This is a genomic window from Enterobacter sp. E14S (assembly GCF_055666685.1).
Genome location: NZ_JBVODQ010000002.1, coordinates 114,055 through 575,427, shown reverse-complemented (window position 1 = coordinate 575,427; position 461,373 = coordinate 114,055). Strand labels below are relative to the sequence as shown.

At 55.7% G+C, this 461,373-nt stretch carries 386 protein-coding genes, 11 tRNA genes, 17 pseudogenes, 1 riboswitch and 1 other annotated feature (2 of these 416 cut by a window edge); of the genes and pseudogenes, 156 read left to right on the top strand and 258 right to left on the bottom strand.

The window, feature by feature from the left end; all coding sequences use genetic code 11:
• Positions 1-582: the 3' portion of a two-component system response regulator DcuR gene (gene dcuR / locus ACZ6J2_RS07815; protein ID WP_045887823.1), read on the top strand. It extends 138 nt beyond the left edge of the window; the window shows 582 of its 720 coding nt (coding positions 139-720); its start codon lies beyond the left edge, outside the window; it ends in the stop codon at positions 580-582.
• Here dcuR and ACZ6J2_RS07810 read toward each other — a convergent pair.
• On the bottom strand, positions 563-1,525 hold the full coding sequence (locus ACZ6J2_RS07810) for an FAD:protein FMN transferase (RefSeq protein WP_471725335.1): 963 nt from the start codon (positions 1,523-1,525) through the stop codon (positions 563-565). The two genes, dcuR and ACZ6J2_RS07810, sit on opposite strands and share 20 nt — an antisense overlap.
• Before the next feature lie 94 nt (positions 1,526-1,619).
• Positions 1,620-4,400 carry a flavocytochrome c gene (locus ACZ6J2_RS07805; RefSeq protein ID WP_471725334.1) on the bottom strand — a complete coding sequence of 927 codons (2,781 nt, stop codon included), beginning with the start codon at positions 4,398-4,400 and terminating at the stop codon, positions 1,620-1,622.
• 603 nt (positions 4,401-5,003) lie between these two features.
• On the opposite strand from ACZ6J2_RS07805, the gene ACZ6J2_RS07800 reads away from it, so the two are divergent.
• The 4 genes and pseudogenes from ACZ6J2_RS07800 (at position 5,004) to ACZ6J2_RS07785 (ending at position 10,596) form a co-directional block, all read left to right on the top strand.
• On the top strand, positions 5,004-6,512 hold the full coding sequence (locus ACZ6J2_RS07800) for an anion permease (RefSeq protein WP_072210827.1): 1,509 nt from the start codon (positions 5,004-5,006) through the stop codon (positions 6,510-6,512).
• A 55-nt stretch (positions 6,513-6,567) separates the two neighbouring features.
• Positions 6,568-8,217 carry a class I fumarate hydratase FumA gene (fumA, locus tag ACZ6J2_RS07795; RefSeq protein ID WP_471725333.1) on the top strand — a complete coding sequence of 550 codons (1,650 nt, stop codon included), beginning with the start codon at positions 6,568-6,570 and terminating at the stop codon, positions 8,215-8,217.
• 282 nt (positions 8,218-8,499) lie between these two features.
• Positions 8,500-9,811 (top strand): annotated as a pseudogene (tcuC, locus tag ACZ6J2_RS07790) (tricarballylate/proton symporter TcuC).
• A complete protein-coding gene (locus ACZ6J2_RS07785) occupies positions 9,808-10,596 on the top strand; it encodes a substrate-binding domain-containing protein (protein WP_471725332.1) in 789 nt (262 codons plus the stop codon). Before tcuC ends, ACZ6J2_RS07785 begins: the two are co-directional and overlap by 4 nt.
• Here ACZ6J2_RS07785 and psrA read toward each other — a convergent pair.
• The 3 genes from psrA to ACZ6J2_RS07770 form a co-directional block, all read right to left on the bottom strand.
• A complete protein-coding gene (gene psrA, locus ACZ6J2_RS07780) occupies positions 10,571-11,470 on the bottom strand; it encodes an L-proline-binding transcription factor PsrA (RefSeq protein ID WP_023312331.1) in 900 nt (299 codons plus the stop codon). The two genes, ACZ6J2_RS07785 and psrA, sit on opposite strands and share 26 nt — an antisense overlap.
• A gap of 92 nt (positions 11,471-11,562) precedes the next feature.
• Positions 11,563-13,092 (bottom strand): cryptochrome/photolyase family protein, encoded by a 1,530-nt coding sequence (locus tag ACZ6J2_RS07775; protein ID WP_471725331.1) that lies wholly within the window; start codon positions 13,090-13,092, stop codon positions 11,563-11,565.
• Entirely contained in the window at positions 13,089-13,235 is a 147-nt protein-coding gene (locus ACZ6J2_RS07770; protein WP_471725330.1) for a DUF2256 domain-containing protein, read from the bottom strand. Before ACZ6J2_RS07770 ends, ACZ6J2_RS07775 begins: the two co-directional genes overlap by 4 nt.
• 215 nt (positions 13,236-13,450) lie before the next feature.
• Between ACZ6J2_RS07770 and mtfA the strand changes: the two genes are divergently transcribed.
• Positions 13,451-14,248, top strand: coding sequence for a DgsA anti-repressor MtfA (mtfA, locus tag ACZ6J2_RS07765; protein ID WP_033145920.1), 798 nt, complete (start codon positions 13,451-13,453; stop codon positions 14,246-14,248).
• Here the strand turns inward: mtfA and ACZ6J2_RS07760 are convergent.
• Positions 14,245-15,456, bottom strand: a complete 1,212-nt coding sequence (locus ACZ6J2_RS07760; RefSeq protein ID WP_471725329.1) for an MFS transporter — start codon at positions 15,454-15,456, stop codon at positions 14,245-14,247. The genes mtfA and ACZ6J2_RS07760 overlap by 4 nt on opposite strands.
• Positions 15,457-15,594: 138 nt before the next feature.
• Between ACZ6J2_RS07760 and ACZ6J2_RS07755 the strand changes: the two genes are divergently transcribed.
• From ACZ6J2_RS07755 to ACZ6J2_RS07730, 6 genes are all read left to right on the top strand, one after another.
• A complete protein-coding gene (locus tag ACZ6J2_RS07755) occupies positions 15,595-17,337 on the top strand; it encodes an IucA/IucC family protein (protein WP_471725328.1) in 1,743 nt (580 codons plus the stop codon).
• Complete coding sequence (locus tag ACZ6J2_RS07750; RefSeq protein WP_471725327.1) at positions 17,337-18,284, top strand: GNAT family N-acetyltransferase; 948 nt, start codon at positions 17,337-17,339, stop codon at positions 18,282-18,284. The genes ACZ6J2_RS07755 and ACZ6J2_RS07750 overlap by 1 nt, the downstream gene beginning before the upstream one ends.
• Positions 18,281-20,023 (top strand): aerobactin synthase IucC, encoded by a 1,743-nt coding sequence (iucC, locus tag ACZ6J2_RS07745; protein ID WP_471725326.1) that lies wholly within the window; start codon positions 18,281-18,283, stop codon positions 20,021-20,023. Before ACZ6J2_RS07750 ends, iucC begins: the two co-directional genes overlap by 4 nt.
• Positions 20,020-21,345, top strand: coding sequence for a lysine N(6)-hydroxylase/L-ornithine N(5)-oxygenase family protein (locus ACZ6J2_RS07740; protein ID WP_471725325.1), 1,326 nt, complete (start codon positions 20,020-20,022; stop codon positions 21,343-21,345). Before iucC ends, ACZ6J2_RS07740 begins: the two co-directional genes overlap by 4 nt.
• Positions 21,346-21,371: 26 nt before the next feature.
• Positions 21,372-23,561 carry a TonB-dependent siderophore receptor gene (locus tag ACZ6J2_RS07735; RefSeq protein ID WP_471725324.1) on the top strand — a complete coding sequence of 730 codons (2,190 nt, stop codon included), beginning with the start codon at positions 21,372-21,374 and terminating at the stop codon, positions 23,559-23,561.
• Between the two features lie 164 nt (positions 23,562-23,725).
• Positions 23,726-23,801 (top strand) — tRNA-Asn (locus ACZ6J2_RS07730).
• 46 nt (positions 23,802-23,847) lie between these two features.
• Here ACZ6J2_RS07730 and ACZ6J2_RS07725 read toward each other — a convergent pair.
• The 3 genes from ACZ6J2_RS07725 to ACZ6J2_RS07715 all read right to left on the bottom strand — a co-directional run bounded on the left by ACZ6J2_RS07725 (position 23,848) and on the right by ACZ6J2_RS07715 (position 25,118).
• Positions 23,848-24,180, bottom strand: a complete 333-nt coding sequence (locus ACZ6J2_RS07725) for a type II toxin-antitoxin system PemK/MazF family toxin (RefSeq protein ID WP_471725323.1) — start codon at positions 24,178-24,180, stop codon at positions 23,848-23,850.
• Positions 24,181-24,438, bottom strand: coding sequence for an AbrB/MazE/SpoVT family DNA-binding domain-containing protein (locus ACZ6J2_RS07720; protein WP_045286302.1), 258 nt, complete (start codon positions 24,436-24,438; stop codon positions 24,181-24,183).
• Between the two features lie 290 nt (positions 24,439-24,728).
• Complete coding sequence (locus ACZ6J2_RS07715) at positions 24,729-25,118, bottom strand: RidA family protein (protein ID WP_471725322.1); 390 nt, start codon at positions 25,116-25,118, stop codon at positions 24,729-24,731.
• 141 nt (positions 25,119-25,259) lie between these two features.
• Between ACZ6J2_RS07715 and ACZ6J2_RS07710 the strand changes: the two genes are divergently transcribed.
• Positions 25,260-26,180 carry a LysR family transcriptional regulator gene (locus tag ACZ6J2_RS07710; RefSeq protein WP_471725321.1) on the top strand — a complete coding sequence of 307 codons (921 nt, stop codon included), beginning with the start codon at positions 25,260-25,262 and terminating at the stop codon, positions 26,178-26,180.
• A 75-nt stretch (positions 26,181-26,255) separates the two neighbouring features.
• Here the strand turns inward: ACZ6J2_RS07710 and ACZ6J2_RS07705 are convergent, their stop codons facing one another.
• From ACZ6J2_RS07705 to ACZ6J2_RS07695, 3 genes are all read right to left on the bottom strand, one after another.
• Positions 26,256-26,558 (bottom strand): helix-turn-helix domain-containing protein, encoded by a 303-nt coding sequence (locus ACZ6J2_RS07705; protein ID WP_029741460.1) that lies wholly within the window; start codon positions 26,556-26,558, stop codon positions 26,256-26,258.
• Positions 26,559-26,562: 4 nt separating this feature from the next.
• Entirely contained in the window at positions 26,563-26,916 is a 354-nt protein-coding gene (locus tag ACZ6J2_RS07700; protein WP_471725320.1) for a type II toxin-antitoxin system RelE/ParE family toxin, read from the bottom strand.
• 177 nt (positions 26,917-27,093) lie between these two features.
• Positions 27,094-27,987 (bottom strand): LysR substrate-binding domain-containing protein, encoded by an 894-nt coding sequence (locus tag ACZ6J2_RS07695; protein ID WP_471725319.1) that lies wholly within the window; start codon positions 27,985-27,987, stop codon positions 27,094-27,096.
• Positions 27,988-28,157: 170 nt separating this feature from the next.
• Between ACZ6J2_RS07695 and ACZ6J2_RS07690 the strand changes: the two genes are divergently transcribed.
• A complete protein-coding gene (locus ACZ6J2_RS07690; RefSeq protein ID WP_471725318.1) occupies positions 28,158-28,766 on the top strand; it encodes a glutathione S-transferase family protein in 609 nt (202 codons plus the stop codon).
• A 43-nt stretch (positions 28,767-28,809) separates the two neighbouring features.
• On the opposite strand, the gene cbl is transcribed toward ACZ6J2_RS07690, so the two are convergent.
• Entirely contained in the window at positions 28,810-29,760 is a 951-nt protein-coding gene (cbl, locus tag ACZ6J2_RS07685; RefSeq protein ID WP_471725317.1) for an HTH-type transcriptional regulator Cbl, read from the bottom strand.
• A 96-nt stretch (positions 29,761-29,856) separates the two neighbouring features.
• Entirely contained in the window at positions 29,857-30,774 is a 918-nt protein-coding gene (gene nac / locus ACZ6J2_RS07680; RefSeq protein ID WP_033145933.1) for a nitrogen assimilation transcriptional regulator NAC, read from the bottom strand.
• A gap of 320 nt (positions 30,775-31,094) precedes the next feature.
• Between nac and ACZ6J2_RS07675 the strand changes: the two genes are divergently transcribed.
• Positions 31,095-31,170: transfer RNA gene (locus tag ACZ6J2_RS07675), tRNA-Asn, on the top strand.
• Between the two features lie 145 nt (positions 31,171-31,315).
• Here the strand turns inward: ACZ6J2_RS07675 and ldtA are convergent.
• The 3 genes from ldtA to ACZ6J2_RS07660 form a co-directional block, all read right to left on the bottom strand.
• On the bottom strand, positions 31,316-32,212 hold the full coding sequence (gene ldtA / locus ACZ6J2_RS07670; protein ID WP_471725316.1) for a L,D-transpeptidase: 897 nt from the start codon (positions 32,210-32,212) through the stop codon (positions 31,316-31,318).
• A 61-nt stretch (positions 32,213-32,273) separates the two neighbouring features.
• Positions 32,274-34,967 carry a cation-transporting P-type ATPase gene (locus ACZ6J2_RS07665; RefSeq protein ID WP_033145935.1) on the bottom strand — a complete coding sequence of 898 codons (2,694 nt, stop codon included), beginning with the start codon at positions 34,965-34,967 and terminating at the stop codon, positions 32,274-32,276.
• Between the two features lie 47 nt (positions 34,968-35,014).
• Complete coding sequence (locus ACZ6J2_RS07660) at positions 35,015-35,446, bottom strand: universal stress protein (RefSeq protein WP_471725315.1); 432 nt, start codon at positions 35,444-35,446, stop codon at positions 35,015-35,017.
• 396 nt (positions 35,447-35,842) lie between these two features.
• Between ACZ6J2_RS07660 and ACZ6J2_RS07655 the strand changes: the two genes are divergently transcribed.
• Genes ACZ6J2_RS07655 through ACZ6J2_RS07645 form a run of 3 tightly spaced genes read left to right on the top strand, consistent with a single transcriptional unit; the run spans position 35,843 to position 40,952 of the window.
• Positions 35,843-36,928, top strand: coding sequence for an efflux RND transporter periplasmic adaptor subunit (locus tag ACZ6J2_RS07655; RefSeq protein WP_064672772.1), 1,086 nt, complete (start codon positions 35,843-35,845; stop codon positions 36,926-36,928).
• Positions 36,928-39,990, top strand: coding sequence for an efflux RND transporter permease subunit (locus ACZ6J2_RS07650; protein ID WP_471725314.1), 3,063 nt, complete (start codon positions 36,928-36,930; stop codon positions 39,988-39,990). The genes ACZ6J2_RS07655 and ACZ6J2_RS07650 overlap by 1 nt, the downstream gene beginning before the upstream one ends.
• The gene (locus ACZ6J2_RS07645; protein ID WP_471725313.1) at positions 39,987-40,952 is read left to right on the top strand and encodes an acyltransferase; all 966 of its coding nucleotides are present in this window, start codon (positions 39,987-39,989) and stop codon (positions 40,950-40,952) included. The genes ACZ6J2_RS07650 and ACZ6J2_RS07645 overlap by 4 nt, the downstream gene beginning before the upstream one ends.
• On the opposite strand, the gene pagP is transcribed toward ACZ6J2_RS07645, so the two are convergent.
• Entirely contained in the window at positions 40,949-41,524 is a 576-nt protein-coding gene (gene pagP, locus ACZ6J2_RS07640) for a lipid IV(A) palmitoyltransferase PagP (RefSeq protein ID WP_319876287.1), read from the bottom strand. The genes ACZ6J2_RS07645 and pagP overlap by 4 nt on opposite strands.
• Positions 41,525-41,780: 256 nt before the next feature.
• Between pagP and shiA the strand changes: the two genes are divergently transcribed.
• The 3 genes from shiA to ACZ6J2_RS07625 all read left to right on the top strand — a co-directional run bounded on the left by shiA (position 41,781) and on the right by ACZ6J2_RS07625 (position 46,410).
• On the top strand, positions 41,781-43,097 hold the full coding sequence (gene shiA, locus ACZ6J2_RS07635) for a shikimate transporter (RefSeq protein WP_471725312.1): 1,317 nt from the start codon (positions 41,781-41,783) through the stop codon (positions 43,095-43,097).
• A gap of 73 nt (positions 43,098-43,170) precedes the next feature.
• Positions 43,171-44,625, top strand: a complete 1,455-nt coding sequence (locus ACZ6J2_RS07630) for an AMP nucleosidase (RefSeq protein ID WP_471725311.1) — start codon at positions 43,171-43,173, stop codon at positions 44,623-44,625.
• A gap of 18 nt (positions 44,626-44,643) precedes the next feature.
• Positions 44,644-46,410 (top strand): aminopeptidase P family protein, encoded by a 1,767-nt coding sequence (locus tag ACZ6J2_RS07625; protein ID WP_471725310.1) that lies wholly within the window; start codon positions 44,644-44,646, stop codon positions 46,408-46,410.
• Between the two features lie 142 nt (positions 46,411-46,552).
• Here the strand turns inward: ACZ6J2_RS07625 and ACZ6J2_RS07620 are convergent.
• Both ACZ6J2_RS07620 and emmdR read right to left on the bottom strand, forming a co-directional pair.
• Positions 46,553-46,628 (bottom strand) — tRNA-Asn (locus ACZ6J2_RS07620).
• Positions 46,629-46,731: 103 nt separating this feature from the next.
• The gene (emmdR, locus tag ACZ6J2_RS07615) at positions 46,732-48,186 is read right to left on the bottom strand and encodes a multidrug efflux MATE transporter EmmdR (protein ID WP_123244567.1); all 1,455 of its coding nucleotides are present in this window, start codon (positions 48,184-48,186) and stop codon (positions 46,732-46,734) included.
• Between the two features lie 162 nt (positions 48,187-48,348).
• Here emmdR and ACZ6J2_RS07610 point away from each other — a divergent pair.
• Both ACZ6J2_RS07610 and ACZ6J2_RS07605 read left to right on the top strand, forming a co-directional pair.
• Positions 48,349-48,424, top strand: a tRNA-Asn gene (locus tag ACZ6J2_RS07610).
• Positions 48,425-48,477: 53 nt separating this feature from the next.
• On the top strand, positions 48,478-48,813 hold the full coding sequence (locus ACZ6J2_RS07605; RefSeq protein WP_045142990.1) for a gamma-glutamylcyclotransferase family protein: 336 nt from the start codon (positions 48,478-48,480) through the stop codon (positions 48,811-48,813).
• 47 nt (positions 48,814-48,860) lie between these two features.
• Here the strand turns inward: ACZ6J2_RS07605 and ACZ6J2_RS07600 are convergent, their stop codons facing one another.
• From ACZ6J2_RS07600 to dacD, 4 genes are all read right to left on the bottom strand, one after another.
• The gene (locus ACZ6J2_RS07600; RefSeq protein WP_008499467.1) at positions 48,861-49,196 is read right to left on the bottom strand and encodes a DUF496 family protein; all 336 of its coding nucleotides are present in this window, start codon (positions 49,194-49,196) and stop codon (positions 48,861-48,863) included.
• A 158-nt stretch (positions 49,197-49,354) separates the two neighbouring features.
• Complete coding sequence (locus ACZ6J2_RS07595) at positions 49,355-50,413, bottom strand: FUSC family protein (RefSeq protein WP_039263821.1); 1,059 nt, start codon at positions 50,411-50,413, stop codon at positions 49,355-49,357.
• Between the two features lie 92 nt (positions 50,414-50,505).
• Positions 50,506-50,979 carry a DNA gyrase inhibitor SbmC gene (gene sbmC, locus ACZ6J2_RS07590; protein ID WP_032646437.1) on the bottom strand — a complete coding sequence of 158 codons (474 nt, stop codon included), beginning with the start codon at positions 50,977-50,979 and terminating at the stop codon, positions 50,506-50,508.
• Positions 50,980-51,098: 119 nt separating this feature from the next.
• Positions 51,099-52,265 (bottom strand): serine-type D-Ala-D-Ala carboxypeptidase DacD, encoded by a 1,167-nt coding sequence (gene dacD / locus ACZ6J2_RS07585; protein ID WP_471725309.1) that lies wholly within the window; start codon positions 52,263-52,265, stop codon positions 51,099-51,101.
• A 198-nt stretch (positions 52,266-52,463) separates the two neighbouring features.
• Here dacD and sbcB point away from each other — a divergent pair, with 198 nt between their 5' ends.
• Positions 52,464-53,900 (top strand): exodeoxyribonuclease I, encoded by a 1,437-nt coding sequence (sbcB, locus tag ACZ6J2_RS07580; RefSeq protein ID WP_370650855.1) that lies wholly within the window; start codon positions 52,464-52,466, stop codon positions 53,898-53,900.
• Positions 53,901-54,017: 117 nt separating this feature from the next.
• Here the strand turns inward: sbcB and ACZ6J2_RS07575 are convergent, their stop codons facing one another.
• The 4 genes and pseudogenes from ACZ6J2_RS07575 to ACZ6J2_RS07560 all read right to left on the bottom strand — a co-directional run bounded on the left by ACZ6J2_RS07575 (position 54,018) and on the right by ACZ6J2_RS07560 (position 57,442).
• Positions 54,018-55,376: an APC family permease gene (locus ACZ6J2_RS07575; protein WP_023336236.1), complete on the bottom strand. Its 1,359-nt coding sequence runs from the start codon at positions 55,374-55,376 to the stop codon at positions 54,018-54,020.
• Positions 55,366-55,428, bottom strand: a complete 63-nt coding sequence (gene yoeI, locus ACZ6J2_RS07570; RefSeq protein WP_099458931.1) for a membrane protein YoeI — start codon at positions 55,426-55,428, stop codon at positions 55,366-55,368. Before yoeI ends, ACZ6J2_RS07575 begins: the two co-directional genes overlap by 11 nt.
• Before the next feature lie 219 nt (positions 55,429-55,647).
• Positions 55,648-56,576, bottom strand: a pseudogene (locus tag ACZ6J2_RS07565) (LysR substrate-binding domain-containing protein).
• Between the two features lie 41 nt (positions 56,577-56,617).
• The gene (locus ACZ6J2_RS07560) at positions 56,618-57,442 is read right to left on the bottom strand and encodes an SDR family oxidoreductase (protein WP_024908072.1); all 825 of its coding nucleotides are present in this window, start codon (positions 57,440-57,442) and stop codon (positions 56,618-56,620) included.
• Positions 57,443-57,617: 175 nt separating this feature from the next.
• Between ACZ6J2_RS07560 and hisL the strand changes: the two genes are divergently transcribed.
• The 9 genes and pseudogenes from hisL (at position 57,618) to hisIE (ending at position 64,833) form a co-directional block, all read left to right on the top strand.
• Positions 57,618-57,668, top strand: coding sequence for a his operon leader peptide (gene hisL / locus ACZ6J2_RS07555; protein WP_001364200.1), 51 nt, complete (start codon positions 57,618-57,620; stop codon positions 57,666-57,668).
• Positions 57,644-57,767: a sequence feature (His leader region), on the top strand. Its footprint overlaps the gene before it by 25 nt.
• Positions 57,768-57,812: 45 nt before the next feature.
• The gene (hisG, locus tag ACZ6J2_RS07550) at positions 57,813-58,712 is read left to right on the top strand and encodes an ATP phosphoribosyltransferase (protein WP_028018500.1); all 900 of its coding nucleotides are present in this window, start codon (positions 57,813-57,815) and stop codon (positions 58,710-58,712) included.
• A gap of 5 nt (positions 58,713-58,717) precedes the next feature.
• Positions 58,718-60,022 (top strand): histidinol dehydrogenase, encoded by a 1,305-nt coding sequence (hisD, locus tag ACZ6J2_RS07545; RefSeq protein ID WP_471725308.1) that lies wholly within the window; start codon positions 58,718-58,720, stop codon positions 60,020-60,022.
• Positions 60,019-61,080 (top strand): histidinol-phosphate transaminase, encoded by a 1,062-nt coding sequence (hisC, locus tag ACZ6J2_RS07540; protein ID WP_471725307.1) that lies wholly within the window; start codon positions 60,019-60,021, stop codon positions 61,078-61,080. Before hisD ends, hisC begins: the two co-directional genes overlap by 4 nt.
• Complete coding sequence (hisB, locus tag ACZ6J2_RS07535) at positions 61,077-62,144, top strand: bifunctional histidinol-phosphatase/imidazoleglycerol-phosphate dehydratase HisB (RefSeq protein ID WP_032636078.1); 1,068 nt, start codon at positions 61,077-61,079, stop codon at positions 62,142-62,144. Before hisC ends, hisB begins: the two co-directional genes overlap by 4 nt.
• Entirely contained in the window at positions 62,144-62,734 is a 591-nt protein-coding gene (gene hisH, locus ACZ6J2_RS07530) for an imidazole glycerol phosphate synthase subunit HisH (RefSeq protein ID WP_047741623.1), read from the top strand. Before hisB ends, hisH begins: the two co-directional genes overlap by 1 nt.
• A pseudogene (gene hisA / locus ACZ6J2_RS07525) lies at positions 62,734-63,470 on the top strand (1-(5-phosphoribosyl)-5-[(5-phosphoribosylamino)methylideneamino]imidazole-4-carboxamide isomerase). The gene hisH and the pseudogene hisA overlap by 1 nt, the downstream one beginning before the upstream one ends.
• On the top strand, positions 63,452-64,228 hold the full coding sequence (hisF, locus tag ACZ6J2_RS07520; RefSeq protein ID WP_116338849.1) for an imidazole glycerol phosphate synthase subunit HisF: 777 nt from the start codon (positions 63,452-63,454) through the stop codon (positions 64,226-64,228). The pseudogene hisA and the gene hisF overlap by 19 nt, the downstream one beginning before the upstream one ends.
• Positions 64,222-64,833 (top strand): bifunctional phosphoribosyl-AMP cyclohydrolase/phosphoribosyl-ATP diphosphatase HisIE, encoded by a 612-nt coding sequence (hisIE, locus tag ACZ6J2_RS07515; protein ID WP_471725306.1) that lies wholly within the window; start codon positions 64,222-64,224, stop codon positions 64,831-64,833. The genes hisF and hisIE overlap by 7 nt, the downstream gene beginning before the upstream one ends.
• A gap of 37 nt (positions 64,834-64,870) precedes the next feature.
• Here hisIE and wzzB read toward each other — a convergent pair whose 3' ends face one another.
• The gene (wzzB, locus tag ACZ6J2_RS07510) at positions 64,871-65,851 is read right to left on the bottom strand and encodes an LPS O-antigen chain length determinant protein WzzB (protein ID WP_471725305.1); all 981 of its coding nucleotides are present in this window, start codon (positions 65,849-65,851) and stop codon (positions 64,871-64,873) included.
• 193 nt (positions 65,852-66,044) lie between these two features.
• On the opposite strand from wzzB, the gene ACZ6J2_RS07505 reads away from it, so the two are divergent.
• On the top strand, positions 66,045-67,049 hold the full coding sequence (locus ACZ6J2_RS07505; protein WP_471725304.1) for an NAD-dependent epimerase: 1,005 nt from the start codon (positions 66,045-66,047) through the stop codon (positions 67,047-67,049).
• A gap of 35 nt (positions 67,050-67,084) precedes the next feature.
• Positions 67,085-67,639, top strand: a complete 555-nt coding sequence (locus tag ACZ6J2_RS07500) for a GNAT family N-acetyltransferase (RefSeq protein ID WP_048980194.1) — start codon at positions 67,085-67,087, stop codon at positions 67,637-67,639.
• Between the two features lie 80 nt (positions 67,640-67,719).
• Here ACZ6J2_RS07500 and ugd read toward each other — a convergent pair whose 3' ends face one another.
• From ugd to ACZ6J2_RS07325, 35 genes are all read right to left on the bottom strand, one after another.
• On the bottom strand, positions 67,720-68,886 hold the full coding sequence (ugd, locus tag ACZ6J2_RS07495) for a UDP-glucose 6-dehydrogenase (protein WP_033145958.1): 1,167 nt from the start codon (positions 68,884-68,886) through the stop codon (positions 67,720-67,722).
• 226 nt (positions 68,887-69,112) lie between these two features.
• Positions 69,113-70,519, bottom strand: coding sequence for an NADP-dependent phosphogluconate dehydrogenase (gndA, locus tag ACZ6J2_RS07490; protein WP_028013772.1), 1,407 nt, complete (start codon positions 70,517-70,519; stop codon positions 69,113-69,115).
• A gap of 306 nt (positions 70,520-70,825) precedes the next feature.
• A complete protein-coding gene (locus ACZ6J2_RS07485; RefSeq protein WP_471725303.1) occupies positions 70,826-71,941 on the bottom strand; it encodes a hypothetical protein in 1,116 nt (371 codons plus the stop codon).
• An 18-nt stretch (positions 71,942-71,959) separates the two neighbouring features.
• On the bottom strand, positions 71,960-72,940 hold the full coding sequence (locus tag ACZ6J2_RS07480) for a WaaS/CpsH family glycosyltransferase (protein ID WP_421141644.1): 981 nt from the start codon (positions 72,938-72,940) through the stop codon (positions 71,960-71,962).
• On the bottom strand, positions 72,937-73,473 hold the full coding sequence (locus ACZ6J2_RS07475) for a serine O-acetyltransferase (RefSeq protein ID WP_471725302.1): 537 nt from the start codon (positions 73,471-73,473) through the stop codon (positions 72,937-72,939). The genes ACZ6J2_RS07480 and ACZ6J2_RS07475 overlap by 4 nt, the downstream gene beginning before the upstream one ends.
• Before the next feature lie 11 nt (positions 73,474-73,484).
• A complete protein-coding gene (locus tag ACZ6J2_RS07470) occupies positions 73,485-74,459 on the bottom strand; it encodes a glycosyltransferase family 2 protein (protein WP_421141646.1) in 975 nt (324 codons plus the stop codon).
• Positions 74,460-74,714: 255 nt separating this feature from the next.
• Positions 74,715-75,698 (bottom strand): MATE family efflux transporter, encoded by a 984-nt coding sequence (locus tag ACZ6J2_RS07465; protein WP_471725301.1) that lies wholly within the window; start codon positions 75,696-75,698, stop codon positions 74,715-74,717.
• A complete protein-coding gene (locus ACZ6J2_RS07460) occupies positions 75,695-76,525 on the bottom strand; it encodes an NAD-dependent epimerase/dehydratase family protein (protein ID WP_471725300.1) in 831 nt (276 codons plus the stop codon). Before ACZ6J2_RS07460 ends, ACZ6J2_RS07465 begins: the two co-directional genes overlap by 4 nt.
• Positions 76,522-77,067: a dTDP-4-dehydrorhamnose 3,5-epimerase gene (rfbC, locus tag ACZ6J2_RS07455; protein ID WP_094934028.1), complete on the bottom strand. Its 546-nt coding sequence runs from the start codon at positions 77,065-77,067 to the stop codon at positions 76,522-76,524. Before rfbC ends, ACZ6J2_RS07460 begins: the two co-directional genes overlap by 4 nt.
• 30 nt (positions 77,068-77,097) lie before the next feature.
• Positions 77,098-78,195 (bottom strand): DegT/DnrJ/EryC1/StrS family aminotransferase, encoded by a 1,098-nt coding sequence (locus tag ACZ6J2_RS07450; RefSeq protein ID WP_421141649.1) that lies wholly within the window; start codon positions 78,193-78,195, stop codon positions 77,098-77,100.
• 37 nt (positions 78,196-78,232) lie between these two features.
• Positions 78,233-78,649: a sugar 3,4-ketoisomerase gene (locus tag ACZ6J2_RS07445; RefSeq protein WP_094934304.1), complete on the bottom strand. Its 417-nt coding sequence runs from the start codon at positions 78,647-78,649 to the stop codon at positions 78,233-78,235.
• A gap of 4 nt (positions 78,650-78,653) precedes the next feature.
• Positions 78,654-79,526 carry a glucose-1-phosphate thymidylyltransferase RfbA gene (gene rfbA, locus ACZ6J2_RS07440; protein ID WP_471725299.1) on the bottom strand — a complete coding sequence of 291 codons (873 nt, stop codon included), beginning with the start codon at positions 79,524-79,526 and terminating at the stop codon, positions 78,654-78,656.
• Positions 79,527-79,588: 62 nt separating this feature from the next.
• Positions 79,589-80,674 (bottom strand): dTDP-glucose 4,6-dehydratase, encoded by a 1,086-nt coding sequence (gene rfbB / locus ACZ6J2_RS07435; protein WP_421141651.1) that lies wholly within the window; start codon positions 80,672-80,674, stop codon positions 79,589-79,591.
• A gap of 351 nt (positions 80,675-81,025) precedes the next feature.
• Positions 81,026-81,922 carry a GalU regulator GalF gene (gene galF / locus ACZ6J2_RS07430; protein ID WP_032641615.1) on the bottom strand — a complete coding sequence of 299 codons (897 nt, stop codon included), beginning with the start codon at positions 81,920-81,922 and terminating at the stop codon, positions 81,026-81,028.
• A gap of 215 nt (positions 81,923-82,137) precedes the next feature.
• Positions 82,138-83,133 (bottom strand): NAD-dependent epimerase/dehydratase family protein, encoded by a 996-nt coding sequence (locus tag ACZ6J2_RS07425; RefSeq protein WP_421141652.1) that lies wholly within the window; start codon positions 83,131-83,133, stop codon positions 82,138-82,140.
• A 182-nt stretch (positions 83,134-83,315) separates the two neighbouring features.
• Positions 83,316-84,713 (bottom strand): colanic acid biosynthesis protein WcaM, encoded by a 1,398-nt coding sequence (gene wcaM, locus ACZ6J2_RS07420; protein ID WP_421141653.1) that lies wholly within the window; start codon positions 84,711-84,713, stop codon positions 83,316-83,318.
• 12 nt (positions 84,714-84,725) lie between these two features.
• Positions 84,726-85,946 (bottom strand): colanic acid biosynthesis glycosyltransferase WcaL, encoded by a 1,221-nt coding sequence (gene wcaL, locus ACZ6J2_RS07415; protein WP_471725298.1) that lies wholly within the window; start codon positions 85,944-85,946, stop codon positions 84,726-84,728.
• Positions 85,943-87,223 (bottom strand): colanic acid biosynthesis pyruvyl transferase WcaK, encoded by a 1,281-nt coding sequence (gene wcaK / locus ACZ6J2_RS07410; RefSeq protein WP_471725297.1) that lies wholly within the window; start codon positions 87,221-87,223, stop codon positions 85,943-85,945. The genes wcaL and wcaK overlap by 4 nt, the downstream gene beginning before the upstream one ends.
• 17 nt (positions 87,224-87,240) lie before the next feature.
• Complete coding sequence (gene wzxC / locus ACZ6J2_RS07405; RefSeq protein WP_039262643.1) at positions 87,241-88,719, bottom strand: colanic acid undecaprenyl disphosphate flippase WzxC; 1,479 nt, start codon at positions 88,717-88,719, stop codon at positions 87,241-87,243.
• 1 nt (position 88,720) lies between these two features.
• Positions 88,721-90,115, bottom strand: coding sequence for an undecaprenyl-phosphate glucose phosphotransferase (gene wcaJ, locus ACZ6J2_RS07400; RefSeq protein WP_033145973.1), 1,395 nt, complete (start codon positions 90,113-90,115; stop codon positions 88,721-88,723).
• A gap of 46 nt (positions 90,116-90,161) precedes the next feature.
• Positions 90,162-91,532 (bottom strand): colanic acid biosynthesis phosphomannomutase CpsG, encoded by a 1,371-nt coding sequence (gene cpsG / locus ACZ6J2_RS07395; protein WP_023312395.1) that lies wholly within the window; start codon positions 91,530-91,532, stop codon positions 90,162-90,164.
• A 111-nt stretch (positions 91,533-91,643) separates the two neighbouring features.
• Entirely contained in the window at positions 91,644-93,080 is a 1,437-nt protein-coding gene (cpsB, locus tag ACZ6J2_RS07390) for a mannose-1-phosphate guanyltransferase (RefSeq protein ID WP_421141657.1), read from the bottom strand.
• 3 nt (positions 93,081-93,083) lie between these two features.
• Complete coding sequence (wcaI, locus tag ACZ6J2_RS07385) at positions 93,084-94,307, bottom strand: colanic acid biosynthesis fucosyltransferase WcaI (protein WP_471725296.1); 1,224 nt, start codon at positions 94,305-94,307, stop codon at positions 93,084-93,086.
• Positions 94,304-94,783: a GDP-mannose mannosyl hydrolase gene (locus ACZ6J2_RS07380; RefSeq protein ID WP_471725295.1), complete on the bottom strand. Its 480-nt coding sequence runs from the start codon at positions 94,781-94,783 to the stop codon at positions 94,304-94,306. The genes wcaI and ACZ6J2_RS07380 overlap by 4 nt, the downstream gene beginning before the upstream one ends.
• A 2-nt stretch (positions 94,784-94,785) precedes the next feature.
• Positions 94,786-95,751 carry a GDP-L-fucose synthase gene (fcl, locus tag ACZ6J2_RS07375; protein WP_013097874.1) on the bottom strand — a complete coding sequence of 322 codons (966 nt, stop codon included), beginning with the start codon at positions 95,749-95,751 and terminating at the stop codon, positions 94,786-94,788.
• A gap of 2 nt (positions 95,752-95,753) precedes the next feature.
• The gene (gmd, locus tag ACZ6J2_RS07370) at positions 95,754-96,875 is read right to left on the bottom strand and encodes a GDP-mannose 4,6-dehydratase (RefSeq protein WP_014884502.1); all 1,122 of its coding nucleotides are present in this window, start codon (positions 96,873-96,875) and stop codon (positions 95,754-95,756) included.
• A gap of 24 nt (positions 96,876-96,899) precedes the next feature.
• Positions 96,900-97,448, bottom strand: a complete 549-nt coding sequence (wcaF, locus tag ACZ6J2_RS07365) for a colanic acid biosynthesis acetyltransferase WcaF (protein ID WP_126330698.1) — start codon at positions 97,446-97,448, stop codon at positions 96,900-96,902.
• Positions 97,449-97,463: 15 nt separating this feature from the next.
• Positions 97,464-98,210 (bottom strand): colanic acid biosynthesis glycosyltransferase WcaE, encoded by a 747-nt coding sequence (gene wcaE, locus ACZ6J2_RS07360; RefSeq protein ID WP_033145980.1) that lies wholly within the window; start codon positions 98,208-98,210, stop codon positions 97,464-97,466.
• A 16-nt stretch (positions 98,211-98,226) separates the two neighbouring features.
• Complete coding sequence (gene wcaD, locus ACZ6J2_RS07355) at positions 98,227-99,447, bottom strand: colanic acid polymerase WcaD (RefSeq protein WP_471725364.1); 1,221 nt, start codon at positions 99,445-99,447, stop codon at positions 98,227-98,229.
• Positions 99,422-100,639 carry a colanic acid biosynthesis glycosyltransferase WcaC gene (gene wcaC / locus ACZ6J2_RS07350; RefSeq protein ID WP_471725294.1) on the bottom strand — a complete coding sequence of 406 codons (1,218 nt, stop codon included), beginning with the start codon at positions 100,637-100,639 and terminating at the stop codon, positions 99,422-99,424. The genes wcaD and wcaC overlap by 26 nt, the downstream gene beginning before the upstream one ends.
• Entirely contained in the window at positions 100,636-101,127 is a 492-nt protein-coding gene (gene wcaB / locus ACZ6J2_RS07345; protein ID WP_471725293.1) for a colanic acid biosynthesis acetyltransferase WcaB, read from the bottom strand. The genes wcaC and wcaB overlap by 4 nt, the downstream gene beginning before the upstream one ends.
• Positions 101,127-101,969 carry a colanic acid biosynthesis glycosyltransferase WcaA gene (gene wcaA / locus ACZ6J2_RS07340; RefSeq protein WP_023312403.1) on the bottom strand — a complete coding sequence of 281 codons (843 nt, stop codon included), beginning with the start codon at positions 101,967-101,969 and terminating at the stop codon, positions 101,127-101,129. Before wcaA ends, wcaB begins: the two co-directional genes overlap by 1 nt.
• A gap of 89 nt (positions 101,970-102,058) precedes the next feature.
• Positions 102,059-104,221 (bottom strand): tyrosine-protein kinase Wzc, encoded by a 2,163-nt coding sequence (wzc, locus tag ACZ6J2_RS07335; RefSeq protein WP_331395196.1) that lies wholly within the window; start codon positions 104,219-104,221, stop codon positions 102,059-102,061.
• A 2-nt stretch (positions 104,222-104,223) separates the two neighbouring features.
• Positions 104,224-104,667 carry a low molecular weight protein-tyrosine-phosphatase Wzb gene (wzb, locus tag ACZ6J2_RS07330; RefSeq protein WP_023312405.1) on the bottom strand — a complete coding sequence of 148 codons (444 nt, stop codon included), beginning with the start codon at positions 104,665-104,667 and terminating at the stop codon, positions 104,224-104,226.
• A gap of 6 nt (positions 104,668-104,673) precedes the next feature.
• Positions 104,674-105,813 (bottom strand): polysaccharide export protein, encoded by a 1,140-nt coding sequence (locus ACZ6J2_RS07325; RefSeq protein WP_014170829.1) that lies wholly within the window; start codon positions 105,811-105,813, stop codon positions 104,674-104,676.
• 692 nt (positions 105,814-106,505) lie between these two features.
• On the opposite strand from ACZ6J2_RS07325, the gene ACZ6J2_RS07320 reads away from it, so the two are divergent.
• Entirely contained in the window at positions 106,506-108,089 is a 1,584-nt protein-coding gene (locus ACZ6J2_RS07320; RefSeq protein ID WP_471725292.1) for a TerC family protein, read from the top strand.
• A gap of 130 nt (positions 108,090-108,219) precedes the next feature.
• Here ACZ6J2_RS07320 and asmA read toward each other — a convergent pair whose 3' ends face one another.
• The 3 genes from asmA to udk form a co-directional block, all read right to left on the bottom strand.
• Complete coding sequence (asmA, locus tag ACZ6J2_RS07315; RefSeq protein ID WP_471725291.1) at positions 108,220-110,070, bottom strand: outer membrane assembly protein AsmA; 1,851 nt, start codon at positions 110,068-110,070, stop codon at positions 108,220-108,222.
• Positions 110,071-110,092: 22 nt separating this feature from the next.
• Positions 110,093-110,674, bottom strand: a complete 582-nt coding sequence (gene dcd, locus ACZ6J2_RS07310; protein ID WP_023312408.1) for a dCTP deaminase — start codon at positions 110,672-110,674, stop codon at positions 110,093-110,095.
• Positions 110,675-110,765: 91 nt separating this feature from the next.
• Entirely contained in the window at positions 110,766-111,407 is a 642-nt protein-coding gene (gene udk / locus ACZ6J2_RS07305) for a uridine kinase (protein WP_471725363.1), read from the bottom strand.
• A 344-nt stretch (positions 111,408-111,751) separates the two neighbouring features.
• On the opposite strand from udk, the gene ACZ6J2_RS07300 reads away from it, so the two are divergent.
• The gene (locus ACZ6J2_RS07300; RefSeq protein WP_471725290.1) at positions 111,752-115,081 is read left to right on the top strand and encodes a diguanylate cyclase; all 3,330 of its coding nucleotides are present in this window, start codon (positions 111,752-111,754) and stop codon (positions 115,079-115,081) included.
• Here ACZ6J2_RS07300 and alkA read toward each other — a convergent pair.
• Positions 115,046-115,918 carry a DNA-3-methyladenine glycosylase 2 gene (gene alkA / locus ACZ6J2_RS07295; protein WP_471725289.1) on the bottom strand — a complete coding sequence of 291 codons (873 nt, stop codon included), beginning with the start codon at positions 115,916-115,918 and terminating at the stop codon, positions 115,046-115,048. The two genes, ACZ6J2_RS07300 and alkA, sit on opposite strands and share 36 nt — an antisense overlap.
• 130 nt (positions 115,919-116,048) lie before the next feature.
• Here alkA and yegD point away from each other — a divergent pair, with 130 nt between their 5' ends.
• Complete coding sequence (yegD, locus tag ACZ6J2_RS07290) at positions 116,049-117,401, top strand: molecular chaperone (protein WP_471725288.1); 1,353 nt, start codon at positions 116,049-116,051, stop codon at positions 117,399-117,401.
• 1,321 nt (positions 117,402-118,722) lie between these two features.
• Here yegD and ACZ6J2_RS07285 read toward each other — a convergent pair.
• Positions 118,723-119,658 carry a fimbrial protein gene (locus ACZ6J2_RS07285; protein WP_471725287.1) on the bottom strand — a complete coding sequence of 312 codons (936 nt, stop codon included), beginning with the start codon at positions 119,656-119,658 and terminating at the stop codon, positions 118,723-118,725.
• A 1,122-nt stretch (positions 119,659-120,780) separates the two neighbouring features.
• Here ACZ6J2_RS07285 and ACZ6J2_RS07280 point away from each other — a divergent pair.
• The 10 genes and pseudogenes from ACZ6J2_RS07280 to trhP all read left to right on the top strand — a co-directional run bounded on the left by ACZ6J2_RS07280 (position 120,781) and on the right by trhP (position 134,527).
• On the top strand, positions 120,781-121,983 hold the full coding sequence (locus tag ACZ6J2_RS07280; RefSeq protein WP_471725286.1) for an MdtA/MuxA family multidrug efflux RND transporter periplasmic adaptor subunit: 1,203 nt from the start codon (positions 120,781-120,783) through the stop codon (positions 121,981-121,983).
• Positions 121,983-125,105 carry an MdtB/MuxB family multidrug efflux RND transporter permease subunit gene (locus ACZ6J2_RS07275; RefSeq protein ID WP_448160061.1) on the top strand — a complete coding sequence of 1,041 codons (3,123 nt, stop codon included), beginning with the start codon at positions 121,983-121,985 and terminating at the stop codon, positions 125,103-125,105. The genes ACZ6J2_RS07280 and ACZ6J2_RS07275 overlap by 1 nt, the downstream gene beginning before the upstream one ends.
• Positions 125,106-128,182: pseudogene (gene mdtC / locus ACZ6J2_RS07270) on the top strand (multidrug efflux RND transporter permease subunit MdtC).
• Entirely contained in the window at positions 128,183-129,598 is a 1,416-nt protein-coding gene (gene mdtD / locus ACZ6J2_RS07265) for a multidrug transporter subunit MdtD (RefSeq protein ID WP_471725285.1), read from the top strand.
• The gene (baeS, locus tag ACZ6J2_RS07260) at positions 129,595-130,998 is read left to right on the top strand and encodes an envelope stress sensor histidine kinase BaeS (protein WP_023312417.1); all 1,404 of its coding nucleotides are present in this window, start codon (positions 129,595-129,597) and stop codon (positions 130,996-130,998) included. Before mdtD ends, baeS begins: the two co-directional genes overlap by 4 nt.
• Positions 130,995-131,717, top strand: a complete 723-nt coding sequence (baeR, locus tag ACZ6J2_RS07255; RefSeq protein ID WP_471725284.1) for an envelope stress response regulator BaeR — start codon at positions 130,995-130,997, stop codon at positions 131,715-131,717. Before baeS ends, baeR begins: the two co-directional genes overlap by 4 nt.
• 95 nt (positions 131,718-131,812) lie before the next feature.
• Positions 131,813-132,253 carry a RusA family crossover junction endodeoxyribonuclease gene (locus ACZ6J2_RS07250; protein ID WP_471725283.1) on the top strand — a complete coding sequence of 147 codons (441 nt, stop codon included), beginning with the start codon at positions 131,813-131,815 and terminating at the stop codon, positions 132,251-132,253.
• Positions 132,247-132,582: a hypothetical protein gene (locus ACZ6J2_RS07245; protein ID WP_471725282.1), complete on the top strand. Its 336-nt coding sequence runs from the start codon at positions 132,247-132,249 to the stop codon at positions 132,580-132,582. The genes ACZ6J2_RS07250 and ACZ6J2_RS07245 overlap by 7 nt, the downstream gene beginning before the upstream one ends.
• Positions 132,531-132,998, top strand: coding sequence for a hypothetical protein (locus tag ACZ6J2_RS07240; RefSeq protein WP_471725281.1), 468 nt, complete (start codon positions 132,531-132,533; stop codon positions 132,996-132,998). The genes ACZ6J2_RS07245 and ACZ6J2_RS07240 overlap by 52 nt, the downstream gene beginning before the upstream one ends.
• 167 nt (positions 132,999-133,165) lie before the next feature.
• Complete coding sequence (gene trhP, locus ACZ6J2_RS07235; protein ID WP_023312421.1) at positions 133,166-134,527, top strand: prephenate-dependent tRNA uridine(34) hydroxylase TrhP; 1,362 nt, start codon at positions 133,166-133,168, stop codon at positions 134,525-134,527.
• A 161-nt stretch (positions 134,528-134,688) separates the two neighbouring features.
• Here trhP and ACZ6J2_RS07230 read toward each other — a convergent pair whose 3' ends face one another.
• A complete protein-coding gene (locus tag ACZ6J2_RS07230; RefSeq protein WP_471725280.1) occupies positions 134,689-135,189 on the bottom strand; it encodes a 2-thiouracil desulfurase family protein in 501 nt (166 codons plus the stop codon).
• A 141-nt stretch (positions 135,190-135,330) separates the two neighbouring features.
• On the opposite strand from ACZ6J2_RS07230, the gene yegS reads away from it, so the two are divergent.
• Complete coding sequence (gene yegS / locus ACZ6J2_RS07225; RefSeq protein WP_033145995.1) at positions 135,331-136,230, top strand: lipid kinase YegS; 900 nt, start codon at positions 135,331-135,333, stop codon at positions 136,228-136,230.
• 68 nt (positions 136,231-136,298) lie between these two features.
• On the opposite strand, the gene fbaB is transcribed toward yegS, so the two are convergent.
• Positions 136,299-137,351, bottom strand: a complete 1,053-nt coding sequence (gene fbaB, locus ACZ6J2_RS07220) for a class I fructose-bisphosphate aldolase (protein ID WP_223561014.1) — start codon at positions 137,349-137,351, stop codon at positions 136,299-136,301.
• 250 nt (positions 137,352-137,601) lie between these two features.
• Between fbaB and ACZ6J2_RS07215 the strand changes: the two genes are divergently transcribed.
• The 3 genes and pseudogenes from ACZ6J2_RS07215 (at position 137,602) to ACZ6J2_RS07205 (ending at position 140,829) form a co-directional block, all read left to right on the top strand.
• On the top strand, positions 137,602-138,879 hold the full coding sequence (locus tag ACZ6J2_RS07215; RefSeq protein ID WP_471725279.1) for a nucleoside permease: 1,278 nt from the start codon (positions 137,602-137,604) through the stop codon (positions 138,877-138,879).
• Positions 138,876-139,720 (top strand): annotated as a pseudogene (locus ACZ6J2_RS07210) (ADP-ribosylglycohydrolase family protein); the annotation flags it as partial. The gene ACZ6J2_RS07215 and the pseudogene ACZ6J2_RS07210, both read left to right, overlap by 4 nt.
• Positions 139,721-139,875: 155 nt before the next feature.
• A complete protein-coding gene (locus ACZ6J2_RS07205) occupies positions 139,876-140,829 on the top strand; it encodes a PfkB family carbohydrate kinase (RefSeq protein ID WP_471725278.1) in 954 nt (317 codons plus the stop codon).
• On the opposite strand, the gene ACZ6J2_RS07200 is transcribed toward ACZ6J2_RS07205, so the two are convergent.
• The 3 genes from ACZ6J2_RS07200 to thiM are packed head-to-tail and all read right to left on the bottom strand — an operon-like array spanning position 140,803 to position 143,159.
• Positions 140,803-141,549: a GntR family transcriptional regulator gene (locus tag ACZ6J2_RS07200; protein WP_023312428.1), complete on the bottom strand. Its 747-nt coding sequence runs from the start codon at positions 141,547-141,549 to the stop codon at positions 140,803-140,805. The genes ACZ6J2_RS07205 and ACZ6J2_RS07200 overlap by 27 nt on opposite strands.
• A gap of 42 nt (positions 141,550-141,591) precedes the next feature.
• A complete protein-coding gene (gene thiD, locus ACZ6J2_RS07195; RefSeq protein ID WP_471725277.1) occupies positions 141,592-142,392 on the bottom strand; it encodes a bifunctional hydroxymethylpyrimidine kinase/phosphomethylpyrimidine kinase in 801 nt (266 codons plus the stop codon).
• Complete coding sequence (thiM, locus tag ACZ6J2_RS07190) at positions 142,389-143,159, bottom strand: hydroxyethylthiazole kinase (RefSeq protein WP_471725276.1); 771 nt, start codon at positions 143,157-143,159, stop codon at positions 142,389-142,391. The genes thiD and thiM overlap by 4 nt, the downstream gene beginning before the upstream one ends.
• Before the next feature lie 35 nt (positions 143,160-143,194).
• Positions 143,195-143,291: riboswitch (TPP riboswitch) on the bottom strand.
• Between the two features lie 633 nt (positions 143,292-143,924).
• Between thiM and ACZ6J2_RS07185 the strand changes: the two genes are divergently transcribed.
• From ACZ6J2_RS07185 to ACZ6J2_RS07170, 4 genes are all read left to right on the top strand, one after another.
• Entirely contained in the window at positions 143,925-144,800 is an 876-nt protein-coding gene (locus ACZ6J2_RS07185; protein ID WP_471725275.1) for a YadA C-terminal domain-containing protein, read from the top strand.
• Between the two features lie 210 nt (positions 144,801-145,010).
• Entirely contained in the window at positions 145,011-145,445 is a 435-nt protein-coding gene (locus tag ACZ6J2_RS07180) for a hypothetical protein (protein WP_471725274.1), read from the top strand.
• A gap of 313 nt (positions 145,446-145,758) precedes the next feature.
• Positions 145,759-147,135 carry a diaminobutyrate--2-oxoglutarate transaminase gene (locus ACZ6J2_RS07175; protein ID WP_014884533.1) on the top strand — a complete coding sequence of 459 codons (1,377 nt, stop codon included), beginning with the start codon at positions 145,759-145,761 and terminating at the stop codon, positions 147,133-147,135.
• 18 nt (positions 147,136-147,153) lie between these two features.
• The gene (locus ACZ6J2_RS07170) at positions 147,154-148,620 is read left to right on the top strand and encodes a pyridoxal phosphate-dependent decarboxylase family protein (RefSeq protein ID WP_471725273.1); all 1,467 of its coding nucleotides are present in this window, start codon (positions 147,154-147,156) and stop codon (positions 148,618-148,620) included.
• A 36-nt stretch (positions 148,621-148,656) separates the two neighbouring features.
• On the opposite strand, the gene ACZ6J2_RS07165 is transcribed toward ACZ6J2_RS07170, so the two are convergent.
• From ACZ6J2_RS07165 to ACZ6J2_RS07150, 4 genes are all read right to left on the bottom strand, one after another.
• On the bottom strand, positions 148,657-149,172 hold the full coding sequence (locus ACZ6J2_RS07165; RefSeq protein WP_471725272.1) for a protein disulfide oxidoreductase: 516 nt from the start codon (positions 149,170-149,172) through the stop codon (positions 148,657-148,659).
• 76 nt (positions 149,173-149,248) lie between these two features.
• A complete protein-coding gene (locus ACZ6J2_RS07160; protein WP_471725271.1) occupies positions 149,249-151,429 on the bottom strand; it encodes a polysaccharide biosynthesis tyrosine autokinase in 2,181 nt (726 codons plus the stop codon).
• Positions 151,429-151,878, bottom strand: coding sequence for an arsenate reductase/protein-tyrosine-phosphatase family protein (locus tag ACZ6J2_RS07155; protein ID WP_471725270.1), 450 nt, complete (start codon positions 151,876-151,878; stop codon positions 151,429-151,431). The genes ACZ6J2_RS07160 and ACZ6J2_RS07155 overlap by 1 nt, the downstream gene beginning before the upstream one ends.
• Complete coding sequence (locus ACZ6J2_RS07150; RefSeq protein WP_471725269.1) at positions 151,878-153,017, bottom strand: polysaccharide export protein; 1,140 nt, start codon at positions 153,015-153,017, stop codon at positions 151,878-151,880. Before ACZ6J2_RS07150 ends, ACZ6J2_RS07155 begins: the two co-directional genes overlap by 1 nt.
• 489 nt (positions 153,018-153,506) lie before the next feature.
• Between ACZ6J2_RS07150 and ACZ6J2_RS07145 the strand changes: the two genes are divergently transcribed.
• A complete protein-coding gene (locus tag ACZ6J2_RS07145; RefSeq protein ID WP_023336316.1) occupies positions 153,507-153,839 on the top strand; it encodes an RcnB family protein in 333 nt (110 codons plus the stop codon).
• Positions 153,814-154,269, top strand: a complete 456-nt coding sequence (locus ACZ6J2_RS07140) for a GNAT family N-acetyltransferase (RefSeq protein WP_471725268.1) — start codon at positions 153,814-153,816, stop codon at positions 154,267-154,269. Before ACZ6J2_RS07145 ends, ACZ6J2_RS07140 begins: the two co-directional genes overlap by 26 nt.
• A gap of 95 nt (positions 154,270-154,364) precedes the next feature.
• On the opposite strand, the gene apbC is transcribed toward ACZ6J2_RS07140, so the two are convergent.
• Positions 154,365-155,474, bottom strand: a complete 1,110-nt coding sequence (gene apbC / locus ACZ6J2_RS07135; protein WP_029740176.1) for an iron-sulfur cluster carrier protein ApbC — start codon at positions 155,472-155,474, stop codon at positions 154,365-154,367.
• A 137-nt stretch (positions 155,475-155,611) separates the two neighbouring features.
• Here apbC and metG point away from each other — a divergent pair, with 137 nt between their 5' ends.
• Positions 155,612-157,645 (top strand): methionine--tRNA ligase, encoded by a 2,034-nt coding sequence (metG, locus tag ACZ6J2_RS07130; protein WP_471725267.1) that lies wholly within the window; start codon positions 155,612-155,614, stop codon positions 157,643-157,645.
• Between the two features lie 31 nt (positions 157,646-157,676).
• On the opposite strand, the gene ACZ6J2_RS07125 is transcribed toward metG, so the two are convergent.
• From ACZ6J2_RS07125 to ACZ6J2_RS07115, 3 genes are read right to left on the bottom strand one after another with little or no spacing between them, the layout of a single operon-like run.
• The gene (locus tag ACZ6J2_RS07125) at positions 157,677-158,147 is read right to left on the bottom strand and encodes a YehS family protein (protein ID WP_421510756.1); all 471 of its coding nucleotides are present in this window, start codon (positions 158,145-158,147) and stop codon (positions 157,677-157,679) included.
• Positions 158,148-158,194: 47 nt separating this feature from the next.
• The gene (gene btsR, locus ACZ6J2_RS07120) at positions 158,195-158,914 is read right to left on the bottom strand and encodes a two-component system response regulator BtsR (RefSeq protein ID WP_471725266.1); all 720 of its coding nucleotides are present in this window, start codon (positions 158,912-158,914) and stop codon (positions 158,195-158,197) included.
• A complete protein-coding gene (locus ACZ6J2_RS07115; protein ID WP_471725265.1) occupies positions 158,908-160,593 on the bottom strand; it encodes a LytS/YhcK type 5TM receptor domain-containing protein in 1,686 nt (561 codons plus the stop codon). Before ACZ6J2_RS07115 ends, btsR begins: the two co-directional genes overlap by 7 nt.
• 217 nt (positions 160,594-160,810) lie before the next feature.
• Here ACZ6J2_RS07115 and mlrA point away from each other — a divergent pair, with 217 nt between their 5' ends.
• Both mlrA and ACZ6J2_RS07105 read left to right on the top strand, forming a co-directional pair.
• Complete coding sequence (gene mlrA, locus ACZ6J2_RS07110) at positions 160,811-161,551, top strand: HTH-type transcriptional regulator MlrA (RefSeq protein WP_033146010.1); 741 nt, start codon at positions 160,811-160,813, stop codon at positions 161,549-161,551.
• A 69-nt stretch (positions 161,552-161,620) separates the two neighbouring features.
• Positions 161,621-161,734 (top strand): protein YohO, encoded by a 114-nt coding sequence (locus ACZ6J2_RS07105; RefSeq protein WP_008500895.1) that lies wholly within the window; start codon positions 161,621-161,623, stop codon positions 161,732-161,734.
• Here the strand turns inward: ACZ6J2_RS07105 and ACZ6J2_RS07100 are convergent.
• The 5 genes and pseudogenes from ACZ6J2_RS07100 to bglX all read right to left on the bottom strand — a co-directional run bounded on the left by ACZ6J2_RS07100 (position 161,709) and on the right by bglX (position 167,901).
• The gene (locus tag ACZ6J2_RS07100; protein WP_471725264.1) at positions 161,709-162,446 is read right to left on the bottom strand and encodes an ABC transporter permease; all 738 of its coding nucleotides are present in this window, start codon (positions 162,444-162,446) and stop codon (positions 161,709-161,711) included. The genes ACZ6J2_RS07105 and ACZ6J2_RS07100 overlap by 26 nt on opposite strands.
• A pseudogene (locus tag ACZ6J2_RS07095) lies at positions 162,430-163,379 on the bottom strand (ABC transporter ATP-binding protein). Before ACZ6J2_RS07095 ends, ACZ6J2_RS07100 begins: the two are co-directional and overlap by 17 nt.
• Positions 163,372-164,529: an ABC transporter permease gene (locus ACZ6J2_RS07090; RefSeq protein ID WP_126786737.1), complete on the bottom strand. Its 1,158-nt coding sequence runs from the start codon at positions 164,527-164,529 to the stop codon at positions 163,372-163,374. The pseudogene ACZ6J2_RS07095 and the gene ACZ6J2_RS07090 overlap by 8 nt, the downstream one beginning before the upstream one ends.
• A gap of 12 nt (positions 164,530-164,541) precedes the next feature.
• The gene (gene osmF / locus ACZ6J2_RS07085) at positions 164,542-165,459 is read right to left on the bottom strand and encodes a glycine betaine ABC transporter substrate-binding protein OsmF (protein ID WP_471725263.1); all 918 of its coding nucleotides are present in this window, start codon (positions 165,457-165,459) and stop codon (positions 164,542-164,544) included.
• A gap of 144 nt (positions 165,460-165,603) precedes the next feature.
• Positions 165,604-167,901: a beta-glucosidase BglX gene (bglX, locus tag ACZ6J2_RS07080; protein ID WP_045355465.1), complete on the bottom strand. Its 2,298-nt coding sequence runs from the start codon at positions 167,899-167,901 to the stop codon at positions 165,604-165,606.
• Between the two features lie 189 nt (positions 167,902-168,090).
• Between bglX and dld the strand changes: the two genes are divergently transcribed.
• Both dld and ACZ6J2_RS07070 read left to right on the top strand, forming a co-directional pair.
• Positions 168,091-169,839: a D-lactate dehydrogenase gene (gene dld / locus ACZ6J2_RS07075; RefSeq protein ID WP_320711128.1), complete on the top strand. Its 1,749-nt coding sequence runs from the start codon at positions 168,091-168,093 to the stop codon at positions 169,837-169,839.
• A 112-nt stretch (positions 169,840-169,951) separates the two neighbouring features.
• On the top strand, positions 169,952-170,506 hold the full coding sequence (locus ACZ6J2_RS07070; RefSeq protein ID WP_167819169.1) for a GNAT family N-acetyltransferase: 555 nt from the start codon (positions 169,952-169,954) through the stop codon (positions 170,504-170,506).
• 85 nt (positions 170,507-170,591) lie between these two features.
• Here ACZ6J2_RS07070 and pbpG read toward each other — a convergent pair whose 3' ends face one another.
• Positions 170,592-171,515, bottom strand: a complete 924-nt coding sequence (gene pbpG, locus ACZ6J2_RS07065; RefSeq protein WP_023312453.1) for a D-alanyl-D-alanine endopeptidase — start codon at positions 171,513-171,515, stop codon at positions 170,592-170,594.
• 167 nt (positions 171,516-171,682) lie between these two features.
• Complete coding sequence (locus tag ACZ6J2_RS07060; RefSeq protein WP_033146018.1) at positions 171,683-172,270, bottom strand: Yip1 family protein; 588 nt, start codon at positions 172,268-172,270, stop codon at positions 171,683-171,685.
• Positions 172,271-172,427: 157 nt separating this feature from the next.
• Here ACZ6J2_RS07060 and ACZ6J2_RS07055 point away from each other — a divergent pair, with 157 nt between their 5' ends.
• The gene (locus tag ACZ6J2_RS07055) at positions 172,428-173,000 is read left to right on the top strand and encodes a DedA family protein (RefSeq protein ID WP_039263154.1); all 573 of its coding nucleotides are present in this window, start codon (positions 172,428-172,430) and stop codon (positions 172,998-173,000) included.
• A gap of 87 nt (positions 173,001-173,087) precedes the next feature.
• Here the strand turns inward: ACZ6J2_RS07055 and ACZ6J2_RS07050 are convergent, their stop codons facing one another.
• Positions 173,088-173,852 (bottom strand): SDR family oxidoreductase, encoded by a 765-nt coding sequence (locus ACZ6J2_RS07050; protein WP_320717260.1) that lies wholly within the window; start codon positions 173,850-173,852, stop codon positions 173,088-173,090.
• A gap of 50 nt (positions 173,853-173,902) precedes the next feature.
• Positions 173,903-175,321 (bottom strand): multidrug resistance outer membrane protein MdtQ, encoded by a 1,419-nt coding sequence (gene mdtQ, locus ACZ6J2_RS07045; RefSeq protein WP_471725262.1) that lies wholly within the window; start codon positions 175,319-175,321, stop codon positions 173,903-173,905.
• A 203-nt stretch (positions 175,322-175,524) separates the two neighbouring features.
• On the opposite strand from mdtQ, the gene yohP reads away from it, so the two are divergent.
• On the top strand, positions 175,525-175,608 hold the full coding sequence (gene yohP, locus ACZ6J2_RS07040; protein WP_015572324.1) for a small membrane protein YohP: 84 nt from the start codon (positions 175,525-175,527) through the stop codon (positions 175,606-175,608).
• A 39-nt stretch (positions 175,609-175,647) separates the two neighbouring features.
• On the opposite strand, the gene ACZ6J2_RS07035 is transcribed toward yohP, so the two are convergent.
• The 6 genes and pseudogenes from ACZ6J2_RS07035 to ACZ6J2_RS07010 all read right to left on the bottom strand — a co-directional run bounded on the left by ACZ6J2_RS07035 (position 175,648) and on the right by ACZ6J2_RS07010 (position 183,463).
• Entirely contained in the window at positions 175,648-177,042 is a 1,395-nt protein-coding gene (locus ACZ6J2_RS07035; protein WP_471725261.1) for a glycoside hydrolase family 1 protein, read from the bottom strand.
• Positions 177,043-177,054: 12 nt separating this feature from the next.
• Positions 177,055-179,021: pseudogene (gene bglF, locus ACZ6J2_RS07030) on the bottom strand (PTS beta-glucoside transporter subunit IIABC).
• Between the two features lie 24 nt (positions 179,022-179,045).
• Positions 179,046-179,879 carry a BglG family transcription antiterminator LicT gene (gene licT, locus ACZ6J2_RS07025; protein WP_471725260.1) on the bottom strand — a complete coding sequence of 278 codons (834 nt, stop codon included), beginning with the start codon at positions 179,877-179,879 and terminating at the stop codon, positions 179,046-179,048.
• Between the two features lie 166 nt (positions 179,880-180,045).
• Positions 180,046-181,335, bottom strand: coding sequence for a carbohydrate porin (locus ACZ6J2_RS07020; RefSeq protein WP_471725362.1), 1,290 nt, complete (start codon positions 181,333-181,335; stop codon positions 180,046-180,048).
• Between the two features lie 357 nt (positions 181,336-181,692).
• The gene (dusC, locus tag ACZ6J2_RS07015; protein ID WP_045888710.1) at positions 181,693-182,625 is read right to left on the bottom strand and encodes a tRNA dihydrouridine(16) synthase DusC; all 933 of its coding nucleotides are present in this window, start codon (positions 182,623-182,625) and stop codon (positions 181,693-181,695) included.
• Positions 182,626-182,666: 41 nt separating this feature from the next.
• Positions 182,667-183,463, bottom strand: a pseudogene (locus ACZ6J2_RS07010) (AraC family transcriptional regulator).
• 59 nt (positions 183,464-183,522) lie between these two features.
• Here ACZ6J2_RS07010 and ACZ6J2_RS07005 point away from each other — a divergent pair.
• The 6 genes from ACZ6J2_RS07005 (at position 183,523) to ACZ6J2_RS06980 (ending at position 188,888) form a co-directional block, all read left to right on the top strand.
• Positions 183,523-184,239 (top strand): type 1 glutamine amidotransferase, encoded by a 717-nt coding sequence (locus ACZ6J2_RS07005; protein WP_471725259.1) that lies wholly within the window; start codon positions 183,523-183,525, stop codon positions 184,237-184,239.
• A 191-nt stretch (positions 184,240-184,430) separates the two neighbouring features.
• The gene (locus ACZ6J2_RS07000) at positions 184,431-184,826 is read left to right on the top strand and encodes a CidA/LrgA family protein (protein WP_023312463.1); all 396 of its coding nucleotides are present in this window, start codon (positions 184,431-184,433) and stop codon (positions 184,824-184,826) included.
• The gene (locus tag ACZ6J2_RS06995; RefSeq protein WP_471725258.1) at positions 184,823-185,518 is read left to right on the top strand and encodes a CidB/LrgB family autolysis modulator; all 696 of its coding nucleotides are present in this window, start codon (positions 184,823-184,825) and stop codon (positions 185,516-185,518) included. Before ACZ6J2_RS07000 ends, ACZ6J2_RS06995 begins: the two co-directional genes overlap by 4 nt.
• 129 nt (positions 185,519-185,647) lie before the next feature.
• Positions 185,648-186,532 (top strand): cytidine deaminase, encoded by an 885-nt coding sequence (gene cdd, locus ACZ6J2_RS06990; RefSeq protein ID WP_471725257.1) that lies wholly within the window; start codon positions 185,648-185,650, stop codon positions 186,530-186,532.
• 126 nt (positions 186,533-186,658) lie between these two features.
• Positions 186,659-187,375: an outer membrane permeability protein SanA gene (gene sanA, locus ACZ6J2_RS06985; protein ID WP_008500918.1), complete on the top strand. Its 717-nt coding sequence runs from the start codon at positions 186,659-186,661 to the stop codon at positions 187,373-187,375.
• A 124-nt stretch (positions 187,376-187,499) separates the two neighbouring features.
• Positions 187,500-188,888, top strand: a complete 1,389-nt coding sequence (locus ACZ6J2_RS06980) for a glutamine synthetase family protein (RefSeq protein WP_471725361.1) — start codon at positions 187,500-187,502, stop codon at positions 188,886-188,888.
• Positions 188,889-188,938: 50 nt separating this feature from the next.
• Here ACZ6J2_RS06980 and mglC read toward each other — a convergent pair whose 3' ends face one another.
• From mglC to ACZ6J2_RS06945, 7 genes are all read right to left on the bottom strand, one after another.
• Positions 188,939-189,949, bottom strand: a complete 1,011-nt coding sequence (gene mglC / locus ACZ6J2_RS06975; protein ID WP_029740401.1) for a galactose/methyl galactoside ABC transporter permease MglC — start codon at positions 189,947-189,949, stop codon at positions 188,939-188,941.
• 15 nt (positions 189,950-189,964) lie between these two features.
• Positions 189,965-191,485 carry a galactose/methyl galactoside ABC transporter ATP-binding protein MglA gene (gene mglA / locus ACZ6J2_RS06970; RefSeq protein ID WP_023312467.1) on the bottom strand — a complete coding sequence of 507 codons (1,521 nt, stop codon included), beginning with the start codon at positions 191,483-191,485 and terminating at the stop codon, positions 189,965-189,967.
• A gap of 79 nt (positions 191,486-191,564) precedes the next feature.
• Complete coding sequence (mglB, locus tag ACZ6J2_RS06965; protein WP_024908164.1) at positions 191,565-192,563, bottom strand: galactose/glucose ABC transporter substrate-binding protein MglB; 999 nt, start codon at positions 192,561-192,563, stop codon at positions 191,565-191,567.
• A 295-nt stretch (positions 192,564-192,858) separates the two neighbouring features.
• The gene (gene galS / locus ACZ6J2_RS06960; RefSeq protein ID WP_029740403.1) at positions 192,859-193,881 is read right to left on the bottom strand and encodes an HTH-type transcriptional regulator GalS; all 1,023 of its coding nucleotides are present in this window, start codon (positions 193,879-193,881) and stop codon (positions 192,859-192,861) included.
• Positions 193,882-194,036: 155 nt separating this feature from the next.
• Positions 194,037-195,194, bottom strand: a complete 1,158-nt coding sequence (yeiB, locus tag ACZ6J2_RS06955) for a DUF418 domain-containing protein YeiB (RefSeq protein WP_471725256.1) — start codon at positions 195,192-195,194, stop codon at positions 194,037-194,039.
• Positions 195,195-195,213: 19 nt separating this feature from the next.
• Positions 195,214-195,882: a GTP cyclohydrolase I FolE gene (folE, locus tag ACZ6J2_RS06950; RefSeq protein WP_023312471.1), complete on the bottom strand. Its 669-nt coding sequence runs from the start codon at positions 195,880-195,882 to the stop codon at positions 195,214-195,216.
• A 102-nt stretch (positions 195,883-195,984) separates the two neighbouring features.
• Positions 195,985-197,133 carry a YbfB/YjiJ family MFS transporter gene (locus ACZ6J2_RS06945; protein WP_471725255.1) on the bottom strand — a complete coding sequence of 383 codons (1,149 nt, stop codon included), beginning with the start codon at positions 197,131-197,133 and terminating at the stop codon, positions 195,985-195,987.
• A 138-nt stretch (positions 197,134-197,271) separates the two neighbouring features.
• On the opposite strand from ACZ6J2_RS06945, the gene fghA reads away from it, so the two are divergent.
• Positions 197,272-198,099 (top strand): S-formylglutathione hydrolase, encoded by an 828-nt coding sequence (gene fghA / locus ACZ6J2_RS06940; protein ID WP_471725254.1) that lies wholly within the window; start codon positions 197,272-197,274, stop codon positions 198,097-198,099.
• 111 nt (positions 198,100-198,210) lie between these two features.
• Here the strand turns inward: fghA and cirA are convergent, their stop codons facing one another.
• The 3 genes from cirA to yieE form a co-directional block, all read right to left on the bottom strand.
• Positions 198,211-200,181, bottom strand: a complete 1,971-nt coding sequence (cirA, locus tag ACZ6J2_RS06935) for a catecholate siderophore receptor CirA (RefSeq protein ID WP_471725253.1) — start codon at positions 200,179-200,181, stop codon at positions 198,211-198,213.
• Between the two features lie 224 nt (positions 200,182-200,405).
• Positions 200,406-201,875, bottom strand: a complete 1,470-nt coding sequence (locus ACZ6J2_RS06930) for an amino acid permease (protein ID WP_023312475.1) — start codon at positions 201,873-201,875, stop codon at positions 200,406-200,408.
• A 180-nt stretch (positions 201,876-202,055) separates the two neighbouring features.
• Positions 202,056-202,922 (bottom strand): DNA-binding transcriptional regulator YeiE, encoded by an 867-nt coding sequence (yieE, locus tag ACZ6J2_RS06925; RefSeq protein ID WP_023312476.1) that lies wholly within the window; start codon positions 202,920-202,922, stop codon positions 202,056-202,058.
• Positions 202,923-203,019: 97 nt separating this feature from the next.
• Here yieE and ACZ6J2_RS06920 point away from each other — a divergent pair, with 97 nt between their 5' ends.
• The gene (locus ACZ6J2_RS06920; protein ID WP_471725252.1) at positions 203,020-204,066 is read left to right on the top strand and encodes a YeiH family protein; all 1,047 of its coding nucleotides are present in this window, start codon (positions 203,020-203,022) and stop codon (positions 204,064-204,066) included.
• A 64-nt stretch (positions 204,067-204,130) separates the two neighbouring features.
• Entirely contained in the window at positions 204,131-204,988 is an 858-nt protein-coding gene (nfo, locus tag ACZ6J2_RS06915) for a deoxyribonuclease IV (protein ID WP_045354228.1), read from the top strand.
• A 47-nt stretch (positions 204,989-205,035) separates the two neighbouring features.
• Here the strand turns inward: nfo and fruA are convergent, their stop codons facing one another.
• From fruA to fruB, 3 genes and pseudogenes are all read right to left on the bottom strand, one after another.
• On the bottom strand, positions 205,036-206,721 hold the full coding sequence (fruA, locus tag ACZ6J2_RS06910; RefSeq protein WP_471725251.1) for a PTS fructose transporter subunit IIBC: 1,686 nt from the start codon (positions 206,719-206,721) through the stop codon (positions 205,036-205,038).
• 16 nt (positions 206,722-206,737) lie between these two features.
• Positions 206,738-207,675 (bottom strand): annotated as a pseudogene (gene fruK / locus ACZ6J2_RS06905) (1-phosphofructokinase).
• A complete protein-coding gene (gene fruB, locus ACZ6J2_RS06900) occupies positions 207,675-208,805 on the bottom strand; it encodes a fused PTS fructose transporter subunit IIA/HPr protein (RefSeq protein WP_471725250.1) in 1,131 nt (376 codons plus the stop codon). Before fruB ends, fruK begins: the two are co-directional and overlap by 1 nt.
• 361 nt (positions 208,806-209,166) lie before the next feature.
• Here fruB and setB point away from each other — a divergent pair, with 361 nt between their 5' ends.
• The gene (gene setB, locus ACZ6J2_RS06895) at positions 209,167-210,348 is read left to right on the top strand and encodes a sugar efflux transporter SetB (RefSeq protein ID WP_471725249.1); all 1,182 of its coding nucleotides are present in this window, start codon (positions 209,167-209,169) and stop codon (positions 210,346-210,348) included.
• Here setB and ACZ6J2_RS06890 read toward each other — a convergent pair.
• Complete coding sequence (locus ACZ6J2_RS06890) at positions 210,345-210,599, bottom strand: YkgJ family cysteine cluster protein (RefSeq protein ID WP_033146563.1); 255 nt, start codon at positions 210,597-210,599, stop codon at positions 210,345-210,347. The genes setB and ACZ6J2_RS06890 overlap by 4 nt on opposite strands.
• A gap of 164 nt (positions 210,600-210,763) precedes the next feature.
• Here ACZ6J2_RS06890 and yeiP point away from each other — a divergent pair, with 164 nt between their 5' ends.
• Positions 210,764-211,336, top strand: coding sequence for an elongation factor P-like protein YeiP (gene yeiP / locus ACZ6J2_RS06885; protein WP_008500940.1), 573 nt, complete (start codon positions 210,764-210,766; stop codon positions 211,334-211,336).
• A 118-nt stretch (positions 211,337-211,454) separates the two neighbouring features.
• Here yeiP and uxuA read toward each other — a convergent pair whose 3' ends face one another.
• Complete coding sequence (uxuA, locus tag ACZ6J2_RS06880) at positions 211,455-212,645, bottom strand: mannonate dehydratase (RefSeq protein WP_471725248.1); 1,191 nt, start codon at positions 212,643-212,645, stop codon at positions 211,455-211,457.
• A 205-nt stretch (positions 212,646-212,850) separates the two neighbouring features.
• On the opposite strand from uxuA, the gene ACZ6J2_RS06875 reads away from it, so the two are divergent.
• The 9 genes from ACZ6J2_RS06875 (at position 212,851) to yejF (ending at position 224,444) form a co-directional block, all read left to right on the top strand.
• Positions 212,851-214,317: a mannitol dehydrogenase family protein gene (locus ACZ6J2_RS06875; RefSeq protein WP_471725247.1), complete on the top strand. Its 1,467-nt coding sequence runs from the start codon at positions 212,851-212,853 to the stop codon at positions 214,315-214,317.
• A 124-nt stretch (positions 214,318-214,441) separates the two neighbouring features.
• Positions 214,442-215,428, top strand: coding sequence for a CobW family GTP-binding protein (locus ACZ6J2_RS06870; RefSeq protein ID WP_069303091.1), 987 nt, complete (start codon positions 214,442-214,444; stop codon positions 215,426-215,428).
• 33 nt (positions 215,429-215,461) lie between these two features.
• The gene (locus ACZ6J2_RS06865) at positions 215,462-216,175 is read left to right on the top strand and encodes a phosphatase PAP2 family protein (protein ID WP_471725246.1); all 714 of its coding nucleotides are present in this window, start codon (positions 215,462-215,464) and stop codon (positions 216,173-216,175) included.
• A 415-nt stretch (positions 216,176-216,590) separates the two neighbouring features.
• Positions 216,591-217,160, top strand: coding sequence for a bifunctional murein DD-endopeptidase/murein LD-carboxypeptidase (mepS, locus tag ACZ6J2_RS06860; RefSeq protein ID WP_008500946.1), 570 nt, complete (start codon positions 216,591-216,593; stop codon positions 217,158-217,160).
• A 127-nt stretch (positions 217,161-217,287) separates the two neighbouring features.
• Positions 217,288-218,844, top strand: coding sequence for a cyclic di-GMP phosphodiesterase (locus ACZ6J2_RS06855; protein ID WP_471725245.1), 1,557 nt, complete (start codon positions 217,288-217,290; stop codon positions 218,842-218,844).
• 74 nt (positions 218,845-218,918) lie between these two features.
• Positions 218,919-220,724, top strand: a complete 1,806-nt coding sequence (locus tag ACZ6J2_RS06850; RefSeq protein ID WP_202773443.1) for an extracellular solute-binding protein — start codon at positions 218,919-218,921, stop codon at positions 220,722-220,724.
• Positions 220,725-220,733: 9 nt separating this feature from the next.
• The gene (locus ACZ6J2_RS06845; RefSeq protein WP_213729950.1) at positions 220,734-221,828 is read left to right on the top strand and encodes a microcin C ABC transporter permease YejB; all 1,095 of its coding nucleotides are present in this window, start codon (positions 220,734-220,736) and stop codon (positions 221,826-221,828) included.
• A complete protein-coding gene (locus ACZ6J2_RS06840) occupies positions 221,828-222,853 on the top strand; it encodes an ABC transporter permease (RefSeq protein ID WP_471725244.1) in 1,026 nt (341 codons plus the stop codon). Before ACZ6J2_RS06845 ends, ACZ6J2_RS06840 begins: the two co-directional genes overlap by 1 nt.
• A 1-nt stretch (position 222,854) precedes the next feature.
• A complete protein-coding gene (gene yejF / locus ACZ6J2_RS06835) occupies positions 222,855-224,444 on the top strand; it encodes a microcin C ABC transporter ATP-binding protein YejF (protein WP_471725243.1) in 1,590 nt (529 codons plus the stop codon).
• A 3-nt stretch (positions 224,445-224,447) separates the two neighbouring features.
• Here yejF and ACZ6J2_RS06830 read toward each other — a convergent pair whose 3' ends face one another.
• The 3 genes from ACZ6J2_RS06830 to rsuA form a co-directional block, all read right to left on the bottom strand.
• Positions 224,448-224,792, bottom strand: coding sequence for a YejG family protein (locus tag ACZ6J2_RS06830; RefSeq protein ID WP_028013883.1), 345 nt, complete (start codon positions 224,790-224,792; stop codon positions 224,448-224,450).
• Positions 224,793-225,071: 279 nt separating this feature from the next.
• Positions 225,072-226,268: a Bcr/CflA family multidrug efflux MFS transporter gene (locus ACZ6J2_RS06825; RefSeq protein WP_008500953.1), complete on the bottom strand. Its 1,197-nt coding sequence runs from the start codon at positions 226,266-226,268 to the stop codon at positions 225,072-225,074.
• A 15-nt stretch (positions 226,269-226,283) separates the two neighbouring features.
• On the bottom strand, positions 226,284-226,991 hold the full coding sequence (gene rsuA, locus ACZ6J2_RS06820) for a 16S rRNA pseudouridine(516) synthase RsuA (protein WP_023312495.1): 708 nt from the start codon (positions 226,989-226,991) through the stop codon (positions 226,284-226,286).
• 349 nt (positions 226,992-227,340) lie between these two features.
• On the opposite strand from rsuA, the gene radD reads away from it, so the two are divergent.
• Together radD and rplY are read left to right on the top strand one after the other, a co-directional pair.
• Positions 227,341-229,101: a DNA repair helicase RadD gene (gene radD, locus ACZ6J2_RS06815; RefSeq protein ID WP_471725242.1), complete on the top strand. Its 1,761-nt coding sequence runs from the start codon at positions 227,341-227,343 to the stop codon at positions 229,099-229,101.
• A gap of 125 nt (positions 229,102-229,226) precedes the next feature.
• The gene (rplY, locus tag ACZ6J2_RS06810; RefSeq protein WP_023312497.1) at positions 229,227-229,511 is read left to right on the top strand and encodes a 50S ribosomal protein L25; all 285 of its coding nucleotides are present in this window, start codon (positions 229,227-229,229) and stop codon (positions 229,509-229,511) included.
• Between the two features lie 52 nt (positions 229,512-229,563).
• Here rplY and yejK read toward each other — a convergent pair whose 3' ends face one another.
• On the bottom strand, positions 229,564-230,571 hold the full coding sequence (gene yejK / locus ACZ6J2_RS06805; protein WP_008500957.1) for a nucleoid-associated protein YejK: 1,008 nt from the start codon (positions 230,569-230,571) through the stop codon (positions 229,564-229,566).
• A 134-nt stretch (positions 230,572-230,705) separates the two neighbouring features.
• On the opposite strand from yejK, the gene ACZ6J2_RS06800 reads away from it, so the two are divergent.
• The 3 genes from ACZ6J2_RS06800 to ACZ6J2_RS06790 all read left to right on the top strand — a co-directional run bounded on the left by ACZ6J2_RS06800 (position 230,706) and on the right by ACZ6J2_RS06790 (position 232,862).
• Positions 230,706-230,933, top strand: coding sequence for a YejL family protein (locus tag ACZ6J2_RS06800; protein ID WP_008500958.1), 228 nt, complete (start codon positions 230,706-230,708; stop codon positions 230,931-230,933).
• 19 nt (positions 230,934-230,952) lie between these two features.
• Positions 230,953-232,713, top strand: coding sequence for an LPS biosynthesis-modulating metalloenzyme YejM (yejM, locus tag ACZ6J2_RS06795; RefSeq protein WP_471725241.1), 1,761 nt, complete (start codon positions 230,953-230,955; stop codon positions 232,711-232,713).
• A gap of 72 nt (positions 232,714-232,785) precedes the next feature.
• A tRNA-Pro gene (locus ACZ6J2_RS06790) sits at positions 232,786-232,862 on the top strand.
• A 37-nt stretch (positions 232,863-232,899) separates the two neighbouring features.
• Here ACZ6J2_RS06790 and ACZ6J2_RS06785 read toward each other — a convergent pair.
• Both ACZ6J2_RS06785 and ACZ6J2_RS06780 read right to left on the bottom strand, forming a co-directional pair.
• Entirely contained in the window at positions 232,900-234,087 is a 1,188-nt protein-coding gene (locus ACZ6J2_RS06785) for an MFS transporter (protein ID WP_471725240.1), read from the bottom strand.
• 125 nt (positions 234,088-234,212) lie between these two features.
• A complete protein-coding gene (locus ACZ6J2_RS06780; protein WP_008500962.1) occupies positions 234,213-234,473 on the bottom strand; it encodes a DUF2534 family protein in 261 nt (86 codons plus the stop codon).
• 209 nt (positions 234,474-234,682) lie between these two features.
• Here ACZ6J2_RS06780 and eco point away from each other — a divergent pair, with 209 nt between their 5' ends.
• A complete protein-coding gene (eco, locus tag ACZ6J2_RS06775) occupies positions 234,683-235,186 on the top strand; it encodes a serine protease inhibitor ecotin (RefSeq protein WP_471725239.1) in 504 nt (167 codons plus the stop codon).
• Between the two features lie 135 nt (positions 235,187-235,321).
• Here eco and mqo read toward each other — a convergent pair whose 3' ends face one another.
• Entirely contained in the window at positions 235,322-236,971 is a 1,650-nt protein-coding gene (gene mqo / locus ACZ6J2_RS06770; RefSeq protein ID WP_032646585.1) for a malate dehydrogenase (quinone), read from the bottom strand.
• A gap of 187 nt (positions 236,972-237,158) precedes the next feature.
• On the opposite strand from mqo, the pseudogene ACZ6J2_RS06765 reads away from it, so the two are divergent.
• Positions 237,159-238,447, top strand: a pseudogene (locus ACZ6J2_RS06765) (SulP family inorganic anion transporter).
• Here ACZ6J2_RS06765 and mgtE read toward each other — a convergent pair.
• The 6 genes from mgtE to ACZ6J2_RS06735 form a co-directional block, all read right to left on the bottom strand.
• Positions 238,410-239,846 carry a magnesium transporter gene (gene mgtE / locus ACZ6J2_RS06760; protein WP_471725238.1) on the bottom strand — a complete coding sequence of 479 codons (1,437 nt, stop codon included), beginning with the start codon at positions 239,844-239,846 and terminating at the stop codon, positions 238,410-238,412. The pseudogene ACZ6J2_RS06765 and the gene mgtE overlap by 38 nt on opposite strands.
• 148 nt (positions 239,847-239,994) lie before the next feature.
• The gene (locus ACZ6J2_RS06755; protein ID WP_471725237.1) at positions 239,995-241,638 is read right to left on the bottom strand and encodes a multidrug ABC transporter permease/ATP-binding protein; all 1,644 of its coding nucleotides are present in this window, start codon (positions 241,636-241,638) and stop codon (positions 239,995-239,997) included.
• 69 nt (positions 241,639-241,707) lie between these two features.
• Positions 241,708-242,364: a DNA oxidative demethylase AlkB gene (gene alkB, locus ACZ6J2_RS06750; protein WP_471725236.1), complete on the bottom strand. Its 657-nt coding sequence runs from the start codon at positions 242,362-242,364 to the stop codon at positions 241,708-241,710.
• Positions 242,364-243,422, bottom strand: coding sequence for a bifunctional DNA-binding transcriptional regulator/O6-methylguanine-DNA methyltransferase Ada (ada, locus tag ACZ6J2_RS06745; RefSeq protein WP_471725235.1), 1,059 nt, complete (start codon positions 243,420-243,422; stop codon positions 242,364-242,366). The genes alkB and ada overlap by 1 nt, the downstream gene beginning before the upstream one ends.
• Before the next feature lie 72 nt (positions 243,423-243,494).
• On the bottom strand, positions 243,495-244,550 hold the full coding sequence (gene apbE, locus ACZ6J2_RS06740; protein WP_471725234.1) for an FAD:protein FMN transferase ApbE: 1,056 nt from the start codon (positions 244,548-244,550) through the stop codon (positions 243,495-243,497).
• A 115-nt stretch (positions 244,551-244,665) separates the two neighbouring features.
• A complete protein-coding gene (locus ACZ6J2_RS06735; RefSeq protein WP_047060579.1) occupies positions 244,666-245,778 on the bottom strand; it encodes a porin OmpC in 1,113 nt (370 codons plus the stop codon).
• Between the two features lie 743 nt (positions 245,779-246,521).
• Here ACZ6J2_RS06735 and rcsD point away from each other — a divergent pair.
• Positions 246,522-249,194, top strand: coding sequence for a phosphotransferase RcsD (gene rcsD, locus ACZ6J2_RS06730; protein WP_471725233.1), 2,673 nt, complete (start codon positions 246,522-246,524; stop codon positions 249,192-249,194).
• A gap of 16 nt (positions 249,195-249,210) precedes the next feature.
• The gene (rcsB, locus tag ACZ6J2_RS06725) at positions 249,211-249,861 is read left to right on the top strand and encodes a response regulator transcription factor RcsB (RefSeq protein WP_003859405.1); all 651 of its coding nucleotides are present in this window, start codon (positions 249,211-249,213) and stop codon (positions 249,859-249,861) included.
• A gap of 88 nt (positions 249,862-249,949) precedes the next feature.
• Here the strand turns inward: rcsB and rcsC are convergent, their stop codons facing one another.
• Entirely contained in the window at positions 249,950-252,796 is a 2,847-nt protein-coding gene (gene rcsC, locus ACZ6J2_RS06720; protein WP_471725232.1) for a two-component system sensor histidine kinase RcsC, read from the bottom strand.
• A gap of 135 nt (positions 252,797-252,931) precedes the next feature.
• A complete protein-coding gene (gene gyrA, locus ACZ6J2_RS06715) occupies positions 252,932-255,568 on the bottom strand; it encodes a DNA topoisomerase (ATP-hydrolyzing) subunit A (protein ID WP_039263204.1) in 2,637 nt (878 codons plus the stop codon).
• A gap of 146 nt (positions 255,569-255,714) precedes the next feature.
• Between gyrA and ubiG the strand changes: the two genes are divergently transcribed.
• The 4 genes from ubiG (at position 255,715) to yfaE (ending at position 260,510) form a co-directional block, all read left to right on the top strand.
• On the top strand, positions 255,715-256,443 hold the full coding sequence (ubiG, locus tag ACZ6J2_RS06710; RefSeq protein WP_471725231.1) for a bifunctional 2-polyprenyl-6-hydroxyphenol methylase/3-demethylubiquinol 3-O-methyltransferase UbiG: 729 nt from the start codon (positions 255,715-255,717) through the stop codon (positions 256,441-256,443).
• A gap of 347 nt (positions 256,444-256,790) precedes the next feature.
• A complete protein-coding gene (gene nrdA, locus ACZ6J2_RS06705; RefSeq protein ID WP_023312513.1) occupies positions 256,791-259,076 on the top strand; it encodes a class 1a ribonucleoside-diphosphate reductase subunit alpha in 2,286 nt (761 codons plus the stop codon).
• Between the two features lie 49 nt (positions 259,077-259,125).
• Complete coding sequence (nrdB, locus tag ACZ6J2_RS06700; RefSeq protein WP_471725230.1) at positions 259,126-260,256, top strand: class Ia ribonucleoside-diphosphate reductase subunit beta; 1,131 nt, start codon at positions 259,126-259,128, stop codon at positions 260,254-260,256.
• Positions 260,256-260,510 (top strand): class I ribonucleotide reductase maintenance protein YfaE, encoded by a 255-nt coding sequence (gene yfaE, locus ACZ6J2_RS06695; protein ID WP_023294104.1) that lies wholly within the window; start codon positions 260,256-260,258, stop codon positions 260,508-260,510. The genes nrdB and yfaE overlap by 1 nt, the downstream gene beginning before the upstream one ends.
• Positions 260,511-260,615: 105 nt before the next feature.
• Here the strand turns inward: yfaE and glpQ are convergent, their stop codons facing one another.
• Entirely contained in the window at positions 260,616-261,674 is a 1,059-nt protein-coding gene (gene glpQ, locus ACZ6J2_RS06690; RefSeq protein WP_471725229.1) for a glycerophosphodiester phosphodiesterase, read from the bottom strand.
• A gap of 11 nt (positions 261,675-261,685) precedes the next feature.
• Positions 261,686-262,884: pseudogene (glpT, locus tag ACZ6J2_RS06685) on the bottom strand (glycerol-3-phosphate transporter).
• Positions 262,885-263,289: 405 nt separating this feature from the next.
• Between glpT and glpA the strand changes: the two are divergent.
• The 3 genes from glpA to glpC are packed head-to-tail and all read left to right on the top strand — an operon-like array spanning position 263,290 to position 267,312.
• Positions 263,290-264,918, top strand: coding sequence for an anaerobic glycerol-3-phosphate dehydrogenase subunit A (gene glpA, locus ACZ6J2_RS06680; protein WP_471725228.1), 1,629 nt, complete (start codon positions 263,290-263,292; stop codon positions 264,916-264,918).
• Positions 264,908-266,125, top strand: coding sequence for a glycerol-3-phosphate dehydrogenase subunit GlpB (gene glpB, locus ACZ6J2_RS06675; RefSeq protein ID WP_219939961.1), 1,218 nt, complete (start codon positions 264,908-264,910; stop codon positions 266,123-266,125). The genes glpA and glpB overlap by 11 nt, the downstream gene beginning before the upstream one ends.
• Positions 266,122-267,312 (top strand): anaerobic glycerol-3-phosphate dehydrogenase subunit GlpC, encoded by a 1,191-nt coding sequence (glpC, locus tag ACZ6J2_RS06670; protein ID WP_069303107.1) that lies wholly within the window; start codon positions 266,122-266,124, stop codon positions 267,310-267,312. Before glpB ends, glpC begins: the two co-directional genes overlap by 4 nt.
• Before the next feature lie 33 nt (positions 267,313-267,345).
• Here glpC and ACZ6J2_RS06665 read toward each other — a convergent pair whose 3' ends face one another.
• From ACZ6J2_RS06665 to ACZ6J2_RS06620, 10 genes and pseudogenes are all read right to left on the bottom strand, one after another.
• The gene (locus ACZ6J2_RS06665; RefSeq protein ID WP_471725227.1) at positions 267,346-268,545 is read right to left on the bottom strand and encodes a nicotinamide mononucleotide deamidase-related protein YfaY; all 1,200 of its coding nucleotides are present in this window, start codon (positions 268,543-268,545) and stop codon (positions 267,346-267,348) included.
• A 93-nt stretch (positions 268,546-268,638) separates the two neighbouring features.
• Positions 268,639-269,178 (bottom strand): YfaZ family outer membrane protein, encoded by a 540-nt coding sequence (locus tag ACZ6J2_RS06660; RefSeq protein ID WP_045354282.1) that lies wholly within the window; start codon positions 269,176-269,178, stop codon positions 268,639-268,641.
• A gap of 124 nt (positions 269,179-269,302) precedes the next feature.
• Positions 269,303-270,664, bottom strand: coding sequence for an o-succinylbenzoate--CoA ligase (menE, locus tag ACZ6J2_RS06655; RefSeq protein ID WP_471725226.1), 1,362 nt, complete (start codon positions 270,662-270,664; stop codon positions 269,303-269,305).
• Positions 270,661-271,626 (bottom strand): o-succinylbenzoate synthase, encoded by a 966-nt coding sequence (gene menC / locus ACZ6J2_RS06650; protein WP_471725225.1) that lies wholly within the window; start codon positions 271,624-271,626, stop codon positions 270,661-270,663. The genes menE and menC overlap by 4 nt, the downstream gene beginning before the upstream one ends.
• Entirely contained in the window at positions 271,626-272,483 is an 858-nt protein-coding gene (gene menB, locus ACZ6J2_RS06645; RefSeq protein ID WP_023312524.1) for a 1,4-dihydroxy-2-naphthoyl-CoA synthase, read from the bottom strand. Before menB ends, menC begins: the two co-directional genes overlap by 1 nt.
• Positions 272,480-273,256, bottom strand: a complete 777-nt coding sequence (gene menH, locus ACZ6J2_RS06640) for a 2-succinyl-6-hydroxy-2,4-cyclohexadiene-1-carboxylate synthase (protein WP_471725224.1) — start codon at positions 273,254-273,256, stop codon at positions 272,480-272,482. Before menH ends, menB begins: the two co-directional genes overlap by 4 nt.
• Positions 273,253-274,923, bottom strand: coding sequence for a 2-succinyl-5-enolpyruvyl-6-hydroxy-3-cyclohexene-1-carboxylic-acid synthase (gene menD, locus ACZ6J2_RS06635; RefSeq protein WP_048975386.1), 1,671 nt, complete (start codon positions 274,921-274,923; stop codon positions 273,253-273,255). Before menD ends, menH begins: the two co-directional genes overlap by 4 nt.
• A 108-nt stretch (positions 274,924-275,031) precedes the next feature.
• A pseudogene (gene menF / locus ACZ6J2_RS06630) lies at positions 275,032-276,306 on the bottom strand (isochorismate synthase MenF); the annotation flags it as partial.
• 86 nt (positions 276,307-276,392) lie between these two features.
• Positions 276,393-276,698, bottom strand: a complete 306-nt coding sequence (gene elaB, locus ACZ6J2_RS06625) for a stress response protein ElaB (RefSeq protein ID WP_471725223.1) — start codon at positions 276,696-276,698, stop codon at positions 276,393-276,395.
• A 53-nt stretch (positions 276,699-276,751) separates the two neighbouring features.
• Positions 276,752-277,213: a GNAT family N-acetyltransferase gene (locus ACZ6J2_RS06620; protein WP_471725222.1), complete on the bottom strand. Its 462-nt coding sequence runs from the start codon at positions 277,211-277,213 to the stop codon at positions 276,752-276,754.
• 71 nt (positions 277,214-277,284) lie between these two features.
• Between ACZ6J2_RS06620 and rbn the strand changes: the two genes are divergently transcribed.
• Both rbn and ACZ6J2_RS06610 read left to right on the top strand, forming a co-directional pair.
• Positions 277,285-278,202 (top strand): ribonuclease BN, encoded by a 918-nt coding sequence (gene rbn / locus ACZ6J2_RS06615; RefSeq protein WP_045888613.1) that lies wholly within the window; start codon positions 277,285-277,287, stop codon positions 278,200-278,202.
• 64 nt (positions 278,203-278,266) lie between these two features.
• Positions 278,267-279,271, top strand: coding sequence for a chemotaxis protein (locus ACZ6J2_RS06610; RefSeq protein WP_471725221.1), 1,005 nt, complete (start codon positions 278,267-278,269; stop codon positions 279,269-279,271).
• Positions 279,272-279,363: 92 nt separating this feature from the next.
• Here the strand turns inward: ACZ6J2_RS06610 and nuoN are convergent, their stop codons facing one another.
• From nuoN to lrhA, 14 genes are all read right to left on the bottom strand, one after another.
• On the bottom strand, positions 279,364-280,821 hold the full coding sequence (gene nuoN, locus ACZ6J2_RS06605) for an NADH-quinone oxidoreductase subunit NuoN (protein WP_471725220.1): 1,458 nt from the start codon (positions 280,819-280,821) through the stop codon (positions 279,364-279,366).
• 6 nt (positions 280,822-280,827) lie between these two features.
• Complete coding sequence (nuoM, locus tag ACZ6J2_RS06600) at positions 280,828-282,357, bottom strand: NADH-quinone oxidoreductase subunit M (RefSeq protein WP_023312532.1); 1,530 nt, start codon at positions 282,355-282,357, stop codon at positions 280,828-280,830.
• A gap of 76 nt (positions 282,358-282,433) precedes the next feature.
• A complete protein-coding gene (nuoL, locus tag ACZ6J2_RS06595) occupies positions 282,434-284,275 on the bottom strand; it encodes an NADH-quinone oxidoreductase subunit L (protein ID WP_014884634.1) in 1,842 nt (613 codons plus the stop codon).
• Positions 284,272-284,574, bottom strand: a complete 303-nt coding sequence (gene nuoK, locus ACZ6J2_RS06590) for an NADH-quinone oxidoreductase subunit NuoK (protein ID WP_003861496.1) — start codon at positions 284,572-284,574, stop codon at positions 284,272-284,274. The genes nuoL and nuoK overlap by 4 nt, the downstream gene beginning before the upstream one ends.
• Positions 284,571-285,125 carry an NADH-quinone oxidoreductase subunit J gene (gene nuoJ, locus ACZ6J2_RS06585; RefSeq protein ID WP_023312534.1) on the bottom strand — a complete coding sequence of 185 codons (555 nt, stop codon included), beginning with the start codon at positions 285,123-285,125 and terminating at the stop codon, positions 284,571-284,573. Before nuoJ ends, nuoK begins: the two co-directional genes overlap by 4 nt.
• A 10-nt stretch (positions 285,126-285,135) precedes the next feature.
• Entirely contained in the window at positions 285,136-285,678 is a 543-nt protein-coding gene (nuoI, locus tag ACZ6J2_RS06580; protein ID WP_003861491.1) for an NADH-quinone oxidoreductase subunit NuoI, read from the bottom strand.
• Between the two features lie 13 nt (positions 285,679-285,691).
• A complete protein-coding gene (nuoH, locus tag ACZ6J2_RS06575; RefSeq protein WP_008500211.1) occupies positions 285,692-286,669 on the bottom strand; it encodes an NADH-quinone oxidoreductase subunit NuoH in 978 nt (325 codons plus the stop codon).
• Entirely contained in the window at positions 286,666-289,389 is a 2,724-nt protein-coding gene (nuoG, locus tag ACZ6J2_RS06570; RefSeq protein WP_471725219.1) for an NADH-quinone oxidoreductase subunit NuoG, read from the bottom strand. The genes nuoH and nuoG overlap by 4 nt, the downstream gene beginning before the upstream one ends.
• A 55-nt stretch (positions 289,390-289,444) precedes the next feature.
• On the bottom strand, positions 289,445-290,782 hold the full coding sequence (gene nuoF / locus ACZ6J2_RS06565; protein WP_023312536.1) for an NADH-quinone oxidoreductase subunit NuoF: 1,338 nt from the start codon (positions 290,780-290,782) through the stop codon (positions 289,445-289,447).
• A complete protein-coding gene (nuoE, locus tag ACZ6J2_RS06560; protein WP_006176513.1) occupies positions 290,779-291,279 on the bottom strand; it encodes an NADH-quinone oxidoreductase subunit NuoE in 501 nt (166 codons plus the stop codon). Before nuoE ends, nuoF begins: the two co-directional genes overlap by 4 nt.
• Positions 291,280-291,281: 2 nt before the next feature.
• Positions 291,282-293,084: an NADH-quinone oxidoreductase subunit C/D gene (gene nuoC, locus ACZ6J2_RS06555; protein ID WP_023312537.1), complete on the bottom strand. Its 1,803-nt coding sequence runs from the start codon at positions 293,082-293,084 to the stop codon at positions 291,282-291,284.
• Positions 293,085-293,173: 89 nt separating this feature from the next.
• Positions 293,174-293,848: an NADH-quinone oxidoreductase subunit NuoB gene (nuoB, locus tag ACZ6J2_RS06550; RefSeq protein WP_003861482.1), complete on the bottom strand. Its 675-nt coding sequence runs from the start codon at positions 293,846-293,848 to the stop codon at positions 293,174-293,176.
• 15 nt (positions 293,849-293,863) lie between these two features.
• Entirely contained in the window at positions 293,864-294,304 is a 441-nt protein-coding gene (gene nuoA, locus ACZ6J2_RS06545; protein ID WP_014171000.1) for an NADH-quinone oxidoreductase subunit NuoA, read from the bottom strand.
• A 630-nt stretch (positions 294,305-294,934) separates the two neighbouring features.
• Positions 294,935-295,873, bottom strand: coding sequence for a transcriptional regulator LrhA (lrhA, locus tag ACZ6J2_RS06540; protein ID WP_029741933.1), 939 nt, complete (start codon positions 295,871-295,873; stop codon positions 294,935-294,937).
• Positions 295,874-296,810: 937 nt separating this feature from the next.
• Between lrhA and alaA the strand changes: the two genes are divergently transcribed.
• Positions 296,811-298,025 (top strand): alanine transaminase AlaA, encoded by a 1,215-nt coding sequence (gene alaA, locus ACZ6J2_RS06535; protein WP_008500204.1) that lies wholly within the window; start codon positions 296,811-296,813, stop codon positions 298,023-298,025.
• Between the two features lie 94 nt (positions 298,026-298,119).
• Positions 298,120-298,719, top strand: a complete 600-nt coding sequence (gene yfbR, locus ACZ6J2_RS06530) for a 5'-deoxynucleotidase (protein ID WP_023312539.1) — start codon at positions 298,120-298,122, stop codon at positions 298,717-298,719.
• Between the two features lie 81 nt (positions 298,720-298,800).
• Here the strand turns inward: yfbR and ACZ6J2_RS06525 are convergent, their stop codons facing one another.
• From ACZ6J2_RS06525 to yfbV, 4 genes are all read right to left on the bottom strand, one after another.
• A complete protein-coding gene (locus ACZ6J2_RS06525; protein ID WP_033146079.1) occupies positions 298,801-300,633 on the bottom strand; it encodes an SLC13 family permease in 1,833 nt (610 codons plus the stop codon).
• Positions 300,634-300,708: 75 nt separating this feature from the next.
• Positions 300,709-301,368 (bottom strand): sugar phosphatase, encoded by a 660-nt coding sequence (locus ACZ6J2_RS06520; protein ID WP_045402709.1) that lies wholly within the window; start codon positions 301,366-301,368, stop codon positions 300,709-300,711.
• Between the two features lie 11 nt (positions 301,369-301,379).
• The gene (locus ACZ6J2_RS06515; RefSeq protein WP_023312542.1) at positions 301,380-301,874 is read right to left on the bottom strand and encodes a YfbU family protein; all 495 of its coding nucleotides are present in this window, start codon (positions 301,872-301,874) and stop codon (positions 301,380-301,382) included.
• A 91-nt stretch (positions 301,875-301,965) separates the two neighbouring features.
• Positions 301,966-302,421, bottom strand: coding sequence for a terminus macrodomain insulation protein YfbV (gene yfbV / locus ACZ6J2_RS06510; RefSeq protein WP_023312543.1), 456 nt, complete (start codon positions 302,419-302,421; stop codon positions 301,966-301,968).
• 337 nt (positions 302,422-302,758) lie between these two features.
• On the opposite strand from yfbV, the gene ackA reads away from it, so the two are divergent.
• Together ackA and pta are read left to right on the top strand one after the other, a co-directional pair.
• Positions 302,759-303,961, top strand: a complete 1,203-nt coding sequence (ackA, locus tag ACZ6J2_RS06505) for an acetate kinase (RefSeq protein WP_033146081.1) — start codon at positions 302,759-302,761, stop codon at positions 303,959-303,961.
• Positions 303,962-304,037: 76 nt separating this feature from the next.
• Entirely contained in the window at positions 304,038-306,179 is a 2,142-nt protein-coding gene (gene pta / locus ACZ6J2_RS06500; RefSeq protein WP_023312545.1) for a phosphate acetyltransferase, read from the top strand.
• A 73-nt stretch (positions 306,180-306,252) separates the two neighbouring features.
• Here the strand turns inward: pta and ACZ6J2_RS06495 are convergent, their stop codons facing one another.
• The 5 genes from ACZ6J2_RS06495 to ACZ6J2_RS06475 all read right to left on the bottom strand — a co-directional run bounded on the left by ACZ6J2_RS06495 (position 306,253) and on the right by ACZ6J2_RS06475 (position 310,235).
• On the bottom strand, positions 306,253-307,206 hold the full coding sequence (locus ACZ6J2_RS06495) for a transketolase family protein (RefSeq protein WP_023312546.1): 954 nt from the start codon (positions 307,204-307,206) through the stop codon (positions 306,253-306,255).
• Positions 307,199-308,029 carry a transketolase gene (locus ACZ6J2_RS06490; protein WP_471725218.1) on the bottom strand — a complete coding sequence of 277 codons (831 nt, stop codon included), beginning with the start codon at positions 308,027-308,029 and terminating at the stop codon, positions 307,199-307,201. The genes ACZ6J2_RS06495 and ACZ6J2_RS06490 overlap by 8 nt, the downstream gene beginning before the upstream one ends.
• Positions 308,026-309,417, bottom strand: a complete 1,392-nt coding sequence (locus tag ACZ6J2_RS06485; RefSeq protein WP_471725217.1) for a PTS ascorbate transporter subunit IIC — start codon at positions 309,415-309,417, stop codon at positions 308,026-308,028. The genes ACZ6J2_RS06490 and ACZ6J2_RS06485 overlap by 4 nt, the downstream gene beginning before the upstream one ends.
• Positions 309,418-309,438: 21 nt before the next feature.
• Positions 309,439-309,711 (bottom strand): PTS sugar transporter subunit IIB, encoded by a 273-nt coding sequence (locus ACZ6J2_RS06480; protein WP_003861447.1) that lies wholly within the window; start codon positions 309,709-309,711, stop codon positions 309,439-309,441.
• A gap of 80 nt (positions 309,712-309,791) precedes the next feature.
• Complete coding sequence (locus tag ACZ6J2_RS06475; protein WP_471725216.1) at positions 309,792-310,235, bottom strand: PTS sugar transporter subunit IIA; 444 nt, start codon at positions 310,233-310,235, stop codon at positions 309,792-309,794.
• A gap of 234 nt (positions 310,236-310,469) precedes the next feature.
• Here ACZ6J2_RS06475 and ACZ6J2_RS06470 point away from each other — a divergent pair, with 234 nt between their 5' ends.
• Positions 310,470-311,489, top strand: a complete 1,020-nt coding sequence (locus ACZ6J2_RS06470; RefSeq protein WP_471725215.1) for a LacI family DNA-binding transcriptional regulator — start codon at positions 310,470-310,472, stop codon at positions 311,487-311,489.
• A 3-nt stretch (positions 311,490-311,492) separates the two neighbouring features.
• On the opposite strand, the gene yfcD is transcribed toward ACZ6J2_RS06470, so the two are convergent.
• From yfcD to yfcF, 3 genes are read right to left on the bottom strand one after another with little or no spacing between them, the layout of a single operon-like run.
• Positions 311,493-312,041, bottom strand: coding sequence for an NUDIX hydrolase YfcD (yfcD, locus tag ACZ6J2_RS06465; protein ID WP_471725214.1), 549 nt, complete (start codon positions 312,039-312,041; stop codon positions 311,493-311,495).
• A gap of 55 nt (positions 312,042-312,096) precedes the next feature.
• Positions 312,097-312,648, bottom strand: coding sequence for a phosphodiesterase (gene yfcE / locus ACZ6J2_RS06460; RefSeq protein WP_320735634.1), 552 nt, complete (start codon positions 312,646-312,648; stop codon positions 312,097-312,099).
• A 56-nt stretch (positions 312,649-312,704) separates the two neighbouring features.
• Complete coding sequence (yfcF, locus tag ACZ6J2_RS06455) at positions 312,705-313,349, bottom strand: glutathione transferase (protein WP_032643441.1); 645 nt, start codon at positions 313,347-313,349, stop codon at positions 312,705-312,707.
• A 141-nt stretch (positions 313,350-313,490) separates the two neighbouring features.
• Between yfcF and yfcG the strand changes: the two genes are divergently transcribed.
• From yfcG to ACZ6J2_RS06435, 4 genes are all read left to right on the top strand, one after another.
• Entirely contained in the window at positions 313,491-314,120 is a 630-nt protein-coding gene (gene yfcG, locus ACZ6J2_RS06450) for a GSH-dependent disulfide bond oxidoreductase (RefSeq protein ID WP_471725213.1), read from the top strand.
• A 75-nt stretch (positions 314,121-314,195) separates the two neighbouring features.
• Complete coding sequence (gene folX, locus ACZ6J2_RS06445; protein WP_023312555.1) at positions 314,196-314,564, top strand: dihydroneopterin triphosphate 2'-epimerase; 369 nt, start codon at positions 314,196-314,198, stop codon at positions 314,562-314,564.
• Between the two features lie 13 nt (positions 314,565-314,577).
• Positions 314,578-315,471: a TIGR01777 family oxidoreductase gene (locus ACZ6J2_RS06440; protein ID WP_033146089.1), complete on the top strand. Its 894-nt coding sequence runs from the start codon at positions 314,578-314,580 to the stop codon at positions 315,469-315,471.
• A gap of 44 nt (positions 315,472-315,515) precedes the next feature.
• The gene (locus ACZ6J2_RS06435) at positions 315,516-316,025 is read left to right on the top strand and encodes a GNAT family N-acetyltransferase (RefSeq protein WP_471725212.1); all 510 of its coding nucleotides are present in this window, start codon (positions 315,516-315,518) and stop codon (positions 316,023-316,025) included.
• Positions 316,026-316,060: 35 nt separating this feature from the next.
• Here the strand turns inward: ACZ6J2_RS06435 and hisP are convergent, their stop codons facing one another.
• From hisP to pdxB, 15 genes are all read right to left on the bottom strand, one after another.
• The gene (gene hisP, locus ACZ6J2_RS06430) at positions 316,061-316,834 is read right to left on the bottom strand and encodes a histidine ABC transporter ATP-binding protein HisP (RefSeq protein WP_023312558.1); all 774 of its coding nucleotides are present in this window, start codon (positions 316,832-316,834) and stop codon (positions 316,061-316,063) included.
• Between the two features lie 8 nt (positions 316,835-316,842).
• The gene (locus ACZ6J2_RS06425; protein ID WP_008502590.1) at positions 316,843-317,559 is read right to left on the bottom strand and encodes an ABC transporter permease; all 717 of its coding nucleotides are present in this window, start codon (positions 317,557-317,559) and stop codon (positions 316,843-316,845) included.
• Positions 317,556-318,242, bottom strand: coding sequence for a histidine ABC transporter permease HisQ (locus ACZ6J2_RS06420; RefSeq protein WP_023336422.1), 687 nt, complete (start codon positions 318,240-318,242; stop codon positions 317,556-317,558). Before ACZ6J2_RS06420 ends, ACZ6J2_RS06425 begins: the two co-directional genes overlap by 4 nt.
• An 88-nt stretch (positions 318,243-318,330) precedes the next feature.
• Positions 318,331-319,113 (bottom strand): histidine ABC transporter substrate-binding protein HisJ, encoded by a 783-nt coding sequence (hisJ, locus tag ACZ6J2_RS06415; RefSeq protein WP_023336423.1) that lies wholly within the window; start codon positions 319,111-319,113, stop codon positions 318,331-318,333.
• Between the two features lie 226 nt (positions 319,114-319,339).
• Positions 319,340-320,122 carry a lysine/arginine/ornithine ABC transporter substrate-binding protein ArgT gene (argT, locus tag ACZ6J2_RS06410; protein ID WP_023312560.1) on the bottom strand — a complete coding sequence of 261 codons (783 nt, stop codon included), beginning with the start codon at positions 320,120-320,122 and terminating at the stop codon, positions 319,340-319,342.
• Positions 320,123-320,413: 291 nt separating this feature from the next.
• The gene (locus tag ACZ6J2_RS06405) at positions 320,414-320,983 is read right to left on the bottom strand and encodes a UbiX family flavin prenyltransferase (RefSeq protein ID WP_047346638.1); all 570 of its coding nucleotides are present in this window, start codon (positions 320,981-320,983) and stop codon (positions 320,414-320,416) included.
• Positions 320,984-321,072: 89 nt separating this feature from the next.
• Complete coding sequence (gene purF / locus ACZ6J2_RS06400; RefSeq protein WP_024908947.1) at positions 321,073-322,590, bottom strand: amidophosphoribosyltransferase; 1,518 nt, start codon at positions 322,588-322,590, stop codon at positions 321,073-321,075.
• A gap of 33 nt (positions 322,591-322,623) precedes the next feature.
• Positions 322,624-323,112 carry a colicin V production protein gene (cvpA, locus tag ACZ6J2_RS06395; RefSeq protein ID WP_000262116.1) on the bottom strand — a complete coding sequence of 163 codons (489 nt, stop codon included), beginning with the start codon at positions 323,110-323,112 and terminating at the stop codon, positions 322,624-322,626.
• A gap of 229 nt (positions 323,113-323,341) precedes the next feature.
• Entirely contained in the window at positions 323,342-324,028 is a 687-nt protein-coding gene (dedD, locus tag ACZ6J2_RS06390; RefSeq protein WP_471725211.1) for a cell division protein DedD, read from the bottom strand.
• A complete protein-coding gene (folC, locus tag ACZ6J2_RS06385; RefSeq protein ID WP_471725210.1) occupies positions 324,018-325,286 on the bottom strand; it encodes a bifunctional tetrahydrofolate synthase/dihydrofolate synthase in 1,269 nt (422 codons plus the stop codon). The genes dedD and folC overlap by 11 nt, the downstream gene beginning before the upstream one ends.
• Before the next feature lie 70 nt (positions 325,287-325,356).
• Positions 325,357-326,262, bottom strand: coding sequence for an acetyl-CoA carboxylase, carboxyltransferase subunit beta (gene accD, locus ACZ6J2_RS06380; RefSeq protein ID WP_003861408.1), 906 nt, complete (start codon positions 326,260-326,262; stop codon positions 325,357-325,359).
• A 154-nt stretch (positions 326,263-326,416) separates the two neighbouring features.
• Positions 326,417-327,076, bottom strand: a complete 660-nt coding sequence (locus ACZ6J2_RS06375; RefSeq protein WP_471725209.1) for a DedA family protein — start codon at positions 327,074-327,076, stop codon at positions 326,417-326,419.
• A 28-nt stretch (positions 327,077-327,104) separates the two neighbouring features.
• Complete coding sequence (truA, locus tag ACZ6J2_RS06370; RefSeq protein ID WP_023312566.1) at positions 327,105-327,917, bottom strand: tRNA pseudouridine(38-40) synthase TruA; 813 nt, start codon at positions 327,915-327,917, stop codon at positions 327,105-327,107.
• Positions 327,917-328,930 carry an aspartate-semialdehyde dehydrogenase gene (locus ACZ6J2_RS06365; RefSeq protein WP_471725208.1) on the bottom strand — a complete coding sequence of 338 codons (1,014 nt, stop codon included), beginning with the start codon at positions 328,928-328,930 and terminating at the stop codon, positions 327,917-327,919. The genes truA and ACZ6J2_RS06365 overlap by 1 nt, the downstream gene beginning before the upstream one ends.
• A gap of 67 nt (positions 328,931-328,997) precedes the next feature.
• A complete protein-coding gene (gene pdxB, locus ACZ6J2_RS06360; protein ID WP_471725207.1) occupies positions 328,998-330,134 on the bottom strand; it encodes a 4-phosphoerythronate dehydrogenase PdxB in 1,137 nt (378 codons plus the stop codon).
• A 113-nt stretch (positions 330,135-330,247) separates the two neighbouring features.
• Between pdxB and flk the strand changes: the two genes are divergently transcribed.
• A complete protein-coding gene (flk, locus tag ACZ6J2_RS06355; protein WP_471725206.1) occupies positions 330,248-331,252 on the top strand; it encodes a flagella biosynthesis regulator Flk in 1,005 nt (334 codons plus the stop codon).
• A gap of 84 nt (positions 331,253-331,336) precedes the next feature.
• On the opposite strand, the gene ACZ6J2_RS06350 is transcribed toward flk, so the two are convergent.
• Positions 331,337-332,515, bottom strand: coding sequence for an arabinose transporter (locus ACZ6J2_RS06350; protein WP_471725205.1), 1,179 nt, complete (start codon positions 332,513-332,515; stop codon positions 331,337-331,339).
• A 208-nt stretch (positions 332,516-332,723) separates the two neighbouring features.
• The gene (gene fabB, locus ACZ6J2_RS06345) at positions 332,724-333,941 is read right to left on the bottom strand and encodes a beta-ketoacyl-ACP synthase I (RefSeq protein WP_023312571.1); all 1,218 of its coding nucleotides are present in this window, start codon (positions 333,939-333,941) and stop codon (positions 332,724-332,726) included.
• A 158-nt stretch (positions 333,942-334,099) separates the two neighbouring features.
• Between fabB and mnmC the strand changes: the two are divergent.
• A pseudogene (gene mnmC / locus ACZ6J2_RS06340) lies at positions 334,100-336,096 on the top strand (bifunctional tRNA (5-methylaminomethyl-2-thiouridine)(34)-methyltransferase MnmC2/FAD-dependent 5-carboxymethylaminomethyl-2-thiouridine(34) oxidoreductase MnmC1).
• 58 nt (positions 336,097-336,154) lie between these two features.
• On the opposite strand, the gene ACZ6J2_RS06335 reads toward mnmC, so the two are convergent.
• The 6 genes from ACZ6J2_RS06335 to prmB are packed head-to-tail and all read right to left on the bottom strand — an operon-like array spanning position 336,155 to position 340,706.
• The gene (locus ACZ6J2_RS06335) at positions 336,155-336,433 is read right to left on the bottom strand and encodes a YfcL family protein (protein WP_029740204.1); all 279 of its coding nucleotides are present in this window, start codon (positions 336,431-336,433) and stop codon (positions 336,155-336,157) included.
• A gap of 13 nt (positions 336,434-336,446) precedes the next feature.
• A complete protein-coding gene (locus tag ACZ6J2_RS06330) occupies positions 336,447-336,992 on the bottom strand; it encodes an elongation factor P hydroxylase (protein WP_033146101.1) in 546 nt (181 codons plus the stop codon).
• Positions 336,992-337,801: a sulfite exporter TauE/SafE family protein gene (locus ACZ6J2_RS06325; RefSeq protein ID WP_038417370.1), complete on the bottom strand. Its 810-nt coding sequence runs from the start codon at positions 337,799-337,801 to the stop codon at positions 336,992-336,994. The genes ACZ6J2_RS06330 and ACZ6J2_RS06325 overlap by 1 nt, the downstream gene beginning before the upstream one ends.
• Complete coding sequence (mepA, locus tag ACZ6J2_RS06320; RefSeq protein ID WP_471725204.1) at positions 337,801-338,625, bottom strand: penicillin-insensitive murein endopeptidase; 825 nt, start codon at positions 338,623-338,625, stop codon at positions 337,801-337,803. Before mepA ends, ACZ6J2_RS06325 begins: the two co-directional genes overlap by 1 nt.
• A gap of 2 nt (positions 338,626-338,627) precedes the next feature.
• On the bottom strand, positions 338,628-339,713 hold the full coding sequence (aroC, locus tag ACZ6J2_RS06315; protein WP_029742149.1) for a chorismate synthase: 1,086 nt from the start codon (positions 339,711-339,713) through the stop codon (positions 338,628-338,630).
• A 60-nt stretch (positions 339,714-339,773) separates the two neighbouring features.
• Entirely contained in the window at positions 339,774-340,706 is a 933-nt protein-coding gene (gene prmB / locus ACZ6J2_RS06310; RefSeq protein WP_008502612.1) for a 50S ribosomal protein L3 N(5)-glutamine methyltransferase, read from the bottom strand.
• A 145-nt stretch (positions 340,707-340,851) separates the two neighbouring features.
• Here prmB and smrB point away from each other — a divergent pair, with 145 nt between their 5' ends.
• Positions 340,852-341,403, top strand: a complete 552-nt coding sequence (smrB, locus tag ACZ6J2_RS06305) for an endonuclease SmrB (RefSeq protein ID WP_033146105.1) — start codon at positions 340,852-340,854, stop codon at positions 341,401-341,403.
• 46 nt (positions 341,404-341,449) lie between these two features.
• On the opposite strand, the gene sixA is transcribed toward smrB, so the two are convergent.
• The 4 genes from sixA to ACZ6J2_RS06285 form a co-directional block, all read right to left on the bottom strand.
• Positions 341,450-341,935 carry a phosphohistidine phosphatase SixA gene (gene sixA / locus ACZ6J2_RS06300; protein WP_032659231.1) on the bottom strand — a complete coding sequence of 162 codons (486 nt, stop codon included), beginning with the start codon at positions 341,933-341,935 and terminating at the stop codon, positions 341,450-341,452.
• A 209-nt stretch (positions 341,936-342,144) separates the two neighbouring features.
• Positions 342,145-344,292 carry a fatty acid oxidation complex subunit alpha FadJ gene (gene fadJ / locus ACZ6J2_RS06295; protein WP_471725203.1) on the bottom strand — a complete coding sequence of 716 codons (2,148 nt, stop codon included), beginning with the start codon at positions 344,290-344,292 and terminating at the stop codon, positions 342,145-342,147.
• Positions 344,292-345,602, bottom strand: a complete 1,311-nt coding sequence (gene fadI / locus ACZ6J2_RS06290; protein ID WP_032666638.1) for an acetyl-CoA C-acyltransferase FadI — start codon at positions 345,600-345,602, stop codon at positions 344,292-344,294. Before fadI ends, fadJ begins: the two co-directional genes overlap by 1 nt.
• Positions 345,603-345,879: 277 nt before the next feature.
• Positions 345,880-346,164 carry a YfcZ/YiiS family protein gene (locus ACZ6J2_RS06285; protein ID WP_023336445.1) on the bottom strand — a complete coding sequence of 95 codons (285 nt, stop codon included), beginning with the start codon at positions 346,162-346,164 and terminating at the stop codon, positions 345,880-345,882.
• A gap of 372 nt (positions 346,165-346,536) precedes the next feature.
• On the opposite strand from ACZ6J2_RS06285, the gene fadL reads away from it, so the two are divergent.
• Entirely contained in the window at positions 346,537-347,820 is a 1,284-nt protein-coding gene (gene fadL, locus ACZ6J2_RS06280; RefSeq protein WP_064672903.1) for a long-chain fatty acid transporter FadL, read from the top strand.
• Between the two features lie 44 nt (positions 347,821-347,864).
• Here the strand turns inward: fadL and mlaA are convergent, their stop codons facing one another.
• Positions 347,865-348,617, bottom strand: a complete 753-nt coding sequence (gene mlaA, locus ACZ6J2_RS06275; RefSeq protein ID WP_471725202.1) for a phospholipid-binding lipoprotein MlaA — start codon at positions 348,615-348,617, stop codon at positions 347,865-347,867.
• Between the two features lie 315 nt (positions 348,618-348,932).
• Between mlaA and ACZ6J2_RS06270 the strand changes: the two genes are divergently transcribed.
• Entirely contained in the window at positions 348,933-349,862 is a 930-nt protein-coding gene (locus tag ACZ6J2_RS06270) for a formate/nitrite transporter family protein (protein ID WP_471725201.1), read from the top strand.
• Between the two features lie 75 nt (positions 349,863-349,937).
• Positions 349,938-350,009 (top strand) — tRNA-Arg (locus tag ACZ6J2_RS06265).
• A 49-nt stretch (positions 350,010-350,058) separates the two neighbouring features.
• On the opposite strand, the gene ACZ6J2_RS06260 is transcribed toward ACZ6J2_RS06265, so the two are convergent.
• The 25 genes and pseudogenes from ACZ6J2_RS06260 to ACZ6J2_RS06140 all read right to left on the bottom strand — a co-directional run bounded on the left by ACZ6J2_RS06260 (position 350,059) and on the right by ACZ6J2_RS06140 (position 382,166).
• Positions 350,059-351,390 (bottom strand): VasL domain-containing protein, encoded by a 1,332-nt coding sequence (locus tag ACZ6J2_RS06260; protein WP_471725200.1) that lies wholly within the window; start codon positions 351,388-351,390, stop codon positions 350,059-350,061.
• A gap of 97 nt (positions 351,391-351,487) precedes the next feature.
• Positions 351,488-351,964 (bottom strand): hypothetical protein, encoded by a 477-nt coding sequence (locus ACZ6J2_RS06255; RefSeq protein WP_471725199.1) that lies wholly within the window; start codon positions 351,962-351,964, stop codon positions 351,488-351,490.
• A 14-nt stretch (positions 351,965-351,978) separates the two neighbouring features.
• The gene (gene tssE, locus ACZ6J2_RS06250; protein WP_439204863.1) at positions 351,979-352,434 is read right to left on the bottom strand and encodes a type VI secretion system baseplate subunit TssE; all 456 of its coding nucleotides are present in this window, start codon (positions 352,432-352,434) and stop codon (positions 351,979-351,981) included.
• Complete coding sequence (gene tssJ / locus ACZ6J2_RS06245; protein ID WP_262771652.1) at positions 352,434-352,979, bottom strand: type VI secretion system lipoprotein TssJ; 546 nt, start codon at positions 352,977-352,979, stop codon at positions 352,434-352,436. Before tssJ ends, tssE begins: the two co-directional genes overlap by 1 nt.
• On the bottom strand, positions 352,957-354,042 hold the full coding sequence (tssG, locus tag ACZ6J2_RS06240; protein ID WP_047060654.1) for a type VI secretion system baseplate subunit TssG: 1,086 nt from the start codon (positions 354,040-354,042) through the stop codon (positions 352,957-352,959). Before tssG ends, tssJ begins: the two co-directional genes overlap by 23 nt.
• The gene (tssF, locus tag ACZ6J2_RS06235; RefSeq protein ID WP_471725198.1) at positions 354,006-355,760 is read right to left on the bottom strand and encodes a type VI secretion system baseplate subunit TssF; all 1,755 of its coding nucleotides are present in this window, start codon (positions 355,758-355,760) and stop codon (positions 354,006-354,008) included. The genes tssG and tssF overlap by 37 nt, the downstream gene beginning before the upstream one ends.
• 63 nt (positions 355,761-355,823) lie before the next feature.
• Positions 355,824-356,096 (bottom strand): annotated as a pseudogene (locus tag ACZ6J2_RS06230) (PAAR domain-containing protein); the annotation flags it as partial.
• Positions 356,097-356,127: 31 nt separating this feature from the next.
• Entirely contained in the window at positions 356,128-357,732 is a 1,605-nt protein-coding gene (gene tssA, locus ACZ6J2_RS06225) for a type VI secretion system protein TssA (RefSeq protein WP_471725197.1), read from the bottom strand.
• Complete coding sequence (locus ACZ6J2_RS06220) at positions 357,732-361,202, bottom strand: ImcF-related family protein (protein ID WP_471725196.1); 3,471 nt, start codon at positions 361,200-361,202, stop codon at positions 357,732-357,734. The genes tssA and ACZ6J2_RS06220 overlap by 1 nt, the downstream gene beginning before the upstream one ends.
• Positions 361,199-362,422, bottom strand: coding sequence for a hypothetical protein (locus ACZ6J2_RS06215; protein WP_471725195.1), 1,224 nt, complete (start codon positions 362,420-362,422; stop codon positions 361,199-361,201). Before ACZ6J2_RS06215 ends, ACZ6J2_RS06220 begins: the two co-directional genes overlap by 4 nt.
• Positions 362,423-362,656: 234 nt before the next feature.
• Positions 362,657-363,412, bottom strand: coding sequence for a DUF6708 domain-containing protein (locus ACZ6J2_RS06210; protein ID WP_096150706.1), 756 nt, complete (start codon positions 363,410-363,412; stop codon positions 362,657-362,659).
• A gap of 44 nt (positions 363,413-363,456) precedes the next feature.
• Positions 363,457-364,245 (bottom strand): DUF6708 domain-containing protein, encoded by a 789-nt coding sequence (locus tag ACZ6J2_RS06205; RefSeq protein WP_471725194.1) that lies wholly within the window; start codon positions 364,243-364,245, stop codon positions 363,457-363,459.
• Between the two features lie 44 nt (positions 364,246-364,289).
• Positions 364,290-365,099, bottom strand: coding sequence for a DUF6708 domain-containing protein (locus ACZ6J2_RS06200; protein WP_471725193.1), 810 nt, complete (start codon positions 365,097-365,099; stop codon positions 364,290-364,292).
• Positions 365,100-365,143: 44 nt separating this feature from the next.
• Positions 365,144-365,935, bottom strand: a complete 792-nt coding sequence (locus ACZ6J2_RS06195; protein WP_471725192.1) for a DUF6708 domain-containing protein — start codon at positions 365,933-365,935, stop codon at positions 365,144-365,146.
• A gap of 20 nt (positions 365,936-365,955) precedes the next feature.
• Positions 365,956-369,030, bottom strand: coding sequence for a T6SS effector BTH_I2691 family protein (locus ACZ6J2_RS06190; protein WP_471725191.1), 3,075 nt, complete (start codon positions 369,028-369,030; stop codon positions 365,956-365,958).
• Entirely contained in the window at positions 369,030-369,926 is an 897-nt protein-coding gene (locus ACZ6J2_RS06185) for a hypothetical protein (protein ID WP_471725190.1), read from the bottom strand. The genes ACZ6J2_RS06190 and ACZ6J2_RS06185 overlap by 1 nt, the downstream gene beginning before the upstream one ends.
• Entirely contained in the window at positions 369,926-372,268 is a 2,343-nt protein-coding gene (locus ACZ6J2_RS06180) for a type VI secretion system Vgr family protein (RefSeq protein ID WP_471725189.1), read from the bottom strand. Before ACZ6J2_RS06180 ends, ACZ6J2_RS06185 begins: the two co-directional genes overlap by 1 nt.
• Positions 372,258-374,918 (bottom strand): type VI secretion system ATPase TssH, encoded by a 2,661-nt coding sequence (gene tssH / locus ACZ6J2_RS06175; RefSeq protein ID WP_471725188.1) that lies wholly within the window; start codon positions 374,916-374,918, stop codon positions 372,258-372,260. The genes ACZ6J2_RS06180 and tssH overlap by 11 nt, the downstream gene beginning before the upstream one ends.
• Before the next feature lie 158 nt (positions 374,919-375,076).
• Positions 375,077-375,568: a type VI secretion system effector Hcp gene (gene hcp / locus ACZ6J2_RS06170; protein ID WP_023325816.1), complete on the bottom strand. Its 492-nt coding sequence runs from the start codon at positions 375,566-375,568 to the stop codon at positions 375,077-375,079.
• Positions 375,569-375,573: 5 nt separating this feature from the next.
• On the bottom strand, positions 375,574-377,280 hold the full coding sequence (locus tag ACZ6J2_RS06165) for an OmpA family protein (protein ID WP_471725187.1): 1,707 nt from the start codon (positions 377,278-377,280) through the stop codon (positions 375,574-375,576).
• Positions 377,277-377,966, bottom strand: coding sequence for a type VI secretion system protein TssL, short form (gene tssL, locus ACZ6J2_RS06160; protein WP_471725186.1), 690 nt, complete (start codon positions 377,964-377,966; stop codon positions 377,277-377,279). Before tssL ends, ACZ6J2_RS06165 begins: the two co-directional genes overlap by 4 nt.
• Complete coding sequence (tssK, locus tag ACZ6J2_RS06155; protein WP_471725185.1) at positions 377,963-379,303, bottom strand: type VI secretion system baseplate subunit TssK; 1,341 nt, start codon at positions 379,301-379,303, stop codon at positions 377,963-377,965. The genes tssL and tssK overlap by 4 nt, the downstream gene beginning before the upstream one ends.
• Positions 379,304-379,320: 17 nt before the next feature.
• Positions 379,321-380,865, bottom strand: coding sequence for a type VI secretion system contractile sheath large subunit (gene tssC / locus ACZ6J2_RS06150; protein WP_033146134.1), 1,545 nt, complete (start codon positions 380,863-380,865; stop codon positions 379,321-379,323).
• 32 nt (positions 380,866-380,897) lie between these two features.
• Entirely contained in the window at positions 380,898-381,395 is a 498-nt protein-coding gene (gene tssB / locus ACZ6J2_RS06145; RefSeq protein WP_471725184.1) for a type VI secretion system contractile sheath small subunit, read from the bottom strand.
• A 630-nt stretch (positions 381,396-382,025) separates the two neighbouring features.
• A complete protein-coding gene (locus ACZ6J2_RS06140; RefSeq protein ID WP_162531704.1) occupies positions 382,026-382,166 on the bottom strand; it encodes a hypothetical protein in 141 nt (46 codons plus the stop codon).
• Between the two features lie 12 nt (positions 382,167-382,178).
• Between ACZ6J2_RS06140 and lpxP the strand changes: the two genes are divergently transcribed.
• Both lpxP and ypdK read left to right on the top strand, forming a co-directional pair.
• Entirely contained in the window at positions 382,179-383,099 is a 921-nt protein-coding gene (gene lpxP / locus ACZ6J2_RS06135; RefSeq protein ID WP_471725360.1) for a kdo(2)-lipid IV(A) palmitoleoyltransferase, read from the top strand.
• 357 nt (positions 383,100-383,456) lie between these two features.
• On the top strand, positions 383,457-383,528 hold the full coding sequence (gene ypdK, locus ACZ6J2_RS06130) for a membrane protein YpdK (RefSeq protein WP_099458937.1): 72 nt from the start codon (positions 383,457-383,459) through the stop codon (positions 383,526-383,528).
• 52 nt (positions 383,529-383,580) lie between these two features.
• Here ypdK and alaC read toward each other — a convergent pair whose 3' ends face one another.
• Together alaC and ACZ6J2_RS06120 are read right to left on the bottom strand one after the other, a co-directional pair.
• Complete coding sequence (gene alaC / locus ACZ6J2_RS06125) at positions 383,581-384,819, bottom strand: alanine transaminase (protein WP_023308710.1); 1,239 nt, start codon at positions 384,817-384,819, stop codon at positions 383,581-383,583.
• A gap of 18 nt (positions 384,820-384,837) precedes the next feature.
• Positions 384,838-385,107 (bottom strand): hypothetical protein, encoded by a 270-nt coding sequence (locus ACZ6J2_RS06120; RefSeq protein ID WP_219940052.1) that lies wholly within the window; start codon positions 385,105-385,107, stop codon positions 384,838-384,840.
• 98 nt (positions 385,108-385,205) lie between these two features.
• On the opposite strand from ACZ6J2_RS06120, the gene ACZ6J2_RS06115 reads away from it, so the two are divergent.
• Positions 385,206-386,912 carry a LytS/YhcK type 5TM receptor domain-containing protein gene (locus ACZ6J2_RS06115; RefSeq protein WP_471725183.1) on the top strand — a complete coding sequence of 569 codons (1,707 nt, stop codon included), beginning with the start codon at positions 385,206-385,208 and terminating at the stop codon, positions 386,910-386,912.
• A 3-nt stretch (positions 386,913-386,915) separates the two neighbouring features.
• Positions 386,916-387,641, top strand: coding sequence for a LytR/AlgR family response regulator transcription factor (locus tag ACZ6J2_RS06110; RefSeq protein ID WP_471725181.1), 726 nt, complete (start codon positions 386,916-386,918; stop codon positions 387,639-387,641).
• Between the two features lie 35 nt (positions 387,642-387,676).
• Here the strand turns inward: ACZ6J2_RS06110 and glk are convergent, their stop codons facing one another.
• Positions 387,677-388,642 (bottom strand): glucokinase, encoded by a 966-nt coding sequence (gene glk, locus ACZ6J2_RS06105; RefSeq protein ID WP_023308713.1) that lies wholly within the window; start codon positions 388,640-388,642, stop codon positions 387,677-387,679.
• A gap of 205 nt (positions 388,643-388,847) precedes the next feature.
• Here glk and ACZ6J2_RS06100 point away from each other — a divergent pair, with 205 nt between their 5' ends.
• Positions 388,848-390,083, top strand: a complete 1,236-nt coding sequence (locus tag ACZ6J2_RS06100; protein WP_471725179.1) for an ion channel protein — start codon at positions 388,848-388,850, stop codon at positions 390,081-390,083.
• Here ACZ6J2_RS06100 and ipdC read toward each other — a convergent pair whose 3' ends face one another.
• Positions 390,084-391,742, bottom strand: a complete 1,659-nt coding sequence (ipdC, locus tag ACZ6J2_RS06095) for an indolepyruvate decarboxylase (RefSeq protein ID WP_471725177.1) — start codon at positions 391,740-391,742, stop codon at positions 390,084-390,086. It abuts the gene before it with no gap.
• Between the two features lie 185 nt (positions 391,743-391,927).
• Between ipdC and mgrA the strand changes: the two genes are divergently transcribed.
• The gene (gene mgrA, locus ACZ6J2_RS06090) at positions 391,928-392,926 is read left to right on the top strand and encodes an L-glyceraldehyde 3-phosphate reductase (protein WP_471725175.1); all 999 of its coding nucleotides are present in this window, start codon (positions 391,928-391,930) and stop codon (positions 392,924-392,926) included.
• Positions 392,927-393,053: 127 nt separating this feature from the next.
• Entirely contained in the window at positions 393,054-393,407 is a 354-nt protein-coding gene (locus tag ACZ6J2_RS06085; protein ID WP_023308717.1) for a DUF2502 domain-containing protein, read from the top strand.
• Positions 393,408-393,439: 32 nt separating this feature from the next.
• Here the strand turns inward: ACZ6J2_RS06085 and ACZ6J2_RS06080 are convergent, their stop codons facing one another.
• Entirely contained in the window at positions 393,440-394,678 is a 1,239-nt protein-coding gene (locus ACZ6J2_RS06080; RefSeq protein ID WP_023308718.1) for an Nramp family divalent metal transporter, read from the bottom strand.
• A 348-nt stretch (positions 394,679-395,026) separates the two neighbouring features.
• Here ACZ6J2_RS06080 and ACZ6J2_RS06075 point away from each other — a divergent pair, with 348 nt between their 5' ends.
• On the top strand, positions 395,027-396,214 hold the full coding sequence (locus ACZ6J2_RS06075) for a NupC/NupG family nucleoside CNT transporter (RefSeq protein WP_008501591.1): 1,188 nt from the start codon (positions 395,027-395,029) through the stop codon (positions 396,212-396,214).
• Positions 396,215-396,258: 44 nt separating this feature from the next.
• Here ACZ6J2_RS06075 and ACZ6J2_RS06070 read toward each other — a convergent pair whose 3' ends face one another.
• The 3 genes from ACZ6J2_RS06070 to ACZ6J2_RS06060 all read right to left on the bottom strand — a co-directional run bounded on the left by ACZ6J2_RS06070 (position 396,259) and on the right by ACZ6J2_RS06060 (position 398,857).
• Positions 396,259-398,451 (bottom strand): sensor domain-containing phosphodiesterase, encoded by a 2,193-nt coding sequence (locus ACZ6J2_RS06070; RefSeq protein ID WP_471725173.1) that lies wholly within the window; start codon positions 398,449-398,451, stop codon positions 396,259-396,261.
• 213 nt (positions 398,452-398,664) lie between these two features.
• A tRNA-Ala gene (locus tag ACZ6J2_RS06065) sits at positions 398,665-398,740 on the bottom strand.
• A gap of 41 nt (positions 398,741-398,781) precedes the next feature.
• Positions 398,782-398,857, bottom strand: a tRNA-Ala gene (locus ACZ6J2_RS06060).
• Positions 398,858-399,074: 217 nt separating this feature from the next.
• On the opposite strand from ACZ6J2_RS06060, the gene ACZ6J2_RS06055 reads away from it, so the two are divergent.
• Both ACZ6J2_RS06055 and ACZ6J2_RS06050 read left to right on the top strand, forming a co-directional pair.
• A complete protein-coding gene (locus tag ACZ6J2_RS06055; protein WP_029742102.1) occupies positions 399,075-399,437 on the top strand; it encodes a YfeC-like transcriptional regulator in 363 nt (120 codons plus the stop codon).
• A gap of 1 nt (position 399,438) precedes the next feature.
• The gene (locus ACZ6J2_RS06050) at positions 399,439-399,822 is read left to right on the top strand and encodes a YfeC-like transcriptional regulator (protein ID WP_471725172.1); all 384 of its coding nucleotides are present in this window, start codon (positions 399,439-399,441) and stop codon (positions 399,820-399,822) included.
• 52 nt (positions 399,823-399,874) lie between these two features.
• On the opposite strand, the gene gltX is transcribed toward ACZ6J2_RS06050, so the two are convergent.
• Positions 399,875-401,290 (bottom strand): glutamate--tRNA ligase, encoded by a 1,416-nt coding sequence (gene gltX, locus ACZ6J2_RS06045; RefSeq protein ID WP_033146145.1) that lies wholly within the window; start codon positions 401,288-401,290, stop codon positions 399,875-399,877.
• A 258-nt stretch (positions 401,291-401,548) separates the two neighbouring features.
• On the opposite strand from gltX, the gene ACZ6J2_RS06040 reads away from it, so the two are divergent.
• The 4 genes from ACZ6J2_RS06040 (at position 401,549) to ACZ6J2_RS06025 (ending at position 402,348) form a co-directional block, all read left to right on the top strand.
• Positions 401,549-401,624: transfer RNA gene (locus ACZ6J2_RS06040), tRNA-Val, on the top strand.
• A gap of 41 nt (positions 401,625-401,665) precedes the next feature.
• Positions 401,666-401,741, top strand: a tRNA-Val gene (locus tag ACZ6J2_RS06035).
• Between the two features lie 4 nt (positions 401,742-401,745).
• Positions 401,746-401,821: transfer RNA gene (locus ACZ6J2_RS06030), tRNA-Lys, on the top strand.
• A 188-nt stretch (positions 401,822-402,009) separates the two neighbouring features.
• Entirely contained in the window at positions 402,010-402,348 is a 339-nt protein-coding gene (locus ACZ6J2_RS06025; RefSeq protein ID WP_471725170.1) for a FlxA-like family protein, read from the top strand.
• Here the strand turns inward: ACZ6J2_RS06025 and ACZ6J2_RS06020 are convergent.
• Positions 402,345-403,280, bottom strand: a complete 936-nt coding sequence (locus tag ACZ6J2_RS06020) for a LysR family transcriptional regulator (RefSeq protein ID WP_471725169.1) — start codon at positions 403,278-403,280, stop codon at positions 402,345-402,347. The genes ACZ6J2_RS06025 and ACZ6J2_RS06020 overlap by 4 nt on opposite strands.
• An 89-nt stretch (positions 403,281-403,369) precedes the next feature.
• Here ACZ6J2_RS06020 and ACZ6J2_RS06015 point away from each other — a divergent pair, with 89 nt between their 5' ends.
• Positions 403,370-404,365 carry a bile acid:sodium symporter family protein gene (locus tag ACZ6J2_RS06015; RefSeq protein WP_047647131.1) on the top strand — a complete coding sequence of 332 codons (996 nt, stop codon included), beginning with the start codon at positions 403,370-403,372 and terminating at the stop codon, positions 404,363-404,365.
• Here the strand turns inward: ACZ6J2_RS06015 and ACZ6J2_RS06010 are convergent.
• The 3 genes from ACZ6J2_RS06010 to zipA all read right to left on the bottom strand — a co-directional run bounded on the left by ACZ6J2_RS06010 (position 404,362) and on the right by zipA (position 407,641).
• A complete protein-coding gene (locus ACZ6J2_RS06010) occupies positions 404,362-404,577 on the bottom strand; it encodes a DUF3820 family protein (protein WP_003861328.1) in 216 nt (71 codons plus the stop codon). The two genes, ACZ6J2_RS06015 and ACZ6J2_RS06010, sit on opposite strands and share 4 nt — an antisense overlap.
• 1 nt (position 404,578) lies before the next feature.
• On the bottom strand, positions 404,579-406,594 hold the full coding sequence (gene ligA / locus ACZ6J2_RS06005) for an NAD-dependent DNA ligase LigA (protein WP_471725168.1): 2,016 nt from the start codon (positions 406,592-406,594) through the stop codon (positions 404,579-404,581).
• A 69-nt stretch (positions 406,595-406,663) separates the two neighbouring features.
• Complete coding sequence (gene zipA / locus ACZ6J2_RS06000) at positions 406,664-407,641, bottom strand: cell division protein ZipA (protein WP_471725166.1); 978 nt, start codon at positions 407,639-407,641, stop codon at positions 406,664-406,666.
• 230 nt (positions 407,642-407,871) lie between these two features.
• On the opposite strand from zipA, the gene cysZ reads away from it, so the two are divergent.
• From cysZ to crr, 5 genes are all read left to right on the top strand, one after another.
• Positions 407,872-408,633, top strand: coding sequence for a sulfate transporter CysZ (cysZ, locus tag ACZ6J2_RS05995; protein WP_039263698.1), 762 nt, complete (start codon positions 407,872-407,874; stop codon positions 408,631-408,633).
• Positions 408,634-408,796: 163 nt separating this feature from the next.
• Positions 408,797-409,768: a cysteine synthase A gene (gene cysK / locus ACZ6J2_RS05990; protein ID WP_014884739.1), complete on the top strand. Its 972-nt coding sequence runs from the start codon at positions 408,797-408,799 to the stop codon at positions 409,766-409,768.
• Positions 409,769-410,085: 317 nt separating this feature from the next.
• Positions 410,086-410,343: a phosphocarrier protein Hpr gene (ptsH, locus tag ACZ6J2_RS05985; protein WP_000487600.1), complete on the top strand. Its 258-nt coding sequence runs from the start codon at positions 410,086-410,088 to the stop codon at positions 410,341-410,343.
• A 44-nt stretch (positions 410,344-410,387) separates the two neighbouring features.
• On the top strand, positions 410,388-412,115 hold the full coding sequence (ptsI, locus tag ACZ6J2_RS05980) for a phosphoenolpyruvate-protein phosphotransferase PtsI (RefSeq protein ID WP_023332954.1): 1,728 nt from the start codon (positions 410,388-410,390) through the stop codon (positions 412,113-412,115).
• Between the two features lie 40 nt (positions 412,116-412,155).
• Positions 412,156-412,665: a PTS glucose transporter subunit IIA gene (gene crr / locus ACZ6J2_RS05975; RefSeq protein ID WP_003861316.1), complete on the top strand. Its 510-nt coding sequence runs from the start codon at positions 412,156-412,158 to the stop codon at positions 412,663-412,665.
• 44 nt (positions 412,666-412,709) lie between these two features.
• Here the strand turns inward: crr and pdxK are convergent, their stop codons facing one another.
• From pdxK to ACZ6J2_RS05925, 10 genes are all read right to left on the bottom strand, one after another.
• Positions 412,710-413,546, bottom strand: a complete 837-nt coding sequence (gene pdxK / locus ACZ6J2_RS05970; protein WP_023332955.1) for a pyridoxine/pyridoxal/pyridoxamine kinase — start codon at positions 413,544-413,546, stop codon at positions 412,710-412,712.
• A gap of 5 nt (positions 413,547-413,551) precedes the next feature.
• A complete protein-coding gene (gene cysM, locus ACZ6J2_RS05965; RefSeq protein ID WP_063440621.1) occupies positions 413,552-414,463 on the bottom strand; it encodes a cysteine synthase CysM in 912 nt (303 codons plus the stop codon).
• A gap of 113 nt (positions 414,464-414,576) precedes the next feature.
• Positions 414,577-415,671, bottom strand: coding sequence for a sulfate/thiosulfate ABC transporter ATP-binding protein CysA (gene cysA, locus ACZ6J2_RS05960; RefSeq protein WP_004853015.1), 1,095 nt, complete (start codon positions 415,669-415,671; stop codon positions 414,577-414,579).
• Positions 415,661-416,536 (bottom strand): sulfate/thiosulfate ABC transporter permease CysW, encoded by an 876-nt coding sequence (gene cysW / locus ACZ6J2_RS05955; RefSeq protein WP_023308733.1) that lies wholly within the window; start codon positions 416,534-416,536, stop codon positions 415,661-415,663. Before cysW ends, cysA begins: the two co-directional genes overlap by 11 nt.
• On the bottom strand, positions 416,536-417,369 hold the full coding sequence (cysT, locus tag ACZ6J2_RS05950; protein WP_061097449.1) for a sulfate/thiosulfate ABC transporter permease CysT: 834 nt from the start codon (positions 417,367-417,369) through the stop codon (positions 416,536-416,538). Before cysT ends, cysW begins: the two co-directional genes overlap by 1 nt.
• Positions 417,369-418,382: a sulfate ABC transporter substrate-binding protein gene (locus ACZ6J2_RS05945; RefSeq protein WP_047652632.1), complete on the bottom strand. Its 1,014-nt coding sequence runs from the start codon at positions 418,380-418,382 to the stop codon at positions 417,369-417,371. The genes cysT and ACZ6J2_RS05945 overlap by 1 nt, the downstream gene beginning before the upstream one ends.
• Before the next feature lie 172 nt (positions 418,383-418,554).
• The gene (locus ACZ6J2_RS05940) at positions 418,555-419,454 is read right to left on the bottom strand and encodes a Dyp-type peroxidase (RefSeq protein WP_471725165.1); all 900 of its coding nucleotides are present in this window, start codon (positions 419,452-419,454) and stop codon (positions 418,555-418,557) included.
• 92 nt (positions 419,455-419,546) lie between these two features.
• Positions 419,547-420,122 (bottom strand): RpoE-regulated lipoprotein, encoded by a 576-nt coding sequence (locus ACZ6J2_RS05935; protein WP_448159588.1) that lies wholly within the window; start codon positions 420,120-420,122, stop codon positions 419,547-419,549.
• A gap of 63 nt (positions 420,123-420,185) precedes the next feature.
• Complete coding sequence (locus ACZ6J2_RS05930; RefSeq protein ID WP_471725163.1) at positions 420,186-420,635, bottom strand: DUF2919 domain-containing protein; 450 nt, start codon at positions 420,633-420,635, stop codon at positions 420,186-420,188.
• On the bottom strand, positions 420,622-421,047 hold the full coding sequence (locus ACZ6J2_RS05925) for a GNAT family acetyltransferase (protein ID WP_024907604.1): 426 nt from the start codon (positions 421,045-421,047) through the stop codon (positions 420,622-420,624). The genes ACZ6J2_RS05930 and ACZ6J2_RS05925 overlap by 14 nt, the downstream gene beginning before the upstream one ends.
• A 212-nt stretch (positions 421,048-421,259) precedes the next feature.
• On the opposite strand from ACZ6J2_RS05925, the gene amiA reads away from it, so the two are divergent.
• Complete coding sequence (gene amiA, locus ACZ6J2_RS05920; RefSeq protein ID WP_024907603.1) at positions 421,260-422,135, top strand: N-acetylmuramoyl-L-alanine amidase AmiA; 876 nt, start codon at positions 421,260-421,262, stop codon at positions 422,133-422,135.
• Positions 422,135-423,033: pseudogene (gene hemF, locus ACZ6J2_RS05915) on the top strand (oxygen-dependent coproporphyrinogen oxidase). The gene amiA and the pseudogene hemF overlap by 1 nt, the downstream one beginning before the upstream one ends.
• Before the next feature lie 86 nt (positions 423,034-423,119).
• Here the strand turns inward: hemF and maeB are convergent.
• Complete coding sequence (gene maeB / locus ACZ6J2_RS05910) at positions 423,120-425,399, bottom strand: NADP-dependent oxaloacetate-decarboxylating malate dehydrogenase (RefSeq protein ID WP_023308741.1); 2,280 nt, start codon at positions 425,397-425,399, stop codon at positions 423,120-423,122.
• 289 nt (positions 425,400-425,688) lie between these two features.
• Here maeB and tal point away from each other — a divergent pair, with 289 nt between their 5' ends.
• Both tal and tkt read left to right on the top strand, forming a co-directional pair.
• The gene (tal, locus tag ACZ6J2_RS05905; protein ID WP_471725161.1) at positions 425,689-426,639 is read left to right on the top strand and encodes a transaldolase; all 951 of its coding nucleotides are present in this window, start codon (positions 425,689-425,691) and stop codon (positions 426,637-426,639) included.
• Positions 426,640-426,658: 19 nt separating this feature from the next.
• A complete protein-coding gene (tkt, locus tag ACZ6J2_RS05900; protein ID WP_471725159.1) occupies positions 426,659-428,647 on the top strand; it encodes a transketolase in 1,989 nt (662 codons plus the stop codon).
• A 4-nt stretch (positions 428,648-428,651) separates the two neighbouring features.
• Here tkt and ACZ6J2_RS05895 read toward each other — a convergent pair whose 3' ends face one another.
• The 3 genes from ACZ6J2_RS05895 to aegA all read right to left on the bottom strand — a co-directional run bounded on the left by ACZ6J2_RS05895 (position 428,652) and on the right by aegA (position 432,433).
• The gene (locus tag ACZ6J2_RS05895) at positions 428,652-429,695 is read right to left on the bottom strand and encodes a DUF1176 domain-containing protein (RefSeq protein ID WP_471725157.1); all 1,044 of its coding nucleotides are present in this window, start codon (positions 429,693-429,695) and stop codon (positions 428,652-428,654) included.
• 101 nt (positions 429,696-429,796) lie between these two features.
• Entirely contained in the window at positions 429,797-430,390 is a 594-nt protein-coding gene (gene nudK, locus ACZ6J2_RS05890) for a GDP-mannose pyrophosphatase NudK (RefSeq protein ID WP_471725155.1), read from the bottom strand.
• A 66-nt stretch (positions 430,391-430,456) separates the two neighbouring features.
• On the bottom strand, positions 430,457-432,433 hold the full coding sequence (gene aegA / locus ACZ6J2_RS05885; protein ID WP_471725154.1) for a formate-dependent uric acid utilization protein AegA: 1,977 nt from the start codon (positions 432,431-432,433) through the stop codon (positions 430,457-430,459).
• A 152-nt stretch (positions 432,434-432,585) separates the two neighbouring features.
• Here aegA and narQ point away from each other — a divergent pair.
• Positions 432,586-434,276 (top strand): annotated as a pseudogene (gene narQ, locus ACZ6J2_RS05880) (nitrate/nitrite two-component system sensor histidine kinase NarQ).
• 142 nt (positions 434,277-434,418) lie between these two features.
• Positions 434,419-437,531 (top strand): annotated as a pseudogene (gene acrD / locus ACZ6J2_RS05875) (multidrug efflux RND transporter permease AcrD).
• Positions 437,532-437,630: 99 nt separating this feature from the next.
• Here acrD and ypfM read toward each other — a convergent pair.
• The gene (ypfM, locus tag ACZ6J2_RS05870) at positions 437,631-437,699 is read right to left on the bottom strand and encodes a protein YpfM (RefSeq protein WP_436713925.1); all 69 of its coding nucleotides are present in this window, start codon (positions 437,697-437,699) and stop codon (positions 437,631-437,633) included.
• A 387-nt stretch (positions 437,700-438,086) separates the two neighbouring features.
• Here ypfM and ACZ6J2_RS05865 point away from each other — a divergent pair, with 387 nt between their 5' ends.
• The 3 genes from ACZ6J2_RS05865 to ACZ6J2_RS05855 are packed head-to-tail and all read left to right on the top strand — an operon-like array spanning position 438,087 to position 439,797.
• The gene (locus tag ACZ6J2_RS05865; protein WP_471725152.1) at positions 438,087-438,437 is read left to right on the top strand and encodes an ArsC family reductase; all 351 of its coding nucleotides are present in this window, start codon (positions 438,087-438,089) and stop codon (positions 438,435-438,437) included.
• A gap of 10 nt (positions 438,438-438,447) precedes the next feature.
• On the top strand, positions 438,448-439,575 hold the full coding sequence (dapE, locus tag ACZ6J2_RS05860) for a succinyl-diaminopimelate desuccinylase (protein WP_047060712.1): 1,128 nt from the start codon (positions 438,448-438,450) through the stop codon (positions 439,573-439,575).
• A gap of 24 nt (positions 439,576-439,599) precedes the next feature.
• On the top strand, positions 439,600-439,797 hold the full coding sequence (locus ACZ6J2_RS05855) for a YpfN family protein (protein WP_014171111.1): 198 nt from the start codon (positions 439,600-439,602) through the stop codon (positions 439,795-439,797).
• 38 nt (positions 439,798-439,835) lie between these two features.
• Here ACZ6J2_RS05855 and ypfH read toward each other — a convergent pair whose 3' ends face one another.
• The 6 genes from ypfH to dapA all read right to left on the bottom strand — a co-directional run bounded on the left by ypfH (position 439,836) and on the right by dapA (position 446,293).
• Positions 439,836-440,531: an esterase gene (gene ypfH, locus ACZ6J2_RS05850; RefSeq protein ID WP_471725150.1), complete on the bottom strand. Its 696-nt coding sequence runs from the start codon at positions 440,529-440,531 to the stop codon at positions 439,836-439,838.
• Between the two features lie 73 nt (positions 440,532-440,604).
• Positions 440,605-442,551 (bottom strand): tRNA(Met) cytidine acetyltransferase TmcA, encoded by a 1,947-nt coding sequence (locus ACZ6J2_RS05845; RefSeq protein ID WP_471725148.1) that lies wholly within the window; start codon positions 442,549-442,551, stop codon positions 440,605-440,607.
• Complete coding sequence (gene ypfJ, locus ACZ6J2_RS05840) at positions 442,551-443,420, bottom strand: KPN_02809 family neutral zinc metallopeptidase (protein ID WP_023308754.1); 870 nt, start codon at positions 443,418-443,420, stop codon at positions 442,551-442,553. The genes ACZ6J2_RS05845 and ypfJ overlap by 1 nt, the downstream gene beginning before the upstream one ends.
• Positions 443,421-443,540: 120 nt before the next feature.
• Positions 443,541-444,254 carry a phosphoribosylaminoimidazolesuccinocarboxamide synthase gene (purC, locus tag ACZ6J2_RS05835; RefSeq protein ID WP_023332985.1) on the bottom strand — a complete coding sequence of 238 codons (714 nt, stop codon included), beginning with the start codon at positions 444,252-444,254 and terminating at the stop codon, positions 443,541-443,543.
• Between the two features lie 109 nt (positions 444,255-444,363).
• Positions 444,364-445,398, bottom strand: a complete 1,035-nt coding sequence (gene bamC / locus ACZ6J2_RS05830; protein ID WP_471725147.1) for an outer membrane protein assembly factor BamC — start codon at positions 445,396-445,398, stop codon at positions 444,364-444,366.
• A 16-nt stretch (positions 445,399-445,414) separates the two neighbouring features.
• Complete coding sequence (gene dapA / locus ACZ6J2_RS05825) at positions 445,415-446,293, bottom strand: 4-hydroxy-tetrahydrodipicolinate synthase (protein ID WP_033146170.1); 879 nt, start codon at positions 446,291-446,293, stop codon at positions 445,415-445,417.
• 145 nt (positions 446,294-446,438) lie between these two features.
• Between dapA and ACZ6J2_RS05820 the strand changes: the two genes are divergently transcribed.
• Positions 446,439-447,008: a glycine cleavage system transcriptional repressor gene (locus ACZ6J2_RS05820; RefSeq protein WP_471725146.1), complete on the top strand. Its 570-nt coding sequence runs from the start codon at positions 446,439-446,441 to the stop codon at positions 447,006-447,008.
• Positions 447,008-447,478: a thioredoxin-dependent thiol peroxidase gene (bcp, locus tag ACZ6J2_RS05815; protein WP_032659360.1), complete on the top strand. Its 471-nt coding sequence runs from the start codon at positions 447,008-447,010 to the stop codon at positions 447,476-447,478. The genes ACZ6J2_RS05820 and bcp overlap by 1 nt, the downstream gene beginning before the upstream one ends.
• Positions 447,479-447,573: 95 nt before the next feature.
• Here the strand turns inward: bcp and ACZ6J2_RS05810 are convergent, their stop codons facing one another.
• Positions 447,574-448,638 carry an AI-2E family transporter gene (locus tag ACZ6J2_RS05810; RefSeq protein ID WP_033146172.1) on the bottom strand — a complete coding sequence of 355 codons (1,065 nt, stop codon included), beginning with the start codon at positions 448,636-448,638 and terminating at the stop codon, positions 447,574-447,576.
• A gap of 221 nt (positions 448,639-448,859) precedes the next feature.
• On the opposite strand from ACZ6J2_RS05810, the gene bepA reads away from it, so the two are divergent.
• The gene (gene bepA, locus ACZ6J2_RS05805) at positions 448,860-450,323 is read left to right on the top strand and encodes a beta-barrel assembly-enhancing protease (protein WP_471725144.1); all 1,464 of its coding nucleotides are present in this window, start codon (positions 448,860-448,862) and stop codon (positions 450,321-450,323) included.
• Between the two features lie 18 nt (positions 450,324-450,341).
• Positions 450,342-450,698 (top strand): arsenate reductase (glutaredoxin), encoded by a 357-nt coding sequence (gene arsC / locus ACZ6J2_RS05800; protein ID WP_023308762.1) that lies wholly within the window; start codon positions 450,342-450,344, stop codon positions 450,696-450,698.
• On the opposite strand, the gene ACZ6J2_RS05795 is transcribed toward arsC, so the two are convergent.
• A complete protein-coding gene (locus ACZ6J2_RS05795) occupies positions 450,695-451,519 on the bottom strand; it encodes a transposase family protein (RefSeq protein ID WP_471725142.1) in 825 nt (274 codons plus the stop codon). The genes arsC and ACZ6J2_RS05795 overlap by 4 nt on opposite strands.
• 146 nt (positions 451,520-451,665) lie before the next feature.
• Here ACZ6J2_RS05795 and celB point away from each other — a divergent pair, with 146 nt between their 5' ends.
• The 3 genes from celB to ACZ6J2_RS05780 are packed head-to-tail and all read left to right on the top strand — an operon-like array spanning position 451,666 to position 455,363.
• Positions 451,666-452,985 carry a PTS cellobiose transporter subunit IIC gene (gene celB, locus ACZ6J2_RS05790; protein ID WP_471725140.1) on the top strand — a complete coding sequence of 440 codons (1,320 nt, stop codon included), beginning with the start codon at positions 451,666-451,668 and terminating at the stop codon, positions 452,983-452,985.
• 3 nt (positions 452,986-452,988) lie between these two features.
• Entirely contained in the window at positions 452,989-453,945 is a 957-nt protein-coding gene (locus ACZ6J2_RS05785; RefSeq protein ID WP_471725138.1) for a N(4)-(beta-N-acetylglucosaminyl)-L-asparaginase, read from the top strand.
• Positions 453,945-455,363 carry a leucyl aminopeptidase family protein gene (locus ACZ6J2_RS05780; protein ID WP_471725359.1) on the top strand — a complete coding sequence of 473 codons (1,419 nt, stop codon included), beginning with the start codon at positions 453,945-453,947 and terminating at the stop codon, positions 455,361-455,363. Before ACZ6J2_RS05785 ends, ACZ6J2_RS05780 begins: the two co-directional genes overlap by 1 nt.
• A gap of 41 nt (positions 455,364-455,404) precedes the next feature.
• Here ACZ6J2_RS05780 and ACZ6J2_RS05775 read toward each other — a convergent pair whose 3' ends face one another.
• The 4 genes from ACZ6J2_RS05775 to ACZ6J2_RS05760 all read right to left on the bottom strand — a co-directional run bounded on the left by ACZ6J2_RS05775 (position 455,405) and on the right by ACZ6J2_RS05760 (position 459,861).
• Entirely contained in the window at positions 455,405-456,106 is a 702-nt protein-coding gene (locus ACZ6J2_RS05775) for a DnaA inactivator Hda (RefSeq protein WP_471725358.1), read from the bottom strand.
• 97 nt (positions 456,107-456,203) lie between these two features.
• Positions 456,204-457,493, bottom strand: a complete 1,290-nt coding sequence (gene uraA, locus ACZ6J2_RS05770) for a uracil permease (RefSeq protein ID WP_029739962.1) — start codon at positions 457,491-457,493, stop codon at positions 456,204-456,206.
• Between the two features lie 83 nt (positions 457,494-457,576).
• Positions 457,577-458,203, bottom strand: coding sequence for a uracil phosphoribosyltransferase (gene upp / locus ACZ6J2_RS05765; protein ID WP_023308769.1), 627 nt, complete (start codon positions 458,201-458,203; stop codon positions 457,577-457,579).
• Between the two features lie 227 nt (positions 458,204-458,430).
• Positions 458,431-459,861, bottom strand: coding sequence for a 6-phospho-beta-glucosidase (locus ACZ6J2_RS05760; RefSeq protein ID WP_126787069.1), 1,431 nt, complete (start codon positions 459,859-459,861; stop codon positions 458,431-458,433).
• A gap of 266 nt (positions 459,862-460,127) precedes the next feature.
• Between ACZ6J2_RS05760 and purM the strand changes: the two genes are divergently transcribed.
• Both purM and purN read left to right on the top strand, forming a co-directional pair.
• Positions 460,128-461,165, top strand: coding sequence for a phosphoribosylformylglycinamidine cyclo-ligase (gene purM / locus ACZ6J2_RS05755; protein ID WP_032643593.1), 1,038 nt, complete (start codon positions 460,128-460,130; stop codon positions 461,163-461,165).
• A protein-coding gene (purN, locus tag ACZ6J2_RS05750; RefSeq protein WP_471725136.1) for a phosphoribosylglycinamide formyltransferase crosses the window boundary here: on the top strand, positions 461,162-461,373 show its beginning. It continues 430 nt past the right edge of the window; 212 of the gene's 642 nt are visible here — the first part of the coding sequence; it begins with the start codon at positions 461,162-461,164; the stop codon falls past the right edge of the window. Before purM ends, purN begins: the two co-directional genes overlap by 4 nt.

The following is a 461,373-nucleotide window of genomic DNA, read 5'->3' as shown; positions in this document are numbered from 1 at the left end:
GGTCAGCCTGTCGACCTGGTGCTGCTGGATGTCTATATGCAGCAGGATAACGGGCTGGATCTGCTGCCCGTTATTCGCGCATCCGGTCGCCCAATCGATGTGATTATGATCTCGTCGGCTGCCGACGCCGCCACGATCCAGACTTCCATCCACTACGGCGTGGTGGATTATCTGATCAAGCCGTTCCAGTTCCCGCGCTTTGAAGAGGCGCTGAACGGCTGGAAGGCAAAGCATAGCCTGATGGGTTCGCACCAGTATTATGAGCAGGCCGACGTCGACCGGCTGATCCACGGCGGGGCGCCGGAACTGGCGGACAGTAAAAAGCTGCCGAAGGGGTTAACGCCGCAAACGCTGCGCACGATTTGCCAGTGGATTGACGCTCACCCGGAGACGGAATTTTCTACCGATGACCTGGCAAGCGCGGTCAATATCTCGCGCGTGTCCTGCCGCAAGTACCTGATTTGGCTCGCGCAAATCAACATTCTGTTCACCAGTATTCACTACGGCGCCACCGGCCGTCCGGTGTATCGCTACCGTCTCCAGCCGGAGCAGACCGGCCTGCTCAAGCAATACTGTCAGTAACGCGGTAGTCGTTATCCAGCAGGGTAAAGCGGAAGTGGTGTGCTGAAGAGAACACCACTTCTTTTGTTTTGGTCACAAAGATAGCTTCAATATCGGGGCGCGCGCGCAGGGCGGCACAGCCCTTCTCTACGCCCATGCCGTACATCAGCGTGGTCCAGATATCGCCGTCGATGGAGTCCTTCGAAACAATCGTTACGCTGTCCAGCTCGTTGTCCAGCGGATACCCGGTGCGCGGATCGAGAATATGGTGATAGCGCTTGCCGTTTTGCTCAAAGTAGCGCTCGTACGTTCCCGACGTCACGACGGAGAGGTTCTCTACGGTCATCGTGCCGATCAGCGCATCACCGGCGAACGGTTTTTTCAGCCCCACGCTCCAGCCCCCTTCCGGCGAGCCTAACGTCTGAATGTTTCCGCCGAGGTTGATCAGCCCCAGCTCAGCGCCCTCTTTATGCAGGTAATCACGCACCCTGTCGGCGATATAGCCTTTGGCAATGGCCCCCAGATCGATCTCCATCCCCGCTCTGGTCAAGAACACGCTGCTGCTGGCCTCATCAAGAAGGACATCTTCAGGACGGGTTATCGCCAGCAGCGACGCGATTTCATCGGCAGGCGGAACGCTGTCCCCCTGAAAGCCTATTTTCCAGCGCTTCACCAGCGGACCTATCGCCAGGTTAAAGGCGCTGTCCCTGAACAGGCTTGCCGCTTTGGCACAGCGGATCAGCTCAAACACCGGCCGGCTGACGGTGACCGGATGCTGGCCAGCCGCATGGTTGATGTTCATCACCTGCGAGTGCGCGCGGTTAACGGTGAGCAGATCTTCGTACTGTTTGATCAGGCGAAACACGCGGGACGCGAGGGCTTCGTCGTGGGAGAAGAGTTTCAGGAGAATGGGTGAGCCCATCAGGACGGCGGAGTAGCTGTAAACGCGATGGCTATCAGGCATGGCTGTATTCCTCAGATGTAGCCCCGGCAGGCACCGCGCCGCCGGGGAAAATGCCGGATAGCGCTGGGCGTATCCGGCCTACAACACAGGGGTCTTACTGCTTTTTCGAACGCATAGCCGCCTGATGTCCTGCAAGCGTACCAAAAATAATGATATCTGCCACTGCGTTACCGCCGATACGGTTACCGCCGTGGATCCCGCCTACCACTTCACCGGCCGCAAACGCCCCTGGCAGCACGTTGTGGTTGCTGTCCAGCACGCAGGTTTCGGTGTTGATGGTCACGCCGCCCATGGTGTGGTGCACGCCCGGTGCAATCTGAATGGCGTAGAACGGCCCTTCGTTGATAGGCGCACGCAGCGCGGTGGTACGGCCAAAATCATCATCGTGCTGTTTTTCAACGAAGCCGTTGTAACGTTCCAGCGTCGCGAGAAAAGCGTGGTGATCCATACCCAGCGCCTCAGCCAGGGCTTTTGGCGAGCTGGCGCTGGTCACGAAACCTTTCGCGATGTACTCATCAGCGGCTTTGTTTTTGGCACGTACGTGCTCGTCAAATACGATGTATGCGTATTTCTCCGGCAACGCGATGATTGACGCCGAGACTTTATCGCGGGTCGACATTTCGTTGTAGAAGCGCTCCCCTTTCTGATTGACCAGAATCGCCCCGCCGCCGCGAATGGATTCGGAAATCAGGTACGAGGTTTTCTGCTCTACGGTTGGGTGAATCTGAATTTCGCCCATATCCACGGTACCCGCCCCGATGCGCTCCAGCAGTGCGATGCCGCCGCCGGTTGCCCCTTTGTGGTTGGTGGTAACGAACCCTTCCAGATCAGGACGGTATTTCACCACCATCTGGCTGTTGGCGCTGAAGCCGCCAGTGGCGACAATCACGCTTTTGGTTGCCACGGTGACGGTTTCGTTCTCTTCGGTAGTCAGGCGTACGCCGGTCACTTCACCGTTCTCGAAGATGATGTCGCTGACGGAGGTATCCAGCATCACCTCGATGTTGCGTTTGTTAACGTTACGCACCAGGCCGCTGATGAGATAGCCGCCCACCGCCGAACCGTCTTTTGGACGGTGAGTACGGTCGATGCTCATCCCGCCGGTGGTGGTGATGTCGTTCAGCATGATGCCGCGCGTGGCCAGCCACTCAATTGCCTGCGGCGCGTTCTCGACGAAGCGACGCAGCAGTTCCGGGTTGTTCTTGTTGCCGCCGCCTTTCAGGCTTTCCTGATAGAACAGCTCTTTGCTGTCCTGAATGCCCTTCACGCGCTGGAAGCGGGTTTCGGCGGCGTTCATACCGGCAGAGGCTTTAATGGTGTTCCCGCCGATGGTCGGCATTTTCTCGACAATCAGCACGCTCGCGCCTTCGTCGTGAGCCTGGATCGCCGCCGCCAGACCGGCGCCGCCGCTGCCGACAACGACCACGTCCACGCTGCGGGTTTCGTTCGGGTCAACGCCCTCTTCCGCGGCCAGCGCTTTGCTGGATTTCAGCATCGCTTTAGAGACCGCTTTCTTCACCGCTTCACTCTGGCTGGTTGCGCCGGTGATGGCATCCACGTGCGGGGTATTGGCGTCCAGAATGCGGGTACGGATCTCTTCAAAGCTGGTCACAAACTCAACGTCTTCGCTCGGGCCGGAGGCCAGCTCGATGTCCGCAATGCGGTCGGTTTCCAGACTGACGTTAATCACCAGTTCGTTAGCGTCATCCTGCACCTTCTCAGCAAAGGTACCCGGTTTGAATTTGGATTCGCCCATGCTCATGTCGCGGATCATCGCTTCCACCAGCGAGAAGCGCCACAGCGGTTCAGGAATACTCAACGCCTCGCGCTGGGTACTGTCCATAAACAGCTCCAGGCTTTCCCCGGCCGCAATGCGGTCTGTCCAGTCCGGATAAGCGATGGTGGCGCGGCCAACGGCAATCAGGTCGTAACCGTGGTCCAGCGCTTCATTCACATCAGAAGCATTCACCACGCCGCCCACGCCCATGACCGGAACCTGCGCCAGCATTTCAGAACGCATCGCGCAGTATTTTTCGATAAGCGGGGTGGGATCCTGGATGTCGACGATGGAAGGACGCAGGGTAGCGCCGACGGAGAAGTGCAGATAGTCCACGCCGCGCGCCGCCAGTTTTTCCAGCAGATACATGGTGTCGTCAAAGCGGATGCCCGGGACTTCCATCTCTTCAGGGGAGAAGCGGTAGCCAATAATAAACGCGTCGTCCGCGTACTGGCGCACCATTTTGTGGGTAATGTCCAGCACCGCCAGCGGGAACTTCGCGCGGTTATCGCGGCTGCCGCCCCACTCGTCGTCGCGCTGGTTTGAATTCGGGGAGTAGAACTGCTGAATCAGATAGGTATTCGCCCCGTGGATTTCCACGCCGTCGAAACCGGCCTGGATGGCGCGACGCACCGCCTCACCAAACTTGCCGATCATGCCTTCCACTTCTTCTGCGGTCAGGGCGACAGGCGTTGCGGCACCTTCACGCGGCGCGGCTACGGCGCTCGGGCCAACCGGGGTACGGCCACCAATCAGTTTTGGATCGACCATGCGGCCGCCGTGGTAGATCTGCAGCAGCGCCTTAGATCCTTTGGATTTAATGGCCTCTGCGATTTTCGCCAGCCCGGCAATTTTCTCGTCATTATCAATACCGATGGCACCCGGGAAGGCGAGACCGAGATCGTCGACGAAGCAACACTCCACAATGATGGTGCCAATGCTGCCGGAACGGGCCCGATAGTACTCCACCAGCTCGCTGGTGACGGTGCCGTCAAAATAGCCGGTACAGGTTGTCATAGGGGCCATTAACAAACGGTTTTTCAGTTCAGTGCCATTCGGTAATGTGAAGGGGCTAAGAATGCGTTCGTTAGTGCTCATAATAGAAACTCCAAACTTTTAAAAATTAAGAATTCGTTATCGGATTGATTTTTTATTTCGTCGTTATTTGCCGATGTCATGATATTAATATAATGATTTTTTTAGTTTCTAAAGTTATTACGTTAGTTAAAAAACTATTTAATCCCTGCGATAACACAAATAATACATTGGTGTTAGAGATTGTAATTCAGCCATTCACAATAATTTAAAAACCGTTAAAATATAAATGGTAAAACCAATTCACCGTAACACATATAAAATCAATAAAAACAATATATTAAAATCACACCAAAATCTATATTGTTAAAGAAATGATAAAAAATACGCAAAAACAGGCAATACCCACATACGCCAGAGTGGTTATTAATAAAAGCATAAAAATAACGCTGCAATTCTATTTTTTTGATCGCGATCAATAGTTATGGCATTCAAAAGCGCAATATAAAAACATCATCATTTTTTAATTTAGCGAACATGAAAACGCGTTAAATCGCTATTACTGGAAATACAAGAAAGCACCTTTAATAACTAAAAAAAGCAAAGAAACTAAATAAAGTGCTTTTTCTTTGTGACCGAATTTTTGACAACTTAAGACGTGAAACTATGAATACAAAAACTGCTGTAACGCCCCCTGTGGCGAACCAGGCATCAAATGGAAATGCAAAACGATTGCTGATGATGGCGCTACCCGTCATCGTCGCCGTACTGCTGCTGTTTGTTCCCGTTCCTGAAGGCTTGCCGCCTTACGCATGGCACTACTTCGCCATCTTTGTCGGCGTGATCGTCGGTCTGATCTTCGAACCGCTGCCGGGTGCGGTGATCGGCCTGACCGGCGTGGTCGCCATCGCCCTGTGCAGCCAGTGGGTGCTGTTCAGCCCCGATCAGCTGGCTGACCCGAAATTCAAGCTGGCGGGTGCCTCCTTTAAATGGGCGGTGAGCGGGTTTGGTAACTCTACCGTCTGGCTGATTTTCGGTGCCTTTATGTTCGCCGCAGGCTATGACAAAACCCGCTTCGGTCGCCGTCTGGCGCTGATTCTGGTGAAGTACCTCGGCCGTCGCAGCCTGACGCTCGGTTACGCCATCACGTTTGCGGACCTGCTGCTGGCACCGTTCACCCCGTCCAACACCGCGCGCAGCGGCGGGACCATCTACCCGATTATCGCTAACCTGCCGCCGCTGTACGGTTCAAAACCTAATGACCCAAGCGCGCGTAAGATTGGTTCATACCTGATGTGGGTAGCGATCACCGCGGCCTGTATCACCAGCTCAATGTTCCTCTCCGCCCTCGCGCCAAACCTGCTGGCCCTGGCGCTGGTGAAAAGTACGGTTGGGATTGATATCTCCTGGGGCACCTGGTTCCTCGCCTTCCTGCCGCTGGGTATCCTGCTGATTCTGGCCATGCCGCTGCTGGCCTATTGGTTCTACCCACCTGAAGTCAAAGTGAATAACGAAGTGCCGCTGTGGGCGACCCGCGAGCTGGAAAAACTCGGCAAACTGTCCCGCAATGAAATTCTGCTGCTGGTGTTCGTGTGCTGTGCTCTGCTGATGTGGATCTTCGCCGCCGCGTGGATTGAGCCTGCCATGGCAGCCCTGCTCATCGTCGGTCTGATGCTGTGGACCGGCGTGCTGGAGTGGAACGATATCACCGGTAACAAGGCCGCATGGAACACCTTCGTCTGGTTCGCCACCCTGGTGGCACTGGCGGATGGCCTCTCCTCTACCGGCTTTATCAGCTGGTTAGGTAAAGAAGGCGGTCTGTTGATGAGCGGTATCTCTCCGGGCGTGGCGACCGTCGTCCTGCTGCTGGCGTTCTACCTGCTGCACTACCTGTTTGCCAGCACCACCGCGCACACAACGGCGCTGCTGCCTGCGATGCTGACTATCGCCTCCACCATCCCGGGCATGAATATGGAAGTGTTCGTTCTGCTGATGGTAACTTCGCTGGGCGTCATGGGGATCATCACCCCGTACGGTACTGGCCCAAGCCCGATTTACTACGGTAGCGGCTACCTGCCAACCAAAGACTACTGGCGCCTCGGCACCATCTTCGGTGCCATCTTCCTGGCGGCACTGCTGCTGATTGGCTATCCGTGGATGTCCATGATGTTCTGATTCCTGACCGCCGGACTTCTCCTCCGGCGGTTTTATTTTTGTGGAGCAATACGCTATGTCAAACAAACCATTTATCTACCAGAACCCCTTCCCTCTTTCCCATGACGACACCGAATACTATCTGCTGACCAAAGAGCACGTTTCCGTTGCCGAATTCGACGGTCAGGAAGTGCTGAAAGTGGAGCCGGAAGCCCTGACCCTGCTGGCGCAGCAGGCCTTCCACGATGCCGCATTTATGCTGCGTCCTTCCCACCAGAAGCAGGTTGCCGCCATTCTCAACGACCCGGAAGCCAGCCAGAACGACAAATACGTTGCCCTGCAGTTCCTGCGTAACTCTGAAATTGCCGCAAAAGGCGTGCTGCCAACCTGTCAGGATACCGGCACCGCGATCATCATGGGTAAAAAAGGCCAGCGCGTCTGGACCGGCGGCGGTGACGAAGCGGCGCTGAGCCAGGGCGTGTATAACACCTACATTGAAGATAACCTGCGCTACTCGCAGAATGCGGCGCTGGACATGTATAAAGAGGTGAATACCGGCACCAACCTGCCCGCGCAGATCGATCTCTACAGCGTGGACGGGGACGAATACAAATTCCTGTGCATGGCAAAAGGCGGCGGTTCTGCCAACAAAACCTACCTCTATCAGGAAACCAAAGCGCTGATCACCCCGGCGAAGCTGAAAAACTACCTGGTTGAGAAGATGCGCACCCTGGGCACTGCGGCCTGCCCGCCTTACCATATCGCGTTTGTGATTGGCGGTACGTCAGCGGAAGCCACGCTGAAAACCGTGAAGCTCGCTTCCACGCGCTACTACGACGCGCTGCCGACGGAAGGTAACGAACACGGCCAGGCTTTCCGCGACGTTCAGCTCGAACAGGAACTGCTCCAGGAAGCGCAGAACCTCGGCCTCGGCGCGCAGTTCGGCGGTAAATACTTCGCCCACGATATCCGCGTGATCCGCCTGCCGCGCCACGGCGCCTCCTGCCCAATCGGCATGGGAGTCTCCTGCTCCGCAGACCGCAACATTAAAGCGAAGATCAACCGCGACGGGATCTGGATTGAGAAGCTGGAACACAACCCGGGTCAGTATATTCCTGAATCACTGCGTCAGCAGGGCGAAGGCGACGTGGTGAGCATCAATCTGGACAAGCCGATGGATGAGATCCTGGCGCAGCTTTCCGCGCATCAGGTCTCTACCCGCCTGTCGCTGAACGGTACCATCATCGTGGCGCGCGATATCGCCCACGCGAAGCTGAAAGAGCTGCTCGACAACGGTGAAGAACTGCCGCAGTACGTTAAAGATCATCCGATTTACTACGCGGGCCCGGCCAAAACGCCAGAAGGCTACGCGTCTGGCTCGCTCGGCCCGACTACGGCTGGCCGTATGGACTCGTATGTGGACTTACTGCAATCCCACGGCGCGAGCATGATCATGCTGGCGAAAGGCAACCGCAGCCAGCAGGTAACCGACGCCTGCCATAAACACGGCGGCTTCTACCTGGGCAGCATTGGCGGCCCGGCAGCGGTGCTGGCGCAAAACAGCATTAAGAGCCTGGAATGCGTCGCGTATCCGGAGCTGGGAATGGAAGCCATCTGGAAAATTGAGGTCGAGAACTTCCCGGCGTTTATCCTGGTGGATGACAAAGGCAACGATTTCTTCCAGCAGATCCAGAACAAACAGTGCGCGGGTTGTTCACAGCCCTAGGTTGAGACAGGCCGGGTGGCGCAACGCTGCCCGGCAGTCGCAGACGGACATGCGCCTGCGTCATGTCACAAAACCGTGATATCAGCCACTTAGCAAAAAGTGGTGAATAAAAAATCAATTAATTGTTAAGTTATTGTTGTCATTAATTGTATTTATCCCGCGAAGGCTATTCATGCAAAACGTGCATCAGCCGATGCGGCATTTGCGCTTATCTATTTCCTCATCCTGATCCAGTTTTCAAAAACAGACGCGTAAAACGTCAACAATAAACTGGAGATAACCATGTTTTCCTCAACCTCACCTGCAACCGTACGCTCGAAAGCGGGCGCCATACTTCGCGTGACGTCCGGCAACTTTCTTGAGCAGTTCGATTTCTTTCTGTTCGGCTTCTATGCCACCTACATCGCCCACACGTTCTTCCCCGCGAGCAGTGAATTTGCGTCGCTGATGATGACCTTCGCCGTCTTCGGCGCGGGCTTTTTGATGCGCCCCATCGGGGCCATTGTGCTAGGCGCGTATATCGACAAGGTAGGTCGCAGAAAGGGGCTGATCGTTACCCTTTCCATCATGGCGGCGGGGACGTTCCTGATCGTGCTTATCCCCTCTTATCAAAGCATCGGTCTGTGGGCGCCGCTGCTGGTGCTGACGGGCCGTCTGCTGCAGGGCTTTTCCGCCGGTGCGGAGCTTGGAGGCGTCTCGGTTTATCTGGCTGAAATCGCCACTCCGGGGCGCAAAGGGTTTTACACCAGCTGGCAGTCCGGCAGCCAGCAGGTCGCTATTATGGTCGCGCGCGATGGGCTTTGCCCTGAACGCCCTGATGGAGGAGAGCGCCATTCGCGAATGGGGCTGGCGCATCCCGTTCCTGTTCGGCTGCTTAATCGTGCCGTTTATCTTTTTCCTGCGCCGCAAACTGGAGGAGACGGAAGAGTTCAGCGCGCGCCGCCATCATCTGGAGATGCGTCAGGTCTTTAAAACGCTCCTTGGCAACTGGCAGGTGGTGGTCGCGGGCATGCTGATGGTGGCGATGACCACCACCGCGTTCTACCTGATCACCGTCTACGCCCCCACCTTTGGCAAAAAGGTGCTGATGCTCAGCGCCTCGGACAGCCTGCTGGTCACGCTGCTGGTGGCTATTTCTAACTTCATCTGGCTGCCGGTGGGCGGCGCGCTGTCGGATCGCTTCGGGCGCAAGCCGGTGCTGATTGCCATGGCCCTGCTGGCGCTGGCGACCAGCTACCCCGCCCTGACGCTGCTGGCGAGCGCCCCCAGCTTCTCCATGATGCTGATCGTGCTGCTGTGGCTCTCCTTCCTCTACGGCCTGTACAACGGCGCGATGATCCCGGCCCTGACGGAGATTATGCCTGCTGAAGTGCGCGTGGCGGGGTTCTCTCTGGCTTACAGCCTGGCAACGGCGGTCTTTGGCGGCTTTACCCCGGTCATGTCCACCGCGCTGATCGAATACACCGGTGACAAAGCCTCGCCTGGCTACTGGATGAGTTTCGCCGCCGTGTGTGCCCTGCTGGCCACGCTCTACCTCTACCGCCGCCGCGCGGTATCGCTGCAAAATACCGTCAAGTCACAGGGGGCAGTATGAAACGCACCTATCGCTTTACCGCCAGCGCGCTGGTGCTGACGCTCCTGAGCGTTAATGCCTGTGCCCAGGACGTAAAGGTCATGATTTCAGGCGGCTTCAAGGCCGCCCTGGAAAAGCTGGCCCCGGACTATGAACGCCGGACCGGGGATAAAATCGTGATCATCCCCGGCCCCTCAATGGGCGCTACGCCGCAGGCGATCCCAAACCGACTGGCGCGCGGCGAGAAAGCCGACGTGGTGATTATGGTGGGCGATGCGCTGGAGAAGCTCGAAAAAGCCGGCCAGACGCAGCCGGGTTCGCGAACGGAACTCGCGGATTCCCCCGTTGGCATGGTGGTAAAAAAAGGGGCGGATGTTCCTGATATCAGCAGCGAGGCGAGCCTGCGTAACACGCTGCTGCAGGCCAGCTCCATCGCCTACTCTGATAGCGCCAGCGGCAGGTACGTCAGCCAGACGTTGTTCAAAAAAATGGGGATCGAAAAAGAAGTGGCGGGTAAAGCGACAATGGTTGAGCGCATTCCGGTTGCCTCAGAAGTGGCGAAAGGAAAATACGCCGTCGGTTTCCAGCAGGTGAGCGAGCTGCTGCCGGTTCAGGGCGTCACTTTTATCGGGAAAATCCCGGATAATCTGCAGTACATCACGCGGTTCGCGGGTGCGGTCACCCGCCATGCAGAACATCCCGCGGAGGGGAAAGCGCTGTTGACCTATCTCGCCTCACCGCCCTTCAGGGCCGTCATCCAGAAGACGGGGATGATCCCCGTTACGTCCGGCGATACTGCTCGGTGATCTGTTTTTCCAGTTCAGCCGCAATGTAGGACTGGATACGCCCCCGGCGCCGGATAAGCCCCACGGTGCGTTTCACTTCCGGCGCCACCAGCGGCAGATGCGTCAGCAGCGTGTGCTCTGACGTCGGCATCGACATGGCGGGAACGGCAGCAATGCCGATCCCCGCCTCTACCATACCGAGCATCGTGGTAACGTGGCGCGTTTCGCATACGCTCGGGCGTTCGGGAACGATATCCCCCAGCATCCGATCGAGCAGGTTACGGTTACCTGACGTTTTATCGAGGGAGATATAATCCTGCTGATAAAAGGCCTGCCACGTCAGATGACTCTTCTGCGCCAGCGGGTGATCCTTTCGGCACGCCGCAACATAGACATCCTCCACCAGCGGGAAAAATTCGATGTCAGACGGTAGGTTTCCTGCGAAGCTGATACCAAAATCCGCCTGGCTTCGGGCCACGGCGTCAATCACATTCCCCGCGCTGCTGTCGATGAGCTTAATGCGAACGCGCGGATAGCGAGACTGAAAACGACGGATCACATCGGGCATAAAGTAACAGGCCGCGGAAGGGACCGTGGCAACCGTGATCAGCCCCGTCCGCTCTTCGCTGACCTTATCGACATCCGCCAGCATTGACTCAACGTTATCGAGCAGCTGCGCGGAGCGTTCAGCAAAGTTTTGCCCGTATAACGTTAAGGCCACGCGGCGGGTGGTACGGTCAAACAGCCGGTTTCCCAGCGCGGCTTCCAGCTTTTCAATCCTGCGGCTCAGCGCCGACTGGGATAAGCAGATAGATTCAGCAGCGACACGGAAGTTACCGTATTCCACTAACGCTCTGAAAGCATAAAGATCGTTAAGGTCAAAATTCACGGGCATGGCGTCTGGATGTCCTGTCGGGGAATACGCAGCAAAGTCAAAAATAATAGCGTCTTATTGACCCACCGCAACCGGCGCGGTGTTGAAATACGTCAGAGCTCGTTGAGATGCAGGCGAACATACCCGGCGCGATCGGCAATGGCCTGCCGCTCCTCTTCCTTCATGTCCGCAAGCTGTTTAAAGACAATGCCCAGGCGGGGATTGTTACCCAGACGCGCCTGGTTGCGCGCAAAGAAATCCCAGTAAAGGGCATTGAAGGGGCACGCCAGCTCTCCGGTACGCTGGGTGTGCTGATACCGGCACCCCTGACAGTAATTACTCATCTTGTGAATGTACGACGCGCTCGAGACGTAGGGCTTACTGGCCAGCAATCCGCCATCGCCAAACTGGCTCATGCCGAGAGTATTGGGCAGCTCCACCCATTCAAAGGCATCAATGTAGACACCCAGATACCATTCATGAACCGCCTGCGGCGACAGGCCGCTGAGCAGGCTAAAGTTCCCGATGACCATCAGGCGCTGGATATGGTGGGCGTAAGCCTCGGTGAGCGACTGCCCAATCGCATGCGCCAGGCAGCGCATCTGCGTCCTGCCGGTCCAGAACCAGTCCGGCAGCGGGGCGTGCTGGTCTAAGGCATTCAGCTCCCGATAGCCCGGCATCTGCGACCAGTAGATCCCACGCACGTACTCCCGCCAGCCGAGAATTTGTCGGATAAACCCTTCGACGGCTGGCAGCGGCGCATGGCCCGAACGCCATGCCTGCTGGGCGGCAGCCACCACTTCCCGCGGACTAAGCATTTTGGTGTTCAGCGCGAATGAAATTAACGAGTGGAACAGAAAAAGCTCCTCAGCTTGCATCGCGTCCTGCCAGGCGCCGAACTGCGGGAGCACGTGAGCGATAAATTCATCCAGCCTGGCTTTGGCTTCCGAACGATTGAGCGGCCAGCGAAAATACCCGGCCTGCGGTTCGCCGAAGGTGTTTACGCCGCAGCGCTGGATCTCCGCCCATAAGGCTGAATAATCGTGGCGCGGACGCGAATCCTCCGGCGCGGGCGGCTCGCCGGACCAGCGCTTGCGATTTTCAGCATCATAATTCCATTTTCCCCCTTCCGGCTCGCCTTCTGAGGTCAACAGTACGCCGTGCTGACGACGCATTTCCCGGTAAAAGTACTCCATTCGCCAGCTTTTGCGTGGCGCAAAGAACGCGCTCACCTGTTCACGGGTGGTGAAGAAATGCTCGCTGCTGACGCAGGCCGTTTCGACGGACGCCGCTTTCGCCCACGCCTGCAGCTGCGTATCCAGGCGCCATTCGTCGGGCTCCTGCCATATCACCCTGTTGGCGCCGTAATGCGCGACAAGCGCGTTGAGATTGTCTTCCAGCGCGCCGCGGTTTGAGTCGTCAGAGAGCCGGACATACCTCACCCGATGCCCCTTCTCCTTTAACGCAGAGGCAAACGCGCGCATGGCCGCAAAAATGGCGATCACTTTCTGAGCGTGGTGAAGCACGTACGCGGTTTCGGCCCGCAGCTCCAGCATCACGTAAATAACATTTGGATTGCAGGCATCAAACCAGCTGTGGTGCGGATTAAGCTGATCGCCCAGGATCAGGCGCAGTTCGGTCAACGGTGGCTCCTGCGACAACGCTCGGAACAGTATTTGACCTCATCCCAGCATTTCGACCATTTTTTGCGCCACGTCATGGGCCGCTGGCAGTGCGCGCACGCCCGGCTGGGCAGGCTCTGCTTGTTACCTTTGAAATCGCTCATCTTTTCAATACCGTACTGATTTCTTCACTGAACCTGTGGATTCAGGCTACGACAGACTTCACAAAATGAAGGTGATGCCCGTAAACCGCTACCCACCGCTACGTACGAATGATAGTTTATTCAGGCTGGAATTGTCGCAGTGAGCGATTTTCTGGCATCTTAACCAAACCTGACTTTCCCATTTTTGTTCAAGTGACGAGTTTGCGAGCAAAGCGATGATAAAGTGGCCCTGGAAAACGAATGAAGCTGGCCGGGATATGGCGCTGCCATGGGATGACGCGCTGACGATCCCTGTTCTGGCTAATCTTAAGCCGGATGAACAAGCGAAACTGGTTCAGCTGGCGGATCGTTTTTTACAGCAAAAACGCCTGGTTCCACTGCAGGGTTTCGAACTCGATCCCCTGAAAAACGCGCGCATCGCCCTGCTTTTCTGTCTGCCGGTGCTGGAATTGGGTATCGAGTGGCTGGATGGTTTCCACGAAGTGCTGATCTATCCGGCCCCCTTTATCGTCGATGACGAGTGGGAAGATGACATCGGGCTGGTGCACAACCAGCGCGTGGTGCAGTCCGGACAAAGCTGGCAGCAGGGGCCGATTATCCTCAACTGGCTCGACATTCAGGACTCGTTCGATGCGTCCGGTTTTAATCTGGTTATCCATGAAGTGGCGCATAAGCTCGATACCCGCAACGGCGATCGCGCCAGCGGCGTTCCGCTGATCCCGCTTCGCGAGGTGGCGGGCTGGGAGCACGATCTGCACGCGGCGATGGATAACATCCAGGATGAAATAGACCTGGTGGGCGAAAGCGCGGCCAGCATTGACGCCTATGCGGCAACCGACCCGGCCGAGTGCTTTGCGGTGCTCTCGGAGTATTTCTTCAGCGCGCCCGAACTCTTCGCGCCCCGCTTCCCGGCGCTGTGGCAGCGTTTCTGCCAGTTTTATCAGCAGGATCCGCTCCAGCGTCTGCGGCAAAATGAGGAGTCTGGCGGCCATTCCTCCCGCCAGATCCATTAAGGCTTTTCGGAAGGGGTCCGCTCGGTTGACCGTACCCCTATGCTCAACGCTAAAAACAGCACTGCCATTCCCCATGCGGCCACCGTCAAAGACTGCTCGCCGTAAAAGCGCGTCACCACAGGCACCAGCAGCGCGCTGACGCCGTAGCCTAACGTGTGGCTGGTGGCGATGACGCCCGCCCCTTTCCCGGTAGTCAGCCTGTCGTTCAGCAGCAGCTGGTAGCCCGGCGTGGCCATCGCCGCCCCGAGTGAAGTGATAACAATCCCCACGTAGAACAGCGTTAAACCCACGACTGTCATCAGCCCAAGCCCTGCAACCATTAACACCGCCGCGATGCAGAGCAACGTCACCGGAGTGAAATGCTGCGGGCGGACCACCAGAAACTGCGCCGCGAGCGTCGCCAGCGCGGCCAGGCTCAGCAGAAGCGCAACATGATGGCTGATCTCCCGGGCGTTGCCCCCCAGCAGAGGGCTAAGATGCGGTGACAGGCCAAGCTGCATCAGGCTGACCAGCGCCGCCAGCAGCAGCGCCAGGAGCAGGAACGGCAGCATCGAGGCCTGCAGGCGGGTCGCCTGGTGCGCCACCGGCGGCAGCGGCGGGTCTGCGGCTTCGCGAAGCACCAGCAGCAGCGCGATTAACGGCGCGATCGCCATCAGCCAGAGCGGCGCTACCGGGCTGACGCTGAGCATCAGCGCCGCCAGCGGCGGGCCGAGCAAACGTCCGCAGCTGAGGCCGGAGCTTATCGTCGCCAGCGCCGCCATTCTCTTCTCCAGCCCCGCACGCTGAATAGCCCACGTCTGGGCCGCAGGCACCAGCCCCGAGACCGTCAGTCCGTAAAGCAGACGTGAAAGAATCAGTCCCGCCAGTCCCCAGACGGTATCCAGCCTTCCGGCCGCCATCGCCCAGACCACAAGCGCCATGACGACGAAACTGGCCAGATAGCCGCTCAGCGAGGCCACCATCACGGCCTTACATCCCCGCCGCTCGCTCTGGCGTCCCCACCAGGGCGAGGCCGGTAAAAAGAGCATGGATCCAAACATCAACAGCCCGGCCCAGACCGAGAGCGACAGCCCGGTCAGGGTCACCAGCTGCGGGAGCATCACCAGCAGGCCGTTTTGCCCGATACCTAATAAACCCGCACATAGCGCCAGGGGCCAGTTGGCTTTTGAGGCGACCTTTTCGGTCAATGTTTCTGAGTCAGCGCGCATGAGAATGTGAACATAGTGTCAATAAATGTGTGGAAATCATGAAGTTTATGAAAACAAATATTGCAAAAATGGTTGCGACTGTAAACAGAATGAATATCATAACGAGAATTATTATCAATCATGGAATGAGGTACATCTATGCGTGCTCTGCCCCGCTCTGCCGGTACAGACGTTGCAGCCCAGTGTTTTTTGAACGCCCTGTTGCGCGAAACGAAGGACTGGCGCTATCTCCCCGCTACCGCTGCGGATGCGTTACCGAACATTCATATCCCGCTGTCCCAAACGCAGGCGCTTCGGGTTCCGGTACGCTATTTCTCTCCCACCCAGCATCATCAGTACCGTTTCCCGGCCACGCTTCTTCAGAGCAACAGTGATGACGGTGACGCCGTCACATTTGACCAACTGGTTGATTTAATTCTTGAAAAACCGTCAGTAAAAGGCTCGCTGGATGCCGATACGCTGGCGCGTTTTAAGCAGCGCGTTATTGAAAGCCATGCCCACACCTGGCAGGCGATCGATCTCCGCCACGGCTGGGTAAACCTGCGCGATAAGCCGCTGACGTTTGCTGAAGCGGAACAGGCGCTGCTGGTCGGCCACGCGTTTCACCCGGCGCCGAAGTCGCACGAGCCGTTCAACGAAACAGAGGCGCGTCGCTATCTTCCTGATTTCGCCTCCCGCTTCCCGCTGCGCTGGTTTGCCGTTGAGAGCACGCTCGTTGCTGGCGACAGCCTGAACGTCTCCCTGCGCGAGCGTCTGCTGCGCTTCGCGGCCCAGAGCGCGCCTGAGCTGCTCGGCCACTTCAGCGACACCCGCTGGCTGCTGCCGATGCATCCATGGCAGGCCGACTATCTGCTGGAGCAGGACTGGTGCCAGCGTCTGGCGGAAAACGGTTCATTGCAGGATCTGGGCGAAGCGGGCGCGCAGTGGCTGCCTACCAGCTCGTCCCGCTCGCTGTACAGCGAAACCAACAGCGACATGATTAAGTTCTCCCTCAGCGTGCGCCTGACCAACTCCGTGCGCACGCTGTCGGTCAAAGAAGTTAAGCGCGGAATGCGCCTGGCGCGCCTGGCGAAAACGGAACGCTGGCAAGAATTGCAGTCACGCTACCCGACCATGCGCGTGATGCAGGAGGACGGCTGGGCGGGGCTGCGTGACGAAAGCGGCGTTATTCAGGAAGAGAGCCTGATGGCCCTGCGCGTCAATCTGCTGTTCGATACTCCCAAGACGCAAACCAACGTGCTGGTGAGCCTGACCCAGGCCGCGCCGGACGGCGGTGATAGCCTGCTGGCCTCCGCGGTGCGCCGTCTGAGCCAGCGTCTGGATTTACCGCTCGCCCAGGCCGCCCGCTGCTGGCTGGACGCCTATTGCGACCGCGTGTTGCTCCCGCTGTTCAGCGCCGAGGCGGACTACGGTCTGGTCCTGCTGGCGCACCAGCAGAATATCCTCGTTGAGATGCAGCAGGATTTCCCCGTCGGGCTGATTTACCGCGACTGCCAGGGCAGCGCGTGGACCGAAGGGGCCGACGCGTGGCTGAATTCAGCGGGCGAAACGGAGGTGGAAAACCGCTTCGGTGAGAGCCAGCTGCTGCGCTACTTCCCTTATTACCTGCTGCTAAACTCTACCCTTGCCGTCACCGCCGCCCTCGCCGCCGCCGGTTTCGACAGCGAGGAGAGCCTGATGTCCCGCGTGCGCGACGCGCTGGCGGAACTGCGCCGCACGGCGAAGCAGACCCGCTGCCTCGACTACGTCCTCGACAGCCCGACCTGGAACTGCAAAGGCAACTTCTTCTGCTACCTGCACGATCGCAATGAAAACACCATCGCCGATCCGGCGGTGATCTATTTCGACTTTAGCAACCCGTTTTACAAGGAGAAGGCGTAATGGCCATCGCGAATATCGTCCATTCCGGCTACGGCTTCCGCTGCACCGCCACGGATCGCGCGCTGCCGCTGGCGTTGGGTCTTGACGGCAGCGCGGTGCTGGAGCGTCTGAGTGGGTTCCCGGACGGCTGGCTGGTCGAAGCCCTGGATCAGCTGTTTGTTGCCGCACCCGCGCTGACCGGCATTACCCTTCCCTGGGCAACCTGGCAGGATGAACCCCAGGCGCAGGCGCTGTTTAGCCTCGCCCACGGGGACTATCTGGCACGCGACACCTTCTGGCAGCTGCCGCTGTGGCTGAAAGGAGAACAATCACGGGCCAGGGGCGGGATGCAGTTTGACGAGAGCCGTCAGCTGTATTTCCCGCTGCGCCCTCGCCGCCCGCAGGGCGAAGTGTACCGTCGTTACGATCCGCAGATTAAGCGCACCCTCAGCTTCCGCGTGGCCGACGTGGCGCTGGACGGCGAGCGCTTTACCCAATGGATGAACAACCCGCGCGTGAACGCCTTCTGGGAGATGGCGGGCCCGCAGGCCGAGCAGGAAAGCTACCTGCGCCGTCAGCTTGACTCGACCTACTGTTACCCGGTTATCGGCTGCTTCGACGACCAGCCGTTCGGCTATTTTGAGCTCTACTGGGCGGCGGAAGACCGCATTGGCCGCCACTATCGCTGGCAGCCGTTCGACCGCGGACTGCACATGCTGGTGGGAGAAGAGAACTGGCGCGGCGCGCAGTACATCCGCAGCTGGCTGCGCGGCCTGAGCCACTATCTGTATCTCGATGAACCGCGCACCGCGCGGATTGTCGCCGAGCCGCGCTTCGACAACCAGCGCCTGTTCCGCCATCTGGCCTCCGCCGGTTTTGAGACGATGAAAGAGTTCGATTTCCCGCACAAGCGCTCGCGCCTGATCGTGAGCCAGCGTCACCGCTTCTTCAGCGAGGTGGGCCTGTGAACGCGCTCTGGCAGAAAGTGAACCGCGAGATGGTGGCGAAGATCCTCGCCGAGCTGGAATACGAACGCACCCTGCGCGCTGAGCCGGTTTCGTCGGACGGCTGGCGAATCACCATGGGCACCGAGTCCTGGCAGTTTCGCGCCACGCGCGGGATCTGGGGCTGGCTGCATATCGACCCGGACAGCCTGATCGCCGCCAGCGGCGATGCCGTCGAAGCGGAAAGCGCGCTGCTGCAGCTGGCGACGGTGCTGGAGATGAGCGACGCGCAAACGGCAGAGCACATGGAAGATCTCTACGCCACGCTGCGCGGCGACATGCAGCTGCTGCAGGCGCGTGAAGCGCTGGACGCGGACGCGCTGATCCACCTCGATCCGGACGAATTACAGTGTCTGTTGAGCGGTCACCCGAAGTTTATTTTCAACAAAGGTCGCCGCGGCTGGGGTCTGGACGCGCTGCGTCAGTACGCGCCCGAGTATCGCGGACGTTTTCGTCTGCACTGGATTGCCGTCCAGCGGGAGCATCTGGTCTGGAGCAGCGACGCCGATTGCGACATTCACCGTCTATTGGCAAGCGCCATGGACAGCGCCGAGCGCGCCCGCTTTGACGCCCGCTGGCAGGCGCTGGGTCTCGACGACGGCTGGCTGCCGGTGCCGCTGCACCCGTGGCAGTGGCAGCAGAAAATTGCCATTCATTTCCTGGCGCAGCTGGCGCGCGGACAGATGGTTGAGCTGGGGGAATTCGGCGATGAGTATCTGGCGCAGCAGTCCCTGCGCACGCTCACCAACGCCAGCCGTCGCGCGCCGTATGACATCAAGCTTCCGCTGACTATCTATAATACCTCCTGCTATCGCGGCATTCCGGGCAAATACATTGCCGCCGGGCCGCTGGCCTCGCGCTGGCTGCAGCAGCAGTTTGCCACCGACGCCACGCTGATCCGCTCAGGCGCGCAGGTGCTTGGCGAACCCGCCGCCGGATACCTGTCGCATCCGGGCTATGCTGCTCTGCCGAAAGCGCCCTACCGCTATCAGGAGATGCTGGGGGTGATCTGGCGCGAAAACCCGTCCTGCTATCTGCAGGACGGCGAACAGGCGGTGCTGATGGCGGCGCTGATGGAAACCGACAATGCCGGGCGACCGCTGATCGACGCGTGGATTAAACGCTCGGGGCTAAGCGCAGAGGCATGGCTGGAAACGCTGTTTGAGGCAACGGTGATCCCGTTCTATCACCTGCTCTGCCGCTACGGCGTGGCGCTGATCGCCCACGGCCAGAACGTGACGCTGGTGATGAAGGACTACGTTCCGCAGCGCATCCTGCTGAAGGATTTCCAGGGCGATATGCGCCTGGTGGATGAGGATTTCCCGCAGGCCCGGAGCCTGCCGGAGCAGGTGAAGGCCGTCACGGCGCGCCTGAGCGCGGATTACATTATTCACGACCTGCAAACCGGTAACTTTGTGACGGTGCTGCGTTTTATCTCGCGCCTCACGCTGCAATGCGGCGTGAGCGAAACGCGTTTCTACCAGATTCTGGCCGGGGTATTACGGGGTTATATGGCGGCGCACCCGGATCTGGCAGAGCGCTTCGCCAAATTCGATCTCTTCAAGCCGCAGATTATTCGCGTGATCCTCAACCCGGTCAAACTGACCTTCTCCGAACACGACGGCGGCAGCCGCATGCTGCCGAACTACGTCACCGACCTTGATAACCCTCTTTTTCTCGCCTCCCGGGAGTCAGCGCAATGAAAACCTATGATTTCATCGGCATTGGTATTGGCCCGTTTAACCTCAGCATCGCCGCTCTGGCCGAAGGGCTGAACGGCTTTAGCTCGCTGTTCCTTGAGCGTAAACCGCACTTCTCCTGGCACCCGGGAATGATGGTGCCGGACTGCCACATGCAGACCAGTTTCCTGAAGGATCTGGTCAGCGCCGTGGAGCCAACCAACCGCCACAGCTTCCTGAACTACCTGGTGCAGCGCAAAAAGTTCTACCGCTTCCTGACCACCGAGCAGCGCACCGTCTCCCGTGAGGAGTTTGCGGACTACCTGTGCTGGGCGGCGGAAAACCTCACCAACCTCGCCTTCAGCCAGCAGGTGCAGCAGGTGAGCTTTGACGAGAAAAGCGGCCTGTTTGAGGTGGTGACCCAGCGCGACCGCTTCCTGGCGCGCCACGTCTGCGTGGGAATTGGCAAACAGATCAACCTGCCTGACTGCGTTACCGTGCAGGACGATACCTGCTTCCACGCCAGCGAGATGATGCTGCGCACGCCGGATCTCGCGGGCAAGCGCGTCACCGTCGTCGGCGGCGGCCAGAGCGGGGCAGATCTGTTTTTGAATATCTTCCGCGGCGAATGGGGCCAGCCGCTGAGCCTGAACTGGGTATCGCGCCGCAATAACTACAACGCGCTGGATGAAGCCGCCTTTGCCAACGAGTATTTCACGCCGGAGTACGTGGACAGCTTCTCCACCCTCGGCGAAGAGGCCCGTCGTCAGATGCTGCACGAGCAGAAGATGACCTCCGACGGCATCACCACCGAGTCCCTGCTGGCGATTTACCGCGCCATGTACCACCGCTTCGAAGTGCTGCGTGAAAAACCCTGGGCGCACCTGATGCCGTCCCGCTCGGTGACGTCCCTGACGCGCCAGGAAAACGGCCATCGCCTGAGCATTCAGCATCACCTCGACGGCGGCCGCGAGCAGCTTGAGAGCGACGTGGTGATTTTCGCCACCGGCTACCGCACCGTGCAGCCCGCGTTCCTCGCGCCGCTGTCTCACCGCCTGCATCTGGACACGGACGAAGCCTTCTGCATTAACAACGATTTCACCCTCGAATGGGACGGCCCGCAGAGCAACCGCCTGTTCGCCGTGAATGCCGGGATGCACCGTCTCGGCATTGCCGAACCCCAGCTCAGCCTGATGGCCTGGCGCGCGGCGCGAATTCTTAATCGCGCGCACGCCGACGAGCCGTTTGAGCTGGCCACCACACCCGGCGTTATCCACTGGCGCACCACCGCCAGCCCGGACAGCAGCCCGGTTTTTAAATCATTAGCAAAAACCACCGAGTACTGACACACACAATCAGGATCAACATAACAATGAAACGTTCTCATCTTTGGGTTTTAAATCCTTGCTTGCTTGCAATGCTTTCTACCTCTGCGTGGGCGGAAGAACAAAAGGAAGAAAATATCGTTGTCTCCGCCAGCCGCGCGCACCGCAGCGTGGCCGAGATGGCGCAGACCACCTGGGTCATTGAGCGGGCTGAAATTGAGCAGCAGGTTCAGGGCGGGAAAGAGATTAAAGAGGTGCTGGCGCAGCTGATCCCGGGCATGGACGTCAGCAGCCAGGGCCGTACCAACTACGGCATGAACCTGCGCGGCCGCTCCATGATGGTGATGGTGGACGGCGTTCGCCTGAACTCGTCCCGCAGCGACAGCCGCCAGCTGGACTCTATCGATCCGTTCAACATTGACCGTATCGAGGTTATCTCCGGCGCCACCTCGCTCTACGGCGGCGGCAGCACCGGCGGCCTGGTGAACATCGTCACCAAAAAGGGCCAGCCGGATACCGAAGTTGAGTTCCAGACCGGGACAAAGAGCGGGTTTAACAGCCACAACGATCACGATGAGAACGTGTCGGCAGCCGTAAGCGGCGGTAACGACAAAGCCTCCGGTCGTCTGTCGGTGTCGTACCAGCGCTACGGCGGCTGGTATGATGGCAAAGGCAACGAGGTGATTATCGATAACACCCAGACCGGCCTCCAGTATTCCGACCGTATTGATGTGATGGGCACAGGCACCATCAACATTGACGATCGCCAGCAGCTGCAGCTGACGACGCAGTACTACAAGAGCGAGTCCGACGGCAAGCATGGGCTGTATCTCGGGAAGAACTTCTCGGCGGTAACGGGCGATGCGACCGCGTACAACAAAGATAATCTCGATTCTGACCGCGTACCGGGCACCGAGCGCCATCTGATTAACCTGCAGTACTCCAATACCGATTTTTGGGGCCAGGATCTGGTCGCGCAGATTTACTATCGCGACGAGAGCCTGACCTATTATCCGTTCCCGACCCTGACCAAAGGCGTGGTGAGCAGCATCGGCGCGTCGCAGCAGAAAACCGATTTTTACGGCGGCAAGCTGACGCTGAACAGCAAGCCGGTGGACGATTTAACGCTGACCTGGGGTGTGGATGCCGACCACGAAACCTTCGATGCCAACCAGCAGTTCTTCAACCTGAGCAAGGCCGCAGCGAGCGGCGGTATGGAGCTGGATAACGCCTACAACGTGGGCCGTTACCCTGGCTACAGCATCACCAACCTCGCCCCGTTCCTGCAGGCCAGCTACGACATCGACGCCATCACCCTGAGCGGCGGCGTGCGCTATCAGTACACCGAAAACAAGGTGGACGACTTTGTTGGCTATACCCAGCAGCAGGCCATCGCCACCGGGAAAGCCACCTCCGCCGACGCGGTGCCGGGCGGGAAAACCGATTACAACAACTTCCTGTTTAACGCCGGGATCCTCGGTCGCCTGACCGAACAGCAGCAGCTGTGGTTTAACTTCTCCCAGGGCTTCGAAATTCCGGACCTGGCGAAGTACTACGGCTCCGGTACCTATCAGCTCAGCAACGGTCACTATCGTCTGCTGAACAGCGTCAACGTGAACGACTCGACGCTGGACGGTATCAAGGTCAACGCTTATGAGCTGGGCTGGCGCTACACTGGCGATAACCTGCGCACGCAGGTCGCGGCGTATTACTCGCTCTCGGATAAAACCATCACCATCAACAAGACGGATATGACCATCAACCTGGAAGACGACAAGCGTCGTATCTACGGGGTTGAAGGTCAGGTGGACTATTTCTTCACCGACAGCGACTGGAGCACCGGAGCGAACTTTAACGCCATCAAGTCTGAAACGCGCGAAAACGGCAAATGGGAGAAGCTGACGGTTGACAGCGCCAGCCCGTCGAAAGCCAGCGCTTGGGTCAACTGGGCGCCGGGCGACTGGACCCTGCGCGTGCAGAGCACGCAGACCTTTGACGTGTCAGACTCCGACGGCAAGAAGATCGATGGCTATAACACGGTCGACTTCCTGGGCAGCTACGCCCTGCCGGTGGGTAAGGTCAGCTTCAGCGTGGAAAACCTGCTGGACAAAGACTACACCACCGCCTGGGGCCAGCGCGCACCGGGGCTGTATAGCCCAACCTACGGCGCACCGGGGCTGTATACCTATAAAGGCCGCGGACGTACGTTTGGTCTGAACTACTCCGTACTGTTCTGATCCTGCGCGCCGCCTGCGGGCGGCGCTTTTTGCTGTGTAATTTCAACGCGAATTTGCTATAAAATCAGCGATTTGCTGAAATTGTCGGCAAACAAACGAAAAGTGCGTTTTCACCCTTTGACAAGGCGTACCGAGGCCGCTACTATTCGCCTCGTTCACACGATTCCTCTGTAGTTCAGTCGGTAGAACGGCGGACTGTTAATCCGTATGTCACTGGTTCGAGTCCAGTCAGAGGAGCCAGATTTGAAAAGCCTGCTTTTGAAGCAGGCTTTTTGCTTTTTTGAAGTTAACTCAGAATCGCATCCAGCCTGGCAAGCACTTCATATACAACCGCGTCAGGTATGCGTTCCAGCCGCATGCCGTTCCGGGCAGACATATCAATGGTTCTGGGCTGGTCGCAGCGAATAACGCCCGTTGTTGTTGTCCCCGCCCCTTCCAGTGAAACGGTGAATCCTGCTGTACGTGCAAAGTTTCCGCCGCTGGTGACGGGAACCACTACCGGTAACCGGGTCAGCTTGTTAAACGATGCCTTCGATACGATAAGAACCGGACGTTTTCCACTTTGCTCGTGGCCAGCAATCGGATCCAGTGAAACAAGCCAGATTTCCCCTCTTTCCATTTACAGGATCTCCTTGCCCACCGCAGGCGCATCGATCCATTCCCGCTCTTCTTCGCTCATTTCAGCGTGCGGATCGCACTGCGCCAGCAGCTCCTCAAGCGAATAGTGAGGCCGCTTCTGGGGTTCAATAATCAGGCAGCCATTATTAATAGTCATGCCGACTTCGCTGTCCGTCGACAGCTCGAGCGTTTTCAGCACGGCGGGTGGAACTGCCAGCATGATGGATCCACCGACCTTTTTCAGACGAGTTGTATACATAGCGCACCTCCGAATATTATATTTTAATATAACATTCATGGCTGGAGGTGCACAATTATTCATCAGATTCATGGTGATTTCCTTTTCGTATTTAAGTGTCCATAAAGCCGTTATCCATCGAAGGACAGTGCAGGTGGGAACGAAGCGCGGAACTAAGAAGGCTGATAATAGAAAACTGTTTTTGCGGTTCAAAGGATTATGGCGTATCGGATAAACGAAATGCGAGGCGGCTTCCGGATCGAAGCTGCGCCCGCTGTATTGTCTTTGACCGTCGGAAAGACCCGTAACGCTTAGGGCAGCCTGGCAATCACCTTAATCTCAAACTGGAATCCGTACAGCCACGTCACGCCGATCCCGGTTAACGTCGGGTAAGGCGCGTCCCCCCAGTATTCTGGCAGGATACTCCAGATTGCGTCGAGGTTTGACTCGGGATCGACGACAAAGAGGGTAACGTCAACCACGTCATCGAACGTGCAGCCCGCAGCCGTAAGAACAGCATTAAGGTTATCGAATGCAAACCGGATCTGCGCGTTGAGATCCTCTTCAGGCGAACCATCCTCCCGGCTACCAACCTGCCCCGAAACAAACAGGAAGCCGTTAGATTTGATGGCGGGTGAATAGCGATTGCGCTCATAGAGCGCCTGCCGACCGTAGGGAAAAACGGCTTCGCGCGTTGTCATGTTTGTACCTCTGTAATGGGGCGAAATCTGCCCGGTGAGCATAAAGACACTTTACAGGCGCCGGAGCGGGCGGATAAACAAGCGACTTTGTCCATCATTGTTTGTAATATCCAAACAATCGATGAAAAAAGAGGACAAGGGATGGATCGTTTCGATGCGATGCGCGCCTTTGCTCGCGTGGTGGAGGCAGGCAGTTTCACCAGGGCTGCCCAAACGCTTCATATGAGCAAAACCACGGTGACGCAGCTTATTCAGCAGCTGGAAGCGCGACTGCGCGTCAGGCTGCTCCATCGTACTACCCGCAGGCTCGGTGTGACTCCTGATGGCGCGGTCTACTACGAGCGCGTCATCCGCCTGCTGGCGGACATGGAAGATGCTGAAAATAGCCTCTCCAGTTCGGCGATGACGCCCAGGGGACGGCTACGGATAGATGTGCCCACTCCTCTCGCCCGCCTGGTGCTGGTGCCCGCGCTACCGGCTTTTCACGCGCGCTACCCGGATATCCAGTTCGACATGGGCGTGAGTGACCGGGTGGTGGATCTGATCGGCGACAACGTGGATTGCGTCGTGCGCGGCGGTGCAATCAACGACCAGTCCCTGATCGCACGCCATGTCGGCGATTTACAAATCGGTGTTTACGTCGCACCGAGCTATGTGGAACGCCTCGGTGCCCCTGCGCATCCGCGAGAGCTGGAAAACACGGACCATCGCATAGTGGGATTCTTGTCCTCACGCACCGGTAAGGTTGATCCTCTGGTACTGCACGGTGAGAGCGAACATATTGAAATCACGGGCAGCTACGTGCTTGCAGTGGATGATGGCAATGCCTACCTCGAAGCCGGGCTCGCGGGATTAGGCGTGATTGCGCTACCCGTCTATATGGCGGCAGCACATCAGGCTTGTGGCGCCTTGATTCCGCTATTTGAAGACTGGCGTATTAACCCAATGCCCATTTACCTGGCCTTTCCGCCGAACCGCCACGTTAACGCCAAACTGCGCGTTTTTATTGATTGGATCGTTGAATTGATGCAGCAGCATGTCCCCACTTCTACCCATAAGTAACTGCATCTATTCGCTCATCACCGCCGAGTGACGGTCATGCTGGCGGTTTTGAAGCAGGCTTTATGCTTTTCTGCCCTACAGCACAAACTCATAGTGCGAGCCATCCGGCAGCTCCACATCAAGCCGCAGCTTTCCGCCCGCCGCCTCAACGTAGCGCTTGAGAGAAGAGAGTTTCAAATCGCGCCCGGGCTTTTCCATTACCGCAACGGTAGGTTGCCTGATACCTAACGCCTGCGCCATTTCTACCTGCGTTTTTTGTACTTTCTCGCGTAACTCAGCAAGATGAATGTTGAGCAAAATATCCGTTGCTATCGCCTGAGCGCTGGCGACAACCTCCGGCTTTTCATCCGCTATAAGCTGCTCAAGGGTTCTTCCCATCGCGCTATTCCCTCTCTTTTAATCTATTCAGCCAGTGAGTGAATTCCCGGTCAGCAACGAGAAGCATCTCATCGTAGAATCGCCTTTCATTGCCGATCTTATTGCCCGCACAAAGCACGATACCCGTGCGGTTTGGATCAAAGGCGAAAAACGCCCGCAAGGGATCGCCCTTACTCTGAATACGTAGCTCTTTCATGTTGCTGTGACGAGAGCCTTTAAGCGTATCAACGTAAGGTCTCGATAAACCCGGCCCCTTCTCTCGCAAAACAAGCAATGCTGCAAGTACGCTGGCGCGATCGGTATCGTCAAGCGAAGTGAACCAGCGATCAAACCTGTCCGTCGTGTTAATTGCCCACACAAGACCTCCCATCCAATATAGATCAAAAGCTATATACATGCAAAGCTATAGCAATGATTATGCAGAGATGGAAAAGCAGAATCTTGTGGAGTTACGGAAATACTGAATGCGTGCCGGAGTAATTCTATGTATCCCTTGTTGGATATTCATTTTGTTACGAGCAGCATCGGAAAAAGTTCAGCAGCCCAGCAACTGCCGCCAGGCCGCCACTTCTTCGTTCAGCCACGCGACAAAAAGAGCCACCTCCGGCTTCATCTCCGTTGACCGCGCCGTCACCAGCCAGTAAGGCCAGGGATACGGCGCGGTAATGGAGGTTAACTGGACCAGATCGCCCCGGGTGATGGCATCCTGAACCAGAGAGCGACGCTCCAGCACGATCCCTTTCCCGAGCCGAACGGCTTCGATAATTAAATTCGAGTCGTTAATGCATAAACCGCCAGGCACGATCTCCTTCTCCAGCCCCGCATTCACGCACCACGTTTTCCACGACTCCATGGAAAAAATAATATGACTCTTTGCAATCTCAGCTGGCGTAGCGGGCAGCTCGCCGCCGTTATAGCCGGGTGCGGCCACCACAATAAGCTCATCGGAAAAAAGGTAATGGCTTTCGCTCCCTTCCCAGTTTCCCTTCCCCATCCGTATCGCGATGTCTATCCCCTCCTGCTGCAGGCTGGTGACCGTCAGGCTGGCCTGGATCCGAAGGGTGATAAGCGGATATTTCGCCCGAAAGCGTTCCAGACGCGGCAACAGCCAGTGGCATCCAAAAGACGGCACCATCGCCAGCGTCAGCTCCTGCTTTCTCGGCTTCACCTGTACGAGCCGGGTGGCATCCGCAATATGGTTCAGCGCCTCGCGTACCTGTAAGGCATAGAGCCGCCCTTCTTCGTTGATCTGCACCCCGCGTCCCTGGCGGATAAAGAGCTTAACGCCCACCATCTCCTCCAGCACTTTGATCTGCTGGCTGATAGCGGAATGGGTAACGTGGAGCTCTTTCGCCGCCAGCGTCACGCTGCCAAGACGGGCGACGGCTTCAAAGCTTCGCAAACTGGCAATGGGTGGAAAATCCGACATGAAAGCACTCCCTTATCCGCGCTGGATGTATAACGGCAACTTGCCCACATGTCAGTAATACTAACCTTTACGTTAAGATACTGAAGATATTCGCCAGGAAGTTTGTATTGTACTGTTTGTTCATTCTCTTCAATGACGCGTTATTTCACAGAGACAGGAAAACGGCAACGATGATTAAGCTTGTTGGCATGATGGATTCACCTTATGTACGGCGCGTGGCGATCTCCCTTGAAATTTATGGCGTTGAGTTTGAAAGCCAGCCGCTGTCGGTCTTTAGCACTTTCGAAGCGTTCTCCCGAATCAACCCCGCGGTAAAAGCGCCCACGCTGATTCTGGATAACGGAATACGTTTGATGGATTCGTCGCTGATACTGAATTATTTCGAGGCTCAGGCCGCACCCGAGCGGAGGCTCCTTCCCGTCGCGCCGGATGCGCTGGCAAACGATCTTCAGACGCTGGGCTTTATCCTCGCCGCCGCGGAGAAAGCCGTGCAAAATGTGTATGAACACCACCAGCGCCCGGTGGAAAAGCAGCACGCTTTATGGGTCGAACGCGTTACCACCCAGCTGCTGGCGGCCTGCAGGGAATGGAATGCCTTGCTGAAGACGCGTCCGGCCTCCGCAACTCCCGATCAGGTTGCCGTCACGAGCACGGTTGTCTGGACGTTTATTCAGTCGATGATCCCGCACGTCGTTAACGCTGCGGATTTTAGAGAGATTCAGGCGGTTGCCGAATCATTCGAATCACAGGCGGTCTTTAAAAAATATCCGTTCAACTAAGCGATGAGCCCGGTCAGCGCAGCGCTACCGGGCATATCAGCACCTAAATCTGATAATCAATCGCCACTTCTTCCGGCTCCATCACCTGGCGTTTAATCTCATCCACCGACAGCCCGGCGTTGCAGAGTTCGATAAAGCGCCACACGTAGTTGCGCTGCAGCTGCCCGCGCTTCAGGCCAAGCCATACGGTGTTGGCGTCAAACAGGTGACGCGTATCGAGACGTACCAGGTTTCCGTCCTCGCGTTCTCCGCTGGACTGTTCCGCCACCAGGCCAATGCCGAGACCCAGCTCGACGTAGGTTTTGATCACGTCAGAATCCTGCGCGCTCAGCACCACGTCCGGCGTTAGCCCTTTGCGGTTGAACGCCTCGTCTATGCGCGAACGTCCGGTGATCCCCTGGCGGTAGGTGATCAGCGGCCATTTCGCAACGTCTTCCAGCGTCAGAGGGGAAACCTGATTCAGCGGGTGATCGACCGGGAGTAATAGGCTGTGGTACCAGCGGAACCAGGGAAAGGCCACCAGCAGCGGGTCGTTGCTCAGGCGTTCGCTGGCAATGCCGATATCCGCCCCACCGTTTTGCAGCAGCACTTCAATTTCCTGCGGCGTGCCCTGGATGAGCTCCAGACGGACGTCGGGGAAAAGTTCGCGGAACGCTTTAATCACCGGCGGCAGGCTGTAGCGCGCCTGGGTGTGGGTGGTGGCGATGATGAGTACGCCCGAGGCGTCATTGGTAAAGAGATCCGCCAGACGACGCACGTTGCTGGCCTCGTTGAGGATCCGCTCTGCGATGGTGAGCAGAGCCTTACCCGGCTCCGTCATGCCGAGCAGCCGCTTGCCGCGACGGATAAAGATCTCTATGCCCAGCTCCTCTTCCAGCTCGCGAATGTGGCGGCTGACGCCGGACTGAGAGGTATAAAGCATATTGGCGACCTCGGTCAGGTTGTAGTCCCGCCTGGCCGCCTCACGGATAATTTTAAGTTGCTGGAAATTCACGATTCACTCCGGCGCATCTGACATAGCTCTATTGTTAGAGTCAGCCGCGCTGCAGAACAAATAATAAAAACCAGCATCTTATGCTTTTATGGAATATCAGCTCACGAGCTGAAGTTCACGGTTCTCAAGCGACGGCTTGCTGACCAGCGACATCAAAATCTCTTTTACCGCCTGCGCCTGCGGCGTCAGCGAACCGCGTGCAGACATGTTCAGCGACAGCGGCAGGCTCATCGATGGCGTGGTGATGCGCGCCATCCAGCCGTTCGCCGCGCTGCACAGCGAGCGTGCGGCGGACTCCGGCAGAACCGTCACGCCCATTCCGCTGGCAATGGCCGCGGTGAGCGTGGAGATCGAGTCAATTTCGCCGATGATTTTGGCCGTCAGGCGGCGCAGGGAGAACGCTTCATCCACGCGCACGCGCACAGCGCTGTAGTCGCGCGGCAGATAGAGGTTCATCTCTGCCACGGCGGTAAGGTCGACGCTCTGGCCCGGACAGTCGCGGGTGCCCACGAGGTAGAGATCTTCTTTCAGCAGCGGCTGGCTGGTGATGCCGGCGACCGGGGAGCGATCGTAAAGGACCGCCATATCCAGCTGGCCGTTGAGCAGTTTGTCATTCAGCACGGAGCCGCTGTTTTCGTGCAGGTACACCAGCACTTCAGGCAGCTCGGCGCGGACGGCCTGCAGCAGCGGCATGGTAATAGAGGACGCGGCCGTTCCCGGCGCCAGTCCGATAGACACGTGCCCGCTCAGGGTCTGGCCCACGTTATTTACCGCCAGCTGCGCCTGCTCACACTGGCGAAGGATGGTGCGCGCATGGGTGTACAGGATCTTGCCTGCTTCCGTTGGCGTGACGCCGCGTTTGGTGCGGATCAACAGCTGCTGATCCATCTCGCCTTCCAGAGTAGCCACCTGCTGGCTCAGCGCAGGCTGCGCGATATGCAGCACTTCTGCCGCTTGAGTCAGGCTGCCGATATCGACGATTTTTACGAAGTATTTCAGTCGTCTTAAGTTCATTTTGCCCCCTGTTCGAAATGCTGTGCCGGAACCGGCTGTCGTTGTTGAACAGGTTTTGCAATATGAATGCCACTTTTACCAGGCGGTCCAAATTGTTCGCTAAGCGCCTGAAAATAAGGAAACCTAATCATGGAGGGGGGTTTTATTACCGAAACAGCAGTTTATGATCTGCCCCATTAGGGGTATACCCGCACCATGACGGTGCATTCCGCTGCCAAAAACATCACTTTGCCGATTTTGTCAGCAAACGATCAAAAGGCGTTGATCCACCCTTTGACAAGGCGAACGCAGGTCGATAATATGCGCCCCGTTCACACGATTCCTCTGTAGTTCAGTCGGTAGAACGGCGGACTGTTAATCCGTATGTCACTGGTTCGAGTCCAGTCAGAGGAGCCAAATTTGAAAAGCCTGCTTTTAAAGCAGGCTTTTTGCTTTTCTGCGCAAGGTAAATGCAAAACGGCAACCGGGTTGCCGTTTTTAGTGTTTGCACCCTCTCCCGCGTCAGAGGGCTGGGGTGAGGGCACCAGCCCGCGCTATCCCTTCACATGCCAATCTTAACCGGTATCCCCGACCGCCGTTCCAGCTCAGCGCCCGCGCCCTCGTTTATCAGCTGCGTCCGCTGCGCGGCTGAAATAGGCAGCGGCACTTTCCGGGTTGACTCAAATTCCGCACGGTTACGTGATAATGGCTCGTGAACTTCCACCCAGCGGCTGCCGTCCGGCTCCGTGGTCATCTTTACAGGCCGATCGATAAGCTGCACGCGGGTTCCCACGGGAACGTTTTCGAAAAGATATTTGATGTCGTTATTACGCAGACGGATACAGCCCTGGCTCACCCGCAGCCCGATGCCGAAATTCGAGTTTGTGCCGTGAATGGCATACAGCCTGCCGATATAAATCGCATACAGCCCCATCGGGTTATCCGGCCCGGCGGGCACGAATGCCGGCAGCGTTTTCCCTTCTGCCGCATAGGCGCGACGCGTATTCGGCGTCGGAGACCAGGTTGGCCCCTCCTGCTTACGCTCAACGGCCGTCACCCAGTTACGCGGGGTTTCGCGCCCGGCCTGACCGATGCCGATGGGCAGCACTTCAACGGTGTTACCGCCTGGCGGGTAGTAGTAGAGGCGCATCTCCGCCGCATTGACGATAATGCCCTCGCGGACGGTGTCAGGCAAAATCAGCTGCTGGGGTATCACCAGCCGGGTGCCGGATTTGGGCAAAAAAGGATCCACGCCCGGGTTTGCTTCCAGCAGGTTGCTCAGCCCCTGCCCGTGCTGCGCGGCAAAGGCTTCCAGAGGCAGCGTATTGCCTTCGGGAACGGTGATGATAATCGGGGTGCCCACCAGACGACTGCCTTCCGGCGGGAGCGTATAGGTTACGGCAAACGCACCGGGTACAGCGGCACACAGCGTAAGGACGAACCAGGTAAGTCGAATCATAGTTTTCTGCGCTCAAAAAAGAGAAAGCCCGGACTCAGGCAGGCTTTCTCAGTTTACGCTATCACGCCTCGGTTTTGCGCCACCTGCGCGTCAGCACTTTCTCCGCCTCGACAATAAGGAACATCACAAAACCAATCAGGAAGGTGATGACCCAGTAGCGGAACGGCAGCGCTTCGGTGCCAAACAGCATCTGCATGAACGGTGCGTAAATGATAAGAAGCTGTAGCGCCAGCAGTACGCCGCTCACGATCCAAATCCCTTTGTTCGCCAGCAGGCCTTTGCTCAGCGAGAAGCCGTCATTAACGCGGCAGTTGAGCATGTAGAACCACTGCGCAGTGACCAGGGTTTGCAGCAGCACGGTGCGGATAAATTCTGCCGAGTAGCCGCGCGGCTGTAGCCAGGCTTCCAGCACGAAGGCGCTAATGGCAATCATCAGACCGACAAATACCACGCGCCAGATGGCATAGCCGTCCATCACATGGAGATTCGCCTTGCGCGGTGGCCGGTTCATGATGTCCTTCTCACCCGCTTCAAACGCCAGGCCAAACGACAGCGTTGCCGACGTCGCCATGTTCATCCACAGGATCAGGACCGGCGTCAGCGGGATCAGGTTCCCCGCCAGCAGCGCGATGATAATCAGCAGGGCCTGCGCGATGTTGCTGGGGATAACGAACAGAATGGTCTTTTTCAGGTTGTCGTAAACCCGGCGTCCCTCGTGCACCGCGCTGGCAATGGTGGCAAAGTTGTCATCCGTTAACACCATGTCGGCGGCTTCCTTGGTGACTTCAGTCCCCTTAATCCCCATGGCGATACCCACATCCGCACGCTTGAGCGCTGGGGCATCATTTACGCCATCCCCGGTCATTCCCACGACTTCCTGTTTACTTTGCAGAGCCTGCACAAGGCGGAATTTATCCTCCGGGCTGGTTCGGGCGAAAATATCGTACTGCTGTGCGGCGTCGCTCAGCTGACGATCGTCCATCGCTTCCAGCTCACGTCCGGTGATAGCGCTTGCGGCGTTACCAATCCCCAACATTTGCCCAATGCTCATGGCCGTTTGCGGGTGGTCGCCGGTGATCATTTTCACGCGGATCCCGGCCTGCAGACAGTCGGCAATGGCGGTAATGGCCTCCGGACGCGGCGGATCCATCATTCCTGCGATACCCAGCAGGATCACGCCGTCATGCAGGTCCGGATGATCCAGCTCGCGTTGTCCCTCGTGGGCAGGTTTCCAGGCCGCGGCCACCATGCGCAGCCCTTCACGGGCATACTCTTCAATCTTCCCTTCCCAATAAGGCTGATCGAACGGCTGCAGTCCGTCATTCGTCTGCTGGTACTGGCAGAGGCGGAACAGGACGTCCGGCGCGCCGGTGATTAAAATCACCTCTTCATCGCCCAGCCGGTACAGGGTGGACATGTATTTATACTGCGAATCAAACGGGATTTTACTGCGCATTTCGGTATCGACCGGTGGGAGCGGGATTTTCGCCGCCAGCACCTTCAGCGCGCCCTCGGTTGGCCCCCCGGTGATTTTCCACAGCCCCTGCTCGTCTTTGATCAGCTGGCTGTCATTACAGAGGTCGATGGTGCGCAGGTAGCGTTCCAGCAGGGAACCCTGCGTCACGCTGACGGGCGTTGGGTCATCTACGGGGTGAATATTCCCCACCGGTTCGTAGCTGTCGCCCTCTACGCGATAGGTCGTGTCAGCGGTAATCACCGCTTTGACCGTCATTTCATTCATCGTCAGGGTGCCGGTTTTATCCGAGCAGATGACCGTCATCGCCCCCAGCGTTTCAACCGTAGGCAGCTTGCGAATGATGGCCTTGCGACGCGCCATGGCCTGTACGCCAAGCGAAAGGATGATGGAGATGATGGCCGGCAGGCCTTCCGGCACGGCGGCAACGGCGAGGCTGATAAGCGACAGCACCAGTTCAGAAACCGGCATATCCCGGAACAGGAGGCTAAAGACAAACAGCGCCACCATCATCACCAGGATAGTGATGAAGATAGTCTTACCGAGCTTATCCATCTGCACCATCAGCGGCGTGCGGTGCTTTTCAATGTCGGACATCATCTGATTGATGTGGCCCAGCTCGGTCTCGCCCCCGGTTGCCACCACCACGCCTTTACCGCCGCCGGAGCTAACGGTAGTACCTGAGTAGAGCAGATTATACCGGTCACCTAAGGGCAGTTCCCCGCTTAACGCATCGCTGTTTTTCTCAACAACGGTGGATTCGCCCGTCAGGATTGCCTCCTCCACGCGAAGGTTATGCGCTTCAATCACGCGCAGGTCCGCAGGGATACGATCCCCGGCGCGGATCACCACGATATCTCCCGGGACCAGCGCCGTGGTGGGGATCGTTTCATGATTCCCCTGTCGTACCACCACGGCTTCGCTGGAGAGCATATTGCGAATGCTCTGCAACGACTTTTCAGCATTGCTCTCCTGAATATGGCCAATCAGCGCGTTAATGATGGCAACCCCAAGGATCACAAACATGTCTACCCAGTGGCCCATAAAGAGCTTAAGCAACGCGGCCACCAGCAGCACGTAAATCAATACGTCGTTAAAATGCGCCAGGAAGCGCAGCCAGGCGGGTTTGCCCTTTTTTTGCGGTAACGCATTCTCACCGTGCTGCTGTAGTCGGGCTGATGCCTCTGTGCCGCTAAGGCCTTCCAGGGTGGAGTGAATATTCGACAGGGTTTCGTCAACGGTTTGTTGATAATACGGACGTTCAGGTTTTCCTGTTTTCATCGTTCCTTCCTCAGGTTCTATTCAGAAATCACCTTGCTTCTCTGTAATTAACGAATAACGAAAACAGGAACATGTGCGTAACGAACAATACTTGCCGCCTCCGATCCTAACAAATGGGTTTGAATATTTGGATTTCGCGAGCCGACAATAATCGCGCCGACGGTAAGTTCATCCGCCAGCTTAATAACCTCATCACGAACATTCCCGCTACGGACGTGGAGATGAACACGCTCTTCTGGCAGATTCAATTTTTTGACCAGGTCAGACAGCTTTTCTTTCGCATTATTAATCATATATTCATCCATTTTGCGCGCATCTGAAATAAAACCACGCGTCAGCTCGGCTGAAAATTTGGGCATGACGTGCAGCAAATGAATGTCACCCGATGCGCTTTGCGCCAGAAACTGTGCATGCTGCAACGCTTTATCCGCCAGGCTTGTCTCGTAGACATCCACCGGAACGAGAATGTTTTTATACATATCGAGCATCCTTTTTATAACCAACACGAGAGTGAATGAAGCAAAAAAACGCATTAAATGCAGGGGGTTGCCCTTAATGCCAGTTACGGTAAAAAAAGATGATTAACATTAAACGTAGCACAGGAATATCAGGTTTAGCGCTTCCCCACTGATAATGGTTATTTAACATTTATCTTTTCGCCGACTATGCTCATAGTCAGCTACCGCTTCCGGCTCATGGAGGAATGTATGTATGGTTTAAGCCTGATCCGTCTGGGTATGTTTATTGCGCTTGCCATTATCGCCAGCACGGCGATTGGTTTATTTACCTATATGGTCGTCACTGTTCTGGCAGAATAGTGTCACCCCTATCCAGGTTATGGAATAAATAAAACAGTTATTTATTAGGGGAATACAGTGAACCGCTACCTCTCTCTTTTACCGTTCGTTTTGTTAACGCTCACGGCGTGCGACCCGAAACCGAAGCAAGACTCTCCCCTTCCCAGGATGGTAAAAGTGGCGGAGGTGACGGTTCCCGGTCACGCCCAGCAGCGCGTTTTCCCCGCCCGCATTGAATCGGGCGATGCCACAGACCTTTCCTTCAAGCGCGCAGGTCAAATTGAAGCGCTGGATGTGCGTCAGGGCGCAGCCATCAAGCAGGGGCAACAGCTTGCCAGACTGAACGCCCGTGAAGCCCAGCAGCGGGTTAACGACAGACAAACGGCGGCGACGCTGGCCCAGAGGCAGTTCGATCGCTTCCAGACGCTGGCGGGCCGGCAGGCGATTTCGAAAGCGGAAATGGACGTGCAGCGTGCGAACCGCGATTCGGCGAATGCGGCGCTGCAGATTGCCCGGGAAGAGCTGAATCAGATGACGCTCGTCGCCCCCTTCAGCGGGACGGCGGCCAGCGTACATGTCCGAAATCATCAGGTGGTGTCCCCCGGTCAGCCCATTGCCACGTTAACCCGCACCGACCTGCTTGACGTGGTGTTCAGCATCCCTGAAAACCTGTTTAAGACCTTTGATATCCGCAACGCGCAGTATCGGCCCGTGGTGAGAATTAACGCCATTCCGGATCGGGAATTTACCGCCGTCTACAAAGAGCATTCGGGCAGCAGCGACAGCAATACCCTGACCTGGCAGGTGATACTGACCATGCCGCGGCCAGATGATTTTCCCGCCGTCGGTGGCGTAAGCGGTACGGTGACCATCAATTTAACCAACCTCCCGGCGGGCGCGGGCGCTCAGGCGCTGGTCGTACCGGTTGAGGCAGTCTTTAACCCGGACAACAGCCCGCGCAACGAGCCGCACGTCTGGGTCGTAACGGGCGAAGGCGACGCGCTGCATCTGGAAGACCGCAAGGTCAGCGTGGGGCAAGTAAGTACCGAAGGCGTGGTAATCACCAGCGGGCTTAAGGCAGGCGAGCGCGTGGTGGCCGCAGGCGTTGGGGAACTCCATGCTAACCAGCCGGTGCGTATCTGGACGCGTGAACGGGGACTGTAATGGATATCTCTCGTCAATTTATTAATAACCCTGTTCGCGTCTGGCTAACGATCCTGCTGCTGGGCATCGGGGGGATTTTCGCCCTGTTGAATATCGGCAGGCTGGAAGATCCCGCCTTTACCATCAAAACCGCAGTGGTGGTCACCCACTACCCCGGCGCATCCGCTCAGCAGGTTGAAGAAGAGGTGACGCTTCCGCTGGAGAATGCCCTTCAGCAGTTGCCTTATCTGGATAACGTCAGCTCTATCTCGTCAAACGGTCTGTCGCAAATCACCGTTAACATCGCGTCACGCTATCACTCGAACGAGCTGCCGCAGATTTGGGATGAACTGCGCCGCCGCGTGGGCGATGCCTCGCGTCAGTTCCCGCCCGGCGTGGTCACGCCCTTTGTGAATGACGATTTCGGCGACGTGTTCGGCTTCTTCTTCGCCATTTCCGGAGATGAATTCAGTAATCCTGAACTGGTGCGATACGCGGAGCAGCTTCGCCGGGAGTTGATTCTGGTCCCCGGGGTTGCGAAGGTCGCCATCGGTGGGGCGATTAGCCAGCAGGTCAACATTGATATCTCCCTGAGCAAAATGACCGCGCGCGGCATTACTCTGAACCAGCTTTCCGCCCTGCTCAGCAGACTTAACGTTGTTTCCAGCGCAGGAGAAATCACCTCCGGCACCGAATCCATTCGCCTGCACCCGACCGGTGAGTTCGGAAATCTTGATGAACTGGCGGATCTCATCATCACGCCTTCCGGCACCGGGGCGGCGACGCGTCTGCGGGATATCGCCACGCTGTCGCGCGGGCTGAACGAATCGCCAGCGAGTATCTACCATGCCAACGGCAAAAAAGCCGTCACCATGGGCGTCTCGTTTATTCCCGGGGTGAACGTGATCGACGTGGGCCACGCGCTGGAGGCGAAGCTAAACCAGATGTCGGCGGAAAAACCGGCAGGCATACGGATAGACCTGTTTTACGATCAGGCCGCTGAAGTGGGCCATTCCGTTAACGGTTTTATTATTAACTTCCTGATGGCGCTGGCGATTGTCATCGGCGTGCTGCTGATCTTTATGGGCGTACGCAGCGGGATCATCATTGCGGTTTCTCTCGCCCTTAACGTGCTGGGCACGCTGCTGATTATGTATCTGTGTGGCATTGAGCTACAGCGCATCTCGCTTGGGGCGCTGATTATCGCCCTCAGCATGCTGGTGGATAACGCCATCGTGATTGTCGAAGGGGTATTGATTGCCCGACAGCAGGGCTCGCCTCTGCTGACCGCCGTGAACTACATCATCCGCCGCTCCGCCCTGCCGCTGCTGGGGGCGACGGTGATTGCCATCCTGGCGTTTGCTCCTATCGGGCTGTCGCAGGATTCCACCGGGGAATACTGTAAATCCCTGTTCCAGGTGCTGCTGATTTCCCTGATGCTGAGCTGGTTCTCGGCGCTCACCCTCACCCCGGTGCTGATTAAGTGGTGGTTGTTTAAAAACGACAGCGCGCCCGATAAAACCGACGAGTCAGACCCTTACGATAAACGACTCTACCGCGCCTACCAGCGCCTGCTTAACACGCTGCTGCGCCATAAGGCACCGACGCTCATTGTGATGGCTGCGCTGCTGGCAGCGTCTGTCTGGGGCTTCGGCGCCGTACGGCAAAATTTTTTCCCGTCGTCTAATACGCCGATTTTCTTTGTCGACCTGTGGTTACCCTACGGTACCGATATCAAGTGGACTGAGAAAATGACCAGCGATATTGAAAAGACGATCAATGGCCAGCCAGGCGTGGAGACCACCGTCTCAACCATTGGTCAGGGAAGTATGCGCTTTATTCTGACCTACAGCGGACAGCGCCAGTACAGCAACTATGCGCAGATCATGGTGCGCATGGACGACCAGCGCAACATCTCCGCCCTGACGCGCCACGTGGACGAGTACATCGCGCGAAACTATCCGCAGGTCAACGCCAGCACCAAACGCGTGATGTTTGGCCCCTCCGGCGACAGCGCCATTGAGGTGCGCATTAAAGGCCCCGACCCTGACCGGCTGCGCCTGATTGCCAGCCAGGTGGACGATATTCTCACGCGCGACCCGGCCACGGGCAGCGTCAGGAACGACTGGCAAAACCGCAGCAAGGTGATCCGCCCACAGTACGTTGCCGCCCTGGGCCGCGAGCTTGGCGTAGATAAGCAGGACGTCGACAACGCGCTGGAGATGAACTTCTCCGGCAGCCGGGCGGGGTTGTACCGGGAAGGCAGTGACCTGCTCCCGGTCGTGGTGCGCCCGCCTGAGAGCGAACGGCTGGACGCCAGTCACCTGAACAACGTGCTGGTCTGGAGCCAGACGCGGCAGCAGTATATCCCGCTGAGTAACGTCGTCAGCCGCTTCTCGCTGGAGTGGGAAGATCCGCTCATCCTTCGCCGCGACCGCTCGCGGGTGCTGACGGTTCAGACGGACCCGGACCCGCTGAGCCAGCAAACCTCCGGGGACATTCTCGCCCGGGTGAAGCCGCAAGTAGATGCCCTTCCCCTGCCACACGGCTACAGCATCGAGTGGGGGGGCGACGCGGAAAACTCCAGCGAAGCGCAGCAGGGGCTATTCACTACGCTACCTCTCGGGTATCTGGTGATGTTTGTCATTACGGTGCTGATGTTCAGCTCGGTAAAAAATGCCGTCGCTATCTGGCTGACCGTACCGCTGGCGCTGATTGGCGTGACGCCGGGATTTTTACTTACCGGCATTCCCTTTGGCTTTATGGCGCTGATTGGCCTGCTGAGCCTGAGCGGCATGCTTATCCGCAACGGCATCGTGCTGGTGGAAGAGATCGAACAGCAGAAAACGCAAAAGGATCAGCACGAGGCGATCGTTTATGCCGCGACCTCGCGCCTGCGCCCTATCCTGCTTACCGCGTTTACGACCGTACTCGGCCTGGCTCCGCTGCTGCTGGACGTTTTCTTCCAGAGCATGGCCGTTGTGATTATGTTTGGACTGGGGTTTGCTACAATCCTGACGCTGCTGGTACTCCCCGTGATCTATGCGTGTTTCCATCGTAAGGACGAAGCCAAACAACAATGAATGCGACAGGGCTGAACATTATCAAGACGCTGGGCTGTATGACGGCGGTGACCTTCTTTACCATCTACAACACCTGGGATCGTTATGATTATGACTATCACTGGATCCTGGGGTTTTTAACCTTTATTTCGACGATTGCCACGCCGCTGTTTTTTGTCGTTGCGGGCTATCTTGACGGACAATCACGGCACGGCACCCGCTGGCAGCTGGGTAAAATTAAAAGTCTGGTGATTGTTTTTCTGTTCTGGATAACGATCTACTACCTGTGGGAGCCCTATCAGCGCGGGTATTTAATCCAGCCCTGGTTCGTGTTCGCCTTTGTGGTGATTTACACCTTCCACCCGGCGGTGGAGTGGCTCAGCCAGCGACGAGGGCTGTTCTGCGGCGCGATTGCCGCCCTGCTGCTCTTTTCCTACGGATACGATCTGCTGTCAGCGCTCTATCCTGGAACGCACGTCCTTTCTCTTTCACCGCAGTATCGGCTATGGACATGGCTGCTGTTTTATCTGACGGGGCAACTCTTTTGCGACCCGAAAATTGCCGAGTGGATTAGCCGCAAAAATGTCGTCAGGGCGGCGGTTGTCGCCATCCCGTTTATCTACCTCTTCACCTGGTTTTACGAGCGTTACTTCTTCTTCGCACTGTTCAAGGCGGACAGAAACGCCTTTATTCTCACCGGCTCTCAAATTTACATTTTGATCATCGCGCTGGTGATTGCGGCGAACGGCGTGCGCTTTCGCCGCAATGCTGAATTTAAGGAGTCCATTCTGGCCGCCATCAGCAAAACGATGACCGGCGTGTACATTGTGCACTACTCGGTGTTTCATCTGCTGACGGCGCTGATGCCGGTGACCTCTCTCGGTATGAAGCTGGCGTTGATTGTGCTCACCTTCGTCACCTCAGTTCTGTTCTCCATGCTGGTGTTGTCTAACGCCGTGGCAAAAAAGGTGATCACCCTTTAGAAGCCCAAGCGCAGCCAGGCAAAGAGCACGTTGCCGTTGTTATAGGTTCCGGGAATATAGGTGAACTGGACGGTAACGCGCTTATACCCGGCGGAAAACAGCGGGAAGATAAACGGTAGCGGGACATAGTTTGCAAAATCATCTCGCGCCGTGATGCCCGCCGCGGCACCGAGTCCAAGGCGGAAATCTTTGGCATCATCCAGATACCAGCCCTTCTCCCAGCCATAGCCCATCGCGGGCTGCCATTCGTTGTGCGAGTCCTTGAACATCATTGCGAACAGCGCGCTCCAGTTGCCCTCTTCGTTATAGCGGGAAACGCCCAGCCCGCCGCCCCACGGCATTTCATTGTAATTGTCGGTTTTTTCTTTGTCGTACATAAAGCGAGCGTGCCAGCTCAGAAACGGCAGGTACAGGTCGTAACGTTGGGGCTCTTCCCAGGTTTGCGAAATATCATCCGTCAGCGCATTCCACCAGCCGCTGATACGCTGTTCACCATAGACGCTGGGCTCCGCATGAAGCGGTGCGACGAATAAAAACAGGACCATCCAGAATGCCGAAAAGGTGCGTTGCATCGTTATTCCCTCAGCTTAACTTACGCAGCGGTCACTATTACTGTAAACCATTCAGCCTTTAACGGAGCCAGAAGACGCAATTATCTCGCTGCAGGTGGGGATGAAATTTATTTATTCAGCACCATCCGGAAAGATAAAAACGTTTTCTCAGGCGTTCTGTCGCGGTAGTCTCATAGGTTCCGTTTATATGACGGCCGCTATGTGAGTGACCTTTTCTTATACCAATAATTAAAAAATCAGTACGGACAGGACAACTATGGACTCCACCCTCATCTCCGATCGTCCCAGCGAGGAGACACCTTCGCTCAATCGTGCCCGCCGCGCAGCCTTAGGCAGCTTCGCGGGTGCCGTCGTCGACTGGTATGATTTTCTGCTCTACGGCATCACTGCCGCCCTGGTGTTTAACCGCGAGTTTTTTCCTCAGGTCAGCCCCGCGATGGGCACGCTCGCCGCGTTTGCCACCTTCGGCGTCGGCTTTCTGTTTCGCCCGCTGGGCGGGGTGATCTTCGGCCACTTCGGCGACCGCCTGGGCCGCAAGCGCATGCTGATGCTCACCGTCTGGATGATGGGGATCGCCACCGCACTTATCGGTATTCTCCCCTCGTTTGCCTCTATCGGCTGGTGGGCACCGGTACTGCTGGTCACCCTGCGCGCCATCCAGGGCTTCGCCGTAGGCGGCGAATGGGGCGGTGCGGCGCTGCTGTCCGTTGAGAGCGCGCCGAAGCACAGAAAAGCGTTTTACAGCAGCGGCGTACAGGTCGGGTACGGCGTAGGCCTTCTGCTTTCCACCGGGCTGGTATCGTTAATCAGCCAGCTCACCACCGACGAGCAGTTCCTGAGCTGGGGCTGGCGCATTCCGTTCATCTTCAGCATCGTGCTGGTCATCGCCGCGCTGTGGATCCGTAACGGGATGGAGGAGTCGGCTGAGTTTGAAAAACAACAGCTGGAAAAACCGCTCGCCAAAAAGCGTCTGCCTGTGATGGAAGCGCTGGTTCAGCACCCTGGCGCTTTTCTGAAAATTATCGCCCTGCGCCTGTGCGAACTGCTGACGATGTATATCGTCACCGCGTTTGCGCTGAACTACTCGACGCAAAACCTTGGTCTGCCGCGCGAACTGTTCCTCAATATCGGCCTGCTGGTCGGCGGGATCAGCTGTCTGACTATCCCCTGCTTCGCCTGGCTGGCGGACCGGTTTGGCCGCCGTCGCGTTTACATCACCGGGGCGCTGATTGGCACCCTCAGCGCCTGGCCATTCTTTATGGCACTCGAGGCGCAGTCGACCTTCTGGATTGTCTTCTTCGCCATCATGCTCGCCAACATCGCTCACGATATGGTGGTCTGCGTCCAGCAGCCGATGTTTACCGAACTGTTCGGCGCAAGCTACCGCTACAGCGGCGCGGGCGTGGGCTACCAGGTCGCCAGCGTGGTCGGCGGCGGATTTACGCCGTTTATTGCCGCCGCGCTGGTGACCTTCTCCGGCGGCAACTGGCACAGCGTGGCGATCTATCTGCTGGCCGGCTGCCTGCTGTCGGCGGCGACAGCGCTGCTGATGAAAGAGACGAGCCACGCCTGATCTCCCTTTTGTTTCACAGGCGTGTGACATACTATCGGGTAGAGTCGCACACCTGTGGAACAAGGAGACAGAGATGAATAATAAGGGCTCCAGCCTGACCCCGGCTCAGGCGCTGGAAAAACTCGACGCGCTGTATGAACAGTCCGTCAACGCGCTGCGCGGCGCCATCAGCGAATATATCGAAACAGGGAAACTTCCCGACCAAAAGGCCAGAACCGAGGGCCTTTTTGTTTATCCATCGCTCTCTGTGACCTGGGACGGCAGCGCCAGCAGTAATCCCAAAACCCGCGCCTACGCGCGCTTTACCCACTCCGGCTGCTACAGCACCACCGTCACCCGCCCTGCGCTGTTCCGACCATATCTTGAAGAACAACTCACGCTGCTGTACCAGGATTACGGCGCGCACATTGCCGTTGAGCCCTCGCAGCATGAGATCCCGTATCCGTACGTGATTGACGGTTCGGCGTTAACCCTTGACCGCTCCATGAGCGCGGGATTGACCCGCCACTTCCCAACGACGGAACTTTCGCAGATTGGCGATGAGACGGCAGACGGGATTTATCACCCGGCAGAATTTTCTCCCCTGTCGCATTTTGACGCTCGCCGCGTGGACTTCTCGCTGGCGCGCCTGCGCCACTACACCGGTACGCCAGCCGAGCATTTCCAGCCGTTCGTGCTCTTTACCAACTACACCCGCTACGTTGACGAGTTCGTCCGCTGGGGCTGCAGCCAGATCCTCGACCCGGAAAGCCCGTACATCGCGCTGTCCTGCGCGGGCGGGATCTGGATCACCGCCGAGACCGAAGCGCCCGAGCAGGCCATCTCCGATCTGGCGTGGAAAAAGCACCAGATGCCGGCCTGGCACCTCATCACCGCCGACGGTCAGGGCATCACCTTGATCAACATCGGCGTGGGTCCGTCAAATGCCAAGACCATTTGCGACCATCTGGCGGTCCTGCGCCCTGACGTGTGGCTGATGATTGGCCACTGCGGCGGCCTGCGTGAAAGCCAGCTGATTGGCGACTACGTGCTGGCCCACGCCTATCTGCGTGATGACCACGTGCTGGATGCGGTGCTGCCGCCGGATATTCCTATCCCGAGCATCGCCGAAGTGCAGCGCGCGCTGTATGACGCCACTAAAGAGGTCAGCGGCATGCCGGGTGAAGAGGTTAAACAGCGCCTGCGCACCGGTACGGTCGTCACAACGGATGACCGCAACTGGGAGCTGCGCTACTCCGCCTCCGCGCTGCGGTTCAACCTGAGCCGGGCGGTGGCGATTGATATGGAGAGCGCCACCATTGCCGCCCAGGGGTATCGCTTCCGCGTTCCTTACGGCACGCTGCTGTGCGTCTCCGATAAGCCGCTGCACGGTGAGATTAAGCTGCCGGGCCAGGCCAACCGTTTCTATGAAGGGGCTATCTCAGAGCATCTGCAGATTGGTATTCGTGCGATTGATTTGCTGCGGGCAGAAGGTGACAGGCTCCATTCCCGCAAGCTGCGCACCTTCAACGAGCCGCCGTTCCGCTAATCACGATAAGGAAAAACAATGTCCAGCACATCACCGCTCTCTGCCCTGCGCCACTGGCTTGAGGCCAGCCAACTCGACGGGATAATCGTCCCGCGGGCGGATGCCTGGCAGAGCGAATACTGCGCGCCTTACGACGAAAAGCTGGCCTGGCTGACGGGCTTTGACGGTTCGGCCGGCGTGGCGCTGGTGCTGAAAAACAAAGCGCTGCTGTTCGTCGACGGGCGCTATCAGGTTCAGGCGCGCGTTCAGGTCAATACGGATGAGGTTGAGATCCACCATCTACACAACGAGCCGCTGGCGGAATGGCTGGCAGAAAACGTTGAGTCAGGAACGCGCATCGGTTTTGACGCGCTGCTGATGACCAACGCGGAGTTTGAGCAACTGTCTGCCACGCCGTGCGAGCTGGTGCCGCTGAAGGCCTCGCCGTTTGACACGCTATGGACCGATCGCCCTGCCGCACCGGCGGGGCTTATCCGTGAGATGCCGGTTGAACACAGCGGCGAACGCAGCGCGGACAAACGTCAGCGCGTCGCCGCCGTGCTGGCCGCAAACAATGCCGATTATCTCGCCGTCACCCTGCCGGATAACATCGCCTGGCTGTTAAACGTCCGCGGTGCGGATATTCCTTACAGTCCGGTACCGCTCTCCTTTGCCCTTCTCGGTCGTGACGGTCACGTTGAGTGGTTTGTTAACGACAATAAGCTCAGTGCCCTGCCTGGTAATGTGCGCAATGCGTTTACCGTTGCCCCGCAGGATACCTTTATTGAACGCTGCCAGCAGATTGCTGTAGGCAAACGGGTGATGGTTGATGCCGATTCCGCGCCGGTGGCCCTGCGCTTCGCCATTGAACCACGGGGAGAAATTGTCTGGCGGACCGATCCCATAACCCTGATGAAAGCGACTAAAAACCCGGTCGAGCTGGCAGGCTATCGCGAGTGCCATCACCGGGACGGGGCCGCGTGGGTCAACTTCCTCGCCTGGCTGAGCCGTGAAGTGCCGCGGCGCGAGGCGGCAGGACAACCGCTCACCGAGCTGGACGCACAGGCGCAGCAGCTTGCGTTCCGTCAACAGCAGCCTGGGTTCATCGAGCAAAGTTTTGCGACCATCTCCGCCTCTTCGAGCAATGCGGCGATGTGCCACTACCATTCGAGCGAGGCCAGCAATAAGCCCATCGGTCATGACCATTTTTACCTGAACGATTCCGGCGGTCAGTATGCTAACGGCACCACCGACGCCACGCGCACGCTGGCGTGGGGTAACGTCGATCCGCAGCAGCGCCTGCACTACACTGCCGTGCTGAGAGGCTTCCTGTCGCTCATTACCCTGCAGTTCCCTTCCGGGACTCAGGGGCATCAGCTGGATGCGTTTGCGCGTCGCCCGCTGTGGGAGATGGGGCTGGATTACGATCATGGCACGGGGCACGGCGTGGGGCACCAGCTGCTTATCCACGAGAACCCGCATCGCATCGCCAAAAAGGTTAACCCGTGGCCGCTGGTGGCGGGCAATATCATGACTATCGAGCCGGGCTACTATCTGGGCGATAGCCACGGTATTCGTATTGAAAACCAGGTGGAGATTGTGGAGAGCCGTCCGGGTTTCTGCAGGTTTGCCTCGCTGACGCTGATCCCGATCGACTTAAGTCAGGTTGAGCTGCATCTGCTGAGCGAGCAGGAAAAGCAGTGGCTGGATGCGTATCACTGGCAGGTACGCGAGGCGCTTTCACCTCTGGTGAATAGCGATGCGCGTCCGTGGCTGGTTGAGGCGACGGCGCCGATTAGTTTGTAATTTCGTGCGGTCTGGTGCCCTCACCCCAACCCTCTCCCACGGGAGAGGGTGCACACACTAAAAACGGCAACAAGGTTGCCGTTTTGCATTTACCTTGCGCAGAAAAGCAAAAAGCCTGCTTTAAAAGCAGGCTTTTTAAATTTGGCTCCTCTGACTGGACTCGAACCAGTGACATACGGATTAACAGTCCGCCGTTCTACCGACTGAACTACAGAGGAATCGTGTGAACGGGGCGCATATTATCGATGCTCCCCCGGGATGTCAAAGGCAGAATGCACATTTCCGATCGTTTGCCGAATTATTCTCCACTTCGCGCAATTGTCAGGCATTTTTTCGCGGATATTTCCACAGCCAGCGTCCGCTGACCATCCGCCAGTAGAACAGAGCGCCCCGCACGGCCCAGTCGAGGAACATCCCCAGCCAGACGCCGACCACACCCCATCCGAGCATCACCCCGAGCGTATACCCCGCGACAACGCGACATCCCCACATGCCGAGCATCGATACCCACATCGCAAAGCGGGCATCGCGCGCCCCTTTCAGCCCGGCGGGTAATACCCATGAGGCCGCCCAGATGGGCATAAAGGCCGCGTTGAGCCAGATGAGGATCTTTACGACCTCTTTAACGTCATCTTCGTGGGTATAGAACGAGGCCATCAGCCCGGCAAACGGCGCGGTTCCCCAGGCGATCAGCGTCAGCCCAATGGTTGACAGCCAGAACACGTGCCGCAGCTGCCGCTCCGCCTGGCCTATCTGCCCTTTCCCGAGCCGTTTACCCGTAATAATGGTGGATGCTGAACCCAGCGCGTTACCCGGCAGGTTAATCAGCGAGGCAATAGAGAAGGCGATAAAGTTACCGGCGATAACGTCGGTCCCCATCCCGGCGACAAACATCTGCGTGAGCAGCTTCCCGCCGTTGAACAAGACCGATTCTATGCTCGCGGGAATGCCGATCCCCATCACTTCCCAGATAATGGCGAAATTAAAGGGGCGGAAATAGCTTTTTAGCGTCAGACGCAGCGAGGGGGTAATCCCTGCCATCAGCACCCCGATGATGGCTGCCGCACCGATATAGCGTGAAATGGTTAACCCCAGTCCGGCACCGACGAACCCCAGCCCCTCCCACGAGAACACGCCGTAGATCAGCACGCTGCTGATAATGATATTCAGGATATTCATCCCGCCGTTGATCAGCAGCGGAATTTTGGTGTTGCCCGCCCCGCGCAGCGCACCGCTGCCAATCAGCGCAATCGCCGCCGCCGGATAGCTTAAGACGGTCATTTCCAGGTAGGTCAGCGCCAGGTCTTTCACCTCGTTCGTCGCCTCCCCGGCGACAAAATCGATAATCTCTTTACCGAAATAGTGGATCACCGCCGCCAGAACGATCGAAAAAATGGTCATGATCATCAGCGACTGGCGGGCCGCCTCGCGTGCACGTTTGGGATCAAGCTTGCCGAGGCTAAAGGCCACCACCACCGTCGTCCCGAGATCTATGGCGGCAAAGAACGAGATCACCACCATGTTAAAGCTGTCCGCCAGCCCAACCCCAGCCATCGCCTCTTTACCCAGCCAGCTCACCAGGAAGGTGCTCAAAACCCCCATCAGCAGAACGCAGGTATTTTCCAGGAAGATAGGCACGGCAAGGGGGGTGATTTCACGCCAGAACAGGACACGATAGCTTTTACGTTTTGCATACCATGGCGTGCGCGTTATCGCCTGGCGTAAGGAGGCAGTGACGTTCAAAATGGACCTTAGCGAGAAAAGTTGAAACTCCATTTCAAATGATGGGGGACAAATGCTAATCCTGCAAAGTATTTTCCTGAAAAAAGATGTGTGGATTTACAACAAACTGACGACAGAATCAGCAATCAGTCGATTTTCCCTAAGATCAGGTTTGACAAAACTTTTTTCGCCGCTAAGATAAGCCTCCACAACGATTCCTCTGTAGTTCAGTCGGTAGAACGGCGGACTGTTAATCCGTATGTCACTGGTTCGAGTCCAGTCAGAGGAGCCAAATTTAAAAAGCCTGCTTTTAAAGCAGGCTTTTTGCTTTGCGGATGAGGGAAAATGAACGCTCTGTTTGTCTACGGCACGCTGCGCCCGGGCCACGCTAATGCGCATATTCTTGAAGACATCGGCGGCGAATGGCTGGCCGGTTCCGTATCCGGCACGTTTTACGAACGCGGCTGGGGCGCCGCGGCGGACTTCCCGGGAATTGTGCTCCACCCTGACGGCCCCCGCGTCGAAGGCTATCTATTTATCTCGGATAACCTTGCCGCGCACTGGCAAATGCTGGACGAATTTGAAGACGGCTACGATCGGGTTGAGGTCACGGTGACCACCCTTGAAGGCAAGCAGGTTCAGGCCTGGATTTATCAGCTACAGCCGCGTTCTGAATCATAAAAAAAGGCTCTCTGTCACCAGAGAGCCTTTTTCACCATCCGCTGCGATTACTCGCTTTTTGCTTCGCCGTTTTTGATTTCGCCCATCACTTTCAGCTTTTTAGAGATGTCACGGCGCTCTTTGGACAGCTCAGCATTTTTGATGATGTAATCATCAACGCGGTCTTCATAGTCGCTCTTCATGCTGGCGATGATGCCCTGAATAGCTTCAACGCTCATACCTGGCTTGATGTAGTCGCTCAGGTTGTCGAGCAGCAGAACACGTTTCTGGTTGTCACGGATCTTCTTCTCAACGTCCTGGATTTCACGCTGCAGCTTGTTTTTGCGGCGGAACAGGCGGACGAATTCCAGAACATCCTGGAACGAAGGCTTGGTAGTTTCCATTTTTACACCCCTGATAATGTGAGATTCGGATTCGTTAAGGCAACCGTTGTGACAATAACCTTACTGACAGCGGCTGCGAATGACAATGAGTATATCGTTTAAAGCTATCATAACCCCAATTGCTGCTGAATCGAAGCAGCAGGCGTCACATAAGCCTTTTATTTGCGCAGCGCCCGGCAAATAAGGTGCGATAACAGCTCAAGCTGCCGCGCCAGTTCCATGCTCAGCCAGACGTAGCCATGAATAGGCGTTTCCGCCACGTTATCGCTCTGGCGTTCATTGATTAACTGCTTCAGCTCCGCGACGATCTCATTCAGCCGCTCGCTGTTGGCCAGTATTGGCTGCGGGTTCCCTTCATAGAGCGCATGGGCAATGGTCAACAGCGTTTGCTGCGTCATCTGCTGGGTCTCTTTGAGGGTCTGCGCGTTAAGCATCAACAGATGGCTGGGACGTGAGGCCCAGTGGGCGTTGATTTGCAGTTCAAGCATGCAGACCAGATTGCGGCTTACCGTCTGGATGGCTTCGAAAATCGATTTCTGAATACGGGTTTCTTTGCTGGCGGGCGCGATCAGACCGCGCATTTTGACCACGTCGTTGAGGATCGTTTGCAGATGCTTTTCCAGCCGGGGCCGCTCGACCAGATTAGGAGAAAAACCGGCCTGATAGACGCGGTTAAAGGCGGTGACGTAGTTCGCCATCTGAATACGCCAGTGCAGAAAAGCGCGCTGCGGCCAGATACCGGTGAAGAGCATGGCCAGCAGTGACCCCAGGATGACATCCCCGCTTCGCCACAGCGCGGTGGTCATATCCCCGGCGGGCGCACCGACAACCACCGCGAGCGTAATACCAATCAGCAGCGCCTGATACGGCCTCTTACCCAGCGCCAGCCAGCCGCACAGGAACATGGCGGCACCGCACCATGCCAGCATCACGGGAAATGAGATGAGCTCCAGCTTCAGGGCGATAAGCCCAAGGGCCGAGCCTAAAACCGTCCCGCCAATTCGCTCAAAGGCGCGCGGAACAACGTTTCCCCAAAACGAGATGGGCCCCATCACCACCACCAGCGTGATCAGCGGCCACGTCCCTTCCGGAACGTCCAGCAAACGGACCAGCACAAACGTCAACACGAAAGCCAGCGCGATGCGACACCCGTGCACCACGCGGTAATGTTTGTACAAGCGAATTTCAAAAGGGGTTAATGATTTGTCGGGACGCACACCCGCTCTCCAGCTACACGGCAAATCACAATTGTACTGTGTTTTCAGCCGGGCGGATCGCTCCCGGCTGAAAAACCCTTCATTTAGCAGGCTTAAACCGTTTTATGCTCTACCGCGATATACATTTCGATATCCCAGTAGCCGTCTGCATTGCCGTCATTGAGATAGCGCTCGAAGCAGGGTTTGAGCGCCATCTGGTACTTGTTGTCCTGCAGCAGGGAATTAAAGAACTGATACCACGGCGTGGCGAAGTCGTAGTTTTCCACGCGCGCCGTCGCCACGGCATAATCCCCGGCCGCGATTTCCGTCATCATGACGCCTTCGCTGTTTTCCGGGATAACGAAATCATCCGGTACCGTAACCGCCGTATCGCAGCGCAATTTTTCTGCCGGGACCTCGTCGGGGTTATCGTAGTAGACCGCAACCCACTCCAGCGGCTCAATGTGACGCCCGTCGACCCACATCACAAGCTGTTCAAAGCCCTGTTTTACCGTTTGTTCCCACGGTCCGACCAAATGAAAACCGGCAATCTTACGTTTCTGTTGCTGCTTAATGCTGTAGTCCATGCTGCCTCCATTTATTACTGTATATACATACACTATAAAGCGAGTTCTGAGCATTCAGCAAACGTGAAGTGTTTATTATGTGAGCAGACTCGCAACCCTGCCAGCCTGCTCAGCAGCAGTTAGAGCGTGTGGTGCAGATAATCGCTCATGCGGGAGAACAGGCCGCCTTTATCAACGGCTTCCAGCGTCACCAGCGGCCAGTGCGCCACCACTTTGTCGCGATCGTAGAGCTGGATCTCCCCGACACGCTGATGCGCGGCAATCGGCGCTTCCAGCTCTTTTTTATCCAGCACGTATTTGGCTTTGATGTTCGGCACTTCCGCTTTCGGCAAGGCCAGCCAGAAGTCCTGGTCGGTGCCCAGTTTCACCTGCTCCTTATCGCCGTACCAGATACGCTCTGTCCCCACTTTTTTACCGCTATGCAGGATTTGCACCGTATCGAAGTTCTGCTGCCCCCAGTGCAGCAGTTTCCGGGCCTGGTCCTCACGCCCTTTCGGGCTGTCCGCCCCCATCACCACCGCGATTAAACGGCGCTGCCCGTCAACGGCGGACGCAATCAGGTTAAAGCCCGCCCCCGAGGTGTGCCCCGTTTTAAGCCCGTCCACGTTCATGGTTTTATCCCACAGCAGGCCGTTACGGTTTTGCTGGGTGATCCCGTTCCAGGTCAGGCTCTTTTCGCTGTACATATGATAAAACTCAGGCTCGCCGTGAATGATGGCCCGGGAGAGTACGGCCAGGTCATAGGCCGAGCTGTGCTGGCCCGGCGCGTCCAGCCCGTGGACGGTTTCAAAGTGCGTATCGCGCAGGTTCAGCTTCTGCACGTAGTCGTTCATCATCTTCACAAACTGCGGCTGACCGCCCGCCACGTGATCGGCCAGCGCCACGCAGGCGTCGTTGCCGGAATCGACAATCAGACCGCGGCTTAAATCACGCACGGAGACGCGATCGCCCTCTTTCAGGAACATCAGCGATGAGCCGTCAAAAACCGGGTTGCCTTTTGCCCACGCGTCACGCCCGACGGTGACAATGTCGTCCGGCGTAATGCGATGGCTATCAATGGCCCGATCAACCACATACCCCGTCATCAGCTTGGTCAGGCTCGCCGGATTACGATGTTGATGTTCGTTGCCCGCCGTTAAGATCTGACCAGTCGTGTAGTCCATCAGCACCCAGGAGCCAGCCTGAATGGCCGGAGGCTGCGGCGAAAAATCCAGTGGTTCGGCCGCAAAAGCAGATGAGACACTCGAAGCGAGTAAAGAAACAGCAATAAACAGACGGCGTTTCAACGGTATATCCTCAGGTCATTAAAAATCGATGACCTTTTTACGGGAGTTCTGATGTCGTTACCTGGCTTAATTGCAAAAAAATGTGACAGAGCACAGATTTTTCTCTGAAGCTGGCGCGCAAATTTGCGTCACGGCGGTGCTTTTTATTCGGTCTGAACCGCACGATCGTTTACCATAGTGACGTCATTTTTTAACAGGATGGTATTACTGGTGTCTGACTCTGCCGCTCGCCCGACTTTTTTATTTCATGACTACGAAACCTTTGGCACGCACCCGGCGCTGGACCGACCGGCGCAGTTTGCCGCCATCCGTACCGACGACGAATTCAACATTATTGGCGAGCCTGAGGTCTTTTACTGCAAACCGGCTGATGACTACCTGCCGCAGCCCGGGGCGGTCATGGTCACCGGGATCACTCCTCAGGAAGCGCGCGAGAAAGGCGTTAACGAGGCAGAATTCGCCCGACGCATCCACGATCTGTTTACCGTCCCCAATACCTGCGTGGTCGGTTACAACAACATCCGCTTCGATGACGAAGTAACGCGCAACATCTTCTATCGCAACTTCTACGATCCCTATGCCTGGAGCTGGCAGAACCGCAATTCGCGCTGGGATTTGCTCGACATCATGCGCGCCTGTTATGCCCTGCGTCCTGAGGGCATTAACTGGCCGGAAAACGAGGAAGGGCTGACCAGCTTCCGGCTGGAACACCTGACGCGCGCCAACGGCATCGAGCACAGCAATGCCCACGACGCGATGGCGGACGTCTATGCCACCATTGCCATGGCGAAGCTGGTGAAAAACGCGCAGCCCCGGCTGTTTGAGTATCTGCTGAGCCACCGCAGCAAGCAGAAGCTGATGACCCTTATCGACGTGCCGCAGATGAAACCCCTGGTGCATATTTCCGGCATGTTTGGTGCCTGGCGCGGTAATACCAGCTGGGTCGCCCCGCTGGCGTGGCATCCGGACAACCGTAATGCGGTCATCATGGTGGATTTAGCCGGCGATATTTCGCCGCTGCTGGAGCTCGACAGCGATACCCTGCGCGAACGGCTCTATACCCCGAAAAATGAACTCGGCGATCTGCCCGCGGTGCCGGTCAAACTGGTGCATATCAATAAATGTCCGGTACTCGCGCAGGCGAATACGCTGCGCCCGGAAGATGCGGACAGACTGGGCATTAACCGTCAGCGCTGCCTCGATAACCTGAAAGTGCTGCGCGATAACCCGCAGGTGCGCGAGAAAGTAGTTGCTATCTTTGCCGAGGCGGAGCCGTTCGTGCCGTCTGAAAACGTGGATGCCCAGCTCTACAACGGCTTCTTCAGCGATGCCGACCGCGCGGCGATGAATATCGTTCTGCAAACCGAGCCGCGTAACCTGCCGGCGCTGGATATCACCTTTGCCGATAAACGCATCGAAAAGCTGATGTTTAACTACCGCGCGCGTAACTTCCCCGGCACGCTGGACGAGGCTGAGCAGGATCGCTGGCTGCAGCATCGTCGCAATGTCTTTACCCCTGAGTTCCTTAATAGCTATGCCCAGGAGCTGGAAATGCTTTATGGCCAGTATGAGGGGAATGCTGAGAAACAGGCGCTGTTGAAATCCCTGTTCCAGTACGCTCAAGAGATTGTCTGAGCGAGGGGTATAAAAAAAGCCGGAGGCGATGTCTCCGGCTTTTTTTGCCCGCTGGCACAGGCCAACGGGTGTGTCGTTTTGTAGGCCGGGCAAGCGCTAGCGCCACCCGGCGAGTCATTACGCGACGTCTTCGTACTGAGGAACCGGGTTACGGAAGCTCTTCGTGACGCAGGCCAGGTAAACCAAACCGATAGCACCCCAGATCAGACCCAGAACCATAGAGCTCTCTTCCAGGTTAATCCACAGCGCGCCCACGGTCAGGGCACCACATACTGGAAGCACCAGATAGTTGAAGTGGTCTTTCAGCGTTTTGTTGCGCTTCTCACGGATCCAGAACTGTGAGATCACGGAGAGGTTAACGAAGGTAAACGCCACCAGCGCACCGAAGTTAATCAGCGCGGTCGCCGTCACCAGGTCGAATTTAATCGCCAGCAGGGCAATAGCTCCAACCAGCAGCACGTTCCACGCCGGAGTACGCCATTTCGGATGAACGTAGCCAAAGAAACGGGTTGGGAATACGCCGTCACGGCCCATCACGTACATCAGACGAGAAACGCCTGCGTGTGCCGCCATGCCGGACGCCAGTACGGTCACGCTGGAGAAGATCAGCACGCCCCACTGGAAGGTTTTACCCGCAACATACAGCATGATTTCAGGCTGTGACGCATCTGGATCTTTAAAGCGAGAGATGTCCGGGAAGTACAGCTGCAGGAAGTAGGAAGCTCCGATAAAGATCAGGCCGCCAATCAGCGCTGTCAGGAAAATCGCTTTCGGGATCACGCGCTCAGCATCTTTGGTCTCTTCGGACAGAGAAGAGATACCGTCAAAGCCCAGGAACGAGAAGCACAGAATCGTCGCACCGGTAATCATCGGCACAACGTGCGCACCTTCAGACCAGAATGGACGCGTGCTGGTCAGCGTACCTGCACCTTCACCGTGAGAAACACCGTAGATGATCAGGCCAACGATAACCGCCACAATACCCATCTGCAGTATAACAATCAGGGTGTTGAAGTTCGCCACGGTCTTGATGCTGCGCAGGTTAGAGATGGTCATAAAGGCCACCAGCGCGACAACGAAGATCCACGATGGAACAGAAGGCACCAGCGCTTCGAAGTAAATTTTTGCCAGCAGAATATTGATCATCGGCATGAACAGATAGTCCAGCAGAGATGACCAGCCCACCATGAAGCCAACCGCCGGGCTGATGGATTTTTGGGCATAGGTATAGGCAGAGCCTGCAGACGGGAAACGGCGAACCAGTTTACCGTAGCTCAGCGCAGTAAAGAGAATGGCGACCAGCGCAAAGGCGTACGCCGTTGCCACATGACCGTCTGTGAGGCCTGATACGATACCGAATGTATCGAACAGCGTCATCGGTTGCATATAGGCAAGGCCCATCATAACAACCGGAATCAACGTAAGCGTTTTACGTAATTCCACGCGAGAGGTGTTTGGAGTTGCGTTATGCGACATAGTTATTCTCCTTTACGGTGATAACCGCCACGTAAGCGAAAAATTGCCCCATTTCTTTCTTCCTCAGCGACAACAACTGTCGGATTTTAGTAAATATCTATCCGGTACGAAGCCCGGCCTCTTGGTTTTTAGTTTCGTTTCGTACATGCAAAAAAAAATAACCGACGCCTTTTATATCGTCGATTATTCATTTGGTTGCAGCGGCCGCATTTTGCCCCACATCGGATACAAAAGGCAATACTTTGCAACGCAGCGGGTAATTTTCTTTTTACTAACTGGCTGATTTCTGGACGTCGGGCTGAGAGTAAACGGCGGCGATAGCACTATTTGCTAAAATCTCGTCTCGCCACCAGGCGCTGGCCAGCCCGGCAGTTTGTTCATTCCAGCCTACCCACACCGATTCATTACTGCTTTGAGCAAGAACCTGTTTTTCAACAAGCGCGCCGCTGTCAATAAACCGCTGCGCCAGATAGCGGGGTAAATAGCCGCAGCCCAGGCCGCTTATTTGCAGTTCCAGCTTGGTTTTAAAGTCGAAAACGGTAATAGCTTCCTGTTCATCAAGCAGCTGCGAGGAGACCGAGCATTCTGGACGAGAGCTGTCCCCGACAACGATGGCTCGGTAGCCTTTAATTACGCGACGGTTAAGCGGCTCGGGTTCCTGAGCCAGCGGGTGATGGGGCGCCACGGCAAATACCTGCTCCAGCACGCCCAGCCGGGCAAAACCAAAATCACTCAGCTGGGGAGGCTCATGGAGTGCACCGACGAAAATGTCCGCCCTGCCCTGCGTTAAGGCATCCCAGGAGCCACCCAGCACGCCGTTGATAAAGATAAGCCGGGTCACGCTGTGGTGTTGATAGAAGGCTTCAATCAGCGGCGTCAGGAGAGAAAACGGAAAGGTATCATCCACGCCAATAACCAGCTCGTTTTCCCATCCCTGATGGAGTTTTACGGCCTGTTTTTCGAGTTCACGAACGGTATGGAGGACTTCACGGCCTTTTTCCAGCAGCATCTGTCCGGTACGGGTGAAACGTGCGCGGTGCCCGGAGCGATCGAGGATCTGGATATTGAGATCGCTTTCCAGTTTTTGAACGGTATAGCTCAGCGCAGATGGAGTTTTGTAGAGCTTTGCTGACGCAGCGGCAAAGCTCCCCTCTTTTCCAGAGCATCCAGAATAATAAGAACATCCAGCAGCGGTTTCATGCTCGCCCCCTTCTGGTGCGCGATCGTCTCCGCTGCGGGTCTTATTCCATGGGCATCACCAGCGGATCGGGATACTGATACTCAAACCCCAGCTCATGACAAATGCGATTGCCATCAACAATTTTGCCTTTGCTGTCATCCTTTGCCTCACCAAAAACCGGCGGAGCCAGGCCCAGCTGACGTGCCATCAGCGGGTAAAACGTGCTGCGTGCCGGATGAGAAGGTGCACATATATTATAGATGTGTCCACCTTTCGGAGCCTGTAAGAGTAGCTCAATCGCAGCAACAACATCGTCAAGATGCACAAGATTGACGACATGCTGGCCGTCTGGCGCAGACTTACCGGCAAAAAAGCGTCCCGGATGGCGGCCAGGGCCAACCAGCCCCGCCAGACGTACGATATCGACCTGCGTGCCGGGAAGATTATGCAGCCAGTCTTCCAGCTCTTTCAGAACCTGACCGCTCGCCGTAACGGGACGGCGCTCAGAACTCTCTTTCACCACGCCCTCAACTTCGCCATACACCGACGTCGAGCTGGTAAAAATGATGCGCGGAACATGGTGCGCCAGCGCGCTGTCGACGATCTCCTGCATCGCCTGCAGATAAAACGACTCGCCCGGGCCACTGCGCCGCGCGGGGAGCGTGATCACCAGCGCATCGACGTTCATCAGCGTGTCCAGATCGTCAGCATCACACACCAGCTCCGGTTCAAGGCGCAGCTCAACGCCATCAATACCGCACATGCGCGCTGCCTCTACCCCATCCGCCGTGGTTTTGCTCCCGGTCACCTGCCAGCCTTTCGCGGCTAATGACATCGCCAGCGGCATTCCCAGCCATCCTAAACCGACAATCGCGACCTTTTTCATGCGAATTCTCCTGACTCTCACTCGTCTTTTATAAGGCTACGCCAGCCCGGCAGAACACACAATTCATAGCATCAATATGAAATGAATTAATGATCAAAAAAAGCCCTTGCAATATGTCGTACAACTGGTTTAGGTTAAAAGACATCAAATGAATAAGCATTCATCGAGAATTTATATGACACGCGTTCAATTTAAACACCACCATCATCACCATCATCCTGACTAGTCTTTCAGGCGATGTGTGCTGGAAGACGTTTGGATCTTCCAGTGGTGCATGAACGCATGAAAAAGCCCCCGGAAGATCTTCTTCCGGGGGCTTTTTTTTGGACCAAATTCAGGCAGGTTAAAACAGGTTAACGAGGAATAAAGAATGTTAGATAACTCACGCTTACGCATAGCTATTCAAAAATCAGGCCGTTTGAGCGATGACTCACGCGAACTGCTGGCCCGCTGCGGGATTAAAATTAACCTGCACACCCAGCGCCTGATTGCTCTGGCTGAAAACATGCCCATCGACATTCTGCGCGTGCGTGATGACGATATTCCCGGCCTGGTCATGGATGGCGTCGTTGACCTCGGCATTATCGGGGAAAACGTGCTGGAAGAAGAGCTGCTGACCCGCCGCGCGCAGGGTGAAGATCCGCGTTACTTCACCCTCCGTCGTCTGGACTTCGGCGGCTGCCGCCTGTCCCTGGCTACGCCGGTTGACGAAGCGTGGGACGGCCCGGCCGCGCTGAACGGCAAACGTATCGCCACCTCTTACCCTCACCTGTTAAAGCGTTATCTCGACCAGAAAGGCGTGCAGTTTAAATCCTGTCTGCTGAACGGCTCCGTTGAAGTGGCGCCGCGTGCGGGTCTGGCGGACGCCATCTGTGACCTCGTCTCTACCGGCGCGACGCTGGAAGCCAACGGTCTGCGCGAAGTAGAAGTGATCTACCGCTCTAAAGCGTGCCTGATTCAGCGCGACGGCGACATGGCCGACGCCAAGCAGCAGCTGATCGACAAGCTGCTGACCCGCATTCAGGGCGTGATTCAGGCGCGTGAGTCCAAATACATCATGATGCACGCCCCAACCGAGCGTCTGGATGAAGTGATTGCCCTGCTGCCGGGCGCTGAGCGTCCAACCATCCTGCCGCTGGCGGGCGATCAGCAGCGCGTGGCGATGCACATGGTGAGCAGCGAAACCCTGTTCTGGGAAACCATGGAAAAACTGAAGGCGCTGGGCGCAAGCTCCATCCTGGTGCTGCCTATTGAGAAGATGATGGAGTAATGGCCATGAGCTTTAACACAATCATCGACTGGAATACCTGTAGCGACGCAGAGCAGCGCGAGCTGCTGATGCGCCCGGCGATTTCCGCCTCTGAGAGCATCTCACGCGCCGTGGCGGAGATCCTGGATAACGTCAAAGCCCGTGGCGATGACGCGCTGCGTGAATACAGCGCGAAGTTTGACAAGACGGAAGTCGGTGCATTACAGGTTACCGGGCAGGAAATCATTGATGCCAGCAATCGTCTGGGTGACGATATCAAACAGGCGATGGCCGTCGCGGTGAAAAACATTGATACCTTCCACACCGCGCAAAAGCTGCAGACCGTGGATGTCGAAACCCTGCCCGGCGTGCGTTGCCAGCAGGTCACGCGCCCGGTTGCGTCCGTTGGCCTCTATATTCCCGGCGGCTCTGCCCCGCTTTTCTCCACCGTACTGATGCTGGCGACACCCGCGCGCATTGCCGGGTGTCAGAAAGTGGTGCTGTGCTCACCGCCACCGATTGCCGACGAGATCCTCTATGCGGCGAAGCTCTGCGGCGTACAGGCGGTCTATAAAGTGGGCGGCGCGCAGGCGATTTCGGCCCTGGCGTTCGGCACGGAATCCATTCCGAAGGTCGACAAGATTTTTGGCCCGGGCAATGCGTATGTGACCGAAGCCAAACGCCAGGTCAGCCAGCGTCTGGACGGCGCGGCCATCGATATGCCTGCCGGCCCGTCTGAGGTGCTGGTGATTGCCGACAGCGGCGCAACGCCGGACTTCGTCGCCTCCGACCTGCTTTCTCAGGCGGAACACGGCCCGGACTCGCAGGTCATCCTGCTGACGCCGGATGCCGATATGGCGAAACGCGTGGGCGAAGCCGTGGAGCGTCAGCTTGCCGACCTGCCCCGCGCCGACACGGCACGCCAGGCGCTAGCGGCCAGCCGCCTGATTGTGGCGCGCGACCTGGACCAGTGTATTGCCATCTCCAACCAGTACGGCCCGGAGCACCTGATCATTCAGACCCGCAACGCGCGCGATCTGGTTGACAGCATTACCAGCGCGGGCTCGGTGTTCCTCGGCGACTGGTCACCGGAGTCAGCGGGGGATTACGCCTCCGGCACCAACCACGTGCTGCCCACGTATGGCTACACCTCTACCTGTTCGAGCCTGGGCCTGGCGGATTTCCAGAAACGCATGACCGTGCAGGAGCTCTCACGCGAAGGGTTTGCGTCACTGGCGTCTACTATTGAAACCCTGGCCGCCGCCGAGCGGCTGACCGCCCACAAAAATGCCGTTACGCTGCGCGTTGCAGCCCTGAAGGAGCAAGCATGAACATTGAAGAGTTAGCCCGCGAAAATGTCCGTCGCCTGACGCCTTATCAGTCGGCGCGTCGTCTGGGCGGTAAAGGGGATGTCTGGCTGAACGCCAACGAATTCCCGACGGCGGTGCAGTTCGAACTGTCGCAGCAAACGCTGAACCGCTATCCGGAATGTCAGCCAAAGGCCGTTATTGAAAACTACGCGCAGTACGCGGGCGTGAAGCCGGAGCAGGTGCTGGTCAGCCGCGGCGCGGATGAGGGCATTGAACTGCTGATCCGCGCCTTCTGCGAGCCGGGCAAAGACGCGGTGATGTACTGCCAGCCTACCTACGGCATGTACAGCGTCAGCGCGGAAACCTTCGGCGTGGCGTGCCGCAACGTGCAGGCGCTGGAGAACTGGCAGCTGGATCTTCAGGGGATCGCCGACAATCTCGATGGTGTAAAAGTGGTGTTTGTCTGTAGCCCGAACAACCCGACCGGACAGATTATCAACCCGCAGGATATCCGCACCCTGCTGGAGATGACGCGCGGTAAAGCCCTGGTGGTTGCCGACGAAGCCTACATCGAGTTCTGCCCACAGGCGACGCTGTCAGGCTGGCTGGAAGAGTATCCGCACCTGGTGGTGCTGCGCACGCTGTCGAAAGCCTTTGCCCTTGCGGGTCTGCGCTGCGGATTCACCCTGGCGAATAAAGAGGTCATCGACCTGCTGCTGAAAGTGATCGCCCCGTACCCGCTCTCAACGCCGGTTGCCGATATTGCGGCACAGGCGCTGACGCCTCAGGGGATCAACGCGATGCGCGAGCGCGTGGCGCAAATCCTGGAGGAACGTCAGTATCTGGTGACCGCCCTGAAGGATATCCCTTGCGTGGAGCAGGTATTCGACTCGGAAACTAACTACATCCTGGTGCGCTTCACCGCATCGAGTGCCGTATTTAAATCTTTATGGGATCAGGGCATTATCTTACGAGACCAGAATAAACAACCTTCTCTGAGCGGGTGCCTGCGCATTACCGTAGGCACCCGTGCAGAGAGCCAGCGCGTGATTGACGCCCTGAAAGCGGAGAAAGTATGACCCAGAAGATCCTTTTCATCGATCGTGACGGCACCCTGATTTCGGAGCCACCAGCCGATTTTCAGGTCGACCGATTCGACAAGCTGGCTTTTGAACCGGACGTGATCCCGGTGCTGCTCAAGCTGCAAAAAGCAGGCTTTAAGCTGGTGATGATCACCAACCAGGATGGTCTGGGTACCGACAGCTTCCCGCAGGCGGACTTTGACGGCCCGCATAATCTGATGATGCAGGTGCTGACCTCTCAGGGCGTGGTATTTGATGAAGTGCTGATTTGCCCGCACATGCCGGCCGACGAGTGCGACTGCCGTAAGCCAAAGGTGAAGCTGGTAGAGCGCTACCTGGCTGAAGATGCGCTGGATAAAACCAACAGCTATGTCATCGGCGATCGCATCACCGATATTACGCTGGCGGAAAACATGGGCATCGCGGGGCTGCGCTACGACCGTAACAACCTTAACTGGGCGAAGATTGGCGAGCAGCTGACAAAACGCGACCGCTATTCCCACGTTGAGCGCAACACCAAAGAGACGCAGATTGATGTGAAGGTCTGGCTGGACCGTGAAGGCGGCAGCAAGATCCACACCGGCGTCGGTTTCTTCGACCATATGCTGGATCAGATTGCCACCCACGGCGGTTTCCGCATGGAGATTACGGTAAAAGGCGATCTCTACATTGACGATCACCACACCGTGGAAGATACCGGCCTGGCCCTGGGTGAAGCCCTGAAGCTGGCGCTCGGCGACAAGCGCGGCATTAACCGTTTCGGCTTTGTCCTGCCGATGGACGAGTGTCTGGCGCGCTGCGCGATGGACATCTCCGGGCGTCCGCATCTGGAGTATAAAGCCGATTTTACCTACCAGCGCGTGGGCGATCTGAGCACCGAAATGGTGGAGCACTTCTTCCGCTCCTTGTCCTACACCATGGGCCTGACGCTGCACCTGAAGACCAAGGGCAAGAACGATCACCACCGCGTGGAGAGTCTCTTCAAAGCCTTTGGCCGTACCCTGCGCCAGGCGATCCGCGTTGAAGGTGACGCCCTTCCCTCGTCGAAAGGAGTGCTGTAATGAACGTGGTCATTCTGGATACCGGATGCGCCAACCTGAACTCCGTCAAATCGGCGATTGCGCGCCACGGCTATGAGCCGGTGGTGAGCCGTGACCCGGACGTGGTGCTGCGCGCCGACAAACTCTTTTTACCGGGCGTGGGCACCGCGCAGGCGGCGATGGATCAGATTCGCGAACGCGAGCTGGTCGACCTGATCAAAGCCTGTACCCAGCCGGTGCTGGGCATTTGTCTGGGCATGCAGATCCTGGGCCGCCGCAGCGAAGAGAGCAACGGCGTTGACCTGCTGGGCATTATTGATGAAGACGTGCCGAAAATGACCGATCGCGGCCTGCCTCTGCCGCATATGGGCTGGAACCGCGTGTACGCCAAAGCGGGCGACCGGCTGTTTCGCGGCATCGAAGACGGCGCGTATTTTTACTTCGTCCACAGCTACGCCATGCCGGTGAATGCGAATACGATCGCCCAGTGCACTTACGGCGAGGCGTTTACGGCGGCCGTACAGAAAGACAACTTCTTCGGCGTGCAGTTTCACCCGGAGCGCTCTGGCGCCGCGGGCGCGCAGCTGCTGAAAAACTTCCTGGAGATGTGATGATTATTCCCGCGTTAGATTTAATTGACGGTACGGTTGTCCGTCTGCATCAGGGCGATTACGGCCAGCAGCGCGACTACGGAAACGACCCGCTGCCGCGTCTGCAGGATTATGCCGCCCAGGGTGCGCAGGTACTGCACCTGGTGGATTTGACGGGCGCGAAAGATCCGGCGAAGCGCCAGATCCCGCTGCTTAAACAACTTGTTGCGGGCGTTGATGTGCCCGTCCAGGTCGGCGGCGGCGTGCGTACGGAAGATGACGTCGCGGCGCTGCTGGACGCTGGCGTGGCCCGCGTGGTGGTGGGCTCAACCGCCGTGAAAGACCCTGAGACGGTGAAAGGCTGGTTCCGCCGCTTTGGTGCCGATGCCCTGGTCCTGGCACTGGACGTGCGTATTGACGAACAGGGTAATAAGCAGGTTGCCGTGAGCGGCTGGCAGGAAAACTCCGGCGTGACGCTGGAAGAGCTGGTCGATATCTATCTGCCCGTTGGCCTGAAGCACGTACTGTGCACGGATATCTCCCGGGACGGAACGCTGGCGGGCTCCAACGTCTCGCTGTATGAAGAGGTCTGCGCGCGTTATCCGCAGGTAGCGTTCCAGTCTTCTGGCGGTATCGGTGATATAGACGACGTGGCCGCGCTGCGCGGTACCGGTGTGCAGGGTGTGATTGTGGGCCGGGCCTGCTGGAAGGTAAATTTACTGTGACGGAGGCGATTCAATGCTGGCAAAACGGATAATTCCTTGTCTTGACGTACGCGATGGTCAGGTCGTGAAAGGCGTGCAGTTCCGCAACCACGAGATCATTGGCGACATCGTCCCGCTGGCAAAACGCTATGCCGATGAAGGCGCCGACGAGCTGGTCTTTTATGATATCACCGCTTCCAGCGATGGCCGCGTGGTCGACAAAAGCTGGGTGGCACGCGTGGCGGAAGTGATCGACATTCCGTTCTGCGTGGCGGGCGGGATTAAGTCCGCTGACGACGCTGCCAAAATTCTCTCTTTTGGGGCCGACAAGATTTCCATCAACTCCCCTGCTCTGGCCGAGCCAGAGTTGATTACACGCCTGGCCGATCGCTTTGGCGTGCAGTGTATTGTGGTTGGAATCGACACCTGGTATGACGCCGCAACGGGCAAGTACCACGTCAACCAGTACACCGGCGATGAAAGTCGTACCCGCGTCACCCAGTGGGAAACGCTCGACTGGGTGCAGGAAGTGCAAAAGCGTGGCGCAGGCGAGATTGTTCTCAATATGATGAACCAGGACGGCGTGCGTAACGGGTATGACCTCGAGCAGCTGAAAAAAGTCCGCGCGGTCTGCCACGTTCCGCTGATTGCCTCCGGCGGCGCGGGCACCATGGAGCATTTCCTGGAAGCCTTCCGCGATGCGAACGTGGACGGTGCCCTTGCCGCCTCCGTGTTCCACAAGCAGATTATCAATATTGGTGAGTTAAAAACGTACCTGGCCGACCAGGGCGTGGAGATCAGGGTATGTTAACAGAGCAACAACAGGCGCAGCTGGACTGGGAAAAAACTGACGGATTACTACCGGTGGTTATACAGCATGCCGTCTCGGGCGAAGTGCTGATGCTGGGTTACATGAATCAGGACGCGCTGGCAAAAACGATCGACAGCGGCAAAGTGACGTTTTTCTCGCGCACGAAGCAGCGCCTGTGGACCAAAGGGGAGACCTCGGGTCATTTCCTGAATGCAGTGAGCATTACGCCAGACTGCGATTACGACACCCTGCTGGTGCTGGCAAACCCAATCGGGCCAACCTGCCATAAGGGCACCAGCAGCTGCTTCGGCGAGGCGAGCCACCAGTGGTTGTTCCTGTATCAACTGGAACAGCTGCTGGCAGAGCGTAAAACGGCGGCTCCTGAAAGTTCCTACACCGCGAAGCTTTACGCCAGCGGAACCAAGCGTATCGCACAGAAGGTAGGAGAAGAAGGCGTTGAGACCGCGCTGGCCGCAACCGTGCATGACCGTGAGGAGCTGACGAATGAAGCGTCTGATTTGATGTATCACCTGCTGGTGCTGCTGCAGGATCAGGAGCTGGATTTGACGGCGGTGATTGAGAATTTACGCAAACGTCACAAATAAAAAAACCGGGGATATTCCCCGGTTTTTTACTTGCAAATCAGGCTTTTGGTTTGTAGTTGCGCAATGCGTTGCGGCCAAGCACCACCCCAGAACCAATCATTCCGCCCAGCAGCACGGCAAGAATCAGAACAAGCGCTTTTTTCGGACTGTCACGACGCACAGGGAGTTCAGGTTTCATAACATAACGGTAAACGTGGATCGTGTCCGGGCTTACGTTCAAATTCTGGATGTCCAGCAGATTTCGCCTGGTCTGGTAATAGGCTCTTGGAAAGACCAACGGAAGAGAAGCTTCGTTGTCAATCATGGATTTCAGCCCCTCACTTCCCAGCAGGAACATCGTTTCCTGAGTCACTTCCTGGGTTTGCTGGAGGCGCGGCGAGGTAATATTCGCTGCTTCAGCGTTCTTCAGTGCCTCAGCAATCTGTTTGATACGCAGATCTTTCTGTTCCTGAGCGACCTTCTCCTGGTTTTGCAGGGAAGCATTCAAGGTCTTTATCTGCTCTTTGATGTTGTCATTAAGGTCAACGGCAAGCTCTTTCGCCGTTTGCTCATCAACCTGCTGAATGTACTGCGCCAGCTGCTTTTGAGCTGCTTCTGCGGATGTACTGGTATAGGAGACGCTTAGTGGCAACGCTTGCCCTTTAACAGCAGGCTCGATGGTGAGTTTTTCAGGCTCTGCCTGATTGTCCAGCGCCTGCGATAACGCTGAGAAAGAAGCACTAAAACGATCAATAGCGCGCGTTTGGTTGTCACTCATTGTAGGTGCGGCGGTACCATACAGGATATTCAACGCATTAGAATAGGTGGCAATCTGAGCTGCGTCAGGTTGTGCAATGATTGCACCAGAGGTCCACTTTTCTTTTGCAACGGATAAATATCCAATTGCCAGGGCGATAGAAACAACAACAAAGGCTGCTATCACCCACTTCCCACGCCACAGCTGGAACACTAAATCAAGTAAATCAATTTGCTCAGGCTCGTTACCTGGAGCGACCTGGCCATTGTTGTTTTGCGTCATACAATCCCTAACTGATAAAAAAAGGGCAAACATAATTAAGTTTGTATAGTTTATCTATTACTGGCGATTTTTCTATAAGAATCCGATGAGTAATATCGGAAAGATGGGTTATGTAACTTACACCCTTCGCGCTATCATAGAAGCCATCCGATGCGCTATGGCATCTGTATGATTTAGGTTTATGAGGGAAGCTATGAAATTTTTGGTCACGGGCGCTGCTGGTTTTATCGGTGCGAATGTCAGTAAACGCCTCCTTGAGGCCGGTCATCAGGTTGTTGGTATCGATAACCTCAATGAATACTACGATGTCAACCTGAAGCTGGCGCGCCTGGAACTGTTAAAATCTGAGAGCTTCACCTTCCACAAGCTGGAATTAGCTGACCGGGAAGGTATGGCCACGCTTTTCGCGGCTGAGAAGTTTGATCGTGTGATTCATCTGGCCGCGCAGGCGGGTGTACGTTACTCCCTGGAAAACCCTCACGCGTATGCCGATGCCAATCTTATCGGCCATCTCAACGTGCTGGAAGGCTGCCGCCATAATAAGGTTCAGCATCTGCTTTATGCCTCATCCAGCTCCGTATATGGCCTCAACCGCAAGATGCCCTTCTCGACTGACGATTCCGTGGATCACCCGGTCTCACTCTATGCCGCGACCAAAAAAGCCAATGAGCTGATGTCGCACACCTATTCGCATCTGTACAACTTGCCGACCACCGGCCTGCGCTTCTTCACCGTGTACGGCCCGTGGGGACGTCCGGACATGGCGCTATTTAAGTTTACTAAGGCGATCATTGAAGGCAAAAGCATCGATGTCTATAACTACGGTAAGATGAAGCGCGACTTCACGTACATTGATGACATCGCTGAAGCCATTATTCGTCTACAGGATGTCATTCCACAGGCCGATGCAGACTGGACCGTTGAGACCGGCTCCCCGGCAACCAGTTCAGCGCCTTACCGGGTCTACAACATCGGTAACAGCTCGCCAGTAGAACTGATGGATTACATTACCGCGCTGGAAGACGCGCTGGGTAAAAAAGCCGAGAAAAACATGCTGCCTCTCCAGCCAGGCGATGTTCTGGAAACCAGTGCCGATACCCAGGCACTTTATGAGGTGATCGGATTTAAACCGCAAACCTCGGTTAAAGATGGGGTGAAGAACTTTGTAGACTGGTACAAACGTTTCTACAAAATTTGAATGCATTCATTATGTCTACGCCAAAAGGAACTGCTATGTCTATTCCAGTAATTCACCAGACAGATCTTATCGTGGGTCGCTCTGTTAAACTTAGAAATGTAAAAACCGATGATGCAGCTTTCATTGTCGCGCTGAGAACGAATGAGAAAAAGGGGCGATTTATAAGCACCACCTCTGATGATATTAAAGCTCAAGAAAAATGGATCGAAGGTTATCTGAAAAGCGAGGGTCAAGCCTACTTCATCATTACCGACCTTGAAGATATACCTTTTGGAACGGTAAGAATTTATGATCAGCAGCAAGATTCTTTCTGCTGGGGATCATGGGTCATTCATGAGGATGCACCTCCACACTTTGCAATTGAGTCGGCACTTCTTGTCTATCACTACGCTTTGAAATTAGGGTTTACCAGTGCCCACTTCGACGTACGTAAAGGTAATCATTCTGTCATCAGATTCCATGAGCGTTTCGGTGCTGTTCGTCAAAAAGAAACTGAGGATGATGTTCTTTTCACCATTTCGAAAGATAGCATTCAGCACTCAATGAACAAATTCAAAAAATATCTTCCTGAGCGCATTTTAATCAAATAAGAAACGTTTAACTGCTCTAAGATTAGAGATTAAAAAAGGACAGCCCATAACAGGCTGTCCTTTTAAGCTAAATTTTTAGCTTAATCACTACCAAACAGATCGCGGGTATAAACCTTATCCGCCACGTCAGCCAGCTCTTCCGCCATGCGGTTTGAAATGATGACATCGGCTTCTTTCTTAAAGGCATCCAGATCGCGGATCACCCGGGAATTGAAGAACTGATCGTCCGGCATGGCAGGCTCATAGATAACAACCTCAACCCCTTTCGCCTTAATGCGCTTCATGATCCCCTGAATGGAAGAGGCGCGGAAGTTATCAGAGCCACTCTTCATGATCAGACGGTATACGCCGACCACTTTCGGTTGACGCGCAAGGATGGAATCGGAGATGAAATCTTTACGTGTACGGTTAGCGTCAACAATCGCCGAAATGAGGTTGTTCGGCACAGCCTGATAGTTTGCCAGCAATTGTTTAGTATCTTTTGGCAGGCAATAGCCACCGTAGCCAAATGATGGGTTGTTGTAGTGGTTGCCAATACGCGGGTCGAGACACACACCTTCAATAATCTGGCGGGTATTCAGGCCAAGACTCTCTGCATAGCTGTCCAGCTCATTGAAATAAGCCACTCGCATTGCCAGGTAGGTATTCGCGAAGAGCTTAATCGCCTCAGCTTCGGTGGAGTCGGTGAACAGCACCTGAATATCTTTCTTCACTGCGCCTTCCTGCAGCAGCGCAGCAAAGCGTTCAGCGCGCTCAGAACGTTCGCCAATAACGATACGAGAAGGATGCAGGTTATCGTAAAGAGCTCTCCCCTCACGCAGGAATTCAGGCGAGAAGAAGATATTATCAATACCGAACTTTTCTTTAATAGATTTGGTAAACCCAACAGGAATGGTCGATTTAATGACCATCACCGCGTCAGGGTTAATCGCGATAACGTCCTTGATCACCGCCTCTACAGTTGAAGTGTTGAAGTAGTTGGTTTTAGGATCGTAGTCAGTAGGCGTCGCAATGATGACGTAATCCGCATCGCGGTATGCATCTTCTTTATCTGTCGTGGCGCGGAAATTCAGCGATTTATTGCTGAGATAGTCCTGGATTTCTTTATCCACAATCGGCGATTTTTTCTGATTGAGCATATCCACTTTGGCCTGCACGATATCCAGCGCAACCACTTCATGATTCTGGGCAATCAGAATGCCGTTAGAAAGACCGACATACCCTGTTCCGGAGATTGTTATTTTCATTCGCTAATGACTTCTGTGAGTTAACTGTACTGATGGCCGCCAGACCATCGCGATAAACATAACTGTTGGGCTTTGTACCTCCTGGCAAACTGAACTGTCAAGGCAAACCAGGAGTAATCACTACGAGCGGGGCGAGATTCAGACTACTTCGAATAACAGGCGACATTTTTTGCATAAAAAAACCCGGAGACAGGCTCCGGGTTTTGATTACAGCGAGTAAGCTAACTTATTCCATCCATTCGGTATGGAACACGCCTTCTTTATCGGTACGTTTGTAAGTATGCGCACCAAAGTAGTCACGCTGTGCCTGAATCAGGTTAGCAGGCAGCACAGCAGCACGGTAGCTGTCGTAGTAGGCTACTGCAGCAGAGAAGGTCGGAACCGGGATACCGTTCTGGACAGCGTAGGCAACAACGTCACGCAGCGCCTGCTGATATTCGTCCGCAATCTTCTTGAAGTACGGTGCCAGCAGCAGGTTGGCGATACCGGCGTTTTCAGCATAGGCATCGGTGATTTTCTGCAGGAACTGCGCACGAATGATGCAGCCCGCGCGGAAGATCTTCGCGATCTCACCGTAGTTCAGATCCCAGTTGTTCTCGTCTGACGCTGCACGCAGCTGAGAGAAGCCCTGCGCGTAAGAAACGATTTTACCCAGGTACAGTGCACGACGCACTTTCTCAACAAATTCAGCTTTATCACCCGCTGGTTTAGCCTGAGGGCCAGACAATACTTTAGATGCCGCCACGCGCTGCTCTTTCAGAGAAGAGATGTAACGCGCGAAGACGGATTCGGTGATCAGAGACAGCGGTTCGCCCAGATCCAGAGAGCTCTGGCTGGTCCATTTACCGGTACCTTTGTTGGCAGCTTCATCCAGAATCACATCAACCAGGTATTTACCCTCTTCATCTTTTTTCGTGAAGATATCTTTGGTGATGTCGATCAGGTAGCTGTTCAGCTCGCCTTTGTTCCACTCGGTGAAAGTTTCCGCGAGTTCTTCATTGGAAAGGTTCAGACCGCCTTTCAGCAGGGAATAAGCCTCTGCAATCAGCTGCATGTCGCCATATTCGATGCCGTTGTGAACCATTTTGACATAATGACCAGCACCGTCCGGACCGATATAAGTCACACACGGCTCGCCATCTTCGGCAACGGCAGCGATTTTAGTCAGAATAGGCGCAACCAGTTCGTATGCTTCTTTCTGGCCACCAGGCATGATGGATGGGCCTTTCAGCGCGCCCTCTTCACCACCGGAAACACCGGTACCGATGAAGTTAAAGCCTTCAGCAGACAGCTCACGGTTACGACGAATGGTGTCCTGGAAGAAGGTGTTACCGCCATCAATGATGATGTCACCTTTTTCAAGGTAAGGCTTCAGGGAGTCGATAGCTGCATCGGTACCTGCGCCCGCTTTCACCATTAACAGGATACGACGAGGCGTTTCCAGAGATTCAACGAACTCTTTCACCGTATAGAAAGGAACCAGTTTCTTGCCTGGGTTCTCGGCAATCACTTCTTCGGTCTTATCACGGGAGCGGTTGAAAACGGAGACGGTATAACCACGGCTTTCGATGTTGAGCGCCAGGTTGCGCCCCATCACTGCCATACCGACGACGCCGATCTGTTGTTTGGACATTACATACTCCTGTCAGGTGTGGTCCCGCGATTTATACGCGGTTTGAATGTATTGTTAATGTTAACCTAAGTAAGGTGGAAGGGACCAGAGTTTACTTAACTGTTTCAGTTATAATTCGTACAAAAAGTGAAATAACGCAAAGTTTAAAAAGGGAAATATATTCCTAATTTAAACACAAGATGGATATACTAACTATCGACAAGTTCATTTCGTACCCGCCCAATATAAAGTGAACGATCATACAGGAATAAACTAATGAAAACCAAAATAAACAAACCACCACTAAAAATCATTGCCGAGAGAGAGTTAAATAAAAGAAAAACCAGAGCACAAATGTGCATGCTTAACAACAAATATATCACTCCGTATAGCGCACCTAATAATAAAAACTATAATCAAATTATAGATTAGCACCCCAAAAACGCCCCAGCCAATATATGAATCTACAAAATATGACGTATTTGCAGAACCTGTTCCACTCTCGTTTTGCCCCCATTGAAATTCAAAAACCTCTCTTTCAATATTTAATTTTTCCTCACCCTTCATTGAGGCTATGATAGAGATATTACGCCCCATCAATTCATTTCCATTTAATCTCGAATCTCGATACTTTAGCCAGTCAACGCTAGTAGCATAAGGTATAAAAAATATTCTATTTATTACATAAAAAAACTGACTATCAGATTTAAAAATATTATATTTATCCGGAACGGAACTTAAATCACTCGTGGTTGATTCTGATGATATACCACCACGCGCCAAAAATGATGTCGCCGCAACCAATATTATTGTTACATATAATATCCTGCGTGCCACTTTAGGTCTTATTTGGAAAAACAAAAAGAAAAGTGGAATTAAGGCAATTACACAGACGCTTTTCTCCAAAGTTAATAGCAAGGTAAATAAAAATATAATTACGGAGAAATAGCGCCAGCTATTTTTAGCATAAAATAACCAACATACTGCAAATGGCATTAAGACCGACCGATACATGGCGAAAAAATAATTCAATACTACTTCCCAACCGGTCCGCGTACGCAGAAATGTTTCACGACCATTTGAAATCACATCAATACCACTTCCTCTTAATGCATCAAGTAATGGAATTGTCGGAGCAGTCAACGCCGTATATAACATCAGCAGACTGTAACTTATAACGATCCCCTTAGATAGGGATGTAAGGTTTAAATTAAATTTAGCTGTTTTGAAGGGGAATAGTAATTTATCAAAGTTTGAAATCAGCACTAGCGTATAAAATAAAATAGACACACTAGATATTGTCATCATTTCAAAAGAATAAACATCACTATTTATAAAGTAGCTAATTATTGCTGGTATGATGTAAAAAAAAAGCGTGCCCAATGGGAGGACGCTTATTAGAAAAAATGTAGACATGGAAATTCCACGATTAACTTGAGACATATAAACTCCACAACCAATTTAAATAGTAAGCAATGTTTCCGCCCAAGAATCGATACTATAATTACTTGTAAATGAAATATCTGAATGCACAAAATCACTGGCAATAAAAAATTGCTCAATGACGGGATTATCTCGTTTAATAATACAAATATTATTGACATTATAAAACGGATAAGACGTTATCGAATCGTTTGTAGTAATAATTTTTCTTTCCAGAGGCAACAATTCTATCACCCTCATCGTCAAACCGTTTTGGTATGGATGGTGGACATCAATCACGGCAATAGAATTATTGTACTCTTTTGCGATAGTTTCACCTGAAATAGACTTAAGTGTAATCTTAATATGCTTCAGAGCAGATAATGATTTTATATTTTTGATTATAAAAGATAATAGGAGAATAATCGATGGGAAATATAGCGTGAAATTCAAATCATAAGCAGCACTGTATTTTTCACAAATTTTCTTTAACACATAAAATCTGTCACTATGATAAGAACCAATAAATGATATCTTGTTTGCTTTTGGTATTACTGACGACTTATTGTAATGGGGCGAATAAAATAAAGGTAAATGCTGTAGATGTTCATATTCTATTGCATCATTTTTATCAAATGAATAACTTTTATTAAAATGATGTAATAAATTTTCTACATGGGGGTAGTTTTTAATCGAATCCCATGCATAAAAAACAAATTTGCTTTCTTTATACTTTTCCTTTAACCACATCATAAATTCACCGGATATACATTCCGCCTTAACAATTATAATATAATCAAAAGAATCGATCTTTAAATCATTCACTTTCTTTTTCAAGCTTGCTAAAAGAAATTTTTGAACAATTTTTTTCTGCCCAAATAACCTTATAATGATTTTAGCGAGCGCCATATTCGAAGGTTTTTCATCCAAACGCACACACTGCAATCCTTGTCTCTCAATAGCTTTTTCAATCTGTACAGCATAATCAAAAAAATCAGGACAAATCAAAAGGGCATTCATGCAATAACATCCTTTATTTTCAGCACCTTAGCAGGAACCCCACCTACAACACAAGAATCTTCGCAGGTATTAATAACAACACTGTTAGCAGCTATAGTCACATTGTGGCCAACAGCAATCCCTCCCAAAACTTTGGCACCCGAGGCAATAGTCACATTATCACCAATTATAGGCCTATTGACATGCGAAAATGGCACGTCCAGGTTTTTTGCACCAATTGTAACACCTTGATAAATTATGGCATTTTTACCGATTTTTGAAGCGCCAATCACAATCCCAAAAGAGTGAGGAATAAACAGACCACCAGCAATATCCGTCTCCATACTTATCTCTACATTAAAGACAAGTGTATTTAATAATTGCAACAAACGTGATAAAAACCGCATTCTTTTCATGTGTAAATATTTACTGGCTCTATATATTGCGATGCATGAAAAGCGTGGATGAAAAGTGTACTTAACAATATTAAGTCTAGTTATTTTTTTCCCAATTTTGTAAATTTTAAAAAAATGAGATAAGTCTTCTTTAATCATGATCAGTTACCTTACGCAATATTGCGCTTAATGAATGATTTAAGTTTTGGTAACATTCTTGATAAACATAATACGACAAAATTATTCGATAATACCCAACCAAGAATCTTCGCTACATACCTGCCTTTGTTTGTAGAGGTAGACTCTAGTAGTGAAAAAAGATATTTCATGTTACTTGTCTTATTAGAAATAATCTGACGATAAACCTCTCCCAGGATGTATCGGCGCTTACCTTTAGCACAAACGTCAACAAGGTGAGCATCACTTTTTCCATATCGATCAATAACAACATCAAGCGTCAGTAAAGATTCAGACATTAGCTCTAAGGTGCGCTCACTAGCACCTTTTCCATGTTTACGATAACGCCCGAGCATTTCATCAAGAAACGCAACTTTCCCCTTCAGGGCGACCTCGATGTAGAAAATCCAATCGGAGACAACAGGGAATAGCGGATCAAAACCATGTTCAGGACACGCTGAACGCCTGACCATTACCGAGGAAGCTCCAGGAATACCCCCCTTAGAAATAATATCATAAACGTTTCCAATGAACTCATGGTGCGTAGTATTAGTCAAAAATAAAGTTTCACCAGTTTGATGCAAGAAAATGTCTACAGGATGATAAGAAAGAACGACTTCTGGATCCTCAAATTGTCTAACTTGTTTCTCAATTTTACCAGGTAAAAAAATATCATCACCTCCGAGAATAGCAACAAATTCTCCAGTACAATTGAAAAAAGCAGAGTTAGAATTTCCTGTAATGCCTAGATTTACTGGGTTGAGGACAGGTTTTATAATTCCGGGGAATCGCATTTCATATTCATGAATAATTTTAGGAGTATCGTCAGTCGAAGCATCATCAGCCACAACAATTTCCAGGTTAGGGTAATCCTGCGATAAAACACTATCTAATGTCTCCCGAATTAAATCTTCTTGATTGTAGGTAACAATCATGACTGAAACTTTAGGAGAAAAAATGTTATTCATATTTTTTATACCAATAGAAAAAAACAGATATTGCGAGAAGCAAATATAAAAAATAACTTACAGAATAAGCTATAATCGACCCTTTGAGCCCATATAACGGAACGGAAAAATATATCAAGCTTAGGTACACACAAAAATAAGCCAATTCAAGAAGTATTAATGTTTTAACTTTTCCCAATCCCAGCAGAGAAAAAGTGAAAATTAATGCAAAAATTTTAAATACGTCGCCGGGCAACTGATAGATGAAAAGTTCTTTCATCGGTAAAACTCACGACTAAAAAGGATAATTATAATATATTCTTTTAATATATAGACTAACCCAACACCAATAAAAATAACAGGCGTTAATAATAAAAACAAAGGTAGAATACAATCTTTAATATGAGCTTTAGTTTTCGCTGGTGATATCTTCGGTAGAATATAAATACTTAGAATAGAAGAGACCAGTACTAAATAAACCTCCGAAAAACGAGTCAGACCTTGCCAAATGCCTGAATCGTAAAGCCCATTATGATTTGCGATAAAATCCCTGGCGATGATTTGCGCTGAAGGCAAACAAATCGAAGAAACCAACCCGGCAAATGAATAATGAAGGAGATAATTGAGATTGCTTTCAGGTTCTATATTCTCAGTCAATACGTAATCATTATTCTTTTTAAAGTACTCATACATATATTTGAATGCTGGCCCCAGACACATACAAATCGCGAAAACTCGCCAATCAGTTGTAAATAAATAGGCGGCACAAGCAATCACAACAGTGAGCAAACTCGCATAAATACTTTCCCTTGCTAATAAATTAACTTTCTTTAATCCGTTTAATATTGCCAGATAAAAATTAAATCTAGTCTGTAATAATACAAATGGCAAAGATATTAAAAGAAGGATAATTATCTCATAGCTGTCATTTTCTACTGAAAAATAAACTACGGCAATACAGAGTGGTAATATAACTAAAACAGAAAACAGGCATAACGAGTTAAGAAATGAATTTACCCCTAAATAAAATGCTGTGAATTCGTTATCATCTTTTGTTCTTGCGATCTTAGATGTCACTCCTGCAAAAACAACACCACCACTCATCATTAATAATACAGTTACCAGATTTTGATATAAACCAAAACTAGAGAGAGCATTAGGCCCTCCTACTTTTGCAATTAATTTGATGATAATAAAACCTGCCATTAACTTAACCAAGGTTTGAGACATAGCCCAAAAAGCAGTTTTAATAATCATCATTGCCCCTCTTTATGAAAGCGCTTTATAAATTCATCAATCATAAAGGATAAACTATCGGTAACTGAGATGGGGCAGTACTGCATGATACTTTTAATCTTAGCGAGATCAATTACAGGGAAATTTTCATTCGTTGAGTTTGGGTGCCAGACAATCTCACAGTTGATTTTTGACTGTATAATTTCTGCGATCTCAATAGCTGTTGTATTTTTCCCTGATGCAATGTTGAATATTTTTTCCTCACCCTCATAGGCTAAAGCAAGGTATTTTATCGCTTCCGAAACATCAGCTACTGAAACATAATCCTTGCTATATTCCTTGTTGACATACATATTGATCTTTTTATTCAAAATTGCATGTTTAACAATCATGGGTAGAAATAACTTGCTTTCGAATGCATTACCATAAACATTACTTGGTCGTACAATCAAAACATTTTTACCAGATTTTAAGCAGCACTCTTCAGCAGTTAGTTTAGTTAAATTAAAAAGTCGCCTGTTATCATCATATTGTATCGTTATCCCAGCATTCTCTGCTGATTGTTCTGAGTTAAGATAAAGACGCGTGGATGATAGATAAATAAGTTTTTTGAAATTACAATTCGCAAGTATTTGTTGTAAATATATTATATTAGACTCTACTACCTGCTCAGGTCTGGAACAATCACCATTGCCAGCACAATAAATAATAATGTCACTTCCAGCATTAGTCGTAAATAACTCGTTGCGAGTAGGCACAATTACTTCTACTGCTGATGACTGGAAAGTTTTTACGACTTCGCTGCCAATAAAACCATTGCCGCCAACAACGAAAACTTTCATTTTATTCATTCTGAAACCTTGGACTTGAATTCAGCAAACGATATTAATTTTTCATCTTTTGGTGATACGATCGGATTTTCAATTGGCCATGCAATATTGATCTCATCATCACTCCAAATGATTCCCCCCTCATCTTTTGGATCATAAAAACTTGTACATTTGTACTGAAAATCGGCCATCTCTGATAACACACAAAAGCCATGAGCAAATCCAGGGGGAATGTAAAGCTGGTTATTCATTTCAGAGCTAAGAATTACAGAATAATATTTACCAAATGTGCTCGAATTTGGACGCAAATCAAGAGCAACATCAAATACTTCACCAGCAGTTACGGTAACAAGTTTTCCCTGTGGTTTTGTTATTTGAAAATGCAGTCCCCGCAAGACATTACGTACTGATCGCGAACGATTATCCTGAACAAACTTTTCTGTAATACCAATTTCGGCATATTTTTTTTCGTGATAAGACTCAAGGAAAAAACCACGAGCATCCTTAAATACATTTGGTTTTATGAGAAGACAACCATCAAGCCCTGTTTCAATAACGTTCATGTGAATAATACCTTTTCAAAGTACATATAATTAAAAAGAGTTAATAACGCTTACAACTTTCATTATTTCTTCGTTTGTCATTGTAGTATCAATTGGTAAGCTAAGAACTGACTCATGAATCATTTCGGTGACGGGCAAATTCAGATTGTTATATACCGAATAAGCTTGTTGCTTGTGTGGTGGAATAGGATAATGGATAAGCGTTTCAACACCATTCTCTTTTAGGTATTTTTGTAACTCATTACGATGTTCTGATTGAATAACAAAAAGATGCCAAACATGCTCACACTCATTATTGACCTTTGGGAGCTTTATTTTATTGTTATTAATGTGTGTCCTGTAATACGACGCGATATCTCTTCTAATATTATTTTCTCTATCAAGATGCGTAAGTTTGATATTCAAAACAGCAGCCTGAAGTTCATCAAGGCGACTGTTTACTCCAACATATGTATTTTCATATTTTTTGAATGAACCATAATTACGCAATGCGGTTAAAACATCAGCTAAATCAGGATCATTTGTTGTAATCATCCCAGCGTCACCTAATGCACCAAGATTTTTACCAGGATAAAAGCTGAAACCACTTGCATCACCCCAGTTGCCGGTTTTAATTCCCTTAAGTTCAGCACCATGCGCTTGTGCTGAATCCTCAAGAATCAAAATACTATGCTTATCAGCAATTTCTTTTAGTTTGTCCATAGGGCATATTTGCCCGTATAGATGGACAGCAAGAATACATTTAACATTGGCATCAAGGTGTTTTTCAACATTTTCTGCTGATAAATTAAAAGTATCAGCATCAGGTTCAACGAAAACAGGCTGTAGCTTATTTTCAGTGATAGAAAGTACTGATGCGATATAAGTATTAGCAGGCACAATTACTTTATCGCCATCCTTTAATTTACCCATCAATTTCCAGGCACGAAGTGTTAAGGTTAACGCATCTAGTCCATTAGCAACGCCAAGCGCAAATTTCACACCGCAATAGTCTGCAAACGCTTCTTCAAATTTCTTTAATTCTGCACCACCAATATACCAACCTGAATCTAATACTCGCGCAAATGCTTCTGTTATTTCTTCTTTATACTGATTATTAATTTTTGCCAAATTTAGGAAACTAATCATTTTTTTCGCCTTGCAAGTTAATCTATACGGAAATTATTTAGCTTGATAAATCACAATTGTTTTTTACTAATTCCTGGAACTGCTTGTAATCTCTTATATAATCAGTTTCTTCATAGAATGAGTCGGCAAGAACCATTAAAACGCAATCTTCCGAAAAATCATGCATTTCTCGCCACATAGTGGAGTCAATAAGTAACCCTTGGGCGGGATTGTTAAGAATAATATCAACGCGTTCTGAGCCATTATCTAAAATGAAGCGACAAGAACCTTTGACTGCTATAGCAACCTGCTTCAGTTTGATATGCGCATGATAACCACGGCTTACACCCTGCTTTGTGTCAAACATGTAATATACCCTTTTTACAGTAAAAGGGATGTTTTTTGACTCTTCGAGAGACACAAGGCAACCGCGTTCATCGCCATGAGTTTGTAATGGAATAAGTTTAATATCCATATAATTAGTGCGCCCCATCTAATAATCTTAACAAGTAGCTACCATAATCATTTTTACTTTGCTCTTTAGCCCTGTTTTCTAAAGTTTCTGTTGAGATCCATCCATTTCGCCACCCGATCTCTTCAAGACAAGCAATCATCATACCTTGACGCTTTTGTACCGTTTCAACGAAATTTCCCGCTTCGATCAAACTTTCATGTGTTCCAGTATCCAACCAAGCGAAACCACGTCCCAGGAGTTCTACTTTTAGTTTACCCTTTTTAAGGTATTTTTGGTTAATTGATGTAATCTCAAGTTCACCTCGTTCTGAAGGGGTGATACCTTTGGCGATCGAAATCACCTCATTATCGTAGAAATAAAGCCCTGTGACAGCCCAATTAGATTTTGGAACTTTCGGTTTCTCTTCAATTGAGATGACATTATTATTTGAGTCAAACTCAACCACTCCAAAGCTTTTCGGGTTCATTACTTGATAGCCAAATACAGTTGCACCATCTTTATTCTCTGCAGCTTCTCGTAATTTTTTACTAAAACTCTGACCAAAGAATATATTATCGCCTAATACAAGGCATACGCTATCATCACCAATAAAATCCTCGGCAATAATAAAAGCTTGAGCCAGCCCTTCAGGTTTAGGCTGAACCGAATAAGATAAATTCACTCCGAAATCAGAACCATCACCGAGTAAACGCTTAAAACTCTCGTTATCTTCTGGTGTTGTGATGATCATAATATCCTTAATCCCCGCAAGCATTAATACGGAAAGCGGATAATAAATCATAGGCTTATCATAAACCGGCAAAAGTTGTTTTGAAACGCCTTTAGTTATTGGATATAAGCGTGTACCAGAACCACCAGCCAATATAATTCCTTTCATACTGTCACCTCTTAAGGGTAAATTTAATATTTTTTATTTTGTTGACAATGAACGTATCTAACTCAGTTTCTGTCATTATAATTCTTAGCAATCCAAGATTGATAACTCCCTGTTTTCACATTATCAATCCATTGCTGATTACACAGATACCATTCCACCGTTTTGCGGATCCCACTTTCAAAGGTCTCGAGCGGCTTCCAACCCAACGTCTGGCTAATCTTCTCAGCATCAATGGCATAACGGCGGTCATGACCCGGACGGTCAGTCACATAGGTGATTTGATCGCGGTAAGACCCCACCTTCGGCACAATCTCATCAAGCAGGTCGCAAATCGTTTGTACCACTTCCAGGTTCTGCTTCTCGTTATGGCCACCAATGTTGTACGTTTCACCCGGTTTCCCCTGAGTGACAACGGTGTAGAGCGCGCGCGCGTGATCTTCTACATATAGCCAGTCACGGATTTGATCGCCCTTGCCGTAAATAGGCAGAGCTTTACCGTCCAGCGCATTCAAAATAACGAGCGGGATCAACTTTTCCGGGAAATGGTACGGGCCATAGTTATTCGAACAGTTGGTGACGATAGTCGGGAAACCGTAGGTACGCAGCCAGGCACGAACGAGATGGTCGCTCGAGGCTTTCGACGCTGAGTATGGGCTGCTAGGTGCATACGCAGTAGTTTCAGTGAAGAGTGGCAGCTCAGCTGATGCGGGGTGCTCATCAGGATGCGGTAAATCACCATACACTTCGTCGGTTGAGATGTGGTGAAAGCGAAACGCTTTCTTCGCCTGCTCATCCAACGTTGACCAATATGCTCGTGCGGCTTCCAGCAGCACATAAGTGCCGACGATATTGGTTTCGATAAACGCAGCCGGGCCGGTAATAGAACGATCGACGTGACTTTCAGCAGCCAGGTGCATAACCGCATCAGGCTTATGTTCTGCGAAGATACGATCCATTGCATTTTTGTCACAAATATCCGCATGCTCAAAAACATATCGATCGCTGTCGCTGACTTCACTAAGCGACTCAAGGTTGCCGGCATAGGTCAGCTTATCCACATTGACGACGTCGTCCTGGGTATTTTTAATAATATGTCGTACAACCGCTGAGCCGATAAAGCCGGCTCCGCCCGTCACAAGAATTTTCACGTTATCTGTTCCGTCTGTTGGAAATGTCTGGATATTTACGCTCTGAATCCGATCGGTTTTGACGGTTTCAGAAATTGAGCACGCTACCGCCCCTGGCTTAACAGCTACCAGTGCACTGAGCGATGTCTGATTGAATGATTTTTCTTGTCTGGATCCAGACAAAAAACTGGCGTTAATTGTCGTCCTAAACGACCTCAGAAACAAGCACAAATCGCTACAAAGCGATCCCGATTTAAACCCTATAACTCTATGTAATCATAGGATTAATAATAAAAAACGGCAGTCATCATTTTGGCTAGATTCAATACACCAAAATAATGACTGCCGCTTGTTCAAGACGTTGCAGCAATATCAGTCGTTTGCGAGCAACTTCTCAATACGGGTTCTGAACTTCGCCCCTTCCTTCAGGTTGCGCAGCCCATAGTTCACGAACGCCTGCATATACCCCATTTTCTTACCGCAGTCGTAGCTGTCGCCGGTCATCAGCATCGCGTCAACAGACTGCTTCTTCGCCAGTTCGGCAATCGCGTCGGTCAGCTGGATACGATCCCAGGCGCCTGGCTCGGTTTTTTCCAGTTCCGCCCAGATATCGGCGTTCAGAACATAACGGCCAACCGCCATCAGGTCCGAATCCAGCGTCTGTGGCTGATCCGGTTTTTCGATGAACTCAACGATGCGGCTCACCTGCCCTTCCGTCTCCAGCGCTTCTTTGGTCTGAATTACGGAGTACTCAGAAAGATCGCCCTTCATGCGTTTTGCCAGCACCTGGCTACGACCGGTTTCATTGAAACGCGCCACCATTGCCGCTAGGTTATAACGCAGCGGATCGGCAGAAGCGGTATCGATGATAATATCCGGAAGAACAACAATGAATGGGTTATCACCCACAACCGGACGAGCACACAGGATAGAATGCCCCAGACCCAGCGGCTGCGCCTGACGGACGTTCATGATGGTCACACCCGGCGGACAAATAGACTGCACTTCCGCCAGCAGCTGGCGTTTGACGCGCTGCTCAAGCAACGCTTCAAGTTCGTAAGAGGTGTCGAAGTGGTTTTCTACCGCATTCTTGGACGAGTGCGTAACCAGGACGATTTCTTTGATCCCTGCAGCAACAATCTCATCGACAATGTACTGAATCATTGGCTTGTCGACGATCGGCAGCATCTCTTTAGGAATGGCTTTTGTGGCTGGCAGCATATGCATGCCCAGGCCTGCTACCGGAATGACTGCTTTCAAATTGATCATTATCTCTTCCACCTTAATATGGTTGACGAAGTATAAACTGTGTCAGGAAAAATGCCTGAAGAAGAAAGTCTACTCCGTCGAATGCAAATCACGTTTGGCTCAGAACTCTGATTACTTAAGCTCATTACGCTATAAGTGTGACCCAGAATCGTCGGAAACCCTACCAATAAAGAAGAGGAAAAACGTGTTTCCGACAAATCCCAGATCGTCAGTTGCTACTCAGAAACAAACGTGATGTCATCTTTCTTCTCATGCACGAACTCGTACTTCAACGTACGGTCCAGTCCCTGAGATAGGGTATAAGGTGCTTTAAAACCTGAGGTGTGCACTTTAGTGGCATCAAACTGAGTGGTGGCACAGAATTTTTTTACACGTACGGAACTAATCGCATACTTCTTACCGGTCACTTTGCTAAGAATATCAAAGCAATAACCGCCAAGCATTCCTAAAGGATAAGGGAGATGAACTGAGGGGATTTTTTTGCTGAGGCTCTTTTCAACCTCCGCAACTAATTGATTCATATTCAGATCGGGTTTATCGACATAGTTGTAGACGTCGTAGCCAGGGTTAGCGTTGCTCAATCTGAATTTGATAAACTCAACAATATTACCCACATAAGCCATAGACTTATAGTTGGTTCCGGCGCCCACCATTGCGAATTTTCCACCCGAAATTTGCTTCAGAAGATTGTAGACATTGCCACGATTGCGTTCACCAAAAATGACCGTTGGACGAATAATGGTCAGAGATCGTTCTTCAGGCGCTTTGTTGAACCATTCGCGCAGTACCTCTTCCGCCTGCCACTTACTTTTACCGTAGTGGTTGAAAGGATCATGCGGGTGAGATTCGTCAGGATTGACTTTATTGAGACCATAAACAGCAACGGAACTGGTAAAAATAATATTCTTAACATTATTTTTTTCCATAGCTGCCAGTACATTGCGTGTACCCTGAACGTTTACATCATAGTAGAGCGACGTTGGGCTGACATCATCGCGATGCTCAGCGGCGAGTAATACCACTGTGTCGAAACCTGCAAGAGCGTGATCGAGTTGCTCCTGATTGCGCACATCTCCGGAAACAGTAATGTCAGGATAGAAATGACTTTGCTGCTTGTCGAAGTTGGTTACATTAAACTCAGCCTTAGAAATCTCGATCAAACGAGTCCCAACGAAACCGGACGCGCCAATAAACAAAACTTTATCGTTCATAAACCACTCAGTGCGTTATGTGTGTTTTGCAAACCTCCGGTAATCTCTGTATTCCCTGAGGTATCGCTAATGATAAGACAGAACTGACGAAAAGATGGCACGGATTATAAACCCTAAAATCGCTGAGTTCAGTAACAAATTTTAGGGATTACCGCGCACTCAATGAGATGTGACCCCACGACTTACTTTCTGGAGGAAGGAAGCGCAAAGTTAAGCCTTTCCACATTCACCACCTGCTGGTCGACCCGGTCAATATCGACCGAGCTTTGCCCCTTCTCATTCACTGCTTTTATGTTCGCCAGCGACAGCAACGTCTCATCTTTCGCCATGAATTTACCCCGCACATCCTTGCGCAGGTCGAAGTTAATCTTCAGGGCGGGCCCCACAGCGGCTTCCTGCATCACATTGATGTTGCGTAAGAAAAGATGCTGCGGCTTGTTGTGCAGTTCCAGCGTCGCCCGCTGCATCTCCACGTTGGTTATCGCCACAAACGAGGTGGCGTTACCGGATGAAATCTGTATTCCGCGCAATTTATAGGCAAGCTGGCGGTTATCGAGATGAATATTGTTGAGCTTGAAGTTCTGCGGGATGGACAAATAATCGCCTTTTATCACCCCATAGCCGATTAACATTCCGGCACTGTTCACCATATCGACATTATCAATAATGAAATTATCACAGCCATAGATGGCCACCGTGGCGTTGTCTATTCCCGCCTTTTTACTGAAGTCAGGAGTAATATTTTTGGCCTTAATATTGCGAATAACAAAATGCTTACCGTTTTCAACGTGCACCAGCTGGCGACAGTTGCTGCCGGTGATGTTTGCCACCACGAAGTTCTTGACGGTTTGCTTCTCCGGATAGTCGTTATCGTAGGTGCTGCCGGCGAGGCCAATGCCGATGCCCCAGTTGATCTTGCCGTTGGTGCAGTTGATGTTGTCGATGACATGATCGGAGATCAGGATATTGCGATCGTTGATGGCGACGTTCCACTCGATCGCATCCCCCTGGAGATGGCTAAATTTACTGTTGGTGATGCGGGCACCGTCCACCTGGTTGTGGAAACCCTGGCGCAGGATGGCGTAGTTGGCCTGGCTTACGCTGATGTTATCAATCAGCAGGTTGCGCATCACGCTCGGTTTCTTGCCGCCGATGTAGATCTGCGTCACCGGGCCAAAACCGCTCATGGCCAGCCCTTTGATAACGCAGTCAGATCCGCGAACGTCGAGCGTGATGTTCTCCGTGCGGCCAGCACCTTCGCCTATCACTTTGCTGCCTTCCTGCAGAACAAAGCGGCCGCGCCCGTTGCCGGTTAACGCCCCGCGGATCAGCAGCGTTTTACCGTCGGGAATGAAAATACCCGTATTGATGTTTTCGCAGGTGAGCCCGGCAGGGACAACGACGGTGTCGCCGTCATTAAACGCCTGCTTAAAGGCGGCGATCCAGTCGTTGTTATTGTACTGATTAACAGAGACCGTTCTTCCGGCTGCCGCCCGCGCAATGCGAGACGACAGCAGCGGCGTGGCCGCCAGAACGGAGAGAGAAGAGACAAAGGTGCGTCGGGTAATCTTTTTCAGCATACATCCTCGGCGTTACAACGTTTGCAGCAGGCTCGCTAACTGGCGGTTAATCACCTGCTGGTTAAAATCGGCTTCCACTTTTTGTCGTGCATTATGAAGCACGGGCTCCAGCGCCTGCTGGTCGATGTCGCTGAAGGCAGCTAATCGGTCCGCAAGGGCCATCGCGTTATTCTCCGGCACCAGCCAGCCGGAATGGTCGGACTTAATCAGCTCCGGGATCCCGCTGTGCAGGGTCGATACCACCGGAATACCTACGGCCATCGCCTCCATCAGCGCCACCGGAATGCCTTCCATATCGCCATCGGCGCCCGTCACTGAAGGCAGCAGAAAGACATCCGCCTCGTCGAGCATGGCCTTGACCTCGTGGCTCGGCTTGAAGCCCGGCATTTCTACGACATCCTCCAGCTGATACTGTTCGATAAGCGTGCGCAGACGACGCTCCCAGGGCCCAATGCCGAGAATGCGATAGTGGAAATCCACACCGCGCGCTTTCAGCTGGCGGCAGGCTTCGATGGCCACATGGAGGCCTTTCTTCTCGGTCAGGCGAGCAACGGAGATGATCTGCAGCGGTTTTCCCGGCACCTTGACAGGACGGCGGGTAAAGCGCGTTAAATCCACGCCCATGCGCGAAACGGCAATTTTCTCTCCCGGGCAGCCCATGTTTTTCAGGCGTCCGGCCCACAGTTCGCTGATCGGCAGCATCATGTCGCCACGCCGGAAAAGCTGCTGGTATTCCGGCGTGTAGTGGTTCAGCACTTCGCGGCTGGAGATATCGATACCGTGGAAGATGGTCGCAATTTTACCGTCAATCACGCCCAGCTCGCGCAGCTTCGCGGCGGTGACGCCCGCCGGGCCAAAGTGGGCGATAAACACGTCGGCACGATACGGCTGCGCGGTTTGCCCGCAGATGGCCGACAGGATCAGATTGCGGGATTCGGCCCCATAGCGGGAAACATTCAGCGCCCGCCAGGTCGACGCGCGGTGGATCCCACGCAAGGTCTGGCTGGCCCGGTGGCGCAGCTTATTCAGTTTCCCGGACGGCTCATCCTGCAGCCAGCGGGTTTTCGCCTCCAGGCCATACTGGGTATACGTCGCATGGGTATTTTTGGTATCGCCCTTTTGCAGGGCGATAATCTCCACGTCATATCCCATATCGATAAACGCGGTGATTTGGTTCAGGACAAACGTTTCAGACGACAGCGGAAATTTCAGTAAGAAGAAACCAACCTTCATTTCCCCTCCCGTACGCGGTCAAGTACCGATTTCACCATCCCAATGCCCTTCTCGCGCTCGGCTTTCACCGCCACAGCCAGGCGTTCATTGATCGCAGGCAGCTGGCCGAGCGTGTCGCCCACCATGGCACCCAGCGAACCATCCAGCAGATGACGGATATCCACGGCCATTTCCGGCATACCGAGCTGTTGCATGATGCCTGCTGATTTGTGTTCGTAGTTGATGGCAATGGCCGGCGTGCCAAAGTTCATGGAGATAATGGCGGAGTGCAGGCGCGTGCCGACGGTCAGGTCGCAGGCGGAGAGCAGCTTTCCCATCTCCAGGTCGTTCAGTTCGTCCATCACCACGTGGTAGCGGGACGGATCGTTCACCAGGCTGCGCAGGTTCAGCGCCACCATACGGTCGTCTTTGTTGTAGCTGTCGATGCCGGTGCAGGTTGAGAGCGCCAGCACCTGGTACCCGCTGTCCAGCACGCGGTTCACCACGTCGGCGAAGGCTTTCTCGTACGCTGCCTGGGTCGTGCCTAAACGCTTATCGAAGGGCGCCAGCTCGCGCAGGGTAATCGCGACGGTTTTCTGTTTCACCGCCACGTCGAGCCAGTGCTGCACCGCGTAGCTCGGCTGGAAGCTTTCGTCCTGGTGATCCACCAGCCACGCGGTGTCCACGCCGTGCTCAACTTTTGAGGTGTCAATTTCGCTGCGCTTCATCATGTCGAGGCTGACCGACTCGCGCAGGATCAGCGCGTCGCAGTGGCCGAACACGTAGTTTGCAAGCTGGTTAAACTGCGGATCCTGGAATGGCCCGACGCTGTGGCCAATCATAAACAGCGGCTTTTTCGCCATAAAGGTGCAGAGCGCATGCTCAAACTGCGGCACGCCGTAGAGATCGACGAAGAACGAACCGCCCACCTGGATAATGGCGTCGTAGCCGGACAGCAGACGGACAAAATCGGTAAAGCCCTGCGCGATAGCGATGTTGCGCAGCTTGCCGGTATCGGTCACACGGGAAAGCAGCACCTGGTGCTGGTAGCGACGGCGCAGCACTTTCTTCACGCGGCCCATCACGCCCGCGGCGTTGTTATGCTGTTTCATCTGGCTGTAGAGCGGGTCGCCCATCACCGGGCGGTTCAGTAACCAGGATGAGCTGACCGGATAACGGCTCATCACGTCCACTTCGGTCTCAGGCTTAAGGGTGTTAATTGCATCCAGTAAACCGCGCAGGATGGCGCTGTCGCCACGGTTGCCGCAGGTATGGTTGCCAAGAATTAATAATTTCATAATGGCCTCTTAAATAACTAGCCTGCGCGAAGCAGCGTTTTCATTTTTTCGTTACGGCAAAACTGGCGCTTCATCTCCACCACCAGCGCATTGCGTGACAGCACAATCATCACGCCAAATGCCAGCGCGCCCGCGGCAACCTGTACCGCCAGCAGCGCGGCCAGCGGCAGATGACCGCTGAGGATGATGCCCAGGCCGTAGCTCACCGCCAGGGTCGGCAACGAGAGATAGAACGGCAGCCACAGGCTCAGGATGTACTGACGGTAGCTGGAGCCCAGCACCGGCTTGATCATGATGAAGTAGCTCAGAACGGTATTGATTATCTGCACCAGCAGGAAGCCCAGCGTGACGCCGATGGCGCCCGCCATATGCCCGCCGACGATAATCGCCGGAATAAACAGGAAAGTTTTGAACACGTTGAACTTAAAGCTAATGTCGACGCGCGCTTTTGCCATCAGCAGGGAACCAATCGGATTCCCCACGGAGCGCAGGAGCCCCACCACGCACAGCAGCTGCAGGATCGGGATGATGCCGTTCCACTTCTCGCCAAACACCAGCGGCACGAAGTTGCTGGAAACCACCATCAGCCCCAGCAGCACCGGGAAGTTAATGATCCCCACCACGGAAAGCAGCTTGTAGAAGTTAACGCGCAGCTTCTCGGTGTCGTCCTGGATCTTGGCGAAGGCCGGGAACAGCACGCGGGTGATTATCGGGTTCAGCTTCATCGGCGGCACCACCGCGACGTTGTAGGCCAGGTTGTAGCCCCCCGCCACGCTCGCGCCAAGAATACGCGCCAGCACCAGCGTCGACAGGTTGGTATTCACATAGTTGATAATGCTGTCCGCCGTCAGCCACGCGCCAAAGCGCAGGTTGGACGAGACGGATGCGAGAGAGAAATGCAGCCCGGGACGGTAGATCTTGCGGCCAAAGTAGCCGAACAGCAGCGTACGCACGGCAGAGTTAACCAGGTATCCGAGGATAGCGGTCATCGCCAGCGGCCAGAAATGGGCGCTCACCACGGTGAAGGTAAAGCCCGCCAGCACCGCGCTGGTCTCGATCATGCCAATCTTGTTGAACTCCAGCTCTTTCTGCATCAGCGCGCGGAACTGCTGCCCGTGAGGGATCACCACAAAGGCAAACGACAGCGTGCGCATCAGCGGAGCCAGATCCGGGTTATGCAGCACGCTGGCGATAGTGTCGCTCAGCAGGAACACCAGCACGAACACGAAAATCCCCAGCCCCACGTTCAGCCAGTAGAGCGTGGTCAGCTCAAGATGGCTGATCTCTTTGCGCTGGATTATCGAGTTGGCGATACCAAAATCAGACAGCGTATCGGCCAGCGCGATAATCACCAGCGAGACGGTCAGCAGGCCGAACTGGTGATTATCAATAATGCGCGCCAGCACGGTCATCTGCACCAGACCGAGGCCAATGATGACGATGGTCGCCATCGCTGACCACTTCGCCCCGCTGATGGTTTTTTCACGTAAGCTCATCTTAGTACGCCGCTTTGTTCACGAAACCTTTGAAGATGGTCAGAAAAACAATCTTGATATCGAACCAGATACTCCATTCGCGGATGTATTCCAGATCGAATTCGATACGTTTTTCCATTTTTTCCAGCGTGTCGGTTTCGCCGCGCCAGCCGTTGATCTGCGCCCAGCCGGTAATGCCCGGCTTCACCTTATGGCGCAGCATGTAGCCTTCAATCAGCGAGCGGTACTGCTCGTTGTGCGCCACCGCGTGCGGACGCGGGCCAACAATCGACATGCCGCCGGTGAAGACGTTGATAAACTGCGGCAGTTCATCCAGCGAGGTGCGGCGCAGGAAGTTCCCCACGCGGGTGACGCGCGGATCGTTCTGCGTTGCCTGGGTCACCACCTTGTCGTTTTCCATCACCTTCATGGAACGGAATTTCCACACCATAATCGGCTTACCGTCCATACCGTAGCGGGTCTGGCGGAAGATAACCGGGCCGGGAGAGCTCAGCTTCACCGCGAGGGCAATGCAGCACAGCACCGGGGAGATGAGCAGTAAAATCAGCGAAGAGAGCACAATATCTTCCGCGCGCTTCAGCACGCGGTTAATGCCCGACAGCGGGGTGTCGTACAGCGGTACCACCGGCACGCCGTTAACTTCTTCAATGCGTGAATGAAGGATGTTGAAGGTAAAGACGTCCGGGATCAGGATCACCGAACAGGTGGTGTCCGCCAGCTCGCGCATCAGTTGCTTAATGCGAGATTCGTCTCTCATCTGCATGGCGATGTAGACGTTGTGAATTTTACCGGCTTTCGCGTCTTCAATAAGCTGTTCGTAATTGCCCGCCCAGTCCGACGGCACGCCGCCCGGCTTCGCGTCGTGATAAATCCCGACCACTTCAAACCCTAACCACGGCTCTTTGCGGAAGCTGTCGAGCAGGACCTTACCAACCGGCAGATCGCCCGCTACCGCAACGAAGCGACGGTTATAACCGCGGTTACGCAGCCAGCCCGCGCCGAAGCGGATCAGGGAACGGCACACCACCATGCCGACGCTGGTAATCAAATACCAGCAGAGATAGGTGACGAGGCGATTATCAAAATCATGGCTGAAGGCCACCAGGCCTGCGCTGAAGATCAGGCTCAGGGTCCAGTTCTGCAGCAACAGCATCAGTTCGGTGGTCATTTTCACGCCGCGCCACGAGCGGTAGAAATCGGTCATCCCGCCGATCATCTGAAACACGACCAGCGCAATGAGTGCCATCAGCAGATGCATATATAAGAACGGCAACCCGCCGATCCGACACACCGCCCACAATCCACCGACCATGATGGTGATATCAGAAAAACGCTGCACCATAGAGATTAACGATGCATTCGTTCTCGCTCGTTCGCGTTTTTTTAGATTCGTCATCGTTGTTCCTGTATTCGGTTCCCCCTCCCGCCGGGAGGGGCAATTGTTACTGATTCAACAGCGCCAGAATGTCCTTCGTTCGGGCTTCCATCAGCGCCGTGTCAGCACGGGACTCCACGTTCAGGCGCACCACCGGCTCGGTGTTGGACGAGCGCAGGTTAAAGCGCCACTGCGGGAACGCCATGCTGATGCCGTCCGTACGGTCAATTTCCAGCGCGTGGATCGCAAAGTGCTGCTCCACGCGGGCAATGGCCTCGGCCGGCTGCGCCAGCTTGCTGTTGATCTCCCCGCTCGCCGGGAACGCCGCCATGCGGTCGCGCACCAGCTCGCCCAGCGTCTGCCCCTTCAGGCACAGCAGCTCGGTCACCAGCAGCCACGGGATCATCCCGCTGTCGCAGTAGGCAAAATCACGGAAGTAGTGGTGGGCGCTCATCTCGCCGCCGTAAATGGCGTCTTCTTCGCGCATACGCTCTTTGATGAAGGCGTGGCCGGTTTTGGACATCACCGGCGTGCCGCCCGCCGCTGACACCACATCGACGGTGTTCCAGGAAAGGCGCGGGTCATGAATGATTTTCGCGCCCGGGTTTTTCTCGAGGAACGCTTCCGCCAGCAGGCCGACAATGTAGTAGCCCTCGATGAACTGCCCTTTCTCGTCGAACAGGAAGCAGCGGTCGAAGTCACCGTCAAAGGCGATGCCCATGTCCGCGCCGTGCTCAATCACCGCGTTGCGGGTGTCGTCGCGGCACTCCGGCAGCAGCGGGTTAGGAATACCGTTCGGGAAATTGCCGTCCGGGGTGTTGTGCACCTTGACGAAGGTCACCGGCACGTTCAGCGCCTTAAAGCGGGCTTCCAGCGCATCGACAACCGGACCGGCCGCGCCGTTACCGGAGTTGATGACCAGCTTCAGCGGCTTGAGGTTCGCCACGTTGATGTAGCCCAGCAGGTGGTCGATGTACTCTTTCTGCAGGTTGATTTTTTTGTAGCTGCCGCGCTTCGCGTCGTTCACCGGCGGGAAGTCGTTGGCTTCCGCCAGGCGCTGCACGTCGCGCAGGCCGGTGTCGCCGCTGATAGGACGGGCGCCCTTGCGCACCAGCTTCATCCCGTTGTAGTCCATCGGGTTGTGGCTGGCCGTCACTTCGATACCGCCGTCCACGCCCAGGTGGAAGGTGGCAAAGTAAATTTCCTCGGTCCCGGAAAGGCCGATATCCAGCACGTCCACGCCCGCGTCCTGCAGCCCTTTCGCCAGGGCCAGCTTGAGGGATTCGCTGGTCAGACGCACGTCGCCGCCCAGCACGATGGTCTGCGGTTTTAAATATTCGCCGTACGCGCGGCCAATGCGCCACGCGATGTCTTCATTCAGCTCTTCGCCCAGCTTGCCGCGAATATCGTAGGCTTTAAAACAGGTTAATTTTTCCATGATGACCCCTTTTTCAGGCAACAGTCGGCCCTGACCACTTAATGGCCAAATTGATTTTTTTGTCATTCGCAGGCCCGGTAAGCGCAGCGCCACCGGGCATAATGCAGAGTGCTACACCCGCCCGTAGCGGTCCTGGAAGCGCACGATATCGTCCTCTTCCAGATACGAGCCGGAGCGCACCTCAATTAAGTCGAGAGGAATTTTCCCCGGGTTCTCCAGACAGTGCGTCGCCCCCAGCGGAATATAAATGGACTCGTTTTCACCCAGCAGTTTGACTTCACCGTCGATAGTGACTTTAGCGGTACCCGCAACCACCACCCAGTGCTCGGCGCGGTGATGGTGCATCTGCACCGACAGCCCCTCGCCCGGCTTCACGGTGATGCGTTTCACCTGGTAGCGATCACCGGAGTCAATGGAGTCATATTTCCCCCACGGACGGTAGACTTCACGGTGAATATGGTGCTCGTGACGGCCATCGGCCTTAATTTGTTCAACCACTTTTTTAACGTCCTGCACGGCGTTACGGTCGGCAATCAGCACGGCGTCCTTGGTCTGGACAACCACCAGATCCTTCACCCCGACCGTGGTCACCAGGCCGGACTCGGCGTAGACGTAGCTGTTTTCCGTTTTGTGGCTAATAACATCGCCGTGGTGGACGTTACCCTCCGGGGTATGGGCGCTGATCTCCCACAGGGAGGACCAGGAGCCGACATCGCTCCAGCCCGCATCCATCGGTACCACGACGGCGTCCGCCGTACGTTCCATCACCGCATAGTCAATGGACTCTTCCGGGCAGGCGAGGAACGCCTCTTCATCCACGCGGATGAAGTCGAGATCCGGGTCCACCACCGCCATCGCTTTCTCGCAGGCGTTCAGAATATCCGGGCGGTATTTGCGCAGCTCTTCCAGGTAGCGTCCGGCACGGAACAGGAACATCCCGCTGTTCCAGTAATATTCACCGCTGGCGACATACGCCTGCGCGGTTTCCAGATTCGGTTTTTCAACAAACTGCGCCACGTCAAACGCCACGCTGTCGCCTTCACCCGGCGTCACGCTGCCGCGACGAATATAGCCATAGCCGGTTTCCGGCAGATCCGGCACGATGCCGAAGGTCACCAGCTTGCCGCTCTCGGCGTAAGGGATCGCCGCACGCACCGCGTCGCGGAAGGCGTCTTCCTGCTGAATAACGTGATCTGCCGCCAGGACCAGCATCAGCGGGTCACAGTTCGGGCTGCTGCGTTTTGCCGCCAGGGCCGCCAGGGCGATCGCGGGCGCGGTGTTGCGTCCGGCAGGCTCCAGGATGATGTTTTCGGTGAGCTTATTCAGCTGGCGCAGCTGCTCGGCAACAATAAAGCGGTGCTGTTCGTTACAAATCACCACCGGGCTTTCACACTCCACGCCGTGCAGACGGTTTACCGTCGTCTGCAGCATGGTGAGATCCCCTTTCAGGCAGAGGAACTGTTTTGGATAGAGCACGCGGGACAGCGGCCACAACCGGCTACCAGAGCCACCAGCCATCACAACCGGATACAAAGTGGTTTGACTCATGATTTATCCCCGTATATCTGCAATAAATTGGCTCAGCACGTTCTCTTTCTCGAGCGTGCGTTCGGCATATTCACGTGCCACCGTGTTCACTTTTGGCATGGCAAGTGCCTGCTCAATTCCGGTTACCAGCGCCGGGACCGATTCCGGCTCCACGCACACTGCAATTCCCGGATAGCTGTCGCACAGCTGGCCTAATTCTGTTTCGGCTTCTGCCGTGATCACCGCGTTACCGCCCACTGCCAGAATGTTGGTCAGCTTGGACGGCAGCACCGCGTCCGCGGCGCCGCGTTTTTGGACCACCAGATGGCAGTCGCCCATCTTCAGCAGCGCAGGCAATGTCTCGTAAGACTGAAGCGGGAAAAATTTCACGTTGGTCAGGCCGCGTTCCCCGGCCATTTTTTCCAGCCGCGCCTTTCCACCGCCCTGCCCGACAATCACAAACGTCCACGGATGTTCACTCAGCAGCTGGGCCGCTTCAATCACGCTCTCCAGCCCCTGCTTTTCGCCGATGTTGCCTGAGTAAAGAATGATTTTTTGATCTTCAGGCAAACCGAGCTGCGCGCGCAGGGCATGAGCGTCCTGCTCAGTCACATCGCGAAAACGCGCCACTTCGGACCAGTTCGGGAAGAAGATCACCTTCTCTGCCGGAACGCCCTTCTCCTGCGCCTTATTCATCATCGAGCGCGAGATAGTCGAGACGTAATCCACGTTGTGCAGGCCGCTGCGCTCAAACGCGCTGGCGAGCTTCGCCACCTTGCCGCCCTTGCTTTTGCCTGCCATCCCCAGGCCCAGCATGGCGTCAACTTCATAATCCTGAATGTGCAGCAGGGTGCGCGCGCCGGAGAGTTTGCCCAGCAGGCGCATGCCTGGCGTGCAAAACAGCGTTGGCACCACGCCGATAATGCGATCCGGCTTCCAGCGACGCTGCGCCATCAGCGGGAAGAAGCTGCTCAGAGCAAAGCTGCCCAGATGAAGTAACCGCTTAAGCGTTGAGGGCTGCTTAGGCACATACAGCGGGCAGCGCCAGACGGTCGCTGCGCCCTCTTCGCGACGGTAGCGCCAGCTTGAGTAGCGCTCCCCGACTTTCCACTCCGGGTAGTACGGCGGCGCGGTAATGACCCGCACGTCATGTCCCTGGCTCGCCATCCACTCGACCATCTCGCCGGTGTATTTACCAATGCCGGTTAATTCCGGCGAGTAGTTGATTCCGTATACGAGGATCTTCATATGCCCGGCACCTCGGCCTGACGTTCAGCCAGGAAATAGGCACGACTGTTGTCATGCACATTGTCGCTGGCAAGCAGCGCCTCTGGCGTCTGCCAGCGGTAATCGTCATGCTGAGAATCAGGCAGACGCAGGTCTGCCTCACTCACCTTCAGGCGGAACCCCAGCACGATGTAGTGCGTGGTGAACCCGGTGCCTGAAAAATTATCGTCATAGAAGTGCTGCCAGACCCCGTAAAACTGGCCCGCTGCCATCGGCAGCTGCAGGCCCAGTTCCGCCAGAGCGAGACGCTCAAACGCATCGCTGAGCCGCTCATCCTTCTGCACGCGCCCGCCGGGCACGAACCAGAAGCCCTGTGCAGGACGGTTGGTTCGTTTCCCCAGCAAGAACTCGCCGCGTTCGTTCTCCACGATCAAATCAATTGAGATGAGCGGAGTCGAACGCACTACCGTGGCAAAATCTTCCTGACTTAAAAACATCGTTACCCCCGGAAGCGGTGCTGGTTTTCCAGGAACCACTGGTAGGTACTGGCCAGCCCCTGCTCCAGTGACACCTCGTGATACCAGCCCAGCTGATGCAGACGGGTCACGTCCAGCAGCTTGCGCGGCGTGCCGTCCGGTTTCGTCGCGTCAAACACCACGCGGCCTTTGTAGCCCACTACCTGCGCGATGGTTTGTGCCAGCTCGCGAATGGTGCAGTCCACGCCGGTACCAACGTTGATGTGCGACAGCATCGGCTCGGTGTTCTCCTGCCACACCTCGCGATCCAGCTCCATCACGTGAATGCTGGCGGCAGCCATGTCGTCCACGTGCAGGAATTCACGCATCGGCGTACCGCTGCCCCACACCACCACGTCCGGCGCGTTCTCGGCGGTCGCCTCGTGGAAGCGGCGCAGCAGCGCCGGGATCACGTGCGAGTTGCTCGGGTGGAAGTTGTCGTGCGGTCCGTACAGGTTGGTCGGCATCACCGAACGATAGTCGCGGTTGTACTGACGGTTATAGGACTCGCACAGCTTGATCCCGGCAATCTTGGCAATCGCGTACGGCTCGTTGGTTGCTTCAAGCGTGCCCTGCAGCAGTTCGCTCTCGGCGATCGGCTGTTTCGCCATTTTCGGGTAAATACAGGACGATCCGAGGAACAGCAGCTTATTCACGTTGTGCAGATGCGCGGCGTGAATGATGTTGCTCTCGATCATCATGTTTTCGTAGATGAAATCCGCCGGGTAGGTGTTGTTAGCGACAATGCCGCCCACCTTCGCCGCCGCCAGATACACCTGGTCAATGCGTTCGTTAGCAAAGAAGTCCTGTACCGCACGGCTGTCGAGCAGGTTCAGCTCGTCGCGCGTGCGGACAACCACTTCCACGTCACCGCGCTGTTCGAGCTGGCGAACAATCGCGGAACCCACCATTCCGCGATGACCGGCGACAAAAATACGTTGTTTTGTCATTCTCAGGACTCCAGCGCGATGGCAACCTCGTAGCCATGAGACTTGAGCAGGGAGTGTTTTTTCGCTGCTTCAAGATCTTTAGCTACCATCTCGGAAACCATTTCCTGCAGAGTGATTTCTGGTTTCCAGCCCAGCTTCTCGTGCGCTTTGGTTGGGTCGCCCAGCAGGGTTTCCACTTCAGCAGGACGGAAGTAGCGCGGGTCAACCTGGACAATCACGTCGCCTGGCTTCACGCCCGGCGCGTCGTGACCGGTTACGGAAACCACGATACCTTTCTCTTCCACGCCGGTACCTTCGAAGCGCAGTTTGATGCCCAGCTGTGCCGCGGCCATTTCAACGAACTGACGTACGGAGTACTGCACGCCGGTCGCAATCACGAAGTCTTCTGGCTGTTCCTGCTGCAGCATCATCCACTGCATTTTCACGTAGTCTTTGGCATGGCCCCAGTCACGCAGGGAATCCATGTTGCCGAGGTGCAGGCAAGACTCCAGACCCTGCGCGATGTTGGCGATAGCGCGGGTGATTTTGCGGGTCACGAAGGTTTCGCCGCGACGCGGAGATTCGTGGTTGAACAGAATGCCGTTACAGGCGTACATGCCGTAGGATTCACGGTAGTTCACGGTGATCCAGTAGGCGTACAGTTTTGCTACCGCATACGGAGAGCGCGGGTAGAACGGCGTGGTCTCTTTCTGTGGGATTTCCTGCACCAGGCCGTACAGCTCGGAAGTGGATGCCTGGTAGAAGCGAGTTTTCTTCTCAAGGCCGAGGAAGCGGATTGCTTCCAGCAGACGCAGCGTACCCATGGCATCAACGTCAGCGGTGTATTCCGGGGATTCGAAGGAGACCGCTACGTGGCTCATCGCGCCCAGGTTGTAGACTTCATCCGGCTGTACTTCCTGCAGGATACGGGTCAGGTTGGAGGTATCGGTCAGGTCGCCGTAGTGCAGGTGGAATTTCGGGTTCGCCGCGTGAGGATCCTGATAAATATGATCCACACGTTCGGTGTTGAAAGAAGACGCACGACGTTTAATACCGTGCACTTCATACCCTTTTTCCAGCAGGAACTCTGCCAGGTAAGAACCATCCTGCCCGGTAACGCCGGTGATGAGAGCGACTTTAGACATGTTTATATTCCTCTACTTATGAATTTAATCAGTTTCAACGCGTTCGCGTATCACCACTGCGGGGTTGCCACGGCAAATTTTATTTGCCGGTAGCGATTTAAAAACGCTGCTGCGGGCACCGACTACCGTGCCATCGCCAACAGAAACACCCGGTGCAACAAAAACATCCGTTGCCAGCCAGCATTTTTCGCCAATCACAACAGGCGAAGCGGTAATATCAAAATGCTGACTCATAAAGTCGTGGCTGCCGGTGCACAAATAACATTTCTGTGAAACCACCGAATTTGCGCCAATCGTAATTTCGCCAAGGGTATATAACACCGCGTCATCCCCAACCCATGCGTAATCCCCCAGCGTTAATTTCCACGGATAGGTAATTTTCACAGAAGGTCGGATGACTACGTTTTTTCCGATTTTTGCGCCAAACAGGCGCAATAAAAAGGCTCGCCAGCGGTACATTATTTGCGGCGACCAGGCAAATAATGTTGCCTGAACGGCCCACCACAGCTGTACCTTAATACCGTTCCCGCCCCGAAAACCTTTCGGCACGGAGAAACCTTTTAAATCCTGCATTGCGTTTCCTTATATTCAGGCTTTGTTATATAAGGTTTTCGTTTTGCCTGTGGTACGTAGGCGTAATAAATAGGACAATTCCGCCCAGAACCCCGGCACGCGTAATATTTTACGCTGTACGTTTTTGGCGTCCTGGCACAATTCCAGATTATTAGACGTTGACACGCCGCCCATTGAGAATTCAGACACCAGCCCTTTAATTCGACGGAACGGGTAACCTGATTTATACAGGCTGGCTGCCAGCGCATAATCGGAAGACACTTTATACTGCAAATCGTAAGGCTGTTTTTTCAGACCTTTTACCGGGAAGAAAATAGCCTGATGGCTGGCCGGCAGGCTGTGGTAGATATACCAGCCTGGCTTCGCGCTGCGGCACACTTTATGTCCGTCGCCAAAATCGAGCAGCGCATCGCCAATATACATGGCGTCCTCTTTCTGGCGAGCCAGCTGACGGGCAAACAGCGCCACGTCTTCATGGAAAATATCGCCCGAGTTCAGGAAGATGGCATAACGGCCTTGCGCCATGTTGATGCCTTTATTCATCGCATCATAGATGCCTTTATCTTTCTCGCTGATGTAGCGTAAGTTGAACTCACCGTTGAGTTTTTCCAGAAACTCCGCCGTGCCATCGTTCGAGCCGCCGTCGACCACAATCCACTCAAAGGTGAGGCTTGGATCGCGCGCCAGGTTGCGCAGCGAGCGCCAGGTTTTTACCACCCCTTCGTAATTACGAAAAGCGACAGTAATGACGCTAAGAAACATAAATCACCTCATTTCGTCATACGTTCGTAATATTAAGCGCCTTGCGCAGAATAAACGGACAGACAATCAAGAAAGCATATTCCGGGCTAAATATTGACCCGGTAAAAAACAGCGACACCGGAGTAAACAGATAAAGCTGAACGCGAAAGTTCTGGTTATCACCAAACGCGTTAATCATCATTTTGAAAACTTTAAACAGATACCACAGGGTCAACAGTACGGCGAACCACGAAAAATAAATAATTAACAGATACAGACCATTGTCTATGGTTTTACCGACATCCGCACCGTTAAAGATTCCGAATGATGCAACATATTCGTAAAGTGAGCCGAATCTTACTACCCCATCAATATGGGTTAAGGAATAACCCACCATCACCAGTGGCCCAATGATGCGATAATAGGACGAAGACCCTTCCGTTCCCAAATCACCCAGACGTTCTGAGATGTACGGGAAGGCAAATATCACGCCTACCATAAATACCGTCAGAGAGATAATCGCCAGCGGCATTTTTTTCTTAATCGCATCTTTGTTCAGGTACTGGAACGCCCACTCCAGCAGGTAAAACAGGATAAATGTCATTACCCCTGAGAACGATCCAGACAGAACAATTCCTGCAAGAATCATAGCATCGGTCTTAGGCGTTTTGATACCAAACTGTTTGATGCTGAGCCAAATTGAGATTAACGCCAGAGCGAAAAACGCCGGTTCAAAATAGAGGGCCGTAGTACGCTTCCCGCCAAACTTGATGAAGTTCAATACATAGCTGTTACTGTAAATGAGATATTTCGAAATTATCTCCATCAGGCTGCTGCCGCCGGTGAGAATAATTTGCGCCATCTCCAGTGCGGCAAGCATAACAATTAACGCAACGGCAATATAAAAGAACCTAAGGATTTTCCGATAATTGTGCGGGGAAATAGTTTTAAACCGAATACTCCAGACCATTCCGATAATAATAACAATATAAACAAACAGCATGGTCGACGTGACGTATTTACTGGCATCCAGCGACTGGCCAAAGATGTAGTTAAACAGCGTCAGGCCCGTGCCCAGCCCTAAGGCAATCATCAGCTTCTTGAGGTTGATTTTATCGACATACAGCAGAAGCAGAACGGGCAAGAAGGTTACGATGGTTATCGGGAAGCTTTCGCCGAGCTGGGCAATTTTGACGTTGACCAGCAGGTAAATCAGCGGCAGCAGCAGATAACTACAGATTCTGATAGAACGAGACATATTCCTCCAGCATCTGTTGTCCACTGTAGGCCTTGCGGCTGCGGTTGCGGAACGATTCCAGGTCAGTGCCAAAAACGATCTCAGCAATCTGCGCCTTCGGCAGCTGTACCAGCGGCAGGACCTCCTGCTCCGTGAAGGTTTTCCCGCCGGACTTTTCCAGCACTTCGCGCGCCGCATCGCTGTGGGTGGCAATCACCGGCACGCCGATAGAGAGCGCCTCGCAGAGGATCAGCGGGTAGTTATCCACGCGGGAGCTGAACACCAGCGCGTCCATTTCATTCAGCGCGCTCATCAGCTTGCGCTTGTCGGTTTCAAACCCGTGGTTCACCACGTTGGTCCCTTCGAACGGCGAAAACTTGCCGAAGGTGTGAAGCTCTATCCTGTCACCCAGCGCCATCATGTCGCGCACCAGCTGCTGGTTGGTCTTACCGTCGTAACGCAGGTCATGCGCAACGATAGCGATTTTCGGTTTGTCCGCGGTTTCGGCCACCGGGGTCAGCTCGGCAAGAATGGCTTCCGTCGCCACGTCGATGCCGTTGTTGATAATCTGACAGCGCCCTGCCCCGTACAGGCTGTTGAAGGCATCGGCCACGTGCTGGCTCGGGGAGATAAACGTACAGCCGAGCGAGAGCATGTCGCGGAACAGCTGACGCTTTCCGGCCACCAGCTGATGCGCGCGATCCACCTTCACCGGCGGGTAGTTGCTTAACGTCGGGCATTTCTGGCAGTTATCTTTCCAGCCTTCGCAGCCGTCGGTAAACGCGCAGCGTCCGGTCACGCTCCAGTGATCGTGCAGCGTCCAGACAAAGCGGGTGTCGGGCTTGTGGGCCTGCACCTTCTGACAAAACGCCACCACCTCTTCAAGATTCAGCCAGTAGCTGTGCAGCACGTGAAAATGCAGCACAACCGGGCCCGCGGTGCGGGTAACCGTGCGATAAAGATTGTTCAGGTTGCCAAACAGATCGCGGTTAAACAGACGGAACAGCGCAATGTTGGCAATCGAGGTCAGACGCGGCGTATGCTTGTGCACCTGCGGGAAATTATCGTGGCTGACGCTTTTCTTGCCGCCTTTGCCGTAGCCGTAAATAAACCGAGACTGAAGTCCTTTTTGCAGCGCGCGCTGGTGCAGATCCAGGGCCACGCCTGCCGCTCCGCCTTCTGCGAGGCGTACGTTAAATTGCAGAATGTTCATTTAATCACCTTCACGCGGGCTTTTTCCCCCACCACCAGCGCGTTATCCGGAATGCTGTCCAGCACCACGCTGCCAGCACCAATCGTGACGTTATTACCAATCGTAATGTCACCGACGATCACCACGTTCGCGCCCAGCTCGACGTTATTGCCGATGACCGGGCAGGCCAGGCTGTCAGGCCCGCGGTTGCCAATGGTGACCGCATGACGAATGGTGAAATCATCGCCGACGACCACAAACTTGTTGATCACCACCGCATAGCCGTGATGGATGGTAAAGCGGCGGCCAATGGTCGCAGCGGCCTGAATTTCATAGCCAAAAAAGCATTCGGTGATGATGCGGTACAGCACCAGCACGGGCGCCGCCCAGATATTGTTCAGCACGTTTTTCTTACGCCACACCGAGCAAAAGTGCGCGATGCGGTACGCCAGAACCATGCAGCACGGACGCAGGCTCCAGCTGTTAGCGCGGCAATCTTCCAGAAACATTATTTCCCCCGAAGCCCGTCAGCCAGGCGCTTGCCGTTACGCACGGACAGCAGCGTCAGCAGCGTGCGCCAGTTCATGCGCTTATTGCGGATCTGATAGAGGGTAAAGAGCTGATATTTACGGCTGGCACGGTCAAACTTGTCCTTGTGCTTGCGGTAAAAATGGAAGTAGCCGGAGAACTTCTTCGGCGAGGAGGTGATTTGCATCTCCCCGTGGTTGATATGCAGGATCTGCGTGGCCTCTTCCACTTTCCACGGCTCGCCATACTCCACCACCATGCGCAGGAAGATGTCGTAATCCTGCGCGGCCTTAAGTTCGGTATCGAACAGGCACTCTTTGAAGCGCCACGCCCAGGTGAAGACCTGGTTACCAATAATGTTGCGCTTGTAGAACAGGCGGCGAGAATACGGCGATTTCGGGTACAGCGGCAGACTCGCGGGCTGCGAGTAAACCTCGCCCTGGCAGACATAGTCGTTGGCATACAGGAAAGCGTGCGTGACCAGCTGTTCTTTATGCGACAGGAAGATAGACAGGCGGTTCGGCGTCCATTCGTCATCGTCGTCGATCCCGGTCAGATACTGCCCTTTGGCCTGCATAATCGCCTGATTACGCACCGCACATGCGCCGGAGTTAATGGCGTTATGCGTATAGACCACCCGCGGGTCGTTGAGGTCAGTCACAAACTTTTGCAGCTGTTCATACGAGGAAGAGCAGTCATCAACGATGATCAGCTCCCAGTTATCGTAATCCTGTCGCAGGACGGATTTGATTGCGCGGATCGCCAGCTGCTGACGATTCCATGTCGGCATATAGATTGAAACTAAAGGGCGTTGTGTGGTCATGGTCTTCCCCTTATCCCTCACCCCGCTCCTCTCCCGGAGGGAGAAAGCTGCTCTCCCCTCTGGGGAGAGGGTTAGGGTGAGGGGGATTTTTATTTGCTGTCAGATTTATATTCGTACTCGTAATAGCCGTAATCCTGGTACCCGGTCGCGCGGCGGAAGATGGAGTTCAGGATCACCCCTTTCACCTCAATACCGTTCTGCTCGAAGCGGCTCAGGCTGGTTTCCACCTCTTTCAGGGTGTTGACCGCGTAACGCGCCACCATCAGGGTGGTGCCAGCGTGGCGGCCAACAACCGCTGCGTCGGTCACGGCCAGAATTGGCGGCGTATCGATCAGCACCAGGTCGTAATTTTTGCTCGCCCACTCGATCAGCTGGGTGAAGCGTTCGCTCATCAGCAGCTCGGACGGGTTAGGCGGCACCTGACCGCGCGGGATCAGGTCAAATTTCGGCACCGTTGTGGGTTTCGCGCTCTGGCTGATTTCACCTTTGCCGAGCAGGATTTCCGACAGACCGTTCACGTTGTTGGTGCCCAGCAGTTCGTGGGTGTAGCCCTTACGCATATCGCAGTCGATCAGCAGCACGCGCTTGTTGGTCTGGCTGACCACCGCCGCCAGGTTGGCGCAGACGAAGGTTTTACCGATTGACGGACTCACGCCGGTTAACATCAGGACGTTGTTTTTGGCCTGCATCATGGCGAAGTGCAGACTGGTACGCAGGCTACGGATCGCTTCGATGGCGAGGTCGGTCGGGTTACCCACCGCCAGAAGCTGGCTCTGTTTGTAACGCTTGACGCCCTTGATGGTTTTGACGCTGTCGCGGGATTTTTGCCACTCAGACAGTGGAATGCTGGCATAGACGTTGATACCGCTCTCTTCCAGCACCTGCGGGCTTTCGATACCGCGGTTGAATAGCGAACGCAGCAGCACGCCCACGATGGAGAGCATCAGGCCGAGAATAATGCTGCCGAGAATAATCAGCGCTTTCTTCGGCTTCAGCACGCCAGGCTGGGTAATGGCCGGGTCGACGATGCGCACGTCACCGACGGTACTGGCTTCGGTGATTTTCAGCTCCTGCTGCTTGTTCAGCAGCTGCATGTAAACCTGCTGTCCGGACTCCACGTCTCGGGTCAGACGCACGATCTCCTGCTGCGTTTTCGGCATCGCGGTCACGCGGTCATTGAGCTTCGCCTTCTCCTCTTCCAGCGTACGGCGCTTCTCCAGCAGCGTGCGGTAGGCCGGGTGGCGCTTGGTATAAAGCTTGGAAATCTCCGCCTCTTTGAAGGTCAGCTCGTTGAGCTGCGCATCAATGTTGACCATCGAATCGAGGACCGATTTCGCCTCCAAAGGCAGGTCAACGGAGTCTTTATCCTGACGATAGGCGTTCAGCTTGTTCTCGGCATCATCCAGATGGGCGCGCACTTCCGGGAGCTGTTTCGCGAGGAAAGCCAGGCTTTTCGCCGCTTCCGCCGACTTACGCTCAACGTTCTGCTCAAGATAGTTGCGGGTAATGCTGTTCAGGATGTCGCGGATTTGATCCTTATCTTCACCGGTAAAAGTCATGCTCAGCACGCCGGTGTCCTTACCGTTTTCGGTGACGGTCAGGTTGTTTTGCAGATTGTTGATCATCCCCAGGGTGGAGAATTTGGTGACGGTGAATTCGCCGCCCTCCTGAGCGTTAATCGCGCTGACCATCATGCTGACGCCGTCTTTGGTCAGCATCTGCCCCACTTCGCCGCGGGCGCTAAAGCCTGCGTCACTGGTTAGCTGATACTGTTTCGGGCCAAGCACCGTCAGGGTAAACGTCTGATCGGCCGCCCCTTTCGGCAGCACGAAGTCAGTGACTTTCACCGTGTCGTTGTTGCGCCCCATCAGCCGATCCCAGCCGGCACCAAAGACTGGGAAGGTATTTTTGGTGACGGAGATATCGAGCCCGAGGTCGTGAACCGTTTTACCCAGCACCAGGCGTGACTGGATGAGCTGAATTTCGGCGTCGGATGCCGGCGGCTTGTTCGCCAGCGCGGAACCAATGTCCTGCACCAGCGAGTTGCCGGTATTCTGCTCGATCTGCACCAGCGCGTCGGCGCTGTAGATAGGGGTGGCGAACAGCGTATAGACGACGGCCGCCGCGGCGAACACGGCGGTAATGCCCAGCACCCACCACTTTGCCTCTACAACAGTGCCGACCAGGCGCCCAATATCAATTTCATCACTGCCCGAAGTCGGGGCGGCAGAAGGTCTTGTTTTTTCTGTCATTGTTATCCCTGCTGAACTTTCAGTGCCTGCGCCCACTGTTGGGCAGACTGGTCAAGTAAGGTGTAAACCGCCTCAAAGGCCTCATGGCTTTTGCGATACGGATCGGGGATTTCACGTTCATTGTCCCAGTGACCAAACAGCATCACCTTGCCGCGCATCTCCGGAGCGATATCGCACAGCGCATGAATATGGCGTTTTTCCATCGTCAGGATCAGGTCATACTCCCGGCACATGCGGCCAGTGACCTGGCGGGCCACGTGGCCGTCGAGAGAGAGGTGATGATCCCGCGCCACGCTCGTTGCGCGCTCATCGGCACCTTTACCGACCAGTGCACCCAGCCCGGCCGAATCAACGGTCAGTTCGGGCTGGTAGTGTTTCAACAACCGTTCAGCCGTAGGGGAACGGCAAATGTTCCCCACGCATACCACCAGAATTTTGTTAAACATCGCGGATTACCAGGTATGAATGTCGCGCGCCGTATCCGTCATGTAGCGAACGCCACTGATGGTTGGCAGCAACTGGTTGATCAGACGGTTCCAGCGGGCAACCGGCGCGGTGGTGACATACACCACATCGTATGGCTGGAGACGGAACTCCGTTGCCATCACCAGAGAGGTCGCATCGGACATATCCAGCTGGTAGATGTTGGCAATCTTGCCTTTCGCACTGCCCTCACCTTTCAGCGGACGGATAACGAAGATACCGGTCGCGTTAGAGGTCGTCAGATCGATACCCTCAGCATTGCCCAGCGCTTCGGTCAGCGTCATACCGCTGAAGTCCATTTTGAGGGTGCTCTGTTTCTTCACTTCACCCATCACGAAGACTTTCAGATCGTCATTGCGCGGCACGTAGAGAATGTCGCCCGGATAGAGCAGGCGGTTCTGGGTCAGATCGCCGTTTTGCATCAGCGCCTGCAGCGAAATACGCTGCTCCTTCCCGTTGTGGGTGAGCACGACGTTGCGCCAGTCGGCGCCGTCGGTTAACCCGCCCGCGGCGTTGATGGCATCCAGTACGGTCAGAGGAACGTTGGTGATGGCCTGCTGGCCGGATTTGTTCACCTGGCCGGAGATATAGGCTTTTTGCGAGCGGAATGCGGCGATATTAACGTCCACCTGCGGATCGGCGATGTACTGCGCTAAGCGGCCGGTAATATCACTACGGATCTCGGCAAGCGTTTTCCCTGCAACATGGACTTTACCAATGTAGGGATAGAACATGGTGCCATCTGACTGTACCCAGTTACCGGTGTCGCTTGAGCTACGGTACTGGCCCGCTGGCGTGGTCAGTTCAGGGTGGTCCCAGACGGTCACGTTGATCACGTCACCCGGCCCCACGCGATACTGGTAGGACGCAATTTCCTGGTCCAGCGACATATTCGGCTGGGCAACATTCGGACGTGGACGTAATTGTTCGACCAGACGAGGCGTAAGTGGATAAACATTCACCATTTTGTCGAGATCAAAATCGGCATCCTGTTGCTTGATCACATCCTTACCCATTGTTGACATATTGCTGCCGGGAAAGACCGTGCAACCACTCATCAAGGTCACAGACACCAATAATGGCATCAATTTCATTTTGGATTTCATCATTGATTATTTATCACTTTGGCAGAGTAATTATCCTGTGCAATTTAAATAAGCTCGAGTCGTATTGGGTTTCAGCATGCAGTTAATCAAATAGAAATATAACTGGCATCAGTCCTAAAAAAAGCTTATTCATCCATTGGCTATTGACAGAATAATCGAGGCTGATTCACACGCTTTCAGGCACGCTACCGCCCTTGGCTTTCAGTTACCAATCCACTGACTAAACAATGTGTTATGGATAGACACCCTCTTGAGCAAGGTCTTCTGGAAATATATCAGTCGCTTGAGAAACCCGACGGATAATGAATAACCACCCCTGAAGACCGAACATTAATAGCAACACCGAGATTTAACATTTGATGCTGGGAGAATTGTTGCAGCTAACCTAATAGCAGGCAAGGAGACAACTGTCCTAATAATGGTTTTTAAGATTAATATTAAGAGCAAATTTTTGAGCTTTTAGGATTTTCTTTATATTGACAAAATAAGAGTAAAAATCATTACCTGCGATATATCCTAAAATGCATTCTTTGTAATTAAATATACGTATTTCGCTTATTTACACCCTATTGAGAATGCTCTCTTTTTTACCCGTCGTATTAAGAGAAATCTCAGCCCGGCATTGCAATTTCCCCCAGCTTTATCCATGATCGAAGTGTGACATTCGTCATATAACAGAAGGTATTGCTATTACTATGGAATGGATTGCCGATCCCTCAATCTGGGCCGGGCTGGTTACGCTGGTCGTCATCGAGCTGGTGCTCGGGATTGATAATCTGGTCTTTATCGCCATCCTCGCTGAAAAACTGCCCCCTTCCCAGCGCGACCGCGCGCGCGTGACGGGTCTGCTGCTGGCGATGGTGATGCGTTTACTGCTGCTGGCCTCTATCTCCTGGATGGTCACGCTCACACAGCCTCTGTTCTCCATTCACGGCCTGAGTTTTAGCGCCCGCGATCTGATCATGCTCTTCGGCGGGTTGTTCCTGCTGTTCAAAGCCACGGTGGAGCTCAACGAGCGGCTGGAGGGTAAAGACAGCGAGAACCCGACCCAGCGTCGCGGAGCGAAATTCTGGCCGGTGGTGGCGCAAATCGTGGTGCTGGATGCGGTCTTTTCTCTCGACTCGGTGATCACCGCCGTCGGGATGGTGGACCACCTTGCGGTGATGATGGCCGCGGTAATCATTGCCATCACGCTGATGGTCATGGCCAGCAAGGCGCTGACCCGCTTTGTGAACAGTCACCCGACCATCGTGATCCTCTGCCTGAGCTTCCTGCTGATGATTGGCTTTAGCCTGGTGGCCGACGGTTTTGGCTTCCATATTCCGAAAGGTTACCTGTACGCCGCCATCGGATTCTCCGTCATGATTGAAGCGCTCAACCAGCTGGCGATATTTAACCGCCGCCGCTTCCTGTCCGCGAATCAGACCCTGCGTCAGCGCACGGCCGACACGGTTATGCGCCTGCTAAGCGGTAAGAAAGAGGATGCGGAGCTGGATGCAGAATCCTCCGCCATGCTGGCCGATCACAGCGACGGGCTGATCTTCGACCCGCAGGAACGACGGATGATCGAGCGGGTGCTTAATCTGAATCAGCGGACGGTCAGCAGCATCATGACCTCGCGGCACGACATTGAGCATATCGACCTGACGGCACCAGAAGAGCACATTCGCGCCCTGCTGGATAAAAACCAGCACACCCGCGTGGTGGTGACCGGCGGTGAAGAGGAAGAGGAGCTGCTGGGCGTGGTGCACGTTATTGACCTGCTCCAGCAGCAGCTTCGCGGTGAGCCGCTCAACCTGCGCGCGCTGGTGCGCCAGCCGCTGGTCTTCCCGGAAGGGCTACCGCTGCTCTCTGCCCTTGAGCAATTTCGCAACGCGCGCACGCACTTTGCCTTCGTGGTGGATGAGTTTGGTTCGGTGGAAGGGCTGGTCACGCTCAGCGACGTGATGGAAACCATCGCCGGTAATCTGCCAAACGAGGTGGATGAGATTGATGCCCGCCACGACATCCAGAAAAACGCGGACGGCTCGTGGACGGCCAACGGCCACATGCCGCTGGAAGACCTTGTGCAGTACGTGCCGCTGCCGCTGGACGAAAAACGGGAATACCACACCATTGCCGGCCTGCTGATGGAGTATTTACAGCGTATCCCGCAGCCGGGAGAAGAGGTTCAGGTGGGCGACTATCTGCTCAAAACGCTGCAGATTGAAAACCATCGCGTGCAGAAGGTTCAGCTCATTCCGCTGCGGGATGAGGAAGAACTGGATTTTGAGGTGTAAATAAAACAAAACGGCAACCAGGTTGCCGTTTTAGGGTTTGGTCCCTCTCCCGTGGGAGAGGGCTGGGGTGAGGGCATCAGGCCGCACTGGCAGCCGGGTAAGGCGAAGCCGCCACCCGGCGCAACGGACATCAAAGCTTATCCAGCAGCTTCTTCACGTCCTTACCGTCCTGTGAATCTTTATTACGATCCGCCCAACCGCTAAGCCGACGTTTCGCTTCATCCTGCAGATGCTTGCGCAGGATCTGATCCACCTGCAGGCTGTAATTCAGGGCCTGCCATTTGCCGTATACGGTCAGCGGGACCGGCGTCTCTTTCAGGAAGTCGATGAGCTTGCTTTCACCCTGCCAGCCGGAAAGTACCTGCACGTTAAAGCGCGTGTCCGCCGTCTCTTTCACCAGATCCAGCTTACCTTCACCGGTCATTGATAACAGTGAAGAGGCGCCCTGCATCCCGTCGAGAGTGAGTTGTCCATTGTCCAGCGTCAGGTCCGCGGTGAAGCTGTCGAGGCGCGTTGCACTGTCGTAGTTATCCTGGGCTTTTACATCGCTGCTGCGCTCGACCGCCTGCTGCACCAGCTGCTGGAAGTTAAGCCCTTCCATACGGGAATTCTTCAGATCAAGATGCGCCTGCCCCTGCCACTCGCGGCGGAAAGCATCGGCATCAATTTTCGTGCCTGAGAAGTCACCCGCGAGCGTCAATTGCCCCGTCAGGGATATCGGATAGTTGAACGCGTTCAGGATGGTGCCTATCTCAACGTTGTCGAGACGCGGCTGGAATTCGGCGCTGGCAACGTCTTTACGGACGTCCAGCGTGCCGGGCAGCGAGAGGTTTCCTGCGCCCATCTTCCCGCTCAGTTCGGAGATCACCAGCAAACCGTTATGGTTAAACATCTGGCTGCTCACGTCGGTAAAATCAATGCCGCGCCAGCGCAGGCTATTGGCTTTCAGCAGAATATCCGCCGTGAACCCGCGCAGCGCGTTATAGTCAGGCTGATCGAGATTAGACGAGATAACCGGACGTGATGCCGGTGCCTGGCTTTGCCCCGTCTGGGTGGCATCGTTGTCCGTGGCGCTGGCCGGCAGAGGCGGCAGCAGGTTTTCCAGATTGAGCTTGTCAAACTGCAGATTCAGCACCCACTTCGGCTTCTCTTCGAGCGTGACGCTCGCCTGTCCCTTCAGGCTACTGTCATTTGCCTGCAGGTTGAGATTATCCAGCTCCAGCTGCTTTTGCTCTTCGCGCCACACGGCCTGCAGCGTTCCCTGCCCGGTTATCCCCTGGGTGGGGAGATCGGCACCCGTCAGCTGCCAGTTCAGCTGCTGGATGTCGGCCGTGAGCTGATGCGGGTAGTCCGAGGCGTTCACATTAGCATTCAGCGACAGGGTCAAATCGCGCTGATCGCGGTTCACGCGCCCGCTAAATTCCAGCGACGCAAGATGGTGAGCATCCTGTTCCATCTGCAGGTTGATGTTGCGAATGGTCACCTGCTCCTGGTGCTCATGCTGGAAAACCAACACGCTGTCGGCAACTTTCAGCTTGCCGATATCAAAGGACCAGCCGGTATCGGACGGTTCATCAGGCAGAGTATTTTCGCGCGGCGCAACCGGCGCACTGGCATCACGCACGGCTTCGGTTTGCGGGGTGAGCTGAATCACCGCGCCTTTCAGCATCACCTGCTTAACCTGCAGCTGATGGGAAATGAGCGGGATCAGCGCCACATCGAGACGCATGTTGTCTGCGGACACCAGCGGCTGGGACGCCCCCGGTGCCGTGAGCGACATGCGGCCAGAGAGAATGCTGAGCTGCGGCCAGACGTGCCAGCGCAGCGGCCCGTCAAGCTTCAGTTGATAACCACTGCGCGCCTCGACCTGCCGCACCATGTAAGCGCGGAAATCGTTGGGGTTAACCAGCAGAACCAACGCCGAAAGGCCAGCCACCAGCACCACCAGCAAAATCATCAGCGTCGTCAGAACTCTTCTCATGGCATCCTCAATGGGCTAACGATCAGTCTTTATCAATACGGCTGGCAACCGCGCCCTGCTGGTCGCGATATTTTGCGTCCTGCCGACGGTTATAAGGACGATCTGCCGGGCCTGACAGCGGTTCAAAGCTTAACGCGCCGATCATCATGCCCGGGCGCAGCGCCAGCGGCAATTTACCGGCATTGAAGAATTCCAGCACGATACGCCCCGACCAGCCTGGATCGATACGGTGCGCGGTCACGTGAACCATCAGCCCCAGTCGCGCCAGCGAAGAACGGCCATCAAGCCAGCCGACCAGGTCCGGAGGCAGGGTGACGGATTCAAACGTCACCGCCAAGGCCAGTTCACCGGGATGCAGATAAAAAGCTTCGCCTTCATCAATTACGATTTCGTCACTCATCACGCGATCGAGCGCGGCGCTGACTTCGTCCTTCGGCCCGCTGAGGTCAATGAACGGCGCAGTGTGGCCACTAAAGGTGCGGAATTTATTCCCCAGGCGGACATCAACGGTCACGCCATTGATACGCTCAACGGGTGGGCGCGGGGTAATAGACAAACGGCCTTCATCCAGCCAGGCTTCAATATCGCGATCGCAAAGACGCATGCCACTTTCTCCTTTCATGCATCGTACCCTGAGGCGGTAAGCGCTCAGGGTAAAACCAGGTTATCTCTGAACGGTACACAATTCACGCGGGTTATTCAAAAAACTGGCTGATTTTCGCTTTTAAGATATCAATAGCAATGCGGTTTTTACCCCCGCGCGGCACGATGATATCGGCGTATTGTTTGGATGGCTCAATAAACTGCAGGAACATCGGGCGGACCGTTTTCTGGTATTGCGCCATGACGGAGTCCATCGAACGGCCGCGTTCATTCACGTCACGCTTGATGCGGCGCATCAGGCAGATATCCAGCGGGGTATCAACGAAAATCGAGAAGTTCATGGATTCACGCAGGCGGGCGTCGGTCAGCAGCAGGATCCCTTCAAGGATAATGACCTTTTTCGGCTCGATGCGGATGGTTTCCCGGGTGCGGGTGTGTTCTACGTAACTGTAAACGGGCAGCTCAATCGCCTGGCCGCTCTTAAGCGCTTCTAAATGCTGGAACAGCAAGCTGTGATCCATTGCATTCGGGTGGTCATAGTTGGTTTTGACGCGTTCTTCCATCGACAGATGGGATTGATCTTTGTAATAGCTGTCTTCGGGAATGACGCCGATATGCTCATCACCTACTTGTTCATGCAGTTCGCGATAGAGCGTACTGGCAATTAGACTTTTACCTGAAGCCGATGCGCCGGCGATGCCTATAATGACGCATTGATGAGACTTATCAGTCATAAATTTAGCGACCTGATTAACCTGGATGTTAAGGAAGGACGACGCCGGAGCGTCAAACGCGGCAATTATAGGGATTTCGCGGGCGTGATACCAGTCGAAAGCACAGGTTCTGCGAGACTGGCCGAAAAGTGACATCTTATTCCCTGAGTGAAATTTAAATGAGCGTTTTTTCAGCGTTTAACCGTTTTTTTTTCACGGAGCCTCTATTTAATAAGTCTGTGGTGTCAAATTCTGAGCGGTCACCATATGAATTGTAAATTGTTTGTACTAGCATAAACCAAATTATCAAATTCACGCGTTCGGACATCTTCCCTGACGGCATGGCGTCTCTGGATAAAGCGGTAATGAATAAACAATACCAGCGGGTTTTGGTTACCACCCCACATCCTTTAATACGACTTGTCTGTCTGGGCCTGGTCACCTTTATCTTTACCTTATTTTCCCTGGAGCTTACCCGGTTCGGCACCCTGCTGGCCCCGCTCTGGTTCCCCACCGCCATTATGATGGTGGCGTTTTACCGCCATGCAGGAAAAATGTGGCCGGGAATCGCCCTGGCCTGTTCGTTCGGCAATATTCTGGCCACCTGGATGCTCTTTTCGTGGGGATCGATAAGCCTCACCTACACCTCGATTAACGTGGTTGAAGCCTTTACCGGTGCGCTATTGCTGCGCAAATTGCTCCCGTGGTACAACCCGCTGCAGAATCTGAATGACTGGATCCGCGTGGCCATCGGCAGCGCAGTGATCCCGCCGCTGGTGGGCGGCTTGCTGGTGTCCCTGCTGGCTCCCGGCCCTGAACCCCTGCGTAATTTCTTCGTCTGGGTGTTGTCCGAAGCCATCGGCGCGCTGGCGGTGGTTCCGTTGGGGCTGTTGTTTAAACCGCATTATCTGCTGCGCCACCGTAACCCGAGACTGCTGCTGGAAACCCTGACCACGCTGGCCGTAACGCTGGCCCTCAGCTGGGCAGCCATCACCTGGCTGCCGTGGCCTTTCACCTGCGTAATCGTTTTGCTTATGTGGAGCGCCGTGCGCTTGCCGCGAATGGAAGCGTTCCTGGTGTTTCTGGTCACCGTGATGGTTGTGTCGCTGATGATTGCCCAAAACCCTGTGGCGCTGACAACCCAGCACGTTGGGGCGATGCTGAACGCCCCGTGGCTGCCGTTCCTGATGCTGCTCCTGCCTGCCAACGTGATGACCATGGTGATGTACGCCTTCCGCGCCGAGCGCAAACACATCACCGAAAGCGAGGAGCGTTTCCGCAATGCGATGGAGTATTCCGCTATCGGTATGGCGCTGGTCAGCATTGAGGGCAAATGGCTGCAGGCTAACAAGGCGCTGTGCAATTTCCTCGGTTACAGCCAGACGGAGCTTCAGTCGCTGACCTTCCAGCAGCTTACCTGGCCGGAAGATCTGCACACCGACCTGGAACAGCTCGAACAGCTGGTCAACGGCGACATCAATACCTATACCCTTGAGAAGCGCTATTACGCCCGCGACGGGGAAGTGGTCTGGGCGCTCCTTGCCGTCTCCGTCGTGCGCCATGCCGACGGCTCGCCGCTCTATTTTATCGCCCAGATTGAAGACATTAACGACCTGAAGCAGACCGAGTGGGTCAACAAACGCCTGATGGAGCGCATTACGCTGGCTAACGAAGCGGGCGGTATCGGCATCTGGGAGTGGGATCTGGAGCCAGACATTATCAGCTGGGACAAGCGGATGTTTGAGCTGTATGAAATCCCGCCGCACATCAAGCCCACCTGGCAGCTCTGGCATGACACGATGCTGCCGGAAGATCGTGCCCACGCTGAGCAGGTGCTGCGGGACTCGCTGATTTCCCGTCTGCCGTTTAAGCTGGAATTCCGCATCCGCGTGAAGGAAGGCGTGCGCCACATTCGCTCCCTGGCGAACCGGGTGCTCAATAAGCAGGGTGAAGTCGAACGGCTGCTCGGTATCAACATGGACATGACCGAGGTGAAGCAGCTCAACGAGGCCCTCTTCCAGGAAAAAGAGCGTCTGCACATCACCCTCGATTCCATCGGTGAAGCGGTGCTGTGCACCGATATCAACATGAACGTCACCTTCATGAACCCGGTGGCCGAGAAAATGAGCGGCTGGCTGCAGACCGAGGCTATCGGCCAGCCGATCCTCAAGGTGCTGCACATCACCTTTGGTGAAAAAGGGCCGCTGATGGAAAATATTCACAGCGGCGATATGTCCCGTTCCGATATCGATCAGGACGTGGTGCTGAACTGCCGGACCGGCGGGAATTTTGATATTCACTACAGCATTACGCCGCTCAGCACGCTGGACGGGCAGAATATTGGCTCGGTTATCGTGATTCAGGACGTGACCGAGTCGCGCAAAATGCTGCGTCAGCTGAGCTATAGCGCCTCCCACGATGCCCTGACCCATCTGGCAAACCGGGTCAGCTTCGAAAATCATCTAAAACGCCTCCTGCAGACCGTTCGCGAAACGCGCCAGCGTCATGCTCTGGTCTTCATCGATCTCGATCGCTTTAAAGCCGTCAACGATACGGCAGGCCATGCGGCGGGGGATGCCCTGCTGCGGGAACTCTCTTCCCTGATGTTGACCATGCTCCGCTCCAGCGACGTGCTGGCGCGTCTGGGCGGAGATGAGTTCGGGTTACTGCTGCCGGACTGCAATATTGAAAGCGCGCGCTATATCGCCGGGCGCCTGATCCACACGATCAATGACTATCACTTTATGTGGGAAGGCCGCCTGCACCGGATCGGCGCCAGCGCAGGCATCACGCTGATTGATGAAAATAACCATCAGGCGTCGGAGGTGATGTCGCAGGCGGATATAGCCTGTTATGCCTCGAAAAACAGCGGGCGCGGCATGGTGACGGTTTACGAACCCCAGCAAGAGCGGGATCACAACACGCGCAGCATGATGTCGCTTGATGAACAGTGGCACATGATTAAAGACAATCACCTGATGATGATTGCCCGCAGCGTCGCTTCCCCGCGCATCCCGGAAAGCAGTAATTTCTGGCTGCTGTCGTTACGCCTGTGGACCAGCCAGGGCGAAGTCCAGGAAGAGCATGCCTTCCGCTCGGGTCTGGCCGAGCCTGAGCTTTTGCACGCCCTCGACAGACGTATTTTTAATGAGTTTTTCCGCGCCTCTGCCGCACAGGTCGCCAGTAAAGGCATGGGGGTGGCGCTGCCGCTTTCTGAGGCCGGTTTAGCCAGCGTAACGCTGGTCGATGAACTTCTCGACCTGCTGGATAAAAGCCCTATGCCGGGCCGTCTCCTGCATCTGGTTATCTCTGCCGACGTGGTGTGCAGCCCGGATAAAAACCTGCAGCGGAGTCTGCAAAAGCTTCGCCAGGCGGGCTGCCGCGTGATCTTCAGCCAGGTGGGTCGCGACATGAACGTCTTCACCCACCTGACCGCCAATATGGCCGACTATCTGATGCTGGACGCAGAGGTGGTAAGCAACGTGTATGGCAATCTGATGGATGAGATGATGGTGACCATTGTGCAGGGCCACGCCCAGCGTCTGGGGATGAAAACCATCGCGGGCCCGTGCAACCAGCCCATCATGATGGATACGCTCTCCGGCATCGGCATTGATTTCATCTATGGCGACACTATCGCCGAGCCGCAGCCGCTGGATCTACTGCTCAACACCAGCTATTTCGCCATCAACTGACGGCGTCCAGCCGTCGGTATACCAGATGTGCAGCAGCGCGTAAGAGCGCCACGGCTGCCAGCGCTCGGCATAACGCCGAATTTGCGCGGGCGTCATCCCGGCAAAGCGTTGCTTAATCAGATAATCATCCGGCAGAAAGACATCTTTCGCCTGCCAGCCGCGCAGGGCCAGGTAGTTTGCCGTCCAGCGCCCTATCCCCGGCCGCTGCTGTAGCGCCTTCATCCCGGCCTCAATATTCGCGGGCGGGAAAAGCGGAAACGTCCCGTCGATGACCGACTGCGCCAGGTGAATTAGCGACTCCGCGCGTTTTACCGGCATGCCCAACGCTTTCAGCGCCAGCGGGTCCGCTGCCGCCAGCGCGTCCGGCGTGGGGAAGCAGAGATATCCCGGACGATCCGCGATCGGCTCACCGCACAGCGCCACCACGCGCGACGTCAGTTTCGCCGCCATCGCCACGCTCACCAGCTGCCCGAGGATCGCCCGCACGCCCTGCTCGTACGCATCCATCGCCCCCGGCAAACGCAAGCCCGGCCGGGCAGCACCGAGATCCCCCAGCGTATCCGCGATGTGCTGCGGGTTGCAGGCGAGATCGAACAGGCGCTCGATGCGTTCAAGGCACGTCTGCGCAACCGGAATTAACCCCGGACTGAGCGTCACGGTCAGCGTATGGGTGGCGATATCCGGCGTTACGCGAAATATCCCCTGATGCCCTTCGCAGGCAAAACTGCGCTCGTAGTAGTCATGCGTGACGGTTTCAATGCCCGTCACCGCACGCGCGCCGAGAAAGCCAAACATCCACTGCCAGTCGTAAGGGGGTTGCCAGTTCAGGGTGTACATCGTTGCTCCTTTTTTGTTCTTATCAGCATAAACGGAAAGACCTTGTATTGCCTTGCTTTCATATTCCTGTTGTCGCCATGCGGACATTTCGTTAAAGTCTCGCCCCTTCTCACTGGCATGGGGATTTATCGTGTTTATTGGATTTGACTACGGTACGGCAAACTGCTCGGTTGCGATTATGCAAAACGGGCAGCCACAGCTTCTGAAAATGGAAAAAGAGAGCACGCTGCTGCCGTCAATGCTCTGCGCGCCGACGCGTGAAGCGGTAAGCGAATGGCTGTTCCGCCACCATCAGGTTCCGGCCACGGCAGCGGAGACCCAGGCTCTGCTGCGCCGGGCGGTCAGCTTTAACCGCGAGGAAGACATCGACGTTACGCCGTCCAGCGTGCAGTTCGGCCTCTCTTCGCTCGGGCACTATATTGAAGATCCTGAAGAGGTTTACTTCGTTAAGTCGCCAAAATCCTTCCTCGGCGCCAGCGGACTGAAGCCGCAGCAGGTGGCGGTGTTCGAAGACCTGGTGTGCGCGATGATGCTGCATATTCGCAATCAGTCTCAGACGCAGGTCTCCGATGCGATTACCCAGGCGGTCATTGGCCGCCCGATCAACTTCCAGGGGCTGGGCGGCGATGAGGCTAACCAGCAGGCGCAGGGGATCCTTGAACGCGCGGCGCACCGGGCAGGCTTCCGCGACGTGGTGTTCCAGTACGAGCCGGTTGCCGCGGGGCTGGATTTTGAAGCCACGCTGACGGAAGAGAAGCGCGTATTAGTCGTGGATATCGGCGGGGGCACAACGGACTGCTCGCTGCTGCTGATGGGACCGCAGTGGCATAACCGTCGCGATCGTGAAAACAGCCTGCTCGGGCACAGCGGCTGCCGCGTAGGCGGTAACGATCTCGATATCGCGCTGGCATTCAAAAGCCTGATGCCGCTGCTCGGCATGGGCGGTCAGACGGAAAAAGGCATCGCCCTGCCGATCCTGCCGTGGTGGAACGCGATTGCCATCAACGACGTGCCTGCGCAGAGTGATTTTTACAGCACCGCGAACGGCCGCTTCCTTAACGATCTGGTGCGCGACGCGCAGGATGCCGAGAAAGTCGCCCTGCTGTACAAAGTGTGGCGTCAGCGCCTCAGCTACCGCGTGGTGCGCACTGCCGAAGAGAGCAAAATTGCCCTTTCCGATCGCGCTGAACATGCGGTTTCCTTGCCGTTTATCAGCGACGAACTGGCCACCGCGATTTCGCAGGACGGGCTGGAGGCGGCGCTCGCGCAGCCGCTGCAGCGTATTCTGGAGCAGGTGCAGCTGGCGCTGGAGAACGGTAAAGAGAAGCCGGACGTGATTTACCTGACCGGAGGTAGCGCCCGCTCGCCGCTGATCAAGAAAGCGCTGGCGGAACAGCTGCCGGGCATTCCGATTGCCGGTGGGGATGACTTTGGCTCCGTTACCGCAGGGTTGGCTCGCTGGGCGCAGGTAATGTTTAGCTAGCGTTGTTACGGCGCGGTCTGATGCTCTCATCTCTCCCTCTCCCGGAGGGAGATGAACCAAAACAATTGAATCAAACCAAAGAAAGCAAAAGCTTAAAGACGTTGTTTTTATTGTTTTTTTCTTATACAAGTAAATTTCAGTCATTACGCTAACGTTCAAGAAACTGTTTTCCGGAACAATTTTTGAACCTAGTTAATGAATATAAATTCACAAATTATGCAAAAAAAAACGAATGATGAACATCGTCTTTTCTTCAAAAGCGTCAATCGTCTACCAGCCAAATAAGCTCGTACATTGTTTATCACGCAAGTGGTGAACGGGATGGGTTATCAGCATAAGTTTTTGCAGGGAAAGCAACCTCATGAAATCAATGGAGAAATTGGATGTTTTCTGAGTAAGACGTTATTATCCATTTCGCCCTGTTGGAATACTCTGATTAGCTCAATCCCTTGTTGCGGAAGGAAAGATAGCATACCCTTATGCTATTGAATTAACATGAGAATATGGGAAAAAAAGTAATTAATGCGGTCAAAAACAACTTGAATCTCCGGTAATGAAGGGAAATGAGAAAGTCACACGTAGTTTGAGTGAACCACATCTTCATCTCTTTAATAAAAAATGTTAATTCCGCATAAGTTATACGGGACGAAGCATCTGGTAATTTATGATTAATGAATCATGGTGATTGCTTTCTAAAGTTAAAGGTTTGAGCAGGTTATTGCTGATTTATTATGAGTTTGAGCATCATATTTAAATGTGCGGTTCATATGCCAGAATCAAACGCTATTAAAAATATGTTACCTGAGACTCTTTCAGCGAAAGTGCAAAAATTTGAAACACTGATTGAGCATGATTATCCGTTTGAGAGTGTTGCACTAAAGAGTTGATTACACGTTTTGATTCTTCAATTAAATCCATTGGTAGTTTGCTCTGTGAAAACGCTGTGCTCGATATCATGCGTATGTTGTACGATAGTGAAGGTCAAGGACAGGCTTCATCGAATTCTATATTTATTCCGGTCAGCCGGGAGTATTACTGAAACGATCTCAGGAGGTGCCTATGGCGCTTTAGTACGCTATATCAAAATGAGTTAGATGTGCCGTCTGGTCGGAAAAACGCCCAACGATCCGAAAGATGATTAAAACAGGGGAGTCTTCTGATCCCCGAAAAGTGAGAGGAACGTTCCCTGGCTGGCTTAAATCAGACATTCAGGAGTGGGTGGCTGGTCAGAAAGATGAACCGTTGGGTGCGGTCGGTAAAACTTCAAAGATAAGTTAATCAGTAACAGCTAAACGTACAGAAATGCACCCACTCCTTTAATTTACTGGTACGTAACGTTTAACGTCGCAATTGCATTCGCTTTTCCGGCGCGAATTTTATCCTTAGTTTGTATATATCGGGCAGTAAACGGATAAGTCTCAGGGCCACCAGCCGATCGATTCAGGTTGAGCATTTCATTAATTTTGAGCGGATTATTATCATACAGGATCTGAACTCCCACTCCCGTAGCTACGTTTTCTTCTTCTGATAAAGCGATCACGCTGTTGTCCGAGGTGTCTGGATTTTGTGTTCCATTAAGCGTGACATTCACATTAGCATCTTCATCGCAATCAAGCTTTAAATTGACTGTCTGTGTGGTTTTTGAGAATGCTCCTGTGTGATCAAAGTCAGCAGAAGGAATATTACCCATCGGGAACGCCAGAGTTGCGCCTGACTGTATTGAACATTTTAAAGAAGTAATATTCCCTCCCGTCATATACAGTTTCATAATCGGCATTGTCAATGCTGAATCAGGCCCATCACCCACATCCCATCTCATTATCATGCCTGAGTTTAACCCACCAGACTGAGCTATTCCCTCAGTTTTAACTATCTCAACTTTGACCGCCTCTAAATTTTGCCACATTTGAGGCGGAGTCAGGTGATCATTTCGAATGACGCCGTAATCTGTTGATACACGAATACCTATCCCCTCCAGATTGGTTTCATAAACATGCGATATTGATGATTCTGTAGAAAATATGCCTACATCCCAGACAGCGTATGCGCCATTGTCACAATAAGGTCCAAATTTTGTAAAACTGATGTTTTTAGTTTCCAGAACGGTACCGGGAGGCGTATCGCGCTGAACAATTATATTGTCAAGCGTTACTGAGGCATCAAGGTAATCACCTGAATAAAAGTCACAGCTCGCTAAAATCATCTTTGAAACAGATAGCAATAACAATATTAATATTATATTCTGTTTTCCATTCATTATTTTTTCCTCAAAAAAAATAAAACTCAAACAGATATACTCCAATAATATTATATTGATAATAAAAAATCGTCCTCTAAAGGACCTATTCACGCTTGACAAAACAATATCAAAAACAGCCTAACCCCTAGTTTTCCCTCATCTTTACCGACAACCCCAGTAAGTATCAAATTACATACCGAAAGGAGGTGTCACCTCCTTAAAAATAATGTATCGCCTGTGTTTTATTAGAACCACTAATAGACTTCACATTTCATCACACATATTATTCGCTTTATTACAGGGCCAATTTTGCAGCTCCATGAAAATGTATATCAGAGGGCCAGACACCAATGTAAAGCTTAACTGCTTTTTATTTCCGGCACTTCCACAGACACTTCCAGTTCCAGTTCTGGGTCATTCTTTGCGATATAATTTTTGGATAGTTCGTCATACTGCACCGGGTTAAATTTTGCGTAATTATACTATTCTCCTGACGGTTCGGATGAAACAAATAAATCAAAACTATGTATTTGGTTATTTTTAAGACCCAATAATATTGATCTGTTGTCAATCCTGATGACCTCAACATCAATGGTTTTCCCGCATATCTGATGACCCTCAGCTCTTAAATTTCCCAATCTTGTTATCTCTGAAGCATGGCTGAAATTAGGTAATGCATACGAAACAGCAATACAAACCCATTCGTATTTCATATGTAAGCCTTTGTTTAATAAGGAGTAATAATATCCATCTGGATTCTTAATGTTTGGTGTAAAAATGCCTCTTCTTCACAGCTGCTCTTATGCAGCCTTTATGCAAAATCAAAATAACGGCGGATTTTTTTAACTTTTTGTTGAGCCACAAAGTTACTGAACGAGGCCGCAACCATTTAACTCACTGTTATATATAAATATTTATTATGTGCCCTTCTGTGTTCCCTCTACCACAGGGAGGGGGAGAAAACACCAAATACGGCAACGGATGTTGCCGTTTTGCTTTTACCTTGACGTCCACCCGGCCAAACGAGCACCACACTCAGACCATTCCTGACAGTCTTCCATATTTCCTCCATTTTTCCGCTGTGTTAGCTGACTAAACTAGTATCATTCCCCGAAGTCTTCAGGATGAGAACGTATAACGATGAAAGGCAGTAACAAATCCCGCTGGGCAATCGCCGCTGGCATCATTGTGGTGGTCCTTGCCGCCGCCTGGTACTGGCACAGTCAATCCGCGAACTCCGCCGCTCCCGCCGGTGCCAGCAGTCAGGCACAGCGCCCGGCAGGCGGAGGGCGTCACGGCATGCGCGGCGGTGCGCTGGCGCCGGTACAGGCGGCGACGGCGGTGAATAAAGCCGTTCCTCGCTATCTTACGGGCCTTGGGACCATTACCGCCGCCAACACCGTGACGGTGCGCAGCCGCGTCGACGGCCAGCTGATGGCCATTCACTTCCAGGAAGGTCAGCAGGTCAAAGCGGGCGATCTGCTGGCGGAAATCGACCCGAGCCAGTTTAAGGTCGCCCTCGCCCAGGCGCAGGGGCAGCTCGCGAAAGACAAAGCCACCCTCGCCAACGCTCGCCGCGATTTGGCCCGCTACCAGCAGCTGGTGAAAACCAACCTCGTGTCTCGTCAGGAGCTGGATACCCAGCAGTCGCTGGTCAGCGAAACGCAGGGCACCATCAAAGCCGACGAGGCCGCCGTGGCCAGCGCACAGCTGCAGCTGGACTGGAGCCGCATCACCGCGCCGATTGATGGACGCGTGGGCCTGAAGCAGGTCGATATCGGCAACCAGATCTCCAGCGGCGACACCACGGGCATCGTGGTGATCACCCAGACCCACCCGATTGATTTAGTCTTTACCCTGCCGGAAAGCGACATTGCGACCGTGGTGCAGGCGCAAAAAGCCGGGAAGGGGCTGGTGGTGGAAGCCTGGGACCGCGGCAACAAGCAGAAGCTGAGCGAAGGCTCCCTGCTCAGCCTGGATAACCAGATCGACACCACCACCGGCACCATCAAGCTGAAGGCGCGCTTTAACAATCAGGACGATGCCCTCTTCCCGAACCAGTTCGTCAACGCGCGTATGCTGGTCGCCACCGAAGAGAACGCGGTGGTGATCCCCACCGCTGCGCTGCAGATGGGTAACGAAGGTAACTTCGTCTGGGTACTTAACAGCGACAATAAGGTCAGCAAGCACCTGGTGAAAACCGGTATCCAGGACAGCCAGACGGTGGTCATCGCCGCCGGCCTTTCCGCAGGCGACCGCGTGGTCACCGACGGCATTGACCGTCTGACCGAAGGGGCCAAAGTGGAAGTGGTTGAACCTGCGAAACAGGGAGCGAAATCCTGATGCAGGTGATGCCTCCAGGCTCTACAGGCGGGCCGTCACGTCTGTTTATCCTCCGTCCTGTCGCCACCACGCTGCTGATGGTGGCGATCCTGCTCGCCGGGATTATCGGCTATCGCTTCCTGCCCGTGTCGGCGCTGCCGGAGGTGGATTACCCAACGATTCAGGTTGTCACTCTCTATCCAGGCGCCAGCCCGGACGTGGTGACGTCCGCCATTACCGCTCCGCTGGAGCGCCAGTTCGGCCAGATGTCGGGGCTAAAACAGATGTCCTCCCAGAGTTCCGGCGGGGCATCCGTCGTGACGCTGCAGTTCCAGCTGACGCTGTCGCTGGACGTCGCCGAGCAGGAAGTACAGGCCGCCATCAACGCCGCCACCAACCTGCTGCCGTCCGACCTGCCTAACCCGCCGGTCTACAGCAAGGTGAACCCGGCCGATCCGCCGATCATGACGCTTGCCGTCACCTCCTCCGCCATGCCGATGACCCAGGTCGAAGACATGGTCGAAACGCGCGTGGCGCAGAAAATTTCACAGGTCTCCGGCGTCGGCCTCGTCACGCTGGCGGGCGGCCAGCGCCCCGCCGTGCGCGTGAAGCTTAACGCGCAGGCGATTGCCGCGCTGGGCCTGACCAGCGAAACCATCCGCACCGCCATCAGCAGCGCCAACGTTAACTCGGCAAAAGGCTCGCTCGACGGCCCCACCCGCGCCGTGACGCTCTCAGCCAACGATCAGATGCAGTCCGCCGATGAATACCGTCAGCTGATTATTGCTTACCAGAACGGCGCCCCGGTGCGTCTGGGCGACGTGGCGACCGTGGAGCAAGGCGCGGAAAACAGCTGGCTCGGCGCCTGGGCCAACAGACAGCAGGCGATCGTGATGAACGTGCAGCGCCAGCCGGGCGCTAACATCATCGAAACTGCCGACAGCATCCGCACCATGCTGCCGCAGCTGATCGAAAGCCTGCCGAAATCGGTCAGCGTGAAGGTGCTTTCCGACCGTACCACGAACATTCGCGCGTCGGTCACCGACACCCAGTTTGAGCTGATGCTGGCGATTGCGCTGGTGGTCATGATCATCTATCTGTTCCTGCGTAACGTCCCGGCAACCATTATTCCCGCCGTCGCCGTGCCGCTCTCGCTGGTCGGGACCTTTGCGGTGATGGTGTTCCTCGATTTTTCGATTAACAACCTGACGCTGATGGCGCTCACCATCGCCACCGGGTTCGTGGTGGATGACGCCATCGTCGTTATCGAGAACATTTCGCGCTATATCGAGAAAGGCGAAAAGCCGCTGGCGGCCGCGCTGAAGGGCGCAGGCGAAATCGGCTTTACCATTATCTCGCTGACCTTCTCGCTGATTGCGGTGCTGATCCCGCTGCTGTTTATGGGCGATATCGTCGGGCGTCTGTTCCGCGAGTTTGCCGTGACGCTGGCGGTCGCCATTTTGATCTCCGCCGTGGTGTCGCTGACCCTGACGCCGATGATGTGCGCCCGCATGCTCAGCCACGAGTCCCTGCGCAAGCAAAACCGCTTCTCGCGCGCCTCCGAGCGCATGTTCGAGCGGATTATTGCCGCCTACGGACGCGTGCTGGCGAAAGTTCTGAACCATCCGTGGGCCACGCTCGGCGTGGCGCTGGGAACCCTGGCGCTCAGCGTGATGCTGTGGATTTTCATTCCGAAAGGCTTCTTCCCGATTCAGGACAACGGCATTATTCAGGGCACGCTTCAGGCCCCGCAGTCGGTCTCCTTCGCCAGTATGGCCCAGCGCCAGCAGCAGGTGTCCGAAATCATCATGAAGGATCCGGCGGTCGAGAGTCTGACCTCCTACGTGGGCGTCGACGGCACCAACCCGTCGCTCAACAGCGCGCGTCTGCAGATCAACCTTAAGCCGCTGGATGAACGCGACGATCGCGTCAACGCCGTCATTGAGCGTCTGCAAAACGCCGTCGCGCGAGTGCCGGGCGTTGAGCTTTACCTGCAGCCGATTCAGGATTTGACCATTGATACCCAGGTCAGCCGCACGCAGTACCAGTTCACGCTGCAGGCCACCTCGCTGGACGCGCTCAGCACCTGGGTGCCGCAGCTGGTGAATAAGCTTAACACCCTGCCGCAGCTCTCCGACGTCAGCAGCGACTGGCAGGACAAAGGGCTGGCGGCGTACGTGAACGTCAACCGCGATACCGCCAGCCGTCTTGGCATCACCATGTCGGACGTGGACAACGCCCTGTACAACGCCTTCGGTCAGCGCCTGATCTCCACCATCTACACCCAGGCCAACCAGTACCGCGTGGTGCTGGAGCATAACACGGAGAATACGCCCGGCCTGGCGGGGCTGGACTCGGTGCGCCTGACCAGCAAAGACGGCGGCATTGTGCCACTGAGCGCTATCGCCACGGTGGAAGAACGCTACACCCCGCTGTCGATTAATCATCTGGATCAGTTCCCGTCCACCACCATCTCCTTCAACGTGCCGGACAATTATTCTCTCGGTGAAGCGGTGGAGGCCATTCAGGCTGCTGAAAAAGAACTTAGCTTCCCGTCCGATATTCAGACCCAGTTCCAGGGCAGCACGCTGGCGTTTCAGGCCGCGCTGGGTAACACCATCTGGCTGATCGTCGCGGCGGTCGTGGCGATGTACATCGTGCTCGGGGTGCTGTACGAAAGCTTTATCCACCCGATCACCATCCTCTCTACCCTGCCGACGGCGGGCGTGGGGGCGCTGCTTGCACTGATGCTGGCGGGCAGCGAGCTGGACGTCATTGCCATCATCGGTATTATCCTGCTTATCGGGATCGTGAAGAAAAACGCCATCATGATGATCGACTTCGCCCTGGCCGCCGAGCGCGAGCAGGGCATGTCGCCGCGCGACGCCATATTCCAGGCCTGTCTACTGCGTTTCCGTCCAATCCTGATGACGACGCTGGCCGCCCTGCTGGGCGCGCTGCCGCTGATGCTCAGCACCGGCGTTGGCGCGGAGCTGCGCCGTCCGCTGGGTATCGGCATGGTCGGCGGTCTGCTGGTAAGCCAGGTGCTAACGCTCTTCACTACGCCGGTTATCTACCTGCTGTTTGACCGCCTGGCGCTGTGGACCAAAAGCCGCTTCCCGAAACGTGAAGAGGAGGCATAAGTGAAGTTTTTCGCCCTCTTCATTTATCGCCCGGTGGCGACGATTTTAATCTCGCTCGCCATTACCCTCTGCGGCGTGCTGGGCTTCCGGCTGCTGCCGGTAGCGCCCCTGCCGCAGGTGGATTTCCCGGTGATCATGGTCAGCGCCTCGCTGCCGGGCGCGTCACCGGAAACCATGGCCTCGTCGGTTGCCACGCCGCTGGAGCGCTCGCTCGGGCGGATTGCGGGGGTCAACGAGATGACCTCCAGCAGCTCGCTCGGCAGCACGCGCATCATTCTGGAGTTCAGCTTCGACCGGGATATTAACGGTGCGGCGCGCGACGTGCAGGCGGCCATCAACGCCGCGCAAAGCCTGCTGCCGAGCGGGATGCCGAGCCGCCCAACCTACCGCAAGGCCAACCCGTCCGATGCACCGATCATGATCCTGACGCTGACCTCGGATACGTACTCGCAGGGGCAGCTTTACGACTTTGCGTCTACCCAGCTGGCGCAGACAATCTCACAAATTAACGGCGTCGGTGACGTGAGCGTCGGCGGGAGCTCCCTGCCCGCCGTGCGCGTGGGCCTAAACCCGCAGGCGCTGTTCAACCAGGGCGTGTCGCTGGATGACGTGCGCTCCGCCATCAGCACGGCCAACGTCCGCAAGCCGCAAGGGGCGATTGAGGACGGCAGCCACCGCTGGCAGATCCACACCAACGACGAGCTGAAAACCGCCGCGGAATATCAGCCGCTCATTATTCACTACAACAACGGCGCGGCGGTGCGCTTGAGCGACGTAGCCAGCGTCACCGACTCGGTGCAGGACGTGCGCAACGCCGGGATGACCAACGCGAAACCGGCCATTCTGCTGATGATCCGCAAGCTGCCGGAAGCGAACATTATTGAGACGGTGAACAGCATTCGCGCCCGTCTTCCGGACCTGCAGGAGACCATCCCGGCAGCAATCGATTTGCAAATTGCCCAGGATCGCTCCCCGACCATTCGCGCCTCGCTTGAAGAGGTGGAGCAAACGCTGATTATCTCCGTCGCGCTGGTGATCCTGGTGGTCTTCCTGTTCCTGCGATCCGGTCGCGCGACGCTTATTCCGGCGGTGGCCGTGCCGGTCTCGCTGATCGGTACCTTTGCCGCCATGTACCTGTGCGGGTTTAGCCTCAACAACCTGTCGCTGATGGCCCTGACGATAGCGACGGGCTTCGTGGTGGATGACGCCATCGTGGTGCTGGAAAACATTTCCCGCCACCTGGAAGCGGGCGTGAAGCCGCTTCAGGCCGCGCTGCAGGGCACGCGCGAGGTGGGCTTTACGGTGCTCTCCATGAGCCTGTCGCTGGTGGCGGTATTCCTGCCGCTGCTGCTGATGGGCGGGCTGCCGGGCAGGCTGCTGCGCGAGTTTGCCGTCACCCTCTCCGTCGCCATCGGGATTTCGCTGGTTATCTCCCTAACGCTGACGCCGATGATGTGCGGCTGGATGCTCAAGCGCAGCAAACCCCATTCGCAGCCGCGCCGCAAAGGCTTTGGTCGCTTCCTGATGGCCATGCAGGAAGGCTACGGCAAATCGCTGAAGTGGGTGCTGAACCATACGCGGCTGGTCGGCCTGGTGCTGATCGCCACCATTGGGCTGAACGTCTGGATGTATATCACCATCCCGAAAACCTTCTTCCCCGAGCAGGACACCGGCGTGCTGATGGGGGGGATTCAGGCGGACCAGAGCATTTCGTTCCAGGCGATGCGCGGCAAGCTGCAGGACTTCATGAAGATCATTCGTGAAGACAAAGCCGTGGATAACGTCACCGGCTTTACCGGCGGGTCACGCGTTAACAGCGGGATGATGTTTATTACCCTGAAACCGCGCGGCGAGCGCAACGAAACCGCCCAGCAGGTGATTGACCGCCTGCGGGTGAAGCTCGCCAAAGAGCCGGGGGCAAACCTGTTTTTGATGGCCGTTCAGGATATCCGCGTCGGCGGCCGTCAGGCGAACGCCAGCTATCAGTACACGTTGCTCTCGGACGATTTAGCCGCCCTGCGCGAGTGGGAGCCGAAGATCCGCAAGGCGCTGGCCGCCCTGCCGGAGCTGGCGGACGTCAACTCCGATCAGCAGGACAACGGCGCTGAGATGGCCCTGACCTACGACCGCGAAACCATGTCGCGTCTGGGCATTAACGTTGAAGCCGCCAACAGCCTGCTGAACAACGCCTTCGGCCAGCGCGAGATCTCCACCATCTACCAGCCGATGAACCAGTACAAGGTGGTGATGGAGGTTGACCCGCGCTACACCCAGGATATCAGCGCTCTGGACAAAATGTTTGTGATTAACAACGACGGCAAGGCGATTCCGCTCTCCTACTTTGCCAGCTGGCAGCCTGCCAACGCGCCGCTGTCGGTGAACCATCAGGGCCTTTCGGCGGCGTCGACCATCTCCTTTAACCTGCCCGCCGGTTCGTCGCTTTCAGAAGCCAGCGACGCAATCAACCGCGCGATGACGCAGCTTGGCGTGCCGTCCACCGTGCGCGGCAGCTTTGCCGGCACCGCGCAGGTGTTCCAGGAGACGATGAACTCGCAGGTGATTTTGATTCTGGCCGCCATCGCCACGGTCTACATTGTGCTGGGCGTGCTGTACGAGAGCTACGTTCACCCGCTGACCATTCTCTCGACGCTGCCGTCGGCGGGCGTGGGGGCACTGCTGGCGCTGGAGCTGTTCGGCGCGCGTTCAGCCTGATCGCGCTCATCGGGATCATGCTATTAATTGGTATTGTGAAGAAAAACGCGATCATGATGGTGGATTTCGCCCTGGACGCCCAGCGCAACGGCAATCTGTCGCCGGAAGAGGCCATCTTCCAGGCCTGCCTGCTGCGTTTTCGTCCGATCATGATGACCACCCTGGCGGCGCTGTTTGGCGCGCTGCCGCTGGTTATTTCGGGCGGCGACGGCTCAGAGCTGCGCCAGCCGCTGGGGATCACCATCGTCGGCGGCCTGGTCATGAGCCAGCTGCTGACTTTGTACACCACGCCGGTGGTCTATCTGTTCTTCGACCGCCTGCGGCTGCGCTTCTCGCGTAAAAACAGAACCACGGTGACCGAGTAAATGACCGATCTTCCCGCTAACGTTCGCTGGCAGCTTTGGATAGTCGCTTTCGGCTTCTTTATGCAGTCGCTGGATACGACCATCGTCAACACCGCCCTCCCCTCCATGGCGAAAAGCCTGGGGGAGAGCCCGCTGCATATGCATATGGTGATTGTCTCCTACGTGCTGACGGTGGCCGTAATGCTGCCAGCCAGCGGCTGGCTGGCGGACAAAGTGGGCGTGCGGAACATCTTCTTTACCGCCATCGTGCTGTTTACCACCGGCTCGCTGTTTTGCGCCCAGGCCAACACCCTCGACCAGCTGGTGATGGCGCGCGTGCTGCAGGGCATCGGCGGGGCGATGATGGTGCCCGTCGGGCGGCTCACGGTGATGAAAATTGTGCCGCGCGAGCAGTACATGGCGGCGATGACCTTTGTGACCCTGCCCGGCCAGGTTGGGCCGCTGCTGGGCCCGGCGCTCGGCGGTATTCTGGTGGAGTACGCCTCCTGGCACTGGATCTTCTTAATCAATCTTCCTGTTGGCATCATCGGCGCCATCGCCACCCTGACGCTGATGCCGAACTACAAAATGCAGACCCGGCGCTTTGATTTCTTCGGCTTTATCCTGCTGGCGGCGGGCATGGCCACGCTTACCCTGGCGCTCGACGGGCAAAAAGGGCTGGGCATTTCGCCCCTGACGCTTGGGCTCCTGATCGCGCTCGGCGTTACCGCCATACTGTGGTATCTGCGGCATGCCAGAGGTAACGATAAGGCGCTGTTCAGCCTTAGCTTGTTTAAAAACCCCACCTATCGCCTTGGCCTGTTCGGCAGCTTCGCCGGGCGCGTCGGCAGCGGCATGCTGCCGTTTATGACGCCCGTTTTCCTGCAGATCGGAATGGGATTTTCGCCGTTCCACGCGGGGCTGATGATGATCCCAATGGTGCTCGGCAGCATGGGAATGAAGCGCATCGTGGTGCAGGTGGTGAACCGCTTTGGCTATCGTCACGTGCTGGTAACCGCCACGCTGGGGCTGGCTCTGGTCAGTCTGCTGTTTATGGCCGTGGCGCTGATGGGCTGGTACTACGTTCTGCCGCTGGTGCTGTTCTGCCAGGGGATCGTCAACTCCATGCGCTTCTCGTCGATGAATACCCTGACGCTGAAGGACCTGCCGGACGATCTGGCGAGCAGCGGCAACAGCCTGCTGTCGATGATCATGCAACTCTCAATGAGCGTCGGGGTGACCATCGCGGGTTTACTGCTCGGCATGTACGGCCAGCACCACCTCAGCGTCGACACGCCGGTGGCGCATCAGGTCTTTTTGTATACCTATTTAAGCATGGCGGTCATCATCGCCCTGCCCGCTTTCATCTTCGCCAGAGTGCCGGATGATACCAGCAAGAACGTCGTGATTAGGCGCGGCAAAAGGAGTGGCTCATGAAATTCTGGCGTCCGGGCATTACCGGCAAGCTCTTCGTGGCGATATTTGCCACCTGTATCGTCCTGCTGATCACCATGCACTGGGCGGTGCGGATCAGCTTTGAGCGCGGTTTTATTGATTACATTAAGCATGGCAATGAACAGCGTTTACAGGGCTTAAGCGATGCGCTGAGTGAACAGTACGCCCAGCACGGCAACTGGCGTTTTCTGCGCAATAACGACCGCTTTATTTTCCAGATCCTGCGCTCGCTGGAGCACGATACCGGTGACGATCGCCCGGGGCCGGGCATGCCGCCGCACGGCTGGCGCACCCAGTTCTGGGTGATTGACCAGGACATGCGCACGCTGGTGGGTCCGCGTGCGCCGATCCCGCCGGACGGCACCCGTCGTGCGATCAAAGTCAACAACGCGACGGTCGGCTGGGTTATCGCCTCCCCGGTGGAGCGCCTGACGCGCAACACCGACATCAACTTTGACCGCCAGCAGCGCCGGACAAGCTGGCTGATTGTCGCCCTCTCCACCCTGCTCGCCGCGCTCGCCACCTTCCCGCTGGCGCGCGGTCTGCTCGCCCCGGTGAAACGGCTGGTGGAAGGCACGCACAAGCTGGCCGCCGGGGATTTTACCACCCGCGTCGATACCCGCAGCCAGGACGAACTGGGCAAGCTGGCGCAGGATTTTAACCAGCTCGCCAGCACGCTGGAGAAGAACCAGCAGATGCGCCGCGACTTTATGGCAGATATCTCCCACGAGCTGCGCACGCCGCTGGCGGTGCTGCGCGGCGAGCTGGAGGCCATCCAGGACGGCGTGCGCCAGTTTACGCCTGAATCGGTGGCCTCTCTGCAGGCGGAGGTGGGCACGCTCACCAAGCTGGTGGACGATCTCCACCAGCTCTCCATGTCCGACGAAGGCGCGCTGGCCTACCAGAAGGCGCCGGTGGACGTGATTAACATTCTGGAAGTGATCAGCGGCGCGTTCCGCGAGCGCTTTGCCAGCCGCAACCTGAAAATCGACCTCTCCCTGCCGGACAGCGCTGTGGTGTTTGGCGACAAGGACCGGCTGATGCAGCTGTTCAATAACCTGCTGGAAAACAGCCTGCGCTACACCGACAGCGGCGGCGGGCTGCACATCTCCGGCAGGCAGGAAAACGGACGCTTTGCCCTCACCTTCGCGGATTCCGCCCCCGGCGTACAGGACGCGCAGCTGGAAAAACTGTTTGAACGTTTTTACCGTACCGAAGGCTCCCGCAACCGCGCCAGCGGCGGTTCCGGCCTGGGGCTGGCGATTTGCGTTAACATCGTCGAGGCGCATAATGGCACGATCCGCGCCGCCCATTCGCCTTTTGGTGGGGTTAGCATTACAGTAGAGTTACCTCTGGAACGGGATTTATCGAGAGAAGTATGACCGAGTTACCGATTGACGAAAACACGCCGCGCATTTTGATTGTGGAAGACGAACCCAAGCTTGGGCAGCTGCTGATCGACTATTTACGCGCGGCCAGCTACGCCCCTTCGCTGATCAGTCACGGCGATAAAGTGCTGGAATACGTGCGCCAGACCCCGCCGGATCTGATCCTGCTGGATTTAATGCTGCCGGGCGTTGACGGACTGACCCTGTGCCGGGAAATTCGTCGCTTCTCCGACGTGCCGATCGTCATGGTCACCGCCAAAATTGAAGAGATTGACCGCCTGCTGGGGCTCGAAATTGGCGCGGACGATTACATCTGCAAGCCCTACAGCCCGCGTGAAGTGGTCGCCCGCGTGAAAACCATTCTGCGCCGCTGCAGGCCGCAGCGCGAGCTTCAGGTGCTCGATGCCGAAAGCCCGCTGATTGTCGACGAAAGCCGCTTCCAGGCGAGCTGGCGCAGCAAGCTGCTGGACCTGACGCCTGCGGAGTTCCGCCTGCTGAAAACCCTCTCCCACGAGCCGGGAAAAGTGTTCTCCCGCGAACAGCTGCTGAACCACCTGTATGACGATTACCGCGTCGTGACCGACCGCACCATCGACAGCCACATCAAAAACCTGCGCCGCAAGCTGGAGGCGCTGGACGCCGAGCAGTCGTTTATCCGCGCGGTGTACGGCGTGGGGTATCGCTGGGAAGCGGATGCGTGCAGGATAATGTGATTAACGATGATTTACAGCTATGTATAGTACAGTCACACATTTTTAAACAATACAGAAAAGAAGTCTGGTTCTATTTTTTTCTTTAAGGAAATATCATGGCAGATAATCTTTTGGAAATGATCGTCTTTGGCCGACCAGCCACGGTTAACAGGAAAGGCCCTAAATCTTTGAAGGCAATCTGGCAATCGAAAGTTTTTAATTCTGCAAGAGCAGGATATACTGGCATGCAGGTTAAGTATAAGACAACTTTTAAAATATTTTATTTCCCACATAACAACTCTTATTCAGACGTAGACAACGGACTTAAATTTACCATTGATGCCCTGGCTCCGGTAGTCATGGAGAATGACAGGCAAATAACGCGCATTATTGCTGAGCGATTCGTGAAGGAGCCTGGAAAATCCCTTGTCGTTCCATTATCCCTAGCTCCCTCAATTGCTAAAATATTAGAAATGAGAGAAAACAACTCGCCCGCAGAATATATGACACTAATTAAACTTGAAAAATACAAATGCAATGGGGGCAAACTATGGTAAACTATTATGATTATTACCATTACCAACTTGAATTAATTAAAACAGAATATGCTTTAAAAGAGTATGCGGTTTATGAAGACTTACCAAGAACACCTTCATATAAAAACTTTCTATTTGATTTAGTTGCAATAAGCAAAGACAAAAAAGAAATTATAATCATAGAAATAATAAATAAGCGTCACGGTGACCATTACCGTAATCGTATAAGAATGATGGAAGAATTAACCACCCATCCTTTTTACATCACTATTTTAATGTTGATAGAGATGCTCAAATATTGGTTGACTTTAGATATATTGATAATCGAGAGAGTGAGCAATCGGAAATAAATGCTAAGATCCAAGAAAAATTTTCTGATGATAATATAGCTATTATTCTTTCCGAAAGAATACCACCACTTTATCTTAATAACGAAAGCACTACAACCAATTCATTTATTAGAGACTGGATTTATATAGCAAGAATGATTCGTTCCATGATCTCTTTTCACAGAGCACAAAATAATCATCATCGAAACAAGAATTCAACCCTTGATTATTTCAATCTGATACTTTACGAATTTGACATACATCCTCTGGAACAAATTAATGCAGAAGTGAGAGACCTTTACACACTATATTCAATCGTGCTAAGTGTTATCGAAGGAAATAAAGTATCAGAACTTGAAGCCAGAGAAATGAGATGGCATCTAAAATACCTACAGCAGCAATTCAAAATAAAAATTACATCAGAAAGAAATAAATAACAATACAAATTTAGCCGTAATTAACTTTACGGCTAAAATAAATAATAATTCAATCTTTACCTCCCTGCCCCGCAGCGCTACAATGCCCGCCCTTAAAGTGGGGGATCTCCCCTTACCGCTGCACCTGGTGCATGCGGATCTGACCTGTCATCAGAACGAGAACAAACATGTTTAAACCGGAACTCCTTTCCCCGGCGGGAACGCTGCAAAATATGCGTTACGCTTTCGCCTATGGTGCCGACGCCGTTTATGCGGGCCAGCCGCGCTACTCGCTGCGCGTGCGCAACAACGAATTCAACCACGAGAACCTGCAGCTCGGCATCAACGAAGCGCATGCCCTGGGCAAAAAATTCTACGTGGTCGTGAACATCGCGCCGCACAACGCCAAGCTGAAAACGTTCATTCGCGACCTGAAGCCGGTGGTGGATATGGGGCCGGACGCGCTGATCATGTCGGACCCGGGTTTAATCATGCTGGTTCGGGAGAACTTCCCGGAGATGGATATTCACCTCTCCGTCCAGGCTAACGCCGTCAACTGGGCGACGGTGAAGTTCTGGAAGCAGATGGGGCTGACCCGCGTCATCCTGTCCCGCGAACTGTCTCTGGAAGAGATCGAAGAGATCCGCACCCAGGTGCCGGATATGGAAATCGAAATCTTCGTTCACGGCGCGCTGTGCATGGCCTACTCCGGCCGCTGCCTGCTCTCCGGCTATATCAACAAGCGCGACCCGAACCAGGGCACCTGCACCAACGCCTGCCGCTGGGAATATAACGTTCAGGAAGGCAAAGAGGATGACGTCGGCAACATCGTCCACAAGCATGAGCCGATCCCGGTAACCAACGTTGAGCCAACGCTGGGCATCGGCGCGCCAACCGACAGCGTGTTTATGATTGAAGAAGCCAAACGTCCGGGCGAGTACATGACCGCCTTTGAAGACGAGCACGGCACCTACATCATGAACTCGAAAGATCTGCGTGCCATCGCCCACGTCGAGCGTCTGACGCAGATGGGCGTGCACTCCCTGAAGATCGAAGGCCGCACCAAATCCTATTACTACTGCGCGCGCACCGCACAGGTGTATCGCAAAGCCATCGACGATGCGGCGGCCGGTAAACCGTTCGATACCAGCCTGCTGGAAACTCTGGAAGGCCTGGCGCACCGCGGCTATACCGAGGGCTTCCTGCGTCGTCATACTCACGATGACTACCAGAACTACGAGCACGGCTACTCCGTTTCCGAGCGCCAGCAGTTTGTCGGTGACTTTACCGGCGAGCGCAAAGGCGCGCTGGCGGCCGTCGCGGTGAAAAACAAATTCACCAAAGGCGACAGCCTGGAGCTGATGACCCCGCAGGGCAACATGAACTTCACGCTGGAGCATCTGGAAAACGGCAAAGGCGAGGCGATTGACGTGGCGCCGGGCGACGGGCATACCGTCTGGCTGCCGGTTCCGGAAGAGGTGGAGCTGAAGTTCGCGCTGCTGATGCGTAACTTCAACGGTGAAAGCACCCGTAACCCACACGGCAAATAGTCAATCAGGGAAATTTTTTCGCGCTGGGATAATTCTTAGAATCGGATCACATACCGCTTCGTTCAATACGGGTATTATCCCCCCGCTGAAAAACATAACCCATAAATGCTAGCTGTACCAGGAACCACCTCCTTAGCCTGCGTAATCTCCCTTACGCGGGCTTATTTTTTGCCTTCTCTCTCCTCAATCCAGACAATGAGTTCGTCAATTTGCTTCTCTGAGAACACGGCGATCCCATGCTCTGCGAGCAACGATGCCGCAACCCCCTTCCCCGCTTTATGTATTCCGCGAAACGATCCGTCATAAATAAACTCACTGCCGCACGTTGGGCTGCCATCGGTTAACAATGCAGCGCTACACCCCGACTCCTGAGCAGCGCGTAGCGCAAGCCAGGCTGCAAGCTGATACTGCTCAGTCACATCCTGCCCTGTATTTTCACTAATTCTGGCTTGCCCGTGCATTACGTCTTTGCCATCAGCGGACATAATCTCTGCCGGAGGACGAGGGACAGGCATCCCGGCCGCAAGTTCAGGGCAGTGGATCACCAGACGCTTTTCCTGCTGCCAGCGAGCGAGCAGCTCGTTCATTCGCGCTTTTTCACTTCCGTTATAACGAACCTTAAAGCCCATCAGGCACGCGCTTACCAAAATTTTATTCATCATCACTTTCCTGTGATTACGTTACTATCATCGCTGGAGTGTAACGCGCTTTCGGGCATATTTTGTTCCTTTCATCCTGTTCTTACCCGCTTTTTTCCTCTCTGCTATACACTCTTACTAACGCTAAAAAAGGGAGCAGCGCGGATGGCAACCTATCCAGACAGTTTATTGATTCTCAATGGCAAAAGCGCGGGCAACGATCTGTTGCGTCAGGCAATTCAGGGTTTGCGCGATGACGGCGCGCGCATTCACGTCAGGGTGACGTGGGAAAAAGGCGACGCGGCACGCTATATCAATGAAGCCCTCGGGCTTGGCGTCAGCACCATCATTTCCGGCGGCGGCGATGGCACCATCAATGAGATTGCGTCAGCGCTTATCGACCTGCCCCCGGCAAACCGGCCGGTGATGGGTATTTTACCGCTCGGCACCGCCAATGATTTTGCCACCAGCGCCGGGATCCCGGAAGAGCTGGAGAAAGCGCTCCAGCTGGCGATCCTCGGCAAGGCCACCGCTGTGGATATTGCGCAGGTGAATGATAAAACCTGCTTTATCAATATGGCGACGGGCGGGTTTGGCACGCGCATCACCAGCGAAACGCCGGAAAAGCTGAAGGCGGCGCTGGGCGGCGTGTCGTACCTGATCCACGGCCTGATGCGCATGGATACCCTCAAGCCTGACCGCTGCGAAATTCGCGGCGAGGATTTTCAGTGGCAGGGTGACGCGCTGGTGATTGGGATTGGCAACGGGCGTCAGGCGGGCGGCGGACAGCAGCTCTGCCCGGAGGCGCTGATTAATGACGGTCAGCTCCAGCTGCGTATTTTCACGGGCGACGGCCTGCTGCCCGCGCTGTTTACCACGCTGACGCAGCCGGAAGAGAGTCCAAATATCATCGCCGGGAAATCGGCGTGGTTTGAAGTGAATGCGCCGCACGGGATGACCTTTAACCTCGACGGAGAGCCGCTGAGCGGAACGCAGTTTCGCATTGAGGTGTTGCCCGGCGCGCTGCAGTGCCGGCTACCGCCGGACTGCGTGCTTTTGCGCTGATGTATCACACGGTGAGCAATGATGCCCTCACCCAACCCTCTCCCACCGGGGAGAGGGAGATGGAGCCGTCAGGCAATCGTGACTTTGCTGTCAAGATAGACGTCCTGAACCGCATTGATCAGCTTCACGCCGTCAGCCATTGATTTCTTAAACGCCTTGCGGCCAAGGATCAGCCCCATACCGCCCGCACGTTTGTTGATCACCGCCGTACGCACCGCATCTGACAGATCGGTATCACCGCCCGCCGCGCCGCCTGAGTTAATCAGCCCCGCGCGGCCCATGTAGCAGTTCGCCAGCTGGTAGCGCACCAGGTCGATCGGGTTTTCGCTGGTCAGCTTGCTGTAAACGCGATCGTCGGTGTAGCCAAAGTTCACCGCTTTATAGCCGCCGTTATTCTCGGCCATTTTCTGCTTCACGATATCCGCGCCGATGGTCGCCGCAAGGTGGTTCGCCTGCCCGGTCAGGTCGGCCGACACGTGGTAATCCACGCCGTCTTTCTTGAACGCGTTGTTGCGCAGATATGCCCACAGTACGGTGACCATGCCCAGCTCGTGCGCGCGCTCAAACGCCGCGGAGATCTCTTCAATCTGACGACGGGACTGTTCGGAGCCGAAGTAAATCGTCGCCCCTACCGCTACCGCGCCCATGTTGAACGCCTGCTCGACGCTGGCGTAGAGGGTCTGGTCGTATTCGGTTGGATAGCTAAGGGTTTCGTTGTGGTTAAGCTTCACGAGGAACGGAATGCGGTGGGCATAGCGACGCGAAACCGAGGCCAGCACGCCGTAGGTAGAGGCCACGCAGTTACAGCCCGCCTCAATCGCCAGCTCAACAATGTTCTTCGGATCGAAGTAGAGCGGGTTCGCCGCAAAAGAGGCACCCGCAGAGTGCTCTACGCCCTGGTCCACCGGCAGAATAGAGAGATACCCGGTGCCGCCGAGCCGCCCGGTGTTGTAGAGCGTCTGCATATTTCGCAGGACCGCAGGCGGACGGTTGTTATCGATCATCACGCGGTCAACGTAGTCGTGACCAGGCAGATACAGCTGGTCGGCTGGAATGGTCATACAACGATGCTGTAAAAGGCTGTCGGCGTCTTTGCCAAGCAACTGCGCAATATCAGTCATGTGATACTCCCGTAAGTCCGACGTCGTGTCGGTGTGTGTTTATCCAGTCCCATCTTTTATGGGCAGACTAAGCCTGGTACCGACTTAACAGATTTTCCACTCTTTGCTTTTTTTTTCAGCACAATCTGCTGGCTCGATTCGTGTACAACAAAACTGTTACATTGATCAAACAATCGCCACAAAGGTATTTAAAAGGTATTATTGAGTGGTATGTTAAAGGCGTACCCTCTCTGACATGCAGGATTAAAAAATGAAAACGAAAGTCCAACTGTCATTCATGATGTTTGTTGAATGGTTTATCTGGGGCGCGTGGTTTGTGCCGCTGTGGCTGTGGCTGAGCAAAAGCGGTTTTACCGCCGGGGAAATCGGCTGGTCTTACGCCTGTACCGCCATTGCCGCGATCCTCTCGCCGATTCTGGTCGGCTCGCTGACGGACCGCTTCTTCGCCGCGCAGAAAGTGCTGTCAGTGCTGATGTTCGCCGGAGCCATTCTGATGTACTTCGCCGCGCAGCAAACCCAGTTCAGCACCTTCTTCCCGCTGCTGCTGGTTTACTCCCTGACCTATATGCCGACCATCGCGCTGACCAACAGTATCGCCTTTGCCAACGTGGACGACGTTGAGGCCGATTTCCCGCGCATCCGCGTGATGGGCACCATCGGCTGGATCGCCTCGGGCCTGGCGTGTGGGTTCCTCCCTCAGATGATGGGCTACAGCGACATCTCCGATACCAATATCCCGCTGCTGATGACCGCAGCCAGCTCCGCCCTGCTCGGCGTGTTTGCCCTGTTCCTGCCGAACACCCCGCCGAAGAGCACCGGCAAGCTGGATTTCAAAGTGATGCTGGGGCTGGACGCGCTGATCCTGCTGCGCGACAAAAACTTCCTGGTGTTCTTCTTCTGCTCGTTCCTGTTCGCCATGCCGCTGGCCTTCTATTACATCTTCGCCAACGGCTATCTCACCGAAGTGGGGATGAAAAACGCCACCGGCTGGATGACGCTCGGCCAGTTCTCCGAAATCTTCTTTATGCTCGCCCTGCCGTTCTTTACCAAACGCTTTGGTATTAAGAAGGTCTTACTGCTGGGCCTGATTACCGCCGCCATCCGCTACGGGTTCTTTGTTTACGGCGGAGCGGAACAGTTCTTCACCTACGCCCTGCTGTTCCTCGGCATTCTGCTGCACGGCGTGAGCTACGACTTCTATTACGTCACCGCGTACATCTACGTGGACAAAAAAGCGCCGGTGCACATGCGCACCGCCGCGCAGGGCCTGATTACGCTGTGCTGTCAGGGCTTTGGGAGCCTGCTGGGTTACCGCCTGGGCGGCGTGATGATGGAAAAAATGTTCGCATACAAAGAGCCGGTGAATGGGCTGACCTTCAACTGGGCCGGAATGTGGACGTTTGGTGCAATCATGATTGCCGTGATTGCCGTGCTGTTTATGCTGTTTTTCCGCGAATCGGATAAAGAGATCGCCGCTATTGCGGTGGTTGATGGCGATGCCGCGCTGACACAAGGGGAAGTTAAATGAAACAAGAACGTGTTCTCGGTGCCCTTTACGGGCAGGCGTTAGGGGATGCGATGGGTATGCCGTCGGAGCTGTGGCCGAGAAAGCGCGTCAAGGCGCACTTCGGCTGGATCGACCGCTTTTTACCCGGCCCGGCAGAGAATAATGCTGCCTGCTATTTCAAACAGGCAGAGTTCACCGACGATACCTCAATGGCGCTGTGCCTGGCGGATGCGATCGTTGAATGCGACGGGGAGATTAACGCGGACGTTATCGGCAAGCATATTCTGCGCTGGGCGCTCGATTTCGACGCGTTTAATAAGAACGTACTCGGCCCGACCTCCAAAATCGCGCTTAACGCGATTCGCGACGGCAAGCCGGTTAGCGAACTGGACAACAACGGCGTGACTAACGGGGCGGCGATGCGCGCCTCCCCGCTGGGCTGCCTGCTTCCGGCCACGCGTCTGGAACACTTTGTTGAGCAGGTGGCGCTGGCCTCCAGCCCGACCCATAAATCGGACCTCGCCATTGCCGGCGCGGTGGTGATTGCCTGGGCGATTTCCCGCGCGTCGACGGCGAAAGCTGGCAGAACATCGTCGATGCGCTGCCGGGTATCGCCCGCTATGCGCAGGAGGCGAAAACCACCACCTTCAGCGCGTCGCTGGCGGCACGTATTGAACTGGCGCTTAAGACCGTGCGGGAAGCCAACGGGGTTGAGTCCGCCAGCGAGCAGGTGTACCAGCTCGTGGGGGCCGGAACCAGCACCATTGAGTCCGTTCCAGCGGCCATTGCGATGGTCGAACTGGCGGGAACCGACCCAAACCGCTGCGCCATTTTATGTGCCAATCTGGGCGGCGACACCGACACCATTGGCGCAATGGCGACGGCCATCTGCGGCGCGCTCCACGGCGTGCAGGCGATTGACCCGGCGCTGAAGGCCGAGCTCGACGCCGTTAACCGGCTCGACTTCGGCCACTATTGCGAGAAACTGCTGCACTACCGGGAGCAAAGGGAGGGCGTATGAATTCGTTTGCCCAACGTCTCGACACCCTGCACGCCGAGCGGCCGGTAACGGTGCTGGGCGCGGCGGTGATTGACGTCATCGCCGACGCCTACGCCCTGCCCTGGCGCGGGTGCGATATCGAGCTCAAACAGCAGGGCGTGAATATTGGCGGCTGCGCGCTGAACATTGCCATCGCCCTGAAGCGGCTCGGCATTGCGTCGCAAAACGCCCTGCCCGTCGGCCAAGGCGTCTGGGCGGATATTATCCGCAACGCGATGGCGAAGCAGGATCTGCACAGCGCCATCGAGGCCGAAACCGGCGACAACGGCTGGTGTCTGGCGCTGGTGGAGCCAGACGGCGAGCGCACCTTTATGTCCTTTAGCGGCGTGGAGAACCAGTGGCAGCAGCGCTGGCTTGATGTGCTTAACATCCCGTCGAACAGCCTGGTCTATTTATCCGGCTATCAGCTGGCCTCATCGTGCGGCGAGCTGCTGACACGCTGGCTGGAGGGATTACAGGACGTGACGGCCTTTATCGATTTCGGCCCCCGCATCGCGGATATTCCCGACGCGCTGATGGCGCGGATTATGGCCTGCAGGCCGATCGTGTCGCTTAATCGTCAGGAAGCAGAGATCGCAGCCGAACGACTGGGCGTAGCGGCTGACAACCTGGGTGTGGAGTGGCAGCATCGCTTCGGCGCCGCGCTGATTGTGCGCCATGATAAAGACGGCGCCGCGTGGTATGACGGTAATACCTCAGGCGTTGTTCCGGCGTTTCCGGCGACGGTTGTGGATACCATTGGCGCTGGCGACAGCCACGCGGGCGGCACGCTTGCCGGGCTGGCGGCGGGATGGTCACTGGCAGATGCCGTTCTGCTGGGGAATGCCGTGGCGTCCTGGGTGGTCAGCCACCGCGGCGGGGACTGCGCCCCGACTCGCGAGGCGCTACTCCTCGCACACAAAGACGTATAGATCGCTGCGGCAGTAGCTGATGCTGTACTCAATCGGCCGGTGCTGTTGGTCAAGCGCAACCTGCTTGATCACCAGCACCGGTATTTTTTCGTCCATCTTAATGTGCGCCTGAAACTCGCTGTCCGGCATGCGGGCGCTAACCCGTGAACGGGTGCGCTGCGGGAAAATATTCTGACTGCGGAAGTAATCGTACAGCGAAATGCCAATCGCATCCGGATCGGGAATGAGCCCGACCGGCACCCAGGACTCTTCAATCGACACCGCATCGTCATCCACATAGCGAATGCGCTTGAGCAAAAAGACCTCGCTGTCCGGAGGGATCGACAGGTGGTTTGCGACCTCTTCCGGGCACTTCACCACCCGCTTGTTGACCCACAGCGTATTAGGCTTTTGGCCGCGCAGCACTACCTGCTGGGAAAAACCGCGCGCCTCTTTCAGCGAATATTCAAAGATATTGTTGATTTGCGTGCCGTAGCCACGAGAGCGCGTAACTACGCCCTCTTCCTCCAGCGCCTGCATCGCCTTTCGCACGGTGATGCGCGACACGCCGGTTAACTGGCTCAGATCGCGCTCGCCGGGCAAAATATTCCCGTGCTCCAGCACCCCGCTGCGCACCGCATTTTTTACCGTTTCGGCAAATTTCAGGTACAGCGGCGTGTTGTCAGGCGCGGCGATCCGTTCATTCAGTTGAGCGATTAACCGGGTATGCGCTTGTTCCATCTCTGTTTTCTCAGGCGTGGTGTTTCCTGCCAGTATACTGGGTTACCACCATGCATGAAAATGATGAACCGGTCCAATACCGTGACCCACTTCCAGAGTATCGGCTTTTGCCAGCGCCGCCGAGAGCCAGGTTTTCGCTTCGCGCACCGTATCGGCCCAGCCGTCATGCCGCGGGCGCAGCGCCGCCAGCGCGGCAGAGAGGGTACAGCCCGTACCGTGGGTGTTTTTGGTCTGCACGCGCGGCGCGGTAAAGCGTACTTCGCCGTCGCGGGTAAAGAGCCAGTCCGGGCTTTCAGCGTCATCCAGATGACCGCCCTTCATCAGAACCGCCCCGCAGCCAATTGCCAGCAGCGCGTTTCCCTGCGCTTTCATCTCGCGTTCAGTTTGCGCATGCGATGTGCCTAACAGCGCGGCGGCTTCTGGCAGATTGGGCGTGATGAGCGCCACCTGCGGCAGTAGTTTTGTACGCAGCGTCTCCACGGCGGAGGCGGAGAGCAGCGGGTCGCCGCTTTTAGCCAGCATGACGGTATCCAGCACCACGTTTTGCACCTGATAGCGTTTAAGCCGCTCGGCCACCGCTTCCACAATATCCGTCTCGGCCAGCATGCCGATCTTGGTGGTATCGATGCGCACATCGCTGAACACAGAATCCAGCTGCGCGGCAACAAAATCCGGCTCGATACGATAGACCGACTGCACGCCGCGCGTATTTTGCGCCACCAGCGCGGTAATGACCGAGCAGCCGTACGCGCCAAGGGCCGAGAAGGTTTTGAGATCGGCCTGGATACCCGCGCCGCCGCTGGGATCGGTGCCGGCAATGGTCAGGGCGTTAATCCGCTTCATGCCTGCTCCTCCAGCGTATAGAGCGCATCCAGAAACGCGCTGGCAAAACTGCCAGGCCCACGTGACTGCGCAACGGCCACCGTTCCGGCTCGCTTCATCCATCCGCAGGCGGCGGCGACGTTATCCATCCGGTCGCCCGGCAGCGAGCAGCTCGCCGCCACAACGGCAGAGAGCGCGCACCCTGTGCCCACCACGCGCGTCATCAGCGGGTCACCGCCCGTGACCGTGCGGGTACGTTGTCCGTCGGTGATGTAATCCACCTCGCCGGTGACGACCACAATTGCATTCGTCTGACGCGCCAAAGCCTGCGCGGCAGGCACCGCGCTGGCGGCGGTATCGGTGGTATCAACGCCGCGCCCGCCCGCGCTCATTCCGGCAAGGGCAAGAATTTCAGAGGCATTGCCGCGAATAGCGGCCGGTTTCAGGGCAAGAATTTGATGGCAAAAGCGGGTGCGGAACGTCAGGGCACCCGCGGCAACCGGGTCCAGCGTCCAGGGCTTGCCTGCCGCCACCGCGCTTTCTATTGCCCGACGCATCGCCTGGGCGCGCGGCGACGTCAGCGTGCCAACGTTAATCAGCAGCGCATCGGCGATGCCGGCAAACTGTTCAGCCTCTTCGGCCTCAATCACCATCGCGGGTGAGGCGCCAAGCGCCAGCAAAACGTTGGCCGTAAAAGTCTGTACGACATCGTTGGTCATACAGTGGGTCAGCGGAGAACGGGTTCGGAAGTGGTGTAAAACGTGTAAATCGAGCAGGTCAGGCTGCATGGTTTCGCTCCTGCCTTGCGTGAAGAAGCGATGACCGGGAAGGCATCTGACTTCCCTACGCTGGCATTATCCAGATCAGGTAATACGGGTATTTCTCAGCCTTCACAAAGAAGGGCACCCCGAGTCAAAATACTTTTAAAACAGTTGGTTATGAAAATCATTAACGTTAGGTAGTGTAACCGCGGCCCCAGGCCAGGCGCAAGAAGTTTCGATTTATCACAACGTTTGTCACAGCGGTAATTTCCAGGCGCTCTTTCCCGTCATTTGCATACATTTATTACGCTTTAGTTAATTCTGGTTTAGTAATTGTTAATACATTATTGAAAAACTATATTACGTACTTTTACTGAGGCTATTATTTTTATTTTTTACTACGTGCTCATTCTGCTTTTATAAGATATGGAAACTTCTTTCGCTTGAAAGAATAAGACAGTATTAATTTATTTAACTCTATTAAACATTGGTATTTTCATCAATAGCTTAACGCATCCCTTGATTTATCGCATAACCCATAAGTTAATGTATACATTAAATAAACCTTCTCGATACCGCACCCTGCCCTTTCATTTATTCATATCATTTATGATTTAGATCAAAATCATCAATTTGGGTTTAATCGATAGTTTATTCACGCCACTAAAAAAGGTCCGGGCATTGAATATCCTGTATTGAAATATGGAAATACAGTTATCTACATACCACTAAAGCCAAAACTGTTCTGCTTAATTTTGTTTTTTTAATACGTTAATGATGTGAGTCCTTCGAATGAAACTTTTCAATAAATCTGTTATTCCTGTTTTTGTATTTGGGGTGGTCGCTGGTAGCGCCATGAATATTACCAACGCTGCTGCTGCCGTTTGGGATGACGCATTAATCACAGATATTGTGAATGACCATCAAGACCAAATTACGCAAAACAGGGCCGATAGTATTGCTCGCGATCTCTCAACTGAAAATCGCTTAACGCAGGTGGATAGCGACCTTCAATCCACTAAATTAGGTGTTTTGGTTATTGAGCAAGCCACAAATGACGCTTACCAAAAAGCCTTGCTTGCTGGCGCGCTTGCAGATACCGCCAATCAAAAAAGCGATGCGGCTTTACAGGGCGTCATGACGAACGGCACAGAAATTATCAATATGGAAAACGTTAACAAAGTGCAAGATAACCGTCTTGACAGCCTGGAAAATGCCCCTAAACCCACTAACGGCAAAGATGGCAAAGATGGCGTGACGACCACCGTGACGCACATGCAGGTAGACGCAGCAACACAAACTAAAGTGGCTAATAATACCCAGGCAGTTACCGCCACCGCTCAGGATCTGCTGGCAACGAAACAGACGTTACAGGCAATGAATAACAATACCAACCAGCAATTTAAATCACTGCACGATGAAGTAGATAATAATAAGAAGCAAGCCAACGCCGGTATTTCAGGAGCCATGGCGATGGCAGGATTACCGCAGGTACAAACGAATCAGCATGTTATGTTCTCTGCTGGCGGAGCCACATACAATAGTGAAAGCGCCCTTGCCGTCGGGGCATCCGTTAACTTTAGTTCACATGTGATCGCGAAAGTGAGCTTCTCTGATGATACTGCCAACAATATGGGAGCGTCAGTTGGCGTCGGAGTGGGCTTTTAACGAAATACAACTTAAGCATTATTAACTGACGCCATTAAGTTAATAACCTGCTTGCCTCCGGCAAGAATAGCGATGACAGAAAAAACATGCTCAGACATATCATTATTTCAGCGACCCTGTATCTGATGCTCATTGGCGTCGGTATTTGGATCGGCATGATGTACGTCTCCTATTATCTGTGCGTTTTATAAGGTGAACAAAAGTTTAGCCATGAAAACTCAATTAATATGGATTGCACTGATGTTGACGGTAGCGACAACACCGGCTCATGCGATTAACGCGCACTATCGTGCTCAATTAGAACGTTCAGGATGTACTGAGATGAACGCGAATGACGGCTTTTGTGATATCCACAAAACAAAAGCCCAAAATGCGGCGCAGCACGCAGCAGCTGCGGTCCACGACCCTTTGCGTGAAGCCACTTTCACATCGGATGCGGTTAACGCCACGATTTCAAACGGCTTTTTTAACGCCACCATTAACGGCAAAAAGGCCACCGTGAAACGTCTGAATGCTCATTTCTATGAGATTCGCGGTAATGGTTTTGTTATATCGCTAAGCCTTGATGAGAACGGCATTACGGCGGCATCCTGGAATAAGACGACGGGGCGTAACCACGGCATTTTGCAGGTGTCGCAGAAATAAAGCGAACAAGGAGGCAGTCTGCCTCCTTTTCGGTCAGCGAATGGCACGATTTGTCACACTCTTTTTTATGAATTTACAGTCAGGGCAGAACACACGTAACAGTCTGTTTTTATTTACCATAAAGTGCAATTTTCTTTCTTAAAAAGGGGATATCCCCTCCCCTGAGCGCCATGCCACAAAACAGTAAACAAATTAACCATTGAGCCCTGTGGCAAAAGGCTCTATATTGGCGGCGTTTTTTTCAGGCCCCCATCTGTTTTTTAACTTTTTATTCAATCGTGGCTCATAACGAAGCGGCGGTTGTAGGAGTGATATGATGACGGATAAAGTCCGTATTGACACCGTAGATGCCCACAAAAGCAACGAAACCTATCTGGCCCGTCAGGCCGAGTTTGAATCTAACGTCAGGAGTTATCCGCGCAAACTGCCTTTAGCCATCACTAAAGCAGAAGGCGTGTGGATCACCGATGCAGATAATAAAGAATACCTTGACTGTTTAGCAGGCGCGGGGACCCTTGCGCTTGGCCATAACCATCCTGATGTGCTGAAAAGCATCCAAAATGTCATTACCAGCGGCTTGCCGTTACATACCCTGGATCTGACTACGCCTCTGAAAGATGCGTTTTCTGAATACCTGCTCTCTCTGCTGCCTGGTCAGGGCAAAGAGTACTGCCTGCAGTTCACCGGCCCATCCGGTGCTGACGCCGTTGAAGCGGCGCTGAAGCTGGCGAAAAAAGTGACCGGTCGTAGCGGTATCATCAGCTTCTCTGGTGGTTACCACGGTATGACCCACGGCGCGCTGTCCGTGACCGGCAACCTGTCTCCGAAAGAAGCGGTTGACGGTATGATGCCAGAAGTGCAGTTCATGCCTTACCCGCACGAGTACCGTTGCCCGCTGGGTATCGGTGGTGAAGCGGGCGTGAAAGCGCTGACGTACTACTTCGATAACCTGATCAACGACGTTGAAAGCGGCGTGCGTAAACCTGCTGCGGTGATTCTGGAAGCCGTTCAGGGCGAAGGCGGCGTGAACCCGGCTCCGGCTGAGTGGCTGCAGCGCATCCGTAAAGTGACTCAGGAACACGGCATTCTGCTGATCCTCGACGAAGTTCAGGCTGGCTTTGCCCGTACCGGTAAATTCTTCGCCTTCGAACACGCGGGCATTGAGCCAGACATCATCGTGATGTCTAAAGCAGTAGGTGGCGGTCTGCCGCTGGCCGTTCTCGGTATCAAAAAGCAGTTTGACGCATGGGCACCAGGTCACCACACCGGTACCTTCCGCGGCAACCAGCTGGCGATGGCAACCGGTCTGACGACGCTGAAAATCCTGAAAGATCAGAACATCGCGGGCAAAGTTGCCGCTCAGGGCGAATGGCTGAAAGGCCAGCTGAAAGAGATGGCGAAACGCTATCCTGTTATCGGCCACGTGCGCGGTCTGGGCATGATGATCGGTATTGAGATCGTTAAGCCACACGAAGCCGCTGACCACATGGGCTGCTTCCCGGGCGACGGCGAGCTGTCTGCACTGATTCAGAAGAAGTGCTTCGAAGCCGGTCTGATTCTGGAGCGCGGCGGCCGTAACGGTATCGTTCTGCGTCTGCTGCCGTCTCTGCTGATCAGCGACGAAGAGCTGAAAATCTTCCTGGATAAATTTGAGCAGGCACTGCTTGCTGCGGGCGTTCGCCCGGCGTAACCGGAGTTATTGATTACGATGTCTGATTCAAACCCAATTTTGTTCTCCTCTGCGCAGAGCATTGAAGCTTACCAGCAGGCGATCGAACAAAGCACTCAGGCTGTGATGCAGTGGCTGAAACAGCCTGAGATGTACCAGGGCAAAACGGTCGCGGAACTGCGCGACCGTATTAAGCTGGATTTCAACCCGAAAGGGCTGGGCAACGAAGCGGCGATTGAACGCGCCGTTGAGTTCTTCCTGAAAGACAGCTTGTCCGTTCATCACCCGCAGTGTGTGGCGCACCTGCACTGTCCAAGCCTGGTCGTAAGCCAGGCGGCGGAAGTGCTGATCAACGCCACTAACCAGAGTATGGACTCCTGGGATCAAAGCCCGTCCGCAACCATTATCGAAATCAAACTGATCGAGTGGCTGCGTACCCGCGTGGGTTATCAGGCCGGCGACGCCGGTGTCTTCACCAGCGGCGGCACCCAGAGCAACCTGATGGGCCTGATGCTGGCTCGCGATGCGTTCTTCGCGCGTCAGGGTCACTCCGTTCAGCAGGACGGCCTGGTCGGCGATCTGCGCAAAATTCGCGTACTGTGCTCTGAAAACGCACACTTCTCAGTGCAGAAAAACATGGCGCTGATGGGTCTGGGCTACCAGTCCGTGGTGCAGGTGAAAACTGACGAATTCTCCCGCATGGATCTGACCGATCTGGCGGCGAAAATCGAACAGTGCAACGCGAACGGCGAGCAGATTCTGACGATCGTCGCAACGGCAGGTACCACCGATGCCGGTGCTATTGACCCGCTGCGTGCAATTGCAGAGCTGGCCGCTAAGCAGAACATCTGGGTACACGTTGATGCGGCCTGGGGCGGCGCGCTGCTGATGTCTGAGCAGTATCGTCACTACCTGGACGGCATCGAGCTTGTGGATTCCGTCACCCTGGACTTCCACAAGCAGTTCTTCCAGACCATCAGCTGCGGCGCGTTCCTGCTGAAAGAAGCGCGTCACTACGAGCTGATGCGCTATCAGGCGGCCTACCTGAACTCTGAGTTTGATGAAGAAGCGGGCGTACCTAACCTGGTGTCCAAATCTCTGCAGACCACCCGTCGTTTCGACGCGCTGAAGCTGTGGATGAGCCTGGAAGCGCTGGGTCAGGAACAGTACGCGGCGATCATCGATCACGGCGTGACGCTGGCGCAGCAGGTTGCAGCCTACGTGAAAGAGCAGCCTGCTCTGGAACTGGTTATGCAGCCACAGCTGGCGAGCGTTCTGTTCCGCTTCCGCGGACAGGTGCAGACGGATGACGCGGGCATTGCCCTGCTGAACCAGAAAATCGGTGATGCGCTGCTGGAATCGGGCCGTGCGAACGTCGGTGTGACCGAGCACAACGGCGTCACCTGCCTGAAGCTGACGCTGCTGAACCCAACCGTGACGCTGGAAGATATTAAAATCCTGCTGTCTCTGGTTGAGCGCACCGCGCAGGAAGTTCTGGCTAAGTAATACAACACCCCTCTTCCGCCAGGAGAGGGGTTATTTTTACAGCCCTGCCCACCACATCCTTAATTTTAATCCCCAGTAACTCGTCCAGCCCGTCGTGGTACTGACCACTTTCCCCTTCGACACAATGACCAGCGTAGGCGTGACGCTCACCTGCCACTGCTGCGACAACGCACCGTTTTCATCGTTAATCACCGGCATTTTCAGCTGTTTCTTTTCAACCCAGCGCGCAAGCTTTGCATCATCGCCGGAACGCATCGCAATGCTGACGACGTTCCCGCCCTCTTCCGCCAGTTTATTGACCGAAGGCGTCGTGTAACGGCATATGCTGCACCATGTGGCCCAGACGTAAATCAGCAGCGGGCGTTCCTGGCTGAGCGCCGCGATATCGTGAATGTTGCCGTCGATGCTCTGCATCGGTGTTGCACTAAAACTGGCGGGGAGTGTCGGTTTTCGGTACCGATCAACACCCCACATTACGGCCAGCGTCAGCAGAACGAGTATGATCCCTTCCCGCGCCCAGCGGCGCAGTCGACTGATTTTGCGGTTATCCATTGTGACCTCATGTTTAAACGAAGGTCATCTTAACGGGCAATACGCCATCACGCTGTAAAGAAGTGTCGCGCCAGGTTTACTCCTGGGTATAGCCGTAGTCGTAATGGCTATATCCCGAGTTGTAATAGAGCGCAGCCGATTTCACGATATCATTGAGGATCGCGCCATTCACCTGCACACCCATTTGCTGCAGGCGCTTCAGGCAGTTCTCGATCTCCCTGACGCTGGTTTTACCAAAGCGGGCGACCAGCAGCGTGGTAGCCGCTGCTCTGGCTATCAGCAAGGCATCCGTTACGGCAAGCACGGGTGGAGTGTCGACAATCACGATGTCATAATGTTTGTCTATCTGCGACATCATACTCTGGAAGCGTTCGCTCATGAGCAGCTCAACGGGATGTGAAGGTTGGGGTCCGCAGGTCAATACATCAAAACCGCCTTTCTCGGCGCGTTGAATTGCTTCCTGCCATTCAACGATTCCTCCGAGCACGCAGGATAATCCCCGATGATTGCTCAGTTTGAAAATATTGTGAACATATCCCTTGCGCATATCCGCATCAATAAACAGCACTCGCTGTCCGGCCTGAGCGGCAATCGCCGCCAGTGACGTACTGACCAGCGTTTTTCCGCAGTCCTGCGTAGGGCCAGACACCACGACGATCCGGTTTGTGGCATCAATCATGGTAAAATGCAGACTGGTGCGCAGCCCGCGCACCGCCTCGACAAACATATCTGCCGGACGGTCAACGGGCAGAAAAGGTATGTTCGACGTTCTGTGCTTCCAGTGGGAAGCAAACAGGTTTCTCCTGCGCAGGTGCGTTTTTTTCCAGAGCCACACCGAGCGCGGGAGCGTTGCCAGAAGCGGTATCCCCTGCACTTCCAGCTGTTCTGACGAGGTAATGCCCCGCTTAAAGGCTGAGCGTACCAGAACCGTTCCGGCAGAGAGCATCAAGCCCATCAGTATGCCCAGCACGATAACGAGCACTTTGTGCGGCTTGATTGGGTCTGGCTGCGTCACGGCCGGATCAATAATCCGCACGTTCCCGATAGTGCTGGAGCGCGAGATACTCAGCTCTTGCTGACGCGTCAGCAGCTGCAGATATATGGTACGCCCGGATTCAACGTCACGACTCAGGCGTAAGATTTCCTGCTGCGTAGAAGGCATGGATGAGACGCGGCTATTCAGACGCTCGCGCTCCCGCTCAAGCGTTTGTTTCTTCTCCCGTAAAGCACGGTAGGTGGGATGGTCCTTTTTGAAAAGCTGGGAAACCTCTGCTTCGCGGAACGTCAGCTCGTTAAGCTGGTTTTCCACGTTCACCACCTGATCAAGAACCGACTTTGCCTCCAGGGATAAGTCGACAGAATCGCGCTGCTCTCTGTAAGCATTCAGTCGCGCTTCGGCTTCATCCAGCTCCTGGCTGATCTTAGGTAATTGATCCTGTAAGAAAGTGAGGCTGCGGGAATCTTTTGCCTCCTGGCGCGCAATATTCTGACTGAGAAAACGTTCAGCAATCGTATTAAGCACCGTGGCGATCCTGTCGGGGTCCTCGCCCGTTAACGTTAATGCGATTATACCGCTCTGTTTCGCCGACTCCACAACCGTAAGCTTGTTCTGAATGGCGTTGATCGCGTCAAGTCTTGTGACGGTTTCGAGGGTAAACTGGGTGCCGGGTTCCGCGCTCAGGGATGTCACCAGAAGCGATATTCCGTCTTTAGCCAGCGTTTTCCCAACAGCGCCGTCTGCTTCAAGCATTTTCCCCTCAAGACGATATCGCCCTTTCTCCTGAACGGTGAGTAAAAGCGTTTGTGGCTTACCTTCCAGAAGGGGAATCGTTAGCGCGCCAATCGTTATTTCATCGGATTTACGTCCCTGCACGTGTTCCCGCAAAGGTCCTATAACAGGAAATACGCGCCGCTTGACGTTGTGCGTCAACCCTAGCCGATCAACGGTCTCTCCCAGGATCATCCTTGATTTAAGGAGTAAAAGCTCTGGCGCGACATCGGGTGAGAGATCGGACCCGAACGGGGTCAGGTTCTTGAGCAGCGAGCTATTCTGCTTCGCTTCAACCTGTACCAGAGCATCAGCCTGATAAACTGGCGTGACGCTGAACGCGTAGATCCCCGCGCATACCGTGAGCAGGAGCGTGACACACGCGATCGTCACCCGGTTATCAAACATCTCAGCAAGCAGCTGAAGAAAATCGATCTCGTTATTCTGCGATGTCGCAGCACTATATTTGTCTGATTTAGAAGACGACATTACTGCTTCATTCCTTGTTGACTCAAACGACGAGCCCATTCCTGACTGGCTTTTCCTAATTGCTCGAAAACATATTCATAGGCTTCACGACTTTTGTGATACGGGTCGGGAATGTCCCTGCTTTCCAGCCATTGTCCAAAGAGCAGCGATTTCCCCCGATTCTCCGGAGCCATTGTGGCAATGAAACGGAGATGTTCCGGCTCCATCACCAGAATCAAATCGGATTTTTGCAACAGGCTTCGCGTCACCCTGCGGGCAACATGCCCCTCCAGCGAAACGCCATGCCGCCGGGCCACGGCCTGCGCAGCCGCATCCGCCGGGTGCCCTTCAAGCCCCAAAATACCTGCCGAGGTCACCTGCTTGCCGGGTAATTGCTGGCGCAACAGCCGCTCACCAATCGGTGAACGGCAAATATTGCCGGTGCAGACCACTAAGATTGACTGAAACATTACTGCGGCCACGATCTGATGTAACGAACGGTTTCGGTCAGGTCATGGACGCCGCTGATGGTAGGCACCAGCTGGGAGATCACACGATTCCAGCGTGATAACGGTGCCGTAGTGACGTAAACAATGTCATACGGTTCCAGCTGGAATTCCGTACTCAGCACCATGGCTGACGCATCTTCCGCATTCAGTTGGTAGATGTTGGCAATTTTGTCAGTGTTGCCTTTTTTCGCTACCTGCCTGATAACAAAAATGCCGGTTGCATCGGCCATATTTTGGTTAAGCCCCCCGGCATTGCCCAGGGCTTCGGCCAGCGTCATGCCGCTACGATCCATCTTAAGCGTACTTTGCTTGACCACCTCGCCCATCACGAATACTTTTAGCGCATCGTTCCGGGGAATAAACAGGATATCACCCGGATAAAGCAGCTTATTTTGTGTCAAATCGCCATGCTGCATCAGCGCATAAAGCGAAAGGCGGGAGTCCTTGCCATCATGCGTCAGCACGACGTTACGCCAGTCGGCATCCGCAGAAAGACCGCCAGCGGCGTTAACCGCATCCATCACCGTCAGCGGAATATTGGTTATGGGTTGCTGGCCTGATTTTTCGACCTCTCCGGTGACATAGGCTTTTTGCGAACGGAAGGCGGCAACGCTGACGTCCACCTGCGGGCTCTCAATGACTTTATCCAGTCGCGCTGTAATCTCTTCACGTACCTGTGAAACCGTTTTTCCCGCTACCCGCAGCTTCCCGACGTAGGGATAAAAGAGCGTACCATCGGCGTTGACCCAGTTGCCGGCATCGCTCGCACTACGATATTGTCCCGCGGGCGTTGTTAATTCAGGGTGATCCCAGACGGTGACCGTCAGGATGTCGCCTGTGCCAATACGGTATTCCCAGTTTTTGATCTGCTCATCCAGATTAGGATTTGCCTGAGATTTCGATAGGGTCGGACGCAGCTTTTCAATCAATCCAGGCGTCAGTGGGAAAATTTCCACGCGCTTATCAAGCTGATAATTAACCTCTCCCACCGCAGTGACTTTTTTCCCGTTCACGCTCAAGTTCTGGCCGGGTGAGAATATACACCCCGTTAACTGACTAACGGTGAGAAATAACAGCGAAAATGCAGTTGTACTTTTCATTTATATAACTATTTCTTTTTAACGTTGCGCTTATCGTAAAGCCTGCAAAGAAACTCAACATAAGTTTATGAAATTTAATTGCTTATTATTCTGCGATATGTAGTTCTGGCATGATAAAGCGCAACCCACCCGGCTTCTAAAAAAACAAATACAACGATCGGCTTTGTTAAAAAATAGAAAAGCAAGCGCGCTTCACCCGGAGGCAATCTTAAATGTTATTCAGTGGGAAAGCATTCTTATTCCAGTCCAATTTTGACGTGAAAAGTTATTTTCAGAATTGAGTGATGAAATAATAAATATTAAAAATATAAAGCACAGGCAATATTCACCACAATGATAAACATCATCCAGTTTGACTACACAAAACCGTCCACTTTTGTTACATTTTTTTTCAAACATACCCTGCGTTGATACTTAAAATGGATTGTCTGCTCCGCTTTGCACGACCTGCAGACGAAAAGTATCTGTAACGATATCACTGGAGAAAAAATGGCTAAGCGTAAATTGCTGCTTCTGGGTGTATTACTGTCTCTGGCGGGATCCGCATTCGCTGCCCCGCAAACGGCCGCTGCGCCATCGGGCATCAAGGCCTATGAAGAACAAGAGTTCATCGCGGACTTTACGAAATTCAAGATTGGCGACACGGCGCCGGCGCAGTATCAAACGCCGGAGTACACCATCAAACAGTACCAGTTACGTAACCTGCCGGCTCCGGATGCAGGAACCCACTGGACCTATATGGGTGAGAACTACGTGCTGATCGGCGATGCTGATGGCAAGATCTACAAAGCCTACAATGGAGATATTTTCTATCACCGCTAACGCAATTCTGATTCGCCCCTGGCAGGAAAGTGACCGCCCTTTCCTGCGCACGCTCTACCTCCACGCCCGGCGTGAAGCCTGGCCATGGCTGGACAGTGCAGACTGGCAGCTTGAAGACTTTGACTCGGCAACCCGTGACGAAGTGATTTGGGTTGCTGCTCAGAACGGTCATCGCCTGGGTTTTGCCTCCGTCTGGACGAACGATAATTTCCTGCACAACCTGTTTGTCGATCCGCAGTATCAGAGCCTGGGCGTCGGGCATGAGTTGCTTGAGCACGTACAGAAGACGTTTACCAGTACGGGTTCGCTTAAGTGTCTGGTGAAGAATGCGCGGGCTATTGCGTTTTACCAGCGACACGGCTGGCACATTGAGGCGACGGGTGATTCTCCGGACGGAGAGTATTATTTGATGCACTATCGGTTGGGTTAAAGTCGGGTGGCGGCTTCGCCTTACCCGACCTACGTGATGGTGCCATTTGTAGGCCGGGTAAGCGAAGCGCCACCCGGCATTTCGGAGCTGAGGAATTACACCGCGCGGAACGCGATTTCCCCCGGAATGATTTCGCCCTGCCAGTAGAGCTGCGCCGCAACGCGTCCCGCCAGCTGGCGATACATTTCCGCGAATTCGCTGTCCGGGCGGCTGACCACCGTCGGCTTTCCGCTGTCCAGATCTTCACGGAGAGTAATGTGCAGCGGCATCTGCCCCAGCAGCTGAGTGTGATACTTCGCGGCCAGTTTTTCTGCCCCCCCCGTACCGAAGATAGGTTCGTGGTGACCGCAGTTGCTGCAGATGTGCATGCTCATGTTCTCGACGATACCGAGCACCGGCACTTCCACCTTCTCGAACATCACGATGCCTTTTTTGGCGTCGATCAGCGCGATATCCTGTGGCGTAGTCACGACGACCGCCCCGGTGACCGGAATGTTCTGCGCCAGCGTCAGCTGAATGTCACCGGTGCCCGGCGGCATGTCCAGCACCAGATAATCCAGATCCGGCCACATCGTCTCCTGCAGCATCTGCAGCAGCGCTTTGCTGGCCATCGGGCCGCGCCAGACCATGGCGTTATCGTCAGTCACCAGGTAACCGATCGAGTTGGTCGCCAGACCGTGCGCCATAATTGGCGCCATGTGGGTCCCGTCCGGCGAGGTGGGGCGCTGGTTTTCCGCGCCCAGCATGTTCGGAATAGACGGACCGTAAATATCGGCATCCAGAATACCGACCTTTGCCCCTTCCGCTGCCAGCGCGAGCGCCAGGTTAACGGCGGTAGAGGATTTCCCTACCCCGCCCTTGCCCGAGCTGACGGCAATGATATTTTTCACGCCGTTCACGCCAGGCTGGTTTTTCACGCGCTTCAGCGTGGCGATGCTGTGGCTCAACTTCCAGTCGATCGCCTTCGCACCGGTAATGCGCAGCAGCTCAGAGCTGGTCTGCTCTTTCAGCGCGTCAAAGGCGCTGGTCCAGACGAACGGCATCTGCAGCTCAATGTGCAGGGTATCGTCGAGCCAGGCGACGTGGTGTAACGCTTTCAGCGTAGTGAGATTGTGCTTCAGGGTTGGATGCTGAAAGTTAGCCAGCGTCCCGGCGACCATTGCTCGTAAGGCTTCCGGTGATTTGGCCTGGGATTGAGAACTCATCCCGACTCCTTTGTTCTTGTGAATAAGACCTTAGATGAACAAGTTTACCTGAAAGGCCGTGGTTTGTGCTTACTTAATAATGCCCCTTTTGGTAATATCAAAAACCCTTTTCACAGTTAAAAGAAGTAATGCCTACTATGACTCAAGTCGCGAAGAAAATTCTGGTAACGTGCGCACTGCCGTACGCCAACGGCTCAATCCACCTCGGCCACATGCTGGAGCATATCCAGGCTGATGTCTGGGTCCGTTACCAGCGAATGCGCGGCCACGAGGTTAACTTCATCTGTGCGGACGACGCCCACGGCACGCCGATCATGCTGAAAGCGCAGCAGCTGGGGATTTCCCCGGAGCAGATGATTGCCGAAATGAGTCAGGAGCATCAAACTGATTTTGCTGGCTTTGACATCAGCTATGACAACTATCACTCCACGCACAGCGACGAAAACCGCGAGCTGTCGGAGCTGATCTACACCCGTCTGAAAGAGAACGGTTTTATCAAAAACCGCACCATCTCCCAGCTGTACGATCCGGAAAAAGGCATGTTCCTGCCGGACCGCTTCGTCAAAGGCACCTGTCCGAAATGTAAATCCCCGGACCAGTACGGCGATAACTGCGAAGTGTGCGGCGCGACCTACAGCCCGACCGAGCTTATCGAGCCGAAATCCGTGGTATCCGGTGCAACGCCTGTGATGCGTGACTCCGAGCACTTCTTCTTCGACCTGCCGTCCTTCAGCGAAATGCTGCAGGCGTGGACCCGCAGCGGCGCGCTGCAGGAACAGGTGGCGAACAAAATGCAGGAGTGGTTCGAATCCGGCCTGCAGCAGTGGGATATCTCCCGCGATGCGCCGTACTTCGGCTTTGAAATCCCGAACGCGCCGGGCAAATACTTCTACGTCTGGCTGGACGCGCCAATCGGCTACATGGGCTCCTTCAAGAACCTGTGCGACAAGCGTGGCGACACCGTCAGCTTCGACGAATACTGGAAGAAAGATTCCACTGCCGAGCTGTATCACTTCATCGGTAAAGACATCGTTTACTTCCACAGCCTGTTCTGGCCGGCGATGCTGGAAGGCAGCAATTTCCGCAAGCCAACCAACCTGTTTGTGCACGGCTACGTGACGGTGAACGGCGCGAAGATGTCCAAGTCCCGTGGGACGTTCATTAAGGCCAGCACCTGGCTGAACCACTTCGACGCGGACAGCCTGCGCTACTACTACACCGCGAAGCTCTCTTCCCGCATCGACGACATCGACCTTAACCTGGAAGATTTCGTACAGCGCGTGAACGCGGACATCGTCAACAAGGTGGTGAACCTGGCGTCCCGTAACGCGGGCTTTATCGCCAAGCGTTTTGACGGCGTGATGGCGGCTGAACTGGCTGACCCTGCCCTGTACCAAACCTTCACTGACGCAGCGACGACCATTGGCGAAGCCTGGGAAGCGCGCGAGTTCGGTAAAGCGGTGCGTGAAATCATGGCCCTGGCTGACCTGGCGAACCGCTATGTCGACGAGCAGGCCCCGTGGGTTGTCGCGAAACAGGAAGGCCGCGATGCTGACCTGCAGGCCATCTGCTCTATGGGTATCAACCTGTTCCGCGTGCTGATGACCTACCTGAAGCCGGTTCTTCCTCAGCTGGCAACCCGCGCTGAAGCGTTCCTGAACACCGAACTGACCTGGGATGCAATGGCGCAGCCGCTGCTCGGCCACAAGGTGAACACCTTCAAGGCGCTGTACAACCGCATCGAGATGAAGCAGGTTGAAGCCCTGGTGGAAGCGTCTAAAGAAGAGGTTAAAGCGGCTGCGGCACCGGTGACCGGCCCGCTGGCAGACGATCCGATTCAGGAGACCATTACCTTTGACGATTTCGCCAAAGTCGACCTGCGCGTGGCGCTGATCGAAAACGCGGAATTCGTGGAAGGTTCTGACAAGCTGCTGCGCCTGACGCTGGATCTGGGCGGCGAGAAGCGTAACGTCTTCTCCGGCATCCGTTCAGCCTACCCGGATCCGCAGGTGCTGATCGGTCGTCAGACCGTGATGGTAGCGAACCTGGCGCCGCGCAAAATGCGCTTCGGCATCTCTGAAGGGATGGTGATGGCCGCAGGCCCTGGCGGGAAAGATATCTTCCTGTTAAGCCCTGATGAAGGCGCGAAGCCTGGCCAGCAGGTGAAATAACAAAAAAGCCGGAGATAATCTCCGGCTTTTTTTATGGTTTAGGGTGATGCACCCGGTGGGTCAGCCCGCGCAGGAAATTACGCAGAAACTGATCGCCGCACTCGCGGTAGTTTTTATGATCCGGCGCGCGCATCATGGCGGTCACTTCCGGCACGGATACGCGGTATTTTTGCTCCGTCATGATCGCCACAATATCGTCCGTTTTCAGCGAGAACGCGATGCGCAGCTTTTTCAGCACCGTGTTGTTGTTCACGCGACGCTCCAGCGCCAGCTCCGGCGCGGCGGGATCTTTGCCACGTTTATCGTAAATCAGGCCGTTCAGGAAACCCGACAGAATGATGTCAGGGCAGCGAACAAAGCCCTCTTCGTCTTCTTTGGTCATCCAGGTATCGAAACCCGCAGACGTGGCTTCCATGTCGGACAACGCAAGAATGCGCACCATGTCGTTATTGTTTGCTTTCAGGGTGTAGCGCAGGCTACGAAGAATATCATTACTAATCATGAGTGCCTTTAACTGTCGATGATGCAATGGCGCGCAGTGTACCAGTTTTACAGGCCAATCGCCTCTTTCAAACTCTTCAGGTAGCGACGGCTGACGGGCACCGTTTGCCCGGCACGCAGCACCAGTTCGGCCTGGCCGTTATCTTCCAGGCGGATCTCCTTCAGGTGAGCCATGTTCACCAGATACTGGCGGTGGCAGCGGATCAGCGGCGTGCGGCTCTCGAGCGTGCGCAGGGTCAGCTCGGTAAACCCTTCGTTCCCTTCCGCGCTGGTGACAAACACCCCGCTCAGGCGGCTGCTGACAAAGGCCACATCATCCATCTGCAGGAGATAAATGCGGCTGTGCCCGGTGCAGGGGATAAACTTCAGCGGCTGCTGGTTTTCCGGCAGCAGCGTCATATCCTGCACGGTGCGCTCCTGGCGTAAACGAGTGAGCGTTTTATCCAGCCGCTTCTCTTCAATCGGTTTCAGCAGATAATCAAAGGCATGTTCTTCAAATGCCTTCACGGCATATTCATCAAACGCTGTCAGAAAGACGATATAGGGGCGGTGCTCAGGATCAAGCATCCCGACCATCTCCAGCCCGCTGATGCGCGGCATCTGAATGTCGAGGAACAGCACGTCCGGGCGCAGCTTGTGCACCGCGCCGATGGCCTCAATAGCGTTCGCGCACTCCCCCACAATCTCAATATCAGGCTGCTCCTGCAGCAGAACGCGCAGGTTTTCCCGTGCCAGCGGCTCGTCATCCACGATCAGCACTCTTAACATGCGTTTTCCTCCAGCGGCAGTCGTACGGTAATACGGGTAAATCGGTCGGGCTCACAGGCAACGGTAATGCCACAGTCATCGCCAAAGTGTGCGCGCAGACGTTTATCCACCAGGCTCATCCCTAAACCGCCGGAGGCGGAAGGCTGGTAAAGCCCGGCATTATCTTCAATATCCAGCACCAGATGGTGGTTGAAACGGCTGGCGGCAATGGTTATCTCCCCTGTCCCCAGAAGCTGTGACGTGCCGTGCTTAATGGCGTTTTCGACAATAGGCTGCAGGGTAAAGGCCGGGAGATGCTGATACGCCAGCTCGTCCGGAACGGAGAGCGACACCTGCAGGCGCGACTGGAAACGCGCCTGCTCGATCTGCAGATAAGCATTCACGTGTTCAATCTCATCGGCGAGGGTCACGATCTCAGACGGCCGTTTCAGGTTCTTGCGGAAAAAGGTTGACAGAAATTGCACCAGCTGCGCGGCCTGATCGCTGTCGCGGCGGATCACCGCTTTGAGCGTGTTGAGGGCATTAAACAGGAAATGCGGGTTGACCTGAGCGTGCAGCAGCTTAATTTCGGACTGCGTCAGCAGGGCTTTCTGCCGTTCATACTGCCCCGCCAGAATTTGCGCGGAAAGCAGCTGGGCAATCCCCTCCCCCAGCGTGCGGTTGATCGAGCTGAACAGACGGTTTTTGGCCTCATACAGCTTGATAGTCCCCATCACCCGCTGATTTTCCCCGCGCAGTGGAATCACCAGCGTGGAGCCCAGCTTGCACTGCGGATGCAGCGAACAGCGGTAAGGCACTTCGTTACCGTCGGCATACACCACCTCACCGGTTTCAATGGCGCGCAGCGTATAGGCTGAGGAGATCGGTTTACCCGGCAGATGGTGATCGTCACCTGTGCCGGTAAAGGCCAGCAGCCGCTCGCGGTCGGTTATGGCCACCGCGCCGATATCCAGCTCCTTGTAAAGCACCTGCGCGACCTTCATGCTGTTCTCTTCGTTAAACCCCTGGCGCAGGATCCCTTCGGTCGAGGCGGCGACCTTCAGCGCCGTGGCGGAAAACGCCGAGGTGTACTTCTCAAACATGGCGCGCTTGTCGAGCAGAATGCGCATAAACAGCGCCGCACCCACGGTGTTGGTGACCATCATTGGGGCGGCAATGCTGCTGACCAGGTGCAGCGCATCTTCAAACGGACGGGCAATGAGCAGAATGATCGCCATCTGCGCCACTTCGGCCACAAAGGTAATGGCACCGGCGGTAAGCGGGCTAAAGACTTTATCCGGGCGGCCGCGTTTGATCATGTAGCTGTGCACCAGGCCGCCGAGCAGCCCTTCCACGATCGTGGAGATCATGCAGCTCAGCGCCGTCATTCCGCCCATGGAATAGCGATGCAGACCCCCGGTTAAGCCGACAAGCCCACCGACGACGGGACCGCCCAGCAGCCCGCCCATCACCGCACCGATAGCGCGCGTGTTGGCAATAGAGTCTTCGATATGGAGACCAAAATAGGTCCCCATAACGCAGAAAATAGAGAAGGTAACGTAGCAGAGCAGCTTGTGCGGCAGGCGTACGGTAACCTGCATCAGCGGGATGAAAAGACGCGTTTTGCTCATCAGCCAGGCAATGACCAGAAACACGCACATCTGCTGAAGCAACAGCAGCACCAGATTAAACTCGTACATACTCAAAACCGCACACGCTAAAAACGCGTAACATACACTGATGCGGGTTTACTTTCTTTGAAGCATCCCAAAAAAGCGCAAAATCGTGTCCGTTATCACACCTTTTTCTGAATATCGTGCATGCTCCGCATTGTTTGTTCAAAAATCAATCAATCCTTCCTGGTTCGCCAAAGTGGGTCTACAGTTAAGCTGGGAACGCGTAAGCCAGGGGGCGAATATGGCGCTTTACACGATAGGTGAAGTGGCACTCCTTTGTGACATCAATCCCGTTACCCTACGGGCGTGGCAGCGACGGTATGGATTGCTTAAACCGCAGAGGACCGACGGTGGGCATCGCCTTTTCAATGAGGCCGATATCGACCGCATCCGCGAAATTAAAAGCTGGATCGACAACGGGGTGCAGGTCGGAAAAGTGAAGTCCCTGCTGAGCCATGACGATCCGGACACGCAACACCTCTGGCGCGAACAACAGGAAACCCTGCTGCGGCTTCTGCAGGCGGGGAATCTTCAGCGCCTGCGTGCATGGATAAAAGAGCAGGGCCGCGACTATCCGGCACAGACGCTAATCAGCCATCTTTTCATTCCGCTCCGTCGACGTCTTCAGTGCCAGCAGTCCACCCTGCAGGCGCTGCTGAGCATGCTCGACGGGGTGCTGATCAACTATATTGCCGTCTGCCTTGCCTCAGCGAAGAACAAAGCCGGAAAAGATGCGCTGGTGGTCGGTTGGAATGTACACGATACCACCCGCCTGTGGCTGGAAGCGTGGATCGCCACCCAAAAGGGCTGGCGCGTGGATGTCCTGGCACACTCGCTGGCGCAGCTTAAGCCCGAGTTTTTCGACGGTCAGACCCTGCTGGTCTGGTGTGGCGAAGTGCCGTCCGCCACGCAGCAGCAGCTGCTGACGGAATGGCGAGAGAATGGTTACCCGGTTTATTCCCTTGGCCCGGATGAGCCATAACGGCATTTAATGGTTCATTAACAGCTGCGCTTCACCGTATAATTGTTCCGTTAACAACAGGAGCACATGATGAAGGCAACCAAACTGGCCATTATTACCCTTTTTGTCCTGATGGCCGTGAGCGGTATCGGCGGCGTGATGCTGGCAGGATACTCGTTTATTGTTCGCGGCGGTGTCGGCTGAGGTACAGCGCCAGCCGCTCAAAAAGGCGATCGACGACGATTGCCGCCAGCGCGACCAGCACCGCCCCCTGCACGATATAAGCCGTATTAAACCCGCTCAGGCCGATAATAATCGGCGTTCCCAGCGTATTGGCACCGACCGTTGACGCAATGGTCGCCGTCCCGATGTTAATAATCACCGACGTGCGGATCCCGGCAATGATAACCGGCGCCGCAAGCGGCAGTTCAATCTTGCGCAGCCGCTGGCCGCGACTCATCCCCATCCCTTCAGCCACGCTCAGCACCGACGCCGGTACCGCCGCGAGGCCCGCCAGCGTGCCCTGCAGCACCGGCAATACGCCGTATAAAATCAGCGCAATAATGGCGGGTTGCTGACCAAAGCCCATCACCGGCACCGCTATCGCCAGCACCGCCACCGGGGGAAACGTCTGGCCAATCGCCGCTATCGTCTCCACCAGCGGACGAAATTCTTTGCCCGCAGGCCGCGTGACCGCGATGCCTGCCCCAACCCCCAATACAACCGCGATGACGCTTGAGAGCGCCACCAGCCAGAGATGTGCCAGGGCGAGATTAATAAATCTCTCCTGCTGATAAACCGGCCGCGGCAGCCCCGGGAAAAGAGCGTTAAACAGCGCCGCGCTGTGGGGCATCAGAAACAGTAAGGCGACAAAGAGCGCTACCAGCCAGAGGAGCGGATCACGCAGTGCCTTCACGCGTCACCTCCCCGGCCAGCAGATCGCGAAAATGTAAGGTTCCGCACGGCGTACCGCGCGAGTCCGAGACGGGCAATACCTCGCACTGGCGCGCGACAAACGCCGAGAGGGCATCCCGCAGGCTCATCTGCGCCTGCAGCGGTTCGCCGCTCACCGGTATCTCCTCCCGACGCATATAGTCGCTGACCGTCCGCAGGGAGAGCAGCCTCACGCCCAGCTCGCTGCGGCCAAAAACTCGCGCACAAAGTCGTTCTTCGGCCATGTTAATAGCTCAAGCGGCGAGCCCTGCTGCACCACTTCGCCATGATCCATCAGCACCAGATGGTCGGCCAGGCGCAGAGCTTCATCAATATCGTGCGTCACGAGAACGATCGTGCGTCCGAGAATGCGGTGAATGCGGGTCATTTCCGCCTGCAGCGCGCCCCGTGTGACCGGATCCAGCGCGCCGAAGGGTTCATCCATCAGCAGCACCTGCGGGTTAGCCGCCAGCGCGCGCGCCACGCCCACGCGCTGCTGCTGGCCTCCGGAAAGCTGGTGCGGATAGCGGTCGCGCAGCGCGGGCTCCAGGCCCAGGAGCGACATGAGTTCATCCACCCGGTCGGCGATTTTCGCCCGCGACCATTTCTCCAGCTGCAGCACGGTGGCGATGTTCTGCGCCACCGTCCAGTGGGGAAACAGGCCGATAGACTGAATGGCATAGCCCATCCGGCGGCGCAGCTCCAGCACCGGCAGGCTGCGGATCTCTTCTCCGGCAAAGCGGATCACCCCGCTGTCATGCTCAACCAGGCGGTTGATCATCTTCAGGGTGGTGGATTTTCCCGAGCCCGAGGTGCCAATCAGCACGGAAAACGCCCCCTCGGCAAAGTTCAGGTTCAGATGGCTCGCCGCCGGGCGACCGGCAAAGATTTTACTGACATCATGAAATTCAATCATTGGCTCTTCTCCTGAGCAGCGCGAGCCATAAGGCAAACAGCGCGTCGACGACAACCGCCAGCGCAATCGTGGGCACCACGCCCAGCAACACCAGATCGAGGGCACTGCTGAGCAGCCCCTGGAACACCAGCGCGCCAAAGCCGCCCGCACCAATCAGCGCCGCAATCACCGCCATGCCGACGGTTTGTACCGCCACCACCCGCAGGCTGCGCAGCAGCAGGGGCAGCGCCAGGGGGAGCTGAATTTTCCAGAAACACTGCCGCGCGCTCATCCCCATCGCATGGGCGCTTTCAAGCACATCCGGCGCGACCTGGCTCAGGCCCGCGACCACGCCGCGCACCAGCGGCAGCAGCGCATACAGCACCAGCGCGATAAGCGCGGGCGTTAACCCCGTTCCGGCTATGCCGAGCGTTCCCAGCACCGGAAATGACTTAACCAGCCCCGCCAGCGGGGCAATCAGCAGGCCAAACAGCGCGACGGAAGGTATGGTCTGGATCACGTTGAGTACGGCAAAGATCCCGCCCTGGCGTGAAGGATGACGATAGCACCACATGCCGAGCGGTATCCCGATCAGCAGAGCCGGGATCAGCGTGCCAAAAAGGATCGTCAGGTGTTGCGCCAGGGCATCATCAAACACCTCCTGACGGTTCGCGTACTCTTTCAGCAGCGAGAGATTGTTCAGCTCACCGCTGAACAGCAGGAACAATGGAATACACCATATCTGCGCGTTGAGCACCCAGCGCCAGACGGCGCTGGAGATGAGTCGACGAATGGCGTCGCTGCTGGCCAGCAGACACAGCGCCAGCCACAGCCAGAGGCCGCTGCCCACCGTGGTTCTCGCCAGCGGGCTTTCCGCCGAAGCCATATGCGTCGCCGCCTGCCCGGCTCCCCAGAAGAGGAGGATAAACAGCCCTTCAGCAAGGAGCAGCGTCAGCCACTGCGCCGTGCGCCCTTGCCAGAGCGATAGCGCAACCCACGCGCCCAGCGCCGCGGCCAGCCACCACGGCGTGAACGCCCACACTTCCCAGAGATAGCGCCCTTCCCCTGACATCAGGCGGTTAGGTGCGACATTCACAAACGGCAGCGCGACCGCCGCGATGGCCACGCAGGCCAACAGCAGCAGTACGCGGTTATGACATTTTATTGGCACAGCCCTTTCCCGTTACTTCACAAGCCCTTGTTGTTTCAGGAAGTCGGCGGCCACTTTTTTGGCATCCAGCCCCTCGACGGCAATGCTGGCGTTCAGCTGCTGCAGCGTTTTTTCATCCAGTTTTTCGAAGACCGGTTTGAGCCAGTCGGCAATATCCGGATAGGCTTTCAGCACCGACTCACGTACGACCGGGGTCGGAGCGTAAATCGGCTGTACGCCTTTTGGATCGGTCAGGGTTTGCAGGCCGAGCGCCGCCACCGGGCCGTCTGTGCCGTAGGCCATTGCCGCGTTAACGCCAGAAGTTTGCTGCGCCGCCGCCTTGATGGTTACCGCCGTATCCCCGCCCGCCAGCGAGAGCAGCTGCGCCTGGTCGAGCTTGAAGTCGTAGGCTTTTTCGAAAGCAGGGAGCGCGTCAGGACGCTCGATAAACTCCGCGGACGCAGCCAGCTTAAAGTCGCCCTTCTCTTTCAGATAGCGGCTGAGATCCGCCAGAGACGTCAGCTTACCTTTCTCCGCCACGTCCTTGCGCACGGCGATAGTCCAGGTGTTGTTGGCCGGGGCCGGCGTCAGCCAGACCAGCTTGTTCTGTTCCGCGTCGAGTTTTTTGACTTTCTCATACCCGGCTTTGGCGTTTTTCCATGCCGGATCGTTTTCATCTTTGAAGAAGAATGCCCCGTTGCCGGTGTATTCCGGATAGATATCCAGCTCGCCGGAGGTGATTGCCCCGCGCACGACGGGCGTGGTGCCCAGCTGAACTTTATTGACGGTTTTAACGCCGTGGCTTTCCAGCACCTGCAAAATAATATTGCCGAGCAGCGCGCCTTCGGTATCGATCTTTGAGCCCACTTTTACCGGCTCCGCCGCCTGTAACGGCAGGCTCAGCGCCGCCAGCAGCACCGCAGATCCCAACATCCCCTTTGCAATCGTCATTCCGCTATCCTCATTTTTTATCGCCTTTTTCAGAGGCTTGAGAGAAAAGCGTAGCTTAAAACAGCTGATTTACCCGGTAAAATGCCTTTTTAGCATAACGTAAGACGCATCCCCCGGGAGTCGGGGGATGCAAAGGAAGGAAGGTTACAGCAGCTCGAACTCGCCTTTATTCACGCGGGCGGAATCCACCCCGATAAAGACGTTAAACTTGCCTGGCTCCGCATCGTATTTCATCTGCTGGTTCCAGAACTTCAGCGCCTCCACGTCAATCGGGAAGCTGATGGTTTGGGTTTCGCCAGGCTTCAGATTGACCTTCTCGAAGCCGCGCAGCTGCTTCACCGGACGGCTCATCGAGGCGGTGACATCCTGAACGTACATCTGAATTACCGTTGCCCCTTCGCGCTTGCCGGTATTGGTCACCTCAACGCTGGCGGTAACTTTGCCGTCACGCTTCAGGGTCGGTGCCGACATTTTCACGTCAGAAACCTTGAAGGTGGTGTAGCTCAGGCCGTAACCAAACGGATACAGCGGGCCGTTAGCTTCGTCGAAGTAACGGGACGTGTACTTGTTCGGCTTGTCGGCGTTATACGGGCGACCGGTGTTCAGGTGGCTGTAGTAGACCGGGATCTGCCCGACGGAGCGCGGGAAGGACATCGGCAGCTTGCCCGACGGGTTGTAATCACCAAACAGCACGTCGGCGATGGCGTTACCGCCTTCGGTACCGGCGAACCAGGTTTCCAGAATGGCGTCAGCCTGCTGGTCCTCTTTCACCAGCGCCAGCGGACGACCGTTCATCAGCACCAGCACCAGCGGCTTGCCGGTAGCTTTCAGGGCGGCGATCAGATCGCGCTGGCTCTGCGGGATGGTGATGTCGGTACGGCTGGAGGCCTCGTGCGCCATACCCTGCGCTTCGCCCACGACCGCGACAACGACGTCAGACTGTTTCGCGGTATTCACCGCCTCGTCGATCATCTCCTTCGGCGTGCGCGGATCGACCTTCACCGCTTCCTCGTACTGGTTGAGGAAGGTGACGATGTCTTTGTCGTTGGTGACGTTCGCCCCTTTGGCGTACACCACTTTCGCGTTATCACCTACGGCACTCTTAATCCCGGTCAGCACGGTCACGGACTGATCGGCCACGCCTGCCGCAGACCAGCTGCCCATCACGTCGCGCTTGCTGTCGGCCAGCGGGCCCACTACGGCAATGGTGCCGGATTTTTTCAGCGGCAGCGTGTCGAGGCGGTTTTTCAGCAGCACCAGGCTTTCGCGCGCCACGTCACGCGCTTCTTTGCGGTGCAGGCGGCTTTCGGCGTTGGTATCTGCCGGGTCAGAATCCTTCGGCCCCAGATGGCTGTACGGATCGTTAAACAGCCCCATGTCATATTTCACGTTCAGCACGTGGCGAGCGGCATCGTCCAGCTCCGCCATCGTTACCTTGCCGCTCTTCACCAGCCCCGGCAGGTATTTGCTGTAATACTCGTCGCTCATGCTCATGTTGATGCCGGACTTGAGCGCTACGCGCACGGCGTCTTCCGGATCGGAGGCGGTACCGTGTTTGATCAGCTCTTTAATCGCGCCGTGGTCTGAAACGGTGATGCCCTTAAAGCCCCACTGGTCGCGCAGCACGTCTTTCAGCAGCCATGAGTCAGAGGTCGCAGGCGTGCCGTTCAGCGAGTTCAGCGCCACCATCACCGCGCCGCTGCCCGCATCCAGCCCTGCCTTGTACGGCGGCATGTAGTCGTTGAACAGGCGCTGCGGGCTCATGTCGACGGTGTTGTACTCTTTCCCGCCCTCCACTGCGCCATAGGCCGCGAAGTGTTTGACGCTGGTCATCACCGAGTAGCGATCCGCCGGGCTTTTGCCCTGCATCGCTTCCACCATGGTTTTACCCATCGTGGAGGTTAAATACGTATCTTCACCAAAGCCTTCCGAGCCGCGGCCCCAGCGCGGATCGCGCGAGACGTCCACCATTGGCGCCCAGGTCATGTTCAGGCCGTCGTCCGCCGCTTCATAAGCCGACACGCGCCCGACGGTTTTCACCGCGTCGAGGTTAAAGGAAGAGGCTAAACCGAGGCTAATCGGGAAAACGGTACGCTGGCCGTGCACCACGTCATAGGCAAAGAACAGAGGAATTTTCAGGCGGCTGAGATCCATCACCTGATCCTGCATCTTGCGGATATCCTGGCGGGTGACGGTATTAAAGATGGCCCCTACCTGCCCGTCTTTGATCATCTCGCGGATGGCCTCTTTCGGGTTATCCGGGCCGACGCTGATAAGACGCAGCTGGCCGATTTTCTCATCAACCGTCATTTTCTTGAGCAATTCAGTGACAAACGCGTCCCGTGCTTCAGGCGTGAGCGGGTGATTACCAAACAAATCCTCTGCCAGCGCAGGTTGCAGCGCCAGGCTGACGGCGACACCTACAGAACATAGCCATTTCATGTCGTTTTACTCTCTCATCAATAACCGCCGGACGATCTCGGCCATACCGTGCGAAAAGCGCAGTGTGCCACAAACCCTCGAAACGTTGCAGGGTTATTCTCTGATTTTTCTCGTGAATACTCGACCGCTTAACAGTTAATCGCGCTATGCTTTACAGCGAGAAATTTGCCCCACCACAAGGAGTGGAAGATGACTTCTGTTCGAACAAACGATAACACAACTTTTATTAACGAACTGTCGCGCCTGGTTGGCTCCTCTCACCTGCTTACCGACCCGGCCAAAACCGCCCGCTACCGCAAAGGTTTCCGCTCCGGTCAGGGCGAGGCGCTGGCGGTGGTCTTCCCCGGCACGCTGCTGGAGCTGTGGCGCGTGCTGAGCGCCTGCGTCGCCGCCGACAAGATTATTTTAATGCAGGCCGCCAATACCGGCCTGACCGAAGGCTCCACGCCGAACGGCAACGATTACGATCGCGACATCGTGATTATCAGCACTCTGCGCCTCGACAAGCTGCATCTGCTGGATAAAGGCGAGCAGGTGCTCGCATTCCCCGGCACGACGCTCTACTCCCTGGAAAAAGCGCTTAAGCCGCTGGGTCGTGAGCCGCACTCGGTGATTGGCTCGTCCTGCATTGGCGCCTCGGTGGTTGGCGGGATTTGCAACAACTCCGGCGGCTCGCTGGTACAGCGCGGCCCGGCCTACACCGAGATGTCGCTGTTTGCCCGTATTGACGAAAACGGCAAGCTGACGCTGGTCAACCATCTGGGAATCGATCTCGGCGTGACGCCAGAGCAGATCCTCAGCAAGCTCGACGACGATCGCGTGAAGGACGAAGACGTGCAGCACGATGGCCGCCACGCGCACGATCACGACTACGTGACCCGCGTGCGGGATATCGACGCCGATACGCCAGCGCGCTACAACGCCGACCCGGACCGCCTGTTTGAATCCTCCGGCTGCGCCGGGAAGCTGGCCGTTTTTGCCGTGCGTCTGGATACCTTCCCGGCGGAGAAAAAGCAGCAGGTGTTTTACATTGGTACCAATCAGCCTGAGGTTCTGACCGAAATTCGTCGTCATATTCTGGGCGAATTCACCCATCTGCCGGTGGCGGGCGAGTACATGCACCGGGACATTTACGACATCGCCGAGCGTTACGGCAAAGATACGTTCCTGATGATCGACAAGCTCGGCACCGACAAAATGCCGTTCTTCTTCACCATGAAGGGACGCACCGACGCGATGCTGGAGAAAGTGTCGCTGTTCAAACCTCACTTCACCGACCGCTTTATGCAGAAGCTGGGCAACGTTTTTCCGGCGCATCTGCCGGAGCGAATGAAAACCTGGCGCGATAAGTACGAGCACCACCTGCTGCTGAAAATGGCCGGGGACGGAATTACCGAAGCGCAGTCCTGGCTGACCGAATTCTTCAAAACCGCCGAAGGGGATTTCTTTGCCTGTACGCCTGAAGAGGGCAGCAAAGCGTTCCTGCACCGTTTTGCCGCCGCAGGCGCCGCCATCCGTTATCAGGCGGTGCATTCCGAAGAGGTGGAAGATATTCTGGCCCTGGATATCGCCCTGCGACGTAACGACACCGAGTGGTTTGAGCACCTCCCGCCGGAAATCGACAGCAAGCTGGTGCATAAGCTCTATTACGGCCACTTTATGTGTTACGTCTTCCATCAGGATTATATCGTCAAAAAAGGGGTCGATGCGCACGAACTGAAGGAGCAGATGCTCGCCCTGCTGCGTGAACGCGGCGCACAATATCCTGCGGAACATAACGTCGGGCATCTTTATAAAGCCCCTGATGCACTTAAGCAGTTTTATCGCGAGAATGACCCTACAAACAGCATGAATCCCGGCATTGGTAAAACAACGCGGAAGAAATACTGGAAAGAGAGCGCGGACGCGGAGCAGCGCGTAACGCAAGCGTCTGATTAATTCCTATAGCCAAATTTGAGAGATTGTTTAGCGCGCCTTAATCGTAATAGAGTAACCGTCTGACGCCGGAGGAACGTTTCTCCGGCTTTCTATAACGAGGAGCAGGCACATCATGTCGGCTATTGATGTTTTATCCGAGACCGAACTGGAAGTGCGCGATGCCCTTCCCGATGATGTGCATGCCATCGCCGCCATCTATGCATGGCATGTGCTGCACGGGCGTGCGTCATTTGAAGAAGTCCCCCCTACCATCGACGAAATGCGTCAGCGTATGAAAAGCGTGGCTGAGAGCGGTTTGCCGTGGCTTATCGCGTTGTATCGCGGCATCGTGGTGGGCTACTGCTACGCCACGCCTTACCGCCCGCGACACGCCTACCGCTATACCCTGGAAGAGTCGATTTACGTGGATGCCAGCATCACCGGGCGCGGTTTTGGTTCGGCATTAATGGATGCGCTAATCGCCCGCTGCGAGCAAGGCCCGTGGCGGCAGATGATTGCCGTTGTGGGCGATGGCAACAATAATGCCGGGTCGCTGCGGCTGCATAAAAAGCACGGCTTCGAGATTGTCGGTCAGCTGCGCAGCGTGGGGTATAAGAAAGGCGACTGGCGGGATACGGTGATTATGCAGCGCTCGCTCAACGATGGGGACTGGACGCTGCCGGAATAAACGCAAAACGGTAACCTGGGTTACCGTTTTTAGTGTTTTTTCCCTCTAGAGGGTCGGGGTGAGGGCATCAGCGCACACAAACGACTCAGTCGTTCTGCGCCGTCGCCATCTGTTCCGCTTTCTGCTTTTTATAGGTCAATGCTGCGGCCGGAACGGGCTGCACTTTCCCGGTTTCAATCCAGGTACGCAGGCGGCTCGCGTCCGCGAAGTGGGTATATTTGCCGAAGGCATCCATCACCACCAGCGCCACCGGCTTACCGTTAAACACGGTGCGCATCACCAGACAGTGTCCTGCCGCGTTGGTAAAGCCGGTTTTGGTTAACTGAATATTCCAGTTATCGCGATATACCAGATGGTTGGTGTTGCGGAACGGCAGCGTATAGGCCGGGTTCGCAAAGGTCGCCATCTCTTCACGGGTAGTGCTGAGCTGACCAATCAGCGGATACTGTTTGCTGGCAATCAGCAGTTTCGTCAGATCGCGGGCCGTGGAGACGTTGTTGATCGACAGACCCGTCGGTTCAACATAATGCGTATTGGTCATCCCCAGCGCTTTGGCTTTTGCGTTCATCGCGCGGATAAAGGCGTCGTAGCCGCCCGGATAGTGGTGCGCCAGGCTCGCCGCCGCACGGTTTTCAGACGACATCAGCGCCAGCAGCAGCATATTTTTACGGCTGATTTCACTGTTCAGACGCACGCGAGAGTAGATCCCCTTCATCTCCGGCGTGTGGCTGATATCCACTTTCAATTTTTCGTCCAGCGGCAGATGTGCATCAAGCACCACCATCGCGGTCATTAATTTGGTTATTGAGGCGATCGGGCGCACCAGGTCCGGATGGCTGGCGTAGATCACCTTATTGGTGTTGAGATCGACAATCATCGCGCTGCCGGACGCAATTTGCGGCTGAGCAGCGGCGGCGGTCACCGCGGGCGTTTTAGCGACGGCCGGCACGGCAGCGGATGCACCCAGCAACAGCGCCAGGCTAAGTAAAGAGACTCGGAATTTCAGCATGGTGAGACTTCTGATAATTATTCACGCACGTCATGACGTACACCGCCTGTATCAACGGATAAACGCAGGCTGGCTTCGGCATCATAGCGGTCACCGAGCGTTGTCGCCAGCGGATAATCGTGAACAGATGCTGCATTGCTGGCATTTACGCCAGCAATGCAGTGAACTCAGAAGAGACGGTATCCGTAACCCCAAAGAATAACCGTCAGCGCCAGTAGCGCCTCCAGCACCAGCACCCCGATGGCGAGTGTTGAACTGGAAAAACTCAGGCCTTCTTCTTTATTGATATTCAGGAAGGTTGGAACCCCCAGATACAGCAGATACCCGGTGTAAAAGAGGGCAATGGTACCGATCAGCGCGCACAGCCAGACCAGTGGATAGAGCGCAACAATACCGCTTAAGAACAGCGGGGTCGCGACATATCCGGCAAAGACCATACAGTGCGCCAGCGATGGACGTTGCGGGTAGTTACGCGCCATCCAGTGAATGACGCGCCCCATTATCGCCACACCCGCCAGCATCAGGCCATAAAAAACGATGGCCAGATAGAGTCCGGTAAACCAGGAAAGCTGAACCACGGTGCCGTCACCGAAGTTCCAGCCGATTTGTGTTGTTCCGATAAAAGCGCATATTACCGGCACCGCAGCCATCAGCAGCACGTGGTGCGTGTAATGATGCGAGACCGTTTCGTTCTCACTTTTAATGACATGCATCTCACGATCGGGATGGGAGAAAAGTCCCCAGACATGGTTCATAGCGCCCCCTTGTTGTCGGCCCGTCAGCGATACCTTAAGTATAATGCAGGCTTTAGATTATTTTATGTACAGTGGGAAATTTCCGTTGATTTCCCCGCTGTTGATTCATGGGGTATATGATTAAACGAGGTAAGCAGAGGGAGATAACATTCACGTAATGGATATTAACGCACTTATTGAACAATATGGATATGCCGCGCTGGTCGTCGGTAGCGTGGCAGAAGGTGAAACCATCACGCTGCTAGGCGGCGTCGCCGCGCATCAGGGCTTACTGAAATTCCCGCTGGTCGTCGCAGCGGTCGCGCTCGGCGGAATGATTGGCGATCAGCTGCTCTACTTTCTCGGGCTGCGCTTCGGGCCAACGCTGCTTAAGCGTTTCGCAAAGCATCAGAAGAAAATCCGCCGCGCTCAACGGCTCATTCAACGTCATCCCTATCTGTTCGTCATCGGCACGCGCTTTATGTATGGCTTTCGCATTATCGGGCCGATACTGATTGGCGCCAGCCATCTGCCGCCAAAAATTTTCCTGCCGCTCAATGTTCTTGGTGCGATTGCCTGGGCGCTGATCTTTACGACGCTCGGCTACGTAGGGGGCGAAGTGATTGGCCCGTGGCTGCATAATCTCGACCAGCACCTGAAGCACTGGGCGTGGTTGATTCTGGTGGTTGCGGCGGTGATCGGGGTCAGGCTGTGGCTGAAGCACCGGGATAAGACGCGGGATGAGGAGTAGCAGGGTGCGGCCTGATGCCCTCACCCTAACCCTCTCCCACAGGGAGAGGGAACTAAAAACACCCTCTCTCACAGGGAGAGAGGGAACCTACCCCTCCGGCTTAAACTGCGGGTTCGCCAGCATAAAGCCCCCGTCGACAATAAACGATTGCCCCGTCGTGTAGCTGGCGTCGCTGTCGCACAGCCATGCCACCAGGCTGGCAATCTCTCTGGTGTGGCCCGGTCTTGCCAGCGGGATTTCCGGCATTGAGCCTTCCTTCACTTCGCTGTCGTCCATGTCGTTCATCGGTGTGGCAATGGCGCCCGGCGCGACGGCGTTCACCAGAATGTTGTGCTTAACCAGTTCCATCGCCATGGATTTGGTTAACCCGCCGAGCGCATGTTTTGCCGCCGTGTAGGCGCTGGCCTCCGGCAGCGGCGTGTGCTCATGCACCGAGGTGATATTCACAATCCGCCCCCCTTCCCCCTGCTTCACCATCTGCCGTGCGGCAATCTGCGAACAGAGAAACGCGCCGTCCACGTCGACGGTGAAAATGTTCCGCCAGTCGTCAAACGGCATCTCAAGGAACGGCGCTTTGGTCATCGCTCCGGCATTGTTAACCAGCACGTCCAGCCGACCAAAACGCGCAATCAGCGTTTCAATAGCCTTTGCGCCTTCCGGCAGCGTGCTTAAATCAAGATGGATAGCCTCTGCGCGCTGCCCCTGCGCTTCAACTTCGCGGCAGGTTTCGAGCGCCCCTTTTTCATCCGAGTGCCAGGTGACGCCAATATCAAACCCGCGCTCTGCGAGCATCAGCGCCGTGGTTTTACCAATCCCGGAATCCGATGCGGTCACTATCGCTACTCTGGTCATACTCACCTCCTGAAAAACTGCAAAGAGGTAAGTATAGATAATGACCATTTTTAGCCATGATGATAGCCGCCGCCCAGCGCCGACGTCAGCTGCAGCGTGGCGTCGACATACTGGCCTTTCAGCAACAATCCGGCGAGGTCTTCCCTGAGGGCCGGGATCCTGGCTTCACTGACCCGCGAGCCCGCAACAATCCCCGCGCTGAAACGCGCCTGCGCCAGCGCCACAACCCGCGCCGCATCTTTTTCGACCTGCTGCTGATGGCGGTTCTTCGCCGTCAGCGTTTCGACTTCGCTGGCCGTGCGCGCCACCTGATTGACCGCTTCGACCACCGCTTTGTTGTAGTTCGCGACCGAGAGATTGTTCTGCGCCTGGGCGATATCCAGGCTGGCGTTCAGCCTGCCGCTGTCGAAGATCGGCAGCGTCAGCCCGGCGGTCACGCCCATCTGCTGCGCTGAAGCGCGAAACAGATCGCTCAGATGGAGGGCATCCTGCTGTAAGAACGTCATCAGGTTCACGTCAGGATAGAAAGCCGCTCTGGCGGCCTCCACCTCGCTCATGGAGGCTTCGATATACCAGTGCGCCTCCTGAAGATCCGGACGGCGGGCCAGCAGCTCATAACCGAGCGTCGGCGGTAACGCGGCGTCAACCGTCGGCAGCGCATGCCGCGTAAGCGTTACGGAGGAAGAATTAGTCAGCGCGACCAGACGCGCCTCTACGGCTTTCATCTTCCCGTTGACTTCAGCCAGCTGCTCTTCGGTTTTGTTGGCGTTGATATCGGTTTCCACCCCTTCAACGGAGGAGGTGATCCCTTGCTGATACAGCTCGCGGTCGGCGCCGATAATATTGTCCTGCTCATGTTTGATCTGCGCGAGAACCTCCCCTGCGGCGGCCTGAGTTTGCCACTCCCAGTAAAGCCGCGCCACGCTGCTGGCCAGCAGCTGGCGGGTCTGCTCCAGCTCCGCTTTTTGCGCATTCACTTTGCCAATCCGGGCCTCGACCCGGGCGCGATTTTTTCCCCACAGATCGAGATCCCATCCTGCGGTCAGGCCAAAGGTGCCGTTGGTGTACCACGGCCCGGTGGTGCCTGCAGCCGGGTCGGTAAGGGCAAAAGGCCCCATTAGCCCTTCGGCGGACATCTTCTGGCGTTCCGCATCGGCGGAAAAATCAATCTGCGGACCGTCAGCGGCCATGGCGGCTTTGGCCTGGGTTTCGGCAAGCGTAATGCGCTGACGGGCAATCTGCATATCCGGCGCATCGCTCAACGCTTTCGCAATCAGCCCGTTAAGCTGGGGATCGTTATACGCTTTCCACCACTCATTCTTCGGCCAGTCCTGATGATTCAGAACCGTATTCACCGACGCCGCAGCGGTTTGCGTTTTAATGGGAGACACTGTGGCATGTTCAGGCGCGCAGGCTGCCAGAATAAAAGCGAAGGGTGCGCTCAGAGATAAAATAAGAGAACGTTTCATTACGCCATACACTCAAAAAATAAAGGCGCACGTTACGCTCGATATCGTTCATTTTTTTAGTAACGCGTGGCAATCCGCAAATTGTCATACATTTTAATACCCGGAAATTTATTCCCAAAGAGAATGATTAAATCCAATGCATTCACGCCAAATATAAATACGCTGCTACACTTATTCAGGACATACATGAGCGGGAGAAAGGAATGAAAATATTACTGTGGGTTATTTTAATTATATTTCTGATAGGGCTCTTAGTGGTCACCGGCGTATTCAAGATGATTTTCTGATCTATTTGCCCGGCTAAGAGCCGGGCAACGTCATTAATATCAGGCTTTCAGCGAAGCCCCTTTCGTGGCAATCACCTCTTTATACCAGTAGAAACTTTTCTTACGGCTGCGCGCCAGCGTGCCGTTACCGCTGTCATCGCGATCGACGTAAATAAACCCGTAGCGCTTGGAGAGTTCAGCTTTAGACGCGCTGACCAGGTCGATTGGCCCCCAGCTGGTATATCCCATCACCTCCACGCCGTCGTCAATGGCTTCACGCACCTGCACCAGGTGGTCGTTAAGGTAGCTGATGCGATAGTCATCCTGCACCACGCCGTTCGCATCCGGTTTATCCTTCGCCCCGAGGCCATTTTCCACGATAAACAACGGCTTCTGATAGCGATCCCAGAGCACGTTTAACAGGGTACGCAGGCCGATGGGGTCAATCTGCCAGCCCCATTCGGAACTTGCCAGATGCGGGTTTGGCACCATGCTCAGGATATTGCCGCGCGCCTGCTGGTTGAGGGCCTCATCCGCGGTGACGCAGCCCGTCATGTAGTAGCTGAACGAGATAAAATCGACGGTTGATTTCAACGCCTCTCGGTCGGCATCCGTGACCTCAAGCTGAATACCATTGTCGCGGAAGAAGCGCTGCATATAGCCGGGATAGGCGCCACGGCACTGCACGTCGCCAAAGAATTGCCACGCGCGGTTTTCCTGCAGCGTCTCCAGAACATCTTCCGGCTTGCAGGTCAGCGGGTACATCAGGCCGCCCAGCAGCATGTTGCCGATTCTGGCATCCGGGATAATCTCGTGGCAGGCCTTCACGGCCAGCGCGCTGGCCACCAGCTGGTGATGGATCGCCTGATACACCTCCCCTTTACTGCTGGTTTCCGGCAGGCCCACGCCGGTCATCGGCGCGTGCAGAGACATATTGATCTCGTTGAAGGTCAGCCAGAGCTTCACCTTCTCCTTGTAGCGCGCAAACACGGTACGGGCGTAGCGCTCGAAGAATCCAATGGTCTGGCGGCTGCCCCACCCGCCGTACTGCTTCACCAGCCCCCACGGCATTTCGTAATGCGAGAGCGTCACCAGCGGGGTAATGCTGTGCGCGGCCAGCTCGTCAAACAGCCGGTCGTAAAACGCCAGCCCCGCCTCGTTAGGCTGCTGCTCGTCGCCGTTCGGAAAAATGCGGGTCCAGGCAATGGAGACGCGCAGGCAGCTAAAGCCCATCTCTGCGAACAGTTTGATGTCTTCCGGGTAGCGGTGATAGAAGTCGATGGCGACGTCCTTGATGCCGCTGTCGCCCGCCACGCGCTCAACCACCGGGCCGAAGACACCCTGCGGCTGAACGTCTGAGGTGGACAGCCCTTTCCCCTCCTCCAGATACGCGCCTTCTACCTGATTCGCGGCAACCGCGCCGCCCCATAAAAAATCGTCCGGGAAAGTTTTCATCACGTTCTCCTGTTATTGATGGCTTACGCTGAGTAACGGCGCACCGGCGTTGACGGACGTTGCCGCCACGGTCACCACGTCACGATACTCATCGCTGTTACTGATAATAATCGGGGTCGCCAGGTCGTATCCGGCATCGATAATCGCCTGTCGGTCAAACTCCAGCAGCAGATCGCCGGGCTGCACCCTGTCGCCCACCTTGACGTGGGCGGTAAACGGCCTGCCGTCGAGCTTCACGGTGTCGATCCCCACGTGGATCAACACTTCAATCCCGCTGTTGCTGAGCAGGCCGATGGCGTGTTTGGTCTGAAACAGCGAGGCCACCACGCCGGCAAACGGGGCCACCACTTTGTTATCCGAGGGAATAATCGCGGCACCGCTGCCCAGCAGGCCGCTGGCAAACGTGGTATCCGGCACCTGGTCGAGCGCCAGAACGGTGCCGGTCATCGGTGCCAGCACATCGTTTTCACCCGCTGGCGCAACCGCCTCGGGCGCTGAGCGTCCCGGCATGCCCGCCACCAGCGTCAGGCCGCAGCTCAGCACCAGCGCTACCGCGGTGCCGATCACGCCGCCCCACAGCGTGGCGTTTACCCCACCCGGCGGAATCATCTGGGCGATGGTAAAGATATTGGCGAAGCCGAAGGAGTAAACGTGGGTATCGCTGAAGCCGACAATCGCCCCGCCGATTGCCCCCGCCACGCAGCCAAAAATAAACGGGCGGCGCAGCGGCAGGTTTACGCCATAGACGGCCGGTTCGGTAATACCAAATATCCCGGCCGTTACCGATGAACCCGCGAGCATCTTCTGGCGGGAATCGCGGGTACGCAGGAAAATCCCCAGCGCTGCCCCTACCTGACCAAACACCGCGGGCAGCAGCATCGGCAGCATGGAGTCATGCCCCAGCACCGCCAGGTTGTTGATCATCAGCGGCACCAGCCCCCAGTGCAGGCCAAAAATAACGCAGACCTGCCACAGCGCGCCCATCGCCGCGCCCGCCAGCCACGGTGCCAGAACGTAAATACTCTGATAGCCGTTCGCCAGCATCTGGCTCAGCCAGGTCGCCAGCGGGCCGATAACGAGGAAAGTCAGCGGCACGGTTAATCCTAAGCAGATCAGCGGCGCGAAGAAGTTTTTCATCGAGGAAGGCAGCAGCCTGGTGCTCTGCTTTTCCAGCCAGCAGCTCACCCACGCGGCGAGAATAATCGGGATCACCGACGAGCTGTAGTTAAACCAGGTGACAGGAATGCCCAAAAAGGCGTCCGATACCGCCCCCGGCTGCTGGCTGGCGTTAAACGCCGCAATCATCATCGGGTGAGTGAGCGCCCCGCCGATCACCATGGTAATAAACGGGTTGCCGCCAAATTTTTTCCCGGCGGTATAGCCCAGCACCAGCGGGAAGAAGAAGAACAGCGCGTCGCTGGCGGCGAACCAGATTTTATAGGTGCCGCTCTCGGTGCTCAGCCAGCCGCACACCACGGCCAGGGCCAGCAGCCCTTTCAAAATACCGGACGCGGCCAGAATGCCGATAAATGGGGTGAAGATCCCGGAGACGATGTCAATCAGGCGACCCAGCAGGTTGCCCTTGTCACCCTTCTCTTCCATGGCTGGCGCGTCATCGGTAAGGCCTGCTTCATTGCGCACCGCCTGCCAGACATCGTGAACGTGGTTGCCAATCACCACCTGAAACTGGCCGCCGCTTTCGACCACCATGATCACGCCCGGGTTTTTCTTGAGCCCTTCCGCATCCGCCCGTTGATTCTCTTTCAGTTTGAAGCGAAGCCGGGTCGCGCAGTGTACAAGACTGACGATGTTTTCTTTTCCGCCAACGTGGCCGAGAATATCCTTCGCTAAAGCCTGGTATTCCATCTCGATTTCCTTACATCCGATGCCCGCGGGCACCTGCTGACTGAGTATAAAAAATAAAAAAACCCGAGAACGACCTTCTGACGAAGGCCGCGCTCAGGTTTTGCCTGCGTGATGCAGTAACAATCCTGTTTTGAGGCTTAGCGCCCCTCTTTTCTCACCCGCTCGATATGAATGGCGAGGAACATAATTTCTTCGGTCGTCAGCTCACGCTGATAGCTTTTGTTCAGGTGCTGGGCGATTTTCTCGGCGCATTTCCACGCTTTCGCGTAGTTGTCTTTTACCGCGGTATGTAGCGAGACGTCGTCATCTTCCACCACGGTGCGGGTCAGCATCCGCTGGGCAAAAAACTTCAGATGCGTGACAAAACGCTGATAGCTGAGCGCGTCTTCATCGTACTCAAGCTGCAGCTGATACTTCACCAGCTGCAGGATCTCCTGCATCACCCGCGTCACGTGCATCACTTCCGGCATTTCGCTGTTCAGCTGCGCGGTGACCAGATGCAGCGCGATAAACCCGGCCTCATCCTCCTCCAGTTCGACGTTAAGGCGTCTGGCGATAATGGCACGCGCCTCCTGCCCTAATTCGAACTCCTTCGGATACAGCCGTTTAATATCCCACAGCAGCACGTTTTTGATGGCCAGCCCGTTCTTCTGCCGCTCAATCGCAAAGTAGCAGTGGTCGGTGAGGGTGATATACAAACTCTCCTGCAGCTTGCCCAGCCGCTGCGCCGCCAGCCCGATGATGCGGTCGCAGGTGGTCATCACCTCCAGCGGAATTTGATTCAACAGCTCTCCGAGTCGACGCACCAGTTCATCGCTTTGTAACGCAAACACCTTTTCAACCAACGCGGTATCCAGCGCTTCACCGACGCGCTTCTGAAAGGCCAGCCCACGGCCCATCACCACCTGTTCGCGCCCGCGCTCATCCTTAACAACCACCACGTTATTATTGAGTATCTTGGCGATTTTCATCTGAACCCCAGAAACAAAAAAACCTGACCTCCGGCAGATGCCAGAAAATCAGGTTTTGCCTGCCTAAGCAGTAACAATCCAGTTCTGGCACTCTATCAGTTTCATTCATAGCCTCAATGCATCACGCGTCAGAAACGTGACGCGGATCGAACTTGCTACGGTGATATCAGAAGCTCACCACCGTTTTCAGCTCGGTAACCCAGGCATCCTGGGTGCGACTGACCCCGCCGGGATGGTGCCAGTACTGAATGCCCGGCTGCAGTTCAAGCCACGGCACTGGACGAAAACGGTAGTAAAACTCGCCGTTCAAGGAATGGCCCGGCACCGGATGATACGCCGGATTGGTGTCATCGCTAACGCCGCTCAGGCTGTTCAGGTAACGCTGATTGCGGGCGTACTGGCTGCTCATATCAATCCAGGTTAAGCCAAAGCCAATCCAGTCTTCCGGCCGCGCGTCAAACAGCCCGCGGTAGCGCAGCGAGGCGGCGTAAACCTGATGCATGTAGTTGGTACTCTGATCCGCAAGGCTCATGCTGAAAGAGGTGCTCAACCCGCGATTCGGGTCATCCTGATGCTGCGTAAGCTGCTGGTTCAGCCCGGCGTACATGAACCAGGTCCGGCTGTGGGTATCAAAGCCGTTCGGGTCCGTCGCGCCCGCCCCGCCGGATTTGCCGCGATAGAGATCGGTTTGCGGCGCGTTGGTAAACACCACGCCCAGGTTATACGCGCCCGGCAGGCCGTTAATCAGCGGACGCGCTTCGATTTCAACCGGCAGTAAAACCCCTTTGCTGCCCTTCGTCGACCAGCTCCACGCGTGGCTGCGGCTGGAGGCCTGCGGATTTTGCTCCATCACGCCACCTTTTAAGGTCAGCGTCGGCGTGAGTTTATACGCAAGCGTGGTGCCCCAGGTGTGCACGTTCCAGTTGTTCCACGTCAGCGAGTTGGCTGACTTCCCGCCGCACTGCGACAGGAGCTGGAAATCACAGGGGATGATTTGATCGAAGGTCTGTACCTTGTTCATCATCCCGATGCGCCAGGTCAGACGCCGGTCGTCAAAGCTGCGGGCAAAGGTCAGCCAGCCCAGGCGGGTAATGGACTGTCCGCCCCAGCTCTCCTGGGTCAGGTCGTTAAAGTTGACGCGAGGGTCCTGCACGCGTTTGGTGGTGAGGTCGTCATTGTGGTTACGGTTGACGATGTTCCCCTCGATACGCGCATCCGGGATACCGGTCCAGCGCTCAAGATCCTGGTTGAAGGTCAGCGCAAACTGGTCAATATAGGCCACGTGGGAGTCGTGGTTATAGCCACCGCCTCCGTTCCAGCCAATTTCATTCAGATATCCGAGGTTATAGGTAAAACCGTTATCGTTGAGGATTTTACGTATGCCGAGCATTTCGCCCAGAACAGGCTCCGGCGGAGCTTCAAACCCTAATACCGTTCCGTTCCAGTCCTGCGCCATTGACAGCGGGGATATCGCTAATAAGGCGAACGCATAGAGTTTATTTTTATATGCCATGATAACAACCTGTGATTGAGTATTTTGTGCGTAACCGTCCGCAGGAAATTTTTCTATTTCCTGTCGTTATTAAATTTTTTTAAAATCAGTAAAAAGCGCTAAGCCAAATTTCTCTCCTGCGTAAACGAGAGGCAAAAAAACCTAAGCGCTCCACAGCGAAAATGCTGTGAAACGCTTAGGTTTTGCCTGTTAGCCAGTAACAATCCTGCGTTGAAAACAGTGGCACCTTAACACCGTCGCGCCACGTTGAAAACCAGAACGGTTTTCTGGTTTAAAAAAGTGTGAGCAATTTAACGCTTATTATTTTGACTGAATCACCCGGGCAATATCAGACGAAGTCTGTAATGTCCGAATCTCCTGAAATAATCCCAGCGCTTCATCGTACTCTTTGCGTAAATAACTCAGCCACTGCTTAATTCGCGCGACGTGATACAAGCCGGTGTCGCCCTGCTTTTCCAGTCGGCTGTATTTTTGCAGCAGCGTAACGACGTCTGCCCACGGCATTCGCGGCTCGTTATATTTCACCACCCGGCTAAGGTTCGGCACATTCAGGGCGCCGCGGCCGATCATCACCGCATCGCAGCCGGTGGCCTTCAGACAGGCCTGCGCGCTCTCGTAGTCCCAGATTTCACCGTTGGCGATCACCGGAATGGTGAGGCGCTTGCGGATCTCGCCGATCGCCTGCCAGTTGATGCGCTCGGCCTTGTAGCCATCTTCTTTAGTGCGGCCATGCACCACCAGCTCGGTGGCCCCGGCCTGCTGCACCGCATCGGCGATTTCAAACTGCCGCGCGTCGCTGTCCCAGCCCAGGCGCACCTTCACCGTCACCGGCAAATGCGAAGGCACGGCCTCACGCATGGCTTTCGCGCCGCGGTAAATCAGCTCAGGATCTTTCAACAAGGTCGCCCCGCCGCCGCTGCCGTTGACCAGCTTCGACGGGCAGCCGCAGTTGAGATCCACCCCGTAAGAGCCCAGCTCAACCGCGCGGGCGGCGTTTTCCGCCAGCCATTCGGGGTACTGGCCGAGCAGCTGAATACGCACCAGCGTGCCGGAAGAGGTCCGGCTCTGGTTGTGCAGCTCGGGGCACAGGCGGAAGAAGGATTTTACCGGCAACAGCATATCGACCACGCGCAGAAACTCCGTCACGCAGAGATCGTAATCGTTCACCTCGGTCAGAAGCTCGCGCACGAGGGAGTCGAGCACGCCTTCCATTGGGGCCAGTAAAACTCGCATAGCAGTACCTGTGAAAAAAGACGCGCTATAGTAGCCGCTCTCTATATCGCTGGGAAGCGCTTCTGTTCAGGGAAAAAGTCGGCCGGAGTTGCCCCGACAACGGCGCGAAACGCCGCCGCAAATGCCGCCTGCCCGGAAATCCCAGCATCCAGGCCACCTGCTTAACCGGGTATCCGTTGGCGAGCAGGTCCAGCGAGGCACAAATCCTTGCGCGCTGTCGCCAGGCCCGGAAGCTAAACCCGGTATCTTTGATAAACGCGCGTGAGAATGTGCGTTCAGACATCGCGGCCTGTTCCGCCAGCCTGTCCATCGAAACGTCCCAGAGATTGCTGGCAATGATGTCACAGGCAACGCGATGTAACCGCTCATCAACGGGCATCGGTAATTCGGCCGAAATCTGCTGCGCCTCGCTGAGGATTTCGAGCAGCAAAACGGCCATGCTGCGCTGGCTTGCCGGCCGGTATTCCGCGCTGAACAGCCCGGCAATCAGCTCTTTGAACAACGCTGTCGCCATAATCACGTGAACCTCCTCTTTCCGCGTAAAAGGCTCGCATTGCGCTATCAGCGCCGGGCTAAACCAGACCGCGCGGAGCTCCGTTGCGGATAACACGCTGTAGGTGTGTTCCTGAAAGGGAGGGATCCACAGCGCGCGCTGCGGCGGTATGACCCAACGCTTATTGCCGGTTTCGACCAGCATCACCCCTTTGATGGCAAACAAAAGCTGCCCCTGTGGATGCCGGTGAGGGGGATCCACTTCGCCGCGCGTATAGCTAATTGCCCCTCTGGACCATCCGGTGGCATCGTCGTGAATTGGCGTTTTATCGATAACGGTTGGCATTTCACATTCCTCCCTTCCTCTTATGATGCTGCTTGTACACGTAACCGGAGAGAGACGCAATGCACATTCATTTTATCATTCATGAACATTTCGAAGCGCCAGGCGCATATGAAGTCTGGGGGAAAAGCCGCGGCTGTAGACTGAGCTACACCAGAGTTTATCAGGGCGATCCGTTACCCGAGGATCTGCAGAGCACAGACTTGCTTATCATCATGGGAGGCCCGCAGTCACCTGCCACCACGCTTGAGGAGTGCCCCTGGTTTGACGCGCAGGCGGAAAAGGCACTCATCAGCCGCGCAATTGAGGCAGGTAAAACGGTGATTGGCGTTTGTCTGGGCTCGCAGCTTATCGGTGAGGCGCTGGGCGCAGCGTTTTGCCATAGCCCGGAAAAAGAGATCGGCAAATTTCCCGTCAGGCTCACAGAGGCAGGCAAGGCGAACCCGCTGTTTGAGGATTTTGGCCACGAGCTGAACGTCGGTCACTGGCATAACGACATGCCAGGGTTGACGCCGCAGGCTAAAGTGCTGGCTTACAGCGAGGGCTGCCCCCGTCAGATCGTGCAATATGGCGAACGGGTTTACGGTTTTCAGTGTCATATGGAACTGACGCCGGAGGTGGTTGAGCTGCTGATTGAACATTCGCAGAACGATCTCCGCCGCGCGGCTGAATTTCGTTTTGTCGAAACGGCGGAAAAACTTCGCTCGCATGATTATCGCGAAATGAATCAGGTGCTGTTTTCATTTCTGGATAAACTCGTCGCCCAACGCGAAGCCTGACTCAGAGGCATTTCTCTGGCTCGTCACTTCGCCACCGCACGCCCTTTCCTCTAAACTGTAGCCTGCCCCTGTGCGGTGATACCAGACGTTCCATTCTGGAATGTCTGGTATGCTCAAATTTCATGATGTGATCCATGGCACATTTTTGGGTTTAATTGTATGATGAATGCGTTTCAGCAAGGACTATCACCATGAGCAAATCATTGAACATTATCTGGCAATATCTGCGCGCATTCGTCCTGATATACGCCTGCCTGTATGCCGGGATATTCATCGCGTCGCTGCTGCCCATCGTCATTCCCGGCAGCATTATCGGCATGCTGATCCTCTTTGTTTTGCTGGCGCTGCAAATCCTGCCCGCAAAATGGGTCAATCCGGGCTGCTTCGTCCTTATTCGCTATATGGCGCTGCTTTTCGTGCCTATCGGCGTCGGGGTCATGCAGTATTTTGATTTGCTCAAGGCCCAGTTCGGCCCGATTGTGGTCTCCTGCGCGGTCAGTACGCTGGTGGTTTTCCTGGTGGTGAGCTGGAGTTCGCATCTGGTGCATGGCGAACGTAACGTGGTCGGGGAGAAAACAAAAAAATGATGGCCAATATCTGGTGGTCGCTGCCGTTAACCCTTGCGGTGTTCTTCGCCGCGCGCAAGCTTGCTGCACGTTTCAAAATGCCGTTGCTGAACCCGCTGCTGGTGGCAATGGTGGTAATTATTCCGTTCCTGCTGCTCACCGGCATTCCTTACGAACGTTATTTTGTCGGCAGCAAAATTTTAAACGACCTGCTGCAGCCTGCCGTTGTGGCGCTTGCCTTTCCTTTATATGAGCAGCTCCACCAGATCCGCGCCCGCTGGAAATCCATCATTACCATCTGTTTTGTGGGCAGCCTGGTGGCGATGATCACCGGCACGTCGGTAGCGCTGTTGATGGGAGCCTCCCCGCAGATCGCCGCCTCTATCCTGCCTAAATCGGTGACCACGCCTATCGCGATGGCGGTCGGCGGCAGCCTCGGCGGGATCCCGGCCATCAGCGCGATGTGCGTCATTTTCGTCGGTATTCTCGGTGCGGTGTTTGGTCACACCCTGCTGAACGGGATGCGTATTCACACTAAAGCGGCACGGGGGCTGTCGATGGGGACCGCCTCCCACGCCCTGGGCACCGCCCGCTGCGCGGAGCTGGATTATCAGGAAGGGGCGTTTAGCTCCCTGGCGCTGGTGATCTGCGGGATTATCACCTCCCTGCTGGCCCCGTTCATTTTCCCGCTGATTCTGGCGGTGATGGGCTAAAATTTGCGATGCGTCGCGCAAATTTCATTTTGATTTCATAAGTTGCAAACATAATGAGAAGTGGATCACATATAAAGCCCTGACGGCTCCGTAAACTACCGATCCATTAACCTTTATGAGGCAAACGCCATGCACCCACGTTTTCAAGCTGCTTTCGCCCAGCTTGCAGAGAATTTGCAGTCAGCCCTGGCTCCCGTTCTGGCAGATGCACACTTCCCCGCCCTGCTGACCGCGGAGCAGGTCACGATGCTGAAACAGGCAACGGGACTGGACGAAGACGCGCTGGCTTTCGCACTGCTTCCCCTGGCTGCCGCCTGCGCGCGGGCCGATCTCTCCCACTTTAACGTCGGGGCCATTGCGCGCGGCGTCAGCGGAACCTGGTACTTCGGCGGCAATATGGAGTTCCTGGGCGCGACCATGCAGCAAACGGTTCACGCCGAGCAGAGCGCCATCAGCCACGCCTGGCTGCGCGGTGAAAAAGCCCTGAGCGCCATTACCGTTAACTACACCCCCTGCGGCCACTGCCGTCAGTTTATGAACGAGCTGAACAGCGGGCTGCAGCTGCGCATCAACCTGCCAGGCCGCGCGCCGCACACGCTGGGGGATTATCTGCCGGACGCCTTTGGCCCGAAAGATCTGGAGATCAAAACGCTGCTGATGGACGAGCAGGACCACGGTTACACCCTGTCCGGCGATGACCTGAGCCAGGCGGCCATTCGCGCGGCCAACAAAAGCCACACGCCGTACAGCAAGTCTCCGAGCGGCGTGGCGCTGCAGTGCCGCGATGGCCGGATCTTTAGCGGCAGCTACGCGGAAAACGCCGCGTTTAACCCAACCCTGCCACCGCTGCAGGGCGCGCTTAACCTGCTGAGCCTGAACGGCTATGACTATCCGGACATTCAGCGCGCTATTCTGGCAGAAATTGCCGATGCGCCGCTGATCCAGTGGGATGCCACCGCCGCGACGCTTAAAGCGCTGGGCTGCACGACGATTGACCGCGTACTGCTTGCGTAATCCTTCCGGCGGGCAGAAATGCCCGCCAGTTTGCTGAAAAACCCCTCAGTTGAGTCGCTGTTTCTTGCGCTAACCAGGCGGGTAAAGTAGCCTGAGTTAAATTTCATCCACGAACGAGCCATCTCCATGTTAAAGCGCGTTTTTTACAGCCTGTCTGTCCTGGTCGGCATACTGCTGTTGATCGTGCTGGGTCTCGACCGCTGGATGAGCTGGAAAACCGCCCCCTACATCTTTGATGACCTGCAGGACCTGCCCTATCGTCAGGTTGGCGTGGTGCTCGGCACCGCCAAGTATTACCGCACCGGCGTGATCAACCAGTATTACCGTTACCGCATTCAGGGCGCGCTGAACGCCTACAACAGCGGCAAGGTGAACTACCTGCTGCTGAGCGGCGATAACGCGCTGCAAAGCTACAATGAACCGGTGACGATGCGTAAGGACCTGATTGCCGCGGGCGTGGACCCTGCCGATATCGTGCTCGACTACGCCGGATTCCGCACCCTGGACTCCATCGTGCGCACGCGTAAAGTCTTCGACACCAACGACTTCATCATCATCACCCAGCGCTTCCACTGCGAACGCGCGCTGTTTATCGCGCTGCATATGGGCATTCAGGCGCAGTGTTACGCGGTGCCGTCGCCAAAAGACATGCTGAGCGTGCGCGTCCGTGAGTTCGGCGCGCGTTTTGGCGCCCTGGCCGATCTGTATATCTTCAAACGCGAACCGCGCTTTTTAGGCCCGCTGGTGCCGATTCCGGCGATGCACGAAGTGCCGGAAGACGCGCAGGGTTACCCGGCCGTCACGCCCGAGCAGCTGCTTGATATGCAGAAAAAAGAGAAATAACAGGGCCGCCTTTATACTTTCTTTACGCCGGGCCTGACGCTTTTTATCCCCCCTTTACGTCGGCTCTTTTAAGCTGAGTTCACTGCCGCTACGGCTTCATTGAAGAATGACTATGAACTCAATAATGAATGCGTTTTTCCTCAAAAGTCTCCGTCCGTATTTTAACTTTCCCGGTTTATCACTTCCTGGCGCACTCAATTCCGGTCTCTGGCTTGATGAAAAAATTGACGCCCTGCAGCACAACATTTCAGTGGAAGTGGCAGATTATCTGGAACGTTACCCGCAGACGAAACATGTAGACGTTTACCTGAACGATATCAACGGCACGATGCGCGGCAAGCGTCTGTCGGTGGAGAGCATGCTGAGCCTGGAAAAAGGCTGTTATTTTCCCCTTTCGGTTTACTCGATGGATCAGAAAGGAAAAATCGCCGCCCCGCTTCATGATGAACCGGACCGACTCTGCCTCCCCGTCGCCGGTTCCCTGCGCCCCTGCCCGCAGGATCCGCAGCACAACGCGCAGATCCTGCTGACGATGAAAGACAGCGACGATATCCCCTGCCCGCTTGAGCCGCGCGTGATACTGCAGAACGTGCTGGCCCGCTTCCACCAGCACGGCCTCTTCCCGGTGATTGCCCCGGAAATCGAGTTCTATCTGACGGGACATGACGATCGGGATCCGCAAAATCAGGGCTGTTTTCACATGGATACTACGACGGCCCATGCGGCACTGTTTGACGAGCTGGAACAGCTGGCGTACCTGCAGCGCATCCCGCTGTCCGGGATCGTGGCGGAAGCCGAGTCCGGTCAGTACGAATTAAACCTGAAGCACAGCCATCGCGTCGTTGAGGTCTGCGATAACGTGCTGGCGCTTCGTCGCCTGACCCGTCACGTTGCCGAAAAGCACGGCCTGCAGGCCAACTTTATGGCTAAACCTTTCAGCCAGCTGTCCGGCAGCGGCCTGCACTTCCATTTCAGCCTGAACAATCGTCACGGCGAAAACGTCTTTGCTTCCCCGGTGAACGCGCTTAACAGCATGATGCGTTTGTGCATCGCGGGGCAGCTGGCGCTGATGCCCGCCTCCGTCGCCATTCTTGCGCCGGGCGTTAACGCGTTTCGTCGCCTGCGTAAAAACCTGACGGAGCCCGTATTTAACTCCTGGGGCTATAACACCCGCTCCGCCGCCCTGCGTATTCCCTGCTCGGATGACCACAACCGTCGTATCGAGTACCGGCTGGCCGGGGCCGATGCCAATCCCTATCTGGTGGCAGCCACTATCTTGACCGGCATGCTGTACGGGCTGGAAAACACCGACGACGAGGATTTGCCGGAACCGCAGCACGATCGTCCCAAGCTGCCGCTGTTTCAGCAGGAGGCGATTGAGACCTTTGCCCGCTGTCAATACCTCACCGACAGCCTGGGCGACGCCTTTTCCGAGCAGTGGGTCGCCTGCAAGCTCTCTGAACTCGACTGGTTTGAGCGCATTGTGACCCGAGAGGAGTCGCATCTGGCGTAGGGCATAAAAAAAGCCCGCTCGATGAGCGGGCCGGATAACGCGAGGAGGAATTACTTCTTACGCGCGTACTTGAGTGAATCCAGCGCAACCGCGAAGATAATGATGGCGCCTTTGATGATGTACTGCCAGTACGGGTTCACGCCGATATAGGTCAAGCCGTAGTTGATGACGGTGAAGATGATCACACCGGTCACCACGCCCAGTACCGTACCCACGCCGCCGCTGAAGGAGACGCCGCCCACCACGCAGGCTGCGATCGCATCCAGCTCGTACATGAAGCCAAGGTTGTTGGTTGCAGAGCCGATACGGCCCGCTTCCAGCATCCCGCCAAAGGCGTAGAACACGCCGGACAGCGCGTAGATGAAGAGCAGGTTCAGGGCAACGTTTACGCCGGACACTTTCGCCGCTTCCGGATTACCGCCGATTGCGAAGATGTTTTTACCAAAGCGCGTTTTGTTCCACAGGATCCAGACGAAGGCCACCGCGATCAGCGCATAGAAGGTGATATACGACAGGCGGAAGCTGCCCAGCGCGATAAACCCTTGCGTAAAGGTCGAGAAGCCGCTGTCAAAGCCCGAGATAGGTGAAGCACCGACAAAGTCGTAGTACAGGGAGTTGATACCGTAAACGATGATCATCGTACCCAGCGTGGTGATAAACGGCGTCACGTTCAGGTAGGCGATAATGATACCGTTGATCAGACCAATCACCGCACCGATGGCGCAGACAATCAGGATCACCACGAAAATCGGCATGGTAGCCATTTCCGGGAAGACCTTGTTGGCGTTTTCCATCGACTGCAGCAGGGTTGCCGCGATAACCGCCGCCAGCCCCACCTGACGACCGGCAGAAAGGTCCGTCCCCTGGGTCACGATCAGGCCCGCCACGCCCAGCGCAATGATAATACGCACGGAGGACTGGGTCAGAATGTTACTCAGGTTCAGCAGGCTTAAGAACGTAGGGTCCTGGAAAATGATGATAGCCAGCAGTACTAAAAGAACAACGTAAATACCGCCTTCTTTCAGGTAAGTGAGAAAACTTTTTTTATTTAACGCACTCATGAGGAGCCCCTGATCTTAAAGGTGCAAAGACGCAAGACGCAAAATTTCGTTTTGCGTTGTCGTTTTGGTGTCAACAATACCGGCAACGAGACCATTGCTCATAACCAGAATACGATCCGTGATCCCTAACAATTCCGGCATTTCGGAAGAAATAATAATGATCCCTTTATTCTTTTTCGCCAGCTCGGCAATCAGCTGATAAATTTCAAACTTCGCGCCGACGTCAATACCGCGGGTCGGTTCATCCAGCATCAGAATTTCTGGCTGGGTTAATAACCAACGTCCGATAATGACTTTCTGCTGGTTACCGCCTGACAGCGAACCAATTTGGGTGCGGTGTCCTGGCGTTTTCACGCGCATGGAGTCAATAACCCATTGGGTATCGCTCTTCATGCGGGAGTTATCCAGCAGCCCGACTTTGTTTTTGTAATTGCGAATGTTAGAAATTAACGAGTTAAAGTTAATATCCAGATAGGCATAAATCCCGGTCGAACGACGCTCTTCCGTCACCAGCGCAAAACCATTATTAATGGCTTCGTTGGCGTTGTGGTTGTTAATTTTCTTACCGTGCAGCGTAATAGTGCCTTCGGCTTTCTCACGGATACCGAACAGGGTTTCCACGATGTCGGTGCGTTTTGCCCCGACCAGACCGGCAATCCCCAGGATTTCCCCCTTGTGCAGGTCGAAGGAGACATCGCGGATGGACGGCTGGCGTAACGAGGTCAGATTGCGCACTTCCAGGATCACTTCGCCCGGCTTGTTTTCTTTGTCCGGGAAGCGCTGGTTCAGGGAACGGCCCACCATCATAGCGATGATCTTGTCCATGTCCAGCCCTTCCAGCGGCTGCGTGGCAATCCACTGACCGTCGCGCAGGATGGTGATCTCATCGCACAGCTGGAAGATCTCTTCCATTTTGTGGGAGATATACACAATGCCGCAGCCGCGATCTTTTAGCTTACGAATAATGGTAAAAAGGTGATTAACCTCTTTTTCCGTTAATGACGATGTCGGTTCGTCCATGATGACGATTTTCGCATCATAGGAGAACGCTTTGGCGATTTCGATCATCTGCATCTGGGAGACGGATAATGTTCCCACGCGGGCGCGCGGATCGATATCAATATCCAGCTCATCGAAAATCGCTTTGGTGTCGCGATACATTTTGTCCTGGTCGACAAAGACACCCTTGGTTGGATAACGCCCCAACCACATGTTATCCATGACTGAACGCTGTAGCACCAGGTTTAATTCCTGGTGAACCATCGAGATACCGTTTTCCAGTGCTTCTTTCGCTGAATGGAAATCGATCTCTTTCCCCTGAAAAAGAATGCTGCCAGAATCTTTTTGATAGATCCCAAAAAGACATTTTAATAATGTTGATTTACCCGCACCGTTCTCACCCATTAAGGCGTGAATAGAGTGAGGACGCACTTTTAAATTAACATTATCGAGTGCCTTAACACCGGGAAAGGACTTGTTGATACCGCTCATTTCCAACAGGTATTCACCGGATGACTGAGTATTTGTGCTGACCATAATTATACCTTGTTGGCCTCGCATATCGCGTTATAAATGGGCGCAACGAATTGCGCCCAGTGGAGACATAACAACTAACTTATTTACCGATGAACTCAGCCAGGTTGGACTGGTCTACGCCCACGTAAGGTACGCGAACGATTTTGTTTTCAATTTTCCAGTTGGTGCCATCAGCCGCACCTTTACCGTCGGCCAGGTTTTTCGCCAGATCGAAGGTCGCTTTCGCCTGGTTGTTGGCATCGTTCAGAACGGTACCGGCCATTGCACCAGATTTAACCAGCGCCAGTGCTTCTGGCAGTGCATCTACGCCGAACACAGGAATGGAGGATTTGTTGTGTGCTTTCAGCGCTTCTACCGCACCCATTGCCATCGCATCGTTGTTCGCGATAACCACTTCGATTTTGTTTGCGTTAGGGCCGGACAGCCACGCGTCCATCTTATCTTTCGCCTGAGCGGTATCCCACATCGCGGTATCTAACGCCAGCTGCTGGGTTTTCAGACCCTTGTCGTTCAGCTCTTTGATAACGTAGGTGGTACGGGCTTCAGCATCCGGGTGGCCGGGTTCGCCTTTCAGCAGCACGAACTGAATCTGACCGTCTTTGTTCAGGTCCCAGTTCGGGTTCGCCGCCCAGTGTTTTGCAATCAGATCGCCCTGAATAATACCGGACTCTTTGGAGTCGGTACCGACGTAATACGCTTTGTCGTAGCTATCCAGCGCTTTACGGGAAGGTTCTTTGTTGAAGAAGACGATTGGCACGTTCTGGCCGCGCGCTTTTTCAATAACCGTGCCTGCTGCAGCCGGGTCAACCAGGTTGATGGCCAGGGCTTTCACGCCTTTCGCCAGCAGAACGTCGATCTGGTCGTTCTGTTTGGACTGGTCGTTCTGGGAGTCGTTCATCAGCAGCTGAACGTCTGGCGCTGCTTTCGCATCTTTCTCAATCGCTTTACGTACAACAGACATGAAGTTGTCGTCGTATTTATAGATGGTCACACCAATACGGGTATCCGCAGCGTGCGCTGCTGCACCAAAAAGCATGCTTGCCATTACGGCAGACAGGGTCAACACCTTCTTATTCATGGTATCTCCGGTTTTTTTTATGCAGGGTAGTTCTTGTGAATAACGATCGGCGGGCAGGTGTTAATAAAACGTTACTGACAGCCGAAGTTCACTTATAAAATTTCTATCTTCCGTGTTCGGTAACGCTCCAGAAATGCGTTTTATTCGTTGTTTGCGGCACGTTGGCTATAGTGAAAGTGAATAATCACCGTTACATAGCGTTTCAGCCCCTAAAACGCTGACATCATAGTCAGCGCCTTGTTAAGATACTGTGAATTTACTCACAGATTGAAAACGGTTACATCACCTCACGTAATCAGTTAGTGATCGGAACCACAATTTGCCGTGCCGCGACGGAATGCCGACGCACTAAAGTCGGCATGAAACAGTGCGTTGCGCCCGGATCCAGCAGCCCTGCAGCCCCCTGTAACGCCAGCTCAGTCGCCAGTTTCGCCATAGAAGCAATGGGGTAACGCACCGTTGTCAGCTGCGGGTCGGTGTAACGGGCAATCGGAATATCATCAAAACCAATGAGTGATAAATGCTGTGGCACCGCAATGCCGTTATCCTTCAGCGCCGTCAGGGCGCCTGCCGCCATGCTGTCGTTATAGGCAAACACCGCAGTAAGCTGCAGGTTGCGGCCCAGCAGCTCCACCATCGCCGCCTCACCGCCCTGCATGTCCGGCGTACCGGTGCCTGTCCAGCTTTCTGACGGCGTAATGCCGTGCTCTTTCAGGGCGTTTTGCCACCCCTCGCGCCGCAGGTCGTCATCTTCAATATGATGGCTGGAGGCCAGATAGCCGATCCGCTGATGCCCGTTGTTGATGAGCATTTTCGTCGCCATCATGGCGCCGCTGACGTTATCCAGCCCGACGCAGCGATGGGCATAGCCGGGGACGATGCGGTTGATCAGCACCATGCCCGGGATCTGATCCATAAAGCCGGTTAGCTCTTCATCGCTCAAGGCTTTTGAATGGACAATCAAGGCGTTACAGCGCTGGCGGATCAGCACTTCGATGGCATGGCGCTCCTTTTCCGCCTCATGATAGCTATTGCCGATCAGGACATATTTCTGATGCTGCTGGGCGACCACGTCGACCGCTTTGACCAGCGCGCCGAAAAAGGCATCCGATACATCCATCACCACCACGCCGATGGTGTCGCTGACCTGCGTCGCAAGCGCCTGGGCATTGGCATTTGGCCGGTACCCGAGCTGGGTCACGGCTTTCATTACGGTTTCACGGGTTTCAGGGCTGACCAGCGCGCTATTGTTCAGCACGCGTGAGACGGTAGCCACAGAAACGCCCGCCTGACGGGCGACGTCACGAATGGTGATCATATTCACCATCCTTCAAAGGATTGCAGCAACTCACAGACACCCCCTGTGTTTAGCAAGGTGGCTATTTTGGCAGCGAGAGAAAGGGGACTACGTGAAGAAGCTCACACTCATGAAAACGCTTACATCCGTTTTGTTAATGATTGTGATCCAGATCGTTATCTGGATGTGTTCCTCAATGATACCCCTGAAGCATGTGCGGTTAACTGACGCCACACCCACTCCAGCGGTCCCTGGCGGAAATAGCGTAGCCAGAGAACAGAAAACGCCAGGTTAATCACCCAGACCGGAATAACAAACGCCAGCAGCGTGAGGCGGTCGAATTTCATAAACAGGCCAAAGCGATAGAAAAGCGCGGTGCATATCAGCGTTTGTAGCAGGTAATTGCTCAACGCCATGCGGCCCACGCAGGCGATAGCGCTGACGATCCACAGGCGGGAAAGCGTTGGCCAGTAGCCATAGATCAGCGCCGCGTAGCCGATGGTCTGGAACGGCGCGCTCAGTTCGCGCGGCACCTGGAGCAGGAACGCGCACCAGCGGTAATCCCAGTGGATATGCCACTGCGTGATTATCGCCGGGAGGTTAATCAGCACGCCGATCAGCACCAGCCCGACACCCGTTCGCCGATAGTGACGCAGGCTGAACTCCCCTTTCAGCCAGCCGGTGCGCATCAGTGACGCGCCCATCAGCATCATGCCCGCCAGCTGCCAGCCGTATTGCGCGCCCAGCGCAAGGAGGTTATCCCCCAGCATATCCGCGCGGTTGCTTATCGCTTCCGTACCGCCCTTCAGCTTCCAGTACTGTTCGTACTGCAGGTTAGCGGCATCCGGTATCCAGGAACGGTTCGTCGCCTCGCCGGAGATCATCCCCAGCAGCAGCAATACAGCAAGCCCCATGACATAGAGCATCACGCCGGTGTTAAACAGGCTTTTTACGCTGTGCGCATCGCGAATCAGACGCCAGCAGATGAGCCCGACTAACCCATACGCGAGAAGAATATCGCCGTCCCAGAAGAACAGGCCGTGGATAAAGCCGAGGAGAACCAGCAGCGTCAGGCGCGACTGGATCCAGCGCGTACCGCGTTTGAGGAGGAGTTGCAGACCTGCACCAAACAGCAGGGCAAACAGCGTGAGGAATTTAACCTGTGCGAAGAGATCGAGGACAGCCCAGGTCCAGGCATCACTGCGCGTGATGTCGCCATACCAGGCAGGATTGAGATAAGCCGCCTTCGGCAGGCCGAAGGCGCTGATATTAAGCAGCAGGATACCGAGAATGGCGACGCCGCGAACAAAATCGAGCGTGACGTTTCGCTCCATGGTTCCTGCCCTGTAAGACTTAGTTGTGGTGACGTACGGCGCGCAGGAACTCCTGGCGGGTATTCTGGCTCGATTTAAACAGGCCGCCCAGCGACGTGGTGGTCGTTGCACTGGTCGCATCACGCACGCCGCGCGCCTTCACGCAGTAGTGAACCGCGTCGATAGAGACGGCCACGTTATTGGTGCCCAGCAGCGTTTGCAGCGCGGTCAGGATCTGCTGAGTCAGACGCTCCTGCACCTGCGGACGCTGAGCAAAGAACTGCACGATGCGGTTGATTTTCGACAGGCCAATCACCGTATCTTTTGGGATATACGCCACGGTCGCTTTACCGTCGATGGTCACGAAGTGGTGTTCGCAGGTGCTGGTCAGCGTGATATCGCGTACCGTCACCATCTCGTCCACTTTCATCTTGTTTTCAATGACGGTGATTTTCGGGAAATTGGCGTAATCCAGCCCGGAGAAAATTTCGTCGACGTACATTTTCGCGATGCGGTGCGGCGTCTCCATCAGACTGTCGTCACTCAGATCGAGATTCAGCAGCTCCATGATCTCGGTCATATGACCGGCAATCAGACGCTTGCGGGTTTCATTGTCCAAATCCTGGACGGGCGGGCGCAGTGGCGTTTCAAGACCGCGCGCAACCAGGGCTTCGTGGACCAGGGCAGCTTCTTTACTGAGTGATGACATTTTGTTCTCCTGCAGGTGTGGCGTCTTTTGCCCTCGTTGTGGCAAAAGTATGCGCTCATTGTGCGTGAGGCGGCGCACATAATCCAGTATTCACGACGATAATTATTGCAATTGCTGTTGCCTTTCAGCGTGACGATTCCAGACCAGCGCTCCGCCGACGAACAGCGCAACGCCCGCCAGCCCCAGCGCGGGCTCCAGCCGGTGGGTAAGCCAGGTTGATAACGCCGAGGTGACCGGGCCAATCAATTGACCAATCGCATACCCGGTGGTGAGCAGGCCTGCCATATAGCGCGTATGGTTTGGCGCCAGTTCGCGGCCGTATAAAAGAGAGAGCTGTACGGCACACAAAAAACCGCCGCCCACCAGCAGCCCGCCCGTCAGCAAACCGCCAATCCCCGGCAGCAGCCAGGCCGCCAGCACGCCAGCCCCCTGTAACCACAGCACGATAGCCAGCCTGCGGTTAGCCGTTGAGGTGTGGCGTAAAAGAATACTGAGCGCAATGCCCACCACGGCGGCGATACCAAAAATCGGCCAGACAAACTGGGCAAACAGGCTGCCGGGAAAACGCACCGCAGCCATTTGCGACAGGAATGTCGCCGGGAGGATATAGCCAAACCCGGCCAGGCTGTAGCTCCAGACCAGGCGCTTTAAATCCGCCGTCAGCACCAGCGGCTCCGGCGCGGAGCCGGGGCGATGGAGCTGCCCGGATCGCGGCAGGTAGCGCGCCACCAGCGCAATCAGCACCAGCGCCAGCACGCCGTAGATTTGCCATGCCGCCCCGGCCGAAAGGGATTTCGCCTGGATATAGACGGCGAGCAGCCCGCTCAGGGCAATGCCCGCCCCCGGTCCGGCAAACACGGCGGCGCTCAGGCCAGGTTTACCCAGCTGCCCCAGCCGCTCGTTGGTCCAGGCGGCAATGAGTACCATCGACCAGCCGCTCATGCAGCCAATCACGAAGCGCAGCAGGCCGTGCACGACGGCGTTATCCGCCGCCGCGGAGAGCAGCGTCAGCGCAACCGCGCCGGTGATGCCAAGCCAGAGACGCGTTTCCACAAAGCGGTGCGCGCGCATGGCATCCCATGCGCCCACCAGATAGCCCAGATAATTCATCGCCGCCACCAGACCCGCGCTGGTCAGCGTAAGCTGCCCGGCATCAATCATGAGCGGCACCTGAGGCGTAAAGGCAAAGCGCCCTATTCCCATCGCCACCACCAGAACGACAAATCCACTGAGCGCAATACGCAGCGCCATGACCGCTCCAATTGTTAAAGAAAAGTAAATTTATGATGCAGCATCTCGCCGTCTGGCGAAAGTGAAAGTTACTCACAGGTCAATGAAAAGGCTGTATTATGGTTTTTATGAATACGCATTCTCATTAAGGAGCCCTGCATGGAACTGCTCGAAGAGCACCGTTGTTTTGAAGGTCGACAGCAGCGCTGGCGGCATGACTCCACCGTCCTGAACTGTGCGATGACGTTCAGCATTTTCCTGCCGCCGACGGAAAATCCGCCGGTTCTGTTCTGGCTTTCGGGCCTGACCTGCAACGACGAAAACTTCACCACCAAAGCGGGCGCACAGCGACTTGCCGCCGAGCTGGGTATTGCGCTGGTGATGCCTGATACCAGCCCGCGTGGCGATGATGTGGCCGACGATGAAGGTTACGACCTGGGCAAAGGAGCCGGGTTTTATCTCAATGCAACCGAGCAGCCCTGGGCGCGCCACTACCGCATGTATGATTACATACGCGACGAGCTGCCCGCGCTGATTCAGTCCGGGTTTGCGGTAAGCGATCGCTGCGCCATCAGCGGACACTCCATGGGCGGTCACGGGGCGCTGATCATGGCGTTAAAAAATCCGGGAAAATACGTCAGCGTGTCGGCATTTGCGCCAATTGTGAACCCAACGCAGGTGCCGTGGGGGCAGAAAGCCTTCACGAACTATCTGGGGGAAGATGAAGCGAATTGGCAGGAATGGGACAGCTGTGCGCTGATGCTGGCCAGCAGTTCGGCAAATGCGATCCCGATGCTTATCGATCAGGGCGATGCGGATCAGTTCCTCGCCGGACAGCTGCAGCCTGCGGTGCTCGCAGAAGCGGCACGCCAGAAGGACTGGCCGCTGACGCTGCGCATTCAGCCGGGGTATGACCACAGCTATTACTTCATCGCGTCCTTTATTGAGGATCATCTCCGTTTCCATGCGGAGCATTTGTTTGGGTAAGTGCGAGTGTGTGCGCTCTGATACCCTCACCCTGCCCCTCTCCCACAGGGAGAGGGAACAAACACTAAAAACGGCAACTTACGTTGCCGTTTTGCTTTTACCCTGGCCGCATCAGAACTTGTAATCCACGCCAACAAAGTAGCGACGGCCATCTTCCGTATAGCTGTAATCGTCGCGGCTCAGATCTTTATCCAGCAGGTTCTGCACGCCCGCGCGCAGCTTCACGCTTTTCGTCGCCTGCCACGCGGCGCCGGTATTCCAGATGACATAGCCACCCGGCGTTGCTGCACTGCTGGTCAGTGCACGTTTCTCACCGGTGTAGTTGCCCTGAACGTAGAACGACCAGTCCTGCGTTGCCTTCCAGTCTACGGTACCGTTGGCGGTGTGGAACGGCAGATCGGACAGCGGCTTGTTGCCGCCGTTGCTGATGTCACGGCCGTCGTTGTAGGTATAGTTCAGGGTCAGTTTCCAGTCGTCCGCCAGCGGGAGCTTCAGCTCGGTCTCCACCCCGCGGATACGCGCCTTGTTAACGTTGTAGTAGCGGAAAATCGGTTCACCGTCCGCATTCAGGCCAACGTAGTTAGGGTAGCCCAGGGCCTGTTTCGCATTGGCCGTACGGCTGATGCTGATGCGGTCATCCACGTTATTCTGGAAGGTGGTGACGCTGGCCTGCACGCCCTCTAACCAGCCCTCTTCCCCGCTGTAGTAAAGACCGAATTCAAAGCTTTCGCTGGTTTCCGGTTTCAGATCGGGGTTACCGACAATCTCACAGGCACCGCGGCACGAGCCGGTTACCCAGTCCGGGCTAAGCTGCAACAGTGACGGCGCTTTAAACGCGGTAGCCCAGCCCCCTTTCACCGTTACGGTATCGGTCGCGTTGTAAACCAGATAGGCTCGCGGGCTCCAGTGGTCACCGTAGGTATCATGGTCATCCATACGGATGCCGGTGGTCAGCGCCAGAGGTTCAAAGATACGCCACTCATCTTCAAGGAACAGGGCATACTGGCTTGTCGAGGTACTGCTGCTGGAACCGCCCGTCAGGTTGACCGGATCTTTCAGCTTATCGTGACGCCATTCCCCGCCGAAGGTCAGCAGCTGGTTGATTTCACCCAGCGGCAGCACGTATTTCCCGTCCACCGCGTTGCTCTCGGAGGTGATCGGATTGCTGTTGCCCGGGTTTTTGTTATCCACCTTTTCGCCGTAAACCTTCAGCTCGCTGTTGCCGACGCCCCAACGGCCGTTGTGGCTGAGAGAGTAGTTCTGACGCTCAAGGCGGTTTTTGTCGAGGGAATCCGAGTCACGATCCTGACGGTCGAAGCCGTAGCCCGCCGTAAAGTCGTGGTTTTCAGACGGTGTCCAGGCGAACTCCACATTCGCATCGCGGCTGGTAAAGCCCTCAATGCGCGGCGTTTCACCGCTCGCCGTGGTAGAGGACTTCTGCTGACCGTCTTTCTCACGCTTCGCGAGGCTACCGTAGGCTTTCAGCCCCAGCAGGCCGTCCACCAGCGGACCGCTGGTATAGAACTGACCATTGTAGGTGTCTCCACGGTCGCGGTGCTCCTGAATTGTGGAATCGGCGCTCAGGGTGCCCGTCCATTTCTGGCCGATTTTTTTGGTGATAATGTTCACCACCCCGCCCAGCGCATCGGAACCGTACAGAGAAGACATCGGTCCGCGCACCACTTCGATTCGTTCGATGGCGTCAACCGGCACCCAGTTGAGGTCGAAATCATTATGGCGGAATACCGCGTTACGCGAGTTGACGCGCTTGCCGTCGATCAGGATCAGCGTGTAGCTGCTGTCCAGTCCACGAATACTTACCCCTTTACGGTTGTCCCCTTCGCTCGTGAGCTGAACGCCCGGCACCTCCCGTAACACATCTTTCAGATTCTGAACGGGTTTGCGCTGCAAATCTTCCTGGGTAATCACGCTGATGCTTGCCGGTGCGTCTTTCAGGTTTTGCTCGGTCGCGGAGGCCGTTACAACCATTGTGTCGCCGGATTCCGCTGCGATAACAGGCAGGGCCAGGGACATTGCGGACGCACAAAGTCCTCCCCTGACGAAGGGATTCAACCTAAACATTCCATATCTCCATGAGGTAAATACAACTAAATCAAATCATCATTGCTCACAGCGTCTTCCCTGCCGCCCACGTCTGCGGTGGGTCGGTGACACGCTTATTTTTGATAACGATAAAGCAAACGATAATTATTATCAATTAAATTGTTAAGAAATATATCTTTGTTTCAGGATGCGGGCATAAAAAAACCCGCTCGAATGAGCGGGTTAAAAGAGAGGAAGTGCGATTATTGTTTAAATCGTTCCGGGAATTCCATTTCACTGTAGCGAACGAATTTTGTTCCTTTCGTCAGCTTGTAGCCAAACCAGATGACGAGGAACAGTGGAATACCAATGTAGGTCGCCGTCACGGCGCCCCAGTCAATGGTGTCCGCCAGGAACGCTTCATAGTTCTGTCCCAGCGTAATGATCAGGCACAGAATGAAGGCGAAAATAGGACCCAGCGGGAAGAAGCCGGAGCGATACGGCAGCGAGTTAACATCGTGACCCTGCTTGACGAAGCCGCGGCGGAAACGGTAGTGGCTAATAGCAATTCCCAGCCAGGCAATAAAGCCCGTCATCCCGGACGTGTTAAGCAGCCACAGGTACACCGTCTGGTTGCCAAACATGGAGGTCAGGAAGCACAGACCGGCAATCACCGTTGTGGCGTAGAGCGCGTTACGCGGAACGCCACCGCGGGACAGCTTCGCAAAGATACGCGGTGCTTTACCGTCGCATGCCAGCGTGTAGAGCATACGGGTGGACGCGTACATCCCGGAGTTACCGGCTGAAAGCACAGCGGTCAGGATAACGGCGTTCATCACTGCCGCAGCTGAAAGCAGACCGGCGTGCTGGAAGACCAGCGTGAACGGGCTGACGCTAATGTCTTTTACGTCATTACGCAGCAGGCTTGGATCGGTGTACGGGATGATCAGACTGATAATCAGGATCGCGAACACATAGAACAGCAGAATACGCCAGAAGACCTGACGGACCGCACGCGGAATATTTTTCTCCGGGTTCTCTGACTCACCGGCGGCGATACCAATCAGCTCGGTCCCCTGGAAGGAGAAGCCGACAATCATCGCCACGCCAATCATCGCCGAAAGGCCACCGGCAAACGGCGCATCGCCTATCGCCCAGTTACTCCAGCCCGCAGGTTCTGCGCCTTTGAAAATACCAACGATCATCGCCACACCGACGACGATAAAGATGATGACGGTTGCCACTTTGATCAAAGAGAACCAGTATTCCGCCTCGCCGAAACCGCGCACGGAGATGTAGTTCAGCAGGAAGATGACGGCGAGGAACAGGGCGCTCCAGATCCAGCCCGGCGTATCCGGGAACCACCAGTTCATCACCAGCTGTGCGGCGACAAGGTCAACGGCGATAGTGACCGCCCAGTTGTACCAGTAGTTCCAGCCCAGCGCGAAGCCGAAGCCTTCTTCAACGTATTTTTGACCGTAGGTCGAGAACGAACCGGATACCGGCATGTACGCGGCCAGTTCGCCGAGACTGGTCATCAGGAAGTACACCATCAGGCCAATCAGGATATAAGAGAAAAGTGCCCCACCCGGGCCTGCTGCCGAAATCGTTGCGCCAGAGGCAACGAAAAGACCTGTACCGATTGAGCCGCCAATGGCGATCATCGTCAGGTGACGCGCCTTGAGTTCACGACGTAGCGTGGGCGCTTCTGTGGTTTTAATTTCTGAAACCATATGAAAATGCTGTCCATTTAATAAATGAGGCGCGATTGTAGCAGACGATCCGCGTTCCTTCCGGCAGAAATACTCAGTTATAAGAGAGCTTCATGACTCGGCCAGGATTATAAGTAAAGCATAAAAATGTGGGGTGACAGGCGCGCGTAGTCCCGGTAAGCGAAGCGCCACCGGGAAACGTTAAATGGCGCAGTAGCGCAGAAAACGCTGCAGAGAGCTGGAAAGGTGTTTCTGACGATGATGGATGCACCATAGCGTGCGCACCAGTTTCGGCAACGGAACCGGGATTTCAACCAGTGACCCCGTCTCAAGCTGTTCGGCAATGACGCGCCGGGAAAGACAGCTGATCCCCAGACCATGACGCACCGCGTGCTTGATGGCCTCAGAGTTCCCAAGCTCCATTCCTAACTGGAAATGCGGCAGATGGGAAAGCAGCAGATAATCGACAATTTCACGCGTGCCGGAGCCCTGCTCGCGCAGGATCCACTGCGCCTGCGCCAGGCGCTCCAGCGTCACCTCGCCCTGCAATAACGACGAAGCCGGGGACGCAAACACCACCAGCTCATCCTCCAGCCAGGGCTCGGCAATGATATCGACGTTATGGCAGGGTCCTTCGATGAGGCCGATATCCACGCGGAAATCAATCACCGCGTTGATAACGTCCTGGCTATTACCCACGCTCATCTCCAGCGGCAGGGTCGGGAAATCCCGGCGGTAGCGGGCAATCACTTCCGGCAGAATGTAGTTCCCAATGGTGCTGCTGGCGTAGACGCGGATCGCACCGTTGTCCTCGCGGAACAGCTGTTCGATTTCGATAGCCTGCTCCAGCAGCGCCAGCGCGCGTGGATAAAGAAGACGACCGTGCTCGTTGACCACCAGACGCTTCCCTACCCGGTCGAAAAGCTGAACGCCCAGCTGCCCTTCAAGATCGGTCAACGCCGCGCTGACCGCAGACTGCGAGAGCGCCAGCATTTGTGACGCCTGGGTCGTCGAGCCGCTTTTCAGCACCTCGGCAAACACTTCCAGCTGACGCAATGTAATGTGCATGGTTGCTTACCACTTATATAGATTAATTATAAGTATATAATCAATTTTATTTTTAAGCCAGAGCGCCGTAACCTTTAGCCAGACAAAGGAGAAGGTTATGTCAGAAATCACCTTACAACATCATCGTACAGTGTGGCACTTCGTGCCGGGCCTCGCGCTTAGCGCAGCAGTGACCGCCGTAGCATTATGGGGCGGCAGCATCCCGGCCATCGCGGGCGCAGGTTTTAGCGCGTTGACGCTGGCCATTTTGCTGGGCATGGTCGTGGGAAATACCGTTTACCCGCATATCTGGAAATCCTGCGACGGCGGCGTGATCTTCGCCAAACAGCACCTGCTGCGTCTCGGGATCATCCTTTACGGCTTCCGTCTCACCTTTTCGCAGATTGCGGACGTGGGCGTGAGCGGAATCGCTATCGACGTCCTGACCCTGACCAGCACCTTTTTGCTGGCCTGCTTTATCGGCCAGAAAGTCTTTGGCCTGGATAAGCAAACCAGCTGGCTGATCGGTGCCGGGAGCAGTATCTGCGGGGCCGCAGCGGTGCTGGCAACAGAGCCCGTCGTTAAAGCCGAAGCCAGCAAGGTGACCGTGGCGGTGGCGACGGTGGTGATCTTCGGTACGCTGGCGATCTTCCTCTACCCGGCGATGTATCCGCTGGTGGCCCACTGGTTTAGCCCGGAAACCTACGGCATCTATATCGGTTCAACCATGCACGAAGTGGCCCAGGTAGTTGCGGCAGGACATGCCATTAACCCGGAAGCTGAAAACGCGGCGGTGATTGCCAAAATGCTGCGCGTAATGATGCTGGCGCCGTTCCTGATTTTCCTCGCGGCGCGGGTTAAGCAGCTGGCACCGGCAGGCGGCAGCGAGAAAAGCAAAATCACCATTCCGTGGTTTGCGATCCTGTTCATCGTGGTCGCTATCTGTAACTCCTTCCACCTGCTGCCGAAAGCGGTGGTAGATATGCTGGTGACGCTGGATACCGTGCTGCTGGCGATGGCCATGGCGGCGCTGGGGGTGACCACCCACGTCAGCGCGCTGAAAAAAGCCGGGGCAAAACCGCTGCTGATGGCGCTGGTTCTCTTTATCTGGCTGATTGTCGGGGGCGGAGCGATTAACCTCGCGGTCCATAGCCTGATGGCATAAACCATCTCGTCCTTCTCCTGCTAACCCGCTATCATAAGCGTTTCGGGTTAGCAGGAGTTTTTTTATGAAATATGTTGGAGCGCACGTCAGCGCTGCAGGTGGCCTTGCGAATGCCGCCATTCGCGCCGCCGAAATCGAGGCGACCGCTTTCGCCCTGTTCACCAAAAACCAGCGCCAGTGGCGCGCCGCGCCGCTCACCGCTGACGTGATTGATGATTTCAAAGCCGCCTGTGAGAAGTACCACTACGGGCCAGGCCAGATCCTTCCCCACGACAGCTACCTGATCAACCTCGGTCACCCGGTTGAAGAGGCGCTGGAAAAATCCCGCGAGGCGTTCCTTGATGAAGTTCAGCGCTGCGAACAGCTGGGGCTGACGCTGCTGAACTTCCATCCGGGCAGCCATCTGATGCAAATCGATGAAGATGCCTGTCTGGCGCGCATTGCCGAATCCATCAACATCACGCTGGACAAGACCAAAGGCGTCACCGCGGTGATTGAGAATACCGCCGGTCAGGGCAGCAACCTCGGGTTTAGGTTCGAACATCTGGCGGCGATTATCGACGGCGTGGAGGATAAATCCCGCGTTGGCGTGTGCATTGATACCTGCCACGCGTTTGCCGCCGGCTATGACCTGCGTACCACCGAGGCAACGAAAAACACGTTCGATGAGTTCGAGCGCATTGTTGGCTTTAAGTACCTGCGCGGAATGCACTTAAACGATGCGAAAAGCGCCTTTGGCAGCCGCGTTGACCGCCACCACAGCCTGGGTGAAGGCAACATTGGCCACGATGCGTTCCGCTTCATTATGCAGGACGCCCGCTTCGACGGTATTCCGATGGTGCTGGAAACCATTAATCCGGACATCTGGGCAGAAGAGATTGCCTGGCTGAAGGCACAGCAAACCGCTGAACAGGCGGCATAAAAAAAGCCGGGTGCATTATGCAACCCGGCTTTTTTGTGGTTTATCGCTTACGCTGCTTTCGCCACGACTTCAGCTTCCGGACGTTTCAGCACTGCGTATGACAGACCCGCCACCAGCGTACCGGCAACAATGGCCAGCAGATAGCCCAGCACCGGGGTAATGGCGCCAGGGATCAGCAGTACGAACAGACCGCCGTGTGGTGCCATCAGTTTTGCGCCAATCGCCATGGAGATCGCTCCGGTCACTGCACCACCCGCGATACAGCACGGCAGTACACGCATTGGGTCACGGGCCGCGAACGGAATCGCACCTTCGGTGATGAAGCACAGACCCAGCACCAGCGCGGCTTTACCGCCTTCCTGCTGCGCTTTATCGAACTTACGACGGGCAATAATCGTCGCCAGGCCGAGCGCCAGAGGAGGCACCATACCTGCCGCCATGATGGCTGCCATTGGCGCGTAGGTCTGGGTACTCAGCAGACCAACACCAAAGGCGTACGCCGCTTTGTTCACCGGACCACCCATGTCGGTACACATCATGCCGCCGAGAATTGCGCCCAGCAGAACCGCGTTCGCGGTGCCCATGGTTTGCAGCCAGTGGGTCAGACCCGCCAGGATGCCCGCAACCGGCTTACCAATCAGGTAAATCATCGCCAGACCGACCACCAGGCTGGAAATCAGCGGGATGATCAGAATCGGCTTCAGCGCTTCCATACTCTGCGGCAGCTTGAGCTTCGAGCTGATAAGCTTCGCGACGTAACCGGCCAGGAAGCCCGCGATGATACCGCCGATAAAGCCAGAACCGGTGCTCACGGCCAGCATACCGCCGATAAGCCCCGGCGTCAGGCCTGGACGGTCAGCGATGGAGAAGGCAATAAAGCCTGCCAGAACGGGAACCATCAGTGCGAACGCGGAACCGCCGCCAATCTGCATCAACGCAGCGGCCAGCGTGCCTTGCTCTTTAAACGCGGTAATACCAAATGCGAACGAGAGGGCGATACACAGACCACCCGCAACCACCATCGGCAGCATGTAAGACACACCCGTCAACAGGTGGCGATAGGCGCCTGCAGACTCTTTCTTACCTTCCGTCGCGGTTTGACGCGCGCCGGTTGCCTGATACGGCTTCGCTTCCACCAGCGCTTTATCAAACTCCTGCGCGGTCTTTTTCAGCGCCAGGCCGGTAGACGTGCGGTACATTGGCTTACCGGCAAATTTCGCCAGGTCCACTTCGATATCCGCCGCCACAATCACCAGGTCGGCCTCAGCCACTTCTTCAGGGGTGATAGCGTTGCCGGCACCGACGGAGCCGCGCGTTTCAACTTTAACCCACCAGCCGCGTTTTTTCGCTTCGGTTTCGATGGCCTCAGCTGCCATAAAGGTGTGAGCCACGCCCGTCGGGCAGGCCGTCACCGCAACAACGCGTTTTGGCCCCGTGGCCGCAGCCGGTGCCGTCGCGACAGGCGCGCTGTAGACAGACGCGTGCCCTTTCGCTTCGCTCAGGAACAGTTCCGGGTGTGCCACCGCGCGATTAATATCACCCAGCCACACTTTTTTGCCGTTCAGCGAACTGTCAGCCGGGATGTTGTCGCCCAGGACAATGACCAGTTCGGCATCGCCCGGGTTATCAATGATCTCGAGATGTGCTTTGTTCGCCGCCCCTCCCAGCAAGGTCTTCGCCATATAGGCGCGAGCCTGTCCGAGACCGGAGTCAATGATCAGCAGCGTTTTCATTATTCCTCTCCTGCTGTTAGTTAAAAGGTTTTAAGTCAACGCGCGCCATCATCGCGGCTAACTGGGTACGATCGGTAATACCGACATTGCTCTGGCTTACGGCCAGGGCAGCAACGGCAGTGGCAAGACGTAAAGTATGTTCACTGGATTCACGCATCAGCAGACCATAAATCAGGCCGCCAACCATGGAATCCCCTGCGCCAACGGTGCTGACAACGTCAACCGACGGCGGTTTGGCGATCCATTCGCCAGAAGCGTTAACCCACAACGCTCCTTCTGCACCAAGCGAGATAACCACGTGAGCGATACCCTGCTCGCGCAGCGCATGGGCAGCGTCAATCACATCTTTTAATTCCGGCAGCTTACGACCCGCCCAGATCTCCAGCTCGCGGCGATTCGGCTTCACCAGCCACGGCGAGGCTTTCAGACCGGCAACCAGCGCGTCGCGGCTGCTGTCAAAAATGATGCACGGGCACTGGCTGCGCAGGCGCGTCATCCAGTCGGTAAACGCTTCCGGCTCACGCCGGACGGCAGGCTGCCGCTGACGCAGACCATGTCAAACTGACCAAGCCAGGTCAGAGAGTCGTTAACAAAACGCTCCCAGTCAGACGGCGTCACTTCGAAGCCAGAGAAGTTCAGATCGGTCACTTCACCGTCTTTCTCCGTCAGCTTAACGTTGATGCGGGTACGGCCCTGAACAATCTGAAAACGGTTGGCAATGCCCAGCTCGCTGAACAGCTGCTGGAAACCATCCTGGTTATCTTTACCGAGGAATCCACCCACGGTGACATCGATACCGAGATCCTTGAGCACTTTCGCGACGTTAATCCCTTTGCCCGCAGCATGCAGGCCAGTGGTACGCACGAGGTTGACTTCGCCGCGCTCAATTTCCGGGCAAAATCCTACCAGGTCATAAGCCGGGTTCAGCGTAATAGTCGCAACACGTCTGCTCATTATGCGCCCTCCCCCAGACCTGCCGCGATGGCGTCGCCAATCGCTTTCAGCGCCTGTTCAGCATCAGCACCCTGCGCGGTGAAACGCAGACGGTGGCCTTTCTTCACGCCCAGCGCGACCACTTTCATCAGACTACGGCCGTTGGCCGGTTTGCCCGTGCCATCAAGATTCGCCACGGTGATCTCACTCTCGAATTGTTTAATGGTATTCACCAGCATGGTGCCCGGACGGGCATGCAGGCCGTGCTCGTTGCGTACCACGAACTCCGCGGTCTGCACGTCTTCAGTCTGCACATCATCGCTGGTCAGCAGTGCCAGCACGGTGGAGGCATCAGCGTTCAGCAGTTTTTCAGCTTTGTTGTTCAGCAGCAGATCGCCCAGACGCTTCAGCACGGAAACTGGCTGCTCATCGTTCATCGCCACGGTCACCAGCATGGCCGCGCGCTCGCCTTCCACGTCAAAAGGATTGGCCGCGCGGCTCACGGCGATAGCGCTGCGCAGGTTGCCTTCAGCACTGTCGTTCAGCCAGATACCCTGACCCAGATTCAACGGCTTATCGTTAATCACGCGCGTCACAAACGTGGCATCCGCCGCGCCGGCTTCTTTCAGACGACCCGCGTTCAGCGCCTGCAGCGTCACCAGATCGGAGGCAGCTACGTCCAGCGTCAGCGTTTCATTATCCAGCTTCAGCGCTTCGCTCTGTTTTTCGCCCATCAGCAGGGCGCGCAGCTCTTCAGCTGTGGTGGCGGACTTCAGCTGTTCAGCCACGTCGTCATCGCTCAGGACATGCGTCAGCTGACGCAGCAGGCCTAAGTGTTCATCGCTGCTGGCCGCGATACCGATAGCCACGTAAGCCACCTGACCGTCGCCCCAGAGCACGCCCTGCGGGAACTGATAAACCTGAACGCCGGTTTTCAGCACCTGATCGCGGGTGTCGGTTGTGCCGTGCGGAATGGCAATGCCATTGCCGAGGAAGGTTGAGGTCTGCTGCTCGCGGGCCAGCATGCCGTTTACATAGCCTTCCGCGACGTTACCCGCCTGCACAAGCGCGGCGGCAACCTGGCGAATAGCCTCTTCTTTATCCCCGGCCTGAGCGCCCGGGTGGATATCCTGGACAGATAACTGGAACATGGTTCTCCACTCCTGCTGAACTTGAATCGTTTCAGCTTTAATGAGAAAAAATGCGCTAGCCTGCTCCGTTTGTTAAAACAAGATAGCGCTGAAACGTTTCAAAAAGTCTTGCGCTTTCTGCAATGTCTTGCAAGTAAACTCGTATTTCTGATATCAGAATTTAGAGATACAGCACATTTCTTCTTCGTTCAGCTGAATTTTGCTGAAGTTCAGCAAGACAGTTTCAGCTAAGGTCAGCCGGGCGGGACGTTAGTTGAAATGCCATTTTGATTTATCGTGGCATCATTGACCGTACCCACTGTTTATTTTTTAGCTAACGGCGTAAACTCCGCCCCTCTCTGATACTCGCTAATTATAAAACATGCATAACACCCCTGCGGCCGTCTCGCCGAAGCCCTTTGATTTGACCTCCGCTGCATTCCTGGTTGTTGCCTTCTTCACGGGCATTGCCGGTGCGTTACAGACGCCAACATTGAGCCTATTTCTGACAAATGAGGTTCACGTCCGTCCGGCAATGGTGGGCTTCTTCTTTACCGGAAGCGCCATCATCGGCATCCTGGTCAGCCAGTTTCTGGCGGGACGATCCGACAGAAAAGGCGATCGTAAAAGCCTGATCGTTTTCTGCTGTCTGCTCGGGGTCATGGCCTGCGTTCTGTTCGCCTGGAACCGCAACTATTTCATTCTGCTCTTCGTCGGGGTATTCCTGAGCAGCTTTGGCTCAACGGCGAACCCTCAGCTGTTCGCCCTTGCCCGCGAACACGCCGACCATACCGGACGTGAAGCGGTGATGTTCAGCTCTGTCCTGCGTGCTCAGGTGTCGCTGGCATGGGTGATTGGCCCGCCGCTGGCCTATGCACTGGCGATGGGTTTTGGCTTTACGGTGATGTACCTGAGCGCGGCCGTCGCGTTTGTGGTGTGCGGCGCGCTGGTGTGGTTCTTCCTGCCGTCCATGCGCAAAGAGCCAAAAGTGGCAACGGGGGTACTGGAAGCGCCGCGACGCAACCGCCGCGATGCCCTGCTCCTGTTTGTTATCTGCACGCTGATGTGGGGCACCAACAGCCTGTATATCATCAATATGCCGCTGTTTATTATTGATGAACTGCACCTGTCGGAGAAGCTGGCGGGCATCATGATGGGCACCGCGGCCGGGCTTGAGATCCCGACGATGCTCATTGCGGGCTATTACGCAAAGCGCTTCGGAAAGCGTTTTTTAATGCGCATCGCCGCCGTTGCCGGTCTGCTGTTCTATGTCGGTATGTTGACTGTACATACGCCGGGGCTGTTGCTGGCTTTACAGCTGCTGAACGCCATCTATATTGGCATTCTCGCCGGGATAGGGATGCTCTATTTCCAGGATCTGATGCCGGGCCAGGCAGGCTCTGCCACCACCCTTTATACTAATACCACCCGCGTGGGCTGGATTATCGCGGGCTCAATGGCCGGTGTCGTTGCAGAAATCTGGAACTATCACACGGTGTTCTGGATTGCGCTGGTGATGTGCTCGCTGACGATCGGCTGTCTGGCGAGGATTAAAGACGTTTAGGGCGCGGTGAGCGCTTCCAGCTCAAGAAGGTACGTCATCGCCTGCCCTCGCGTGCTGCCACACATTTCTGCCGTGGGCTGAAGCCCGGAGCAGACTTTCGGGCGCATCGGCGAGCCAAAGATCATGCACAGGTTCGTTTCCGAGAGCTGAACGCAGCGGGTATTGGCAGGCTTGCCCTCCGGCATTCCTGGAATGGGGCTTGAAATGGACGGTGCAGTACAGCACGCGCCACAATCGGGACGGCAATCCATAAATGCTCTCTTTCGCTGACGATCGCCCGCGCAGTCGGGCATCGCGCGCACAGTAACACCTTTTGCGTATTGATAGCAAAAGCCACGAATTCCTCTTGCCTGAAAGGCCGCGCGCGAGTAATTTGGCGCGATATTTTTTACCTCCCGTAAACAGGATTACTGCAATGCCAAGAGCGAACGAAATTAAGAAAGGTATGGTGCTGAATTACAACGGCAAACTGCTGATTGTGAAAGATATCGACATTCAGGCCCCGAGCGCCCGTGGTGCAGCAACGCTGTACAAAATGCGTTTCGCCGATGTGCGTACCGGCCTGAAGGTGGAAGAGCGCTTTAAAGGTGACGATATCGTCGATACCGTGACCCTGACCCGTCGCTACGTTGATTTCTCCTACATCGACGGCAACGAATACGTGTTCATGGATAAAGAAGATTACACCCCGTACATCTTCACCAAAGATCAGATTGAAGAAGAGCTGCTGTTCATCCCTGAAGGCGGCATGCCTGACATGCAGGTTCTGACCTGGGACGGCGTGCTGCTGGCGCTGGAGCTGCCCCAGACCGTCGATCTGGAAATCGTTGAAACCGCACCTGGCATCAAAGGCGCATCCGCAAGTGCGCGCAACAAACCGGCTACCCTGACCACCGGCCTGGTTGTGCAGGTGCCGGAATACCTCTCCGCTGGCGAGAAAATCCGCATCCATATTGAAGAAAAACGCTATATGGGTCGCGCCGACTGATTGTGGCGTTTGTCAGGTGGCGGCTTCGCCTTACCTGACCTGCAAAAACACAAAAACCGGCTCTCAGGCCGGTTTTTTTTATAGGCCCGGTAAGCGTAGCGCCACCGGGCAACAGCGCTTACAGAAGCTCTGGATACTTCGTCATCTTCAGCGCCAGCTCAACGCCGCGCACTTCCGCCATCCCTTTAAGACGGCCAATAGCCGAATAGCCCGGGTTGGTTTTCTTACGCAGATCGTCCAGCATCTGGTGGCCGTGATCCGGACGGAACGGAATAGGACGCACATCGCCCGCCTGCTTGCGACGCGCCTCTTCCGCCAGAATGGCGTCTACCACAGCTACCATGTTCACATCGCCGCCCAGGTGCGCCGCCTCGTGGAAGGTTTTTGGGTTCTCTTCGCGGCAGGTCGCACGCAAGTGCGTAAAGTGAATGCGATCGCCAAAGGTTTCAATCATCCGCACCAGGTCGTTATCCGCACGCACGCCGTAGGAGCCGGTACACATGGTGAAGCCGTTATAGATGCTGTTTACCGTATCCTTCAGCCACTGCATATCTTCAATAGTGGAAACAATGCGCGGCAGGCCGAGGATAGGACGCGGTGGATCGTCCGGGTGCACGGCGAGGCGTACACCTGCCTCTTCAGCAACCGGCACGATAGCGCGCAGGAAGTACGCCATGTTTTCACGCAGCTGCTGCTTATCAATATCGCCGTATTCCGCCAGGCGCGCGCGGAACTGATCCAGCGTATAACCCTCTTCCGCGCCCGGCAGGCCCGCAATGATATTACGGGTCAGCTTTTCGATGTCTGCGTCACTGGCTGCATTGAACCATTCGAGCGCCTGCTGCTGCTCTTCCGCGGTGTAATCCGCTTCGGCACCGGGGCGTTTCAGAATGTGCAGCTCAAACGCCGCGAAGGCGATCTGGTCGAAACGCAGCGCTTTCGAACCGTCCGGCATCTGATATTCAAGGTCAGTACGCGTCCAGTCGAGGATGGGCATAAAGTTATAGCAAACCGTATCAATGCCGCAGGCCGCCAGGTTGCGAATGCTCTGCTGATAGTTAGCAATCCAGGTCTGGTACTCCCCGGAATGGGTTTTGATGTCTTCGTGAACCGGGATGCTCTCTACCACTGACCAGGTTAACCCCTTCTCCGCCAGCAGCACCTGACGCTGTTGAATTTCTTCAACCGGCCATACCTGACCGTTAGGAATATGATGCAGCGCCGTGACGACACCCGTTGCGCCTGCCTGGCGCACATCATCAAGAGAAACCGGATCGTTCGGCCCGTACCAACGCCAGGTTTGTTCCATTGCCTCACCCTCTTAAGTTGTTATACCAATATGCGTTACTGCAATGACGACTACCATACATGTTTACCGCTAAGGGTCAACATACCGCCACACATTGATTGATCAAACTCACAGAACGGGGATATTTACGGCTCACCAATTTTATTTGCTGTCATATAACTTTACACTGGCATTGTTAATTAATGGTTAATCAGGTGTGTATCTCATGAAGACAATTGCCTCCACAGCCCTTCCTGCCCAGGTTCAACAGCCGCGCTACGATCGTCAGCAACTGCGCTCCCGCATCGTCCATTTTGGCTTTGGCGCGTTTCACCGTGCGCACCAGGCATTGTTAACAAACCGGGTGCTGAACGAAAAAGGCGGCGACTGGGGTATTTGTGAGATTAGCCTTTTCAGCGGCGACGTGCTGATGAGCCAGCTGCGCGCGCAGGATCATCTGTTCACCGTGCTGGAGAAAGGGGCAGAAGGCAATGAGGCGATTATCGTCGGTGCAGTCCATGAATGCCTGAACGCAAAGCTGGACTCTCTGGCCGCCATTATTGAGAAATTTTGCGAGCCTCAGGTCGCAATTGTGTCGCTCACCATCACGGAGAAAGGCTATTGCATCGATCCCGCGACCGGGAAACTCGATCTGCACAACGCCCGGATAATCCATGACCTTGAAAACCCCTCAGAGCCGCATTCCGCGCCCGGGATCCTGGTCGAAGCGCTTCACCGCCGCCGCGAGCGCGGCTTGCCTGCGTTTACCGTGCTCTCCTGCGACAATATCCCTGATAACGGGCACGTGGTGAAAAACGCGGTGCTGGGCATGGCGCAAAAGCGTTCCGCAGCGCTGTCTGAATGGATTGACAGCCACGTGAGCTTCCCGGGGACGATGGTCGACAGAATTGTTCCCGCCGCGACGGACGCCTCGCTGGCGGAAATTACCGACGCGCTCGGCGTTGAAGATCCGTGCGCCATCAGCTGTGAACCGTTTATTCAGTGGGTGGTGGAAGATAATTTTGTCGCCGGCCGTCCGGAGTGGGAAGTCGCGGGCGTTCAGATGGTGCAGGATGTTCTGCCCTGGGAGCAGATGAAATTGCGCATGCTCAACGGCAGCCACTCTTTCCTGGCGTATCTGGGGTACCTCGCGGGCTACGCCCATATTAATGAATGCATGGAGGACGCTGCGTTCCGCGAAGCCGCCCGTCGGCTGATGCTGGACGAGCAGGCGCCCACATTACGCATTAAGGATGTCGACCTCACCGCCTACGCCGATAGCCTGCTCGAGCGCTTTGCCAACCCGGCACTCCAGCATCGGACCTGGCAAATCGCGATGGACGGTAGCCAGAAACTTCCGCAAAGAATGCTGGACGGGATCCGCGTTCATCTCGAGCGAAAAACACCGTGGCCGCTGCTGGCTCTGGGCGTGGCCGGCTGGATACGCTACGTCAGCGGTACCGACGACCGTGGCAACGCGATTGATGTTCGCGATCCCCTCAGCGATAAAATTCGCACGATGGTCAATGCCAGCAGCGACGCCGACCGCGTTAACGCCCTGCTGGGGCTGAGCGAGGTCTTTGGTCACGATCTCGCGCAAAACAGCGCGTTTGTGGAGGCTGTCAGCCAGGCATACCAGCGCATCACCCGCCACGGCGCGCGTCAGGCTGTTATCGAAACGTTAAATATTTAACGATTATTGCGCTTAACGCGAACGGATGAAGCCTCCGTTCGCCCTCCCCCTTCTCACCGGTCACGTTTTTCGCCAGGATAGAGAGATTAGTGTTATAGCATCACAATCCTCATCTGGAGCGCACGTGACCAAAACCAACCTCATCACCGGTTTTCTCGGCAGCGGTAAAACCACCTCAATTCTCCACCTGCTGGCGAATAAAGATCCTGCCGAGAAATGGGCCGTGCTGGTCAATGAATTTGGCGAGGTGGGCATTGACGGCGCGTTGCTGTCATCCAGCGGCGCGATGATTAAAGAGATCCCCGGCGGGTGCATGTGCTGCGTCAATGGCCTGCCGATGCAGGTCGGGCTCAATACGCTGCTGCGTCAGGGCAAACCCGACCGCCTGCTGATTGAGCCCACCGGGTTGGGACACCCGAAGCAGATCCTCGATTTACTCACCGCCCCGGTTTACGAGCCGTGGATCGACCTGCGCGCCACCCTGTGCCTGCTCGATCCGCGTCAGCTTCTGGATGACAAAGCGGTGGCCAATGAGAACTTCCGCGATCAGCTCGCCTCGGCTGACGTTATTGTCGCGAATAAAGCAGATCGCGCCACGGCTGAAAGCCAGGCCGCGCTGGACGCGTGGTGGCAACATTTCGGCGGCAACCGCACGCGGGTGCAGACCACCCAGGGGAATATTGATAGCGCCCTGCTTGACCTTCCTCGTCTGAACCTCACCGAGCTGCCTGCCAGCGCGGATCATTCGCACAGTCATCCGGTTAAGCAGGGTTTAGCCGCTCTCAGCTTGCCGGAACATCAGCGCTGGCGTCGTAACCTGAACAGCGGCCAGGGATATCAGGCCTGCGGATGGATATTTGATGCTGAAACCGTTTTCGACACCATCGGGATCCTGGAGTGGGCCCGACTTGCTCCTGTCGATCGCGTGAAAGGGATCATGCGCACCCCAGACGGGCTGGTGCGGATCAACCGTCAGGGTGACGATTTCTTTATTGAAACGCAAAATGTGGCGCCGCCTGACAGCCGAATAGAGTTAATTAGTGCGGTTAACGCCGACTGGAATGCCCTCCAGTCCAGCCTGTTGAGGATTCGTTTAAGTTCGGGCGGCTAACGTTGCCCCAGTTTTCACTCTATGCAGAACGTTATGACAACTCGATTTCCCCTGATATTACTGCTTAATGTCGCCGGCCTGGCGCTTTTCTTCTCCTGGTATATCCCGGCGGAGCATGGTTTCTGGTTCCCGCTGGATTCTGCCATTTTTCACTTCTTCAACCAGGAGCTGGTGAAGAGCAACGCGTTCCTGTGGCTGGTGGCAATTACCAACAACCGCGCCTTCGACGGCTTCTCGCTGCTGGCCATGGGCTGCCTGATGCTCTCTTTCTGGCTGAAAGAGGATAAAGCCGGGCGTCGGCGTATTCTCATTATCGGTCTGGTGATGCTGCTGTTTGCCGTTGTCATTAACCAGCTGGCAACCGCAATTATTCCGGTTAAGCGTTCAAGCCCAACGCTATTCTTCACCGATATTTATCGCGTCAGCGAACTGCTGCATATTCCAACAAAAGATGCGTCGAAGGACAGTTTCCCCGGCGATCACGGCATGATGCTGCTTATTTTTTCCGCAATTATGCTTCGCTATTTCGGCAGAAAAGCCTTTGCCATAGCCCTGATTATTTTTGTGGTTTTTGCCTTCCCGCGCGTAATGATTGGCGCTCACTGGTTCACTGATATTGCCGTCGGTTCGCTCTCCGTGGCGCTGATTGCGCTGCCGTGGTGTTTAATGACCCCACTGAGCGACAGGATAATAGCGCTGTTCGATCGCTATCTTCCCGGAAGAGCGCAACAACAATTAAACAAATAACTAACCTAAATTAACGTGAGCTATCAGGGATCGACATGATCCCTGATAGCATTCTCGCCGCGATCTTTCCCCACTGTCATATTCTCGTCATCATATTCATGATAAAAATGAAGCAATTGCATACTGGCGCAGCGGATCCGTCGCTATTTTGAGCAATTCTATGTTTTTACTTTCTGTATCACATTTTCTTATAAAAAAAAGGCTTTTTTTTCTCGCAATACCCCAGGCAATCGGTTAATCTCGAACTCGTTTTGCCCCATAGAGATAATTATTTCACTGGCGAATAATTTTGTGCGCTGTGCCACAAATGTGACCAGAAAGAATTGTCTCAATGTGAACAGATAATTAGTCTCGTCACGTTTGGCATTTTTATAACGATATTTGTCGTTAAGGACTTCAAGGGATAATAAACAAAATGGTCAAATCTCAACCGTTTCTGAGATATATCTTACGGGGGATCCCGGCGATAGCAGTCGCGGTACTGTTGTCTGCATGTAGTACATCGAACACCGCAAAGAATATGCATCCTGAGACGCGTGTTGTGGGAATGGAAGATTCCTCGTCACTGCAAGCCTCTCAGGATGAATTTGAAAATATGGTACGTAATCTGGACGTGAAGTCCCGCATTATGGACCAGTATGCTGACTGGAAAGGCGTGCGCTATCGCCTTGGCGGCAGCACAAAAACAGGTATTGATTGTTCCGGTTTTGTACAGCGTACCTTCCGTGAGCAATTTGGGTTAGATCTTCCGCGTTCAACCTATGAACAGCAGGAGATGGGCAAGTCAATTTCACGAACCAAACTGCGCACCGGTGATTTAGTCCTGTTCCGTGCCGGTTCTACAGGTCGACATGTTGGCATCTACATTGGTAATGACCAGTTTGTACATGCCTCCACCAGCAGCGGTGTGACCATTTCCAGCATGAATGAACCGTACTGGAAGAAGCGCTACAACGAAGCACGCCGCGTACTGACCCGCAGTTAATATGACTATTGTATCGTTGGTTATCCCTTGGCTGACGATATGATGAAAAAAAGCACTGCTTCGGCAGTGTTTTTTTTTGCCCGTTACACTGAATACATCCAGCGGCATTTCAGGAATCACGACGTCTATGTTCACCCGCTATTTCTCCAGCAATCGCAAAATACTGATCCTAAGCATCATCACAGGCCTGATCGCCGCCCTGCTCCTGGGTTCGTTGCAATTTTTCTGGAGCTACCACAAGCGGGAAGTCAAATTCGACACCCTAATCCACGATGTGAGCATCTATATGGAGAGCTACTTCGATGAGTTAAAAAATTCTATCGATGTGCTCCAGCCGCTCACGTTAAACAGCTGCCACGACGTCAATCAGGAACTTACCTCGCGCGCTGCCTTTAGCGTTAACGTTCGCGCATTCCTGCTGGTCAGAGACAAAATGGCGTTCTGCTCTTCTGCCACGGGGCCGATGAATGTCCCCATAGAGGAGCTGATCCCCGAGCTGCACATCGACAAACAGATTGATATGGCGTTACTTCCAGGCACCCCCATGTTGCCCAACAAGCCCGCGATTGCCATCTGGTACCGTAACCCGCTAGTGAAGGACGGCGGCGTGTTTACCTCGGTGAATCTTAATCTGACGCCTTACCTACTCTACACCGCGCGCCAGGACGAATTTGCCGGCATTGCCATCATTATTGGCGACCATGCGCTGTCAACGCGCTCCAGCACGCTGGTCCTTGCGCATGATCTACATGAAACGCCGGCCCGTACCGCGACGCTGAAAGACATTCCCCTGACCATCAACCTGTATGCTGACGCATGGACCAGCGATGAAATTCTCTACGCCCTGTTCTTCGGGCTGGTGTGCGGCATTTGTGCCGGATCGCTCAACTACTATATCCTCAGTATTCGCCTCAGCCCGGGTAAAGAGATTTTAAGCGCAATTAAGCGCGGTCAGTTTTATGTGGTTTATCAGCCCGTCGTCGATGCTAAATCGCTCCAGATGACCGGGCTTGAAGTGCTGATGCGCTGGAAACACCCGACAATGGGGGAAATTCCGCCAGACGCGTTTATCAATTTTGCCGAAGCGCAGAAGCTGATTGTCCCGCTGACGCTGCATCTCTTTGACCTTATCATTCACGATGCGCCCGTGTTACAAACCCTGTTACCTCCGGGAGCAAAGGTGGGCATCAACATTGCGCCGGGGCATCTGCATGCGGAAAGCTTCAAAGACGATATGCGCACCTTCAAAGCGCTACTGCCGCAGGATTACTTCCAGATCGTGCTGGAAATTACCGAGCGCGACATGCTCAATCATCGGGAAGCCAACAGCCTTTTCGAATGGCTGCACAACGAAGGGTTTGAGATAGCCATTGATGATTTTGGCACCGGTCACAGCGCGCTGATTTATCTTGAGCATTTCACCATGGACTACCTCAAGATTGACCGCGGTTTTGTTAATGCTATTGGCACCGAGACCGTGACGTCGCCGGTGCTGGACGCCGTCCTGACGCTGGCAAGACGACTGAATATGTCGACCGTCGCCGAAGGAGTGGAAACGCCGGAACAGGCCGCCTGGCTGCGCGAACACGGCGTTAATTTCCTGCAGGGATACTGGATTAGCCGCCCGATGCCGCTGGCGCAGTTCCGCGAATGGCGGCCTGATATTTCGCCCGAAGGTGATTAATTTCACATTGCCCGTGACGTCACTTATTATTCAGCTTAACCGAGCCGGTCTGTAAAAGAGGGAGCCGCCGCGAGATGCTTATGCGCTTCATGTTGCTGATGTTGGCACTAACGAGCCTGTCCAGCCAGGCGCAGGCCATCAAAGAAAATATCGCCTTCGCGGTGATTGGCGAGCCGAAATATGCGGTCAATTTTACGCACTTCGATTACGTTAACCCTGCCGCGCCGAAGGGCGGAAAGGTCACGCTTTCCGCCACGGGAACATTCGACAACTTCAACCGCTTCGCCCTGCGCGGCGTGGCGGCCGCGCGAACGGAATCACTTTACGATACGCTCTTCGTCACCTCGGATGATGAGCCCGGCAGCTACTATCCGCTGATTGCCGAGAACGTGCGTTACGCCGACAACTTCGCCTGGGCGGAAATCTCGCTGAATCCGCGAGCACGTTTTCACGACGGTACGCCGGTGAAGGCCAGCGACGTGGCGTTCACCTTCCATAAATTCATGACCGAAGGCGTCCCCCAGTTCCGCATCGTGTATAAAGGCGCATCCGTCAGAGCCATTGCGCCGCTCACCGTGCGCATCGAGCTGAGCGAACCGAACAAAGAGAACATGCTTAGCCTGTTCTCGCTGCCGGTGATGCCTGAATCGTTCTGGAAAAATCATAAGCTAAGCGACCCGCTTTCCACGCCGCCGCTGGCAGGCGGCCCATACCGCATCACCGACTGGCGCATGGGGCAATATGTCGTTTACTCTCGCGTGAAAGACTACTGGGCGGCAGACCTGCCGGTAAACCGCGGGCGCTGGAATTTCGACACCCTTCGCTATGATTACTACCTCGACGATAACGTGGCGTTTGAAGCGTTCAAAGCCGGCGCTTTCGATTTACGCGTCGAGAGCAGCGCCAAAAACTGGGCGACCCGCTATATCGGCAAAAATTTCGCCAAAGGCTATATCGTCAAAGACGAGCACAAAAATGAGTCTGCCCAGGACACCCGCTGGCTGGCGTTTAATATTCAGCGTCCGGTATTTAATGACCGCCGGGTGCGCGAAGCCATTTCCCTGGCCTTTGATTTTGAGTGGATGAACAAAGCGCTGTTTTACGGGGCTTACAGCCGTGCCAACAGCTATTTTCAGAACACGGAATACGCCGCGCGCGATTACCCGAAAGCCGACGAGCTGGCACTGCTGGCACCGCTAAAAGCGGAGGTTCCGCCGCAGGTGTTCACCACCGTGTTTCAGCCGCCCGCGTCGAACGGTGACGGTTACGACCGCGACAACCTGCTGAAGGCCAGCAAACTGCTGGATGACGCGGGCTGGCACCTGAAAAATCAAAAGCGTGTGGATGCCAAAACGGGTAAACCTCTCAGCTTTGAGCTGCTGCTCTCGTCCGGGGGCAACGATCAGTGGGTACTGCCGTTTAAGCACAACCTTGAGCGGCTGGGCGTGACCATGAACATTCGCCAGGTCGATAACGCGCAGATCACCAGCCGCATGCGCAGCCGTGATTACGACATGATGCAGCGCCTGTGGCCCGCGCAGCCGTGGCCCAGCTCCGACCTGCAAATCTCCTGGGCATCCAGCTACATTGACTCCTCATACAATGCGCCAGGTGTAAAAAGCCCGGCGATTGACGCGCTGATTGCGAAAATAGTGGCGGCGCAGGGGGATAAAGAAAAGCTCCTGCCGCTCGGGCGCGCCCTCGACAGGGTCCTGACCTGGAACTACTACATGCTGCCGATGTGGTATATGGGCGAAGATCGCCTGGCGCGCTGGGACAAATTCTCCGTGCCTGCCGTGCGCCCTGTCTACTCCCTGGGCTTTGATACCTGGTGGTATGACGTTAACAAAGCCGCCAGACTTCCCGCTGAGCGGCGATAAGGAATCATCATGGGTGCCTATCTTCTCCGCCGTCTGCTGCTGGTCATCCCCACCCTGTGGGCCATCATCACGATTAACTTTTTTATCGTGCAAATCGCCCCCGGTGGGCCGGTCGATCAGGCCATTGCCGCCATTGAATTTGGCAACAGCGGCGGCATGCCCGGCGGCGGCGGTGAAGGGATGGGTGCCAGCCATGCGCGAACCGGTGTAGGGAATATCAGTGAAAGCCACTACCGCGGGGGACGCGGGCTGGATCCGGAAGTGATCGCCGAGATCACCCACCGCTACGGCTTTGACAAACCGATTCACGAGCGCTATTTCAAAATGCTCTGGGATTACATCCGCTTTGATTTTGGCGATAGCCTGTTTCGCAGTGCGTCAGTGCTGACGCTGATCAAGCAAAGCCTGCCGGTTTCGATCACGCTGGGGCTATGGGGTACGCTTATCATCTATCTGGTCTCTATTCCGCTCGGGATCCGCAAAGCGGTGTACAACGGCAGCCGGTTCGATATCTGGAGCAGCACGTTCATCATTATCGGCTATGCCATCCCGGCGTTTCTGTTTGCCGTCCTGCTGATCGTCTTTTTTGCCGGGGGAAGTTATTTCGACCTCTTCCCGCTGCGAGGGCTCGTCTCCGCCGATTTCAACTCCCTGCCCTGGTACCAGAAAATTACCGACTATCTCTGGCATATTACGCTGCCGGTTCTGGCAACGGTCATTGGCGGGTTTGCGGCCCTCACCATGTTGACCAAAAACGCCTTTCTCGATGAAATTCGTAAACAGTACGTCGTCACGGCCCGCGCTAAGGGCGTGAGCGAGAAGCAGATCATGTGGAAACACGTGTTCCGCAACGCCATGCTGCTGGTGATCGCCGGATTTCCGGCCACGTTCATCGGCATGTTTTTTACCGGCTCGCTGCTGATAGAGGTGATGTTCTCGCTCAACGGCCTGGGGCTGCTGGGCTATGAGGCTACCGTGTCGCGCGACTATCCGGTGATGTTTGGCACACTCTATATTTTCACCCTGATTGGCCTGCTGCTGAATATCATCAGTGATATCAGCTATACGCTGGTCGATCCCCGAATCGATTTTGAGGGCCGCTGATGCCGCGTTTAAGCCCCGTCAACCAGGCCCGCTGGGCCCGCTTTCGCCACAACCGCCGCGGCTACTGGTCGCTGTGGATTTTTGCCGTGCTGTTTGCCTTAAGCATGTGTTCGGAGCTGATCGCCAACGACAAGCCGTTGCTGGTGCATTTTAACGACCGCTGGTACGTGCCGGTTATCGCCAACTACAGCGAAAGCGACTTCGGCGGCCCGTTTGCAACACCGGCGGAGTATCAGGATCCGTGGCTTCGCCAGCAGATCGAACAGCACGGCTGGGCGCTCTGGGCGCCGGTGCGCTTTGGCGCCAACAGCATTAACTTTGCCACCACGACGCCGTTCCCTTCCCCGCCCTCCGCGCAAAACTGGCTGGGAACGGATGCTAACGGCGGGGACGTGCTGGCGCGCATCCTGTATGGCACGCGAATCTCGCTTCTCTTTGGGCTGATGCTGACGATCTTCTCAAGCGTAATGGGCGTCGTGGCGGGCGCCGTTCAGGGCTACTACGGCGGGAAAATTGACCTGTGGGGCCAGCGGGTTATTGAAGTCTGGTCAGGCATGCCAACGCTGTTTCTGATCATCCTGCTTTCCAGCGTGGTGCAGCCCGGCTTCTGGTGGCTGTTAGGCATCACCGTCCTGTTCGGCTGGATGGCGCTGGTGGGCGTGGTGCGGGCAGAGTTTCTGCGCACCCGTAATTTCGACTATATCCGCGCCGCGCAGGCGCTTGGCGTGAGCGACCGGGGAATCATCTTCCGCCATATGCTGCCTAACGCCGTTGTAGCAACGCTCACCTTCCTGCCGTTTATTCTGTGCAGCTCCATCACCACCCTCACCTCGCTGGACTTTCTGGGCTTCGGCCTGCCGCTGGGGTCGCCGTCGCTCGGCGAACTGCTGCTGCAGGGCAAGAACAACCTGCAGGCTCCGTGGCTGGGCATCACCGCCTTTCTTTCCGTGGCCGTGCTGCTGTCGCTGCTGATTTTTATCGGCGAAGCCGTACGCGATGCCTTCGATCCCAACAAGGCGGTATAAGATGACCCAGCCTCTTCTCAGTATTGATAACCTGTCGATTGCTTTTTCTAAGCAGGACGAGACGCGCACCGTGGTCACCGACCTGTCGCTGCAGATCCAGCCCGGTGAAACGCTGGCCCTGGTGGGCGAGTCGGGTTCAGGCAAGAGCGTCTCAGCACTCTCCATCCTGCGGCTGTTGCCGTCTCCGCCGGTGAGCTACCCGCAAGGGGATATTCTGTTTCACGGCAGCTCGCTGCTGCATGCCGACGAACATACCCTGCGCGGCATTCGCGGCAACAAAATCGCGATGATCTTCCAGGAGCCGATGGTTTCCCTCAACCCGCTGCACAGCCTCGAGAAACAGCTCTATGAAGTGCTCTCCCTGCACCGGGGGATGCGCAAAGAGGCCGCGCGGGGAGAAATTCTGGATTGTCTGGAACGAACAGGAATACGCAATGCGGCCAAACGACTGAATGATTTTCCGCACCAGCTCTCCGGCGGCGAACGCCAGCGCGTGATGATCGCCATGGCCCTGCTCACGCGACCCGAGCTGTTGATTGCCGACGAGCCCACAACGGCGCTGGACGTGACGGTACAGGCGCAAATATTGACGCTGCTGCGGGAGCTGCGTGACGAGCTGAACATGAGCCTGCTGTTTATCACGCACAACCTGAGCATTGTGAGAAAGCTGGCCGACAGCGTCGCGGTGATGCAAAACGGACGATGCGTTGAACAGAATAGCGCGTCCACGCTGCTGAGCGCGCCGCAGCACCCCTATACGCAGCGTTTGCTCGACAGCGAACCCTCCGGCGATCCGATTCCCCTCAAGGCGGACTGCACACCGCTGCTGCGCGTTGAGGATTTGTCCGTCTCGTTCCCGATCCGCAAAGGTATTCTGCGGCGCATCGTCGACCAGAATCCGGTGCTGAAAAATATCCGCTTCTCGCTGCGTCCGGGTGAATCCCTGGGGCTGGTAGGCGAATCCGGTTCGGGTAAAAGCACTACCGGTCTGGCACTGCTGCGCTTAATTGCCTCAGAGGGCGAGATCCTCTTTGACGATATGCCGCTGCACCGCTGGAACCGCCGTCAGATGCTGCCCGTGCGGCCCCGCATGCAGGTGGTGTTTCAGGATCCCAACTCCTCGCTTAACCCACGGCTCAGCGTGTTACAGATTATCGAAGAGGGTCTGCGCGTGCATCAGCCCGGCCTGAGCGCTCAGCAGCGAGAGCAGGAAGTTATGCGGGTGATGGCCGAAGTGGGCTTAGATGCCGGGACCCGCCACCGCTATCCGGCTGAATTCTCAGGCGGACAGCGCCAGCGTATCGCCATTGCCCGCGCGCTGATCCTGAAGCCGGAGCTGATTATTCTGGATGAACCAACGTCGTCGCTGGACAGAACCGTTCAGGCGCAGATCCTGGCGCTGCTGAAAGGGCTTCAGGAAAAGCACCGGCTGGCCTATATCTTTATCAGCCACGATCTTCAGGTGGTGCGGGCGCTATGCCATCAGGTGATTGTGTTGCGACAGGGAGAAGTAGTCGAGCAGGGAGAGTGCCAGCGCGTATTTAGCGCGCCAACGCAGCGCTACACGCGCCAGCTGTTGTCGGCAGACTAGCGGTCAAAACGGGTACTGGCCGGAGAAAGGCTCCGCGATGGCAACGCCAAAATTCTTCAGACGGCAGGTGGCGGCAAACTCGTCCTGGCTTTTCACGAACAGGCACGGCTCACCTTCACACTCCAGCACGGAGCTGTCCACTTCGATATCCGTCAGGGCCTGACTGAGACGCTCCATCACCCGCCACGCATTTTCATCGCTCGGGCTCAGCAGCTTGAGCGCCACCAGGCAGTTTTCGCAGCCCGCGACGCTTTGCGGAATCGGTTCAACTTTCGAACCTGCAAAACCCGCCGACCAGCGATAGCTCTGGGGCAAGCGATGGACAATGGAGAGTTGTAATGTATTCACGTTCGTTCCCCGGAAGCAAAATTTACTTCACAATTTATTTACATTTATAGTAACACATCATCGCCAGCCTGCACTATTCAGCGCTTTTTTATCGATATCCAGGCTCGCGTCGGCGCTATATGTACCCGTTTCTGCGATCTAACTCAACCTTTTTGAATACAATGATGTGACTTTTTACACAAATAGATTTTACATAAAATAAACAAACACGGAATAAACGAACGGGGGTTTGGTTGATATGCATCAACAAAAAAGGCCCTGCCGGGCCTTCTCTGTATTTTAGTGGGCCGCTTTTCGCGGTCGACTGGCGTAAAGATAGAAGAGTATCGAGCTGGTGGCGCAAAAAGCCATCGCCCACAGCATGGGCCATGCCGTCGTAAAGGTGGCCATCGAAAGCAATGCCCCGACGATAGCGCCTATACCGAAGCGGAACGTCCCCGCCAGGGAAGAGGCGGTGCCCGCCATATGCGGAAACTCATCCAGGATCACCGCCATCGCATTAGATGACACCATCGACACGCAGCCGACAAAGGCCGCCACGCCGACCACCAGCGCCCAGAAGCCCACGCCCAGAAACGCGCTCACCACCAGCCAGATAGCCATCACAAACTGGATCCACAGCCCGGCGCGGAACATGTTCAGCGCCCCCACCCGCCGGACAAAACGGCTGTTGATGATGGTCATGATGAACAGGAAGACGATGTTAAGCGCGAAATAGTAGCCGAAGTGCTGCGGCGAAACGTGGTTCAGCTCGATGTAGACAAACGGCCCGGCGCTCAGGAAGGAGAACATCCCGGCGAAGCTGAACCCGCTTGCCAGCATATAGCTGAGCACGCGCTTGTGGCGAAACAGCGAGGCAAAGTTGCCGATTGTGGTTCGGATGTGGAATTTCTGACGGCGCTCGACGGGAAGCGTTTCATCAATAAAGAAGAAAATCATCGCCGAGGCCAGCAGCGCGGCCAGGGCCAGGATCCAGAAAATCACATGCCAGCTAAACCACACCAGCACCGCGCCACCGGCCATCGGGGCCACCAGCGGCGCAATCGTCGTCACCAGCATCACGAACGACATCATGCGGGAGAACTCTTCTTTCGGGTAAATATCGCGCATCAGGGCGTTAATCACCACGCTTGCCGCTGCCGCCGCCAGACCGTGGAAGAAGCGCATGATAATCAAATGATCGATGGTCTGCGCCAGCGCACAGGCAACCGCTGCGGCTGCAAAGACCAGCGTCCCGCCCAGAATAACGGGCTTGCGTCCAAGACTGTCCGCCATCGGGCCATAAAACAGCTGGCCGAGGGCAAAGCCGAGAATATAGGTGCTGAGCGTCATCTGCGCGCTGCCCGCCGGGACGCCAAACTGCGCAGAAATCACCGGCAGCGCGGGCAGGTACATATCAATAGACAGCGGCATCAGCATGGCCAGCAGGCCAAGAATGAAGACGATTTTGAACGACGAGTGTGGCCTGGTGGTCACAGAGCTCTCCTGAAATTAGTGCGAAGGCAGACCGACGCTGGCGATCTCTTCTTCCGTTAACGGGCGATATTCGCCTGGCGCCAGGTCGGGATCGAGTTCGATCGCACCAATCCGCTCACGATGCAGGCCAACAACGTGGTTCCCCACCGCGGCAAACATACGTTTCACCTGATGGTAACGCCCTTCGCTGATGGTCAGACGGACCTCCGTCGGCGTGATCACCTCAAGCACGGCGGGTTTGGTCAGATCTTTTTCATTATGCAGCTGAACGCCTTTCGTGAATTGCTCTGCCGTGTCATCCGACACCGGCGACTCCAGCGTGACCAGATAGGTTTTCTCGCAGTGGTGACGCGGGGAAGTAATGCGATGCGACCACTGCCCGTCGTCGGTCATCAGTACCAGCCCCGTGGTGTCGATGTCGAGGCGGCCTGCGGCGTGCAGCTTGTGCGCCACCGGTTCGTCGAGGAAATAGAGCACCGTCGGGTGATCGGGATCGTCCGTTGAGCAGACGTAGCCTTCCGGCTTATTGAGCATGAAGTAGCGCGGACCGTGCTGCTGGGTCAGCGGATTGCCGTCATACTCCACCTGATGGTCAGGTTGCAGTTTGAACGCGCTGTCTCTCACAATGTCGCCATCCACGGTAACGCGGCTGGCGCGAATTTCACGCCCGGCAATAGCGCGGCTTACGCCGAGTTGCTGAGCGATAAACTTATCAAGTCGCATGAAATCTTTTTAGCCTTAATGGTGCTGGAAGTCGGACAACAGGTCCGAAAAAAGAAGCAGTCTGGAACGGTTCAGTATAATGGTCTGGTTGCGCCACTCAAGGGAAAAAGTTTCGTGGCATACTATCTATACCCTAAATAATTCGAGTTGCATGACAAAACGCCTATAGCGTTTTGAACAGCGCTTGCGCTGGCCCCGTAGGGGCGAGGCCACAGGCCGAGTCACGCGGCAAAGGAGTGAATCCCCGGGAGCTTACATAAGTAAGTGACCGGGGTGAACGAGTGCAGCCAACGCACAGGCAACTTGAAGTATGACGGGTATATGTGCGGAATAACGAAACCGAGACCCTATGACTTTTACACTTCGTCCCTATCAGCAGGAAGCCGTTGACGCCACCCTCGCATGGTTCCGTAAACATCGCGAGCCGGCGGCGATTGTGCTCCCGACAGGCGCAGGCAAAAGCCTGGTCATCGCCGAACTGGCGCGTCTGGCCCGTGGTCGCGTGCTGGTGCTGGCGCACGTTAAAGAGCTCGTCGCGCAAAACCACGCCAAGTATTGTGCGCTTGGGCTGGAAGCCGATATTTTCGCCGCCGGGCTGAAGCGCAAAGAGAGCCGCGGCAAAGTGGTCTTCGGCAGCGTGCAGTCGGTGGCGCGCAATCTGGACCTGTTTCGCAACGAATTTTCGCTGCTGATCGTCGACGAGTGTCACCGCATCAGCGATGACGACGACAGCCAGTACCAGCAAATCCTGGCTCACCTGAAAGCGGTGAATCCTCACCTGCGCCTGCTGGGCCTGACGGCGACCCCGTTTCGCCTGGGGAAAGGCTGGATCTATCGCTATCATTATCACGGCATGGTTCGCGGTGATGACAAGGCCCTGTTTAGCGACTGCATTTACGAACTTCCGCTGCGCTACATGATTAAACACGGCTACCTGACGCCGCCTGAACGGCTGGATATGCCGGTGGTGCAGTACGATTTCAGCCGTTTGCAGGCACAGAGCAACGGCTTATTCAGCGAAGCGGATCTCAATCAGGAGCTGAAAAAGCAGAAGCGTATTACGCCGCATATTATCAGCCAGATTGAGGAGTTCGCCGCGACGCGCAAGGGGGTAATGATCTTTGCCGCCACCGTTGAGCACGCGCGTGAAATCACCGGATTACTGCCCGCCGGCGACGCGGCGTTAATCACCGGCGAAACGCCCGGCCCGGAGCGCGACGCCCTGATTGACGCGTTTAAGGCCCAGCAGTTCCGCTATCTGGTAAACGTGTCGGTATTGACCACCGGCTTTGACGCCCCGCACGTCGACCTGATCGCCATTTTGCGCCCGACCGAATCGGTCAGTTTGTATCAGCAAATTGTTGGCCGCGGCCTGCGTCTGGCCCCGGGGAAAACCGACTGCCTGATTCTGGATTATGCCGGGAACCCGCACGATCTCTATACGCCTGAGGTCGGCGCGCCAAAAGGGAAAAGCGACAACGTGCCCGTGCAGGTCTTTTGCCCTGCCTGCGGGTTTGCCAACACCTTCTGGGGAAAAACCACCGCCGACGGTACGCTGATCGAACACTTTGGCCGCCGCTGTCAGGGCTGGTTTGAAGATGATGACGGGCATCGCGAGCAGTGCGATTTCCGCTTCCGGTTCAAAAACTGCCCGCAGTGCAACGCCGAAAACGACATTGCCGCTCGCCGCTGCCGGGAATGCGACACGGTGCTGGTTGACCCGGACGACATGCTGAAAGCGGCGCTAAAGCTGAAAGATGCGCTGGTGCTGCGCTGTTCCGGCATGGCACTGCAGCCCGGCGCCGATGAAAAAGGTGAGTGGTTGAAAATCACCTATTACGACGAAGACGGGGCGGACGTCAGCGAGCGCTTCCGGGTTCAGACGCCTGCCCAGCGAATGGCCTTCGAGCAGCTGTTTATCCGCCCGCATACCCGCACGCCGGGCGTGCCCCTGCGCTGGATAACCGTGGCCGATATCGTGCGCCAGCAGGTGCTATTGCGCCATCCGGATTTTGTCGTCGCCCGTAAAAAAGGCCAGTTCTGGCAGGTGCGCGAGAAGCTCTTTGACTACGAAGGTCGCTTCCGTCGCGCCAACGAATTGCGCGGTTAACGGGACTTTTCATTGATGTGAGGGGCATTTGAGTATAAAATGCCGCCCGCTTCACATCCGTGAGGCAGAACACTCACCTGCTGCTGGGTCGCCTGTAGTAGGGTTTTAAATACAGAGAGAAATCAATGTTCACTATCGAAGCAGAAGTACGTAACGTGCAGGGTAAGGGTGCGAGCCGCCGCCTGCGTAACGCTAACAAGTTCCCGGCTATCGTTTACGGTGGCGAAGCTGCTCCAGTTGCAATCGAACTGGATCACGACAAACTGTGGAACCTGCAGACCAAAGCTGAATTCTACAGCGAAGTTCTGACCATCGTTGTTGGCGGTAAAGAAGAAAAAGTGAAAGTTCAGGCTGTTCAGCGTCACGCGTTCAAGCCAAAACTGACTCACATCGACTTCGTTCGCGCGTAATCGCAAACTCGTCGAAAAAAAACCCCGCTTCTGCGGGGTTTTTTTATGGCTGTTATTTCCCACCCGAGGTGCGGCGCTGAAGCTGATCGCGCAGGTTCGGCGGCGTACCTTTAATGGTCAGCGTATCGGTGGCCGGATCCCAGAAGATGCGTTCACCCAGCAACATCGCGTCAAAGTTGATGGTTAACCCACCGCCGCTGCCGGCAAACTTGGTTAACTGACGCAGCGTACTGCGATCTGCCGGGAAGCTCTCTTCAAGCTCATAGCCTTTCTCCGCGGTGAATTCCTGGAAGCTGACTTCGCTGACGCCCGCCAGCTCTTTTGACAAGGACTCCAGCTCGATCTCCTCCCCTGCCTGCAGCTGTTCGTTGCAGTAGCTGTAGACCTGCTGGCGCACGGTCTGGCGCTCAGATTTATCGAGCTGCGCTTCAGCCGTGAAGTCGTCAACCGCCTGGAGCAGCCCTTTGTTCTGCGCTTTGGCGTTAAGACCTTCGCTGGCACCGAGGAAATCCATAAAGAAATCCGCCACTTTGCGGCCCACGCGCCCTTTCAGGAAAGTCAGATAGCGGGTCGACTCCGGGTTAGTTTCCCATTCGGTTAAATCAATACGCGCCACGATATCCGCATGGTTGATATCCAGATAATGCGTTGAGCTGATATCCAGCTGCTCATTCACGCGCATGCTGCTTAAGTTATTCAGCACGGTAACCAGCAGATACTCGACCGCCAGGTAGCGATAGTGGCAGAACAGCACGATCCCGCCGTCGGCGAACGGATATTTCGCCAGCTCGTCGCGCAGACGCCCGGTGGCGGCGCGGCTAAACGCCAGGAAATCCTCTTCGCCCTGACGCTGCAGGCGCAGGCTATCGGCCAGTTCACTCTCTTCGCTGAACAGGCCATAGGCTTTATTTTTGGCGCTGTAGACGCGATGCAGCTCTGCCATCATCTCCACCACGGTCGCCGTGGGTTCCAGTAACGAATCGCGCAGCACCACTTCAAGGGTTTGCTCATCACGCTTGATAAGCTGGTGCAAGGCAATCTGGTTGATTTCCAGACTCATGATAAACTCTCCTTTTAGACCGGGCGGTATTCAACCACCACCAGGACATGTGTGCAACAACAGATAAAAAAGGGGAAAAAAAGCTGTTGCTACGGTAATATGTTGCCCTTTCATCAACAAACTGATTTTGATTTATGCCACAACATTCCCGCTACAGTGATGAACACGTTGAACAACTGCTCAGTGAGCTGGTCAACGTACTGGAAAAACATAAAACGCCGACCGATCTCTCCCTGATGGTTTTGGGAAATATGGTCACCAACCTGATTAACACCAGCGTTGCTCCGGCTCAGCGTCAGGCGATCGCAAAATCTTTCGCCCAGGCTTTACAGTCGTCCGTCAGCAACGACCCGGCCCATTAAGGGATACGAACAACAGTTTATGGTGACGAATCGTCAGCGCTACCGTGAAAAAGTCTCCCAGATGGTCAGCTGGGGGCACTGGTTTGCCCTGTTCAACATTCTGCTGGCGACGGTCATTGGCTGTCGTTATCTGTTTGTCGCAGACTGGCCAACAACGCTAACCGGGCGTATCTACTCCTGGATAAGCGTTGTCGGTCACTTTAGCTTTTTGGTTTTCGCCACCTATCTGCTGATCCTGTTCCCCTTGACGTTTATCGTCATGTCGCAGCGTCTGATGCGGTTCTTGTCCGCCATCCTTGCGACGGTGGGGATGACGCTGCTGCTTATCGACAGTGAAGTGTTCACCCGCTTCCACCTGCACCTCAACCCCATCGTCTGGGAACTGGTGATTAACCCCGACCAGAACGAAACGGCCCGTGACTGGCAGCTGATGTTTATCAGCGTCCCGGTGATCCTGCTGATTGAGATGCTGTTCGCCACCTGGAGCTGGCAAAAGCTCCGCAGTCTGACCCGGCGACGCCATTATGCGAAGCCCGTCGCCGCGCTCTTCTTCGTCTCCTTTATCAGTTCGCACATCATGTATATCTGGGCGGATGCGAACTTCTATCGCCCTATTACCATGCAGCGCGCGAACCTGCCGCTCTCGTACCCGATGACGGCCCGTCGCTTCCTTGAGAAACACGGTCTGCTTGATGCGCAAGAGTACCAGCGCCGTCTTATCGAGCAGGGTAATCCGGAAGCCGTCAGCGTTCAGTATCCTCTGAGCGACCTGAACTACCGCGATATGGGACGCGGGCAAAACGTCCTGCTGATCACAGTCGATGGCCTGAACTATTCCCGTTTCGAGAAGCAGATGCCTGCGCTGGCCGCTTTCGCGAGTCAAAACGTCTCGTTTACTCAGCATATGAGCTCCGGTAACACAACCGATGCGGGTATCTTTGGCCTCTTCTATGGCATTTCAGCCGGCTACATGGACGGCGTACTGTCTACCCGCACACCTGCGGCGCTGATCACCGGGCTGAATCAGCAAGGCTATCAGCTAGGGTTGTTCTCCTCCGATGGCTTTAACAGCCCGCTCTACCGTCAGGCGCTGCTGTCCGATTTCTCACTGCCGACGGCACAAAAACAGTCCGATGCGCAGACCGCCGGCCAGTGGATAAACTGGCTGCAGCGCTACGCCCAGGAAGACAACCGCTGGTTCTCATGGGTTGCCTTTAACGGCACAACGCTTGCTGACAGCAATAAGAATGACTTTGCGCGCCGTTATGGCCGCGCGGCTGGCGATGTTGATGCGCAGATAGGCCGCGTGCTTGATGCACTTCGCGAGTCGGGCAAGCTGGACAACACCGTGGTGATCGTGACCGCGGGCCATGGCGTGCCGTTAGGTGACGAGACGAAGAGTATGAGCTGGTCTCGTCCGAATCTGCAGGTTCCGCTGGTGATCCACTGGCCAGGCACGCCGGCGCAGCGCATCAATATGCTCACCGAGCATAAAGATGTGATGACGACCCTGATGCAACGCCTGCTGCACGTCAGCACGCCGGCCAACGAGTATTCGCAGGGGCAGGATCTCTTCAGCGCCGCGCGCCGCCACAACTGGGTGACGGCTGCGGGGAATAATACGCTGGTGGTGACCACGCCGAAGCTGACGCTGGTGCTGAACAGCAACGGGAATTATCAGACGTATAATCTGCAGGGTGAACGGTTGAAAGACCAGAAACCGCAGCTGAGCCTGCTGCTTCAGGTCCTGACGGATGAGAAGCGCTTCATCGCTAACTGATTAATAATAAACCAGTTAGCGACAGATTCCCTTGCATTCAAAACGGAATCGAGTAGTATTCTTTTTATGCGTCGGCACGTAGCGCAGCCTGGTAGCGCACCGTCATGGGGTGTCGGGGGTCGGAGGTTCAAATCCTCTCGTGCCGACCAAAATTATTATCAAAACCAGCCTTTTACGGCTGGTTTTTTATTCCATTTCGCCAGGTGTTTTTCGCAGATAAACCAACGTCACCAGACAAATCACCGCCCCGGCATAGAAAGTATACTGCGCACCAAACGTCTCCCAGATTGCCCCTGCCCCCAGGCTGGCGACTAATAACCCCACGCCGCTGACCAGACTAAACATACCGTAGGCGGTACCGCGCAGATCCGCAGGCGCGGTTTTCGCAATCATTGCCGCCAGCAGCCCCTGGGTCATGCCCATATGTATCCCCCAAAGCGCAACGCCTAAAATAATGCCTGCCCAGTGGGTACTCATCGCCAGCACAATGTCCGCGCCAATCAGCACCACCAGCCCCCACTGCAATAATCGGGTGTGGCTCATCACGTCGGATAACTTGCCAAAAGGATAGGCAGAGAGGAAATAGAGCAGATTCATGGCAACCATCACCAGCGGGATCAGCGCCAGCGGCACACCCGACTGCTGAGCGCGAAGGACAAGAAATGCTTCACTGAAACGTGCGAGCGTGAAGATGGCACCCAGGCCAATGACCCACCAGCAGCCTTTCCCGAGGCGCCTGAGGTTCTCTCTTTTGATGGGGTTCGTTCGTTTATGTTCGACAGGGGTTTTAGGCTCATGCAGGCCAAAGAAAAGCAAGGCAACGGCCAGTACGCCGGGGATCACCGCAATCCAGAAAATGGTACGAAAATCATCATTCCACAGCAGCATTAAGCCTACGGCCAGCAACGGCCCGAGAAAGGCGCCAATGGTGTCCATCGACTGACGCAAACCAAAGGCCGCGCCGCGGAGTTCCGGCGGCGTAACGTCAGCGACCAGCGCATCGCGCGGCGCCCCCCGGATCCCCTTCCCTACCCGGTCAATTAAGCGTGCCCCAAGAATCATGCCGGAGGAAGAGGCAATAGCAAACAACGGTTTACTCAACGCGCCAAGACCGTAGCCCAGAACCGCCAGCCCTTTACGTTTGCCCAGATAATCACTGATTGCGCCGGAAAATACTTTGATAAACAGCGCAGTGGCCTCAGCCAGACCTTCAATCAAACCAATGAAAATCACGCTGGCACCGAGCGTCGTGACCATAAACAAAGGCAGCAGGCTGTGAATGATCTCCGAGGAGATATCCATCAACATACTGACGCCACCCACAACCCAGACTCCTTTTGGGATCCGGCTGAGCGTTGCAAACCGGGATAACATTGCGCATCTCCTGCTTTATGTCGAACAACCTCGTTCGAAACAGAATATCCTGGAAATGCGAATAAAAATCATCTGATATAAAAAAAGCCAGCCCGCAGGCTGGCTTCATTCTCTGAGGTGAATGCTTAATGCTTCTCACGTCCGCCCAGGAAGAAGATGCCCAGCGGAATGGCCAGCAGAACGGTGAACACCAGGCTGTAGACGAAGATCATCGCCGACTGCAGGACATACATGCTGGTTGTCCAGGCAGAGAGGGGGATATTGTACTGTTCGATAACGCCAACAATGGTTGCGCGCCCCACGCACGCGGCAGCAATCATAAACACAACCAGCAGCGCCAGGAGGAACTTGCGGCCTTCAGGCGTTTTCAGTTTTGCACGAACCATCTCTCTTCCCTTTTACAGATGAATAACATTAAAGAGGGTCTAAAATAACACAAACGCCTGCCGGACTCCATGCCAGTACAAATCTCTACTTAAATGGCAAATACGTGGTTTATTTCGCTATCCATATTGAAAATGTAAGTAAATAACACCAATCATTCATCATTGTTATGTTAACCTGCGCAGGATCGTTTTGACATAAAGGAATGATAATGAAAAACGCACCTAAATTTGCCATCGCCCTCATCGCCGCCGCGTGCGTCAGCAGCAGCGCTTTCGCCAGCGAAACCCCAAAACAGCAGCCGCTGGAAAAAGTGGCTCCGTACCCGCAGGCGAACAAAGGGATGAAGCGTCAGGTGATTCAGCTGCCGGTTCAGCAGGATGAAGCGAACTTCAAAGTGGAACTGTTAATTGGCAAGACGCTGGAAGTGGACTGCAACCAGCACCGTCTGGGCGGGCAGCTGGAAAGTAAAACCCTTGAAGGCTGGGGTTACGACTATTACGTCTTTGACAAAGTGACCTCTCCGGTCTCCACCATGATGGCCTGCCCGGACGGCAAGAAAGAGAAGAAATTTGTAACGGCGTATCTGGGCGACAATAGTCTGCTGCGCTATAACAGCAAGCTGCCAATCGTGGTCTATACGCCTGAAAACGTGGAAGTGAAGTATCGCGTGTGGAAGGCTGATGAGACTGTCGGACAAGCGGTAGTACGTTAAAAATAAATCGGGTGGCGGCTTCGCCTTACCCGACCCGGAAAGGGCGCGCTCTGGTGCCCTCATCCCAACTCTCTCCCACCGGGAGAGGGAGAAAACACTAAAAACGGTAACGGATGTTACCGTTTTGCTTTTACCTTACAGCGCGATATCCGCAACCGGTTTGTTTTCCGGCTGAGGCTTCAGCTCCGCTTTTGGCGCCGCATCCGCAGCCTGTGGCTTGATGTATTGCAGCTGCAGTACGCGGCTGGTGTATTCCAGCTCCTGCTCCGTCGCGCTCACGTTGCCGTTCAGCTTCGTGCCGTAGGATGGAATAATGGTTTTCAGCTTCGCCTGCCATTCCGGGCTGGCGACTTTATCTTTAAACACTTTTTCCATCAGGTGCAGCATGATTGGCGCAGCGGTAGACGCGCCCGGTGACGCACCCAGCAGCGCGGCGATGGTGCCATCCTTATCGCTTACCACTTCGGTACCCAGACGCAGCACGCCACCCTCTTTCGGATCGCGCTTGATGATCTGTACGCGCTGACCCGCCTGCCACAGACGCCAGTCTTCTTTCTTCGCCTGCGGATAGTACTCTTTCAGCGCCTCGAAGCGGTCATCGTCAGAGAGCATCACCTGGCTAATCAGGTATTTCACCAGGTCGAAGTTATCCAGACCCACGTCCATCATCGGCTTGACGTTAGAGGTGGTCGTGGCGCTGAGCAGATCCCACAGGGAGCCATTTTTCAGGAACTTGGTGGAGAAGGTCGCGAACGGCCCAAACAGCACCACGCGTTTGCCGTCAAGCATACGGGTATCGATGTGCGGAACGGACATCGGCGGTGCGCCAACGGAAGCCTGGCCGTACACTTTTGCCAGATGACGATTCACCACTTCCGGGTTATCGGACACCAGGAACTGGCCGCCCACCGGGAAGCCCGCGTAGTCGTCAGCTTCCGGAATACCGGACTCCTGCAGCAGCTTCAGCGCCGCGCCGCCCGCACCGATAAAGACAAACTTCGCCTTGATGACGTGCTCGGCTTCGTTGTTTTTCAGATCGGCGACGGTCACGCTCCAGCTGTTATCCGCGTTGCGCTTGAAGCCGCGCACTTCGGTGCTGAGCTGCAGGTTGAAGTTCTCTTTTTTCTTCAGAGACGTCACCAGCTGACGGGTAATTTCACCGTAGTTAACGTCGGTACCAATTTCGGTACGGGTCGCCGCCACTTTCTGGTTCGGGTCACGACCTTCCATGACCAGCGGAGCCCACTCTTTAATCTGCGCGTGGTCTTCAGAGTATTTCATCCCGCGGAACAGCGTGCTCTGCTGCAGAGCGGCGTAGCGCGCGCGCAGGAAGTTAACGTTCTGCTCACCCCACACAAAGCTCATGTGCGGCACGGTGTTGATAAAGGAGTGCGGGTCGTGCATCACGCCGCTGTTGACCTGATGAGACCAGAACTGGCGAGAAACCTGGAATGCTTCGTTGATCTCTACCGCCTTCTCGATACTAATGGAACCGTCCTTTTTCTGCGGCGTATAGTTCAGTTCCATGAGTGCCGAATGTCCGGTACCGGCGTTATTCCATCCGTTCGAACTCTCCTGCGCCACGCCATCAAGGCGCTCGACCATGGTCATAGACCAGTCCGGCTGCAGTTCTTGCAGATAAGTTCCCAGTGTGGCGCTCATGATACCGCCACCAATTAAAAGGACGTCCGTTTCCTGCTCTTTTGGTGCGTCAGCTTTCGCCGCCATGGAGACGGTGTTAAGCCCCACGGCCAGAGAAAAGAGCATGGCAGTCATTTTTTTCATAATTTATGCCTTAGTGTAAAAGTGCTTGATGCGTGGAAATTGCAGGTGAAAAAAGCTGCGGGGGCACGGTAACAACTTTTAAATATTGTTTAAAGGTTACGAAATTATTGTAATTGTGAAATTTAATGATGGATTGTTTGTGAGGAATTATCGATGCGTCTGGTAAAGCGCGGTTTTACTGGCTAGTATGTTGCGTTTTGCGATCGCGCGCACGGAAGCCTGCCCTAACCAGCGAACTGTTATGTCCTTACCCCATTCTGCTGTATCCCCCGAAGACCGCGTAGCCAACGTGCTGCGTTCCCCAAAGCGGCTGACGCGTGAAACGCTGGCAGGCGTGATTACCGCCCTGGCGCTGATCCCCGAGGTTATCTCATTTTCGGTGGTGGCGGGCGTTGACCCGAAGGTCAGCCTGATCGCCTCCGTGGTGCTGTGTCTTGCCCTGTCTGTACTCGGTGGTCGCCCGGCGATGGTCACGGCAGCGGCCGGGTCCGTGGCGCTGGTCATTGGCCCGATGGTGCATCAGCACGGCGTACAGTACATTCTTCCCGCCGTGCTGATGGCGGGCGTGATTCAGATTCTGTTTGGCGTGCTGGGCATGGCAAGGCTGATGCGCTTTATACCTCAGTCGTCATGACCGGATTTGTTAACGCCCTGGGTATTTTGATCTTCTTCGCTCAGGTGCCGCATTTCTGGAGCCGAAGCCCGCTGATTGTGGGCCTGTTCGTCCTGACGCTGCTGATCGTGCTGTGGGTGCCGCGCTATCTCAAAAGCATCCCATCCCCGCTGATTGCGATTGTTGTGCTTACCGTGTTCACCGTTTCAACCGGTCAAATCCTGCCGACCGTGGGCGATGAAGGCTCCATGAGCGGAGGTTTGCCGGGTCTTACCGAACTTCTCGTCCCCCTCAATATACAGACGCTGAGCATTATCTGGCCGTGCGCGCTGAGCATCGCGTTTGTCGGCCTGCTGGAATCCCTGCTGACGGCAAAGCTGGTGGATGAGCTGACCGCGACATCGTCAGGTAAACGCCGCGAAAGCATTGGATTAGGCGTCGGCAATATTCTGGCCGGTTTTTATGGCGGGATTGCAGGCTGCGCGATGATCGGACAAACCATCGTCAACGTGGAGATGGGGAAAGGTCGAAGCCGCATTTCAACCTTTGCGGCGGGCATTGTGCTGCTGATCCTGGTGACGGCGCTCAGTGACGTGATGGCCAAAATCCCGATGGCGGTGCTGGCAGGTATTATGGCGATTGTCGCCGTCAAAACCTTCAGCTGGCACAGCCTTCAGCCAGCCACGGTGAAAACGGCCCCGATAGCAGAAACGGTCGTCATGCTGGTCACCGTTGCCGCCACGGTATCAACCGGCAATCTGGCGATTGGCGTGCTGGGCGGGATTATCGTCATGGCACTCCTCCCCGCCCGCATTAAGCGTCGGGCTACAGAAGAAAAATCGTCGCCAGCCCAAGAAAAATAAAGAAACCGCCGGTATCGGTGATGGCGGTGATCATCACGCTCGACCCCACCGCGGGGTCGCGCCCCAGTTTAGTCATCGTCAGTGGGATAATGACCCCCATCATTGATGCCACCAACAGGTTGAGCACCATTGCCAGCATCATCACACCGCCCAGCGCCATATCGTCATACAGCCACCAGGTGATGCCGCCCATAATTCCGCCCCACACCAGGCCGTTAATTAGCGCGACGCCCATCTCTCTAAAAATGAGCCACGAAAAGTTACCTGGCTGAATGTTTTCCAGCGCCAGCGCACGGACGATCATGGTGATGGTCTGGTTTCCGGTGTTACCGCCAATTCCGGCCACAATCGGCATCAGCGAGGCCAGCGCCACCAGCTGTGAAATGGTGTGTTCAAAACCGTCGATCACGCGGGAGGCGATAAACGCGGTGCACAGGTTAATGGCCAGCCACGCCCAGCGCGTTTTTACCGCCTTGCCGACAGAGGCATGGACGTCATCTTCGGCGCTGATCCCGCCGAGCGCGCGCAGGTCGTTGTCTGTTTCTTCATAGACCACATCAACGATCTCATCGATGGTCAGACGCCCCATCAGTTTGCCGACGGAATCCACGACGGCAGCACTCACCAGGTCGTCACGCTCGAAGGTACGCGCCGCTTTTTCCGCGTCGTCTTCCGGAGAGAAGACCATCGGCTCGTTTTCCATCACCTCGCTCACCTTCCGCTGGGTGCTGTTGAGCAGGATGGTTTTCAGCTCCAGCTCGCCGAGCAGGGTTTTATCCCGGGAGGTGACAAACAGTTTATCGGTGTTGTCCGGCATTTTGCCCAGGCGACGCAGATAGCGCTGCACGGTACCGAGCGTGACGTCCGGTCGCACCGTGATAACGCCGAACTCCATGATCGCGCCGACGCTGTTTTTCTCGTAATGCATCACCTGACGCACGCGCGCGCGTTCATCGGCAGGCAGCGACGCCAGCAGGCGGCCGGTCAGGTTTCGCGGCAGGTGCTGAACGAGGTAAATCTGCTCGTCGATATCCAGAGTTTGCAAAGCGTCGAGAATATCCCGGTCGCTCATCTCGTCGATCAGGTCGTCCCAGACGTTTTCGGAGGCCTCAAGCAGCACCTGCCCGCGCTCGTGATCCTGCACCAGACGCCACAGGGCGTGACGTTCTTCCGAGGGAAGCGCTTCAAGGGTATCCGCCAGATCCGGCGGGGGTAAATGAGCAACCAGCGCACCTACCTCAGCAATATCGTCGGCCAGGGTGCCGACATCATATTGCTCAGCCAGGGTGAGTTTGCCTAAAAGCGTAGAAGTGACCGCTTTATCGGTCGTGAGAAGCCAGATGAGTCGTGCGCGCTCCTGGTCACGCTGTCTGGCGCTGTTTTTCTTTAATACCGACATCAATCATAAATCCATTAAATGAGTTGTGGTTAAGCATAGCGCGGGGATATGTAAATAAGAATAAACAACGGGACGGGATGGAGAAAAAAGCGTCATTACGGCCACGATCTATCCCCTCTCCCAGTGGGAGAGGGCCAGGGTAAGGGCATCAGGCCGTGCGCGCTACCGCGTCACGCGAGGCCGCATCGCGCTCTTCACCGGTCAGCTCGCTCAGCTTGCCGTCACGCATCTCCAGCAGGCGGTCAGCATGAATGAAGTAGTGATCGTCGTGGCTGATGGCGAAAATGGTTTTGCCCATCTCCTGCATCAGCGGCAGCAGCACCTGATAAAACTCGCGGCGGAAATGCGGGTCCTGATCGGCCGCCCACTCATCCAGCAGGATGATGTCACGCTCTTCCGCCAGCGCCAGCAGCAGCGCCACGCGCTTTTTCTGCCCTTTAGAAAGCTTCAGGTTGAGGATCTTCCCGTCCTGTAACTCCAGCTTGTGCGACATCTGCAGCTGCTTCAGCCATTTTTCCACCAGCGCAGGATTGGCCTGTTGCCCTTCCGGCCCAAGCAGCCGATCGAACAGCCAGACGTCGGTGAACACCGCCGAGAAAAGCTTGCGGTAATCCTCGGGTTTCTCCGCGCTCAGCGCCTTGCCGTCCAGCAAAATCTCGCCCGACTGCGGCTGATAGAGTCCGGTCAGCAACATCGCCAGCGTAGATTTACCGCTGCCATTGCCGCCGATGAGGAACAGCAGTTCACCGCGCCGGATCGTCAGGTTCACCGGCCCCACGGAGAAGGCGCTGTCATGATAGCGGAACGTGACGTTACGCAGCTCCAGCGTCTGCCAGTTAGGGAAGGCCTGCGGGCGCGGGAATTCTGCTTTAAACGGCGCGAGATCGAATTTTTTGAGCTTATTAAAGGCCACCTGCGCACTCAGCAGGGTGGGCAACGCACCGACTGCCGAGAGCAGCGGCGTGCGTAAAAACAGCAGCGTCAGCGAGTAGGTTGCCGCTACGTTGGTGTCCGCCCAGCCCAGGCCGTTCGCCATCCAGAATACCAGGCCAATGGCACCCAGCATCATGATGTTTGACCAGTTCACCGCGCTCAGGTGGAAGGTATCGGCGCGAATAATATGATGACGGTATTCGCGCGCGTCCGGGATATAGAGATGATTAAAGATATGCTCGGCGCGCTCGCGGTTCAGGGTGAGCTCTTTGCGCCCTTCCAGGACCGTCTGGTAATCGTTGTAGAGCTTATCTTCGGTTTCGCGCAGCACCGCCATGTGTTTATAGACGCGCGACACCAGCATAAAACCTCCCCAGATGGTAATGGCAATCCACAGGGCGGTCACCGCCAGCATTTTGCTGGAGAGCCAGGCGAGATAAGCGGCCGAACCAAAGGTCAGAATGATCCCCTGCACCAGCTCCGGCAGCCGAACGAACGCGATGGTGATGGCGCGCACGTCGCTGGTCAGCCCCGCCAGCAGGGATGCGCTGCCGAGCTGCTCAACGCGCTCAATCTGGGTGTCCAGGATCCGCTTGATAAACTCACTGCGCAAACGGAAAACGAAATGGTGCCCGAGCGTGGTCAGCGCAAGCTGGGAACCGAGCGTAACCGCCATCAACAGGAGCAGCAGGCCGAGAAACTCCGGCAGAACGGAGAGCGAGGTATCGACCATTTCAATCAACCGCACGTTAATAAACGCGATCAGGCCAATACCCAGCGCGGCGCTGGCGAGGCTTAACGCCATTACTGCGATGAAGGGCCAGCGATACTGACGCCAGACGAGGAGAAGTAGTTGCATGCAGGCAATCCGGACAATAAAAATCAGCAAGCAGTGTAAACTGCCCTGCGCGGACATCAAGAATAATTCTTATTTTAGTTTACTGTACCCCGCCTGACGGAAGGTCAGGTTGAAACGGTACTCGCCCGTGAGCGGGTGGACCCCGGGCTTCAGCGGCTGAATGCCGTGATAATAAAGCCGCGACTCCCTGCCCCACACCACCACATCGCCATGTTCCAGCATGATGCGCTTGAGCGGGTCGTTGCGGCGTAATCCCCCAAACTGGAAGACGGCAGGCAAACCTAACGATACCGAGACGATAGGCGCGCGAAGATCGGGTTCATCCTTGTCCTGATGCAGCGAGAGCTTCGCGCCAACGGCGTAGCGGTTGATCAGGCAAGCATCCGGCCGGAAGTCAGGATACTCCGCTGCTACAGCGGCCTCGTGGCAGAGAGACTGAAAAACCGCGGGCATCGGGGGCCACGGCTGGCCGGTAGCGGGATCGTTCGGGGCATACAGATAGCCCCGCTCGTTCGTCGCCCAGCCCAGTTCCCCGCAGTTGGCCATGGCCACCGACATGGTGTAGCCGCCCGGCGTCACCATATGGCGAAACGGCGAAACCGCCGTCACCTCGTCGATACCGGCCAGCAGCGCCGCCGCACGGGAGAGTGCAAAGCGGCGCAGGATCACAGCCCCCGGCGCAAGCGGCTCCTGCCAGGGTTCAGCATCCGCAAAAAGATCGAGCATTATCCCTCCTGGCGTTTCGCCTCACGTTTCAGTAATAGCGCTTTTCGCGCCGTCCCCCAACGGTAACCCGACAGCGCGCCGTCGTTACGAACCACGCGATGACAGGGGATCACAATCGCCAGCGTGTTTGCCGCACAGGCTCCGGCAACGGCGCGTACCGCACTGGGCTGGCCAATCGCCTGCGCCACCTGCTGGTAACTTGCCGTTTCGCCGCAGGGAATGTTGCGAAGGGCCTGCCAGACGCGCTGCTGGAACGCGGTTCCGCGAATATCCAGCGGCAGCGCAAGCGGTACGTCGCGGTTATCAATACTGGCAATCACCTGACGGATTCGCCGCGCGAAATCCTCCTCCAGCGGCGCATGTGCTGCTTTTGGAAATTGCGCGGCAAGCTCTTCGGCTAATTCTGCATCGCTGTCACCCAGCAGGATCGCGCAGATCCCCCGCTCGCTTTCTGCAACCAGACAGCGTCCTAACGAACAGTCGCTAATGGCATAACGCACCGCCACATCCCCTTTGCGGTACTGCTTCGCCGTCATGCCCAGCGCATCGTTAGCTTTACGATAATAGCTGCTGCTGTCGGGAAAGCCCGCCGCCAGCACGGCGTCGGTAACTTTGTCTCCCTGTGCAAGCGCGGTGCGCAGGCGCTGGCCTCGCGCCGCCTGCTGCCAGGCCTTTGGCGTCATGCCGGTCACGGACTTAAACAGACGATGGAAATGGAAAGGGCTCATGGCGACCTGCTGCGCCAGCCCCTCCAGGGTTAGCGTGGGATCCTGCTCCAGAAGACGGCAGGCGTGCTCCACTTTTGCCAGCTTCTGCGCCTGCGGATCGCGTTTGTCCGGCATGCAGCGCTTGCACGGGCGAAACCCTGCCTGAACGGCATGGTGGGCATCGGGATAAAAGCGGACATTTTTACGCAGCGCGTGGCGGGCGCGGCATGACGGGCGGCAGAAAATACCCGTGGTCTGCACGGCGAAAACAAACTGTTCGTCAGCGAGCGGATCGCGGGCCAGCACGGCCTGCCAGCGATCCTCATCGGTAATAAAGGTTGGGTTTCTCATTATCGGCTCCTCATGTAAGCATACATAGAGCCTGCCTGAGCGCCAGTGATAAAAAACCCGCAACCTTGCTTTTTAATTTTTGTCGCGCACCAGGAAACTGTTGAACTGCGGCGAGCTCCAGGTTTTAAACCCGTCGCCCTCTTTGGTGATCATATAAACCGCCAGCCCTTCCTGACGAACCACCTCTTTGGCTTTTTCCGGGCCGAGAACCATTAATCCGGTATCCCAGGCATCCGCTTCCAGCGCGGTGGGGGCAATGACCGTCACCGAGACCAGGTTATGCGTGATGGGACGGCCGGTCTGCGGATCGATAACATGCGAAATACGCTTTCCGTCAAGCTCGTAATAGTTACGGTAGCTTCCGGAGGTACTGATGCCATGTCCGTTGATATCCACTATCGCCTGCACGGCATTTTGCCGATCGGTCGGCTTTTGAATCGCTACGCGCCACGGCTTATCGCTTGCGTTCATCCCCCGGCTGACTAGCGCGCCGCCCACGGAGACCAGATAGCGGGAAATGCCTTCCTGGGCCATCAGCGCTGCAAGATGATCCGCCGCATAGCCTTCCCCTACCGTCGACAGATCGACAAACAGATCGGGGATATCTTTTTGCAGGTACTGTTGTCCGTACTGATTGATCACCGTCAGATGCTGCAGCCCTGTCCGGGCGCGGGCGTCATCAATGGCCGCCTGTTCAGGCGTGGTCGCCGGCTGTTTGTTAGGGCCAAATCCCCAGAGGTTTACCAGCGGTCCGACGGTCACATCCATCGCACCGTTGGTTTTATAACCCACGCGTATAGATTCGGTCACGATATCGGCCATCGCCTCGCTCACCGGCCACAGGGAGGTGCTGGTGGAGAGGTTAAAGCGCATCAGCGCCGAGTCATTTTTATAGGTTGAGAGCAGCTGATCGTCGGCATCCAGCTGAGACTGGATTTTGCCGCGAAGTTCATCTGTGCGCGTTTTATCGAGGTTCATCACGCTGACGCGCCAGAAGGTGCCCATCGTTTTGCCTTCGAGCACCGTCGCGGCGGGTGCGTCGGTTTTCGCCACGGGTGTGGGATCGTTACACGCGGTCAGGAAAAAAAGCATAGCCAGAAAGCTGGCGCGTAAAAAAGTCATGTCCATTCATTATTATCCTCATGCCAGGGCGGCAAGAGTACACCAAAACGGGTCAGTTGTGAGAATCAGCGAGGCACAAAAAAAGGGGCCAGCAGGCCCCTTACGTCACACGATGAAGCGATTAGAACTGGTAAACCAGGCCCAGCGCGACGATATCGTCAGTACCGATACCCGCCTGACGGGTGAATTCATTTTCATCAACCAGGTTGATTTTGTAATCCACGTAGGTGGACATGTTTTTGTTGAAGTAGTAAGTCGCACCCACGTCAACATATTTCAGCAGATCCTGATCGCCGTAACCTTCGATGTCTTTCCCTTTAGACTGCAGGTAAGCCACGGATGGACGCAGGCCGAAGTCGAACTGGTACTGAGCAACCACTTCGAAGTTCTGCGCTTTGTTAGCGAAGCCGTAAGCGGTAGTCGGGCTGCTGCCGTTAGAAGTACCGAAACGGGTTGCGTTGTAGGTCTGGGAGTACTGCGCTGCCAGATAGATGTTGTTGGCATCGTATTTCAGGCCGCCAGAATAGACTTCTGCGTTATCGCCATGACCGTAAACGCTTGCGCCGTTCTGATCGGCGGTACGTTTAGAGGAGGACATTGCGCCGCCCACGCTGAAACCTTCGCCCAGGTTATAGGTCACGGATGCACCGTAGCCGTCGCCGTTCTGTTTCAGCAGGCTGCGTCCACCCACGTTTTCACCGCTTACGCTGCCGTTTTTACCCTGATACTGCAGGGCAAAGTTCAGACCATCCACCAGACCAAAGAAGTCCTGGTTACGGTAGGTCGCTACGCCGTTAGCACGGGACTGCAGGAAGTTGTCTGCGCCGTAGGTATCGCCGCCAAATTCTGGCAGAACGTCAGTCCAGGAGGTTACGTCGTAGATTACGCCGTAGTTACGACCGTAATCGAAAGAACCCGCGTCACCGAATTTCAGACCCGCGAACGCCACACGCGTCCAGGCATCATTTTCGCTTTCGGAGGTGTTGCCCTGTATCTGGTATTCCCACTGGCCGTAACCGGTCAGCTGATCGTTAACCTGAGTTTCGCCTTTGAAGCCAAGACGCATATAGGTCTGGTCGCCGTCGGCGCCCTTGTCGTCAGAGAAATAGTGCAGACCATCGACTTTGCCGTACAGATCTAATTTGTTGCCATCTTTGTTATAAATTTCGGCCGCATTTGCTGCGCCTGCCACCAGGAGTGCTGGTACCAGGAGGGACAGTACTTTAACTTTCATTTTATTAACCCTCTGTTATATGCCTTATAATTGCCACTGCTTACTGGTTAACCCTCATTAACCAGTCGGCAATTTCATTCTCCTCAAAATTACAGAATAATCCAATGCGAATATGATACGAAAACTTTGAAGATGTTTCATTCATCTATCAACATGTTTCAAAATGTAAATATCAAGGAACTTTTACAAAGCACAAATAGCTTAGAAAATTAGCACTTATAATCAAACGGAAAAATCACCATATACATATCAATAAGTTACAATAAAATTCGTTACAGCACTGAATGACAAAACAAGATCGCAGCTAATCTCTAAAATAACTCTCGCTATCATCATTAACTTTATTTATTACCGTCATTCAGTTTTGAATGTCTGTTTATCCCTAATTGAACCGGATGCTTCGCATTCGGTTTTTTTTTACCTTTCTTTACGTAACTTCTCTTTTTTTGTGCTACCGCACCGTAATTGTAACGACTATTAACTAAATTCTCGTTGGGTATCTTTCGAAATCCATCAATTGGAGCAAAACTTAATTTCTTGTTAATTCGTGCTATTTATTGACTGCGCGGGATGATTATTTGTACGCGTATGGCGAGTTTGTACATGTTTTCTGCACGCCTCGCCGCCGATATTGTCCGGAGAAAAAGTCGCCTCTTCCCGGACAGTCGCGCTGGAAATTCAGTTATTACCCTTTATACTGCCCTATCGCCACAGAGCACGACCATAACGGGTTAAAGATATCAATGAGTCAGACTGAAACTACCGCCCCGAGCAAATTCTCCCTCCTTCCCGGGAGCATCACCCGTTTCTTTCTTCTTTTGATCGTTGTGCTATTAGTCACCATGGGGGTGATGGTACAAAGCGCGGTTAACGCCTGGCTGAAGGATAAGAGCTATCAGGTCGTGGATATCACCCATGCCGTGCATAAGCGCATAGATACCTGGCGCTACGCCACCTGGCAGATTTACGACAATATCGCGGCTGCCCCGACCTCCTCGTCCGGGGATGGACTTCAGGAGACGCGGCTTAAGCAGGATGTCTATTATCTCGAAAAACCGCAGCGTAAGACCGAGGCCCTTATCTTTGGCTCTCACGACAGCGCGACGCTTGAGATGACGCAGCGTATTTCAACCTATCTGGATACCCTCTGGGGCGCCGAAACGGTACCGTGGTCGATGTATTATCTGAACGGTCAGGATAACAGCATGATCCTGATCTCAACGCTGCCGTTAAAAGATCTCTCGTCCGGCTTTAAAGAGACAACCGTGGGCAGCATCGTCGATTCCCGCCGGGCAGAGATGCTGCAGCAGGCGAACGCCCTTGATGAACGTGAGAGTTTCTCTTCCCTGCGTCGTCTGGCCTGGCAAAACGGCCATTATTTTACCCTGCGTACCACATTCAACCAGCCCGGACATCTGGCGACGGTAGTAGCCTTCGATTTACCGATTAATGATTTAATTCCGCCGGACATGCCGCTCGACAGCTTCCGCCTGGAGCCAGACACCAGCACCCAGAACATGCGTGCGGCGTCTGACAAAGAGGCCGCAGAGAGCGTATCGATCTCCTTTAACGGCTCGAAAATCGAAATTGCCTCATCGCTGAACTCGACCGGTATGCGCCTGGTGTGGCAGGTACCGTTTGGCACGCTGTTGCTCGACACCCTGCAAAATATCCTGCTGCCTCTGCTGCTGAATATCGGTCTGCTGGCGCTGGCCCTGTTTGGCTACAGCACCTTCCGTTTCCAGACGGGTCGTCAGAGCGACGCCTCTGCGGTTCCGGCCGGCACCAGCAATGAGCTGCGCGTATTACGTGCACTGAATGAAGAGATTGTTTCCGTGCTGCCGCTTGGGGTCTTGGTTCATGACCAGGAGGCGAATCGTACGGTGATGAGCAATAAAATTGCCGACCATCTGCTGCCGCACCTTAACCTGCAGAACATCACCACCATGGCGGATCAACACCAGGGGGTGATTCAGGCCACCATCAACAATGAACTGTACGAGATCCGTCAGTTCCGCAGCCAGGTGGCTCCCCGCACGCAAATCTTCATTATTCGCGACCAGGATCGCGAAGTGCTGGTCAATAAGAAGCTCAAGCAGGCGCAAAGGCTGTATGAGAAAAACCAGCAGGGGCGCGCCGCATTTATGCAGAACATTGGCGATGCCTTCAAGCAGCCGTTAAAAACGCTGGCGACCCAGGCGGCGGCGTTAAACACCTCTGAAAGCCACCAGCTTGCCTGCCAGGCCGATTCGCTGGTCAGAATGGTTGATGAGATCCAGCTGGCGAACATGCTGGAGAATGATTTCTGGAAGGGAACGCCAGCCCTCTTCTCCATTCAGGATCTGATCGATGAAGTGGTGCCGGAAGTGCTGCCCGTCATCAAGCGCAAAGGGCTGCAGCTGCTGATCAATAACAATCTCCCTGCGAATGACGAACGCCACGGCGATCGCGAAGCGCTGCGCCGCATTCTGCTGATGATTATTCAGTACGCCGTGACCACCACGCAGATCGGCAAGATCACTCTTGAAGTCAGCACCGAGGAGTCAGCAGAAGACCGTCTGACGTTCCGCATCCTGGACACCGGGGAAGGCGTCACAACGAGTGAAATTGATAATCTGCACTTCCCGTTCCTGAATGACACGCAGAGCGATCGCTACGGCAAGGCCAATGCCCTGACCTTCTGGCTGTGCGATCAGCTGGCGCGTAAGCTCGGCGGCCACCTGAATATCAAAGCTCGTGAATCCCTCGGCACCCGCTATTCTCTGCACGTGAAAATGGCGGCCAATCCGCAGGAAGAAGATGAGGAACGTCTGCTGGATGACGTCGTGGTGATGGTCGACGTGACCTCGAACGAGATCCGCAATATTGTCGTTCGTCAGTTAGAAAACTGGGGAGCGGCCTGCATCACGCCGGATGAAAGACTTGCAAGTCAAGAATTTGATCTGTTTTTAACTGATAATCCGTCTAATCTTACTGCCTCCGGCTTGCTTTTAAGCGATGATGAGTCAGGCGTGCGGAAAATCGGCCCTGGCCAGCTGCGCGTCAACTTTAATATAAGCAATGCGATGCAGGAAGCTGTACTACAACTAATAGAAGAGCAGCTGGCGCAGGAAGAGATAGCGGAATCTCCGCTTGGCGGTAATGAAAATGCCGAGCTTCACGCCAGCGGATACTATTCACTCTTTGTTGATACAGTACCAGATGATGTTAAGCGGTTGTATACTGAGTCCGCTGCGAATGATTTTGCAGCGCTGGCACAGACAGCACACCGGCTTAAAGGGGTGTTTGCCATGCTTAATCTGGTTCCCGGCAAGCAGTTATGTGAAACGCTGGAACATCTAATTCGTGAGAAAGATGCCTCTGGCATTGAAAAATACATCAGCGACATTGACGCCTACGTCAAAAGCTTGCTGTAGCAAGGTAGCCTTATACATGAACAATATGAACGTAATTATTGCCGATGACCATCCGATTGTACTGTTCGGTATTCGCAAATCACTTGAACAGATCGAGTGGGTGAATGTAGTCGGTGAATTTGAAGACTCTACAGCACTGATCAATAACCTCCCAAAGCTTGATGCGCACGTGCTCATTACCGACCTCTCCATGCCTGGAGACAAATACGGTGATGGGATCACGCTCATCAAATATATTAAACGCCACTTCCCGGATATCTCGATCATTGTTCTGACCATGAACAACAACCCGGCGATCCTGAGCGCGGTACTGGATCTGGACATCGAAGGGATTGTGCTGAAACAGGGCGCACCGACCGATCTGCCAAAAGCGCTCGCTGCGCTGCAGAAAGGCAAGAAGTTCACGCCTGAGAGCGTCTCTCGTCTGCTGGAAAAAATCAGCGCGGGTGGCTACGGTGACAAACGCCTGTCCCCGAAAGAGAGTGAAGTTCTGCGTCTGTTCGCAGAAGGTTTCCTGGTAACCGAGATTGCCAAGAAGCTGAACCGCAGCATTAAAACCATCAGCAGCCAGAAGAAATCAGCGATGATGAAGCTGGGCGTGGACAACGATATTGCTCTGCTGAACTATCTCTCCTCCGTTACGCTGAGCGCAACGGACAAGGATTGATCCCGGACGGGTGTGTGGCCTGATGCCCTCACCCCGTCCCTCTCCCACGGGAGAGGGTGAAAACCGAAAAGGCCCTTGCGGGCCTTTTTTATATTCTGGTTTTTCTCACGCGATCCGCGTAAATCGACAACGTCTGCTTCAGCACGTCCAGCGTCACCGGCTTCGACAGACAGCTGTCCATGCCTGACTCAAGACAGCGCTGTTTCTCTTCCGCCAGCGCGTTCGCCGTTACGCCCACCACCGGCAGCGTCAGGCCAAGCTGACGGATGCGCTGCGTCAAACGGTAGCCGTCCATGTTTGGCATGTTGACGTCACTCAGCACGATATCAATATGATTCTTACTCAGCACGTTCAGCGCATCCACGCCGTCATTGGCGGTTTTGCACTGGTAGCCCAGCGATCCAAGCTGGTCAGCCAGCAGGCGACGGTTAATCGGATGGTCATCCACCACCAGAATCATCATATCGTCATTCACCGACGCCAGAGACTCCGGTGACGGCAATCCGCCCGCGCCGTCGCGCTCTTCCAGCTCCACTTTGTAGATGCGCGCCAGCAGGCTCAACAGCTCGTGCGGCGTTGCGACACTGTGTACCCATTCCCCAGGCGCGCGCTCGACAGGAATGCCGATGTGGCGACGGCAGAAGAGCACCGACCCTCTCCCCTGCCACGGCTGGTCCGGCATCTCGTCGGCGATCAGCACATCGTCCACATCCGGTGTTTGACCTTCATAGAGACACACTCTGACTCCACTGTGGACAAGCAGCGCCGTCAGGTAGTCATTCAGCGAAGCGTTATGCACCGCCAGCCAGCAGCGCTTGTCGCTCAGCCCGTCCACCGTCGCTTTTGCCGGATACTGCGCCGAATAGAGCGGAATGCGGATGGTGAACTGGCTGCCCATGCCGGGCTCGGTATCCACAGAGATATCGCCGTCCATCATGCTGACGAGCTTCTCACAAATCGCCAGCCCCAGTCCGGTGCCCTGGAAGTTACGCTGCACGCCGGTCCCGACCTGGAAGAACGGGTCGAACAGGCGGACCACTTCCTTCGCCGGGATGCCGACCCCCGTGTCGCGCACGCGAATGCTCAGGTAATCCCCCGCCCGGCAGACGTGCAACACGATACAGCCAACGTCGGTGAATTTAATGGCGTTGCTGAGCAGGTTAGAAATGACCTGCTGCAGACGCATCGGATCGCCGTGCAGCGTCAGCGGCACGTCAGGTTCAATAAAGCAGTAGAGCCCCAGCTTTTTACGCACCACCAGCGGCAGATAGTTGGCGCTGATGTGGTTCATCACCTCGCGCGGCGAGAACTCCCGCGGTTCGATTTTCAGCTGCTCAGACTCAATTTTAGAGAAGTCGAGAATATCGCTGATGATTTTCAGCAGCAGGCTGGAAGAGTTGTTCATTGCCGTCACCAGCCTGTCGACCCCTTTCGGCAACTCTTTGGTCTGCAGCAGGTCGAGGTTACCGATGATCCCGTACAGCGGCGTTCGCAGCTCGTGGCTGACGGTGGCAAGGAACATGGATTTCGACTGGCTGGCCTGCTCCGCGGCCTGCGCCATCTCCTGCAACGATTCTTCCATCTTCACGCGCGCGGAGACATCCACCAGCACGCAAATCGCCACGTTTTCATTGCGATAGCGGGAATGCACAAAGCTGATCTGCAGGTTGGTGTGCGTGCTGGTGAGCACGTCGACAAAGTTAACCTGCTGACCGCAGATAATTTGCGTCAGCCTCTGGCGATCTTCGTGCGTCAGCATGTTCAGGTAGTTATGCGCCAGCTCGTTACTCAGGATGTTGGTTCCGTCCTGGGTACGCAGAATACAGATCCCCACCGGCGCCGACGCGACAATCTTCCGGTTAAACTGCTCGTGTTCCTCCAGCCGCTGGGCGTCGCTTTCGGCCGGAATAAAGATTTTCCGCTCATACATGCGCGCCAGGGTAAACAGCGCCCCGCCCGCGATCAGGTTCAGCAGAATCGCATTCATGATGAGAATGCGTATCCGCTCAAGCACCATATCCACCGGCAGCGAATAGACAATACTCAGCGACGAAGGCGGCAGGCTCTTCTTCAGCACCAGTTCGCGGAAGCCCGAGGTATAGCCAAACCACGACCGCTCCTGCATCCAGTGCGGTTCGACGTTTAACCGGTTATCCGGCCCGGCGAGTGAGATCAGCTGATGACCGTTTTCATCCAGAATGGTCACCCCCATAGGCAGGCTGCCCGGAGTGAAAAAGTTTTCCATGCGAATGGTCTGCTCAATCCCCAGCAGCGCCTGCAGGCGATTGCCCAGATACACCGGCGTCAGAGCATAGAAATAGCCCACGCCCGGTCGCGGGCCCTGGCTAACCCAGAAGATGTTATTCCCGCGCTCGTCCTGCGGCGCATTGCGGTATTTCACAATACGTTCATGCAGGCTTTTCAGCGCATCGTCACGCTCAACGGGCACGTCGCGCAGGCCAAAGTCAGCCATGCAGAGATTTTCACTGCCAATCAGGAATACGCGGTTAAGATCATAGGCGGCGGAGAAATTGTCGCGCCAGTAGCGCATAAACCAGGCAAGAGATTCCAGCGACCCGCGCCAGGTATTGCTCATGGTTGAACAATCGGAGTCCGGGAACAGCGGCTGGAAGTCCGGGACTTCGGTTTTGTCGTTACGCCCGCGAAGCGCAAGGATGCCGTTTTCCGCCGTCAGACGATTTTCGGCAATATACTTCAGCTCCTTCATCACGTCAGACGTTCGCTGAATGTAGCGCTGGGCCTGGTCGGAGCTTAAGTTAAACTCCTGGCGGATCTCCGCTTCTTTCTGGTGTAGCGCGTTAACGATGTAAAACACCGAGAACAAGGCCACCAGCAGCCAAAGCAAGAGCGCCAGCGCCCGAAACAGATAGCGAGAAACTTTCAGCGTAGTACGAAAGGAGACGAGGTATTTCAAGGGGGCGAGGCTCCGCCGTCGGGGTCAAAAGAATGTGGTTAAGGTAGCGGTAAACGCGCCAGGTCGCAACGTTGACTTATCTGCTTGTGCAAAAGAAAAGGGCCGGAATCCGGCCCTTTTTTGCATCAGGAGACATTACTCGTCAGCGTCATCCGCTACGTCATCGTCGGTGTCGGCTTCCGGCGCGATATCATCATCGCCTTCCGCAACGCTACCGTCGATGGAATCGAGCTCTTCGTCATCCACCGGCTCAGCAACGCGCTGCAGACCCACCACGTTTTCATCTTCCGCTGTACGGATGAGGATCACGCCCTGGGTGTTACGCCCCACCACGCTGATCTCAGAGACGCGGGTACGCACCAGCGTACCGGCATCGGTGATCATCATGATCTGGTCGGCATCGTCTACCTGCACCGCGCCCACAACGGAACCGTTGCGCTCGGTAACTTTGATAGAGATTACGCCCTGCGTGCCGCGAGACTTGGTTGGGTATTCCCCTTCCGCCGTACGTTTACCGTAACCATTCTGCGTTACGGTCAGGATAGCCCCTTCACCGCGCGGAATAATCAGAGAAACAACGCTGTCTTCGCCAGCCAGTTTGATACCACGAACGCCCGTAGCGGTACGGCCCATTGCACGAACGGCGTTCTCTTTAAAGCGCACCACTTTACCGGCCGCAGAGAACAGCATCACTTCATCAGAACCGGAGGTCAGATCCACACCGATCAGCTCGTCGCCTTCGTTCAGGTTCACCGCGATGATCCCGGCGGAACGTGGGCGGCTGAACTCAGTCAGCGCGGTTTTCTTCACGGTACCGCTGGCGGTCGCCATAAAGACGTTCACGCCCTCTTCGTACTCGCGTACCGGCAGGATGGCGGTGATACGTTCGTTCGCTTCCAGCGGCAGCAGGTTAACGATTGGACGGCCACGCGCGCCGCGGCTCGCTTCCGGCAGCTGATAGACTTTCATCCAGTACAGACGACCGCGGCTGGAGAAGCAGAGGATCGTGTCATGGGTGTTGGCCACCAGCAGGCGGTCAATAAAGTCTTCTTCTTTAATACGTGCCGCAGATTTACCTTTACCGCCACGACGCTGTGCTTCGTAGTCGGTCAGCGGCTGATACTTCACATAGCCCTGGTGAGACAGGGTGACCACCACGTCTTCGCGGTTGATCAGATCTTCAATGTTGATATCAGAGCTGTTCGCGGTGATTTCGGTGCGGCGCGCATCGCCGAACTGGTCGCGGACCAGCTCCAGCTCTTCGCGGATCACTTCCATCAGACGCTCTGCGCTGCCCAGGATATGCAGCAGTTCAGCAATCTGTTCCAGCAGCTCTTTGTATTCGTCGAGCAGTTTTTCGTGCTCAAGGCCGGTCAGTTTCTGCAGACGCAGATCCAGAATCGCCTGGGCCTGCTGTTCAGTCAGGTAATACTGACCGTCACGCACGCCGAATTCAGGTTCCAGCCACTCAGGACGCGCTGCGTCATCGCCCGCACGTTCCAGCATCGCGGCGACGTTACCCAGATCCCACGGACGGGAAATCAGGGCGGCTTTCGCCTCCGCCGGGGTTGGCGCACGACGGATCAGTTCGATGATCGGGTCAATGTTGGCCAGCGCAACCGCCAGCGCTTCAAGGATGTGCGCACGGTCGCGCGCTTTGCGCAGTTCGAAGATGGTACGACGGGTCACCACTTCACGGCGGTGACGCACGAACGCGCTCAGGATCTCTTTCAGGTTCATGATCTTCGGCTGACCATGGTGCAGCGCAACCATGTTGATACCGAAGGAGACCTGAAGCTGAGTCTGGGAGTACAGGTTGTTCAGCACAACCTCACCCACCGCGTCGCGTTTGATCTCAATCACGATGCGCATACCGTCTTTGTCAGACTCGTCACGCAGCGCGCTGATGCCTTCAACACGTTTTTCTTTTACCAGCTCAGCGATTTTTTCAATCAGACGCGCTTTGTTCACCTGATACGGGATCTCGTGAACAATGATGGTCTCACGGCCGGTTTTAGCGTCCGCTTCCACTTCGGCGCGGGCACGGATATAAATCTTGCCGCGGCCGGTGCGGTACGCTTCTTCAATACCGCGACGACCGTTGATGATCGCCGCCGTCGGGAAGTCCGGGCCCGGGATATGTTCCATCAGCCCTTCAATGCTGATGTCTTCATCGTCGATATAGGCCAGGCAGCCGTTGATCACCTCGGTGATATTGTGCGGCGGAATGTTGGTTGCCATACCGACCGCGATACCGGACGAACCGTTAACCAACAGGTTCGGGATCTTGGTGGGCATCACATCTGGGATGCGCTCGGTGCCGTCGTAGTTATCGACGAAATCAACGGTCTCTTTTTCCAGGTCGGCCATCAGCTCATGAGCGATTTTCGACATACGGATTTCCGTATAACGCATCGCCGCAGCGGAGTCGCCGTCGACTGAACCAAAGTTACCCTGACCATCTACCAGCATGTAACGCAAGGAGAATGGCTGCGCCATACGAACGATGGTGTCATAAACGGCGGTATCACCATGCGGGTGATATTTACCGATGACGTCACCGACGACGCGGGCAGATTTTTTATAGGCTTTATTCCAGTCATTGCCCAATACGTTCATGGCGTATAGTACGCGACGGTGTACCGGCTTAAGGCCATCGCGGACGTCCGGCAGCGCACGGCCAACAATGACCGACATCGCATAGTCCAGATAGGAGCTCTTCAGCTCTTCCTCGATGTTAACCGGTGTAATTTCTCTCGCAAGGTCGCTCATCTAACCGCTATCCCTCTACTGTATCCCGGATTCAAAGGTCGCAAATTATAACACAGCCGAGGTGATTGAGGTAAACCTATACGCTTTATTCACGGGGATTGCCTGATATACTCCTTTGTCTTGCTAAATAAGGAGTAAAAGCGCCCATGAATGCCGAAAAATCCCCGACGGCTCACAACGTTGACCACGAAGAGATTGCCAAATTTGAAGCGGTGGCGTCCCGCTGGTGGGATCTCGAAGGTGAGTTCAAACCGCTGCACCGCATTAACCCGCTGCGTCTGGGCTATATCGCGGAGCGTTCCGGCGGTCTGTTCGGTAAGAAAGTGCTCGACGTCGGCTGCGGCGGCGGCATCCTGGCGGAGAGCATGGCGCGCGAAGGGGCGAATGTTACAGGCCTGGATATGGGCTTTGAACCGCTCCAGGTTGCCCGCCTTCACGCGCTGGAGTCCGGCATACAGGTGGAATACGTGCAGGAAACCGTGGAAGAGCATGCGGCAAAACACGCCCATCAGTACGATGTGGTGACCTGCATGGAGATGCTGGAGCACGTTCCCGATCCGCAGTCGGTGGTGCACGCCTGTGCAAAACTGGTGAAACCGGGCGGCCAGGTCTTCTTCTCAACCATCAACCGTAACGGTAAAGCCTGGCTGATGGCCGTCGTTGGCGCGGAGTATGTGCTGCGCATGGTGCCGAAAGGGACGCACGACGTGAAGAAATTCATCAAGCCTGCCGAACTGTTAGGCTGGGTTGACCAGACGTGGCTCAAAGAGCAGCACATCACCGGCCTGCACTACAATCCGTTGACCGATAAATTCAAGCTCGCATCGGGTGTAGATGTTAACTATATGTTGCATACCACCGCCAAAAACGACTAACGTCATTCGTTATTCTTATAAAGATTGCGCGACATCATGTTGCGCAATTCTGACCTCCCGTTGAAGAAATCAGCACTCGATCAAATTTTGAATTTTTTTTCTTAATTATTGACATGTCTTCCAGGCCTTACGGTACGAGGACTTAGCCTTTTTTACCCTTTCACAACCTCAATTTAACGCCAAAATCAACCCTTGTGCTGAAAAGATTCGATACTAGAATACTCACCATATAGCGTTTTTCTTATCGCAAACCCCCTACATGTAGTATTTATCCACAGAGTTAGTCACAAGGCGGATCTGTGGATAAACGGGGGATATTTTTTATTTCACGGACAGGTAAAACCCACATGAATCAGAGTCTGCTGGTGACAAAGCGCGACGGTACTACCGAGCGTATCAATCTGGACAAAATCCATCGAGTTCTCGACTGGGCAGCAGAAGGACTGAACAACGTATCTATCTCCCAGGTTGAACTGCGTTCCCACATTCAGTTCTACGACGGCATCAAAACGTCTGATATCCACGAAACAATCATTAAAGCAGCGGCAGACCTCATCTCCCGCGAAGCACCGGATTATCAGTACCTCGCTGCACGTCTGGCGATTTTCCACCTGCGTAAAAAAGCCTACGGCCAGTTTGAGCCGCCGAAGCTTTACGATCACGTCGTGAAAATGGTTGAGCTGGGCAAATACGACACGCATCTGCTGGAAGACTATACGGAAGAAGAGTTCGAGCAGATGAACGGGTTTATCGATCACTGGCGCGACATGAACTTCTCCTACGCGGCGGTGAAGCAGCTCGAAGGTAAATACCTGGTTCAGAACCGTGTAACCGGTGAGATCTACGAAAGCGCCCAGTTCCTCTATATTCTGGTGGCCGCCTGCCTGTTCTCTAACTACCCGCGTGACACCCGTCTGGAATACGTGAAGCGTTTCTACGATGCGGTATCCACGTTCAAAATTTCTCTGCCGACGCCAATCATGTCTGGCGTGCGTACCCCAACCCGTCAGTTCAGCTCCTGCGTACTGATCGAGTGTGGTGACAGCCTGGATTCCATCAACGCCACCTCCAGCGCGATCGTGAAATATGTCTCCCAGCGTGCCGGTATTGGCATCAACGCCGGTCGCATCCGTGCGCTGGGCAGCCCGATTCGCGGCGGCGAAGCGTTCCACACCGGCTGTATCCCGTTCTATAAACACTTCCAGACGGCAGTAAAATCCTGCTCTCAGGGCGGCGTGCGCGGCGGTGCTGCGACCCTGTTCTACCCGATGTGGCACCTGGAAGTGGAAAGCCTGCTGGTCCTGAAAAACAACCGTGGCGTGGAAGGCAACCGCGTGCGCCACATGGACTACGGCGTGCAGATCAACAAGCTGATGTACACCCGTCTGCTGAAAGGTGAAGACATTACGCTGTTCAGCCCGTCCGACGTTCCGGGCCTGTATGACGCGTTCTTTGCCGATCAGGACGAGTTCGAGCGTCTGTACACCAAATACGAAAAAGACGACAGCATCCGCAAGCAGCGCGTGAAAGCGGTAGACCTGTTCTCCCTGATGATGCAGGAACGTGCCTCTACCGGTCGTATCTACATCCAGAACGTGGACCACTGCAACACCCACAGCCCGTTTGATCCAGTAGTTGCGCCAGTGCGCCAGTCTAACCTGTGCCTGGAGATCGCCCTGCCGACCAAACCGCTGGAAGACGTGAACGACGAAAACGGCGAAATCGCGCTGTGTACGCTTTCCGCGTTCAACCTGGGCGCGATTAAGAGCCTGGACGAGCTGGAAGAGCTGGCCGTGCTGGCGGTTCGCGCGCTCGACGCCCTGCTGGACTACCAGGATTACCCAATCCCGGCCGCTAAACGCGGTGCGATGGGTCGCCGTACCCTGGGTATCGGCGTGATCAACTTCGCCTACTGGCTGGCGAAAAACGGCAAGCGTTACTCCGACGGCAGCGCTAACAACCTGACGCACCAGACGTTCGAAGCGATTCAGTACTACCTGATGAAAGCCTCTAACGAGCTGGCGAAAGAGCAAGGCGCGTGCCCGTGGTTCAACGAAACCACCTACGCGAAAGGCATTCTGCCAATCGACACCTACAAGAAAGATCTGGATGCGATTGTCAGCGAGCCGCTGCATCTCGACTGGGAAGGTCTGCGCGAGTCCATCAAGACCCATGGCCTGCGTAACTCCACGCTCTCTGCCCTGATGCCGTCCGAGACCTCTTCGCAGATCTCTAACGCCACCAACGGTATTGAACCGCCGCGTGGCCACGTGAGCATCAAAGCGTCGAAAGACGGCGTGCTGCGTCAGGTGGTACCGGATTACGAAACGCTGGGCAACAACTACGAGCTGCTGTGGGAAATGCCGAACAACGACGGCTACCTGCAGCTGGTGGGTATCATGCAGAAGTTTATCGACCAGTCGATCTCTGCCAATACCAACTATGACCCGACGCGCTTCCCGTCCGGCAAGGTACCGATGCAGCAGCTGCTGAAAGACCTGCTCACCGCCTACAAATTTGGCGTGAAAACGCTGTACTATCACAACACCCGTGACGGTGCGGAAGACGCGCAGGACGACATGGTACCGTCAATTCAGGACGATGGCTGCGAAAGCGGCGCATGTAAGATCTAATGAAGGGCGGGGATATCCCCGCCTTTATTTCGTAAGACAGGACACACTCATGGCATATACCACCTTTTCACAGACGAAAAACGACCAGCTCAAAGAGCCGATGTTCTTCGGCCAGCCGGTCAACGTGGCACGCTACGATCAGCAAAAATATGACATCTTCGAAAAGCTGATTGAAAAGCAACTCTCCTTCTTCTGGCGCCCGGAAGAAGTGGACGTCTCCCGCGACCGTATTGACTACCATTCGCTGCCGGATCACGAAAAACATATCTTCATCAGCAACCTGAAGTACCAGACGCTGCTGGACTCCATTCAGGGTCGTAGCCCGAACGTGGCGCTGCTGCCGCTGATCTCCATTCCGGAACTGGAAACCTGGGTGGAAACCTGGGCGTTCTCCGAGACGATCCACTCCCGCTCTTACACCCACATCATCCGCAACATCGTGAACGATCCGGCGGTGGTGTTTGACGATATCGTCACCAACGAGCAGATCCAGAAGCGCGCGGAAGGCATTGCCCACTACTACGACGAGCTGATCGAGATGACCAGCTACTGGCATCTGCTGGGCGAAGGTACGCACAACGTGAACGGTAAAACCGTTACCGTTAACCTGCGCGCGCTGAAAAAACAGCTGTACCTGTGCCTGATGAGCGTTAACGCGCTGGAAGCGATCCGCTTTTACGTGAGCTTCGCCTGCTCCTTCGCCTTTGCCGAGCGCAAGCTGATGGAAGGCAACGCCAAAATCATTCGTCTGATCGCCCGTGATGAAGCCCTGCACCTGACCGGTACCCAGCACATGCTGAACCTGCTGCGCAGCGGTACGGACGATCCGGAGATGGCGGAAATCGCCGAAGAGTGCAAGCAGGAGTGCTACGACCTGTTCGTGCTGGCGGCTCAGCAGGAGAAAGAGTGGGCAGACTACCTGTTCCGCGACGGCTCCATGATTGGCCTGAACAAAGACATCCTGTGCCAGTACGTTGAGTACATCACCAACATCCGCATGCAGGCCGTCGGTCTTGACCTGCCGTTCCAGACGCGCTCTAACCCAATCCCGTGGATCAACACCTGGCTGGTGTCCGATAACGTGCAGGTTGCGCCGCAGGAAGTGGAAGTCAGTTCTTATCTGGTCGGTCAGATTGATTCTGAAGTCAACACCGACGACCTGAGCAACTTCCAGCTCTGATGTCACGCGTCACGCTACGTCTTTCCGGCACTGAGGTACTGTGTCGGGAGGAGCACCCTTCTCTGCTGGTGGCGCTTGAGGCGCATCAGGTAGAAGTAGAGTACCAGTGTCGTTCCGGCTACTGCGGCTCCTGCCGCTGCCGTCTGGTCGCCGGCCAGGTAGACTGGCTGACCGAGCCGCTGGCCTTTATCAACGAAGGGGAAATTTTGCCCTGCTGCTGCCGGGCAAAAGGCGATATTGAGATCGAAATGTGATGTTGTCCTTATCCCCTCTCCCGGTGGGAGAGGGTTAGGGTGAAGGTATCAGGCCGCAGAGCCTGATTGTCGGGTGGCGGCTTCGCCTTACCCGACCTGCCAAACCTACTTCCGGTGAATGAATTCGACCGCTTTATCCGGGAAATCCGTAAACAGTCCGTCCACGCCCGCCTGGTTATACAACACCTCATAAAGCTGATTCACGTCCGTGGCATATGGCGGCAGCTGGTCGGCACGCACCGTGTACGGATGCACCTGCATCTTGCTGGCGTGCGCCTCTTTCACCATCGCCGTCAGCTTCACGTGGCCCGGCGCTGAGCCCTCCGCCACCAGCATGTGGTAATCCGGCCCGATGCCGTCGGCGTACTGCGCAATCTGCTTCATCGCGCCCGGCTTAAACATCCAGTCGTAGTTATAGTTAACCCACTTACCGTCCGGCTGCTTCTCCTGAGTTTCATTCCAGTCTGTATAGGCAATCAGCTGTACCAGATTGAGATCCATCCCCATCTTCGGCTCCAGCTCGGTTTTGATGCGCTTCAGCTCGGCGGCGTCAAAGCACTGCAGGTAGACTTTATCCTTCTTGCCGGTATAGCCGTACTGTTTCAGCACCTCCAGCGTCTTAGCGGCAATGTCTTTGCCTTCCTGATGGTGGAACCACGGCGCTTTGATCTCCGGGTAGATACCGATGTTTTTGCCGGTGGAGTGGTTCAGCCCCTGAACAAACTCAATCTCTTCCTGGAAGGTATGAATGCGGAAGTCAGATTTGCCCATCGGGAAACGTCCCGGATAGACCTGCACCTTCTTGCCGTTTTCAATCTCGAAGCCTTCGGTAAACTTCAGGGAACGGATCTCCGCCAGCGTGAAGTCAATGGCGTAGTAGCGGCCATCTTTTCGCGCGCGGTCCGGGAAACGCTCCGCCACGTCCGTCACGCGGTCAAGATAGTGGTCATGCAGGACGACCAGCTGGTCGTCCTTGGTCATCACCAGATCCTGCTCCAGATAATCCGCGCCCTGGGCATAGGCCATCGCTTTCGCCGGGAGCGTATGCTCCGGCAGATAGCCGCTGGCGCCGCGGTGGGCAATAACGATTTTATCCGCCGCCAGCGCGGAGCCTGTCATCAGGCCCGCCAGCAGCAGGCCGGTTGTTACGTAAGATAATTTCATCGCAATGCTCCTTATTGACGACGCGCCAGCACTTCCGCGTGGTGACGTTTCTCACCGATCATGACCACAATGAGCAGCAGTACCGCCAGCACGCTACCGCCGATCATCACCATAAAGCCGCCGTCCCAGCCGAAGAAGTCAACGGTGTAGCCCACGATGGCGCTCGCCGCGACCGAACCGCCGAGGTAGCCGAACAGACCGGTAAAGCCTGCCGCCGTGCCTGCCGCTTTTTTCGGCGCCAGCTCCAGCGCGTGCAGACCGATCAGCATTACCGGACCGTAAATCAGGAAGCCGATGACGATCATGCAGGCCATGTCTACTGATGGGTTACCCGGCGGGTTGAGCCAGTACACGACGGTCGCGATGGTCACCAGGGTCATAAAGAAGACGCCCGTCGCCCCGCGGTTACCTTTAAACACCTTGTCCGACATCCAGCCGCAAAGCAGCGTGCCCGGGATCCCGGCATATTCATACAGGAAATAGGCCCAGGAGGATTTATCCAGCGCGAAGTGCTTCACCTCTTTCAGGTAGGTCGGGGACCAGTCCAGGATGCCGTAGCGAAGCAGGTAAACGAACACGTTCGCCACCGCGATGTACCACAGCAGCTTGTTCGGCAGGACGTACTTCATGAAGATCTGCTTTGCGGTCAGCTCTTCTTCGTGCTCCTTGCTGTAATCATCCGGATAGTCGTTTTTGTACTCTTCAATCGGCGGCAGGCCGCAGGACTGAGGCGTATCGCGCATCAGCGCGAAAGCGAAAATCGCCACGACGATGGCGCCAAAGGCAGGCATATACAGCGCGGCGTGCCAGTCGTTGAACCAGGCCATCCCCAGCAGGAACAGCAGCGGCGGAATACCGCCACCCACGTTATGCGCGCAGTTCCATACCGACACGATGCCGCCGCGCTCCTTCTGCGACCACCAGTGCACCATGTGCGTCCGCACGGCGGCCACCCCATCCCCTGGAACCAGCCGCAGAGGAACAGCAGCACGAACATAATCGCAATACTGGACGTTGCCCACGGCACAAAGCCCATGAACAACATGACCGCGGCCGCGAGGATCAGGCCGGCGGGCAGGAACACGCGCGGATTCGAGCGATCCGACACGGAACCCATGATGAATTTGGAAAAACCGTAGGCGATTGAGATCCCCGACAGCGCGAACCCCAGATCGCCGCGGGAGAAGCCCTGCTCCACCAGATACGGCATGGCGAGCGCGAAGTTTTTACGTACAAGATAGTACGCCGCGTACCCGAAGAAGATCCCCAGGAAAATTTGCCAGCGCAGGCGGCGGTATAGCGGATCAATTTCTGCCTCTGGCAGACGCGCCCGATGCGGCGCAGGTTTGAAGATACTGAGCATAACAGCCTCCGTGGCCTTGAATTGAATGAGCAGGTGGCTCGCACCCGAATTCCAGAGGCGGGGATGTTAAGAAATCACGGTGATTGTTACTGTGAATCAACGCACAGATTGTTACAGAAATATGACAGAATGCGCAAAAAAGCGCATGAAATCACGTTTCACTTTCGAATTTCGCGCGTTTATGTTCGAAATCAAACAAACCACACTATTGATATGGCTAAATGATAAAAAAACGAACATAGAGGGTAAACAATGACCATTCACGATCCTCGCTACAGCGATGTGATAATCATTGGCGGTGGCGCAACCGGCGCCGGGATCGCACGCGACTGCGCCCTTCGCGGCTTAAGCGTCACGCTGCTGGAGCGCCACGACATCGCCACGGGCGCAACCGGGCGTAACCACGGCCTGCTGCACAGCGGCGCGCGGTACGCGGTTACCGACGGTGAATCCGCACGCGAATGTATTGCTGAAAACCAAATCCTCAAGCGTATCGCCCGCCACTGCATTGAGCCGACCGACGGCCTCTTTATTACTCTTCCCGAAGATGACCTCGCCTTTCAGGACACCTTTATTACCGCCTGCACTGCAGCAGGCATTCAGGCTGAGGCCATGGACCCGGCGCTGGCGCGGCGGCTGGAACCGTCGGTTAACCCGGCGCTTATCGGCGCGGTGAAAGTGCCTGACGGCACCGTTGACCCCTTCCGCCTGACCGCCGCCAATATGCTGGACGCCCGCGAGCATGGTGCGAACATTCTGACCGGGCACAAAGTGACCGGGCTTATCCGGGAAGGTCATCGCATCTGCGGCGTGCGGATCCTTGATACGCAGTACAACGAACACAGCGAGCTGTATGCCGCCGTGGTGGTCAACGCGGCGGGGATCTGGGGGCAGCGCATCGCGGAATACGCGGACCTGTCGGTGCGCATGTTCCCGGCGAAAGGCTCGCTGCTGATCCTCGACCACCGCATCAATAACCACGTGATCAACCGCTGCCGCAAACCGTCTGATGCCGATATCCTCGTCCCGGGCGACACCATTTCGTTAATCGGTACCACCTCAACCCACGTCGACTACAGCGAGATTGACTACAACCGCGTGACCGCCGAAGAGGTCGACGTCCTGCTGCGCGAAGGGGAAAAACTGGCCCCGGTGATGGCGCAGACGCGTATTCTGCGCGCCTACGCGGGCGTGCGTCCGCTGGTCGCCAGCGACAACGACCCGAGCGGACGTAACGTCAGCCGGGGCATCGTACTGCTCGATCACGCCGAGCGCGACGGCATGGACGGGTTTATCACTATCACCGGCGGCAAGCTGATGACCTACCGCCTGATGGCCGAGTGGGCGACCGATGCCGTCTGCCGCAAGCTGGGCAATACCGAACAGTGCGTGACGGCAGAACACCCCCTGCCCGGCTCGCGGCAGTCCACCGAAAAAACGCTGCAAAAAATCATCTCCCTGCCCGCGCCGCTGCGCGGATCCGCTATTTACCGCCACGGCGACAGAACGCCGCAGTGGCTCGGTGAAGGACGCCTGAGCCGCAGCCTGGTGTGCGAGTGCGAAGCCGTCACCGCCGGTGAGGTGCAGTACGCGGTGGAGAGCCTGACGGTCACAAGCCTGCTGGATCTTCGTCGCCGCACCCGCGTGGGAATGGGGACCTGTCAGGGCGAGCTGTGCGCCTGTCGTGCCGCCGGGCTGCTGCAGCGTTTTCATACCACCACCGCCACCCAGTCGCTGGATCAGCTCAGCGCGTTTTTAAACGAGCGCTGGAAAGGCATTCAGCCTGTCGCCTGGGGCGATGCCCTGCGCGAAAGCGAATTTACCCGCTGGGTCTACCAGGGGCTTTGCGGTCTTGAGAAGGAGCAACGCGATGAAATTTGATACCGTAATCGTCGGCGGCGGGCTGGCAGGCCTGCTCTGCGGCATCAAGCTCACGAAGCAGGGGCTGCGCTGCGCCATTATCACCCGGGGCCAGAGCGCCCTGCACTTCTCGTCGGGCTCGCTGGATCTGGTGGACGAAGCGTACCGCGATAAGCTGCCGCCGGAGCATCCGTATCACCTGATTGGCGCCCAGCATATTGACCGCTTTGCGCTGGAAACCGAAGCGCTGCTGGCGGACTGCGGCGCGCGTCTGAAGGGAAGCGCCCGGTTCAATCACCAGCGCGTCACGCCGCTCGGCACCCTGCGCTCTGCCTGGCTCAGCCCGGAAGAAGTGCCCGTTGCTCCCTTCAACGCCGCGCGCGTGCGGGTCGTGGGCATTAGCGGCTTTCTGGATTTTCAGCCCCATCTCGCGGCAGCGTCGCTCTGTCGCCAGGGCGTCAATGCCGAAACGGCAGAGATAGAGCTGCCTGAGCTTGATGTCCTGCGCGACAACCCGAGCGAATTTCGCGCGGTGAATATCGCCCGTTTTCTGGATAACGAGGACAAATGGCCGCTGCTGTATGACGCACTCAGACCGCTCAGCGACGGCTGTGACGCCCTGCTGATGCCCGCCTGCTTTGGTTTACGCGACAACCGGCTCTGGCGCTGGCTCTCGGATCGTCTGCCCTGCTCGCTCGGCCTGCTGCCAACCCTGCCCCCTTCCGTCCCCGGCATTCGCCTGCATACCCAGCTCCAGCGCCAGTTTGTCGCGCAGGGCGGCGTGTGGATGGCGGGTGATGAGGTGAAAAAAATCACCCTGACCGACGGCGCGGTGAGCGAAATCTGGACGCGCAACCACGACGATATTCCGCTTCGCGCGCGCTTTACGGTGCTGGCAAGCGGCAGCTTCTTCAGCAACGGGCTGCTGAGCAGCCGGGAGGGCATCCGGGAAGCCATTATGGGGCTCGATGTTCGCCAGCGAGCCTCCCGCGCGGACTGGTATCAAAGTGATTTCTTCTCGCCGCAGCCCTGGCAGCAGTTCGGCGTGATTGTCGATAACCAGCTGCATCCGCAACTTTCCGGTAAGCCCGTCAGTAATCTTTTTGCCATCGGCTCGCTGCTGGGCGGGTACGATCCGATTGCCCAGGGATGCGGTGGCGGGGTCTGCGCCGTCACGGCGCTGTATGTGGCAGAGCAGATTAGCCAGCGCACGGAGGCTGAACAATGAACGATACCCGTTTTGAAAGCTGCATTAAATGCACGGTGTGTACCACCGTCTGCCCGGTGAGCGGCGTGAACCCACGCTATCCCGGACCAAAGCAGGCCGGACCGGACGGCGAGCGTCTGCGCCTGAAGGACGGCAAGCTGTACGACGAGGCGCTGAAATACTGCATCAACTGCAAACGCTGCGAAGTCGCCTGCCCGTCGGATGTTAAAATCGGCGATATCATCCAGCGCGCCCGGGCGCGCTACAGCACGCAAAAGCCGACGCTGCGTGACGCTATTCTGAGCCATACCGATCTGATGGGCAGCGTCTCGACGCCCTTTGCCCCCATCGTGAATGCCGCGACCTCTCTCAAACCGGTGCGCCAGCTGCTGGATGCCACGCTGAAGATAGACCATCACCGCAGCCTGCCGAAATATTCTCACGGCACCTTCCGCCGCTGGTACAAATCCGTCGCGGCGGAGCAGGCGCAGTACGCCGACCAGGTGGCCTTTTTCCACGGCTGCTATGTGAACTACAACCACCCGCAGCTGGGTAAAGATCTGCTGAAGGTGCTGAACGCCATGGGAACGGGCGTTCAGCTACTGAACAAAGAGAAGTGCTGCGGCGTACCGCTGATCGCCAACGGGTTTACCGATAAAGCGCGCAGGCAGGCTCAGAGCAATGTCACGTCACTGCGCGAAGCGATTGTCGATAAAGGTATTCCGGTGCTGGCGACCTCGTCCACCTGTACCTTCACCCTGCGCGATGAGTACCCGCATCTGCTGGACGTGGATAATACCGGCCTGCGCGAGCACATCGAGCTGGCGACACGCTTCCTGTGGCGCAAGCTCGATAGCGGGCAGACGTTGCCGCTGGGGAAATTGCCCCTGAAAGTGGTGTATCACACGCCGTGTCATATGGAGAAAATGGGCTGGTCGCTCTATACGCTTGAGCTGCTGCGGTTAATTCCGGGCCTGGAGCTGACGGTGCTGGATTCGCGCTGCTGCGGGATTGCGGGAACCTACGGCTTTAAGCGTGAAAACTACGAAACGTCGCAGGCGATTGGCGCCCCGCTGTTCCGTCAGATTGAAGAGAGCGGCGCGGATATCGTGGTAACGGACTGCGAAACCTGCAAGTGGCAGATTGAGATGTCCACCAGCAAGCGCTGCGAACATCCAGTCACCCTGCTGGCGAAGGCGCTGGGCTGAACACGGCCGGGGCGAAACGCCCCGGCACAGGTTTTACTCGATGAACAGCGACTCGACAACGTTAATCCAGCCGTGCTCGCTGGCAACCTCTTTGCCATTCAGCCAGCGGCGCAGCATGTTCAGCGCCATCATCGCACAAACCTCCTGACGCACCGCCAGGCTGTGGCGGGTGATGCTCATTTTTACCCGCAGGGCCCAGGTGCCTTCCGGCGTTGCCAGCGCGAAGTTAAGGTGTTCCTCGTCCAGCCCCCCGACAAACAGCGCCAGACCGGCAAAATGCTTCACCCTTCTCTCGGAAGCCCAGCGGGCGGTTTGCGCCAGGGACTCCTGCTGGAAAGGCACCACTTCGCTGGCCAGCAGCGGCGCGTTGACGCGCGACAGCTGCAGCGCCAGCAGGCCACCGGTGAACTGCTCGCTTAAGGTCACGCTCAGCTGACGCGACTGCAGATGCGTCGCAATCTGCGCGGGCAGCCCTTCCGTCCCTTCAAAGATCAGGCTTTCGCCCGCCACGCGCTGCACCTCGGGCCACAGGGCCAGCATCGCCTCTTTCTGTTCGGCCGGACCTGTCAGCTTGAGTTCAATGATCGGCATGGAGGAGCGGTAGCCCATGGAGACGCCCGGCGGCAGCGGGAGAGTGTCAAGGCTCTGGGCCAGATCGCTTTCCGAGCGGCCAAAGGTGGTCAGACGCAGGCAAAGCGGCGGTTCAGGCAGGGTAAAACGATCGCGAAGGCGCGGCAGGATCTGCTGCTCGACCATCACTTTAAATTCTGAGGGCACGCCCGGCGTGAAGAACATCAGGCAGCGGTTCAGCTGCATGGCAAACCCGCACGCGGTACCAACCGGGTTATCGACCAGCTCGGCGCTGGCGGGAATTTCAGCCTGTTTGCGGTTGCTGGGGGCCATGACGCGGCCACGTTCAGAAAAAAAGCGCTCCATCTGCGAAAGCCACGCCTCGTGCAGCACCAGCCCTTCGCCTTTTGCGGTCGCGGCGGCCAGCGCGCTGAGATCGTCACCGGTGGGGCCGAGTCCGCCATTCACAATCAGCACGTCGCAGTGTTCGCTGCGCTCGCGCAGAATAGCGACCAGCGACTCAAGATTGTCGCCCACGGTATTGCGGCGCGTTAACGGTAATCCTTGCTCAAAGAAAAGATCGGCAAGCCAGGCAGCATTGGTATCAATAATTTGTCCATGCAGCACTTCGTCGCCGGTGGATAACATCTCCACGTTAATCATTATGTTCTCCCGCTTATTTGGTCAAAACACTATAGCGCAAACGCGGGGTGGAGAAGAGAGAAACTGGCGCGACAGAACGCCGCGCCGGAGTGATTAGAAGCCTGCGCTGACGCCCACGTACGGGCCGTCGGCCAGCGCGTTGTCGCGGTTGCCGTCTTTACCGGCCAGGTTCAGATAGCGATAGCCCGCTTCGATGGTAATCGGACGCATGATGGTCCAGCGCGCGCCGGCGTTGGCCTCTTCATAGCTTTCGATACCGCTTGAGAGGGAGTCCGGCGAATAGTAGTACTCACCAAACAGGCCGAAGCTGTCGCCAATTTTCCACTGCAGGCCGCCGCCCACTGCCGCCGCGTACCCTTCGTCACCGTCATTTGGGTTGGTGTAGATACCTTTACCGCCGACGGTGGCCAGGAATGGGCCAAGAGGAACGTTCAGACCCAGGCCGAGGCTGGCCGCGTCGCCGTCGTCATCGTTATGCGTCCAGCCGCCGGTCATCGCCAGGCCGGAAGTCTCGGTACCCATGCCAAAGCCCAGGTGGGTATAATCCTGACCCGCCGAGCCGTTAATGCTGATGGCGTTAGCCGCCGCAGATACAACCATCAGGCCGAAGCCCACGAATGCCACTTTTTTCATTGTCGTGATCCCACACAATTATTATAAAGAAGTCCCAAAACCGCGAGATTTTAACCGGAGTCTCCCGGGGATCAAGCACTCTGCGTGCGGCAGGTCAGTAGATTGTAATTATTTGAAACGGCTATTATCCCTTCAGCGAGGCGTTCACCCACTGCTGCAACGCGCGGCGCGAGACTTTAATGCCGCCATTTTTGAGTTCGGTCGGCAACAGCAGCCAGCGGACGGGTTGCTCAAAACGCGCCACTTTATCCTTCACCCAGTCAGGCAAACAGGTGATATCCATTCCCGGCTCGCACTCCACCACCGCCACCGGACGCTGTCCAAACTCGGCGTCGTCCAGCGGGACGATAAACACCTGGTTAATCTGCGGATGGCGGGCGATAACGCGCTCAAGGCTTTCCGGCTGGATCCCTTCTCCGCCGCTAAAAAAGAGGTTGTCCATGCGGCCCAGGATCGTCAGGCGGCCGTCATGCCATTCACCGCGATCGCGGGTAGCGAACCATCCCTGCGCGTTGGTCAGCGGAACCAATTCGCCGTCCCGCCAGTAGCCTGAGGCCATACTCTCTGCCCGGATCCAGACCTCACCGTTAACTACCTGCACCTCTCTGCCCGGCAGCGCATAGCCTACGTCCAGCTCGCCGTCCGCCGCTTTCGCGCAGACGGTAGAGGCAAACTCGGTCAGGCCGTAGCCGCAGAAGGTGCGAATTCCCTGCTCGCGCGCCTGCTGCGTCAATTCAACAGGAATGGCGGCCCCGCCCAGCAGCACCGCTTTCAGTGCAACAGGCTGGTGGGCATTAAGCAGACGCCAGAGCTGGGTCGGCACCAGCGAAGCGTGCGTACAGCCGCGCAGCGCCTGCGCCAGCGGCTGTTTCTCGCGCACGGTTAACCGCGCGCCGGCCTGCAGCCAGCGCCATAAAATCCCCTGGCCGGAAACGTGAAACAGCGGCAGCGAAAGCAGCCAGTCGTCGTCTTCGCCGTAGGGCATCAGCGCCAGCACGCCGCGCGCGCTGGCGAGATGGGCGTCGCAGGTATGCACCGCCGCTTTCGGCAGCCCGGTAGAGCCGGAGGTTAGCGTCATCGACGCCAGACGCGCCGGCTGCCACGCAACGCAATATTCCCCCGCGCGCTCGCGCATGCTCAGGGCAGGAAGACCGTCACAGGTACCGTCCAGCGCCAGCGCAAAGCGCAGCGTCATCTGCGGGAGCAACACGTCCAGAAGCGGGCGAGGCAGCTGCGGATTGACGGGAAGAATGCGCGCCCCGCACTGGAGCAGCGCGAGCCACGCCAGCAGGGTTTGCGGATGATTATGGGCCAGCAGCAGCACGCCGTTGCCCTCCTCCACGCCCTGCAGGTGAAACTCTGCCGCAAGGCGGTCGACGCGGGCGCACAGCTGTTGCCAGCTGAGCACCTCGTCGTTCAGCCTGAGGGCCGGTTTATCAGCAAACTGCGCGCGCCAGTGCCGCCACGGCCAGTCGGTAAAACTCATAACAACGGCTCCAGCGCCGCGACGTTGAGGCACGGCAGCGCGCTGTCCGGCCACCTGCGGATAAGCTGGGCCTGCATCAGGTTCAGCGTGTCGAGGCCAGGGATCGTATCCGGCGTTAGCGAGGCGGCAATGCACGCCAGCTGGGTCAGCCCAAGGCTGGACTCAATCGACGAGCTGATGACCGCCGTCAGCCCCAGCGCGTGCGCTGCCGCGACCTGCTCTCGCACCTTCGCCAGGCTGCCGGTCAGCGTTGGTTTAATCACCACCGCGCTGACGCCGGGCTCGGCGACAAATTCAAAATCGTCCTCGCGCAGGCTTTCATCCCAGGCGATGGCAATCCCCGTTTCGCGGGCGAACGCGCGCGAATCGTCGCGGGTTTTGCACGGTTCTTCGAGGAAGGCAATGCGGCTGCGGTACGCCGGGTTGACGTACTTTGCAAACTGCTGCGCCTTGAGCGGCGTCCAGGCGCGGTTAGCGTCAAGACGCAGATGAAGGTCGGGGATCGCCTCCAGCAGCAGGTTAGCGACCATGCCGTCGCGCACCGCCTCGTAAAGACCGACTTTAATTTTCGCCACTTTCTCGCCCGGCATGGCGGAGAGCAGCGCGAACAGCTCGTCAGGATCGCCCGTACAGAGCGGTGCCGCGCGGTAGTTAGCCTCTTCAGGCAGGCTGCCGTCCAGCTCCGCCAGCGCGCAGCTGATGCCAAAAGCCGCGGAAGGCACGTCCGGCAACGCCGGATCCGCGCCGTCACGCCACGCGTCTGCCCACGCCAGCAATACAGACTGCGCGTCATCCAGCGACTCCAGGCTAAAGCCCGGCAGCGGCGAAATCTCGCCCCAGCCTTCCCGCTCGTCCTGCTGCAGATGCACGAAGAAGCCGTCACGGGTTTTTAACCGCCGTTCACGCAGCACCACGCCCGCGTCCATCGGTATCTGCCAGCGGTAAACCTGCGCGCGACGCATTACGGGTTCCGTTTGTATTTGCTGAAGTCCGGCTGGCGTTTTTCGTTAAACGCATTGCGCCCTTCCTGACCCTCTTCGGTCATGTAGAACAGCATGGTGGCGTTGCCCGCCAGCTCCTGCAGACCCGCCTGACCGTCACAGTCGGCGTTGAGAGCGGCCTTCAGGCAGCGCAGCGCCATCGGGCTGTTTTGCAGCATTTCACGGCACCAGCGAACGGTCTCTTTTTCGAGATCGGCAATCGGTACCACGGTATTCACCAGGCCCATATCCAGCGCTTCCTGGGCGTTGTACTGACGGCACAGGAACCAGATTTCGCGGGCTTTTTTCTGCCCGACGATGCGCGCCATGTACGAGGCGCCCCAGCCGCCGTCGAAGGAGCCCACTTTCGGACCGGTCTGGCCGAAGATGGCGTTCTCGGCGGCAATGGTCAGATCGCACATCATATGCAGCACGTGACCGCCGCCGATTGAGTAGCCCGCCACCATTGCCACTACCGGTTTCGGACAGGTGCGGATCTGGCGCTGGAAATCAAGGACGTTCAGGTGGTGCGTACCCGCATCGTCCTGGTATCCGCCGTAGTCGCCGCGCACTTTCTGATCGCCGCCGGAGCAGAACGCTTTATCGCCTTCGCCAGTCAGAACAATCACGCCGATATTGTCGTCGTACCGCGCATCCGCCAGAGCCTGAATCATCTCTTTCACAGTCAGCGGACGGAAGGCGTTACGCACCTGCGGGCGGTTGATGGTGATTTTGGCAATGCCGTCGGTGGATTTGTGGTAGCGAATGTCGGTGTAGCCTTCGGAGCAGTCCTGCCATTCAACCGGGGCGTAAAGCATGTTTTCATCAGGGTAGATCATAGAGTGTCCTTTATTCGATAACGCAGTATCTGAGCCAGACTCGCGATAACCGCATCGGGGTTTTCCCGGTGGGCGTTGTGTCCGGCGTCTGGAATGGCATGGCGAACGGCGTTCACTTCCGCGGCAAGGGCCGCGAACTTCTCATCCCGTTCGCCATAGAGATAGTCAAAAGAGAAATCGCGTGCGCTAAGCGCGGCACGCAAATCTGGCTGTACGGCCAGCGACGTCGCCTCGAGCATCATCGCCAGCGTCGCGCCGTTGTTCTGGCTACGCAGGGTAATCAGCGCCTCGCGCTGGGCGTCCGTAAGGGAGGCGAACACGGGCTGTTGGTACCAGTCAGCGAACACCTTCTCCAGCGGTTCGGTGCGAAAACGCGTTGCCCAGCGGCGGTCGGACGCCAGCCGCGCATTTCGCGCATCGGCATCCTGCAGGCCCGGATGTCCACCTTCAACAATCACCCCGAGCAGCCCCTTCGGCTGCTGGCTGGCATGGAACATCGCAATGCGGCCGCCGAGGGAGTACCCGATGAGCCAGAATTTAAGTATGTTGTAACTAAGCAGGGTTCGGGTGAGCGACGTGCTCATCTCGTCAAACCCCGTCACGCCCAGATTCCGGGATCCGCCGTGCCCCGGCAGATCCAGATACAGCCGGGGATAATCGCTGAGCCCTGTACCGACCCTCTGCCACTCGCGGCAGTCGCCGGAAAAACCGTGCAAAAAGACCAGCCAGGGATAGCCCGGTTTGCCAGCCTGCTGCACGCCAGAGAGGATCACAGCTGGCTCACCTGCGCCAGCAGGCTTTGCAGGGCCTGCGCACCGTCAGCCTCGTTCACCACCAGCTCAATCAGCGTCGCGCCCGGCTGTTTCCAGGCGCTGCTTAACGCGGCGTCCAGCTGTTCCCAGCTTTCCGGGCGATGGTATTTCAGGCTAAACATCGCCGCGGCATGTTCGAACTGCACGTTCTGCGGCATCAGATAGAAGCGCTCGCGCTCGCTCTGAGGCGTTGGCAACAGGGAGAAAATCTGCCCGCCGTTGTTATTGACCACAATCAGCACAAACGGGGCTGACGCCTGACGCAGCAGCGCCAGCGCGTTGAGATCGTAGAGCGCGGAGAGATCGCCCACGATCGCCAGCGTCGATTTCGCGCTGGCGCGCTGCACGCCCGCCGCCGTAGAGATCAGCCCGTCGATGCCGCTGGCACCGCGGTTGCTGTACACCGGGTAGCCCGCGGGCAGCTTCGAGAAAGCGTCAATCAGCCGCACGACCAGGCTGTTGCCGACAAACAGCTGCCCCTGTTCAGGCAGGTACTGGCGAATGCGGTGCGCCAGCCCGGCTTCGCTAAACGCTTCACAGTGCGCTTTGGTCAGTTCCCACGCCTGGCGCGAAAGGTCCGGTATAGCCACCGCCCAGGGCTTGCGTTTCTCAGCCGGATGAAGCGTCAGCCAGGCGTCGATACTGCTGACCAGACGACGCCCGCGGTGGTGCGCCGGGTCAAGCCGTCCTTCCAGCGAATCCACCAGCCAGTACTCTTCCGGCGTGCAGGTGGCCTGCCACTGAAGTAACCGTTTGCCGGTCAAACTCGATCCAAGCTGGACCACAATCTGCGCCTGCGCCAGTTCGGTGACCGCTTTCGCATTACCCAGCCAAAGGTCGGCGCACGGCAGCGGCTGACCGGTCTGGGAAAGCACATCGCCAATCAGCGGCCAGCCAAGGGTTTGCGCCCATTCGGCAACCAGCTTGCCTTCGGCGGCGCTCATGCGCCCGGCAATCACCACGCCGCGCTTCTGCCGCCAGAAGAACCAGTCGCGCTGTTTCGCGCTCTCAAGATGCGTCTGCTCGCGCAGCCACGGTTTTTCACTCTGCCACCAGTCGCCGAGGGACTGCTGCCAGTCAAGACCGGTGTCGTCCAGCTCGCCGTAGAGCGGCTCGGCAAACGGGCAGTTGATATGCAGCGCCCCGCTGCGCAACGTCTCCATGGCGTGATCGACAGTGGAGACCAGCCAGCTTGCCGGAATATCCTGGGTGGGACGCGGTAACGAAATCGTCTGCGAAGGATGCGAAGAAAAGAGCCCCGGCTGGCGAATGGCCTGATTGGCACCGCAGTCGATAAGCTCAGGGGGACGATCGGCCGTCAGTAAGATCAGTCTTTCACCCGTTAACCCGGCTTCTATCAGGGCCGGATAGAGGTTCGCCACGGCGGTACCGGAGGTGACGATCACCGCCACAGGTTCTTTGCTGACTTTCGCCAGACCCAGCGCCAGATGGCCGAGGCCGCGTTCATCAAAGTGGGTGTGGTGAATCAACGCCCGGTTTTCTGCGGCCGCTAGCGTCAGCGGCGTTGAGCGAGAACCCGGTGCAATACACACGTGCCTGACGCCATGGCGCGTCAGGGCTTCAAGGATCACCGCCGCCCAGCGTCGGTTAAAAGAACTTACTGACATGAGATTGTCCGGTATCAAGAATGCGACACAGTATAAATAATAGAAAAAATTGGAATTTTGATATGAATCGGGATTGCGCGAATCTGTATTAATCCTTAGGAGCAGAGAGCGCAATCCGGCGGCTTTGTTTTCAATCTCCTGCCACTCCTGCTCCGGGTCAGATCCGCTGACAATACCGGCGCCGGCGTAGAGCCGCAGGGAGTCCTCCTGAACGCGCGCGGAGCGCAGCGCCACGCAGAACTCACTCTGTTCGGGGGATAAGTACCCGGCCGAACCGGCATACCACTCGCGGTTAAAGGGTTCAACCTTCTGGATAAACTCACGCGCGGGCTGTCGGGGTAATCCGGCAACGGCCGCGGTCGGCTGTAACATGAGCAGACACTGCTCGTCGTCGGCCTGTTTGAGCTCGGTCCAGATACAGCGGCGCAAATGCTGCACCTTACGCAGGCGTACCACCTGGGGGGGCAGTACCTCAAGCGTCTGCGTAGAGCGCTGAAGACGCTGGCAGATATCTTCCACCACCAGCATATTTTCGCGCTGGTTTTTATCATCGTTCAGCAGCCACTCGCCGAGACGCTGCGCCTGGCTATCATCGGTATGGCTGGCGACGGTGCCAGCGAGCGCTTCGGTGCGCAGCAGCTTGCCGCGCCGCCGCCAGAGACGCTCGGGCGTAGAGCCGAGAAACGCGTTGCTGGCGTCGAATACCATGCAGAAATGATAGCAATGTAAATTGAGGGCGCGGCTGGCGGCCATCAGCGCGACAGGGTTAACGCGCTGCGTGAACTGCAGATCGGTTGCCCGGGCGAGAACCACTTTTTCAAACTCACCGCGCGCGATGGTCTCCGTCGCCCTGCGGATAAGCTTCAGCCATTCGGCCTGCTGCGGCTGATGGGTTTCGTGCTCAACCTGCACGGAGAGCGGACGGATAGATTTGGCAGGACGAAGCCGCTGTAAAAAATCCAGCGCGGCGCGGGCATCCTCCACAAGCGAGCGGTCGCTCCAGAGCTGCAGGCGCAGCGTGGCGTTGCCGGCGGTACGTCGCCAGAGCAGTCGCGGTAAAAAAAGGCTGCCCAGTTCGGGATTAAAGGCGTTCAGGCCGCAGATGCGAGTATCTTGCGCCGCATTTTGCTCGCGCAAAAACTGCGAGGCTAATGCCAGAGAGGAAAATTGGTTGACCGCCCCCAGCGCGGCCAGCTCTTCATCGCCGTTACGCTGTTGCCAGTAAAACTGCGGATAACACTGCTGCTCGCCCAGCCAGGCGAGGGGATCGAAGGCGTCGTTTAACGGGAAAGAGACGTCGAAATGACGTATGCCGGGTGCTGCGGGTAACGCTTGCGATAGCTGGGTACGCAGTTGCTCCAGCGCGAGGAAAATCGAATTCACGCGAACCTCTCCCTGTTAAAACCTTGTATTATACGGGGTACTGACCATAAATAGCAGTACCCACGTATAGGGAGTGGTTAAGCGGATTAACGACGGGCTAACAGCAGCCCCAGCACCAGCCCAACGGTAGCACCCACCCCAATACCCTGCCACGGTTTTTCATGCACGTAGTCATCGGCACGATACACCGCTTTTTTGGCACGGTAGTAGTAAGTATCTGACGCATGGCTGACGCGGTTTTTTACTTCATGCAGCGCCTGCTCGGCGCGGGCTTTTAGCTCAATATATTTCTGATCGGCAGGGTCGCCCGAGGAACGTAACACCTCTTCCAGCGTTTCGCTCAGCAAGGCCAGGTCGTCGTCGATACGGGTATCCCAGGATTGAAATGACATATTTTTCTCCATGTTAGTACACCAGTCCGCTAACTATAGCCAACGAGATGCCATTACGCCTGTTTCGTTTCCCGCGCCATGCCGACGTGCGGAATGCCATCTTCATCGTATACCTCCGTCACTGGCGCAAAGCCAAAGTGCCCGTAAAAGGATTGAAGGTGCGCCTGCGCGCCCAGGTATAACGCCTTGTCCGGCCACTGTTTCCGGCACGCCTCCAGCGTTTTTTCCATCAGCTGATAGCGCAGTTTTTCACCGCGCGCCTTGCCGCTGATGATGACGCGGCCAATGACGACAGGCTCAAAATCGTCTTCGCTTTTCAGAATCCTCGCATACGCCACCAGCTCGTTATCCCGCCAGCCGAGGATATGGCGGTTCTCACCGACTAGGTCATCCCCATCGATGTCCTGATACGGGCAGGTCTGTTCCACAACAAACACTTCGCAGCGCAGCTTCAGCAGGGCATAAAGTGAATGAACGGTGAGTTCGCTATGATGTAAATCTTGCCACTGGATCATGTCAGTCTCCTTCCTGGGGTTCATCACGTTATACTAAACCCCTCCCCGTTCGGCAAAGGGCTGATTGCGTTATGGAACTGATTTTTCTGGGTACGTCCGCTGGCGTGCCAACCCGCTCACGGAACGTGACGGCGATCCTGCTGGATCTTAAGCATCCCACCCGCGGCGGGCTGTGGCTGTTTGACTGCGGTGAAGGGACGCAGCATCAGCTGTTACACACCGCTTACCACCCCGGCAAGCTGGATAAAATATTTATTACCCATCTGCATGGCGACCACCTGTTTGGCCTTCCCGGCCTGCTGTGCAGCCGCTCGATGGCCGGTAACGCCAACCCGCTGACGATTTACGGGCCAGCGGGTATTCGTGAATTTGTCGAAACTACGCTGCGCCTGAGCGGGTCATGGACAGATTATCCGCTGGAGGTCATTGAGATTGCCGAAGGCCTGGTTTTTGATGACGGGGATTATCGGGTTACCGCTCAACCGCTCAATCATCCTGTCGAGTGCTATGGCTACCGTATTGATGCGCATGATAAACCCGGCGCGCTGGATGCCGCCGCGCTGATGGCCGACGGCGTAAAACCCGGGCCGCTGTTCCAGCGTCTGAAGCACGGAGAGACCGTCACGCTGGAGGACGGACGCGTCATTAACGGCCAGGATTATCTCGCCGCACCGCAGCCCGGCAAAAAACTGGCGATTTTTGGCGATACGGCCCCGTGCCCGGCGGCGCTCACGCTGGCCCAGGGCGTGGACGTCATGGTGCATGAAGCGACGCTTGAAACGGCGATGGAAGAGAAAGCCAACAGCCGGGGCCATAGCTCCACGCGTCAGGCGGCACAGCTTGCCCGTGACGCGGGCGTCGGGAGGCTCATCGTCACCCACGTCAGCTCGCGCTACGACGCGCGGGGCTGCGAAAAGCTGCTGGCAGAGTGCCGCGCGCTGTTCCCGGAATGTGAGCTGGCCGAAGATTTCGCTCAGGTTAGCGTTTAGTCCTTCATTTTTCCCTCAGGATGCCGATAACGATTAAAAGGTCAGCATTTCTCTCGAGGGTAGAATGGATAATTTCCAGAAAGATATTGATGACAGGGCGAATCTGACCCTGTCGAACCGTTTTGAACTGTTGCTGTTCCGTCTTGGCACCTCTCTGAACGAAAATAAATCCGAGCTGTTTGGCATTAACGTCTTTAAGCTGCGTGAAATTGTGCCGATGCCGGAGTTCACAAGACCCGCCGGGATGAAGTCACCGCTGATGGGAATGGTGAATATTCGCGATCAGGTGATCCCGGTGATTGACCTGGCCGCCGTGGCGGGCTGTAAGCCCACCACCGGGCTGAACATCCTGCTGATCACCGAGTATGCGCGCAGCGTGCAGGCGTTTGCCGTGGAATCGGTTGAGAACATCATGCGTCTGGACTGGAAGCAGGTGCATGCGGCGGAAACCGCCGTCAGCGGTCGCTACATCACCAGCATCGCGTGTCTTGACGAGAAGACCGATACCAACGATCTGGCGATGGTGCTGGACGTTGAGCAGATCCTGTATGACATCACCCCGGCCAATCACGATCTGCACGCCACGAACCTGAAGACCACCAAATTCCATATCAAACCGGGCGCTGTCGCCATCGTCGCGGAAGACTCCAAAGTGGCGCGCTCGATGCTGGAGAAAGGTCTGCAGGCCATGGAGATCCCGGCACAGCTGCATATCACCGGCAAAGACGCGTGGGAGAAAATTGGCGTGCTGGCGGCACAGGCGCAGGCTGAAGGGGTTCCCATCACCGATAAGATCGCTCTGGTGCTGACCGACCTCGAAATGCCGGAGATGGACGGTTTTACGCTGACGCGCAAAATCAAAACCGACCCGATATTGAAGGACATTCCGGTGGTGATCCACTCTTCCCTTTCCGGCAACGCCAACGAAGACCATATTCGCAAGGTGAAGGCGGACGGGTACGTCGCGAAATTTGAGCTGAACGAGCTGTCGTCGGTGATTGAGGAAGTGCTGGATCGCTCGATGAAGAAGATTGACGGGCCGTTGATTAGCCGGAAGCAGCTGGCTTAAGTCCGGTGCGGGCTGGTGCCCTCACCCTGGCCCTCTCCCTCAGGGAGAGGGCTCAAACCATAAAAAAACCCGCCGAGGCGGGTTTTTTGTTTTTACATCAGCGGCATCGCTCGCTGCACGATATCAATCAGCGGCTGCGGATAGATACCGAAGATCAGCACCAGCAGTGCGGAGATAAGCACGACGATACCACCGGCGCTGTACTGCCAGTTGGTTGGGGCATCACGGTTGAGCTGCTGAGGCGCGCTCAGGTACAGGCTCACGGCAACACGCAGGTAGTAGTAGAGACCAATCGCGGAGCCGATAACCACGCCCGCGGTCAGCCACCACAGGTGCGCCTGCACACCGACGGCCAGCACGTAGAACTTACCGATGAAGCCAAGCGTCATCGGAATACCTGCCAGAGAGAGCATCATCACGGTCATTACCGCGGACAGGATCGGACGGTGCCAGAACAGACCACGGTAGGAGAACAGTGAATCGGCATCCGGGCCACGGTACGGGCTGGACATCAGGCTCACCACGCCGAAGGCGCCGAGACTGCTGAACAGGTAACCGGCCAGATACACGCCCACGGTTTCCATCGACATCTCGCCGCTCTGCAGCGCAATCAGCGCCACCATCAGGTAGCCCAGATGAGAGATAGACGAGTAGCCCAGCAGACGCTTGATGTTGGTCTGGCTCAGCGCCATCAGGTTACCGAAGATGATGGAGACGAACGCGATAATGCCCAGCACCACGCGAACCGCTTCGCTGTCACCCACAGGCGCGTACAGGAACAGACGCATGACCACACCGAAGATAGCGATCTTGCTCGCCGTCGCCAGGAAGGTCGACACCGGAGCCGGAGCGCCCTGGTAGACGTCTGGCGTCCACAGGTGGAACGGAACCAGAGAGAGTTTGAAGCCGAGGCCAACGATCATCATGCCCAGACCTGCCAGCAGCAGCGGCTCATGCAGCATGCCGTCACCGAGGCTCTTGCCGAGCGCCATGAAGGAGAGGTTACCGGACTGTGCGTACAGCAGCGCAATACCAAACAGCAGGAATGAGGATGCCGCAGCAGAAAGAATGGTGTACTTGATGCTTGCTTCCAGGGAGCGCTTCTGACGGAAGGCGTAACCAATCAGGCCGAACAGCGGCAGAGAGATCAGCTCAATACCGAGGAACAGCGCGGCCAGGTGGTTCGCATTCGACAGCAGAATGCCGCCCAGCGCGGCAATCAGAACCAGCAGGTAAAACTCTTCTTTGTTGTCGTTGTAGCCTTCGAGCCACGGGTACGCAAAGGTACAGGTTGCCAGGCTCGCCAGCAGCACCAGACCGGTATACAGCATGGCGTAACCGTCAACGCGCATCAGCGGGGTGACGTCCATCGCCCCACCCTGGCCAACAAACCAGAGAGAGACTAACGCGGCGTTCAGGCCGATGACCGACAGCGTGGCATTCAGGAAGTGATTGCGTCGCCACGCAATGGAGAGCATCACAACCACCACCGTCAATCCGACGATCAGCAGCGGTAGCAGCGCGATCAGTTGTTGTGGAGTTATTGTCATGGCGAATTACGGCCTTGTAGTAGAAGCAGAATTAACAAACCACTGCTGGATGTTGCCCATCGCGCTATGCGAGGTATCCAGAATCGGCTGCGGGAAGAAGCCCAGCAGCACCAGCAGTACGACCAGCAGCAGGATGATGAACAGCTCACGCAGCGACATCCCCGGCAGTTCTTGTGCAGCAATTTCGCTCTTCGCTTTACCGAAGTAAGCGCGGTGCAGCATCGCCAGCGAGTACACGGAAGCGAACACCAGACCAAAGGTGGAGATCACGGTAATCACCGGAACCACTTTGAAGCTGCCGAACAGAATCATAAATTCGCCGACGAAGTTACCGGTACCCGGCATCCCCAGGGTAGCCACCGCGAAGAACATGGACAGCGCTGGCAGCCATTTAATTTTGCTCCACAGGCCCCCCATCATACGCATGTCGCGGGTATGCAGACGTTCGTACAGCTGACCGCACAGGATGAAGAGGCCGGCTGCGGACAGACCGTGCGCAATCATCTGGATCACCGCGCCCTGGTACGCCAGCTGGCTGCCGGTGTAGATAGCAATCAGCACGAAGCCCATGTGGGAAACGGAGGTGTAGGCAATCAGACGCTTGATGTCGTACTGCGTGAAGGCCATCCAGGCACCGTAGAAGATACCGATCACACCCAGCCACATGGCAATCGGTGCGAACTCTGCGGAGGCATTCGGGAACAGCGGCAGTGCGAAACGCAGCAGACCGTAGGCCGCCGTTTTCAGCAAGATGCCCGCCAGGTCAACGGAACCCGCCGTTGGTGCCTGAGAGTGCGCGTCTGGCAGCCAGCCGTGCAGCGGAACGACCGGCATTTTCACCGCGAACGCGATGAAGAAGCCCAGCATCAGCAGGTATTCAACGCCGTGGGACATAGGCGTCTTCAGCAGATCTTCGTAGTTGAAGGTCCAGGTTCCGGTCGCGTTGTGGTGAACAAACACCAGCGCCAGAATAGCAATCAACATCACCAGGCCACTCGCCTGGGTATAGATGAAGAACTTGGTTGCCGCCGTGATACGCGTTTTACCGTCGGATGCCTTGTGGCCCCACAGCGCGATCAGGAAGTACATCGGCACCAGCATCATCTCCCAGAAGAAGAAGAACAGGAACATGTCGATGGCAAGGAACACGCCGATCACGCCGCCCAGGATCCACATCAGGTTCAGGTGGAAGAAGCCCTGGTATTTTTCGATTTCTCGCCAGGAGCAAAGTACCGCCAGAACGCCGAGCAGACCGGTCAGCACCACCATCAGCAGCGACAGACCGTCAATCGCCAGGTGGATCGTAATGCCGAAACGCGGGATCCATGGCAGGATGAACTCAGACTGCCACTGCGGAATGCCCGCAGACTGGGTCAGTGAGTAACCACCCTGCAACCACAGTTGCAGGCCAAGCGCGAGCGTCAATCCCATGGTGATCAGCGCGATCCAGCGCGGCATCTTCACGCCAAAGCGTTCAGTCTGCCAGCACAGGAAGCCGCCGATGAAGGGAATTAATATTAGCCAGGGTAGTAACATGGCGATTTACATTCCTTTTTAAGGCCCCCAGCAGGGGCCTGATTTTCAACGAATTCGAATAAAATTCACTTAACGATCAACGCAACACCATCAGCAGCGCCAGCACGACAACCGCACCGATGCTCATGGACGCCACATACCAGCGCAGGTAACCGTTCTCGCTGTACAGCAGGCCTTTACCTGCAAAGCGGGAAAGGATTGCCGGGATATTCATCAGGCTGTTCAGTGGGTCGCGCTTCAGCAGCCACGCAATGCCCAGGAACGGCTTAACGAAGATCATGTCGTACAGCCAGTCGAAGCCCCACGCGTTGTACCACCAGGTGCCCAGCAGACGGCCCGGCGCACTGTTGGCAACGGCAGTGACCAGCGTGCGTTTACCCAGCCACAGCCATGCTGCAATCAGAATACCCGCGATAGCGACCACACCGGAGGTGATTTCAAGCGTCAGAACGCGACCGTGCTCAAGCTCGGTAGTGTCTGGCAGTACGCCCTGCAGCGGAGGCACAATCATCGCACCAACGAAGGTGGAGAGTACCAGCAGCACAATCAGCGGCAGGTGGTGGGTGATCCCCTTCCCTGCGTGAGCGTGAATTTGTTCTTTACCGTGGAATACGATGAAAATCATACGGAAGGTATACAGGGAGGTCATAAACGCACCGACCAGACCCGCAACCATCAGATTGATATGACCATTCGCCATGGCACCCGCAAGGATTTCGTCCTTACTGAAGAAGCCCGCGGTGATCAGCGGCAGTGCCGCCAGCGCCGCGCCGCCCACCAGGAAGCAGACATAAACCAGCGGGATGGACTTACGCAGTCCGCCCATCTTGAAGATGTTCTGCTCGTGATGGCAGGCCAGAATCACGGAACCGGATGAGAGGAACAGCAGCGCTTTAAAGAACGCGTGCGTCATCAGGTGGAAAATGGCCGCGTCCCACGCCTGAACGCCCAGCGCCAGGAACATGTAACCAATCTGGCTCATGGTGGAGTACGCGAGAACACGCTTGATGTCGGTCTGCACCAGCGCGGCAAAGCCTGCCAGCACCAGCGTGACCGCACCGACGATACCCACCAGATGTAGAATTTCCGGGGTCATCAGGAACAGGCCATGGGTACGCGCAATCAGGTAGACACCGGCGGTTACCATGGTCGCAGCGTGGATCAGCGCGGAGACAGGGGTTGGACCCGCCATCGCGTCGGCCAGCCAGGTCTGCAACGGCAGCTGCGCGGATTTACCCACGGCACCACCCAGCAGCATCAGCGTAGCCCACCACAGCATGTTGTTGCCTGCAGCGAAGTGCGCCGGCGCCAGTTCCACCATTTCGCGGAAGTTCAGCGTGCCCAGTTCGTTGTACAGAATGAACAGAGCGAAAGCGAGGAAGACGTCACCCACGCGGGTCACGACGAACGCTTTCATGGCCGCTGCGCCATTCTTCGGATCGGTGTAGTAGAAACCGATCAGCAGGTAAGAACACAGACCTACGCCTTCCCAGCCCAGATACATCAACAGCAGGTTATCGGCCAGCACCAGAACCACCATGCTGGCGATAAACAGGTTGGTGTAGGCGAAGAAGCGGGAGTAACCCTCTTCACCGCGCATATACCAGGAGGCGAACATGTGGATCAGGAAGCCAACGCCGGTGACCACGGAAAGCATGGTCAGCGAGAGGCCGTCCAGCACCAGGTTGAAGCCGATGTTGAAATCACCGACCGACATCCAGGTCCACAGCGGCACGCTGAAAGGCTGACGCCCGTTGTTAAAGAAGTCGATACCCGCATACGCCGTCACCAGCGCAGCCAGACCGATGGAGCCAATGCCCACGGTCGCAGACAGATTCTCAGACCAGCGGCCGCGAGAAAACGCCAGCAGCACGAAGCCAATCAGCGGAAAAATAATGGTTAAGGCAAGCATGTTCATCCACGCAACTCACTTACTGAATCGATGTTCAGGTTCTGGCGGCGACGATGGAGCTGCAGCAACAGCGCCAGGCCAATACTCGCTTCGGCAGCCGCGAGGCTGATGGCGAGAATGTACATCACCTGACCATCGGTCTGGCCCCAGTAGCTTCCGGCGACCACGAAGGCCAGCGCGGAGGCGTTAATCATGATTTCCAGACCGATCAGCATAAACAGCAGATTGCGGCGGATAACCAGACCGGTCAGACCCAGAACGAATAAAATCGCAGCGAGGATCAGTCCATGTGTTAAGGGGATCATGCGCGCTCCTCCGTTTTTCTTTTCGCGCGGTCGTCAGTGCGGTTGCTCAGCACCTCGCCAGCACGCTCTTCGCGGCCAACGTGGAAAGCAACAACCAGACCTGCCAGCAGCAGCATTGAGGCCAGTTCAACCGCCAGAACGTATGGGCCAAAGAGCGTGATACCGACCTCTTTAGCGCCAATCGGCGTGCCGTCGATGCCCTGATCGTTGACGCCCAGGATGGCGTAAACAATCACCGCCAGCATGATGGCCGACAAAATTGCCGGGCCAATCCACACCTGCGGTTTTAACCACTGACGTTCCTGCTCAATCTCAGAGCCGCCCAGGTTCAGCATCATCACCACGAACACGAACAGCACCATGATGGCCCCGGCGTAGACGATGATTTCCAGCGCACCGGCGAAATGGGCGCCCAGTGCGAAGAACACCCCGGAAATGGCCAGCAGCGAGATGATTAAGTACAGAAGCGCATGCACCGGATTGGTGTGCGTAATCACTCGCAGCGTAGCCAGGATGGCGATAAGGCCACAGATATAAAAAGCGAATTCCATTGCCCTCTCCTTACGGTAACAGGCTCTTGACGTCGATAGGCTTAGCTTCGTTCTCTGCTTCACCCTTATCTTTGCCGTCGATTGCCATACCCGCCATCCGGTAGAAGTTATATTCCGGGTATTTGCCCGGACCGGAAATCAGCAGATCCTCTTTCTCGTACACCAGGTCCTGACGCTTGTACTCACCCAGCTCAAAGTCCGGAGTCAGCTGAATCGCCGTGGTTGGGCACGCTTCTTCACACAGACCGCAGAAGATGCAGCGTGAGAAGTTGATGCGGAAGAACTCAGGGTACCAGCGGCCGTCTACCGTCTCTGCTTTCTGCAGAGAGATACAGCCGACCGGACACGCTACCGCACACAGGTTACAGGCAACGCAGCGCTCGGAACCGTCCGGGTCGCGCGTCAGCACGATACGGCCACGGTAGCGCGGCGGCAGATATACCGGCTCTTCCGGGTACATCCGGGTTTCGCGTTTGGCAAACGCGTGCAGGCCGATCATCCAGATACTGCGTACCTGGGTACCGAAGCCTACCAGTAATTCTTTTAAGGTCATGGTCTATAGCCCCTTATGGCTGCTGCCAGAGAATGACAGCCGCCGTTACCAACAAGTTGACGAGCGTCAGCGGCAGGCACACTTTCCAGCCGAAGGACATTACCTGGTCATAACGCGGACGCGGTAACGCTGCGCGAATCAAAATGAACATCATCATGAAGAACGCGGTTTTCAGCGCGAACCAGATGAAAGGCGGTAAGAACGGGCCATGCCAGCCACCGAAGAACAGCGTTACCATCAACGCGGAAATGGTGACGATACCGATGTACTCGCCCACGAAGAACAGACCGAATTTCATACCGGAATATTCGATGTGGTAACCGTCGGCCAGTTCCTGTTCGGCTTCTGGCTGGTCAAACGGGTGACGGTGACACACCGCCACGCCCGCGATGGCAAAGGTAATAAACCCAAAGAACTGCGGGATAACGTTCCAGATGTCGGCCTGGTTATTGACGATGTCGGTCATGTTGAATGAACCGGCCTGCGCCACCACGCCCATCAGGGAGAGCCCCAGGAACACTTCGTAGCTCAGCGTCTGCGCGGAAGCACGCATCGCACCCAGCAGCGAGTATTTGTTGTTACTGGACCAGCCTGCGAACAGCACAGCGTAAACCGCGAGGCCTGCCATCATCAGGAAGAACAGAATGCCGATGTTCAGGTCAGCGACCACCCAGGTCGGGCTGACCGGAACGATAGCAAACGCCAGCAGCAGCGAGGTGAAGGCGATCATCGGTGCCAGAGTAAAGATCACGCGGTCCGAGAAGCGCGGGATCCAGTCCTCTTTAAAGAACATCTTGATCATGTCAGCGACCAGCTGGAGTGAACCACCCCAGCCCACGCGGTTCGGTCCGTAACGGTTCTGGAACAGACCGAGCAGACGACGTTCACCAAAGCTCATGAACGCGCCGCAGGTGACCACCACCAGCAGGATAACAATCGCTTTCAGAATGCTCAGCAGGATGTCGATAAGATCCGGCGTTAACCAACTCATGCTTTTGCCTCCTGCAGATTATCAAGACGCGCACCCGCCAGAACCGGCGCGATGCCAGGCATACCCATCGGCAGACCCACCTGCCCTGCTGTCAGACCTTCGGAGATAATCAGCGGCAGGCTGATTGTCTGGCCGTCATAGCTAAAGGCAATGTTTGCGCCCGCGTTTACGCCAAGCTTCGCGGCATCCGCCGGGTTAAGCTTGATGTAAGGCTGCGGCATGCGGGTCTGGAAGACCGGTGAACGCTGGGACAGCTCGTCGCTACCGAACAGATGGTAGTACGGCGCGATACGCCAGTTACCTTCCTGCGCCTGGAAGCTCGCCGGTACGGTGGTGAAGAAGTCCAGACCGGTTTCGGAGGCTTCAATCAGACGCACGCCCGGATCGCCGTGACGCAGGGAGCCACCCACTTCAGCCTGGAACTTGTTCCATGCCTGCGGGGAGTTCCAGCCCGGCGCCCATGCGAATGGGATTTGCGAACGCGGCGCAGACGGCTGGTTGTTCCCTTCCATTGAGAAGGCGAACATGGTGTCTTTATCCTGCGGCTGGCGCGGTTCGTGCACGCTGATATTGGCACGCATCGCGGTACGGCCGCTGTAACGGTGCGGTTCACGCGCCAGTTTCTGGCCGCGAATGCGGAAGCTTGCTTCAGGTGCGGCATCTTTAATGCCTGCCAGCTGAGGCAGTTTTTCCACTACCGCGTCGATAACGTGGTCGAGCTGCGTCCAGTCCACTTCACGGCTCTGTACGGTGCTGTGCAGGGAGTGCAGCCAGCGCCAGCTTTCCAGCATCACGGTGTTGCTGTCGTAGTACGCCGGATCGTAAACCTGGAAGAAACGCTGTGCGCGACCTTCGTTGTTGATAACGGTACCGTCGCTTTCTGCGAAGCTTGCCGCAGAGAGCACCAGGTGCGCTTTGTCCATGATCGCGGTGCGCTGATGGTCAATGACCATCACCAGCGGCGCTTTGGAGAGCGCGGCGTCAACGCGAGCAGCAGAGGCGTGGCGATGCAGATCGTTTTCCAGCACCACAACGGCGTCAGCAGAGCCAGATTCCAGTTCGCTTAACGCTGCTTCCAGCGAGCCGCCGCCGATCATGCCCAGACCAATGCTGTTCACCGCACGGGCAATCATGGTCACGCCAACGTCAGCACCGCGGCCTTTCAGGGCTTTGGCAACGTTGGCTGCCGCCTGAATGATCTCCGCGCTACCGGCGTTGGTACCGGAAATAATCAGCGGTTTCTTCGCACCCGCCAGGGCCTGAACAATCACGTCGACCTTGTTTTGCAGGTCGCGATCCAGCTCAACGGCTGGGGAGTTGCTGTCCAGCGCGTGGGCAATGGCAAAGCCAAGACGCGCCTGATCTTCAACCGGCGCGCAGTAGGTCCACGCGGCGATATCGTCCAGACGGGTGCTGTCGACGTTGGTCACAAACAGAGGATGCTTCGCGCGCTGGCCGATGTTGAGGATCGCCGCAATCTGCCAGTCAGCCACTTTCTGCGCCGCTGCCATTTCACGTGCTTTACCCTTCACCGCCTGACGAACCGCCAGAGCCGCACGTGCGCCCGTCTGCGTCAGGTCTTCACCCAGCACCAGGACCGCATCATAAGATTCGATTTCGCGCAGCGCAGGGGTATGAATACCGCCTTCACGCAGCACTTTCAGTACCAGCTGCAGACGTTCCTGCTCGCCCTGAGCGATACCGGTATAGAAGTTTTCCGCTCCAACCAGCTCGCGCAGCGCAAAGTTGCTTTCGATGCTGGCGCGCGGGGAGCCGATACCGATCACTTTCTTCGACTGGCGCAGAATATCTGCCGCGCCCTGCATCGCCTGCTCAGCGTTCAGGGTAATGAAGTCGTCGCCACGGCGCTGAACCGGCTGACGCGGACGGTCTTTCAGGTTCACATAGCCATAGCCGAAACGACCGCGGTCGCACAGGAAGTAGTGGTTAACGGTGCCGTTGTAACGGTTTTCGATACGGCGCAGCTCGCCGTAACGCTCACCCGGGCTGGTGTTACAGCCGAGGGAACACTGCTGGCAGATGCTAGGCGCAAACTGCATGTCCCATTTACGGTTGTAACGCTCGGAGTGGGTTTTATCCGTGAATACGCCGGTCGGGCAGATTTCTACCAGGTTACCGGAGAATTCGCTTTCCAGCGTACCGTCTTCCGGACGACCGAAGTAGACGTTGTCATGCGCGCCATACACGCCCAGATCCTGACCGTCTGCGTAATCTTTGTAGTAACGCACGCAGCGGTAGCAGGCGATGCAGCGGTTCATTTCGTGAGAGATGAACGGCCCCAGGTCCTGGTTACGGTGGGTACGCTTGGTAAAGCGATAGCGACGGAAGCTGTGGCCGGTCATCACGGTCATATCCTGAAGGTGGCAGTTACCGCCCTCTTCACAGACCGGACAGTCGTGCGGGTGGTTGGTCATCAACCATTCCACAACGCTTTCGCGGAACTGTTTAGCTTCTTCGTCATCAATCGAAATAAAAGTGCCTTCGGTGGCTGGCGTCATACAGGACATCACCAGGCGACCACGCGTGTCTTCCGCGTTTTGATATTGCTTCACCGCACACTGGCGGCAAGCACCGACGCTGCCCAGCGCCGGATGCCAGCAAAAGTACGGAATATCGAGGCCAAGAGACAGACAAGCTTCCAGCAGGTTGTCCGCCCCGTTGACTTCGTATTCTTTGCCGTCTACATGAATCGTAGCCATTAGCATGCTTCCAGTTGGCTCGGTCGAAACCGAGCGTTAATCAAAATTCTTGTCGTTACCAGCGCGCTTTAAGCAGGTTCGGCTGAATCCCATTGATGGCATGGGTATTGCTGAACGGCTGCTTGATGCCTGCTTCGAACTCGTCGCGGAAATATTTGATCGCGCTCTGCAGAGGTTCGACGGCACCCGGTGCGTGGGCACAGAAGGTTTTACCCGGACCTAAGAATCGACACAGTTGCTCAAGCGTCTCGATATCCCCAGGCTGGCCTTCGCCACGTTCGATTGCTCGCAGGATCTTCACGCTCCACGGCAGACCATCACGGCACGGTGTACACCAGCCGCAGGACTCGCGGGCGAAGAACTCTTCCAGGTTACGCACCAGCGAGACCATGCCGATCTCGTGGTCGACGGCCATCGCCAGCGCCGTACCCAGACGGCTGCCTGCTTTACCAATGCTTTCGAATTCCATTGGCAGGTCAAGATGGGCTTCGGTCAGGAAGTCTGTCCCTGCCCCACCCGGCTGCCAGGCCTTGAATTTCAGGCCATCGCGCATGCCGCCAGCGTAGTCTTCAAGAATTTCACGTGCGGTGGTACCGAACGGCAGTTCCCAGACGCCAGGATTTTTAACGCGACCAGAGAAGCCCATCAGCTTGGTACCGGCATCTTTGCTTGAGGAGATGCCCTGATACCACTCCACGCCGTTGGCGAGGATAGCCGGAACGTTACACAGGGTTTCAACGTTGTTTACGCAGGTCGGTTTACCCCATACGCCGGAACTTGCCGGGAACGGTGGCTTGGAACGCGGGTTCGCGCGGCGGCCTTCCAGGGAGTTAATCAGTGCGGTTTCTTCACCGCAGATATAACGCCCTGCACCGGTGTGCACGAACAGCTCAAAGTCAAACCCGGTGCCCAGGATGTTTTTACCCAGCAGGCCCGCTTCGGTGGCTTCGGCAATCGCGCGACGCAGGTTTTCCGCCGCTTCGATGTACTCACCGCGCAGGAAGATGTAGCCACGGTAGGCTTTCAGCGCGAACGCGGAGATCAGCATGCCTTCCACCAGCAGGTGCGGCAGCTGTTCCATCAGCAGGCGGTCTTTATAGGTACCCGGCTCCATTTCATCGGCGTTACACAGCAGGTAACGGATGTTCATGGATTCGTCTTTCGGCATCAGGCTCCACTTCAGACCGGTGGAGAAGCCCGCACCGCCGCGCCCTTTCAGGCCGGAGTCTTTCACCGCATTAACGATGTCGTCCGGTGCCATGCCGCCAAGGGCTTTACGCGCGCCGGCATAGCCGTTTTTGCTCTGGTATTCGTCGAGCCATACCGGCTGTTTGTCATCGCGCAGACGCCAAGTCAGCGGATGCGTCTCAGCAGTACGAATTACAGTTTTCATTTGTACTGCTCCAGCAGGTCAGGAATCGCTTCCGGCGTCAGATGGCTGTGAGTGTCCTCATCAATCATCATGGTCGGCCCCTTGTCGCAGTTACCCAGGCAGCAGGTTGGCAGCAGGGTAAAGCGTCCATCGAACGTGGTCTGGCCCGGCTTGATATTGAGTTTTTTCTCAATCGCAGCCTGAATGCCCTGATAACCGGTAATGTGGCAGACAACGCTGTCACAGTAGCGGATCACATGGCGGCCGACCGGCTGACGGAAGATCTGGCTGTAGAACGTGGCTACGCCCTCTACGTCACTTGCCGGAATACCCAGCACTTTCGCGATCTCATAGATCGCCCCATCCGGCACCCAACCACGCTGTTTCTGTACGATTTTCAGCGCTTCAATGGACGCCGCACGCGGGTCTTCGTAGTGGTGCATCTCGTGCTCAATGGCGGCACGTTCTGCTTCACTCAGCTCAAAAGCCTCGGTTTGTGGTTGTTGATTCTCGTGCATAATTAGCGGTCCACATCTGACATAACAAAATCGATACTACCCAGATACACAATCAGGTCGGAGACCAGACTGCCGCGGATGGCGGACGGGATCTGCTGCAGGTGCGCAAAGCTTGGCGTACGCACGCGGGTACGGTAGCTCATGGTGCTGCCGTCACTGGTCAGGTAGTAACTGTTGATACCCTTGGTCGCTTCAATCATCTGGAAGGATTCTTGCGCCGGCATGACCGGACCCCATGAAACCTGCAGGAAGTGGGTGATCAGGGTTTCGATATGTTGCAGCGTGCGCTCTTTCGGTGGCGGCGTCGTCAGCGGGTGATCCGCCTTGAACGGGCCTTCCGGCATGTTGTTGAGGCACTGCTCAAGGATGCGCAGACTCTGGCGCAATTCTTCCACTTTCAGCATCACGCGGGTGTAGCAGTCGGAAACACCGCCGCCCACCGGGACTTCAAAGTCGAAGTTCTCGTAGCCAGAGTAAGGGCGCGCTTTACGCACGTCGAAATCAATACCGGTCGCACGCAGACCTGCACCTGTCGTACCCCACTCCAGCGCTTCTTTCGCGCCGTAGGCAGCAACGCCCTGGGAACGGCCTTTCAGGATGGTGTTACGCAGCGCGGCTTTCTCGTATGACGCCAGACGTTTTGGCATCCAGTCGAGGAACTCACGCAGCAGACGGTCCCAACCGCGCGGCAGATCGTGTGCCACGCCGCCGATACGGAACCAGGCCGGGTGCATACGAAAACCGGTAATCGCTTCCACCAGATCGTAGATTTTCTGACGGTCGGTAAAGGCGAAGAAGACCGGGGTCATCGCGCCGACGTCCTGAATGAACGTGGAGATGTACAGCAGGTGGCTGTTGATACGGAACAGTTCTGAGAGCATAACGCGAATCACGTTAACGCGATCCGGCGTAACGATACCCGCCAGTTTCTCAACGGCCAGCACGTATGGCATTTCGTTGACGCAGCCGCCGAGGTACTCGATACGGTCGGTATACGGAATGTAGCTGTGCCAGGACTGACGCTCGCCCATCTTCTCAGCACCACGGTGGTGGTAGCCGATGTCCGGAACGCAGTCGACAATCTCTTCGCCATCAAGCTGAAGAATAATACGGAATGCACCGTGCGCAGACGGGTGGTTTGGACCGAGGTTGAGGAACATGAAGTCCTCGTTGTCGGTACCGCGCTTCATGCCCCAGTCTTCCGGTTTGAAGGTCAGCGCTTCCATTTCCAGGTCCTGTTTGGCTTTGGTCAGCTCAAACGGATCGAATTCGGTTGCACGCGCAGGGTAGTCTTTACGCAGCGGGTGGCCGGTCCAGGTCTGCGGCATCATGATGCGCGTCAGATGCGGGTGGCCGTCGAAGGTCATGCCGAACATTTCCCAGGTTTCACGCTCATACCAGTTCGCGTTCGGGAAAAGTTTGGTGATCGTCGGCAGATGCATGTCGTTTTCAGACAATGCCACCTTGAGCATGATATCCGTATTACGGTCTATTGAGATCAGGTGGTAGAAAACGGAAAAATCCGCAGCAGGGAGACCCTGGCGGTGGGTACGCAGACGTTCATCCATGCCGTGTAAGTCAAACAGCATGACGTACGGTTTTGGCAATTTCTTGAGGAAATCGACAACTTCCAGCAATTGCTCACGCTTCACCCAAACAACGGGTACCCCGGTGCGGGTAGCCTGAACAGTAAAGGCATCCGGCCCAAAACGGTTGCGCAGTTCGCCAATGACTGGGTCATCCAGATGATCCCGTGTCTGCCAGGCGGCTTCTTGCGCGGTTAAGTCGGTCATATTGTTCACCATTGCAAATGGTCCGTGGTGACTGTTGAGCCTGGCTTCGCGCTATTTGAGTAGTGATATGCGAAGGTGTTCTCCAGGCCTACAGGCGCAAATTAAATTTCGTCAGGCGTACGCAGATTGGTGACGGCAATACGTTCACCACGTTTACGCTCGCGCTCAGACTGCATGTTCGCGCGATACACACCCTGATCGCCAACAACCCACGACAGTGGGCGACGTTCTTTACCAATAGATTCCTGCAGCAGCATCAGCGCCTGCATGTAGGCTTCCGGACGTGGCGGACAACCCGGGATGTACACATCCACTGGGATAAATTTATCTACGCCCTGCACGACGGAATAAATGTCGTACATACCGCCAGAGTTTGCACATGCGCCCATGGAGATAACCCATTTTGGCTCCAGCATCTGGTCATACAGACGCTGAATAACAGGTGCCATCTTGGTAAAGCACGTACCGGCTACCACCATCAGGTCAGCCTGACGCGGGGAAGCACGGAGTACCTCGGCCCCAAAACGCGCAACGTCATGCACCGCAGTGAATGACGTCACCATTTCAACGTAGCAGCAAGAAAGGCCAAAGTTGTAAGGCCAGATGGAGTTCTTACGACCCCAGTTGACCATATCGTGCATGGCATGTTCGAGCTTGCCCATGTACACGCTTTTATTGACTTCTTGCTCCAGGGGGTCGGTTACGATCTCCTGTTTTTGCAGGGGGTAACGGTCATTCTCACCGTTAGGATCTATGCGGGTGAGCGTATAATCCATCTTATTGCCTCGCTGTTACTGCTGACGATTAGAGATACTGTTTTCCGGGTTGATGTGTTCACGACGTGAACGCGCAGGCGTCCAGTCAAGCGCGCCAATACGCACCAGATAAACCAGACCGGCCAGTAGCACTAAAATGAAAATTGCGGCCTCGACAAAGCCCACCCAACCACTTTCGCGGATGGACGTTGACCATGCGAAAAGGTAAAGCGCTTCCACGTCGAAGATGACGAAGAACATGGCTACCAGATAGAACTTGGCAGACAGGCGTAAGCGAGCGGAACCTACTGAATCAATACCTGATTCGAAAGGTGTGTTTTTGTGCCTTGCACGGGCGCGACCGCCCAGGAACCAGCCGCCGACTAACATCAGGCAGCACAGGCCAATGGCTACAATAAGAAAGATTGCGAATGCCCAGTGATGAGCGATGACTTCTGTGGATGTTGACATACTCATTGCTTACTCATCAAAAGTGATACCAACGACACTGCTCTTGCTGGCAGATGGGCATCACATCGATTCATGGGGAGGAACAAATAACCTTACACTAACTGTCAGAAATGAGACGTAGACAGCAAAATGATGGGGTTTTTTACTCCTTTCTATAACCTATTGTCAACTTTAACAAAGGTTTCTTCACATTAAATTACATCGAGCGATTCTCATTAACATTTGGTGCCCTTTAACCCTGGTGGGTGCATGACTTTCCGTCAAATGTATGTTGTTGAATCGTGTCCGTTTCGGAAGTAAAAAAATAACCCTCCTATTTTGACAGGATTTGCCAACGATTCCTCCCCCCAAATAGGAGTATTTTCTTGATCTGCGACACGCTTTTGTTAATTCAACATGGAAAACGGCAACATATTTCCTGTTTTTTTAACATGAGAGGGATATGGGCGAAGTCAGAACGAAAAACGGACAAATTTTAAGCAAATGCATTCAGCCCGTTGATAAATAAGATAGTATTCTGAAAAACCTTGCGCTATAAGCGGATATTATTGCGTAAAAAAAGCCACTGCATGTGAAAATCACACGAGTGGCTGTTTTTTACACTTACATTTTGTTACCAGAATAATGAGCTATCGATCACTCAAAATCCCCTTCGACGATCAGGGAGTCATCCCCCCCTTCGGAGGTAACGCGCTCGAACTGCCACGGGTTATGGTAGTTTTCCATCGCCTCGAACACCACTTTGGCCAACTCATTATGGCTGGACGAATTGTGGCAGAGCAGATACTCCGTATCCGGCAGCGCAGGAAGACCGTCGGATTTCCCCAGGACGCGCAGATCGGGGCTCATCATCTCTACCGGACGGGCCGTTACGCCCAGACCGGCCTTCACGGCGGCACGAACCGCTGGCAGCGTGGAAGCCACATACGCCAGACGCCACGGAATGTTGGCCTCATTCAGCGCCGTGAGCACCATATCGCGGAACGGGCTTGGGTCATCCAGCAAGACCAGCGGAACCGGCTCCCCTTTTTGCAGCACGTACTCGGCTGCGCAATACCAGTGTGTAGGTGATGTGCGCAGCGTCAGGCAATCAAACTGCCCGGGACGATGCGTCGTCACCACAAGGTCGACTTTATGCTCATTTAACATCTCAACCATAAAGGCATTACGTTTTACGCTAACGTCCAGCGCAAGCTTCGGATAAACCGAACTAATACGGTTGAGAAGAAACGGTAATATAGTATCCGCTGACTCATCAGATGCGCCTAACGTTAGCACCCCTTGAAGGTTGCTAAACATTAATGACATACATGCTTCATCATTAAAGCGAAGAATTTTCCTGGCATAACCCAGTAGCTGAATACCGTGTTCCGTTAAGAGCTTATTACGCCCGTGACGTGCAAAAAGCTCTTTACCAACCAGTTGCTCCAGCCGCTGCATTTGCTGGCTAACGGCGGACTGAGTTCGGCAAACGGCGGCAGCAGCTGCTGCAAAAGTGTTGAGATCGGCGACCGCAACAAACGTTCTCAGCAGATCGAGGTCGAGATTCATTATCGGACGATTTGCATTTATCATATCTATTCACTTTCAGGTTGCTCGTGCGGAGCTGCCCGGGTTGAAGCTGTGTGTAACAGTTAAGCAATTCCCTCTGAAGGTTTTCCCTCGCATCCCGGCCCGGCAGACTGCCTGACAGATAGTTATTGTGCTGCTTTATATCAACAGTCAGAAAGCACGTTTCATGACGTTATTTTTATTCTCTTAAACGTTCAGGATATTTAGATGTTCGCAGGTTTATGTAAATTACATTAAAGGTATAACACCTTTTCTGCCATCTTTATCGCAGCGCTGTCAACGTAGCAGGAGATGTGCGACACATTCCAGCCAGAGATAACTCCAACAATAACAATCAATTAATTCGAAAAGTCAGTGCCAGATATACAAAATTCTTGCATCTGTCCTCTGCTTTCCTGAAAGACATCTTAACCCAAATCCACTTTATTTATAAGTCTTATTGCAATATTGAGGATTAAAGAAGAATGTTAAGCTTCTAAACTAATTTTATTAAAATTAACTAAAGTTGCATTTTATAGGTTAATAATAAATAAATTTTAATTTAGATTAAGACCATTCATTAATGGCACTTAACATTAATTTCACATGAGTAACTTTTAGCCACATTATGCTTTTACAGGAACATGTATCAAGCATTCAGGTTTTACGAAAAGTCACTCAGGGTGATTGCTACCGTTGTCAGGTTCACCACTTATTTTCACCAGCACAATATAGAGAATTTGGACAAATGAATAGCACATTTAACCTGTTATCATGCTATGCGCACAACTTTAAGGCAGTGAAAAAGCTTACGAACAGCGAAAAAGATTTATCAAAATTTTGCTCCCGGCACAAAATCTTCTACTGCAAACCCTTCAAAACGAAGCGAGGGGGGAGTACATTATTCCGTGCTGACTTCCACGGCAGGGAGTGGCAATAATAGCGAAAAGGTTAAAGGTTCATGTCCCCTATCGAAAAATCCAGCAAGCTAGATAACGTCTGTTATGACATCCGCGGCCCGGTTCTGAAAGAGGCAAAACGCCTTGAAGAGGAAGGCAACAAGGTTCTGAAACTCAACATTGGTAACCCTGCGCCATTTGGTTTTGAAGCGCCGGATGAAATTCTGGTTGATGTGATCCGCAACCTTCCAACTGCACAAGGCTATTGCGATTCAAAAGGACTTTACTCCGCACGTAAAGCCATCATGCAGCACTACCAGGCACGCGGTATGCGTGATGTTACCGTTGAAGATATCTATATCGGCAACGGCGTTTCCGAACTGATCGTGCAGGCGATGCAGGCGCTGCTGAACAGCGGGGACGAAATGCTGGTTCCCGCGCCGGACTATCCGCTGTGGACGGCTGCCGTATCACTGTCGAGCGGGAAAGCCGTGCACTATCTTTGCGACGAGTCCTCCGACTGGTTCCCGGACCTCGATGATATTCGCGCAAAAATCACGCCCCGCACGCGCGGCATCGTGATCATTAACCCGAACAACCCAACGGGCGCGGTATACTCAAAAGAGCTGCTGATGGAGATCGTCGAGCTCGCCCGCCAGCACAACCTGATCATCTTTGCCGACGAAATCTACGACAAGATCCTGTACGACGCGGCACAGCACCACTCAATCGCTGCGCTGGCCCCGGATCTGCTGACCGTCACCTTTAACGGCCTGTCTAAAACCTACCGCGTGGCCGGTTTCCGCCAGGGCTGGATGGTATTGAACGGTCCGAAAAAGCACGCCAAAGGCTATATTGAAGGGCTGGAGATGCTGGCCTCCATGCGTTTATGTGCCAACGTTCCGGCGCAGCACGCGATCCAGACGGCGCTGGGTGGCTATCAGAGCATTAGCGAGTTCATTGTTCCCGGTGGGCGCCTGTACGAACAGCGCAACCGCGCGTGGGAGCTGATCAACGATATTCCGGGCGTCTCCTGCGTGAAGCCGAATGGCGCGCTCTATATGTTCCCGAAAATTGACGCGAAGCGTTTCAATATTCACGACGACCAGAAAATGGTGCTCGATTTCCTGCTGCAGGAAAAAGTGCTGCTGGTTCAGGGTACGGCGTTTAACTGGCCGTGGCCGGATCACGTGCGTATCGTGACGCTGCCGCGCGAAGATGATCTCGAAATGGCCATCAGCCGCTTCGGGCGCTTCCTCTCCGGATACCATCAGTAATCTTAAAATCAGGCTACTTCGGTAGCCTGATTTGCATCTTCCCTCCCCTCCCCGCACAATGAACGCCTGTCGCAGTGAAGACAAAAGGTAACCTATGAGTCAGAGTCATTTCTTCGCCCACCTCTCCCGCCTGAAACTCATCAACCGCTGGCCGCTGATGCGCAACGTGCGCACAGAGAACGTGTCAGAGCACAGTCTGCAGGTTGCCATGGTTGCCCATGCGCTGGCCGCCATTAAAAACCGCAAATTCAACGGCCAGGTCAATCCAGAGCGCATCGCCCTGCTGGCGATGTACCACGATGCGTCGGAAGTGCTGACCGGCGACCTGCCCACGCCGGTGAAATATTTCAACTCGCAAATTGCGCAGGAATATAAGGCCATCGAGAAAATTGCCCAGCAGAAGCTGATTGACATGGTGCCGGATGAGTTGCGCGACATTTTTGAGCCGCTCATCGATGAGCATCAGTACACGGAAGATGAAAAGTCGCTGGTCAAGCAGGCCGACGCGCTCTGCGCCTACCTGAAGTGTCTGGAAGAGCTGTCTGCGGGGAATAACGAATTTTTACTGGCGAAAACGCGTCTGGAAAAAACGCTGGAATCTCGCCGCAGCGAAGAGATGGACTATTTTATGCAAGTGTTTGTGCCGAGCTTCCATCTGTCGCTGGATGAGATTAGCCAGGATTCACCGTTATAATCTGTTTGCCCAGCGGCGCTGCGCTTGCAGGGCCTGCGGGTTACAGGCCGGGTAAGGCGCAGCCGCCGCCCGGCAAAATTATCAGAACGGGAACAGGACCGGTATCAATACCACGCACACCACCATCACCAGCACGGTGAACGGCACGCCCAGCTTCACGAAATCACTGAATTTGTAATTCCCGGGCCCCAGCACCAGCGTATTCACCGGTGAAGAGACCGGCGTCATAAATGCCGCGGAGGCCGCCATTGCGACCATCATCGCAAAGGGATACGGCGACACGCCCATGGATTTGGCCATCGCCAGCGCAATCGGCGCCATCAGTACCGCCGTCGCGGTATTGGAGATAAACAGACCAATGGTGGCGCACATGATAAACAGACAGACCAGCATCATGTACGGCCCATACCCGCCGCCAACGTCCATTAAGCCTTTAACGATCAGATCCACCCCGCCGGTTTTTTGCAGCGCCAGCGCGAAGGGCATCATCCCGACAATGAGGATAATGCTCGGCCAGTGAATAGCTTTATACGCACTTTCGGCGTCAATGCAGCGGAATTTCCCCATCAACAGGCAGGCGATGATTGCCGCGACCGGATTGGGGATTTCATCGGTCAGCATCAACGCCACCATCAGCACCAGACAAAAAATCGCGTGGGGCGCCTGGCTGTGAGCCGGGGAGGCGTCGCTCTCCTCGACAGGCATGTTGAGCACCACAAAATCGCGCCCTTTTTGCCCGAGCTGGCTTATCAGCTTCCAGTTACCGACAACCAGGAAGATATCGCCCAGCAGGATCGGCTCATCCACCACCGCCCCTTCCATCGCCACGCCATCGCGCTTCAGCCCCACGACATTCAGGCCATAGCGGGTTCGGAACCCCATTTCCCGCACGGTTTTACCCAGCAGTTCCGATTCCGGGATCAGCGATACTTCGGCCATGCCGACATCCAGCGCCTGATCGGAGAAATACTCCCCGCGCAGCACCATCGGTTCCAGCAGCTGTTCGCTGCAAAACTCGCGCAGATCCACGTCCGCGGTGGACATATCAATCAGCAGGACGTCCCGCGCGCGGAATTCCGACACCCCGTTGACGTTGACGATCACCCGGCGAAAACGACGCCAGCGCTCTACGCCGATCACGTTCGCGCCATAGCGCTCACGCAGCTTCAGGTCGTCAAGACGCTGTCCCACCATCGGCGAGCCGGGGCGAATAGCCAGACGGCGCGCGCGCCCGGTGAGACGGTACTCTTTAATCAGATCGCGGAAGGTGCGTCGCTTCCACCCTTCTTTATTTTTGTCCTGTTTTTCACCTTTCAGGGCAAACCGGGTCAGCAGCATGTAGACCACGCCCATCACCAGAATGACCAGCCCAAGCGGGGTGACGCTGAAAAAACTGAAGCCCTGGAATCCTTCCCGGATAAGCTCGCTGTTGACGACCAGGTTCGGCGGCGTTGCCACCAGCGTCATCATGCCGCTGATCAAACCGGCAAAACTCAGGGGCATCATCAGGCGCGACGGCGAGATCTGCATCCGCATGGAGACGCTCAGCACCACCGGGATAAAGATGGCGACCACGCCCGTTGAGCTCATAAACGCTCCCAGCCCGGCGACGGTCACCATCAGGTAGATCAGCATTTTGGTTTCGCTGCTGCCCGCCACCTTCACCAGCCACGACCCCATGATGGTCGCCACGCCGGTACGCACCAGCCCATCACCAATAATAAACAGGGCGGCAATCAGGATAACGTTGGGATCGCTAAACCCGGAAAACGCTTCCGGTAGCGTAAGCGTTCCGCTCAGCACAAACGCGACGATGACAAACAAGGCGACGGCGTCCATGCGCACCTTGCCCGTTGCAAAAAGAAGGATGGCGATTAAAAGCAGGCTCAGGACCCAAATCAGTTCACCGTTCACAACATGTCCTTGTCAGTGGGAGATGAGGAATTTTGCCATAAAAAAGCCCCAGCAATGTGGGGCTATATCATGTGATTACATTTTTAGCGAGACGGTTACAACCCCGTCAGAGGCTTTCGAAACAGCCAGCGCCGTCAGCGAATCCAGCACAAAGTCTGCCTCCTCCAGGCGGGGAGATCCCGCCGGAACATTCACCGCGATAACGTGGCTTCCGGCGTTCAGCCCGGCCAGTACGCCAGCGGCCGCATCTTCCACTACCACACACTCTGCGGGCGCGAGGCCCAGCAGTTCAGCGCCCAGTAAAAACGCGTCGGGCTCCGGTTTACCGCGCTTTACGCGCTCCGCAGTGATAAACACTTCCGGCTTCGGTAAACCTGCCGCCTTATGACGGGCGTGGGCGACGGGAATGGAGCCTGAGGTAACGATAGCCCAAGGGATCTGCGCCTCGTTCAGATGCTCCAGCAGTTCTCGCGCGCCCGGTAAGGCTGTGATGCCGTCCGTATCCGTGGCTTCAATATGTTCCAGGTATTTGAACTCCGCCTGAATTTCGTCCTCAGAGCGTCCGGCCAGGAAGTGCCGTAGCGAGGTGATGGCCTGTTTGCCATGGATAAAATTCAGCACGTCCTGATGGTCGATGCCATGTCGGTCAGCCCAATGGCACCATGAACGCTCCACAACCGGCAGCGAATCCACCAGCGTACCGTCCAGATCAAACAGAAAACCTCTACACTGCACACGCACCTCCGTCAGGCATTAATGATTTGTTGAATTTCGTTGCTGCTTAAATGGTACTGCCGCGGGCAGGCGTGCCACGCGCTTAGCATACGCTGATATTTCTCCCACATTGGGGTCTGCGCGTTGAAGCCGTGGGTGCCCGCGTCAAAGTGGGTATAGCGCCCTTCTGTATTCACCATAAAGCGAACATAGCTCAGATAACGCGCTTCCGTTGCGGCATCAAAGCCTAAGAAGGTCACGCGGCGCTCGTCAATGGACTGCTGATCTTTGAGATTCGTCCAGGAGACGTGCAGAGCGTGATACATCTCCATAATGTCGATCACGATGCGACAGGTTTCTTCTTTCAGCTCGCCAAACTCGCGGTCCAGTTCGCGCATTTGCAAACCAAAACCGCGTTCGACGATGGTTTGCAGGCGGCTGTAGCGCGCAGCGTTATCGGGATCAAGCATAGTCATCATCTTGTACTGGTTAGACAAAATCAGACGTTGAGCATGGGTCATTTCCATCTTTCGACTCCTGTAGCGCATTGCACTTAAAAAAAAGACACGGTAACTGATTGTTACTGTGCCTTCTTTTCGTCGTCGTTTCGATGATCAATCACAAATCATCGAGGAATGTTTTATCCAGTTGCTTAAAAGCACGCTTTAACGTGTCCGCCAGCGCCTGGTAGTCCGGCTTGCCTTCGACCGGGGCGAGCGCCTGTCCGGCCTCCTCCAGTTTTCCGCGCACTTCATAAAACCAGTGTAAAATAGAAGGGGGAAGCGGAGTGATGGACCGTTTACCTAACCACCACAGGCCCTGCATCGGCAGGCTTAAGGCGAAGAGCGCCGTCGCGACGGCAGGGCCAAGCTGGCCGCCCAACGCAATCTGCCAGCACAGCGTAAAGACAGCGACAGGCGGCATAAAGCGAATCGCATAGCGCGTGGCGCGGATGGTGCGATTCTCAATAAACATCGGCGCAAGGCGCTTTTCCATCGGCCACGTCTTTGCGTAATGCTGTCCCCGACGAAACAGACTAAAGAAATTTACGGACGGGTTCTCTGGTGTCGACATGGCTGTACCTCAACTTCACATATAAAAATTAAAATTTTCGTGCAAAACCACAACAAGCTATGACAACGTTCAAAATATTTTGTCATCTCTACCCCGTATCGGGTATCCTGTGCCAGCCTGATAGGGCCTTAGACGAGAATCATTAACTCGTCAAATTATTGCATATTATGCCATTGGCTGAAAATTGTGCAAAATGGCATAAAATCATAGTTATTTCTTCCATCATGCCACAATGTTCGTTTGGCATGATGTTAATCATAAATGTCTGAGCCATCATGCGTTACGCTGTTAGACTCACTGACGTTTTTTTAGCCACGTATCAATAATAGGTACTTCCATGTCGAGTAAGTTAGTACTGGTTCTGAACTGCGGTAGCTCCTCACTGAAATTCGCCATCATCGATGCGCTCAACGGTGACGAATACCTCTCTGGTTTGGCCGAATGTTTCCATCTGCCTGAAGCACGTATCAAGTGGAAGATGGACGGCAGCAAACAAGAAGCGGCTTTAGGTGCAGGCGCCGCTCACAGTGAAGCGCTGAACTTTATCGTTAACACTATTCTGGCACAAAAACCAGAACTGTCTGCTCAGCTGACTGCGATTGGTCACCGTATCGTCCACGGCGGCGAAAAATACACCAGCTCCGTCGTGATCGACGAATCTGTGATCCAGGGCATCAAGGACTCTGCGTCCTTCGCACCGCTGCACAACCCGGCTCACCTGATCGGTATCGCTGAAGCGCTGAAATCCTTCCCGAATCTGAAAGACAAAAACGTGGCCGTATTCGACACCGCGTTCCATCAGACCATGCCGGAAGAGTCTTACCTCTATGCCCTGCCATACAGCCTGTACAAAGAACACGGTGTACGTCGCTACGGCGCGCACGGCACCAGCCACTTCTATGTGACTCAGGAAGCCGCAAAAGTTCTGAACAAGCCGGTTGAAGAACTGAACATCATCACCTGCCACCTGGGCAACGGTGGTTCTGTTTCCGCTATCCGCAACGGTAAATGTGTTGATACTTCCATGGGTCTGACCCCGCTGGAAGGTCTGGTGATGGGTACCCGTTCCGGTGACATCGACCCGGCGATCATCTTCCACCTGCACGACACCCTGGGCATGAGCGTTGACCAGATCAACAAAATGCTGACCAAAGAGTCTGGCCTGCTGGGTCTGACCGAAGTCACCAGCGACTGCCGTTACGTTGAAGACAACTACGCAGAGAAAGAAGACGCTAAACGTGCAATGGACGTTTACTGCCACCGTCTGGCGAAGTACATCGGCTCTTACACTGCGCTGATGGACGGTCGTCTGGACGCGGTTATCTTCACCGGTGGTATCGGTGAGAACGCGGCAATGGTTCGTGAACTGTCCCTGGGCAAACTGGGCGTTCTGGGCTTCGACGTTGATCACGAGCGTAACCTGGCTGCCCGCTTCGGCAAGTCTGGCTTCATCAACAAAGAAGGCACCCGCCCTGCTCTCGTTATCCCAACTAACGAAGAACTGGTCATTGCGCAAGACGCGCACCGCCTGACTGCCTGATTCCACACCGCCAGCAATGCTGGCGGTGCTGTTTTGTAACCCGCCCAATTGCGGCGGTAACGAAAGAGGATAAACCGTGTCCCGTACTATTATGCTGATCCCTACCGGAACCAGCGTCGGCCTGACCAGCGTCAGCCTTGGCGTTATCCGTGCTATGGAACGCAAAGGCGTTCGTCTGAGCGTCTTTAAGCCAATCGCCCAGCCACGTGCCGGTGGCGATGCGCCAGACCAGACCACCACCATCGTTCGCAAGAACTCCAATCTGCCAGCGGCTGAACCGCTGAAGATGAGCCACGTTGAGTCTCTGCTGTCCAGCAACCAGAAAGACGTGCTGATGGAAGAGATCATCGCCAACTACCATGCTAACGCGCAAGACGCGGAAGTGGTGCTGGTTGAAGGCCTGGTCCCGACGCGCAAACACCAGTTTGCCCAGTCTCTGAACTTCGAAATCGCGAAAACCCTGAACGCAGAGATCGTTTTCGTGATGTCTCAGGGCACCGACACCCCAGAGCAGCTGAACGAGCGTATCGAACTGACGCGCAGCAGCTTCGGCGGCGCGAAAAACACCAACATCACCGGCGTGATCGTGAACAAGCTGAACGCACCGGTGGATGAGCAGGGCCGTACTCGCCCTGACCTGTCCGAGATTTTCGACGACTCTTCCAAAGCGAAAGTCATCAAAGTTGACCCGGCTAAGCTGCAGGAATCCAGCCCTCTGCCAGTACTGGGCGCGGTGCCATGGAGCTTCGATCTGATTGCAACCCGTGCAATCGATATGGCGCGTCACCTGAACGCTACCATCGTTAACGAAGGCGACATCAACACCCGCCGCGTGAAGTCCGTGACCTTCTGTGCGCGCAGCATTCCGCACATGCTGGAACACTTCCGCGCAGGTTCCCTGCTGGTAACCTCCGCAGACCGTCCTGACGTGCTGGTTGCCGCCTGTCTGGCCGCGATGAACGGCGTGGAAATCGGTGCGATCCTGCTGACCGGGGCCTACGAGATGGACCCACGCGTCAGCAAGCTGTGCGAACGCGCGTTTGCGACCGGCCTTCCGGTCTTCATGGTGAACACCAACACCTGGCAGACCTCCCTGAGCCTGCAGAGCTTCAACCTGGAAGTGCCGGTTGATGACCACGAGCGTATCGAGAAAGTTCAGGAATACGTTGCGGGCTACATCAACGCAGACTGGATCGAATCCCTGACTGCAACCTCCGAGCGCAGCCGACGCCTGTCTCCTCCAGCATTCCGTTATCAGCTGACCGAGCTGGCGCGTAAAGCGGGCAAACGCGTTGTTCTGCCAGAAGGCGACGAACCACGTACCGTTAAAGCGGCTGCTATCTGTGCAGAGCGCGGCATCGCGACCTGCGTGCTGCTGGGTAACCCGGATGAGATCACCCGCGTTGCGGCGTCTCAGGGCGTTGAGCTGGGCGCTGGCATCGAAATCGTTGACCCTGAAGTGGTTCGCGAGAGCTACGTTGCCCGTCTGGTTGAGCTGCGTAAGAGCAAGGGCATGACCGAAGCCGTTGCGCGCGAACAGCTGGAAGACAACGTGGTGCTGGGCACGCTGATGCTTGAGCAGGACGAAGTTGACGGTCTGGTTTCCGGTGCGGTTCACACCACGGCGAACACCATCCGTCCACCGCTGCAGCTGATCAAAACCGCACCGGGCAGCTCTCTGGTTTCTTCCGTATTCTTCATGCTGCTGCCTGAACAGGTTTACGTTTACGGCGACTGCGCGATCAACCCGGATCCAACCGCAGAGCAGCTGGCAGAAATCGCTATCCAGTCTGCGGACTCCGCGATTGCCTTCGGTATCGAACCGCGCGTAGCAATGCTCTCCTACTCCACCGGTACCTCTGGTGCTGGTAGCGACGTAGAGAAAGTACGTGAAGCGACCCGTCTGGCGCAGGAAAAACGTCCTGACCTGATGATCGACGGCCCGCTGCAGTACGACGCCGCCGTGATGGCCGACGTTGCGAAATCCAAAGCGCCGAACTCTCCGGTTGCAGGTCGCGCTACCGTGTTCATCTTCCCGGATCTGAACACCGGTAACACCACCTATAAAGCGGTGCAGCGTTCAGCAGACCTGATCTCCATCGGGCCAATGCTGCAGGGCATGCGCAAACCTGTGAACGACCTGTCTCGTGGCGCGCTGGTAGACGATATCGTCTATACCATCGCTCTGACCGCGATCCAGTCTTCACAGCAGCAGTAATGTTAAAAAGCCCGGTGGCGCTAGCGCTTACCGGGCAACAAAAAGGCGACCACTTAACGGGTCGCCTTTTTAATTACAGCAGCTCTCGCGCCGCCGATACAATGTCATGTGCCGTCAGGCCATACTCCTTCTGCAGGAAATCCTGCGTCCCCACCTGGCCGTAACGCTCCTTGACGCCCACCCGCCGCATCGGTACCGGGCAGGTTTCCACCAGCACCTCCGCCACCGCAGACCCGAGGCCGTTGTGAATGCTGTGGTTTTCACAGGTGACGATGCGACCGGTTTTCTCGGCGTAGTTTTTCACCAGCATCCGGTCGATAGGCTTCAGGGTAAACATGTCTATGACCGCCGCGCTGACCCCCTCCTGCTCAAGCTGGCGCGCCGCTTCCAGCGCTTCCGCCACCATGATGCCGTTGGCAATCAGGGTTATATCGGTTCCTTCGCGCAGCACGTTGCCTTTGCCGATGGTGAAGGTTGAGCCCGGGGCATACACGCTCGGCGCCTGCTTGCGGATGGTGCGTACCCAGTAGAAACCTTCGAGGTCGATAAGCTGGCGCAGCACGTCCTCGAACATCACCGCGTCGGTCACCTCCAGCACCACCGAATGCGCCAGACCGCGCACAATACCCATATCCTCAAACGACATATGCGTCCCGCCGTTATGGCAGGCCGTCACGCCCGCATCCGAGGCAATCACCTTCACGTTGTTGCGCTGGTAGTCCAGGGACATAAACAGCTGGTCAAAGCAGCGACGGCTGGCAAACGCGGTGAAGGTATGCACGAACGGCTTACGCCCGGTAAGCGACAGCCCGGCCGCCGTCCCGATAACGTTCGCCTCCATAATGCCGCAGTTAATCACGTGCTGCGGATAATCGCGCGCCACGCCGTCCATCGCCATCGAGCTCATCAGATCCGCTTCCAGGGCGATAATCTCGCTACCCGCCTCAATCTGCTTTGCCACAAAGCCCGCGTAGACCTTACGCATCTCAACGGCGTCTTTCTCTCCTGCCGGTGCAACCTTAATCATGTGAAGCCTCCAGTTGGCGAATCGTCTCGTTGAGGGCCGCTTTGCTCTCCGCGGTTAACCGCAGGTGGTGCGAGTTGCTGAGCTGTTCCAGGTACGGCACCCCCTGCCCTTTGATGCTGTCGAGGATGACGACTAACGGACGCGCGTCGGCAGCCGGGACCCGCGACGTCACCGCCAGCAGTCCCGGGATGTCGTCGCCCTTCACCGTCGCCACGTCAAAGCCAAAGGCGCGGAATTTCCCCTCCAGGTCGAACGCGCTGATAATTTCGTCCAGCTCGCCGTCGAGCTGCTGTTTGTTCCAGTCCACGAACACCGTCAGGTTGTTCAGACGATGGTGGGCAATAAACTGGAAGGCTTCCCAGCACTGCCCCTCGTTCAGCTCGCCGTCACCGACGATGCAGAAGACGCGATTCGGTCGCCCCGCCAGCCTGTGCGAAAGCGCCATACCGCCGGCAATGGAGATCCCCTGCCCCAGCGAACCGGTGGTGGCGTCCACGCCGCGCGTTTTCAGGCGGTCCGGGTGGCTTGGCAGGCGCGTGCCGTTCTGGTTCAGGGTGCTCAGCTCTTCTACCGGGAAGTAGCCCTTGATCGCCAGCGTGCTGTAGAGCGCCGGGCCCGCATGACCTTTCGACAGGACAAAATAGTCTCGCTCCGGCCAGTCCGGATCCGCCGGGTCGATTTTCATCACCGCGCCGTACAGCACGGCAAGGGTTTCAACCACCGACATACTTCCGCCGTAGTGCCCAAATCCCAGCTGCGTCAGGGATTTCAGCGTCTCAAGACGGATCTGACGCGCGATTTCGGTTATCTCTTTCTCATTCATGATTTGGCTCCGGTGTTTTCCTGCTCGTTACCGCCTGCAGGTTTGTTTTTCGCGAAGACGTTGTACGCCACCAGCAGCGCGAACAACGCCACAACCAGTCCGGTGATGGCAAGCGGCGACAGGAAGCGCGCCAGGTTGCCGAGCACAATCCCGACCGCGCCAAAGTCGGCGTCCGAGAAGGTGGTGTTGGCAAAGCCAATCGCGCCCAGTACCGGCAGCAGCAGGACCGGCAGGAAGGTGATCAGCAGGCCGTTAGCAAAGGCGCCAATCATTGCCCCGCGGCGTCCGCCGGTGGCATTACCGAACACGCCCGCCGTTGCGCCGGTGAAGAAGTGCGGCACGACGCCCGGGAGGATCAGCACCCAGCTAAACTGACCGCAGATGAACAATCCCACAATCCCGCCGAGGAAGCTGAACAGGAAGCCAATCAGCACCGCATTTGGCGCATACGGATACACCACCGGGCAGTCCAGCGCAGGACGCGCGTTCGGCACCAGTTTTTCCGAGAAGCCGGTAAAGGCCGGAACGATTTCCGCCAGAATCAGGCGTACGCCCTGAAGGATGATGAACACGCCCGCCGCAAAGGTGATCGCCATGATGATGGCGTAGACCAGGTAGTTCTGACCGCCGCTGAAGGTGGCCTCGACATACTCACGTCCGGCGCTCACCGCCATGATCAGGTAGATAATCATCATGGTCAGGGAGATGGAGATCGAGCTGTCGCGCAGGAAGCTCAGGTTCTTCGGCAGGTTCATCTCTTCGGTTGAGCGGGAGCCTTTGCCAACCTTGCTGCCAATCCAGCCGGACAGCACGTAGCCCAGCGTGCCGAAGTGGCCGAAGGCAATCTCATCGTTGCCGGTAATGCGCTTCATGTAGCGCTGGGCAATCGCCGGGAAGAAGGCCATGATCAGGCCGAGGATCAGCGAGCCGGTAAAGACCAGCCCCACGCCCTCAAAGCCCGCTACCGTCAGGATCACGCCAATCATGCACGCCATATAAAACGTGTGGTGCCCGGTCAGGAAGATGTACTTCAGGCGGGTAAAGCGCGCGACGATAATATTCGCCACCATGCCGAAGGCCATAATAAGCGCGGTCGCTGCACCGTATTTTTCCAGCGCAATTGACACAATCGCTTCATTGTTTGGAATAATGCCCTGAATCGTAAAGGCGTGCTCAAACATACCGCCCAAAGGATTTAATGACCCCACCAGCACCGTGGCGCCGCCGCCCAGCACAATAAAGCCAAGAATGGTTTTAATCGTCCCTTTCACCACGTCCGAAAACGCTTTTTTCTGCGCAACCAGACCAATAAGCGCAATTAAACCGACCAGCACCGAAGGGACTTTTAAAATATCAACAACGAAATTCAGCGTTTCAAGGATAAACATATCCACCTCGCCTTATCAGGGTTATTGTCTTTCGAACCAGGCGCGCAGCTGCGCTTCAAGTTCGTTGATGTCGATGATGTTGTTAATCACCACCAGCTGGCTTTCCGGCACGCTGGCGCTGGCCGCAATGTCTTTTGCCATCACGAACAGATCGGCCGCGCCCGGCGTGGCCGAGGAGAGATCGGAATGTTCAACCTCAGCCTCAATCTCCAGTTTTTTAAGTACCTTTTTAATATTCATTTCGACCATAAAACTGCTGCCAAGGCCGGAGCCGCAAATAGCCATGATTTTCATTGTTGTCCCCTTATTTTGAGTAGAGCACGCCCCATCACGCTGTCGCGTAATGTTGTGAATAATCGGATTAAAGAATTAAATCAGAAGTGGTCAATAATCGTTTTAATTTCCTCCAGGGTATTCACCTGATGCAGTTTCTCCATATCCTCGTCGCTGGAAAATAATTCTGCGAGTGCGGATATCATTTCGATATGGCTATGTTTATCCGGTGCCGCGAGCATAATAATCACATCGACAGGGTCAAACTCACCGGCACCAAACGAGACGCCCTGTTTTAGTTTTAATAAAGACAACCCCAGTCCTTTGGCCCCTTCCTCCGGCCGCGCATGCGGCATCGCCAGCCCTGGTGCCAGCACATAATAGGGTCCTAACGTGTGGTGCTGCTGGATGATGGCCGTGACGTATTCAGGCTCAATCACCTGCAAATCCAGAAGCGGCTTCGCGCACAGCTCCAGCGCCTGCGGCCAGTTTTCCACGCTATCCTGCAGCGTGATGGTTGTATCATATATCCATTTTTTGAGCACTTTTCACTCCCGCTACACGCTAAAGATGAGCAAACTTTATTCAACACATCGCTGGATGACTGCGATCGCGATCACAAAGATAGCGCTACCAATACTTAACATGCAGAAATGTGATAGCGCTATCAAATTGCAATCACGGCGCTAAATCACAGCAAAAAAAGGGATTTAAGGCGTATACTGCCTGTCACGTGAAGCGAAGGAAATGAAGAACGCGTCTGGTCAGCAGGAAGGTGTATGTCTCTAACCCGAAAACGGCGCAGTACTGGTAAAGTGACACTCGCCGATGTCGCACAGCTTGCCGGTGTGGGCACGATGACCGTGTCCCGTGCACTCCGCACGCCCGAACAGGTTTCCGATAAACTACGAGAAAAAATTGAAGCTGCCGTGCAGGAGCTGGGTTATATGCCTAATCTTGCTGCCAGCGCGCTGGCCTCGGCGTCGTCGTGGACGATAGCCATGGTGGTGCCAAACCTCTCCGAAGCCGGCTGCTCGGAGATGTTCGCCGGGCTACAGCAGGTGCTACAGCCTGCCGGGTATCAGATCATGCTGGCAGAGTCCCAGCATCGTCTTGAGCAGGAGGAGAAGTTGCTGGAGACGCTGCTGGCGTCTAATATTGCCGCCGCTATCCTGCTCAGCGTTGAACATACCGATACCGTTCGCCACTGGCTGAAAAACGCCTCCATTCCGGTGATGGAGATGGGCGCCATGCGCGCCGACCCGATTGATATGAATATCGGGATTGATAACGTAGCGGCCATGTATGAACTCACGGAAATGGTGATTAAGCGCGGCTATCAAAATATTGGCCTGCTGTGCGCCAACCAGGAGCAGTGGATTTTCCAGCAGCATTTGCAGGGCTGGTACAAAGCCATGCTTCGCCACCATATGTCGCCGACCCGCGTGATTAACGCGGCGATGCCGCCGAGCTTCTCGACCGGCGCGGCACAGCTGCCTGAATTCCTGCTGGCGTGGCCGGAGCTGGATGCGCTGGTATGCGTCTCAGACGAGCTGGCCTGCGGGGCGCTGTACGAGTGCCAGCGCAGGCGAATCAAGGTGCCGGACGACCTGGCGGTGGTAGGTTTTGGCGATAGCGACGTGAGCCGCGTCTGTCAGCCGCCGCTGACGACGATGGCGGTGCCGCATCGTAAGATTGGAATTGAAGCCGGGAAAGCGTTGCTGGAGCGTCTGAATGACGGTGACTGGCGCGATCAAAAAACCATCGCGTCCAGTCTGTGTCTGAGAGAGAGTTGCTGACGCTTACTCAGCCTCTTCCTCTGATTTGGTCGATTCGTTTTTGGCGTTGCGGGTCATCCACAGCGCCAGCGCTTTTAACGAATCCGGCGTGAACTCGTCGCAGCGCGCGGTGATCTCTTCCGGCGTCATCCAGCTGACTTCACTCACCTCTTCTTCCTGCAGAGCGAACGGCCCGTGGGAGACGCAGCTAAACAGCCCGCCCCAGACGCGGCAGTTTTCGTCTTCGAAATAGAACTGGCCGTGCTCGGCAAACGGCACGCCGGCGATACCTAACTCTTCTTCCGCTTCACGACGCGCGGAATCCAGCAGCACTTCATCTGCCTGGACAACCCCACCTGCGGTGGCATCCAGCATACCCGGGAGAAAATCTTTGGTGTCCGTGCGGCGCTGGACCAAAATTTTGCCCATCCCGTCATGCACAACGATGTACGTTGCGCGGTGGCGCAGACGCTCCGCACGCATTTGTTCGCGGCTGGCCTGCGCGATCACTTCATTCTCTTCGCTGACAATGTCAACCCACTCTGTACTTGCCAAATGACTCTGCTCCACCATCGGGAAACCTTCTCTTCTAAGCGCTCTTTCGGCGCGTTTGCAGTTGAGGTGTAACTTACGGATTAATCGCTACCTGCGCAATAACTTGCTGATCATTAAGTGCGATAACGCTCAGGGTATTTCCATCCAGCATGCCATAGCTCGCAGGATAACCGCCTTTCGGTATGCTGACCGAGCCCGGATTGAAGTGATAAATCTCACCGCGTTTTTCAGCAACCGGAATATGAGTATGACCGTAAACCAGGACATCGCCAGCCGCGAGCGCCGGGAGATTATCCGGGCTAAAAAGATGCCCGTGCGTCAGGAACAGGCGGCTTTGTTCCAGCAGCACCTGTTGCCATGGCGCGGTAAGGGGAAAATGCAGCAGCATCTGGTCCACCTCGCTGTCGCAGTTGCCGCGAACGGCGATAATGCGCGAGGCAAACGGGTTGAGCTTTTCCGCGACCTGCGCAGGGGCGTAGCCCTCCGGCAGCGCGTTGCGCGGGCCGTGGTTGAGGACATCCCCCAGAATAATCAGCCACTGCGCGCCGCTTTGTGCAAACAGGGAGAGGACACGCTCGGTAGCGGGCAGCGATCCATGGATATCCGACGCAAACATCAGTTTCATCAGTCACTCCTCGGGAAAACAGACTGCCCCCATCATACCTGAAGCGTCAGGGCTTATCAGCCCGCGCGCTTAGCCGAGAGTGCCACATAGCGCTGCACGGAGGCGCGCTGCCACTGAAACGCGGCATAATCCACCAGCAGCTGCGGCACCTCATCGCCGTTGAGGATCAGGCGGTTTAGCATCAACGCAAGATCGGCGTCGGCGATGCACCACTCGCCGAACAGGTTCGGGTTGCCGTGTGCGAGGAGCGAGGTGGCGGTTTCAATCAGTTTTTGCGCGCTTTCACGACCTTCAGCGCTGAGCGCAGGCTTTTTCACCCCGGCGAACACGACGTCCGTTGAGCGTTCCACGCGAATTGGCACCAGATCGCTACGCAGCCACGCCTGGATCTGCCGCGCCCGCGCGCGTTTTTGCAGGTCGTGCGGATAGATCCGCTCCCACTCGGGCGGCGCGAACCTATCTTCCAGATATTCATCAATCGCCGACGATTCGCTCAGGGCAAAACCGTCAATCTCCAGCACCGGCACGCGTCGGGTCAGGTCGTAACCCTGCCACTGTGGCTTGAGATGTTCACCGCCGTCGAGATCAACGGTCTTCAGCGTAAAAGTGAGTCCTTTTTCGGCAAGCGCAACGTATACGCTCATAACATAGGGAGAAAAGAAATTCGCATCGGACCACAACGTGATTACGGGCTGGTTCATAACATCCTCATCGGCTGATCGGGTTTTTACTCAACATATAATCTCTTTGCCTCGCTGTCACTTGATGAAAACTCACGATTTACAACAACCACCTATACTCATTTGTCATGGCACCACTATTCGCATGGACAGGAGTTGAGAATGATCGACCTTTATTACGCCCCTACCCCAAACGGCCATAAGATCACCCTCTTTCTTGAAGAAGCCGAGCTGGATTACAGGATCATTCGCGTGGATATCAGCAAAGGGGAACAGTTCAGCCCTCTCTTTCTGGCTATCTCGCCGAATAATAAAATCCCGGCCATTATTGATAACCAGCCGGCGGACGGGGGCAGGCCGCTGAGCCTGTTTGAATCCGGTGAAATTTTGCTCTACCTGGCGGAGAAAACCGGCAAACTGCTGAGCGGCGAACTGCGCGAGCGTCACCATACCCTGCAATGGCTCTTCTGGCAGGCGAGCGGGCTGGGGCCCATGCTGGGGCAAAATCATCATTTTACCGCTTACGCCCCGCAGCCCATTCCCTACGCGATCGAACGCTATCAGGTTGAGACTCAGCGCCTCTATGACGTTCTGAACCGTCGGCTGAAGAAAACGCCGTGGCTCGGGGGCGAGCATTACAGTATTGCCGATATCGCCTGCTGGCCGTGGGTGAATACGCATGAAAAACACCGAATTGACCTGGCCGCTTACCCGGCGGTGAATAACTGGTTTGAGCGCATTCGGACCCGCCCGGCCACCGAGCGGGCGATGCAAAAAATCCAGCATATTTAACCCTCTATGAGGCTGGGTGCCCGCGAGCCTCTCATGTATGATGAGCGTGAAATACTGACACGGAGAAGACCTGCAATGTCACAGCCAGACGCTATTATTCGCATAAAAAATTTACGCTTGCGTACCTTCATCGGTATCAAAGAGGAAGAGATCGCCAACCGTCAGGATATTGTCATTAACGTGGTAATTCACTATCCCGCAGACAAAGCGCGGGCCAGCGAAGACATCAACGACGCGCTGAACTACCGCACAATAACCAAAAACATCATTCAGTACGTGGAGAATAACCGCTTCTCTCTGCTGGAAAAATTAACTCAGGATGTGCTCGATATCGCACGCGAACATCACTGGGTCACTTATGCTGAAGTTGAGATCGATAAACTTCACGCCCTGCGCTACGCCGACTCCGTCTCCATGACGCTAAGCTGGCGACGCCAGGCGTAACCCTGGAGGTTGTATGAAGATTTTGCTGACCGGCGGCACTGGCCTTATTGGTCGTCACCTCATTGCGCGTCTGCAGGCCTTGCATCACGACATTACCGTGGTCACGCGCAGCCCGGAGAAAGCGCGCCAGGTGCTGGGGGCGGGTATCGATATCTGGAAAAATCTGGCCGAGCAGCAAAATCTGGACGGCTTCGACGCCGTCATTAACCTCGCGGGTGAACCCATCGCCGATAAGCGCTGGACGGAAGAGCAAAAACAGCTGTTATGCAGCAGCCGGTGGAACATTACCGAAAAGCTGGTCGAGCTGATCCGCAATAGCCACACGCCGCCTTCGGTGCTGATTTCGGGTTCAGCAGTGGGCTATTACGGCGATCTCGGCGAGGTGGTGGTGACCGAGGAAGAGCCGCCGCATAACGAGTTTACCCATAAGCTCTGCGCGCAGTGGGAGCGTATCGCCTGTGCGGCGCAGAGCGATCGTACCCGCGTCTGCCTGCTGCGGACCGGCGTCGTGCTTGCGCCGAAGGGCGGCATTCTGGCGAAGATGCTTCCCCCTTTCCGGCTCGGACTCGGCGGCCCCATCGGCAATGGTCGTCAGTACCTGGCGTGGATCCATATCGACGATATGGTCAACGGTATTCTCTGGCTGCTGGATAACGATCTGCGCGGGCCGTTTAACATGGTTGCGCCGTATCCGGTGCGTAACGAACAGTTTGCCCACGCGCTGGGGCATGCCCTGCACCGCCCGGCGATATTGCGCGTGCCTGCCACGGTGATTCGCCTGATGATGGGTGAAGCGTCCGTGCTGGTGCTGGGCGGCCAGCGCGCGCTGCCGAAAAGGCTGGAGGCGGCCGGGTTTGCGTTCCGCTGGTATGAATTAGAAGAGGCGCTGGGGGATGTGGTGCGGTGAATATGTTACAGTGACAGGCCATGTTCCGAAGAAATGGCGTAATAATGGCAACCATCACCACTCCCCGGCTATACCTCACTCCTTTCGAACCCACTGACTGGGCCTTCTTCCGCTCGCTGCGTGAAGATCGCCGCATCATGCGCTACATGGCCGCCATCGCGCCGGAAAAAGAGACCCGCCGCGTGTTTGCCGCGCGGCTCACTGCTGCCCATGTGTTTGTCATTCGCTTGCGGGATGATGATACGCCGCTGGGCGATATCGGCCTGCAAATCAGCCCTGAGAATCGTGAAGAGGCCGATATCGGCTATACGGTTGTGCCTGCCGCGCAGGGAAAAGGGATTGCCAGCGAGGCGCTGCGCGCGGTGTGTGATTACGCGTTTAACCAGATCAGCGTGAAAGCGATTAACGCGTACGTGCTGGCGGACAACGGCGGTTCGGTGCGCGTGCTGGAGAAAGCAGGGTTTGTGCGTACGCAGGTGCTGGAAAAGGCGTATGAAATTGACGGCGTGCGCTATGACGACTGGGTGTATCGGCTGGAGTGTGGTGCAGTTTGATCCCCTCTCCCACAGGGAGAGGGGGAAAGGGAAACCTACTTCAAAGACCCCTTCAGGAACTGCTGCAGGCGCGGACTTTGCGGGTTTGCCAGCACTTCGTCCGGGTGGCCCTGCTCTTCAATTTTCCCCTGATGCAGGAAAATCACGTGGTTCGAGACGTTACGGGCGAAGCCCATCTCGTGCGTCACCACCACCATCGTTTTGCCCTCTTCGGCCAGCTTCTGCATGATGCGCAGCACTTCGCCAACGAGTTCAGGGTCCAGCGCGGAGGTCGGTTCGTCGAACAGCAGCACCTCAGGCTCCATCGCCAGCGCGCGCGCGATGGAGACGCGCTGCTGCTGACCGCCGGAGAGATGTACCGGGTATTTCATCTGCTGGCGCTCGTCGATACCCACTTTCGCCAGGTATTTCACCGCGCGCTCGCGGGCTTCCTGCTTGCTCAGGCCCAGCACCTGAATCGGTGCTTCCATCACGTTCTCCAGCACCGTCATGTGGCTCCATAGGTTGAAATGCTGGAACACCATCGTCAGGCGCGTACGCAGCAGTCGCAGCTGGTGCTTATCCGCGACCTTCAGCTGGCCGTCTTTATCGCGGACCAGGTTAATATTCTGCCCGCTCACCACAATCGAGCCTTCGCTCGGCTTTTCGAGGAAGTTAATGCAGCGCAGGAAGGTACTTTTACCCGAGCCGGATGAGCCGATGATACTGATCACATCGCCTGCGTTAGCCTGCAGCGACACCCCTTTCAGCACTTCATGTTCGCCGTAGCGTTTGTGCAAATCAATAACGTTTAATTTGTTCTCAGCCATCATCTTTCTCAGTGCGTCGAAGAAGGTTTTATATGCTGCAACCAGCGTTTTTCAGCCTTACGGAACAGGCTAATCAGAACATAAGAGATAATTAAATAGAGCACCGCCGCAATGCCAAACGCGGTAAACGGCTGATAGGTCGCGGAGTTAATATCGCGCGCGATTTTGAGCAGATCCGGCACCGTCGCGGTAAAGGCGAGCGCGGTGGAGTGCAGCATCAAAATCACTTCGTTACTGTACGCCGGTAACGCGATACGCAGCGCCGACGGCAGAATAATACAGCGATAAAGCTTCACCGAGGAAAAGCCGTACGCGCGCGCCGCTTCAATCTCACCGTAAGGGACAGAGCGAATTGCCCCGGCGAAAATCTCGGTGGTGTAGGCGCAGGTGTTGAGCGTCAACGCCAGCACCGTACAGTTCAGACCGCTGCGGAAGAACGCATTCAGCATCTCAGTGCCTTTTACGATCTCAAGCGTATACATCCCCGAATAGAACACCAGCAGCTGCACGTACAGCGGCGTACCGCGAAACACGTAGGTAAACAGCCAGATCGGGAACTGGATAAATTTATTGTTCGACACGCGGCCAATGGCAAGAAACACCGCCAGAATGCCGCCCATCACCACGGAGGAGATCAGCAGCCAGAGCGTAATCGCCACGCCGGTAAAGCGGTAACCGTCCGTCCACAGCAGCGATTTCCAGTATTCCTGAATAATCTCAATCACAGGTCAGCCCTCTTCACACCCACGGAGTAGCGACGCTCGAGCAGAAGCAGCACACCATTGGAGGCGGTCGTAAAGACCAGATAAATCACGCCGCAGACTACCGCAAAGTAGAACGGCTCCCAGGTGCTCTTGCCCGCCAGCTGAGTCGCTTTCACGACGTCTTCCAGACCGAGCAGCGAGACCAGCGCCGTCGCTTTGAGGATAACCTGCCAGTTGTTGCCGATACCCGGCAGCGCATAGCGCATCATGGCCGGGAACATAATCCGACGAAACGTTTGTGAAGAGGTAAAACCAAATGCGGTTGCCGCCTCAATGTGGCCTTTCGGCACGGCCATGTAGGCACCACGGAAGGTTTCGGTGAAGTAGGCACCGTAGATAAAACCGAGGGTAATAATACCGGCCACCATCGGGTCGATATCAATTTGTCCCATGCCCATCGCGTCCGTTACGCTGTTCAGCGCAATCTGCAGACCGTAAAAGATAAGCAGCATCAGCACCAGATCGGGAACGCCGCGAATAAGCGTGGTGTAGCCTTCAAAAATTAGCGCCAGCGGTTTGTTAGCTGAAAGCTTCGCCCCTGCGCCTGCCAGACCTATCAGCACCGCCAGCACCACGGAGCTGATAGCCAGCTCAAGGGTGACAAGCGCGCCCTGTAAAATAACGCCAGAAAATCCGTACAGCATACCGCGAGCCCTGTCGTATCGTGAGTGGTGGAACCGTGTCTTTTCCCCTCCCGCAGCGGGAGGGGCCGCACGTTATTTGACGGGGCGATTAGCCGCCGTAAACATTAAAATCAAAGTACTTTTTCGCCAGCTTGTCGTAGGTGCCGTCAGCGCGCATTTCAGCAAACGCTTTGTTCAGTGCCTCACGCAGCTCGTTGTCTTCTTTGCGCAGTCCCATGCCGGTGCCCACACCAAACAACTTCACGTCCTTAATGGACGGGCCGCCAAACTTGTAATCTTTACCCACCGGCGTTTTCAGGAAGCCTTCGCTTGCCGCGACTTCATCCTGGAATGCCGCATCAATTCGGCCTGCCGTCAGGTCAGCGTAGATATTTTCCTGGCCCTGATAGGAGACGATTTCAATCCCCTTCGGCGCCCAGTGTTCGTTGCCGTAGGTTTCCTGCGTGGTGCCCTGCAGCACGCCGACGCGTTTGCCTTTCAGGGACTCCAGCGTTGGCTGAATGTCAGAAGCTTTAGCCACTACCAGACGAGAATCGGCCGCGTAGAGTTTGTCGGTGAAGGCAATCTCCTGCTGGCGTTTTTCGGTGATGGAGAGCGAGGACATGATTACGTCGATTTTTTTCGCTTTCAGGGACGGGATCAGCGCATCCAGCGGGTTCTCAACGTAGGTACACTGTGCTTTGATGCGTTTGCACAGCTCATTGGCGAGATCGATGTCAAAACCGACCAGTTCACCCTTTGAATTCTTCGATTCGAACGGCGCATAGGTTGGATCGGTACCAATCCGAATTTTCTGCGGAATGGCTGCGAATGCCGCGGTGGCGCTGGAAAAGGCCAGAACAAGAGATAGTGACAACACGAGTTTTTTCATATTTGTCCTCAACAAACTGTCTTCATACGGGATTTTTACGACGACGGGGTGGTGCTAATGTGCCATTAATCCCCTCTGTCAGGCAAAGACTAATGCCCTTCAGGCGGGAACTTTTGCATTATAAATGCGTAAGTATGCACAAAGCGATCCAATACGGTGCAACAAATGCACCGCATTGAGTCAACCGCTCCCGTAACGCACCTTTGCGGTGCGTTAGCGCCAGGTATTATTCACCGTATACGTTGAAGTCGAAGTATTTCTTCGCCAGTTTGTCGTAAGTACCGTCTTTACGCAGCTCTGCAAAGGCTTTGTCGAAGGCGGCTTTCAGCTCGGTATCATCCTTGCGCAGGCCAATACCGGTGCCGTCACCAAAGTATTTTTTGTCTTTTACCGAAGGGCCCGCAAACGCGTAGTCTTTACCCGCAGGCTGTTTCAGGAAGCCTTCACTCGCGGCGACTTCGTCCTGGAATGCCGCATCCAGACGGCCTGCGGCCAGGTCAGAGTAAATCAGATCCTGGTTCTGGTAAGCCACCACGTCTACACCCTTCTCACGCCAGGTCGCATTGGCATAACCTTCCTGCGTCGACCCCTGAAGCACGCCAACATGCTTGCCTTTCAGCGAGTCGATGGTTGGCTTAATCGGGGAGCCTTTTGGCGCAATCAGCCGAGAATCCGCAGCGTAGAGCTTGTCAGAGAAGGCAATCTCCTGCTGGCGTTTTTCGGTGATGGAGAGAGAAGAGATAATGGCGTCGATTTTCTTGGCTTTCAGCGACGGGATTAACGCGTCAAAGTCGCTGCCCACCCATGTGCATTTCACCGCAATGCGTTTGCACATTTCATTTCCCAGATCGATATCAAACCCCACGAAATCGCCTTTCGCATCCTTGGAAGAGAATGGCGCGTAGGTTGCGTCTGTACCGATACGAACCGTCTGTGGAAGAGCTGCGTAGCTACCTGCTGCCGCACTTAACCCCACGAGCAAAGACAGAGCCAGAACCGTCTTCTTCATACATTTACCCTCAAGTACCGTGATTTTATTATGTATTGTGTTGTGTGTTGTGTTGCAGGCTTCATCTTGCAGGTCTTATGCCACATTGCCGTCTGGTCAAAACTTCGACGTTAAATATGTTAATAAAACGTTGCGATATTGCCTTAATGGTGAAAGATAGCAGGTCTGCCGAACGAACCGGAAAGAGAAAAAGGGAAAAAACGAATTAAATGTCGAGGATATGATCGCCGTTGCATAATTGCCCTGAAACAGGGCAACGTCTCTTTTCATGCACTCTGTTTGTGCACAGAATCAGGCCCCTTGCCAGCGGGTGAAGAGATCTTCTGGCAGGTCGATGTCAAACTGATCCAGCACGCGGTTAACGGTCTGATTAATCACGTCATCCAGCGAGGTCGGGCGATGATAAAACGCCGGTACCGGCGGCATGATGACGGCGCCAAGCTCGGCGGCCTGGGTCATCAAACGCAGGTGGCCGAGGTGCAGCGGCGTTTCCCGCACGCAGAGCACCAGAGGACGACGCTCCTTCAGCACCACATCCGCCGCGCGCGTCACCAGGGTGTCGGTATAGCTGTTCACAATGCCGGAGAGCGTTTTAATCGAACAGGGCAGGATAACCATGCCGGCCGTTTTAAACGAGCCTGAGGAGATGCTGGCGGCGATATCACGGGCATCGTGAACCACGTCCGCAAGTGCCTGAACATCGCGCAGGGAGAGATCGGTTTCCAGAGAGAGGGTCTGTCGCGCCGCCTGGCTCATCACCAGATGGGTCTCGACTTCCGCCACGTTACGCAGAACCTGTAACAGACGTACGCCGTAAATCGCGCCGCTGGCGCCGCTGAGCCCAACAATGAGTCGTTTCATGATTTTCGCCCTTACTGATTTCAGGGCAGACTGTGCAGGATTTTGCGGGGAGTTGCAAGTGAGGGCGTTCGCCCTCACCTGCCGGAGCATCAACCTTCGTTGTGCATCTCTAAGCTTTCAAGATCGTTCTGCATCTGAACGGCTTTCGCATCGTCGTTGCGCAGCGAATCAAGATAGTCGAGATACTGCTGGTCAACGTCTTTGGTCACGTAAATACCGTTGAACACGGAGCATTCAAACTGCTGAATTTCCGGGTTCTCGGCACGCACCGCGTCGATGAGATCGTTCAGATCCTGGAAAATCAGGCCGTCGGCACCGATGATCTGGCGAATTTCATCCACTTCACGGCCGTGAGCGATCAGCTCGTTGGCGGTTGGCATATCGATGCCGTAAACGTTCGGGAAGCGAATCTCCGGCGCGGCAGAGGCCAGGTAAACTTTCTTCGCACCCGCTTCGCGCGCCATCTCGATAATCTGCTCAGAGGTGGTGCCGCGAACGATGGAGTCATCCACCAGCAGAACGTTCTTGTCGCGGAATTCCGCGCGGTTGGCGTTCAGCTTGCGGCGCACGGACTTACGGCGCAGATGCTGGCCCGGCATGATAAAGGTGCGGCCAACGTAGCGGTTCTTCACGAAGCCCTGACGGTATGGCTTGTCCAGAATGCGGGCGATCTCCAGCGCGATATCGCAGGAGGTTTCCGGGATAGGAATAACCACGTCGATGTCGAGATCGTCCCACTCGCGGGCAATCTTCTCGCCCAGCTTCGTGCCCATGTTGACGCGCGCGCTGTAGACGGAAATCTTGTCGATGAAGGAATCTGGGCGGGCAAAGTAAACGTATTCAAACAGGCACGGGTTGCTGACCGGGTTATCGGCACACTGGCGGGTAAACAGCTGGCCCTTCTCGGTGATATAGACCGCTTCGCCCGGCGCAACGTCACGCAGGAACTCAAAGCCCAGGGTATCCAGCGCCACGCTCTCAGAGGCAACCATATATTCGGTACGGCCATCGCCAAGGTCGCGCTTGCCGAGCACCAGGGGACGAATGCCGTTTGGATCGCGGAAGGCAACCATACCGTGACCAATGATCATCGCCACGCAGGCGTACGCGCCGCGGATCTGGCGGTTGGTCGCGGCAATGGCAGCAAAGATGTTGTCTGCTTCCAGCGGGTAGTGACGGAAGTTATCCAGCTCGCTGGCGAACACATTGAGCAGAATTTCAGAATCAGAGGTGGTGTTAATGTGGCGACGTTTCTCTTCGAACAGCTTTTTACGCAGCTCATGCGCGTTGGTCAGGTTGCCGTTATGAGCAAGGGTGATGCCATACGGTGAGTTGACGTAGAAAGGCTGTGCCTCAGAGGCGCTGGAACTGCCAGCAGTAGGATAACGAACGTGACCGATCCCCATATTACCTTGCAGACGCTGCATATGGCGGGCTTCAAACACATCGTTTACCAGGCCATTTGCCTTGCGTAAACGGAAGCAGTTGTTTGCATCAATGGTGATGATACCCGCAGCATCCTGCCCACGGTGCTGAAGCACCGTTAACGCGTCATAAATCGACTGGTTTACCGGCATGAAACCGGCGATACCGACAATACCGCACATTCGTCTTTTCCTCGTTAAGCCACATCTCAGGGTTTATGCCCTGGGCAAAAAACTCGACGAGCTTTGCAGATAGTCAAAGAACCATCTGATGATGAAGCTGAACTCTGGAATGAGCTGCGATTTCTGCCAGTCTTCGCTTTTGGAGAACCCGGTGAAGGTATCCAGGAAGAACAGGATCGCGGCCACAATCAGCACGCCTCGTAACGCCCCGAAACAGATCCCGAGCACCCTGTCCGTTCCTGACAGACCGGTTTTCTCGACCAGCTGACCTATCACGTAATTCACGATAGCGCCGACAATCAGCGTTGCGATAAACAGCACCGCGATGGCAATTCCGTTTCGGACCAGTTCATCTTCAAAGCCCGTGAACCAGACAGACAGGTAAGTGTAGTAATGACTGGCAACAAAGAAAGCACAACCCCAGGTTACCAGCGATAACGCTTCACGAACAAAGCCACGGATCAGGCTAACCAGACAGGAAAAACCAATCACCGCAATGATGGCGTAATCAATCCAGACCATATGTGTCCCACGATTTAACGCCCTGTCATCCAGTTCGGGGCGAATTCTAACAGAAAAAGAAAACGTTTGCGTAGGGATTTCCTTCCCGCGCGTAAATAAAAAAGGCGCTGAAAAAATGTTCAACGCCACGGTCCATTTGACGTCTCTGTGGACGTCTGCTCCCCCCTCACCCCGGCCCTCTCCCTCAAGGGAGAGGGAGCAAGCTACTCCGGGGAGTGGTAAGATCTTATCAGTTCGCGCTGTAGCCCATTACCACACCGCTCAGGCCGGAGATCTGCTTCAGCTCACCGAGCGAACCTTTAAGCTTATCTTTGGACGCTTCTGGCCCCACGAGGATACGGGTAATTTTACCCTGCACCGGCGTAGAAGGTGAAGTGTAAACACGATATCCCGCGCTGCGCAGTTTGCTCACCACCTCGTTAACTTTGTCGGCGTTTTTCAGCGCGCCGAGCTGCACAACGTAAGCTTTACCGGTCGGTGCCGCGTCTTGTTTTGCCGGCGGTGGGGTTTCTGACGCGGCAGCCAGCTGCTCTGCGGCTTTATCCCGCTGCGGTTTCGGCTGCGGCTTCTCAACCGGCTTCGGTTTTTCAACAGGTTTAGGCTGCTCTACCGGCACCGGATCGATATCGCTGCTGCTCGCTGCCGCCAGGCGTGACGGATCGATCGACGGTGCGGCGGCATCGCCTGCACGCACCTCTTCCGCCGCCCCTTCCGGAGGCTGAGCAGGCAGCGCCTGCGTCGCCGCGGGCAGCATATCCGGCTCATCGCGGTCACCCGGTTTCGGCACCAGCGGAATAGCGGCAAACTCGTCCTGATAATGCTTTTTCTGCCCGTCGAGCAACCCCGGGAGAATAATCACCCCGAGCGCGACCAGCACAATGGTTCCTGTTAAACGGTTCTGAAACTTACTCGCCACCGGTTCTCCCCGCGTCCATCGCTTCCATGACATGTGCCACCGTGTGGAATGAACCACACACCAGCACGGTATCTTCTGGTTTAGCATCCGCCATCGCGGCATGCCAGGCCTGAGCCACGCTACTATAGATTGCGCCTTTGCCGAGATGTTCCATCAATTGCTCAGCCGTCGCGCCGCGCGGCCCCTCCAGAGGAGCACAATACCAGCTATCGACCACACTCTCCATGCAGGCCAGCGTCCCGCCGATATCTTTATCATGAAGCATACCGATAACCGCCAGCACGCGCCCGGTTTTTGATAACGATTTGAGACGTCCCGCGAGATACGCCGCCGCATGCGGGTTATGCGCCACGTCCAGAATCAGGCGCGGTGATTCGCTGACAATCTGGAAACGCCCGGGCAGAATTGCGCTCTGAATGCCGTCGCGGATTGCCTGCTCGCTGACCGCTAATCCGCTGGCGCGCAGTGCCGCCAGCGCGGTGGCCGCGTTCGGCTGCGGCACCTGCGGCAGCGGCAGGTTGTCCAGCGCGCCCCGGGCATCGCTGAAGCGCCAGCCGTTATCCTTAACTTCATAATTCCAGTCAACGCCGCGGCGCAGCAGACGCGCGCCCTTCTCGTTTGCCACATCAGCAATGGTGTGCGGCATGTCCGGCTCGCCGACCACGGCGGGTTTATTCGCCCGGAAAATACCGGCCTTCTCGCGGCCAATGCTTTCACGATCCGGTCCAAGCCAGTCGACATGGTCCAGCGCGATGCTGGTGACCACCGCCACATCCGCATCCACCATATTGGTCGCATCAAGACGTCCGCCGAGGCCGACCTCAAGGATCACGACATCCAGCTGCGCCTGTTTGAACAGCCACAGCGCCGACAGGGTGCCGTATTCAAAATAGGTTAATGAGATCTCACCGCGCGCGGCTTCAATTTCCGCGAACGACGCCGTATGCGCCGATTCCGGCAGCTCGCTGTTCTGCACGCGAACGCGCTCGGTGTAGCGGACCAGGTGTGGAGAGCTGTACACGCCAACTTTGTAACCCGCGGCCATCAGGACAGATTCCAGCGTGCGGCAGGTGGTGCCTTTACCGTTGGTGCCCGCGACGGTAAATACGAATGGTGCCGGTTTGAGCACATCAAGACGCGCGGCGACCTGGCTTACGCGCTCAAGCCCCATATCGATGGTTTTACTGTGCAGGTTTTCCAGATAAGAAAGCCACGCGGCCAGGGGCGACGTGGCTTGGGGAATGCTTTTATTTTCCATAATGCCCGGTTGTCATTAACAGATTAGAAAGCAAAAGGGCAGCGCCAACCGGCCCTGCCCTTTTCAGTTATCAGGCCTCGGGTTCCTGATCCGGTACCACCACGCCTTCGCGCGGCTCATCCGGGTTCGGCGCTGGCAGATTCATCAGCTTCGCCAGAATGCTCGCCAGCTTCAGGCGCATTTCCGGACGGCGGACGATCATATCGATAGCGCCTTTCTCAATGAGGAACTCACTGCGCTGGAAGCCCGGCGGCAGTTTTTCACGAACGGTTTGCTCGATAACGCGAGGACCCGCAAAGCCGATCAGCGCTTTAGGCTCAGCGATGTTCAGATCGCCCAGCATCGCGAAGCTCGCGGAGACGCCGCCCATGGTTGGGTCGGTCAGCACGGAGATGTACGGAAGACCGCGCTCCTGCATTTTCGCCAGCGCTGCAGAGGTTTTCGCCATCTGCATCAGCGACATCAGCGCTTCCTGCATACGCGCGCCGCCGGAGGCAGAGAAGCAGATCAGCGGACAGTTGTCTTCCAGCGCCTGCTCAACGGCACGCACGAAGCGCGCACCGACCACGGAGCCCATTGAGCCGCCCATAAAGGAGAACTCAAAGGCAGCGGCGACAACCGGCATCTCATGCAGGGTGCCTTTCATGACGATCAGCGCGTCTTTCTCGCCGGTCTCTTTCTGTGCAGAGGCCAGACGATCTTTGTATTTTTTGGAATCGCGGAACTTCAGCACGTCTTTTGGCTCGAGTTCGCTACCCAGCTCTACCAGAGAGCCTTCGTCCAGCAGGCTATGCAGGCGGTTGCGCGCCGACATACGCATATGGTGGTCACACTTCGGACACACCTCAAGGTTGCGCTCCAGCTCTGCGCGATACAGAACCTGACCGCAGCTGTCACACTTCGTCCATACCCCTTCAGGAATGCTCGCTTTGCGCGTTGGGGTAATGTTGCTTTTAATTCGTTCAATCCAGCTCATTGATAACCTTTCTGCCTGAACCTGGTCGTATGCCAGTTTTGCTATAAGAGGCGAATAATGCCATTTTTGCCTCCAACAGACCATGAATGTTGCACATTAAAACATAACAGCCCGAAACTTTGGATAAAAAAGTGGTCGAACCGCCAGCGTGCATTTACTTCGCTTGTTTTGCCGCCGCACGTTTGTGACGAATGATTTCGATAACGCCAGGCAGTACGGAAAGCACAATAATCGCTACAATCAGTAACTTAAGGTTTTTCTGCACCACCGGGAGATCGCCAAACAGATAGCCTGCGTAGGTAAACAGCAGTACCCACAGCAGCGCGCCAACCACGTTGTATGCCGCAAAATGACGATAGGACATATGCCCCATTCCCGCCACAAACGGTGCAAATGTGCGCACAATAGGCACAAACCGCGCAAGGATAATGGTTTTCCCGCCATGGCGTTCATAAAACGCATGGGTTTTGTCTAAATAGCTGCGACGGAAAATTTTCGAATCAGGATTGCTGAACAGCCGCTCACCGAACACCCGTCCAATCGTATAGTTGACCGCATCACCGATAATGGCGGCAATCACCATCAGCACAACCATAAGATGCACGTTCAGATCGTTAGTGGGCAACGCCGAGAGCGCCCCGGCAACGAACAGCAGTGAATCCCCTGGAAGGAATGGGGTAACGACCAGTCCGGTTTCACAAAACAGAATGAGGAACAGAATGGCGTAAACCCAGACGCCATACTGCGCGACCAGCTCCGCCAGGTGAACATCAATATGCAGAATGAAATCAATCAGAAAACGTATTACGTCCATATTGTCTAAGCCCTAATTGCACCTTTGTTTAGTCCGCTAAAAACAGCGGGCCCATTGGCGGTTTCGGCAGGTCAAATCGATCCGGATAGTCTACTGAGACCAGATACAATCCTTCCGCTTTCGCCGTGGCTGCCGCAAGCGTTCTGTCCTTCGCTGCCAGCAGGTCTGCAATCCAGCTCTCCGGCTGGTGTCCGGCACCCACTTCCATCAGGCTGCCCACAATATTCCGAACCATATGATGTACAAAGGCATTGGCTTTGATATCCACCACCACATACGCGCCAAAACGGCTGACGTTTATGTGCATGACGTTGCGCCACGGCGTGCGGGACTGACACTGCACCGCACGAAACGACGTAAAGTCATTTTCACCAATCAGACACTGCGCCGCGCGATGCATACGTTCCGCATCAAGCGGTTCATAAAAATGCGTCACGCCCTGGCTTAACACTGCCGGACGCAGGCGCTGGTTGTAGATGACATAACGGTAGCGACGCGCCGTGGCGCTGAAGCGCGCGTGAAAATCATCCGGCACAGCTTTTACCCAGCGCACCGCAATGTCACCAGGCAAATTCGCATTTACACCCAGCGTCCAGGCAGCATCCTTACGCACGGCGGTGGTTTCAAAGTGAACCACCTGCCCCGTGCCGTGAACCCCCGCGTCCGTACGGCCCGCGCACAGGACGTTAATCGGCTCGTTTGCCACCTGAGAGAGCGCTTTCTCCAGCTTTTCCTGGACGCTGCGCACCTCGTTCTGACGCTGCCAGCCATAATATTTACTGCCATCGTACTCAATGCCGAGGGCAATTCTATGGACCGGCTTTTGTTCCACGTCTGACATCAGTACAGGTACTCCTGCACCAGTTTTTCAGCGATTTTGACCGCCATCAGCGCGCCGCCGAAACGAACGTTATCGGCAACGGACCAGAACTGAACCTGTTCCGGCATGCCGTAATCGTTACGCACGCAGCCAACGGAAAGATGCGCGCTACCAGTGGCATCGCCAACCTGGGTCGGGAACACGCTCTCTTCAGAAAGCACGATATCTTCACCGCGGCCAAACGCGTCGCGCGCCTCTTCTGCCGCCAGCGGACGCAGGGCTTCAAAGCCGACCATCTGCGCGTGGCCGTAGAAGACCGGGGACTGCACGACGTTCGCGGAGATCATCAGGCCATCGTCCTGCAGAATTTTACGCACTTCATCGACGATACGGCGCTCTTCGCGCACGGAGCCCTCGCGGTCCGGCAGCAGCGGCAGCATATTGAACGCCAGCTGGCGGCCAAAGAAATCGTCTTCATCAATCGGGATACCGTTCAGCAGCTTCGCGCTCTGCCCGGCCAGCGCGTCAACGGCCTTTTTGCCGTTCGCGGACGCGGACAGCAGGCTGGTGACGGAAATGCGCGACAGGCCGCCGTCGTCGATTAGCGGCTTCAGGGCGGTCAGCAGCTGGCTGGTCAGGCTGTTCGGAACCGCAATGACGTTACGGTTGCGGTAGTCAGCCAGCACAAACGGGTTCACGTCCGGCACCACCAGCGGCACATCCGGCTCCATTGAGAACAGACCGCTCAGGTCGATCACCAGGCAGCCAGCGTTAGTCGCCTCTTCAACGTACGCAGCCGTCGCTTCAGCGCCCGCAGCGAAAAACGCCAGCTGCGCCTGCGTCCAGTCGAACGCGGCCGCGTCCTGAACCATGACGGATTTACCGTTAAAACGCAGATGCTCACCTGCGCTGTCGGTACGGGCCAGCGCATAGATATCGCCCACCGGGAACTGACGCTCAGCAAGGGTTTCGAGCAGGGCTTCGCCCACGGCACCCGTGGCACCTAAAATGGCAATATTCCAGCCTTCAGACATGGTGGTTTACTCCAGAAATAAAAAAGCGTCCCTGTCGGAGTATCCGACAGGGAGCATTAAGAAGACATTAATGCGCCGGGTGATGAACGGCGTTAAATCCCAGCTTATGCAGCAGCGTCGCCGCCGACGCGTCGTCGCACATCACATACAGGGAAGACCACTCGCGGCGCTCAACGTAGTTCTTGCGCAGCTTATCAAACTCACCCGGGATCCCCGCCACTTTACGCAGCAGCGCATCATCGCGGCGCACATCATACACCAAATGCACCAGCCTTTTCAGCGTTGCCTGATCGAGCGGACCGTGCAGGGTAATGCGGCCAAATTCAGGCGCGGGGAGTAAGGTATCCAGCGCTACCTGCTGCGGATGGCCAATAAAAGCGCTGTAGGCCTCGAAGACCTGCGTCGTACCGCGCGCTTTCCCCTCGAGGGTATAACCGGCGATATGCGCGGTGCCCACGTCCACCTTGTTAAGCAGCTCAACGTTGAGATCCGGCTCCGGCTCCCAGACGTCCAGCACCACGCTGAGGTCTTGTCCTTCGTTCAGGCATGTCAGCAGCGCGGCGTTATCGACGACCGGACCACGGCAGGCATTTATCAGAATAGTGCCAGCCTTCAGACGACGGATCAGCGCCTCGTCGGCAAGATGCAGCGACTTATACGGCCCCTCTTTAAACAGCGGCGTGTGGAAAGTCAGCACGTCACACTGTTCGACCAGTTCGTCCAGCGAGCGGAAATCCCCGTCATCGCCATTGTCTTTACGCGGCGGATCGCACAGCAGCGTGCGGATCCCTAACGCTTCCAGGCGCTTTTGCAGGCGCCAGCCGACGTTACCCACGCCGACAATCCCCACGGTGCGGTCCTTCAGCGCAAACCCGTCGCGCTCGGCCAGCATCAGCAGGGAGGAGAAAACGTATTCCACAACGGCGATGGCGTTACAGCCCGGCGCGGCGGAAAAACCGATTCCGGCCTGCTTCAGCCATTTATCATCCACATGATCGGTCCCTGCCGTTGCGGTTCCGACAAACTTAATCGCTTTACCGGCGAGCAACGCCTCATTTACTTTGGTCACCGAGCGCACCATCAGCGCGTCTGCGTCATCCAGTTCGTTGACCGGGATCGGGCGACCAGGGACAGCCTTAACGTTACCCAGGCGGCTAAACAGCTCACGGGCGTAAGGCATATTTTCATCAACGAGGATTTTCACGTCTGAGTACCTGTTTGAGAGGAAGAAAACCTGCCAAGTGTGCCATAATCTGGCCGCCAGGCATATATGTATGCCTGGTTTACGCTGAGTTTTGACTTTAAGGATTTTTGACGATGCAGCCCATTTCAGGTACGCCGCCACGCCCTCCGGGTGAAGGCCCCGTCACGCCAAACGTTGCCGGTGAACAACCGCTATCCACGCAACAGCGCACCGTGCTGGAGCGACTGATCACGCGCCTGATTGCGCTGACTTCGCAGCAAAACGCGGAAGTCTGGGCCGGGGTAAAGCATGATTTAGGCGTGAGGAACGACGCACCGCTGCAGTCGCGCCATTTCCCTGCGGCAGAGCAAAACCTGAACCAGCGTATTTTTACCGCGCAGCAGAACCACACCACGCGCCAGATTGTCGCTCAGCTGACGGAGCTGCTGGGCCAGGGTAATAACCGCCAGGCGGTGAGCGATTTTATTCGCCAGCAGTTTGGTCAGACCGCGCTGGGCCAGCTGACGCCCGACCAGCTCAAAACCGTGCTGACCCTGCTGCAGAACAACGAGCTGTCTATTCCGCAGCCTCAGGTGCGCCCGGCGACCGAGCGTCCGCTGCTGCCCGCCGAGCACAACACGCTCAAGCAGATGGTGACGAAGCTGGCTGCCGCCACCGGCGAACCGACGAAGCTTATCTGGCAGTCCATGCTGGAGCTGTCCGGCGTGAAGGCGGGTGAGTTAATCCCGGCCAGACAGTTTACGCATCTGGTGACCTGGCTTCAGGCGCGCCAGACGCTCAGCACCCAGAATGCCCCTACTCTGCATACCGTCCAGGCGGCACTGAAACAGCCGCTTGAGCCGCACGAGTTTGACGTCATTCGGGATTACGCCCAGCAAAACTGGCAGGCCACGCCGCAAACGGTGCTGACCACCGCGCAGGTGCAGGATCTGCTCAATCAAATCTTCGTTCGTCGCGCCGAGCGCGAGGGCGGCGTGCCGGAGGTGAGAAACATTCAGCCGATCTACAGCCCGCTGTTTGCGCCGGTCGTCGAGACGTTCAGAACGCTCTCTGCGCGTCCGGGGTTGATGTTTATTGCGCTACTGATTGCGCTGGCGATTTTCTGGCTGGTTGCTTAACACTGCCGGGTGGCGGCTTCGCCTTACCCGGCCTACGGCTAGTGCGTTTGTAGGCCCGGTAAGCGAAGCGCCACCGGGCAAAAACTACGATCTGCGAAACGCCACCAGCGTCACCACGATCCCTACCACCGCAGAAACCGCACCGGCCAGGAAGACGGACGGATAACCAAACGAGGTGGCTAACACCCCGGCCAGCGGCCCGGTTACCCCGTATGAGATATCCTGAAACGCCGCATAGCCGCCCAGCGCCGTACCGCGCACCTGCGGGGCCACGCGCTTCACCACTTCAACGCCCAGCGCCGGGAAGATCAGTGAACAGCCGCACCCGGTCAGCGCCGCACCAAGCAGCGCAACGGAGGCCACGGGTGCATTCCACAGCAGCAGCAGACCGATGGTTTCAATCACCAGCGACGCCACCGCCACCTTCACGCCGCCAAAGCGATCCGGCATCCAGCCGAAGAAGACACGCATCAGCACAAACGCGCCGCCAAACGCGGTGAGCGTAAAACCGGCCATCGCCCAGCCGCGGCTCATAAAATAGAGCGAGACGAAGGTACCAATCACCGCAAAACCCACGCCCTGCAGCGCCAGGCCAAGACCCGGCTGCCAGATCTGGCCAACCACGCTCCACAGGGAAGGCCGCTCGCCTTTGTGCGCGGGTACTTTACGCACCGAGCCGTTAAACGCCCACGCCAGCAGGGGTAAAGCCATGGTGGTGGCAGCCAGCGCCGCAAACCCAAACTGGCTATTAATCAGCAGCCCAAGCGGTGCGCCTGCGGCCAGCGCGCCATAGATGGCCATGCCGTTCCATGACATCACCTTGCCGGAGCGTGCCGGCCCCACCAGACCCATTCCCCAGGTCAGGGTGCCGGTCAGCACCTGGCTTTCACCAAAGCCAAGAATTAAACGGCCCAGCACCAGCAGCGCAAATTTATACGCGGCGTCTACGGGCAGGAGAGCAGCCAGCAGCCATGCGCCGCCCGCCAGCCCACAGGCAAACATCCCCTGTAACGCCGAACGTTTTGCACCGTGCTGATCCGCCAGCCGTCCGGCGTAACCGCGGGTCAACACCGTGGCTAAAAACTGAATGCCCACGGCAATGCCGACCATGGTATTGCCATAGCCCAGCTCCTGATGAACGAACAGAGGGATCACCGGCAGCGGCAGGCCAACGGTCATATAGGTCAGAAATACCGCAAAAGCGATACGGAACAGCGAGACGTTCGCTGAAGGGGTTGTTTCTGTTTGAGTTACTGCAGTCATGCTTTACTCCGAAATGAAGAGTAAGGCGGGGAAAAGCCACGCCCCCTCTACCTGATTATCAGGATTAAGGTGCGTTGGTTGACGTTAAACGCTTACGCATTATCGTGAGGATAATGTTGAGTGGTAAAGTTTGCCTGTGAGATCAGCCGCTTGTCAATGCATAAAAAAAGGGAGCCTTATGGCTCCCTTCCGGAATCAAACGTAAAACTTATGCTTTCAGCTTACGCATAACCAGCGTGGCGTTGGTGCCACCGAAGCCGAAGCTGTTTGACATGACGGTGGTCAGCGTCGCGTCCATTGGTTTGGTCACGATGTTCAGGCCAGCAGCCTGCTCGTCCATCTCATCAATGTTGATGCTTGGCGCGATAAAGCCGTTTTCCAGCATCAGCAGAGAGTAGATCGCTTCCTGCACGCCAGCCGCACCCAGAGAGTGACCGGTCATGGCTTTGGTCGCGGAGATCGCCGGGCTGTTGTCGCCGAAGACTTCACGGATCGCACCCAGCTCTTTCACGTCGCCTACCGGAGTAGAGGTACCGTGGGAGTTCAGGTAGTCGATTGGGGTGTCAACGCCGTGCATCGCCATCTTCATGCAGCGCACCGCGCCTTCGCCGGATGGCGCAACCATGTCGGCGCCGTCAGACGTTGCACCGTAGCCCACGATTTCAGCGTAGATGTGCGCGCCACGTGCCAGAGCATGCTCCAGCTCTTCTACCACAACCATACCGCCGCCGCCCGCGATAACGAAACCGTCACGGTGCGCATCATAGGTACGGGAGGCTTTATCCGGGGTTTCATTGTACTTGGTGGACAGTGCGCCCATCGCGTCGAATTCACAGGCCATTTCCCAGCCCAGCTCTTCGCCGCCGCCAGCAAATACGATGTCCTGTTTACCCAGCTGGATCTGCTCAACAGCATTACCGATACAGTGTGCGGAAGTCGCACACGCGGAGCTGATGGAGTAGTTCACACCGTGGATTTTGAATGGGGTCGCCAGGCACGCGGAAACCGCAGAACCCATGGCTTTGGTGACCACGTACGGACCTACTGCTTTCAGACCACGCGGGCTACGCATTGCGTCAGCGCCGAATACCTGCGCTTTTGATGAGCCGCCGGAACCGGCGATCAGACCCACGCGCGGGTTGTTCTGATAAACCTCTTCGCTCAGGCCGGAATCTTTGATCGCTTCCTGCATGGAGAGATAAGCATAAATAGAGGCATCGTTCATGAAACGAACCACTTTGCGGTCAATCAAACCGGTGGTGTCCAGTTTGACGTTACCCCATACGTGGCTACGCATACCTGAATCTTTAAACTCTTCAGAGAAAGTGATCCCGGAGCGTCCTTCACGCAGAGATGCCAGGACTTCCTGCTGGTTATTACCGATGCTGGAAACGATGCCCAGGCCAGTAATCACTGCACGTTTCATTCAATACCTCTGTAAGTCGCACTATAGTAAGTTTCGAGTCGCACAATAGCGTACACTTGTACGCCGAACAAGTCCGATCAGACATTTTCTGCGGAAATTTGCACCGATGGACTCACATCGTTAAGATCGTGCCACTGCCTGTCAGACGAGTAACTTACGTGAAACAAAACGCTATACAACCCGCCAACCTCGAATTCAACGCTGAGGGTACACCTGTTTCCCGAGATTTTGATGACGTCTATTTTTCTAATGATAACGGACTCGAAGAAACTCGCTATGTTTTCCTCGACGGAAACCAGCTCAGCACCCGCTTCCCGGAGCATCCGCGGAGCCTGTTTGTGGTCGCGGAAAGCGGATTCGGCACCGGGCTCAATTTTCTGACCCTCTGGCAGGCGTTTGACCAGTTTCACGCTGCCCACCCTGAGGCTACGCTACAAAGATTACATTTCATCAGTTTTGAAAAATTCCCGCTCACCGCGCACGATCTGCGGCTCGCTCATCAGCGCTGGCCAGAGCTTGCAGCCTGGGCGGAGCAGCTTCAGGCGCAATGGCGCCCCACATCGGCGGCTGCCATCGTCTGATTCTGGACGGCGGACGCGTGACGCTGGATTTATGGCTTGGCGACATCAATGACCTGACCGATACGCTCGACGATTCGATGAACCAGACGGTGGACGCGTGGTTCCTGGACGGCTTTGCCCCCGCCAAAAACCCGGACATGTGGAGCCAGCATCTGTTTAGCGCGATGGCGCGGCTGGCGCGTCCGGGCGCAACGCTTGCCACCTTCACATCGGCAGGCTTTGTCCGCCGCGGACTGCAGGAGGCGGGCTTTACCATGCAGAAAACCAAAGGTTTTGGCCGCAAGCGCGACATGCTGGTCGGCAGAATGGAGCAGACGCTGGATATCCCCGCACAGGCGCCCTGGTTTGCACGCGGCGCCAGCGCATCACGTGAGGTGGCTATAGTCGGCGGGGGGATCGCCAGCGCCCTGCTGTCCCTCGCGCTTCTCCACCGCGGCTGGCAGGTGACGCTCTACTGTGCTGACGACGCGCCAGCAAGCGGCGCGTCCGGAAACCGCCAGGGGGCGCTCTATCCGCTTTTAAGCGCGCACGACCCGGCCCTGTTCCGGTTTTTCCCGGCGGCATTTACCTTCGCTCGTCGCCTGTACGACGCCCTGCCGGTGGAGTTCGACCATGACTGGTGCGGCGTGACGCAGCTCGGCTGGGATGAAAAGAGCCAGCAAAAAATCACGCAGATGCTGTCGCTGGGTCTACCTGACGAGATTGCCCGTGCGGTAAGTGCGCAAGAGGTGGCAGACACCGCTGGCGTTGAAACCGGCTGTGGGGGCATTCAGTATCCGCTTGGCGGCTGGCTGTGTCCGGCTGAACTGACCGCCGCAGCCATTGCCCTGGCGCAGTCGCGCGGGCTGACGGCGCATTATGCTCACAAGGTTGAATCGTTGAGCCGGACAGAACGCTGGAATCTGCGTTTTGCTGATGGCAAAGAAGCGAGCCATGCCAGCGTTGTGCTGGCAAACGGGCATAACATCAGCCAGTTTATCCAGACAGAGACGTTGCCGGTTTATCCGGTCGGCGGCCAGGTAAGCCATATTCCTTCCGCGCCTGAACTGAGCAAACTGCGTCAGGTGCTGTGCTATGACGGCTATCTTACGCCGCAAAATCCGTCTAATGGCCATCACTGCATCGGGGCCAGCTATCGTCGTGGCGAAGCGGATATGCGCTACAGCGACGCGGATCAGGCGCAGAACCGCCAGCGCCTGATTGACTGTTTCCCGGATGCGGCGTGGGCGAAAGAGGTTGACGTCAGCGAGGGTAACGCGCGCTGCGGCGTGCGCTGTGCCACCCGCGATCATCTGCCGATGGCGGGAAATGTGCCTGACTACGACGCGACGCTTGAGGCCTATCAGGATCTTGCTGATAACCGGGATAACGCGGTAAGCGCGCCGGTTTATCCTGAGCTGTATATGCTGGGTGGATTAGGATCTCGCGGGCTGTGTTCCGCACCGCTGCTGGCGGAAGTGTTAGCCGCGCAAATGAGCGGCGAGCCGATCCCGCTGGACAGGGTTACGCTTGCGGGCCTGAATCCGAATCGCTTGTGGGTACGGAAACTGCTGAAGGGGAAGAAGGTCAAGTAGGGTGCGGTCTGGTGCCCTCACACTAACCCTCTCCCACAGGGAGAGGGTGGTGAAACACTTACTTCGCTTTCGCCTGCTGGAACAGAGTGTCCCACATGCCCAGCACCAGAGACTGATCGCGCGGAGAGAGCTCCCCGGCCAGAATGGCTTTTTCCAGGCTGCGAGTGACTTCAGCGTGAACGGCGTCGGCAGAGTGATCGTCCCCCGCTTCCAGCTCGGCTACCGCGAGCGTCAGGTGACCACGCAGATAACCGCTGGCGAACAGCTCATCATCACTGGCGTGTTCCACCATGTCATCAATTAACGCCAGAATGCGTGATTCAAATTCTGCGATCATCTTCTTTCCTCTGTTAAAGATCTTCCGGCCAAGGGAAGCATTCCGCCGTGATAACCGGCGTGTGGTAATAATTCTGTAAGGCCTCGATCAGGCGTGCCGGACGTTCCGGGATGCCTTTCTCAAGATATTCCATCACCTGCGCGTGAACGCGGCGCTGGAAGACGATACGGTCCGGCTCGAAGTCGCCTTCGAGGTTGTCACAGCTGACGTTGAACGGGAAACCCGCCGCGACGCAGAATAGCCACTCCAGCGCCTGCGGCTTCACTTCCACATCTTCAAACTGACCCTGAGTGGCGGCATCACGTCCGTCCGGGCAGTACCAGTAGCCGAAGTCCACCAGCTCGCGCCGCGCTTTACCCGCAATGCACCAGTGCGAAATCTCGTGCAAGCCGCTGGCATAAAAGCCGTGGGCAAAGACGATGCGGTTATACGGAACCTCCGCATCAGCAGGAAGATAGATCGGTTCGTCGTCGCCTTTAATCAGACGGGTATTAAAATCGTCAGCAAAACAGCCGTCGAAAATCTCAATCAGCTGTTCGTATTTATGCGTACTGTTCATTAGTGCATCCCCAACCAGGTGAGGATCTCCTGTCCATGGCTGTCATAAAGAAGTTTGGCGCTCATTACGGCCGAGACGATGACGATCATCGGGCGAATAAGTTTTTGTCCTTTGCTTAATACCAGACGCGAGCCCGCGCGCGCGCCCAGGAACTGCCCTGCCATCATCACAAATCCGGTTGCCCAGATGACCTTACCGCCGATGATAAACAGCAGCAGACCGCCGACATTTGAGGTCGCATTGAGCACTTTGGCATGGGCGGTGGATTTGGCGAGGTTAAACCCGGCCAGCGTCACGAACGCCAGCGCGTAAAATGAACCCGCCCCCGGCCCGAAGAAACCGTCGTAAAAACCCACGCTGCCCCCGGCAATCAGAGCAAACGGCAGGCCGTACAGGCGACGCTGGCGGTCTTCTTCACCGAGCTTTGGCATCAGCAGGAAGTAAAGCCCGATGCAGATGACCAGAATCGGCAGGATCTGTCGCAAAATATCGGACTGCACGTGCTGAACCAGCAGCGCGCCCGACGTGGAGCCGATGAAGGTCATCAGGATATTGAGCTTCTGATCGGCCAGGCTCACCACCTTACGGCGGATAAAATAGAGCGACGCCGAGAGCGAGCCGCCGCAGGCCTGAAGCTTATTGGTGGCAAGCGCCTGCGCCGGGCTCATGCCCGCCGCCAGCAGAGCGGGCACGGTTAACAACCCGCCGCCGCCCGCGAGCGCGTCGATAAAACCGGCCAGCATGGCCACAAAGAACAGCACCACCAGCAGCAGCGGTGACACCATAAACAGATCGACGAAATTATCCATTAAAGTACATGCTCATCCAGTAGCGCCTGGCAGGAAGGCGGCAACGGAGGCGGTGTCTTCTTCTCAGGCTTAGAGGTTCCAGGTTTTGCCGGCTCAAACCAGCTTTGCAGTTCCGCACCGCAGCCATCGCCTGGCGGTGGTAGCGGCTGATCTTCACATTCCAGGCTATTCGCCGGACAGCGCAGACGAACGTGCATGTGCGCACGATGCTGGAACCACGGGCGCACTTTGCGCAGCCAGTCACGATCGGTTCCGGCATCCAGGCAGAGCTGCTGCTTGATGGCCGGGTTAACGAAAATCCGCGTGACGTCGTTATCTTCAGCCGCCAGCTTGATCATGCTGGAAACATCCCGCGTCCAGAGTGATGGCACAACGCGCTTACCGTCGCTCGCCACCAGACCCAGCGCCTGCGGTTTCAGCAACTGGGCGGAGGTCCATCGCGCTTTCGGCAGCTGCAGGAAGATATCAACATCCAGTCCGGTCTGGTGGCTGGCGTGTCCACCGTTAAAACGACCGCCGGCAGGCATTCCCATATCGCCAATCAGCATCGTGCCCAGCCCCAGGTTATGCACCTGATTGCCCAGACGCTGGATGAACAGCACCAGGTCCGGGTGGCCGAAATAACGCCGCTGATCGGTGCGCATCACCTGATAGGTATCAGACTGGAGAGGAAGCTCCTGGGCACCGACGATACAGCCGTTGGAAAAGGCGCCAATGGACTGCGCGCTCCCCGCCACCGGGTGGGTGATTTTTTGCCATGGCGTCGCGGCCAGACTGGCTCCACTGGCAAGCAGCGCCAGCAGAGCAATTGCGGTTTTTTTCATGTTTACCAGCGTGGAATGGTGGTCGTCACATCCGCATTCTGCGCGCGCTGGCGCAGGAAGTGATCCATTAGCACGATCGCCAGCATCGCTTCTGCGATCGGCACCGCGCGGATCCCCACGCACGGATCGTGACGTCCTTTGGTGATCATCTCAACTTCTTCGCCATCGCGGTTAATCGTGTGGCCCGGCACGGTAATGCTGGAAGTGGGCTTCAGCGCGATGTTGGCAACAATCTGCTGCCCGCTGCTGATACCGCCCAGGATGCCGCCCGCATGGTTGCTCTGGAAGCCCGCTTTCGTAATTTCATCGCGGTTCTGACTGCCGCGAAGCTGAACCACGTCAAAGCCGTCGCCAATCTCTACGCCCTTCACCGCGTTGATGCTCATCAGCGCGTGGGCAATGTCGGCGTCGAGACGGTCAAATACCGGCTCGCCCCAGCCAGCCGGGACGCCGTCGGCCACCACGGTCACTTTCGCGCCAATGGAGTCGCCCTCTTTTTTCAGGCCACGCATCAGTTCGTCCAGCGCCTCCAGCTTGTCGGCATCGGCGCAGAAGAACGGGTTTTGCTCGACCTGGTCCCAGTCCTTGATCGCCAGCGGAATGTCGCCCATCTGGGTCAGACAGCCGCGGATAACGATGCCAAATTTCTGCTGCAGGTATTTCTTAGCAATCGCCCCTGCCGCCACGCGCATCGCGGTTTCACGCGCGGAAGAACGTCCGCCGCCGCGGTAGTCGCGGAAGCCGTACTTTTGTTCGTAGGTGTAGTCGGCGTGGCCCGGACGGAAGACGTCTTTGATGGCGCCGTAGTCCTGGGAGCGCTGATCGGTGTTTTCGATCAGCAGACCGATGCTGGTCCCGGTGGTGCGACCTTCAAAGACGCCGGAGAGAATTTTGACCTGGTCCGGCTCGCGACGCTGCGTGGTGTAGCGCGAGGTGCCCGGACGACGGCGGTCGAGGTCGTGCTGTAAATCGGCTTCGGTCAGTTCGATGCCTGGCGGTACGCCATCAACGATACAGCCCAGCGCCAGCCCGTGCGACTCGCCAAAGGTGGTCACGCGGAATAACTGTCCAATACTGTTTCCTGCCATCACGGCTCCGATGTTGTTGTTTGTGTTTGAGCGTTGTGAAACGGGCCGAAGCCCGCTGGATTAATCTTTATAGATGCTGAAGTGTTCGCGCGCGTCGAGCAGCTGCGCTTTGGTCAGCATAAAGACGCCGTCACCGCCGTTGTCGAACTCAAGCCAGGTGAACGGCACATCCGGGTACTGCTCTATCAGATGTACCATGCTGTTGCCCACTTCACAAATCAGAACGCCGTCGTCGGTCAGGTAATCCGGCGCGCAGGCCAGAATGCGGCGGGTCAGCTTCAGGCCGTCAGAGCCTGACGCCAGACCCAGCTCCGGCTCGTGACGGTATTCGTTCGGCAGATCGGACATGTCTTCCGCATCGACGTACGGCGGGTTGGTGACGATCAGATCGTACTGCAGCGTCGGCAGATCGCGGAACAGGTCGGAGCGAATTGGCGTAACGTGATGGATCAGCCCGTGCTCTTCAATGTTGTGTTCGGTCACGGCCAGCGCGTCGGTGGAGATATCGACGGCGTCCACTTCCGCTTCCGGGAAGGCGTACGCGCAGGCAATTGCGATGCAGCCGCTGCCGGTGCACATATCCAGAATGTGCTGCGGCTGATGGCCGATCAGGCCTTCAAAGTGGTTGTTGATCAGCTCGCCAATCGGCGAGCGCGGCACCAGCACGCGTTCATCGACATAGAACTCGTGGCCGCAGAACCAGGCTTTGTTGGTCAGGTAGGCGACCGGAATGCGCTCGTTTACGCGGCGGATCACGCGCTCAACGATGCGGTGTTTTTCGCTGGAGGTCAGGCGCGCGGTGCGCATGTCTTCCGGAATATCCAGCGGCAGGTAGAGAGACGGCAGCACCAGCTGCACGGCTTCATCCCACGGGTTATCGGTACCGTGACCGTACCAGATATTGGCGGCGCTGAAGCGGCTAACCGACCAGCGCAACATGTCCTGTATGGTATGCAGCTCGTTTACTGCTTCATCGACAAATATTTTATCCACTCTTTCCTCCAGGGCATGCTCGCATAATTTTCGGCGGCTAGTTTGCCATGAAGACGGCGATAAATCAGCAATGACGCGTCGCGCTTGAGGTTAAAAAATGCGTTTAGTCGGGTACACTGTCGGAAATACGAGATGAGAATGACGAATGAAAAAGAAAACATCGCTCAGCGAGGAGGATCAGGCGCTCTTCCGTCAGCTGATGACCGGGACGCGTAAAATCACGCAGGACACCATCGTCCATCGCCCGCTGCGTAAAAAAATCAGCGAAGTGCCGGTCAAACGTCTTCTGCAGGAGCAGGCGGATAACAGCCACTATTTTTCAGATGAATTTCAGCCGCTGCTCAACACGCAAGGGGCTGTGAAGTACGTACGCGAAGACGTCAGCCATTTTGAGCTGAAAAAATTACGCCGCGGAGATTATTCGCCGGAGCTGTTTCTCGATCTGCACGGTTTAACGCAGATGCAGGCGAAACAGGAGCTGGGGGCGTTGATCGCCGCCTGTCGCCGTGAACATGTTTTTTGCGCCTGCGTGATGCACGGCCACGGTAAACATATCCTCAAGCAGCAGACGCCGCTGTGGCTGGCTCAGCACCCACACGTCATGGCTTTTCATCAGGCACCGAAAGAGTACGGCGGAGATGCCGCGTTGCTGGTGTTGATTGAAGTGGAAGAGTGGCAGCCGCCAGAGTTGCCCTGACAGAATGGCGGGAAGCACATTGCACCCCGCCATATCGCACGTCACGTCAGATCGCTTTCGCCATCTTTAGGTTGCACGGACTCATTTGCCAGTTGAAGACACCTTTGCCCGTTTCGTCGAGAGAAACATTGGCAATGGCGGATGTCGTGAACATCGGCGGGGTCTCGCCAGGGCACAGCTCAGATACCAGATAGCCAACCAGTGGCAGGTGGGAAATGACCAGCGCGGAAGCGACACCTTCATTGCACAGCGCCTGAAGATAAGCGCTGACAAGGCCTACATCGCCACACGGGGTGAGTTCAGGGAGAACATCCACACTGGTCGGCAGGTTCATACACTCCCCTACCACATCCAGCGTCTGTTCTGCACGCAGGAACGGACTCACCAGAACGCGTTCGATGTCCACTTTTTGACCGTTAAGCCAGGTCGCCATCAGACGAGATTCGTCGCAGCCACAGACGGTCAAAGGACGTACTGAGTCACTGGCGGCATCGAGTGCCGCGTCGCCGTGACGCATGATAAAAACTTGCATATTGCACCGCTTTTGTTAACCAGAATCACCGGCGTTAACTACCCGCGATAAATGCTATGAGGTAGAAAACCCGATGGCCGGGCATTGTGCCTGATCCATTCGGTGAATGAAACGCTGTTTTTTACCTCAATGGCGTAAGTATAGTCAATCTCTGTTTACAAAATCGCCAGTACAGGTCCATTCACTTCAGGATTTACCCTTCTTTGACCTCAGCTTACGAGGACAGTTTCCCTTGCAGGCCAAAATGTCTGGCCGCGTTCCGCCATCTGCAATAATTGGTCACACGGTGTAAACCGTGGACCATATTGCGAAGCCAGACGTTGCAGGATAGCAACCACTTCACCCGCGCCGAGCGTATCCATGTAACGGAACGGGCCGCCAAGGAACGGCGGGAAACCAATGCCAAATACCGCGCCGATGTCGCCATCGCGTGCACTCTTGATAACCTGCTCATCAAAGCAGCGCGCCGCTTCATTGAGCATCATCATCACGCAGCGCTCAGCGCACTGAACGGCGGACAGTTTTCCCTGACCTGTGGTCGAAATGAGTCCATATACCGAAGGGTCGACCTGTTTCCTGCTTTTACGCCCTTTCGCGCCGTAAAGATAGAAACCGCGTTCATTTTTTCTGCCTTTGCGATCGTCCTTCAAAATCGCAGAAACAATGTTTGCTGGTGGGCTAAAACGATCGCCATATGCTGCTTCCAGCACTGGTATAATTTTAGTGCCGGTGTCTATTCCCACCTCATCCAAAAGTTGGATTGGGCCAACGGGGAAACCAAACTTTACCAGCGCCTCGTCGACGTGCTCAATCTTCTCGCCTTCCGTCAGCAACCGCATTGCTTCATTAATGTAGGGAGCCAGAATGCGGTTGACGTAGAAGCCAGCTTTGTCCGCTACCACAATCGGGGTTTTGCCCTGTTTTTTCGCCAGCTTCACCACGGTGGCAATGGTTTGCGGACTGGTTGTCGCGTGCGGAATAACTTCCACCAGCGGCATTTTTTCGACCGGGCTAAAGAAGTGCAGCCCAATCACCTGCTCCGGACGCGCGGCTTTCGCCGCGATATCGCCAATCGGCAATGACGACGTATTGGAGGCAAAAATGGTATGCGGGGCGCAATGTTGCTCAACGTCTGCCACCATCTGCTGCTTAAGCGCCAGATCTTCAAACACGGCTTCAATCACCAGATCGCGGTGCGCAAAACCGCTGTAATCCGTCGTACCGGAGATCATCGCCAGGGTTTTATCACGCTCGCTTGCCTTGATATGGCGGCGCTTGACCTTTTGATCAAGGTTCTGCCAGCTGTACTGCAGCGCGTGGTTGATCCCCTTAGGATTAATGTCTTTGATTCGTACAGGCAATTTGCCTTTGCTGGCGGTAACAAAAGAGATTCCGCCGCCCATGAGCCCCCCACCCAGTACGCCAATGGCACGCAGCGGCGCAGGCTGCGCCTCGCTGCCCGGATCTTTTTTCACGTCCGTGCTGGCGAAGAAGATGCTGCGCAGCGCCTGTGACTGCGGCGTCATCGCCAGTTCGCCAAAGGCTTTGGCCTCCGCGGCATAGCCGCTGCTGCTGCCCTGCGACAGCCCGGTTTCGATCACTTCCAGGATCCGCTTTGCCGCCGGGTAATTGCCTTTGGTTTTTTGTTCGGTCTTTTTGCCCACCATGTTGAACAGGAGCGTTCTTCCCAGCGGGCCGGCCAGCACGCGCTCACGTACCGGCAGAGGACGTTTTGCCTGACGCCCTTTCAGCGCAAGCTCAACGGCGGCCTCCAGCAAAATGGACTGCGGCACGACGTCATCGACCAGACCGGCCTTCAGCGCCTGGCGGGCGCGCAGCTGTTTACCGGTTAAGATCATCTCCAGCGCCGTGCTGACGCCCACCAGGCGCGGCAGCCGTTGCGTTCCGCCGGAGCCAGGCAGCAGGCCCAGCTGCACTTCCGGCAGGCCCAGAATCGTTTTCGCATCGTCGGTGCAAATCCGGCTGTGGCAGGCCAGCGCCAGCTCAAGCCCACCGCCCAGACAGGCACCGTGGATCGCGGCAATGACCGGGATCGGCAGACCGTTGATCTCCGCCATGACCTGCTGGCCCTGACGCGCCAGCTCTTCGGCTTCCAGAGCGCTTTGCGCCCGGGCAATCATGTTGATATCCGCGCCGGCGATAAAGTTATCCGGCTTGGCAGAGATAAAGACCAGACCACGAATGGCTTTGTTGTCGCGGATCTGCTTTAGCATCGCGCGCACCTGAACACCAAATTCGGCCTTCAGGGTATTCATCTTTTCATCAGGCACATCAATAGTGATAACGGCCACGTTATCGAGGCGAACCCTCAGATTAAATGCAGATGGCATATCCATTATTCAGCCTCCAGAACCATTGCTGCGCCAAGGCCACCCGCCGCACAGGCGGTAACGAGGCCAAACCCGCCGCCACGGCGACGGAGTTCATGTAATGTTTGCGTGATCATCCTCGCCCCTGTGGCGGCAAACGGATGACCGTAGGCGATAGAGCCGCCCAGCACGTTGAATTTACTCTGATCCACTTCGCCCGTGGCGTGGGCGCGGCCCAGCACATCGCGCGCGAAACGCTCGCTTGCCAGCAGCTGTACGTTTGCCAGGGTTTGCGCGGCAAACGCTTCGTGCATATCAATCAGGGTTAAATCAGCCAGCGTCAGCCCCGCGCGCTCCAGCGCCAGCGGCGTGGACCACGCCGGACCTAACAGCATGTCCTGCCAGACATCAATGGCGGTGAAGGCATAGCTGCGTAGATAGCCCAGGGGAGTGATGCCCAACTCCTTCGCGCGGGATTCGGTCATCAGGATCACGGCGGCGGCGCCATCCGTGAGCGGCGTACTGTTTGCCGCCGTCACCGTGCCGTGCTTGCGGTCAAACGCCGGGCGCAGTTTGGCGTAATCCGCCAGCGTCGAGGTGCCGCGAATATTGTTATCTTCCGCGAGCGGTTCACGGTAGGGGGGAATATAGGCGGTCATGACCTCGTCGGTCAGCTTGCCTTCCGACCAGGCTTTTGCCGCAAGCTGATGCGAGCGATGCGCCAGGGCATCCTGCTGTTCACGCGTAATGCCGTACGTCTTTGCCATCTGCTCGGCGGTATCGCCCATGCGCAGGCCGGTGGAGTATTCCGCGACGGCAGGTGGTACAGGCATGAGGTCGCGCAGGCGTAAACGCGAGAAGAGCTTGAGTTTCTGACCCGTCGTGCGGGCTTTATTGGCATCCACCAGGATGCGCGCCAGCTTTTTACTGACCCCAATCGGCAGCACCGAAGAGGAGTCCGCTCCACCCGCAATACCGGCGCGAATAGTGCCCGCCATCAGGCTTTCAGCGACGTTAGCCACGGCCTGGAAGCTGGTTGCGCAGGCGCGGCTGACGCTGTAGGCATCGGTATGCACGTTCATCCCGGTACCAAGGACGATTTCACGCGCAATATTGGGGGCTTCAGGCATCTGCACAACCTGACCAAATACCAGCTGTTCGATGACCTCAGGCGGAATTTCGCTGCGAGCCAGCATCTCCCCCACTACCATTTTCCCCAGGTCGACGGCCGGTATGCCATGAAACGCCGTTGCCTGACGCGCAAATGGCGTGCGCAATCCACTGACTATGGCAATGCGATCGCCCTGACGGGTAATAAGCGGTAATGCCTGACTCATAACACTCCCCTGTAAAAAATTTTCGCAAACATAAAGTGGTCTGACCTGATAATAGTCTTAACCATTTTTTTACATTCAGCCAATCGGGGAAACGAAAAAGTGCGAGCTAAAACACAGAGAAGAAAAAGAAAATGCCCCTGCATGGCAGAGGCATTTGTGCGGTTTGTTGCCGGGTGCGCAAGGTAAAAGCAAAACGGTAACCCGTAGGTTACCGTTTTTAATGTTTGCACCCTCTCCCGTGGGAGAGGGTCGGGGTGAGGGCTTCAGGCCGCAGAGATTAACGCAGGCCCAGCTGGAAAATCAGCGTTTCTGCTTCACAGGCGAAGACAAAGTCGATGTCCAGCTTCACGCCACCTTCCACTTCGGTAAAGGTCGACTTGATTTCACACGGATCGGATTCAACGTCACGCGCACGCTTGCTCAGCGCGGCCAGGGTCTCTTCCGCTTCGGCACGGTTGGTGAATACACGGCTGTAAGAGGCGGTGCAATCGGTGTTGTCCATGATGGTCCCAACATCCATACAGCAGCAAACCGGGGTTTCATCAGCACTGCATTTACTCATAGCTCAATTTCCTCTGTATTCGCGCAGCGCGCGAGATAGACACGATGCTGATATTTTACGCCCCGGCGCGGGCGCTCTCCAGCCGTTAATGGCGCAAAAGCGGATAAGTGACCAATATCACACTAAAAAATGATCTAAAACAATAACCACCCTTTTGGGTGAGTCGTGATGGTCACAATTTTGCCAACCAGATCTCGTTTCACGAAACATGTTTGAAAATATTAATAAACAACCTTGCAACATTCCGGCTGGTCAGACCTATACTCTGGCCACTGGTCTGATTTGTCTGTCATACCTCAGACCCTACACTTCGCGCTCCTGTTACGGTATGTAACAATTATTGAATAAAAATAACTCAATGAGGTTATGGTCATGAGCCAGAAAACCCTGTTCAACAAGACTGCGCTGGCAGTCGCAGTGGCACTCGTCTCCACTTCCGCCTGGTCAGCGGGCTTTCAGTTAAACGAATTTTCTTCCTCTGGCCTTGGCCGTGCGTATTCCGGGGAAGGCGCTATTGCTGATGATGCGGGTAACGCGAGTCGTAACCCCGCGTTGATCATGATGTTCGATCGTCCGACTTTCTCTGCCGGTGCGGTTTATATCGACCCTGATGTCAACGTTTCTGGTAAGTCGCCTTATACGGGTGCGAGCCTTAAAGCGGACAATATTGCCCCAACAGCATGGATCCCCAACCTGCACTTCGTTGCGCCCATTAACGAACAGTTTGGCTGGGGTGCATCCGTAACGTCTAACTACGGCCTGGCTACCGAGTTCAATAACAACTACCCGGCTGGTGAATACGGCGGTAAAACAGACCTTACTACGCTGAACCTCAACCTGAGCGGTGCGTATCGCCTGAACGATAACTGGAGCTTTGGTCTGGGCTTTGATGCCGTCTACGCCGATGCCAAAATCGAACGTTATTCCGGGGAACAGACTGCGCGCCTGCCTAAAAACAGCAATAAAATTGCCAGTCTTGAAGGTGATGAGTGGGGCTATGGCTGGAACGCCGGTATCCTGTACGAGCTGGACAAAAACAACCGTTGGGGCCTGACCTATCGTTCCGAAGTGAAAATTGACTTCGACGGCGATTACAAGAGCGGCATCCTGACGCCTGTGAACAATCTGGTTCCAGGTGCGGGCACCACCATTCCTTGGGGAACGTCCAACCAGACCGTTCCAGGTTCACTGTCACTGCATTTGCCAGAAATGTGGGAAGTCTCCGGTTACAACCGCGTTGCGCCACAGTGGGCTATTCACTATAGCCTGGCCTATACCAGCTGGAGTCAGTTCCAGGAGCTGAAAGCAACCGGTACCAATGGTCAAACGCTGTTCTATAAGGACGAAAGCTTCCACGACGCCTATCGTATAGCGTTGGGTACCACCTACTACTACGATAAGAACTGGACTTTCCGCTCCGGTATCGCATTTGACGACAGCCCGGTTCCGGCAGACAAACGTTCCATTTCCATTCCGGATCAGGACCGCTTCTGGTTAAGTGCTGGCGCGACCTATGCGTTGAACGAGAATGCATCTATCGATGCGGGTGTATCTTATATGCACGGTCAGAAAGTGACGTTCAAGGAAGGTCCGTACGAGTTTACCTCTGAAGGTAAAGCCTGGCTGTTCGGTACGAACTTCAACTACGCGTTCTAATCGCGCTGGAATCAAAAAAGGTGAGCATTGCTCACCTTTTTTATTTACTCCGAATCGATATCTTTTAGTTCGTTTTCTATCGCCTTTGCGTTTGGATTCTCTTCCGGCTTCAGCTTACCGCCGTTGGCAATAAAGTCATGATTCTGGAAGTACGCTTCACGTACCATAATGTACGGGTCAGAAGACTGGCGCAGCAGGCCATCAGAGTCGAGCAGTTGCGCGCGGGTTTCAATCCCTTCCACCGTCCATTTACCCACCGACAGCGGCCAGGTCAGCCATGACAAGACCGGATACAGCGTATCCGCCATATCGCCGCCATCATCACGGAGGGTAAAACTACCGTAAAACGGTAAATGCATGTACGGACCATACCCGACACCGTAATGTCCCATCGTGCTGCCGAAGCGGTGCGGCTGTTCACGCTGCAGTTTCTGGTTAGCCATACCTGCAACATCAATAAAGCCCCCCATACCCAGAATGGAGTTCAGGAAGAAGCGGGTAAAGTGGACCATCCCCTGGTAGGGGTCACCCTGCAGGAAGTAGTTCACCATTACCGCAGGCTCTTCGAGGTTGCTGGTAAAGTTACTTAACCCGTTACGCGCGGGTTGTGGAACATAATCGCGCCATGCTACTGCCACCGGACGAACCACATACGGGTCCAGTACGTTGTAGTTGAAGCTATACATTGAGCGGTTAAATCCTTCGAGAGGATCGGAGCGTCCCGTTTGCTCACCGGAGCTGGCGCAGCCCACAAGCATCGTCGCGCCAAGCGCAAGCGCCGACAGCCGAAGTTTCATAAATATCTCCCTGTTCAGTATGGCTATCGTTGATTGCCATCCGTAACGGAGCCGTTGACGCTCCGTCTGTAAACGTGCAAGCGATTGTAACAGCACGTTTACCGATGTCTATGAGCACAATTACGGGCAGTAACCACCGTGACTCTGATCTCAGCATAGCCTGGCTTTTGGAATTCGTTTCGCTGGCAATTTTATAATGACTTTGAAAGAGATGTATCACCTTTGTTGTCATTGCCGCCAAATTAAGAGCATCCCCACAGGCATCCCGATAATAGCCGCTACGCTTAACAGAAAGATCAACCTCCGGGAGCAGAAATGAAAGATGTAGGCGAAGAAAAAATTGGCGAGAGCACTGAGGATCTTGAAATTGAAAGCGAGGAGAAAGCGCGCGGCGAGAAGATAGAAATTGATGAAGATCGCCTCCCCTCCCGCGCAATGGCTATCCATGAGCATATACGCCAGGATGGTGAAAAAGAGATGGAGCGCGACGCGATGGCCCTCTTCTGGTCAGCCATCGCTGCCGGGCTATCAATGGGCGCATCTCTGCTTGCAAAAGGGATATTTCATGTGCAGCTGGAAGGCGTGCCCGGTGGATTTTTACTGGAAAACCTCGGCTATACCTTCGGCTTTATTATTGTCATCATGGCCCGCCAGCAGCTGTTTACCGAAAACACGGTGACCGCCGTTCTGCCGGTGATGCAAAACCCCACACTCGGTAATTTCGGCTTATTGATGCGGCTCTGGAGCGTGGTCCTGCTGGGTAATATCATTGGCACGGGCATCGTGGCATGGGCGTTTGAATATATGCCGATCTTTGATGAACCCACCCGGGATGCGTTTGTGAAAATCGGCATGGACGTAATGAAAAACACGCCGGTCGAGATGTTCTCAAACGCCATCATCTCTGGCTGGATTATCGCCACGATGGTCTGGATGTTTCCTTCAGCGGGAAGCGCCAAAATTGTGGTGATCATATTGATGACCTGGCTAATTGCGCTGGCGGACACCACGCATATTGTGGTCGGTACCGTTGAAATCCTCTATCTGGTCTTTAACGGTACGCTTCACTGGAGCGATTTCTTCTGGCCGTTTGCCCTTCCGACGCTGGCGGGAAACATTTGCGGCGGAACGTTTATCTTCGCGCTGTTAAGCCATGCGCAAATTCGTAACGACATGTCGAACAAACGCAAAGCTGAGCTTAAGGCACGGGAAAATGATGATAAATCGACAAAAAAATCGACCTGAATGGTGACTCTTTGAGCAGTCAGGCGGCGATGCGCTTAACGCAAAGTGTAAATAAGGCTATACTCGTGCCGCCTCGTCCCCTTAGTTAAATGGATATAACGAGCCCCTCCTAAGGGCTAGTTGCAGGTTCGATTCCTGCAGGGGACACTTTACTCTCCCGCTTTTTCCACTACATTCGTTTGTCCACCGCCAGAATTCACTGAGCAGAAGAATCCTGTTTTATTTGAGCGTAACGCGTTGCCAGCTGTTTAAGACGCAACTCCAGTTGAGTCTTTTCTGCTTCAGGAAGCGCATCTCCTGCTGGATGCAGTGACAGGCGCCTGAGTTGTTCTTCAGCCGGTATCGTCTGGTTAAATGACTGTATAGTCGAAAAAACTACCGATTTAAGCTCGCTTACCGTGATGTATTTTCCTTTTTGCTCGTCCAGACTACTCAGCCGGTGACTCAGTTGTTGAAGCGTCATCATTCCCTGATACCAGCTGTTCATTGCGTCGACAGGTAACGCTGCCGCGTTAAATTTTTGCTGCCACTGCATCGTGAGCGGTTTCGCCTCCTCCGGCCATAATGTCTGGAGCTGCTTTAACAGCTGAAGGCTATAGGAAATATTCCAGTCAGGCGGCAGTTTATCCAGGCGGGCCAGCTGCTGCTGCGTGTCTGTGATAAACGTGGACGGTAAACTACCTCGCAGTGTTAACGCGTTTTGCTGCACAGGCGTGAGAACTTCGGGTAACGGAGCCAGAGAGGCAAAAGCCTGAGTCGCCAGGGGGTCGGGTCTGGACAAAGAAACCCATCCCAACGCCACAGCGATACAAACTGCCAGCGTGGAACACATCCCGGCAAAAAAGGGCTTCCACTGTCTGACAGGCACGGGGGCTGTCGTGCGATCCTCTCCATTCGGCTGATTTTCCTGATGCACCACGTATACCCACTTCACCTCTTCGATCGGTTCGGCTTTCTCCAGAGGCGATTCGCTATCGGGCTTCATGTTCACGTTCAAATCGGACGTCTCATTACTGCTTTCCAGCCGTTCAGCATTTGAACGTATCAACGTTCGTAACATATCGAGCTGGCTAAGGTGTTTAAGCTCAAGGCGCTGGAGCACCGCGCTCAGGCTGGTAAGTAACGCTTCAGCACGATAAAGCTCACTAAGATGGCTGCTGTTGAATGGCAGCATACGCATGCGCTGCTGCAGGCGCTGGCTCAGGCCGCTAAGAATTTCCATACGAGCGTGTTGTGTCTTCGGCCATAAGATGTCCCACTGGTGGATAATCAGGGCCTCCAGAATCGCCAGCCCTTCATTCAGGCCAGCTAATCCAGACAGGTGAGTACGGGCAAGGGTGTACCAGGCTGCAGTCTGCAACTCCACACCGTTCTGTTCAAACATTGAGAGACAGAGTCTTTGGACATATTGCCAGTTCACATCCGGGCGAGCAGGATGTGTAAGCTTACTGAGTTCGTCGCGGAGGGCGACATAATCTGGCAGCGTACGCGGGTCGCCGCCGGTTTTTAACGTTATATGTGTGGTCATTCTGCAGGGCCTGCATATCCGTGTCGGTTAATTTCGTCAGTTGATGTGTAAGGCAGTTTTGCGTGTAAAAACGCAATGACTAATAAAGGAATGAATGTTATTGCCAGGGCAGCAGCGCTAAAATCAGATCGAAAAAAACACCTTCATCAAATAGTTTTCCTGACTGAGGTGACGTATCAGGGGGAGTAAAGATCCAGTCATTTACGCTCCCCACCCGCATAAACAGGCGTCCTTGAGAAATCGCGCTGTACCCGGAAAAAAAAGTCACCTCGACACAGCCTGCAACTCCCTGTCCATACAGAAATATCGGCATAAACTTAACCGCCCGGTTACCATAACGCAGGACGATACCGGAAATATCAAAAGCCCCACCCTCCACCAGCAGGTCCGGAACATATACCGCCAGTGGCTCTGCATTCAGTCCGGTATCTGTCAGCCACGCGTCCATTTGCTCCTTAAGCTGAGCCATTCGCTGGCGAAACGCTGCAATGTCGGCCTGACTCTTGCTAACTGCGGGAACGGGTGAAGGTTGTTGCGCCTGCAACTTCTTCAGGAACTGTGATTTTACGGACATGGTGTTATCTGGCCTTATATACGGGGTGTTGTGTCGAGATACTGTTGCTGCCTGAGATGCCGCAACAGGACCCGACCTTCGGGCATAAACTCAGTCCCGTAGCGCACCAGGCCAATCCCTTTAAGTTCAGCGTCAATGGCATAGCGCAGCTCGCCGGGAATGTTCTGCTCCAGCAGAACAACGTCTATCTTTTTCAGGCGCGGTTCATACTTGAGCAGGACGGCAGACAATGTGCCCATGAACTCATGGGCCGTTCCCGGCATGCCCTGCAGGATTTTTGTCATATCGGGCAGCCCGTAATCAGGCAGGTGCGCCAACGTGCCGGCGCGACAGTTGAGAACGCGCTGCATGTTGTCCAGAACCGAAAGGATGACCTGATTTTCTTCACTGACCTGTTTAAGGTCGAGACCACCGCTAAAATTTCCGGTTAGCATTTCATACAGCGAAGGCGTGTTATGTCCCTGGGGCATCAGTCGTCCTTAAGCGGTTGCAGCGTCAGATGGTTCTCGCCGGCTTCCAGAATGCGCTGTTTATCGGGATCCAGATCGCTGCGCTTGATAACCTGCTTCCAGGTGTCGTTGGTCATGTCCGGATGGCGGAACAGCCCTACCACCGCGACAAACTTCGCCTCTTCTTCCATCGGCATATCAAGGCTTGCATCCCCCCCCGGTTTTACCACGATATTACGACTGGCCAGCATGTCGTCTTTCAGAATGCTGACATCATCCTGAAGCAATTGCTGATAAACCGTCTTATCAAAGGTTTTGCGGTCTTTGAGCTGGTAAACCCTGACCACGACAGGCTCAGACAGCGAGTTATTTTCGCGAGAGTCGGTGTTCAGAGCTTCGCGCGCGGTGAAATCCAGATGCAGGATTTTAATTTTTTTATAGAACACAGAATTAAACGCCGATTTGGTACCGTCGGTAACGCTCTGCGTCACCCCGCAACCGGTCAGAATAAGCGCCATGAGAGGCATTATCCAGCGCGCGGTTTTAGTTAAACTTGTACGTGACACGTCGGTTTCCTTGTTGTGGTTTCGCGGGCTCCAGCCCGCTGTAATAGCCCAGTTCTGTCGTAAAGGTTTCAGGAATGTCATCAGGATGGCTATCATCTTCTGCTCCCAGCACGCCGTTCATTCCCAGCCAGAAAGGGTTCTCACCCAGCGGGGGGACGGCCAGCAGTCGAACAGACGTCGTCAGGGTTATTCTGGCCTTAAACCGCCAGCCCAGATACACCCGCAGCATCACCAGGAAATCCATGTATAACTGGCCATCCGGTTTCCAGCCTTGCGCCTCCTGTTCGTTGTCCGTCGCGAGAGCTACCAGCAGCTGGCTGCCGGCATCCATCGCTTCGTCACCCAGCGGCGTATTGCCATCAAGCAGAAAATCTTCGTCACCGTAAAAACCCAGCGGCCTGTCGATCTCTACAGGCCGCAGACAATACGGACTCACCTGCACCGTCGTATCGGGGGCCAGCAGGCTCACCAGTGCCTGCATCCCTTCCTGAGTTTTGCCCGGTTGTTGCAGAACTCCCAACAGGGCCAGAAAGCGCGACACTGGCGTGGCAATGTGATTTGCCGTGCCCGGTATTCCAAGCCCCACCAGACCCAATAACGACTGCGAAATGCTGTCGGTCCCGCCGGGCTCAAACGTGGCCGGATAGGAGTATTTACGCCAGACGCGGTAAAACTGCGTCAGGATGCGATGACTGAAAATATCCAGAAAGCCCTGCAGCGCCTCATGCCCTTCCCGGCGCTGGGTGATGTCATCGAGATACGCCGTTGGTAATGGGGAATCGACCCCGTACATCCCCATAAAGGTCGTACGGATAACCGGCGGCTTGCTGTCATCGTCTTCATCATATTCGACAGCCTTCAGTTCACTGACCGGAAACCCCATTCCAGGGTGCGGTGCAAAGCGAACCGGGTCATCTGCGGGGTGGCTGGTCGATCCCATCAGCGGCCTGCCAGGATTGTTTTTTTCCAGCAGCTGACATAATCGATAGAAGTTAATGCGGTGAAGGTCGGCTTCCAGCCGCGGTGTCAGCCGGGAATGCGGCGGTTGTGCTTCTCTTCCCATTCCAGGCGCTCTCCGGTTGGTTGCAGGATAATAATCAGGCGGTTAAACAGATAGATGTCGGTGTAGAGCGCGAAGAAGCGGCTTAGCATCTCGCCGAACAGGCAGATGTCGCCGCGCCCGGCAAAGCCGTAGCTGTCTAGCGTCACTTCAATCTGCACGCCGCGCACCAGGTATCCCTGCTCAAATCGCTCAGTTTCACTGTGCTTCACGTCGATGATGGCTTCCAGACGACGGCGGTTCATCTCGCTGTCGGTCCACTCGTACAGCGCGAGGGTACCGCGCAGCACATCGGCGTTATCCATCATCGACAGGAACCCGCTGCCGAGGTGACTCAGCACGCGCCAGTGGAAACGGTCTTGCGCAGGTGGATAACAGGGCAGTGTCGGCGCACACAGGTTACGCACGACGATGCTGGCCGACGTAGTTTTCATCACCGTATCGAGCACGGTACTTTGCAACGCCCGTCGCGGCAGCTGGCCGTTGGTACCGGTGAGCGTCAACGACAAGCTTTCATCTTCAGGAACGGTGTGATTATCAAATGCTTCGCCACCCAGAATAAGCCAGGTATTGTACAGCCCTGACGAACCTCGCCGCACCCGGGTGTGGTAGTAATATTCCGGGGCTTCATGGCGCATCATTCCGCCTTTGTGGCGAAAGCTTGAAAACGGTACGTAGGTATGCTGGCTCGATGACATCACCGAATCCACCGCATATATTTCGGTGTGACCATCCTGCACGCGCATCGGGCGCAGCATGTATTCGGTCTGCAGAGAGTTAAGCGTCAGCGGGTCAGATTCCAGCGGGAACAGGTTAATCACCGGCACGCAGTTCAGGCGCAGGTGTTTTTCGGTAAAGTTAAAGTCATGCTCCCAGCGTTCTGCCAGCACCACGTCGATTTCAAACCAGGGAAGCTCAGCCGGGAAGTTGACGCTCTCCAGTCCACGCAGGCCAGTGAACATGAATTTTTCGCGGAAGGTGAAGTACTCCAGCAACAGCTGATATCCGCTAAAGCTGCTGCTGCCCTTCGGCCACAGGTCATCGTCATCGCCAAATCCCAGCGCGGCGAAGTACCCGTCGAGCGGTCTTCTGTCCATTTCACCCGGCATCCGCAGCCACAGGCGAGCAACATTCATGGTGAAGGCTTCGTGCATGGCGCAGGCGAGAGGTGCGTCAGCATTGAAGTAGAACGGGATCTGGCTGAGATCGACACGGCTCCAGTCCGCCAGATGGCTGCAGCTAAAGCGCAGGTTGATGACCGAACGCCCGTCAGGGTCAGTAGACAGGCGAGCGTGTTCCAGCGACAGCGGCTGGAGAGTTATCTCTTTAGTTGTGGTGTACCGACAGCGCGTACCCTTTTCACCGATCGGCCGCGAGCTAATCTCGAAACCTGTGACAATACGCATCTGCTCTTTCATTTCTCGCCAGTCAGGGGTGAACTCCACCACCGACATCGACGGTATGGTGCGCAGGTAATGCGGCCACAATAGACTGACCAGCCCTTCGGTCAGTTCAGGAAGGTCATCATCAAGCTTCTCTCGAAGCCGCCCCATCAGGAAGGCAAAGCCTTCGAACAGGCGCTCGACGTAAGGATCGCGCGCGCCGGCTTTATCGAGATTGAGCATTGCTGCCTGCTCGGGGTGAGCACGGGCAAACTCTTCACCGGCTTCGAGCAGGTAGCGCATTTCAGCGTCATAATAACGCAGGGTTAAATCGTCCATAAGAACCTGAGTGTTGTGTGACCATCCGGCTAAGCGTGCCGGTGAAGAGTGAAGGCTTTAAGCTTCGTAGGTGCGTTCCCGATGGGAGGGTATTAACGTCGCCGCGCACGGGCATCCACTTTTACTGTGTAACGTGCCCGCAAACTTCCGACCATTCACTAAGTTTTGTGGAATAGCGCCAATAATTTTATAAGTGCCGGCATGTTTCCCACACGTCACACTGTCCTGTTCGCGTGTAACTGGGATCCCCTCAATCGTGTTAGTTGGATCGCCCTCGAGGATCTTCCCTCCACAGGTGGTTTTATCCCCCTGCACCAGATAGTAACCTTTCGCCATTTGTCATCCTCCTTGCAAAATTCAGTTCACGCTAACCACACAGCACCGCAGCACTGGCAGGATCAAGTACGATAAGACCAGCCAGAAGCAAATCCATCTCTGGCTGAAGCCGTGCTTTGTCGGTTTCACTGCGGGTGGCTTTTATACGCAACAGTCTGAGGCGACGCGATTTCACTTCAAACAGCAGCGCCGGAGTCCACTGCGTAAGGGTGATTGACTCCGCCGTACCTTCAAGTTCACCCAGCAGATGCAGCGCCAGTTCATTCCTGCCCTTCTGCTCCGCCACGCGAGCCATCAGCAGGCGCAGCAACCATTTGTCTTTCATAGAGTCCGTCCCCGGACGTGTCTGCAGCCAGTGGAGTGTGGCATCCAGGCCATCCGTATCTGCTTTTTCCAGCGCTTCCGGCTCGAGGGCCAGGATATCGTTATCCTCCACGCTCACGGTACTGACCTGCTCATCACGCCAGCCGGACATATCGTCCAGCACGCTCTGGTTTATCCAGTTCAGAGTGACCTCATCGGCAAACGGCGTACCGTCATTAAAGGCCAGCGTTTCAAGCCCGGTGAGGCGTCGCAGCAGCCCTTTCAGATCGGCGATGATAATGTGGGCCAGCACATCCTGCCCCGACTTCATCAGAGCCTGATGGATATACCACTGCAAATCCAGCCAGAGGTGGTTGGCGCCACGCGAGAAGGTGCTGTCCGCATGTTCGAGTATCTCCAGCCAGCTCTGCTGCAGGTACAACCGTTTGAGCATGGCCCTTTGGTCAGCACGCGGCGGTTCAATGCGCGTTTTCCCCTCGGCATCAGGTGCGGGGATCGCTCTCAGCGTGTCATGACGCAGGCTTTTCATCAGCCGGTGTGCGGAAAGCCATCCATCGGGTTGTTCACGCAAATACCCCGCAAGGGTACGGGCCTGAGTCAACAAATCCTGACCGGACGTGATGCGGCTCAGGGCTGGAGCGTCATGCTCTGTCGTGTGTGCAGAGGTCTGTGACTGAGGGGTGTTACTGGCGGCGTTCTGTGGAACCAAAGCATCCACGCCACCGGCCTTCATCAGGCGAGACTCCAGCGCGCTGTAAAGCGCATTCAGATCCGGACAGGACGCTTCTGGCTCAGCGTCCAGACTGCTGTGGATGAGCAGCAGCGCACCGGTAGTGCGCATAGCATCGTCGCGTACCACTTCAGGCCACAAGGACAGACTATCAAGCAGACGAGAGCCTGCAAGCCACTCCAGCGCCGGTTTACGGCTTCGCTCCCGCTGCGGATAAAGCTGCGCTCCGTAGCGTTGCAGTAATCCCGCCAGCAGTTCAAGCCCTTCGGCAAAGCCAGCTTCTCCGTCCTGATGCAGACGGGCCCAGCAGTAATAAGTCGCAATACGGATATCTTTGGCGGTGGTGGTCAGCAGTTTTTCGGCAAGCGTACAAATCAGCCCGGTATCGATGCCGGAGAGTTTATTGACCTCCTCTCTTATACGCTGGAAATCATCGTCATATCCCGGCTCGTCCCCAGCAGGACGGGTATCGCTGATAGGGGAAAGCCAGGGATGCCAGCGTTCCGTGCGCGCCTGTGCCTGCTGCCGCAGCTCAGTTTCGTCCGCCTGACAAGCGGCAACCAGATTCTGAAGAGTGCTCATTATTCGATTCCATCCATGTCACTGATTTCCGTATTGGCCATCAGAGCCTGGGCCGTGGCCGCGCTGTCAACGCTGAAAATCTGGTCCGGCAGCGTGAAGCCGCGCAGTGCCAGTAATGCCAGCGGCCCGCTGCCCAGCTGTGAACGCAACACCCACTGCAGCGTACTACCATCCGGGGCGGTAAAACTCACCATCCACTGACTGCGGTCAAGCTGCTGCCGTTTGCCCTGATCCAGCCAGCGAATAAAGCCCCAGGTCCCTCGGTAATCCCCGAACAGACGCGCGCCTGCATTGACGGAGGTCCATGTCAGCATCGTTCCTGGTTTGTAAGTGTCTCCCGGCCAGCGGAAGCTTTGCCAGTCGGCCATCTGGTTGAAGTAGTGCAGTTTTTGTCCATCAATTGTTAGCTGCGTCTCCACTACCTGCGGCACAGGACGCGCCTGCAGATCAAAGCTGATACCCTGACTGCCATCGGTAAACAGAATGTCTGACAACTCGCTCAGCTGGTTAATGGCCCGCAGGAAGGCCGGGTTAAAGCTCAGCCCCTGGCTGTTGACCTTATCCGGTACCCACTGGCTGCCTTCTTTGTGAAGCACTCCATTGAGTTCTGTGGTCAGGAATCGATCTATGCGCCCACTGTCTTTACGGATGAACTCTGCCAGCATCGGCAAAGAGGCGTCACTCTTGCCCGCAGCGAACGGGAAGCGCCCGTCAAAGGCGGTGCGCCAGTTCGCCACCACGGAGCGGCTCCATTTGTCATTCAGGCTCGCCGCCGACGGCTGGAGTACGGTCTCCCAGGCCTGGGTCAGCGGCTGCACAAACATCGTGCTACCAAAACCACTCCACTCTTCACCAAGGCTTGCCGAAATCAGACTGCCATATTGCTGGGTGTCGGTCAGATCCACACTTTTTCCCTGAAATACGGTCTGCGCCAGGGTTTGCATCATCTCCTGCGGATCTGAGGCACTGGCCACCTGCTGCAAGCGAAGACGCACGCGGGTGATACGGGTCAGATAGGTCTGCAGGCTCAGTGAGTTGTCAGCCGACATGACGTTGCTGCCCGTGTTTTTGCCGAGAAGCTGAAGCAGCGGACCGAAAGTTTCATCCAGTGGTCCCTGTGGACCTGTCGCAGACTGGTCAATTGCGGGTTTGTCTTTTCCACCAACCAGATCTTTTGCCGATTTGATAATGGAGTCCGAAAGGCCTTCGCTTTGCTGGCCGGTCTGCCCCTGCCAGGCGATGGTGTTCATCAGGGCAATCAGTGGAGACTGGCGGATATCACTCATTAGCGTCAACTGGTCGATCACATCGGCAATATTGTTCACAGAATTCCAGCGCAGACTGTTAAGGAAGTTCAGCCAGCTGCCGGCAAAGTCAGTGAAGTAACGCTCTGTCAGGCGTGCTTTGAGCGCTTCCGGCGACATGTCCGCCGATACGGCTTTACGGGAATCGCTCAGCACCCAGTCGATTTCATCCCGTCGAGAATTTGCGGCCTTTTCGATGGCCTGCTGAATCCCCCCTTCCCATGCCTGACGGGTGAACATGCCCGGCACCACTTCATCGGTGGTGAGCAGTCGCCGCGCATCGGTACCGCTGGTCATGTCTTCGAGGGACACATCGGCAAAGTTACGGCGCACCGATTTGAGCATGTTCTCGTACAGCGTGCTTTCTGCATTGCGGCGACCAATCTGCTGCAACAGCACCTGGCGACTCTGGCTGACCAGCTGCGCATCCGGTGTGATTTTCCACTGTGGCTGCTTAGGCAGTTCGGTGATGTAGAAGGCCCACAAATCCGGCGACAGGCTTTGCCACAGACCGGTAGAAATACCCATTCGTGTCGGCTGCACGGTTTTCAGGGTCTGCGCATAAAACGCGCCGTCAACTTTATCCGGACGGGCCATCATCAGCCAGGCTTTAAGCTGGTCATAACCCGGCTTCGCCAGCTGTGCACGCTGGTCGCTGTTGGGTGCTGAGTTGATCAGGGCGGTGAGCTTTTGCGCCAGGGCAGCATTTGCCGGGTCGCGTATTAGCCGGTTATTCGCCACGCCGTACCAGGGCAGCATTGCGTTGAGCAACTGCTGATTATGGTCAAGACCGAAGCGCTGATACCACGGAGCACCGTCACGAACATGATGCTGCAGGCGACTCGCGTCATTGTGCAGGGCATGCAGAGCCGTCAGCTGGTAATCCGATACGGAAGGGTGCTCCACTAGGGCATGAGCCTGCTGCGCAACAGAAACTATCTGTGATCGGTTGACGGCAAACGACAGCAGCGTCCCCGCCCCCCAGACACAGATAATGGTCAACAGCGTCCATGCGAGGGCCTGCTCCCACGCCATACCGACACGACGGCCACGTACGCGTGTACAATCATTAACGATTCCCTGCCAGGTCACCGGCAGGGTCAGAACATGGCGTTGTGATTCCGGGATATACTGCTCAGCGTCGGCTGTTCCCGCTGGCGTACCGGCAGATTTATTCTCCGGCAGGCTGAACATCAACCCCCGCAACGGAACGCGCTGCTGAGAACCAGAGAGCCATGGCACCAGTTGCTGAGCCCAGCGGGTGACAGTGCCGTCCTTCAGGTGCTGGCTCAGGCGCAGCAGAAAGTCGTGGCTGTTCTTTTCCGCGACCTGGCTCATACCCCGCGCCCGCAGGGGCGACAGCATCCGCTCCAGCTGGCAGATAATATCGTCTTCTTTTGCGCGTGGTGGAAAGCTTGCGCCTACCGCCTGCTCAGGACGCGTACCCTGCGACCAGTTACTGCTGCACAGTTGCCACAGCCAGACCGGAGCGGAATAACGCAGCAGTTCGCTGATTTTTTCCAGGCCGCGTAAATCGCTGTCGCTGATTTGTGGGGTCAGATTAAGCGACTGCGGCAATACACGGACAATCCCGTCCAGCGGACGCCCGCGGCGCAGTTTACGCAGCGCGATGTATTTTTCTCGGTCAGGCTCCGATGCCAGGCTGCCGCCGTAAATCAGCACGGTGCGGTTGCCTTCAAGCCACTGCTGCTGTTGCAGGCCGGGCACCAGTTGTTCGATTGCCGCCTCATCGCCAGTGATTAACAGCAGACGAGTTTTGTTGTGCCAGAAGAAGGTATATCGATGGCGGAGGTGATCGCGAATCTGAAGACTTAAAGCAACAGAAGGGGTAACAGAAGATACAGTGACTTTGGCTAGTTCTTTGACATCGTCACCCTGAGAATTATTACGCTTTTTATTAAAACTCTGCCTTCCTTCTGCTTTTGCGCCGAAATAAAGAAAGAGTGCAAATGCCAGTATCGCTAAGCTTCCCGCCGCAGAGCCGTAAAACCATTTATACCAGGTGGGAGTATCCTTAATAAGGTTCAATTTTTCGGGATACCATTTAGTCAGGCAGAAAATCCCCCCCCCCACCCCCAGAGCGACCAGCATTAAACACCAGAATCCCAATTCTGGTTTCTTAATCTTTGATAGAATATACCTCATTCTTCGCGCTCCTCATCGAGTACTGTAGGGGATACAACCATATTCCAGAACTTTCCATTCTGCTGTTCGCGACAAATTAATAAATGATGCACCCGCTGTTGCTGCATCGACTGTGTGGCAGCAACAATAGCTAACCAGACTCCGGTCTTTCCCGGATCGCCAAGATAATCGTTAAAATTGTGAGTGCCTGTCTTTTGAGATACGTTTTTGAGGTCAGAATCTGCAATCGCCTTTATAAGAGTGGCGTAATTATCCATCTCATCCTCCACGCCACTTAACCAGAGATGTTGTATTTCACTACTTTTTACTGGTCCCCAGTCCAGCGCCTGCGTAATGGCATAACGCAAGTCCTCATCGGTACCTTCACCAGATTCCGGACGATGAAGAATAGCAAGTGAAGGAAGCGTTTCTTGCGTAAGACGATTGCCAAACAATACTCCACATATCGCTTCTGCAGAATCTCGGGTATTAATGGGCGCATAATGCCAGGATAAAACCAACAAGAGGGCATCACTTCGAATATTGTGATCCAGCCATTCATCAACGGCCTGAGCACCAAAAGAATTAATACGGTTTAAGGTTTGTTGAATACCTGCATTCTGCCATGCCTGCTGCCATAAATTAATGGCTTTTTTCTCAGGTATTGATGACGTGAAATCCAGTAACACCATGACAGGTCTTTCCTTTGGATAAGCAGAAAACGATATTGCAAGCCTTTCGGCAAGGACTGCGAAAAGCATGCTAAGATGCTTTTCTTCTTTAATTTTTATTGGCCTTGGCAACTGGCTTAAGCGAACATTTTCTTCACCACGCCAGGAGCGCTGGGGGAAGAGAACATTTTCATTATTCACAAGACTATTACTTCTTGATGCAAATGGAGTTTCACACAGAGAATGCGCGGTACAGCACTCAGCGAATAATATTTGTAACGCCCTCCGTCCCCGGCGCACCTCCTGGATAATGGTTTTCTCTCTTAGCATGTCATGTGAATTCGCCACTAACTGCTGGACCAGATAATTAATAAGCCTGACAAAAATCACGCCACCAATAATCACTGTGGGCACAATAACAGAAAACCATACGTTGTTATTCCCGGTGAATAAGCGAGACAGGGTAATACTCAGACCAATCAGAACTACAAGAACCATTAGTGCTCGTACGAACTTTGGCGGTGCAGGTCTGACACTTGGCTCTGGGATATTTTTTAAATCAACAGGCATAGGTTTGATCTTACGGTGGGGGTGATTAATAGCAACCTAAAATGACATGAAAAAGTGACACCACTTTTCAACTAGTATTTCGCAGGCCAATATAAAGTTAAGCTATTGATGAGCGAACTAACCCTGGCTACGATTTATCAAAAGTGTGTAGTACCATAATGCGGCTTCCTTGTCGGGTTAGCGGGCCAGTTGAGTATTGAGTTTCAGTCTATTGCCCCCGGTTGGTTTTATCCGCTACGGCTTGATTGTGTCCTGCGGGGCAGTCGTGGATTCTCGCTCCATATCTTCTGGCCATTTTTCTGCCTTACGCGGTCGCCAGAAATCCGGACGGCCCTTAAATCTCGGCTCCGGCAAATCGGATTCGCCTTTCATATAGATGCACAGATAGCTCCAGATTTGGTTGAGCTGCTCCCGCTCTTCCCACTCTTTTGCCAGCAGAAAACGATCCACTACGTTGTAAGTCCCCGGTTCACAAATCGCTCCGTATAAGTGATATCCTCTGTCACCGCCTACTCCAGAGAACATAATTTCCCCATACACATCTGCCCAGTTGTACACTTTGATGGACACTGGCCAGTTCAGCCAAGGCAGTCGCGAACGGTTGTAATTAAACAGGTAGAGTTTTTGGCGCTTGCGGTTCAACCTAAGCGGTTGATCACGTGGAACAACATAAGACATTTTCAGCACAAATACGACCATTGGAATAAAAGCAGCCAAACCAATAACAACTAATATATAAAAACTCATTAGGAAAAACATTGTGATAAAAACAAGCGCTATTCCCGATAGTAAAATAGCTATTGGCAGCATCATCCACCACGACACCTCTGTACTGTATCGCGGCACCTCCAGGTAAATATCATTCCGCGTTGTCATGCAACGCAACTGAGGTGGTACAAGCTGAGGCTCGTGGCTTTCAGGCATATCCTCCCGCCAGCAGCTGATCGGCGGATTCAGTCTGGGCTGTGATTCAATATTAAGTAGTGGCATTGTGTCGCGTCCTTAACGAATTAACTGTCCAGTTGAGTAATCGGTTACAGGCTATTATTCAGGCGGATTTTATCAGTCCAGGATTGCATAGTTTCAGTTGGAGCTGTGGTTGACTCGCGTTCCATTTCATCAGGCCATTTATCTGCCTTACGTGGTCGCCAGAAATCCGGACGGCCCTTAAATCTCGGCTCCGGAAAATCGGATTCGCCTTTCATATAGATGCACAGATAGCTCCAGATTTGGTTGAGCTGCTCCCGCTCCTCCCATTCTCTTGCCAACAGAAAACGATCCACAACATTATAAGTACCTGGCTCGCAAACCGCACCATACAAGCGGTATCCCCGGTCCCCTGACGTAGGTGAAAAACTGATTTCCCCGTAAATATCTTCCCAGTTGTACACCCTGATGGAGACTGGCCAGTTCAGCCATGGAAGGCGCGACCGGTTATAGTCGTAAATATAAATTTTTTGCCGTTTACGGTTCAGACGAAGAGGCTGGTTACGGGGAGTAACGAAATACATTTTCAAGCAAAAAAGAAGAAGTGAGAAAAATACAACTAATGTTACGATTATAAGATATATATTCTGTATCAAAATAGAAATCGTTAACATAAAAACCATTAACCCAAAGGTTAAAATCGCGCTCCCGAGCATTCCCCACCAGATCACCTCCGTACCATAGCGTGGCACTTCCAGATAGGTATCGTTCCTTGTTGTCAACCAACGCAGTTGTGGAGGCACTAACTGCGGCTCGTGGTTTTCAGGCATATCTTCCCGCCAGCAGCTGATCGGCGGATTCAGTCTTGGCTGTGATTCAATAGTAAGTAGTGGCATTGTGTCGCATCCTTAACGAATTAACTGTCCAGTTGAGTGATCAGTTACAGGCTATTATTCAGGCGGATTTTATCAGTCCAGGATTGCAGAGTTTCAGTTGGAGCTGTGGTTGACTCGCGTTCCATTTCATCAGGCCACTTATCTGCCTTACGCGGTCGCCAGAAATCCGGACGACCTTTAAATCTCGGCTCCGGTAAATCGGATTCGCCTTTCATATAGATGCACAGATAGCTCCAGATTTGGTTGAGCTGCTCCCGCTCCTCCCATTCTCTTGCCAACAGAAAACGATCCACAACATTATAAGTACCTGGCTCGCAAATCGCACCATACAAACGATATCCCCTGTCTCCCGGCGTAGGGGAAAAGCTGATTTCGCCATAAACATCTCCCCAGTTATACACCCTGATGGAGACTGGCCAGTTAAGCCATGGAAGGCGCGACCGGTTATAGTCGAAGATATATATTTTTTGCCGTTTACGGTTCAGACGAATAGGCTGGTTACGGGGAGCAATAAAATATATTTTAAACTCTAAAAATGCTAAGAAAGAAAATACAACAAGTGACACTAATCCCATAATTCCAAAAGCATAACTCCCGCTTTTGGCCTGTAAAACAAGGGAAAACACCAACGTACCAATATCTAAAACGCACATTAAAACTGCACTAAATAACACCCCCCGCCAGATAATTTCCGTGCCAAAGCGCGGCACTTCCAGATAAATATCATTTCGTGTTGATAACCAACGCAGTTGGGGAGGCACTAACTGCGGTTCGTGGTTTTCAGGCATATCTTCCCGCCAGCAGCTGATCGGCGGATTCAGTCTGGGCTGTGATTCAATATTAAGTAGTGGCATTGTGTCGCGTCCTTAACGAATTAACTGTCCAGTTGAGTGATCGGTTACAGGCTATTATGCAGGCGGATTTTATCAGTCCAGGATTGCAGAGTTTCAGTTGGAGCTGTGGTTGACTCGCGTTCCATTTCATCAGGCCACTTATCTGCCTTACGCGGTCGCCAGAAATCCGGACGGCCCTTAAATCTCGGCTCCGGCAAATCGGATTCGCCTTTCATATAGATGCACAGATAGCTCCAGATTTGGTTGAGCTGCTCCCGCTCCTCCCATTCTCTTGCCAACAGAAAACGATCTACAACATTATAAGTACCTGGCTCACAAACCGCACCATACAGACGGTATCCCCGGTCTCCTGGCGTAGGGGAAAAAATTATTTCGCCGTAAACATCCTCCCAGTTGTACACCCTGATGGAGACTGGCCAGTTAAGCCATGGAAGGCGTGAATGATTGTAGTTAAATATATAAATTTTTTGCCGTTTACGGTTAAAGCGGAGAGGTAGGTTACGAGGAACAACAAAATACATTTTAACAAAAAAGGATATCATTGAGGAAAATATAAAGAAGCCGATAGATGCAAAAAGATAAAAACACATCGACAAGCAGAGAATAACAAAGAAAATCATTACTCCGAAAATTAAAACTGCTGTAAAGAGCATTCCCCACCAAATGACTTCTGTACTGTAACGCGGGACTTCCAGGTAAGTATCGTTCTGTGTTGTCAACCAACGAAGTTGGGGAGGCACTAACTGCGGCTCGTGGTTTTCAGGCATATCTTCCCGCCAGCAGCTGACTGGAGGATTTAATCTCGGTTGGGGTTCTTCAAAAGTGAGCAGTGGCATAAATTGACATCCTTATTGAATTAGATGTCCAGTTGGGTGGTCAACTGTAAACTATAATCCTGCTGAGTTTTATCCGGCCAGTAGGTGACCGTCAACTCAGCGCCGGTGAAACGGGACAGGTTCAACGGGAATTCACCATCCAATTGCAGCCCCTGCGGTTTTCCTTCAGCGACCAGCCAGCTGGCGTTCAGAGAGGTTGCAGATATTGCCTTTGTCATCACGGCGGGTACCATAGGCGTCAATTCTCCTCGACCAATCTGCTGGGCCGCTGTTTCATAGCTCTGCGGTTCTGGTGTTTTTAGTCCTGTTAGCTTTGCAACCGATCCACTGCGGGCCAGCACCTGATGTGACCCACCACCCGTAGCGGTCAGTTCCACCAGCCAGTCGGATCCCGTAGGGCTACAGTCGGCAAGGATAACCCGAGCCGCCATCATCCGGTTGCCCAGCAATCGAGTGTTGTTCGTCATATCGGCGAACCAATCACCTACAAGTTGGGCAGACACGCCGCTGGCAATGACATTCAGCGCCTTCATGGCTTCGCGCATATCAGAGAGGCTCTCCTTATGCCACACAACCTCACTCTCATCACACTCGTCGCGGTTACCAAAGCAGGTATGTGTCAACCAGCGTTCCAGCGGTGAACGGGTATAAGCGTTGCCAATCGTCATCAACGTTACAGCCACGACACCCAGCGCGATGCACCAGCCAACTGGACCAAGTAAAAGAGCGGTTTCACTAAATAAGGCAAAATTACCAACGATACTAGATGAAAACCCAACACCACCGGCAATAAGCGTAGATATAGCTGCAAACCCATAAAACAATGCAGCCATTGTGTCACCTGATTCAATTAATGCCCAAGTTTTCATCCCTAGAGCTATTCCATCAACAATACCCGCCAATCCTCCAATAATCCCAGCCCCTCTGATCAACAGATCTCCCTTATTAAATAAGTTCAGCACCGCCGAGCCCTGGCCCAGTATTTCAACCCCGCAGGCTAGCGCAATCAGCGAGCCCGAGGTCATGGACATTTGCGCCTGCGTATCACCCGGCATCGCCGTTTTCAGGGCTTCAATATTATTGAAGGTGGTATTAATCAATATTCCGGCCAGGATCAACCCCAGCAGGCCACTCTGGAAATCGGTCGATATTGTGGCCTGGTAGCGGCCTATGCCGCGCATCTCTGCCGGGCCCAGCGCGATTTCACCGCGAGTTAATGAGTTATCAATCACATCCGGTGTCAGCATGGTAATGCCGGATAATTTCCCCTGATTGCTCAGCGGAGCCGTCAGGCGAACCTGGATTCTTTGCTCCAGCACGACCGGGTCGGTAACCTGTAACCAGTGCCCAACACGCGTTGAACGCATTGCTCCGCCAGCCTCTTCGGTCTGCATAGTCAGGGGCGATTTCCCATGAACATCAAGCTGGGTGCGCAAAAGATTCTGATAATCCCGGATGGTCATTTCCCCGGTAAAAACGGTTACAACCGGGCTGCCTTCCGCCACATACGCCACCCCCTGCAACGTCCTTAACACACCGCCTTTAGCTGATTCAGACAGCAGGCTCCACAGACCGCTGTACGCCCCGCCAATCGCACTGACCAGGCTCGCAGCTAATTGCTGGTACGCTTTATTGTTAACAAAAGCGCTGGCCTCTTTGCTGTTCAGCACTGCTTTCAGGTTCGAATAGGTCAGCGATCCATTGAACACTTCTGTTGAAAAATCATGCTTATTGCGCAGCAAAGCCATCAGCGGTGGGCTCATTGGATCTGCCAGCCAGCCTGCCCACTGCGGTTTTTTGCCCCCTTGTTGGATCTTTTCAGTATCGCACCCGGCCAGGCTACCCTGGAGACAAGCGGTAATGGTTCGCAGTTGGAAGTGCCAGCTGATTACGCTGGTTTCCGGCGAGTAGTCGTTATTCAGAAGCACCAGCCACAGCGCAGAGGTATACAGATTGTCGAGATCCTGCCAGATAGCTGCCATCTGTTGCTTATAACCGTCCACGGTTGACTGCCAACTGCTGGCAAAAGCCGCACGCGCAGGCTCGTCGTAGTATTCCTCCATGCGGCCCAGAGCTTTTCGTAACTCAATAGCAACCGCACTTTCACGGCTGACGGAATACGAAGTGCTGTAACCCGGCGTGGAGAATCCCTGAATCTTCGGATCGTTTTCAGTCTGCTTTGTTGTGGATGCCCGTAGCTGCACAATCGCATCTGAAATGGTTTTCTGGTGAATGTTGCTCTTTTCAGACGTGAACGTGGCAAGCGCCTGAACCACATCCAGGCGACCGTGGTTAATTTCCTCCACCACGCCCATGACGTCATCCAGTACGATGGCTTTTACAGGAGCGCCATACTGCTGTTGCAGCTGAGCAATATGGTTCCCCAGGGCGGTTTGTTTGCTCTTTTCCATTCGCGGATGAAAGCCATGGGCCCCGTCAGGGTCGGCATCTTTGCCGACGACGGAAGGGAAAGATTCCGTCGCAAACTCCAGCGCGTTGCTTTTGAGCGCAGACAAAGAGGGATCGAGTGTCAGGCTCCGGCTTGCTCCTTCTATCGTCGCTTTTCCATCAGAGACGGTAACCTGCGTAAAACGTGTAGCAGGACGCTTTCCACTTTTATATTCATCCAGGACCGTTTTACACCATGGATCGCTGCTAAATCCGACCATCGCCTGCGAGTAGTTAGGATCAATATTGATGAAGCTTGCCAGCACATCATGGTTTTGCGTCAGGCATGCCGGGCTCAATGAATCCACTGTTTCGCTTTCCGGCATCTCGTAGGCATTGAACTGACGTAAAAAGCCTTCGGCGGTGACCTGGTAGGCCTGCCAGACTGATTTGTCCAGCAGGACATAAACATAGCCCTGACGCAATGTGCGAAGGGCATATTTAAACTCCCCCCCTGTTAGCTCAATATCCTGGGGAGGAACCGCAGGTTGCCAACCGGTATTTACCAGAGGCTGTGGAATTGCGGCCACGCGCAGAGGATAAATGGCAACGCCCTCGCGTTTACAGGCTTTACAACCTGACGGAACAACTGCTGCCTGCTGACTTGCTTCGGCGTTACTGCCTGCCTTATCTCGCGTACCCATCATTAAATTATTCCTTCCACTTTCGGCTCAGGCGAGCGCTGTTCCTGCCAGACTGCGTCCGGGAGCGTTTTCATAAGTTGCGTGAGATGCAAATCTGGGTTACTGGCCACTTTTTGCAGGAGCGCCTTCATTTCATCGTGTATGGTCACGCTGGCTGGTAACGTCAGCGAATTAAGTACGAGAAAAATCCGATCGCTCAGATGGTTAAGCCCAACCTTGCCCGATCCAGCCCAGGCTTTTGCTGCCTGTCGGGCAGCGTCTGTCGGTAGAGGTCCTGAGGTAAGACCCCACGCAGAAAGCAGACGCCAGATATCACGATAGTTATCCAGTGCCTGTTCAGTCCCCCATTTTAGTTGCCATTCCTTACTGTTTACTGCACCTGACAAGACCGTCCGTTCTCCTGTAGCAGAAAGGAATATCCAGCGACCGATGGGTGCCAGCAACGTGGACAACTGAGCGGGATCTGCCGTGCTCCGTAACAGCTCAAGGCGCAGGGGTTCAAACACTGGCACAATTGCGCCCGGTCTAATTTTTTTACACAACTCTGCAAGCCAGGTCGCCATTTCTTGAGGATCTAATGAAGCGCTCATCCAGCCGCAAACATAGCGTTTCTCATACAGGACTTCACCGAGAGCATATTCTTCACTCTCTTCAATTAACCTTTCATCGCAATTTTCGCCAGGCGAAGCCAGCAGCACTAACAATGGACAGTGCTCCGGTGACCATGCCAGGTCTGGACGCAGTACCCGCTGCAAGAAATTAGAACCTTTCCCCTCTTTCAGGCAATCAGGATGCAAGGGATTCCATGACATTACTGGCTTCAATGGGTCGATTAACAAATACCGGTATTCATCCTGTCTTGCATTCAGGCATTCCGCTATCGTCGCAATACTCTTCATCAGCGGGCGCTCTCCACACAGGTTGCTTCAGGTGGTAATTCAGGCTGCACCGGACTGAAGCTTTGAGGGGCCAGTTGGTTGATACTGGCGCATTTGGCATTCACATCACCCGGAGCCAAAATCGTGATCCCCGACGGCTCAATCACCACCGCCGTTTTGCCACAGCTCAGCGTCAGTTTTTTACTGGCCTGGATATAAACCTCATCACCCTTGCTGATAATTTTCATGGCCTTCAGGGAGGTCAGTGCCATTTCATCCCCCTGAGCCTGAATATCCACCTTGCCTTTATTAGCGTAGATTTTGATGCCCAGCGTTTTGGCAAACAGACTGATGATCTCGCCTGCCGCAACGGTGAATTTTTTGAAGACGCTAAAGTCACTGTTCTCGCCGGAGGTCTGAATAAAGTTCTGTCCGCTGCTGATTTGAATACTTTGCGGTGATGCCTGAGCTATCCCGCCCGGGGCGCTCATCAGCAACGCGGACTGCTGCAGATCCTTGATAGAGGATTCCAGCAATGTTTTTTGTGCCTGGATCTGCGCGAGTTCAGCCTGTGCAGTGGCTACAGCATCGCTCAGTGACTTCGCTAACTGCTGCGCCTGATTGAGTGTCCCCAGCGCCGCATCCATCGCCAGAACCTGTCCCTGACCTTTGATTTGTGCATCGGCGGTGATGAAAATACCCTGCTGTGCACGAATAGCACCCCAGCTGTCCGTCCTGAGCTCAAACCCCTCCCCGCGCTGCTGTTTCTCGCTGTCGACCAGATGCCCGAGATTCAGCTGGCTCTTGCCGCCGTACTCGGTGCTGACCTTGATATGCTCTTTTCCGCGCTCGTCATCGAGGCGGATTTTGTTGTTTGCCGGGGTCCGCAGGACGTTACGCTTGTAGTTCTGGATGGTGACGTGGTCGCCGTGGGCCGAGTCGTGCAGCACGCCGGAGATGTACGGCCTGTCCGGATTGCCGTCCTCAAAGCCAATCGCCACTTCGGTGCCCGCCAGCAGAGGCAGGTGCAGGCCGTAGGTGTCGCCGGCATACGGGCGGGACTGGCGCACCCACAGGCTCTCGAACCCGGTCTCCCAGCTGTCCCTGTCAAACAGCATGCTGACGCGGTAGCGGCCGTCTTTATCGATATGGCCGTAGGTGTCGTTCTCAGTGGTGCTCGTGACACGTGCCGGCAGCGTCCCGGCCATCACCGGACGTGAGCCGGGCTCAGGGCGGAAGCTGAAATCCGGGCTGTCCGGAATGCCGTCAAAACGAAGGCTAAAGTCTTCATCCCTCCGCGCGTGGGTCTGCATCGCCGTGATGACCACGCCATGCGCAAACACGTCAGCCACTTCATACCCGCCGGTGACTTTCAGCAGCATCCCCGGAGAGAGCGCCGGACTGCTGGTGATGGCCCGGGTCTGCGTCTGGCCATTCAGGTAACGCTCATGCCGGATGCGGGCATAAAACGCACCGGACTCGGGCGCCGGATTGAGGTCATACGCGCTGCCCGGCGTCAGATAATTATCGGCATAGTGGTACGCTTCCCCGTACGTGGTCGCGTCCCCCCGGGTGACGTCAACCAGAGTATTCATGTTTTCCGTGGCCTGACGGTAGTTGTATTCGCGGGTGCTGACCTGCTTCTGCACCACGCTGTGATGGCTTTCCATCCCCCACACCGAGTCCACACCCTGCGAGTGCTGCCCGGACGGCGGCACCGACGGCAGGCTCAGGCCTTTCTCGTAACCCTGCTGGCTGTCGTAAAACTCCACCACATCAATATTCAGGCGCGTGTCGGTGGTGAAGCGAAACCAGATGCCCACTTCGCCCAGCAGGCGGGTGATGAAGTGCAGATCGTCCTCGCCGTACTGCATCACCTGCTCACGGCGCGGATACTCTTTTGTGAGCGAGAACAGAAAATCCTGACCGCGCATGCCGTGACGCTCGCGCAGGATTTTTTCCACAATTTGCGGGACCGACATGTCCTGGTAAATGGCGTTCTGGTGCGAACGGTCAAGCAGCACCAGACGCGGTTGCAGCGTCAGGGCGTAATGCGTTTCATCTTTTGAGGTGCCAAGGCGTTCAAAACCGGTCACCACCCCCTGAATCACCCGCAGCGGCTGCTGGATTTTGATGCCGTAGCCCTGGTCAACCGGGGCCTGCAGCGTCAGCGAGCCGGGCTTCATCAGCATCATCTCTTTGCTGATGCCGTGGTCGCGGCTGGTGAACTCAACACGGTAGCTGAACGGTCGGCTCAGGGCTTCGTCGCCAACAAAAGCCAGCACATCGGGTTCGGCTTCACAGCCTTTCACCACGAGCAGGTGGTGGTTGTGGCTGTATCTGATCGGAGGATTAGTGCTCATACGTTACCCCCTGATTCCATTCAAATTCCAGGCCGATCCCTTCTTCATCATCCCAGCCAAGGCGTAACGACGCTGGTTTCTGTTTTGCGGCCATGTGGGTGAGCAATTGCTGACTCAGCACCGGCAGAATTTGTTGATTCAGCAGACTGTCAACGTTACGCGCCCCCGTATCCGGCAGCAAGCAGGCTGTGGTCAGCGCGTCATAGAGACTCTCGTCAATTTGCGTGGTCAGCCCGTAGTGGCGGTGCAAGCGCTTGCTGACCTGTGACAGTTTCATTTCCACAATGGTACGCATGGCTGCTTCAGCCAGCGGACGGTAAATCACCGTCTGGAAGCGGGCGAGTAACGCGGGCTGGAAATGATCGCGCAGGATTGGGCGCAGCAGTTCGTGTAGGTCTGCTTCCGTGGCTTCCGGGTTGTCATCCAGCAACTGCATCAGGTGGTCGCTGCCGAGGTTGGAGGTCATCAGAATAACGGTGTTGCGGAAGTCGATTTCACGCCCTTCGCCGTCGCGCATAAAGCCGCGATCAAACACCTGATAAAAAAGGTTCATCACGTCGCGGTGGGCTTTTTCCACTTCATCCAGCAGCACCACGCTGTACGGACGCTTGCGCACAGCTTCGGTGAGGATACCGCCCTGGCCGTAACCCACGTAGCCCGGCGGAGAGCCTTTCAGCTGGGAAACCGTGTGCGGTTCCTGGTATTCAGAAAGGTTAATCGTAATGAGTGACTTCTCGCCGCCGTACATGACATCGGCCAGCGCAAGCGCGGTTTCGGTTTTCCCCACCCCGCTCGGTCCCACCAGCAGGAATACGCCCAACGGACCGTTCTCGGACGTAAGGCCTGTTTTTGCCGCACGCAGACGCCGGGCGATAGCCTCAAGCGCCACATCCTGCCCAACCACACGTTTACCGATTTCATTTTCCAGAGTCAGCAGTTCGGTCTGCTCGTCCTTCATCAGTGATGACAACGGCACGCCTGTCCAGTCGGCAATCACGTTGGCAACGGTGCGGACATCCACATCCAGGGAGAGCAGCGGGTTGCTGCGCTGCATCTCGTTAAGCTCCTGTTGCAGCCTGTGAGTCTCACGCTGGCGTGATATATCCTGACGGCTTTCGCGTAGCTGCTCGGTGAGTTTTATCTCCTGACCGTACTGGGTTTCCAGTTCGTCGAGTGTCACTATCTGGCGCACCTCTTCCTGCTCAATCTCGCTTAAACGCTCGGCATGACACTGATTGCCAATGGCGATATCTTCCAGTAACGCCTGCTTCTCCATGTCGAGCGCAGCGATACTCGCGCGAAGTCGGGTTAGCTGTTCCGGTACGGTGTCGAGGCTCATACGCACGCGTGCGGCAGCGGTGTCCAGCAGATCGACCGCTTTATCAGGAAGCTGACGCCCGGTCAGATAACGACGTGAAAGAGTAACTGCCGCACGAACCGCATCGTCGGTGATATGCACATTGTGGTGTTCGGCATAGCGGGATTTCAGGCCACGGAGCATCAGGCAGGCAGTGTCATCGTCAGGCTCATCCACTTTTACCATCTGGAAACGACGTTCCAGGGCGGCGTCACGCTCGAAGTATTGTTTGTATTCAGACCAGGTGGTGGCCGCAATAGTACGCAGTTCGCCACGCGCCAGCGCCGGTTTCAGCAGGTTGGCCGCATCTGCACCACCCGCCTGATTACCTGCGCCAATGATGGTATGCGCTTCATCAATAAAAAGCAGAACAGGTACAGGCGATTGCTGCACCGCGTCGATGACGTTTTTCAGACGCTGTTCGAACTCACCTTTCACGCCCGCGCCAGCCTGCAGCAGGCCCAGGTCAAGGGTGCGGAGAGTGACCGTTTTGAGGGATTCCGGCACATTACCCTCGGTTATACGCAACGCCAGACCTTCAACCAGTGCAGTTTTCCCCACGCCCGGCTCGCCGACCAGGATCGGATTGTTTTTACGGCGGCGGGAAAGGATGTCCACCATCTGGCGGATTTCTGTGTCGCGGCCAAACACAGGATCGATCTTCCCTTCCTTCGCTTTGGCAGTGACATCGAGGGTGAATTTATCCAGTGCGTTCTGCAGCGCAGGGCTCAGTTCCCCCTCTTTCATTTCCACACCAGCCGGACGCCCGACAAATTCCACCTCACCACCGTGGCTCTGCGCCAGTTCTGCTTCGCGCTGCATTTCCAGACGTTCATCCGATTGTGCATCCAGCAAAGGCCGCAGGCGCTCCAGCTGGCTTTGAGCAAGCGTTAACAACGGCCAAAGGCCGTCACAACGCGCCAGTTTTGGTTTTTCCACCAGGGCCATCAGCAGATGGACGCTGCGAATGTGCTCTTCGCTGTTAAGGGAGGCAATCATCCAGGCTTCCTGCATCAGCGTCTGAATGGCATCAGACAGCTGGGGGCGATGGCGCACGGAGCGAGGTTGCCTGTCGAGCCAGCCAAGCAAATCCTGCCAGATGCCATCCATATCCCATTCATAGCGACGCGCCAACACCGTCAGGTCACCTTCCCCCTGCTCCAGCAGTTTTAGCAGCCAGTGCTCCGGCAAAATTTCCGCATGGGCGCGGGTCTGGCAGAGCGACGCCGCGCCTTCCATCGCACGGGCACAGTAAGGGTTCAGACGACGTAACAGGATGGCTGGATTTTCCATGAGATTCTCTCTTTGTCGGTTCCTGGGCACGCTACCGCCCCTCGCTGTTCACCAAAGCGCATAAGGTCAGGCAGGCAGATTGTTTTTTCTTTGCTGAGTGCCCGCATCTCAGGCATTCAGCAAAAAACTGCGGACAGGAAAACCTGCCCGCATCAGGATTACGCCGTGGCGCGTTCGTTCCAGGAGTCGGAATGAATGATGTTGCCGTCTTTGTAGGTCCAGGTGATTTTTTCGTAACGCAGTTCAACGCGTTCAAGGTGGTTGTGCTTCTCTTTAGAAGGATCCTTGATGTCATACATTTCAGGATTCACTTTCACTACCTTCACGTTTTCCAGTTTGGTGTTGAAGTACTCCACTTCCTGGCCCGCGTCGTTGATTTTGTACCACTTGAACTCAGCGGATTTTAGGGTCTGACCCGTGGTCACCGCCTTGTACAGGTACGGGCTGGAGGAATCGATTTCCTTCGTGAACAGGAACGGCGTGTGGATGCGGGTGCCGGTCAGCTTGCCGGTATTGTTGTCGGTCGGGATGTACAGGTTATGCTCCTGTGCAACCACTTCGATGCTGCCTTCACGATCCTGAACGTCAACAGACCCTTTGATGTCCGCGCCGCCGTCGTCCTTCAGCCAAAGATAAACAGGAATTGCCATGTTAATTACTCCGTTTTATTTTCTGAGACGCCATCATCCTGCGATGGCGCCATGTGTTTGCCGGGTATCTGACAGGCACTTGCCTGCGGTACCAGACTGATTTCGACACGGCGGTTAAGCGCACGCCCTTCCGGGGTGTCGTTGGTTGCGACAGGGCGGCTTTCGCCATAGCCCTGCACCGCAAAACAGCTTTCCGGCACGTCTCCGGTGTCACGCATCCAGCTGCGCACCGCTTCGGCACGTTTCAGAGACAACGTCTGGTTTAGTTGCGGATTGCCGGTGTTATCGGTATGCCCTGACACGACAATCAGCCAGCCGGGCTTCGCCTTCACGCCGACCAGAGAATTCACCAGCATTTTGGTGGAACCCGCCTTCAGCTCGAACTTGCCGGAATCGAAAAGTGACATGCTGTCGAGCCTCACAATTTTCGGCACCGGTTTTGGGGTTGGCTGCGGTTTAGGAGGCGGCGGCATATACGAGCGGATCGCTTCCAGAAGGGGCATCCGTAGACGTTCCCCCTGATAAAGCCCCAGACCCAGTCGGGCCAGTACGCCGTTACGTGCATAGTCATCCAGCAGCGCCGCATTCTCACGAAGGGCCGCTACTGCGCTAGCCTTCGGGCCGTAGTCATCCATGGAGAGGCTGTCATAACGGGCTATATCGAAGCTCACGCGATGCAGCAGCTGGCGATTGTTCCAGCCACTGCTGAGCAGCGCGGCGATGGCCGCCAGGGTGAAAAGACCAAGGGCACAGCGCCAGGTGCGGGCCTGGGGAGTGAGTCCACTTCCCTCCGGTAGCAGCGGCAGGATGAAATCCGGAAAGGGTGAGATCACCGTACTGTCCGTCCCCCTGGGCTGCCAGCCGGTCACCTGCTGCATGGCAGTATGACGCGATAACCACGACGTCCAGGCTGATGATGCAAGGCTTCCGGCAAGAATCGGTCCCATTCCCCACAGCAGCGCTGCAGGTGCAATGGCCGGGACATCAGGATTATCATCGATGAATACCGCCTGGACATGCTGATGGAACCAGCTCATCAGGCTGTTCATCAGCACCTGCTGCTGCATCACAGGCGCACCGCCAGTGGAGACCCACGCGGCAATTGAACAAGGCGCACTCGACTCACGCCAGACAGTCCACCCTTCACCCGGCATTGCGGCCTGCCAGAGCATGTCATCCGTCATTGCGCTGCCGATCTGACCATTCAAAATCAATGGCACAGAATGTCCCGTTTCTTTACGCAACTGGCTGATTTGCCAGCGCAGAGCCAGCAGACGACTTGTCAGGGCTTCACTGTCAACGTGTTTCTGCGGGCAGACACTGACCATCACTGACATCTGACGTCCCCAGTCCGGACGCTGCCACAGTACCTGACGGGCAACCTGCTCCAGATCCTGATGATCCTCAACACGGATCCAGCATCCCTGCGTGACGATGAGTACTGATGACTGCTGCGGCCAGGTCAGCGGCAGATCGCCACAAACCAGCACCACGGGCTGACGGTAAGTGGCTTCAGGAAGGTCATCCAGAAGCAGGGTGACGTCATGCTCCGCACGAGGTTTGGTGATATACCAGAACACGAAGATAACCCCGAGCATAGCCAGCAGAACGAGCACTGAAGCCAGCCGGGATACCGGCAGAAAAGCCAGACAGACCACTGCACTCAGCAGGGCTGCCCACAGCGCAAGCCCGCGCTGTTGTGCAGGACTCATTTTATGGCTCCCGGCAGCAGGGTCAGCAGCATCTGATCGAGCCAACGATCCAGTCCCCACCAGAGCGCGGCAAGAACAATCACGCATAGTCCAATACGTGCAGGCCATGATGCGAGCCATCCGCCCATTCCCCACCCGGCTCGGCTTTCTGCCAGAACAGGGTGGGTCTGCGGATAGCTGAACGGCGCGACATGTTCACTGAGTGCGCTGACCAGCTTCTGGCGTTCAGGATCGTTCAGCGCGCGATAGCCCCCCAGGAATCCAAGCATCATTACCCGCTGGAAGCAGGTCAGTACGGCAATGTCTGGTGCTGGTTCGCGCAGCACATCGCGCATCCTGTCACACAGGGTGTCACCAGCGTCCATCGTGCCGAGGAAGTGTCCCTGCAGGGGAATGTCATACCACTGCACACAGGCGTCATCCTCCACACCTCGTCCTTTGACCGCCTCGTCAAGCAATGCACATTGTGCAGTGAGGATATGCTCACAGCTGGCTTCGTCGAGTTCACTCGCTTTCAGTTCGCGCTGAACGCGCTCCACGTCAGCGATACAGCGCTCCCACAAAATCCGACCTTCACCTTCCTGAAACTGCGGTCCATGGCGAAGGCTAATGACCTGCAGCCAGGTATCCTGCAGCAGTGCGTCAATATCAATAGATACGGCAGCGCCGTGTTTACGTTCACTCATGTTCTCAGTACCGCAAAGAGTTCAAGTTCAGGCTCGCCCAGCATGCCCGGGACGTAAAACATACACGTCCCACTCTGGAGCATCTCAGTCGCCAGAGGATGGGAGAGATCGAGACTGAAATACTGATTTTCCAGGCGCAGCGGAATGGCGGCTGGTACATGGCGCAATGGCATCAACGGCACGCCCACGCGGGAAGAGTTGACGATCCCCCGCACATGGTCAGGACTGCCCACCTTACACTGACGCGGGAACTGTTCCTGCAGTTGCGCTACTGGGATCGGCGAGCGCACAGAAAGATAGTAATCAGCCCCTTCGCGCAGGCGCGGGTCATGCAGTCGAGCCTGCCAGAAGTGCAGTCGTGGGTCATAGTCGAGTGACAGGGCCACCACGCGGGACGGCAAGCTGGCTTCAAGCAGATCGCCAAGCAAATCAAACAGCGGCGGAAACACCATATTGAGTTGCTCGTGGTGCCAGATCGGTATAGCGCTCACCTGATGTTCCAGAGAGAAGGTCAGCAGGCTCCCTGCCAGGCGAGAAAGTTCCGGATACAGACGCTCCGGCGGGCTTTGCAGGTTACGCTGGAACTGGCCAAGCACGGGCTCAGCGCTGTTCAGCGCGTTGAGCAGCCAGAACAGTGATACATCGGCCACGGCGAAGTCAGCCATACGCTCATTGCTTTCACGCCGCATCGCCATCAGACGGCACAGACGAGCCCGCAGTTGGGTCATGAGTTGTTCAAGCTGGGTAACCAGCCAACGGCTGCCCTGGAGAGTCAACAGTGGAGGAAGAAACGTCTCGTCTAATTGCCATGTACCCTGCGAGTCTTGCTGCAGTCGGGCGACCGGACAAATCAGGTAATCGCTGTTGTTCTGATGCGCAAAACGCAGGGTCAGTTCGGGCTGCATTACGGCAATCTGACGGGTATCATCTCCATAGGCATTGCGCACATCCCGCCAGCGCTGACGATATCGCACCGGACGCTCGGCCACTTCTTCGGGTTTGAGGCAGTTGCCGCCGTTCGACCGCAGTAGTGGGAGTGCCAGTACCACCGTCACCTCCTGCGATTCGCTTTCAAGCGACAGGACCGGAGGCGGAGTATCGGCATTATCTGTATCAATCAGCGTACCGTCCTGAAAACGGACATGCAGATGATGAGCCTGCAGACGTCCAAGCCTGAGAGCTTCCGGTTCGAAGGTGGCATTAATTACCCCCCATGGACAGGAGAGGCCCAGCCGGGCAATACATTCGGCAGACCAGGCCGCATACGCGACCTGTTGCTGAAAATGCTGGGGAGAGACCATAATGCCCCTACCCCATAACGGTTGTTCCGTTTTCATCGGCTTCCTGCCTGTTTTTACGATTTCGCTTTCGGCATCTGGGAAACCAGCGACAGATTGACGTCCATGCCCTCCACCTGGAAGTGCGGAACGGCGTACAGCTTCACGCGGAAGAAGCCCGGGTTGTCTTCGATGTCTTCCACTACCACCTTCGCGTCGCGCAGCGGGTGAGAAGCCTGCAACTCGTCGCCCGGGTCGGTCATTTCGGTCACCAGGCTGCGGACCCACGTGTTCAGCTCCAGTTCCAGCAGTCGGCGATCTTTGGTGGTACCGATGTTCTCGCGCTGAATCAGCTTCAGATAGTGGGCGATACGCGACAGCAGGAAGATGTACGGAAGACGGGCGTTGATGCGGCTGTTAGCCGTCGCATCAGCGGTGTCATACAGCGCCGGTTTCTGAGTTGAGTTGGCTGAGAAGAAGCACGCGTAGTCGCGGTTTTTGTAGTAGGACAAAGGAATGAATCCCAGATTCGCGAATTCGAATTCACGGGTTTCAGGAATCATCACTTCGCTCGGGATTTTTACCTGATTGCCGGTACCGAGATCGTACAGATGGATAGGCAGGTCCTGAACCGCACCACCAGCCTGCGGGCCACGGATTTGTACACACCAGCCATTATTGATAAAGCTGCGCACCATGTTGGACGCGAAGGCAAACGATGCATTGGTCCACAGGTATTTGTCGTGATCGGGACCTTTGACTTCTTCGACATAGTTGAAGCTGCGAACCGGAACGGTGTCCGGGCCATACGGCAAACGTCCCAATACGCGCGGCATGACCAGGCCGATGTAGCGAGCGTCATCAGTATCGCGGAACGATTTCCACTTGATGTACTCTGCGCGGTCAAAATAATTACCAATATCTTTAATCGCCGCGACGTCTTCCATGGACTCTTTAAGAAAGAATTTCGGGCCTGCTGAGCCGATAAACGGCATATGTGCAGCAGCGGATACTTTGGAGATGTTGCGAAGCAGAGCGACATCCTGCGCTGAAGCATCAAACTCGTAAGCGGAAATCAGTGCCGCAATCGGCTCGCCGCCTGGAGTATCATATTCATCAATGTAGGTGTGTTTATACAGACCACTCTGGATGATTTCCGGGGTATCTTCAAAGTCCTGCCGCAGGTCTTCTTTGGACATACTCAGAAGCTCAATTTTCACGTTCTGGCGAAAATCTGTTTTATCAATCAGTGATTTCACCCCACGCCACAGGCTTTCGACCGCCTGAAACTCGTCATGGTGCATAACCGCGTCCAGCTGGCGGCTGATCTGGTAATCGAGCTCAGCGATGTGATGATCGATAAGGCTTTTATCCAGTTTTTCGACCTTCGCGCCTGCTTTGGTCAGACATTCCAGAAAGACCTGCATACCTGCAGTCAGACGCTCATCAGCGGTTGCATCTGACATCGCCTGCGCATCTTGCCAGAGGTCTAACGCGCTCAACTCGGAGACAGGATTCAGATTGATTTTCTCAAACAGGGAGGCGTAAACCCCACCCGCAGCAGGACGTTCCAGCACCACGCTTTCACTACCGGCAATATTATTTTGTACAGACATGAGCATTCCTTGTTTAATCCGTTAAAACAGCGTGATGGTTACGATTTTCTTGATGCCAGTGCGGATAGTTCATTTCGCAGTTCAGCACTAAGAGACTGGTCCAGAAGGATTTTTTCCAGCTCTTTTCGGAAAGTCTGGTTATCCAGCAAATTGGCCTTCAGATCGCGAAGCAAGTTGCGCATCGCCAGCATCGCCTTCAGCTGCGGTATCTGAGCAGCCACCTGCTCTGGCGTGAAATCTTTCATGCTCTGGAAAGTCAGCTGAACATTGTCCTCACCACCATCATCAGAGAGCGTATTTTTAACGGTTAGATTAAGTTTTGGGGAGTATTCAGAAAGAACACTGTCGAAATTATTTTTCGTAATGTTAACTTTCTCACGCTCAGATATTTGAGCAGACTCTTGCCCATTACTGAAATCACCCGCAACCAGTAATTTCAGCGGTAATTCCATTTTCTTGCTTGCCCCGCCTGTATGCAGGTCAAGCTTCAGGTTAATACGTGCCTTAGGCACCTCATTCTGAAAACTGTCAGCCATCTCAACATCCCTCTTTGTTTTTGCTACGCCAACTTCACGGTATCGTTCTTGATGCGCAATATTAGAATAATGATCGATGCAAAATCAAATACACAGATCATTTATCCGCAATAAGAAATTTCTTAAGAATTTTCAACTACTATATTATTACGGATTATCCATTCAGCTCAGGGAAAGACACTGCTTTTTTCACGCAAAGCGAATATTTGTACCGTAAGAAGGATCGCAGCCAGAGAGATGCTAATAAAACCACCTTGTTTTGATTTGCATCACAGCATGATATTAAAAAAAGATGAAAGAGCGGCAACAGGTTATTGCGAACAGATAAAGGGCAGAGGTTAATGAATTAAAAAAGGCGACGAAATGATTGATGACATGAATAATATATAAGAATTTCACAAAGAAAATTCTTATATATTATTCGAAGGAAAATAAAATGTAGATGAAGGTCCGAAAATAAACACTGCTGCTCATTTGTCGGCCCACTCCTCCTTACTCTAAGCCTCAACTCTCCCCTCAGGCATGAAGAGTGCTCTCACCTCAGGAGTTTATACAGTGTAAAATCAAACACCTCCCGGATCGCCGCTTTTTTAATCAAAAACGAGTAATAGCACATATCGTATAACGGTGCTACATTACGCCGCCCGCCCAAATCAGCAGTGGCCAGGCAACGCCGCCGTAAAGTTCGGTAAAGCCTGCAACCATCACCTTGAAGAACGGTCTTATCGGCACGTCGTATCGCAAACTCTGCGCTACCTTTACAGGCTTCACATAGGTTCTACTATTTTGTCTCAATCCAAATTTCAACGTGCGTTTTTACACCCGCGTTACTGGTTTACATGGTTTGGCCTTGGCGTACTCTGGCTGCTGGTTCAACTTCCGTACCCTGTCCTGCGCTTGCTGGGGTCAAAACTGGGCAGCGCTTCCCGCGTTTTCCTGAAACGTCGCGAATCCATCGCGCGTAAAAATATTGAGCTTTGTTTTCCGCAGTACAATGCCGAAGAGCGTGAAAAACTCATCGCTGAAAACTTCAAGTCTATCGGCATGGCGCTGCTTGAAACCGGCATGGCATGGTTCTGGCCAGATGAACGTGTCCGCAAATGGTTTGACGTGGAAGGCCTGGATAACCTTAAACGCGCGCAGATGCAAAAACGCGGCGTGATGATCGTCGGCGTTCACTTTATGTCGCTGGAGCTGGGCGGCCGCGTGATGGGGCTTTGCCAGCCAATGATGGCAACCTACAGACCGCACAACAGTGCGCTTATGGAATGGGTGCAGACGCGAGGCCGTATGCGTTCCAATAAGGCGATGATCAGCCGTAATAACCTGCGCGGTATGGTCGGTGCTCTCAAGAAAGGAGAGGCCGTCTGGTTTGCACCCGATCAGGATTATGGACGCAAAGGCAGCAGCTTTGCGCCTTTCTTTGCGGTGAAAGACGTTGCGACGACTAACGGCACCTTTGTCATTTCGCGTCTGTCTGGTGCCTCTATGCTGACCGTGACGATGGTGAGAAAAGCAGATAAGTCAGGTTATCGTCTGCACATCTCCCCTGAAATGGCTAACTATCCGGAAAACGAGTGCGAAGCAGCAGCGTTTATCAATAAAGTCATCGAAACTGAAATCATGCGCGCGCCAGAGCAGTATCTGTGGATGCATCGTCGTTTCAAAACCCGCCCTCTTGGCGAAGCCTCGCTCTATATTTAGCCCTTCATGAAGGTTAGTTTCGCTAAGAAACTAACCTTTTCAATCACCTGTCTTCCCGCTGAGTAACTGTCTTTCAATGCGTCGCCCAAAGTGAATTTATTGCGAAGTGAAATCAAACTGTCGCCGTTCCACGACACTTGTAAGTGACGGAAATTATTTAAAAAAATCCCTCTTGTCACCCCTCATTTTTAAGCGTACATTAGCGCCGTCTGGCAACAGGAAAGCACAGAATTCTGAGCTGGAGTTAACGGCATAACGGGAAAATTCTCATTTCCGTTTTGACCGGATTTCAGTTCTCTATAATCAGGTGGACTCTGTTTTTAAATGCGTACCACAAGATACGCGGAGCGATGAAACGTGAAATATTTCTTTATGGGCATTTCGGTGATTGTTTTAGTCTGGGCCGGAACCTTTGCCCTGATGATCTAGTGAAGAACATGCAGTCAAAAAAACAGGAGCCATCGGCTCCTGTTTTTTTATGTCATGACGACGCGGGATGTTCAGCGACGCTCTTTGAGGTCAGAAGACCGTCGGCCCGGAACATACTCTTGATGCCCCTCACCGCCTGACGAATACGGTCGCTGTTTTCAATCAGGGCAAATCGCACATGGGTGTCGCCATAATCACCGAATCCAATGCCAGGCGAGACACACACCTTTGCATCCTGAAGCAGCTTTTTAGCAAACTCCAGCGATCCCATCGCCGCATAGGGCTCCGGAATTTTTGCCCAGACGTACATAGACGCCTTCGGCATTTCCACCATCCAGCCCGCTTCATGCAACCCTTTTACCAGCACGTCGCGGCGGCGCTTATACTGGGCGGCAATCTCGTGGACGCACTGCTGGTCGCCTTCCAGGGCAGCGATAGCGGCGACCTGCAGCGGCGTGAAGGTACCGTAGTCGTGGTAACTCTTAATGCGCGCCAGGGCACTCACCAGCGTTTTGTTACCCACCATAAAGCCAATACGCCAGCCCGCCATGTTGTAGCTTTTCGACAGGGTAAAGAACTCTACCGCCACATCACGCGCGCCCGGGACCTGCATAATCGACGGGGCTTTCCAGCCGTCATAGACGATATCTGCATAGGCTAAATCGTGAACCACCAGCACGTCATAACGCTTGGCCAGCGCGACAACTTTCTCGAAGAAATCAAGCTCCACGCACTGCGCCGTTGGGTTCGACGGGAAACCGAGGATCATCATCTTGGGTTTCGGATAGCTTTCGCGAATCGCACGTTCCAGTTCGTTAAAGAAATCGACACCTTCCACCAGCGGCACAGAACGGACCTGCGCCCCGGCAATCACCGCGCCGTAGATATGGATCGGGTAGCTTGGATTAGGCACCAGCACCGTGTCGCCATGATCCAGCGTGGCCAGCATCAGGTGTGCCAGCCCCTCTTTCGAGCCGATGGTGACAATCGCTTCGCTTTCCGGATCGATATCAACCTGATAGCGATCCTGATACCAGCGCGAGATCGCGCGACGTAACCTGGGAATACCGCGAGAGGTCGAGTAGCCGTGCGTATCCGGGCGCTGGGCAACCGTGCAGAGCTTTTCAACGATATGCGGTGGCGTTGGGCCGTCAGGGTTACCCATGCTGAAATCGATAATATCTTCGCCGCGCCGACGCGCAGCCATTTTCAGTTCAGCAGTGATATTGAAAACATAAGGGGGGAGACGATCGATACGCGTAAAACGGCGTTCAGGACTGAATTCAGCCATAGATTCCTCAGATTAACGTTAGCGCCCGGACCGTCCGAGCGACGCTGCCACCGATGTGGCATGATTAGAAAATAACCTGAAAAAAATCATGCTGTCGAGAGGGAAATGAAAAAAAAGCGCTCGACTAAAAACCGGAACCCCGCTGCGCCTAAAAGCGGAAGCCCCTGTTTCGGGAACGGCTGTCTGATAGCTGTTATTTAACAGGATGATATCAAACCAGTTACCTGACGATGCGCCGATAAGAAAAAAACAGGACGCCTCGGTCATCGCCAGATAATCCCCTTTCAAAATTATGGTTTTTCCTCATTTGATAAACCTGACGGATAGCTGGTCAATACGCGCCAGGTTTTTTATCATGGTTCTTTCCCGTTTTCCCAGGTTTACTCGTGCACGAAATATTCACTATGCTGCTGGCGGTTTTTGACCGTGCGGCATTAATGCTGATTTGCCTGTTCTTCCTCATTCGCATTCGCCTGTTTCGCGAGCTGCTGCACAAATCAGCCCACTCGCCAAAAGAGCTGCTGGCCGTTACCGCCATCTTTTCGCTGTTCGCCCTGTTCAGCACCTGGTCCGGCGTGCCGGTAGAGGGTTCGCTGGTTAACGTGCGCATTATCGCCGTCATGTCCGGCGGGATTTTGTTTGGTCCGTGGGTGGGCGTCATCACCGGTCTGATTGCCGGGACGCACCGCTATCTGATTGATATCGGTGGCGTAACGGCGGTGCCGTGCTTTATCACCAGCATTATCGCCGGGGTGCTTTCCGGCTGGATCAGCCGCAAAATCCCGAAAAAACAGCGCTGGCGCGCCGGGATCGTCGCAGGCATGGTGTGCGAAACGCTGACCATGATCCTGGTCGTCGTCTGGGCCCCCACCACCGCGCTGGGGCTGGATATCGTCTCGAAAATCGGTATTCCGATGATCCTGGGCAGCGTGTGCATCGGTTTTATCGTGCTGCTGGTGCAAAGCGTTGAAGGGGAAAAAGAGGCCAGCGCCGCCCGTCAGGCCAAGCTGGCGCTGGATATCGCCAACAAAACGCTGCCTCTCTTCCGCCACGTTAACGCGGAATCGTTGCGTCAGGTCTGCGAGATCATTCGCCATGACATCCACGCTGACGCCGTCGCCATCACCAATATTGACCACGTGCTGGCCTACGTTGGCGTCGGGGAGCACAACTATCGCGACAACGATGACACCATAAGCCCGACCACCAGACAGGCGATTAACTACGGTAAAATCATTATTAAAAACAATGATGAAGCCCACCGAACGCCGGAAATTCACTCGATGCTGGTCATCCCGCTGTGGGAGAAAGGCGTCGTGACGGGCACGCTGAAAATTTATTACTGCCACGCGCATCAGATCACCTCCACGCTGCAGGAGATGGCCATCGGCCTGTCGCAGATTATCTCCACCCAGCTTGAGGTTTCGCGGGCGGAACAGCTGCGCGAGATGGCAAATAAGGCAGAACTGCGCGCGCTGCAGAGTAAAATCAATCCCCATTTCCTGTTTAACGCGCTGAACGCTATCTCCTCGTCCATTCGCCTAAATCCGGACACCGCGCGCCAGCTGATTTTTAACCTGTCGCGCTATCTGCGCTACAACATAGAACTGAAAGATGACGAGCAGATCGACATCAAAAAAGAGCTTTATCAGATTAAGGACTACATCGCGATTGAGCAGGCGCGCTTTGGCGATAAGCTCACGGTCATTTACGATATTGATGAAGAGGTCAACTGCGTGATCCCGAGCCTGCTTATCCAGCCGCTGGTCGAAAACGCGATTGTTCACGGTATTCAGCCCTGTAAAGGCAAAGGCGTCGTCACCATCAGCGTCACCGAAAGCGGCAACCGGGTGCGGATTGCCGTGCGCGATACCGGCCACGGGATTGATCCAAAAGTCATTGAGCGCGTGGAGTCTAACGAGATGCCGGGGAATAAAATCGGTCTGCTGAACGTGCACCACCGGGTCAAGCTGCTTTACGGCGACGGGCTGCATATTCAACGTCTTGAGCCGGGTACCGAAATTGCTTTTTACGTCCCGAATGAGCGCTCTCTCGCGCATACGACCACATCACTGTTGCCCCAGGTGGACTAACCAATGAAAGTTATCATCGTAGAAGATGAATTCCTGGCTCAGCAGGAGCTCACCTGGCTTATCAAAACCCACAGCCAGATGGAGATTGTGGGTACGTTTGATGATGGTCTGGACGTGCTGAAATTTTTGCAGCATAACCGGGTCGACGCCATTTTCCTGGATATCAACATCCCGTCGCTGGATGGAGTATTGCTGGCGCAAAACATCAATCAGTTTGCCCATAAGCCGTTTATTGTGTTCGTTACCGCCTGGAAAGAGCACGCGGTAGAGGCCTTCGAGCTGGAGGCGTTTGACTATATTCTTAAGCCTTATCAGGAGTCGCGGATTGTCAGCATGCTGCAAAAGCTGGAGGCCGCCTGGCAGCAGCAAACCGCCCCCGCCAGCTCGACGGTACGCGAAAACGACACCATTAATCTGGTCAAAGACGAGCGCATCATCGTGACCCCGGTCAACGATATCTACTACGCCGAAGCGCACGAAAAGATGACGTTTGTCTATACCCGGCGGGAATCGTACGTGATGGCGATGAACATTACCGAATTCTGCAGCAAGCTCCCGGCTGCCCACTTTTTCCGCTGCCACCGGTCGTTTTGCGTGAATTTAAATAAGATCCGCGAGATCGAACCGTGGTTTAACAACACCTACATTTTGCGTCTGAAGGATCTGGATTTTCAGGTGCCGGTAAGCCGCAGCAAGGTAAAAGAGTTTCGTCAGCTGATGCACCTGTAAAGAAAAGGCCCTCTCCCGCGGGAGAGGGCTCTGCATCAGAGGATTTGACCGAGAACCTGACGCAGATGGGCCCCGGAACCCAGCAGTCCCGGGTTATCATGCACGATCAGATAAACCGGAATGTCCTGCACGTAGCTTCTGAAACGCCCTTTATCTTCAAACCCGCCGCGGAAGCCCGAGGCTTTAAAGAAGTCGAGGAAGCGCGGTACGATCCCGCCCGCGATATAGACCCCACCGAAGGTGCCCAGCGTCAGCGCCAGGTTGCCGCCGAAACGTCCCATGATCACGCAGAACAGCGACAGGGCACGACGACAGTCAATGCAGCTGTCCGCCAGCGCGCGTTCGGTGACGTCTTTCGGCTGCAGGTTTTCCGGCAGACGACCGTCTGATTTCACAATCGCCCGATACAAATTCACCAGCCCCGGTCCTGAAAGGACGCGCTCGGCGGAGACGTGGCCGATCTCAGCGCGTAACTCTTCGAGGATAATCCCCTCTTCTTCGCTGTTAGGCGCAAAGTCAACGTGGCCACCTTCACCCGGCAGGCTCACCCAGCGCTGAGCAACATGCACCAGATGCGACACGCCGAGGCCGGTACCGGCCCCATACACCGCAATCGGCTTGCCTTCGACCGGTTCAGCGCCGCCAAACTGGATCAGATGCTCTGGCTTCAGCATTGGGATCGCCATGGACACCGCGGTGAAGTCATTGATGATTTCAAGGTGCGAAAAACCGAGGTTTTTTTTCATCTCGGCGATGGAGAATGCCCAGGTATGGTTGGTCATTGCGACCCAGTCGCCGGTTATCGGGCAGGCAATCGCGATGCAGCCGTCTTCAACGCTCACCTGATGCTCTTCCAGATAGACGCGGACAACGGCCTCAAGGCTTGGATAATCCAGCCCGGAATAGGTTTTCGCCCGGGAAATCTCACCGCTACTAACATCGCACAATGCGAGGCGCGCGTTCGTGCCGCCCACATCGCCTACCAAAGCATACTTTGTCATTCTTCTACTGCTCCGCTAAAGTCAGAATAAATCTTTGGGACACTGTAAATTCAAGGCGTGATAACAACAACGGCCATAAGGTGAATGCCCATGGATTATCGATCTTCGTCACAGAATAACTTTACCGTTTCAGCACCTTTTGCACTATTGCCATAAAGCTTAATGTGCAAAGTAACGTAATGCCGTTTTGTACAAGGAAATCATCATGCTCCACCCGCGAGCCAGAACCATGCTGTTGCTGGCAATTCCGGCGCTAATTATTGGCGTGGCCTCAAGTCTGGTGCTCATTGTCGTGATGAAAGTCGCGTCGGTGCTGCAAGCCATGTTATGGACAGCGCTTCCGACAAAACTGGGCGTCAATGCTGATTCTCCTGCCTGGATCGTTGTGATGCTGACGTTAACCGGTATTGCGGTAGGCCTGGTGATCCGTTTCAGTCCCGGCCATGCCGGCCCCGATCCGGCGCAGGAACCGCTGATTGGCGCCCCGGTTCCCCCTTCGGCACTGCCCGGGCTGCTCATTGCGTTGATTATCGGTCTGGCCGGCGGCGTCAGCCTGGGGCCGGAGCATCCGATTATGGCGGTGAATATTGGCCTGGCGGTTTTCCTCGGTTCACGCATTTTGCCCCGCGTCGGCGCGCTGGACTGGACTATCCTCGCCTCCGCAGGCACCATCGGGGCCCTTTTCGGCACGCCCGTCGCTGCCGCACTGATCTTTTCTCAGACGCTCAGCAGCAATAACGACGTCCCGCTGTGGGATAAGCTGTTTGCCCCGCTGATGGCAGCAGCCGCCGGCGCGCTGACGACCAGCCTGTTTTTCCATCCCCACTTCTCACTCTCACTCCCCCACTACGGCCAAATGCAGATAGCCGATATTTTCAGCGGCGCCATCGTCGTCGCGATCGCCATTGCGCTGGGCATGGTGGCAGTATGGTGCCTCCCACGTCTCCACCGGCTGATGCATAGACTCAAACACCCGGTGTTGATTCTGGGAGCCGGCGGTTTGATCCTCGGTATTTTAGGGGCAATCGGCGGGACGGTGACGTTGTTCAAAGGTCTGGATGAGATGCAGCAGCTGGCCTTCAGCCAGGTGTTTAGCGTCTCTGACTATCTGCTGTTTGCCGTGATTAAGCTAGCCGCGCTGGTGGTGGCGGCCGCCTGCGGTTTCCGCGGTGGACGCATTTTTCCGGCGGTCTTTGTAGGTGTCGCGCTGGGTCTAATGCTGCACGAGCATGTCGATGCGGTCCCGGCAGCGATTACCGTCTCTTGTTCTATTCTGGGATTGGTTCTGGTGGTCACGCGCGACGCGTGGCTAAGCCTGTTTATGGCGGCGGTAGTCGTACCGGATTCGACGCTTTTCCCTCTGCTTTGTATCGTGATGTTGCCCGCCTGGCTCCTGCTGGCGGGCAAACCGATGATGATGGCCTGGCGAAACGACAAGTAATCAGGCGCTATTGCGCGCTTCCAGCGCTTTAGTAATCGCCCCGAGCAGCGGCGGGATATCGGCCTTCGGCAGCATCACCTCAATTAGCGAGAGCCGCTCGTGGTGCGCCACTTTCTCAAGGACATCCGCCAGTTGCTCTGCTTCACTGACCCGCCAGCACTGGGCCTGAGGATCAAGGCTCAGGGCCTGCGGGATTTGCGTCCAGTTCCATAGCGCAATGTCGTTATATCGCTGCTCCGGCCCGTGAATAGCCCTTTCCACCGTGTACCCTTCGTTGTTAAGGACCAGAATGATGGGGTGTTGTTTATCCCGCAGCATCGAGCCAAGCTCCTGGATGGTGAGCTGCGCCGCGCCATCCCCCGTCAGCACAATCACGCGCCGGTTCGGGCAGGCGGTTTGCGCGCCAAACGCTGCGGCCAGGGTATAGCCGATCGATCCCCACAGCGGCTGTACGATAAAATTCACGTCAGCCGGCAGACGAAGGTCGATCGCGCCGAAGGCCGAGGTGCCCTGATCCGCAAGGATGATGTCTCCAGGGCGGATAAACGTCTGCAACGTTTTCCAGAAATTCTCCTGCGTCAGCGAGCCATCCGGCTGCGGATATTCCATCGCGCTTTGAGACGACGGTACCGGCGCATCGTGCACGTGCAGTTTACACAGCTCTACCAGCGTTTCGATTGCCTGAAGCATGGGGATGCCGGTAAACCAGACGTCGCCGACGCGTGAGGCATGAGGCTGAACTTCAATTGTTTGTGACGGAGTTAGCTGATGCGTGAAGCCAGCGGTCAGGGTATCGGTAAATCGCGTGCCGATGCACAGCACCGTGTCAGCCCCTTCAATCGCCTCCTTTACCGCGCCGGCGCTCGCCGAACCGCTGTAGGTGCCGTAAAAACCGGCGTGACGTTCGTCAAATATGCCTTTCCCCATCAGCATGGTAGCGTGCGCCATCGGCACGTCCTTGACCCATTTCTGTAGGGCATGCTTGAGGCCATGGCGCAGGACAAGGAAATCGGCCAGCAGCGCAGTACGCTTGCTCATGGCCAGCCTGTTCTCTGCGGCATCCCGGAACGCTTTCAGGCAGGCGCTATCGGCATGCGCGTGCCGGAGAGTGAGAGCGTTTACAGGCGGCGTGGCGGCCTTTTTAGCCACGTCGGCGGGCAACATCAGATAGCCGGGGCGACGTTCCCTGAGCATGGTAGTTAACACCCGGTCAATCTCATAGCAGGCGTTTTGTTCGGTCAGGATCGCCTGTGCAGCGGTGATGGGTTCGCTCATATGGTAAAAATGACGAAACTCACCGTCGCCCAGCGTATGGTGCAGCAGTTCCCCTCTTTGCTGTGACGCCGTCCCCGGCGCGCCCACTATATGCAGCACCGGAACGTGCTCGGCATAGCTGCCCGCAATGCCGTTCATGGCGCTTAACTCCCCTACGCCAAATGTCGTCAGCAGCGCGGCGAAGCCCTTACATCGGGCATATCCGTCCGCGGCATAGGAGGCGTTTAACTCGTTGGCACAGCCCACCCAGCAGATATCCGGGCTGTCTATCACATGGTCGAGAAACTGCAGGTTATAGTCGCCCGGCACGCCAAACAGATGATCGGCTCCACAATCTGTAAGACGGTCCAGCAGGTAATCGGCGACGCAGTATGGGGTACGCATGAACAGGTATCCTTCTAATGTTGACCTCATCTTGAGTATTAAATAAGCGTGATGACTGTCCAGAATTGGCGATAAGAAGAGCATGGAAAGAATGCTTTACAAAAAAGGCTGCGCTATGCTGCTTTTTTTCGCGTTAATGTAAACGCATACACTGATTTTTTTCTTCAGCGCCATAGGTCATGAGAATGGGTTATCAGCCGGACAAAAATCGTTATCGGACAATGGAGTATCGTCGCTGCGGGCAAAGCGGACTCAGGTTGCCCGCCATCTCGCTTGGGCTGTGGCATAACTTTGGCGACACCACGCTTATCGAAAACAGCCGTCAACTTTTACAGCGCGCGTTCGATCTGGGCATTACGCATTTCGACCTTGCCAACAACTATGGCCCGCCGCCGGGATCGGCCGAACGTAATTTTGGCCGTATTTTGCAGGAGGATTTCCTGCCCTGGCGCGACGAGCTGATCGTCTCTACCAAAGCAGGTTATACCATGTGGGATGGCCCTTACGGCGACTGGGGGTCACGCAAATATCTGCTGGCAAGCCTCGATCAAAGCCTGAAGCGCATGGGGCTGGAGTATGTGGATATCTTCTATCATCACCGTCCTGACCCACAAACGCCGCTGCTGGAAACCATGAAAGCGCTTGACCATGCGGTGCGCCAGGGAAAAGCCCTGTATGTCGGGTTATCCAACTACCCTGCAGAACTGGCCCGCAAGGCGATTGATATCCTTGACGATCTCGGTACGCCCTGCCTGATCCACCAGCCGAAATACTCTCTTTTTGAACGAGCGCTGGAAGAGGGGCTGCTGAACGTGCTGCAGGAAAAAGGGGTCGGCTGCATTCCCTTCTCGCCGCTGGCCGGTGGACAACTGACCAACCGCTATCTGAACGGCATTCCGGCAGACTCACGCGCGGCAAGCGGCAGTCAGTTTCTCAACCCTGACCAGATCACCGAAGAGAAGCTGCAGAAGGTAAGAAAGCTGAACGCCATGGCGGAAGAGCGCGGCCAGAAGCTGTCCCAGATGGCGCTGGCCTGGGTATTACGCCATGAGAACGTGACGTCAGTGCTGATTGGGGCAAGTAAAACGGCCCAGATTGATGATGCCGTGGGGATGCTGGAAAACTGCCATTTCTCTGCGGAAGAACTTGTCCGTATTGACACGATTCTGGACAGCTCAAAATAGAATCATTTTTAGCAAAAAGTGCTCTCGCTCAGGAATTCGGAGTTGAGGCGATGAAACGAGGCTTTACCAACTCGTAATATTGCGTTAACAGGCCCCACAAGGGCCCCGATCGTGAAGGAGAAAGAGTATGTTCAGGTCACTGATTCTTGCAGCGGTATTACTGGCTTCAGCCCCGCTGATCGCCAATGCGGGCGAAATCACCCTGTTGCCATCAGTAAAATTACAAATTGGCGATCGTGACGACTACGGCAGATACTGGGACGGTGGCTACTGGCGCGACCGTGACTACTGGAACCGTCACTATGAGTGGCGCGGAGACCGCTGGTGGAAACATGATAACGGCAGACACCGCGGCTGGTATAAAGACAACGCGTATGAGCGCGGCTACCGTGAAGGCTGGAACGATCGTGACGACCGTCGCGGCGGCTGGGATCGCGGCGGGAAAGGACGCGGCCACGGTCATGGCCACGGTCACCATTAATGCAAAAAGGAGCCTCCCGGCTCCTTTTTCTTTTAGAGTCCCAACGCGGTGCCAACCAGCAGCCACAGGTTCAGTGCCACTACCACCACCACGATGGCCCACCCGGTCCGTTTCACCAGCGTTGAGTTAACCAGTTCGCCCATCAGGTTTTTGTTGCTGGTAAAAATCAGCAGCGGCACCAGCGCCAGCGCGATACCAAAACTCAGCAGCACCTGGCTCATGACCAGAATTCTCGTAGGATCAAGCCCCATCAGAATCACGATAAATGACGGGAGCATGGTGACGGAGCGACGAACCCACAGCGGAATATGGAAGCGGACAAATCCCTGCATCACCACCTGGCCTGCAAGCGTGCCCACCACCGTAGAAGAAAGACCGGCAGCCACCAGGCTGAGACCAAATATCGTGGCGGCAGCATGGCTCAGTAAGGGCTCAAGCGTGAGATAGGCCTGGTCGAGATCGGCAATACCGGTGTGGCCGTTAAAGTGGAAAGCGGCGGCAGCGGTAGCCATCATCGCCAGATTGACAAACCCCGCGATGGTCATGGCGATCGCCACGTCCCATTTGGTGGCAGAGTAACGCTCTTTGCGCGTTCCACCGTGGAGATGCTGGGTCAGCGAGGAGTGCAGGTAAATCACATGCGGCATGATAGTCGCCCCCAATACCCCGGCGGCCAGGAATACCGCTTCAGAGGTTGGCAGGCTTGGGATTGCCATACCTTTGCCGAGCTGCACCAGATTCGGCTGTGAGAAAATCAGCTCGACGATATAGGCCGCCGCGACAAACAGCAGCAGACCGCCGATAACCTTCTCCAGCGGCTTTTGACCCCGACGCTGCAGCATCAGGATCAGGAAAGTGGCAATCCCGGTCAGTACCGCCCCCTGCAACAGCGACACGCCCAGAATCAGCTTAAAGCCGATCGCTGCGCCGATAAATTCAGCGAGGTCAGTGGCCATGGCGATGATTTCCGCCTGAACCCAGTAGAGCCAGACGGCCGGACGCGGATAATGGTCGCGAATTTGCTCCGCCAGGTTTTTACCCGTGGCAATCCCCAGCTTTGCGGAGAGCATCTGAATCAGCATCGCCATCAGGTTAGCCCAGACGACCACCCACAGCAACTTATAGCCGAAGCTGGCCCCGGCCTGAATATTGGTCGCAAAGTTACCTGGATCGATATAGCCAATGGCAGCGATGAACGCAGGTCCCATTAATGCGAACCGCAACTTGCGCGCGGCTCTGCCACTGCTACCCTCTACGCGACTGTTTGTCATTTCTGCCTCTGAAATATAGCCTTTGCTATGTTTAATACTATCAAAATGAGAATGATTATCAAGATCATTTGTGATGTTTACAGTGATTTCTCTGATAGCTTTGAACGATAGACAGGCGGGTAAGTGGGGCGATCTAACAGAAACTAAAATCGCGCGCGCTTTTGTGAAGACTAGCACACAAACTTAACTTTTCACTCATTTACCTAACATAACAAAAATGTATTGTGGATCACTATTTTTGAGACTCGTCACAGGATGTAACTATAGTGTGTCCTCGATCTCGTTTTCTTTTCGCTTGTTACATAGAATGTGCACGAAAATTAAACCTGCCTCATATTTGGAGCAAATATGGACCGCGTCCTTCATTTTGTCCTGGCACTTGTTGTCGTTACTGCACTTGCATTGCTGGTCAGCACAGACCGCAAAAAAATTCGTATCCGTTATGTTGTCCAGCTGCTGGTCATTGAAGTTTTACTTGCGTGGTTCTTCCTGAACTCAAACGTAGGCCTCGGCTTCGTGAAAGGCTTCTCCGAAATGTTCGAAAAACTGCTCGGATTCGCCAATGAAGGGACCAACTTTGTCTTCGGTAAAATGAACGACGAAGGTCTGGCGTTCTTCTTCCTGAAGGTTCTCTGCCCTATCGTCTTCATCTCCGCGCTGATCGGTATCCTGCAGCACATCCGCGTTCTGCCGTTCGTTATTCGTGGAATTGGTTTCCTGTTATCCAAAGTGAACGGCATGGGCAAGCTGGAATCCTTCAACGCCGTCAGTTCCCTGATCCTCGGTCAGTCTGAGAACTTCATCGCGTATAAAGATATTCTCGGTAAAATGTCCCGCAACCGCATGTACACCATGGCGGCAACCGCAATGTCTACCGTGTCCATGTCTATCGTGGGCGCGTATATGACCATGCTGGAGCCAAAGTATGTTGTTGCGGCGCTGGTTCTGAACATGTTCAGCACCTTTATCGTTCTGTCGCTGATCAACCCGTACCGCGTTGACGCAAGCGAAGAGAACATTCAGATGTCAAACCTGCACGAAGGCCAGAGCTTCTTCGAAATGTTGGGTGAGTACATTCTGGCGGGCTTCAAAGTGGCGATTATCGTTGCCGCCATGCTGATCGGCTTCATTGCGCTGATTTCTGCGCTGAACGCTCTGTTCGCTGCGGTGCTGGGTATCTCCTTCCAGGGTATTCTGGGCTACATCTTCTATCCGGTTGCATGGGTGATGGGTGTTCCTGCTCACGAAGCGCTGCAGGTGGGCAGTATCATGGCAACCAAACTGGTTTCTAACGAATTCGTTGCGATGATGGATCTGCAGAAAATTGCCAGCACGCTCTCTCCGCGCGCGGAAGGCATTCTGTCCGTGTTCCTGGTCTCCTTCGCGAACTTCTCGTCCATCGGGATTATCGCGGGCGCGATTAAAGGTCTGAACGAAGAACAGGGCAACGTGGTTTCTCGCTTTGGCCTGAAGCTGGTTTACGGCTCTACGCTGGTGAGCGTCCTGTCTGCTTCTATCGCGGCACTGGTACTCTAACGTTTAGCGTTAAACAAAAACCGGGAGCCAGGCTCCCGGTTTTTTTATGCCCGCAATTCTTCCAGCGGTTTGGGTTTGCCTATCAGGTAGCCCTGCAGGTAATCCACACCGAAGCGAAGCAGCATCTCCCGCTGCGCCGGTGTTTCGACGTATTCCGCTACGACGCACAGCGATTTCGTCTTCGCCAGATTACACATCGACTGCACGATCATCGCATCCATATCATCAGTACAAATGTCTTTAATAAAGCAGCCGTCAATTTTAATGATGTCTGCCTGCAGGCGTCTCAGACGCTCGTAGTTGGCGTAGCCGGTACCAAAATCATCTATGGCAATCCGGAAACCGTAATCCCGCAGCTGCTGAATATTGTGGATGCTGCAGCCTGAATTTGAGAAGGCCTGCTCTTCGGTGATCTCAATCACGACGGACTGAGGCGCAACGCCGTAGCGTTCAAAGAGCGCGCAAATCTCGGACGCCACCTCTTTTTGCATCAGCGTGAGCGGCATCAGATTAATGGAGAAACGGGCGCCAGCATGCGTTGAAGGGTGATCGCGCAGCCACAGCAGTAATTTCTCCATGACGCACATATCAAACCGGTGGCTGAGGTTGAACTGGGCAATCAACGGAATAAAGCGGTCAGGAGTGAAGATCTCGCCCTCGCTCTCCATACGCGCCAGAATTTCGTAGTAGCCGCTCCCGTCCGCCTTCTGGATCGGTTGCGCATACAAATGGAACTGGCCCGCCTCCAGCGCATGCTTAATCCGCGCCAGCATCAGGACTCGCTCTGTCGTTTGCCCTGATGCCGCCTCGAGGCTATTCGTGAGCGCAAGCACGTTGTTAGTTGTTCCACAGGATTGCTCGGCCAGCCAGCTCAGTTGCCCCAGCGTGTGGTGCAGCTTTTCGCCGTTTTCGACCATTCCCCAGGACGCACCGAATTCAATATCCAGCCCGGTGTTGTTCCAGAAAATCTTACGGCTGTTCAGCCGATCAACCATATGCTGGAGGCGCTCAGCGGTTCCCGGGCCCAGTAGTACCAGCACAAGCTCGCTTCCGGGGAGCTGGAAGAGCGTCTCATCTTTTTGCAGGAGAGGCTGCAGCGACGTGGCGATCGTACGTTTGCAATGGACCCGCATGAGGATCCCATAGTGGCGGCTCAAAAATTCCAGGTTATCCATACGCAGAATGCTCACTTTTGCATCCGGGTGAATCTCAAGATAATCCTCCAGCGCACGAATATTGGGCAACCCGGTCAGCGGATCGGTGAGCGCCCTCCCCTGCCAGCCCCGCTTAAGCCACTCGCTGCGCTGGTAAATACGCGACATGTAAAGCAGACAGATCGCGAACGAGATAAGCACGGACAGAATAAAAGAGAGCGAATGGCCCGATTCCACCCCGTTAAGGAAGTTGTAGTTGTAGGTCAACAGCAGGAGCGCAGATACAGCCCACAGCAGAGAAATCAACGCATAGGTCAGTCGGCTTATCGCTAAGGTAAAAAGAATAAAAATCAGCGGCATCAAATAGCCCGCAATGACGGGAGATTCAAAAGGACCACATAAAATGACGAGAATGAAACTTAAAAGCACCAGCCAGGCAAAAATATATAATGAATTCTTGTGAAAAAACACGGACTTCACGCTTCGTCGCCAGAAACTTATTGCATAACGAGGATTAATTATCATTCTTAACGGGTAATAGAACATCATGGTAAAAATCAATGCCGCACATATCAGGCTTTGTATATCCACAACGTTATAAATTACCGTCCCTTCGCCGAAAAAGGTCGAAATTGTCACGGGAAAATCAAACAAATAGCCCGCCAAATACATCGACAGCTTAATCCCTATTGGCACCATAAAACCGAGCCAGAATATCCGTAATCCGATGTGCTTGTTAGGGATGGAGTAGCGCCAACGCTTACCCAGCATGATACGCAGAAGGCCGCACGCCGCGAACAACGCAAAGGTCTGACAGAACAGTAATACTGAATATTGTAGCGGTGCTAAATTTACATAGAATAAATTAGTGACAGTAAAACCTAACAAAATGGGAAGAATAGCCCTGCGCCCAAATAGCAGAATTACCGCCAGCATTACGCTTAAAGGTAACCATGCTAAATAAACGTCGTGACCATTAACAATTGCGCGGGGAGAGAGATAACGGGAGACAGGTACCGCAATCAGGCATAAAGCCAGAGCAATCATAAATATCTTTACATTATTGTAAGTTTTTCTATTCATTAACCTGGGCGTTATTTTCCGAGAGAATTATTGACCGGATGGATAATAGGTTTATTAATTGCGCGAATCAAGTTCAAGTCTATTTTTAGACTGGTTTATTGATGTCGATTGAGGTGAGGTACGGGAATACCTTCTTTTTGATAACAAAATAGGGTGGCGGGTGTTACAAACACATAAAAAAAACCCTCGTCTTTTGACGAGGGTTTACAATTTTGGTGGAGCTAAGCGGGATCGAACCGCTGACCTCTTGCATGCCATGCAAGCGCTCTCCCAGCTGAGCTATAGCCCCACATGTGACTTTACTGACCGCACTCTGTTGGGTTCAGAGTTTGGTGGAGCTAAGCGGGATCGAACCGCTGACCTCTTGCATGCCATGCAAGCGCTCTCCCAGCTGAGCTATAGCCCCATCGTAAAGCTGTCATGTTGACGGGCGGCATAATATGAATTCCGCTGCGGAGTGTCAACGGCAAAATCAATCCCAGCCATTCAATCGCCGAAAATTCATGCAAATGAATCACTTTGCGAGCCTGCTCGCAGCCAGGAGTTAAGCCTGTCACGTTTTCACGTAAAACGGTGCTATAAAATGAGCCGTTAATTAACCCCACTGATATTCAGGAAATTGCATGATCAAGGAACGAATGACGCCAGAAGAGTTAGCCCTCCTCACTGGCTATAGCCGCCAGACCATCAATAAATGGGTACGTAAAGAGGGTTGGATTACATCACCAAAACCAGGCGTCCAGGGTGGGAAAGCTCGCCTGGTACATGTGAACGAAAAGGTCCGTGACTTTATCCGTAGCGCACGTCGGGCAAGTGAAACGTCCGAACTGCCTGAAGGCGTCAGTCATGATAGCTCGCTTCACACGCTACTCCTGACGCTTGCCAATGAAATGACGCCGGAAGAGCAGAAGCAGATGACATCGCTGTTAATGCGGGAAGGGATTACCGGCTTGTTGCAACGTTTAGGGATTCGCGATCAGAACTGATATGAAAAAATTACGCAGCAAAATGACCACGGAAGAGCTGGCGGAGAGTTTGGGCGTTGCCAGACAAACGGTTAATCGCTGGATACGCCAGCAGGGATGGAAAACCGAAGGCCTCAACGGCGTGAAGGGTGGTCGCGCGCGGCTCATTCATATTGATGCGCGCGTGAAGGAACATATTATGAGCCTCCCGGCGATCCGTAACCGTCAGGCGGTTTACCATCTCGCTGAGGTCACCGCTTCATACAGTGACCCCTCTTCAAACCTGTCTCCGGGCATTATTGAGACGCTGGAGAGTATGACTCAGTCAGAGCAGAGGCGTCTGGACGCCTTATTGAAACGCGAAGGCATACACGGCTTTCTGACGCGGCTCGGTCTCACGGAATAAGAGGCATAAAAAAACGGCAGGTTACCCTGCCGTTTTTTTATCTGAGGCCGAATTACTGCTGATTTTCACGTTCAGCGATAAAGTCCAGCGCCTTGTTAATACGCGCCACGCTGCGTGACTTGCCGATGGCGTGAACCGTCACATCCAGCGCCGGAGACTGTCCCGCCCCGGTCACCGCAACGCGCAGTGGCATACCGACTTTACCCATACCGACTTCCAGCTCGTCTGCCGTCGCCTGAATGGCGTGATGCACATTTTCAGCGGTCCACTCGGTAAGGGCCGCCAGCTTGTCACGCACCACTTCCAACGGCTGACGCGCAACCGGACGGAGGTGTTTCTTCGCAGCGTCCGCGTCGAACTCTTCAAACTCTTCATAGAAGTAGCGGCAGCTTTCGGCAATCTCTTTCAGCGTTTTGCAGCGCTCGCCGAGGAGTTTCACCAGATCCGCCAGCTCAGGGCCAGTGCGGGTATCAATATTTGCCTGCTCAATATGCCACTGCAAATACGTCGCCACATATTCTGGCTGCATTGTGTTGATGTAATGATGGTTCAGCCACAGGAGCTTGTCGGTATTAAAGGCGCTCGCTGATTTGCTTACAGAGCTCAGAGAGAACAGTTCGATCATCTCTTCGCGACTGAAGATCTCCTGGTCACCGTGGGCCCAGCCCAGACGCACCAGATAGTTCAGCAGTGCTTCCGGCAGATAACCGTCGTCGCGATACTGCATAACGCTTACCGCACCGTGACGTTTAGACAGTTTTTTCCCGTCATCGCCGTTGATCATGGAGACGTGCGCATAAACTGGCACAGGGGCGTTCAGCGCCTTCAGGATGTTGATCTGACGTGGCGTATTGTTGATATGGTCTTCACCACGGACAACGTGAGTAATTTCCATATCCCAGTCGTCAACCACAACGCAGAAGTTGTAGGTTGGAGAACCGTCGGTACGACGGATGATCAGATCGTCCAGCTCCTGGTTGCTGAATTCAATTGGGCCACGGATCTGGTCGTCAAAGATTACCGATCCCTCTTGCGGGTTAGCAAAACGCACCACGCAAGGCTCATCTGCAGCATGCTCGCTATGGTCGTGGCGGCAGCGGCCGTCATAACGCGGCTTTTCACCGTTCGCCATCTGCGCTTCACGCAGTTCATCCAGACGCTCTTTAGAGCAGTAGCACTTATACGCCGTGCCCGCGACCAGCATCTCATCAATGACAGCGTTATAGCGGTCAAAGCGTTTGGTCTGGAAGTAAGGACCTTCATCCCATTCCAGATTCAGCCAGTTCATCCCATCCATAATGGCTTCAATTGCTTCTGGCGTGGAGCGCTCAAGATCGGTGTCTTCAATACGCAGCACGAACTCACCTTTGTTGTGGCGTGCGAAAAGCCAGGAATAGAGAGCGGTACGTGCACCACCGACGTGCAGATAGCCTGTCGGGCTCGGCGCGAAGCGAGTTTTGATTTTCATGAAATGGCCTTACGTTATAAAGATGCCGGCAATCGGCAAATCCTGGGGAAAAAACGATGGGCAATATTCTATCACTGTGGGGGGATTCCTCAATGTTGATCCCTTTATCGTGACCGAGTTTGCGATTTTTGTTTAGAAATCATGCGTCATTGCCCGTTTCGCGATCGTTTTGTTTAATTTTACGACGAACGAATAAAAACTTTAGAAAATGCGTTGACTCATTTTCAACTCTCCCTATAATGCGACTCCACACAGCGGGGGTGATTAGCTCAGTTGGTAGAGCATCTCCTTTACACGGAGGGGGTCGGCGGTTCGAGCCCGTCATCACCCACCATCTACTTCGGTAGACTCGCAGTGTAGATAAGAATTGAGATTGGGCGATTAGCTCAGTTGGTAGAGCATCTCCTTTACACGGAGGGGGTCGGCGGTTCGAGCCCGTCATCGCCCACCATTTCGGGTCGTTAGCTCAGTTGGTAGAGCAGTTGACTTTTAATCAATTGGTCGCAGGTTCGAATCCTGCACGACCCACCAATGTAGAAAGGCGCCCTAAAGGCGCCTTTTTGCTATCTGCAGTTTGTCTACTTCCGCCTTCAAGTACACTTTCACCGCATCATCAATACTGATTGTGTATCAATGTAACTCCCTGCCAGATATGGCAGTTTTGCTCAAGCTAATCCCGTTAGTGCCGATACCTCTGTTTTATAACGCGAGGAAAAAGTATGACGACCATTCAGGCTTCAACCCAACAGATTCAAACCAGCGGCGCGAGTGGAGCTTCGAGCAGTAACGATATCGCTGCGCAAATCACCCGCATTCTCGACAAGATCAAAAAGCTGACTCAGCAGTTAAAAGAGCTGGCAAACAGTCCCGTCAGCACCGATGAGAAGAAAAAGCAGCAGGAACTTATTCAGACCCAGCTCAAAGTGCTGCAGGCCCAGCTCGCCGCGCTGCAGCGCCAGCAGGCCGAAGAGGCCCAGAAGAAGCAGGATCAAAAGCTGGGCAAAGTGGAAGGTGTGAATAACCCTTCAGACAATAATCAGATTGATATCTACATCTAATCTTCTGATGCGTTAAACAGTGGGTCGCGTATGCGGGCTTCGGTTAATCGTTGTGCCTGGATACGCACCACTTCCCAGATAGCCTGCGCCGCCCCCGAGAGTGAGCGATTTTTTCGCCGCACCAGCATCAGCTTTCGCTCAACAACGGGCGTTAATCGCTTGACGGCCAGCCGGCTTCCCTGCGGCAGGGGAAGCGCCAGGGCGGGCAACACGCTGATGCCAATGCCGGCTTCCACCATGGGAAAAAGCGTCGCCGGGTGACCAATCTCCTGCACGATCGTTGCCTTTACGCCCTGATTCACCAGCGCGGAATCAATCAGCGGACGGCTGCCCGAGGCATAATCCTGTAAAACCAGGTTCGCGCCCGTCAGGGACTGCCAGCTGACCTCCGGCAACGTGACCAGCGGGTCGTCGTCACGGCAGAGCAGCAAAAAGGGTTCAGAAAGTACGCTTTCGCACGCCAGATCGCTCGCCTGGCCGGGATCGATAACAATACCAAAATCCACATCGCCCTGGCGGATGCTTTCCAGCACCCACTGCTGCGGCCTGTCATGCAGGACAAAATCAATGTCCGGGTAGCGATGATTTCCCTCGGCAATACACTGCGGGATAAGGTGCGCTGATATCGTCTGACTGGCCGCGACGCGGACGGTCCCCGAAAGCTGCTGCCCCAGCCTCCCCACGTCTCTGAGCGTGCAGTTCAGCTCATCCAGCAATCGTTCGAGACGCAGGGCGAGCTGCTGACCCGCTTCGGTCAGCACCACTTCGCGCGTGGTGCGGTCAAGCAACTTCACCCCGGTCTGATTCTCCAGCTCTTTCACGCTGTGGCTGACCGCCGACTGGCTCAGACCAATCATCTCCCCTGCCCGGCTAAAGCTGCGGGCGTGGGCGACGGTGACGAAAATACGAAGCTGACGTAAGGAATAATTCATCTGTTTCATTCATGAATGGATGCAATAAATCAATTTTATTTCTCAAATAGAAAAAAGCACAATAGCGACATCTGATTTCAGGAGTCATTATGAAACTATTTCGTATTCTTGATCCGTTCACGCTTACCCTGGTGGTTACCGTTTTACTGGCCTCGTTTTTCCCGGCTCGCGGCGCTTTCGTCCCGTTCTTTGAAGGGCTGACGACGGCCGCCATCGCACTGCTGTTCTTTATGCACGGTGCAAAACTCTCCCGCGAAGCCATTATTGCCGGCGGTAGCCACTGGCGGCTGCATCTCTGGGTGATGTGCAGCACGTTCATTCTGTTCCCAATCCTCGGGGTGCTGTTTGCCTGGTGGGCCCCGGTTAACGTCGACCCGGCGCTCTACACCGGTTTCCTGTATCTCTGTATTCTGCCGGCTACCGTGCAGTCCGCTATTGCCTTTACCTCTCTCGCGGGAGGAAACGTTGCGGCCGCGGTTTGCTCGGCATCGGCATCCAGCCTGTTAGGGATTTTCGTTTCCCCGCTGCTGGTGGGCCTGCTGATGAACATGCACGGCGCGGAAGGCAATCTCGAGCAGGTTGGAAAAATCTGCCTGCAGCTGCTGCTGCCGTTTGTCCTGGGGCATCTATCCCGTCCATGGACCGGGGCGTTCGTGGCGAAGCACAAGAAATGGATCTCAAAAACCGACCAGTCGTCGATTCTGCTGGTGGTCTATTCCGCCTTCAGCGAAGCGGTTGTGAACGGGATCTGGCATAAGGTGGGCGCAGGCTCGCTGCTGTTTATCGTGGTGGTGAGCCTCGTCCTGCTGGCGATTGTGATTGCGGTAAACGTCTTTGTGGCACGCAGGTGCGGCTTCAGCAAAGCGGATGAAATCACCATTGTCTTCTGCGGTTCCAAAAAGAGCCTGGCGAACGGTATCCCGATGGCCAACATTCTGTTCCCGACCTCGGTGATTGGGATGATGGTGCTGCCGCTAATGATTTTCCACCAGATCCAGCTGATGGTCTGCGCGGTGCTGGCGCGTCGCTACAAGCGCCAGACCGAAAAGCTGGCGCAGGAAGAGACCCGCGCCGCGAAGGCTTAAGGACGTTTCAGGGGCTGAACCAGCTGGGTCAGCCCCTCGGTTTTGATCAGTAACGTGATAGCCATCAGCTCGCCCAGCCGCCCTGCCGGGAATTCATCCTTGCGGGCAAACCACAGCAGATACTCCTCCGGCAAATCAATCAGCCTGCGGCCCTTGTATTTACCGAACGGCATCTCCGTATTGGCAATCTCAACGAGCTGTTCTTTCTCCACGTTACTCTCCTAACAGACGCATCATTTCCGCTTCGTCGATAACCTCAATGCCGAGCTCCTGTGCTTTCGCCAGCTTCGAGCCCGCCGCTTCCCCGGCGATCACCAGGTCGGTTTTCTTCGACACGCTGCCCGCCACTTTGGCCCCCAGCGCCACCAGGCGCGCTTTCGCATCGTCGCGTGAAAGCTGGCTCAGGCTGCCGGTCAGGACTACCGTTTTACCGGCGAACGGGCTGTCGATCTCTTCGGCGTTAACCACTACCGGCGCGGGCCACTTAATGCCCTCTTCCAGCAGCTTGCCGATGACTTCACGGTTGCTCTCTTCGGCGAAGAAGTTAAAGACGTGCGTGGCGACCACAATGCCAACGTCAGGAACTTTCTGCAGCTCGTCGATGCTTGCCTTTTCCAGCGCCTCCAGCGTACCAAAATACGCCGCCAGGCCCGCTGCCGTCGCCTCCCCCACTTCACGAATGCCCAGCGCGTACAGGAAGCGAGCAAAGGTCGTCTCTTTTGCGGCTTCCAGCGCGTTCACCACGTTCTGGGCTGACTTTGGCCCCATGCGATCCAGACCGGTCAGTTTACCTGCCGTCAGCCTGAAGAGATCCGCTGGCGTATGGACATACTCTTTCTCAACCAGCTGATCGATAATCTTGTCGCCCATGCCGTCGACGTCCATCGCCCGACGAGAGACGAAGTGCTTCAGCGACTCTTTACGCTGCGCACCACAGATTAAGCCACCCGTACAGCGCGCCACCGCTTCACCTTCCACACGCTCAACGTCGGAGCCGCACACCGGGCAATGGGTCGGGAAGACGATCTCGCGCGTATCGGCAGGGCGCTCTGACTCCACGACGTTAACCACCTGCGGGATAACGTCGCCCGCGCGGCGAATCACCACTTTGTCACCAATGCGCAGGCCGAGGCGTTCGATTTCATCGGCGTTATGCAGCGTGGCGTTACTCACCAGCACGCCCGCAACCTGCACGGGCTCCAGACGGGCGACCGGGGTAATCGCCCCCGTACGGCCAACCTGGAACTCCACGTCGCGAACGACGGTCATCTGCTCCTGAGCAGGGAACTTAAACGCCACCGCCCAGCGCGGCGCGCGCGCCACAAAGCCCAGCTGCTCCTGTAGCGCCAGTGAATTCACCTTGATGACGACGCCATCAATATCAAAACCGAGCGTCGGACGGTCCTCTTCCACCTTGTGGTAGAACGCCAGCACCGCTTCCGGCGAGTCGCAGAGCTGAACGCGGTTGCTCACCGGCAGGCCCCACGCTTTAAACTGCAGCAAGCGTCCGAGGTGCGTATCCGGTAGCTCGCCGCCCTCCAGAATACCGACGCCGTAGCAGAAGAAAGTAAGCGGTCGCTTCGCGGTAATACGCGGGTCAAGCTGGCGCAGAGAGCCTGCCGCCGCATTACGCGGGTTAGCAAACACCTTCCCGCCGGTGCGACGCGCCTCGTCGTTAATTTTCTCGAAGCCCGCCTGGGGCAGGAACACCTCGCCGCGCACTTCCAGACGAGCGGGAATGTTGTCACCCTGCAGCTTCAGCGGGATCGCGCGGATGGTACGCACGTTGGTAGTGATGTCTTCGCCCGTCGTACCGTCGCCACGCGTTGCGGCACGCACCAGCACGCCGTTTTCATAGAGAAGACTGACCGCCAGGCCATCCAGCTTGAGCTCGCAGCACCAGGTGAGGGAGTAGCTGCTTTTCAGGCGATCCTGCACGCGCTTGTTAAACGCGAGGAAGCTCTCTTCATCAAATACGTTATCCAGCGACAGCATCGGCACCTCATGGCGCACCTGGCTGAAAGCGCCAAGCGGCTCAGCGCCGACGCGCTGGGTGGGGGAATCCGGCGTGATAAGCTCCGGATGCTGCGCCTCTAATTCGCGCAGCTCGCGCATCAGGCGGTCATATTCGGCATCCGGGACTTCCGGCGCGTCCATAACATGATAGAGGTATTCATGATGGCGAAGCGTGGTTCGCAGTTCAGTGAGTTGTTGTTCGATTGAGTCCATATCGCACCATCAATGAGAAAAAACCCCCGACAGGCGGGGGTTGAGGAGGAGTTGAAGTAAGCGCGACTATTACGCGTTAGCTTCCTTAACTTCGCGGATGCGGTCCTGATATTCGCGCAGCTTCTGCGGGGTCATCATTCGACGCTGATCGTCGAGCACCACACCGCCGACTTCGTCAGCGATGTGCTGAGCGGACTGCAGCATCAGCTTAAAGTTTTGCAGTTCATCGCCGTAAGAAGGCACCTGCATAAAGATAGTGACGCCCGGGGTCACGAAATCACCGGTCATTTCCGGATCAAAGGTGCCAGGGTTAACCATGTTGGCAAGGCTGAACAGCGCCGGGCCGCTACCGTCAGGGCTCAGGTGACGATGGAAAATGTTCATATCGCCAAACTTGAATCCTGCCTGTTGAATACTGTTGAGCAGCACGTCACCGTTAAGATGGCTGCCGTGATGCGCGGCCACGTTCATGATGATCACCGCTTCTTTACGCTGCGGTTTTTCAACAACCGGCTCTGGTTCTGCAACGGGCTCAGGCTCAACGTGTGGAGCAGGCTGAGGCGCAGGCTGTACGTGAACAGGCTGCTGCGGTTGTTGTACCGGTTGAGCAGGCTGTTGCTGCACGGGCTGCTGCACCGGTTGCTGTTGAACCGGCTGTGGCGCAGCAGGCTGCTGATAGACAGGCTGTTGCGGCGGCTGGCGCACCGGTTCTTCCACAGGCTGCGGCGCTGACTGGCGCGGCTGTGCAGAAGCATACGGCGGTTGATACTGGTGCTGCGAAGGACGAGGCGCTTCATGCTCCCCATGGCCTGCGCCGGGCGCAGTATTGACCCGATGAACACGAACTTCACCCACGCCGTCGTCATCGCTGCCGTCGATGTCATCTTCACTGTCATCGTCGTCACGACTGGACTTCATGCGCTTCAGTGGGCGATCGCGAAACATCGAGGAACGCTCTTTACGGCTGGTCCAGAAACCATGTACCAGTAAAGCGATTATGGCGATCGCGCCAACAATGATTAATATCAGACGCAAATCCTGCATCATTATATTCTCTGTTGTTCTAACACCTTGCCACCACGGCAAACATTTACTCACTAAGAGTATTTGCCGTTTACGTCAAGTGCAAGTGTGTGCAGAGCATTCACAGCATAAAGATGAAGGAAATCGTGCTTTTTGCTGGTTTTTCGAACATTTCCGAACTGGTCATTGCTCCGTAAGTGGATAATATAGGCGGGCAATTCCACTGGTTGTGTAAAAAGGAGTACAGCCTGGCTATGGTTTCAACATCTTCTTCTCCCCCGCGCAGCGGCGTCTGGTATTTTTCTCAGGGCTGGAAACTGGTCTCCCTGCCGGGGATTCGACGCTTCGTGATTCTGCCGTTGTTGATCAACATTATTCTGATGGGCGGCGCGTTCTGGTGGCTATTCACAAAGCTGGAGAGCTGGATCCCGTCGCTGATGAGTTACGTGCCGGACTGGCTGCAGTGGCTTAACTACCTGCTCTGGCCGGTGGCGGTGATCTCCGTGCTGCTGGTGTTTGGGTACTTCTTTTCGACGATTGCCAACTGGATAGCCGCACCGTTCAACGGTCTGCTGGCGGAACAGCTGGAAGCGCGGCTTACCGGTGCGACGCCGCCGGACACGGGCGTGCTGGGGATCATGAAAGACCTGCCACGCATTATGAAGCGCGAGTGGCAGAAGTTTGCCTGGTACCTGCCCCGCGCGGTCGTGCTGCTTATCCTCTATTTTGTGCCAGGCATTGGCCAGACGGTGGCACCAGTGCTGTGGTTCCTGTTCAGCGCCTGGATGCTGGCCATCCAGTACTGCGACTATCCGTTCGATAACCACAAGGTGCCGTTTAAAGAGATGCGCACCGCCCTGCGCAGCCAGAAGGTCGCCAATATGCAGTTTGGCGCGCTGACCAGCCTGTTCACCATGATTCCCTTCCTGAATCTGTTCATCATGCCCGTCGCCGTCTGCGGCGCGACGGCGATGTGGGTCGACTGCTACCGTGCTAAGCACGCGTTATGGAAATAATGCAAAAATGTGTAAAGCAGGGGTGGCTTATGCCGCCCCTTATTCCATACTGATCCCCATTATTTCCTTGCAGTATATAGATATGCGAATTCCTTACTTCCCCCTACCTGCTCAACAGGTATGCTGGGTCGGTATCCCAATTTCATACAGTTAAGGACAGGCCATGAGTAAGATTTATGAAGACAACTCGCTGACTATCGGTCATACGCCCCTGGTTCGACTGAACCGTATCGGTAATGGACGCATTCTGGCGAAGGTCGAATCACGTAACCCGAGCTTCAGCGTAAAATGCCGTATCGGTGCAAACATGATTTGGGATGCTGAAAAACGTGGCGTACTGAAGCCTGGCGTTGAGCTGGTGGAACCGACCAGCGGTAACACCGGTATCGCTCTGGCCTATGTGGCCGCCGCGCGTGGCTACAAGCTGACGCTGACCATGCCAGAAACCATGAGCATTGAGCGTCGTAAGCTGCTCAAAGCGCTGGGCGCGAACCTGGTGCTGACCGAAGGCGCGAAGGGCATGAAGGGTGCCATTCAGAAAGCTGAAGAGATTGTGGCCAGCGATCCGGCGAAATATCTGCTGCTTCAGCAGTTCAGCAACCCGGCTAACCCGGAAATTCACGAGAAGACCACCGGTCCGGAAATCTGGGAAGATACCGACGGCCAGGTTGACGTCTTTATCTCCGGCGTAGGTACCGGCGGTACGCTGACCGGTGTGTCACGCTATATTAAAGGCACAAAGGGTAAAAAAGACCTGATCACCGTTGCCGTTGAGCCAACTGACTCACCGGTTATCACCCAGGCACTGGCGGGTGAAGAGCTTAAACCAGGCCCGCATAAAATTCAGGGTATTGGCGCAGGCTTCATTCCGGGCAACCTGGATCTGAAGCTGATCGATAAAGTGGTAACCATCACTAACGAAGAAGCCATTTCTACCGCGCGTCGCCTGATGGATGAAGAAGGCATTCTGGCGGGTATCTCTTCCGGTGCGGCCGTTGCGGCAGCGCTCAAGCTTCAGGAAGATGAAGCCTTTACCAACAAGAATATTGTGGTTATCCTTCCTTCTTCGGGCGAGCGTTACTTGAGCACCGCACTGTTTGCCGATCTGTTTACCGAAAAAGAGCTGCAACAGTAGTGCCAGCATGTTAATAACGCGTAAAAAAGCACCTTTTCAGGTGCTTTTTTGTGGCCTGCTTCAAACTTTTGCCCCTCCTGGCATTGCTTCACCCCGTTGGGTCTGGTATTTAAACCAGCAATTATTTTGATGCGTGAAATTAATCGGTGAATGAAATAGCCTTGCTGAATCGATTTTATGATTTGGTTCAAGTCTTGCTTTCGCTGCATAATGTTTAATGACGATCGAAACGTCAGCGCTAACAATACAGGCTAAAGTTCAGTCGCCAGGCTAGACTTTAGTTCCACAACACTAAACCTATAAGTTGGGGAAATACAATGTTCCAGCAAGAAGTTACCATTACCGCTCCGAACGGTCTGCACACCCGCCCTGCTGCTCAGTTTGTTAAAGAAGCAAAAGGCTTCACTTCTGAAATCACTGTGACTTCCAACGGCAAAAGCGCGAGCGCAAAAAGCCTGTTCAAACTGCAGACTCTGGGCCTGACTCAGGGCACCGTTGTCACCATCTCTGCAGAAGGTGAAGACGAGCAGAAAGCAGTTGAGCATCTGGTAAAACTGATGGCTGAGCTCGAGTAAGTTTCCGGGTTCTTTTAAATATCAGTCACAAGTAAGGTAGGGTTATGATTTCAGGCATTTTAGCATCCCCGGGTATCGCTTTCGGCAAAGCACTGCTGCTGAAAGAAGACGAGATCGTCATCGACCGGAAAAAAATTTCTGCCGACAAGGTTGATCAGGAAGTTGAACGTTTTCTGAGCGGTCGTGCCAAGGCATCTGCGCAACTGGAAGCAATCAAAACTAAAGCTGGCGAAACTTTCGGTGAAGAAAAAGAAGCCATCTTCGAAGGGCACATCATGCTGCTCGAAGATGAGGAGCTGGAGCAGGAAATCATAGCCCTGATTAAAGATAAAGGCATGACGGCCGACGCGGCTGCGCATGAAGTTATCGAAGGTCAGGCAACTGCCCTGGAAGAACTGGATGATGAATACCTGAAAGAGCGTGCGGCTGACGTACGTGACATCGGTAAGCGCCTGCTGCGCAACATCCTGGGTCTGGCCATCATCGATCTGAGCGCGATTCAGGATGAAGTGATCCTGGTTGCCGCTGACCTCACCCCGTCTGAAACTGCACAGCTGAACCTGAAAAAGGTCCTCGGTTTCATCACCGACGCGGGTGGCCGTACCTCGCACACCTCTATCATGGCGCGCTCTCTGGAACTGCCTGCCATCGTGGGTACCGGTAGCGTCACCTCTCAGGTGAAAAACGGCGACTATCTGATTCTGGATGCCGTAAACAATCTGGTTTACGTTAACCCAACCAATGAAGAGATCGATAAACTGCGCGCGGTTCAGGAGCAGGTTGCGACTGAAAAAGCGGAACTCGCTAAGCTGAAAGACCTGCCAGCCATCACCCTGGACGGCCATCAGGTCGAAGTGTGCGCAAACATCGGTACCGTCCGCGACGTTGATGGCGCTGAGCGCAACGGTGCGGAAGGCGTCGGTCTCTATCGTACAGAATTCCTGTTCATGGACCGCGACGCGCTGCCAACGGAAGAAGAGCAGTTTGCTGCTTATAAAGCCGTGGCTGAAGCGTGTGGCTCTCAGGCGGTTATCGTCCGTACCATGGACATCGGCGGCGACAAAGAGCTGCCGTACATGAACTTCCCGAAAGAAGAGAACCCGTTCCTGGGCTGGCGTGCAATCCGTATCGCGATGGATCGTAAAGAGATCCTGCGTGACCAGGTTCGCGCGATCCTGCGTGCCTCTGCTTTCGGTAAACTGCGCATCATGTTCCCGATGATCATCTCTGTTGAAGAAGTGCGTGCACTGAAGAAAGAGATCGAAATCTACAAACAGGAACTGCGCGACGAAGGTAAAGCGTTTGACGAGTCAATCGAGATCGGCGTGATGGTGGAAACACCTGCGGCGGCGACCATTGCGCGTCATTTAGCCAAAGAAGTTGATTTCTTTAGTATCGGCACCAATGATTTAACGCAGTACACCCTGGCAGTTGACCGTGGTAATGATATGATTTCACATCTCTACCAGCCAATGTCACCGTCCGTACTGAACTTGATCAAGCAAGTTATTGATGCTTCTCATGCAGAAGGTAAATGGACTGGCATGTGTGGTGAGCTTGCAGGCGACGAACGTGCTACACTTCTGTTGCTGGGTATGGGTCTGGACGAATTCTCTATGAGCGCCATTTCCATCCCGCGCATTAAGAAGATTATCCGTAACACGAACTTCGAAGATGCGAAGGTGTTAGCAGAGCAGGCTCTTGCTCAACCGACAACGGACGAGTTAATGACGCTGGTTAACAAGTTCATTGAAGAAAAAACAATCTGCTAATCCACGAGATGCGGCCCAAATTACTGCTTAGGAGAAGATCATGGGTTTGTTCGATAAACTGAAATCTCTGGTTTCTGATGATAAGAAAGACTCCGGAACTATTGAGATTGTTGCTCCGCTCTCCGGCGAGATCGTCAACATCGAAGACGTGCCGGATGTAGTGTTTGCTGAGAAAATCGTTGGTGATGGCATTGCTATCAAACCAACTGGCAACAAAATGGTTGCTCCAGTTGACGGCACCATCGGTAAAATTTTTGAAACCAACCATGCGTTCTCTATCGAATCTGATAGCGGTATCGAACTGTTCGTTCACTTCGGTATCGACACCGTTGAACTGAAAGGCGAAGGCTTCAAACGTATCGCGGAAGAAGGCCAGCGTGTTAAAGTTGGCGACCCGGTAATTGAATTCGATCTGCCACTGCTGGAAGAAAAAGCCAAGTCTACCCTGACGCCGGTTGTTATCTCCAACATGGACGAAATCAAAGAACTGATCAAACTGTCTGGCAGCGTCACCGTGGGTGAAACCCCGGTTATCCGCATCAAGAAGTAATTCTTGCCGCACAGAAAAATGGCGCCTTCGGGCGCCATTTTTGTTTATGCCGGTAGGATAAGCTCGTCGTAGCCTTTCGACTGGGTATAGAGCATCACGTCAGTCACCCGATCGCCGGCCATGCGAATGGCATCGGCAACGGTTTTCCCCTCAACAATTCCGCTCACCAGTTCTGAACAGAACAGGTCGCCCGTCCCTTTCAGATCGGTTTCTACGCGCGGATGCGCGCTGACGGTCACGCCTTCATTCGTCACCAACACCACGTGGATGTTTTCCGGGTCATCGGCCACCGGCGCGCTGGTGATCGCCACCCATTTCAGGCTATCGGAGAGCAGTCCCTGCGCCGCCGCGATGGCGCTTTCCGGCGTACGGCACGGTTTGCCGCTTAACACTTCCAGCTCATAGACGTTCGGCGTAATCCCCTGCGCCAGCGGCAGCAGGTGTTCCCGATACGCCTGCGGGATCTCAGGCTTCACGTACATACCGCTGTCGATATCTCCGATAACCGGGTCGACCAGCACCAGCAGGTCAGGATGCTGCGCTTTGACCGCCTTCAGCCATTGAGCCAGCAGGACGATCTGGCTGGCGCTGCCCATATAGCCGGTGGTGACCGCTTTAAGCTCGCGCAGGATCTCGCGCTCTTCCAGCGCCTTTAGATAGCCGCTGAACCACTCGTCGGGGATCACCCCACCATAAAACGTGTCGTAGTGCGGCGTGTTGCTAAACAGTACCGTCGGCACGGCGGTAACGTTCAGCCTGTGGGTACGAATATTCGGTACCGCAATACTGTTCCCCACGCTGCCGTAAACCACCTGCGACTGCACGGCGACAATGTCGGTTTGCTGCGCCCGGGTATTATCCCGGAATAGAATCATCTCCATGACGCTTAAATCCCCGCCCCCTGCGAATAACTCTCTTCACCAAAGACGCCGGTAGACAGATAGCGATCGCCGCGATCGCAAATAATCGCAACTATTACCGCCCCCGGGTTTGCCTGCGCTACCCGAATCGCACCCGCTACCGCGCCGCCCGAACTGACGCCGCAGAAGATACCTTCGCGCACGGCCAGCTCACGCATGGTATTTTCCGCCTCGCGCTGGTGAAGATCCAGCACCTGGTCCACCAGCTGCGCATTAAAGATGCCGGGCATATACTCCGCCGGCCAGCGGCGAATACCCGGAATGCTGCTCCCCTCTTCCGGCTGGAGGCCAACGATGGTGACGGCTTTTTCCTGCTCGCGCAGAAAACGCGATACCCCGGTAATGGTACCGGTGGTGCCCATGCTGGAGACAAAATGGGTGATACGCCCGTCGGTTTGCTGCCAGATTTCCGGGCCGGTGGTGGTGTAGTGCGCGTAAGGGTTGTCCGGATTGTTGAACTGATCGAGCAGCTTACCTTCGCCGCGCTCGGCCATTTCTAACGCCAGGTCGCGCGCGCCTTCCATTCCCTGCTCTTTGGTCACCAGAATCAGCTCGGCCCCGTAGGCACGCATCGCGGCGCGGCGCTCCTGGCTCATGTTGTCCGGCATCAGCAGCTTCATGCGGTAGCCTTTCAGCGCGGCGATCATCGCCAGGGCGATACCGGTGTTGCCGCTGGTGGCCTCAATCAGCACGTCGCCAGGCTTAATTTCTCCGCGCTTTTCGGCCTGGACAATCATCGACAGCGCCGCGCGGTCTTTCACCGACCCCGCCGGGTTATTGCCTTCGAGTTTGACCCAGATTTCACTGCCGTTGTCCGGCCCCATGCGCTGAAGCTTGACCAGAGGAGTGTTGCCGATGGTGTGTTCTAATGTATTCATGATCGCTGTCCAATAAAAAGCCCGGTGGCGCTTCGCTTACCGGGCCTACAGACGTCATATTGTAGGCCGGGTAAGCGCAGCGCCACCCGGCAAAACTACGTAATCCTAACCTATCAGGCTGACTCCGCCAGAGCAATATCCTCGCGCGTCTCGATGCGCTCCTTCCCGTGATAAATACGGGCGTGCTGCAGCCCAACAAACAGGCGCTCGCCCCGGTGCGGCGGCACGTCGTCGCGCATCACCACGGTCAGCGGCTCGGTATACCAGCCCAGCGGCTGTACCACCAATTGGGTGTAGTGACCTTTAGGGCTAGCTTCCAGCACCTGCACCGGCAGCGGTGAATCCAGGCTGGTTCGGCGGCTCACGTCCACTTCCCACGGACGCAGGAACAGATCGACCGGCCCCTGATGCGCGGAGGTATAGCCCAGCGGCCAGCGGTGCGCGCCAACGTGGAACTGGCCGCCGCGAATAGTGCCCTGAAGACGGTTTACCTCGCCCATAAACTCCAGCACGAAGCGGGTCGCCGGTTCGCGCCAGAGCTGCTCCGGCTCGTCAACCTGCTCAATGTTGCCCTGGCTCATGACCACCACGCGATCCGCGACTTCCATCGCCTCTTCCTGATCGTGGGTCACGAAGACGCTGGTGAATTTCAGCTCTTCATGCAGCTGGCGCAGCCAGCGGCGCAGCTCTTTACGCACCTGCGCGTCCAGCGCGCCGAAAGGTTCATCCAGCAGCAGGATTTGCGGCTCAACGGCCAGCGCGCGCGCCAGCGCCACGCGCTGCTTCTGACCGCCGGAAAGCTGGGCCGGAAAACGGTCCGCCAGATGCGCAAGCTGCACCATCTCCAGCAGTTTGGTCACTTTGGCTTTGATAGCCGCTGCATTTGGACGCTCGCGACGCGGCAGCACCGTCAGGCCAAACGCAATGTTGTCGAACACGGTCATGTGGCGGAACAGCGCGTAATGCTGGAACACAAAACCTACTTTACGATCGCGGGCATGCAGGCGGCTCACGTCGGTGCCGTGAAAGCGGATGTGCCCGCTGGTCTGATGCTCAAGCCCGGCGATAATACGCAGCAGCGTGGTTTTACCCGAGCCAGACGGCCCCAGCAGCGCCACCATTTGTCCGGAAGGGATATCCAGCGAGATATCATTCAGCACCTGGGTGCGACCAAAAGACTTCTTAATATTGGCAATCTCAATGCTCATGATTTCCCTCCTGATGCTGACGTTTTTCCTGATTTTCTAAACGCCACTGCACCACACTCTTCAAAAACAGGGTCAAGATGGCCATCAGCGTCAGCAACGCTGCGGCAGTAAACGAGCCGATGGTGTTGTAGTCCTGCTGCAACAGCTCAATCTGGAGCGGCAGCGACAGGGTTTCCCCCCGGATAGAGCCGGAGACGACGGACACGGCACCAAACTCACCAATCGCGCGGGCGTTGGTCAGCACCACGCCGTAAAGCAGCGCCCAGCGGATATTTGGCAGCGTCACGCGACGGAACATCTGCCACCCAGACGCGCCCAGCAGCACCGCCGCTTCGTCTTCGTTGCTCCCCTGGCTTAACATCACCGGCACCAGCTCACGCACCACAAACGGACAGGTCACGAAGATGGTGACCAGCACCATGCCCGGCCAGGCAAACATGATCTGCAGGTTATGCTCATCCAGCCAGCCGCCCAATGGGCCGTTGGAGCCGTAAAAGAGCAGGTACACCAGACCCGCCACCACCGGCGATACGGCGAAAGGAATGTCCAGCAGGGTCAGCAGCAGCTGACGTCCCGGGAAGTTAAAGCGGGTCACCAGCCAGGCCAACAGGGTCCCGAACACGAGGTTCACCGGCACGGTGATCAGCGCAATCAGCACGGTCAGCCAGATGGCATGCAGCATATCCGGGTTCGCCAGATTTTCCAGCGCGGGCATCAGGCCCTTGCTGAACGCCTGAACGAAGATATAAACCGTCGGCACGACGAGAATGAGGGCGGAAACCAGCACGCCCGCCCCAATCAGAAACCATTTACCCCAGTTGATGCGGGGTGCATCGTATCGCTTCAATTGCGTAACTTCCGCCATCAGTGACCTACCACACGTCGACCAAAGCGACTTTGCAGAGTGTTAATCGAGTACAGCAGCAGCAGCGACGCCGCCAGGATCACCGAGGCAATCGCGCTCGCCGCCGGATAATCAAACTCCTGCAAACGGATGAAAATCATCAGCGAGGTGACTTCTGTTTTCCAGGCGATGTTCCCGGCAATAAAAATCACCGCGCCGAACTCACCGAGGCTGCGGGTAAACGACAGCGCGACGCCCGCCATCAGCGCCGGAGAGAGCTCCGGCAGAACCACCTTGCGGAAGCTCTGCCAGCGCGTGGCGCCCAGCGTTTCCGCCGCTTCTTCGTATTCCGGACCCAACTCTTCCAGCACCGGCTGCACGGTACGGACCACAAACGGGATGCTGGTAAAGGCCATCGCCACCGCGATACCGAGCCAGGTGTAGGTCACTTTGATGTCAAATTTCGCCAGCCACTCGCCGTACAGCCCGTTCACGGAGAAGAGCGACGCGAGGGTTAAGCCTGCCACTGCCGTCGGCAGCGCAAACGGCAGATCCATCAGGGCGTCAAGCAGCGTGCGGCCCGGGAAGCGATAGCGGGTTAAAATCCACGCCATCAGCAGGCCAAACACGCCGTTAAAAATGGAGGCGACAAACGCCGACAGCAGCGTCACCTTATAGGCCGCCACCACCTGCGGGTTGGTGATGACCTCCCAGTACTGCGCCCAGCTCATCTGAGCAAGCTGCATCACCAGCGCGCTGAGCGGCAACAGCAGGATCAGGCAGACGAACAGCAGGCTGGTACCGAGGCTTAAGGTAAAGCCCGGCAGCACGCGTTTTGTCGAAACTGCAAACATTACTTACGCCCCGCCGCCAGCAGTTTGTCTAACTCACCGCCGCTGGCAAAATGCGTTTTCATCACATCAGGCCAGGAGCCGAAATGATCTTCCACGCGGAACAAATCGGTCTGCGGGAACTTATCTTTCAGCTTGTTCATTACGTCCGGGTTGTTCACGCGGTAGTAGTAATCGGTAATGATGGTCTGCGCCTGCGGGCTGTACAGGTAGTTGAGATAGGCTTTTGCCGCTTTCTCGGTGCCGTTCGCCTGCACGTTTTTATCCACCCACGCTACCGGGAACTCGGCCAGGATGTTGGTTTTCGGGATAACCACCTCGAAGCCCTGCGCTTCGTACTGCTTGCGAATATTGTTCACTTCGGATTCAAAGCTGATCAGCACGTCACCCAGACCGCGTTCGGCGAAGGTGGTGGTCGCGCCGCGGCCGCCGGTATCGAACACTTCGACGTTTTTCAGGAACTGGGTCATGAACTGCTCGGTTTTGGCTTTGTCGTTGCCGTCAGCCTTGTCCGCCGCGCCCCACGCGGCTAAATAGGTGTAGCGCGCGTTACCGGAGGTTTTTGGGTTCGGGAAAATCAGCTTCACGTCGGAACGCACCAGGTCGCTCCAGTCGTGGATGTTCTTCGGATTGCCCTTACGCACCAGGAAGCCCATGGTGGAGTAGAACGGCGAGCTGTTGTTCGGCAGGCGGCTCTGCCAGTCAGCCGGGATCAGCTTGCCCTTGTCGTGCAGGATCTGCACGTCGGTCACCTGGTTGTAGGTCACCACATCCGCTTTCAGGCCCTGCAAAATCGCCAGCGCCTGCTTGGACGACCCGGCGTGGGACTGCTTGATGGTCAGCTTGTCGCCGTTATTGTCTTTTGCCCACTGTTGTTCGAACGGTGGATTAAGGGCGGCAAACAGCTCGCGGGAGACGTCATACGAACTGTTTAACAGTTCAGTCGCCTGCGCCTGTGCCACCAGCAGTAAACCTGCCAGCGCCAGAGTTCCTTTTTTCAGTACAGTAACGGCCATTGCGCACCCTTATAAATGTGATGACTATCTTATAGTCATAATATTTATAACGGGGATGAAAGGAGTAACGGTTTTATATACCGTTTGGTGATTTACAAGCAGAAAAGGGAATAAGGGTGAGGCCTGATGCCCTCACCCCAGCCCTCTCCCGCAGGGAGAGGGAGAAAGGACATTACGGCGCCAGCAGACGCTCAACGGACGGCGCAAAGTAGTAGCCGCCGGTCACCGGTTTAGTGAAGCGCAGCATGGCGTCGCGCTTGCCGTCGGTATCGCCAAACATGCTCAGCAGCTGCTGCTCAATGTTGTGCAGGCGCGCGCAGTAGGCGCAGAAGTAGAGGCCGTGCGTGCCGCTTGCGGTACCGTACGGCAGGCTCTGGCGAACAATCTTCAGCCCTTTGCCGTCCTCTTTGAGATCAACGCGGGACAGGTGAGAGGTTACAGGACGGTCGTCGCCGTCGATCTCTTCGTTGGCTTCTTTAGTGCGGCCAATCATCATCTCCTGGTCGTGCACGCTCATACGGTTAAGCTGCTTGAGGTTGTGCTCCCAGCGCTGCACGAACACGTAGCTGCCGCCCGCGTCCACGCCGTCTTTGATTACCGCGACTTCACGACGCGTCTCTTCACCCGCCGGGTTTTCGGTGCCGTCGACGAAGCCGCTCAGATCGCGCTCTTCCACCCAGCGGAAGCCGTGAACCTCTTCCTGCACCTCAACGCTGTCGCTAAAGGCCGCTACTGCCGCCTGGGCAACGGAGAAGTTCACGTCGTGACGCAGGGAGAGAATGTGAATCAGCACGTCGTACTGGGTCGCCGGAGCCAGACCTTTGCCGTAAGGGATGAAGTCTTTTAGCTCTTCCGCCCCTTCGCCACCGCTCAGCTGACGCCAGACGTTATTGCCAAAGGCAACAACGGCGCCGAGGTGCGCTTCCGGGAATTTGGCCTGGAAGGTGGCCAGCTTATCAACAAACGCTTTACTGGCCGCACGCAGGGCATCCACGTCCCCTTTAACATTGGCTTCAATCCAAATCGCCGCGCGGCAATGTTCTGGCAAAATGCCGCTCTGAACCTGAGACATCGCTCCTCCTGAAATAAAGATGCCACGTCAGCGTGGCATTGATGGCGGCTATTATACCCGGATTTCAGCGAGGCGGTTTGTTCAGGCGCAAATTACTGCTTCCAGAGTATTTTGCTCACTTTCCAGCTCTTAAGCGTGTCGTCGGACGGCATCAGACCTTCCGGGCCGCTCCAGGTTCCGGTGAAGACATAGCTGATGTGCTGGCTGCCTTCAGCCTTACATTCCACCGCGACCTTGTCGTCAGACGGCAGACTGGTGCAGTTGCCAAAGGCCTGCTTATAAAGGTCGCTGAACGGCGTACCCACCTTCACACCGCTCGCCGTCGGAATATCGTCATCCATTACAGCGATACGGTTTACGGTGCCTTTGTCACCGTTAATCACCAGCGCCAGCTTGTCGCCCTTCAGCGCTTCGTAATAGCGAACAATATTGCCATTCTCCGTTTTCATGCCGCTGCGCAGGCGGTAATCGCCGCTGAGCGCATCCTGAATAGCGTCCTGATCCAGCGCCGTCGCGGCGGTAATTTTCCCCACGCCCTGCTCGGTGACTTCCGTTGATGAGCCAAACCAGTTCCACGGATAGGCAGCGGACCAGTTAATGGAGGAGAGCGTCGAACAGCCGGTCAACGCCAGCGGGAGAGCGCATAAAAGTAAACGCAGCGATTTCATTGAAACGTCCTTTCTTGTTAAATCAACGCTTGTTGGAGTGCGACATCGGCAAAAAGTGCCGGATTAATCATCCTGATGGGCAAAACAGGCGCGAAGACGCGGGTTGGTCAGCAGCCACAGCAGGGCCACAATATCGGCAACCACCAGCGCAACGCCGGTGCCCGTCAGCGGTTCACCGTACCACCAGAGTACCGGCTGCCAGAAGAGCAGCGCAATTTGGGCAAGGATCAGCAGCCAGCGAAGCGCACCCCAAAAGCGAGGGATCAGATGCCGCCGTCCGCTGACCAAAAACGCCAGTACGGCCGGAATGCCCGGCAGTAATCCGATCCAGAAGGCATCGTGATCGGGATAGAAGAGATTCAGCAGCGTGTCGCCCTGCCCGCGCGACGCTCCGGCCATTACAAACAGCACCCAGGTGCGGGCCTGTAGCAGCAGAACGCACCAGAACAGAAAAGGCAGCCTGACGCGGCCCTGCGCGTCATAGTCAGCCGGATGGATCTCAGTACTCTTCATCTTCGATCAAACGCTTGCCCAGAGTCAGCACGTCAGCGTGCTCGTAGCCCAGACGCTCATACATGCCCAGCACCACGTCGTTATCTTCCCGCACCATGATCTGGATTTTCGGGCAGCCGCGGGCGATCAGCTTCTTCTCGAGCCGGTTCAGCAGCGCATTGGCGATGCCGCGGCCACGGTATTCCGGGTGGACGCCCAGATAATAGGCCGAGCCGCGGTGGCCGTCGTAACCGCCCATGACCGTCCCCACAACCTCGCCATTGACTTCCGCGACCAGAAACAGACTGACGTCGTGATTCACCTTACGTTCGATATCCATTTCCGGATCGTTCCACGGACGCAGCAGATCGCAGCGCTCCCAAAGGGTGATCACCTCTTCGAAATCTTCCTGGCGAAAAACGCGTATCTCCATGGTATTAACCGCCTTTTCGGGTTTAAAAACAGTGATTATGGCGTGAAGCTCGCCTTTCGCCAATAACCGGGGAAAATCTCGCCAAAATTTGGCATAATGTCACTTTGTCACGTATTGAAATGAAAAGTAAAACAATTATCAATATGGACTGTCGTAACGGGAAACACGATACGATATAACACCAGGACCCCATTTTTTAGTATTCAGGCCGCATGAGCACATTCAAACCATTAAAAGCACTCACATCGCGTCGTCAGGTTCTCAAAGCGGGGCTGGCGGCCTTAACGTTAACGGGCATCGCAAAGCAGGCTCAGGCGAAAGACGAGAGCACGCTCAAAACCAGTAACGGACACAGCAAACCGAAAGCCAAAAAGCCGGGCGCGAAGCGTCTGGTAATGCTCGACCCGGGCCACGGCGGTATTGATACCGGCGCCATCGGCAAAAACGGGTCGAAAGAAAAACACGTCGTGCTGGCAATTGCAAAAAATGTGCGCGCAATTTTACGCAGCAACGGCATTGACGCCCGTCTGACGCGCTCTGGCGACACCTTTATTCCGCTGTATGACCGCGTTGAGATCGCCCACCAGCACGGTGCGGATCTGTTTATGTCGATTCACGCCGACGGCTTTACCAACCCTTCTGCGGCCGGCGCCTCGGTGTTTGCACTCTCTAACCGTGGCGCCAGTAGCGCCATGGCAAAATACCTCTCCGACCGCGAAAACCGGGCGGATGAAGTCGCCGGGAAGAAAGCCACCGACAAAGATCATCTGCTACAGCAGGTGCTGTTCGACCTCGTGCAGACGGATACGATTAAAAACAGCCTGACGCTCGGCTCGCATATTCTGAAGAAGATTAAGCCAGTGCATCGTCTGCACAGCAAAGGCACCGAGCAGGCGGCGTTCGTGGTCCTGAAATCGCCGTCCATACCGTCCGTGCTGGTGGAAACGTCCTTCATTACCAACCCGGAAGAAGAGCGGCTCCTCGGCACCACGGCGTTTCGTCAGAAGATCGCCAACGCCATCGCCTCCGGCATTATCAGTTACTTCAACTGGTTCGATAACCAAAAAGCGCACTCCAGGAAACGTTGATGAAACCCGATGCTCAACTGGTCAAAACCTTCCTTCTGCAGCTGCAGGATGAGATCTGCCAGAAACTGGCTGCCGCAGACGGCGGTGAATTTCAGGAAGATAACTGGCAGCGAGAGGCCGGAGGCGGCGGGCGCAGCCGGGTGCTGCGAAACGGCGGCATCTTCGAACAGGCGGGCGTGAATTTTTCCCACGTTCACGGCGACGCCATGCCCGCGTCTGCGACGGCGCATCGTCCTGAACTCGCGGGCCGCAGCTTCGAGGCGATGGGCGTCTCGCTGGTAGTGCACCCGCACAACCCGTTCGTGCCCACCAGCCATGCCAACGTGCGCTTTTTCATTGCGGAAAAACCAGGCGCCGACCCGGTCTGGTGGTTCGGCGGCGGTTTCGATTTAACGCCCTACTACGGCTTCGAAGAAGATGCCGTGCACTGGCACACCACCGCGCGGACCTTTGCCTGCCGTTTGGCGAAGACGTCTACCCGAAATTTAAAAAGTGGTGCGACGACTACTTTTACCTGAAGCACCGCGACGAGCAGCGCGGCATCGGCGGGCTGTTCTTTGACGATCTCAACGCGCCTGATTTTGATACCGCGTTCAGCTTTATGCGCGCGGTAGGCGAAGGGTATACCGACGCTTATCTGCCCATCGTCGAGCGCCGTAAAAATACCGACTACGGCGTGCGCGAGCGCGAGTTCCAGCTTTACCGCCGCGGGCGCTACGTGGAGTTCAACCTGGTATGGGATCGCGGGACGCTGTTCGGTCTGCAGACCGGGGGGCGCACGGAGTCGATTCTGATGTCGATGCCGCCGCTGGTGCGCTGGGAGTACTGCTACGAACCAAAAGAAGGCAGCCCGGAGGCTGCCTTGCGTGAGTTTATTCAGGTTCGGGACTGGGTGTAGCCCTCCCCTCACCCCGGCCCTTTGCCAAAGGGAGAGGGTTAGGGTGAGGGTGAGGGTGAGGGTGAGGGTGAGGGTGAGGGTAAAAATTACAGCGGCTGCGTCTGCGCCTCAACCACCGCCAGCGCCACCATATTCACGATACGGCGCACGGAGGCAATCGGCGTTAACACGTGCACCGGTTTCGCCACGCCCATCAGTACCGGCCCTACGGTCACCCCTTCAGAGCTGGAGACGCGCAGCAGGTTGTAGCTGATACGCGCCGCTTCCACGTTCGGCATAATCAGTATGTTGGCCGATCCCTTCAGCGGGCTGTCCGGCATACGTTCGTTACGGATGCTCTCCACCAGCGCGGCATCGCCGTGCATTTCCCCGTCAATCATCAGCTCCGGCGCACGCTCGCGCACCAGCTCCAGCGTCTGACGCATTTTGCAGGCCGCCGCGGATTTAGACGAACCAAAGTTAGAGTGCGACAGCAGCGCCACCTTCGGCTCGATACCAAAGCGACGCACGGTCTCGGCGGCCATCACCGTGATTTCCGCCAGCTCGTCCGGGGTCGGATCGTCGTTAACGTAGGTGTCCGCAATAAAGGTGTTGCCGCTCGGCAGCAGCAGCGCGTTCATCGCCCCGGCGGTATGGACGCCGTCGCGATAGCCGAAGATCTCCTGCACCACGCTAAAGTGCTCGTGATAATCGCCGATGGTGCCGCAGATCAGCGCGTCCGCCTCGCCGCGATGAACCATGATCGCGCCGATCACCGTCGTGTTGCTGATCACCGCTTTCTGCGCCTGTTCCTGGGTGATCCCCCGGCGCTTCATGATCGCGTAGTATTCGCTCCAGTACTCTTTGAAGCGCGGATCGGATTCGTTGTTAACGATCTCGAAGTCGACGCCCGGCTTAATCTGCAGGCCCAGCTTCTGAATACGCATCTCGATCACGCTCGGACGACCAATCAGGATCGGCTTCGCCAGGCCTAAGGTGATCAGCTCCTGGGTGGCGTGCAGCACGCGCGCCTCTTCCCCTTCCGCCAGCACCACGCGCTTCGCGTCGGCGCGCGCCTGGGAGAAGATCGGCTTCATGAACAGGTTCGTTTTATAGACAAACTCGGTGAGCTTATCGACGTAGGCGTCGAAATCGTGAATCGGACGCGTCGCCACGCCGGAGTCCATCGCCGCTTTGGCCACCGCTGGGGCAATCTTAACAATCAGACGCGGGTCAAACGGTTTTGGAATGATGTAGTCCGGGCCGAAGCTCAGATCCTGATCGCCGTACGCAGAGGCAACCACTTCGCTCTGCTCGGCGTGCGCCAGCTCCGCGATGGCGTGAACGGCGGCAAGCTTCATCTCTTCGTTGATCGCCGTTGCGCCAACGTCCAGCGCGCCGCGGAAGATGAACGGGAAGCAGAGCACGTTGTTGACCTGGTTCGGGTAGTCCGAACGGCCGGTACAGATGATGGCGTCTTCGCGCACCGCTTTCGCCAGCGGCGGCAGGATTTCCGGTTCCGGGTTCGCCAGGGCCAGGATCATTGGCGCACGCGCCATCTTCTTCACCATCTCCTGGGTCAGTACTTTCGGACCCGAGCAGCCGAGGAAGATATCCGCGCCGTCAATCACGTCGTCCAGGGTACGCTTACCGTCGTCGTCGACCGCGTACGCCGCTTTGGTTTCCGCCATGTTCGGCTCGCGGTCTTTATAGATAACGCCCTTGGAGTCGCAGACCACAATGTTGTGTTTCTGCATACCCAGCGCCACCAGCAGGTTCATACAGGCGATGGCCGCGGCGCCCGCGCCAGAGACCACCATGCGCACGTCGGAGAGATTTTTCTCTACCACGCGCAGGCCGTTGAGAATTGCGGCGGTGCTGATAATCGCGGTTCCGTGCTGGTCATCATGGAACACGGGAATGTTCATACGCTCGCGCAGCTTCTGCTCGATATAGAAACATTCCGGCGCTTTGATGTCTTCCAGGTTGATGCCGCCGAATGTCGGCTCCAGCGCGGCCACCACGTTGATAAATTTGTCAGGATCGAGTTCATCCACCTCGATATCGAACACGTCGATACCGGCGAATTTCTTGAACAGTACCCCTTTCCCTTCCATCACCGGCTTACCGGCCAGCGCGCCGATGTTGCCCAGCCCCAGCACCGCCGTGCCGTTAGAGATCACGGCGACAAGATTGCCGCGCGCGGTGTATTTGTAGGCCGCCAGCGGGTCTTTTTCGATTTCCAGACAGGGGGCTGCGACGCCCGGCGAATAGGCCAGCGCCAGATCGCGCTGGGTTGCCAGCGGCTTGGTTGGGGAGACCTGGATTTTGCCCGGGACAGGGAACTCGTGAAAATCGAGGGCACTCTGTTTCAACTGCTCATCCATCTTATTTTTCCTTTCACGTATCGGTCAAAAGGGTGACGTAAGCGATCCTGATGCACACCCTGGTGTGCCGCCTAGTATCGCCTCAGGCCGCCTCCTAAACTTTGAAGGCAGCCAAACTCTCACCATCACACATTAAAAATTGTTATCAATTTATAACAGCCATGTTACCCGTCTCAAAAGCAATGCCTCCCCCGTCTGCTATGCTTTTTTGTTAAGTCCATCATGATTTTTCCAGAAGTGTGAACTAACGCACTCATCTAACTCTTTTATTTCCAAGGAGTAATTATTTATGAACCAGCTAGACGGCATCAAAAAATTCACCACCGTGGTTGCAGACAGCGGCGATATCGAGTCGATTCGCCACTATCAGCCGGAGGACGCGACCACTAACCCTTCGCTACTGCTCAAAGCTGCAGGGCTTGCCCATTTTAGCCATCTGATTGATGACGCCATTGCCTACGGTAAACAGCGCGGGAAAACGCAGGAGCAGCAGGTCGCCGAAGCCAGCGATAAGCTGGCGGTTAATTTTGGTGCGGAAATTCTTAAAAGCATCCCGGGCCGCGTCTCGACCGAAGTCGACGCCCGCCTCTCGTTCGATAAAGAAAAGAGCATTAATAAGGCGCGTCGCCTGGTGGAACTGTACGAGGAGCAGGGGATCGATAAATCACGCATTCTGATCAAGCTGGCCTCCACCTGGGAAGGCATCCGCGCGGCAGAGGTGCTGGAAAAAGAAGGTATCCACTGCAACCTGACGCTGCTGTTCTCGTTTGCCCAGGCACGCGCCTGCGCTGAAGCGGGCGTGTTCCTCGTCTCGCCGTTTGTCGGGCGCATCTACGACTGGTATCAGGCGAAACAGCCGATGGTTCCGTACGTGGTGGATGAGGATCCGGGCGTGAAATCGGTCCGTAATATCTACGACTACTACAAACAGCACCGCTACGAAACCATCGTGATGGGGGCCAGCTTCCGCCGTACCGAGCAGATCCTCGCCCTGGCAGGCTGCGACCGTCTGACCATCTCCCCTAACCTGCTCCAGGAGCTACAGGACAAAGATGAAACGGTGATCCGCAAGCTGGTGCCGACCTCCACCGTTCTGCCAAAACCGAAAGCCATGACCGAAGCGGAGTTCCGCTGGGAGCACAATCAGGACGCCATGGCCGTGGAAAAACTGGCGGACGGCATCCGCCAGTTCGCCGTCGACCAGCGCAAACTTGAAGATCTTCTCGCCGCCAAACTTTAACCTTGCCACGGAGTGAACTATGTCCCGTAAAGAGCTAGCCAATGCCATTCGCGCCCTCAGCATGGATGCCGTGCAAAAAGCCAATTCCGGCCACCCCGGCGCGCCGATGGGCATGGCTGATATTGCCGAAGTGCTGTGGAACGACTTTCTGAAGCACAACCCCAATGACCCTACCTGGTACGATCGCGACCGCTTTATTCTCTCCAACGGTCACGCCTCAATGCTGCTCTACAGCCTGCTGCACCTTTCCGGCTACGATCTGCCGCTTGAGGAGCTGAAAAACTTCCGCCAGCTGCACTCCAAAACGCCGGGGCACCCGGAAATTGGCTATACGCCGGGCGTGGAAACGACGACCGGGCCACTCGGTCAGGGGCTGGCCAATGCGGTTGGGCTGGCGATTGCCGAACGCACGCTGGCGGCACAGTTTAACCAGCCGGACCACGAGATTGTCGACCACTACACCTACGTGTTTATGGGCGACGGCTGCCTGATGGAGGGGATCTCCCACGAGGTCTGCTCCCTGGCGGGCACGCTGGGGCTCGGCAAGCTGATTGGCTTCTACGATCACAACGGCATCTCCATCGACGGGGAGACCGAAGGCTGGTTTACCGACGACACGGCAAAACGCTTTGAAGCCTACCACTGGCACGTGGTGCACGAGATCGACGGCCACGATCCTGAGGCGGTGAAAAAAGCGATTCAGGAAGCGCAGAGCGTGAAGGACAAACCGTCGCTGATTATCTGCCGCACGGTGATCGGCTTCGGCTCGCCGAACAAGGCGGGCAAAGAGGAGGCGCACGGCGCGGCGCTGGGCGAGGAGGAAGTCGCGCTGACCCGGCAGAAGCTGGGGTGGAAACATCCGCCGTTTGAGATCCCGAAAGAGATCTACAGAGCCTGGGATGCCCGTGAGGCGGGTGAAAAGGCCCAGCAGTCCTGGAACGAGAAGTTTGCCGCCTACAAAAAAGCGCACCCGGATCTCGCCGCCGAGTTTTCCCGCCGCATGAGCGGCGGCCTGCCGGAGGACTGGGACGATAAAACCCAGGCGCTGATTGAAAACCTGCAGTCCAATCCGGCGAAAATCGCCACCCGCAAGGCGTCGCAAAATACCCTGAACGCAATCGGCCCTCTCCTGCCCGAACTGCTCGGCGGCTCGGCGGATCTGGCGCCCAGCAACCTGACCATCTGGTCGGGATCAAAATCGCTGAAAGAGGACATCGCCGGGAACTACATCCACTATGGCGTGCGCGAGTTCGGGATGACCGCGATTGCCAACGGCATCGCCCATCACGGCGGGTTTGTGCCGTACACCGCCACCTTCCTGATGTTCGTCGAGTATGCCCGTAACGCGGCGCGCATGGCGGCCTTAATGAAGGCGCGGCAGATTATGGTCTATACCCACGACTCCATCGGGCTCGGGGAAGACGGGCCTACGCACCAGGCGGTTGAACAGCTGGCGAGCCTGCGCTTAACGCCCAACTTCAGCACCTGGCGTCCGTGCGATCAGGTCGAAGCGGCGGTGGGCTGGAAGCTGGCGGTGGAACGCCATAATGGCCCAACGGCACTGATTCTGTCACGCCAGAACCTGGCGCAGATTGAGCGAACCCCGGAGCAGGTGAAAAACATCGCCCGCGGCGGCTACATCCTGAAGGACAGCGGCGGCAAGCCGGACGTGATCCTGATTGCGACCGGGTCCGAGGTGGAAATTACGGTGAAAGCGGCGGAGAAACTGACTGCCGAAGGACACGCGGTGCGCGTGGTGTCCCTGCCCTCAACGGATATTTTTGACGCTCAGGACGAGGCGTACCGGGAATCGGTCCTGCCGTCCAGCGTTGCGGCTCGCGTAGCGGTGGAAGCCGGTATTGCCGACTACTGGTACAAGTATGTCGGGCTCAAAGGGGCGATTGTCGGCATGCGGGGTTACGGTGAATCCGCCCCTGCCGATAAGCTGTTCCCGTACTTCGGCTTTACCGTTGAGAACGTGGTGGAGAAGGCGCTGAGCGTGCTTTAATGCTTTACCGCGTGATCCACAGCGTGGGCCAGGCATCTGGCCCGTTCCAGTTGTCGCAGCTGGGTTCCTCGGCGTAGCGCACCAGGCGGAAGCGCTGGCCGTCAAAACGCCAGCGCGTCTGGATCCCGCAATCGCCCAAACCGCGCCCCAGCGCGAGCGTTGTCAGCTCGCGCGTCTTTTCATCGAAGCTGGCGTTCATCAACTCCATTTCGCTCCCGTCGCCTGACGGCGTAAACGGCAGACGCAGCCTGACGCTGCGCGCGGTGAACGGTTTTTTACGCGATACCAGCCACGCCAGATCGACCGTGTTATAGGCCCCCGCCTCGCAGCTGACGATCAGCAGCGCTTTGTCATCGGTTAACGCGGTGACGCGCACTTCCCGGCGGTTAGGATCCAGCGAGCACTGGCTGGTGTTCATCCGTCCGGTACCATAGTCCAGCAGGTCGTTCAGTTCGGCGTGGGAGAGCGGCGTCGGGGTCGGGTTGACGACCGCCACCTTTTTAAGGGCAGGAGCAGGCGGAACGCTCAACGGCGGATCGTCACCTTTCTTGATCCACGCGGTTTCACTGCCGACGCGCTTTTGCTGCGCATCAATGAACAGCAGCGCGGCTTTCAGACCGCTCAGCGAAATAACTTGCTTACCGTCGCGCAGGGTCAGGGCCTTCCCTTCCTGGATGTTTTTCAGAAAGGCGGTGATGGTAGCCGCATCGTCCGTTTTAAGATGCCAGGGCGTGAGCTGCCAGCGCTGTTTGTCCAGCTTCAGGGGAACGTTATCCAGCAGCAGCCGGGGGGCAATCTCTGGCTCTTTGACCGAGGGCGCACCAAGGCCGCCGAGATCGATACGCAGCGTGGCGTCCGTTTTCGCCCCGGCGCTACGGGTGAGCGTCATGACCAGACCACGGTGTTCACCGGTATTGCGTGCGAGGCAAAAATTCTGGTTATTGCAGGTTACCTGCCAGTCGGAGAAGGCTTGCTGGGCAGGTGCAGCCCGCACCTGCGGCGCGAGGAGCACACAAAACAGGTAAAACAAAAAGACGCTGTAGCGCATGAATGACACAATCCCGGAACGAAAACGCTTAACTGGGCAGTATCTTCGTGTTCCCGCCGGGGTTGCTCAATCGGATTTATCAGATATACCCGAAAAACAGGCTATATCCGTTCGAAAGTGGTGTTCATCAGCCCGGTTGTCTGTAAATACTGCAGTAATATCACCGCTTTACCATCCCTGATTTCGCCTGAACGCATCATTTCCAGCGCCCGGACAAAAGGAAGCTCCAGCACTTCGATATCTTCATCCTCCACGCCACCGCCCCGGTGAGTGCGCTGCGCGTCGCTGTATTCCGCGATGAAGAAATGCACAATTTCCGTTACGCCGCCCGGCGACATAAACAGCTCGAAGACCTTTTTGACCTCGCCCACTTCGAAGCCGGTCTCTTCCACGGCCTCTTTGCGGATACAAACTTCCGGCTCATCATCATCGAGCAGGCCCGCGCAGGTTTCAATCAGACGTCCGTCAGGGTTGCCATTAACCCATGTCGCCACCCTGAACTGACGGATCAGCACCACGCTCTGCTTTTCACGGTTATAGAGCAGAATGGTTGCCCCGTTGCCGCGGTCGTAGACCTCGCGTTTGTGGCGGATCACCTCACCGTTGTTACGCGTAAGGTCATAGGTGATGTTACGCAGGACAAAGTAGTTTTCAGAGAGAATTTTGTCTTTGATAACGTCAATTTTCAGGGTCATACGGGCTCCACAGCACAATGAGTCGTCCTATACTACGCCGTGAATCCCGCTTTGTCGCCCGCCGGTTTAATGATGTTTTGGGGCGTTAACCCCAAGCCAGTCCAGTATCCCCTGCGCCGCATGTCTCCCTTCCGCCATTGCGGTCACCACCAGATCCGCGCCGCGAACCGCATCGCCCCCGGCGAAGATCTGTGGGTTAGTCGTCTGGTAACGGTAGCGGCTCTCGACCGAAGCAACGATCCGCCCCCGGTCGTCCGTTTCGACACCCTGCGCCTGCAGCCACGGCATCGCGTGCGGGTTAAAACCAAACGCCATGATGACCGCATCCGCCGCCATCACAAACTCGCTGCCCGCCACGGGAACCGGTCGACGCCGTCCCTTCGCGTCCGGCTCACCGAGCTCGGTACGCAGCATCCGGATACCGCTGACCTTACCGTTCGGATCCAGCGTCAGCTCAACCGGCTGGACGTTAAATTCAAACGCCGCGCCCTCTTCTCGGGCGTTCTTCACCTCTTTCTTCGAGCCCGGCATATTGGCCTCATCCCGACGATAGGCGCAGGTCACCTTTGCCGCGCCGTGGCGTAACGCGGTGCGGACGCAGTCCATCGCGGTATCGCCCCCGCCAAGCACCACCACGTTTAAGCCCTGGGTATCGATAAACGGTTCGCTGGCCGTCGACTCCAGCCCCATAACATGCCGCGTGTTACCTACAAGGAAAGGCAGCGCGTCATAAACCCCAGGCGCGTCTTCATGCGGGATACCCGCCTTCATCGAGCGGTAGGTTCCTACGCCAATAAACAGGGCGTCGTACTCGTTCTTTAACTGCAACATCGACACATCCTGGCCCACCTCGCAGTTCAGCTCGAAGCGGATCCCCATCGCGGTAAATATCTCTCTGCGCCGCGCGAGCAGCGATTTGTCCAGCTTGAATGCCGGGATACCAAAGGTCAGCAATCCGCCAATTTCCGGATGCCGGTCATAGACCGTCACACTCGCGCCGCTGCGCGCCAGCACGTCGGCGCACGCCAGCCCGGCGGGGCCCGCGCCGACGATCGCGACACGTTTACCTGTCGGCGTGACGGCGGACATATCCGGCCGCCAGCCCGTCGCCAGCGCCCGATCGGAGATATAGCGCTCGATGTTACCGATGGTCACGGATCCCGCCTCTTCACGTATTGTGCAGGCACCCTCGCATAATCGGTCCTGCGGACAGACGCGGCCGGTAATTTCAGGTAAACAGTTGGTCTGATGTGAAAGCTCGACCGCGCCGGCGATATCCCCCGCGTTGAGGCGCTCGATCCACTGCGGGATATGGTTATGCAGCGGGCAGGTCCATTCGCAAATGCTGTGCTCGCCGCATTTCAGGCAGCGCGACGCCTCGCGGGCGGCCTGCCCGTCCCGGAACGGCAGGTAAATTTCGTTAAAATGGCCCACGCGTTCTGCGGCAGCCAGCTTGTCGGGCTCGCCGCGTGGCGGGGTTGTTTGCATCTGATGCAGTTTGGTGCGCGAAGCGTCCTCTCTGACGGCTTCCGCGTGCCAGGGCTGCGCCTCCTGGCAGGCCGTGCGCTGGCGGCGCGATTTCACCAGATTATCAAGAACAGCTGACGTCGCCAGGGAGAGGACATCTGCCGGGCAATTTTCGATACAGGCCGGGCCGTGTGGGCGCTTCAGACAGAGATCGCATTTATTCGCCGAGGCCTTCACGCCGCCGCTGTCGAGCGGGGTGACGATAATCTCCATCGTGCCAAACGGGCAGGCCACCACGCAGGCCTTACAGCCGATGCATTTTTGTTGATTCACCTGTACGCTGTCATCGCATTTGCTGATGGCGCCGTTCGGACAGCTTTGCGCGCAGGGCGCGTTTTCACAGTGATGACAGGTGACGGGGCTACTCTTCTCGCCGGACCTCAGGACCGTAATGCGGGGATGAAAATGGCGCTCGCTCAGGACGTGCTGCTCATCGTTGTGCGCCATCACGCAGGCCACTTCGCAGGCGCGACACCCGATGCACTGCTGGCTGTTAGCCATAATAAAACGATTCATAACCACACCTGTTTTTGGTTCAATAACCTTATTCTTTGTATGAATATGGTATTTACGCATCACGGCGCGATCGGGCAATGTTCAAATGCCCGGAATGCCAAATTATTTACAGTGAACCTGTAGCAGATCAATTTTATTCAGAGAGCCGTTCTGTGACCGTCAAACGACCCGTTTCCGGAAGCCTTGCCTGGGCTTTCTTTTCGATAATTGCCTTATCGGTGCTGACCAGCACCGTCGCGCTGCTGACGCTAGCCAGCAGCCAGCGTGACGCCGAAGCTATTAATATCGCGGGTTCGCTGCGCATGCAGAGCTATCGTCTGGGCTACGAGATGCAGCGCAACAGCCCTGCCCTTGCCGCGCATCGCGACAGCTGGCAACGGACGCTGAGCGCGCCTGCCCTGCAGAAGCTGAACCGCTGGTACGTCCCGGACAATGTTAAAGCGCGCTACCAGCAGCTGCACGTGGCCTGGCTGGAGATGGATGCGCGCATCGCCCGCGGCGACAGCGCGTGGTATCAAACCCACATTGAGGATTTTGTCGGCCGCATTGATGCCTTTGTGCTCGCCCTTCAGCACTACACCGAACATAAAATTCAGACGGTGACCCTGCTCTCGCTGGCGGGCGCCCTCGGGATCCTGCTCCTGACGCTGTTTACCCTGCGACGCATCCGTCGCCAGGTGGTGTTGCCGCTTAACAATCTGGTAGCGGCCAGCGAACGGGTTGAGCGTGGGGAATTTACAACCCCGGCGCCGGATACCGCCCTGCCAAACGAGCTGGGCCAACTCTCCCGCGCCTTCAACCACATGTCCGCCGAGCTGGCTACGCTCTACCGTTCGCTCGAAGCCTCGGTCGCGGAAAAGACGCGGCATTTGCATGAAGCCAGCAGCTCGACATGCTGTTCAAATGCTCTCAGGCGCTGAATACCGGCCAGATAGACAGCCACTGCTTTCGGCATATCCTGCAGATTGTCCATGACTATACGCAAATGAATTATCTCGAACTGCGCACCAGCGACGACTGGCGGCTGTCTGAAGGGACGGAGTCACATAGCATTCCGTTGCAGCACCTGCCGGTACTGATGCAGGACACCCTTTATGGCGAGCTGCGCTGGCAAAGCGAGACGGACAGCGTTCCCCTTCCGCTGATGAGAAGCGTGGCGACCATGCTCGGGCGCGGGCTGTACTTTAACCAGGCGCAAAAACATTACCAGCAGCTGCTGCTGATGGAAGAGCGCGCCACCATTGCACGCGAGCTGCACGATTCGCTGGCGCAGGTGCTGTCGTATCTGCGCATTCAGCTTGCGCTGCTCAAACGCGCCGTGCCCGAGGAAAATATCCCGGCGCAGACCATCATCAGCGACTTCTCCCGCGAGCTGAACAATGCCTGGCAGCAGCTGCGCGAGCTGCTTACCACCTTCCGCCTGACGCTCAACCACGCAAACTTACCCGCGGCGCTGCAGGAGTCCCTCGACGTCCTGCAGAGCCAGACGCAGGCGAAGCTGCATCTCGACTGCCGCCTCTCCTCGCTGGCGCTGGACGCGCAAAAGCAGGTGCATTTGCTGCAGATCGTGCGTGAGGCCGTGCTGAACGCCATTAAGCACGCGCAGGCCAGCGAGATCACCGTCAGCTGCGTGACCGCCGTGGACGGTACGCACAGCGTCAGCATTCGTGACAACGGCATCGGGATTGGCGAAGCCAGCGAGCCGCCGGGACATTACGGCCTGAACATTATGCGAGAACGCGCGCAGCGGCTCGGCGGGATGCTGCACTTCTCGCAGCCGCAAAACGGCGGCACGCTGGTCAGCGTGACGTTCCCGGCGCCCGCGCCGTTAACGGGTAAATAACGGTAAAGGAGGACGCGCAGGAAAAAGCGCATGATAATTTACATTATCTCCTTTATTTCTCCACGTTTGACCTGGGCCTTACCGCTAAAGTTATGCGGGCAATAAACAATAATGACGTGCAGCAAAACGAGGTCACACTTTCATGGCGAATTTTTTCATCGATCGCCCCATTTTTGCCTGGGTGCTTGCCATCCTGTTGTGTCTGACAGGTGTCCTGGCGATTACTTCACTTCCTGTTGAGCAATACCCCGATCTGGCACCGCCTAACGTGCGCGTAACGGCAAACTACCCCGGCGCTTCCGCACAAACGCTGGAAAACACCGTGACGCAGGTTATCGAGCAGAACATGACGGGTCTTGATAACCTGATGTACATGTCCTCACAAAGTAGCGCCACGGGCCAGGCGACGGTTACCCTGAGCTTTAAGGCAGGCACCGACCCGGACGAAGCGGTGCAGCAGGTACAAAACCAGCTGCAGTCGGCCATGCGCAAGCTGCCCCAGGCGGTGCAGAATCAGGGCGTGACCGTGCGTAAAACCGGTGACACCAATATTTTGACCATCGCGTTTGTCTCGACAGATGGTTCGATGGATAAGCAGGACATTGCAGACTACGTCGCCAGTAATATTCAGGATCCCATCAGCCGTATTAACGGCGTCGGGGATATCGACGCCTACGGCTCACAGTACTCTATGCGCATCTGGCTCGATCCCAACAAGCTGAACAGCGTCCAGATGACGGCAACCGACGTGACGAATGCCATCAAGGCCCAGAACGCCCAGATTGCGGTGGGGCAACTGGGGGGAACGCCGTCCGTCGATAAGCAGGCCCTGAACGCCACCATCAATTCACAATCCCTGCTGCAGACGCCGGACCAGTTCCGCAACATCACCCTGCGCGTGAATCAGGATGGGTCGGAAGTGCGTCTGGGCGATGTCGCCACGGTGGAAATGGGGGCGGAAAAATACGACTACCTGAGCCGCTTTAACGGCAACCAGGCCTCCGGTCTGGGGATTAAACTTGCCTCGGGCGCAAACGAAATGGCCACGGCGAAACTGGTGCTGGACCGTCTGGACGAACTTTCACAGTATTTCCCGCACGGGCTGGAGTACAAAGTCGCCTATGAAACCACCTCCTTCGTTAAAGCGTCGATTGAGGACGTGGTGAAGACCCTGCTGGAAGCCATCGCGCTGGTGTTCCTGGTGATGTACCTGTTCCTGCAAAACTTCCGCGCGACGCTGATCCCAACCATTGCCGTTCCCGTGGTGCTGCTGGGGACCTTTGCGGTGCTTTACGCGTTCGGGTACAGCATTAACACCCTGACGATGTTTGCGATGGTGCTGGCGATTGGCCTTCTGGTGGATGATGCCATCGTGGTGGTCGAAAACGTCGAGCGCATCATGAGCGAAGAAGGACTCTCGCCGCGCCAGGCGACGCGCAAATCCATGGGGCAAATTCAGGGGGCGCTGGTCGGTATCGCGATGGTGCTGTCGGCCGTCTTTATCCCGATGGCCTTCTTTGGCGGCACAACAGGGGCGATTTACCGTCAGTTCTCGATAACCATTGTCTCGGCGATGGTGCTCTCCGTGCTGGTGGCGCTGATCCTCACCCCTGCGCTGTGCGCCACCATTCTGAAACCGCTGCACAAAGGAGAGCAGCACGGGCAAAAAGGGTTTTTCGGCTGGTTTAACCGGATGTTCAACCGCAATGCCGCGCGGTATGAATCTGCCGTCGGTGGCGTGCTCCATCGCAGCCTGCGCTGGATGATGATTTACGTTGTGCTGCTGGGCGGCATGGTCTGGCTGTTTATGCATCTCCCCACCTCGTTCCTGCCTATGGAAGACCGGGGCATGTTCACCACCTCGGTGCAGCTCCCGAGCGGCGCAACGCAGCAGCAGACGCTGAAAGTGGTCCAGAAAGTGGAGCAGTACTTCTTCACCAAAGAGAAAGATAACGTTGTGTCGGTCTTCTCCACCGTGGGCTCTGGCCCGGGCGGAAACGGGCAGAACGTCGCCCGCATGTTCGTCCGCCTGAAGGACTGGGACGAGCGCGATACCCGAACGGGAACGTCATTTGCCATTATTGAGCGCGCGACCAAAGCCTTTGCGCATATTAAAGAGGCGCGCGTCTTCGCCAGCAGCCCGCCGGCGATAAGCGGTCTGGGCAGTTCCGCCGGGTTTGATATGGAGCTGCAGGATCACGCCGGTGCGGGCCACACGGCGCTGATGGCGGCACGCGATAAGCTGTTAGCGCTGGCGGGCAACGATCCTGGCCTGACCCGCGTCCGCCATAACGGTCTTGACGACAGCCCACAGCTCCAGGTGGATATCGATCAGCGTAAGGCGCAGGCGCTGGGCGTCTCGATCAACGATATCAACGACACCCTGCAGACGGCGTGGGGCTCGAGCTATGTGAATGACTTTATGGATCGCGCCGCGTGAAAAAAGTGTATGTCCAGTCCGCCGCGCCGTTCCGCATGCTGCCGGATGATATAAACCGCTGGTTTGTCAGGAATAACGCTGGCGGCATGGTGCCGTTTTCGGCGTTTGCCACCTCGCACTGGGAGAGCGGCTCGCCGCGGCTGGAGCGCTATAACGGCTACTCTGCGGTTGAAATCGTCGGGGAAGCCGCGCCGGGCGTCAGTACCGGTACCGCTATGGATACCATGGAAAAACTGGTCCAGCAGCTGCCCGCCGGTTTTGGTCTGGAGTGGACGGCCATGTCCTACCAGGAGCGTCTCTCCGGAGCACAGGCTCCCGCACTTTACGCGCTCTCTCTGCTGGTGGTCTTCCTCTGCCTTGCCGCACTGTATGAAAGCTGGTCAGTCCCGTTCTCCGTCATGCTGGTCGTGCCGCTTGGGGTTATCGGTGCGCTGCTGGCGACCTGGATGCGCGGCCTCGAGAACGATGTTTACTTCCAGGTGGGTCTGCTCACCGTAATTGGGCTATCGGCGAAAAACGCCATTCTGATCGTTGAATTTGCCAACGAGATGAATGCCAAAGGCCACGAGCTGATGGCCGCCACGCTGCACGCCTGCCGTCAGCGCTTACGCCCGATCCTGATGACGTCGCTGGCGTTTGTCTTTGGCGTACTGCCGATGGCAACCAGTACGGGTGCAGGCTCCAGCAGCCAGCATGCCGTCGGGACGGGGGTGATGGGCGGCATGATTTCGGCAACCATCCTGGCCATTTACTTCGTGCCGTTGTTCTTTGTGCTGGTGCGTCGTCGCTTCCCGTTAAAGGAACGCGCTGAGTAAGTGATTGAAATAAAAAAAGGCGGCTTTATCGGCCGCCTTTTTATTGTGTGATTAATTCACACTATGGTTATTTTACTTATTTTAGTGCTCTTGCAATTCTTACTGAATGTCATTACGAAGCATGCCTTCGATAAAATCTTTCCAGTTCCCCAGTTCACGTTCAATCATAACAACCTCTCTTATTATTATGCGCATTCTACAAAAACGGACCATCATTGTGAAGACTATTTAACCAATTGCTGTGATTGTACCCCACGTCCTGCGGGGATTTATGATAAATATGAACGGAGAGGCCTCAATTTTTTGTGACGGCTGGCAATATTTTGAAATAACCCTCCAAACGGGTGAGTTTTATTTTACCCGCTGAGTTTATTCGAAATTTAAACTTTATGGACATCTATGCTTAAAGGGTGAAAGAATATTCAGCGTACAGATGTGAGTTGAATTAAGAAGAAGTGTAAATCCAGACGATTCCTGAATGTGTTATATTCCACTTAAGGATATATCTTCGAATTTACTGAACATTTAATCATCATTAGGTCAAAAGGATTCACCATGGTTGTGATGTACGGCATTAAAAATTGCGACACCATCAAAAAAGCCCGCCGCTGGCTGGAAGCAAACGGCGTGGAGTATCGCTTCCACGATTACCGTGCCGAAGGGCTTGATGCAGAATTTCTGCATAGCGCAATCGGCGAACTGGGGTGGGAAGCACTGCTGAACACGCGCGGCACCACCTGGCGTAAGCTGGACGAATCTCTGCGCGCCAGCATCAACGACGCCGACAGCGCGGCAAAACTGATGCTCGAGATGCCGGCAATTATCAAACGCCCATTGCTCTGCGCGCCAGGGCAGCCTATGCTGCTGGGTTTCAGTGAAACCCTTTATTCCGACTTTTTTCGTTGAGGTGTAGTTTATGTCATGCCCGGTCATTGAGCTGACTCAGCAGCTTATTCGCCGTCCTTCCCTTAGCCCGGACGACGCAGGTTGTCAGGCACTTATGATTGAGCGCCTGCGTGCCATCGGTTTTACCGTTGAACGCATGGATTTTGGCGATACCCAGAACTTCTGGGCGTGGCGCGGCCAGGGTGAAACGCTGGCCTTTGCCGGGCATACTGACGTCGTTCCCGCCGGTGACGCGGATCGCTGGATCAACCCGCCGTTTGAGCCGACTATCCGCGACGGCATGCTGTTTGGTCGCGGCGCGGCAGACATGAAAGGCTCGCTGGCGGCGATGGTCGTGGCGGCAGAACGCTTTGTGGCTCAGCATCCGAACCACAAAAACCGTCTCGCGTTTTTAATCACCTCCGACGAAGAAGCCAGCGCCCATAACGGTACCGTGAAGGTCGTTGAAGCGCTGATGGCGCGTAACGAACGTCTCGACTACTGTCTGGTCGGTGAGCCGTCCAGTACCGAAGTGGTGGGCGATGTCGTCAAAAACGGGCGCCGCGGCTCGCTGACCTGTAACCTGACCATTCACGGCGTTCAGGGGCACGTTGCTTATCCGCATCTGGCCGATAACCCGGTTCATCGCGCTGCGCCGATGCTGAGCGAGCTGGTGGGCATCGAGTGGGATAAAGGCAACGAATTCTTCCCGCCGACCAGCATGCAGATCGCGAACGTCAAGGCTGGGACCGGCAGCAACAACGTGATCCCGGGTGATTACTTCGTCCAGTTTAACTTCCGCTTCAGCACCGAACTGACCGATGAGATGATCAAGGCGCGCGTCGTCGCCCTGCTGGAAAAATATCACCTGCGCTACACCGTGGAGTGGTGGCTTTCCGGCCAGCCGTTCCTGACGCAGCGTGGCAAACTGGTGGATGCGGTGGTGAACGCCATCGAGCACTATAATGAAATTAAGCCACAGCTGCTGACAACGGGTGGCACCTCAGACGGACGCTTTATCGCCCGTATGGGCGCCCAGGTTGTCGAACTGGGTCCAGTGAACGCAACCATTCATAAAATCAATGAGTGTGTCAATGCGGCAGATTTGCAACTGCTGGCCCGTATGTATCAACGTATTATGGAGCAACTCGTCGCCTGACGAACGCTCTGAGAGGAATAGCGAATGGATTGGCTTTCAAAGTACTGGTGGATTCTGGTGTTGGTTTTTCTGGTCGGCGTACTGCTGAACGTGATTAAAGATCTTAAGCGCGTTGACCATAAAAAATTTCTCGCCAACAAACCGGACCTTCCCCCGCACCGTGATTTTAACGACAAGTGGGACGATGACGACGACTGGCCGAAGAAGGACCAGAAGAAGTAATCGTTAAGTTTCCCCTCTCCCCGGGAGAGGGGGAAACCTCACATAAACTCTACAATATCATCGTTATCCGGCTTACCGCCGCTGAGCGCTTCATCAAAGTAGTGCTTCGGTACGGTATAGCGCAAACGATCGAGCGCAAACTGCATGCTACGGTCGTCAATCGCGTGGCCCAGCTCGTCAACGATATCCAGCGTCACGTCTCCACCTTCGCGAATCAGCGCTTCCTGAGCGGCAACCGCATGCGAGAGCTCAATCACCCGGTCTTCACCACCGTGGATCAGGTGGATCGTGGTCTGCGTGGTCGCGCTTGTCGGTAACGTCGCAAAACGGCCGTTAAACGCAATGACGCGTGACGCCAGACCCGGCTGCGCTTTTACGCTTTCCAGCGACATGATTGACCCCTGCGAGAAGCCAATCAGCGCGGTCGCGTCAGCACCCACGCCGCTCTGCTGCTGCCAGTCGCGGACGATGTCGATAAAGGTCGGCATGATGGCGTCGATGCGAGCCTGACGATTCTCTTCCGTCACGCCCTGAACAGAGAACCACTGGCGTCCGTTCGGACCACATGGCTCTACGCCACCGATGCTGACAATCAATGCCTCCGGAAAAACGGGCGCAAACCAGCTGCCAATCTGACCCATATTGACGGCATTATCGCCAACGCCATGAAACAGAAGCAGTAACTGTTTAGCCGGTTTGTCAGGGCTTTGAACAACAAAATGGTCGTGTTTCATGGTGGTCTCCTTAATAGATGACCTGGATTCTACGCCTCCCGACGTGAATGACCATGCCACTTTACTGAAGAAGTCATTGAAAAAATTGCCATTGCAAAATGTCTTCTTTCAACTGCTGGCTACGGAGATAATCAAGACTTTCAATCGCTTGCGCGGTTTCATTTCGCAACGTTGCCAGCAACGCTTTTCGCCCGACGTCTTCCGTTTTTCCGTCCATTTTCCCACGCAGGGCCGGAAGCGGCATATCCACGGTTAACAACAGCCGCGTCAGTGCGGCAACCGAGGTTGAAAACGCCCGATGAGCAAAAGCAAACCCCGCCAACTCCAGCCAGTCGTCATTATTAAGGGTAGCTTCCCAGCCGTCTTCCACGGGGATCTTTTCACCGTTCCAGGCCGAAAGCACCCGCGCATCGCGCTTTAGACGACGCTGCGCCTGCTCGCACAGCTGGCGCCCGGCCTCGCTCTGCGGCCGCAACGCCATCGCGGTGTAGCAGCCGCTGCTGGCTTCACGATGGCTGCCCATCCGCACCAGCACAAACCCACACTGCTGCCAGAAACGCCAAAGCTCATCGGTATAGCCGAAGCTCACCGACAGATAGTCTTCGCCGCTGGCGCCGCGAACAAGCGCCTGGCCAATCCCTTCCCGCTGACGGTGAGGATGTACGGCAATGCGGGTCACTCGTCGTCCTCTGAGCGTCGCCGCAAGCGGAGAGCCGCCGTGCGCCGCCAGAGACTGCGCCACCAGGTTACCGCGCGGACGCCGGTATCCTGCCCACACGGCGCGGCTAAGCTCGGGGGAGAGCCCGCCCTCCTCAACCAGCCAGAGCGCCCCGGCGATATCCGGGTCCGTTTCGGCAACGGCAAACCGCTGCCCGGGCGCGTCCATCATGCGGCGTAAATCGAGCGGCGAGGTGCGATAATGCGCCGCGCAGAGGAGCTCGTATACGCTCGCTGCAAGCGCCGGACGGCGTTCCCATGCCGTCGGCGTCAGAGACGTTAGACGCACCTCTCCTTCCGGGCGGCGGTCAATCAGCGTATCGTCAAACAGCAGCGCGCTGGCGACAACCCGCTCAAGCGGACAGCCCGCCGCCCAGCGTACCGGTGTAGATAAGCTGTAGCGCTGCAGCCCGGCAAACCGACCGCAGAATTTAAGCAAGAATCCCCGGCCCGTCCCCTCATATCCCTGCACCGTGGTGGTCAACAGCACGCGAGGGAAACGGGCAACTAGCTTTTCAAGCAGAGGTCCGGGGATCGCAGCGGCTTCATCGACAATTAGCCAGTCAGCCTGGTATGAAGAGGCAAGCAGCGCGTCCGGGGCCATAAAATGAAAACGCTCTCCGGCAAAGCGGGCGATGATATCCGTCGCCCCCTTCGACGGTGCGGTAACCACGGCGCTGCCCGCAATGCGGTTCAGCAGCATGCCCGCCAGGGCTGATTTTCCGCGCCCGCGCGCGGCGGTGACGGCCACGATGCCACCCGGCATCCCCTGCAGCACTTCCAGGATCTCAGCCTGCTCGCGCTGCGGGGCACCGCTGGCAGGCTGCCAGTCTGGCGCGTCGGGTAAAGGCGGAAGGGATAACGCGCAGCCCTGAAGCCAGACAATCGCGTCGGGATCGGCGGCAATCGTCCGGCAGAAATGGTGGACAAAATGCGGCGTGGCTATCGCTTCGGCGCCGTCGCTCCAGCGCAGTGAATCGCTGTCTGGCAACTCAGCCCACGCGTCGAGCGGCGGAACCCGCAGCACCAGAAGGCTTCCGGCACTCAGCGTTCCGCTCAGGGCGGCAAACGCGGCGACATCAAACCCGGCGCTGGCGTCAAAAATAGCATGCCGGAACTCGCGTCCCAGCAGGCCGCTAATGGCTTTTGAAGGATGTTCGTCAAGCCTTACCCAGTCTCCGGGCAAGGCGTCACGCAGGGTCAGCGCCTGGGTTAACGTCCACTGCGCCTCGCCGCTGAGCACCACCAGCCGACGATGGCCGGTGCGCTCAAGCTCGCTTATCAGCTGTTCAAACTCCAGCATTACATCGCTTTGCCGAAGGTATTACACTGCGCCGGATCGCCGCTGTCGAAGCCGCGTTTGAACCAGCTATAGCGCTGCTGTGAGGTACCGTGAGTGAAGCTGTCCGGCACGACGCGTCCCTGGCTCTGCTGCTGAAGACGGTCGTCACCAATAGCCTGAGCGGCATTTAACGCCTCCTCAAGATCGCCGGATTCCAGCACGCCCTGCTGCTGCATGCTGTGGCCCCAGACGCCCGCGAAGCAGTCCGCCTGCAGCTCCATTTTAACGGAAAGGCGGTTCACTTCCGCCTGAGACGCATTTTGCTGGAGCTGGCGCACTTTTGGCTCAATTCCCAGCAGCTTTTGCACGTGATGGCCGACTTCATGCGCAATCACGTAGCCCTGGGCAAAATCACCGTCAGCGCCAAGCTTGCGTTTCATGTCATCGTAAAAAGAGAGATCGATATAGACGGTGCCGTCTGCCGGGCAGTAGAACGGCCCCATCACAGATTGCCCGGTACCGCATCCGGTGCGGGTTGCCCCCCGGTACATCACCAGCTTCGGCTGCTGGTAGGTACGTCCCATCTTCTCAAACAGCTGACTCCAGGTGTCTTCTGTTGTGGCGAGAATAACGGAGGTAAATTTGGCCGCTTCATCTTCATTCGGGCTGATGGAGCGCTGAGAATGCTGCTGCTGTTGCAGCGGCTGACCGGTCATCAACCCGGTAAGGTCAACGCCGTAGTAACCCGCGACTAAAACCACAATCAGCAGGATGATACCGCCCTTGCCGCTGGGTAACCGGAAGCCTGGCCCACCCATTGAAGGACCGCCGCCACCATCACTGCGTCTGTCTTCTACATTGTCACTTTCACGACGCCCTTGCCAGCGCATAACCACCTCGAACTATTCCATTTATAATAGCTATGATCGTAGGCGGTTAACGGCAAGATTACCATAGGAAACAAAGGTAAGACGCCAAAGGATGCAAACATCCTTTGGCAAGTGAGGAAGTTAGTCGAGCTTAACGCCTAAACGGTGAGCAACCGCTTCGTACGCTTCAATCAGACCACCCAGGCTCTGACGGAAACGGTCTTTGTCCATTTTATCCAGGGTTTCTTTATCCCACAGGCGGCTACCGTCCGGTGAGAACTCATCGCCCAGCACCACTTCGCCTTTGAACAGACCGAACTCAAGCTTGAAGTCGACGAGGATCAGGCCCGCGTCATCAAACAGCTTTTTCAGCACGTCGTTGGCTTTATAGGTCAGCTCCTGCATACGCGCCAGGTTCTCTTTGCTCACCCAGCCGAAGGTTTCGCAGTAGGATTCGTTGACCATCGGGTCGTGCATGGCATCGTTTTTCAGGAACAGGTCGAACAGCGGTGGATTCAGTTCGATACCTTCTTCAATGCCGAGACGCTTCACCAGGGAGCCCGCCGCGCGGTTACGAATAACGCACTCAACCGGAACCATATCCAGTTTTTTCACCAGACATTCCGTATCGGACAGCAACGCTTCCATCTGGGTCGGGATACCCGCTTCAGCCAGTTTGGTCATAATGAAGTGGTTGAACTTGTTGTTCACCATGCCTTTACGATCGAACTGCTCAATGCGTGCGCCATCCCCTGCTGACGTATCATTGCGGAACTCGAGCACCAACAGATCCGGGTTTTCCGTGCTGTATACGGTCTTCGCTTTGCCACGATACAACTCAGCTTGCTTCTGCATCTTCATTACTCCTGGTGTGATGATTTGTGTTCAAAACTGGGGATATTATGCCACGCACACGTTTGCGTAGCACTAAAATAAAAAGGGCTGGATTCACCAGCCCTCGTATTTATTTGCTGAATGCTGCCTGGAAGACAGCGACCAGCGCATCGTTCTGCGACTGGGTCAGCGTGTGACCTTTCGGATCGATAAACTGCAGACTGCTGCGGTTATCAAGGTCGCCAACCTGAATCTTGTAGTCACCGGAGGCAAGCTGAGGATCTTTCGCGCCCAGTTCCTGCCATGCGCTGTCGGAGAGCGGCTTATACGTTGCCGTCATGCTGCCGGTTGAACGCGTGCTGTCGGTCACTTTCATGCCCACTTTTTCAAGCGTCGCTGGCAGACGCTGCCAGGTCTGGTTAAACGGTGCACGCACCACCAGCATTGGCAGGCCGGTATCATCCGCGCCGCTTTGCACATCAAAGGACGCGCCGCTGCGGCTCTGCGCGGCGTTGGCGGCATCGGTAGCGGTTTTATCCAGACCCGCGGCAATCACGTTCAGCATTTCGGTGCTGTAACGCTGTAGGGACGAGGCATCCGCAACCGGTTTACCCGCCTGCTCCAGGTTCAACAGCTTAACGTTGACCGCCTGCTGGTAACCCTGTGGTTTTACGGAGACTTGATAGCGACCGCGGTACTGCTGGTCTTCATCCAGACGGTTCCATTCGACCCAGTCGGTGGTTAACGTCTGGCTGGCGTCATCGCGTTTATCGATGGTGTAGTTCTTCGACTGAATGACGCTGACAACCTGCGGCCACAGCGAGCTACCGCGCGCGCTCTCAACCATCAGAGACGCCGTATCACCGGTGAACTGGGTACGCGCCCCGCTGACCAGCGCCAGAGGCTGTGCTGGCGGACGAATATCAAGCGCTTTACCGACCAGGCCGCTGCCGTTGGTCACGGGAATATTATAATCGCCGTTCTGAATCGGCAGGATCATACCAGCCGGTGCGTGAAGTTCAGCAAGCGGGGTCGCATCCAGATAGGATTCATCACCGCTCACCTGGCGCTTGTAGCGCGAATCTGAACTACAGGCAGCGAGCAGCATAACAAGCGAAACACTCGCAACCTTCGCCAGGCGCGACTTCTGTACTGAATAAGCCATCAAATCTCCCTAAACTCTACAGCAAACCGGCATGCTTCAGCGCCGCCCTGACGATGTCACGACCGTGGTCGGTAATCGGTGTCATTGGCAAACGCAGCGTATCGGTTGCTACAAGCCCCAACTCCTTACATGCCCATTTCACTGGGATCGGATTGGGTTCGACAAATAATTTATTGTGCAGCGGCATCAAACGCTGATTAATGACGCGCGCTTCATCAAAGTGACCGGCTGCGGCCAGTTTGCACATTTCAGCCATATCGCGCGCCGCAACGTTTGACGTTACGGAGATCACGCCATGACCACCGAGCTGCATAAAGTCCAGCGCGGTCGCATCATCACCACTCAACAGGATAAAGTCGTCTGAAACCAGCTCTTTGATCTGATGAACGCGGCTTAAGTTCCCTGTCGCCTCTTTAATACCGATAATATTTTTTACTTCCGAGAGACGACCAACGGTTTCCGGCAGCATATCGCAACCGGTACGGGACGGCACATTATACAGAATTTGTGGCAAGTCAGTATGTTCAGCGATGGCTTTGAAGTGCTGGAACAAACCTTCCTGAGTAGGACGGTTGTAATAAGGGGTCACCGTCAGACAGCCCACGATGCCGCTGTCGTTAAAACGCTTGGTCAGGCTGATAGCTTCTGCGGTTGCATTAGCCCCTGTCCCTGCGATGACCGGAATACGTCCGTCCGCCAGTTCCAGGGTGAGCATCACCACATCACCGTGCTCGTCGTGGCTCAGCGTTGCGGATTCACCGGTAGTCCCTACCGAAACGATCGCCGAGGTTCCGTTGGCGACATGGTAATCAATGAGCTTCTTCATGCTTGACCGGCAGACATTACCTTTTTCATCCATCGGTGTAACAAGCGCGACAATACTTCCCGTGAACATGAGCCATCCTCTGTGCGAACAAGAGCCTCAATGTTACGTTTGGAACTGTAATAAAAGCAAGCGACCTGAGGCTCGCAGGCGGTTGTATGCATGTTTTTTTTATGCTTTCCTTAGGAAGACTTAACCATGCAAAGGAAGAACAGGTTTGACAACCTCATCACAACATTACCTGGTTATCACTGCGCTGGGTGCCGACAGGCCGGGTATCGTGAACACCATCACCCGCCACGTAAGCAGCTGCGGCTGTAATATCGAAGACAGCCGTCTGGCGATGCTTGGCGAAGAGTTCACATTTATTATGTTGCTTTCCGGGACATGGAACGCCATTACGTTAATTGAATCGACCCTGCCGCTGAAGGGGGCCGAACTGGATTTGCTGATTGTCATGAAGCGCACCACCGCGCGTCCGCGTCCGGCACTGCCTTCTACCGTCTGGGTACAGGTTGAAGTGCCTGATTCACCGCATCTGATTGAGCGTTTCACCGCGCTTTTTGACAATCATCAGATGAATATTGCCGAACTGGTTTCCCGTACGCAGACAAGCGATGACCAGGGTCCTCCGGTGCTGTTTATTCAAATTACCGCGCACAGCCCTGCCTCACAGGATGCGTCAAATATCGAGCAAGCGTTCAAAGCCCTCTGTACAGAATTAAACGCGCAGGGCAGTATAAGCGTCGTCAATTATTCGCAGCACGAACAGGATGGAGTTGAGTAATGAACCCACTGAAAGCCGGTGACATCGCACCGAAATTTAGCTTACCGGATCAAGACGGCGAGCAAGTAAATTTGACCGACTTCCAGGGACAGCGTGTTCTGGTCTATTTCTACCCGAAAGCCATGACCCCCGGCTGCACCGTACAGGCCTGCGGCTTACGCGACAACATGGACGAGTTGAAAAAAGTCGGCGTGGAAGTGTTGGGTATCAGCACGGATAAACCAGAAAAGCTGTCACGATTTGCTGAAAAAGAGCTACTGAACTTCACGCTGCTTTCTGATGAAGATCATCAGGTATGCGAGCAGTTCGGCGTCTGGGGCGAGAAGACGTTTATGGGTAAAACCTACGACGGCATTCACCGCATCAGCTTCCTGATTGACGCTGACGGTAAAGTTGAACATGTGTTTGACGACTTCAAAACCAGCAACCACCACGACGTGGTGTTGAACTGGCTGAAAGCAAGCGCCTGATAAACAGCAAAACGGCAACCCAGGTTGCCGTTTTTAGTGTTTCCCCCTCTCCTCGCGGGAGAGGGTCGGAGTGAGGGCATCAGGCCGCACAAAAACTACTTCTCTTCCACCGCCGGCACATCCGGCCACGCGTGGACCACGGCTTTAATCAGCGTCGCCAGCGGAATCGCAAAGAACACGCCCCAGAATCCCCACAGCCCGCCGAAAATCACCACGGATAAGATAATCACCAGCGGATGCAGGTTCACCGCTTCGGAGAACAGCACCGGTACCAGCAGGTTACCGTCCAGCCCCTGAATAATCAGGTACACCGCGAAGCAGCTCCAGAACTCGGTCCCCAGCCCAAACTGGAACAGCGCGACCCCAACAACCGGAATGGTCACCACAAACGCGCCGATATACGGAATCAGGACCGACAGACCCACCAGCACCGCCAGCAGCAGCGAGTAGTTCAGGCCGAAAATCAGGAAGCCAATCCAGGTGGCTACCCCCACGACAATCATCTCCAGCACCTTGCCGCGAATGTAGTTTGTGATCTGCTGGTTCATCTCTTCCCAGACCTGCCCTGCCAGCCCGCGGTTGCGCGGCAGAATACGGCGCACGGCGTTGAGCATCTGATCTTTATCTTTCACCAGGAAGAAGACCATCAGCGGCACGAGGACAAGGTAAACCGCCAGCGTCAGCAGTCCGACCAGCGAGGCCAGAGAGTACTTCACCACCGAATCGCCCATCGTCATGATGCGGGCGCGCATATTTTCGGCCATCGCGTCGATAATTCCGGCATCCATCAGGGCCGGGTAACGGCGCGGCAGCGTGGCGGCAAAATCAGACAGCTTGTTCAACATGCCGGGCATGTCGCGGATCAGGTTAATTCCCTGCTGCCAGGCGACCGGCATCACCACAAAGGCCATTAGCAACAGGATGCCGACAAACAGCACCAGCACGATGCTGGTCGCCCAGCGGCGGGAACAGCCGATGTGTTCCAGGCGCGCCGTCGGCCACTCCAGCAGGTACGCCAGCACAATCGCCACCAGCAGTGGCGCGAGCAGGCCGCTGAAGAAGAACAGAATACCGAACCCGGCAACCAGAATAACCAACAAAGCAATGGCTTCCGGGTCGCTGAACCGACGCCGGTACCACTGCATTAACATTTCGAGCATACAACCCTTCCCTGAATCGAATGGCGGGAGTGAGACGGTGAATTGTATCTAACTGTCACAAAAAAGACTTTCGCTTTTTGTATCCCGATCGCAATCCGCAAAAGCCTGATGAATGGGATTTTCTTCATGCTGTAACACGGCTACACTCGCAGGGCAGCAGAGATGAACGTTATGCCGGTTCATCGGTCAAATTAGCACATCCAACATACAGGACAGTGGTTATGTTCAGGCAGTTGAGAAAAACACTGGTTGCAACACTGATTGCCGCGGTGACGGTCGGTCAGGTGTTGCCCGCTTTTGCTGACTCGTCCGATTCATTGCCGGACATGGGCACCACAGCAGGAAGCACGCTCTCTATTGGGCAAGAGATGCAAATGGGGGATTACTATGTTCGCCAGCTGCGCGGCAGCGCCCCGCTGATTAACGACCCTTTGCTGGTACAGTACATTAACGGGCTGGGGATGCGTCTGGTTTCGCACGCCGACTCGGTAAAAACGCCCTTCCATTTCTATTTAATCAATAATGACGAAATCAACGCCTTCGCCTTCTTTGGCGGAAACGTGGTGCTGCATTCGGCATTATTCCGTTATTCCGACAACGAAAGCCAGCTGGCCTCGGTCATGGCGCACGAAATTTCGCACGTCACCCAGCGCCACCTGGCGCGCGCCATGGAAGACCAGAAACGTAACGCCCCCCTCACATGGGTGGGCGCGCTGGGCTCCATTCTGCTGGCGATGGCCAGCCCGCAGGCCGGGATGGCGGCCCTGACTGGTACGCTGGCTGGAACGCGCCAGGGAATGATCAGCTTTACCCAGCAAAATGAACAGGAAGCTGACCGCATCGGGATTCAGGTGCTGCAGCGTTCGGGCTTTGACCCGCAGGCCATGCCGAGCTTCCTCGAAAAACTGCTCGATCAGGCGCGTTACTCTTCCCGTCCGCCGGAAATCCTGCTGACGCACCCATTACCCGAAAGCCGCCTGTCGGACGCGCGTAACCGTGCTAACCAGATGCGTCCGGTGGTGGTCCAGTCTTCGCAGGATTTCTACATGGCGAAAGTGAGAACCCTGGGGATGTACAATTCCGGGCGTAACCAGCTCACCAGCGACCTGCTGGATACCCTGGCGAAAGGCAACGTGCGTGAGAAAAACGCCGCGCAGTATGGTCAGGCGCTCCAGGCGATGGAAGCCAGCAAATACGACGAGGCGCGCAAAGCGCTGCAACCGCTTCTGGCTGCCGACCCGAACAACCCGTGGTACCTCGATCTGTCGACGGATATCGATCTGGGCCAGAAGAAAACGGCCGATGCGATCAACCGTCTGAAAGGGGCGAAAGACGTCCGTAACAACCCGGTGCTGCAGCTTAACCTGGCGAACGCTTACTTACAGGGCGGTCAACCTGGCGAAGCGGCGACCATTCTGAACCGCTATACCTTTAACAATAAAGACGATCAAAACGGCTGGGATCTGCTCGCTCAGGCGGAAGCTCAGCTTGGCAACCGCGATCAAGAGCTGGCGGCGCGTGCCGAAGGTTTTGCCCTGGTGGGCCGCCTCGATCAGGCGATTTCCACGCTCAGCAGCGCCAGCGCGCAGGTCAAACTCGGCAGCCTCCAGCAGGCCCGTTACGACGCGCGTATCGATCAGCTGCGCGGCCTGCAGCAGCGCTTTAAGCCGTACGAAAAGATGTAATAAAGGAGAATTCACGTCATGACAGACGCCGTAAAAATTTATCACAACCCTCGCTGCTCCAAGAGCCGCGATACCCTGAGCCTGCTGAAGTCTAACGGCGTTGAGCCGGAAGTGGTGCTGTACCTCGACACCCCACCTGACGCGCAAACCCTCCGCCAGCTGCTGCACATGCTGGGAATGGGCAGTGCAAGAGAGCTGATGCGTCAGAAAGAAGATCTGTATAAGTCGCTTAACCTGGATGACAGCCGCCTCACCGAGGCTGAGCTGATCCAGGCGATGGTTGAAAATCCAAAGCTGATTGAGCGCCCGATAGTGGTGGCGAACGGCCAGGCGCGCATTGGACGCCCGCCGGAAGACGTGCTCGAGATCCTCTAGTCCTTATGCCGTAGCGCTTCCAGAAAGGCCTGCGGCGTACTCTCTCCCAGCTTTTTCTGCGCTTTTCCCCGGTTGTAAAATTCGCACAGCTGGATCAACAGCTCGCCTGCCGATTCACTGTTCAGACGTGGGATGATTTCACATAGCGGTAGATCAACCTGAACGGCGCGGTATTGCCGTGGATGCACCGTTACGGTGGCATTGCGCTCCTTTAGCTTCACCTCGAAACCAAAAGTCTCAACAGATTGAATATCAGCCGGACAGGCTTCCAGCGCGTCGTTCGCCCAGTGGGCCAGCAGCTGCGGAGAAATGCCCGCGTACAGCCGGGCGTAGCACCAGCCGCTCACGGGTTCACGCGCCCAGAGCAGATGCTGTTCCCCGCCATCGTCCATATGCAGCGACAGAGGCTGATGATGTAACAGGAGTTTTTGCGGCACGATACCTGCCTTCAGCGCCTTTTTTCCCTGCAACGTCGCGCCCTTCTGCCTTACCGAAGCCGGTTTGAGGTAGCGGTTCAGGGTCGCACGGGACACGGCGATCCCGAGTTCGCTATTGACCATCTGCAGCAGTTCGTCCAGCGGGGCGCCAGTGATATCCCGCAGGGCATTGACCAGCGCAACCTGCTCCTGTCTCAATGCTTTGTGTATCACTTTTGGCGTCGTGTGATTATCCGAAACCTGCTCGCGGTTGCGCCAGCGCCTGACGGTAGTGACCGAAATACCCAGCTCGGTAGCCAGCTCCCTGTCGCTTTTATCTGACTGCTGTAGATAGCGACGGATGCGCGGCGTCGTGGTGGCATTAGCATGCAGTTTAATTTCCATCGCAGGATCCTCAGAACCAATCTCATGAGATTTATATTACACCAGCGATTGCTTTGTGACCGATTTCACCTTTCGCTCGCCGCGCTTCACTGATAATCCTAAGACATAACACAAACAACACCCCTCAATCTTGTACGGAGTTCACAATGAACAATGTTCTGGGATTTCTTGAAGCAAAACTGATGCCGCTGGCGGCCAAAACGGCCCAGCAGCGTCATCTCGGGGCCATTCGCGGCGCCTACGTGTCATTCATGCCGTTTATCATCGTCGGCTCTATTCTGCTGGTGATCTCGTCGTTCCCGAATCAAGCCTATCAGCAGTTTATGTCTCAGGCCTTTGGTGAGAGCTGGAGCGCCATCATCGAAATCCCGTTCAACGCGGTGTTCTCCACCATGTCGCTGTTCATCAGCTTCCTGGTCGCCTTCCGCCTGGCGGAACACTACGGTGAAGACCGCATCTCCTGCGGCATTCTTTCGCTGGTCGCCTTTCTCATCCTGACGCCCTTTATCAAAGTGGCGGAAAACGGCGGTATCACCGTCATTCCGGTGGAGTGGATTGGCAGCAAAGGGCTGTTCGTGGCGATGATCGGTTCCCTGCTGTGGACGGAGCTGTTCTGCTGGCTCAAGCGCAAAAAACTGGTAATCAAAATGCCGGACGGCGTGCCTCCGGCGGTGCAGGAGTCGTTCGCCGCGCTGATCCCGGCCCTGCTGGTGATGATTCTGGTGCTGGGTATCCGCATCGTGTTTGAAAACACCCACTACAACACCATCCACCAGTTTATTTACGAAGTGGTTGCCACGCCGGTGCGCCACTACGGCACCTCTTACTTTGGCGCGCTGATGACGGTGTTCAGCATCACCATTCTGTGGTCAGTGGGCATTAACTCCGGCTCGATGATCAACGGCATCATTCGCCCGCTGTGGATGGAGAACCAGACCGACAACATCGCCGCGATTCAGGCAGGCACGACGCCGCCGCACATTATTACTGAACAGTTTTTTGACATGATCTGGATGGGCGGCGCGGGGGCCACGCTGTCGCTGGTGATTGCGATGCTGATTTTCGCCCGCAGCAAAAACATGCGTGAAGTGGCGCGCCTCGGCGCCGGGGCATCGGTGTTTAACATCAACGAACCGATCCTGTTTGGCCTGCCGGTGATCATGAACCCGATCATGCTTATCCCGTTCAACCTGGTGCCGCTGGTGCTGGTCACCGTGCAGTATGCGGCGATGAAGATTGGCGCGGTTGCCGTCACCACCGGGGTGTTTATTCCCTGGACGCTGCCGCCGGTCATCAGCGGCTTTATCGTTACCGGACACCTGAGCGGCAGCGTCATGCAGCTTATCAACCTGCTGATTGGCGCCATGCTCTATCTGCCTTTTATGCGTATCGTGGACAAACAGTACCGCGCGGCGGAAATGGCCACCTTTACGCAAACCGACACCACCCTTGCAAAACAGGAGTAAAGCATGTGGGGAATTATCGCAACCTGGCGAATGGCGCTTGAAGGGGTAACGGAATCCGCGTTTGCCCTGGCGGCCGGGAAACCGGTCGCTGCGGCGGTAGTCGATGCCGTCGCAGCCGTGGAGGACTTTCCGCTGTATAAATCCGTCGGCTACGGCGGGCTGCCCACCGAAAACGGCGAGGTGGAGCTGGACGCCGCCTACATGGACGGCGATACGCTGGCGTTCGGCGCCGTGGGCAATCTGGTGGATATCGCCAACCCGGTGCGCGTGGCGCACGCGTTAAGCCGCCAGCGCTACAACAGCCTACTGGTCGGCCAGGGCGCGCGGGAATGGGCGCTGAGCCAGGGCTTTGCCGACAAACCCATGCTCACGGTTCGGGCCATGCAGCACTACCGTAAGCGCTGCCGGGAAACGCTGGATAAGGGCTTGAGCCCCTACGACGGACATGACACCGTCGGCATTATCGGCCTCGATAAGCAGGGTTCAATGAGCGTTGCCACCTCCACCAGCGGCCTGTTCATGAAAAAGCGCGGCCGACTCGGGGATTCGCCCATTATTGGCTCCGGCTTTTACTGTGACAGCGAAACCGGCGCGGCTACCGCCACGGGCGTCGGTGAAGATCTGATGAAAGGCTGCACCAGCTACGAAATCGTCCGCCGCATGGCGCAGGGTATGACGCCGCAGCAGGCGGCCGATTCGGTAGTGTTCGAACTGGAAGACAAGCTGATGTCGCGCTTTGGCCGCGCGGGCGATCTCTCCGTGGTGTGCATGAACAACAGGGGCGAGTTCGGGGCCGCCACCAACATCAAAACCTTCTCGTTTGTGGTGGCGACGGCTCGCCAGCCCCTCACCGTTTTTCGTACCGAACGCCTGCGCGAGAAAACGCATTATCACGCCGTAGACGATGAGTGGATGCGGGCCTATGCCGCGCGGATCCGCGCGCCGATTGAGGAATCATGATGATTACGTATCAGTTTATCACCGCAATCTCTGACGCGGCTCCGCAAAACCATTTGATTGCGTCCGCCTCCTGTACGCATTTGCCCGAAACGGCGCTTGTCGCGGAAATGCGCGAGTCTGCCAGCATCGCTGACACCCGCTTTGGCTGCGCCCCGTTTGCCCGGATCACCCTGCTGCCGGATGCCCTCTGGCAGGATAGCCTGACCGAAGGATTACTGACGGCGCTGCGCCCGCTGCTGGCCTCGCCCGTCAGTCCCGAGCTGATACTGGACGTTACCGATATCGACGATGTGGTGCTGGCGCAGGTGCTGCGTTTTCTCTTTAATCAGGCACACAGGCTAAGCGATTTGCAGTTGAAGAAAACCTGTGACAGCGTCCGTCTTGAACGCATCACCGCGCTCTGTTTACCCGAACAGCAGGACCGACTGGCGGTTATTTTCCGCCAACAGCAGGCCATCGCCCATGGCATGGTCGCGGCGCGACGTCTGGCGGATATCCCGTCCAATCGATGCACGCCGCAGTTTGTGGTGGAAGAGGCGCAAAGGCTCTGTGCCGCCTTCCCCGCCCTGCGCTGCGAAGTGCTGAACGAAAAGGCTATTGCTGAGCAGGGTCTGGGGCTGCTGCAGGCCGTTGGCAAAGGGGCGAGCTGTCCGCCGCGCCTGCTGGCGATCCATTATGACGGTGCCAGCGACGGCCCGGTGCGCTGCTATGTGGGTAAAGGCATTACCTTCGATACCGGAGGCCTGTGGCTGAAGGAAGGCGCGGGCATGTACACCATGAAATACGACATGTGCGGTGCGGCTAACGTGCTGGGCCTGATGCTGACCGTCGCAGAGCTGGCGCTGCCCGTGCGCATCATGGGCGTGCTGGCGCTGGCGGAAAACGCCATTGGCCCGGATGCCATGCAGCCCGGAACGGTGGCGACGGCCTGCAACGGCACCACGGTTGAAATCAACAACACCGATGCCGAAGGCCGACTGGTGCTGGCGGACGCCATCGCCTGGGCCAGCCTTCGCCATCCGCAGGCGCGCTATATTATTGATATGGCCACCTTAACCGGTGCGGTCGTGAAGGCGCTGGGGTATGAGCTGAGCGGGCTGATGACGCAGGATGAACCGCTGCGCGCGGCGCTGACGCTGGCGGGCAAGCAGAGCGGCGATGAAGTGTGGTCCCTGCCGCTGGATGCGCGGCTGAAAAAACAGACCGACAGCGCGATTGCCGATCTGTGCAACACGCCGACCAATAATGCTGCAATCAGTGCGTCGGCGGCGTGGCTGCTGCATCACTTTTGCCCGCCGACGATCCCGTGGGCGCATCTGGACATCAGCGGTACGGCGCTGTGGCGCGAAAACGGACGGAGCGTGGCGTCGGGAAGACCGATTCCACTTTTGGTTGAACACCTGCTGGGGGATGTCTAGTTTTCGTAGGCCGGGTAAGGCGCAGCCGCCACCCGGCACAACTACAGCTTGAGAATATCTTTCACAAACGGAATGGTGAGCTTGCGCTGGGCGGTAATGGAGGCGCGATCGAGCTGATCGAGCGTGTCAAACAGCGTGCGCATTTCCCTGTCCAGACGCTTGAGCAGGAAGCGCCCCACGTCCTCCGGCAGCTCAAACCCGCGCTGCTTTGCGCGCAGCTGTAACGCCTGAAGCTTATCTTCATCCGACAGGGGCTGGAGCTTGTAGATTTGCCCCCAGTCCAGACGAGATGCCAGATCCGGCAGCCCCAGATTCAGCTGGCGAGGCGGACGATCGCCGGTGATCAGCAGCCGGGTTTTGCCCGACTCCAGAATGCGGTTGTAGAGGTTAAAGATCGCCATTTCCCACGGCTCGTCCCCCGCCACGCATTCGATATTATCGATGCAGACCAGCGAGAGATGTTCCATTCCATCCAGCACCTCAGGCACGAACCAGGTACGTTTATCCAGCGGCACGTAGCCTACCGCATCACCGCGCGCCGAAAGCTCCGCGCAGGCGGCATGCAGCAGGTGGCTGCGCCCCGCGCCTTCGCGTGACCAGATATAGATGTATCCGCTGTGATCCTGGCGCAGCACGTTTTGCAGTGCAGCCAGTAAAGAGGGGTTATCACCCGGCCAGAAACTCGCGAAAGTTTCGTCGTCAGGGAGATAGAGTGGCAGAGAGAGCTGTGCCGGTCCGTTCAGAAATACCTCAACCAGAGATCCTACATAAAATCGGCGATGAGTTTAGCACGGAACCAGCCGGGAGAGAACCGGGCGGATCGTCCACCCGGTTAAAGGATCAGTGTGGCGCTTTTTCGCTGTCGTCCGCGTCGAGAATTTCTTCTTCCGGGCGGATGACCGAGATCAGCTTGAAGATCAGGCTCAGGCCCACGCCGACGATGGTCGCCAGCGCCATACCCTTCAGCTCGGCCGCACCAATGTGCACCTTCGCACCGCTCACGCCGATAATCAGGATAACGGACGTCAGGATCAGGTTCTGCGCCTTGCTGTAATCCACTTTGGATTCAATCAGCACGCGAATACCGGAGGCACCGATCACGCCGTACAGCAGCAGAGAAACGCCGCCCATTACCGGCACAGGAATGATCTGAATCGCTGCCGCCAGCTTGCCGACGCAGGAGAGCAGAATGGCGATGATCGCCGCGCCGCCGATAACCCAGGTACTGTAGACGCGGGTAATCGCCATCACGCCGATGTTCTCGCCGTAAGTGGTGTTTGGCGTGGAGCCAAAGAAACCGGAGATGATGGTGGAGAAACCGTTCGCAAACATGGAGCGGTGCAGGCCCGGGTCGCGGATTAAATCGCGCTTAACGATGTTCGCCGTCACCACCAGGTGGCCGACGTGCTCCGCAATCACCACCAGCGCCGCAGGCAGAATGGTGAAAATAGCAAACCATTCAAAGCGTGGCGTATAGAAGGTTGGCAGCGCGAACCAGTGCGCCTGAGCAATCGGGGTGGTGTCCACCACGCCCATCGCAAAGGAGAGCGCATAGCCCGCCAGCACGCCAATCAGGATCGGGATAATCGCCATGAAGCCGCGGAACAGCACGGAGCCAAACACCGTGACGCCCAGCGTTACCAGCGAGATGATAATGGTTTTGGAATCCGGTGACTGACCGTCAGCAGGCAGCAGACCGGCCATATTCGCCGCGACACCCGCCAGCTCAAGACCGATGACCGCAACGATGGCGCCCATCGCCGCAGGGGGGAACATCACGTCCAGCCAGCCGGTACCGGCTTTCTTCACAATGAAGGACACCACGCAGAACAGGACGCCACACATGATAAAGCCGCCCAGTGCGACTTCATAACCCAGCGGTAGCAGCAGTAATACCGGCGAGATAAAGGCGAAGCTCGACCCGAGATACGCCGGGATTTTGCCTTTACAGATAAAGAGGTACAGCAGCGTACCGATGCCGTTGAACAGCAGCACGGTGGCCGGGTTAATGTGGAACAGGATTGGCACCAGCACGGTTGCGCCAAACATGGCGAACAGGTGCTGCAAACTAAGCGGGATAGTCTGTAAAAGCGGCGGTCTTTCACTCACCCCGATAGCACGGCGCGTCATAGTGTTTTCCTCTGTGTAGTATTGTTGGTGTTTTATTCAAAAAAAAGCCGACTATCAAAGTCGGCTTATTTATCGTTATTCGATTATTTCGTACCAAAGATCTTATCGCCGGCATCGCCGAGCCCCGGGATGATGTACCCGTGCTCGTTCAGCCCCTGGTCGATAGAGGCGGTATACAGCTCAACGTCCGGGTGCGCTTTTTCCAGCGCAGCGATCCCTTCCGGAGCAGCAACCAATACCAGCACCTTAATGCTGTTACAGCCCGCGTTTTTCAGCAGGTCGATGGTGGCGATCATTGAGCCACCGGTCGCGAGCATTGGGTCAACCACCAGCGCCATACGCTCGTCGATGTTAGAGACCAGCTTCTGGAAGTAAGGAACCGGCTCAAGGGTTTCTTCGTTACGGTAGATACCCACCACGCTGATACGCGCGCTTGGCACGTGCTCCAGCACGCCTTCCATCATGCCGAGACCGGCACGCAGAATTGGCACCACGGTAATTTTCTTACCTTTGATCTGCTCAACCTGCACCGGGCCGTTCCAGCCTTCGATGGTGACTTTTTCTGTTTCCAGATCAGAGGTCGCTTCGTAGGTCAGCAGGCTGCCGACTTCAGATGCCAGTTCGCGAAAACGCTTCGTGCTGATGTCATGCTCACGCATCAGGCCCAACTTGTGTTTAACGAGTGGGTGTTTCACTTCCACAATCTTCATTCTCTTTCTCCTCTGAGGTGGCGTCCGCAAAAAAATCGCGGGATTATACCGCTTTTTTCGGATTAGGCCATACCCATGTTGCTTGACGTATATCAAGCAAAGTGATTTAGAGACAAAAAAACCGGAGGCGAGACTCCGGCTTGGGTGCGGGGTTCTGCCCGGTGGCGCTGCGCTTACCCGGGCCTACGTGTAGTGTAGGTCGGGTAAGCGTTAGCGCCACCCGACAACTACAGGTTCTCGCCGTTGCTCGCAATCACCTGCTTATACCAGTCGAACGATTTCTTTTTACTGCGGTTCAGCGTGCCGTTCCCTTCATTGTCTTTATCCACAAAGATAAAGCCGTAGCGTTTTTTCATTTCGCCCGTGCCGGCAGACACCAGGTCGATACAGCCCCACGGGGTATAGCCCATCAGATCCACGCCATCTTCCACCACCGCTTTTTTCATCTCGCGGATGTGGGCGGCCAGATAATCAATACGGTACTGGTCGTTCACCGTGCCGTCGCTCTCCTGCACGTCGATCGCGCCAAAGCCGTTCTCAACGATAAACAGCGGCAGCTGGTAGTGATCCCAGAACCAGTTCAGGGAGTAGCGCAGCCCGACCGGGTCAATCTGCCAGCCCCAGTCGGATTTCTGCACGTACGGGTTAGAGACCAGGCTCTTGCTTTCGTCGTAATCCAGCTGCGGGTTATCCGCCGTCGCCTTGGTGGCGAAGGACATGTAGTAGCTGAAGCCGATGTAATCGACGCAGCCCTGCTTCAGCGCGGCTTTATCTTCTTCGGTAATATCCAGCGCGAAGCCGCGACGTTCGAAGTAGTTGAGCAGGTGCTGTGGGTACCTGCCGCGCACGTGTACGTCGGTGAACCAGTAGCGGCGGTGCATGGCGTTCATCGCCATCATCATATCGTCCGGCGCGCAGGTCAGCGGGTAGATAGGACACATGGCAATCATGCAGCCAATCTGCAGCGACGGGTTAATCTCGCGCCCCGCCTTCACCGCCAGGGCGCTGGCCACGAGCTCATAGTGCGCCGCCTGGAACATCACCGGTTCACGGTCTTCACCCGGCGCGTACTTCAGCCCGGAGTTGGTGAACGGCGCAAAGTCTTCGTGGAAGTTGGCCTGGTTGTTGATCTCGTTAAAGGTCATCCAGTACTTCACCTTATGCTGGTAGCGCTGGAACACCACTTTTGCAAAACGAACGAAGAAGTCGATCAGCTTACGGTTGCGCCAGCCGCCGTATTCCGTAACCAGATGGAAAGGCATCTCGAAGTGAGACAGGGTGATAACCGGCTCGATGCCGTACTTCAGGCATTCGTCGAACAGATCGTCATAGAATTTCAGGCCAGCCTCGTTAGGCTCAAGCTCGTCGCCTTTCGGGAAGATCCGCGTCCAGGCAATAGAGGTGCGGAAGCATTTGAACCCCATCTCGGCAAAGAGTTTGATGTCTTCTTTATAGCGGTGGTAGAAATCAATGGCTTCATGGTTAGGATAATTTTTCCCCTCCAGCACGCCGTTGGTGATTTCACGCGGCACGCCGTGCGCCCCCGCGGTCATGACATCGGCAACGCTCACGCCCTTGCCGCCCTCTTTCCAGCCGCCTTCCAGCTGGTGCGCCGCAACGGCCCCGCCCCACAGAAAATCTGCTTTAAATCCCGACATTCGCTTTCCCTCATTCTGCGTTATTTTCTGCAAAAACAATTACAGAAACCGGTTTCAGTTCGATGATGTGCAAAGGGCAAAGCTGTTGCAAGCAGTTCTCAGAAACCGGTTTCATTTTCGTGAACAGAGTCAAGTTTGGCTGCATTCACGAGGCACACAGAAAAAAAGATCCCCACGTCCAGAATAGGCTCGCAAACGTTTGCCTGGACTGTTAGAATTGCGCCGATTTTTCTTACTAGCTATGCAATCGCGTGGGGATTTAAGCCGTGACCAACAAAACTTCTCTCAGCTACAAAGATGCCGGTGTTGATATTGACGCAGGTAATGCGCTGGTTGACCGAATCAAAGGTGTGGTGAAAAAAACCCGCCGCCCGGAAGTGATGGGTGGTCTGGGTGGATTCGGCGCACTGTGCGCGCTGCCGCAAAAATATCGTGAACCTGTTCTGGTCTCGGGTACTGACGGTGTAGGCACCAAACTGCGCCTGGCGATGGATTTAAAACGTCACGACACGATCGGTATCGATTTGGTCGCGATGTGCGTGAATGACCTGGTGGTACAGGGCGCAGAGCCGCTGTTCTTCCTCGATTACTACGCGACCGGCAAACTGGACGTGGATACCGCAGCCAGCGTGATTAGCGGTATCGCCGAAGGCTGTCTGCAGTCCGGCTGTGCGCTGGTCGGTGGTGAAACCGCAGAAATGCCGGGCATGTATCACGGCGAAGATTATGACGTCGCGGGCTTCTGCGTCGGCGTAGTAGAAAAATCAGAAATTATCGACGGCAGCAAAGTGGCCGATGGCGATGTGCTGATCGCGCTCGCCTCCAGCGGCCCGCACTCCAACGGCTACTCCCTGGTGCGTAAAATCCTCGAAGTGAGCGGCTGTGACCCGCTGACCACCGAGCTGGACGGTAAACCGCTGGCCGACCATCTGCTGGCGCCGACCCGCATCTACGTGAAAAACGTGCTTGAGCTTATCGAGAACGTCGACGTTCACGCTATCGCTCACCTGACCGGCGGCGGCTTCTGGGAAAACATCCCGCGCGTCCTGCCGGATAACACCCAGGCGGTGATCGACGAATCCTCATGGCAGTGGCCAGCCGTGTTTAACTGGCTGCAGACCGCGGGCAACGTGAGCTCTCACGAAATGTACCGCACCTTTAACTGCGGCGTGGGCATGGTTATCGCCCTGCCGGCAAGCGAAGCGGATAAAGCGGTTAAGCTGCTGACTGAAAAAGGTGAAAACGCGTGGAAAATCGGTACGATTAAAGCCTCCGATTCCGAACAGCGTGTGGTCATTGAATGAAAAACATCGTGGTGCTCATTTCCGGCAACGGAAGCAATTTGCAGGCAATCATAGACGCCTGCAAACAGAAGAAAATCAATGGCACCATTCGGGCAGTTTTCAGCAACAAGGCCGACGCGTACGGCCTTGAGCGTGCGCGGGAAGCAAACATTCCCGCGCACGCGCTGGAAGCCAGCCAGTTCGCCGGGCGTGAAGCCTTTGACCGCGA

Excerpts from the sequence above, each read along its gene's own strand:
- setB (WP_471725249.1), top strand. The coding sequence starts at position 209,167 with ATGCATAACACCCCTGCGGCCGTCTCGCCGAAGCCCTTTGATTTGACC.
- hisG (WP_028018500.1), top strand. The coding sequence starts at position 57,813 with ATGTTAGATAACTCACGCTTACGCATAGCTATTCAAAAATCAGGCCGT.
- wcaI (WP_471725296.1), bottom strand. The coding sequence starts at position 94,307 with ATGAAGATCCTCGTATACGGAATCAACTACTCGCCGGAATTAACCGGC.
- yfcE (WP_320735634.1), bottom strand. The coding sequence starts at position 312,648 with ATGAAACTGATGTTTGCGTCGGATATCCATGGATCGCTGCCCGCTACC.
- menD (WP_048975386.1), bottom strand. The coding sequence starts at position 274,923 with ATGTCAGTAAGTTCTTTTAACCGACGCTGGGCGGCGGTGATCCTTGAA.
- ACZ6J2_RS06890 (WP_033146563.1), bottom strand. The coding sequence starts at position 210,599 with ATGGATTGCCGTCCCGATTGTGGCGCGTGCTGTACTGCACCGTCCATT.
- ACZ6J2_RS06665 (WP_471725227.1), bottom strand. The coding sequence starts at position 268,545 with ATGATTAACGTGGAGATGTTATCCACCGGCGACGAAGTGCTGCATGGA.
- ACZ6J2_RS07810 (WP_471725335.1), bottom strand. The coding sequence starts at position 1,525 with ATGCCTGATAGCCATCGCGTTTACAGCTACTCCGCCGTCCTGATGGGC.
- ACZ6J2_RS06865 (WP_471725246.1), top strand. The coding sequence starts at position 215,462 with ATGACAACTCGATTTCCCCTGATATTACTGCTTAATGTCGCCGGCCTG.
- argT (WP_023312560.1), bottom strand. The coding sequence starts at position 320,122 with ATGAAGAAGACGGTTCTGGCTCTGTCTTTGCTCGTGGGGTTAAGTGCG.
- ACZ6J2_RS07000 (WP_023312463.1), top strand. The coding sequence starts at position 184,431 with ATGAGCAAATCATTGAACATTATCTGGCAATATCTGCGCGCATTCGTC.
- cpsB (WP_421141657.1), bottom strand. The coding sequence starts at position 93,080 with ATGAGTCAAACCACTTTGTATCCGGTTGTGATGGCTGGTGGCTCTGGT.
- dapA (WP_033146170.1), bottom strand. The coding sequence starts at position 446,293 with ATGTTCACGGGAAGTATTGTCGCGCTTGTTACACCGATGGATGAAAAA.
- ACZ6J2_RS05760 (WP_126787069.1), bottom strand. The coding sequence starts at position 459,861 with ATGTCGGGATTTAAAGCAGATTTTCTGTGGGGCGGGGCCGTTGCGGCG.
- ACZ6J2_RS07215 (WP_471725279.1), top strand. The coding sequence starts at position 137,602 with ATGAAAACGAAAGTCCAACTGTCATTCATGATGTTTGTTGAATGGTTT.
- bcp (WP_032659360.1), top strand. The coding sequence starts at position 447,008 with ATGAACCCACTGAAAGCCGGTGACATCGCACCGAAATTTAGCTTACCG.
- shiA (WP_471725312.1), top strand. The coding sequence starts at position 41,781 with ATGGACTCCACCCTCATCTCCGATCGTCCCAGCGAGGAGACACCTTCG.
- ACZ6J2_RS07165 (WP_471725272.1), bottom strand. The coding sequence starts at position 149,172 with ATGGATAACCGCAAAATCAGTCGACTGCGCCGCTGGGCGCGGGAAGGG.
- accD (WP_003861408.1), bottom strand. The coding sequence starts at position 326,262 with ATGAGCTGGATTGAACGAATTAAAAGCAACATTACCCCAACGCGCAAA.
- ACZ6J2_RS06220 (WP_471725196.1), bottom strand. The coding sequence starts at position 361,202 with ATGAGGTATATTCTATCAAAGATTAAGAAACCAGAATTGGGATTCTGG.
- gndA (WP_028013772.1), bottom strand. The coding sequence starts at position 70,519 with ATGTCCAAACAACAGATCGGCGTCGTCGGTATGGCAGTGATGGGGCGC.
- wcaF (WP_126330698.1), bottom strand. The coding sequence starts at position 97,448 with ATGCAGGATTTAAAAGGTTTCTCCGTGCCGAAAGGTTTTCGGGGCGGG.
- ACZ6J2_RS06490 (WP_471725218.1), bottom strand. The coding sequence starts at position 308,029 with ATGAATGAGAAAGAGATAACCGAAATCGCGCGTCAGATCCGTCTTGAG.
- wzb (WP_023312405.1), bottom strand. The coding sequence starts at position 104,667 with ATGTTTAACAAAATTCTGGTGGTATGCGTGGGGAACATTTGCCGTTCC.
- menC (WP_471725225.1), bottom strand. The coding sequence starts at position 271,626 with ATGCGTCGCGCGCAGGTTTACCGCTGGCAGATACCGATGGACGCGGGC.
- hisH (WP_047741623.1), top strand. The coding sequence starts at position 62,144 with ATGAACGTGGTCATTCTGGATACCGGATGCGCCAACCTGAACTCCGTC.
- rsuA (WP_023312495.1), bottom strand. The coding sequence starts at position 226,991 with ATGCGACTTGATAAGTTTATCGCTCAGCAACTCGGCGTAAGCCGCGCT.
- ACZ6J2_RS06660 (WP_045354282.1), bottom strand. The coding sequence starts at position 269,178 with ATGAAAAAAGTGGCATTCGTGGGCTTCGGCCTGATGGTTGTATCTGCG.
- ACZ6J2_RS07600 (WP_008499467.1), bottom strand. The coding sequence starts at position 49,196 with ATGGAAACTACCAAGCCTTCGTTCCAGGATGTTCTGGAATTCGTCCGC.
- ACZ6J2_RS07725 (WP_471725323.1), bottom strand. The coding sequence starts at position 24,180 with ATGGAAAGAGGGGAAATCTGGCTTGTTTCACTGGATCCGATTGCTGGC.
- ACZ6J2_RS05930 (WP_471725163.1), bottom strand. The coding sequence starts at position 420,635 with ATGAAGAGTACTGAGATCCATCCGGCTGACTATGACGCGCAGGGCCGC.
- mglC (WP_029740401.1), bottom strand. The coding sequence starts at position 189,949 with ATGAGTGCGTTAAATAAAAAAAGTTTTCTCACTTACCTGAAAGAAGGC.
- ACZ6J2_RS06610 (WP_471725221.1), top strand. The coding sequence starts at position 278,267 with ATGGATAATTTCCAGAAAGATATTGATGACAGGGCGAATCTGACCCTG.
- cysK (WP_014884739.1), top strand. The coding sequence starts at position 408,797 with ATGAGTAAGATTTATGAAGACAACTCGCTGACTATCGGTCATACGCCC.
- ada (WP_471725235.1), bottom strand. The coding sequence starts at position 243,422 with ATGAGAAACCCAACCTTTATTACCGATGAGGATCGCTGGCAGGCCGTG.
- tssH (WP_471725188.1), bottom strand. The coding sequence starts at position 374,918 with ATGGAAAATCCAGCCATCCTGTTACGTCGTCTGAACCCTTACTGTGCC.
- cirA (WP_471725253.1), bottom strand. The coding sequence starts at position 200,181 with ATGTTTAGGTTGAATCCCTTCGTCAGGGGAGGACTTTGTGCGTCCGCA.
- hisF (WP_116338849.1), top strand. The coding sequence starts at position 63,452 with ATGCTGGCAAAACGGATAATTCCTTGTCTTGACGTACGCGATGGTCAG.
- osmF (WP_471725263.1), bottom strand. The coding sequence starts at position 165,459 with ATGACGATTGCAAAGGGGATGTTGGGATCTGCGGTGCTGCTGGCGGCG.
- ACZ6J2_RS07115 (WP_471725265.1), bottom strand. The coding sequence starts at position 160,593 with ATGTACGAGTTTAATCTGGTGCTGCTGTTGCTTCAGCAGATGTGCGTG.
- ACZ6J2_RS06075 (WP_008501591.1), top strand. The coding sequence starts at position 395,027 with ATGGACCGCGTCCTTCATTTTGTCCTGGCACTTGTTGTCGTTACTGCA.
- ACZ6J2_RS05785 (WP_471725138.1), top strand. The coding sequence starts at position 452,989 with ATGTGGGGAATTATCGCAACCTGGCGAATGGCGCTTGAAGGGGTAACG.
- yfbR (WP_023312539.1), top strand. The coding sequence starts at position 298,120 with ATGAGTCAGAGTCATTTCTTCGCCCACCTCTCCCGCCTGAAACTCATC.
- rfbC (WP_094934028.1), bottom strand. The coding sequence starts at position 77,067 with ATGAACGTTATTGAAACAGGGCTTGATGGTTGTCTTCTCATAAAACCA.
- arsC (WP_023308762.1), top strand. The coding sequence starts at position 450,342 with ATGACAGACGCCGTAAAAATTTATCACAACCCTCGCTGCTCCAAGAGC.
- gmd (WP_014884502.1), bottom strand. The coding sequence starts at position 96,875 with ATGTCTAAAGTCGCTCTCATCACCGGCGTTACCGGGCAGGATGGTTCT.
- cdd (WP_471725257.1), top strand. The coding sequence starts at position 185,648 with ATGCACCCACGTTTTCAAGCTGCTTTCGCCCAGCTTGCAGAGAATTTG.
- tssA (WP_471725197.1), bottom strand. The coding sequence starts at position 357,732 with ATGAGCACTCTTCAGAATCTGGTTGCCGCTTGTCAGGCGGACGAAACT.
- ackA (WP_033146081.1), top strand. The coding sequence starts at position 302,759 with ATGTCGAGTAAGTTAGTACTGGTTCTGAACTGCGGTAGCTCCTCACTG.
- ACZ6J2_RS07445 (WP_094934304.1), bottom strand. The coding sequence starts at position 78,649 with ATGGATATTAAACTTATTCCATTACAAACTCATGGCGATGAACGCGGT.
- ACZ6J2_RS06210 (WP_096150706.1), bottom strand. The coding sequence starts at position 363,412 with ATGCCACTACTTAATATTGAATCACAGCCCAGACTGAATCCGCCGATC.
- uraA (WP_029739962.1), bottom strand. The coding sequence starts at position 457,493 with ATGACGCGCCGTGCTATCGGGGTGAGTGAAAGACCGCCGCTTTTACAG.
- fbaB (WP_223561014.1), bottom strand. The coding sequence starts at position 137,351 with ATGACTGATATTGCGCAGTTGCTTGGCAAAGACGCCGACAGCCTTTTA.
- folC (WP_471725210.1), bottom strand. The coding sequence starts at position 325,286 with ATGGAAAATAAAAGCATTCCCCAAGCCACGTCGCCCCTGGCCGCGTGG.
- ACZ6J2_RS07155 (WP_471725270.1), bottom strand. The coding sequence starts at position 151,878 with ATGTTTCAGTCAATCTTAGTGGTCTGCACCGGCAATATTTGCCGTTCA.
- fruB (WP_471725250.1), bottom strand. The coding sequence starts at position 208,805 with ATGTTCCAGTTATCTGTCCAGGATATCCACCCGGGCGCTCAGGCCGGG.
- ACZ6J2_RS05865 (WP_471725152.1), top strand. The coding sequence starts at position 438,087 with ATGGTTGTGATGTACGGCATTAAAAATTGCGACACCATCAAAAAAGCC.
- trhP (WP_023312421.1), top strand. The coding sequence starts at position 133,166 with ATGTTTAAACCGGAACTCCTTTCCCCGGCGGGAACGCTGCAAAATATG.
- yeiP (WP_008500940.1), top strand. The coding sequence starts at position 210,764 with ATGCCAAGAGCGAACGAAATTAAGAAAGGTATGGTGCTGAATTACAAC.
- ACZ6J2_RS06855 (WP_471725245.1), top strand. The coding sequence starts at position 217,288 with ATGTTCACCCGCTATTTCTCCAGCAATCGCAAAATACTGATCCTAAGC.
- ACZ6J2_RS07695 (WP_471725319.1), bottom strand. The coding sequence starts at position 27,987 with ATGTCGGATTTTCCACCCATTGCCAGTTTGCGAAGCTTTGAAGCCGTC.
- ACZ6J2_RS07715 (WP_471725322.1), bottom strand. The coding sequence starts at position 25,118 with ATGACAACGCGCGAAGCCGTTTTTCCCTACGGTCGGCAGGCGCTCTAT.
- ACZ6J2_RS06050 (WP_471725172.1), top strand. The coding sequence starts at position 399,439 with ATGAAAAAATTACGCAGCAAAATGACCACGGAAGAGCTGGCGGAGAGT.
- ACZ6J2_RS07505 (WP_471725304.1), top strand. The coding sequence starts at position 66,045 with ATGAAATTTTTGGTCACGGGCGCTGCTGGTTTTATCGGTGCGAATGTC.
- mglA (WP_023312467.1), bottom strand. The coding sequence starts at position 191,485 with ATGGTCAGCACAAATACTCAGTCATCCGGTGAATACCTGTTGGAAATG.
- hisB (WP_032636078.1), top strand. The coding sequence starts at position 61,077 with ATGACCCAGAAGATCCTTTTCATCGATCGTGACGGCACCCTGATTTCG.
- bepA (WP_471725144.1), top strand. The coding sequence starts at position 448,860 with ATGTTCAGGCAGTTGAGAAAAACACTGGTTGCAACACTGATTGCCGCG.
- dcd (WP_023312408.1), bottom strand. The coding sequence starts at position 110,674 with ATGCGTCTTTGCGATCGCGATATTGAAGCCTGGCTGGATGAAGGCCGT.
- metG (WP_471725267.1), top strand. The coding sequence starts at position 155,612 with ATGACTCAAGTCGCGAAGAAAATTCTGGTAACGTGCGCACTGCCGTAC.
- wcaB (WP_471725293.1), bottom strand. The coding sequence starts at position 101,127 with ATGTTTCTGGAAGATTGCCGCGCTAACAGCTGGAGCCTGCGTCCGTGC.
- hisP (WP_023312558.1), bottom strand. The coding sequence starts at position 316,834 with ATGGCTGAGAACAAATTAAACGTTATTGATTTGCACAAACGCTACGGC.
- wcaK (WP_471725297.1), bottom strand. The coding sequence starts at position 87,223 with ATGAAATTATTAATTCTTGGCAACCATACCTGCGGCAACCGTGGCGAC.
- ACZ6J2_RS06185 (WP_471725190.1), bottom strand. The coding sequence starts at position 369,926 with ATGAAGAGTATTGCGACGATAGCGGAATGCCTGAATGCAAGACAGGAT.
- ACZ6J2_RS06020 (WP_471725169.1), bottom strand. The coding sequence starts at position 403,280 with ATGAATTATTCCTTACGTCAGCTTCGTATTTTCGTCACCGTCGCCCAC.
- glpQ (WP_471725229.1), bottom strand. The coding sequence starts at position 261,674 with ATGAAATTATCTTACGTAACAACCGGCCTGCTGCTGGCGGGCCTGATG.
- mqo (WP_032646585.1), bottom strand. The coding sequence starts at position 236,971 with ATGAAAAAAATGACTGCCATGCTCTTTTCTCTGGCCGTGGGGCTTAAC.
- ACZ6J2_RS07245 (WP_471725282.1), top strand. The coding sequence starts at position 132,247 with ATGGTAAACTATTATGATTATTACCATTACCAACTTGAATTAATTAAA.
- ACZ6J2_RS06335 (WP_029740204.1), bottom strand. The coding sequence starts at position 336,433 with ATGATCGCAGAATTTGAATCACGCATTCTGGCGTTAATTGATGACATG.
- nuoG (WP_471725219.1), bottom strand. The coding sequence starts at position 289,389 with ATGGCTACGATTCATGTAGACGGCAAAGAATACGAAGTCAACGGGGCG.
- aegA (WP_471725154.1), bottom strand. The coding sequence starts at position 432,433 with ATGAATCGTTTTATTATGGCTAACAGCCAGCAGTGCATCGGGTGTCGC.
- fcl (WP_013097874.1), bottom strand. The coding sequence starts at position 95,751 with ATGACAAAACAACGTATTTTTGTCGCCGGTCATCGCGGAATGGTGGGT.
- ACZ6J2_RS06110 (WP_471725181.1), top strand. The coding sequence starts at position 386,916 with ATGAAAGTTATCATCGTAGAAGATGAATTCCTGGCTCAGCAGGAGCTC.
- ACZ6J2_RS06435 (WP_471725212.1), top strand. The coding sequence starts at position 315,516 with ATGGCAACCATCACCACTCCCCGGCTATACCTCACTCCTTTCGAACCC.
- apbC (WP_029740176.1), bottom strand. The coding sequence starts at position 155,474 with ATGAGTTCTCAATCCCAGGCCAAATCACCGGAAGCCTTACGAGCAATG.
- hcp (WP_023325816.1), bottom strand. The coding sequence starts at position 375,568 with ATGGCAATTCCTGTTTATCTTTGGCTGAAGGACGACGGCGGCGCGGAC.
- ACZ6J2_RS05940 (WP_471725165.1), bottom strand. The coding sequence starts at position 419,454 with ATGTCTCAGGTTCAGAGCGGCATTTTGCCAGAACATTGCCGCGCGGCG.
- smrB (WP_033146105.1), top strand. The coding sequence starts at position 340,852 with ATGAAAAAGAAAACATCGCTCAGCGAGGAGGATCAGGCGCTCTTCCGT.
- tssF (WP_471725198.1), bottom strand. The coding sequence starts at position 355,760 with ATGGACGATTTAACCCTGCGTTATTATGACGCTGAAATGCGCTACCTG.
- ACZ6J2_RS05780 (WP_471725359.1), top strand. The coding sequence starts at position 453,945 with ATGATTACGTATCAGTTTATCACCGCAATCTCTGACGCGGCTCCGCAA.
- flk (WP_471725206.1), top strand. The coding sequence starts at position 330,248 with ATGCAGCCCATTTCAGGTACGCCGCCACGCCCTCCGGGTGAAGGCCCC.
- ACZ6J2_RS07705 (WP_029741460.1), bottom strand. The coding sequence starts at position 26,558 with ATGGGAAGAACCCTTGAGCAGCTTATAGCGGATGAAAAGCCGGAGGTT.
- tkt (WP_471725159.1), top strand. The coding sequence starts at position 426,659 with ATGTCCCGTAAAGAGCTAGCCAATGCCATTCGCGCCCTCAGCATGGAT.
- gyrA (WP_039263204.1), bottom strand. The coding sequence starts at position 255,568 with ATGAGCGACCTTGCGAGAGAAATTACACCGGTTAACATCGAGGAAGAG.
- ACZ6J2_RS07575 (WP_023336236.1), bottom strand. The coding sequence starts at position 55,376 with ATGTCGCATAACGCAACTCCAAACACCTCTCGCGTGGAATTACGTAAA.
- aroC (WP_029742149.1), bottom strand. The coding sequence starts at position 339,713 with ATGGCAGGAAACAGTATTGGACAGTTATTCCGCGTGACCACCTTTGGC.
- psrA (WP_023312331.1), bottom strand. The coding sequence starts at position 11,470 with ATGCCCGTGAATTTTGACCTTAACGATCTTTATGCTTTCAGAGCGTTA.
- ACZ6J2_RS07185 (WP_471725275.1), top strand. The coding sequence starts at position 143,925 with ATGAAACTTTTCAATAAATCTGTTATTCCTGTTTTTGTATTTGGGGTG.
- yfaE (WP_023294104.1), top strand. The coding sequence starts at position 260,256 with ATGTCACGCGTCACGCTACGTCTTTCCGGCACTGAGGTACTGTGTCGG.
- tssC (WP_033146134.1), bottom strand. The coding sequence starts at position 380,865 with ATGCTCATGTCTGTACAAAATAATATTGCCGGTAGTGAAAGCGTGGTG.
- ACZ6J2_RS06270 (WP_471725201.1), top strand. The coding sequence starts at position 348,933 with ATGAAAGATGTAGGCGAAGAAAAAATTGGCGAGAGCACTGAGGATCTT.
- ACZ6J2_RS07280 (WP_471725286.1), top strand. The coding sequence starts at position 120,781 with ATGAAAGGCAGTAACAAATCCCGCTGGGCAATCGCCGCTGGCATCATT.
- ACZ6J2_RS05945 (WP_047652632.1), bottom strand. The coding sequence starts at position 418,382 with ATGGCCGTTACTGTACTGAAAAAAGGAACTCTGGCGCTGGCAGGTTTA.
- elaB (WP_471725223.1), bottom strand. The coding sequence starts at position 276,698 with ATGTCATTTCAATCCTGGGATACCCGTATCGACGACGACCTGGCCTTG.
- ACZ6J2_RS06330 (WP_033146101.1), bottom strand. The coding sequence starts at position 336,992 with ATGAACAGTACGCATAAATACGAACAGCTGATTGAGATTTTCGACGGC.
- alkB (WP_471725236.1), bottom strand. The coding sequence starts at position 242,364 with ATGCTCGATCTTTTTGCGGATGCTGAACCCTGGCAGGAGCCGCTTGCG.
- nuoA (WP_014171000.1), bottom strand. The coding sequence starts at position 294,304 with ATGAGTATGTCAACATCCACAGAAGTCATCGCTCATCACTGGGCATTC.
- ACZ6J2_RS07800 (WP_072210827.1), top strand. The coding sequence starts at position 5,004 with ATGAATACAAAAACTGCTGTAACGCCCCCTGTGGCGAACCAGGCATCA.
- ACZ6J2_RS07425 (WP_421141652.1), bottom strand. The coding sequence starts at position 83,133 with ATGAACGATAAAGTTTTGTTTATTGGCGCGTCCGGTTTCGTTGGGACT.
- ACZ6J2_RS07630 (WP_471725311.1), top strand. The coding sequence starts at position 43,171 with ATGAATAATAAGGGCTCCAGCCTGACCCCGGCTCAGGCGCTGGAAAAA.
- emmdR (WP_123244567.1), bottom strand. The coding sequence starts at position 48,186 with ATGGAGTTTCAACTTTTCTCGCTAAGGTCCATTTTGAACGTCACTGCC.
- fghA (WP_471725254.1), top strand. The coding sequence starts at position 197,272 with ATGGAACTGCTCGAAGAGCACCGTTGTTTTGAAGGTCGACAGCAGCGC.
- pagP (WP_319876287.1), bottom strand. The coding sequence starts at position 41,524 with ATGCAACGCACCTTTTCGGCATTCTGGATGGTCCTGTTTTTATTCGTC.
- ACZ6J2_RS06840 (WP_471725244.1), top strand. The coding sequence starts at position 221,828 with ATGCCGCGTTTAAGCCCCGTCAACCAGGCCCGCTGGGCCCGCTTTCGC.
- ACZ6J2_RS07650 (WP_471725314.1), top strand. The coding sequence starts at position 36,928 with ATGGATATCTCTCGTCAATTTATTAATAACCCTGTTCGCGTCTGGCTA.
- ACZ6J2_RS07285 (WP_471725287.1), bottom strand. The coding sequence starts at position 119,658 with ATGAATGGAAAACAGAATATAATATTAATATTGTTATTGCTATCTGTT.
- wcaM (WP_421141653.1), bottom strand. The coding sequence starts at position 84,713 with ATGCTGAAAAAGATTACCCGACGCACCTTTGTCTCTTCTCTCTCCGTT.
- ACZ6J2_RS06930 (WP_023312475.1), bottom strand. The coding sequence starts at position 201,875 with ATGGTTTCAGAAATTAAAACCACAGAAGCGCCCACGCTACGTCGTGAA.
- hisC (WP_471725307.1), top strand. The coding sequence starts at position 60,019 with ATGAACATTGAAGAGTTAGCCCGCGAAAATGTCCGTCGCCTGACGCCT.
- yejF (WP_471725243.1), top strand. The coding sequence starts at position 222,855 with ATGACCCAGCCTCTTCTCAGTATTGATAACCTGTCGATTGCTTTTTCT.
- ptsI (WP_023332954.1), top strand. The coding sequence starts at position 410,388 with ATGATTTCAGGCATTTTAGCATCCCCGGGTATCGCTTTCGGCAAAGCA.
- eco (WP_471725239.1), top strand. The coding sequence starts at position 234,683 with ATGAAAAACGCACCTAAATTTGCCATCGCCCTCATCGCCGCCGCGTGC.
- ACZ6J2_RS06215 (WP_471725195.1), bottom strand. The coding sequence starts at position 362,422 with ATGCCTGTTGATTTAAAAAATATCCCAGAGCCAAGTGTCAGACCTGCA.
- ACZ6J2_RS06850 (WP_202773443.1), top strand. The coding sequence starts at position 218,919 with ATGCTTATGCGCTTCATGTTGCTGATGTTGGCACTAACGAGCCTGTCC.
- hisIE (WP_471725306.1), top strand. The coding sequence starts at position 64,222 with ATGTTAACAGAGCAACAACAGGCGCAGCTGGACTGGGAAAAAACTGAC.
- ACZ6J2_RS07450 (WP_421141649.1), bottom strand. The coding sequence starts at position 78,195 with ATGATTAGTTTCCTAAATTTGGCAAAAATTAATAATCAGTATAAAGAA.
- ACZ6J2_RS06325 (WP_038417370.1), bottom strand. The coding sequence starts at position 337,801 with ATGGATAATTTCGTCGATCTGTTTATGGTGTCACCGCTGCTGCTGGTG.
- ACZ6J2_RS06440 (WP_033146089.1), top strand. The coding sequence starts at position 314,578 with ATGAAGATTTTGCTGACCGGCGGCACTGGCCTTATTGGTCGTCACCTC.
- ACZ6J2_RS06420 (WP_023336422.1), bottom strand. The coding sequence starts at position 318,242 with ATGCTGTACGGATTTTCTGGCGTTATTTTACAGGGCGCGCTTGTCACC.
- nuoM (WP_023312532.1), bottom strand. The coding sequence starts at position 282,357 with ATGTTACTACCCTGGCTAATATTAATTCCCTTCATCGGCGGCTTCCTG.
- nuoK (WP_003861496.1), bottom strand. The coding sequence starts at position 284,574 with ATGATCCCCTTAACACATGGACTGATCCTCGCTGCGATTTTATTCGTT.
- ACZ6J2_RS06480 (WP_003861447.1), bottom strand. The coding sequence starts at position 309,711 with ATGAAAATCATGGCTATTTGCGGCTCCGGCCTTGGCAGCAGTTTTATG.
- ACZ6J2_RS07465 (WP_471725301.1), bottom strand. The coding sequence starts at position 75,698 with ATGATGATTATTAAAACTGCTTTTTGGGCTATGTCTCAAACCTTGGTT.
- ACZ6J2_RS07605 (WP_045142990.1), top strand. The coding sequence starts at position 48,478 with ATGAACGCTCTGTTTGTCTACGGCACGCTGCGCCCGGGCCACGCTAAT.
- folX (WP_023312555.1), top strand. The coding sequence starts at position 314,196 with ATGTCACAGCCAGACGCTATTATTCGCATAAAAAATTTACGCTTGCGT.
- tssL (WP_471725186.1), bottom strand. The coding sequence starts at position 377,966 with ATGAGTGAACGTAAACACGGCGCTGCCGTATCTATTGATATTGACGCA.
- ACZ6J2_RS06980 (WP_471725361.1), top strand. The coding sequence starts at position 187,500 with ATGAATGCGTTTTTCCTCAAAAGTCTCCGTCCGTATTTTAACTTTCCC.
- ACZ6J2_RS05845 (WP_471725148.1), bottom strand. The coding sequence starts at position 442,551 with ATGCTGGAGTTTGAACAGCTGATAAGCGAGCTTGAGCGCACCGGCCAT.
- ACZ6J2_RS07625 (WP_471725310.1), top strand. The coding sequence starts at position 44,644 with ATGTCCAGCACATCACCGCTCTCTGCCCTGCGCCACTGGCTTGAGGCC.
- tssE (WP_439204863.1), bottom strand. The coding sequence starts at position 352,434 with ATGCCCCAGGGACATAACACGCCTTCGCTGTATGAAATGCTAACCGGA.
- yfcD (WP_471725214.1), bottom strand. The coding sequence starts at position 312,041 with ATGGTGGAGCAGAGTCATTTGGCAAGTACAGAGTGGGTTGACATTGTC.
- yfcF (WP_032643441.1), bottom strand. The coding sequence starts at position 313,349 with ATGAACCAGCCCGTAATCACGTTGTGGTCCGATGCGAATTTCTTTTCT.
- ACZ6J2_RS06285 (WP_023336445.1), bottom strand. The coding sequence starts at position 346,164 with ATGAGTAAATGCAGTGCTGATGAAACCCCGGTTTGCTGCTGTATGGAT.
- amiA (WP_024907603.1), top strand. The coding sequence starts at position 421,260 with ATGAGCACATTCAAACCATTAAAAGCACTCACATCGCGTCGTCAGGTT.
- cpsG (WP_023312395.1), bottom strand. The coding sequence starts at position 91,532 with ATGGAAAAATTAACCTGTTTTAAAGCCTACGATATTCGCGGCAAGCTG.
- tal (WP_471725161.1), top strand. The coding sequence starts at position 425,689 with ATGAACCAGCTAGACGGCATCAAAAAATTCACCACCGTGGTTGCAGAC.
- ACZ6J2_RS06100 (WP_471725179.1), top strand. The coding sequence starts at position 388,848 with ATGCTCCACCCGCGAGCCAGAACCATGCTGTTGCTGGCAATTCCGGCG.
- mtfA (WP_033145920.1), top strand. The coding sequence starts at position 13,451 with ATGATAAAGTGGCCCTGGAAAACGAATGAAGCTGGCCGGGATATGGCG.
- ACZ6J2_RS07380 (WP_471725295.1), bottom strand. The coding sequence starts at position 94,783 with ATGTTTTTAAGTCAGGAAGATTTTGCCACGGTAGTGCGTTCGACTCCG.
- yejK (WP_008500957.1), bottom strand. The coding sequence starts at position 230,571 with ATGAGTCTGGAAATCAACCAGATTGCCTTGCACCAGCTTATCAAGCGT.
- ACZ6J2_RS05855 (WP_014171111.1), top strand. The coding sequence starts at position 439,600 with ATGGATTGGCTTTCAAAGTACTGGTGGATTCTGGTGTTGGTTTTTCTG.
- ACZ6J2_RS07690 (WP_471725318.1), top strand. The coding sequence starts at position 28,158 with ATGATTAAGCTTGTTGGCATGATGGATTCACCTTATGTACGGCGCGTG.
- ACZ6J2_RS06485 (WP_471725217.1), bottom strand. The coding sequence starts at position 309,417 with ATGTTTATCCTTGAAACGCTGAATTTCGTTGTTGATATTTTAAAAGTC.
- mlrA (WP_033146010.1), top strand. The coding sequence starts at position 160,811 with ATGGCGCTTTACACGATAGGTGAAGTGGCACTCCTTTGTGACATCAAT.
- ACZ6J2_RS07755 (WP_471725328.1), top strand. The coding sequence starts at position 15,595 with ATGCGTGCTCTGCCCCGCTCTGCCGGTACAGACGTTGCAGCCCAGTGT.
- udk (WP_471725363.1), bottom strand. The coding sequence starts at position 111,407 with ATGACTGATAAGTCTCATCAATGCGTCATTATAGGCATCGCCGGCGCA.
- fadI (WP_032666638.1), bottom strand. The coding sequence starts at position 345,602 with ATGAGTCAGGCATTACCGCTTATTACCCGTCAGGGCGATCGCATTGCC.
- ACZ6J2_RS07660 (WP_471725315.1), bottom strand. The coding sequence starts at position 35,446 with ATGTATAAAAACATTCTCGTTCCGGTGGATGTCTACGAGACAAGCCTG.
- glpC (WP_069303107.1), top strand. The coding sequence starts at position 266,122 with ATGAACGATACCCGTTTTGAAAGCTGCATTAAATGCACGGTGTGTACC.
- ACZ6J2_RS07710 (WP_471725321.1), top strand. The coding sequence starts at position 25,260 with ATGGATCGTTTCGATGCGATGCGCGCCTTTGCTCGCGTGGTGGAGGCA.
- ACZ6J2_RS07145 (WP_023336316.1), top strand. The coding sequence starts at position 153,507 with ATGGCTAAGCGTAAATTGCTGCTTCTGGGTGTATTACTGTCTCTGGCG.
- dapE (WP_047060712.1), top strand. The coding sequence starts at position 438,448 with ATGTCATGCCCGGTCATTGAGCTGACTCAGCAGCTTATTCGCCGTCCT.
- ldtA (WP_471725316.1), bottom strand. The coding sequence starts at position 32,212 with ATGATTCGACTTACCTGGTTCGTCCTTACGCTGTGTGCCGCTGTACCC.
- ACZ6J2_RS06800 (WP_008500958.1), top strand. The coding sequence starts at position 230,706 with ATGCCACAACATTCCCGCTACAGTGATGAACACGTTGAACAACTGCTC.
- ACZ6J2_RS06875 (WP_471725247.1), top strand. The coding sequence starts at position 212,851 with ATGAAGACAATTGCCTCCACAGCCCTTCCTGCCCAGGTTCAACAGCCG.
- ACZ6J2_RS07325 (WP_014170829.1), bottom strand. The coding sequence starts at position 105,813 with ATGATGAAATCCAAAATGAAATTGATGCCATTATTGGTGTCTGTGACC.
- mlaA (WP_471725202.1), bottom strand. The coding sequence starts at position 348,617 with ATGAAACTTCGGCTGTCGGCGCTTGCGCTTGGCGCGACGATGCTTGTG.
- pbpG (WP_023312453.1), bottom strand. The coding sequence starts at position 171,515 with ATGCTGAAATTCCGAGTCTCTTTACTTAGCCTGGCGCTGTTGCTGGGT.
- ACZ6J2_RS06080 (WP_023308718.1), bottom strand. The coding sequence starts at position 394,678 with ATGACAAACAGTCGCGTAGAGGGTAGCAGTGGCAGAGCCGCGCGCAAG.
- ACZ6J2_RS07175 (WP_014884533.1), top strand. The coding sequence starts at position 145,759 with ATGATGACGGATAAAGTCCGTATTGACACCGTAGATGCCCACAAAAGC.
- alaC (WP_023308710.1), bottom strand. The coding sequence starts at position 384,819 with ATGGCTGAATTCAGTCCTGAACGCCGTTTTACGCGTATCGATCGTCTC.
- hisD (WP_471725308.1), top strand. The coding sequence starts at position 58,718 with ATGAGCTTTAACACAATCATCGACTGGAATACCTGTAGCGACGCAGAG.
- wzc (WP_331395196.1), bottom strand. The coding sequence starts at position 104,221 with ATGACAGAAAAAACAAGACCTTCTGCCGCCCCGACTTCGGGCAGTGAT.
- ACZ6J2_RS07160 (WP_471725271.1), bottom strand. The coding sequence starts at position 151,429 with ATGTCGTCTTCTAAATCAGACAAATATAGTGCTGCGACATCGCAGAAT.
- nuoB (WP_003861482.1), bottom strand. The coding sequence starts at position 293,848 with ATGGATTATACGCTCACCCGCATAGATCCTAACGGTGAGAATGACCGT.
- cvpA (WP_000262116.1), bottom strand. The coding sequence starts at position 323,112 with ATGGTCTGGATTGATTACGCCATCATTGCGGTGATTGGTTTTTCCTGT.
- ACZ6J2_RS07645 (WP_471725313.1), top strand. The coding sequence starts at position 39,987 with ATGAATGCGACAGGGCTGAACATTATCAAGACGCTGGGCTGTATGACG.
- ACZ6J2_RS05925 (WP_024907604.1), bottom strand. The coding sequence starts at position 421,047 with ATGGAGATACGCGTTTTTCGCCAGGAAGATTTCGAAGAGGTGATCACC.
- mglB (WP_024908164.1), bottom strand. The coding sequence starts at position 192,563 with ATGAATAAGAAGGTGTTGACCCTGTCTGCCGTAATGGCAAGCATGCTT.
- menE (WP_471725226.1), bottom strand. The coding sequence starts at position 270,664 with ATGAGTTTTACCGACTGGCCGTGGCGGCACTGGCGCGCGCAGTTTGCT.
- btsR (WP_471725266.1), bottom strand. The coding sequence starts at position 158,914 with ATGTTAAGAGTGCTGATCGTGGATGACGAGCCGCTGGCACGGGAAAAC.
- ACZ6J2_RS06735 (WP_047060579.1), bottom strand. The coding sequence starts at position 245,778 with ATGAAAGTTAAAGTACTGTCCCTCCTGGTACCAGCACTCCTGGTGGCA.
- ACZ6J2_RS06785 (WP_471725240.1), bottom strand. The coding sequence starts at position 234,087 with ATGTTATCCCGGTTTGCAACGCTCAGCCGGATCCCAAAAGGAGTCTGG.
- ACZ6J2_RS06200 (WP_471725193.1), bottom strand. The coding sequence starts at position 365,099 with ATGCCACTACTTAATATTGAATCACAGCCCAGACTGAATCCGCCGATC.
- ACZ6J2_RS07125 (WP_421510756.1), bottom strand. The coding sequence starts at position 158,147 with ATGATTAGTAATGATATTCTTCGTAGCCTGCGCTACACCCTGAAAGCA.
- radD (WP_471725242.1), top strand. The coding sequence starts at position 227,341 with ATGACTTTTACACTTCGTCCCTATCAGCAGGAAGCCGTTGACGCCACC.
- ACZ6J2_RS07055 (WP_039263154.1), top strand. The coding sequence starts at position 172,428 with ATGGATATTAACGCACTTATTGAACAATATGGATATGCCGCGCTGGTC.
- sanA (WP_008500918.1), top strand. The coding sequence starts at position 186,659 with ATGTTAAAGCGCGTTTTTTACAGCCTGTCTGTCCTGGTCGGCATACTG.
- nudK (WP_471725155.1), bottom strand. The coding sequence starts at position 430,390 with ATGACCCTGAAAATTGACGTTATCAAAGACAAAATTCTCTCTGAAAAC.
- fadJ (WP_471725203.1), bottom strand. The coding sequence starts at position 344,292 with ATGGATATGCCATCTGCATTTAATCTGAGGGTTCGCCTCGATAACGTG.
- yejM (WP_471725241.1), top strand. The coding sequence starts at position 230,953 with ATGGTGACGAATCGTCAGCGCTACCGTGAAAAAGTCTCCCAGATGGTC.
- lrhA (WP_029741933.1), bottom strand. The coding sequence starts at position 295,873 with ATGATAAATGCAAATCGTCCGATAATGAATCTCGACCTCGATCTGCTG.
- ACZ6J2_RS07300 (WP_471725290.1), top strand. The coding sequence starts at position 111,752 with ATGAATAAACAATACCAGCGGGTTTTGGTTACCACCCCACATCCTTTA.
- ubiG (WP_471725231.1), top strand. The coding sequence starts at position 255,715 with ATGAATGCCGAAAAATCCCCGACGGCTCACAACGTTGACCACGAAGAG.
- rfbA (WP_471725299.1), bottom strand. The coding sequence starts at position 79,526 with ATGAAAGGAATTATATTGGCTGGTGGTTCTGGTACACGCTTATATCCA.
- glpB (WP_219939961.1), top strand. The coding sequence starts at position 264,908 with ATGAAATTTGATACCGTAATCGTCGGCGGCGGGCTGGCAGGCCTGCTC.
- nac (WP_033145933.1), bottom strand. The coding sequence starts at position 30,774 with ATGAACTTAAGACGACTGAAATACTTCGTAAAAATCGTCGATATCGGC.
- sbcB (WP_370650855.1), top strand. The coding sequence starts at position 52,464 with ATGGTATTACTGGTGTCTGACTCTGCCGCTCGCCCGACTTTTTTATTT.
- ACZ6J2_RS07275 (WP_448160061.1), top strand. The coding sequence starts at position 121,983 with ATGCAGGTGATGCCTCCAGGCTCTACAGGCGGGCCGTCACGTCTGTTT.
- ypfJ (WP_023308754.1), bottom strand. The coding sequence starts at position 443,420 with ATGCGCTGGCAAGGGCGTCGTGAAAGTGACAATGTAGAAGACAGACGC.
- ACZ6J2_RS07750 (WP_471725327.1), top strand. The coding sequence starts at position 17,337 with ATGGCCATCGCGAATATCGTCCATTCCGGCTACGGCTTCCGCTGCACC.
- nuoN (WP_471725220.1), bottom strand. The coding sequence starts at position 280,821 with ATGACAATAACTCCACAACAACTGATCGCGCTGCTACCGCTGCTGATC.
- purF (WP_024908947.1), bottom strand. The coding sequence starts at position 322,590 with ATGTGCGGTATTGTCGGTATCGCCGGTTTCATGCCGGTAAACCAGTCG.
- ACZ6J2_RS07475 (WP_471725302.1), bottom strand. The coding sequence starts at position 73,473 with ATGATTAAAGAAGACTTATCTCATTTTTTTAAAATTTACAAAATTGGG.
- ACZ6J2_RS07170 (WP_471725273.1), top strand. The coding sequence starts at position 147,154 with ATGTCTGATTCAAACCCAATTTTGTTCTCCTCTGCGCAGAGCATTGAA.
- galF (WP_032641615.1), bottom strand. The coding sequence starts at position 81,922 with ATGATCAATTTGAAAGCAGTCATTCCGGTAGCAGGCCTGGGCATGCAT.
- rbn (WP_045888613.1), top strand. The coding sequence starts at position 277,285 with ATGGAACTGATTTTTCTGGGTACGTCCGCTGGCGTGCCAACCCGCTCA.
- ACZ6J2_RS07805 (WP_471725334.1), bottom strand. The coding sequence starts at position 4,400 with ATGAGCACTAACGAACGCATTCTTAGCCCCTTCACATTACCGAATGGC.
- wcaC (WP_471725294.1), bottom strand. The coding sequence starts at position 100,639 with ATGAACATTCTGCAATTTAACGTACGCCTCGCAGAAGGCGGAGCGGCA.
- ACZ6J2_RS06780 (WP_008500962.1), bottom strand. The coding sequence starts at position 234,473 with ATGGTTCGTGCAAAACTGAAAACGCCTGAAGGCCGCAAGTTCCTCCTG.
- ACZ6J2_RS06365 (WP_471725208.1), bottom strand. The coding sequence starts at position 328,930 with ATGTCTGAAGGCTGGAATATTGCCATTTTAGGTGCCACGGGTGCCGTG.
- tssG (WP_047060654.1), bottom strand. The coding sequence starts at position 354,042 with ATGGGAAGAGAAGCACAACCGCCGCATTCCCGGCTGACACCGCGGCTG.
- wcaE (WP_033145980.1), bottom strand. The coding sequence starts at position 98,210 with ATGTTTCTTAGCGTCATTACTGTCGCTTTTCGTAATTACGAAGGGGTG.
- nuoE (WP_006176513.1), bottom strand. The coding sequence starts at position 291,279 with ATGCACGAGAATCAACAACCACAAACCGAGGCTTTTGAGCTGAGTGAA.
- fabB (WP_023312571.1), bottom strand. The coding sequence starts at position 333,941 with ATGAAACGTGCAGTGATTACTGGCCTGGGCATCGTTTCCAGCATCGGT.
- thiM (WP_471725276.1), bottom strand. The coding sequence starts at position 143,159 with ATGCAGCCTGACCTGCTCGATTTACACGTTTTACACCACTTCCGAACC.
- ACZ6J2_RS05935 (WP_448159588.1), bottom strand. The coding sequence starts at position 420,122 with ATGAAATCGCTGCGTTTACTTTTATGCGCTCTCCCGCTGGCGTTGACC.
- nfo (WP_045354228.1), top strand. The coding sequence starts at position 204,131 with ATGAAATATGTTGGAGCGCACGTCAGCGCTGCAGGTGGCCTTGCGAAT.
- gltX (WP_033146145.1), bottom strand. The coding sequence starts at position 401,290 with ATGAAAATCAAAACTCGCTTCGCGCCGAGCCCGACAGGCTATCTGCAC.
- sixA (WP_032659231.1), bottom strand. The coding sequence starts at position 341,935 with ATGCAAGTTTTTATCATGCGTCACGGCGACGCGGCACTCGATGCCGCC.
- mgtE (WP_471725238.1), bottom strand. The coding sequence starts at position 239,846 with ATGTCGGTATTAAAGAAAAACAGCGCCAGACAGCGTGACCAGGAGCGC.
- ypfH (WP_471725150.1), bottom strand. The coding sequence starts at position 440,531 with ATGAAACACGACCATTTTGTTGTTCAAAGCCCTGACAAACCGGCTAAA.
- ACZ6J2_RS06260 (WP_471725200.1), bottom strand. The coding sequence starts at position 351,390 with ATGACCACACATATAACGTTAAAAACCGGCGGCGACCCGCGTACGCTG.
- ACZ6J2_RS06055 (WP_029742102.1), top strand. The coding sequence starts at position 399,075 with ATGATCAAGGAACGAATGACGCCAGAAGAGTTAGCCCTCCTCACTGGC.
- yeiB (WP_471725256.1), bottom strand. The coding sequence starts at position 195,194 with ATGGAGCGAAACGTCACGCTCGATTTTGTTCGCGGCGTCGCCATTCTC.
- ACZ6J2_RS07020 (WP_471725362.1), bottom strand. The coding sequence starts at position 181,335 with ATGGCGCAGGACTGGAACGGAACGGTATTAGGGTTTGAAGCTCCGCCG.
- yfcG (WP_471725213.1), top strand. The coding sequence starts at position 313,491 with ATGATCGACCTTTATTACGCCCCTACCCCAAACGGCCATAAGATCACC.
- nuoI (WP_003861491.1), bottom strand. The coding sequence starts at position 285,678 with ATGACCTTAAAAGAATTACTGGTAGGCTTCGGTACCCAGGTACGCAGT.
- thiD (WP_471725277.1), bottom strand. The coding sequence starts at position 142,392 with ATGAAGCGGATTAACGCCCTGACCATTGCCGGCACCGATCCCAGCGGC.
- ACZ6J2_RS06015 (WP_047647131.1), top strand. The coding sequence starts at position 403,370 with ATGAAACTATTTCGTATTCTTGATCCGTTCACGCTTACCCTGGTGGTT.
- cysM (WP_063440621.1), bottom strand. The coding sequence starts at position 414,463 with ATGAATACATTAGAACACACCATCGGCAACACTCCTCTGGTCAAGCTT.
- ACZ6J2_RS07250 (WP_471725283.1), top strand. The coding sequence starts at position 131,813 with ATGGCAGATAATCTTTTGGAAATGATCGTCTTTGGCCGACCAGCCACG.
- nuoF (WP_023312536.1), bottom strand. The coding sequence starts at position 290,782 with ATGAAAACTGTAATTCGTACTGCTGAGACGCATCCGCTGACTTGGCGT.
- wzxC (WP_039262643.1), bottom strand. The coding sequence starts at position 88,719 with ATGAGCTTACGTGAAAAAACCATCAGCGGGGCGAAGTGGTCAGCGATG.
- maeB (WP_023308741.1), bottom strand. The coding sequence starts at position 425,399 with ATGGATGAGCAGTTGAAACAGAGTGCCCTCGATTTTCACGAGTTCCCT.
- nrdA (WP_023312513.1), top strand. The coding sequence starts at position 256,791 with ATGAATCAGAGTCTGCTGGTGACAAAGCGCGACGGTACTACCGAGCGT.
- truA (WP_023312566.1), bottom strand. The coding sequence starts at position 327,917 with ATGTCAGACGTGGAACAAAAGCCGGTCCATAGAATTGCCCTCGGCATT.
- ACZ6J2_RS06350 (WP_471725205.1), bottom strand. The coding sequence starts at position 332,515 with ATGACTGCAGTAACTCAAACAGAAACAACCCCTTCAGCGAACGTCTCG.
- uxuA (WP_471725248.1), bottom strand. The coding sequence starts at position 212,645 with ATGGAACAAACCTGGCGTTGGTACGGGCCGAACGATCCGGTTTCTCTT.
- ACZ6J2_RS07760 (WP_471725329.1), bottom strand. The coding sequence starts at position 15,456 with ATGCGCGCTGACTCAGAAACATTGACCGAAAAGGTCGCCTCAAAAGCC.
- ACZ6J2_RS06495 (WP_023312546.1), bottom strand. The coding sequence starts at position 307,206 with ATGATTAAGGTTGCACCGGCAGGAGAGAAAGACGCCGTTGAGATGCGT.
- baeS (WP_023312417.1), top strand. The coding sequence starts at position 129,595 with ATGAAATTCTGGCGTCCGGGCATTACCGGCAAGCTCTTCGTGGCGATA.
- ACZ6J2_RS06405 (WP_047346638.1), bottom strand. The coding sequence starts at position 320,983 with ATGAAACGACTCATTGTTGGGCTCAGCGGCGCCAGCGGCGCGATTTAC.
- ACZ6J2_RS07665 (WP_033145935.1), bottom strand. The coding sequence starts at position 34,967 with ATGAAAACAGGAAAACCTGAACGTCCGTATTATCAACAAACCGTTGAC.
- ACZ6J2_RS06845 (WP_213729950.1), top strand. The coding sequence starts at position 220,734 with ATGGGTGCCTATCTTCTCCGCCGTCTGCTGCTGGTCATCCCCACCCTG.
- ugd (WP_033145958.1), bottom strand. The coding sequence starts at position 68,886 with ATGAAAATAACAATCTCCGGAACAGGGTATGTCGGTCTTTCTAACGGC.
- ACZ6J2_RS07150 (WP_471725269.1), bottom strand. The coding sequence starts at position 153,017 with ATGAAAAGTACAACTGCATTTTCGCTGTTATTTCTCACCGTTAGTCAG.
- yfbV (WP_023312543.1), bottom strand. The coding sequence starts at position 302,421 with ATGTCGACACCAGAGAACCCGTCCGTAAATTTCTTTAGTCTGTTTCGT.
- nrdB (WP_471725230.1), top strand. The coding sequence starts at position 259,126 with ATGGCATATACCACCTTTTCACAGACGAAAAACGACCAGCTCAAAGAG.
- ACZ6J2_RS07480 (WP_421141644.1), bottom strand. The coding sequence starts at position 72,940 with ATGAATGCCCTTTTGATTTGTCCTGATTTTTTTGATTATGCTGTACAG.
- fadL (WP_064672903.1), top strand. The coding sequence starts at position 346,537 with ATGAGCCAGAAAACCCTGTTCAACAAGACTGCGCTGGCAGTCGCAGTG.
- cysA (WP_004853015.1), bottom strand. The coding sequence starts at position 415,671 with ATGAGCATTGAGATTGCCAATATTAAGAAGTCTTTTGGTCGCACCCAG.
- ACZ6J2_RS07560 (WP_024908072.1), bottom strand. The coding sequence starts at position 57,442 with ATGAAAAAGGTCGCGATTGTCGGTTTAGGATGGCTGGGAATGCCGCTG.
- ACZ6J2_RS06995 (WP_471725258.1), top strand. The coding sequence starts at position 184,823 with ATGATGGCCAATATCTGGTGGTCGCTGCCGTTAACCCTTGCGGTGTTC.
- cysW (WP_023308733.1), bottom strand. The coding sequence starts at position 416,536 with ATGGCGGAAGTTACGCAATTGAAGCGATACGATGCACCCCGCATCAAC.
- bglX (WP_045355465.1), bottom strand. The coding sequence starts at position 167,901 with ATGAAATGGCTATGTTCTGTAGGTGTCGCCGTCAGCCTGGCGCTGCAA.
- ACZ6J2_RS06470 (WP_471725215.1), top strand. The coding sequence starts at position 310,470 with ATGTCTCTAACCCGAAAACGGCGCAGTACTGGTAAAGTGACACTCGCC.
- ACZ6J2_RS07050 (WP_320717260.1), bottom strand. The coding sequence starts at position 173,852 with ATGACCAGAGTAGCGATAGTGACCGCATCGGATTCCGGGATTGGTAAA.
- yohP (WP_015572324.1), top strand. The coding sequence starts at position 175,525 with ATGAAAATATTACTGTGGGTTATTTTAATTATATTTCTGATAGGGCTC.
- galS (WP_029740403.1), bottom strand. The coding sequence starts at position 193,881 with ATGATCACCATTCGTGACGTCGCCCGTCAGGCGGGCGTTTCTGTGGCT.
- folE (WP_023312471.1), bottom strand. The coding sequence starts at position 195,882 with ATGTCATCACTCAGTAAAGAAGCTGCCCTGGTCCACGAAGCCCTGGTT.
- wcaJ (WP_033145973.1), bottom strand. The coding sequence starts at position 90,115 with ATGACGAATCTAAAAAAACGCGAACGAGCGAGAACGAATGCATCGTTA.
- nuoH (WP_008500211.1), bottom strand. The coding sequence starts at position 286,669 with ATGAGTTGGTTAACGCCGGATCTTATCGACATCCTGCTGAGCATTCTG.
- ACZ6J2_RS07770 (WP_471725330.1), bottom strand. The coding sequence starts at position 13,235 with ATGAGCGATTTCAAAGGTAACAAGCAGAGCCTGCCCAGCCGGGCGTGC.
- glk (WP_023308713.1), bottom strand. The coding sequence starts at position 388,642 with ATGACAAAGTATGCTTTGGTAGGCGATGTGGGCGGCACGAACGCGCGC.
- ACZ6J2_RS07735 (WP_471725324.1), top strand. The coding sequence starts at position 21,372 with ATGAAACGTTCTCATCTTTGGGTTTTAAATCCTTGCTTGCTTGCAATG.
- bamC (WP_471725147.1), bottom strand. The coding sequence starts at position 445,398 with ATGGCTTATTCAGTACAGAAGTCGCGCCTGGCGAAGGTTGCGAGTGTT.
- dusC (WP_045888710.1), bottom strand. The coding sequence starts at position 182,625 with ATGCGAGTTTTACTGGCCCCAATGGAAGGCGTGCTCGACTCCCTCGTG.
- ACZ6J2_RS06755 (WP_471725237.1), bottom strand. The coding sequence starts at position 241,638 with ATGCAACTACTTCTCCTCGTCTGGCGTCAGTATCGCTGGCCCTTCATC.
- apbE (WP_471725234.1), bottom strand. The coding sequence starts at position 244,550 with ATGGACATGACTTTTTTACGCGCCAGCTTTCTGGCTATGCTTTTTTTC.
- ACZ6J2_RS05810 (WP_033146172.1), bottom strand. The coding sequence starts at position 448,638 with ATGCTCGAAATGTTAATGCAGTGGTACCGGCGTCGGTTCAGCGACCCG.
- ACZ6J2_RS06165 (WP_471725187.1), bottom strand. The coding sequence starts at position 377,280 with ATGAGTCCTGCACAACAGCGCGGGCTTGCGCTGTGGGCAGCCCTGCTG.
- ACZ6J2_RS07320 (WP_471725292.1), top strand. The coding sequence starts at position 106,506 with ATGGAATGGATTGCCGATCCCTCAATCTGGGCCGGGCTGGTTACGCTG.
- ACZ6J2_RS06085 (WP_023308717.1), top strand. The coding sequence starts at position 393,054 with ATGTTCAGGTCACTGATTCTTGCAGCGGTATTACTGGCTTCAGCCCCG.
- alkA (WP_471725289.1), bottom strand. The coding sequence starts at position 115,918 with ATGTACACCCTGAACTGGCAACCCCCTTACGACTGGCAGTGGATGTTT.
- mgrA (WP_471725175.1), top strand. The coding sequence starts at position 391,928 with ATGGGTTATCAGCCGGACAAAAATCGTTATCGGACAATGGAGTATCGT.
- purC (WP_023332985.1), bottom strand. The coding sequence starts at position 444,254 with ATGCAGAAGCAAGCTGAGTTGTATCGTGGCAAAGCGAAGACCGTATAC.
- wcaA (WP_023312403.1), bottom strand. The coding sequence starts at position 101,969 with ATGACCACACAACGCCCTTTAGTTTCAATCTATATGCCGACATGGAAT.
- alaA (WP_008500204.1), top strand. The coding sequence starts at position 296,811 with ATGTCCCCTATCGAAAAATCCAGCAAGCTAGATAACGTCTGTTATGAC.
- ptsH (WP_000487600.1), top strand. The coding sequence starts at position 410,086 with ATGTTCCAGCAAGAAGTTACCATTACCGCTCCGAACGGTCTGCACACC.
- ACZ6J2_RS05895 (WP_471725157.1), bottom strand. The coding sequence starts at position 429,695 with ATGCGCTACAGCGTCTTTTTGTTTTACCTGTTTTGTGTGCTCCTCGCG.
- fruA (WP_471725251.1), bottom strand. The coding sequence starts at position 206,721 with ATGAAAACGCTGCTGATCATTGACTCCGGTCTCGGACAGGCTCGCGCC.
- rcsD (WP_471725233.1), top strand. The coding sequence starts at position 246,522 with ATGAGTCAGACTGAAACTACCGCCCCGAGCAAATTCTCCCTCCTTCCC.
- ACZ6J2_RS06255 (WP_471725199.1), bottom strand. The coding sequence starts at position 351,964 with ATGTCCGTAAAATCACAGTTCCTGAAGAAGTTGCAGGCGCAACAACCT.
- ACZ6J2_RS06070 (WP_471725173.1), bottom strand. The coding sequence starts at position 398,451 with ATGAATAGAAAAACTTACAATAATGTAAAGATATTTATGATTGCTCTG.
- ACZ6J2_RS06515 (WP_023312542.1), bottom strand. The coding sequence starts at position 301,874 with ATGGAAATGACCCATGCTCAACGTCTGATTTTGTCTAACCAGTACAAG.
- wcaD (WP_471725364.1), bottom strand. The coding sequence starts at position 99,447 with ATGTCTCGTTCTATCAGAATCTGTAGTTATCTGCTGCTGCCGCTGATT.
- ACZ6J2_RS07005 (WP_471725259.1), top strand. The coding sequence starts at position 183,523 with ATGCACATTCATTTTATCATTCATGAACATTTCGAAGCGCCAGGCGCA.
- ACZ6J2_RS06945 (WP_471725255.1), bottom strand. The coding sequence starts at position 197,133 with ATGGCGCTGCGTATTGCGCTCAGTGGATTTGTCGTTCTGGTGGTGGCG.
- glpA (WP_471725228.1), top strand. The coding sequence starts at position 263,290 with ATGACCATTCACGATCCTCGCTACAGCGATGTGATAATCATTGGCGGT.
- ACZ6J2_RS06205 (WP_471725194.1), bottom strand. The coding sequence starts at position 364,245 with ATGCCACTACTTACTATTGAATCACAGCCAAGACTGAATCCGCCGATC.
- cysZ (WP_039263698.1), top strand. The coding sequence starts at position 407,872 with ATGGTTTCAACATCTTCTTCTCCCCCGCGCAGCGGCGTCTGGTATTTT.
- yegS (WP_033145995.1), top strand. The coding sequence starts at position 135,331 with ATGGCAACCTATCCAGACAGTTTATTGATTCTCAATGGCAAAAGCGCG.
- ACZ6J2_RS07470 (WP_421141646.1), bottom strand. The coding sequence starts at position 74,459 with ATGAATAACATTTTTTCTCCTAAAGTTTCAGTCATGATTGTTACCTAC.
- ACZ6J2_RS07035 (WP_471725261.1), bottom strand. The coding sequence starts at position 177,042 with ATGAAAACTTTCCCGGACGATTTTTTATGGGGCGGCGCGGTTGCCGCG.
- ACZ6J2_RS07105 (WP_008500895.1), top strand. The coding sequence starts at position 161,621 with ATGAAGGCAACCAAACTGGCCATTATTACCCTTTTTGTCCTGATGGCC.
- upp (WP_023308769.1), bottom strand. The coding sequence starts at position 458,203 with ATGAAGATTGTGGAAGTGAAACACCCACTCGTTAAACACAAGTTGGGC.
- nuoL (WP_014884634.1), bottom strand. The coding sequence starts at position 284,275 with ATGAACATGCTTGCCTTAACCATTATTTTTCCGCTGATTGGCTTCGTG.
- ACZ6J2_RS07200 (WP_023312428.1), bottom strand. The coding sequence starts at position 141,549 with ATGGAACAAGCGCATACCCGGTTAATCGCTCAACTGAATGAACGGATC.
- hisJ (WP_023336423.1), bottom strand. The coding sequence starts at position 319,113 with ATGAAAAAACTCGTGTTGTCACTATCTCTTGTTCTGGCCTTTTCCAGC.
- ACZ6J2_RS07070 (WP_167819169.1), top strand. The coding sequence starts at position 169,952 with ATGTCGGCTATTGATGTTTTATCCGAGACCGAACTGGAAGTGCGCGAT.
- mdtD (WP_471725285.1), top strand. The coding sequence starts at position 128,183 with ATGACCGATCTTCCCGCTAACGTTCGCTGGCAGCTTTGGATAGTCGCT.
- tssB (WP_471725184.1), bottom strand. The coding sequence starts at position 381,395 with ATGGCTGACAGTTTTCAGAATGAGGTGCCTAAGGCACGTATTAACCTG.
- fumA (WP_471725333.1), top strand. The coding sequence starts at position 6,568 with ATGTCAAACAAACCATTTATCTACCAGAACCCCTTCCCTCTTTCCCAT.
- ACZ6J2_RS07460 (WP_471725300.1), bottom strand. The coding sequence starts at position 76,525 with ATGAATAAAATGAAAGTTTTCGTTGTTGGCGGCAATGGTTTTATTGGC.
- ACZ6J2_RS06620 (WP_471725222.1), bottom strand. The coding sequence starts at position 277,213 with ATGATCCAGTGGCAAGATTTACATCATAGCGAACTCACCGTTCATTCA.
- rcsB (WP_003859405.1), top strand. The coding sequence starts at position 249,211 with ATGAACAATATGAACGTAATTATTGCCGATGACCATCCGATTGTACTG.
- celB (WP_471725140.1), top strand. The coding sequence starts at position 451,666 with ATGAACAATGTTCTGGGATTTCTTGAAGCAAAACTGATGCCGCTGGCG.
- ACZ6J2_RS07500 (WP_048980194.1), top strand. The coding sequence starts at position 67,085 with ATGTCTATTCCAGTAATTCACCAGACAGATCTTATCGTGGGTCGCTCT.
- nuoC (WP_023312537.1), bottom strand. The coding sequence starts at position 293,084 with ATGGTGAACAATATGACCGACTTAACCGCGCAAGAAGCCGCCTGGCAG.
- nuoJ (WP_023312534.1), bottom strand. The coding sequence starts at position 285,125 with ATGGAATTCGCTTTTTATATCTGTGGCCTTATCGCCATCCTGGCTACG.
- ACZ6J2_RS07485 (WP_471725303.1), bottom strand. The coding sequence starts at position 71,941 with ATGTCTCAAGTTAATCGTGGAATTTCCATGTCTACATTTTTTCTAATA.
- ACZ6J2_RS07230 (WP_471725280.1), bottom strand. The coding sequence starts at position 135,189 with ATGATGAATAAAATTTTGGTAAGCGCGTGCCTGATGGGCTTTAAGGTT.
- tssK (WP_471725185.1), bottom strand. The coding sequence starts at position 379,303 with ATGAAAACGGAACAACCGTTATGGGGTAGGGGCATTATGGTCTCTCCC.
- ACZ6J2_RS06190 (WP_471725191.1), bottom strand. The coding sequence starts at position 369,030 with ATGATGGGTACGCGAGATAAGGCAGGCAGTAACGCCGAAGCAAGTCAG.
- asmA (WP_471725291.1), bottom strand. The coding sequence starts at position 110,070 with ATGAGAAGAGTTCTGACGACGCTGATGATTTTGCTGGTGGTGCTGGTG.
- pdxK (WP_023332955.1), bottom strand. The coding sequence starts at position 413,546 with ATGGAGATGATTCTATTCCGGGATAATACCCGGGCGCAGCAAACCGAC.
- zipA (WP_471725166.1), bottom strand. The coding sequence starts at position 407,641 with ATGATGCAGGATTTGCGTCTGATATTAATCATTGTTGGCGCGATCGCC.
- ACZ6J2_RS07785 (WP_471725332.1), top strand. The coding sequence starts at position 9,808 with ATGAAACGCACCTATCGCTTTACCGCCAGCGCGCTGGTGCTGACGCTC.
- menB (WP_023312524.1), bottom strand. The coding sequence starts at position 272,483 with ATGATCTACCCTGATGAAAACATGCTTTACGCCCCGGTTGAATGGCAG.
- wcaL (WP_471725298.1), bottom strand. The coding sequence starts at position 85,946 with ATGAAGGTTGGTTTCTTCTTACTGAAATTTCCGCTGTCGTCTGAAACG.
- ACZ6J2_RS06375 (WP_471725209.1), bottom strand. The coding sequence starts at position 327,076 with ATGGACGTAATACGTTTTCTGATTGATTTCATTCTGCATATTGATGTT.
- baeR (WP_471725284.1), top strand. The coding sequence starts at position 130,995 with ATGACCGAGTTACCGATTGACGAAAACACGCCGCGCATTTTGATTGTG.
- ACZ6J2_RS07140 (WP_471725268.1), top strand. The coding sequence starts at position 153,814 with ATGGAGATATTTTCTATCACCGCTAACGCAATTCTGATTCGCCCCTGG.
- ACZ6J2_RS07060 (WP_033146018.1), bottom strand. The coding sequence starts at position 172,270 with ATGAACCATGTCTGGGGACTTTTCTCCCATCCCGATCGTGAGATGCAT.
- ACZ6J2_RS06025 (WP_471725170.1), top strand. The coding sequence starts at position 402,010 with ATGACGACCATTCAGGCTTCAACCCAACAGATTCAAACCAGCGGCGCG.
- wzzB (WP_471725305.1), bottom strand. The coding sequence starts at position 65,851 with ATGACGCAAAACAACAATGGCCAGGTCGCTCCAGGTAACGAGCCTGAG.
- ACZ6J2_RS05795 (WP_471725142.1), bottom strand. The coding sequence starts at position 451,519 with ATGGAAATTAAACTGCATGCTAATGCCACCACGACGCCGCGCATCCGT.
- crr (WP_003861316.1), top strand. The coding sequence starts at position 412,156 with ATGGGTTTGTTCGATAAACTGAAATCTCTGGTTTCTGATGATAAGAAA.
- ACZ6J2_RS07740 (WP_471725325.1), top strand. The coding sequence starts at position 20,020 with ATGAAAACCTATGATTTCATCGGCATTGGTATTGGCCCGTTTAACCTC.
- ACZ6J2_RS06920 (WP_471725252.1), top strand. The coding sequence starts at position 203,020 with ATGTCAGAAATCACCTTACAACATCATCGTACAGTGTGGCACTTCGTG.
- dld (WP_320711128.1), top strand. The coding sequence starts at position 168,091 with ATGACTTCTGTTCGAACAAACGATAACACAACTTTTATTAACGAACTG.
- ACZ6J2_RS06195 (WP_471725192.1), bottom strand. The coding sequence starts at position 365,935 with ATGCCACTGCTCACTTTTGAAGAACCCCAACCGAGATTAAATCCTCCA.
- ipdC (WP_471725177.1), bottom strand. The coding sequence starts at position 391,742 with ATGCGTACCCCATACTGCGTCGCCGATTACCTGCTGGACCGTCTTACA.
- ACZ6J2_RS07720 (WP_045286302.1), bottom strand. The coding sequence starts at position 24,438 with ATGTATACAACTCGTCTGAAAAAGGTCGGTGGATCCATCATGCTGGCA.
- sbmC (WP_032646437.1), bottom strand. The coding sequence starts at position 50,979 with ATGGACTACAGCATTAAGCAGCAACAGAAACGTAAGATTGCCGGTTTT.
- cysT (WP_061097449.1), bottom strand. The coding sequence starts at position 417,369 with ATGTTTGCAGTTTCGACAAAACGCGTGCTGCCGGGCTTTACCTTAAGC.
- mepS (WP_008500946.1), top strand. The coding sequence starts at position 216,591 with ATGGTCAAATCTCAACCGTTTCTGAGATATATCTTACGGGGGATCCCG.
- mepA (WP_471725204.1), bottom strand. The coding sequence starts at position 338,625 with ATGAAAAAAACCGCAATTGCTCTGCTGGCGCTGCTTGCCAGTGGAGCC.
- ACZ6J2_RS07180 (WP_471725274.1), top strand. The coding sequence starts at position 145,011 with ATGAAAACTCAATTAATATGGATTGCACTGATGTTGACGGTAGCGACA.
- ligA (WP_471725168.1), bottom strand. The coding sequence starts at position 406,594 with ATGGACTCAATCGAACAACAACTCACTGAACTGCGAACCACGCTTCGC.
- rplY (WP_023312497.1), top strand. The coding sequence starts at position 229,227 with ATGTTCACTATCGAAGCAGAAGTACGTAACGTGCAGGGTAAGGGTGCG.
- yieE (WP_023312476.1), bottom strand. The coding sequence starts at position 202,922 with ATGCACATTACATTGCGTCAGCTGGAAGTGTTTGCCGAGGTGCTGAAA.
- licT (WP_471725260.1), bottom strand. The coding sequence starts at position 179,879 with ATGAAAATCGCCAAGATACTCAATAATAACGTGGTGGTTGTTAAGGAT.
- ACZ6J2_RS06180 (WP_471725189.1), bottom strand. The coding sequence starts at position 372,268 with ATGAGCACTAATCCTCCGATCAGATACAGCCACAACCACCACCTGCTC.
- mdtQ (WP_471725262.1), bottom strand. The coding sequence starts at position 175,321 with ATGAAACGTTCTCTTATTTTATCTCTGAGCGCACCCTTCGCTTTTATT.
- ACZ6J2_RS07205 (WP_471725278.1), top strand. The coding sequence starts at position 139,876 with ATGAATTCGTTTGCCCAACGTCTCGACACCCTGCACGCCGAGCGGCCG.